The following is a 461,373-nucleotide window of genomic DNA, read 5'->3' as shown; positions in this document are numbered from 1 at the left end:
CGGCCCGGCGGCGAAGCTGACTTGAGCTTCCCAACGGACTCACGTTCTCCGCTGACCACGCGCATACAATCAACAGAAAATGAATCGAAGGCACACGGCAAGTTTACTGTCGTGCCATGAAAAAGTGTCACGGTTCGATGTCATCTCGTCAACACTTGGCGCTAGATCGAGAGTGACATGCAAAACGAACCTCGCCAATCCGGACATGGGTCCAGGGAGGATGATCAAGGAAACGGAGACAGGCTTATGCTGCATATCCCCTCCTCGAGCGAAAGACCTGCCTCGCAGCCGGAACCGGAGCGTGCCCCCCCGGGGGAGCCGTCGCATGAGAGCGCGCTGGCCGGCATCTACGAAATATCGAAAATACTAAATGCTCCCGGCCGGCTCGAAGTCACCTTGGCCAACGTTCTCGGTCTTCTGCAATCGTTTGTGCAGATGCGACACGGCCTCGTCTCGCTGTTCAACGATGACGGCGTTCCAGAACTTACAGTTGGCGCCGGCTGGAGCGAAGGCACTGACGAACGTTACCGGACGTGCGTGCCGCAGAAAGCAATCCACGAGATCGTAGCGACAGGCAGGTCTCTTATGGTCGAGAATGTAGCCGCCGAGACGGCCTTCAGCGCTGCCGACCGGGAGGTTCTCGGCGCCTCTGATAGTATACCGGTAGCGTTCATCGGGGTCCCGATTCGCGTTGATTCGACGGTCGTTGGTACGCTGACGATCGACCGTATCCCGGAAGGCAGTTCAAGTCTTCTCGAGTACGATGCGCGGCTGCTCGCCATGGTCGCGAACGTGATAGGACAAACGATCAAGTTACATCGCTTGTTCGCCGGCGATCGCGAACAATCGTTGGTGGACAAGGACCGGCTAGAGAAACAGACAGTTGATCGTGGGCCGCCCGCTCGCGAGCGCAAGCAGCTTCAGGCACACGGGATCATTGGCGACAGCCCGGCGCTGAGCGCACTGCTTGAGAAGATTGTCGTTGTAGCCAGATCAAACAGCACGGTTCTGCTGCGTGGCGAATCCGGTACCGGGAAGGAGCTGGTAGCCAAGGCCATTCACGAGTCGTCCGTTCGTGCTAAGCGGCCGTTCGTTAAGCTGAATTGCGCGGCGCTCCCCGAGACGGTCCTGGAATCGGAATTGTTTGGCCATGAGAAAGGTGCCTTTACCGGTGCTGTCAGCGCCCGCAAGGGGCGCTTCGAGCTTGCTGACAAAGGGACGCTATTTCTTGACGAGATCGGAGAGATCTCACCTCCGTTCCAGGCGAAGTTGCTGCGAGTTCTGCAAGAGCAGGAGTTCGAGCGCGTCGGCAGCAATCACACGATTAAAGTCGATGTTCGGGTGATAGCTGCGACCAACAGGAACCTTGAAGAGGCTGTGGCAAGGAGCGAATTCCGCGCGGACCTCTACTATCGTATTAGCGTAGTTCCCTTGTTGTTGCCGCCGCTTCGCGAAAGACGCAGTGATATTCCGCTGCTCGCAAGAGAGTTCCTCAGAAAGTTTAACAGCGAGAACGGCCGCTCTCTTACTCTGGAGGCGAGTGCGATCGATGTACTGATGAGCTGTAAATTTCCGGGAAATGTCCGCGAACTCGAGAACTGCATCGAGCGGACCGCGACACTCAGTGCCGGAACATCGATTGTAAGAAGTGACTTTGCATGCAGCCAAGGCCAATGCCTTTCCACGACGCTTTGGAAAAGCACATCGTATGGCAAGACAGACCCGGCGGCACCGATGCAACCGGTGCCTGCAAAGTCCATCATCCCGCTGGCTGAAACGGCCCCTCCGCCGCAGGCTGTCTGCGAACCGGGCTCATTGGCACCTTCCGGCACAGTTCTCGTTAGTGGTGCGAGAATGGCTGATCGCGAGCGGGTCGTTGCGGCTATGGAAAAGTCTGGCTGGGTGCAGGCCAAGGCAGCGCGCCTACTCGGGCTAACCCCGCGCCAAGTCGGCTACGCGCTGAGGAAATACGGAATCGAGATAAAGCGGTTCTGAGCGCCCCGCATCGGCCTGGACTGATTCCGCCAAATCGATAAGTGAAGACGGTCCGCGTAGTTAATCTAGCAATCTGAGGGGAATGGACCGCCGGGGGCGTCGGCTTGCCACGACCCCGAGAAGGGCTCAACTATTCAGCGACAGATGGGGCGGAGAGCCTCACTTGCGAGTCGCACAATCGCGAACCGCCGGTTGCTCGAAATGCAAAGAGCTATCATCCTTATCTCAATCAAGCCGGATTGGCGAACGCAATGCTTAATGACCCTCGACCGGTCCGGGCCTGCAGGGGATTAGCGGCAGTCAATCCGCAAGCAGTCCCGCCGCCACTTGCCAGCGTGGTGCTGCGAAACAGCGCTGTCCGAGCCTGCTTTGTGCCGGCATCCCTTTCAGGAAGCGCGGGGTAGAGAGGGCGCACTACCCGGTGTTAAGCCTTGTGACAGCGAGCGGTCCCAAGCGGCGGGGATGGTACAAGACTTGCTGTTCTCTTCCCAACTGACGTAACTTTAGGAGCAACACCTTGCATAATATTGTCTGCATCAAGCAAGTTCCGGACTCGGCGCAGATCCGCGTGCACCCCGTGACCAATACAATCATGCGTCAGGGAGTGCCGACCATCATCAACCCGTATGACCTATTCGCGCTCGAGGCCGCGCTGGGGCTGCGCGATCGGTTCGGTGGCGAAATTACCGTGCTTACCATGGGGCCGCCATCGGCAGAGGAGTCGTTGCGAAAGGCGCTGACTTATGGTGCTGATCGCGCCGTCCAACTTACTGATCGCTGCTTTGCGGGCTCGGATACGCTGGCCACTACGTATGCGCTTGCAACAGCGATCCGGAAAATTGGCAAGGAATATGGTCCGGCAAACCTCATCTTCACGGGAAAGCAGACCATCGACGGCGATACAGCGCAGGTTGGTCCTGGCATCGCGAAGCGACTGGGCGTAGGGCAGCTAACTTACGTTGCGAAGGTCAGATCCGTGGACGTCGCCAATGAAACAATTGAAGCGGAGCGGCGCTCGGAAGGCGGTGTGCAGGTTCTGCACACTAGGTTGCCCTGCCTCATCACCATGCTTGAGGCGACGAATCAGATTCGGCGAGGCGCGATGGCGGATGCCTTGCGTGCCGCGCGAGCCAAAATCGTGAAATGGAGCGCGCAAGATGCAGGTGTCGAAGACATCTCCAAATGTGGGCTCAAGGGCTCGCCGACTGTCGTCAAACGTGTGTTCGCTCCCCCTGCGCGGGCCGAGAGGGCGGCGCTGGTTGAGTCCGCCGAGCAGCCGGCGCAGGCGCTAATAGACGCAATCTTCTTGAATCAACCGAAGCTCGAAACCGATCTGGCGACACTTGCTCGTGACGCCCGATCTGGACTGTCCGGGCAATGTTAGCAACGCGCTCCAAGAAATGTATCAACGCTCGCACCCGAGTCGATGAGAGCGCAACATGTCGTTGTGCAACGCGGTAAGCTACCATAAGAGTTTTGCTATGCCATCCGTCGATCTCGCCATCGGCTGAGGCCGCATGTTCCGTAGAGCACGTTATCGCTACGATCGAGTCCGGAGCCGCCCAGGATTGCCGGGGCACGGCCAAACAGGCCTGCGCATATTTCAGATCTTCCGTTTTGTCGTGTTCGACCGTGGAAGACCATTGCTTCCTCCGTACCGGTCGCGAGCAAAGACGGAATACGTCAGCAACCCGGGTCACCATGCTAGCGCTGCCGTCTGCACGTCCAAAGCCCTGTCGCTGGCTTTAAGGAGCAAAGCCAACCTATGCGGCGCCTTTGAAGCAATCCGCCAATTCAGCAGCCGTGTGTATGTGAACAGCCGCTGTTTCGTTCCTGACGGCGGTGCGCAGCCTCTCAAGTGCTATGCACTTGCTATGAGGATAGGTCACAAGTGTTATACCAGCTTCTTCGGAATCTGACGGAGCAAATTCAAGAGTTGGCATGATGGTTGCTGTTAGCCAGTAAAAATTAAGAGGGGGTAACCGCGAATGCGAAGAACAGGCGAGCGGCATGCCACGAACGACCTGAGGCCCTGTGAGGTCGGTAGGCACGAATTGGATTTTACAATGCTGTACCAAGTTGACAGCGGTTCGATGAAATGGCGGCAGCAGCAACCGCGAGGGCTTCATTCATTTGCTCAGGCAGCCAAAGCTGCACCGCGCGACTAGGCGTGTCATTCGCGCATGCGGCATTAGCATCAGAATGGCATGCGCGGCGAAGTATCCAAGACGATTCTCCGCGCGCATGCTCGCCGTGGCTGCCATTGCGGCATCGGATTGCTGCTGGACTGGAAGCCAACCGGATCCTCGCCGCTCCCTCAATGAACGAAGTCCCTTCGATGCGCATGACCAGGACAGAGAAGACCGCAATCTGCCGTGGCCAGGAGAACGACAAAAGTTTGCGTGAAAGGTGAACGCAACATTAGGCCCTTTGAAGCCAATGAACTCAGCGCGGTCAATAGTCGGCCCGGACATGAAGGTAGCTTCGTCAAGGACCGTTTCGCTTCTCATCTGCAGGGAGTCAAATGATATCTCAAGCGTCTCGATTTGCACCGGATCAGCCTCCGAAGTTATCCTGCGAGTACTTGACTGAGCGAGTGCGAGCCTTGTTCGGCCCGCATCCGTTCGCCTCCCAGATGTCCGGAGACCAGGTCGCCAGCCTGCTGCCTGAATACCTAGCGATGTCACAGGCGTTCCCGTACCTGCAGGCAGGGTCGCAAAGGGACCTCATATTCGATGCAATGCATCAAAATCGGGACATTGGGAGGGACATTGAACTGACCAGCGTGGTCGCGAATTTTATCTGCTGGGATGAGACCGGTGGCCATGGCGGGATTCTCCGGGGCGGCAAGGCGGCGTTGCCCGATATTCTTTTGACAGAAAACTTTCACTCCAACCTCTTGAGAAAGGATGCTGCACGACTACTCGGCAGAGCGATAAGGCCCAACTATAGCGACAGGACGAAGCAGTACCTGCATTCTCTCTATGCCGGATTGTCATCGAAAGACCCCCTGGTTCGTTGCGCCTACATGGTCGCCTTTGAGCTCCATGCTGCAGACATGATCCAGTCGCTGTGGACCACTCTGGTCAAAACCTTCAAGGCGCGGCCGGACGATCTTGAGTATTTTCGCGGCCATGTCGGCGGAGAAGATCCCGCGGAGAAGTACCACGGAGAAATGACAGGCCGGCTGATTGGTGAACTTGTGCAGCCTGGCCTTAATGATCGCTTTTTGAATGAATTCGGCCGAGCCTATCGGCTCAGCGTCCAGTGGTGTCGCGATCTGCTCGGAACGGCGGCGCGTACGGGAGATGATCACTCCGAGATGCAACATCATGGCCGTTGTCATTGCGGCGCTATCAAATTCTACGTCAATGCACCTCGAGAGCTCTCTGCAGTTCGATGCAATTGCTCAATTTGTCAAATGTCTGGATTTGTCCACTTGCTCGTACCTGGCGATAAGCTGCGCATCGAGTGCGGCGAAGAGTTCCTCACGACATACCAGTTCAACAAGAATATTGCGCGGCACACGTTTTGCCGGCTTTGTGGCGTAAAGCCATTCTATAGGCCGAGGTCGAATCCCTCCGGGTACAGCGTAAATATCCGATGTCTGGATAGAAAGACCATCGAGCACTTAAGAATATCTGAGTTCGATGGCGCGCATTGGGAGCAAGCATTCCTGTCAATGCAGCAGGACCCGGAGTCATGCTTCGAAGATCAAAGGAGTGAGCTCGAATGGCGCGCGCAATGAAAGATAAATCCTGTCTTCTTTCAGAAGAAGTCCTGACAAAGTACCGGATTGAGCTGCTAGTAAAGGGGTCCGTCGTAATCGCCCCGCAAATGTTATTCACTCAAGACGACATAGCCAGGATCGATCAGCTGCAGGCTGAGATTCCGGAAGAAGAAGTGCGGGAGGGAGATGCGGGCGACTTGCACAGCGTCTTTGTCCAGCGCGTGAGGGTAGACCCGCCCGGCCACGCGCCTAGCAACGTGAGTGGTACTGCTTCGGGTCAGATCATGGAGCTGCTCGAAAGTAGAGATCGCAGCTTCGCGCTAAGAAAGATCTTCGGAGCATCCGCAGATTACGTGGTTCGCCGATGCCAGATGCATCGTATGCCGCCGGGGTCCTTTATCGGCATTCATTTGGATGCGGCGAGTGATCCGGATTTCGAGTACTCGGTGATTGTGCAGCTAGCGAGAGACTTCGACGGCGGTGAATTCGTGGTATATCCAACCGGGTACGAACAACACGTATTCCGGCCGCCATTTGGCGCTGTGCTTGTCACAACCTGTAAGGTCCGGCATGAGGTAAAGCCGGTATCAAGCGGGGAGCGCCGATCCCTCGTATACTTCTGTTCAAAACGCAGCGGCGTGAACCGCCGGATCATCGAGGGTTCTAACGCTCGGCCCTAGCGTGCCGCGCCTGGTATGGGTCTCTGCAAATCGTGGGCTGAGCGAGCTCTCCGGGGAATTGATGGCTTTCCCATCTTGCGGGTCCTTCGTGAGGTCCGACACGAGTCTGGTCGCAAGCGATGGCTTACATTGATCGTACGCGTCCGGTGACGGCCCCTAGTTGGGCGTCTTGAGCGGATGGCCGACCTCGCTCATGGGGCATGAGCGACGTTCTGAGGTTACCAATTCCGGGCGTGAGTTCGTGGACGCGCTTGGCGAGATGATCCAGCAGGCAGGCCAGCACAAGCCTGTGGATCTAGGGCTTGGCTGTGGCGATGAAGTGATCGCTTTGGTCGTGTCATTGTTACTCCAAGCTCTGCGCCCCGATCCGGGCCTTTTCCTCGCCCGTCCATCGTCGGCGACGATCCCAGTGATCACCTCGACGCGACGATCACCTTGCTACTGGCTCGAGCATGGTATTTGCCATCGTTCCTCCTCCACGGATCCGCTCATGCCGAGCTGTATCGCGGGCGCCGAAAGGGGAGCGGTTGGGGCCTCACGCCGTTACAATGGGCCGAATATTTCCACCACAATCACCACAATCACGAGGAGAGTGGTCGCAAAGGCCATGATGACCATTCCGCTGCCCGCAGGTAGGAGGCTGAGAGGCGAGGCGATAGGATTGCAGATCGACGGCATCACACGGGGCGGGAGATTGAGCCTCTCAGTGCTATCGAAGATATAGCTAGTCGGGCGTCGGGACTCACGGACCACACATCCAAAGCTGGGTTGCATCCCCGCGGAATTGTCAGCCAGCTGGTCCCGACCGGGGTTGTCCGGCGGCTGCCCGGGAACGAGCGGCGTTTGGCTGTAGTAGGGACCACCATGCTTGGAGCTCGGTGCCACCTCGCGCAGAGCAGTCTGCCTGACAAATGCGGAACTTGCGCCAGCGGCCACATTCATGGCTTTTGCAACTCCAGATGCAAGCAGAATCAAAGCCAAGTCGAACAAGATCAATCGGATCAGCCTCATTGGGGCTCCGAAGATAGCTGCTGCGGCCGCGTTCTTTGCGGCAACTCCTGCTCCTATGCAGCAATTTACGTGCCGGCAAAGTGCGGTCTTTTGGGGCCGCTTATTTCATAGTGAAACTCGCATAAACCCAAGCCAGCGAGTGCAATCGCCCATCGTATTGTCGAGTTTCAACGTAGGCGTCGCAAATCGGCCAAGCAGGACGTGCAATGCGATTAGCTTTTGGGGTCGGCAACTGCGCTGGCAGCCTTACGCCATGACGCTCGTCGCTGTACAAGCTTCGGCGCACCGCTGGTCTCGTCCGGGACGAACAAGAGCACTCTCATAGGGCCACCATTCATCGTCCGACCAAAGCTTGCTCGGTGATTGGGGCACCTTCGTCGCCACGTGAAGGAAGGGAGGCGCGCGTTCCCGGTGCGCGATGGTGTATCCCAGGCTTCGAAGCGATGAATTGAGCGGCTGACGATGTTTGCTACGACTTCAATAGTCGGTGTTGCTGATCGTGGGCCGCGGGCCTGTTCGGCGCAATCACAACGCACTCCACAGTGCCAGCCTTTTCATCGGCAGCAAGCGGGATCACGCCCTCCTTACGTGTGTGGTCGAATATAAGTCCATCCTTGACGAGACGATCATGCGCCGCCCGGAAGGATGCTGATCGCACATTTCTCACAGATAAAATAACGTTACAGCCGAAATAGTCGACGCCTAGCAGCCGGACGGCAATGTTGTGTAACACCGAGCCGCCACCCCAGCGGCCGTTCGCTTCATTGAACAGCAACCGCCCGTCTTGTGCGAAAATGGCGTCGATGTTGATCATTCCGCGATACCCCAGGTCTCGCGCGAGTGCCACAAAACGGTAGGCATGGGCCTGGGCAGCTAACAATTGCTCTTCCTCCAAGTCGCTTGGAAGCTCAAGTCCCGTCCGGATCAGAGCTCTTTCGGATCGGTCTGCGCTTTTACGCAGACGTATGCTTCCACTATTGACAAAAGCGATTGATGCATCATCCTGGATTGTATACTCGAGATAGAATAAAGATCGGGCCAAGTGGTACGATTCCACGACCAGCGTCTTACACGAGGCTGTTGTCATCTCAGACCACAATGCTTCGGGATCAAACGACGGCCACGAAACCCACCGAGTATCTCTGGCTCCAGGTAGCGGATCGCTCTTATTGCTGGTCAGGATGACGTTTCCAACTCCACCAGCTCCATTATCCAACTTTACAATGACCGTGCCGGTCTCGGATTTGAGGGAGGTGACGGCTTTGAACAGTCCATTTGGGTCTGTCGCGACTGATCCATGGGGGAGCGGAAGTGCAACGCTTGTTGCCAATTGACGGAAGTGGCTCTTGCGATTCAACAGATCAGGCCCGCGCTGCAAAGCGAAGTCGTCACCGGTCTTCGGTATGCCTAGAATGGCCGCCAAGCGTGCGACGCCTTCAGTAGAGTAGCAGGGATACAATTGCCAGTCTGATTTCTGGCGAATATGTCTTTTGAGCCGCTCGACAACAGTTTTGGACAGTAACGTACAATCATCGAGGATTGTCGATTGGCGGCTCGCAGGTACAAGCAGGCGAAGAGCCGATGAATGGAAATTGAGCGTTCCGCCAATGAAGGATAACAGATCGGCCGGGATCACTACCGGAGAGACTATCAGGTCGCCCTCCTGAGCAAACCACGCTGAACGAAATGCCGAGTTGGCGGCCAGCGAAAGTTGAGCTTTTGTTAGGTGGGCGCCCGACATCTGAGGCGTACCGGCATTCATAATCAGGATTCGCGGCATTCTCGACCTCCGGACATCTGGTCGTGATCAGGATGGGATCGTCATGGCAACCACGAAGTCGTTGCCATGCCGTGGCAAGGCTCTGGGAGAGGGGAGAATTTGCGCCATCTCGATGTCACCTGCGATGCAGCGGGAGAGAACGGCCCGCCTCGAATCTGCCGATCTCAATTTATGGCTCGGCCGCGTATGAAATGATCTCGCAGAGCCCGATAAACGGGCTCTGACCAAACATGGGCGATCAGCGCTTGCGCCTCGATCCGGCAGTCGCCGCCGCTTGGTCACATAAGCGGCGGGTGCGTCTTCCCATCGAGCAACGGCTCGACCGACCAGCATTCGGCTACATTTGGATGTTCCGTAAGCACTCGCTCTATTCTTGCTGGAAAGATATTCTCGCTTGAAATAATCGAGAGTTGTTTTGCCGCGGTGAAGCGGAATAGATCCATCGGCCTCGCAGTGTCCATTGTCGCCGGCGAGGCTGGGGATCTCGAGTCGGGCTCCTCTCAGGGCACCAAACTGGCTCTCCAAGGCGCGAGCGATCCGCTCAATGTATCGATTGAGGATGACATAGCTGGACGGCTTCCGTTCGAAATGAATCGCGGTCAAAGGTATAGGTAGCGCTTCCCTCGGCCGGGGTGGAAAAATTCAGCTTGCTATTCATGCGTGTCAGGTCCGCGCATTCTGTTTGCGCCACCCGCAACGGCCCCCCAAATCCTGACGAGGCCCCGGTCATATGCTTCGGCTGGCGCTTGTACAGGCTGTGCTCACACGGTCTTGGCGGAAGCCTTCTTTTAATGGCTGTCATGGGGTGCGAACGATGGATATCGCTCGAGGGAAATCTGCCGATCGATCGATCACTCCGCTCTGCTCAGCTGCGGTGTGCATCTTCCGGTAATGATCGGCACACCACGAAGAGGTCTTCTTGCCGCGTTTTTGATATACAGGCTCGCCGCACATATAGGCCGCTCTCATATCTCCATCTTTGAAACCGATGATGCAACGGCACTGGCCTTCAACATGATGAACTAACAGGACCTTCTTAAGGCCATCGCGGTCTTTCAACTTGCTGCTCCAGCCTGCCAAACAATTTCTTCCGATGCCGCGCTGGTCACGCGGAGTCGCCCGCGCGGGCCACTCGTCGAAACCCGCGCGGGCTCACCATCTGCCAAACCTTGCACGGTCGAAACGCCTTGCCAGGTGCGGAAAGGAGCTTGAAGGTGGCGGGTTCGGCGAACTGAGTTTTGTGCGTTGCTGCGCGAGACGAGCAGCTTCAGGAAGCGGGCGCCACCTAAGCGCTTCCGATAGACTTCCACGTCGATCAATTCTGACCTTATCGGCTCCCGTGGCGAAGTGGCCGCCGGCGGCCATATTGTCAGGATCAGAAATGCCGAACCATTTAGAGCTACGTGCGAGCTCTGGCGCCGCGATCGGAACTCGCTGCACAGCCCTCCCGAGCGAGGGACTATAGACAATGAGGAGCATGACCGGCCATCGGTCAGCGGATATGACCAGCTGAGGCATTCGCAGTCCCTCACACGATAGGTGCCACGCCCGAGAGCGTACGATTTAACGTTACGTCAGATTCAAGCCCCTTTTTTGCGGCCTATGAAAACGTGACCAAGGTAATGCTGGCCCAAGCAGTCCCCCAAGGGGCTATCGCGAACATGTAGCGCCGCCGTGAGGGGGGCGAGCCCCAGTTAATGAGGGCCATTGAGGAGAGATCCAGCGAACGCGTCGGCGGCGTACCCAACGCACGTCGCCGCTCGCTTCCGGCGAAATTTGGAGTTGCTCAGGGGGCGTATGCGGGAATCACCATCGGCGGTCAGTCTGAGAAGGCGAGATATCGAAGCCAAGCTTGGCAAGTGTTTTTGGCGTTTGCGTAAAGCGCCACGCTGGCCTGCCAGTCTCTCGGCATGTAGGCGGCAACGGCGCACCTAATGCGCTCTCAGCAGAACACGTCGTTTTGCCTCGAAAAGATGCTCATCCAGGGTATCGTGCAGCGCACGCCGCAGCTCTGGCGGGATGGAGCTATCTGTATCGATCAATTCCCGAAACTTCCGGATGATGTGTTCTATTGTTGCGATCGTTCCCAGTGTTTCCATCCTCTGCCAGGGCATCATCCATTGTCTCCTTTGGCGCGTAACGCACGTTGCGCCGCGGGTCCTCACCTCAGCAACCGGGCCGAGAACAGCCTCTAGTCGGCAAAGGGGTGGCTGTCGGACACCTGCTCAGCGCGAGTTGTTTCGTCAGCGGCGCTCACTCAAATTCCGCAGAAGTGGCGCGCATTTGCAGCTGCAATATTCTTGCGCACGTAAGCTGCACTCTTGATCGCATTAGTCGAGCCTCAGCCAGCTCAGCTTTAGGCGTTTGAAACCGCAATCAAGCGAGTCAGCCGGGCGGCTGCAGCGCCGTGATCAAGTGATTCTTGGCCAAGTGCCACGCCTTGCTGTAGGTTCGAGGCACGACCGGCCACCACCAGTGCCGCCGCCGCGTTCAAAAGTGCGGCATCACGAAAAGGGCCTGGGAGGCCGTCGAGCACTTTCTCTAACGCAATGGCATGAGACTCGCAATCACAGCTCTCCAGCGCATCGGCGCGGTAGCGGGGGAGCCCGGCTTCTTCCGGCGTCACTTCGAACGTGCGGACTGTACCGGCCTCGACCGCAGCAACAAAGCTTGTCCCGGCGAGGGATATTTCATCGAGCCCGTCCGAGCCATGAACAACCCATACCGAATCGGCACCCAGGTTCTTCAAGACGTACGCCAATGGCTGCACCCATTTGCGAGCGAAAACTCCAAGGATCTGCCGCTTGACGCCGGCCGGATTAGACAAAGCCTCGATTAGATTGAACATTGTGTGGGTTCCAAGCACGCTTCGGATCTGGCTGATGCGCTGCATCGCAGGATAGCCGGCTGACGCAAACATGAAGCCAATGCCGGCTTCGTGCACACAACGTGCGATCGCATCAGGCTTGAGATCGACCTTTACGCCTAGACTCGCCAACACGTCTGCGGTGCTTGAACGCAAAGTCGCAGCGCGGTTAACATACTTGGCGACAGGAACGCCGGCCCCGGCGACGATGAAGGAAGCGCACGTCGATACGTTGAGCGGACGCATCGCCCCGTCGCTCGCACCAGTGATATCGATGGGGTCGCATTGCATTTCCACCTTGGGCATTAAATTCCGCATTGCGGACGCGGCGCCGGTGACTTCTTCGACTGTTTCGCCGCGGACTCTCATCCCAATCAACAAGCCACCGATCTGCGAGGGAGTTGCGTCACCCGACATCATGCTGTCGAACGCTGACGCAGCCTCCTCGCGCGTCAGTATGGCGCCCGTGGCAACTTTCGCGATGATCGACTTGAGCGGTTCCATCGAACTGTGCACGTCCCTTGTCCAATCTGAGCTGCGACCGTTCAGCCAGACGTCTTTGCAGCCGAGTGCCTTGTTGCAGCTGCCTGTCTATTCGCACTCGCTATGCCGCACTTGTCCAACAGGCGGCCGACAGATGAAACGTGAGCATCTGTGGCGACGCTACAACCTGACGCTACGTGAGGGTCAAGCCCTCTCCATTCGATGGTGCCCTAGATAGGACGCCGGCGGCTGGTCAGAGGACTGCAGTCGCTTGATACCAGAACAATAGCGTCGTCTCGAGCCTGCTTGCCGGCGATATTAGGAGGGTCACAAGGCTTTTGGCTTCCGGCGCCGCCGTGGCGGGGGCCGCCGGTTAACCTTCGTGCGATGTGCTGCACGTGAGCTGGGACGACTTCTGGTAAGGAGCCGGGCGGACAAGTCGTAGCACCTTCACTTCGATCTGCTGCTCTGATTGCCGATGTCCCGCCCGGAGATCACGTATCGGCATTGCTGACTGAGGCGATCTTGCTTGGATCTGAGGCAGACAGTGATAGCAAAGCGATCTGGTATGTGACTACTACAAAGGCGTAACACGTCTTCCATACAGGCCTCTTTCTCCTCTGCGGTCGGCGCTTGATCAAGCGCGTTGGCTGGCGCGAGCATGACCGTTGTCATTGCCAGGCCAAGAGCGATGGCGCCGTAGCGAAGTCCGAGGTCCGAAGCCAACTTAGTTCGTTGTTTCTGAATCATAACATTCCTTCAATTCGGGTGGGGTGACGTTTTGTTCTTGCTGTGTGCGGAGCGCATCATCTGCCAACCGGAAAGCTGCGGATCTGCTTAGCTGGCTGTCGGCAAGCTCGTTATTCTACTTTGCGGTTCTCATTGTACGGAGCCCGTCATCCGCCGGGAATGACATTCGATGAATCGGGGGTAGGCCTGCACCGGATGGTGTTAGGCTCTCTATTTCGTCGTCCTGGGCTAGCGTACATATTTGAAGCATTCGCAAATGTCGTGATGTCAGGAATCCCCTGGCTCTCAGTGGTGATCCCCACTTGTCCCAACTCGTACAATCTAACGATGCATGCGATTCAAAGTCTCTTCATAAGACCGATGGTCTAAAGCTGTCGGGGGCTGTGGACTAGGGATCGACCGCTTCGGCAGCCGAGCCACGAGCGTCGCTCCTACGTGATGATACGGAGCGTAGGTGTCGCAATTGTTTGATCTACGAATTGCATGCTCTCGGCATGAATCGAAAAGCAAACTCTACCAACCCGATCACTGGCGAGGCCGCGCGCAAGCAACGCGAAAGAAGGCGGCAGCGCTCGTTGACGGGAAAGCAAAAGACAGGTTGCTTAAGATTGCCTTCGAATACGACAAGTTAGCGCAGCGCGCCCTCGTGTGGCGGATGCGCAAAAATGAGGACGATACGTGGCCTGAGCAAGAGCTGTAAGCGCTGCTACGGCCAATCAAGGCTTCAGCCTTTTGAACTATACCCAACCCAAGGGCGAGGCTGATATCGCTCAACAAGCAAGTCAATCCCGCCTGCTCCGAGCGTTGCGGGAGCGAGGAGCGAGGCGGCCGGGCCGTCCTATGCCATAGGACGTGAGGGCGGAGCCGGCCGCTTGCCCAACGTTCCTTCAGGTCTCTTTGCTTCGTCAGCTTCTCGAAAGCTAGCTTTCACATAACGGTAATGCGGAGTACCAGTTCTCACTTGCAGTCAATCCGTTGCGCCTAACGAGGAAGCCCGGATGCCACCTGCGCGGTACGTCGAGCTGCTACTGGTCATTTTTGGCACTTAGCCGCGGCCGCAACGGCATATCAGTGTCTTTCATTTCAGACATCTGGGTTATGCGTCGGAATTCCTATTGCGGTCGCCGGAACAGCGCACTCTAAATCCAGGTCGCAGCGCGAATTGCGCGCCGGCATCAGGTTATTCGCAGCCGTGGCGGCTGCAGCATGCGATAGGCCCTAGAAGCCTCGCGCGGTCGCCATGCACGGGAGGCTGTCAGAAGAAGGCTGTGATGACCAAGTAGATTCCAGCCCAAAGCACCGCATTTATGAGAAGTGCGACGAGGAGCTCCCAGTTCCACCTTCTCTGCGGTTGCAAGGAGGGACGATCGGAGAGCTGGCCCCGGTTGTTTGGACAGCGCCCCGCTGGATTTAAGTGGATTCCTGCCGGGTTATGCTGAACGCGGGGCTTTACGATTTTGTCGTTGCGTCGGGAGGGCGTAGCCCGACCAGAGCGACGACAAAATCGTCGGCGACGGTCATGCGGCCATCACCATAGCTTGCGTGCCGAAGTAAGCCTCGTCGGGCGTGCGCCCGTCAAGGCTCGAGTGAGGGCGTCCCTGATTGTAGAAGGCCAGATACTTGGCAATTGACGCTCGCGCCTCGGACACGCTGTCGTAGGCGCGGAGATAAACTTCTTCGTATTTGACCGTGCGCCAGAGCCGCTCGACAAACACGTTGTCGCGCCAGGCGCCCTTGCCATCCATGCTGATGGCGATCTTCGCGTCCAGCAGCACATCGGTGAACTCGAGGCTGGTGAACTGGCTGCCCTGGTCCGTGTTGAAAATCGCGGGCCTGCCGTGCTTCGCCAACGCCTCCTGGACCGCTTCGACGCAGAAGGCCGCCTCCATTGTGATCGAGACGCGATGGGCCAGGACCCGTCGGCTGAACACATCGACGACCGCCGCGAGATAGACGAAGCCACGCCGCATCGGAATGTAGGTGATGTCCATTGCCCACGCATGGTCGGGCCGCTCGATCTTCAATCCGCGCAACAGGTACGGGTAGATCTTGTGACCCGGAGCCGGCTTGCTCGTGTTCGGGCGACGATAGACCGCCTCGATCCCCATGCGCTTCATCAGCGTCGCGATGTGGCGGCGACCGGCGTATACCCCCTCCCGCCGCAGCAACGATCGCAGCATACGCGCTCCCGCGAAGGGATAATCGAGATGCAGCTCATCGAGCCGACGCATCAAGGCAAGGTCCTCGGCCGAAACTGGCCGAGGTTCATAGTAGACCGTGCTGCGAGCCAGCTTCAGGACCTTCGCCTGGCGCACGATAGAAAGATCATGACCGCGGTCGATCATCGCTTTGCGCTCAGCAGGCCCGCCTTGGTGAGCGCGCCGGACAAAAAATCGTTTTCCAACGCCAGCTCGCCGATCTTGGCATGCAACGCCTTCAAATCGACCGGCGTCTCGGCCGATGTCTTGTCATGCCCAAACACGCCGGCGGCGCCTTCCAGGAGCTGGTTTTTCCAGATCGTGATCTGGTTCGGATGAACATCAAACAGTTGCGCCAGCTCCGCCAGTGTCTTGTCTCCTTTGACCGCAGCCAAAGCAACCTTCGCCTTGAATGCCGGAGAATGCGTCCGGCGGCTCTTCTTCGTCATCTTCGCTCCTGATTCGCAGCAAGAATCCTCGCCGCTGTCAGGCAGAAAATCCACTCAAGCTACTGTCCGAATTTGCGGGGCCAGCTCTCGGCGCCGAAATGCTTGATCATTGGGGGCTTTGTTGCGCGCGAATGTACGTCTCATTGCGCTGAGCGCCGGCCAACAGAAATATGCCAAGCTTTGCATGCCTCCTATCACTCATAAGCTAGCAGTCCTCTCTTCATAGGGCGGTAGGAGAAACGATGTTCGTTGCGTCGCGACCACTCGGCCGATTGATTGCTCGTGTATCTTCGGAACGGCAAGGTCGCGTTCGGCCCACGCAGCAAGCTACATGCCAGAAGGTAGAACTGTCGGCAGCGCCTTTCATTTGATGGGTTGGTCAAACGGAGCCGCTGCGCGACGTCGGAGTCGCGACATTCCTGTCGGAAACAAAACCCGCATTACCGTGTGCAACGAACACCGGCGGCGACGCCGGTGATGCTGTGTTGAAGATGGGAGTTTGGCCTCCCGGAGCCGGCCTTCAGGGGCAGGCTTAAACCACCTCATGCTGCCGCGTTCAAAAGGCGCGGTGGTGAGCGATGAGGAAAAAGGCGGTGAATGAAACCGTCAGGTAAGTGACAAGAAGATGAGTGCAAGCGAACCGCCGATGACGTATCGAAATGGGTTCAAGATGCTGTCAAGACGGGCGTGGGGTAGTAGCGCTCGGAGGAGTGTGGGCGGAGCCTGTTTACGGCCCACGCGGCAGCCGGTGCATAGGCGGCATGATCTCGTCACAGGCTTCAACACGGAACGTCGGAACCTGACGCAATGCGTCAGGGGCGGAGCAACCCGTAATAGTGAGGAAGCGGCTGTAATGGCCGTGGAGCAAAGGGGTTGCGTTATCCTGCCGGCGTCACTGCGCCAACCGGGAAGACCGGGAGGAGCACGGTGAACTCCGGCAAACCGTTGCCCATCACCAAGCGGATGGTGTGGGAAGCCTATAAGCTTGTGAAGAAGGGAAAGGCGGCGGGCGTCGATGGCCAGAGTCTCGAAGACTTTGCCGGCGATCTTGAGAACCACCGCTACCGGCTGTGGAATCGGTTGGTGTCAGGAAGTTACTTCCCGCCACCAGTGCGGCGGGTCGAGATTCCTAAGGCCGGCGGTGGGATTCGTCCTCTTGGCATACCGACGGTCGCGGACCGTATCGCCCAGATGGTGGTCAAACGGTGTCTGGAGCCGGTGTTGGATGGAGAATTTGATCCGGACTCCTACGGCTACAGGCCCGGAAAATCGGCCCATCAGGCCATAGAGCAGGCGCGTAAGCGGTGCTGGCAGCACGACTGGGTCGTAGATCTCGACATCAAGAGCTTTTTCGACACGATCGATCATGAACTCTTGATGCGCGCGGTCTATCGACACACGAAAGCTGACTGGATCCGGCTCTACATTGAGCGGTGGCTTAAGGCTCCGGTCGAGATGCCCGATGGATCGGTTCGGGCGAGGACGACAGGCAGGTCTCAAGGGGGTGTGGTCAGTCCAATCCTGGCAAACTTGTTCCTGCACTACGTGTTCGATGTTTGGATGAAGGGGTCTTATCCCCACATTCCGTTCGAACGCTACGCCGACGACATCATCTGCCATTGCCGCACGCGGAAGCGGAGGAACTCAAATCGGCGCTGGAACGACGGTTTGCTGACTGCCATTTATTGCTGCATCCGGAGAAGACTAAAGTGGTCTACTGCGCTGACAGCAATCGACGGCGGTCCTACCCGCAGATCCATTTTGACTTCCTGGGCTTTAGCTTCCGCCCCCGTATGGCGAAGAACCGGTGGGGCAGGATCTTCACCTGCTTCCTTCCGGGCGTGAGTCCGAACTCTCTCAAGGAGATGAGGGCTCGCATTCGAGGATGGCGCTTGCCTCAGCACTCGCCGCTTCCGCTTGAAGACATCGCGCGTAGTCTCAGCCCCGTCCTTCGGGGCTGGGATCAATACTACGGGCGATTCTACCCGACGGAACTGCGTAGGCTCTATGAGTACTTCGATGAGCGCCTCGGCGCGTGGCTTCGGTGCAAGTACAAGCAACTGAAGGGCCATCGGGGACGGTCGTTGCTGCCGCGCGGCGAACAGGATGGAAGTGGAGCGTCGACCATGATGAGAGGGCTACGCCGGGCTCGTGACGCAGGGAGGGCGTAGCCCGACCGGAGTTACGAGCCCGGCGTCGGCGCGATCCACAGCGGACCGCGCCGACTGGTGATCGCGGCCGGCTGGTTATGCAAGTGGTTCTTCCGCCAAGAGGAATCACTCGCGTGCCAGGCCGACACATTACCGATCACCAAATGAGGCTCTACATGAAGTACCGTCAGACCGATAGCCCACCCGTGGCCGCCGCCAAGGCTTCGTTCAGCACCTCGACCGCTTACCGGATCGAGAAGGATCGACGCCTTCCGTCGCAGAAGAAGGCTCCCCGCGGCCGTCGCCGGCCAGATCCCTTGGCCCGCGTATTTGAGACAGATATCGCGCCGATGCTGAAGGCCGCCCCCGGTGTGCGGCCGGTCACGATCTTCGAGGAGTTGCTCCGACGCCATCCCGAGCTCGGCGCCGGCATCCGTCGCACGCTGGAGCGCCGGATCCGGGCCTGGCGGGCGATCCACGGCGAGGAGCAGGAGGTCATCTTCCGCCAGACCCACGAACCCGGTCAGCGCGGCCTGTCCGACTTCACCGACATGGGCGAATTGGGTGTCACGATCGCGGGCGTACCGCTCGACCATCGTCTCTATCACTTCCGGCTGGCCTATTCCGGGTTTGAGCACGCCCATGTCGTGCTCGGCGGTGAGAGCTTCGTCGCTCTGGCCGAAGGCCTGCAGAATGCCTTGTGGTCACTCGGTGGGGCGCCACGGGAGCATCGCACCGACAGCCTGTCGGCCGCCTTTTGCAATCTCGACCGCGACGCCAAAGACGATCTGACGCGGCGATACGAAGACCTCTGTGCCCATTACGGCATGCGGCCTTCCCGCAACAATCGTGGCATCGCCCACGAGAACGGGGCGATCGAGAGTTCGCATGGTCATCTCAAGCGAGCGATCGGCGACGCGCTGTTGCTGCGTGGCACCGCCGACTTCGACGATCTAGCTGCCTATCGTGGCTTCATCGATGAGATCGCCAGCCGCCGCAATGCCCGCAACGCCAAGCGGATCGACAGTGAACGTAGCGCACTTCAGGATCTGCCGGACCGCCGCACGTCGGACTATGAAGAGGTGATCGTCCACGTGACGTCGTCCGGCGGCTTCACCTTGCGCAAGGTGTTCTACACGGTGCCGTCGCGCTTGATCGGCCATCGGCTGCGGGTGCGCCTGTATGACGATCACCTCGACGTGTTTGTCGGCGGCACGCATCTCCTCACCTTGCCGCGCGGGCGGCCGCATCCCAATGGCAAGCACGATCAGGTCGTCGATTATCGGCACGTGATCCATTCCTTGCGGCGCAAGCCGATGGCGCTCCTCAACCTGGTCTACCGCGACCAGCTGTTCCCCCGGGAAGCTTACCGCCGAGCCTTCGACGTCTTGCGCAAACGCTTACCGGACAAGAAGGCCTGCCGGATCATGGTCGATCTCCTCGCACTCGCCCATGAGCGCGGTTGCGAGGCCGAACTCGCCAATCAGCTCACGGCTGACCTGAACGACGGCCGGCTGCCCGACCTCAACCGGCTACGTACTCACTTCGCCCCGGATCCCGCCCAGGTGCCGAACGTCGTGGTACGCCTCGCACCGCTCGCCACCTATGAATGCCTCATCGGTACCGCCGAGATCGGAGGCGCCGCATGAGCACAACCAACGTAGTCGACACCGCGCGCCTCAATCTGTTGCTCAACGAGCTGCGGCTGCCCGCCATCAAGGCGCTGTGGCCGCAATTTGCCGAGCAATCCGATAAAGAAGGCTGGCCGGCGGCGCGCTTCCTCGCCACCATTGCCGAGCACGAGATCGCTGAGCGCGGCCGCCGCCGCATCGAGCGCCATCTCGTCGAGGCGCGGCTGCCTACCGGAAAGACCTTTGACAGCTTCGACTTCGAGGCCGTGCCGATGATCTCCAAGGCGCAAATGACCGCACTCGCCGCCGGCGACGGCTGGCTCGGCAAGGGCGCCAATCTGCTGCTGTTTGGTCCGCCCGGTGGAGGCAAGAGCCACTTGGCGGCAGCAATCGGCTTGGCCCTCATCGAGAACGGATGGCGCGTCCTGTTCACCCGCACCACCGATCTCGTGCAGAAGCTCCAGGTGGCTCGCCGCGAGCTCAACCTCGAGGGCGCCATCAACCGCCTCGATCGCTTCGATCTCGTCATCTTGGACGATCTTGCCTATGTCACCAAGGACCAGGCCGAGACCAGTGTGCTGTTCGAGCTCATCAGCGCACGCTACGAGCGACGCTCTTTGCTGATCACCGCCAATCAGCCCTTTGGAGAATGGAACAAGGTCTTTCCGGACCCAGCTATGACCCTCGCGGCGATCGATCGCCTTGTTCACCACGCCACCATCGTCGAGATGAACGTCGAGAGCTATCGCAGGCGGACTGCCCTCGAGCGAAAGCGTGGTCCAGGGCGGCCACCGGAGCACGCGACACAAAAAACGCTCGCTTGATTGACGCTCCGCGACAATCAAAGCAAACAAAACTCTTGCGCGCGACAATCATCGCGGCGATCATCATCGCGCCGCGACACTGACTCGCCATCCTGATCGCCGCGCTCTTCCGACCCAGATCGTCGCGCTATAGTCGTTGCGGAAACTCAACGAGATGGCGAAGCAAAATCCAAAGCTCTTTGTCCATTGGCAAAAGCTTGGACGGGCTACGGTTGGATAACAGGAGCCGGATGATGCGAGAGTATCACGTCCGGATCTGTGAGCGGCCGAGGGTGAAACTCCCTCGGCCTACTCGACAGCAAAAGGTGAGCGCCTCGCGAGCGTCATGCCGTATGACCTTGCCCCGTGGACTTAATCCAGATTGAAGTTCGCTCTGGCCGATATGAGGACCAGAGCATGAAGCGCAGCCGCTTTACGGAAGAGCAGATCATCGGGATTTTGAAGGAGCACGAAGCTGGCGTGTCGGTTGCCGATCTGTGCCGGAAGCACGGCGTCAGCGATGCCAGCATCTACAAATGGAAAGCCAAGTTTGGCGGGATGGAGGTCTCGGAGGCCAAGCGGCTGAGGACGCTGGAGGATGAGAACACGCGGCTGAAGCGGCTTTTGGCCGATCGTGGACGCCCACGGGATGAGCGAACGGCGGGCGTGTAAAGCCATCGGCTGTTGCCGCATGACCATCAGATATCGGACGACCCGGGCGGACGACGCGGCCCTACGCCAACGCATGAGAGCGATTGCCGAGGTGCGCCGTCGCTTCGGCTATCGGCGCCTGCATGTTCTGCTCAGGCGGGAGGGCTATCTGGTCAACCACAAGAAACTGTTCCGGCTCTACCGGGAAGAGAGGCTCGCGGTCCGTCGCCGTGGTGGCCGCAAGCGGGCGCTCGGGACCAGGGCGCCGATGGTGGTGCCGATAGCGCCGAATGACCGCTGGTCGCTCGACTTCGTCTCGGACCAGCTCACCGATGGCCGCCGCTTCCGCATCCTGACCGTGGTCGACGAGTGCACGCGCGAATGCCTGGCGTTGGTGGCCGACACCTCACTGTCGGGCTCCCGGGTGGCGCGGGAGCTGGACCGGCTGATGATTGAGCGCGGCAAGCCCAAAATGGTGGTCAGCGACAACGGCATCGAATTGACCAGCAACGCCATCCTGACATGGGCCGACCAGAGCCGTGTCGACTGGCATTACATCGCGCCCCGCAAGCCGACGCAGAATGCCTTCATCGAAAGCTTCAATGGCTGTCTCCGAGACGAATTGTTGAACGAGACGCTGTTCACGTCGCTGGCCCAGGCCCGCGTCGAACTCGGACATTGGCGGGCCGACTACAACGATACGCGACCTCACTCGCAACTCGGATGGAAAACACCATCGGAGTTTGCCTTCACCTGCAACCCGCGACGGGATCTGGCGCTGCGCTATGCCGATGGCTCCGCGCCAGCTCCCGCCGCTGCCACCGCCCAACCGAGCAAATCCAACAGCCGGGGCGAACTCAGGACCGGATAAAACTTGATGTGGTGGAACGGCCCGCTCCAACAGCATCAAAGTGCTAGAACGTGGTCGTTGTTCGAACGCCACAAAGGAGGGACCGTTCCGTGAAACAGGTTATCACCATCGGGCTGGATCTGGCCAAGCACGTTTTCCAGGTTCACGGGGCGGATGCCGAGGGCTCACCCGTGTTCAACCGGAAGCTACGGCGCAGCGAAGTTCTGCGTTTCTTTGAGAAGCTGCCAGCATGCCTGGTGGGGATGGAAGCATGCGGTAGCGCCCACTATTGGGCGCGCGAGATCGCAGCTCTCGGTCATGAGGTCCGGCTCATTCCGCCGGCTTATGTCAAACCCTTCGTCAAGCGTGGCAAGACGGATGCGGCGGACGCTGAGGCCATCAGCGAAGCGGTGACCCGAAAGACCATGCGCTTCGTGCCGATTAAGACGGCTGAGCAACAGGCTGCCGCGATGGTGCTGAAGACCCCGCGCTCTTCTAGTGCGGCAGCGAACGCAATCGGTCAACGCGTTGCGCGCGCATCTGGCAGAATTGGGGATCATCGCCACCGCCGGCCTGGCAAAGGTTGAGGCGCTGGTCGCAATCATACGGGATGAGACAGATGCACGCCTGCCCGCAGCAGCGCGCTTCGCGCTGATGGCTATTGCCGACGAGATTGAAGCTTCAGCCGACCAGATCGAGAGGCTCGAGCGCGCAATCGTCGCGGAGGCCAAGCACGACGAGGACATGCGTCGGTTGACCACGATCCCTGGCGTCGGCGCCATTACGGCGGCGACCATCAAAGCGCTTGTGCCGGATCCCGGCGGGTTCAAGTCGGCTCGCCACTTTGCCGCCTGGCTGGGATTGACGCCGCGGCCTCATTCAAGCGGAGGCAAAGAGCGGTTGGGACGAATATCGAAGATGGGAAATCCAGAACTCCGCTCTCTCCTCGTTGTCGGGGCAACGGCCGTCTTGCGGCTTGTCCGAAACGACGTTCGGGCGCGGCCGTGGCTGAAGGCGCTTCTCGCCAGACGCCCCTTCAAGGTTGCCGCCGTCGCGCAGGCCAATAAGACGGCGCGGATCATCTGGGCGCTCCTGGACAAGGGTGAAATTTATCGGCGTCCCGACCCATTGGCGATTGCCGCGGTGACGCAGTGACCGCCAAAACGATCTGACCGGCGCAGGCCGGCAGAGGGCGAGGTGCAACAACAGGCGATGAACCCATGGGACGAAATCCCGAAACGAGTGAAGCTACTGCCCCCAATGCGCTCAAGCGCGTAAACTTGATTTAGCTCCTCGTTCCGCGGATCTCATCGAGGCCAGCGGCCATATTGTGCCGCGCGCAAAGGCCGGACATATGACCGCACCGTTCCAATGTGTGAAATCGACTGAAAAAGCTCTTGCCTCGCGGGCCGTTCCACATATGGGGGCAAGGTCACGTAGCCAACGCGTTAAGGGCCGCATCTTAGTGAGGCCTATAAATCGAGCGATATTTGCAGTGGCAGCCAATGAGATCGGTTAATCATTGTTCCTGACCGTTAGCTGACGATCGAGGTCGCAGCGGTCCGCTGGATGTGCCAGCTAAGAAGTGCATTCCAGACGTCTGCGGCTATGTACGAGCCGATTTGGACGCCATAAAACTGAATGGTTTTCACATAATTGACGCATTAGGACTGTTCAGCCTTTGCGAGAAGGCCGCAAGGGATCAAGTACACTCCCGCAGAAGCAGCAATGTCGCCCGGAGCTATCTGGTGCGGCAACTGCGAGCATCATGAAGTCTGGATTCCGCCGCCAATAGGAGAGCATGGCATGATGAGGGACAATTCATTGAAGACGAGATGAGGCCTCAAGAGCCGCCGACTTCGCATGCTCAAGCGTGATGTGCGCTCTGCCGGCGATGAGCAGTGAATGCCTGGCACCGATCAAGACTGCTTCGCCGCGGAGAGGCTCAATGGCGGACTTACATAAGTAGCGGGAAGATTCGATCGGCGGGTCGCCTAACTCAACGTACAGATCGTGCCGCCGCCCGTCCTCAGGCAACCGGCGGCACCGAGCGCAATTCGAGCACCAGAGGCATAACTAGAGGAGCGTGAGTGATGATAGACATCTACCGCTTTTGCGGATGGTGCGTTGTAGAGTGGTTCAGGAAAGCTGGGCCGAGAATCGCGGAGGTTGACTTGTTGCGCGACAACGTCCTCTACGTAGAGTTCAGGGCTATCCGAGAGGCAAAGGAGCGGGCGTGCGAGCGCAGGTGGTAGACAAGCTGGAGGCGGGCCGGGTGCAGCATGGCCGGTTCGCGACTGCTCCGGGATCAGGCCCTTGCGGTCTCTTCTTTGTGCAGGGGCCTTGCGGGTGTGAACTAAAGATAAGTGCATTTGTCCGTCCTGGGTGGGAGCATGTCGCTGTTTCGACACCGCGGCGTTGTCCAAACTGGGAGGAGATGTGCTTTGTCAAAGACATGTTCTGGGATGAAGAAGAGTGCGTCATGCAACTGCATCCGCCACATTCGCGTTATGTGAATAACAGCCGATATTGCCTTCATTTGTGGAGACCCATTTATCGAGACATTCCGATGCCGTCTCCGAGCTTCGTAGGCGTCGTTGGATTGAGTCCCTCAGATGCGGCAACGTTGTTCGCGCGGATGAGCGCGACAGCATGACGGACTGAGTTTACAATATCCGAGCACAAGGTGAGGCCGAGCGGGTGCACAAGCACCGGTTCGGCGTCCCGATGAGATGTCACAAGCGGGTGTATGTCAGGCTCGCTCGGCCGTTGCGGCGTGCAAGGCGGGCTGAGATGAAATGCCGCTGTCAAACAGGAGCAGCCTCAGAGCGAACAACAGCATCTCGCTCGCTGATAGCCGATCACGGGGCGAACTGGGGGCGCGAATTGCGCGCTCTTTGGAGGCGAAGTTTTGGGCGCCGGGCGGCGCGGCACGATGAGGGTGAGATCGATCTCAAGCCCACGACCGAGCCTGGTTTGGTGAAGGCATCGTCTAACGCAGCCATCATCCTGACTGAAGCTGAAATTACACGAGCGCGACCTCTTTCACTGTGCAAGAGTCACTAGCTGGTCGGCCACCGCCTCACACCTGCAGCAGCGCCCGGAAGCTGGGACTGTCGCACAGCCAATTTGCCATGACGGCGATAGCTTCCCTAAGCTTGTGTGGTGGCCAGCTCCTCGTCAGTTTGCCGCGATATCGGTCGCAGGCAAGATGTGAGCAGCGCGCCCTCTGAGGAGACGCACGCGGAAGAAGCCGGTGAACCAGCATGTATAATCGAGTCGATGGCGAATACGCACATACTGAGCAAGCTGAGGAATCGAGTTGGCCCGCAGACGGTTGCCGCGCGGCGAACAGGATGGAAGTGGAGCGTCGACCATGATGAGAGGGCTACGCCGGGCTCGTGACGCAGGGAGGGCGTAGCCCGACCGGAGTTACGAGCCCGGCGTCGGCGCGATCCACAGCGGACCGCGCCGACTGGTGATCGCGGCCGGCTGGTTATGCAAGTGGTTCTTCCGCCAAGAGGAATCACTCGCGTGCCAGGCCGACACATTACCGATCACCAAATGAGGCTCTACATGAAGTACCGTCAGACCGATAGCCCACCCGTGGCCGCCGCCAAGGCTTCGTTCAGCACCTCGACCGCTTACCGGATCGAGAAGGATCGACGCCTTCCGTCGCAGAAGAAGGCTCCCCGCGGCCGTCGCCGGCCAGATCCCTTGGCCCGCGTATTTGAGACAGATATCGCGCCGATGCTGAAGGCCGCCCCCGGTGTGCGGCCGGTCACGATCTTCGAGGAGTTGCTCCGACGCCATCCCGAGCTCGGCGCCGGCATCCGTCGCACGCTGGAGCGCCGGATCCGGGCCTGGCGGGCGATCCACGGCGAGGAGCAGGAGGTCATCTTCCGCCAGACCCACGAACCCGGTCAGCGCGGCCTGTCCGACTTCACCGACATGGGCGAATTGGGTGTCACGATCGCGGGCGTACCGCTCGACCATCGTCTCTATCACTTCCGGCTGGCCTATTCCGGGTTTGAGCACGCCCATGTCGTGCTCGGCGGTGAGAGCTTCGTCGCTCTGGCCGAAGGCCTGCAGAATGCCTTGTGGTCACTCGGTGGGGCGCCACGGGAGCATCGCACCGACAGCCTGTCGGCCGCCTTTTGCAATCTCGACCGCGACGCCAAAGACGATCTGACGCGGCGATACGAAGACCTCTGTGCCCATTACGGCATGCGGCCTTCCCGCAACAATCGTGGCATCGCCCACGAGAACGGGGCGATCGAGAGTTCGCATGGTCATCTCAAGCGAGCGATCGGCGACGCGCTGTTGCTGCGTGGCACCGCCGACTTCGACGATCTAGCTGCCTATCGTGGCTTCATCGATGAGATCGCCAGCCGCCGCAATGCCCGCAACGCCAAGCGGATCGACAGTGAACGTAGCGCACTTCAGGATCTGCCGGACCGCCGCACGTCGGACTATGAAGAGGTGATCGTCCACGTGACGTCGTCCGGCGGCTTCACCTTGCGCAAGGTGTTCTACACGGTGCCGTCGCGCTTGATCGGCCATCGGCTGCGGGTGCGCCTGTATGACGATCACCTCGACGTGTTTGTCGGCGGCACGCATCTCCTCACCTTGCCGCGCGGGCGGCCGCATCCCAATGGCAAGCACGATCAGGTCGTCGATTATCGGCACGTGATCCATTCCTTGCGGCGCAAGCCGATGGCGCTCCTCAACCTGGTCTACCGCGACCAGCTGTTCCCCCGGGAAGCTTACCGCCGAGCCTTCGACGTCTTGCGCAAACGCTTACCGGACAAGAAGGCCTGCCGGATCATGGTCGATCTCCTCGCACTCGCCCATGAGCGCGGTTGCGAGGCCGAACTCGCCAATCAGCTCACGGCTGACCTGAACGACGGCCGGCTGCCCGACCTCAACCGGCTACGTACTCACTTCGCCCCGGATCCCGCCCAGGTGCCGAACGTCGTGGTACGCCTCGCACCGCTCGCCACCTATGAATGCCTCATCGGTACCGCCGAGATCGGAGGCGCCGCATGAGCACAACCAACGTAGTCGACACCGCGCGCCTCAATCTGTTGCTCAACGAGCTGCGGCTGCCCGCCATCAAGGCGCTGTGGCCGCAATTTGCCGAGCAATCCGATAAAGAAGGCTGGCCGGCGGCGCGCTTCCTCGCCACCATTGCCGAGCACGAGATCGCTGAGCGCGGCCGCCGCCGCATCGAGCGCCATCTCGTCGAGGCGCGGCTGCCTACCGGAAAGACCTTTGACAGCTTCGACTTCGAGGCCGTGCCGATGATCTCCAAGGCGCAAATGACCGCACTCGCCGCCGGCGACGGCTGGCTCGGCAAGGGCGCCAATCTGCTGCTGTTTGGTCCGCCCGGTGGAGGCAAGAGCCACTTGGCGGCAGCAATCGGCTTGGCCCTCATCGAGAACGGATGGCGCGTCCTGTTCACCCGCACCACCGATCTCGTGCAGAAGCTCCAGGTGGCTCGCCGCGAGCTCAACCTCGAGGGCGCCATCAACCGCCTCGATCGCTTCGATCTCGTCATCTTGGACGATCTTGCCTATGTCACCAAGGACCAGGCCGAGACCAGTGTGCTGTTCGAGCTCATCAGCGCACGCTACGAGCGACGCTCTTTGCTGATCACCGCCAATCAGCCCTTTGGAGAATGGAACAAGGTCTTTCCGGACCCAGCTATGACCCTCGCGGCGATCGATAGAGCTGGCCCCGGTTGTTTGGACAGCGCCCCGCTGGATTTAAGTGGATTCCTGCCGGGTTATGCTGAACGCGGGGCTTTACGATTTTGTCGTTGCGTCGGGAGGGCGTAGCCCGACCAGAGCGACGACAAAATCGTCGGCGACGGTCATGCGGCCATCACCATAGCTTGCGTGCCGAAGTAAGCCTCGTCGGGCGTGCGCCCGTCAAGGCTCGAGTGAGGGCGTCCCTGATTGTAGAAGGCCAGATACTTGGCAATTGACGCTCGCGCCTCGGACACGCTGTCGTAGGCGCGGAGATAAACTTCTTCGTATTTGACCGTGCGCCAGAGCCGCTCGACAAACACGTTGTCGCGCCAGGCGCCCTTGCCATCCATGCTGATGGCGATCTTCGCGTCCAGCAGCACATCGGTGAACTCGAGGCTGGTGAACTGGCTGCCCTGGTCCGTGTTGAAAATCGCGGGCCTGCCGTGCTTCGCCAACGCCTCCTGGACCGCTTCGACGCAGAAGGCCGCCTCCATTGTGATCGAGACGCGATGGGCCAGGACCCGTCGGCTGAACACATCGACGACCGCCGCGAGATAGACGAAGCCACGCCGCATCGGAATGTAGGTGATGTCCATTGCCCACGCATGGTCGGGCCGCTCGATCTTCAATCCGCGCAACAGGTACGGGTAGATCTTGTGACCCGGAGCCGGCTTGCTCGTGTTCGGGCGACGATAGACCGCCTCGATCCCCATGCGCTTCATCAGCGTCGCGATGTGGCGGCGACCGGCGTATACCCCCTCCCGCCGCAGCAACGATCGCAGCATACGCGCTCCCGCGAAGGGATAATCGAGATGCAGCTCATCGAGCCGACGCATCAAGGCAAGGTCCTCGGCCGAAACTGGCCGAGGTTCATAGTAGACCGTGCTGCGAGCCAGCTTCAGGACCTTCGCCTGGCGCACGATAGAAAGATCATGACCGCGGGATCATCGCTTTGCGCTCAGCAGGCCCGCCTTGGTGAGCGCGCCGGACAAAAAATCGTTTTCCAACGCCAGCTCGCCGATCTTGGCATGCAACGCCTTCAAATCGACCGGCGTCTCGGCCGATGTCTTGTCATGCCCAAACACGCCGGCGGCGCCTTCCAGGAGCTGGTTTTTCCAGATCGTGATCTGGTTCGGATGAACATCAAACAGTTGCGCCAGCTCCGCCAGTGTCTTGTCTCCTTTGACCGCAGCCAAAGCAACCTTCGCCTTGAATGCCGGAGAATGCGTCCGGCGGCTCTTCTTCGTCATCTTCGCTCCTGATTCGCAGCAAGAATCCTCGCCGCTGTCAGGCAGAAAATCCACTCAAGCTACTGTCCGAATTTGCGGGGCCAGCTCTGATCGCCTTGTTCACCACGCCACCATCGTCGAGATGAACGTCGAGAGCTATCGCAGGCGGACTGCCCTCGAGCGAAAGCGTGGTCCAGGGCGGCCACCGGAGCACGCGACACAAAAAACGCTCGCTTGATTGACGCTCCGCGACAATCAAAGCAAACAAAACTCTTGCGCGCGACAATCATCGCGGCGATCATCATCGCGCCGCGACACTGACTCGCCATCCTGATCGCCGCGCTCTTCCGACCCAGATCGTCGCGCTATAGACGGTAGCGAATGTGCCCAAACACTCACCGAAATCGCGCGGCTGGAGAGCCTGGCGCCCGGCGAATTGTTCGATAGAATGGGGCTCTGCTTCAGCAAGCCGCATACCTCAGATGCAATCGATGATAGTTCAAACACCTCGGGCCTCAGCACATCCTCTCTGTCCTCCAGCTCCGAGTTATCCGTTGCCACTAGCCCTGTCCGTCCTCTGTTCGATTACAGGACGGCGGAATTGCCCCAAGCCAATGTCAGTGGAATCTGTGTTGGATTGGCCGCGGAGTGGCTCCTTGATCTCCCAAGCAGCGCTTCCTCCCGAATGGGGGTTCTGCTCCCGGGCACGGAAAATCACCGCTCGGCGGCAAGACGGCAGGAACAGTCTGAAAAGCTTAAGACTCAATTGAAAGAGGATAAGGCGGAAGGGTCTCACAATTTCCAGGCAAAAAGCACAATCTTGCGTGACGCCGGCCTAGAACCATCTGCTGAAGAGACGCGATATAGGTTTGGTACATCTTCGTGCATCGACAAGATCGTAAACGAGCTTGCGCAGGATCCATCCGTCCATTTGGTCAGCTTGAAATTCGTCCAACCTGGCGCCAGCACCCACACGATTGCAACGGCAACGTCGAATGGAACGACGATCCTCTCTGATCCTAACTATGGCGAATTTACTGTTCCGTCAGATCGGGTCGGAGGGTTGTTTAAGAGTCTTGCCGAGCGCTATAGCACCCTGAACAAACGTGATATTTCGGCGGTCGTCACACAAAGGATCAGGTATGGGCATCCCAATGCAACGGACCTTGCCCTATTCCCGCGCGCGGAACCTCATCGGTAGACACGAGGCAGCCGCATCGCCCGCCTTGTTTCACCCGCCGCGGTTTCTGTGGATGTTCAATCGATGCTCTCGATGGAAGTTCTCTGGAAGTAGTGCAGAGAGGGGAATGTTTAGCGACATAGGTTCGCCGGTCACTGAGGTTTGTGAGCCCCGCGCCATCGCGTGTCAGAGCAATCGCCTGCGCTTCCTCTCAGGCCGGACCGGCGGCCCGTTAGGCTAACCTCCTCGTAGGGTTGCGTTACCCGACGCCCAATCGCGCTCAGGGGGCCGGTCGGCAACCAAGCATCCACAGAGTCGGCACTAGCTGGAGCCGATCTGCTTCGGAATCACCGCCAGCCGCTTTTATAGTGAGCTCACCAACCAAATAGCTGCTGCCGGGGGCATCGGCTTGCCGTCGCACCGGCGCCTCAAAGCCAGTCATCGCTCGCCACGAGCTCCGCGACAATCCGCCTTCTCTCGTCGCTGGACTTGATTGACGGCTTCGGTGAGGACCTCATCCGCGATCTGACTCAGTGATATTGCAGCGCTGTGTTGTTCCAAGCTTCTCAATGGAATTGTGCGCCGAGCTGGAGCACTCTTTCACGGATTAAAGTGCCGAATAGTGCGAGTGACATCGCGAAGTTTGGACGAGGAGTTCCTGCGCGGAGCGCTCGCATGGGGGGTATTTAGCTAATTCGGATGACCGGCGCCCGGTAGCGTGGATCCGATTACGCGGGAAGCAGCGGGGGCGCTGGTCGGGTGGATGGATCAGACGCTGTCTCTGCCGCGCATGCGCGACTGGTTGAAGTTAGCAGGAGCGTGACTCGGCGCCGAAATCCCCACGCATACTCGGGGCGAGCGCTGTCCCTACCACGCGCCGCTAACTTCAAGAGTCATTGTACACCGAATAGCTGTCCAAAAGCTGACGAACCCGACGGCATGCATCCGGCGAGAGCGCCTGCGCGGGTTCATGCCCTGCTGCCTAGCACCCAGCCATCTGCCTAGTGGACGACCAACGTAAAATATCGTTAGCATAGACACATTCCATCCCCTCAGCGCGTCGTGCCGGACGCGGTCCTGTCGCCGCCAAGGAACGGTCACAAGCAAGTTGAGCCGGGGCCTGCCGCCGCGCACATGGATAGGCCGATAGGCCCATGGGCTGTATTCTTCGTCGACTGGCAGGCTACAGACCGCTCGCTGCAAAAAACCCTGACATTATCGCCAGGGTTTTGCATGCCATCGAGAATTTAAGGAGGCCGATCAGAAGTCCATACCGCCCATGCCGGGGGCCGCAGGCATTGCTGGACCAGCCGTAGCCTTCTTCGGCAGCTCGGCAACCATCGCTTCCGTCGTGATCAGCAGCCCGGCCACCGAAGAGGCGTTCTGGACCGCGATGCGCACGACCTTGGCCGGGTCAATGATACCCTTGGAAACGAGGTTGCTGTACTCGCCTGTCTGGGCGTCGAAACCAAAAGAGTACTGCTCGTTGTCGAGGACCTTGCCGACCACGATCGAACCGTCCTCGCCGGCGTTGATCGCGATCTGGCGGGCCGGCCAGGACAGCGCCTTACGCACAATCTCGACGCCGGTCTTCTGGTCGTCGTTCTCGGTGCGCAGACCCTTGAGCTGCTCGGAAGCACGGAGCAGGGCGACGCCGCCGCCCGGGACGATGCCTTCCTCGACCGCCGCGCGGGTCGCATGCATCGCGTCATCAACGCGATCCTTGCGCTCCTTCACCTCGACCTCGGTCGCGCCGCCGACGCGGATCACCGCGACGCCGCCTGCGAGCTTGGCGAGACGCTCCTGGAGCTTCTCACGGTCGTAGTCCGAGGTGGTCTCCTCGATCTGCGCCTTGATCTGGGCCACGCGCGCCTCGATGTCGGCCTTCTTGCCGGCGCCGTTGACGATCGTGGTGTTCTCCTTGTCGATCATCACCTTCTTGGCGCGGCCGAGCATGTTGAGCGTGACGTTCTCGAGCTTGATGCCGAGATCTTCCGAGATCGCCTGGCCGCCGGTCAGGATCGCGATGTCCTGCAGCATGGCCTTGCGGCGATCGCCGAAGCCCGGAGCCTTGACGGCCGCGACCTTCAGACCACCGCGCAGACGGTTCACGACCAGGGTCGCAAGCGCTTCGCCTTCGACGTCCTCGGCGACGATGACCAGCGGCTTGCCGGTCTGCACCACGGCCTCGAGCAGCGGCAGCAGCTCGTTCAGCGAGGAGAGCTTCTTCTCGTTGATGAGGATGTAGGCGTCGTCCATCTCAACGCGCATCTTGTCGGCGTTGGTGACGAAGTAGGGCGAGATGTAGCCGCGGTCGAACTGCATGCCCTCGACGACGTCAAGCTCGGTCTCGAGCGACTTGGCTTCCTCGACGGTGATGACACCCTCGTTGCCGACCTTCTTCACCGCGTCGGCGAGGAACTTGCCGATCTCCTGGTCGCCGTTTGCCGAAATTGCGCCGACCTGGGCGATCTCGTCGTTCGAGGTGACCTTCTTGGAGTTCTTCTGAAGGTCCGCAACCACAGCCTCGACCGCAAGGTCGATACCGCGCTTGAGGTCCATCGGGTTCATGCCGGCGGCAACCGACTTGGCGCCTTCTCGCACAATCGCAGCGGCCAGGACGGTCGCGGTGGTGGTACCGTCGCCAGCAGCATCCGCAGCCTTCGAAGCGACCTCACGCACCATCTGGGCACCCATGTTCTCGAACTTGTCGTCGAGCTCGATCTCCTTGGCGACGGCAACGCCGTCCTTGGTAATTCGAGGTGCGCCGAACGACTTGTCGAGCACGACGTTGCGGCCTTTCGGACCGAGCGTGACCTGCACGGCGTTGGCGAGAATGTCGACACCGCGCAGCATACGGTCCCGCGCGTTTACTCCGAACTTCACTTCTTTGGCTGACATAGAAAATTCCTTCAGTCCCTATTAAGTCATCCTTTGGCGCGCCCGATGGGCTCTCCTCAGGAGGGGTGAGCTTTGCTGTGAATTAGGCGGCTTTCTTCTTGGAGAAGACATCGGTGAGAACACCCATCACGTCGCTCTCCTTCATAATCAACAGGTCTTGCCCATCGATCTTGACCTCGGTGCCGGACCACTTGCCAAACAGCACGCGATCACCGACTTCGATGTCGATCGGAATTAGCTTGCCGCTATCATCGTGGCCGCCCGGGCCAACTGCAATGACTTCGCCCTGCGATGGCTTTTCTTTGGCTGTGTCGGGGATGATGATGCCGCCGGCGGTCTTCTCTTCTGCGTCGATACGCTTGACCACGACGCGGTCGTGAAGCGGACGGAATTTCATAGAGGTCTCCTGAGCGTCTGAACAAGTTGGAGTTAAGCACAATGTGACAAGCAGCCCGTAGCAAGAGTCAGGCCAGAAATGCGCTAAGCGATCTGCCCTTCCAGTTCCGCTGAAGCATTCAGCGGCTGCGCGTGTGTTGTCCAGAAGCAAACGCGTAGAGGTGCACCAGCCCGCCCGCTGTCGTGAAAATGACATTGCGTTTCTTCGAATACTGCTTTGATCCCGGGAACACTTCAACGCTGCTCCGGGGGCCGTTGGACAGTTCGAAAGACTGCGCGTGTTGGCGGCGGTGCCGGCATTGCACGTGATCGCCTGACGGCACCATCTAGCAGCTGTGGCGGACAAAGCGTGCGGTCCACAAGCGGTGTCCAGCGGCGGCGCTCAAACCCTATTGAATTCACCCTGGTCATCGTGCCGGCAGCACTTGAAGAAATTTGCACGCGCCGCGAAAGCTTGATTGCGCCGGACATCGCGTACCGCTGTGCTTTCACGGTTGCGTTCCTCGCCTGCGTTTCCGAGGAAGAGAGTGCCGGGAGCTACTATCTGAGATGGCGGCCATGAGCCGAGAGCGCGCATTTTTGCGCAATTGTCATCGAGATGAGGGGCTGTTGCTATGCACGAGGGGCCACTCTGCTCGGCACGTGCCATAAATCATATCCGGCAGGTGGCGCTTGAACCAAGGCGTTCTTTCGGCTGGCAAAAAGCCAAGACGGCGATCTGACTCACTGAGGCCGCATTTTCCGGCGATAGGGTCGAGAATTGCATCGCGAGGTGCTCGATAGACTCCCTCCTTTTGATGTCGATGGCATCCAAACAGCTGTCGAGGATCGAAGGGATTGGCGGATTTAAGAGCAATATACCTTGATATACGTTGTGCAGCTGCTTCCGGCGTGTGATCGACTTCCAAGTCAAAATTCATCCGATCTCCGCGCACCATGGAAGAGCATCTGTGTCGTCCGTAGAAGTACATCAGCACATCGTCTCACTTCTGCAGAAGCCGAATCCGGTCATCCTGGATATTGGCTGCAATGATGGGACTGATACGCAAAAGTTCCTCGAGCTGTGCCCGCAACCCGAGCTTTACTGCTTTGAGCCGGACCCCCGAGCGATCGCGCGCTTCAAGAAGAAGCTCGGTCCATCCCTCAATAAGGTGAAGCTGCTAGAAATTGCCATCAGTGACCGAAACGGGACGATCGACTTCCATCCGAGTAATGCAGATGGGGATGCGAAAGATTGGGACCTGTCCGGTTCAATACGCCGCCCAAAGAATCATCTTACCGAGTATGATTGGGTCCGGTTTGATCGGCCTGTCTCGGTTGAAACACGGCGGCTTGACGACTGGTGCAGCGAAGCCAAATTGGACGGAGTCGATTTCATCTGGATGGACGTTCAGGGAGCCGAAGCCGACGTTATCGCCGGCGGTATGCGGACCTTGAGCAACACGCGCTTTATCTACACCGAATATAGTGATCGCGAGCTCTACGAAGGGCAGTTGAGCCTGCAAGCCATTCTTAGCTTATTGCCATCATTTGAAGTGGCGGCTCACTATCCGCGCGCAGTGGAAGGTGATGTATTGCTCAGGAATACGCGTGTCTAGTCGTCCGTTAAGAAGCCGGATTGATCGAGGCTGGCCGGGCGAGCGTGCGCCATAGCTGGGCCAGGAACAGGCACAAGAGATATCTCAGCCAGGCGAGGATGCGGCGGAAGTTGTGTCCGACGGCTGAGAGGACGACGTTGGCGGCATCGCCGGCGCGGCCTTTGAGGTAGCAGCGCCCGAGGTGGCCTTCCGCCTTCAGGTGTCCGATGATGGGCTCGATGGCGGAGCGGCGGCGCAGCTCGCGCTTGATGACACCGAAAACGCCGCGCTTCTGGCCGGAGATGAAGACGCGACGGGGATTTTGTGCGTCGTGGCCGCGGTATCCCTTGTCGACATAGGCCCGCTCGATCGGACAGCCGGTGAGTGTCTCGGTGCGGTCAATGACGTCCCGCAAGGTGTGACCGTCGTAGGGGTTGTCGGGCAGTGCGCTGGCGTGCAGCACGAACAGGCCACCGGGAGCCCGGCGGTTGTTGGTGACGATGGAGGCCTTCACGCCGAACTCGTAAGGCGCGCTGGCCTTGCCCTTGCCGATGCACTCCACTTCCGGGGCATGGAAGGAATAGAGCTTCCAGCCGCGCTGGCGCTGCTGCTGCGAGCGGATCTGCGTGGCCCGGCCGAGCGGGAGGGCGAACGCCTGCTCCAGTGCTGGCTGGCCTTCGATCTTGCGGCGGATGTCGCGGATGATCCGGCCCAGCCGGCTACGCAGGATACGCAACTGCCGCTGATGCCGCCTGAACTGTTTGGCATGGGCGTAGCGGCCGGCCATCATCGCGGCGGCCTTGGCGATGCGAGCATAGGATTGCCGCAGCCTGACGCCGTGCCTGATCGCCAGGCGGTTGAGCCCCTTGATGGCCGCATGCAGCAGCTTGGCATCGGTCGGAAAGGTGATGGCCTTCGGCTGCACCGTGGTGTCGACCGTAACCCGCTTGAGGTCCTGGCTGCGTAATGCACCGGCCTCGTGCGCTACCCGCAAGCTCTCGGCCAGCAGCAACTCCAGCTTGTCGCCAAGCCGCTTGCGCCAATGGCTCAGGTCCGAGCGCTCGTGCGGGAACGTGTGCTGAAAGAACTCTTCCCCGGTGAAGAACTGGAAGTATGGGTCATGGACCCAGCGCTCGCACACCTCCTCATCGGACAGCCCGTAAATGTGCTTGAGCAACAGCAGACCGATCATGAAGCGCGTCTCGATCCCGGGCCTGCCGTTCTCGCTGTAGAGCGGCGCGATCTCGCCGTCGATCCAGTCCCAATCGACCTTGCCGGCGAGCAGAACCAGCTCGTGCTTCATATTGATGATCTGGTCGAGCCGAGCCCGGAACAGATCGTTCGATCCCGTCGTCTTGTGCTTCTTCGGCCGCATCGTTCCCTCCGATGCAGACAAGGAATCATGCTTCCCGCTTCGAGGGAATCCACGAAAACCAAATCGCAAGGTTCTGACGCCCAAAGCATCAAAACCTTGCAATCTGGAAATGCCCCTTAGCCCAAATCGAGATTCCCGATCAGTGGCTTAGTCCTTCTTCACGGACGACTGTCTAGCAGCTACTCATATCTAGCGTCTCATTCATGCCGCGCCTGATCAACGGACTCTGTGATGGCCGCACCCGCACAACGGTGATCGTCAAGGCGGGCGGCTATCGTTAGCCCGATTGGTGTGCGGTTTCGGGCCGGCGTGAGCGCCAGCCGGTCCGTAGGGTGCGGCCAGCGCCATGGCAGTCAGCGGGTCCATCCGATCCTGAGGAGCTAAGGCCGTGGCGCCGTGGCGCTGCCGTGGCGATCGGACAGCCGATGTAGCAGCAAGGCGTTCGCACATTCATGACGCCGCTTCGTCGGTTCCGCTCTACCGGCAGTCGCCAGGATCTACTGCCGATCACGCCAATCCATCGCGCGGCCTCGTCGGCGCGCCCCAAACCGGGTCTAGCTTGCTAATGTCACTCCATCCCAACGGCAGAGGGCTGGCTGTATTGGAGGGCTGACATGGGTCTCTTCAGCCGGAAGATGGCCGGTTAGGCGATGCGCGATCTCATGCGGCCGCAGCGTCTCTTCCGCGCCGTCGATGCCGATCCGCCAGCAGCGGCCAAGAGCCAGATTGATCCATCATTCCGATGGAGGTGCACGGTACGCTTCACATCAATGTCGTACTGCCCTTGCCAGTGTCGGCGTGCCGCATCGATAAGCGGCAAGGTCGAGTGCCAGGATATTGCGCCGTGCAGTGCTGCACCGTGCGCCCAGGCGGCACAGCCCGCGAGAGTCGAGCCCCGTCGCTCGGTGATTTGGAAAGTTCGTCGGTTGAACCGCGAGCCGTTGCGCAGAAATTCAGGTAGATCCCGCTCGGCACGTCAATGATCGGGCAGGGGCGTAGAGGCTCAAAAAACATCGCCGTGTTTGGATGACGAACGAATGGTCCAGGATACGAGGTTTCGTTTTGAAGGAGGGAGAGCCCAGTAGTGTCTTTGTTCACATTGAAACAAGGTCGCCACGTCCTCAGCAGCAGACCACATCATGACGCCGGTCCGGTAATCCATTCGCGTGGCCTGTTGCCCGCGCCTGATCCCCTTACTTCATGGAAAGCCGGGCTGTATTGCAGTTCCGAGCAGGGCGAGGCCAGCACTCTGAAGCGTTCCCTCGTTTAAAGCTGCGTGCTGGGCAACCACGAAGCTGTCGCACATGGCGCGTGCTAGATTGCTGCTGGTATAGAGCGCCTCAGTTCCAGCAAGACCGCTCGAGATCCTGCAGACCTCAGCGCCCTGCCGCGCGGCGTTCGTCGCGGCGAGCCGCACTTGCATCGTGGTGCTCAGATTTACCTCGCCCGTGAGCGCTTGCTTCCACAGCTCTTCCGTGGCCTCGTAAAAGAAGGAACGAGCGGAACGTAGCATGGATTCGGCTTTGGCGATTTCAAGTTGGACATAGCCGCGCTGAGCCATCACGGGCGCTCCAGTGATCGAGGCGCGGCTTCCGGCCATGGCGATCACCTCGTCTATTGCGGCTCGCGCAATCCCGATGCCGACGATCGCATGCGCTTGCGCAGCGAAAGCGACGGACGGATAACGATAGATCGGCCCATCAAGTGTCACCGGACCGCCGCGGATCAAGGTCCATTGCTCTGGCACAATGACGTCGCTGACGACAACGTCGTGGCTTCCGGTGCCTCGCAGTCCGATGACGTCCCAATTGGGCCGGATTGTAACCTTCTCTGCCGGAATCACCGCTACACGCGGGAGGTCTCCGGCCGGATCGTCTTCCAGTGTTATACCAACTCCTATCAAATCCGCCCCGGGCGAGCCGCTAGCGAATGGCCACACGCCGTTCACGACAAATCCGTCGGCGCATCGCCTGGCGGGCTGGAGCGGGAAGAGCGCACCCGCCAATACGACGTCAGGTCCATTGGCGTACACTTTTCGAAGCGTGTCGTCCGGAAGAGCAGCGAGGTAGCGAGCTCCATCCCCGAAGCTGGCGACCCAACCGGCGGATCCGTCGGCCTGGGAGATGCGCTCGATCTGGCGGCAAAATTCGGCTGGTGTTCGCTCCTCGCCGCCGAATCGCTTCGCGACCATAGCCCGATAGATGCCGATGCGCCTGAAGCCGTCGATGATCTCTTTTGGAATTTCCTGCGCGGGGCCAAACTCGTTGCGACGCGCACGGATCTCGACAAGTAGCGGCGACAGATTATCCCAGGTCGCAGCCGCGGTGTGGGATTCGGGACATTGCTTTTCGGGTGAAGCGTTCATAAATCGTCCTCCGCGTCTTGTGCCGATCATGGTCGCGCGTCATTCATGGACTGCGCACGGGGCGAAACTGGGTGATACCATACCGGCGGGAGGACATTCTCAGAGTTGTCGCAGTTGATATCGCTTGCATGTGATTGCGCACGGTAGCTTCCCAATTTACGGGCCGGGAAGCTAGACTGAGATGGAGCTGTTGCCGTTGCATGGAGGCTGGCCGGCAAAACAGCCGGTAGGCGGCGGCGCGATATCGGCCGTCGTTGCCGGACTGGGTCTCCGGCGGTTGATCGGGGCATGCGATGTCATGTCCTCTCCATGGACGTGTGCTCACACGTCGGACAAGCCGGGTCGAACCAAGTGTGGAGTTCCTGAGTTATGCTCGGGAGAGCGCTCAAGCCTGCGACTTAGTTTTCATCGTTCCAGCAATCGGCGTGCCATTAAGCATGTCTGCCGGCCTTGTCCGAATCTCGCGAGATCATTCCGCCGCGCGGTGCCAGCACATGCTCGTGAATTTCGTGTATACTTTCCGCCAATGTCATTGACTCAACAAACCGCAAGCAAAACGACAGAAGCGGACCTCGTTCGCCGACCGGCCAGATTCAACGTTAATGCCAAAATTAGCACCCGCTCCGATCTCCCGATGCCACCAACAGCCCAATAGCCGTTCGTGCGACTGCGGGTGAGCGCCTGGTTAGAAGCGGACCTCCAGACAGCTGGTGTTCAGCAAACGCACGGAGCTCAAGACGCTGAATTACGCGATCAAATCTGTTCGAGGTGACTGCAAGAGTACCCGGCTCATGCAAGCAAAGACAAGGCGCTTCGAAGAGGCCCCGGGGAGCTTAGGAGGCTCGTTGCAGCACACGAGCTGTCTACCTTCTGTCCTACAGGACTCAAGAAATTCGGGCAGAATTCTGACCTGTCGACCCCTTTTGCAGCCGCCGGCGCCTCCATCTTCGGCGGTTTTCCAATGCTTCCGATTTTGGCCGAGCTTGCCAAATTCGCGCAGCATGCCCGCACTACGAGCGTTGCAACTGATGAGGGATCCACGTTCTGAAGCTAGTCTTCTGTTTCCTACTGAGCGACGCCGTGGTTGAAGAGCTTGCTTGCCAAGTCGATCGGTTGCCAGATGATTTCTGGCTGGCAGACGGTGCGCAACACTTGAATCATTGTTCTGGTATTCGCCTGGGCTGACAAATCTGGCACAATTTACTGTGTCCGCAGCAACTAACAACCTGATGGGCTTCGCGTACACACTATGCAATCTGCAAGCTGCCAGTTTCGTCTCGTATCGACCTCGTTATGGAGGACGGATAGTAAATTGTGCAAGTGGGCGGGTCGTGCGATTGTGCGCAATATCAGGCAGTGCATGCGAGATCGTGGTGAAAACAACCATGCTTTCAACGGCATCATCATTGCGGGCCGGGTCCCTTGGCGGCGAACGAGACTATCTAACGAATGATGGATGCGGCTGGCCTACTGGCGCGGGTGGCATGTTCGTTTACAGACCGGGCGGCCAGTCCTGCTGGTTGTTCTATGTGATCTGCAGCCCTGGCTGAGCTTGGTGATAAAGCAACACCATTCATGGCGTGCTCGATCGGAGCCAGAAGATCTCAGGATCGTCGCCGGCTCTGGAGTTCACAGCCAGGCAATGCGCTTTATCGCGATCTGCTGCCGGAACCACGCTATTGGGTTTGCAACTCAATATGGAGGCATGAACGCTGTCGGACGCGTTAGGTGCGTTTTTTGATGCTCGCCGCGTGTTGCTAGCATGAGTACGTAGAACATGAGCAGAATCAAGACGCCACGCATACCGAAGCACTTCCCGAGTTGATCATTTATTGTGGAGCGGATGGTATCCGGGGCATTTGTCGCAGACGATGGACCAAACAGCGGAGCGGAAGGGCCGTATCGCACGGCAGATGATTTGCCTCGGGTGTGAATGTGCTAGTGTCAGCTGACAATATCGACCTTACCGTTGTCGATCCGATACAGGGCCCCGACGACTTTCAGCCGGTTCTGCTCGACTGCAGCCTTCAGAATAGGGCCCGTCGATCTGAGTTTGTTGACATTGTCGATCACATTGTTTCGGGTTGCGCGGGCGGATGTATCGCCGGCCTGCCCTAGAGATGCGTTCACGGCGGGAGCAAGTGCGGTCACCAGGGCTGAAATGTGCCCTGGCGGCGGCTTATCTTGATGGAGCGACTTGATCGTAGCGTCTATCGCGCCGCAATGATCGTGGCCTAGTACGAGGATTAGCGGCGTGTTCAGTACTGCGACCGCATATTCCATACTGGCGAGTGTATCATCATTAGCGAAGTTGCCGGCGACGCGGCAGACAAACAAATCACCTAGCCCGCTGTCGAACACAAATTCGGGCGCCACGCGAGAGTCGGCGCAGCTCAGAACCGCCGCATATGGATTTTGGCCTTCGACCAAAGCCGAACGCTCGCGCCTAAGATCGTCGGCTCGTGATGCACCCTGGACATAACGTTCGTTTCCCATCAGCAGCCGCTTCAGGGCAGCATCTGGCGACAGCAGGTTATCTGGCTTGGGCGTGCTTTTTGCTTCCTTCGCATCGGCGATCTTATTGCCGAATCGCAGGAAAACTGTCGACGCAGCAAACAACAACAGCGAACGGCGCGAACGCGCGGTCCTGGTTAAATGGTACATATTTGGAGAATTGGCTGCATGCATGTGTCGCCTCAACGCACGGCCTTACGCCACCCGGTGGCTTCGGCTTCCGCTTCGCTACAAAACCAGCGTTCGCTACGCTTCTTCGTCATGTCGATTAGTTCGTAGCTGGCTTGCCCTGGCAGGTGATAGATCCGCTCGCCGCTGCGCTCGACAGTGCCTTTTATCAGGCACTCGGGGGACGGCGGTTCCGACAGCAGGACGGATCCGAGCAGTACTTCCTGCGCGTCGATCGGAACCGACCACGCGCCGACGATAATCGTGCCCTTATTGCGGCGAGGCCAGTCCCAGGGAGCGATGAACGCTCCCGACCACAGTCCCGTATGGGCTGTGCTTGCCGCCAACTCATAGACAGCGTGAGATGGAGCAGTCGATAGTGCCCAGCCCGAGCGTACCATCCAGACGTTCACATTCTCGCCTTCGATGAAGCAGTTACCGAGGGCTCGTCTGTACTCATCGACTCTCTGGGTATGACAATCCCAGGTTCGCCCATTTGAATGCTTGATAAGCTCGTCGCGAGCAGCTACGCCGCAGGCCCATTTCCGGCCCTCGACGTCGAGACAAATCTGGTCCGTCTCAGGAGCTTCGATGCCTGAGAGCCGAACGTTGGTTTTGTCGATCTCGATCGTATTGCCGTCGAGGATGCGCGGAGCACCGCTGAACGTCGCGGCGCAGACCGGAGATGTGACGAGAGCGAGCAATGCGAACATAATTCCGCGGTTCTTCATCCCGACAACAACCTTTCGCTCCTGATCCACGTTTCACGCACGACACGGTGCCGATACATTCGACTGCTTGACAGCGTTACGTCCGTTATTCCGCCGGCATTTCCGACGCGCTTTATGAGGGCTTCGCCGGAACGCGAACCTACGGCCTGACGCTGCGTAAGGATCAAGTGATTTCTTTGGGGCGTGCGGCGCTATTCTTCGAGCATCAGCGGCTCTCTCACTAGGACCGCGCTTTACTCTCTCCACCTGAGGGGAGATCCTCGCGGGCGGCGCCGAACTGGCGATGCTGAACAAACCCGAACCCCGGAACGTTGTCTTTGCAAAAAAAAGTGGCCGACGATGAAGCGCTGGCTCGCGCTGGAGTCAGGCGTGGAGCATCAACCTTGGTCTGGTTGGCGACGGTTTCCATCGGCAAAATGGCCGCTGCCAACGGTTCTGCAATGAAATTTCGCACTTCACACGAAAAGATGTGAAAAAGATCGGTCTGGCTTTCTCTGGCCGATTTAGAAGAAGACGCAATGGAGTTCAGGGTAGACGCCCGCGCATAACTTAACCTTCTTACGCCCGGCAAGATTGATCGTTGATGTCGACCTGGGCAGGTGGAGCAGAGTTAAACAGGCGTTTTCCATGCTTCGAAATCTGGATCGATGACATGCAGACGAATGGGTGCCAGCTAAGCTAGGGTCGAGCCAGTCTGGTCCTCGACGTTTTCTTGCGTACGGCCCCTGAGCTTCCCGGCCTGCGCGCTCGGAAATGCGCAAGCGCTCAGCGGTATGCCGGGTCGCTACCGGTGAACGTCTCCCGGTAACTTCCTCGCCGGTTTCGTCTCACACCCAGTTCCTGGTGCCTTCGACGTTGCTATACTCACGCACAGTGGTGTCCTCACACCGGCTGGAGTGAAGGCGGGAAAACCACATCTCGCAAGCTCGTGCGCGCCGCTGACACTAGGCGGAACAAACGCAATCGCGCGGCCGACCTTCTTGCGACGGGCCGGACTGCTGCGAGAAAGGCACCCGGACCGTTGCGGAAGCTAAAACAAAGCAAGTGCCGAGCGCGTATGTCTTGCAGTCGGTCCGAGGCACTGGGCCATGGAGGAACTGCGGCGCGATGTTGCTCTGCGGCAGTTTACTCGGGCCTTCGCTCTCCTAAGTCTTCCTCTTCATTTGGCTCGGTGCGTTGGAACCAGGAGCCAGGGGCAAATTTCGCGATGCGCTTGGCAAAGGAGGATTGTGGCTCCCAATCCTGTCCTTCTCTCTTTTCGAAAGTGATGACCCCGTTGTGTGCAAAATAACGTGGTCCTTGGATACTACAATTCACCAAGAGCAGAACGCGCCACACGTCACCCGTCTCGGCCGGTTTGCCATTCCGCTTCGGTAAGTAGTCCACTCCAACTGGTTCAATGATAGTACAGCGGCCCTGCCGCAGAAGATCGCCGAGCCGGCCTTGCGGGGTGGCCACGAAGTTGAAGTTGGCCGGATCATGCAGAAAGCGAAGATTTGCGTCCCTTTCGCCATCTGCGACTTCACTGGCGATCAGGGAGAGCGCCAGGGCGCGCCAGCCCAATTCCATCGGCTTCGCATAAGTCGACGCAAGTTCAAACGTGCCGTCGAGGGCGATCTTCCAGGTGATAACGTACTGTTCGTCCGATTTGTTGTCCCGGTGTCTGGTCCACGAAACGAAAATAAAGTCGTTTTGGCCAAGTTCAATAACGCCCCACATTTGAGGCACGAACTGTGCCACCTTCGAGACATTGGAGATAATTTGTTCTATCGTCTCACCATCTTGCGCTCGCCAAGTTGACTTCAATCGTTCGACAAGGGGGCTGTCGCTGGCCCGAATATTATTGCTCATGGCAGCCGGCCAGGCGAGGCAGATTAAAAATCCGACCAAGCAAAGCCATAGCGCGGGTCTTCCAGACATTCTCTTCATAACCCTCGGCCTATCGCGTTTCATCCAAACATCTTGTAAAGCAGGCAACCTCGAACCTGCTATGAGCCATCGCAAGAAGTTTACGGGATGCGACGTGGCACCCGCTGGCTGTCCCGCGCGATCAGGCGCTCCCTGTATGTCATGCGCAGCTAACTTCCCCGACAGCGACTGCGTCAGTTGGCTGAGCTGGACCTGCCCAGCAGGAGGAGACTGGGCATGCCGAGGGTCTGCATTCTTCGTGCCAGGCAATAGGCGGAAATTTTCACAGAGTTTGTGTCGCTCTTGTCGACTTTCTGACCTTTGCACGTTTTCGGTGTTCCTATTCAGTGTATCCGCCGCAGCTTGTGCATCCTTGTCCCGCACCGGATATTTAGCAGAAGAGTTGAACGCCTCGATGCCGGATGCCTGATGGACGGAAGTGCGTTTGCCGCTATTGAGCTGTGTGGTTCGCTATCGTGCCGCCGGCGTTCGAGCTGCATGATTGCCAGCGGCACCAAGCCGGCTTGATCCCGGCTTTGAAGTCTGGGTGGCACGCAAATCAACCCCTCGCCTCGTATGTTGCTAAATTCCGCCACGTGCCTTGGCCTATTCGCTGCAGATCCTTTAGTTGAGAGAATAGCTGGCTAGCCGAGGTGCTGGGCGAAACTCTGGAAATCGCAAGGCCGCATCGAAAGCATTCTGATAGAAACGTCGGTACTCCCGCCGGAAGGCTGCTTCTGTCCCTTTCATCGATCTAGCGTGCGGCTCCGCCTCAAGGCAGCTCCGGATGCTATTCCGGTATCTGAGAAGGATATGTCTGATTATGACATCTCTGATTAGAGAATGTTTCTGGATGGTGGTAAGTCACAGAGATGCACGGTCATTCGGCTAGCAGATGTCGCAGATTAGCTTGCACATAATCTGAGAGGTTGACGGAAGAGTTCTCGTGCCGATAATCCAAGTCGTCGAGGTTCTCCGGTTCCCATTGATCCGGAGCTAAGAGGGAAGCCGGTGCAAATGCCGGCGCTGCCCCCGCAACTGTAAGTGGCGAGCCGCTGTCCAACGATGTCACTGAAGCCTGCACGGCTTCGGGAAGGCCGGACAGCAGCGATGACCAGCAAGCCAGGAGACCGGCCCCGACAATATATTGGTCCACGGGCGGGGTGTCTCGGTGGTACGCCAAGCAGCCGTCGCACGCGCGACTTCTCCTGCCTGCGTCCGCCATGGCCTTTGTCCCCAACAGGGGTTAACGCGATGTCTCCTCTCTCTCTTCCAGTTGCTACGCTCGGAACGCCACGCATCGGCCCAAGGCGTGAGCTCAAGCTCGCTCTAGAAAGCTACTGGTCTGGAAAGATTAGTGAACAGCAGTTGTACGAAGACGCATCCGGCCTACGCGCAGCGAACTGGGCTCGTCAAAAATCGCTCGGCGTCACGATCATTCCGTCAAACGACTTCTCGCTGTATGATCAGGTGCTTGATACAAGTGTCATGGTTGGCGCCATCCCGGAGATCTACGCCTCGAGCGGAGAATCCGTTTCGCTCCAGACGTACTTCGCCATGGCCCGCGGATCGCAATGCGGCGATCAGGATGCGAGTTGCGACCAGAGTACGCGGGGATCTGGCGTGCCCGCGCAGGAAATGACCAAGTGGTTCGATACCAACTACCACTACATGGTTCCCGAGTTTTACCGGGGACAGGCGTTCAGACTGTGCTCTCGCAAACCCGTCGAAGAGTATGAGGAAGCCAGGGCTCTTGGCTTTCAGACCCGCCCTGTCCTGATCGGGCCGGTCACATTTTTAAAGCTCGGCAAGAGTACCGATAGCGCGTTCCAGCCCCTCTCTCTCCTCGATGATCTGATACCTGTCTATATCGACCTTCTGCATGAATTAGCCAAACGAGGGGCAAGTTGGGTTCAGTTTGATGAGCCCTGCCTGGTCCTTGATCTGGATGAGGCGGCGCGACAATCGTTGCTGCACGCCTATAACCGGTTCGCAAAGGAGGGACCCGCTATCAAGATCATGCTTGCGAGCTATTTCGGCGCCCTAGGCGACAATCTGGATACTGCCTTGAGCCTGCCAATTTCCGGTCTGCACGTCGATTTGGTTCGAGCGCCAGAACTATTGGATCAGATCATTGCTGACGGCCGAAGTGATCTCGTCATGTCGCTCGGTGTCATCGACGGCCGCAATGTGTGGCGGTCGAACTTGCCGTCGCTCCGTCAGCGGCTGAAGCCCTCGATTGCGAAGCTTGGCAGGCACCGTGTACAGCTCGCTCCGTCCTGCTCGCTGCTTCACGTGCCGGTCGATGTTGAACTCGAGACCGGGCTCGCGTCCGACGTCAAGAGCTGGCTTGCTTTCTCGGTTCAGAAGATGCGTGAGCTTGCGATCCTGGCGCGGGTACTCGCAGGCGACCAGAATGTTGGGCTAGCTCTTGCCGAGTCGGAATGCGCCGCGACTGCCCGCCGGACCTCGCCGAAGATCCATAATGCCAACGTCGCTGTCCGAATGAGGGCGATCGATCAGACGATGCGCCAGCGCGCCACCCCGTTTGCCCGTCGTTCCGAGATCCAAAGGGAACGCTTTGGACTGCCGGCTTTTCCTACCACGACGATAGGATCGTTTCCGCAGACCGCAGCGGTGCGAAATGCTCGCGCGGCGCATGCGCGAGGTGCGATGAGCGAGGAGCAATACGACAGGTTCCTCAAAGAGGAGATAGCCCGCGCCGTACGTTGGCAGGAGGACATCGGTCTTGACGTCCTCGTGCATGGCGAATTCGAGCGTAATGACATGGTGCAGTACTTCAGCGAGCAACTCGCCGGCTTCGCATTTACAAGGAACGGATGGGTTCAGTCCTATGGTTCGCGCTGCGTTAGGCCCCCGATCCTGTTTGGCGATGTAGTGCGGCCGAAGCCGATCACCGTGGAATGGTGGCGCTACGCGCAATCACTAACTGGTAAGCCGATGAAGGCGATGTTGACCGGACCGGTGACGATCCTGAACTGGTCGTTTGTTCGCGATGATATTCCTAGAAGCGAGGTCTGCCGTCAGCTTGCGCTCGCGATGCGCGATGAAGTCCGCGATCTCGAGAATGCCGGTGCAGCCATAATACAGATCGACGAAGCTGCACTCCGCGAAGGATTGCCATTGCGCCGGTCGGACTGGAAGGCATATCTCGATTGGGCCGGAGATTGCTTCCGCCTCTGCTCATCGGGCGTTACCGATCAAACGCAAATCCATACACATATGTGCTACTCAGAGTTTAACGACATCATCGGTGCGATCGCTGCAATGGATGCGGATGTCATTTCAATCGAGACGTCGCGATCGAAAATGGAGCTACTGGATGCGTTCAGGAAGTACGAATATCCAAATCAAATCGGACCGGGCGTGTACGACATTCACTCTCCACGCGTCCCCGAGACGGGCGAAATGAAGGAGCTGATGGTGCTAGCTCGGACGCGTTTGCAGGATTCGCAGCTTTGGGTCAATCCGGACTGCGGCCTAAAAACGCGCAAATGGGAGGAGGTTCGGCCGGCGCTCACCAACATGGTCGCTGCCGCGCGCGAACTGCGCGCTGCATCCGATCCGCAAATCGGTTGATCCCGAGCTCCGGTCTGTTCTCAACAAAGCTAATTCGGTTGTGGTGATTTGCGCTTTCCACAATATCGAGGCTACCATTGCCGCCGACATGATGCCCGGTCCACTTCGTGGACCGGGGAAGGTACGGTCTCGGAGAAAAGACGGTGACGCGTTGCGCTAGTTTCGTTGGCCGGGGTAGAATTGCCGGCTGCTCGATCACGGCGACAACATTCGCCGAAAATCTGCAACCCATGTAAGCAGAAGTGTATTGCAGCTAATCATGCCGTGGTACGCGGCCGTATAGGTTGAGATTTGGAAATTTACGCCGAGATTTGTCGCTCATGGGCACGTTGGCAACGGCCGCGACAGCAATGAGAAAACTAATGCTTGACGGACACCGCAAGGCACTCGGCGCGGATTCGGTCCGCTCGGAGATGCCGTCAGGCTCCCTCATTCGATCCACGAGATAGTTTCAGAAGAGAGGACGGCGAAGGCAGTCCGTACCCCAACTCACACCAATCCATTTGGGATAACGGCGCTATCCGGGCCACATACGCCAATGCGTCGGCCGCACCGCGATTTGCTCTCCGGTATTCGCGTTGATCCATCCGCCGAAGATCCGGCGGCAAGGAAAGACCACCCGGTGAATTGAATTACCCTCGATCACGGCAATCTCCAGATCCTGATCGAAGGGCGGCGCCTTTCCAAGCTGCTCCCATGTCAGATCATTAGATCCTGGCCGGTGTTCATAGCTGCGGGGTGACAAATTCAGATACCTTGTTAACACTGCGCACATCGCTTGGGTTCTGCGCGGACAGGCCGACGCCGATATCGTTCGGACGACCCGCGTCTCGATCGCGTCAGCCGCGGCGGAGGGATATCGGCTTTGCGCTGTTGTGACGGAACATGATCCGCTCGCGAACTGAAATATTTGGATCTGCGCCAGGAAACGACATCTGAGCTTTTGTCGAATTGATTTGGATCAGCTCAAGGCCTCGGCCATTGATATTTGTAGATGTGCTGCACCAGTTTTACTGGACTGCAGCTCCAGTAATCCGGCCCGGGCAGGGTAAATGGTCCGGCCGTCTGTCATGTCACGTCCTTTGTTGGTGAGACACATCTCCTTGTCCTCCGGCGTCATCGTGTTGGTTGTGTGTGGGTGGCCTTCCTCACGCGCGCATTTAGATGGGCGTAGCTTCGCTCTGAGCGCATAGCAGGGCCGTCCCGCAGGCCGATAAAGTAGATGCCATCGCAAGTCGGCGCAATTTATCATGTGGCCGGTCATTGGCTCGCCGCGCGGCTGCGGCTGCGTCTGGCAGCAGTCCTAGGAACGGCCGCGGGTACCCGGGGATGAAAGCATCATGGGCGTCAAGCATTTCTGTCTGCCGTGCGTCTGACCTTACTAGAAGACCACTTCTATCAGAGGCAGCCGCTGCAGCATTGATGCTTGTCAAAAAGTTGTGCGCGTCCGGGATCGGTGGCTCGTGACCGCTACCAGCCGCAGACGCCTGTCGACATGCTCCGAACTCGCGCTTCAGCGAGCGCCTCGCGTTCTCTGCAACAGACCAGCGCCTTGATTTGAGGCGCAACTCACGCCCATGGCTAAGACAACATTTTCGCCATTGCTCCGTGCACGCCGATGGTCATTGATGCTTCGCCTTTCATTCGGTAGCCTTGCCGGCGCTGATCCTGACCTTAAGCTCTGGCGCTGAAGTCCTGGACCGGGCTTATCGAAACGTGGGCTAGGACAAGTGTAATGATCGGCTTCTGCAATCGCGTCTTCAGGTGGACCGCCGATGCAAGTTCGGGGTTCTCGGCGTCATTGCCCAGCGATCGCTTGCGCGCGTAGCCCGCCGGCGCATGGCAGAAATCAGCCCGCGATAAGCCTGCACTTGCGGCAGTCGTTCACAAGACTATCGCGGACAGCTCGTAAAGTTCACGGCGGACTTTCGGCCTATCTTCGGAGGATCGGACAGACCTCTTGGGATGCTCCTTGAGGCAAATCAAATACTCCCCGCGCGAATGGCAGAATAGTGGATAAGCAAACCACACGAAGAGAGGGGCATGCCTTCATTTAGCGTCCGGTTTATGAAGATCGTTTGCGACGATGCCGGCGGCGAGCATCGTGCGTGCCAGGCAGCATTTAAGGTCGATGCCGCCTCGCTGAGTGCTGCAGCTCAGCAGGCGGAGACCGATTTCTGCCGGCAAAGGCGAGTCCGCGATTGGACAATCTTCGCCGATGTTTTGGAGCTTCGAACACCGCCTGCATGAGCCAATCCGTCCACATCGCCTTTCGAGCATTCCGTGAGGACGAGCTCTCCTGAGTTAGCAAGGGCGTCGCACTTTCCCCCACGGAAGTTTAAGGTCTTCAACACCGGCCAATGCTCTCAGTTCACGCCCGTGACATTCACCGGCGTCCTCGCCAGTCATGGCATTCATCTGCATGGGCGGCTATGGCGTCGGGCGCGACGACGTGTTCGTCGAGCATGCCTACGACATTGTGTCCGGCGTCCGCGTTTCGATCGGACGAGACTTTGCCCTTTTACAGTGACCGGCGTCCACTTCGAACCTTGGCAGCGGTGCTCCGGATCAGCCTTACTTCCGCCCGCTGCCACTCCGTGCGGTAGCCTTACTGTGGCAAGCGTTCCAATTGTACAATTTGCGCTACGCCGCCGGCAGCCGTATATGGAATCCCGAAGGGACGGCAAATACGTTATCCGCCGTGGCGAACCTCAGGGCAGATAGGTTGAATTCGTGGTGTAGAGCACCTATCCGGCAATGGTGTAGAGCGCATCTGACCAGCCGGCCAAAGCGGGATCATCCCAGTGGGTAGAGAACAGACGATCTCGCTGCTAGGAGGTAAGCGTGACCTTGAATTCGTACGATGAGTGGTCGAGATTGAAGGAAGTCGTAGCGGGTACGGCCACCAATTATGCGGCTCACGATCGCGAACTCTCTTTCGATCTATTCTTTTATGGCAATCTTAAGATCCGCTCGGAGTGGCCACCTAGATAGACTCTCCGCCTCGTTTGAAGTGGACATTGTCGGGTGCCCTCTCCGTGCGCCGTAAGTCGGGACGTGCACACGCTCACATCTGGCGGCACCATTGTGCACGTGACCGTCTTCCCGTATCAGGACGGGAGCTTTTGAATGTCATTTGATCGTCCAGTGACTTAAAGGCAACTGTTGCTTCGATGACAGCCGATCTACGCTTGTGCAAAAAAGAGCCACCACATGTTCGATATCTATTTGAACCAAAGAAACGATCTTTTGGTCGTGCCGAGAGGCTTTGCGATCCCCGCGGAATTGGGCGGGAATTGGAAACGAAAGAAGCGGGCGGTTCGTTCGGTGAGCGATGTCATTCATCAGGATGTACAACGGCGTGGCTACTACCGACGTCGTTTGATCTCAAGTCGGTCGAAGTCGGCAGTCAAGACCACCTCACGCTCCTAGTCAACGCAGCTATCTAATGCTGAACCGTTCTTCGGAAGATTCTTGGCGGGATGCAGTCGAAAGCGTTGCTTACCGCGGCGACGGCAGGCGGGTGTCGTGCAATCGGATTTAGGAGGAAGCTCTCTTTTGAAAAGCGGCTCGCAGCTCTGGAGCTTACCTCAAAATATGTAATATGGGTTCCTTAAGTCGATGGCGTGCGCGAGTTTTCAGTTGTCGATACTGAAGAGACTTGCCGGCCAGCCGCACGGTCTGGCGAGTATCGAAGTCGTTAAGCAGCATTTGGCTATCTATTGTAGCAGCGGCCCGGAGTGGACGGGTCGTATGAAGCGGACTGCGAGCCGCGCGCCCCAACTCGATGTTTTCGGCCAAAAGCTGATCGAGCGGAAGGCCGGGTGCTGGATTATCACCGAGGAGGGAAGAGAATAGCTTGAGGCGCTCGAAAACTTAGATCGGGGTACTATGCAGGCGCAGGTTGAGCGAGAGTTCGCGCAAGAGCCGAAAGCTGAGGTGCCGCTCCCTTTGTTTTCTCGGCTGGAAGCGAACGCGGGCAGAAAGCGTCCCACGGCATGCGGTTGAGCCCACGTAAACCGATTTCGACGTGGAGGACAGCCGCTTAAACCCTTGCTGGTGGTGATGTAGTTCGACTGGATCGCGAAGTTCAATCTAGAAACAGTGTCGTTGTAATGTTGTAATCAGTGTTGTGGAGTCGTTAAACGCGACCGAAGATATTGACCTGAGGGACGAAGGATTTGGCCTCTTCGTGCACATCAGTGTCGTCGAGACGGTCGGCTAAACTGATTTCCCGGAAGGCATCCGGGTCAGATGCGGGAACAGGGCCAAGAACCCATGTGTTGGTTGGCGAAGGTAGCCGACGAGGGTCTCTGCCCGTCTTTAAGCGTTCTACCGCCTGTGGTGTCCTGATCGGCGGTGGACGCCAGTCGTGCTGGATCTTCAGCAAATTTCTTATCCCGAAAAGTTGGCATGATGATCTTGCACTGGAATTGAGGGCATCACTGGCAGTGGGCTGCACGCGGAGAACGAGCTCGACATATCAGCATTTTGGATGTGAGGTCGGCGCGCGTGAACTTCACCAATAACCTACCACTTCAGTCGAGGCCATCAAGCGGCGGCGCTCTTTGCGCGAGTTGAATACGTCAAGAAGCGAACTTGACAAAGAGCGCGTGATCAAAGCTGAGCGGGCCTTGTGATCATTCTCGTCAGCCACCTCTCTCTTAGCAATATCGCGGAGGCTGAAACACAACATCCTTCCGTGCTCTGTCCGCACCTCCTTAGTGGGATCCGTTCATCTCTATTGCGATTTGGCTCGCTTATTCGAGAGCGTGTTGGTTGTTTAGCTCCGCATATAAAGGCGTCGATTGGAACGCTATCAGAACGCGACGTGCGTATGAAGTTTACAATTGCGCAGCTGCAACAGTGCAGACACCTCGCTTCGGAAGACATGCCCAAGATTATACCTGGCGCGATTCCGTATAATATTTGTCTAATTTTTTACGGTCGTCGCGCCGAAAAAACTATGTTACAAGCCGCTCCCCTAAGAAGGAGCATTCATCGTGAAGAAAGCAACCAAGAAACGCGTTAAGCGGCGCGAATGGACGAAGGCAGATATCAAGGAGCTCAAAGTCCACTCGAAGGCCAGGACCCCCGTGATAAAAATAGCAAAGATGACCAAACGCAGTGTCGGTGCGCTTCGCCAGAAGGCCTTGAATCTTGGAATCGGACTCGGACATCAGCGATAGCTTGGGCCGCGCTGGTACTTGCACGGTAGGGCGGCTCGCAGGCCGCCCTCAGTGCCATAGAAGGTTCTGTAGCAAATTGGCTTTGCCGATCCGCGCTGAGGGGGTTTTTTGGATGGCGTTTCAATGTGGCGGTGGGCCTCCAGCATCCTCATTGATGGGCTTTGTTAGAAAGTGTTGGTCTCAAAGGTTATGTCCGGTCGTGATTCATAATCGGCATTGAACACATTGTTTTGCTCGTAGCCCTACCAAGGATCTTCCACATGAACGTTCGAGGAGATGCAAACCGTGACCGATCTGGTCGGTGCCGAGCTTTTGCTGGAACTCGGATATGAGCAGGAACTGCTGCATGCCCAGAAAGCCGGAGTTCTAGACAGGGGACGGGAGGTAACTGAACTCTATCGCCGTATATTCCGCACCTGGTGGGATATGCGAAGTACCAATGCGGGAGGATTGCCCGGCTCATCTCACGCTGGAGAGCCGGTCCACACTGCTTTGAACATTTCGGAGAACCGAGACGTGTCTATCGAGATGTTGCGAGGGGAGGTCGCGCGGCTTGAGCAGATCCTCAGCATCTCCTAAGATGCTGAATGCTTGTGGCGATGGTGCCGTCTGGCAAACTTGCTTCCTTTTGGCCCCCGCTCGTCGGCGAACACCTTCGGCGTACGCCCGCACCTTCGCATCGCGAGGCAACTCTGTCACGAGCATGCGCCATCCTGAGCTACGAAGCCCCGCCGCGTGTTCGGGTCATGCTTCGTTCCGCCTTTCCTGGTTGATCGCCATGAAGGCAGCCATGGGCGTAGCCGAAAAGGAAGCGGAGCTCATACTTAGCAAGCGACAAAGAGTGATCACTTGATGATCCGCTCTGGTCAACCGCTGGCGTGCTCGACCGCGCCCGTAGACCATGTCGGACGCGAGCTCGCATCAACGAGCCGGCCTGCAGAGGAGAGAGCAGAACAAGTACGAAGTGCGACTGTCGTCCAACCAGAGTGCCTCATCGGCGAGGTAGTTGTGCGCACCGAGCGCTGGGATGCCGGCAAATCCTGCTCGCCGCCCACGCGTTGGAACCGCCGTAAAGCCGCACGCTCACCGCCGCCACGATCGCTCGGTGAGACGTCCCGCGGCGAAGCGGCGTTAAGTAACTGAGATGCTGAAAGCCCAGGAATCGCTTCCAAGATAAATGCGCGCAACTTAATTGGACCTGGCTCGACGTACTCCCAGCAAATCGAGGCGACATGCGGAGTCACACGGCCGCTCGCCGAAAGGTGTCGAACTGATTCTTGCTCGCCCAGCATCCAAGATCGCTGGATCGCCATCAAGTGTGGCTCGGCGCAGGCTGCCAAGGCCGCTCCATGCGAGCGCAAGGACGTGACACAACAGCTATGGCAGAAGGTGTAAACCGTCATGCACAGCGTCCAGTAGGATCTCGCGGGGACTGCGTAGAAGCTCCGTACCTCCATATGGCTCTTTGGCCCGGATCGCACGTAAACGGAACGATCCCGTCATTTCGCCGCAGAATCGCGCTCGCACGCGGAATACTCACGCTCGATCCAAATTGAACTTTCAAACTATTGAACCTCGCTGTGAATCCTTCGTACTCCGCTCCTTGCGTCGACTCGTCGCTGCCAAACGGGAGTACGTGAGGAAAAATTCCCGCGAGAAAAATACCCGAGAGGGTTGAAACGCCCGTAACGTCAAGTTGTACGATCTTCGAGCTCGCCAAGACAGCCATGTGCGTCCCAATCCATCCACGAGCAACGGAGTGAAAATGCATCAAGTCCCAAGCAATCGCATTGCACACCCGCTGCGAACGAAGACTATCGAGTGCTGCCTATCGTCCGGGCGCGACGATTTAGGCTGCATCGCCTTTCTGGCGGCAAAGCTTACCTGACTGGGCAGTCTTACAGGACCGTCGGCCGACTGGCGCCTCATAGCGCCAGAGGCGACCACGCCCAAGCCTGCACATGCGTGACAGTTGGATGAGAGCGAGCGTCGGCGCCCACTTGCGCCCGAGCGTTCAGTGCCAAAAGGCTATTTGGGAGGTCTGAAACGCATCAACGGGGAGGTTTGTGAAGGATCGCTCTCCGTCCGCAATGAGAAATTGGAGGTTGTTATCCGGCGGCCTTTTGGAGCGGTCGACGCGAAACGCGACCGCGATTCAAGGCGCTTCATTCGAAGCTATCGATGAGGACGGCATACGCGCGCCTCCGGGTCGATGGCGGACGTACGGCAGCTCATCGACGAAACAATGTAGGAGGAATGGTTTGACAAGACAGCGCTCTTTGCTGACGCCTGGTCCATTGTCGCTATCGTTGGCGGTGAGGAGCCAGATGCAGCTTGATCTCGCATCTCGCGATGACGAGTTCAAGGAGGTGACCGCCTGCATGAGGCGGCTGATGCTCGACTTGCTGGGAAACGCTGAGGACTATTCGGTGGTGCCTATTCAAGGAGGGGGCTCCTTTGCAATGGAGGCTGCCCTCTCTTCATTTGTGTCCCGAGCCGACAGGCCGCTCGTCTGCGTAAACGGCATCTATGGTGAGCGTATTCTGCAAATTTTTCGGCTGTGGGGTGTCGAGGCGCTGAAGCTCGTCAAGCGCGCGACCGATCCTTTGGATCCGCAAGAAATCGGCGAGTATCTGAGCCGAAATCCTGGCGTTACGCACCTGTGTTTCGTGCATTGTGAGACGACAACCGGAATCGTCAATCCTCTGCAAGAGATCGTGGAGGAGGCGAGGCGACGTGGCGTAAAAACCATCATTGATGGAATGAGTTCCTTCGGCGCCCTCAATATCGATCTGAGCCAGCGTGGACCTGACGTACTGGTCACATCCAGCAACAAATGCATAGAAGGGCCGCCGGGAGTAGCGTTTGTAATTGCGTCCCGCGAGCTGCTGGAGAATGCGGCTCAAGAACCGAGATCGTTTGTGCTCGATGTGAGAGATCAATGGCTCTCGCTCGAGCGCACGGGTGAGTGGCGGTCGACCCCTCCCACCCACATCGTTCAGGCAACGACAATGGCTTTGAAGATTCTGCATGAGGAGAGCATTGATGCCAGGCGCTTCCGGTACGAGAAGGTCAGAGACGACCTCATCAAGGAACTCGAAGGGACAGTGTCTCCGCTGCTGTCCCCCGAGTTGCAGTCGCCGGTCTGCGTTGCGTTCAGTGCGCCGCCCGGCATAGTAGACCAGCAAGGATTCGATGGGCTGTATCGCCACTTGGCGGCCCACAATCTTTACGTCTACTCGAAGCTGCACCTTGCGACGCGAAGCTTTCGCGTCGGTTGCATTGGGGAAATCCAATCCAGCTGGATTGAGCGGTTGGGATGCGCCTTTCGTACCTATTTTCGGCCCGGCCAGGCCCGGTCAGCAAGGCCGGCGCCGGACCAGGAGGCATATGGGGCGCGCGTAAAGATGCCGGCTCAAGCAGTTGGAGATCGGCAGCTGCCGTTTTCCGCCGAGACTGCTGTTCTGCATGCGGGTTATCGGCGCGACCCGGTGACGAAAGCCGTCGCAGTGCCGATTTACCAGAATACAGCTTATGAACTCGATGGCGATCTCAACCACATCGCTGACGTCTACAACGTCAAGGCGGATGGGTTCACCTACACGAGGATTATCAATCCGACGACCCGCGCGCTGGAGAAGCGCTACGCCGCTGTCGATATGGGCAGCGACTCGCTCGCCGTTGCGTCAGGTCAAGCGGCGACGTTCCTTGCTATCGTCAACCTTTCAAGTGGCGAAGTAGGGGACAATGTCGTTGCCTCTCCATATCTATATGGCAATACCTGGAACCTGCTCCACAACACCTTAAAGCGTTTGGGGAATCAGCGTGAGGACAGCAGATCCTCGAAGGCCCGAGACGTTCGAACGAGCGATCGATGATCGCACCATCTGCCTGTTCGGAGAGGTAATATCGAATCCCTGTCTGATTCCGCTTCCCGTTAAACAGCTCGCGGAGATCGGCCGGAGGTACGGCGTGCCTCTGGTCGTAGACAACACGACTACGCCGCTGATATGCCGGCCGTCAGACCTGGGCGCTGCAGTTACAACGTACGCTGCAACAAAATATATCTCGGGCCACGGCACGACCCTCGGCGGACTAATCGTTGACAGCGGTAAAGTTAGCTATCGGGGAGCTTCTCGCTTTCCCTTGTTCAATGGTCCCGACGAAGCGCATGGCGGAATTGTCTGGCACAACGCCGTGCGCGATGTCGATGTCCTAGGGTCTGTACCTAAATAGCGCCACGTGATTCTCTTGCCTACGTGTTGATTCGGGGGCGAGAGAATGCGCGCTGGTTTGTTTTGGCTGAACGACAGGCAATGGGCGCGTATCGAACCGCATCTGCCGAGGGGACTGACGGGGCCGGATCGGGACGACGACCGACGCATCGTCAGCGGCATCATTCACATGCTGCAATCGGGTGCACGATGGCGTGATTGTCCACGTGAATACGGCCCTTACACGACGATCTACAATCGCTTCAATCGCTGGGCCAAGCGAGGACGATGGTGCGCAATCTTCGAAGCGCTGGCCAAGCCTGGCGAAGACGGCGTCGTACTGTCGCTCGACTCGACCTCGATTAAAGCTCACCGGTGTGCCTCCGGCGGAAAAGGGGGGAGCACAATCAAGCAATCGGCCGCTCGCGCGGAGGCCGCACGACAAAAATCCATGCGCTGAGCGATCCGCTCTGCCGGCCGGTCGTCCTGCATCTGACTCCAGGCCAGGATGCCGATATCGCTGCGGCTCCCGATGTCCTGGCGCTCGCGCCACCCATGAGCGTGCTCCTCGCCGACAAAGGGTATGATGGCGACAAGCTTCGCGGCGCAATCATTCGTCGTGGCGCCAAGCCCGTAATCCCCAATAAATCTAACCGTGTCGTCATCCATCGCTTCAACAAACGCGCCTACAAAGGACGAAATGTCATCGAACGCTGCTTTTGCAGGCTCAAGGACTTCCGGCGCATCGCCACGCGATATGACAAGCTCGCCCGTAATTTTTTGGCCGCTGTTCATCTCGCCGCTCTCGTCGCATATTGGCTCAATTGAGTCTGGACCCTAGGAAAGAGCGAGTTTCTCCTCAAGGCTCGCATGACCTGGTTACGCGATACCGGTGCAGCCATCTCCCCGTTTGCGAGCTTTCAACTGATCCAAGGGCTTGAAACGCTGCCGCTTCGCATGAAGCAGCACTGCGCCAATGCCAGGATCGTGGCTGGCGTTCTAAAGGAGCATCCTAAAGTGCGTCGGGTTTTTTACCCGGGGCTCTTCGAAGGCGCCGATCGGGAAATCGTCGAACAGACACTCAACACCGCATATGGACACGGGGCGATGGTCATGTTCGAGGTGGAAGACGAACTGGCCGGGCGAAAGTTCATCCAGAACATTGACTTGATGTATCACGTTTCCAATGTGGGAGATGCCCGCACGCTCGTGACTCATCCTGTCTCGACGACCCACACCACCGTCCCCCGGGAAAAGCGCGAAGCCGCCGGCATATTTGGCGGCTCAATCCGGCTTTGTGTCGGCATCGAAGATGTCAACGACATCTTGCGCGATCTGGACAAGGCGCTTTCCGCAATCTGACAACCTGCAAGGCAATCAGGAAGAGGTTCTCATGAATCAGGCAGACGCTTGGAAACTGAGGTCATCACGCTATGAGGCCGTCCAATTCAGCCGGGAGATCAATAAGCAACTTTCGGAGCTAAGGCCCGACAACATCACAGGGGCCGCCTACATTGCGAAAGATTACGCTGTTATCGCAGCGTGCACGCTTGCGACCGTGTCTGTCTCGTGGTGGCTCTACCCGCTGGCCGTCCTCCTGATTGGTGCATATCAGCGCGGATTGACAACCATCGCTCACGATGCAGCTCACCGCACGCTCGCGAAGAACACCACCTGGAATTATGTTCTTGGCATTCTGTTCGCCTCCTATCCCTTGTTCCAGCGACACTGGGCCTATCGGATCTCACATGTCTACTTGCATCATCCCTATCTCGGCGACCCCGACAAGGATCCCGACCTGAAGTTTTTCCTGGCCAGGGGCGTTTATGACGTGCAGCCTCCAGAGAGATACGCCTTCAACATCATCTGGAAGCCGATCTTCGGCGGCGCGACAGTGGCCTATCTGAAGTATCTCTGGACCAACCGGTTTTCGGTCGAAGATGTCGAGGATCAGAGCCGCTCAGGCATACTGATTGACAGGTATGGCTTCTATCTCTTCTGGATCGGCATCCTGGCCGGATCATATGTTCTTGGGCTGCTCCATATTGTGGTCCTGTTCTGGATCGTGCCCTATCTCACCACGTTTCAGGTCCTCGGCTGGTTCATCGAACTCGCCGAGCACTCGCCAATGTGCGAAAACGAGACGCAGAACGTCTATCTCACCAGAAATCGGAAGGGAAGCTTCCTCGAGCGAGCCATTCTTGGGCAGAATCTAGATGAGTACCACCTTGAGCACCACCTTTCGCCCGGTATCCCGTTTTGGCTGTTGCGCAAGGCTCAGAAAATCCGAATGCAGGATCCGAACTACGCGAAGGTCGCCGCGACTTGGGGCGGGCTCTTTGTCAAGGGGCCTCAAGGTCAGCCTAGCGTCATAACTCAGCTGAAAGAGCGAAATCGACGGCTGTATGAGCAGTCCGTTGCCGCCGTCCGGACGCGGGGCCAGGTGGCGTGAGTCTGCAACAGCCCGAGCGCGCGCGAGCCGTTGTCGGCGTCACTTCGAACCGTCTTCTGGTCGACGGTGTGCATCGCGACTGGTTACGCCGTAAGTACGTGCAGGCACTCCATCGTCATGGGGGAGTTGCTTGCGTCGTATTGCCGACCGTCGACGCGGAAGATGCTGGGGAGGCGTTCGCCACGGCCATCATGCGCCGGCTGGACGGTGTGGTCTTGACAGGTGATGAATCGAACGTCGACCCCGCCGTCCTGTCAGCGCCTGCATCCTTAGTTGATCCTGATCGGGACGTTGAGGCTGGGATCCTTGACCGTCCTAGGGACCGGCTTTCTGCCGTAGCCATACAGAGCGCCATCGCGCTCGGAATGCCTATTTTGGGCATCTGCCGTGGGCTTCAGGAGCTCAACGTCTATTTCGGCGGCACACTCCGCCCATCGCTTGCGGAGTGGAGCCTCGAAAGCGGTGCTATGCATGCCGAGAAGCCAGACCGTCCCAGGGACCGTCAGTACGATGCCGCGCACAGCGTCAGGATATCTTCCGACGGCGCGCTCTTCCCAATCGCCCGGACGATCGAAGCCCAAGTCAACTCGCTGCACAATCAAGGCATCGAGGCGCTTGCCCCGGCGCTGAGGCGGGAGGCGTGGGCGCCTGACGGTCTTGTTGAGGCGGCTTCGGTGATTGGCGCGCCGACGCTGCAAATCGGGGTGCAATGGCACCCCGAATGGCACGTCTCAACCGATCTCCTCGGCAAGCAACTCTTCAAAGCATTCGGAGAGGCCTGTGTTGTGTACCGCGGAACGAAGAATCACTAGGGCAGATCGTGAGATTTCAAACCAAACGTGGTCAGTACAGGCCGAAAGTTGAATGCCTCAAAATCGATGCGCGCGGCCCGGTCCCTGCGCGGGCCGCGCCCCGTCGCGCGGGCACGGGAAGGGTAGACGATTGACGAATAGGTTCGCGCTGGGAGTGCTCTTTGTGGCCCTCTATGTCCTCGTGAGTGCGGCAGGCGAGGTTTATGCCGCAGCGTATTTTCAGCGAGCAGATGCGTTCGTCGCGCTCCTGCTGTCATTTACCGTGGTTTGTCTGACGTTCAATCTCTTGGCGCGCCACGACACAAGCAAGGCAGGAGTGGGGAATCGGTCCCTTTTGGTCTTCGCCGTACTCAACGTCGTGACAGCAATCAGCTGGATCGGCCTATTTATCGGCTTGAAATACGTTGAACCTGCGATCGTCGTCGCGTTCATGGTGGCGTTGGGGCCCACCGCAACTGTGTGGCTAAACGCCGTGATCAGGCGCCAGGGAGTTCCGCCAGCATCCGACATCGTCGTCAGCGCTTCGATCGCGATGATCGCGAGTTACATGATTTGGATCTCGGCCAGCGGCAACGCAGGCGTGGAGTGGGGGGCTCGATCGTCCTTTGGAATAGTCTTGGCCATCGTGGCCGGCCTATCGCTCGCCCTCACAAATGTACTTGTCAAACTGCTTTTCGACCGTGGGTTTTCCGGCCGGCAAGTGCTGGCGCATCGGTTCTATGGAACGATTATCTTGCTGCTGGGACTGGTGGACTATTCATCCATCGTGCTTGAGATCTCGCAGCATTGGTTTGCGATCGCAGCAGTTGGCGTTTCGACGATGATCGTTCCTTTGCTCTTGATCCAGCAGGGCATTCGTTACGTCGAGCCCTTCACCGTCAACATGGTCCTGTCCACCGCCCCTATCATCACCTTCCTGTTCCAGTACTTCGATTCTCGCATCGTGCCTTCGTCACATACGTTCCTTGGAAACATTCTCATTACGGCTGTCGCCGTCAGCAACATCTACTTGCAGTATCGGAGATCCGCATGAAAGAACGGAATTGTGTAATCGTAGACGCATACTCTACCGGCCGATATCTACCGGAACAGTTCAAGCGCTATGGCATTGGAACCGTGCATGTGATGTCGGCCGCACAGATTCCACCCATATTCCAAGCGCACTTTGATGCTAACCTGTATGATGAAGTCATTCGCCCCAGCGAGCGCATGGGGTATGACGACATCGTTGAATATCATCTTCAGGCCCTCCATGGCAGAGAATTTGAGTTCGTTATCGCCGGCTGCGAGTCTGGAGTCGAACTCGCCGATTCGTTGTCGGAGCGGCTGGGCTTACCTTCAAACGGCACCGCTCTATCGGCTGCTCGGCGTGACAAAGCGCGATTGTCTTGCGCGCTGACCTATGCCGGTGTGCGATCGATCAGACAAGTCGTGTCTGACAATGCTGTAGAAATCGCAAGCTGGAAGCGCGAAGCGAACTTCGACGAGATCGTGATCAAACCTCTGAACAGTACGGGAACCGAGGATGTATTCTTTTGCACGACAGATGCTGACATTCAGCGGGCACTAAGCGCGATTGTCGGGAAGACCAACCGTGTCGGAGCGTTGAATCGTTTTGCCCTCGGGCAGGAAAAAATAAACGGTCAACAATACACCGTAAACGCCATCTCGATCCACGGGAATGCCTTCGTTACGGAGGCCTGGACGTATGACACCGTTCCTATCGAGCGAGCATCATCGGTCTGTTCACTCGAGAGATTGTTGGACGGCAGCGAACCAATCGTTCAGGAGCTGTCCGACTACCTGGAACGAGCGTTGCAGGCGCTTCAGATCGCCGAGGGACCGGCTCATGCTGAGATCATCGTCGATCATCGGGGACCAGTTCTGGTTGACTTCGGAGCGAGGCTTCAAGGGACCATGTCGGCAAAAGCACGAACGATGGCGTTGGGGCACAACCATATGACCCTGACGGCCTGGTGCTACGCAGATCCCAAGGGCTTTGGTGAATATATGAGGCTGCGCGGGCCCTACAAGCGGCAGGCTCACGCACTTTGCGTCTCGTTGATCTCAGATATGGGCGGTGTCGTCGCCGGTTACCCGGGACTCGAAGCAATCCGCAAGCTGCCGAGCTTCGCAGACGCCATTGCATTCGTTCCGATTGGTCAAGAGCTTGTTCCCACGATCGACTTGGCGTCGACACCGGGCATCGTTTATCTCGTGAATAGCGACTTGACTACGCTTGAGAATTTATCGCAAGTTGCGAGCAATGCGGATGGACCAGGTGTTCGATTTAGTGATGCAGGATCGCGACTAATGCCAACTGATCCCAGGTTCACCGGAGCGAATCCAGCCCGCGCGGCGATGGTCGGCGTCAGCGACTTCGATGGCGTTCTGCGAGGCAAACACGTCTTAGGTGAAGATCTCTCGGATGGAGATAAAGTTATCAAGTTCTCTGAAGCGGTGCTGGCGTGGGATTGTACGGACCGGGTCATTCCGGCGAGTTTCACGCAAAAGCCGCTATCAGCGTTCGGAGATGCTGACCTGCGTATTCTATCAGGCACCGGCCGTTCGGTGTCTCATCTCGGCTCTCAATATCTCTACCTCGCGGAGTTCACGGGCGCGCATGAGAACATCTGCCCGCGCGGCGTTCTGCGTAAGGTCCTACGAAGGGCTGCTGACCACGGATACGACTGCACTGCCGGGTTTGAGTTTGAGTTTATACTATTTAAGGAGAACGCAGACACGATTGAAGAAAAGCCGTTCGGTGAATGGGCTCCTTTAACTCGCGGCCCGTTCGGCTACTCGATTGCGCGCTCTATCGCGCAACATGAGCTGTTCGGTGAGATCTTGGCGCTTTGTGAGAAGGCTAGAATACCTCTCAGCGGACTACACTTTGAAACGGGACCTGGCGTGGTCGAAGCGTCACTTCGTCATTGTGATGCGCTGGAAGCCGCCGATCGAGCAACCATATTCAAGTCGATGATAAGAGCCTGGGCGCAAACGCGAGGCATGATGGCTACATTCATGGCCAAGGTTTCCGAGAAATGGCCTGGCCAGTCCGGCCATATTCACATCTCCATGTCCTCGGATAGTCAAAATGCGTTTTACGACGGTGATGCGTTCGGCAACGTCTCCGATCTTATGAGGCAATTTATCGCCGGACAACTAGAATACATGAATGAGTTCTGTGTGCTCGCTGCGCCAAACTTCAACAGCTACAAGAGATTGGTACCTGGCTCCTGGGCACCAATCTGTCCAAGCTGGGGAGTCGACAACCGCTCCTGCGCGGTTCGCGCCATTCCGGGAGAGCCATCTGCCCATCGCCTGGAGTATAGGCTGCCTGGCGCAGACGCGAACCCATATCTCGCGCTAGCATGTGCGATTGGTTCGGGAATATTGGGCGTCGAGACAGGTCCGGCACTACCGGCTTCGATCGTCGGTGATGCAAGCGTGGAAATGTGTCGTCCGTCCGCGAGACTGCCTCAAAGCCTATCAGAGGCAACATCTCGGTTTGCAGAGTCTGCAGCGGCCAGTGATGTCTTTGGAGAAAGGTTTGTTGGAGCGTTTTCTTGCTCGCGCCATTGGGAGTGGCAAGCCGTTCAACATCGGGTCACCGACTTTGAACGTCGGAGATACTTTGAGATCATTTAGCTTGGGCTCTTCGACAGTTCTGGAGATCATTCTTCTGGCCGGTGCCGGCAGGGCTACTGCGGGGGTCTGTGCCGCTAATGTTGGAGTTCATGCAGAGAAAATGTGCGTTACTCGTAGCGTTGAAGACGCCCGGCGCTTGGTTTGAGGTGTGATCTTTTCAATCAAACTTATAGGAGGCCTGAAAGAACGTACCCCAGCGCTCCATGCTGTACTTCGCGAATATGGCCGGATCACCGACGCAGCCGCTGCTGCTGCACAAAGAGTCGCCCCGCTTTTTGGTCCACATGGACCAGTAGCGCCCGCCGACGCCGACGCTGAAGTTCTTGGTGAAGAAGTAGGACAGCACGCCTTCAACCTGGACGCCGCCGCCACCGTTGCCCCGCTGTTCATCGAAGGTGGTCTCGTCGCGCAAGAGATGGTGGTCACGCCCTTTGAAATCGGTCCAGGACAGGTAGGCGACATCGGTGTTTAAGCGCCAGCGCTCAGAGAGCATGGTTTCGGCGCTTAGGCCGACACGAGGTGCATTCCACTGAGTATTCTGGCTGCCGATGATAGTGTCTGGGTTCGCCGGACAAGTGTAGCGGGGGTGGGCAATCTGCGTTCAACCGATGGAGTCGGAACTCTGTTCGTAGTAGGTCCAGCCGATAAATCCGCCGACCTTGTAGTTGGCGCCGCGCAGGAAATCGTAACCTAAGTCTGCGGTAAAATAGGTGAACCGTCCGTTTCGTTGCCGTGATGCGTTGTTGATATAGGAGAGTTCCCGATCGGCGAGCCAATCTTCATTGTTTATGTTTCCTTTATCGAAGCGCCCGAGGCCAATGTTGCCCTTCAGGAACACTCCCGATGGGCTGTCGACACGGCCAAATAGCTCTCCCGAAAGTCCGTCAAGGCCATGATAGGTGAGCCTCGATACAAGGACGCTGGGGTCTAGAGGCAAGTAGGGCGCTACACTGTGGTCCCATTGGAATCGTCCGCGGCTGAGCCAGAGCCGCGATCCGCCTTCGAACGACCAACCATCTGAATAAGCAATCGGCGGCGCGCCGACTGGAGCCTTCGCGTACTGCGGCACATAGGACCATTGCGCCGTCCACGGGTCGGCGCCAAAATGGTAATTCAATCCAATCTTTCCGATGTGATAGTTGCTGGACGGGCTCGTTGTGTTCGCCGGAACAATTGCGAACGGCGGACCCTGCACCGTCGGAGGTGTCGCGACACTCGGGCCACCGAAATTCAGATAGTCATACTCAGCTGCGACCGACCATGCGGGCGTAAGCGCCTGCTCGACGCCCAGCCCGATGATGCCACCGATGCGACCGTAGTCGAAATGGGTTTTCTCCTGTGGCACGAGTCCGCCTTCATGGTTATTGATGACGTCGCCCTGATTGTTTTGCCAAGCTGCACCTCCCTTGAGATAGGCCAGCGTGCCACCCGACGCGCCAAACGTGTAACCGACACGACCGGTCGCGGTGGCAAAGATGTTCGGACCTGCCTTGCAGTTTGCACTCACGACAAAGCCGGACGACGCGAGGCAGGTATTTGTGCCGTCTGAGACAGCACCGCTGACATCGAGTTCGACGCCAAACACCCAGCCGTTCTTCTGCCAATTGTAGCCGATCTGGCCACCTGCGAGGAACGTCGGCGTATCGACTATGCCGCCATAGATTGACGGACCGTAGGGATTGCTGAAGGAGGTTCGGCCGTACCCGCCGCCGACGTGTCCACCAATATAGCCTCCGGACCAGTTCCACACCGCCGCGGGCAGTTTCACTTCCGGCTCAAGGTCTGCCGCATTCGCCGCACCATTTGCGACGAGCGCAATTGTCGTGGCTCCCAAAAGAAGAACTCCAGGTCGCATTCAACACGTCCCCTGCAGTTTCTCGGTCCATAACCGAGCGTCCATAAGCTATCGCCGCAGCAAACCGTCGGGGCGGAGCAGACGCTAACAGCGACACGCGCCGAGTCCGTCCCGAAGACCATCGCGCTGCGATTGGTGATGATGCCGCAAAGAGAGCAAGTCGCGTGCCGAAGTGAATTCGCAGGCTTTGCGGGCACTTCGTCGCGGCGTGTATCGTCAAGCTGCTGACATTTGTCTCAATACCGACAGCCGCGCGGCCACTGCCCCACCAATACTTGGCTAGCGCGGTGTCATGGGCCGAAGCGCACGATGCGCCGGTCTCACTTTGGCTACCGGAAGCCTTGCTGCCTCAACAGGTGGAAAGACAGTGCGGAACGGGCTCGTCGCTTCGAAGATATTTGAGATCGATCTGTGCTCCCGAGCGCTCTCATCGAGAGCACTCTTCATTTGACGCCGCTCTAGTCTTCAGACGATATCCTTGCTCCTGCGGGTTGGGATCGAGGCTCTCACAGGTCTCTCCGGCGATTACACGTTCTGCGTCACTCCACAGAGTATCGGCACTGGCGTGTTTTCGGGGATAGATTGCGGCCCCTCTATACCAGCTCATCGGCTGTATCATTTATTGCGGTGTAGATTTCGTCGAGGTCTGCCGCTGTGACGCAAGACGGGGGCACGACGTAGATCGTATTCCCCAAGCGGGCGCAGCAGTAAATTTCGATCGTTTAAGAACGCCAGAAGCGGCACGCGAACGCGTAAGCCGACCGGGACCGATATTGGCGAGGTATCCTTCGTCAGCGACTTTCAGTTTAAGTTCTGTGATTCCAGGTGAACCGCGCGGACCTGTTTGCTGACGCGGAGATCGCCTTGCGCGGCCGTCGTCTCGTAGAGCGCGTATAGTTGGGCTAACGCAGCGCCGGTCAGGTCGTGGAGATCCGGCGCCTCCTCCGGCGAGAAAAGCGTCCACGGGCGCTGAACCCGAGGTATGCAGCACGGCGGTGATGCGGATACGTGCGCCGAGATGCTCGGGATTTGCCGGGATGATCGTCATCGGCTCGGAAGCCGCGTGGAACAGCAGGCCATAAGTGCCGATCGCACCCCATAATCGGCAACACTAGAGTCTAGCGAACCTGAACCCGCGGTAAGCGCGCCGCAGGCAAGCGGACGACGAGCTGGCTGTCCGTGATGTCGATGACTTCCTTGCGCTTTCTCCCGTCATCGTACCGCAATTCGAACGACACTCCCGATCCAGATGGGGCAAAGGGCTCAGGCGTAAGGCTGATCCACCCCGCCCCCAAATTCAGAATGATCGGTCGATCCGCCCGGAATCGCGCGTCGAGCAGCACCAAGTCCAATCGAAGAGACTGGAGCCGCACGTTGAGCCGTCGCCGCACGCCATCACGTGGCCAGATACGCAGGGTGTGAGCGAACGTCTCCATGATGCCACCGTGACAAACCTGCCCAAAGATGGGATCGTCGGCAACGATCGTCGCAGCAGCGCGGACCGCCCCACAAAATCCCAGGTCGATCTCGCACGAGTAATACCACGTTCCACGGTGATGCGGCTGACCGAGCCATGTGGTGCCGCTCGGCGCCGGCTCGAAGCCGCCACCGGCCGCGCCGTCATTCTCCTCGCCCGGATACCAATAGCCATGACCCGCCGACGCAGGGCCGCTGTTCAGCAAAGCCCACGCGCTGAGTTGTGAGGCATAGCCGAGACGAAGGAGCGGATGCGGGTCGTCTGCATCGTTCAGCGCATGATCAAGCAGCGCCCAGCCACCCATCTGCGCCATGTAAGTCAGCGTATAGGCGTCGCCCGCAGTGTGGCGATAATCGCTGCCCAGATAGTAATAAGCAGGTTCCAGCCAGCCACGGCAGAACAGATTTGCAGCGATCTGACGCTCCGAGAAGGCACGCGCCGCCGCCTTCGAAACCCCCATGGCGACAGGGTCGTCAAGGGCCGAGCGCGCCAGTGCCTGCGTTGATTCGAAGGCTGTGGAATCGAACGGATATTCAGACTTGAACAGGTCCGCCTTCGGATCGACGAAGGCGCGCACCTTACGCGCCCAGTGCGCCTCCAACGTCGCCGCCTCGCGCGTCAAGCCCGCCGTCGTGAGCGCCGAAACCAGTTCGGGGATCACACATTCGTTGTAGAAGCCGGTGCGGTAGGCAGACCACATCACCACGCGCATCGGCACCGTGAACATGGCCAGCGCCGTACCGTAGGCGCGTACCAAATAATCTCGTGCGCTCTGGCGGGTGGGTATCGCGGGATGGTCACGCGCGATGCGGTGCATGGCCAAATACATCGCGAAGATGTGCGGATAGTCATAAGGCCGCCAGATATGCAGGCGACCCTTCGGGCCGGGATCGCTGCTTTCCCTGTTCTGCTTCCAATCGGGTATGCCGTAGAGGCCGTAGGCGTATGCCTCCTGTGTGGTACGTTGCAGCCCGCCCCAGACGAACGTGTCTATATACCGATCCAGCGCCGCCACTTCCGCCACATCAGGATGCTCGGCATTCTTGGTCGCGAGGTAAGCGGGCTTGCTCAGCCCGGGATCGTCACACGTCACCTCGTAGATGCGCCAACCCTTGATCCGGTCGTAATTGTCCGGGCCAAGCAGGACCTGCGTCTCCATATTCCACTCGCCAAACAAACCGTCGTACCATTTGGACGGGTCACGATGCTGCCGCTTCACGATGAAGGTTGCGCGCTTCTTCATCATCGTCTCGACGGGCTCGGTAGCGGAGAATTCAAGAAATGTCTGGCGCGCACCCGGCTGGTGCAGGGTCAGCCGGTTCTCGCCCAATCGCGAAAAGCGAACCCGCCACAGGCGCCTGCCAGCCCGATCCGGCAACCGTTGCACCACCGTGTCGCCGGTAAATTCCGCTTCGATTCGCTCCACCGGAATGGAGGACGCGAGCGCGATGTCGACATGCAGGTCATTGGGAACCGTCATGCCCGGCATCACTTCCACGTCCACCAGACCGGCGTCCGCGATAGCCCTGCGCGCCGCCTCGTAATTGGCAACCCATTGGAAGCGGAGACGGTAACGCCGTTGCTCGGCCGGCGACAGGGACAGGGAATGCGTCGGCTGTCGCCAGCGAGTCCCCGCCGCCACTGCCTCGCCGGCGGCCGCTCCGCCCAAGATGTAGGCGCACCACGTCCCACTGGCTTCGGCCGAATCCTTGTGGACATCCCAATATTCCAGTGACGTGTCCGCTTCCGGTAAGAGCATGAGGAAGGGGCCGGTGCTGTTGCCGCGAATCCAGAAGATGTGCGATCCATGCCCCGAGACGAAGCTGTGCTTCAAAACAGCCACCGATGCCGGTTGCCCTGCCGGAAATTCGGTGTTCATCGGCATGGGAAAATAGAGGTCGCCAACCTCCACGCTCGCCATGCCGTCGTTCCGCAGCATGATCTCCCACGTCAATCCAGCCTCGTCGACTGCGAGGCGGGTCGTGAGAAGGACGCCGGCATCGCGGGCTGCTAGTTCAAGGGCCGCGCTATGCATCGGCTTCGTTGCATCAACGCCGGTTCGAAGCGTATGCCACTCGGATCCGGCACGCCGAACTCTAGCGTGAGCCGTCCCCAGCACGGCTCCAGGCAGAACATAATCCGTGTCATACGCATCGTTACGATAACGCAAGGAGGTAATGCCGTCTTGTGTGCACCCAACGACGAAGGGAGAGTCGACCGCCTTCAACACCATGGCAACCTTGCGCTGCGGCCGATTGGGTGTAGGCAGCGTAACGCCCCCGAAAAACGCGCTACCCAAGAAGCTACTGCCCAACAGCATCGTACGACGCGTATACGTCCAGGCTTTAGACATGGCTTTAGACTTCGTCATCAACCGTATCCGGTATCGCTCCATACGGATGATCAAGGCGTGCCGTTTCCCGCCGTAAACGTCAACGCGACAAAGCGACATACGTTCTCAAGTACCCAGCGTTCGGTTGCCACCGCTTCGTCACCATCGGTCCTCACGGTGCCCTTGGACACCAGAGCTTGCTCGCAAGGAGGCCAAGCTGCTCTTGGGCCTAGTTGCCAATGGCAAAGACCCGGTCGATGACAAAGTTCACGGCGCGCCTGAGGCATTCGGCCGAGCGCCGCCCCTCGACATTGCGCGGCTTCCACTGCCTGCTCACTACTGCGTAGTCTTACTTAATCAGAGTGTCGCGGCTTTTACCGAGAAGATTCCTATTTTTGAGAAGACTCATCTATTCGGCGTGCGGAGAGGCTGAGATGGGTCGGGTAAAATGGGGGACGTCGCGTCGAGGTTTTCGGCGTATGTTGAGGGTTTTACGAGCGTGATCGGGGACGGAGGCCGAGCCAAACCGCTTCGCGATTACTCCGCCGGTCTGATGATGCCTTGCGATCGCAAGAGTGTCGAGCCGATGGCCGCCATCACGGCTCCTGAACGGAGAGCAGCGCAACACCAGTCGTTGTTACATTTTGCCGGTCAAGGCGACTGGTTGGGTCAGCAAGTAAATTTTGTGATTTGTAGTGCGTCGGAAGGACTGGATGTAGGCCAGCTTGGGACATGAGGAACATTAATCGTGAGCTCCGCGCTCGCGAGGGCGCCATTCCGGCACCAGCGCGAGGCAGGCTGAGCGTCGACGACTTCTGTGCCCTCAAGGAAATCACCAAATATTGCCGATGCGGTTGCGGAGGCAGCGCGCGCTCTCTGCCGCGCAATCGTCTGATGCTTTGCGACGTCACCACGACTTTCACGAGATGGGCCTGCCGACATTTCGATGTCGTCGAAATCAACACTCTCTTGGGCCGAAATCTTCCGGACCTGGAAGCTCTCGCCGTTGCACAAGTGCAACGACATTTCGCTGCGATCGGCGAGGCAGACGAACGCTGGGTGGGCGATGGTATGCATCGCATCGAGGGCGAAGAGACTGAGATCTGTCCCTTCTGCGCTCAGGACCATGCGAATTCGCCGCGCATCGAGACTACCGCGCGTACTTCAGTGAGGGCTAAAGACGGCGGAGCAGAGCAATATTGTTGAAAGATACAAAAAGAGAAGGAAGGTTTATCGCGAAATGACAAGAACGCGTAGTCAAATAGCGGACCAAAGTAATGTGTTTAGTGAATGAGTGAAGGACTTGATTCCCTTTCCAGAAAGAACAAATGTTGCCGAGAAAATACAAGAGATTCTAACAAGCGCGGCGAACCGGGCGCCGGAGGAGCCTATTTTTTGACGAATATCGAAACGTTTGCGAGGCGCCGCCGGCGCACGAAGTCGTGCCTCGCGCGCTTTGCTTGTCACCTGAGCATAGGGACGTCCTTTTATGGATCCAATCAGGGCAGCAGAAGACAGCCGATGAAATTGCCGAGCTCAATCGCAACGTCGATGCGCAGCAAGCCGAGCTAAGGCGGATCTCGGATCAGATCGCAACCCTGACCCAAAGAATCGAGGGGCTGCAGAATCCGGCGCCTGTTGCTTCTCCTGCTCCTGCTGCTTCTTTGCCCCCCGCGCGCACCACATCCAAGCCGGCCAAGAGAGACGTCCGGCCCTCGAAACCGCAGGGGCTGGTTTCCGTCGGAGGCGGGCCGCTGACTGCAGAGCCAAGCACGGAACAGCGCGGATTACCACAAAATGCCTGCCATATGAGGCTTCGCCTTCCAACCACGTCGAAAACCGACGGTCCACCATCTTGATTGGCAGGCCGAGCCTCTCATTGCTCCGCGCGGTTTCGGAAATCCTGTGCGAGTCGCAAGAAGTTCTTAAGCAGGACGTGCCCCTGTGAGGTAAGTATCGACTCGGGATGGAACTGGACCCCATAGGTGGGATAATAGCCGTGCGTGAGGGCCATGATCTCGCCTTCCTCCGAACGCGCTGTCACTACGAGGTTCTGCGCACATGACTGATCAAGCGCGACGATAAGAGAATGGTAGCGTCCGACGTCAAGCGGGGTTGGCAGTCCCTTGAATAACCCTCGGCCGTCATGCGCAACGTATGAGCGCCGACCGTGCATGGGCCGACGCGCACGCGCCACCCGTCCTCCGAAAACGCTTGCAATACACTGATGTCCAAGGCAGATGCCGAGAATTGGTACGCGTCCTGAAAGTTCGCGAACCACTGCTGTCGATATTCCTGCCTCAGTTGGGGTGCAGGGGCCGGGCGATATGACCACCGCGCGCGGGTTGAGACCAACGAGCTCGCTGATGCTGATAGCGTCGTTTCGGATCACTTCCGTTGCTTCACTGAGCTTGTGGAAATAGCGGGCAATATTGAACACGAAGGAATCGTAATTATCGACGATGACAATCAAAATGCACCAGCTGGTTCAGTACCAAATGCATCAAAGATTCGCTCTGCCTTGGTGAGCGTTTCCTCGTATTCGGCCTCGGGCTTCGACAGGGCCGTTATACCGCTGCCCGCATGAAACACAGCCAGGTCGCCGTCGATCGTGACAGTGCGGATCGCAATACTGGTGTCCATGTGCCCGTTGAAGCCGATGAAGCCGATCGCCCCACAATAGACCTCTCGCGCTATGCGCTCGATTTCTGTAATAATTTCCATCGACCGCGGCTTTGGCGCTCCCGTAATGGAGCCGCCGGGAAAGCAAGCGCGGAGCAGGCTAACGGCGTCTTCGTCTCCGGCAAGTTTCCCCGTAACGATCGACACGAGATGGTGCACCGAGGCATAGGACTCGAGATTGCATAGGGCCGGAACCCCGACCGAATGCGCAGTGCAAACGCGTGACAGATCGTTACGCAAAAGGTCGACAATCATCGTGTTCTCGGCCTGATCCTTTTCGGAAGCGAGGAGAGCAGCCGCACGGCGGTGGTCTTCCTTGGGATCAGGCGAACGCGCTATCGTGCCCTTGATGGGGCGTGTCTCGACTTGTCGCCCCTCAAGTTTCAGGAATCGTTCCGGCGAACTTGATGCGATGGTCAGCTTTCCCCATCGCAGCAGGGCCGCAAAAGGCGCCGGATTCAATGATCGTAGCTGGCAATAGAAGGCGAGCGGATCAAACGAGGTCGACAGGCGGGTGCTGAAACGCTGCGCAATATTTGTCTGGAACACGTCACCCGCGAGAATCAAGTCGATCACGCGTTGTACCGCCGCAATGTAGCCGTCGCGGCTGAAGTTCGAGCGCCACGCGCCCGCTTTGCTGGGACAACCCTTCTGTGGCGCGTTTGGACCGGCAAGCAATGCTGCAAACTCGTCGGCTCGACGAAGCGCTCGTTCGCTCCGTCGCACGCGATCCTGCTCCGGCCATCCGGTCGAGACGATCCAGCATTTGTTATCCCGGTGGTCGAAGCTGATGACCACGTCATAGAAATGCAGGATGGATTGGGGCAAACCCAGACCGGCAATTGGCGGGGCAGACAATCGCTCCAATGTCCTGTTCATGTCGTAGGCAAGGTAGCCTGCCGCTCCTCCCTGGAATGGCGGGAGATCGGGACGATGCTCTTGCGGGTACTTCGCGAGTAGCGTGCGAAGGACCTTCCATGGATCGGCCTCGAGAGTCAGTCCGTTCCAACTGGCTTGGCCGTTCGCGACCCTGTAGGTGCTGAAGGGGTCGCACGTTAGATATGAGTAGCGCCCAAGCAGCTCGTGCCTTGCTGCGCTATCGAGAAACGTGAGATGCGATCGATGCCCAAGACGTCGCATCGCTGTGACAGGTTCAACCCACTGCAACTCGCGAACGTACATCGGGTTATCGGTCACAGGCGGCTGACGTCGTGAAAGTGCCGTTCCATCTGTTGCCCCACCGATGAGAATGACTCTTATCTGTGCTGGGCCGAAACATGAGGCCCATTGCCAAGTTACGCCGGCGGCGGACTTTTTGCTGCGACAGCACCAGGATCATCCTGCCGTGGAGGCGAAAGGGGTATCTGTTGATACATCGTAGTCGGCCGCGAACCGCAGCTCGCGGAGCGGTCGGACCCGTTTAATCGATTCCTGGTAGAGATCGTGCGCTTTGTACGCTGCGAGCTCTGTCTCGCTGTCGAACTCACCATAGACCACGATGTCGATATCGTTGCCGAGCTGATCGGTCTTGCGGTTACGGGCAACCTCAAGCCGGCGCGCATGCGGTATCGTGCTGAGAAGCGAAAGACCTTCGATGATCTGGTGGATATGCGCCTCGTCCTTGGCGCTGAAGAAAACGATGTGACGAATCATGGCCGTCCGTGGAGATGTCGCTAGCGGGTGCCATAACTATCTGGGAATAGATTCGGTTGCAATGAGGCTAGTCGCTTGCCGCATGATCGTCGCTTGCAACCGTCGGCGATCTGCAATGGAGCTTGCCAGATTTGCTCAGGACGCCGGAAGGGCAAGTCGCTCAATGGTTTGAATGTGCCGCGTGAGCAGGTTACAGGCGTGATCGACGTTGCGCGTTCGCAGGGCTTGCAGAATCAGGCGGTGATCTTGATTGGAGCGCGGTCGCCAGCCCACCGATCGCGCCATCGCGAACACCAATCGAGAATTGGCAAGCTGCAATCCATCGAGGCTCGCGAGCAGACGCGGCATTCCGCACGGCGCGACCAAGGCTTGGTGAAAGGCGCGGTTGGCCATCTCAAACTCCTCGATCGTCTTTGCATTGTCTCCTTCGATTAGGGCGAGCTCGATTTGAGCCAAATGAGCTGTTGTCAGTCTTGGCCCCGAATGGCGCAATGCCACCACCTCGAGCGCGGCGCGCATTTCGGCGATCTCCTTCACTGAACGGGTATCGAGCGGGGCAACCCGAACACCGCGACGCGGCACAGCGACAACAAGATGTTGTGCCTGCAGGTGCCGAAAGGCCTCGCGCACGGGGACGTGGCTGGAATTGAATTCTCGTGCAACGTGATCCTGACGGAGTGGTGCGCCTGGCGCTAAGGCGCCGCTGATAATGCGCTCAGCGATTGAGTCCGCGATGCGCGCGACCATCGTCATGTTGTCAGCAGTGATCATAGATTATCTACCGCAATAATCGGTGCATTTGCGAGGCAGCTCGATTAGCATCTCTTCGAGGGCGATGACTATAGATAATTCACGCGATTATCTACAACTGAGCGAGATTGGGTTATGGATGCTGCTGTGCAAGTCCAACGAAAGAAAGCTAGCAACGGGGCGCAGGTTCGTAATCATTGGAACGTCGAAGAGGCTAAGGCGCTCTACGACCTTCCTTTTGCCGACCTGATGCTTCAGGCGCAGCGCGCTCATCGCAAGAACTTCGATCCAAACCACGTCGAAACTGCGAGCCTGCTCAGCATCAAGACCGGCGGCTGTCCGGAGGACTGCGGCTACTGCTCGCAAAGCGCGCATTACGCGACCGGCCTGAAAGCGACCCGTCTGATGCGTTGCGCCGATGTGGTTGCGACCGCACAGCGCGCGAAGGATGCCGGCGCTACGCGCTTCTGCATGGCCGCGGCCTGGCGCACGCCAAAAGATCGCGATCTTGATTCCGTCTGCGACATGGTCAACGCGGTCAAAGGTCTCGGCATGGAAACGTGTGTCACGCTCGGCACGCTGACACCGAAGCATGCCGCGCGCCTCGCCGAGGCCGGCCTTGACTTCTACAATCACAACGTCGACACATCGCCCGAGTTTTACAGCAAGATCATCACCACCCGCAGCCTCCAGGACCGCATCGATACGCTGGCGCATGTGCGCGATGCCGGCATCAAGATCTGCTGCGGCGGGATTATCGGCATGGGCGAGCGCGTCGAGGACCGCCTAGGTATGCTCGTGTTGCTCGCCAATCTTCCCAACTATCCCGAAAGCGTGCCGATCAACCTGTGGAACAAGATTGAGGGCGTACCGGTGGAAGACACCGCGGAGCCTCCCGATCCGATCGCGCTGGTCCGGCTGCTGGCGACCGCGCGGGTCATGATGCCGAGGAGTGTGGTTCGCTTGTCCGCCGGGCGGCAATACATGACCGATGAATTGCAGGCGCTTTGCTTCTTGGCCGGCGCAAATTCAATCTTCGTCGGCGACGTGCTCTTGACCACCAATAACCCGAAAGTTGATCGCGACGCGGATCTGCTGGCCCGGCTCGGCATCACGTCCGGGCTCGCCTGACGGAAGCAGCGCGCCCAATATGTTGCCCCTACACCAGCCTAGGTGAGAAATGCAGATAACTTTGATGAAGGGCAAAATCCATCGCGCCTCAGTGACCGAAGCTGATCTGCACTATGAAGGCTCGATCTCGATAGATCGTACGCTCCTGGAGGCAGCAGGAATGGTGATCAACGAGCGCGTCGAAATCTACAATGTAGAAACAGGGACGCGCTTTGCCACCTACGTGATCGAGGCGCCGCCGATGTCTGGTACGATGAGCCTGAACGGTGCGGCTGCCCGACTGGTGATGCCCGGAGACAAGATCATTATCGTTGCATATGCCTCATTCGATGAGGCCGAAGCAAAGAAGTTCAAGCCACGCGTTGTGCGTGTGGACCGAGATAATCGCATCCTGGCAAGTTGAACCTAACGGGCCATCCTTCCTTCTTAAACGGCCAACGCATCTTTTGCGTGATTTGATGCGATCCTCGGAGTGATGAATGCGGTCGATCCAGACAGCAAGACTTAGTCCCTACGTCGCAGCGTTGAATGCCTTGAACGAAGATAAACGGCTGCGCTGCCTCAAGCCGCGCGTGGGGATCGATTTCGCATCGAACGACTATCTGGCGCTCGGGAACGCCTCGCGCATCAAAAAGGCGATGGTCGCCGCGCTCGAGGCGGGCACTCCGGTTGGAGCCGGCGGGTCGCGGCTTCTGCGCGGCAATTGCGAGGAGCATGAACGGCTCGAAACAGAAGCGGCTCAGTTCTTTGGCGCGGAGGCAGCGCTTTTCTTTGGAGGCGGCTACATCGCAAATTTTGCCCTCCTGACAACGCTCCCGCAGCGCGGCGATCTGCTCGTTCTCGATTCGCTCGTGCACGCCAGTATTCACGAGGGGGCGCGGGCCGGTCGCGCAGAGTGTCGAATTCACGCGCACAATGATCCCCAGTCAGTCGAAGACGCAATTCGCGCCTGGCGAAACAAAGGTGGAGCGGGCCGCGTGTGGGTTGTGGCCGAAAGTCTCTACAGTATGGATGGCGACTTCGCTCCACTCGAAGAGCTAGTGGCAATCGCCGATCGCCAAGACGCGTTTCTGATCGTGGACGAGGCACATGCCACAGGCGCTTACGGGCATCAAGGACGAGGGCTCACGGCCCCTTATGACAAGCGCGAAAATCTCATCGTCGTTCATACCTGCGGCAAAGCGCTCGGTGCGGCGGGTGCACTTGTTACGGCCTCCGGCATCTTGCGCGATTTCATGGTCAACCGCTGCCGTCCGTTTATTTTTGCCACCGCCCCATCACCATTGATGGCCGTTGCCGTTCGAGAGGCACTCCTCACCCTGCAGAAAGAGCCGGAGCGGCAGCAACGGCTGGCCAAACTCGTTGCGTTCGCGCATCGGCAGATCACCTCGCTTGGTTTGCGCACACCATCGACCTCTCAGATCGTGCCCTACATCGTAGGTGACAATGCTCATGCAATGCGACTTGCCTCTGCTCTGCAGGCGCGCGGCTTCGATATCCGCGGAATTCGGCCGCCAACCGTCCCTGCAGGCACCGCCCGCTTGCGAATTTCGTTGACACTCAATGTTGGCGAAGCGGACGTGCGCGCGATGCTCGATGCGCTGGTTGAGGTGACGAGGGGCTCGTTTCGATGAATAAACGGATCGTCGTGACTGGTACGGACACCGGGGTCGGCAAAACGGTATTCTCCGCAGGGCTCGCCGGGCTTCTCGGCGCGAATTACTGGAAGCCGGTCCAGGCTGGACTCGAACAAGAGATCGACTCCGAGTGCATCCGCCGCCTCGGTGGCCTCTCGTCCGATCGGATTGTCCCGGAGCTCTATCGACTTCGGACGCCCGCGTCGCCCCATCACTCAGCGGAGATCGACGGCGTTCGCATAGATACAGAGACGCTTGGACTGCCGGACAGCGGCGAGCGGCGACTCGTGATCGAAGGCGCCGGCGGACTCATGGTGCCGCTGACAGCGCGCACGCTTTACATCGACATCTTCGAGCGCTGGCAGCTTCCCGTCGTGCTTTGCGCAAGGACGGGACTGGGCACAATCAATCACTCCCTGCTCTCCATAGAGGCTCTGCGGAAGCGTCAGATTCGAATCCTTGGGATTGCGTTCATTGGCGAAAGAAACGCCGAAACTGAAAGCGCGGTTTGCGAGATCGGGAGAGTGCGTTGGTTGGGACGGCTCCCGTGGCTTGTTCCCCTCACAAACGATAGGCTGCAGGCCGCTTTCAAAGACTCCTTTGTTAGCAGCGATTTCCTGAACCTATGAAGACAGCTAAGAGGTCGCCGATCTGGCATCCGTTCACGCAGCATGCTCTACAGCGGGATATGACGAAGGTGGTCCGGGGAGAAGGGGCCTATCTCTACACCGAAGATGGCCGACGCCTTATCGATGCAATCTCCTCCTGGTGGGTCGTGACCCACGGCCATTGCCATCCATGCATCGTGAACGCGATCCGAGAACAGGCAGGCAAGCTCAACCAGGTCATCTTCGCCGGATACACTCACGACCCGGCTGAGCAGGTTGCGACGGAACTATTGAAGGTCACCTCCCCAGCGCTCGAACATGTGTTCTTCTCCGATAGCGGGTCCACCAGCGTCGAAGTCGCGCTGAAAATGGCGCTCGGCTACTGGCGCAATACCGGAAGAGAGCGAACCAAAATTGTGGTGATGCAGCACTCGTACCATGGCGACACGATCGGGGCGATGTCGGTAGGTAGCCGAGGCATCTTCAATGCGGCCTACGGGGCGCTGATGTTCGAGGTGACCTCGATTCCGTTCCCGGCAAGAGATTGTGAGCAAAGAGCTCTCGATGCGCTTGAAAACGCGTGTCGAAACGAACATCCCGCAGCCTTTATCGTGGAGCCCCTGATATTGGGTGCCGGTGGAATGCTGATGTATTCGCCCTCGGTGCTAAGAGAGATGAAGCGGATTTGCGAAGCCTTTGACGTCCTGTTCATTGCGGACGAGGTCATGACAGGCTGGGGCCGGACGGGTACCTTGTTTGCGTGTGAGCAGGCCGATGTCACGCCCGATATTGCTTGCTATTCGAAAGGCCTCACGGCTGGGGCGCTGCCGCTCGCCGTCACACTGTGTCGTGCCGATATTTTCGATGCGCATTATTCTGAAGATCGCACGCGTACGTTTTTTCATTCGAGCTCATATACGGCCAATCCAGTGGCCTGTGCCGCCGCCAAGGCTAATCTGGACCTATGGCAGGATCAGGAGTATCGCTGGCGGCTGGCATCCTTGGCGAGGATGCAAGAACAGGCACTCGCGCCGTTCCGCCTCGATTCACGGTTCGCAAACGTGCGGCGCACAGGAACAGTCACAGCGGTTGAACTCAACACGCGCGATGCTGGCTATCTGGCGGACATCGGTCCGAGGCTTTTGGCTTTCTTCCAAGCGCGGGATCTGCTGTTACGCCCACTCGGTAACACGATCTACGTGATGCCGCCTTACTGCGTTACGGCGGCCGATCTTGATGAAATCTATACTGCCATCCGCGACGCTGCTGACTTGCTGATGTGAGATGCACGAGACTGTGCGATCGTCTGCAGTGACAGGATCTTGGAAGGGAAAGTGCCCGTATTGCTGCTTTTGATAGTGCAACGAGGATGCAGCCCCCAACTTAAGCGCTCCCGATCCAACTGCCGCAGTAATTCTGCGGGCTAGTCATGCAAGGCGCAGCATTTGACCGAAATGTCGAGCGAATTGCGTAAATCACGATAGAGAAATCAATTATCTTGACCAAATTCTCGGCGAGGCTATCTGCGGAAAGTACTGCTTCGCGAGGCAGCCGCACATCAGAGTCAAGGCTCTTGATGGCTGCAACAACCAGGAAGACGGACCGCCGGGCGGGCCGCACCTTCGGTGCGCGCGTGGTGCTGTGGTCAGAGGGCAGCGGGGCTTCCTAGGTAAATGTCTGACAGGAGGCGAGAATGCACATTGGCTTCCGTAATTCCCTCGACCATTCAGCCACTTGCTGCGCGATATGCGGCGGAAAGTTTGGGCTGATCCGCCATTACTGCTGGCGAACGGCTCTTTGCTCGAAGAGATGCGTCAACCGCTTCAAGGCGCGGCGGGAGGCCGATCAGAAATGGCTTCGTTGGCTTCGAGCGGCTTAGGAATGGACTGAGTTGTGCCGGTACGGCCCTGGTCAGAGAATTCGAGTGGCCCTCTAGAGCACGTGGAAATCAAGTGACAGAAACATCGGCAAAAATAATCGACTTCACGGCCTACAGGGCCAGCAGGCTGGCGCGGTCTGAGCGCGTTCGCGACGACATCTACTCGACCGCGACTCTCGCTGCGCTTACGGCGGCCTGTCACCTTTGGACGTTCCTGGCCTGCCATCCGTTTGCTTTGCTCGGTGCGCAGGCGCCGAAGCAGGAGTCTCACGAGTCCCCCTAGCGGGCAGACACGGAGATGTGCCCTAAAGACGAAGTCCCCACTGCGCGCATCTGCGCTCGGTCCGGTCGCCGTCACCGTTTGGAGAGACTGCAATCAGCCCAGAAACGCGTGCAGATGGTGGCTCGTCGCGAGCGCCGCTCCTCGATTGAGGGCGCGGCTGGCATAGCCGCTGAAACTGCACGTGAAGACGAGCCATCGGGTGGTGAAATGGATGAGGAAGGTCTTGTCTCATGGTTGCGCGACCATTGGACTGTTTTTGCGCTGTTCCCCAGTTCTAGACAACTGGGATCTCCATCCTCCATGCCATTGACAGGTTTCTCCCGCGTTCTCTAGGAAGCGCCGACGGTGTGTGCGGAGCGGATTCAATATGAGCCACAGTTCAGAGCAGCCTCTAGAGCGTGTCACGATTCCGGCACTGCAGCAGTGGAAGGATAAAGGACGGCGTGTCGTGATGACCACCGCCTACGATGCGGTTGCGGCGCGCATCGCGGATCCCATTGTCGATATCATCCTGGTCGGCGATAGCGTTGGAAACGTCTGCCTGGGATTCGACAACACGCTGCCCGTCAGCGTGGCCATGATGAATCATCACCTGGAGGCTGTTGCGCGCACGAGGCCTCATGCCTTGCTTGTGGCCGACATGCCCTTTCTCAGCTTTCATGTCGGTTCTGAGGATACGATTCGCAATGCAGGAGGTTTTTTACAGCGTGGCGCCGATGCTGTGAAACTCGAGGGTGGTGCCAAACGCATCGAGATGGTACGCGCCTTGGTCGATTGCGACATTCCTGTGATGGGACATCTCGGTCTGACCCCGCAGAGCGTCAACGTCATGGGTGGATTCAAAGTGCAGGGAAGGACAACAGATACCGCCTTGCGGTTGCTCGATGACGCGCACCGTCTGCAGGAAGCCGGTTGCTTCGCGCTTGTCCTGGAGGGCATTCCTGCCGAGCTCGCGGCGCGAGCGACCGAATCTCTCACGATACCCACCATCGGGATCGGAGCAGGAGCCGATTGCTCGGGCCAAGTGCTCGTGTTTCATGATGTCTTGGGGCTAACCGAAGGCCATCGCCCCAAATTCGTTCGTGCCTATACAAATGGATTCCAGTTGTTCCAGGAGGCGCTGTCGCGCTGGGCTGCCGATATCCGCAAAGGGGCGTTCCCGGGCTCAGAGGAGTGCTATCGGCTTCCTGATCAGCTTCGGCATGCCGTCGCCAACTGGGTGCCCTCCAGTTCAACCTCAAGGTAAGAAATGAAAGTAATTACGAAGGTGGCTGAGCTGCGTCGCGCCCTTGCAGACGTTCGCAATGCCGAAAAGCGCATCGGATTCGTTCCGACGATGGGATACTTGCACGACGGCCACCTGGCCTTGATCTCGGCCAGCCGGGAACACTGCGACGTCACTGTCGTTAGCATCTTCGTCAACCCCACTCAGTTCGGCCCAAATGAGGATCTCAGCAGGTACCCCCGCGACTTCGCGCGCGATGAAGCGTTATGCGGCAGTGCCGGGGTCTCCATCATCTTCGCGCCAAGTGCAGAGGAGATCTATCCGGCTCAATTTGAGAGCTTTGTCGAGCCGGGCGAACTCGCAAAGCCGCTCTGCGGAGCTTTCAGGCCTGGACATTTTCGTGGTGTAGCGACCGTCGTCTGCAAGCTATTCAACATGGTGCAGCCGGACGTCGCGTACTTTGGACAGAAGGATTTTCAGCAATGCGCGGTAATACGCCGCATGACGGTTGATCTGAATCTTCCGATCGAGATTGTCACTGTGCCAACCGTGCGGGAGCCAGATGGGCTGGCAATGAGCAGTCGCAACCGTTATCTCTGCCCGGAAGAACGTGATCGGAGCTTGGCGATCAGCCGTGGCTTGTTCGCCGCAGCGCATGAGTTTGCCTCAGGGGAACGCGACGCCGCAACGCTGATTGCGCTTGCAAGAAGGCATTTGGAAAGGGTCGATCGACTACAGTACCTTGAGCTTGTCGACCCTGGGACTCTAAGGATTGCTGACAGCCCTCTGCGCTATCCGGCGGTGCTCTGTGTCGCAGCGTACGTCGGCTCCACGCGGTTGATCGACAATGTAGTCCTGTCCTGGTCGCCATCGTAGCGAGATCCGCAAGTGATTGCGCTCAGGAGCAGTCGAACCGGATGGGCTGGCCCTGAAATCCTCAACATCCTGGAAGAACTCTCGAAGACGATCCGGAACTGCCCTTTGCGTGCTGAACAACTCCCCCACGCTCGAGCTCATGATGTCGGTTGGAGATTGGCTCTGCCGCTGACGGGGTGGAGCGAGGCGGGGCCGCTCCACGCTGCCGAGATCATCCGCCTGCAAGCGGGCATCGCCAAAGGAGATTCGCTCAAAATCGTGTGCTGCCAATACGTGCGATTATGGATCAACAACCACGCGCCCATGACCATGAAATTACTTCACGATGGCGCAGACGACCTCGTCAAGCTGCAAAAAGCCGAAGCTCCCTAAGAGCGGCCAGGGGCGAGTCAAGGGGGCAGTGAAGCGCGGGCGCCGGATCCTGGCCCGATTTCGTCGCCAGACGTCGGGCGGGCGCTGGTTTTTGACGCAAAGATATGCTTCACCGCAAGAATTGGTCGCGATGTCCCTCTACAGTGTAGGATGCCAGGCGCTCGGGTTTGGAGCCGATAGGTGCCGTCTTGTGAAACGACATCGGAGCAGTGGCAAGCTATTTCTACCAACTCCATCGGGGCAGGTATGCCGAAGCGCAGCAGGCGCGATAAACGGCAAATCCTCTGGCCGCAATTGAACCTGATGAGGCTCGGCAACGAGCTAGCACCGTGCGAGCATTGGCCTGCGGCAGCCGCCCAGTCAGTCCGGCGCGCAATAGATGGCCGAGCATGCTGTACATCATCGCAGAGCATGATCGCAGGGAGCTCACATTGGCCTCTGAGCTCTAGCAAGCTTGTCTGCTAGGCCCAGACGGCCGACGAGAAGACAAACGCAGGCCGATCAAGCGAGCTGCCGCAATGGATCAGCGATCGCAGAGGTGCTGGACATTGCACCGCGCTGGAAATCGGCCGACCGGCAGTCGCGGAGGCTCATGCGCTCCGATGTACTTGAGTTGCGGTCCAGCAAATGCCCATTATCTTCCCCGATGGTATGAGGGAGATCTCTCAATGCTGGACGTTGGCACGATCACGCTTCTGCGCACGATCCTGGATGAGGTTTGCGTGAGCGTCCCACCGTATGACGCCGGCGTCCGCGCCTACGTTGCCTCCAGAATCCTGGAGGCCGCCACCAGAGGTGAGACGCGCCCCGATCTGCTTAAACAGATCGGTCAGGAAGCTCTTTCCAGAGCACCAACGATGTGGCGATAGATCTAGGACATGGCTTGTCATTGAGGTGAATTTCCAAGTCACAGTGCTGAAGATCCAGCTCGCAGAGTGTATCGTGGTCGCAAATCGATGGTGGCCTAACGTCACCCAAGACGCGGCGTTATCTGATGTGAATCGGTTGGCGCGCTGCTCGGTGCCCGGCCGATCCTTGAAACGAGAGAGCAGCTCGCACAGCAGACGCCGCATCCAAGCCTTGGCGCGCACCCTTGCGCGCCACGATGCCGGTGAGGCGACGCTCCAATAACCTTCGTCCGGAAACGGGGGCGAAGTCAGTGTTCGGCGCCGGAGCGCCGTCAACTCACGCGAGCCGGTGCGCCGTTGCTGTTTACTCCTGTGTGAGCGCCGCAAGTGCCCTTTCGATCACTGTGATGTCTTGACTGACCTGAGCGATCGCTGGCTTCGGATCAATGCCGGTAACGCAGTTCAACTGCTGCAGCAACTCCCGCCGATGCGCCAGAAGGTTCTCCAGCGCGCTGCGGTTGTTTAGTTTCACATAGCCGTCGACAATCAGTCCAATCGAAAGAGACATCGAAACTCTCAAACAAAGCTGTTCTCAACGAAGATGCGTATAGCACATCGGCAAACGATGTTCAGCTCCTCGGAAGAGAATACTGACGGGCGAGCTTGTTAGCGACAAGCGTCCGGCGCCGGGAGCGTGACCGACTATTCCTTGCGCCTTCCAAGCGCCCAGCTCTGTTTGAGCGACTAGCCGAGCAGAAAGACGGCGTATGGTGAGCCAAGAACGCTGCGGGTCGTGGCGATGGAAATGCTACGCTAGCGGAAGGAGTGTTGTCACGAACTGCCATTGTCCTTATCTGCCCGCCGAACGGCTTCCGAGATGCGATGGCGGGTGGCGCGTTGATCGACGACATGCTCGCCTGAATATCTCTTCGTAGAGATTGCGACGACCTCAGGAGCGTCCAGGATGCTCGATGAATATTTGGCCCGCATTCGTGCTCACCGCACAAACATCCACCGCTATCGTCGCCTGCTGAAGTCGAACCTGTCGGATGTCGAACGTCAGTTCATCGAAAAACGCCTCACCGAAGAGCAGACCGCGCTGGAGTTCCTTTCAGCCGAGACCTTCCCGCTCGCGTTTAGCCTCCGGAAGGGGCGGACATGCCGGCAAACTAGTCGCGGAGCCGCGAACGACGCGCGCGTTCCGGGCGGCCTGATCCGAGGCGCGGTGGGACCCCACGGCTGACCCTCCCAGCTGCGCATCCTCAAAAACCGCTCTGTACCGCGGGCTGTACCTAATTTGCGGGTTCTGATCGCGGCGGGCTTTGTCGAGTCCGATCGCCAAACACTTTCGAGCAGCATCACTGACTTCAATCCGGGACCTCTTCACCAGCGGATTAAAAAGCACCACTGTTCGACCGGTTCTCGCTCAGGACTTGTTTGTACTCGGCCATATCTCGGCAGTTTGTTAGATTGGCTACACGCCTAGCCAAATCGTTCTCACTAGCCAGCTGAGACAGCCACAACTTCATCGTTCATCGGTCTGCGACCACGGCATGAGATTTGCTCTGCTGGCTGAAACGCTGCGGAACCGTATTCGCGGCGAGAGGCACAGCAAGGAAGGAAACGACTTGCCAAATCTGCGAGTGGAGACAGTTTATGTCGGCGGCAGTATCTCCAGCAGCATTCTGGTGAATACACAGGCAAGCGGCGGTACCGCCCGAGACGTGGTACATCAAGTTGGTACGCGCCGATCGGCTGCGAAATACCCTCGTACCGATATTTTTACTAGTCGCCGTCGGGCAAATGGCAGGCCTTTTGCGTGTAGCCGATCCCGTAGGACTACTGCCCAGGTTCTCCGCGGCCGACGGTCGGTTGTTTCGACGGAGACCGCAGTCGGCCGCGCGACAGGGAAGGCGCCGTTCCGGAGCAGAACAACGGCCTCCAGCTTTTGGATCAATCAGAATCGGGCAACACCATGATTGTGCGTAGTCTGCACGACATTGAAGCAACCGATCACTTCGTCGATTGGGGCAATGGTACGAGCCACCGCCTTCTGACGGATAAGGACGGCATGGGTTTTAGCATCTGCCACACCATCGTGCGCGCTAACACCGTTTCTCTTCTGCAATACCGGAATCATCTCGAAGCCTGCTTCTGCATCGGTGGAGAGGGCGAGGTCGAGGACATGGACGGCAATGTCTTTCCTATTCGCCGAGGCGACATGTATGTGCTTGACAAGCATGACAAGCATCTCCTGCGCGGGGGACCGGACAAGGACATGATCCTCGTTAGCATCTTCAACCCGCCCCTCACCGGAACCGAGCGCCACAAGCTGGACGACCCGGCAGGCTCCACATATTGAGCGATGCGAAGAAACGCCAATCCAATATGAACTGCCGCTAATTGCGAGAAACATTTACTCGAGCGATCCAGCACTGGCTCGTACCGCACGCGCGGACTTTTTACGAAATGCCCACGCGATGCGGTTAGGTTGAGCTGACAAATTTACTTTGGCATTCCAGGTCCCTTTTTTTCTTGTCCGGAATACCCGGCGGGCGGGGTCTTGTGCGATTGATAGCGCGCTTAGTTGTACGATGTCTGGCGACGCTGTTGGACAGCTGACACAGCACCGCTGTGGCTATCGCATTGATTGCACTCGATTTCACCTTTGGCACGATACATGCGTAATCGTCTAAAGGGCGCCATAGAGGAGAAGTCGTTCGATGAGAACGCTTACCAGAAACGCTGACGCGCTTGAGTAGCAGCTGCGATACCGCCGCCACCATATTTGGTGGTGCGGAACGTTGGCGGAAGATTGAGTGATCCGCTTTGGCGAAGGGTTTCGTCACATCAATGCAGGCCAGCCAAAGCCCGAAAACAGATCCGAACCGATGTGAGCGATTTGCGTGAATCAAGGAAGACGCCGTCCGATCTTGAGCGATGATCAGGTGCAGAGCATATCTGCCGCGGATGAACTGCGGGCGCGTGGGGAGGAGTTTTGGCGACGGCGGCTCGAGCAGTTTAGCAGATTGCATCCGCCTTTCGTGTCATCGTCCGTGGCTGCGGCGCCGTCCCGATGGCAGTCGAGTTCATGGTTTAGCCCAAGCGGTTTGGCTATTTCCCCACAAGATCGCTCGGAATATTTGGTAGCAGCTTGGCTGATCTATCTCGCTCGGATCACGGGGCAACAAGAGTTTCAACTGGGATGGAAGCCTGCATGGGACCGATTGCAAACCGGCTCCAAACTCGTGATGGCCTCCGTCGTGCCGATGGATGTTCGCATTGAGCTTGCTCATGATTTTGAAGAAGTACGCAAAACCGTAGCGGCCGAAGTCGCTCAGCTGAGGGCGCACGCTAGCTTTGCCCGAGATCTTATAGCGCGCTGCCCGACATTGCGAGGAGTGGTGGCGCTACGGGCGCGCCAGCCTTGGCCGATTGGCATTGCAATCACGACAGAGAGCTGTCACGCCGCTGATGCTCTGACGACGAACCACAAAGCTGGGCATGCCTTGTGCGGCGATTTGCTGACCTTTGAGGTTTGCGCTCTGGATGGGAGCTTCCGCTGGCATTTTGATGCCGCTCGATTAGCACCGAAGCAGATCGACCGCATGACGCAGCATTTGCAAACTTTGTTACGCGGCGTGATGGCCGATGCTGGGCAGCCTGTCGGCCGAATAGACATTCTGGCCGCCGACGAACGCACGTATCTACTTGAGGATTTGAATCGGACGGCGGCGCCTTATCCGTTTGAGCTATGTATCCATGAGCTGTTCGAGGCGCAGGTGCAAAAGGCACCGGAAGCGGTGGCGGTGGTCTATGAGAAGGAGAGACTGAGCTATGGCGAGCTCAATGCGCGGGCCAACCGGCTGGCGCATCATTTGATCGAGCTCGGGGTCAAGCCGGACCAGCCGGTGGCGATCTGCCTCGAACGCAGCCTGGCGATGGTAGTTGGTCTCTTGGCGATCCTGAAAGCGGGCGGCGCGTATCTGCCGCTAGATCCGGCTTATCCGTCGGCGCGGCTGCGGCAGATTGTTGGCGATGCAGAACCGAAACTGCTGCTTTGCGATGTCGCCGGTCGAACCGCATTGGGCGCCGAAGCCGTGGCCGATGTGACGGTGGTCGATCTGGAGACGGCGACCCCGACTTGGGGCGAGCGGCCGCCTTCGAACCCGGACCCGGGCGCGCTTGGCCTTTCATCGCGCCATCTCGCCTATGTCATCTATACCTCCGGCTCAACCGGAATCCCCAAGGGCGTGGAAATGTCCCATGGCGCGCTTGTGAATTCGCTTGCGGGGATTGGCACGTCAAAACTGCGCACACTTCAATTCGCGACCCTGAACTTCGATGTGTCCTGTCAGGAATTGTTCATCTGTTGGAAGGACGGCGGAGTGCTTGTGCTCGTGCGGGAAGAGACCCGGAGGCACTTCTCCGACCTGCTGGAATTTATAGAGCGGGAGGCGATAGAGCGGCTTTTCCTCCCGTTCGTGGCATTGAATCATTTTGCGGAAGTCTGGAGCGCGCAGCGCGTGCAGCTGCCCTCTTTAAGAGAGCTTTATACAGCCGGCGAGCGATTGCAGGCCACTCCACTGCTTAGGACGTTCTTCGAAGCACATCCGAACGCGAGATTGATCAATCAATATGGGTCCACGGAAATCAGCGTCATTTCCGAGCACCACCTTGCAGCTGATCCGTCATGTTGGCCCCAGATGCCTCACGTCGGGCGTCCAATCGTCAACACGCGGGTGTACCTGCTGGATGGCCATGGCGCGCCCGTGCCGTTCGGTGCGGTCGGCGAGCTTTACATTGGCGGGGCGGGGGTGGCACGGGGCTACCTGAACCGCCCTGAGCTGACCGCCGAGCGGTTCATCGCCAGTCCCTTTGTCGAGGGCGATCGGCTGTACCGGACCGGCGACCTTGCCCGTTATCTGCCGGACGGCAATCTTGAGTTCCTGGGCCGCAACGACGATCAGGTGAAGATTCGCGGCTACCGCATCGAGCCGGGTGAGATCGTCGCGCGGCTCTGCGAGCACGCCTGGGTGCGCGAGGCGGTGGTGCTGGCGCGCGAGAACGACGCCGGTGACAAGCATCTGATCGCCTATGTGGTCTGCGCGCCCGAAGCCGGCTCGGATGAGGGCGGTGGAGGCGGGCTTGCGGGCGCCTTGCGCGCGCACTTAAGTGCGCGACTGCCGGACTACATGGTCCCGAGTGCGTTCGTGCGGCTGGCCGCGCTTCCGCTGACGGTGAACGGCAAGCTCGATCGGAACGCGCTGCCGGCGCCGGCCGATCAGGCCTATGCGCTGGCGGCCTACCAGTCGCCGCAAGGTGCGGTCGAGACGGCGCTGGCGCAGATCTGGGCCGAGCTCCTTGGTGTCGAGCGCATCGGGCGCAACGACCACTTCTTCGAACTGGGCGGCCACTCGCTCTTGGCCGTGCAGATGTCGAGCCGGCTGTCACAGGCTGTCGGGGTCGAACTGCCACTGTCGACGCTGTTCGCAAGGCCAGTGTTGAGTGACCTGGCGGCAAGCATCGTCGAGCTGTTGAGCTGCTCGGGTCCGCAAGAGCTGCCGTCGATTGCAGCCGTGTCGCGGCATGAGCCGCTTGTGCTGTCGTTTGCGCAGCAGCGGCTATGGTTTTTGGCTCAGCTGAACGAAGGCAGCACCAACTATCACATTCCGCTGGCCTTGCGATTGCGCGGGATGCTCGACCGCAGCGCCTGGCAGCGCAGCCTTAACCGTCTGTTTGCACGTCATGAGGCGCTGCGCAGTGTGTTTGTCGCGACCCAGGGCAAGCCCCGGGTTGAGGTTTTGCCGCCGGACGCGGGTCTGCCAATAGTTGAGCATGATCTGCGGGAGAGATCGGATGCGGAAGCGGCATTTTTGGATCTGTGCCATGAAGAGGGGCGCACGCCGTTCGATCTTGCGCGCGGTCCGCTGATCCGCGGTCGGCTGATCCGCACCGCCGACGAGGAACACGTCTTCCTGCTGACCCAGCATCACATCGTCTCGGACGGTTGGTCGATGGGCGTGCTGCTGCGTGAACTTAGCCAGCTCTACCGGGCATTCCAGGCCGGGCAGGACGATCCTCTGCCGCCGCTTGCGATCCAATATCCGGATTACGCCGCCTGGCAACGCCAATGGCTGTCGGGGGAACGGTTGCAGCAGCAGGCGCAGTATTGGCGCAGCGCGCTGGCGGGCACAGCCCGTCTTGTCTTGCCGACGGACCATGCGCGGCCTGCCCAGCAGTCGTTTGCCGCGGCCGCGGTCCCGATCACCGTCGATGCGGATTTGACGCGGGAGCTGAAGCGGCTGAGCCTGCAGCATGGCTCGACGTTGTTCATGACGGTGCTGGCGGCCTGGGCGGCGGTGCTGTCGCGTCTGTCCGGGCAGGACGATCTTGTGATTGGCGTGCCGAGCGCCAATCGGGGGCACCGCGAGATCGAAGAGCTGATCGGCTTCTTCGTCAACACTCTGGCGCTTCGGCTGGACCTGTCGGGCAAGCCGCGCGTGTCGGAGCTTCTGGAGCGGACGCGGCGCACGGTGCTGGCTGCGCAGGAGCATCAGGACCTGCCGTTCGAGCAGGTGGTGGAGATCGTGCAGCCGCCCCGGGCTCTTGATCACACACCGTTGTTCCAGGTGATGCTGGCCTGGGAGAACAATGCGGTTGGGCCATTGGACCTGCCGGGGCTGAGTGTCGAAGCTGCCGGGGAGGAGATTGATCAGGCCAAGTACGATCTGGAGCTGAGCCTTGGCGAGCATGGCGAGGAGATCGCCGGAACGCTGGGTTATGCCACGGCGCTGTTTGATCAGGCGACGATCGAGCGGCAGCGTGGTTATCTGCTGGCGCTGCTGCGGGCGATGGCAGCCGATGCGCAGCAAGAGGTCCACCGGATTGAGCTGCTCTCGACTGCCGAGCGCACGTATCTGCTGGAGGAGCTGAACCGGACGGCGGCGCCGTATCCTGCGGAGCGGTGCATCCACGAGCTGTTTGAAGTGCAGGTGCACAAGGCGCCGGATGCGGTGGCGGTGGTCTGCGAAGATGAGCAACTGAGCTATCCCGAGCTCAATGTGCGGGCCAACCGCCTGGCGCATCACTTGATCGCCCTCGGGGTCAGGCCGGACCAGCCGGTTGCGATCTGCGTCGAGCGCAGTCCGATGATGGTGGTGGGGCTTTTGGCGATCCTCGAGGCCGGCGGGTCGTATATGCCGCTGGATCCGGCCTATCCGTCGGCGCGGCTGCATCAGGTGCTCGACGATGCGGCGCCGCCGCTGCTGCTGGCCGATGTGGCCGGCCGTGCCGCCTTCGGCGCGGATGTGCCGGCCAAGGTGAGCGTGGTGGAGCTCGATGCTGCGGCGCCGGCCTGGGCCAGCCTGCCGGAAGCGGATCCTGATCGGCGCGCGCTCAGCCTGACCTCCCGCAATCTCGCCTATGTGATCTACACCTCGGGATCCACCGGCAGGCCAAAAGGGGCACAGAATGAGCATCGGGCTATCGTTAATCGCCTGATCTGGATGCAGGACGCCTATGGTCTGAAACCAACAGACGTCGTGTTGCAGAAGACGCCATTTAGCTTCGATGTCTCGGCCTGGGAGTTCTTTTGGACTTTGCTTGAAGGGGCAACGCTGGTACTGGCGCCGCCCGGTGCGCACAGAGATCCCGATACGTTGGTCGACTTGATCGTCAGCCAGCGCATCACGACGGTTCACTTCGTGCCATCCATGCTGGTCAGCTTTTTGGATGCGAAGAGTGTTGACCGCTGCACATCGCTGCGGCAGGTTTTATGCAGCGGCGAGGCGCTCCCTGCCGCCAGTGTGTATAGGGTTCGGCGCGTATTGCCCTGGACGCCCTGCACAATCTTTACGGTCCGACTGAAGCCGCGATCGACGTGACATCCTGGAGCTGCCCGGCTGAGTTTGATGAGGCCATCGTCCCGATTGGCCGCCCTATTGCCAACACGCGGGTCTACTTGCTGGATGGTCATGGCGCGCCTGTGCCGTTCGGTGCGGTGGCCGAGCTCTGCATTGGCGGGGCGGGGGTGGCGCGGGGCTACCTGAACCGCCCTGAGCTGACCGCGGAGCGGTTCATCCCCAGTCCCTTTGTCGAGGGCGACCGGCTGTACCGGACCGGCGACCTGGCGCGCTACCTGCCGGACGGCAATCTGGAGTTTTTAGGGCGCAACGACGACCAGGTAAAGATTCGCGGCTTCCGCATCGAACCGGGCGAGATTGCGGCGCGGCTTTGCGAGCATGCCTCCGTGCGCGAGGCGGTGGTGGTGGCGCGCGAGGATGGTGGCGGCGAGCAGCGGCTCGTTGCGTATGTCGTTGCCGCCGGAGCTGAGGAATCTGATCTTGCCGGCGGTTTGCGGGCGCATGTGAGTGCGGGGCTGCCGGACTACATGGTCCCGAGTGCGTTCGTGCGGCTGGCGGCGCTTCCGCTGACGCTGAACGGCAAGCTCGATCGAAAAGCGCTACCGGCCCCGGGCGACGAGGCATATGCGCGGCGGACCTACGCGCCGCCTCAGGGCGAGATGGAGACGGTGCTGGCGCAGATCTGGGCCGAGCTGCTGGGGCTGGAGCGGGTCGGACGGCACGACAACTTCTTCGAACTGGGAGGGCACTCGCTCTTGGCGGTGCAGATGATGGAGCATCTGCGGCGGCGGTCACTGCGCATCGAGGTGCGCACCTTGTTCGTCAAGCCAGTGCTCGCGGATCTGGCCGCACGCCTGGGCCGCCATCACGAGGTGGCAGTCCCGGCCAACCTGATCACCGAGCGGAGCGTGGCGATAACGCCGGAGATGTTGCCGCTGATCGAGCTCGCGCAGGACGAGATCGACCGGATCATCGCCACGGTACCCGGCGGGGTTTGCAACATCCAGGACATTTACGGTCTGTCGCCGCTGCAGGACGGCATCCTGTTCCATCATTTGCTAGCGGCAAAGGGCGATCCATACCTCCTGGTGTCGCAGATGGCGTTTGCCGAGCGTGGGCTGCTCGCGCGCTATCTTGCCGCGATCCAGCGGGTGGTAGATCGGCATGACATCCTGCGTACCTCGTTTGTCTGGGAGGGGTTGTCGCGGCCGGTCCAGGTGGTGTGGCGGAAGGCGCGACTGGAGGTGATCGAGGTCCAGCTGGATGGCGCTGATGGCGCTGGCGCTGAGCAGCTCAGGAACCGGTTTGATCCGCGCCGGCACCGCATCGAGCTCGGCCGGGCGCCACTGCTGCGGTTTGTGATTGCGCGCGAGCCCGGCAGCGCGCGCTGGCTGTTGCTGGAGCTGCAGCATCATCTGATCGGGGATCACGCAACCCGGGACGTGATGCATGCTGAAGTCCGGGCCAAGCTGGAGGGGCGCGAGCATGAGCTGACGGCGCCGCAGCCATTCCGCAATCTGGTGGCGCAGGCGCATCTACGCGGTGATGCCAAGGCGGATGAAGCGTTCTTCCGGGAGCTGCTGGCCGGCATCGACGAGCCGACCACGCCCTTCAACTTGAGCGAGGTGCGCGGCGACGGCGGCGGGGTTCGTGAGGCGTATCGGATGCTGCCGCCAGCGCTCCATGCGCGGCTGGCGGAACAGGCGCGGCGGCTGGGCGTGAGTCTGGCGAGCCTGTGCCATCTGGCGTGGGGGCAGGTGGTGGCGCGCAGCAGCGGCCGCGAGCAGGTGGTGTTCGGCACGGTGCTGCTGGGCCGCCTGCAGGGCAGCGCCGGCGCCGACCGCGCCATGGGACTGTTCATCAACACCCTGCCGCTGCGGCTTGATCTTGATGGGACCGCCGTCGAGGCGAGCGTGCGGACCACGCACGCCCGGCTGGCCGAGCTGCTGACACATGAGCATGCCTCGCTGGCGCTGGCGCAGCGCTGCAGCGCTATTGCGGCGTCGGCGCCGCTGTTCAGCACGCTGTTGAACTATCGTCACAACAAGGCGCCGGCTGTGCCCGGCTCCGGGACGGATGATGTCTTGTCGGGTATGGAATGGCTGGGCGGGGAGGAACGCACTAACTATCCGCTGACCCTGTCGGTTGAGGATTTTGGCGAGGCGCTGGGCCTCACTGTGCAGGTGGCGGAGCCAATCTCGGCGGATCGGATCTGCGGCTACATGCAGCGGTCGCTCGAGCAGCTGGCAGAGGCGCTGGAGCATGCCCCGGATACGCCGGTACGCGAGCTCGACATCTTGCCGGCTGAGGAGCGCACCTATCTGCTGGAGGATCTGAACCGGACGGAAGAGGCCTATCCAACAGAGCAGTGCGTCCATGAGCTGTTCGAGGCGCAGGTGCAAAAGGCGCCGGAGGCGGTGGCGCTGGTCTGCGAAAACGAGCGGCTGAGCTATGGCGAGCTCAACGCGCGGGCCAACCGGCTGGCGCATCTTCTGATCGAGCTTGGGGTCAAGCCGGACCAGCCGGTGGCAATCTGCCTCGAACGCAGCCTGATGATGATGGTTGGCATCTTGGCGATCCTGAAGGCGGGCGGTGCCTATCTGCCGCTGGACCCAGCCTATCCCAGCGAGCGGCTGCGTCAGGTTGTCAACGATGCCGCGCCGCGGCTGCTGCTATGCGACGTCGTCGGTCGCGCAGCACTCGGCCCCGAAGTGCTGACCGAGGTGACGGTCATTGATCTGGAGACGGCCACGCCCGCCTGGGCCGAACGGCCGGCTTCGAACCCAGACCGGCACACGCTTGGCCTCACATCCGGCCATCTCGCTTATGTGATCTACACCTCAGGCTCAACCGGAACCCCAAAGGGGGTCATGGTCCAGCATCGGGGGTTGGTCAATCTGCTGTCGGCTCAGGTCGGCCTCTTTGGCGCTTCTTCCAACAGCCGAGTCGTGCAGTTCGCCTCCATCGCTTTTGATGCAAGCGCTTGGGAGCTTCTTATGGCGTTTGGCTCCGGAGCGGCTTTGCACTTGCCTGCGGAAGAGATCCGTCAAGCGAGGAACAAGCTATCGGATTATCTCCGAAGCGAAGCCATCACCCACGCGACACTACCCCCAGCGTTGCTTCAGACGAGCAAGGATCCGGAACGTTTGGCTGCGCAAGTTCTCATTCTTGCCGGAGAGCTGCCTAAGCCTGAACTCATCCGAAGTCTGGCCCCAGCATCAATGGTCAATGCTTATGGCCCGACCGAGGCAACAGTCTGCGCGACGATCTGGACTTGCCCGGCTGATTTCAATGGGTCGGTGGTCCCGATCGGGCGCCCAATTGCCAACACGCGGGTGTACCTGCTGGATGGCCATGGCGCGCCCGTGCCGTTCGGTGCGGTGGGCGAGCTTTACATTGGCGGGGCGGGGGTGGCACGGGGCTACCTGAACCGCCCTGAGCTGACCGCCGAGCGGTTCATCGCCAGTCCCTTTGTCGAGGGCGATCGGCTGTACCGGACCGGCGACCTTGCCCGTTATCTGCCGGACGGCAATCTTGAGTTCCTGGGCCGCAACGACGATCAGGTGAAGATTCGCGGCTACCGCATCGAGCCGGGTGAGATCGTCGCGCGGCTTTGCGAGCACGCCTGGGTGCGCGAGGCGGTGGTGCTGGCGCGCCAGAACGGCGGCGGCCACAAGCATCTGATCGCCTATGTGGTCTGCGCGCCCGAGGCCGGCTCGGATGAGGGCGGTGGAGGCGCGCTTGCGGGCGCCTTGCGCGCGCACTTAAGTGCGCGACTGCCGGACTACATGGTGCCGAGTGCGTTCGTGCGGCTGGCCGCGCTTCCGCTGACGGTGAACGGCAAGCTCGATCGGAACGCACTGCCGGCGCCGTCCGATCAGGCCTATGCGCTGGCGGCCTACCAGTTACCGCAAGGTGAGGTCGAGACGGCGCTGGCGCAGATCTGGGCCGAGCTCCTTGGTGTGTCTACCTGGGGCTTCTTCGAACGCATCACTGAAGAATTTGGCGCGAGAGTTTGTTTTGGATCGTTGTGGAACCTTGCGCGATGAATATCGCGAGGTTTTAGAACGCGACACGGAACAATGTTCCATCTCTGAGTTGCTCGAAAAGGCGCAGCAAACAGGAGCGTTAGCTCCAGATCACGATCTTCACAGTGACGTCTCGATGTATCAAAGGGCCGCGGCATTTCAACGGGCGCTACAATCGTATCGCATTCCGTCGCTCCCAATTGAAATATACCAGTTTTATGCCAGTGAGCCTCTTAGTCGTTGGGTACCGCCTGACAAGCAATCTGGTCGCGATGCAAACCTGCCAAAGCTTGGCTGGGACCTGGTCGTCGATGCGGGGGCCATTCATGCGGTACCTGTTCCAGGCAACCACGCGACAATGGTGAGCAACCCAGAAAACCGCCAAGTTCTCGCTCATGCTATTTCAACGGCCCTAATCGGCACTCTTGAATAGGCTCAAAGAATTTCTCCGAAGGCTCAGGTTCGAAGTTTCGTTTCTAGACTAGCCCCAAATATCCATCCCACAAGACAGACCGGGAGTAGATGTTGCGGGTAATCGTACCCGACGATGTTCCATTCAGCGACGCTGACGACGACACGTGCCCGAATGTGTTGATAGTCCCGTTCGTGGTGGAGGGACCTGAATACGGGCCACTCAAGATCGGTCCAGCATACTGCTGCTGGACCGCAGTGTCACCGACGTTCAGGACTAGCACGCCATCAATGTTGTTGGTCGCAAGCCCCTGACGAATTTCTGCATGGTGTACGTCCGCATTGGTGGAAACAACACCAACCCATCTTCAGCAACGACGCCGGCTTTCTTCCTTCCTCTGAGATAGTCGCCTGAGCGGGGGCCCGCGACGTAAGCGGCTATCCGATTGACCGGTTCGGAGGGAAGGTCCCGGCCTGCATACCTTTTGTATGGATGTTGTGATGCATCCTGCTAGTGTCGTCGCCGCAACGGCTAAGGCGAGGAGCGCAACCCCCCAGTGAAGAAATCGCTGAACTGAACCAGCCCCGCCCCACAACAACTATCGAGTTATCTTTTTTCGATACTCGTCTATCATTGCTGTCGTAACATCACCCAGGTAGCACAGCGGTGCCGCGCCGCCCGGCCGCGAATAGGCGCTTCTGCTGCCGCATGCCCGGCCATTGCGCATCGTGTCATCCGGGCAGGCGCAGGGTCTGCCGGTTGCGTGATATTGATCCCGGCTGGCCTTAATCAGGATCGCGGCGATGGCCGCGGCGGTCAGCGCAACTTCGATCTTGCGTTTTGTGTCGGTTTGCTGTGGGGCGGGATCTTGCGGTGTCTTGGGTATTGCGGTGGCGCCACGCGGGCCGGGCGGAGCAGTCTTGGAAGCTTGCGGCTGCGAAGGGCTGCCCGGCACCGCCGTTAGCGCGAGCGGACTTGCTGGGGGGCTGGTTAGCTGCGCTACCATTGCAGGCGCAGAAGTAGAGGGTCGCCCGTCCTGACGGCCGACGGAATAAGCTCCTATGGCTGTAAGGCCCAGAAGCACGATCACAGTCCAGCCCCGCATGAGGACATTCAAGCGAAGCCGGAGCGATCGGGCAAGTTGCAAATTGTAAATCGAAGGCAAGCCCCCGTATTTTCCCGGAAGTGGCCTTGATGGAGGATTAATTGGGCACGGCCCGTCCGGCCAAAAGCGCATGCTTAGACGTTCGTCGTGTTGTTTCGAATGAGCTTCGGACACGAAAACGTACCGGCGTTTATGCTGTACAAATGAACAGGCGTGCCGACCTTCTGGGTGATTTCGCCTTTGAGACGTTGCGGCGCGCGTGAAACCCGAATGCATTCCATTCGAGATCGAAACGGCGGTCGAGTCTATTGCAATGGTTTGCCGTCGTCACCGGCGTTGGCTCAAGGGCCTGTATGATCCGGCGGTGTTTACCGGCACCGCCCGAAGGTACATCGCAGCGTTCGGGAAATAGCACTCGATAGCTGATTGGTTGCGCCTCGGAGGTGAGATCAATTTTCCTGAAAGTGCGGTAGTTGCTGCGGGCGATCCTAACCGCGACCGAAGCTTTTCACGCCGTCCGCATGTTAGCTTTGCAGGTCAAGGCTCGCGAGCCGCTGCCGGTCCAGAATCACGATCTCGCGTTGGGTATTGCCGATGAAATCGAGGACACCATCAGTGTGCAATTGCGACACTGCACGCGAAACGGTTTCGACGGTCAAACCAAGGTAATCGGCGATGTCGCGCCGAGACATTGGGAGCGAGATCACGTCAGCAGCCGTGAGTCGTTCATCCATCTCGTGCAAGAACGCGGCAACGCGCTCCAGAGCAGTTTTACGTCCGAGCAGCAGCATATGGTCTTCGGCGTGTTGCAAGTTATTCGTCGTCAAGCTGAGCAAGGTGCGCCAGACAACCGCGTCATTCTCGGCGACCGTCTCAAGGTGTTGCCGCCTGATCAGGCGAACAGCGGTTTGGATGATCGCTTCCGCCCTAAATCGGTGGACTCCGCCGTTCTCGAGTCCAAAAATATCACCCGGCAAATGAAATGCGCCAATCTGGCGCCGCCCATCGGAGAGTAATTTGCAGGTCCGTACCGCGCCTTTCCTGACCTGGTAGACGTACTCGGCTGGCTCACTCTCGATGTAGATGGTTTTACCTTTCTTGTAAGTGAATTCACTCAAGCTGACGATCGGATTCGAGCCGCTCGATATGCCGAGCTCACTGAGCGAATTGATTAGGGATCTATGGTCTGTGGTGATGCTCACGAACATGGTCCGACACTCCTGAACCAGAATATACGAAGGGGAGCCTCGCGAATTGATCCGGCGCAATCTATGGATGTCATTGTAACAAGCGGCCATGAAGAGGAGAAGTCGTGTCATTGTGACGCAGTGCGCGCGCAGCAGTTGAGGTGACGCAATGTGTTGTCATCCGGTCGAGGGGGGCCCCGCAACGCGCGTCGGAGCGAACGAAGCGATCATGGATTGAGTGCCATACGAGTGTTCTGCTGCGCGAAGGCGACAAGTCGCGCTTAAAAGATGCGTTTCACTGCGGAGTATCTTTGAAAGGCGGCTTCGGATCGCGAGCGAGTGTGTCCAAGACCAAGGACGGGTGCGGATAATCGGCTCCGGCCCTCTTAAGCCCACCCTGATATCCAACGTCTGCTCAAGAGCCCCCGTCGAGGCTCTGCCACGGGTGATTGTCTCGCTGACGATGGTCCAACTGGACCCGACACCGGCAATTGACTAAGATCAAACCTCTAATACGGATGCTCTATCCTTCAGCGAATTAAGGAGGCAAGAGATCTCATGCCTTACCTTCTCGCTACCGGAATCCTAGCACTTCCTATCCTCGTCAGCTTTGGATCAGATTTGACCGCTGCTTCACGGGTTCATTCGTACACCCCACCGGCTCGCCAAGACGTTTATTGCCTGCAGGGCCGAGCCTGGGGATATCCGGGCAACTGCCAGTTCTCGACCTACAGTCAGTGCATGGCTACCGCATCCGGCACCTACGCTTATTGCGGTATCAATCCGATGTACGCCTTCGAGCGACAGGGAAGGCAATTGCGCTGAGGCGAACGTCGTCAGGTCAGCCAAGCAGCGTTGGATGACGGACGGACCGTTCAGACTCGTGTCGCGGTTCGCTCGACCCCAGCCGCTGAATCGGCTGATTGGTCCGTTCGTTCGACTGCGCCCGGTGCCATCCTTGCATCTGGACGGCGATATCCGCTCCTGGGGCGGGGCGACACTATTCGAAACGGATCTTCTGGCTCAGATCTCTCGGAAGATAGCAGAAGGCCCGCGCTCTTCCCAGTACTGTCTCAATCTGTCTCAGAGTTCAGCGCGGCGTGCAGCCGAGCCTTCTCCAACCGAGACCTGAGTCCATTCAAACAGGCGGCCAGTTTGGCGAACTCCTGAATGCTGACATAATCAAAGACGAACTGCTCAACCTCTTTCTGCTGCTCGTAAGGATCTTGCGAGCGATGCCCGTGAGCGACAAAAGGACGTACCTGGCATCATTCATGTCGGATTTCCGGCGCACGAACTGCTTACCTCAAGCTCCCTCGATTGCTTGGTGATGAAACCCGACTCGACTCTCATCAGCTTCGCGACAGCATTGACGGGAACACCATCTTCTTCCAGCTCCGTCAGAGCCATCAAGATCATCATTTGCGGACCAGTAATGCCAAGCGCATTCGCGTGGTAGGACCGAAGATCGCAAGACATACGTCGATTGATCTGATCTACCATGTAAAGCGCCTGAGTAGATCCTGACTGACGCGCGGCGCCTTCCGGGAGCGTGTTGCCAATGCAGGCAGCTTGGGTGGCATCTGATCTCAGGAGCTCCAGCCTCAAAATATTGCTTGCTGGCTGGCTGGCTTCAGCAAAGAGGACCGGTCCTCGCTGATCACTTTGACGCGCCCAAAGCGCCCCGATCAATCAGTCGCCACAGCTAGACCATTCGTTCCGGTTCGATTTATGAGGATATTGCCCCCTCCCCAGTGGCGATCACCATAGCTTCAACCCAAGATCGAGGCCATCAAAAGTACGCCTAGCGACGTTGATGGACAGGATCGGAGAGGTCGTCGACGGGCAGTGGCGGAAATTCGCCATTTATAGGCCCGTCAGGAAACCCTTGCAAAATTATAGCAGTAGTGCTATAAGAGAAGGGCGAATGACCACACAGAAGCCCGTAGTTTGGATCGGATCGTCAAAGGACGATCTACGAGCTTTCCCGGACGAGGTTCGCCGCGTCATGGGGTTTGCGATCAATGATGCACAAAACGGCGACGAGCATCCTCGTGCCAAGGCCTTAAAGGGCTTTGGTGGCCGGAGTGTACTGGAGGTCATCGACGATGAAGATGGCGATACGTTCCGTGCCGTCTACACCGTACGCTTCGCTGGCGTTATCTATGTCCTTCATGCCTTCCAAAAGAAGTCGAAGAAGGGGATTGAGACTCCGGAGCACGACATCTTGGTAATTCAGGCCCGGTTGAAGGCAGCCGAGGCTCATTACCAAGAGAACTACGGAAAAGGAGGCAAGAAATGAGTAAGGCAATTAAAGCAACCGCAGGCAGCGATAATATTTTCGCTGACCTTGGCTTTGCCAATCCTGAGGAAGAACTCCTCAAAGCCAAACTTATTCGTGAGCTTCGTGCGATCATCAAACGTCGCAAGTTGACTCAGACAAAGGCTGCCGAACTGCTAGGCCTTAAACAGCCTGATGTATCTGCCCTAGTGACCGGCCGCGTAGGGAAGTTCTCGATCGACAGGATTGTTCGATGCCTAGATCGGCTTAATTATCGTGTGGACGTCGTTATCCGTCATAAGCCCGTTCGTCGCGCATCCTCGCGAGCTGCGGCCTAAGAGTGGGAATGGATGGATATTGACGAACTTCGGGATGCTGAAATCCAGCTACATGGTTTGACCAAGGCCGACGGCGTCTATACGTTTTATCACGATGAGACCAACAATATCCGCAAGTTGTATATTGACGATGGACGTTTGAACGTTGCTGAGCTGAAGGTATTCGTCCTCGGCGGCATTGTGCATGAAGGAGCACCGCGACCGATTGAGATTCAATCGCTTCGAGAAGCGATGCGTATCCAGAAGACGGCTCCGGAAATCAAACTGGAGCATGTCGCCAAGGGTAACTTTCTTGACGTTCTTCGCTCCCGAAAGCTGACCACGTTCCTTCGATGGCTTATCGATAACGGGTTGATGATCCACTATCACGAGCTGGATCCATTCTACTGGTCAGTTGCAGATATCATCGATTCGATCGTGCCTGAACTTGGCAATCCGATGCTCTTGCAATACCACGTCTTGCTGAAAAGCGACCTCGTCGCAGTGCTGCGCTGCGAACTGGCCGCAACCATCCAGCTATTTCACGATTTCGGCTATCCGGGGTTATCACCCGAGGGGCGGAGACCCTTCCTCGACAGGCTCATTGAGATTCTCGAACGTAACAGTGATGTCCTCCGGCATTTCAATGCAATGATGTTGAAAGGTGTACTGCAGGCCGGACGGGCGCTGGAGAGTCTGGAGTTCATTGAAGGTTATTACCCGAACCTGCTCATCGATGAGTTCAGTACCTTTTACCAGGGACGTATCGCGATCTTCAAGAATTCGACCCACATCTTCGACATGGAGAAGGTCATCCACGACCGCCTGCTGGAAACACCTCTGACCAGCCAGGGGAAACCGGTTGCGAACTTCCGATTTGCGGATTCCAAAGCCGAGCTAGGGCTTCAGATCTCAGACGTTATTGTGGGCGTCTTAGGAAAGATGCACACCTACTTTACGAACACGGGTCATGAGGACGTCGCTGCGGATCGAGAGGCTCTGGCCGGGACGAGCCTGGAGAACGCAAAACTCTTGTCGGACCTCATCTCAGCTTCGCATGCAGCCAATGTCACGTTCCTTCATCATGTCGTCAGTGTGCACGACATAGATAAGCTTGATCTGTTTCTTCGCTTTCCAGATGGGGCTCACGTTGCATGAACGAGGCGATCAATAATCGGCATTCTCGAGGGTGGGATACTTCGAACTTCTCAGCTGAACGTCGGGAGTATTTAGATGGTGATCTTGCCTTTGAAGCAATTGCAAGATCTATAGCGTCAGAGCTGGCCCCGGTTGTTTGGACAGCGCCCCGCTGGATTTAAGTGGATTCCTGCCGGGTTATGCTGAACGCGGGGCTTTACGATTTTGTCGTTGCGTCGGGAGGGCGTAGCCCGACCAGAGCGACGACAAAATCGTCGGCGACGGTCATGCGGCCATCACCATAGCTTGCGTGCCGAAGTAAGCCTCGTCGGGCGTGCGCCCGTCAAGGCTCGAGTGAGGGCGTCCCTGATTGTAGAAGGCCAGATACTTGGCAATTGACGCTCGCGCCTCGGACACGCTGTCGTAGACGCGGAGATAAACTTCTTCGTATTTGACCGTGCGCCAGAGCCGCTCGACAAACACGTTGTCGCGCCAGGCGCCCTTGCCGTCCATGCTGATGGCGATCTTCGCGTCCAGCAGCACATCGGTGAACTCGAGGCTGGTGAACTGGCTGCCCTGATCGGTGTTGAAAATCTCGGGCCTGCCGTGCTTCGCCAACGCCTCCTGGACCGCTTGGACGCAGAAGGCCGCCTCCATTGTGATCGAGACGCGATGGGCCAGGACCCGTCGGCTGAACACATCGACGACCGCCGCGAGATAGACGAAGCCACGCCGCATCGGAATGTAGGTGATGTCCATTGCCCACGCATGGTCGGGCCGCTCGATCTTCAATCCGCGCAACAGGTACGGGTAGATCTTGTGACCCGGAGCCGGCTTGCTCGTGTTCGGGCGACGATAGACCGCCTCGATCCCCATGCGCTTCATCAGCGTCGCGATGTGGCGGCGACCGGCGTATACCCCCTCCCGCCGCAGCAACGATCGCAGCATACGCGCTCCCGCGAAGGGATAATCGAGATGCAGCTCATCGAGCCGACGCATCAAGGCAAGGTCCTCGGCCGAAACTGGCCGAGGTTCATAGTAGACCGTGCTGCGAGCCAGCTTCAGGACCTTCGCCTGGCGCACGATAGAAAGATCATGACCGCGGTCGATCATCGCTTTGCGCTCAGCAGGCCCGCCTTGGTGAGCGCGCCGGACAAAAAATCGTTTTCCAACGCCAGCTCGCCGATCTTGGCATGTAACGCCTTCAAATCGACCGGCGTCTCGGCCGATGTCTTGTCATGCCCAAACACGCCGGCGGCGCCTTCCAGGAGCTGGTTTTTCCAGATCGTGATCTGGTTCGGATGAACATCAAACAGTTGCGCCAGCTCCGCCAGTGTCTTGTCTCCTTTGACCGCAGCCAAAGCAACCTTCGCCTTGAATGCCGGAGAATGCGTCCGGCGGCTCTTCTTCGTCATCTTCGCTCCTGATTCGCAGCAAGAATCCTCGCCGCTGTCAGGCAGAAAATCCACTCAAGCTACTGTCCGAATTTGCGGGGCCAGCTCTGTAGCACAGAGAGGTGAATCGTCATGTATGATCGAATCGGTGGCTCATCTACACGCACTAGCCAAACTGACGAACCGAGCCAGTCGGTGGATAGCGGCAGCTTTACAGAAACACTTGCAGATCTCGCGCCCCAGTGGAGCTCACGATCGGGGGAGTTGCCTGACAAGATGGGGGCCTGCTGCAGCAAGCCACATACCTTGGATGCAAACGTTCAAACCTCTAGCGCCTCCGAACCCAGTACATCCTCTCCAGAGAGTCCGGCCACCTCCTTGTTCGAATACAGAACGGCCGACCTGCGTGATGCGAATGTGGACGGCATCTGCGTCGGGCTGACTGCGGAGTGGTTCCGCAATCTTAGCAACAGCCCATCAACCCGAATGAGTGCGCTTACACCCGGATCGCAAACGCACGCCTCAGCGGCTGAACGGCAGCAGCAATATCAAAGTCTTAAGGATCAGTTACGAAGCAGGGGAGCAGGATCTTCTCAGGCCGACCTTCAGGCACAAAATACCATTTTGGAGGAAGCAGGCTTGGAACCGGCTGGAGAAGAGAAGAGATTCGCATTCGGCAAGTCTTCGAACGTCAAGTCCATGGTGAACGAAATCAATGAAGACGGATCGAACCATTTACTCAGCTTGTATTTCGCTGAAGGCGGCGCCCACACAGTGGCGACGTCGGCCTCGAATGGAACGACCACGCTTTTCGACCCTAACTATGGAGAATTTACTGTTCGATCAGATCCTGACCAGATGGCTTCATTGTTACAAAGCCTCGCCAATCGTTACAGGAATCCCAACGGGCAGCATTTGTCGACAATCACGACGCAAAGGATGCAGTGAGTTGGGCCTTCAGGCCGCGGTGATTGACGCCTTCTGTGAAGGCGCGGATGCGTCGGCCGGCGCTTGCGTTCGGTCGCGGCGGGGGCAAATCTGCAGCGGATAGGCGGCTGCGTGCCGGCTTGCGATTGTGCCGGCATCGAAAGCGGGGGGGCGGCACCCCGCTATCCATGACGGTCGGCACAAATTGCAATTCTGTTTCGCAATGGCCGCCTGCGGTTTGCTCAACTGACGTCGCCAAGAAACAATTGCTGCGGCGACAATCCATGCCGTCCGCTATCGAACCACGCGCTTGATCCAGACCGACTGTGCGCAGAATATGACTTTCCACGACATCAACTTTGAAGCACGCAAAGCCGGCGCATCGATATTGGTCCAGCTGTGACTCTTACAAGCAGCTTCATCCTGAAAAGCCAAAGTCTTGATTGACAAGGCACCTTATCTTCGAACGGTGAAAGCGTCGGAGTTTTCCAAATTGCCAGGGTGCTCCCTGCAGGACCTGAGGGGCGCGACTCCAGCGATTGCGCCGCTGCGGGCGGCGCCACAGAATGCACCCCGGCGCTGGTCGCTAATCTAGGGTCCAGACTCAATTGAGCCAATATGCGACGAGAGCGGCGAGATGAACAGCGGCCAAAAAATTACGGGCGAGCTTGTCATATCGCGTGGCGATGCGCCGGAAGTCCTTGAGCCTGCAAAAGCAGCGTTCGATGACATTTCGTCCTTTGTAGGCGCGTTTGTTGAAGCGATGGATGACGACACGGTTAGATTTATTGGGGATTACGGGCTTGGCGCCACGACGAATGATTTCGCCGCGAAGCTTGTCGCCATCATACCCTTTGTCGGCGAGGAGCACGCTCATGGGTGGCGCGAGCGCCAGGACATCGGGAGCCGCAGCGACATCGGCATCCTGGCCTGGAGTCAGATGCAGGACGACCGGCCGGCAGAGCGGATCGCTCAGCGCATGGATTTTTGTCGTGCGGCCTCCGCGCGAGCGGCCGATTGCTTGATTGTGCTCCCCCCTTTTCCGCCGGAGGCACACCGGTGAGCTTTAATCGAGGTCGAGTCGAGCGACAGTACGACGCCGTCTTCGCCAGGCTTGGCCAGCGCTTCGAAGATTGCGCACCATCGTCCTCGCTTGGCCCAGCGATTGAAGCGATTGTAGATCGTCGTGTAAGGGCCGTATTCACGTGGACAATCACGCCATCGTGCACCCGATTGCAGCATGTGAATGATGCCGCTGACGATGCGTCGGTCGTCGTCCCGATCCGGCCCCGTCAGTCCCCTCGGCAGATGCGGTTCGATACGCGCCCATTGCCTGTCGTTCAGCCAAAACAAACCAGCGCGCATTCTCTCGCCCCCGAATCAACACGTAGGCAAGAGAATCACGTGGCGCTATTTAGGTACAGACCCTAATGCGCCCTACGCTAAAGGCCAGAACCGAGAGGCATCTCCGTAGCTACTTTTGGAAGCGTTTGGTTCAAGAATTGCGTCGCTCCCATGCGAGCCTTATCGTGCCGAACGGATGCTCGACTGTCTCGCGATGCTGGCGCATCGCCTCTGTGTTTGCATCAAGGCGCTGCTGCACGGCCTTGAGCAGACGCTCATGCTTGCGTGCTTCCAGAGTGCCGATCTTGTCCTTCAACTTCGCTGCCGGCACCCCCTCAAGGATAGCTTGAATCGCCTTATCTAGCTCGCGCTCAGTCCACTCCCGGCATCGTGACGCTGCGACCGCGCCCCGTCCCCGAGCTTCCGCATCTAGGTAACCAGAGCCACGAAGGCGGCGAGGTCTTGCCCTCCGGACAGGCTGACGCGATCGCGTTCGATGACCCCGGCGGCATCGGAGTGGTTTCCGGCGAACCACACCTGCTGCAGCCAATCCAGATGCTTGAAATTTCGCGCAAGGGCTGCCCCGCACATTCAGCGCGAGAGCAGGCCTTTGTCGGGCACTTGCTGCGCCCGTTGTCGGCATTGAGACTGAATGCCAGAAACCTGACACTACGCGCAGCTATGTAGTGCCTGCTGAGCCTGCGAATTCACTTCGGCACGCGATTTGCTCTGTTCACGGTGTGGGACTGGTCCGGAGGCTATATTGGCGGACACATCGGGGGCACGGTCGAACCTCCTTCACCAATCCGTACGGTCAGTCGATCTATGGCGATGCCGACAGGTTCGATGTCACCCGGCGGCGCAACCCGCACCTGTCGTTCGGCCAGGGGCCGCATTTCTGCCTGGGCGCAGCGCTGGCGCGTCTAGAATTGGGCTGCGCCTTCCCCGCGCTGTTCGTGCGGCTGGAGCATCTGGCGCTGACCATCGCCGCGGAGGACGTCGTCTACATGCCGTCTTACGTCATTCGCTGCCCGCAGCGCCTGCCGGTCACCTTCCGCCCTTCCATCGCTTAGAGAGTGAAGTGCCACCATGTCCGAACAACAACCCTTGCCGACGCTGCCGATGTGGCGCGTCGATCACATCGAGCCCTCGCCCGAGATGTTGGCGCTACGCGCCAGCGGTCCGATCCACCGCGTGCGCTTCCCCTCCGGGCACGAAGGCTGGTGGGTGACAGGCTATGACGAGGCCAAGGCGGTGCTGTCCGACGCGGCGTTCCGGCCCGCGGGAATGCCGCCGGCGGCATTCACCCCGGATTCGGTGATTCTCGGTTCGCCGGGGTGGCTGGTCTCGCACGAGGGGCGCGAGCATGCCCGGCTACGCGCGATCGTGGCGCCGGCCTTCAGTAACCGCAGGGTGAAGCTGCTCGTGCCGCAGGTCGAAGCGATCGCCGCGCACTTGTTCGAGACGCTGGCGGCCCAGCCCCAGCCCGCCGACCTGCGGCGCCACCTCTCCTTTCCGCTTCCGGCCATGGTCATCAGCGCGCTGATGGGCGTGCTCTACGAGGATCACGCCTTTTTCGCCGGGCTGTCCGATGAGGTGATGACGCACCAGCATGAAAGCGGCCCGCGCAGCGCGTCCCGCCTGGCCTGGGAAGAACTGCGCGCCTACATTCGCGGCAAGATGCGCGACAAGCGCCAGGATCCGGACGACAACCTGCTGACGGATCTGCTCGCTGCGGTCGACCAGGGCAAGGCGAGCGAGGAAGAGGCGGTTGGCCTGGCGGCGGGCATGCTGGTGGCGGGGCACGAGAGCACCGTCGCACAGATCGAATTCGGCCTGCTAGCCATGTTCCGCCATCCGCAACAGCGCGAACGCCTGGTCGGCGATCCGTCCCTGGTCGACAAGGCGGTAGAGGAAATCCTGCGCATGTACCCGCCGGGCGCGGGCTGGGATGGCATCATGCGCTATCCGAGGACCGACGTGACCATCGCGGGCGAGCATATTCCCGCGGAGAGCAAGGTGCTGGTCGGCCTGCCGGCAACGTCGTTCGATCCGCACCATTTCGACGACCCGGAAATCTTCGATATCGAACGCCAGGAAAAGCCGCACCTGGCTTTTTCCTACGGGCCGCACGCGTGCATCGGCGTGGCGCTGGCCAGGCTGGAGCTCAAGGTGGTGTTCGGTTCGATCTTCCAGCGCCTTCCCGCGCTGCGCCTGGCCGTGGCGCCGGAACAACTGAAGTTGCGCAAGGAGATCATCACGGGCGGGTTCGAGCAGTTCCCGGTGCTCTGGTGATGTCGCGGACGCCACGGGCGATCTCGATCTTCTCCGGAATCTGCCGCGCGCCGGTCAGATCAGCCCGCCAACAGGTAACCAGGATGGACGTGCAAGAAACCACGGCAGCATGCCGGGACGCCTTCGCCGAACTGGCGTCGCCAGCGTGCATCCACGACCCGTATCCGTTCATGCGATGGTTGCGCGAGCACGATCCGGTGCATCGCGCGGCGTCGGGCCTCTTTTTGTTGAGCCGCCACGCCGACATCTACTGGGCGCTCAAGGCCACGGGCGATGCGTTTCGGGGTCCGGCGCCCGGCGAACTGGCGCGCTATTTCTCGCGTGCGGCGACCAGCCCGTCGCTCAATCTGTTGGCGTCCACGCTAGCGATGAAGGACCCACCGACGCATACGCGTCTGCGCCGGCTGATCTCGCGCGATTTCACCATGGGCCAGATCGACAACCTGCGGCCGAGCATCGCGCGCATCGTCGCAGCGCGCCTGGACGGCATAACGCCCGCGCTGGAGCGCGGGGAGCCGGTGGACCTGCATCGGGAATTCGCGCTGGCCTTGCCCATGCTGGTTTTCGCCGAACTGTTCGGCATGCCCCAAGACGACATGTTCGAGCTCGCTGCCGGCATCGGCGCCATTCTGGAAGGCCTGGGCCCACACGCCAGCGATCCCCAGCTCGCCGCGGCGGACGTGGCCAGCGCCAGGGTGCGGGCCTACTTCGGCGACCTCATACAGCGCAAGCGCACCGATCCCCGCCGCGACATCGTGTCGATGCTGGTCGGCGCACATGACGACGATGCCGACACACTGTCGGATGCGGAGTTGATCAGCATGCTGTGGGGCATGCTGCTGGGCGGTTTCGTCACCACTGCTGCGAGCATCGACCATGCGGTCCTGGCGATGCTGGCGTATCCCGAACAGCGGCACTGGCTGCAGGGAGACGCCGTGGGGGTGAAGGCATTCGTCGAAGAAGTCCTGCGCTGCGACGCGCCCGTTATGTTCAGCTCCATCCCGCGTATCGCCCAGCGCGACATCGAACTGGGCGGCGTGGTGATTCCGAAGAACGCGGACGTGCGCGTGCTGATCGCGTCCGGCAATCGCGACCCGGACGCCTTCGCCGATCCCGATCGCTTCGATCCCGCGCGGTTCTACGGCACCAGTCCAGGCATGTCGACCGACGGGAAGATCATGCTGAGCTTCGGCCACGGCATTCACTTCTGCCTCGGTGCGCAACTGGCCCGGGTGCAGTTGGCCGAGAGCCTGCCGCGGATCCAGGCCCGCTTCCCCACGCTGGCATTTGCCGGGCAGCCGACCCGGGAGCCCTCGGCGTTCCTTCGGACGTTCCGCGCGCTGCCGGTGCGGCTGCATGCGCAGGGGAGCTGAGATGCGCGTCATGGTCGACCAGGATCTGTGCGGAACCAGCGGGCAGTGCGTGCTGACGCTGCCGGGCACCTTTCGCCAGCGCGAACCGGACGGCGTGGCCGAAGTGTGCGTGGCGACGGTCCCGCATGCGCTGCACGCCGCCGTGCGGCTCGCGGCCAGCCAGTGCCCGGTCGCCGCCATTCGGGTCATCGAAAGCGACGCTGGCGATGGCGAGCCCGCCAGCGCCGACCCTGCGCCTTCTCCAGCGGAGGCCGAGCGGCATGCCGCGAAAGACCAGCACAATCTAGGATGACACGATGGGACGGTTTGAAGGCAAAGTGGCCGTGGTGACCGGCGCCGGCGCCGGCATCGGCAAGGCATGCGCCCTCGCCATCGCGCGCGAGGGCGGCAGAGTGGTGGTGGCCGACATTGATGGCTCGGCGGCTATCGCCTGCACCGCGCAGATCGCGGCCGAAGCGGGCCACGCGCTCGCCCTGGCGATCGACATCGCCGATGCGCAGGCGGTGGCAGCGCTGTTCGAGACGGCGGAGCGGCACTTCGGCGGGGTCGACCTGCTGGTGAACAACGCGAGCGCGATGCATCTGACCCCGCGCGACCGCGCGATCCTCGAGCTGGAGCTAGCGGTCTGGGATCAGACCATGGCGACCAATCTGCGTGGCACGTTGCTCTGCTGCCGGCAGGCCATCCCCCGGATGATCGCCCGCGGCGGTGGCGCGATCGTCAACATGTCGTCGTGCCAGGGGCTCAGTGGTGATACCGCACTGACATCCTACGCCGCGTCGAAGGCGGCGATGAACATGCTGTCGTCCTCACTTGCCACCCAGTACGGTCATGCGCAGATCCGCTGCAATGCGGTTGCGCCGGGTCTCATCATGACCGAGCGACTCCTCGCCAAGCTGGACGCGTGCATGCAAACCCATCTGCGCCGTCACCAGCTCCTGCCGCGCATCGGCCGCCCCGAGGACGTGGCCGCGCTGGTGGCGTTCCTGCTCTCCGACGATGCTGCGTTCATCACTGGCCAGGTCGTGTGCATCGACGGCGGCATGCTGGCGCATGTGCCGACATACGCCGACGGTGGCAACAGCCGCGCCGCGCGGCCTGCCGGCGAGACCGCAGAAGCGGACGCGGCGCCGCGCTGCTGATGGACATGCTGCTCAACCCGCTGAACCGTCGGCATCGGCTGCGGCACGACATCCCGGTCGTGCCCGGCGCTTTTCCCTTGGTCGGGCATCTTCCCGCCGTCGTCTGCGACCTGCCGCGCCTGCTGCGGCGTGCGGAACGGACGCTGGGCAGCCACTTCTGGCTAGATTTCGGCCCTGCCGGACACCTGATGACCAGTCTGGATCCGGATGCTCTCTCACTGCTCCGGCACAAGGACGTGTCCTCGGCGCTGATCGAAGACATCGCGCCCGAATTGTTTGGCGGAACGTTGGTCGCCCAGGACGGCATCGCGCACCGGCAGGCGCGCGATGCGATCCAGGCGGCGCTTCTGCCCAAGGGGCTGACCCTGGCCGGCATCGGCGAGCTGTTCGCGCCCGTCATCCGGGCGCGCGTGCAGAGGTGGCGGGAACGGGGCGACGTCACCATCCTGCGCGAAACCGGCGATCTAATGCTCAAGCTCATCTTCAGTCTCATGGGAATCCCCGCGCAGGACCTGCCGGGATGGCATCGCAAGTACCGGCAACTGCTGCAGTTGATCGTCGCGCCCCCGGTCGACCTGCCCGGACTGCCCTTGCGGCGGGGCCGCGCCGCCCGCGACTGGATCGATGCGCGGTTGCGCGAGTTCGTCCGCGCCGCGCGCGAACATGCCTCGCGCACCGGGTTGATCAACGACATGGTGAGCGCCTTCGATCGCAGCGACGATGCGCTTTCCGATGACGTCCTGGTCGCCAATATTCGCTTGCTGCTGCTTGGTGGTCACGACACCACCGCCTCGACGATGGCCTGGATGGTGATCGAGCTAGCGCGGCAGCCTGGGCTGTGGGACGCCCTGGTCGAGGAGGCGCAACGCGTAGGCGCGGTGCCGACTCGGCACGCGGACCTGGCGCAGTGTCCGGTCGCCGAGGCGCTGTTCCGCGAGACGCTGCGCGTGCATCCGGCGACGCCGCTCCTAGTGCGTCGCGCACTGCGTGAATTGCGACTCGGCCAACAGCGCATTCCTACGGGCACCGATCTGTGCATCCCGCTGCTGCATTTCTCGACCTCGGCGCTGCTGCACGAGGCGCCTGATCAGTTTCGGCTGGCGCGGTGGCTTCAACGCACCGAGCCGATCCGGCCGGTGGACATGCTGCAGTTCGGTACCGGCCCACACTTCTGCATGGGCTACCACCTGGTATGGCTGGAACTGGTGCAGTTCTGTATCGCCTTGGCGCTGACCATGCACGAGGCCGGGGTGCGGCCGCGGTTGCTGAGCGGCGTCGAAAAAGGCCGGCGCTATTACCCGACCGCACATCCGTCCATGACTATCCGCATCGGATTCTCATGAGCTGGCATCGCATGCCCCGTGTGGTGAGGCAGCGGCGCCGGCGACGCGCGGCATTGCTGCACTCGGCGCGCGCGCTCGGTGCGAGGCCGGCAACACCGCGGCGGCTCGCCGCTCGCCGTGGCCGTCTCCTGGCAGGTACAAGGACATGAACAACATGCAGACTGGTTCCACGCCACACGACGACCGAGCTGGCGTTTCCGCGAACGGCATATTGGGCGCGCAGGCGCGCGGCGCATCCGGCAGGCTGCTGCCCGAGATCTGGATGCAGGACGGCGCAAAGCGGGTCGAAGAGGCGCTGGCGCGTCTTCTCTGCGCCGAAGACGACGGTGAGACCGAGCTGATGGCGGCGATGCGCTACGCCACCTTGCATGGCGGCAAGCGCACCCGCGCCTTGCTCTGTTTGGCTGCCGGCGCACTGGCCGACACGCCGGCGCACATGCTCGATGACGTCGGTGCCGCCATCGAGATGATGCACGCCTGTACGTTGGTCCACGACGATCTGCCCGCGATGGACGACGACGTGCTTCGCCGCGGCCTTCCGACCGTGCACGTCAAGTTCGGCGAAGCCACCGCGATCCTGGTCGGCGATGCGCTGCAGGCGCACGCCTTCCTGACCCTGGCGAGCCTGAATGCGCCGGGCGACACCCCTATCGCGCTCGTGCGCGAACTGGCGCAGGCGGTGTCCGCCGAGGGGGCCGCAGGCGGGCAGGCCATAGATCTGTCGCTGGTTGGAAAGCACGTCGAGCTGGACAGGATCGTGGCGATGCACCGGATGAAGAGCGGAGCGCTAGTGCGCGCGTCCGTTCGCATGGGCGCGCTATGCGCTGTCGGCGTGAATGCCGCGCACGCTGCACTTTACTGTGCGCTGGATCACTACAGCGCCTGTTTCGGCCTGGCGTTACAGGTGATCGACGACATTCTCGACGTGACAGCGGATACCGCGGCGCTGGGCAAGACCCCCGGCAAGGACGCGGCGGCGCAGAAGCCGACCTGCGCGTCGATCATGGGACTGCAGGAAGCACGCCAGTTCGCGCTGGATCTGTTGCGCGATGCCGGCGAGGCCATCGCGCCGCTGGGGCCGCGTGCGGAACGGTTGGCGCAACTCATACAGTGGGCCAACGCGTATCTGTTCAAACACGCGCCACGCGCATGAGCGCGCCCGTCCGCATCGAGTCGCCCCTGTGCCGCTGCGATCGGCCGGCGGCAGAGTGCATCCTGCACTGTGTCCGAGTCCGCGGCGCCGATCGCAGCGGTTGCCCGCCGCGGCGCACGTTTCTGCAAACGGAACATCCCGCGTGAACGCGCTGTCCGAACATATCCTTTCCGAATTGCGCCGCCTGCTGAGCGAAATGAGCGATGGCGGCAGCGTCGGTCCGTCCGTCTACGACACGGCGCAGGCGCTGCGCTTCCACGGCAACGTCACCGGTCGGCAGGACGCATACGCGTGGCTCATCGCGCAGCAACAGGCCGACGGCGGATGGGGAAGCGCGGACTTCCCGCTGTTCCGCCATGCGCCCACGTGGGCGGCGTTACTGGCATTGCAGCGTGCCGATCCTCTTCCCGGAGCTGCGGACGCAGTCCAGACTGCAACGAGGTTCCTCCAGCGCCAGCCCGATCCCTACGCACATGCGGTGCCAGAAGACGCGCCGATCGGCGCGGAGCTGATCCTGCCGCAGTTTTGCGGTGAGGCCGCATCCTTGCTGGGTGGCGTAGCGTTTCCGCGCCATCCTGCGCTGTTGCCATTGCGGCAAGCGTGCCTGGTCAAGCTGGGGGCGGTGGCGATGTTGCCGAGCGGCCATCCGTTGCTACACTCCTGGGAAGCCTGGGGGACGTCGCCGACCACCGCATGCCCGGATGACGACGGCAGCATCGGCATCAGTCCGGCGGCCACCGCCGCGTGGCGTGCCCAGGCCGTGACACGGGGGAGCACGCCGCAGGTCGGGCGCGCCGATGCGTATCTGCAGATGGCATCGCGGGCGACGCGCAGCGGCATCGAAGGTGTCTTTCCCAACGTCTGGCCGATCAATGTGTTCGAGCCATGCTGGTCGCTGTACACCCTGCATCTGGCCGGGCTTTTCGCGCATCCCGCGCTCGCGGAGGCGGTTCGCGTGATCGTCGCGCAGCTCGACGCCCGTCTGGGCGTGCACGGTCTGGGCCCGGCCTTGCACTTCGCGGCTGATGCGGACGACACCGCCGTTGCGTTGTGCGTCCTGCACCTTGCAGGCCGTGACCCGGCGGTCGATGCGTTGCGCCATTTCGAAATCGGCGAGCTGTTCGTCACCTTCCCCGGCGAACGCAATGCCTCGGTGTCGACCAACATTCATGCCCTGCATGCGTTGCGACTGTTGGGAAAGCCCGCCGCGGGCGCCAGCGCGTACGTCGAGGCCAATCGCAACCCGCACGGTCTATGGGACAACGAAAAATGGCACGTTTCGTGGCTGTATCCCACCGCGCATGCGGTCGCTGCGCTGGCGCAAGGCAAGCCCCAGTGGCGAGATGAGCGCGCGCTGGCGGCGCTGCTGCAGGCGCAGCGCGACGACGGTGGCTGGGGCGCGGGTCGCGGGTCCACGTTCGAGGAAACCGCCTATGCGCTGTTTGCGTTGCACGTGATGGATGGGAGCGAAGAGGCGACAGGGCGCCGGCGCATCGCGCAGGTGGTGGCGCGTGCGCTGGAGTGGATGCTCGCCCGCCATGCGGCGCATGGATTGCCGCAGACGCCGCTGTGGATCGGCAAGGAACTGTATTGCCCCACTCGGGTCGTGCGCGTGGCCGAACTCGCCGGGTTGTGGCTGGCGCTTCGTTGGGGGCGGCGCGTCCTGGCCGAGGGGGCAGGAGCGGCGCCATGATCCAGACTGAACGCGCGGTGCAGCAGGTGCTGGAGTGGGGACGTTCCCTGACCGGATTCGCCGACGAGCATGCCGTGGAAGCGGTCAGGGGCGGCCAGTACATCCTGCAGCGCATCCACCCGAGCCTGCGCGGCACCAGCGCCCGCACCGGTCGCGATCCGCAGGACGAAACGCTGATAGTGACGTTCTATCGCGAACTGGCGCTGCTGTTCTGGCTCGACGATTGCAACGACCTTGGCCTGATCTCGCCGGAACAGCTCGCCGCGGTGGAGCAAGCGCTGGGGCAGGGCGTGCCGTGCGCGCTCCCCGGATTCGAGGGTTGCGCTGTGCTGCGCGCTTCGCTGGCCACGCTCGCCTACGATCGTCGCGATTATGCTCAGCTTCTCGACGATACCCGGTGCTACTCCGCGGCGCTGCGCGCCGGACACGCGCAGGCGGTAGCGGCGGAACGCTGGTCCTACGCTGAGTACCTGCACAACGGCATCGATTCGATCGCCTACGCGAACGTGTTCTGTTGCCTGTCCTTGCTGTGGGGGCTGGATATGGCGACCTTGCGCGCGCGTCCGGCGTTTCGCCAGGTCCTGCGGCTCATCTCCGCGATAGGGCGTCTGCAGAACGATCTGCATGGATGCGACAAGGACAGGTCGGCCGGCGAGGCCGACAACGCGGTGATCTTGCTGCTGCAGCGCTATCCAGCTATGCCTGTGGTGGAGTTCCTCAACGACGAGCTGGCCGGCCATACGCGCATGCTGCACCGGGTGATGGCGGAAGAACGCTTTCCCGCGCCGTGGGGACCATTGATCGAGGCCATGGCGGCCATCCGCGTGCAGTACTACCGGACCTCGACCAGCCGCTACCGCAGCGACGCTGTGAGGGGAGGCCAGCGCGCGCCGGCCTGAACGCGCAGGAGGCGGCGGCGTGCGCGCGCTGCCGTCGGCCCGATCCGACGCAACGCCGCCGCCCGATGGAGCGAGCATGAGCGACACCGCCCTGAGACTGCACGTCCACGACCAGTTCGCCAACGGCCGGCGCTTCCGCATTCTCAACATCGTCGACGACGTCACTAAGGAATACCTGGGCGCCATTCCGGAGACGTCAATCCGGGGCGGCGGGTGGCCCGCGAACTGAAGGAAATCGTTGAGCGACGCGGCAAGCCAGGAATGATCGCGTCCGACCATGGCACCGAGTTCACCTGCAACGCCATGCTGGCCTGGAGCAAGGACACGGTCATCGACTGGCACTTCATCGCGCCGGGAAAGCCGATGCAGAACGGCTTCATCGAGAGATTCATGTATAGACGGCCGCGCGGATGCAAGGGATTTCAGCAGCAATTTGGATATCGGTCGGGTGCGTTCATGTATACGGCCTATCATTGCGACCGATAGCATGGCCGCTCGCCCTGATGGAGATCGCGGATCGAGGCCTCATCAACGGGTCGCGCTTGTTGCGCTTAAAACTCTTCTGTAAATCGGCCCTTTAATTGCGGATTATTGTCAACTCTCTTTTTTTGAAGCCATTCGGCAAGACGGTAGCGCTCGACCTCCCCGTCGGCCCGATTCGGCGCGCGCCAATTGTGCACACAATCGGCGAGAAATGGGGGAGCGTGCTACGACCTGTTCACAGCCCTTTCTGTCGCGGGCCATGTCGCGCCGAGCAGCCGGGAGTTGTTGGCAATCGCTGGAATTATCGGGTAATTTTGCGCAACAGGCGCAACACGATGTCGACGAACAAATGCGGACTAAGTTATTGAAATAATTGGTGATCCCAGCAGAACAAGCACATCAGCCGGTATCAATGGCTTAGATTGGCAAACCGCCCGTTCGGGCAAGATTGATCCGCAAGCGCTTTTTCGCGCACTGGCAATCAAAAGCCGCCGGATGGTGGGCCAAAAATGCGAAGGGCCGCCTCGGCTAAGGCAGCCCCAGATCGCAATCAAAAGTCCAGTAGCCTCGAATTTAGCACCCAGTCTCCCGAGCCGCAATCCGGAACCGCCATGCAAGCTGCCTTCGCCGCTGCCCTGGCGCGGAAGATGGTGCGGCCGTGAGTGCAATTCTCGACAAGGACCGGACCCGGCGAAAGCTCCATCTGTTAACGCGCGCAAATGGCGATCTACGCATTACCGATCAAGACTTCCGGGTGCTTTGGTATATCGCCGATGCGATCGATCACGAGACCGATCTAGCCCGCCGCAAGCAGGCCACCATCGCTAAAGATCTTGGGAAGAAGGGCGTCCGCGGCGTGCAGTTGAGCCTCGGACGGTTAGCCGAGTTCGGCTACCTCAAGTTCGAGGTCAAGGAAGGCGGGACCTACGTCAATGCCTATCGCCTTCTTCTCGAAGAGGCGAATGTGGGTTCGCCTTCTTCTGACCAGAAGGCGAACAATGGTGAGCCTTTGGATGACCAGAAGGCGAACGTCGGTGCGCTTTCTGCCGGTGCAGTCCCCAAAAAGGCGAACGAGCGTGACGAAAAAGGCGAACCGTCATTCGTACATGATCCCTTATCTGTCCCTGAAGTAGCTGCAGCCGCGCGCGATGACTACGAATTCTATGCGGCGGGGGCGATGCATTGCACTAACTAACCCCTATGCGGCTCGTAGTACGCCCGCATCGCCTTCAGATGCTCTGCCTGCTGGCGGGAGTAGTGCCGGATCGAACGAAGCTCACCGACCATCTGACCGAATGCGAACAGGATGACAGCTGGGATCGAGAAGCACACCGCAGCCAGGAATACTCCCAAGTGGAATAGTAGGTCTGAACCTATGGTCGGTGGTGCTGGAGTGCGAAGCGCGCCAACAAAGACGAGCCACACGACAAACAAATAGACCCCCGAAACAACCTTCAAAAATGTAGCCACCGGTGCCCCCCTTGGCGGCGATCATTCAATCGCAACCAAAGCGCGAGCGCAAGCCGTAGCGCACTAGATCTCGCTTTCCGCAGCAACGGACTTGCGATATGACGGGCGATGCCGCGGAACACAAACCGTACCCTGCCGAATTCGGCAGATCTCTGTTGGTTGCCAAAGACGAGCTATTTGCTGGTCGCCGGATAGTCGTTGCCCTGTCAGCAGGGCCTCGCCTCAGTGGCCGGAAAGGGGTCATCCTTGGACCGGGAGCGACTGCCACCCAAGTCAAGGTGCTCCTAGACGGTGCCAAGGGCTATGTGACCCTGCATGTACCTCGATCTTCTGGAGGATCGTCCCAGGTAGCGCACCGAGGCCGTCGGCTGCCCGCGTTCTGCGCGATTAAGCTGTCTGATGGGCTTTCATGTACGGTCCGAAAAGGCGTGGAGCTTCTTCGTAGAACTTGGTTATCGCCATGAACTCGTCTCCGCGCTTTTTGACCCATGTCGGACGCTCCGGATCGATGAGATTTTGCATCATCGAGTTGGCGAGGTTTAGGTTGATTAGATGCAGACGGATCTTTTCCAGGTATTTCTGAACGTCCTCGCCGAAGAAATAGGGCACGCGATCGATCGCTCGTCCGTACCGAAAGAATAGCTCGTCAGGAGCGGTGCCGCTACGGCATGCCTCACCGACTATCCCTCTAATCTCCTCGAAAATGGCGAGCCGCTTATCAAAGAGATCAAGCACTATCTTTTCGTTCGATGTTTTCCAATTTCGTTCTGCGATATCCGCTTGAACCTTGGCGACCGCGATTTGGCTCTGACCAAGCCGGTAGGCAATCCAGCCAGCAGTAATTGCAGCGAAGACCGTTGCGGCCGGGCCGGCGAAGTCTTTGAAGCGTGCAGGATCGCCCACCAGTAGGCCTACTATCAACCAGAAGGCAGTAGCCACTAGTGCCCCGAGCGCGACTTCAGAGACGCCTTTATGCTTCATCGTCGTGCTCAAGATAGCCCTCGATAAGGCGATCCAGGTCAATCTTTCTAATCGACGCCGCGATCAATCGGTCCACCTTCATATCTATTGGGGCTTTCCACAGAACTCAATCAGATAATTGATTAGAGCTCCCCCAACTCCTGCGGTCTGAAGGTTAGGACGGGTCGAAGCAAATGCGCGAACATTGTCTGCGAGCTGGACGTTTGTCATTTTGCTCTTCGAAATGCAATTGATAATGCGTGCCTGCCTTGGCATCTTGCTCGTCAGAGGCAACGCTAATCAGCGCGTCGTAGAAACCGGCCATGTAGGCAGCGCGGATCTGCGCAGGTAACGACTCCCATCGGAAGTAAGTGAAGTAAACGGCATTCGCAGGCGCGGTGATCACAAGCGGAGCCGCTACCAATATGATTCTAATCAAATCTGCCTCGTGATGCCGTGGATTAACAACTGATCGCCGTTGCGTCGCCCCGACTCGGGCGAAGATCATCCGCCCAGCAGACGTGCGCCTCAGTTTTCGCGGGGGTGGATCGGATAGTTGGGTCAAGCTCCGGTGCAGCACTCGTTCACAAACTCTGAGGCTAGCCCACCGTTACGGCATCCGCAGCAAGCAGGTCATCGATCAGCTCGGCAAAGCCCTCTCGTACAAGAAAGCGCCGGCTAAATGCCAGGCGCTGATGGTAGGGAATTAGATATCGATCGAAGCGGTCAGATTGAAGTTGGCGTGCCTCGCGCGCCAGCTCGTCCGTTTCAGGTAGGCCTTGTTCCTTGATTGCGACCAGGAGGTCCTTAAGGTCGGCCGCAGATGTTTTTTCGACAAAGACGGCAAAGTTTTCGATCGAAGCCTTTGCGCCCTCTCGACGTAAAGCCAGCACCATTGTCTGAGCGAGGCGTGCACCTGACCAAGGAAATACAATGACGTCCTGACCGTATTGCAGAAAGCGGTGCCTATCGAGATGGTAGTCGCGGTAGGCTTTGCGCCCTTCCTTGATCATAGCTGCTGTTGCCTAATTCACATCGAGGCCTTTCGAGGAATGACCGTCGTAGATCGATTTCATACGCGCAGCAACCAAGCCGCTTGGCGCTTGGGCTGTACCGCCATAACGGGGCGCGCCAGCAGATGAGGCTTTGGTGACCGTCAACCTGCGGCCGGAATCGTTCACGTTCAGAACGCGCCAGCGCCCGCCAGATTCGACGCGACCATAAAGATTTCTGCACCAGGCTTTTCCAGCACCGAGAACTGGGCGATGGTTTGCAGAGGCGCAACGCTGATCATGCATGGACCAGAAAGCGAATTTGCGGCTAAGGCCGCGTCTTAACAGGGCGACGTCATGATCCCCACACCCTATAATTTTGAGCCAGCCCTCACGGATGCTGAGTACGCCAAGCTCGGCGTCCTGGCTTTGCGCTGGTCCCACATCGAGCACATCCTGGGAAATTGCCTGAAAGTCATTCTTCGCCTCACCGATGATGAAGCAGTAATAGTCGTTTTCACCCTGAGTGCAGACCAGCGGGCGGAAAAGATTCACCAGCTGTCGAAGCTTTCCGAATTACCGGCCCCAGCGCAGAAGGCTTTCGATGAACTAAGGCCAATACTAAAAGGCATCCACTACGTCAGAAATAACGTCGTTCACTCTATCGCTGGGGAGTATGAAGGCGACGACTTCGTCTTTCACCTTCGCTCGAAAAAGCGATCTCTGACCAAAGCCCAGGTATTCAGCACTGAAGAACTAACGAATTATGCCGCACACCTCGTCATCGCCTTCCGCTATGGCTTGGGTTTCAAGGATGGCGCCCCACCGACTGAGTATGCGTGTCCCACGCGCCCTGAGATGCCCGAGTTCCTTCGCTCGATTATCCATTTCAAGCCGTAGACCATTAGCAAGCTAACTCCTTTCAATTACCCATAGTTGTTGCCTCGATTGCGGCTCCAAGTTCGATGTCGTTCAGCCGCGAGAGTCCGCGCCAGATCACGGTACTTCCTGGAGGCGGATCGTTGGCTCGGGCCAAGTATCCTCCGAGCCGCGCGATCTTGACGACATAGTACGAGAGCGTGCTTCGTCGAGAGCAATTACCACCCCGGTCTTTCACCAAATGATCAAGAAGCTTGATTTCGGGATCCGTCAGCGCCGTTTGCGGTATGGCATTCGGCGAGGAGCGATTGAGCATCGTCATCCAGAACACGCGCCAACTCACAATGCAGAAGACCGCGATCAGATTGACCAGACGCTCAGCAGTTCGCAATTTTGAGTCCTCTGCTTTGCAGCCCGATTTGAGGATCTTATGGAAGACTTCGATCTTCCACCTCAACGCGTACCATTCGATCTTCTCGATGGCGTCCGTGCGCGATTGGACCGGGAGATCGGTGAGGAGCTTCCACTCGATTTTCTTTCGCCGCTTCGGCCTTCCCCGCTCTTGAGCATGGATCACGGTCAGAGTGAGTGCGGGATATTTCGTCTGTTTGCCGATCGGCGGCAGGACGCGTATCTTGCGATACCTGATCTCAAGAACGGCGTCGTCGGGATCGCCTTTGTCGTCCTTGACCTTGATCCGATGCAGACCCTTGATCGTAACCTCGTCCATTTCGTCGGCAATTGTATGATTGCCGTCCCCGGCAAGCCGATCAACACAGGTTCGCACCAGGAAATGCGTTCCAACCTCCTCGGCCAGGCAAAACAGCTCATAGATGTCGCTCTCGCGATCACCAATATGAACGCATCGTCCAGGGGCAGCAAGAAGGTCGGTCGATTGCCGTAAATTCTCGAGCCAGCGGATGCTCTCCTTCTGCTCGATCGGCACCCGTGTGTCGGATTGATCCTTCGCTTCAGCGCCGTCGTCCCCTTGAACTTCTTGCGGGTCCAGAACTTGATTGCCGACAGTCCTAGCGGAAGCCCCTCGGTCGTCACGGCGAGACTCGAATGCATCAGGATGCCGCACTGCGTGCGTCCTGCCGTCTTGCCCGTAAAGCCGATCAGATCCGGCTTCTCGCGCTTGAGGCTGAATTCCGTCGTGTCATGGAGGACGAGGATCGGTCCCTCCCTCGCCGCTACGCGCTCGCGCGTCGCCTCGAAATGACCGCCAAGAATATCCGCCTCGTCGACCCGCTCGTTGGAGAAGAATCGATAGGCGGCCTTCGTGTTGGCCCAATCCTGACAAACCAACGGGATGCTTTGACCCATGTCGCTCCCGATTTGTGCGAGCAATTTGCAGAACCGGCGACCAAGCCGCTCATCCTTAAACTCGCATCCCGCAACTTCCCGATCAACCCACGTCTCGATACCGGTCGTCAATCGCTGAGCACGCGCCACCGCGCGTTCCTTCACCAAGCCCATCGAGCACCCCGCACTTCCGAATCAGGTGCTCAACAACGAATCACAACAGATTCTACTGATTCAAGATTTCGGCCGCGGCGCCCCGCTCAAATCCGACGTCAAGTGTGGGTAATTGAAAGATCTCTTTGCCGCTTACAATGCGCGCGCGGCCGAGCCGAGAATCTGATCAAGCTGCATATGACGCAGCTCGCCTCCGACCGCACCAGCTGCCGTTCGGCGCTCGCCAACCAGGTCCGTCTCGCGCTCCATACGGCCGCTTATTGGCTGATGCTGACCGTGCGCGAGGCGATTCCCAAAGTCCGGGAATTGGCCGCTGCCGAGTTCGCGACGCTGCGTCTTCGTCTCTTGAAAATCGCTGCCCGTGTGGTCGAGACCACGAGCCGCATTCGCCTTGCGTTTGCCGCGGCATGTCCCGAGCCGACCTGATCCGCCGTTTGCCAGGCGCGCTGCTGCCGCTCGGTCCTTGACCGGCGGGGCGTCCGCCCCCCGTTCACCCACCCCATCCCTCAAGCGCGTTGCAAAGTACGGGTCGTCAGGCGGTGAAAAGCCGAAGGCAATCCTGTGCGCCTCGCCAGACAAGATGTGCGGCCGCATCAATCGGGCCCAAAAGCCGCCCTCTGACGAATAGGCCGGGCTAGCAGTTGACGGTGCTCAGACCGTGTAGCGGCACACGGTATATGCATGTATATGCATGTATATGCATGTATATGTAAAGAAATGCGACAGATGCGTTAATAGAATTGCAGAATCCTACATGTCGAACGCGATGCTCAAATCCAGCTGCGCCTCCCCGAATTTACCGCCCCCCAACGCCTTTCCCGAAGACCCCGGGTCGCTGGCTGCCAAAGAGGTCGCGCGACTGAGCATTCTTGACGGCATGCGGGGAATTGCTGCCATCTGTGTCGCCGTTTTACATTTTTATGAACCCTTTCAGTTCGGTCCTCAGAACCGGATTCCTCACGGTTATCTCGCTGTAGATTTTTTCTTTTGCTTGTCAGGGTATGTAATGGCATTTGCCTACGACCCTTCTCGCGTAGAATTGTCACCCACAGAACTTATTAAAAGGCGTCTGATACGACTGCATCCGCTCGTCGTAATTGGCTCCTTGTTGGGCTTCGTTGTGGTTGTAATCGGACGATTCTATGCGCCTATGGCTGCCGCGTTATTCAATTTTAGTGTCACGGAGTTTTTTATTCTCCTCACCTGCAGCGTACTTCTGTTGCCGCACTTATTTGTCCACGATCCCAGCTTTCCTATTTTTCCTTTTGTCGCTCCCGCCTGGTCATTGCTTTGCGAGTATGTGGCGAGCCTAACGTTTGCTCTTTGTCTGCGCCAACTATCGCTTCGATGGTTGCTAGCGATGCTCGCCTTCGCCGCGGTTGCAACGGCATACACGTGCTACGATTTCGGAAGCCTAAACGGCGGTTTCGACCGCAGAACCTTCTGGATTGGCTTTGTACGGGTAGGTTTTTCATTTATCGCGGGCGTTGTTGCTTGCCGTATTGGCAGGCAACCGCTGTTGCCAGGGGCAGCATATTACCTTCCGCTTATCATGCTTGCGACCTTTTTTTGGCCCTTCCTTTGGAAGCCCTACGATTTCCTGATCGTCACAATCGTATATCCGCTCCTTGTTTGGCTGGGCGCTAATGCAATCGGGAGTCCGTCGATCAACCGTTTTAGCGAGTTTATCGGAGATCTTTCATATCCGCTTTATATGACCCACTACGTTCCACTCATGCTATTGTTCGGCGGAACTTCGGCAGGTTGGGTTGCGCAGATCCATGCAGCGCTAGCGGTACCAAGCATGACTCTAGTTGCAATCGCTTTTAGCTTTCTTGTTAAGCGATATATCGACGAACCGATCCGTGCCACTTTGCGTCGCAGATCATTTGAGCACCTCAAAGGCTAATGCAGGCACTGCCGCAGGTATGCACGGATGTGCTTATCCTGTTCTGCTCTCAGAAGCGCTTTCGCCCCCTCTGGCCTTCCAGCTTCAGGGTAATTAGCTAGGTATGAGATGTGGGTAATTGAAAGAGCTAACTCAGGCAGACCACATGTTTCCCATTCACAATATCTTCCCGAAAGAGATGGCGATAATCGGCCGCACCCTGCTGAATTACGGCGAGCTTGAACTCGACCTGATGAATTGCATCCAGGTCGTCCGCCAATACGACATGAACTCCATCTTGAAGGCGTTTCAGGATTCGGGGAGAGAAGAGCCGCATTCAGATCGCGGACGCTCTGGGCCGCGTACCCGAGCAGACACACATGCGACCTAGACGGGACGTCAGCGTCTCAGTCGCATTCCCGCGAGCGCTCCGGCAAAAAGTACATTCAACTGGTGCCCGTGCAAATGCAGCCTACGCAGCGATCTTGTCTTCCTTGTCTGCGCCGCGCATGACGATCCTCAGGGCGTCGTTGGGCAGCGGGCGCTGCAGCGCCTTTGCCTCATCCCGGGGAGTGTGCATCCAGATGTCGCGCTCCTCCTCGGTGGTCAGGATCACGGGCATTGCTTTCGGATGGATCGGCTCGACGACCGCATTGGGTGACGTCGTCAGGAAGCCGTAGACAAGGTGGGGCCGGGGATCGGCTTCGACTTGGTGCCGCGGTCGCCTCTGAACTCGGTCCAGATGCCGCCGAAGCAGAACAGCGGCCGGCTCTCCTCGAGCGCGAACCAAACCACATCTTTCTTCTTCGTCTCGGGATTTGGCGGTACTGTCCAGAATCTTTCGCACTTTTGATCAGGCGACGGCTCCGGTTTCAGAGAGTTGTGGCTGATAGAGCGGTCGCATGTTCATGTAGCATTTGGTCGACCACGCCGTTCCGGCAATGTGCCGCAGCCGGGCCGCCGCCAAATTGAGACAGGATTGACCGTCGGGGAAGGCGCCGACGACACGGGTTCGTCGCCGGATCTCCTTCATGATGCGCTCGAGCGGATTGTTCGTTCGAATCTTCCGCCAATGGATGTCAGGAAAGGCATAGTAGGCGAGCGTCTCGTGAACCGCCTGCTCGACGAGATCAGCAGCTTTGGCCATACGGCTTGCCCGCAGATCCGCGATGACGGTCCTGGCTTTCTCGTCGGCCGCGGCGCGGCTCTCCTGGGCATGAATGGCCTTGAGCATGTGGCTCACCTCGTGGACCCGGGTCGACGGCACGTGGCTGAAGACATTGCGATAAAAATGCACCATGCAGCGTTGATAGCGGGCCTCCGGCAGATAATCCGCAACGCTTTCGACAAGACCTCGGCACGCATCGGAAACCACCAACTGCACGCCCCTGAGACCGCGATCGACGAGATGCCGCAGAAACGAGGACCAGCCGGATTTGTCCTCCTTGGCGCCCTCACAGATGCCGAGGATCTCCCGGAACCCCTCAGCATTGACCGCCGAGGCCACTAGCAGCGACACGTTGCGAACCTCACCAGCCCAGCTGCGCTTCATCACGATGCCGTCGAGGTAGAGATACGGATGCTCGCCTTCGATCCTGCGATTCCGCCGCGCCTCGATCTTGGTATAGATCTTCTTGTTCAGGTTCGACACTGTGCTCGGGCTGACCCGGGTGCCCCACAGCGCCTCCGTGATGTCTTCGACCCGCCGAACCGAAATCCCGGCCAGATACATCTCGATCAGCGCCTCCTCGACCGAGCTCTCCCGCCTCCAGTAGCGCTCGATAATCGCCGTCTCGAAGGTTTGCCGACGTAGCTTCGGAACCTTCAGATTGACGTCGCCCGCCTTGGTCTGCAGCGTTCGCTCGTAGCTGCCTGCCCGCGTGTCCTGCCGGGCCGGGCTGCGCTCATAACGCCCAGCACCGCACAGCTGGTCCGCTTCGGCCTCCAGCATGGCGTTCAGTGTCTCTTCCACCGTCCCGCGGACCATCTCGCCCAGGTGATCTCGAATCCGGGCCTCATCAATTTGGATCACCTGACCCATGGCATTCCCATCGTTCATTCAAAGCTCCTTCATTCTAGAGGAAGCCGTCAATCCTGAAAGTGCGAAAGACTCTGTACGTTACCGAATGCAAAGCAGTTTTGAGATGGCGTGCAATCTTTTGACAAACATTTACGGGGCAATGCAATGAGTTCGAAAAACATCAGAATTTCATCGACATCGGTGACCAGACAGGAATGGCGTGCTGTCGACGCAGTCGTTAACACCAAGGGCAGAGATGCAACATCGTTTCATGCCGAACCGAGTGCCGCAGTAGTTACCGAACGCAGATTAGCAAGTCTGGGGCCTTCACAAAAATTACCGTCTCAATCGAGCCGGCCAATGTGTCGACGCGACAAGCGATCCGCCGGCTGAATGATGAACTGGAGGGGCGAGTCTCACCTTCGGATACGTTCGCATCCAAAACTGCATCCTGATCCGCGCTCATGCTTGGCCCATGCACTTTGCATATGAGACAACGGCGTTCTCGAGCACGGAGTTGATGCAAGGGGACGTTCTGCGAAGGACGCTAGAGCTGGATGCTCTACTGGAGGCAGTTCATCCTCATTTTTTCCACCATCCGAAGAACTTGTTCTTCATCGTGCTAACGCAAAGTTGCGACCTAGTACCTCGCGGGCCAGCGGGCGGATGCAAGGCACCGTACATTGCCATTGCACCGGTGCGCAGTCTCGAATTGGTCGTAGAACGACAGGTCGGTCAATTCCAGGCTCCTGCTGTGAAATCCGATCTCCCTATCGTTGGACTTCGGGCGAGAAATAAGATCTCGGAGTTTATGGGCCGGCTTTTGAATTACAACGAGCCTGGCTATTTCTTTCTGGATTCCGAGGGCACAGATCTCAGGTAGACTGCATAGCGTTTCTCAAACTTTCCATCGCTGTGAAGGCCGATCTCCACCTAGCAACCTGCGTTGCGGCGAAGATCTTGCAATTGACAGACACGTTTCAGGCAAAACTTGGTTGGCTAGGGCCTGTACCTAAATAGCGCCACGTGATTCTCTTGCCTACGTGTTGATTCGGGGGCGAGAGAATGCGCGCTGGTTTGTTTTGGCTGAACGACAGGCAATGGGCGCGTATCGAACCGCATCTGCCGAGGGGACTGACGGGGCCGGATCGGGACGACGACCGACGCATCGTCAGCGGCATCATTCACATGCTGCAATCGGGTGCACGATGGCGTGATTGTCCACGTGAATACGGCCCTTACACGACGATCTACAATCGCTTCAATCGCTGGGCCAAGCGAGGACGATGGTGCGCAATCTTCGAAGCGCTGGCCAAGCCTGGCGAAGACGGCGTCGTACTGTCGCTCGACTCGACCTCGATTAAAGCTCACCGGTGTGGCTCCGGCGGAAAAGGGGGGAGCACAATCAAGCAATCGGCCGCTCGCGCGGAGGCCGCACGACAAAAATCCATGCGCTGAGCGATCCGCTCTGCCGGCCGGTCGTCCTGCATCTGACTCCAGGCCAGGATGCCGATATCGCTGCGGCTCCCGATGTCCTGGCGCTCGCGCCACCCATGAGCGTGCTCCTCGCCGACAAAGGGTATGATGGCGACAAGCTTCGCGGCGCAATCATTCGTCGTGGCGCCAAGCCCGTAATCCCCAATAAATCTAACCGTGTCGTCATCCATCGCTTCAACAAACGCGCCTACAAAGGACGAAATGTCATCGAACGCTGCTTTTGCAGGCTCAAGGACTTCCGGCGCATCGCCACGCGATATGACAAGCTCGCCCGTAATTTTTTGGCCGCTGTTCATCTCGCCGCTCTCGTCGCATATTGGCTCAATTGAGTCTGGACCCTAGTTGGCCAAATGTATTCGCCCGTCGGAACGCAGGATATGGATGCTGACAAAGCGACAAAAAATTGCGGACTCTCAGAAGAGCGTTGCTCTGTGGTTCGATGACTCAAAAATCAAAGCGGTTGAATTAAGGTTCGCCGAACTCCGTCAGTTGGATCCCAATAAGAGTATGTCAGAGGCTGAAATTGCGGCGATGATCCGCGCCGTCCCATCCGTCCGAAAAGAGGTGATGACCCGAGCGACGGAAATCATCAAAGATACGCTTGGCGAGAACCAACAGGGAGCGGCTCGACGCTTAAGTTCAAGATTAGCGAGCGACGCTGCGCTAAAGAAGCTTTTGCGGTAGATGTCACATGTCGCGGTGACGTGACAGTCGAGCGAGCAACCAGTAGCTGGATTTCGCCGCGCAGGGCATGATCACGATCACGGATTGGTCACCTCACGCTTCGTTCGGCTCCTAGGACGCAAAGCGTCTGTGGACCCATCACGACTACTGACTTCGTAAAGTCACATAGGCGACCGACCTAGAATACTGAACCTTGTGCGCTGGTGCTGATGGCGATGACATCGCCACGGCGGCAGATCTTCGCGACGGCGGCGATGTCGCCGTCCGAAGCTCCACCCTGAAAGAGTATTTGCGCAGAAGATCGACAATAGGCCGACGGCTCAGGAGCGGCTTTGGGCGCGGCCGGAGCAGGCGCCTGACCATAAGCCGAACCCACGAGGGCCATGCAAAGCGCCGCAGGCCAATGTCTCAGCATGATCTCCGTACCTACTTCTTCGTGCCGTAGGGGCTTTGGTTCGTCGGAGCCAGTGAGATTCCTTCCTCAGATGCTTTGTTGTAGATCGCGTTTTCGGTTCGGCCCAACTTCAGGCCGATCACTCGCGTCGGTGTGTTGCCCTTCACAAGTTGTTTGAGTTGGCTCACTTCGCCTGACGTCGACTGCTTGCCGCTATTCCGGGTCGACTTCGCCATTGCGCGCTTCCTCTTATTGGTGGGTGCCGTAACGGTTCCCGGTGTTTGAATTCACATAGGTCCCGCCGCGGTGCAACGATCCCGAGCCGCCTGAAAAGCTGCCGCCGTGGCTTGAGGTGTGGTGTCCGCCGCCATAGCTGACACGGCCCCCGTGACCTCCTCCGCGAGCATCGGCCGGTCCAATTATTCCGATTGCCAAAAAAAGCCCGGCAACGAGCGTTGCTGCCCTCATATTGTTCCCCCTCAAAAACGTCTCTTGTAAATTCGCTCCTCTATCCAACTGCAACCGATGCGGGAGCGCAAGCCGTAGTGCACCGATGACACTTTCTCCACTGGTGTGTGGATGTGAGACTTTGGACCTAGGGAAAAATACGGGTAAGGGGCGACCTTAAAGGTGCAGACCGATGATAAACCGGATGGCAAAGAAGGCGCCCCCGGCGACCACGGCAGTGGCGCTAATCGCGAACACTACTCTCCAACCCTCGTCCATTGTGCCTCGCGATAAAACGACCCCCGCGGGGGCAACGCGGAGGCCGCTGTTGGGGCGCTCCAAGGCAGGGGGTCCTGAAGCGATACGGCAACGTGCACGCGGTCGGAGGGGTTCTGACCTGCCACTGCATTTTCATCCAGCGGCAGTTAGAGTCTTGAGGTTTTGTACGCCAAGTGGCGCGGATGGAGCAACGGACGATCGGCGGAGCTGGTCGGGGTTGCGCAGCCGATCGTCCGTTGCGGTGAGGTGGGCGGCGTAGGCCGCGGGGGGCAGGTATTTCAGCGACGAGTGGGGACGCTGGAGATTGTAGTCGGCGACCCAGTTGGCGATCTTGGTGCGGGCGTCATCGAGATCGAAGAACAGGGTCTCGTTGAGTAGCTCATCGCGCATCCGGCCATTGAAGCTCTCGACGAAGCCGTTCTGCATCGGCTTTCCCGGCGCAATGAAGTGCCAATCGATGGCTGCGTCCTTGCACCAAGCGAGCATGGCGTTGCAGGTGAATTCGGTGCCATGGTCGGACACGATCATTCCTGGCTTGCCGCGTCGCTGGACGATTGCCGTCAGTTCGCGGGCCACGCGCCGCCCCGAGATCGACGTCTCCGGAATGGCGCCCAGGCATTCCTTGGTGACGTCGTCGACGATGTTGAGGATGCGGAAGCGTCGGCCATTGGCGAACTGGTCGTGGACGAAATCCAGCGACCAGCGCGCGTTCGGCCTCGCCTCGACCAGGATCGGGGCCCGGGTCCCCACCGCCTTGCGGCGAGCCCGCCGCTTGCGGACGGTGAGCCCTTCCTCGCGGTAAAGCCGGTAGATCCGGTTGATCCCCGATGGCTCGCCCTCCCGCCGCAGCAAGACGAACAACCGGCGATAGCCGAAACGCCGCCGCTCGTTGGCGAGATCGCGCAATCGGCCACGCAGAACTGCCTCCGGCGGGCGGCTGGAGCGATAGCGGATCATCTTCCGATCCGCCCCCACAATCGAGCAGGCCCGCCGTTCCGACAGGCTCATGACGGCCTGCAGATGCGCGATCGCAGCGCGCTTGGCGGCGGGCCCTACCATTTTTTTGAAAGGAGCTCGCGAAGTGCGGCCGCATCGAGCATCTGCTCGGCCAGAAGCTTCTTCAGCTTCCCGTTCTCCTCCTCCAGGGCCCTCAGCCGCTTCGCCTCGGAAACGTCCATGCCGCCGAATTTGGCCTTCCAATTGTAGATCGTCGCCTCGGAAACACCGTGCTTGCGAGCCAGGTCGGCTGTCTTCGCCCCAGCCTCATGCTCCTTCAATACCGCGATAATCTGCTCTTCCGTGAACCTTGCTCGCTTCATCTGTCCGTCCTTCTTCGGGCCGGACTCTAACTCCTTCTGGAGGAAATACGCAGTGGCAGGTCAGTTCCTATGAAGGGCAGATCCTCAAAACGCGGTGGATTTCCGCATCAGCTTCAGGAATATCTCGATGAGGTCTCACTGCGAGGAGCGAACATCTCCGCCGCCGAGTTGGGCCACCACCCAATCCGCAAAAGCTCGTACCGACGATCTTTGTCGGCTTGCGCGCGGGTAGATCAAGCGGTGACCGACGTAGCGGATATCGTTGGCGCGTCCGGCCAATGGAGCGACCAAGCGCCCGCACGCCAGTTCGCGTTCGGCCAGAAGCGTTGATTCCAAGGCCACGCCCAATCCCTCTGCAGCCGTCGCGATCGCAAGAAAGCTTCGGTCGAATCTCATGCCGTGAAGCGCAGGTGCTTCTAACCCATTCGCGGTGAACCATTGATGCCACTGCACCCGCTTCACGTCGGAGCGGATGAGCGTCTGATCGAGGAGATCGGCAGGCTTCCTGATCGATTTTGCGAGCGAGGGCGAGCAGAGCGGCGTGACCGTCTCCTCCGGCAGAGGGACAATTTCGACGCCCTCCGCGCGTGGCGGACCGTAGACGATGTCGATATCGAAATCATCGTTGCTGAAGCGCGCATAGTCCGTGCTTGCAGCCAGCCGAACCTCGAGCTTCGGGTAAGCAGCGAGAAACTGTGCAAGCCGTGGTGCCAGCCATTGCGCAGCAAAGCTGGGCGCGGAATGGACGCGCACCAATTGTGGTCCGCGCGCGGCAACTTCCTCTAGGCCACGGCGGAGCTGATCGAATGCCGCTCCCGTGTGACGCATCAGGTTCTCGCCGGCCGGCGTAAGTCGCACGGATCGTGCGCTGCGCTCGAACAAAGCGGTCCGAAGGGTGCCCTCCAGCTTGCGGATGGCATGACTAACGGCACTCGGTGTCAGGTGAAGCTCATTCGCCGCATCGCGAAACGATCCGGTGCGGGCAGCCGCTTCAAAGGCACGAATTGCCGATATGGGGATATTCGACAGCATCCCATAAGTGAACCAGATTCATCGATCCGTGACAACTGCGCGTTTGTCCGTTGGCGGTCGGCGGGTCATTCCTAAGCGCCAAGGAAGAACAATTTGCGGGAGGAACTGATGCTGCTCAGCGGTAAGACGGCCATCATTTCGGGCGCGGCCTCGCCGCGCGGGATCGGGCTTGCCACCGCCCGGCGGTTCGCCGCCGAGGGCGCTCGGGTCGCCATTCTGGATATTGACGCCGGCGCTGCGACGGATGCTGCGGCATCGCTCGGAAATTCCCATATCGGACTAGGGTGCGACGTCGCCGACAAATCGTCCTGCGAACAGGCGGTCGCCCGCGTGATCGAATCCTTTGGCGGCACCGATGTTTTGATCAACAATGCCGGCATCACCCAGCCGGTGAAGTTCCTGGAGATCTCGGCAGCCGATTGGGATCGCATTCAGGACGTCAATCTCAAGGGCATCCTGTTTCTCTCCCAGGCGGTGATCCCGCATATGCGCGGACGGAAAGCCGGATCGATTGCATGCATGTCGTCGGTCTCGGCCCAGCGCGGTGGTGGAATTTTTGGCGGCCCGCACTATTCGGCCGCGAAGGCCGGCGTACTTGGTCTCGCCAAGGCGATGGCCCGAGAGTTCGGCCCGGACGGCATTCGCGTCAATTGCGTCACGCCCGGCCTGATCGGCACCGATATCACCGCGGGCAAGCTGACCGACGAGATGAGGGCGAAGATCCTGGAAGGCATTCCGCTCAATCGTCTCGGTACGGCCGAAGACGTCGCCGGTATCTACACCTTCCTGGCCTCGGATCTCTCCGCCTACGTAACCGGCGCCGTGATCGACGTGAACGGCGGCATGCTCATCCACTGAGCCAGCGAGACAAGGGTCAGATCGATGGAAACCTCGACCAACGCGCTTACGAACACGCCCAAGCTGACGGACCGCGCCCACAATATTCGCCGCAATGCCCTGCGCATGGGCGAAGTTCAGGGCCAAGGCTATATCGCACAGGCGCTCGACATCTCTGACGTTCTCGCCGTCGCCTATTTCCATGCGATGCGCTACAGACCCGAAGATCCGTCCTGGGAGGAGCGAGACCGCTTTCTGCTCTCCAACGGGCATTATGCCATCGCGCTCTACGCGGCCTTGATCGAGGCGGGGATCGTCCCCGAGGAAGAACTCGAAACCTATGGCAGCGACGAGAGCCGCCTGCCGATGTCGGGCATGGCCTCCTACACACCGGGAATGGAAATGTCGGGCGGCTCGCTCGGGCTCGGACTCAGCATCGCCGTCGGCATGGGCCTGGGACTCAAACGCAAGAAATCCGGAGCGCGGGTATACACCTTATTTTCCGATGGCGAGCTTGACGAAGGCTCGGTCTGGGAGGCGATCCAGTCGGCAGGCCACTACAAGCTCGACAATCTGATCGGCATCGTCGACGTCAACAATCAGCAGGCGGACGGTCCTTCCACGCAGGTCATGGCGTTCGAGCCGCTGGTCGAGAAGCTTCAGGCCTTCGGCTGGTTCGTGCAGCGCGTCAACGGCAACGATCTCAATGCCGTGGTCGCCGCCTTCGACGCGGCCAAGTCCCATCCCGAACTCAAGCCGCGGATCATCGTCGCCGACACGCTGATGGGGAAGGGTGTTCCCTTCCTCGAGCAGCGCGAGAAGAGCCATTTCATCCGCGTCGAGCCGCACGAATGGCAGCTCGCGCTTGCCGCGCTGGAAGCCGGGAGGCAGGCATGAAGACCGTCAGATCAGCACCGCAGCCGGGCAAGCCGCGCCTGACCACCTCAGCGATGATCGCATCGATCGCAGCCGAGGGGCAGAAGACCAGACCGGGGCCGTTCGGACACGCGCTCGTCGAACTCGCGCGCCACCGCCCTGAGGTGGTCGGCATGACGGCCGATCTCGGCAAATACACCGACATGTACATCTTCGCAAAGGAGTTCCCGGACCGCTATTACCAGATGGGCATGGCCGAGCAGCTTCTGTTCGGCGCCGCCTCCGGCCTCGCTGCCGAAGGCTTCATGCCTTTCGCGACCACTTACGCGGTGTTCGCGTCTCGGCGGGCTTACGATTTCATTCACCAGACGATTGCGGAGGAAGACCGCAACGTGAAGATCGTTTGTGCTTTGCCCGGCCTGACCTCGGGCTACGGCCCGAGTCACCAGGCCGCAGAGGATCTCGCGCTATTTCGTGCCATGCCAAATATGACGGTCATCGATCCCTGCGATGCCCACGAGATCGAGCAGTTGGTGCCTGCCATCGCGGCGCATCAGGGGCCAGTCTACACCCGCCTGCTGCGCGGCCAGGTGCCGGTCGTTCTGGACGAGTACGACTACAAATTCGAGCTCGGCAAGGCCAAGCTGATCCGCGACGGGAAGGACGCCCTGGTCATCTCATCCGGCATCATGACCATGCGCGCGCTCGAAGCCGTACAGACCTTGAAAGACGACAGCATCGATATTGCGGTGCTGCATGTTCCAACCATCAAGCCGCTCGATACCGAGACGATCTTGCGTGAAGCCGGCAAGTCGGGCCGCCTGGTCGTCGTTGCCGAAAACCACACAACGATTGGCGGTCTCGGCGAGGCGGCTGCCGCGCTTCTGATGCGTTCCGGCGTCCATCCGCCCTTCCGCCAGATCGCATTGCCGGACGAGTTTCTTGACGCCGGCGCACTTCCGACCCTGCACGACCGCTACGGGATTTCCACCGCAGAGGTCGCACGGCAGATCAAGCGGTGGCTTTAGTGTACCGGCGCTAAGCGCCAACTTAGCCAAGCCCAGGTGAGGAGCTACGCCCGTCGCATGTTGCGGCGGCGAGTGATTGCTCCTGCCCAAATGCCGGTGGTCGAGAGCCGGCAAGCGAAGAACCCGGAAAGCTGCACGTCAGCCTGCGCTGATGCAACGGGCAGCAACGTCAATGAAGGACCAGGAGGAAAACATGACTGCATCGAAGCCCGGAAGCATCAGTCGCCGTTCGCTGTTGATGGCCGCCACCACCGTTCCTCTCTGCGGGATTCTCACCCGCCCGGCGTCTGCCGCCGAGTTCGTCTACAAGTTCGCGACCGGACAGGACCCAACGCATCCGGTGAATATCCGGGCGCAAGAGGCGATCGACCGTATCCGCGAAGCGACGAGCGGTCGGCTGGAGATCAGGCTATTTCCGGCCAACCAGCTCGGCTCCGACACCGAGCTTTTGACCCAAGTTCGCAGCGGCGGCGTCGAGTTCTTCAACCAATCGTCCTCGATTCTTGCCACCCTCGTACCTAGCGCAGGCATTGTGAACACCGGCTTCGCATTCGCCGACTACGACAGCGTATGGAAGGCGATGGACGGCGACCTCGGCACTTACATCCGGGCGCAAATCGCCAAGACGCCAATCATGGCGGTTTCGAAGGCCTGGGACAACGGCTTTCGTCAGGTGACCTCGTCGGGCCGCGAGGTCCGGACGCCGGATGATCTGAAGAATTTCCAGATCCGCGTTCCGCCCGCGCCGCTGCTCACCTCGCTCTTCAAGGCGCTCGGCGCCGGGCCGACGCCGATCAACTTCAACGAGGTCTATTCCGCGTTGCAGACCAAGGTCGTCGACGGCCAGGAGAATCCGTTGCCGATCATCGCGACCGCGCGTCTTTACGAAGTGCAGAGCACGTGTAGCCTCACCGGGCACGTCTGGGATGGCTACTGGATTCTGGGCAACAAGCGCGCCTTCGAGCGCCTGCCCAAGGATGTGCAGGAGATCGTGACGCGCGAGCTCGATCGCTCCGCGGTCGATCAGCGGGCAGACATCGCAAAGCTCAGCCAGTCCCTGCGCGCCGATCTGTCGACCAAAGGTCTCAAGTTCATCGACGTCGATCGTGCCGCTTTCCGCCAGGCGCTGTCTAAGACCAGCTTTTACGCCGACTGGAAGGGCAAGTTTGGCGAGGAGGCATGGTCTCACCTTGAAAAAGCCGCGGGCCAGCTATCATGACCAGCGTGAGCCATACGCCGCATGTGGATACCGGGCTCGCGGCCGGCAGATCTCAAGCGAATTCGCGCCGATGGGTGGTGACAGCGAACATGGTGCTTGGCCACGCTGTCGCAGTCCCGGCGGCCTTGCTCGTGCTGGCGGAGATCGTGGTGCTGTCCGCGGGCATCGTGGGCAGATACGTATTCCGCTCGCCGATCGTCTGGTCCGACGAGCTTGCCGGCATTCTCTTCCTCTGGCTCGCCATGCTCGGGTCTGTGATTGCGTTCCAGCGCGGCGAGCACATGCGGATGACCGCCATCGTCGGCGTGCTCAGTGCGGAGCTCCGCGCGTTCCTGGATGTCATAGCGGCCGCGGCGTCGCTGGCATTTCTCGTGCTCGTCGTTTGGCCGGCCTATGAATTCGCCGCCGACGAGGCCTTCGTCACCACTCCGGCGCTCGAGATCGTCAACACCTGGCGTGCGGCAGCGCTGCCGATCGGCATCGGGCTGATGCTGATCGCAGCCGTCCTCCGGCTCATCCGCATCGCGAGCCTGCGCAGCTTGCTGGCCTCCCTGGCGATCGTCGCAGGCATCATCGGAACGTTCATTCTGCTGGCGCCGGTCTTGAAGGCACTTGGCAATCTGAATCTTCTGATCTTCTTCGTTTTCGTGGTCGGCGCGATGGTCTTTGCGGCCGTGCCGATCGCGTTTGCATTTGGCCTCGCCACGGTCGGCTATCTCGCCCTGACAACCAGCACGCCCGACGTCGTGATGATCGGACGAATGGACGAGGGCATGAGCCACTTGATCCTGCTTGCCGTGCCTCTCTTCGTCTTTCTCGGCCTTCTGATCGAGATGACGGGCATGGCGCGCGCCATGGTCAGCTTCCTGGCAAGCCTTTTGGGCCACGTGCGTGGCGGACTGCACTACGTGCTGGTCGGGGCGATGTATCTGGTCTCAGGCATCTCCGGCTCCAAGGCGGCGGACATGGCTGCGGTGGCTCCAGTGCTGTTTCCCGAGATGCGGCAGCGTGGGGCCAAGCCCGGCGATCTCGTTGCGCTCCTGGCCGCGACGGGGGCGCAGACCGAGACGATTCCCCCGTCACTCGTTCTGATCACGATCGGCTCGGTGACCGGTGTGTCGATCTCGGCGCTGTTCACCGGCGGGTTGCTTCCGGGCGTGGTGCTCGCGATCATGCTCGCGGCCGTGGTGTGGTGGCGATACCGCCGCGAGGACCTGTCTCACGTCAAACGGGCGACGGGGCGGCAGATTGGCCGCGCCTTTGTGATCGCGATACCGGCCATCGCGCTGCCATTCGTGATCCGGACCGCCGTCGTCGAAGGCGTTGCGACGGCAACGGAGGTCTCGACCATCGGGATCCTGTACTCGGCCTGTGCGGGACTCTTCATCTATCGGCAGTTCGACTGGCGCCGCATCTATCCGATGCTGGTCGAGACGGCTTCGCTGTCGGGGGCGATCCTGCTCATCATCGGCGCGGCGACGGGCATGGCCTGGGCGCTGACCCAGTCGGGATTTTCTGCCTCTCTTGCAAAGTTCATGACCAGCCTTCCCGGCGGAGTACCTGTCTTCCTTGCCGTGACGATCGTGACCTTCGTGATCCTGGGCAGCGTTCTGGAAGGGATCCCGGCCATCGTCTTGTTCGGCCCGCTCCTGTTCCCGATCGCGCGGCAGGTCGGGGTGCACGATGTCCACTACGCGATGGTGGTCGTTCTCGCGATGGGCATCGGCCTGTTCGCGCCACCGTTCGGCGTCGGCTACTACGCGGCTTGCGCCATCAGCCGCATCAACCCGGACGAGGGCATGAAGCCGATCGTGGGCTACATGATCGCGCTTTTGATCGGCACGCTGATCGTCGCGGCCGTGCCCTGGCTATCGATCGGCTTCCTTTGACGCATCTGCGGGACGCCTTGCGGGACAAAACCGCGAGGCACCTCGTCAGGCGAACTTCGGCAGATGCAGCGGCAGGCCCTCGCAGGGCATATCGATCTCTTCGACTTGCCCCTTGCCGACTTCAGTCACGCGTAGCTTCTTGCCCTCGAGCGTGAAGGCACAATTCGTCGGCTGCGGCCCATCCAGGATCAGCCGGTCGACGACTTCACCCCGTCGGTCCAGCACCCTGACGTTCTTCTGGTTGTAGACCGTGCAATAGAGGCGGCCATCCGTGCCGAAGGCCATCCCGTCCGGACCTTTGAAATCGGGATTGGCATTCGGTTGCAGGACGTTGCCGAAGACCTCGCGTCTAGGCGAGGCTTCGCCGAGCACGTCATATCGGTAGATCTCGCCGGTGAAGGACGCGTTGGCATAGAGGTGATTGTCGGAGCCGAAAGCAATGCCGTTGGTGAAGCGGATCTTCCGATCGAGCACGCGTAGCACCTTCATGGCCGCCGGATCGATCTCATACACACGGCCGTCCCAATCAAGGTCCATATAGCCGTCGACGAAGGCCTGGCCGTTGATGAAATCTTCGGCCGCCATGCCGGAGTCGGTCAGGTAGAGCAGTCCGTTCGGGCCGAAGCAAAGATCGTTCGGAAATAGAAAGCGGTCCGTACCTTCGCCCTGCATGCGCCGGATCTCGTTTCCGCCGTCGTCGATGCAGATCAGCGCCCGGAGGCCTGCTTCCGCGATCCAGATCCGGCCGTGGCCATCAGTCGTCAACCCGTTCGGACGCCCGCCAGTCGTCCGGATCACCCTGCGATTGCCGCGAGAGTCAAGCCGTGTGATGCAAAGGGTCGACGCGGACATTTCGGTCACATACATCGATCCATCGGGCAGGCACACCGGCCCCTCCGGAGCTCCAATTCCGGTGGCAAACAGTCTCGACGCCATTTTTTCCTCCCGTTCTCCAGATTGCCGGCGCTCGTTACGAGATGACCAGGCCGCTGGCCGGATCGATCAGCACCACGCGATTGAGGTCGATGGCGAGGTTGATCCGCTCGCCATGGCTGCTGACGTCATGAGCCTGCAACTCCGCGACCGCATCGACGCCGCCGATCTTGATGGTGGTGAATGTACGGGTCCCCGTCGGCTGAATGAGGTCGACGACGGCCGAATAGGAGACCACCCCGTCGCGCGGAGGTCCGCCGCCAGCCCGGCTGAAGTGCTGGGGTCGAATGCCCACCAGAACTTCTTGGCCATCCGCACCTGTCCGCAATTTGGCTCTTGCATTCGGAAGCGTCAGCGCACCGCCGGACTGAAACACAACTGCGGCGCAGCCGCCGCTTGTCTTGAGGGTCGCCGGGACGAGGTTGATCGACGGAGACCCGAGGAAGCCGGCCACAAAGCCCGTACGAGGCTGCTCGAACAGTTCAAGCGGAGCCCCCTGCGGAAACACCTTCATCCTGAAGCCGTCGGAACGTGATCCATCCGCTTCGCTAATCATGGCGGAATGGCTGAAGGAAGCCGGCCTGCCGGATGGCGTCTTCAACGTGGTGCAGGGTGATAAGGAAGCCGTCGACGCGCTACTGCATCATCCGAACGTCTCGGCGGTCAGCTTCGTAGGGTCCACGCCCATTGCGCAGTACATCTATTCGACCGCCGCGAATACCGGAAAACGCTGTCAGGCTCTCGGCGGCGCCAAGAACCACATGATCGTGATGCCCGATGCCGACATGGATCAGGCGGTTGATGCACTGATGGGTGCCGCTTACGGCTCCGCCGGCGAACGCTGCATGGCGATTTCTGTTGCCGTACCGGTCGGCGAGGGGACCGCGGACAAGCTGATCTCAGCCTTGGAGCCGAAGGTTCGAGGCCTGAAGGTCGGGCCGGGTACCGATCCCGAGGCCGAGATGGGTCCTATCGTCACGAAGCAGCATCTGGACAAGGTCCGAAGCTACATCGATGCGGGCGTTGCGGACGGCGCGAAGTTGCTCGTCGACGGACGCAAATTCAAAATGCAGGGCTACGAAGACGGCTTCTTCCTGGGCGGGACTTTGTTCGATCACGTCAAGCCGAGCATGAAGATCTACAAGGAGGAGATCTTCGGGCCAGTGCTCTCGGTCGTGCGAGCACCGGATTATGCGACGGCCGCGCGGCTGATCAATGAGCACGAGTTCGGCAACGGGACATCGATCTTCACACGTGACGGCGATGCTGCTCGTGAATTTGCTCACCAGATCAAGGTCGGCATGGTCGGCATCAACGTTCCGATTCCGGTGCCGATGGCCTTCCACTCCTTCGGTGGATGGAAAGCGTCGATCTTCGGCGATCATCACATGCATGGACCGGAAGGCGTCCGCTTCAACACGCGAATGAAGACAGTGACAAGCCGCTGGCCAACCGGAATACGGGCCGGTGCCGAATTCGTCATGCCGACCATGTCATGACGGCTGCCGGATACTGCTTTTGTCTGTTCTCCCAGACTGCGAGGGCCATCGGCCCTCGTTCTTTTCATAGGTCATTCTAACGGCCTCTGTCTTAGAGAAATGCTCGAGCATGCCGCAGACAGTTGTGTTCGGCCGTAGCTCGAATGGCGGGTTTTGGCGCCCAAGAAACTTAAAAATGCTTTATCTTTCATTTGGGATTGACTGACACTCTCTCCGTCATTGGCGCGATTTTGTACGCCTCCGCATTTCGACTGAGGTCGACCGCGGGCGCCGAAAAAGTTGGGGTGCGGCCACGCATACTCGGGCCACAGCGACATACGCCTTGCGGCGGCCGATCTTGTCCGAAAGACTGACGAACACGACATACAGAGGCACGGTGATGATAGTGGCGCCGATAAGCATGTAGTTCGCCGTCAGATTCTCGACGCGGAGCACTTTGGCCAACAAGAAGAGCGAATAGAATTGACCTGTGTACCGGATCACGGCCTGCGCTGGCGCGAATTCAATTCAGTATTGGTCAAGCCGGTCTAACATTTCGCGCACACGAAAAGCGAGTTTTGCCTGAGAGATCGGCTTCTCTAATAGCTCGACGCCCTCATCAAGGCGCCCTTGGTGGACCACGGCATTTCGCGAGTAACCTGTCATGTACAGGATCTTGATGCCTGGGCGGATCTGCTGTGCGCGCCGGCCCATCTCCCGTCCATTGATTCCCGGCATGACGACATCCGTCAGCACAAGATCAACCTTCGGCTCTTCCTGCAGAAGGATGGTCAAGGCAGCCTGGGCGCTGGATGCCACAACCACGCGATAATTTAAATCTCGCAGAAGCTCAGAAACATATGCACGCAGGTCCGTATCATCTTCGACGACGAGTATCGTCTCCAGTTTCTCACCTTCCGGGCGAAACTCGTCTGCATTACCCTCGGCGGGTCGAGCATCTCCATGGTAGCGGGGGAAATACATTCTGATGCTGGTACCTTGGCCGACTTCGCTGTAGATCTTCACGTGCCCACCCGACTGCTTTACGAAACCATAGACTTGGCTAAGTCCGAGGCCTGTCCCTTGCCCGAGCTCTTTCGTGGTAAAAAAAGGCTCGAAAGCATGATTGAGGACGTCCGCGGTCATCCCGGTCCCAGTGTCTGTTACGCAAACGATGACATAATGGCCCGGGGAGAGCTCAGGATTCACTCGGCAATAGTCCTCGTCAGCTAATACGTTCATAGCCTCGACCGTGAGTTTGCCGCCATCCGGCATCGCGTCGCGTGCGTTGATACCGAGATTGATAATGGCAGACTCGAGGTGGTTGGTATCAGCCTCGATCGACCAGAGACCCGCACTTCCGACGGTTTGAACTTCGATGCGTTCACCGAGGGTACGTTGCAGAAACTCCTGCAATCCATTCAGAAAAATATTCAGATTGATAGGCTGCGGATCCAGCGCTTGCCGACGGGAGAATGCGAGCAGGCGGCTAGTCAGTGCTGCGGCACGCTGCGCGCCCCGCTTGGCATTGGCGAGTGCCCGCTGAAGATTCGTGCTGTTAGTCAGGCCGCGGCTGTTCCGCTCCGCGGTCTCAAGGTTGCCAAGCACGATCATCAGGAGATTATTGAAGTCGTGCGCGATCCCGCCGCTGAGCTGGCCTACCGCTTCGAGCTTCTGAGAGGCGGCTAACTGCTGCTGAGTGCGCTGGAGTTCGTCCTGGGCCTGCTTTCGCTCGGTTACGTCACGCGTTACTTTTGCAAACCCAACCAATTCGCCGGCCTCGTCGGTGATGCGATCGATGACAACTGACGCCCAAAAGCGACTGCTGTCCTTTCGCACTCGCCAACCTTCAGCCTCGAAGCGTCCCAATTTGGCCGCTTCGGCGAGCGCCCGTTTCGGTACGCCAGTTTGAATATCTTCAGGCGTGTAGAAGCGACTGAAGTGCTGACCGATAATTTCATCCGGATCGTAGCCTTTGATGCGCTGTGCACCCGGATTCCAGGTGGTTATATTGCCGGCAGGATCCAGCTGAAAAATCGCATAATCGACAACAGCCTCGATCAATCGACGGTATCGTCGCTCGCTCTCCAGCAGATCGTTGTGGGCCTGCTGACGTTCTGTGATGTCGCGCGTGACCTTTGCAAAGCCGATCACCTGACCTTGCTCGTCGCGGATCGCATCCACGACGACTAACGCCCAAAAGCGGGTCCCGTCTTTGCGGACGCGCCACCCTTCGGAACTGAACCGGCCGGTCTCTGCCGCAATTTTCAACGCTGTTTGGGGAAGCTCTTTCGCGCGATCCTCGGGCGGATAAAACAATGAGAAGGACTTGCCGATGATCTCGTCCGCTGAGTAGCCCTTCAATCGCTCGGCACCGGAGTTCCAACTGCGCACGGTGCCATCTACATCGATCATGTAGATGGCGTAGTCCACGATGGAGTCGATGAGCAGTTGAAGCGGCCGCGCGTCGGCGACCCCGTCGAGCTTTGTTTGCAGTGTTTTCAACGGGTGGAGCGCTCCCAAACAGGTTCAACGTATTTGGATGCGGGATTGTTCCGTACACCGTGGCATTGTGCCCCTGTCGCCGTGGCCGGCCGAGCAATGCTTAAGACCACAGGATCGCAAGTGGTGAGTATCGCCGTCGAGGCTCCGGCTTGGCCGGGGAACCCTGCCCGGGAGCAGAAGTTTCCATAAATCAAAGGCGGCTCCGCCTGCGGCGAAACGGGGGTTGATATGGATGAGGAAAAGCGGTTGCTCGACGGCTGTGAGCTCCCGAGGATTTCCACCGGAAATTTTGGTCTAGATGACATTCTCGGAGGCGGCTTTGATCCCGAGAGAATGTATCTGTTTGAAGGCCAACCCGGTTCAGGCAAGACAACCCTCGCTCTGGAATTTTTGCTGGAAGGAGTTCGCGTCGGCGAACCGACCCTCTACATCACGCTATCGGAGACTGAGCAAGAATTGCGTCTGGTCGCAAAGCGTCATGGGTGGTCGCTCAACGGCATTACAATCTTTGAATTGATCCCGCCTGAGACCACGCTGGATCCGAGCCAGGAACTCACGGTGCTGCATCCGGCCGAGATGGAGCTTAGCGAAACCACGCAGATGATCTTTGACCGGGTCGAGGCACTGGCGCCGGCGCGAATTGTACTCGATAGCCTGTCGGAGCTTCGCCTGCTGGCACAAAGCCCCCTTAGATACCGCCGTCAGATCCTCGCGTTGAAACACTTCTTTTCAGGTCGCAAGTCCACTGTGGTTTTGCTTGATGACCTTTCATCACAGCAGAACGATCTGCAATTGCATTCGATCGCCCATGGCGTTGTGCTTCTTGAACAGTTGGCAATCGATTACGGCGCGCAGCGGCGACGCCTTCGTGTCGTGAAGATGCGTGGTATCGAATTCAAGGGGGGATTTCACGACTTCACCATCCGGCATGGTGGTCTCATGGTTTACCCCCGACTTGTCGCAGCAGAACATCATAAGGAATTCGACAGCGACGTCGTCTTGAGCGGCAATCCGGAACTGGACACTCTTCTGGGCGGTGGCCTTGAGCGCGGAACGAATGTGCTCCTCATCGGTGCAGCGGGCGTTGGAAAATCATCGCTGGCGCTTACCTATGCGATCGCAGCCGCAGCCCGAAACGAACGCTCCGTGATTTTTGCCTTCGACGAAGGACGCGGCACTGTGAGTGCGCGAGCGAAGACGTTGGGACTTCCACTTCAAGACGGGCTCGATAAAGGCTTGATCGATTTTCAGCAAATCGACCCTGCTGAAATGGCGCCAGGCGAGTTTGCCGACGCGGTGCGGAGCAGCGTAGAACGTGCTGACGCGCGGGTAGTGATAATCGACAGCCTCAATGGCTATCTCAATGCGATGCCGGATGAGCGCTTTTTGATTCTTCAGATGCACGAGCTGCTGAGCTATCTCAGTCATCGCGGCGCCCTGACCATCCTCGTGCTGGCTCAGCATGGCCTCGTCGGACCGATGGATACGCCGCTGGACATTAGTTATCTCGCCGATGGCGTGCTGATGCTGCGTTATTTCGAGTTTGATGGCAGCGTGCGGCGCGCACTGTCCGTCGTGAAAAAGCGAAGCGGCAATCACGAACATACGATCCGAGAATTCAAACTGAGCCACCAAGGCATCACCGTCGGACCCCCGCTAAAGGGTTTCAGTGGCATTTTCGGCGGTACGCCGGTGTAGAAGGGGGAGGAGGCACCTTTGATGCCTCGGGACACCGATGGTCCGGCCTGAAACGCCAAAAGGCGTGGTTTTGGTCCTGATGCCCATTGGACGGGACGCGGCAACTGTTGCCAAGTTGATCGAAAGGGCAGGCTTACGTCCCGTGGTCTGCAACACGCTTCAGGAAGTGATAGAGAATCTCGAGTGGGTCATCGAAGTCGTGGTTGTGGCGGAGGAGGCGCTCTACGGCAATAATGCCCGCGTTCTGGAGGACTGGGTGGGCCGTCAGCCACCGTGGTCCGATCAACCCTTTGTCGTACTGACCAACCGCAATGAAGGTGGCAAGTTTGCCGCGTTCAGGCGGGAGTTGGTCATTCGCCTGCGTAACGTGGGCTTTCTCGAGCGCCCCTTGCAGGCCATCACGCTTCAGGCCACGGTACTTTCCGCAGAGCGCGCTCGAAGACGACAGTATCAAACTCGTGCGTACCTTGAGGCGCAGCGCGGCGCCTCTGCCGAACTGGAGCGTTTGGTTGCGGAGAGAACGGCTGACCTTGAGCGGGCGAACAGTCAACTCCGGGAAGAAATTGCGGGTCGCGAGCGGGCCCAGGCAGCGTTGCTGCAGGCACAGAAAATCGAGGCGTTGGGCCAACTTGTCGGCGGGGTCGCGCACGATTTCAATAACCTGCTTATGGCTGTCATCGGCAACCTCGACCTGCTTTCGAAAAAACTAGGTGAAGATGCTCGACTTCACAGGCTCCTGGATGGCGCCATGGAGGGCGCCCGCCGTGGCGCCACTCTAACACAAAGGCTACTCGCTTTTGCGCGCAAGCAGGAACTGAAGGCGCAAGCTACAGACGTCCGAAGTCTTGTGGAAGACATGATAGGCCTCATAGATCGTTCGGTGGGTCCGATGGTTCGGATCGAGCTTCACGCCGAAGACAATATGCCGGTCGTCGACGTCGACCCGAACCAGCTCGAAATGGCTCTGCTCAATCTCGCCGTGAATGCCCGGGACGCTATGATTACTGGCGGCGTCCTCACGATCGGGCTGTCCGAGCAAATTGTCGACATCGACGATCAGCTTGGTGTCCAACCAGGCCGATACGTGGTGCTCTCGGTGCGAGATACTGGAGAAGGAATGGACGCACAAACGCTGGCCCGGGCCGTAGAACCTTTCTTCTCAACGAAGGGAGTCGGCAAGGGCACGGGTTTGGGTTTGTCCATGGTGTTCGGCCTGGCGCAACAATCCGGAGGTGCCCTGCGGCTCGAAAGCACCCCCTCAAGCGGGACAACCGCCAGACTTTGGCTTCCCGTTGCCAGTGAAACGTCGCCGCCTTCCGGACGCGCGCCGAACATCGTTACCCAAGCCTCGGCGCCAGCGAAGATTCTTTTTGTAGACGACGATCTTCTGATCGCCGGCAGTACTGTCGATCTGCTGGAAGACCTGGGACATCAGGTGATTGAAGCGCATTCCGCCATTGAGGCGTTGCGGCTTCTTGAAAGTGGCTTAGCTGCTGATCTTTTAATAACCGACCACGCGATGCCAGGAATGACAGGAATCGAATTGGCCCGAGAAGTGCGCCGCCAATATCCTCGACTTCCGATCTTGCTTGCGACGGGGTTCGCTGAACTGGAAGGAAGCGAAGTGGTAGACGTCGCACGTCTCGCGAAACCTTACACGCAAGCTCAACTTGCGACGGAGATCGCGCACCTCCTGCCGAATGGAAGGGATGGCTTCTAATGCCGCTCAGCGGCAGCGTGCACCTGCCGGGTAGACGGATTTCGAGCCGTCCCTTCAGGTGGTTTGTGCGCGCGCCGTAGAAAAGCGGCGCTGCGGCCTTCCGCCGGGCGTCCCCCATTCGATGACGAGTGGGGGTAGTGCCTGAAACGCCGGGCCGTTATACGCGTTCGCTCAGGCCGCCTTGGACTCGATCTGGTGCACGTTGGCCTGCGCCGCGCCATTGATGGCGATGCGCAACGGCGGCGGCGTGAACTATGTTTTTTGGGGCCCGGCGCGCGGCGAAGTTCAGCTTGTGCTTCTGCTTCTCCCAACGGGCGTTGCTTACGAGCGCCCTCCAATGCGGCCCGCTCGGCCTCGATAGCCTAGTCGAACTAGCCCAGCGAGGCTTGATTGGTTCTTCAGCTTTCTCGCCCATGAGACCGGCTCGCTAGTCTGCGGGCGGGATCGGCGGGGCCGCGTTAAGAAGCTGCGATATCGCGGTTACGATCTGAGCAGGGGCAAAGGGCTTTGCAAGCAGTAGGCTGTTTGGGACGCCCTCGGACGCCCATTCCTCCCCGTGAGTGCCGGTCATGTAGATGATGGGCATCGTCGGATCGATCTCCCGGGCAGAGCGACCGACCTTCCATCCATCGAGCTTTCCCAGCAGGTTGATGTCGGTCACGACCGCCCGGAATTTGGATTCGTCGTCCTGCCTGCAAAAGAGTAATGGCTTCCTCGCCAGACGCCGTCAGGGTGGACGCAAAGCCGCCGTCTGAAAGAGCTTCTTCGACCATAGCCCGAATAAGCTGGTCGTCCTCGACGACCAGAATCTTAACCGCATCGGTCAAAGCCAATCTCCCCCTGGCTGCCTCGTCGCAGTCGCGCGGCAGGGTAAGACGTGGTGGAACAGTAAGTTCCATAATTGAGATCCTACTAGGGTATTTTCCAGCAAGGCCGCGCCAAGCACTAGACGCTAGGAAAGAGGTTAGGCGCGTAACTTATCATGCTACAAGCCGAAGGCGGGCCAGCCAGGGTTCGAAGGGACGAGTTCATGCCAACCCTCACGGGGACAGAATCCGTGACGTCTCCCGTCGCATCGACCGGGGCAACCAGACAGGAACTTCCGTACCGGTTGAGGCAACAGTCCTTGCTGGGCGAGTTCGGCCGAACCGCGCTGCAGACCCGCGACATCGGCCAGATACTCCAACGAGCGACGCAGCTCTGTGCCCAGGGTCTCGAAACACCTTTTGCCAAGGTCCTGGAGTACATGCCGGAGGAAAAACGGTTGCTGGTGAGCGCAGGCGTCGGATGGGCGCCGGAGACGATCGGCCAGATATCCCTGGGCGTCGATCTGGAGTCTCCCGCCGGCTACGCGTTCCATACCGGCCAAATCGTCATTTCCAACCACCTGCAGGAAGAAACCCGCTTTCGAACGCCGAAACTACTGTCGGAGCACGGCATCAAGCGCGCCATCAACGTTCTCATCGCGCGGGGCGGCGAAGGTCATCTACCGTTTGGTGTTCTGGAAGTCGACAGCGCTGACTCGGGTCAGTTCGATCTCGCGGATGCTGATTTCCTTGCCGGCTTTGCGGGCCTGCTCGGCATCGCCATTGAGCGGCAGCATGCCGACGCCGAGCTCCAAAAAGCCCTCGAGCACCAAGCCATGTTGACTCGAGAGATGAGCCACCGTGTCAAGAACAGCCTGGCGTCGGTGGTAGGCCTGCTCCGCGTCCAGTCCCGCAGCGCACAGTCCGAGGAAGTTCAAAACGCGCTCAAGGACGCCGCTTCCCGCATCACGACGATCGCCCAGGTTCACGACCACCTGTGGCGCAGCACCAGGATCGGGTTTGTCGATATTGCGGACTTCGCGGGCGAGCTTTGCAGGAAGCTGCAAGAAACGCTCGCCTACAAGATTGACTGTAAGTTCGACCACCTGATGATTCCGGCGGACAAGGCAATTCCGCTTGGCCTCCTGATCAATGAGCTTGTCACGAACGCGGCGAAGCACGCCTACTCCGACAAGTCCGGCGAAATCCAGGTGGCGGGCGCGGGGCGCGGAGCCGATTTGCATGTCGTGGTAGCGGATCAGGGCGTGGGACTGCCGGCGGATTTCGATATGGACCAGCCGCGAGCGAGCCTGGGCTTCAAGGTGATCAAGAGCCTGCTTGCCCAACTCAATGGACGCATCGCGGTCTCATCAAACGAGCCAAAGGGCACAACAATCCAACTTGATGTGCCGCTCGATTAGAGGAAGTTCCGTCCATCCTACATCCCGGACCTGTCATGGCTTCACGAACTGATAGGCGAAGCGATCGGTCTCGCCCTTGATCGAGGGATCGAACACCTTCATCGAGTGCGGATCGTCCTTGTTCGCGAGCATTGTGCTTTCCGCGTCCAGTACGAAGCCGGCCGCCTCCACCTCCTCGCAGTGAGATTCATGCACTCGTGGATGCCAACGGCCTGCCGGTCCGGCTGGCGCTGACGCCCGACGAGGCTCACGAGAATCGGCTTGCCAGAAAGCGACTATCTTGTCTGAAGCGCGGATCGATGCAGCTTTCTGACGTGGCTACGACGCCGACTGGATTAAGGAGCTCGCCACGAAGAACGGCGCATGGGCCAACGTCCCGCCAACCCGATCTGCTTCGCTCACCGTGCACCAAGATGGTGCACCATGTTTTGCCGGCGCCCCACTGACCCGACAGCAAGCCATGCCCCACCGCTGGCATCAGCCGTTTGATTAGCCATGCCTTGAGCGGCCGCGGATCTGCATCCCCGTGTGAATTGTGAATAAAGTGCGGCAACTTCGGATCCTGCCGCGACGCCTCATCGATTTCGTCGAGATCATCCTCAATATCGTCTTCGTCTGGATCTGGCGCCGGTGTCTCCGGTTTAGGCGAAATTGGCTTGAGTATCTCCCGCGGCGCGTTTCGACAATTTTCTCGGGCGCCTTCATGCCGTCGAGCAGCGGCAACGCCCTATCAGTGTACTTGCTGGCGCTCCTGGAGATCTCGCGGGAAGTCGACCCTCTGCGAAATAGCGGCCGGCAACCTACTCGTTGCGTTGCCACACGCACGCTCGATGTTTCAGCGAGCGCCGTTCTCGTTGCGAAAGGCAGCAATGAAATCGCAACGAATTGGGTGAAACGACCGTGAACAAAACGGGACGAGGACGATCACCACACCAAGAAAGATCAATAACTTAGAAGATGCTCACTGCGTTCGGGACGCCGTGGTCTTAAGCCATCAGATCGCAACTTGAACCGAATGTCGGTATCGGTGGTTGCGCCTCCGCAATTTGAACCTGCGAAAATCTTGCCCGACCAGGCCGAGAACTGCGCACCGCTATGCAACCGAGCTCGGCGAATTGCTTAGCTAGGTACCGTAGATACAGGCCCTATGAGAAAACTTTTCGGTCGTTCCGTCAGTACGGTTCAACCAGAAGCATTTCGTACCGAAGTCAGCAGTTCGGACGTTAAAGTGGGTAATTCCGCATCCCTTCTTGGCCTCGGCATCGGGATGGTGCTCCAGTGCCGCTCGTAGAATCACTGTGTCATTGGCGCCAACCCGATCGCCCACGTCGTACCGGTGAAGCATGTCATTCAAATAAGCAACGGCGTCACCTCTTTTGGCGAAGTGCAGTGGGCCGAGGTCGATCGGCTTCGCGGGCATGTGAAACCTCCATTCCAATCAAGCGGTAGAATTGCTGTCCACGTCGTCGAGCGGCAGAAGCCGATCGCGTAGCTCGCGGACGATGATGACCGGGAAATCCATGGCTTCGAGCTGACCTTCGCGTTCGGTGACCCACGCCACGCATTCCTCCTTACTGAGATCGGTCTTCTCGTACAAGGCAACCGCGCTCATGCGGGAGAGACCGAGTTCCATGAGTGAGAGGAGGGTCCTCGACGAAATACCAAACTCAAGTTGTGTGCCGATGTCCAAGCCGTGATCAATCAGGTCCTCACGGTTGATCTGGCGGAGATGCATGTGCAGGACATCCATGTAGGCGGACAGATACTTCGGCGCCTTGAATCGCGCGACTTGCTCGACCAGCTCCATCGTGTTGCGGATCTGCACCGGAAGGCTGTAGGTCCTACCGGTGGTACGGTGCCACTCGATGTTCCCGCGGATCATCTCGGCCAACCTCAAGGACTCGGGCGCCTATCTGCTCACCACATTCATGCGGCTCGGGTCCATTTCGGCGGCCAGTCTCTCGAAGCGCCACGATGCCGCGTCGATGGCATATTGCCGAAGTGGAACGCGACCCCGCGTTCAACGAGCGGTGCAAGGCGGAAGTTGGGGCGTACGCCCTTCCGGGCGAGGTCGGCGAGCTGTGCAAGCTCCGGATCGATTGAGCCAGGCTGAGGCAGGAGCTGGCTAACCAGATCGGCGACATCCTCCGACTCTCCGGCGCCGTTCGTGTAGACGAGCGTTCCGCCTCTCTGGCCCGCCGCTGCGGCGATGAAGGCGAGGCGCTTCCTAAGTCCCGCTGGCGTGCTTGCGAGCTGGAGCGTTCCGACTGGAAGTGTCGAACCCTGCTGTCGGACGGTCAGGTTCCAGAGCTTCGGCTTGCGTGGGGTTTGGTTCGCGACGATCAGGTTCTGGAGAACGGTGGGAGCGTCGCTGTCGACGGCGACAGTCTGCACACCGTCGGGCGCGTCCGTTAGCAATGCCTCCGGGTTCTGTGTCGCGGGGCTGATGAATACGACCTTCAGCTTCGAGTTCGCACGGCTAGCCCGCTCTACGGCGTCCTGCAAGATCACGCCGCGTTGGCTGTCCTCGATTTTGTGCGCCTCGTCCACGATAAGCAGGTCAATTGAGAACGCGTCGCCGAGCACGTTGGCGAGAAGGTGCAGCCGCTCCTGCGTGGAGACTAGAATTACTTGCGCGCCTCCAGCGCGCGCCGCTTCGTACTTGTCACGGAGGGGAAGGGACGACACCTCGATGCGCTTGGTCTTGCCGAGAAGACCTTGGAGAGTGGTCTCGATCTCCGAAACTAACACGCGGGTAGGGGCGAGGTAGACTGCGACCCGGGTGTCACCCGCGCTTAGTTGGTCGATCAACCACTGAAGGACGAGAAACGTCTTCCCGGAGGCAGTGGGGGCGGACGCCGAGAGCCAACTTCCTCCGCCCGCATTGGCCAGAAGCGTTGCTGAAAATCGTTCACCTGCAGCCAAGCGCCGCTCGATTCCACCAGGATGGAACGGTCCATCTCGCGCCGCTGGGATTCAAGGCGCAGCGCCACACCTAGCCGTCCGGTCGAGACCGGCCGTCAGTAGGTGGCGATCGTTGGCTAGCGTGATGGCCCGGTAATTGGAGAGCTTGCCCAACAGGACAGCGCCCGCGTCCTTGAGTGCTTGATCGTCCGTCAGAGAGATCGCCGCAGTTGCGATCCGGAGCGCGGCCTCCTGGTCGATCCGTTGATCGGACCGCGCCAATATGCTGCCGGCGAGCAGCAGCCTTGGCCAATCGATCGCCACGGCAGAGGGGGCGGCGGGTTCGGGCACTAGGTTGTCAAGTTCGGTGCGCACGGTGAGTCGAATGATCGCATCGAGATCGTCGCGAATTCCTTCCTGAAGAAGCCACGACTGGAGACCGACTAGGCTCATTCCGTCTTAATCCCCATCGCTCTGAGAAATGCGGCGCGGAAGCCGTCGGCCGACGGCAGCGGGATGCAAAACAGCTCGATTTCCATCTGGTCGAGCTTCTCCGACTTGAGCCGCTCGCCGATCCTTTTGCTCCAAACGGCCAGTTCCGCGCGTGAGGCCTCAACGATCTCCTCCGCGATCGCCTTTACGTCATCTTTCGGATAGAACGGCGCGTCGAAGCCCACCAGGGCCACGCCGCAGTATTGGACCCGCTTGGACATCACCGACGACTTGTCAAAATACTTCTTCAGCGCGTCGGTGAGCGTCGCATCACTGAGGTCGGCCTTGTCGCTCAGGAGCACCAGATCGCGTTCCCTGTCGGTCTCCTCGTGTTCTGGTTCAATGAGGAAGGGAGCGAGTGAGGCGAGGCAGTCGCGGATCGCGGCTCCCGCGTCCTTGTAGATTTTGGATTCACCCCAGTAGAGCTTCGGGATGCCTTCCGGCATCACGCCAGCGTACACCCCATCGGCTCCATGGTAGTGTAGGCGCGTGTCTGTCTTGAGATCCATCTTGCACAGAATCTGAGGCAGCTTGAGGAAGCGCTCGGCCAATAAGAACAGCAGCATCTCGCCGCCCTCTCCGGTCTTCGCCAAATCGGTGAACGACCGCTTGGCGCGCTCGACGAGTTCGGCGACCGCCTCGGTGCTATTGTACTTGGCGTCGCGCGCTTTCGCTGCAGCGAGCTTCGAGCGCGGTATCGCATAGTCGACTACGGCGTTCCGCATGAACTCCGCCAGCCGGTGCGGCTGGACGCGGCCGTTTCCATCCACTGTGAGGCAATGACAGTGGATCTTGACCGAATGACCCTCGATGAGGACGTCGCGCTCCACCAACATGAGGTGAACGTCGAGTGCTTCCGGATTCCCTGTCAGCGCGGACGTGAGATCAGTCGCGGTGATGGTCGACAGACGGCCTACCCCCTTGTTCGTACGCCCGTCTGCCCCCAGACGAGTCAACCCATAATTGTAACCACCTAGACCTCCGCAGTCCATGTTCGGCGGGAATTGCCATCGAATCCGCGATGATCGCGAGCGGCGCTTTCATGCGCTGCGGACTAGACCAAAGCCTTCACGCGCGTCGTCGCTGTTGCTCGCAAGTCTAGAGCAGCATCGCATGCTCTTTACGAAAACATGCTCGGCAATAACGCGCCTGCCGTCTGCTCTTGGATGGTTGGCTTCTCGGAAACGACTGACCAAGGTAGGAGCCGATGTGCCCCTATTGTGCCCCCGCTTTTTTGGGGCACATTACAGGGGAAGCCAGCGACTAAATCATTGAATTCAGGTTTGAAATGGTGGGCGCACAAGGGATCGAACCTTGGACCTCTCCCGTGTGAAGGGAACGCTCTCCCGCTGAGCTATGCGCCCGGGACCATCATGCAGGCGGCCGGACTTGTCAGTCGGCCGGCACATGGAGCCCGCGATTTAGAAGTGCGGGCCGAAGGTGTCAAGTTTTCAGGCGGGTTGCGGCCGCAAAACCTTCCGCAAGCCACGCAATTCGCATGCGGGGCCGGGTTTCGGCCCGCTTAGGCGCCCTGCTGGCGGGCGCGGGAGGCGTGGGCCTGGAGCGCGCGGATGCGCTCGGCGAGCGTTCCGCCGCCCTCGGGCAGGCTCGCGGCGCCCGGGCCCTTGGTCGCAGCGTCGTTGGCCGGGCGCGGTGCCGGCTTGGGCGGCTGGCCGGCCTCGGCGGCGAGCAGCGCCTCGATGGGCGAGTTCGGGCCTTCGAGCTGCATCGCGAGCTTCGCCACTTCCGCGGCGATGTCGTTGATGCGCTCGCGCAGAAGCGCGTTCTCCATCCGCTCGGTGGCCCAGGAACTCTCCGCCTGCTGCTGGATCGCGTTGATGTCGCGCTGCAGCTTGGCGCGCTCGTCGCGCGCGCTGCGGAGCTGCTCCTCGAGCGCGGACTTCTCCGCACGCAGCGCCTCGAACGCGGCCGACGATTTGCCGCCGCTCAAGCCTGCGAGCTCGACGCGCAGCTCCTTCACGGTGCGTTCGGCATTGTCATTGGCCTGGCGCAGCTGGTTGTTCTCGTAGTCGCGCTCGGCGAGCAGCTTGCCCTGCGTGGCGAGGCGCGCCTCGAGGTCGGCGACGCGCCCGGACAGCATCTCGGCCTCCTTCACCTGCACGATGAGCTGGCGGTCGAGCTCGGTGACGCGCTGGCTCAGATTCTCGACGCGGCCGCGGGCTTCGGCGAGCTCGCGCGAGGCGGTCTCGGATTCGGTCCGCTCCTGCGCGAGGCGCGTCTGCGTCGCCGCGAACTCCTTTTCGGCATCACCGACGCGATTCTTCAGTTCCTCGATCTGCGCGCGTACCGCGACCAGCTCGACCTGGCGGCTTTCCGCCATCATCGAGCGGTCGGAGAGCTCGGTGTTGATCCTTGCGAGCTCGGCCTGCTTGTCGGCTAGCGCGATCTCGGCCTCGCGCAATGATGCGGTCTTGGCGGCGAACTCTTCTTCGGTGGCGCGGAGCTGCTCCTTCACCGCCTTCTCGCGCGCCTCCAGCGCGAAGATCGTGGCGTTCTTTTCGCCGAGCTCGATCTTCATGCGGTTGATGGCGTCGCTCTTCTTGCCGAGCTCGGCGAGCTGGCTCGTGGTCTTGTTCTTGAGCTGTTCGACGCTCATCTCGAGCCGCCGCGCCGACATGGCGAATTCGGCGCGGAGCTGGTCCTTGTCGGCCTGGATCTCGGCCATCGACAGCGGGGTGGCGGCCTCGAGCCGGCGCGTGGTCAGGCGCACCGCGCGGTTATGCACCAGCGGCACGATGGCGAGCCCGCACAGCATCGAGAGCAGGAAACCGATCGCCAGGTACATGATCGGCTCGACCATGGGCCAGAACTCCGAGAGCTAAGGAAAAATTTACCAACGACAATGCCATGGCGGGCCGGCAAAAGGCCAGCCCCGCTCTGTCGTTAACCTTGATCCTTAAGCGGAGGGGGAACGGTGCCTAGAACGGGTTCCAGGTCGCACTGGGCGTGTATTTGAGATAGCCGATATTGGCGCCCAGCCGCAGGCCGAGGCCGGAGCGGATCGGCACCAGCACGATGTTGTTGGCGGTCAGCGCCGTCATGCCGAAGCCGCCGATGATATAGGCCGAGCCGTCGAGGCCGGCGAAGCGCTGGTAGATCGCGTTGGTGGCAGGCAGGTTGTAGACCAGCGTCATGGTGCGGGCGCCGTCGCCACCCCAGTCGAAGCCGAGCGAGGGGCCCTGCCAATAGACGCGCAGATCGCCGGCGTTCTTCGTGTAGAGCGTGCCTTCGCCGTAGCGCAGGCCCGCGACGAAGGCGCCGGACCCTTCCTCACCCAGGATATATCCGTTCGGCAGGCCCCATTGGCTGACCGCCTTCTCGATGATCGAGGCAAGCCCGCGCGAGACATTGCCGAAGAAGCGGTGGCCGGCGGTGACGAGTTCGTCCGGCCCATAGGTGCTGGGGGTCTGGGTTCGCTGCGGCGGCGGCAGGTTGGGCGGCGGTGCCTGCTGAGCGGAGGCCGGCACGATCCAGCCGACCATCGCGACGAGCGCGAGTGCAGCAAGGCGTGATGCGAAAGTCATAAAAAGAACCCCTGGTATCGAAACCGATCGCTTCCTTAACCTGACGCCAACAGGCACGGCTCTAGGTTGCGCCGGATGTCCCCTCGACTCGGATGTTATCCGCAGCAACTATGACGGCACAACGGCAGGAAGATAGCCCTTTGCGCCCCGGAATTGCCTTGATCGGCCGCCTCGTCTGCCTGCTGGCAGGCATCTGGATCGATTGCGTGGGGTTGCCGGCGGAGGCTGCCACCACCGAGCGGATCGTCGTCAACCGTTTCAGCGGCGTCGCCATCGAGGGCTTCGACCCCGTCGCCTATTTCGTCGATGGCGCGGCCGCGCGAGGCAAGGCGCAGTTCGAGGCCAACCTCTGGGGCGCGGTCTGGCGCTTCCGGAACGAGGGCAACCGGGCTTCCTTCCTGGCCCATCCCGAGATCTACGGACCGCAGTTCGGCGGCTATGATCCCGCCGACATCGCCCGCGGCGTCGTCATCGCCGGCAATCCCCGCTTCTTCGCGATCGTGGCGCAGCAGCTCTATCTGTTCAGCCGGGAAGCCAACCGCGATGCCTTCGCCGCGGATCCCGAGCGCTTCCTCTATGACGTTCGCAAGCGCTGGCCGATGCTGCAGAACACGCTCGGTCAGTAGCTTTGTACCGCCTGTGGGTCGCCCCAGGCGATGAACTCCGGGATGATGAAACCGCCGCCGCTGCGCTGGCCGAAGCGAAGCTCGCCGCCCTTGCCGTCGGTCACCCTGCCGCCCGCCGCGGTCACGACCGCGCTTCCAGCTCCGACGTCCCATTCGGAAGTTGGTCCGAAGCGGGGATAGATGTCGGCGCTGCCTTCCGCGATACGGCCGAATTTCACCGCCGAGCCGCACGTCTTCCTCACGGCATTGGGCCGGTTGTCGATGAACGCCTCGCTCTTGGGATCGCCATGGGAGCGGCTCACCGCCGCGATCCAGGGTTCGCCCTGCGGCGGCAGCCTGCGGGTGCGGATCGGTTCGGCCGTGCCAATCATCGTGCCGTCAAAGCTGACCCGCTCGGCGCCGCGCCCGGCAATGCCGCGCCAGAGCAGCCCGAGCGCAGGCGCGGAGACGATGCCGAGCAGCGGCACGCCTTCGGTCACCAGAGCGAGATTGACGGTGAACTCGTCGCGGCCGGCGACGAATTCCTTGGTGCCGTCGAGCGGATCGATCAGGAAGAAGCTGCCCCGGAACGGCGGGGCGGCGAGCTGGGTCCGCTCTTCCGACAGCATCGGCACGTCGCCGGCGAGCTCCGCGAGGCCCTCCGCGATGATGCGGTCGGCGGCAAGGTCCGCTTCGGTCACCGGCGAGCCGTCCTGCTTGCCGTCGACCCGCATCGCGGCGCGGTTGACGGCTAGGATCGCTTCGCCCGCCTTCACCACCAGCGCGGTGAGCGGCTCCATCAGGCCGGATGCGGCCGCATCGTCGATCACCCTCACTTGCGTGCCTCATTCATCGGCAAGTCTCGCCCCTCTCGGTTGATTCGCCCTGATCGATTCGACCGGGCCTTTATGGCCGCTTCGAACCTATCGCAAGCTAGCTGCCGCAGGCTTGCGAATGTTAGAACCCGCAGCATCCGTCAAGCATGCGTGATTCGCGGCGTCCAGCGCCGTGCAATGCCAGGAACCCTCCAGGACCCCATTATATGTCTGACGCTTCGTCGCCCGCGACCGCTACTGCTCCCGATATGCTCGAACTCGCCGCGCTCCTGTGCTCGCGGGTCTGCCACGATCTCATCAGTCCCGTCGGCGCCATCGTCAACGGACTCGAGGTGCTCGACGACGACCCCAAACCCGAGGACCGCGAGTTCGCGCTCGAGCTGATTCGCAAGAGTGCCAAGACCGCCTCGGCCCGGCTCCAGTTTTGCCGCCTCGCCTTCGGCGCCGCCGGCTCCTCCGGCGCGCAGATCGATCTCGGTGATGCCCAGACCATGGCGCGCGGCCACATCGAGGACGGCAAGTGCTCGATCACCTGGAATCTGCCGCGGCTGCTGCTGCCGAAGAACCGCGTCAAGCTGTTGCTCAACATGCTGGTCGTTGCCCAGCACACGATCCCGCGCGGCGGCATGCTGACGATCGATCCGATCGGCGAGGGCGAGACGATGAGTTTCCGCATCACCGCGACCGGGCACAATGCGCGCCTGCCGCAGAACATCTCCGAGCTCCTGAGCGGCGAGCGCGGACCTGCTGCCGATGCGCATGCGATCCAGCCTTATTATACGCGTCTGCTCGCGCAGGCCTGCGGGCTCACGGTGACGCTCAAGCCGGAAGGCGAAGCCATCATCGTTAGCGCTTCGTAAACGCGCGCGGCGCGTCCGAGTCGTTAATCGAATCCTTACGAGGCGCTTCGGCTTGTCCGGAGCGCCTTATCTCTTTGTTGGTTCCGTTCTTTTGCACATACTCAACCAATATTAAACGCTTTGCGGTGAAGCTGGCCCCATTCCGAAATGGCGCATCACGTCTCGTGCGCGCCCTCTCTGTATGAAGGCCTGTTTTCATGGATGATCTGTTGCGGGAGTTTTTGACGGAGACCAGCGAGAGCCTGGACACCGTCGACAATCAGCTGGTGAAGTTCGAGCAGGAGCCGAACAACGCCAAGATCCTGGACAACATCTTCCGCCTCGTCCACACCATCAAGGGCACCTGCGGCTTCCTCGGCCTGCCCAGGCTTGAAGCGCTGGCGCATGCCGGCGAGACGTTGATGGGCAAATTCCGTGACGGCATGCCGGTGACCGGGCAGGCGGTGACGGTGATCCTGTCCTCGATCGACCGCATCAAGGAGATCCTCGCAGGCCTCGAGGCCACCGAAGCCGAGCCCGAGGGCAACGACCGCGATCTCATCGACAAGCTGGAAGCGATGGTCGAGCAGGGCATGGCGGCAATGGCCGCTGGAAGTGCCGCTGCTCCCGTTGCAGAAGCCCCGCCGCTCGTGCCGGAAGCCCCGGCTGCCGCGCCCGCCAAGGAGATGACCACGGGCACGCTGATCGACCAGACCTTGGAGCGGCCCTTGCGTCCGGGCGAGGTCTCGCTCGACGAGCTCGAGCGCGCCTTCCGCGAGACCGCGATCGAAGCGCCGGCCCCCGCCGCCGTCGCCAAGGCCGAAGTCAAGGCCGAGCCGGCCGCTGAGGCCCCGGCCGCCAAGGACGCTGCCAAGGACGCCGCAAAGCCTGCCGCCAGGGAGAAGGCCGCGGCGAAGAAGTCGATGGCCGACGAGATTGCCGGCGAAGGCGACCGCATTGCCAACCAGTCGATCCGCGTCAACGTGGACACGCTGGAGCACCTGATGACCATGGTCTCCGAGCTGGTCCTGACCCGCAACCAGCTGCTGGAGATCTCCCGCCGCAACGAGGACACCGAGTTCAAGGTGCCCTTGCAGCGCCTGTCCAACGTCACCGCCGAGCTGCAGGAGGGCGTCATGAAGACGCGCATGCAGCCGATCGGCAATGCCTGGCAGAAGCTGCCCCGCATCGTCCGCGATCTGTCGAGCGAACTCGGCAAGCAGATCGAGCTGGAGATGCACGGCGCCGACACCGAGCTCGACCGCCAGGTGCTCGATTTGATCAAGGACCCGCTCACCCACATGGTGCGCAACTCCGCCGACCATGGCCTGGAGACCCCCGCCGAGCGCCTCGCCAGCGGCAAGGGCGAGCAGGGCACCATCCGCCTGTCCGCCTATCACGAGGGCGGCCACATCATCATCTGCATCGCCGACAACGGCCGCGGCCTCAACACCGAGAAGATCAAGGCCAAGGCGCTCTCGTCAGGTCTCGTCACCGAGGCTGAGCTCGAGAAGATGAGCGAAGCCCAGATCCACAAGTTCATCTTCGCGCCCGGCTTCTCCACGGCGGCCGCCATCACCTCGGTGTCGGGGCGCGGCGTCGGCATGGACGTGGTCCGCACCAATATCGACCAGATCGGCGGCACCATCGACATCAAGTCCGTGGCCGGCGAGGGCTCTTCGGTCACCATCAAGATCCCGCTGACGCTCGCCATCGTCTCGGCGCTGATCGTCGAAGCTGCCGGCGATCGCTTCGCGATTCCGCAGCTCTCGGTGGTCGAGCTGGTGCGGGCCCGCGCCAACTCCGAGCACCGCATCGAGCGCATCAAGGACACCGCGGTGCTGCGCCTGCGCAACAAGCTGCTGCCGCTGATCCACCTGAAGAAGCTGCTCAAGATCGACGACGGCGCGGCCTCCGATCCCGAGAACGGCTTCATCGTGGTGACCCAGGTCGGCAGCCAGACCTTCGGCATCGTCGTCGACGGCGTGTTCCACACCGAAGAGATCGTGGTCAAGCCGATGTCGACCAAGCTGCGCCACATCGACATGTTCTCCGGCAACACCATCCTGGGCGATGGCGCGGTCATCATGATCATCGATCCCAACGGCATTGCCAAGGCGCTCGGCGCCGCCGGCTCCTCCGCCCATGACATGGGCGACGAGAACGGGGCGCATCACATCGGCGCGGGCGAGCAGACCACCTCGCTCTTGGTGTTCCGCGCCGGCTCGTCGCAGCCCAAGGCGGTCCCGCTCGGGCTGGTCACGCGCCTCGAGGAGCTGCCCGCCGACAAGATCGAGTTCTCGAACGGCCGCTACATGGTGCAGTACCGCGAGCAGCTGATGCCGCTGGTCGCCATGGAGGGCGTCACCATTGCGAGCCAAGGCGCCCAGCCGATCCTGGTGTTCGCCGATGACGGCCGCTCCATGGGCCTCGTCGTCGACGAGATCATCGACATCGTCGAGGAGCGGCTCAACATCGAGGTCGGCGGCTCGTCCTCCGGCATTCTGGGCTCGGCCGTGATCAAGGGCCAGGCCACCGAGGTGATCGACGTCGGCCACTTCCTGCCGATGGCGTTCTCGGACTGGTTCACCCGCAAGGAGATGAAGCCGTCGCTGCATTCGCAGTCGGTGCTCCTGGTCGACGACAGCGCGTTCTTCCGCAACATGCTGGCCCCCGTCCTCAAGGCCGCCGGCTACCGCGTCCGCACCGCGCCGACCGCGCAGGAGGGCCTGGCTGCGCTGCGCGCGCAGAGCTTCGACGTGGTGCTGACCGACATCGAGATGCCCGACATGAACGGGTTCGACTTCGCGGAGGTGATCCGCTCCGACAACAATCTTGGCTCGATGCCGATCATCGGCCTGTCCGCGCTGGTATCGCCGGCGGCGATCGAGCGCGGCCGTCAGGCCGGCTTCCACGACTACGTCGCCAAGTTCGACCGTCCCGGTCTGATCGCGGCGCTGAAGGAGCAGACCGCGGGCGCCGCCGGCGCCTCCGAGCTGAGCCGCGCGGCGGCCTAAGCAGGACCTGAGGAGAGAGACGAGATGAGCAAGAAGACGCAAGTGGGCGAAGGCGCCATGGTCGAGTACGTCACCGCGATGATCGGCGGCCAGCTGTTCGGCCTGCCGATCTCCCGCGTCCAGGACGTGTTCATGCCCGAGCGCGTCACCCGCGTGCCGCTGTCCTCGCGCGAGATCGCGGGCGTGCTCAATCTGCGCGGCCGCATCGTCACCGTGGTCGACATGCGCGCCCGCCTCGGCCTGCCCAAGGCCGAGGACGGCAAGGTGCCGATGGCGGTCGGCGTCGACCTGCGCGGCGAATCCTACGGCCTCTTGATCGACCAGATCGGTGAAGTCCTGCGCCTGTCCGAGGACGGCAAGGAGGAGAACCCCGTCAACCTCGACCCCCGCATGGCCAAGCTCGCCGGTGGTGTCCATCGCCTCGACGGCCAGCTCATGGTCGTCCTCGACGTCGATCGCGTCCTCGAGCTCGCGCCCGAAATGATGGCGGCCTGATACGGCGGCAATTGCCGCCGACGTGCCAGTAATGGAAGTGCCCCCAAAGGGGAGGAAGCAGAGGCTCAGATGCGTACTTGTCTCGTCGTTGATGATTCCAGCGTCATCCGCAAGGTTGCGCGCCGGATCCTTGAGGGCCTCGACTTCCAGATCCTCGAAGCCGAGGACGGTGAGAAGGCGCTCGAGGCCTGCAAGCGCGGCCTGCCCGATGCGGTGTTGCTGGACTGGAACATGCCCGTGATGGACGGCTACGAGTTTCTCGGCCATCTCAGGCGCATGCCCGGCGGCGACCAGCCCAAGGTGGTGTTCTGCACCACTGAGAACGACGTTGCGCACATCGCTCGCGCGCTGCACGCCGGTGCCAACGAGTACATCATGAAGCCCTTCGACAAGGACATCGTGACGGCGAAGTTCCAGGAAGTCGGCCTGATCTGAGCGAACGCCCGGAGGCTGAACGGATCCTTCGGCGCCTGTTTTTCAACTGAACCGTTTCAGCCTGAGTTGGTGAGTAATGAGTGTTGCGTTCGCAGGTAATTCGACCACGGGCTCGTCGCGCGAAGCCGGGCCGCTGCGGGTGATGATCGTCGACGACTCCGTCGTCATCCGCGGTCTGATCTCGCGCTGGATCGGTGCCGAGCACGACATGGAAGTCGCGGCTTCGCTGCGCACCGGTCTCGAGGCGGTCAACCAGATCGAGCGCATCAACCCCGACGTCGCCGTGCTCGATATCGAAATGCCAGAGCTCGACGGCCTGTCGGCGCTGCCGCAGCTGCTTGCGAAGAAACGCGACCTCGTCATCATTATGGCTTCGACGCTGACCCGCCGCAATGCGGAGATCAGCTTCAAGGCGCTGTCGCTCGGCGCGGCCGATTACATTCCAAAGCCGGAATCGACGCGCGAGGCCTCGGCCGCGGACATCTTCCACCATGATCTGATCCAGAAGATCCGTCACCTCGGCGCTCGGCTGCGCAGGAGGCCCACGGTTGCGAGTCCGCCGCTGGCGCCCGCGAGCCCGGCCCCGGTCGCGCGCGGCCCTGTTGCGCGGCCCGCCGCGCCCGCTCCGGCTCCGACCGTGCACGCACCGTCGTCGGGAGCGCTGGTGACGCGCCCATTCTCGACGCAAGCACCGAAGGCGCTGCTGATCGGCTCCTCGACCGGCGGCCCCCAGGCGCTGATGACGCTCGTCGCCGAGCTCGGCCCGGTGATCGACCGAGTCCCGGTGCTGATCACCCAGCACATGCCGCCGACCTTCACCACCATTCTCGCCGAGCATCTGGCGCGAGCGAGCCGCAAGCCGGCGGCCGAGGCGGTCGACGGCGAACCGGTGAAGCCGGGACGGATCTATCTTGCGCCCGGCGGCAAGCACATGCGCGTCGTGCGGAGTGGCGCGGACACCGCGATCGCGCTCGACGACGGTCCCGCCGTCAACTTCTGCAAGCCCGCGGTCGATCCGCTCTTCACCTCCGCCATCGACATCTGGCATGGCGGCATCCTCTCGGTGATCCTGACGGGCATGGGCTCGGACGGCATGCGCGGCGGCAAGGACATCGTCGCTGCCGGCGGCAGCGTCATCGCGCAGGACGAAGCCTCCAGCGTGGTCTGGGGCATGCCGGGCGCGGCGGCCAATGCCGGCATCTGCGCGGCGATCCTGCCGCTCAACCAGATCGGGACCAGGGTGAACCGCCTGTTCGCGGGAGACCGCTCGTGACGCCCGCGGATTACGACTATCTGCGCAAGTTCCTGAAGGAGCGCTCCGGACTCGATCTGTCCGCCGACAAGCAATATCTGGTCGAAAGCCGGCTGCTGCCGCTCGCGCGCAAGGCGAGCCTATCAGGCATCCCCGATCTCGTGTTGAAGATCAGGAATGGCGACGGCCGGCTTGCGACCGACGTGGTCGAAGCCATGACCACCAACGAGACCTTCTTCTATCGCGACAAGATCCCGTTCGATCACTTGCGCGGCACGATCCTGCCGGGCCTGATCCAGGCGCGCGCGGCACGCAAGAGCTTGCGCATCTGGTCCGCGGCATCCTCGACCGGGCAGGAGCCCTATTCGATCGCCATGTGCGTGAAGGAGATGGGCGCGGCGCTTGCCGGCTGGCGCATCGAGATCGTCGCGACCGACCTGTCGCAGGAGGTGCTGGAGAAATCCAAGGTCGGCATCTACAGCCAGTTCGAGGTGCAGCGCGGCCTGCCGATCCAACACCTGATGAAATACTTCACGCAAGTAGGTGAAGTCTGGCAGCTCAACGCCGACATCCGCGCCATGGTGCAATTCCGCCAGCTCAATCTGTTGCAGGACTTCTCCCATCTCGGCACCTTCGACGTGATCTTCTGCCGCAACGTGCTGATCTATTTCGACCAGAGCACCAAGGCGGTGATCTTCGAGCGCATGGCCAAGGGGATGGAGGTCGACGGCACGCTGCTGCTCGGCGCCGCCGAATCCGTCGTCGGCATCACCGATGCGTTCCGCCCCGTCACTGACCGCCGCGGCCTCTACCAGCTCAACCCCGCGCGCTCGGGCCGGCCGATGGGCGGATTGATGCCGCAACCGATCAAGGTCGCCGCGGCGAGGTGAACTTTCTTCCCGTCATTCCGGGGCCGCGCGGAAGCGCGGAGCCCGGAATCCATAACCACAAGCCTTCGAAATGCGCAGCCGGTTAGACGCGGCCCTTTCATCCGCCTGTGGCTATGGATTCCGGGCTCACTCGCTTTGCGAGTGCCCCGGAGTGACGGACGCCTCACAAAATCGCATGCGGCAGGAATCGTGAGCGGTTGCCCGTGATCGGGCTCTCGTCCTCGCGGATCGACAGGCCGCAAGGTTCGTGGTCCACCAGCCAGCTTCCGATCACCGGATAGAAGCCGGAAAAGTTCGGCAGCGGCGCAAGTGCCTGCCGTATGAAACCTTCGGCACCATAGGGACCCTCCTGCTCGTCGAGCGGCGTGCCGCCCGACACCAGCGTGACGTTGGCGCCTTCGCGCGACAGCAGCGGCTTGCGCACATAGGACGTGCCGAGCTCGGCGGCGCGCGGATCGTCCTCGAAGAAGGCCGGCAGCAGATTGGGATGGTTCGGAAACATCTCCCACAGCAGCGGCAGGATGCCCTTGTTGGAGAGCACCGCTTTCCACGGCGGCTCGATCCAGCGCGTCGGCGCGTCCCTGAGCTTGGCGCCGAAGGCGTCCTGGAACATCCATTCCCAGGGATAGAGCTTGAAGGCCAGCGCGATGTCGCGATCGTCGAGATCGACGAACCCGCCGCCTTCGTCGCGCCAGCCGACCTGTTCGATGTCGAGCAGCCTGGTCGAGAGTCCCGCCTGGCGTGCGGTGTCTTCGAGATAAGCGAGCGTGCCGGCGTCTTCCTCGTTGCCGGTGATGCCGGTGAGATGGATGTGCCGGCCGGCAGCGATCTCCTTCCACGCCGCGATCAGCCGCTCATGGATGGAGTTGAACTGATCGGCGCGCGCGGGGATCATGCGGCGTTCGATCGCCTGTTCGAGCCAGGTCCATTGAAAGACGGCGGCTTCGAACAGCGAAGTCGGCGTATCCGCATTGTATTCGAGCAGCTTGGCCGGACCTTTGCCGTCGAATGTCAGGTCGAGCCGGCCGTAGAGGCTGCGGTCGTCCCGCTTCCAGCTCTCCGCGATCAGGCTCCAGAACGCTTCGGGAATCTTCAGGCGGCGCAGATATCGTTCGTCGCCGATCGCGCGGCCGGCAAGCTCCAGGCACATCGCGTCGATCTCGCCGGTCGGCGTCTCGATGCCGCGCTCGATCTCGTCGAGCGTGAAGCCGTAATAGGCGCGCTCGTCCCAATAGCGGTCGCCGTCGATGGTGTGGAAGACGAAGCCGCATTGCGCTGCGGTTTCCCGCCAGTCGTCGCGCTCCAGACAGGTGATGCGCTGCATATCATCTCCTGCGCATGATCTCCGCGCAAACGCGTTCCGCGTTTGTCGCGAGGGAAAACCGGTGGCCACTTTTCCGGATCATGCGTCAGCCGCCGCCCGAGAAGCCATGGCCGAACGAGCCGAAGCCGCCGCGGCTCACGCTGCTGTGGCCGGAATCGGACGACGTTCCCGACGAGGAATGGCTCGAGGAATCGCTGCTGAACAAGCTCGATCGCGACGACCAGCGCGAGCTGCTGCCGCCCGACGAGCTGCTGCTGCTGCTGCTGCACGTCGTGGTCGTCTGCCCCGGCACGGCGCCGGGCGTGGGCTCGCAATTCTGCCGCGGCATTAAGGTGTAGGCGGTGGTGCCGACCGCGATCGTGCCCATCACGAGCAGCGCGACATGGCCGGAGCGCTTGGCCTGGGGCCGTGGTGTCGCTGGCACCGACGGCAGGCGCTTGCCGAATTGCTTGCTGGAGGGTTTGTCGGCCATGTCAGTAGATCATGCTGGCGGCGTTCAGCAGACCGGCAGCGAGCGAGGCCAGGCCGAGCCAGATCGCGGGCGCGATCTCGCCGGAGTCGATCCGCTTCGACAGGTTCGGCACCGGCACCTTCACCAGAAAGAACACGATGATCTGGACGATCAGCGCGATCGTCGCCCAGATCAGGCAATCCAGCACGTTGGCCGAATGCGCGATGGCGCTGACCAGCGGCGCCACGAAGCCGAGCAGGCTGAGGCCGAGCGCGATCGCCGCGGCCGGCTGATTATCGCGGATGAGCTGGAACTCGTTATGCGGGGTGATGCGGGTGTAAACGAACAGATAGGCCACGATCGCGATCAGGCCGGTGCAGAAATAGACCAGGAAGGCGGGCAGGCCGGCGAGTGATTGCAGGATCATCGTTCCCCCATCGTGCAGCGACCATTCGTCGGCGGGGGGAGGGTAGCGGTTCAAACATTAGAGAGGGGTGAAGTCGCATCGGCGCAATTGCTGCACCCCTTCCAGCAAGCGGGAGACGGCGAAGACGTCCCCCAAAAACAAAACCCCGCCATTTGCGGCGGGGTCCAGGCTGGGAGGAGCGAGCCTGACTGGGCTCGCGACGTAAACCCAGAAGATCAGGCGGGGATGCGTTCGTCGGCCTCGTGCGGCTCGCGCAGCACGTAGCCGCGGCCCCACACGGTCTCGATGAAGTTGCGTCCCTCGGAAGCGTTGGCCAGCTTCTTGCGGAGCTTGCAGATGAAGACGTCGATGATCTTCAGCTCGGGCTCGTCCATGCCGCCATAGAGATGGTTGAGGAACATTTCCTTGGTGAGGGTCGTGCCCTTGCGCAAGCTGAGCAGCTCCAGCATCTGATATTCCTTGCCGGTCAGATGCACGCGCTGGCCGCCGACTTCCACCGTCTTGGTGTCGAGGTTGACGACGAGGTCGCCGGTCTGGATGACCGACTGGGCATGGCCCTTGGAGCGGCGCACGATCGCGTGGATGCGGGCAACCAGCTCGTCCTTGTGGAAGGGCTTGGTCATGTAGTCGTCGGCGCCGACGCCGAGACCCTTGACCTTGTCCTCGATGCCGGCGAGGCCGGAGAGGATCAGAATCGGTGTCTTGATCTTGGAAACCCGGAGCTGCTTGAGCACGTCGTAGCCGGACATGTCGGGCAGGTTGAGGTCGAGGAGAATAATGTCGTAATCGTATAGTTTACCGAGATCGACGCCTTCTTCCCCCAAATCGGTCGTGTAGACGTTGAAGCTCTCAGACTTCAACATCAGCTCGATCGACTGCGCGACGGCGCTGTCATCTTCAATCAGCAAAACGCGCATGCCAGTTCCCCATAGTCGCCGCTCCTGGGCGTCAGGTCGGCCGCATTCGCGGCACTCAACAAAACGCCTTTGAACAACTGATTCGGATCCTGACAACAGATGGTTAACAAACTCTGATTCTGGAACGCAAGTCCTCCCGGTGCAATTTTTGTCGAATCGCCCTAAGGTCTTGTGCGTGAAGCAGCTTTCGTCACCCGATTCTGTTCAAGTTCCACTTTAAGAGACGGGCCTAACCGACTCCCGCGACTCAGCCTTCTTCTGAAGGGAAGCCACGCTCAGTCTCAAAGACAGTGACGCAATGATTAATGATGCGGGTAAACACGAAGTTAAGCGCCGTTCAGAAATATGGCGAAACTTAAGGTTTTCATCGTGAAGGCCCGGATCGCAACTGCAACTCCGGGGATGACCAAGGCGCGTCCCTTAACGAAGGTCCACCGATGAAGGCTCTGGCCGAACAGATCGGCGACATCGACGGCATCAACATCTACGGCCGTGTGGTCGGCGTGCGCGGCCTGATGGTCGAGGTGGCCGGTCCCATTCACGCGATGTCGGTCGGCGCACGCCTGGTGATCGAGACCGGCGCCAACCGCACCATCCCGTGCGAGGTGATCGGCTTCTCCGGCAACAACGCTGTCGTGATGCCCTTCGCCGGCCTCGACGGCGTACGCCGCGGCTGCAAGGCGGTGATCGCCAATGCCGCCAATCAGGTGCGGCCGTCATCGGCCTGGCTCGGCCGCGTCGTCAACGCGCTGGGCGAGCCGATCGACGGCAAGGGACCGCTGCTGCAAGGTTCCTCGCCGATGCCGTTCCGCAACCAGCCGCCGCCGGCGCATTCGCGCAAGCGCGTCGGCGCGCCGCTCGATCTTGGCGTGCGCGCGATGAACACCTTCCTCACCTGCTGCCGCGGCCAGCGCATGGGCATCTTCGCAGGCTCCGGCGTCGGCAAGTCGGTGCTGCTGTCGATGCTGGCGCGGAACGTCGATGCCGCCGTCAGCGTCATCGGGCTGATCGGCGAACGCGGCCGCGAGGTTCAGGAATTCCTGCAGGACGACCTCGGCGAGGAGGGCCTTGCGCGTTCCGTCGTCGTGGTCGCGACCTCGGACGAGCCGGCGCTGATGCGCCGCCAGGCCGCGTATCTCACGCTCGCGGTCGCCGAATATTTTCGCGACGAGAACCAGGACGTGCTCTGCCTGATGGATTCGGTGACGCGCTTTGCCATGGCCCAGCGTGAGATCGGCCTGTCCGCTGGCGAGCCGCCGACGGCCAAGGGTTACACGCCGACCGTGTTCACCGAGCTGCCGAAGCTGCTGGAGCGCGCCGGACCGGGCCTCGGCGAGGGCGCCATCACCGCGATCTTCACCGTGCTGGTCGATGGCGACGACCATAACGAGCCGATTGCGGATGCGGTCCGCGGCATCCTCGACGGCCACATCGTGATGCAGCGCTCGATCGCCGAGCGCGGTCGCTACCCCGCCATCAACATCCTCAAATCCGTCTCCCGCACCATGCCGAAATCGGCCGATCCGCAGTTCTGGCCGACCATCCAGAAGGCGCGCGCGGTGATGGCGACTTATGCCGACATGGAGGAATTGATCCGGCTCGGCGCCTACCGGGCCGGCTCCAGCCCCGAGGTCGACGAGGCGATCCGCCTGCACGAGCCGCTGGAAGCCTTCCTGCGCCAGCGCAAGGACGAAAATGCATCACTGGCGGACGGCTACCGCCAGTTGGCGCAAATCCTCGGTAATTTGGAAACGGAACGCTAACTTTGTCCGGTCATCATCCGATCCCACAGAGTAGCAGAGCCGGTCTTGGCCCAAATCGGGCCCGTGGGGAGACCGGTGCCGTCCCACGTGCAGCGAGGGGACTTCTGGGGAGTACGAGTCGATGAAGTCACGAGATACCCTCATCCGCCTGAAGAAGTTTCAGGTCGACGAGAAGCGCCGCCGGGTCACCCAGATCGAGACCATGATCGCCGACTTCCAGCGGATGTCGGTGGACCTCGAACGCGAGATCCAGACCGAGCAGGACCGCGCCGGGATCAACGATCCCTCGCACTTCGCTTATCCGACCTATGCCAAAGCCGCGATCCAGCGCCGCGAGAACCTGACCCGCTCGGCCGACGAGCTCAAGGGCCAGCTCGATGAAGCCAAGGCCGCGCTGGCCGAGGCCTTCGAGGAGCTGAAGAAGGTCGAGCTGCTCGACGAGCGCGACCAGGCCCGCGAGCGCGCCGAAGAGAACGCCCGCGAGCAGGCCGACCTCGACAGCATCGGCCTGATGCGCGCCCGCATCGGCGCCGTCGCCTGACGGCGACAGCCAGCCGGATCACCGATAAATCTGCAAAACCCGGACCCGCAAGGTCCGGGTTTTCGTATGTGCTGTCCACAGCGTTGCGCCGCGCCCCTTGGTGGTCGGCTTCGTCGCGCGCTATGGTGGTGGACATGAATGCGGTGCCAGCGGCGGAGGTGTCCACCTCTCCCGTCGGGAGAGGTGAAGCGACGACGGGCCGCGTGTCGGGGGGCTGAATGCTGACGCCAGCAGAGCTGGTCGGGCTGATCGAGGCGGTGGCGAAGGGCGATCAGGCCGCGTTCGAGCGCCTCTACGCCGCCACGCGCGCGAAACTTTATGGCGTCGTGCTCCGTATCTTGCGCCGGCAGGATCTTTCGGAGGAGGTCATCCAGGAGACCTACGTCAAGATCTGGAACAGTGCCGGTCAGTTCAATCCGGCGCTGTCCTCGCCGATCACGTGGATGGTCTCGATCGCGCGCAACCGTGCCATCGACGTCGTGCGCAAGAAGTCGGAAGTCTCCATCGAGGAAGAGCCTCAGGCGATGGAGGTGGCCGCCGACAGTCCCGATCCGCTGGCGCGGCGGGAGATGACGGAGGAGCTGAAGCGGCTCCTGGAATGTGTCGGCCGGCTCGAGCCGGATCGCCAAAGGCTGGTGCTGCTCGCCTATTACAACGGCTGGAGCCGCGAGCAATTGGCGGAGAAATTCGCCGCGCCCGTCAACACGGTGAAGACGTGGCTCCGGCGCAGCATGCTGGATATCCGGGAATGTCTCGGACTGTGATGGCTTGGATGACGAGGATGGGTCTGGACTGCAATTGATGGCCTACACGGAGGACCATATCGCGCTCGCCGCGGAATATGCGCTCGGCACCCTCGATGCCGACGAGCGTGCGCAGGTCGAGACCATGATGGCGGTGGATCCGGCATTTGCCGAGATCGTGCAGGCCTGGGCCTTCCGACTCGGCGCCCTCAACCAGATGGTCGGCTCAGTCGAGCCGCGTCCGATCGTGTGGGAGAATATCAGGTCCGAGATCGCGCGCACCGCGGTTGCGCAAGAGCCGCCTGCGCCTGCCGAAGCTTCGCCGCCGCCACCTCCGCCCATCCCGGAATCGCCCGCGCCGGAAACCGCCTCGTTGGACTCTCCGGCCGAGGCGGTGCCGTCCCCTGAGCCGCCGCATGACGAAGCAGAGCAGCCGGAGACGCCGCATCCTGCACCCGATGTCATCCCGGACATCGCGCCGCAATTCATCCCGCAGGTCCATGCGCCCGACCTCGACGTCGTGCGCGCGCCGCAAGCGCCGGTCGTCGACGACGGCAATTTGATCCGCCTCGAGGGGCGCGTGAAGCGCTGGCGCAACATTGCATCCGCCGTCGGCGCGCTTGCGGCCGCGCTGCTCGTGACGCTGTCGCTGCAGATCTTCCTGCCCGATGCGCTGCCGGGCGCCTTGCGTCCTGCGCCCCGCATCCAGACGGTGGAGGTGAAGACGCCGGCCGCGCCGCTCACCGCCTCCGCGCAATATGTCGCCTTGCTCCAGGGCCAGGCCGGCGGTCCCGCCTTCATCCTCACCATCGACGGCGCGACGCGGAATTTCACGGTACGCAAAGTCGGCGCGACCCCGGAGCCCGGCAAGAGCTTCGAGCTCTGGCTGATCTCCGACAAGCTGCCGCGGCCACGCTCGCTCGGCGTGATCGGTGCGGGCGATTTCACGGCGCGTCCGCTGCTCGCGTCCTACGATTCCGACGTCGTCAATGGCGCAACCTACGCTGTCACCATCGAGCAGGCCGGCGGTTCGCCCAATGGCGAGCCGACCTCCGCCCCGGTGTTCTCCGGCAAGCTGATCGAGACGGTGCCGCCGGCGCAAGCGCAGCCGCCGGCGAAGAAGTAGGGGCGTCGTAGCCCCGACGAACGCAAGCGATATCCGGAATCACCGTCCCCGCATGTTGCTTCGCTCATGCGGGCGACCAGACGCTTCTGTCGCCAGGGTCCATTCCGCCGTCGCATCCCGACAAGTCCCGCCGAATCCGCTCGCGATTTGAACCTCCTTGCAATCCGCGGCGTCAAATCCCCGGAATTTGCAGTCGGCGCCGCCGATCGCGGAGCTGGAGAGGGCTAGAAATCAGATGGATGCAGCGAAAGCGCCCGGCATCTTCATTCACCAATATGCGGGACTGCCGCACGGCCTGGCCTTCGAGCAATGGCGCGAGCGGGCGGTCGGCTCCTGCGGCCTCGATATCGGGCCGAGCCAGGGCGACAACATCGATTGCCGGCTCCAGGTCAGCGTCGTCGACAACATCGCGCTCGCGATTCCCGAAGGCGCCTCGGCGCAATATTCGCGCAGGCAGAGCCACCTTGCCGACGGCAGCGACGATCTCGTGCTGATTGCTGCCCATGCGGGCCGCATCCGCGTCGGGCAGAACGGCCATACCGTGGAGCTCGAGCCGGCGCAGCTGGTGCTCGTCGACATGAGCATCACCGGCACCGTCGGCCACACCGACGAGAACCGATTCACCAGCATTCGCATGCCGCGCCGTGCGCTGCTCGACATCAATCCGCGCGCCGAGGAAAAGCTGTCGCAAGTGCTCTCCGACGGCGCGGTGGCCGAGACCATCTTCCGTTACCACGCTCTCGCCGCCAGTCAGGGGCCGCATCTCGATGCCGTCGGCCAGCGTCTGACCGCGCAGCACATGGTCGATCTCGTCGGCCTGCTGCTCGGCACCGACGCCGAGCATGCCAGCCTCGCGCGCGGACGCGGGCATGCGGCGGCGCGTCTTGATCTCATGCGCGCCGACGTGATGGCCGCACTCGGCCGCAACGATCTCTGCCTGTCCGAGATCGCGGCGCGTTCGGGCCTCAGCCCGCGGCAGGCGCAGCGCCTGTTCGAGCAGGCCGGCACGACCTTCACCGAATTCGTGCTGGAGCAGCGCCTGCTCCAGGCGCGCAAGCTGCTCTCCGATCCCCGTGCCCGATCGCGCAAGATCAGCGACATCGCGCATTCCTCGGGCTTCGCCGATCTGTCCTATTTCAACCGTGCCTTCCGCAAGCGCTTCGGTGCGACGCCCTCGGAAATGCGCGGGGCGTAAGTCGCGCACTCGTGCAGCGGCGCGGCATTGCCGCATTTGGCCGGTCCGGGCGGTTGAGCTATAGTCGCCCGCGCGGGCAGACCGCTCGATCGCTTTGGAAAGTGTAGTAGGCGGACATGGCGCGTATCGTCGTGCTCGGCGCCGGATTTGCAGGTCTGTGGGCGGCCATCGGCGCCGCGCGCAAGCGCGACGAGATCGGCGCGAACGGCGACATCGAGATCCACCTCGTCGACCGCAATCCCTATCACAACATCCGCGTGCGCAACTACGAGGCCGATCTCGGCGAGGTCGCTTTGCCGCTGCCGCAGCTGCTCGACCCGATCGGTGTCAGCCATGGCATCGGCGAGGTCGAGGCCATCGATCCGGCACGGCGCGAAATCTCGCTGGTCACGAGCCGCGGTGAGGAGACGCTGCATTATGATCGCCTCGTGCTGGCGCTCGGCAGCGAGGTGATGCGTCCCGACATTCCAGGCCTTGCCGAGCACGCCTTCGACGTCGACACCTATGGCGCGGCGCTCCGCCTCGAGGATCATCTCGTCTCGCTCGGCCGCAGCATGCCGGCGCCGGGGCGCTCGACGGTGGTGGTGGTCGGCGCCGGCTTCACCGGCATCGAGGTCGCGGCCGAGATGCCGGCGCGGCTTGCGCATGCGGGCATCAGCGGCAGCCGCCGCATCATCCTCGTCGATCCCAATCCGGCGGTCGGCGTCACCATCGGCGCGCAGGCGCGTCCCGTCATCGAGACGGCTCTGGCCTCGCTCGATGTCGAGATGCGGCTCGGCGTGCGCGTCGCATCAATCGAGGCGGCCGGCGTGCATCTGAGCTCGGGCGAATTCATTCCGGCGCAGACCGTGATCTGGTGTGCCGGGATGCGTGCAAGCCCCTTGGCCGCGAGCTTTCCGGAGGCGCGTGATCGTCTCGGGCGCTTGCTCGTCGATCCCTTCATGCGGGTGGCGGACGTCGGCGGCGTGTTCGCGGCCGGCGATGTTGCCTCCAGTGTGATCGACGGGCTGCATCCGACCGTGATGTCCTGCCAGTTCGCGCGTCCCATGGGCCGCTTCGCCGGCCACAACGTGGTCGCCGATCTCGCTGGCTTGCCGATGCTGCCGCTGCGGATCGACTGGTACGTCACCGTACTCGATCTCGGCGCCTGGGGCGCGCTCTACACCGAAGGCTGGGACCGCGAGGTGCGCGCCACCGGTGCTGCGGCGAAAGCGACCAAGGAGACCATCAATCGCAAGCGCATCTATCCGCCGCTCACCGGCAGCAAGGACGAGCTGTTCGCTGCGGCCGCGCCGACCGTGCAGGCGCCGCCGCCGACATATGGGGCGCCGCGTCGTTGAGCTGGTCCCCTAGCCGACTTTGCGGCTCGCTGCCGAGAGGTCGCCTTCTGACCCCCAGCGGACGACGCGCGGTACAGCCGGGACTACCGCCGGACTGCGCGTCCGATCACGTCGGCTCGCCGACATCGCGGCGATAATGCCTGGGCGAAGCTCCGAAGCGGCGGCGGAAACAGCGGTTGAAGTAGGACACCTCGTTGAATCCGCAGGCATAGGCGATATCGCTGATCTTCGATCGGTCGTAGCGCGAATCGAGCAGCATCTTCCGTGCCTTCTGCAGCCGCAGCTCGGCGACACGTTCGGTAAAGCTCGATCCGGTCTCCTGCAGCAGCTCCTGAACGTAACGCGGCGAAAGCCCTAATTTGCGCGCAAGTTCGTTTGGCGAAAACGACGCATCAGCGAAACGCGCCCTGATATTCGCGATCACGTCCTGCAGCCGCGCGGCGCGCAAGCCGCGGCGCGTCGCAAGGTCGGCTGAATCGCCGCGGGCACCGAGGACCAGAGCGACCAGATCGATGAGATGCGTGCCGACGTTATCCTGCAGCACGAGGTCGGCATCGATATCGGAGTCGATGACGATGGCGAGATAGCGCTCCAGGTGACGCAAGGCCGGCGATGGAGCCAACGGCGTCAAGGCAAGGTCCTCGAAATTCGGCAGCCGCTCGGCCAGCAGCGCGCGTGGCACCGTGATGCCGCGAAACGCGATCGGCCCATCAAGTTGCGACGCGATCGGCGCGGCGTTGGTATAGAGCATCGCTTCCCCCGCGCCGCGAATGGCTTCGCGGCCCTCCTGCTTGATCAGGGTACTCACACCGTTGAACGTAGTGCCGATGATGTAGTCGCCGCGGGTATCGGCTTGGACGTGACGCTGGTTACGCACTGCCGTTTGGATATTGGCCTCAAGCTGGGTAACCGCGATATCGCCGAATTTCAGGAATTCGGACCGCGAATAAAACGGCGCATCGGGAAAGAACGAAATATCCGCCGCGCACAAATGATCGGTGAACAGGTCGAGCCACAGCCGGCGGCGCGCAGCTGCGTCAAGCTGAGCAGGAAGCTGATCCGAAGCGAATACGACCTTGGACATGCTGCATGGTAAGGCTGTGGATGTAACTAGATACCGCGGCAGAGTTGATCGCGGCGCAAGCGTTACAAATGCGGTAAAGCGCCGCACGCTCTGCCGGAACGGATTGACTGCTCGCACCAGTCCAAGTCGAGCGCGCCGCTGTCAAACTTCGCTGTGCGTTGAACCGGCGAATGTATCCACCGAGCAACATGGGGTCCGAAAAGGCCAGGCGACGCGGGATCGTCCAACTCGGGTGCAGGCCAGGACAAGAAGCCGATGCCATGACGTGTCAGTAACTTGGCCATCTAATGAAGGCGGCAAGGGCGTGGTGCGCTACGCCGTATTGACGGGGGGCGTTCCTGTAGTTTGGAGCAGCTGCTTTGGAATTGGGGGTTGGGGTGAAGAAGCTGACATCACTGACGGGCGCTTCGTTGGCTGGCGCCTCGATCATGGTTTCTGCAGGAGCTCTGGCCGCCGACCTCACTGTGAAGGCGCCGCCCCGACCGGCTTGGGTCGATAGCTGGGCCGGGCCTTATATCGGCGCTTATTTCAGCGCGGGCGCCGGACGTGTGACGGAATCCTCGACGGGCCGTTTCGGTAGCGGTTCTGTCTCGACAAACGCCGGTGTTGTGACGTCGAGCTCGACCCTGGTCGGAACGACTGCGAGTAATCTTGCGGGCGATGTGACCGGTTCGATGGTCGACCTGTTCGCAGGGTACAATTGGCAGGCCGGCAATATCGTGGCCGGCGGGCAGGTTGAAGGCACGGTCTTTTCCGATGTCGCCTTGAAGCCGTTCGGCAACCAGACGCTCAACAGTGTCAGCACCAACGTGCTGCTCGGGGCGGTGACCTCAACGAGTGCCGGCACGGCGATCGTGCAGAGCAACCAGCAGCTGCGTTCGCGGATCGGGCTGATCGGCCGGGTCGGCTTTCTCGCGCGTCCGGATCTGCTGCTATATGGCCTCGGCGGCCTCGAACTCGGTCACTTTACCTTTGCCGACGGCGCCGATCCTTTCGGCGGTGACAATAACAAATGGGTGGCCGGCTACACGGTCGGCGCCGGCGGCGAGTTGAAGCTGACCGGAAATTGGTCGCTGCGCGGTGAATACCGGTATCTGAATTTCGGCTTCAACCGAAGCGCAGCCAGCAGCGGAACGGCCAGCTCGGCCACGGGCGCAACGACTTTCGTGTCGACCAGCAGCGAATCCTCCTCGTCACGGACGAATGCGGATTTCCACGTTGCCAAGATCGGTCTGGTCTACCAATTCGGTGATTCCGGGCCGCTGTCCGCAATGGCGGCGATACCTCCGGCTGGACGCGGGGCTTCATTCGCAAGCGGCTGGGGTGACAGCTGGGCCGGCCCCTATATCGGTGCTTACTTCGGCGCCGGCGCCGGGCGGGCAAAGCAGACCTCCAGGAGAATTGACGACGAAGGCAGTGTCAGTGTCCCCGGCGGGTCGTCGGCGTTCACGCAATCAGGATTCGGCAATCTCGCCGGCGACATGACCGGTTCGATGGTCGATCTGTTCGCGGGCTACAATTGGCGAACCGGCAATGTCGTGGTCGGCGGGCAGATCGAAGGCACCTTGTTCAGCGACGTCACCACGAAGACGGTCGGTAACGAGGCATACAGCTCGGTTTCGAGCGACAACGGCGTCGTCACCTCGACAAGGTCGGGGACGAACAGCATCGAGGACCGGCAACAATTGCGCTCGAACGTCGGCGTGATCGGCCGGGCCGGTTATCTCGTGACACCGAATGTGCTGCTGTATGGCCTCGGCGGCCTGGCGCTGGGGCACCTGACCTATCCCGACGGCTATCCCGATTCGGAAGTGCAGGTCGGCGGCAAGAACGGCAAATGGGTGGCCGGTTATGTCGCGGGCGCGGGCGGCGAGGTCAAGTTGACGGACAGCTGGTCGCTGCGCGGCGAATACCGCTACATGCATTTCGGATATGACCGCAACGAGCCGTCAGGCAACTCGCAGACGTCCGTATCGGGTGGCGGCACCACCACGTCCACCAACAGCACCGTCAACCGGCGGCATATCGAGGCCGATTTCCACGTCGGCAAGGTTGGACTGGTTTACCAATTCGGCGCGTCAGGCACGCGGTCGGCGATGGCGGCACTGCCGGACCCGGCCTGGAGCGACGGCTGGGCCGGACCCTATATCGGTGCCTATTTCGGTGCCGGTGCCGGACGTGCCGCGGAAACCATCGCAACGAACAACAGCAGGACCAGCACGACCACCAGCGTCGGGACCACGACCTCCACCAGCGCTCAATCGGCGAGCGGCCGTCCCGTCGGCGACGTGACGGGCTCGATGGTCGATCTTTTCGCGGGCTACAATTGGCGCGCCGGCAATGCCGTGGCCGGCGGGCAGATCGAAGGCTCGGTGTTCTCCGACGTTACGTTCAAGACCATCGGTCCTCGGACATTCACCTCAGTCGACACCTCGAACGGAGCTGTCACCTCGACGTCCTCGGGTTCGCAAACCGCCGCGGACCAGGCCCAGCAGCAGCTGCGTTCGAACGTCGGCGTGATCGGCCGGGCCGGTTATCTGGTGACGCCGAACGTGCTGCTCTACGGCCTCGGGGGTCTGGCGCTGGGGCATTTCACTTACGCTGACGGGGACTTCAGCCGCGGCGAGTCCAACGGTAAGTGGGTGGCCGGCTACACCTTGGGCGCCGGCGGCGAAGTGAAGCTGACAGGTAACTGGTCTCTGCGCGGCGAATATCGCTATGCGCATTACGGCTTCGGCCGCAACGAATCCAGCACCTTCACATCGAATTCGCAATCGACCGGATCCTCCAGCACCTCTGTGTCCACCGACAGCACCACTCGTCAGATCAACGCCGACTTCCACACCGGAAAGATCGGCATGGTCTACCGGTTCGGTGAAGGCGGACCGCGCTCGGCCATGGCGGCACTGCCTGGCGCTCCCAGCGACCACTGGACCGGCCCCTATCTCGGCGCCTATTTCGCTGCCGGCGCGGGCCGCGCCCGACAAAACCTCGCGTCGACGGCCGACTCTGCCCAGCAGAATTTCAACGGCGCCGTGCTGACGACGAATTTCGTCGGCAGCACGACCACCCGCGGCAATGCCGTGGGCGACACGACGGGCTCGATGGTCGATCTGTTCGCAGGCTACAATTGGCGCGCCGGCAATATCGTGGCCGGCGGTCAGATCGAAGGCACTCTCTTCTCCGACGTTGCGTTCAAGACGGTCGGCGAGCGAACCAGCAATACCCGACAGGTTCTCAACGGCGTCGTGACTGCAAGTGTCAATCAGGCAACGATACAGGCCAGCGAGCAACTGCGCTCGAACGTCGGCGTGATCGGCCGGGCCGGCTATCTCGTGACCCCGAAGTTGATGCTTTACGGCCTCGGCGGCCTGGCGCTGGGCCATTTCACCTTTCCCGATCCCGGCAATGCCGACGGGCCCAACGGCAAGTGGGTGGCGGGCTACACGGCTGGCGCGGGCGGCGAGTTCAAGCTGACCCAGCGATGGTCGCTGCGCGGCGAATACCGCTACCTGCATTTCGACATCGACCGCAGCGAGACACGCACCAGCTCAAGCACGCAGACCCTGGGCGCCACGACCATTCTCAGGGCCAACGCGGACAGCACGTCGAGAAAGACCAGTGCAGATATTCACATTGCGAAGATCGGCGCGGTCTATGGCTTCTGCTATTGCGACTAGGTGCACGGTGGCAAACGCGCATGCGGATGGTGGTTGCGATCACCTCTGTGAAATAGGCCGGCGAAATGCCGCTACTGAATCGTTCCATGGGTACGCCGCCTCTCGGCGCAATTTGAGGGTAGTCATGAAATCCATCGTCTCCGGTGCTCTCCTGCTCTCGGCTCTCGGTCTCTCCCAGGCCGCCTCTGCGGCCGACCTTGCTAGGGCCTACACCAAGGCGCCGCCCGCGCCGGTCGCGTTCAGCTGGACCGGTTTTTATGCCGGCGTGCACGGTGGCTATGGCTGGAGCGATCCGACCGCGACCTTCGATCCGGGCGCGCTGGCGACCGGGACGGTCCCCGGCTATGTCGTGACGGGTGGTACAGGGCCGTTCTCGCTGGATGTGAGTCCCAAGGGTGGGTTCGGCGGCGGCCAGGTCGGCTACAACTGGCAGTCCGGCACGTTCGTCTACGGTGTGGAAGCGGATGTCAGCGGCGCAGCCATCAGGGAGACGGCGAGCCGCCCCTTCAGCGTCACCGGAACGATCGGCGGCGACAATGGCGCGTTCACCGGCGTCTTCAACCTCAAGCAGGAAATCGACGTCTTCGGCACGGTCCGCGGACGCATCGGCTATGCTGCGAACAATGTGCTGATCTACGGCACCGGCGGCTTCGCCTGGGGCCACGTCAAGAACAGTATCTTCACCTCCAACCTCGCCACCCCGAATATCGCCAATTTCAACGGCTTCTTCCCGGCCTTGACGCGCAGCGCGTCATCGTCCGAGGTCCAGCTCGGTTTCTCCGCCGGCGGCGGCGTTGAATGGGCCTTCAATCCGCGCTGGACGTTCAAGGCCGAGTACATCTACATCAATCTCGGTCGGTCGAACGGCAATGCTCTTGCCTTCCCTGGAGCGTCCTTCACGGACACGGAGGTTCAGCTTCATACGGCCAAGGCCGGCATCAACTATCGGTTCTGATTGAATTAATTTGGTGGTGCTTAGTGCAGCGGCGGCTTTGCACCGCCGATTGTCCCCGTATTCCAAGGCACCGTGTCTTGAAACGGCAGGGATGATGCTTTGGATATTGGTGAGGTTGACTTCCTCAGCTAGTGAGGCTGGTCATTCTAAGCCTGCAGTCCCTCCAATCCCGCGTCCGCTTCGAGACGAAGGCTCGTAGCACCAGATTGCAATCTCGAACCGAGAAATTGCTTTGGCTGGCACCACCTGTATAAACAAGCGCATGCTCCCCTACGACGGTCCGAGTGAGCCGCTGAGCAAAAGACGGGTCCGAGTTGATCGGTGGTGCCGGATGAACGAGTTATCAAGCGCTTTCGACGGCCTCTTCAAAAGCGAATTTTCGATCAACCAAGCGGTTGGACGGAGCGTCACCTACGTGCGCCGGGGCAAGTTGCTGGGCGGCAATTCAGGGTTTGCTCATATCGGGAATTACCATGTCGACGCGGACTCAATCCGGGTCGATGTGACCAGCCGACGACACAATTTTGGCGCCGATCATCAGTCTTTACTCGGTTCCGACGTTTCGTCCATTTCTGTCGTGGGCAGGGCGGTTGGTAAAGCGTTTCACTTCGAGGGCAGCTCTCCGCAGGTGCCCGGTGCCATCTTTCGATCCATCATGACCCCGCTGGATGAAAGCGACCTTCCCCCGCCCGGATTGATTGGTGAAGGTGGCATTTCCGACGGATTGTACTCCATCCATCTGAAGATTCTGGACGGCGTCCCCGGCGGCCTGACTGGCGTGATGCTGTTGAAGAGCGGCCGCATCTTGGGCGGCGATGCCTTCTTCTACTATCTCGGGTCATATTCCTCCTCCAACGGTCGATGGAGAGGGCAGATGGTCAATCAGGAGCATACGCCAGCGCGAGGCGAAGACCCGGTATTTGGCGGACATGAGATTGGAATTGGTTTTTCGGGAACGTGCGATGCGAAGGGCGGTATCCTCGAGGGCACGGCCCTTGCGGGCAAGCGCAGCATCAGGTTCGAAGCCCGTCTGGAATTGATCAGCGCTGCTTAGGGCGGACTCGTGTTGGCGGCGTGTTCGCGGCCGGCGACATTGCCTTGGCGTGATCGATGGGCTGCATCCAATCGTGATCCTGCCGGTTCGCGCCGACCGTGCAGGCACCGCAGCCGGCCTGCGGAACGTGGTAGTCGCTGCTGCGCGGCAGAAGCCTGCTCCCGTTCACCACATTTAAACCTTAAGATTCTACGAAGAATGCTCACCCATGGGCCGCAGGAACATGCAAGCAGTCTTCGTACAGACGCCATCGGTGGACTTCCGGCGATGAAGGTGTGGCAGACCAGCTGCATCGTGGCTGTTATCGCGTCCGTCGGCCTGTATGCCGCTGCGAGTAACAGACCGGCGGCGACAGTGCGGGATGTCATGCCGCAAGCGGCAGCGAGCATGGCGGCACCGGCGAACATCGTGACGGCTGCGTTGTACGCAGAGGCATCCGCACGACTTGCGGCAGCGCTTCGGGCAGAAAGAGCAGAGCCTGGCTCGGTGACGTCAGCAGGTTTCGGGCCCATGAGCACCGCCGAGATCGTCGACGAACCCGTCGCGCGAACATTGGCGTCGTTGGGACAGGATGTCGTCCAGCCGCCGCCAGAGCGCGATACATCCAGCGATGCTCCGAAAGCAGCGTCGACTCAGGATTTCCGTTATCTGGTTTACTACGTCTGGTCCGAACTGCCGCCCGCCGAGAAACCGGCGGAGATCGTCTTGCGTGCGTTCAAGGACATTCCGGTCGGAACGCCGGCCGAAGAGATCAAGCGCGCTTCCGACGCGTTCGGTCTCGATTTCAATTTCATGATGGCGGTTGCCAAGATCGAATCCGGTTTCAACCCCAATCAACGCACCGGGTCGTATATCGGATTGTTCCAGCTGAGCTACTATGAGTTCGGGAAGTTCGGCTTTGGGGAGATTCGCAGTCCACGGGATAACGCCGTTGCGGCCGCCTACAAAATGATTACCGAAGGCATCCAGTTCGAGTGGATCACGCACCGGACGCCAGACAAGAGCGATCTTTACTTGATCCATCAGCAGGGCTGGGAAGGCGCCGCGGAGCACATCAGTCGGCCCGCTCGCTCCGCATGGAAATCAATGTGTGCCACCAGCGAAGGAAGGGAGAAGGGCGAGAAGTGGTGCAAACGCGCGATTTGGGGCAATACACTTCCGACCTTCAAGCGCACCTGGAAATCGGTGGACAACGTGACGTCAGAGGCGTTCGTTGGCATGTGGCGCGGCCGGGTCGCCGAGTTCTATGCGAAATATGTGGCGATTGCTGCGGCGGTAAGCCAATAATTGCCTTGTCGGCGGATAAGCCAAGCTACGACCTCTTGGGTGCCCGACGGGCGAAACACGCAAGATGCCGGTCAATTGCGCGCGTCGAAAATATTCTACTTTACCGAAATTCGGAAACAACGTATCCATCTCTGCAACCCGGCCCAAGGAAGAGGGGCGTATCGCGATCGTCACGACGTGGGCCGGGCGGCGGTGGACGTGGATCACACCGGCGCGAAGAGCTTCGCAGGGCGGGCAACCGTGAGCGAGGGCGTCGCGCCAACGACGGGTGCGGTTCGCGTACGGCAAAATCGTGTCGTCCTGGCGCCCGGGGTCTGTGCGCCAAGTCTTGCGGTGATGTAGCGGCCCGACCGGGCACGCGCATCAGTCATCTACAAGGCGACGGGGGCAATAGTGCGTCGCTCCCCGGGGAGAGCACGACATACGCCGTAAACCCACTGCGCAGGGAAGGCCGGATGTTTGGCTCCACCTGTATGCCGCTGTGCAAGTTCTTGTTGCCATCTCTCGCACAGTGGACCGTGGGTGCCCGGCCGGCACCCGGTCTTCCCTGCGCCCTCTTTCGATCGAGGGTGAGGCGATGAAGAAAAGCTCGGGCGAAAGATGCCGCGAGGATGCGAAGTTGTGTCTGCAATGAAGACGCGAATGAATAGAGCGACGCCCGTCGCTCCGCACTCCGTCATTGCGAGCGCAGCGAAGCAATCCAGACTGCTTCCAAGGAGGCAGTCTGGATTGCTTCGTCGCAAGAGCTCCTCGCAATGACGAGGGGCAATTTCGCAACCAACCGACATACCCCAGACATGAGAAAGCGCCCGTGGGGGGCGGGCGCTTTCTGTAGTCGACTTGGGGTTGGGGTCGTCTACATATCCACGTGGCGACTTTGGGGGGCTGGTAAAGAGCCGCGTGAATTCAAAAAACTCGTCAGATCTCCTTAGCGAACGAGGGACGCGTTCGAGCTGGTGATAGCGACCGGCTTGCCGGCCTTGATGACGCGGGCCGTCTCGGTCAGGCCTTCATCCGAACCGATGCGGGCCGTGATGCCGAGACCTGCCACCGCGATCCCCGCGACGAGGGCAACGACCACAATTTTCAAATGGGTCGAGCGATCTGCGCTGTAGATCGAGTGGTTCATGAAGGCTCCTGCCGCCATCTACCCGAAGTGGTCGCCCGCCGGTTCAGGCAGGTTCATGCTTCCGGTGCCCAACAACCTAGTATTGGGAGGATTCGTTCCCAAGGGGCCATCACAAGAGCGTGAAAGGACGTGAAAGGTCGCGATCGAAGGCAATCCTTGATCGAGCAATTATATAATTATTTCAAGGCTGTAACGTGCTTGCCCGACGGCTTTCCAGCTGGTGGTCGACAAGGCGCCAGGAACTCAAAAACCATTTGCCTGTGTCCTAAAAGCACACGGCTTCTTAAGGCAAATCAGATGCTTCCGACCGTTTTCAACCTCGCCCTCGGGTGGATTTCGGCCTGCGATAGCACGGTGGTCTGAGCCCGGAACCGTTCGACCAGGGAACGCACGAACGGACGAATTGCCGCAGAGGTGACCAGCACCGGTGCTTCGCCCTCGCGTGCGGCGCGCTCGAAGGCCTCGCGCACGGCGGTCATGAACTCCGACAGCTTCGAGGGCTGCATCGCGAGGCTGCGCTCCTCGCCCTGGCCGATGATCGACTCGGCAAAGGCCTGCTCCCAGCGCGCCGACAAGGCGATCAGCGGCAGATAGCCGTTGTAGGAGGTGTTCTGTGCACAGATCTGCCGCGCCAGCCGGGCGCGGACATGCTCGACCATGGTCGCGGGATTGCGCGAGAAGGCGAGCGAGTCGGCGATGCCTTCGAGGATGGTCGAGAGGTCGCGGATCGAGATGCGCTCGGCCAGCAGCAATTGCAGCACACGCTGGATGCCGGAGACGGTGACCTGGCCCGGCACGATGTCCTTGACCAGCTCGCTCTGCTCCTTCGGCAGCTCCTTGAGCAGCTTCTGCACCTCGCCATAGGAGAGCAGGTCCGACATGTTGGCCTTGAGCAGCTCGGTGAGATGGGTCGAGAGCACGGTCGCGGCGTCGACGACGGTATAGCCCTTGAGCGAGGCCTCTTCCTTGAGGCTGGCGTCGACCCAGGTCGCGGGCAGGCCGAAGGTCGGCTCGGTGGTATGGATGCCGGGCACCTGCACCTGGCTGCCGCCGGGATCCATGACCATGAACTGGTTCGGCCAGATCTTGCCGGTGCCGGCGTCGACCTCCTTGATCTTGATGATGTAGGTGTTGGCCTCGAGCTGGACGTTGTCGAGGATGCGCACGGCCGGCATCACGAAGCCCATCTCGATCGCGAGCGAGCGGCGCAGCGCCTTGATCTGCTCGGTGAGACGGTCGGTGCCGTCTGGACCGTTGACCAGCGGCAGCAGCGCATAGCCGAGCTCGATCTTGAGGTCGTCGATCTTGAGCGCAGCCGAGATCGGCTCCTCGGCCGCGGCGGCGCCCGGTGCACCCGGCATGCCCGGAGCAGGCGCGGCCTTGGCGGCTTCCTCGGCCTTGGCCGTGACCCGGTTGCGGTTGCGGGCGTTCCAGGCGAGCGCGCCGGCGCCGGCGCCGAGCGCCAGGAATGGGAGCGTCGGAATGCCGGGCAGGGCCGCCAGCACCAGCATCACCGCCGACGACATTGCGAGCGCCTGCGGATAGCCGGAGAACTGCTTCATCAGCGCCTTGTCGGCGGCGCCGGAGACGCCGGCCTTGGAGACGAGCAGGCCGGCCGCGGTCGAGACGATCAGCGCCGGCACCTGGGTGACGAGCCCGTCGCCGACGGTCAGCAGCGTATAGGTGCGGCCGGCGTCGGCAAAGGACATGCCCTGCTGCGCGACGCCGATGATCATGCCGCCGACGACGTTGATGAAGACGATCAAGAGGCCGGCGATGGCATCGCCGCGGACGAATTTGGAGGCACCGTCCATGGCGCCGAAGAAGCCGCTCTCGTCCTCCAGCTCCTTGCGCCGCTCCTTGGCGACCTTCTCGTCGATCAGGCCGGCGGAGAGGTCCGCGTCGATCGCCATCTGCTTGCCGGGCATGGCGTCGAGGTGGAAGCGTGCGGCGACTTCGGCGATGCGGCCCGAACCCTTGGTGATGACGATGAAGTTGACGATGATCAGGATGGCAAAGACGATGATGCCGATGACGAAATTGCCGCCCATCACGAAATTGCCGAAGGCCTCGATGACGTGACCGGCGGCAGCCGTGCCCTCGTGCCCGTGCGACAGGATCAGGCGGGTCGAGGCCATGTTCAGCGACAGGCGCAGCATGGTCGAGATCAGCAGGACAGTCGGGAAGGCGGAGAATTCCAGCGGCGCCTGGATGAACAGCGACGTCATCAGGATCAGGATCGACAGCGTGATCGAGATCGCCAGGAACAGGTCCAGCACGATGGCGGGCAGGGGCAGGATCAACACCACCAGGATGGTGAGGACGCCGAGCGCCAGCGCGATGTCGCCGCGCTTGAGGATGGTGACGATATCGTTGAGGGAGGGGATCGAGGGCCGTGCTGCGCCTACGCCCTGTCCTGCGGTGACGTCGACCATGCTAGCTGCCTCCCCGCGCGACTGCCGTCCGCGCGCCCCAAACGTCTGCGCGGCGGCCGAGGGGCCGCCGTTCCTAAAGTGAGGCACCGCACTGGCGTCCACGGGAGCTCCCGTTCTACGCGGCCGACGACACTCGACTTCACCCGGCAATTCTTGCCGGGTGTATGGTTAGCAAAGGGTTAACGGAGGGAAGAGAGGAGGGGCGGAGCGGGGTGTTTCGGGTGTTTCGGTCATCTGGCGAGGGAAGACTTCGTCATGCCCGGGCTTGTCCCGGGCATCCACGTTCTTTGTGCCGCGCGGAGGACGTGGATGGCCGCGACAAGCCGCCATGACGTCTTGGAACCTTCAGCGGATTACTTCGCCTTCTCCATCCTGGTCACCGTGTACCCCGACGCCGCCTCCTCGGCCTCGAAGGTGATCTTGTCGCCGACCTTCACCTGCTTGAGCATCGCGGCATCCTTGACGCGGTAGACCATGGTCATGGGCTCCTCCATGCCGAGGCTCTTGGCTGGTCCGTGCTTGAGCGTGATCTTGCCCGCGCCCTCGTCGATCTTCTTGACCTCGCCGCTGATCGATGCGGCTCCGGCCGCGAGCGCTCCGGTGGCAATGCTGAAGGTCAGCGCCAGCGCGGCGGTGAGACGGATGATGTTGTTCATGGGAGTTTCCTTTCGCACTACTTGACGGTGACGTGGCCGACCATGCCGTAGTCGCGATGGTCGGGGATCAGGCAGGAATATTCGAACGTGCCGGCCTTGCTGAACTTCCACAGGATCTCGGCAGTCTTCTTCGGCGCGAGCCGCACCCCGTTGGGATCGTCATGCTCCATGTGCGGATGCTTCTTCATCTCCACCGCATGCGCGAGATTTTCCGCACGTGTGGCGAGCAGGAATTCGTGGTCCTCCTTGCCGACATTGCGCAGCACGAAGCGGATCTGCTCGCCGCGCTTGACCTCGATTTTCGCCGGCGTGTAGTCCATCTCGCTCATCAGAATCTCGATGGTGCGCGTCGGCTTCTTGGGATCGCCGGGCTCGCCGGCCGAAAAGGTCGCGTGCTTGTCGTGGGCAAGGGCCGGCGCGATCGAGAGCGCGGCCAGCGCGAGGCTGAGCTTGATGGTGGTCTTCATCGTGGTCTCCATTTGGTGATTCATCGAACGCTCACATCTTCGTCTTCTTCATCGGCGGGCTGCCCGGCTTTTGCCGGGCGGGCTCTGTGGCGGGAGCCGCCACTTCGTAGGCGACGGTGCCTTGCGGGAATTTGTACGGACCGGGATCGCGATAATCGTCGCGCGCGAGGTCCTCGCGGATCTTCATCACCGTGAACATGCCGCCCATCTCGATCGGCCCGAACTGGCCGGTGCCGGTCATCATCGGCAGCGTGTTGTCGGGCGCGGGCATTTCCATGTTGCCCATGGCCATGCCGGTCGAGCCCATGGCCATGCCGTCAGGCGCGAGCTTGCCGACGGCCTTGGCGAGATCCTTGCGCGACACGCCGATGAGATTGCGCACGTCGTGTCCCATCGCGTTCATGGTGTGGTGCGATTTGTGGCAATGGAACGCCCAGTCTCCGGGATTGTCGGCGAGCACATCGAACACGCGCACCGCGCCGACCGGCACGTCCGTCGTCGTCTCCGGATATTGCGCGCTCTCCGGAATCCAGCCGCCGTCGGTGCAGGTCAGCGCGAAACTGTGGCCGTGCAGATGGATCGGGTGGTTGGTCATGCTGAGATTGCCGATGCGCACGCGCACCTTGTCACCGAGCCTGACCGGCAGCGGATCGATGCCGGGGAAGACCCGCGCATTCCAGGTCCACATGTTGAAATCCGTCATCTCGTTGACGTGCGGCAGGTAGGTGCCGGGGTCGACGCGATAGGTGCTCATCACGAAGACGAAGTCGCGGTCGACGGGCCGGAAATCCGGATCGCGCGGGTGCACGACGACCATCCCCATCATGCCCATCGCCATCTGCACCATCTCGTCGGAATGCGGGTGGTACATGAAGGTCCCGCTCTTCTTCATCTCGAACTCGTAGACGAAGGTCTTGCCCGGCTGGATGTGCGGCTGGGTCAGTCCGCCAACGCCGTCCATGCCGCTCGGGATGATCATGCCGTGCCAGTGCACGGTGGTGTATTCGGGCAGGCGGTTGGTGACGAAGATGCGGACCTTGTCGCCCTCGACCGCCTCGATGGTCGGGCCCGGCGACTGGCCGTTATAGCCCCACAGATTCACCTTCATACCCTCGGCGAACTCGCGCACCACGGGCTCGGCGACGAGATGGAATTCCTTCCAGTCGCCGTTCATGCGGAACGGCAGCGACCAGCCGTTCAGCGTGACCACGGGGCGATAGTCGGGACCGCCGATGGGGTGCAGCGGCGGCTGCATCACCACCTTGTCCATGGTGGGCGCTTCCGGAATAGAAGCGGCCTGCACGCGGCCGCTGATCGCTGACGCGCTGGCGAGCGCGGCCGTGCCCAAGAATCCTCGGCGGGAAAACATATTGGCCTCCATCTCAGTGGCCGCCGCCATCGGCAGGTGCTGCCGCGGCGATGGTGGTCGGATTGTCTCCGCCCGCGGCCGGCGTGCCGCCGCCATTGACGGCGGTCTGCAGGTCGGCCTGGGCGAGGAAGAATCTTTGCCTCGCATCAATGGCGCCGCGCAGCGCGGCCAGACGCTGCCGCGCCTCGGTGAGCAGCGCGAAGATGTCGACCTGCATGCTGGAGAAGCGCAGCTGCATCTCCTCGGTGATGATCCTGCGCAAGGGGATGATCTCGCGCTGGTAGTGGCTGGCGATGTCGTAGCTGGAGCGGTAGACGCGATAAGCGTCGCGCGCCTCCGAGCGCACGTTGACGGCGCGCTCGGTCAGGCGGTTGAAGGCGAAATTGTAGGTCTCGGCCGCCTGGCGCACGCGCACCTCGCCGCCGTCGAAGATCGGGATCTGGAACTGGACGTCGAAGCCGCGCTCGCGGAACGGCGGCCCTTCCGGATCCTGGGTGCGGCGGGAAATGCCGGCGAGATCGAGCAGCGTGACGAAGCGTGTCGCCTCGGTGAGATTCAACGCCTTCGCGAGCGCGGTCAGCTCCAGCCGCGCGATCTGCAAGTCGATGCGGTGGGCGACCGCATCGGCCTCGATCGAAGGCAAGCTCAGCGGCCGGCGCGGCAGCGGCGGCAACGCGCTCGGCAGACGGAAGTCGAGGCCGCCGTCCCACAGCCCCATCAGGCGCGCAAGCCTTTCGCGTGCGCTCGCCGCCATCTGCCGCGCGGTGGCGAGGTCGGCCGTGGTCTCGGCGTAGAACACCTGCTCGCGGGCCTGATCGAGCTTGTTGAGCGAGCCGGTCTCGCCGAGCTTGACCGCGAGCTGCGCGGTTGATTCCGCCGTCGCCTTCGCGTCGGTCAGCAAGCCCACCATCTCGTTGCCGGCAACGGCGCGCCAATAGGCGCGGCGGACGTCGGCGGCGAGCCGGAGCGTCGCCAGCGCCGCGCGCAATTGGGCCTGGCGAAAACGCTCGCGAGCGATGTCGGAGCGGAACGGCAGGGTGGCGAGCGCGAGTATGTCGCCGACCACCTGGCGCTCGATCTCGCTGGCGCCATTGCCCGTGATGCGCGAGACCGCGAACACCGGATTGGGCGGCAGGCTCTGCTCGACCAGATCGGTCTCGGCCAGCGCCAGTTCGTTATAGGCCGCTTGCAGTCCCTTATTGTTCAGCAGCGCGATCTGCACGGCCGTGTCTGCGGTCAATGGCCGCGACAGCAGCTGGCGCACGCGAACGTCGATTGCGTCGGCTGCCTCGGCCGTTCGCACGAAGGCGACGTCCTTGTTGATGCTTTGGCTCGTCAGCTCCGCGACCGTGGTCATGCCGCTGTCGGGCGAGAACGCGGCGCAGCCGGAGAGGCCGAGAGCGGCGAGAACGAGCAGGCCTCGCGCAAGATGGCGTGTCATGGCGCGCTCCTACCTGTCTTGCTTCGGCCGCGGCGTGACGTCGTCGTTGCGGTCGCGCCATGGCGCCGGCGTCGCAGGCCGCAGGCTGGTATAGGGCGCAATGGTCGAGCGATAGCCGACGGGCGCCACCTTCACCGCGGGATCGGCCGGATCGGCGCTGGCCACCTGGTGCGTTGCCGGCATGCAGCCGGACAGCGCCGAGGTGGCAAGGGCCAACAGCGGCCAAGTGATTCGAAAGGGTCGTCCACGCGCCGCGGATGCGGCGGCGAACTTCGCCCCGGAAAGCGTAGTCATGATTTATCCCTGATCTGAAAGACCACAGGTTCGCGCGCGCAGAGGCGCGCTCGGCCCGAAATCGTCGTGCCAGATCAGGCGATGGGGGGACGGTAGTGCTGAGGCGGCGCCGTGCTGCGCAGGCTGGCTGCGATCTCGGGCGCGCAGGCGGACGCGGGGAAGAGCGGCTTGGCGACGCTGGGCAAATCAGCCGGCAGCGCGCTGACGCACATCATCGCACAGCAAGGTCCCACGGTTCCCTTGCCGCCATGATGATCCGCGGCCGGCGCGTCCTGCGCCGCGGACTGATGATGCGCGTGCTGGGCGGCGTGGTCATGCGAGGGGACGCCATGCTCATGGCTTGCTTGCATCTGATGATGCATCGGCACGAGATCGGCCTCGTCCGCAAGACACGGGGCCGGACCGCTGCCCCAGGCGAGCGCTGCTGCCGGCGCTAGCACGCAGAACAGATAGGCGAGGGCAACGAGGCGCCCCACCTTGATCCGCATCGATCGCGTCAATTGCAACAGCATCCGGCCGACATTGTCTCCGCGCGGCAATTTTGCACACGCTGATTGCAAATTAATGGCAAACGGCGCTTTCGCCAAGCGCCTTCTTACCGCAGCGCACCGCGCATGCCCAATATCGCGCCACGACGGTTGACCCGCTCGCGATCCGCGGGCCATGTTCCCGCCGGTGCACGCACCTAATCATCCGGGACAAACGCCTGATTCATTCAGCCCTGATTCCCGTCAGGCCTGGATGCGGCTCGTCATTGCGCTTCTGATCGGCTCGATCGGCGCCGTCGGCATGTGGGCTGTCGTGGTCGTGATTCCCGTCGTGCAGGCGGAATTCGGCGCCACGCGGGGCGCGGTCTCGCTGGCTTTCACGCTGATGATGTTCGGTTTCGGGCTCGGCGGCGTGATCGCCGGCAAGATCACCGACCGCTTCGGCATCGTCCTGGCGATGGCGATCAGCATTGCCTTTCTCGGCATCGCCAATGTGCTCGCGGGTCTGTCGACCCAGCTCTGGCAGTTCGTCGCCGCGTATTTCCTGATCGGCCTCGGCACCTCCGCGACTTTCGCGCCGCTGATGGCGGAAGCTTCGCATTGGTTCGAGCGCTATCGCGGGCTTGCCGTGACGATCGTCGCCAGCGGCAATTACGTCGCCGGCACGGTGTGGCCGCCGATCGTGAGCTGGGGCACACAAGAGATTGGCTGGCGCTACACCCATATCGGCATCGGCATCGTCTGCGCGAGCACGATGGCGCTTCTGGTTCTCGTCCTGCGCGCACAGATGGGCAATGATGCGGTCCATGATCACGCCAATGCGCCGCCGCCGCGAGTCGATCTCAAGCTGTCGACCAACACGCTGACCGTGCTGCTGTCGATCGCCAGCATCTCCTGCTGTGTCGCGATGGCGATGCCGCAGGTGCATATCGTCGCTTATTGCGGCGATCTCGGCTATGGCGTCGCCCGCGGCGCCGAGATGCTGTCCTTGATGATGGGTTGCGGCATCATCAGCCGGATCGGCTCGGGCTACCTCGCCGACAAGATCGGCGGCATCTACACGCTGCTGGTGGGATCGCTGGCGCAGGGCTTTGCGCTGGTGTTCTATCTGTTCTTCGACAGCCTCGCCTCGCTCTACATCATCTCGGCGATGTTCGGCCTGTTCCAGGGCGGCATCGTGCCGAGCTACGCCATCATCGTGCGCGAGGCGATGCCGGCGAGCGAAGCCGCAACCCGCGTCGGCATCGTGATCTTCGCCTCGGTGTTCGGCATGTCCTTCGGCGGCTGGGTGTCGGGCCTTATCTTCGATGCCACGGGTTCGTACGCCGCGGCGTTCGCCAACGGCGTGGCGTGGAACGCGCTCAATATCGGCATCGTCGTGTTGCTGCTGATCCGCTCGCGGACGAATGCGGTGAAGGCCGGGCCGGGATTTGCGACTTGAGCGGCTTATCCGCAGCTTAATCGCGTGGCTACCGTTTCCGCTTCGACTCCGGCTTGGCGGCTCGCGCCTTGGCCTTGACGCCAGACTGTACGCGCAAACCATCCACGAACACGTCGAGCATCCGCAGCACAGAGGATTGCCAGCCGGGCTGGTCGTGCATGTAGCACATGCCGATCAACGCCCTGAGCAAATCTTCCGGGCTGATATCGCCGCGCATCTGGCCGGCTGCGACCGCGCGGTGGAGCAGCGAGCCGATTGCCTTGGTCAGCCGGTCCATCGAGAACGCCGCGAGCTCCGACGAGCTCTGATAGGTCAGCGCCAGCGCGGCCGACATGCCTTTCTTGGTGGCGACGAATTCGACTCCCGAGCGCATCCAGCGGCGCAGTGCATCGACCGGATCCTTGGCGCTTCGCAGATGCTCGGCGAGCTCGCTGAGCTGTTCGACCTCGCGCCGGTACACCGCCTCGAACAGATCCTCGCGCGTTGGGAAGTGCCGATAGAGCGTGCCGATGCCGACGCCGGCGCGTTTCGCGACGGCTTCGAGACTCGCCTCGGGGCCGCCGGCGCTGAACACGATCTTGGCCGCTTCGAGCACGCGCTCGCGATTGCGCACGGCATCGGCGCGCGGCTTTCGGGTCTGGTCGGTGTGATCGTCCATGTCAGGCAATGTAGATCACGAATTGGTTAGATTGAACCCGTAAGCGCGCGCATCGCGTTGGTCGCGCACGGGCTTTTGACGAATTCCAAATATTTCCGGCAGCCCTTGTTAAACGGAGGGCGCCTCCGTATCTTCGATCATGTGCCGGCCCGCATCATCTCGGGGCGGCGCGAGTTCGGCGGCGGCCACGGCGGTGGCGCGCTGCACGAAGACTCATGTCCATATCTGATCGGAGCCATGTATGAACCACTCCATCAGCCTCACCGTGAACGGTGCGCGGCGCGATGTCGTCATCGACGATCCGCGCGTCACGCTGCTCGATCTCCTGCGTGAGCGCCTCCATCTCACCGGAACCAAGAAGGGATGCGACCGCGGCCAGTGCGGCGCCTGCACCATTCTCGTCGACGGCAAGCGGATCAATTCCTGCCTCGCGCTCGCCATCAGCCATGACGGCGCCGACATCCTGACCATCGAAGGCCTCGCGCGCGGCGACCAGCTTCATCCCGTGCAGGCGGCCTTCATCGCCCATGACGGCTTCCAGTGCGGCTTCTGCACGCCCGGCCAGATCATGAGCGCGGTCGGCATGATGCGCGAAGCGCAGGCCGGCAACGATCCCGAGCGCATCCGCGAATGCATGAGCGGCAATCTCTGCCGCTGCGGCGCCTATGCCGGCATCGTCGATGCCGTGCTCGACGCGCAAGGACAGATGGACGAATCCAATCAGAGGCGCTCCGCATGAAGCCGTTCGATTATGTCAGGCCTGCGACGGTCAGCGAGGCTGTTGCCGCCGCGGTCCAGCCGGGCGCCGTCTATCTTGCCGCAGGCACTAATCTGCTCGATCTGATGAAAGGCAACGTCAGCCGCCCGGATCGTCTCGTCGACGTCACGCATCTCGAAGGACTCGATCAGATCGAGCACCTCGCCGACGGGTCTTTGCGCATCGGCGCGCTCGTCAGCAACGCCGACCTCGCGCATGACCCCGACTTCGCGCGATCCTATCCTGCCGTTGCCGAGGCGCTGCTCTCCGGTGCATCCGCGCAGCTGCGCAACGCCGCGACCGTCGGCGGCAATCTCCTGCAACGAACGCGCTGCGCGTACTTTTACGACACCGCCAGCCGCTGCAACAAGCGCGAGGCCGGCAGCGGCTGCGACGCCCGCGAGGGCGAAAACCGCGGCCATGCCGTGCTCGGCTGGAGCGAGAGCTGCATCGCCACGCATCCGTCCGATTTCTGCGTGCCGCTGGTCGCGCTCGACGCCATCGTCGAGATCGAGGGTCGGAACGGCCGGCGCGAGATCGCACTCGACGAATTGCATCGCCTGCCCGGCGAGACGCCCGAGCGGGAGTCCGTGCTCGAAGCCGGCGATCTCATCGTTGCGGTGCGGCTGCCACCTGCGGCACGAGACTTTGCTGCGCATGCGCGATACCTCAAGGTGCGCGAACGAACCTCCTATGCCTTTGCTATCGTCTCGGCCGCGGCCGCATTGCGGATCGAGAACGGCAGGATCGCGGAGGCGCGGCTCGCGCTCGGCGGCGTCGCCGCAAAGCCCTGGCGGGCCCGCGCCGCGGAGGATGTTCTCCGAAATGTTGCGCCGACGGCCGACGCCTTCCAGGAAGCAGCCTGGCGCGCGCTGACGGACGCAAAACCGTCCGGCGACAACGCCTTCAAGATCGAGCTGGCGCGCCGCATCGTGGTGCGCGCGCTGGCCCTTGCCGCTTCCGGTACGCCCGCCCGTCTGCCGGCGCTGCCGGCTTCTCCCTTTGCCGCGATTTCCGGAGCCATCCATGCCTGAGCTCAACCTGACCAGTGCGCCCGCCCATCTGCGCCACGGCTCGAATATCGGCCAGCCGCTGACCCGCCGCGACGGCATCCTCAAGGTGAAGGGGCAGGCAACTTACGCCGCCGACAACCATCCGCTCGGCATGCTGTTTGCGGTGATGGCCGTATCGAGCATCGCCCGCGGCCGTGTGATCTCGCTCGATGTCGCTGCCGCAAAACGCCATCCCGGCGTGGTCGACGTCATGACGCCGGACCACAGGCCGCAGCTCGCGATTGATCCGGAGATCAAGACCAACCCGTTCGTGTTCCGGATGGAGGTGTTGCAGAGCCACGAGGTTCGCTATGCCAACCAGCCGATTGCGGTCGTGATTGCCGAGACGCTGGAGGCCGCAACCGAAGGCGCCGCGCTGTTGGCGCCGCGCTATGAGGTGCAGCGGGCGCTGGTGGGCCTCGATGCCGGCGAAAGCTTCGTGCCGCCAGTCGTCGGCGTCGGGAACCCGGCGGAGCATCACCACGGCGATATCGAGGCGGGCCTCACCGCGGCCGAGAAGCAGATCGATGCGATCTACGAGACACCGCCGCAATATCACAATGCGATGGAGCCGCATGGGATCGTGGCTCAATGGGACGGCGACAGCCTCTCCGTGGACATGCCAACCCAGGGCCTGAAGCTGTCGCTCGCGCGCATCGCCGAGCTGTTCGGCATCGCCCACGACAAAATCCACATCCGCAGCCCGTTCCTCGGCGGCGGCTTCGGCTCCAAGGGGCTGATGGCGGGGCCGCAGACCCTCGGCATCATGGCCGCGAAGCTCGTCGGCAAGCCGGTCAAGCTCGTGCTGCGCCGTGAGCAGATGTATGGTCCGGTCGGCCATCGCGCGCCGACCCGCCAGCGGCTGCGCATCGGCGCGGACGGCGAAGGACGTCTGACCGCGCTCGATCACTACGCCAGGACCGTGTCGAGCACGTTCGACGATTTCTACGAGCCGGCCGCGGATGCCTCGCACACGCTGTATGCGGCGCCTGCGATCCGCACCTCGCATGATGCGGTGCGCGTCAATACCGGCACGCCGCTGTTCATGCGCGCGCCCGGCGAGGCGACCGGCTCGATCGCGCTGGAAAGCGCGATCGACGAGATGGCCTGGGCCTGCGGCATGGATCCGCTGGCTTTCCGCCAAAAGAACTACGCCGAGGTCGAGCCGATCACCGGAAAGCCGTTCTCGTCCAAGGCGCTGCGTGCCTGCTATGAGCAGGGCGCCGCGCGCTTCGGCTGGGCCAAGCGCCCGCTCCAGCCGCGGCAGATGCGCGACGATGCCGGCTTTCTGGTTGGCTGGGGCATGGGCACGGCGACCTTCCCCGCGCTGATGTTCCAGGCCGAGGCCCGCGCGGTGCTCCGCCGCGACGGCTCAGGTGCGATGGAGATCGGCGCGCATGACATGGGGCAGGGCGCCTGGACGGCACTGGCCCAGATCGCGGCTGACGAACTCGGGCTCGATATCGACCGCGTCGAATTCAAGGCCGGTTCGTCCGATCTACCCGATGCCGGCATTGCCGGCGGGTCGGCGCACACGGCAACGGCAGGCGCGGCGATCCACAGCGCCGGCGCCGCTGTGATCGCCAAGCTCGCCGATCTCGCCACCAATGACGAGCGCTCGCCGCTGTTCGGCGCCGGTAATGCCGGCGTGATCGCGCGCGACGGCAGGCTGCTGCGCCGTGACGACGAAAGCCGCGGTGAGAGCTATGCCGAGATCCTGGCGCGCGCAGGCCTCGCCGAGATCGAGGCCCGCGGCACCGGCGCGCCGAACCCTGCCGCTATGGAGGAATATGCGATGCACGCCCACGGCGCGGTGTTCGCGGAGGTCAAGGTCGATCCCGAGCTCGGCCAGATCCGTGTCAGCCGTATGGTCGGCGCCTTCGCGGCGGGACGCATCGTCAATCCGCGCATGGTGCAGAGCCAGCTGTTCGGCGGCATGATCTGGGGCCTGTCCTTCGCGCTGCACGAGGAAGCCATCACCGATCGCCGCACCGGCCGCATCATGAACGCCAATCTTGGCGAGTACCACATCCCCGTGAATGCCGACGTGCCGCCGCTCGACGTGATCACGGTCGAGGAGCACGATCCGCACGTGAACGCGCTCGGCATCAAGGGCGTCGGCGAGATCGGCATCACCGGCAGCGCCGGCGCGGTCGCGAACGCGGTCTGGCATGCGACCGGCGTGCGTGTCCGCCGCTTTCCGATCCGGATCGAGGAGTTGCTGACGTAAGGTTAAGCGGCAGGCGGGGCGAGAGGTCCTCGCTGCGCTTCAGAACGTCGGCGGCGTGCAGGCCGAGATCACTTCGCACGGCTTGCCGCCGACGCAGCGGAAGCGATGTGGGCGGCGGCTCTCGAAATAATAGGCATCGCCCGGGTTGAGAATGCGCCGCTCGTCCTCGACGGTGACTTCGAGCTTGCCGGAGATCACGATACCGCCTTCCTCGCCGTCATGGACGAGGTGGACGCGTCCGGTGTCGCTGCCGGGCTCGTAGCGTTCCTTCAGGATCTGCAGGCTGCGGCCGAACAGATTGTCGCCTACTTGCCGGTAGGAGATCGGCTTCTTGCCGACTTCGGTGAGCTCTTCGGCACGGTAGAAGATCTTACGCCTCGACTCCGGCTCCAGCGCGAAAAACTCGGCGAGGCCCATCGGGATGCCGTCGAGGATGCGCTTGAGCGCGCCGACCGACGGGTTCATCTGGTTGGATTCGATCAGCGAGATCGTCGAATTGGTGACGCCGGCCCGCTTGGCCAATTCCCGCTGCGACAGCTTGTGACGCGCCCGGATGAATCGCAGCCGTCCGCCGATGTCGACGCTCATGTCCTGGTCCTAGCCCTGATCCGGTGTTGCAGGTGTTGCGGATCGCGCAAATATGGACCGGCAGCCCCAACGGAATCAATGGCTTGCAGGCCACCAGAAAAGGACTTGTTGCGCATCTGAAGCCGTGCCTCTGCTAGGTCGTCAGCAAAGGAGCGCGGCCGTGACCCTTCATCAGAATCCGAACACTATCAAGACCGACTCGTTCTGGATGCCGTTCACGGCCAACCGGCAGTTCAAGAAGGCGCCGCGCCTGTTCTCCTCGGCCGAGGGCATGCACTACACCACCGTCGACGGCCGCAAGGTCGTCGACGGCTCCGCCGGCCTCTGGTGCGTCAATGCCGGCCATGGCCGCAAGCAGATTGCCGCCGCGGTCGAGCGTCAGCTGATGACGCTGGACTTCGCTCCCTCGTTCCAGATGGGCCATCCCTTGGCCTTCGATTTCGCCGAGCGCCTCGCCGAGATTGCGCCTAAGGGCCTCGACCGGGTCTTCTTCACCAACTCCGGCTCCGAATCGGTCGACACCGCGCTGAAGATCGCGCTCGCCTACCACCGCGCGAACGGCCAGGCGAGCCGCACCCGCCTGATCGGCCGCGAGCGCGGCTATCACGGCGTCGGCTTCGGCGGCACGTCGGTGGGCGGCATGGTCGCCAACCGCCGTGCCTTCACCACGCTGCTGCCGGGCGTCGACCACATCCGCCACACCCACGATCTCAGCCGCAACGCCTTCGCCAAGGACCAGCCGGAGCATGGCGTCGAGCTCGCCGACGATCTCGAGCGCTTGGTAGCCTTGCACGGTGCCGAAACCATCGCCGCCGTCATCGTCGAGCCGGTGCCGGGCTCGACCGCGGTGTTGCCGCCGCCGAAGGGCTATCTCAACCGCCTGCGCGAGATCTGCGACAAGCACGGCATCCTCTTGATCTTCGACGAGGTCATCACCGGCTTCGGCCGCCTCGGTACCCCGTTCGCCGCTGATTTCTTCGGCGTCACGCCGGACCTGATGACGACGGCCAAGGGCATCACCAACGGCACGATCCCCTGCGGCGCGGTGTTCGCGAGCCGCAAGGTGCATGACGGCCTGATGGTCGGCCCCGAGAACCAGATGGAGCTGTTCCACGGCTACACCTATTCGGCGCATCCGACCGCCTGCGCCGCCGGCATCGCGACGCTCGACATCTACAAGGACGAGGGCCTGCTGACGCGCGGTGCGTCGATTGCCGAATATTGGCGCGATGCGCTGCATTCGCTGAAGGGCCTGCCGAACGTCGTCGACATCCGCAATTGCGGCCTGATGGGCGCGGTCGAGCTCGCGCCGCGCGGCGGCGTCGTCGGTGCCCGCGGTTACGACGTCATGGTCGACTGCTTCAACACCGGGCTCTACCTGCGCATGAGCGGCGACTCTTTCGCGATGTCGCCTCCGCTCATCGTCGAGAAGAGCCACATCGACCAGATGGTCTCGATCCTCGGCGACGCCATCAAGAAGGTGGCCTGATAATTGCTCTCGCCGTTGCGGAGTGTTGTTCTTGCAGCGGCGAGCGCGATGCCGCGGGAGTCTGACGAAGCGTGAAAGTCCTGATCCTCGGCAGCGGTGTCATCGGTGTCACCTCTGCCTACTACCTCGCACGTGCCGGCCATGAAGTGACGGTCGTCGACCGGCAGCCCGAGCCGGCGCTGGAGACCTCCTTCGCCAATGCCGGCGAGGTCTCGCCGGGCTATTCCTCGCCCTGGGCCGGTCCTGGCGTGCCGGTGAAGGCCATCAAATGGCTCTTGATGAAGCATGGGCCGCTGGTGGTCCGGCCGAAGCTCGATCCCGTCATGTGGGTCTGGCTGCTCAAGATGCTGCGCAACTGCACCAGCGCGCGCTACGCCGTTAACAAGAGCCGGATGATTCCGATCGCGGAATACAGCCGCGATTCCTTGCGCGATCTGCGCCGCGACATCGGCATCCAATATGACGAGCGCGCGCAAGGAACGCTGCAGCTGTTTCGCTACCAGGCCCAGCTCGACGGCACGGCCGAGGACATCGCTGTGCTCAAGCAATACGGCGTGCCTTTCGAGGTGCTGAGCCGCGAGGGCTGCATCGCGGCCGAGCCGGCGCTCGGTGCCGTGAAGGAGAAGTTCGTCGGCGGACTGCGCTTGCCGCAGGACGAGACCGGCGACTGTCACATGTTCACGCAGGCGCTGGCCAAGCATGCCGAAGCACTTGGCGTGAAGTTCATGTTCAACACCGGGATCGACCGCATCGTCACCGACGGCGCGCGCGTCAGCGGTGTTGCGACCAGCGCCGGCCTGCTGCAGGCCGACGCTTATGTGCTCGCGCTCGGTAGCTGGTCCTCGTGCCTCTTGGCGCCGCTCGGCATCTCGCTGCCGGTCTATCCGGTGAAGGGCTATTCGATCACGGTGCCGATCAAGGACGCCTCGGGCGCGCCGGAATCCACCGTGATGGACGAGAGCTACAAGGTCGCGATCACGCGCCTCGGTAATCGCATCCGCGTCGGCGGCACCGCCGAAATCTCCGGCTATTCCGACAAGCTCTACGACGCACGCCGCGCCACGCTCGACCATTCGCTGACCGATCTGTTTCCGCGCGGCGGCGATCTGTCCAAGGCCACGTTCTGGAGCGGCCTGCGTCCGATGACGCCGGATGGCCCGCCCGTGATCGGCCCGACGCACTACGTCAACCTCCACCTCAACACCGGCCACGGCACGCTCGGCTGGACCATGTCCTGCGGCTCGGGCCGCGTGCTCGCGGACATGCTGTCGGGCAGGAAGCCGGATATCGACGTGAGTGAGCTGTCGGTGGAGCGGTACAAGCACCGGTTTGGGTAAAGCTCTATCCCCTCGTCATTGCGAGGAGCGAAGCGACGAAGCAATCCAGAGTCTTTCCGCGGAAAGACTCTGGATTGCTTAGCTTCGCTCGCAATGACGACGTGGAGGCGTTGTGGCTCTGTTTGCTCTCGCTGCGCGCGCTGAGTGGTAAGCTCCGAACTCACCCCGCCCCCGTCACGCAATTCACCCACAGCACCATCGCTTTCGCATCCTCGGCCGGATTGGAAAACCGGTGCGGCCTGCGGCTGGCAAACCGGAAGCTGTCGCCGCTTTTGAGCGACCACGTCTCGCTGTCCACCGTCAGCATCATCTCGCCTTCGAGCACCAGGCCCGCCTCTTCGCCGTCATGGGTGTAAAGCTCGTCGCCGGTGGAGCCGCCGGGGTCGAGATGCACCAGGAACAGGTTCAGCTTGTTGTCGGCGCTTGCCGGGCTCAGCAATTGCTTGGACACCCCGGTGCGCCAGAGTTTCAATTCGGGCCGTTGCAGTCCGCGCGTCACCACTTGGTCGGGTGCACCGTCGGCGCTCGGGCTCGCACCGAACAGTGCGGCGATGCCGACGCCGAACACGTCGGCGAGCGTCGCCAGCACGCGCAACGAGGGTGAGGACAGGCCGCGCTCGATCTGGCTGAGGAAGCCGATCGAGAGTGAGGTGCGCGAGGCGACCGCTTCCAGCGAGAATTGCCTGACGCGCCTGATATCCCTGATGCGGCGGCCGACCGCGACGTCCATCGCGGGCTCGGCGGGTTTGGTGACTGCCTTGGTTCTGACCTTGGCCTTCAGCTTCCTGGCCGGCTTTGCGGCGGCCGGTTTGCGCATTCTTTTGCCACCGCTCACGTCAGATCGCTTCCTTCATGTGCATGAAAACCGCTTGCGTCATCCGCGAAAGTGTGACCAAATTTTCATATTGGTGAAAATAGGCCGAAACGGCTTGGCCCGCAACGTCTGATCCTGACACGCGCCAGTGCCGACATCGGCTAGACCCAAAGGGGGATGCGATGAAGCGTTTTGTCCAGGCCGCGGTCGCGGCACTCGCAATTGCAGCGGTGACGCCGGCCTCGGCGCAGCAGGTGCTGAAGGTCGGCTCGACGCCGACGGGCATTCCCTTCACCTTCCTCGACACCAAGACCAACACCATCCAGGGCATCATGGTCGATCTCGTCACCGAGATCGGCAAGGACGCCGGCTTCAATGTGCAGATCGAGCCGATGCAATTCTCGGCGCTGATCCCGTCGCTGACGTCGAGCAAGATCGACATCATCGCGGCCGCGATGTTCATCACGGCGCCGCGCAAGGAGGTCGTCGACTTCTCCGACCCGATCTACACCTATGGCGAGGGCCTCGTCGTGCCCAAGAGCGACACCAAGGCCTATGCCACGCAGGAGGATCTGAAGGGCGAGACCGTGGGCGCGCAAGTCGGCACCGCCTTCGTCGACGCGCTGAAGAAGTCCGGCCTGTTCGCCGAGGTGAAGGCATACGACACCATTCCCGACATCCTGCGCGACGTGAACACCGGCCGCCTCAAGGCCGGCTACGCCGACTATCCGATCCTCGCCTACAATCTGAAGCAGGGCGGCTTCCCCGAGGTGCGCCTCGTCGATGGCTACAAGCCCGTCACCGTCGGCTCCGTCGGCATCGGCGTGCGCAAGGGCGAGGCCGCGCTGCTCGGCAAGATCAACGCCTCGCTCGCGAAGCTCAAGGCCAACGGCACCATCGACAAGATCCTCGATAAATGGGGCCTGAAGGCACAGGGTTGATCGATGACGCCCGATCGATGAAGGCTGCCCGATGAAAGGCTTCTGGCGCGACGCCGTCGAGTTCTTCCCGATCCTGTTGAACGGCGTCGCGCTGACGATCATCGTCACCGTCGGCTCGCTGCTGCTCTCGACGGTGCTCGGCCTCATCTGGGCGATGATGCGTGTCTCCGGCATCAAGGCGCTGTCGATGCTCAGCGCCAGCCTGATCAACGTGATCCGCGGCATCCCGATCATCGTGCTGCTGTTCTACCTCTATTTCGTGATGCCGGAGCTCGGCGTCACACTATCGGCCTTGCAGGCCGCGATTCTCGGGCTCGGCATCGCCTATTCGGCCTACCAGGCGGAGAACTTCCGCGCCGGCATCGAGGCGATCGACAAGGGGCAGATCGAGGCGGCGCAGTCCATCGGCATGGGCTGGTGGCTCACCATGCGCCGCGTGGTGCTGCCGCAGGCGGTCCGCATCGTGCTGCCGCCCTACGGCAACGTCATGATCATGATGCTCAAGGATTCCTCGCAGGCCTCCACCATCACGGTCGCCGAGCTCGCGCTGCAAGGCAAGCTGATCGCCTCCTCGACCTTCAAGAACACCAGCGTGTTCACCTTGGTGGCGCTGATGTATCTCACCATGAGCATCCCGCTGATCCTGCTGGTCCGTCACTTCGAGAAGCGGGCCGGCAAGCGATGATCGAGCTGAACGACGTCCACAAGAGCTTTGGCAAGGTCGAGGTGCTCAAGGGCATCGATGCCTCTGTGCAGAAGGGCGAGGTGGTCTGCATCATCGGGCCGTCCGGCTCCGGCAAGTCGACCATCCTGCGCTGCATCAACGGGCTCGAAAGCTACGACCGCGGCGAGATCAGCGTCGAAGGCCTGAAGGTCGACCGCGACGCGCCGTCGATCGTGGCCATCCGCACCCAGGTCTCCATGGTGTTCCAGCGCTTCAACCTGTTCCCGCATCGCACCGCGCTGGAGAACGTCGTCGAAGGGCCGCTCTATGTAAAGAAGGAGCCGCGTGCCGCTGCGCTCGAGCGCGGCCGTGCGCTGCTCGCCCAGGTCGGGCTCGCGGAGAAGGCCGATGCGCATCCGCCGCAGCTCTCTGGCGGCCAGCAGCAGCGTGTCGCCATCGCACGGGCGCTCGCGATGCAGCCCAAGGCCATCCTGTTCGACGAACCGACCTCGGCGCTCGACCCTGAGCTGGTCGGCGACGTCCTCGGCGTCATGCGCAAGCTCGCCGACGACGGCATGACCATGGTCGTCGTCACCCACGAGATGGGCTTTGCCCGCGACGTCGCCGATCGCGTGCTGTTCATCGACGGCGGCGTCATCGTCGAGCAGGGGCCGGCCAAGGCCCTGCTCAATCAACCCCAGCATCCGCGCACGCAGGACTTCCTGCGCCGCGTGCTGCATCCGCTCTAATCGGTCTTCGCCATGACGCGCCTGCCCTTGCCGCCCTCGGTCTATGCCGACACCGCCGTTGCGCCGGTGGCCACGCCGCCGCTCGATGTCGACAAGAACGTCTCGGTCGCGATCGTGGGCGGCGGCTACACCGGCCTCTCGACGGCACTGCACTTGGCCGAGCAAGGCGTCGAGGCGCTGGTGCTGGAGGCGCAGGAGCCGGGCTGGGGCGCGTCCGGCAACAATGGCGGCCACACCAATCCCGGATTGAAGCACGATCCCGATCAGATCGAGGCCGATTTCGGCGCGGAGCTCGGCCGCCGCATGATCGCATTCTCCTACGGCACCACGAATTTTACCCACGATCTGATCCGTCGCTACCAGATTCCCTGCGAGGCGCGGCAGAACGGCACGCTCCGCGCGGCCTATCACGAGGCCAGCGCCGCGGCCATCGAGAAGACTGCGCAGCAGTGCATCCGCCGCGGCATGCCGGTGACCTATCTGAATCGCGAGCAGCTCCGCGAGATGACCGGCACGGATCGCTATATCGGCGCAATGCTGGATACCCGCGGCGGCGACCTGCATCCCCTCAGCTACGCCCGTGGTCTCGCGCGCGCAGCGATCTCCGCCGGCGCCAAGGTCTTTGGCGAGACGCCGGCATTGTCACTGCGCCGCGAGGGCTCGCGCTGGCGCATCGAAACGCCGCGCGCCGTGGTTCATGCGGACAAGGTCCTGCTCGCGACCAACGGGTTCACCGACGATCTCTGGCCCGCGCTCCGCCGCACCATCGTGCCGGTGTTCTCCTCGATCGCCGCCACTGCGCCACTCTTGGATGCGGTCGCCCGTTCGATCATGCCGACACGGTCCGTGCTCTACGAGAGCGGCCACATCACGGTCTATTACCGTATCGATCAGCAAAATCGCCTGTTGATGGGCGGGCGCGGCCCGATGCGCTGGATCAAATCGCCCCACGACGTTGCCTATCTCATGCGCTATGCGGAGCGGCTGTGGCCGCAGCTGAAGGGCGTCGCCTGGACCCACGGTTGGAATAGCCGCCTCGCCATCACCGCGGATCATTATCCGCACGTGCATGAGCCCGCGGAGAACATCCTGATCTCGCTCGGCTGCAACGGGCGCGGCGTCGCGCTCTCGACCGCGATGGGCGCGCAGCTGGCGCGCCGGCTGATCGGCGGCGCCAAGGCCGAGATCGACATGCCGGTCACCGGCATCAAGCCGATCCCGATGCACGCGTTCTGGCCGGTCGGGGTGACGACCGCCGTGATCGCGGGCCGCGTGCGCGACCGGCTCGGCATTTAAAGAAGGCGCCGCTCGATCAGGAGCGACGCCTTGCAATGATTGGCAGATCAAGCTTCAGCAGCGGCCCTGCTTCCACAGGCCGGGCGGGCACCCGTGACCGCGCCAGCCGACCTTGCGTCCATGGTGCCAGCCGTGCGGCGCGCCATGGTAATGGCCGAACTTGTGGCCGTGACCATGGCCATGACCTCCGCCATGGCCGCCCTTGGCCAGCGCAGGGTTTGCAAATGTGAAGCCTGCCGCAATAACCAGCGACGCGGCGAGCGCAAGTTTCTTCATCATGTCCTCCAGGGGTGAGCGCACTTGTCCGCTCAATGAACGGATCCCGGCCAGGTAAGTTCCCTGCGAATGTGGAGGAGTCGTGACGCTCGCGCAGATGCGCAACGGCGCGTTGGCTCAACGCGCGCTGGTAACATCTCGCATCGATGCGTCCGCTCAGCCTTCCGCGACCGCGTCGGCCCAGGGCTGGAAGATCTCGACCGCGCCGAAATTCGTGTCGCCCTCGCGCATCACCACGCTCGGGCACGCGAATTTCTGCGGCAATGCCTGCACGCGGCTTTCTTCATAGTCGAAGCGCGCGCCCAGCGTTTCGCGCACGTCCTCCGGCAGGCGCGCGTCTCCGATCACGACCGCGCCCTCGCTGGCGTCGATGCGCGGCTGGTGGATGGCGGCATCGAGATCCATGCCGAAATCCATCGCGAAGGACACGAGCTGCATCACGGAGGGCAGGATGCGGCGTCCGCCGGATGCGCCGACGGCGAGGCGCCTGCCGTCCTTCGTCTCGGCGATGACGGGCGTATAGTTGCACAGGCAGCGCTTGCCTGATGCCAGCGAGTTAGTGGTGCCAGGCGTTGGGTCGAACCACATGATGCCGTTGTTCATGGTGATGCCGGTGTGCGGTGTCACATATCGCGAGCCGAACGACGACAACAGCGTCTGCGTCACCGCTGCCATGTTGCCGTGACGATCGACCACCGAGAAATGCGTGGTGCAGGCGGGCGCCAGATATTCGGCGCCGAGCGAGCGCTTGCCGTCGGCATCGCCCATGTCCTTGAGCCGCTCGCGGAAGGCTGCCTGCAGGGCGAGTGCATATTCGACATAGGCGCCGGCATCCGGCGCGCTCGCCGGCGTCAGGCTCTGCTGCAAAAGGCGCAGCGCATGCGCCATCGTCGGCCCCGCCGTGAGCTCCGGCGTCGCAAATACCTTGCCGCCCCGATAGGGGATCGCCAGCGGCGCGCGCGGATGGGCGCGGAACGCGGCGAGATCCTCCACCGACAACGAGCCGCCGTCCGCCTTGATGTCGGAGGCGATGCTCCTGGCGAGATCGCCCTGGTAGAAGTCGCGCGGGCCGGCCTCGGCGAGATGCGACAGCGTCGCCTTCAGGCTGTCCTGCGGCAGCCGCGTCTCGGCCTTGATGCCCCATGGGGCGCTCGGCGGCAGGCCGTCCTTCAAGTAGGCGGCCGCGCTCGCGGGATAGCGCCTGAGATCGGCGGCCGAGCCCGAGATCGTCACCGTGGTCCACCAATCGACCAGCAGACCTTCGCCGGCGAGCTTCGCTGCCGGCGCGACCAGATCCTTCCACGGCATCTTGGCGTAGCGGCGATGCGCCTCTTCCATTCCGGCGACGACGCCGGGCACGGCGATCGAGCCGGGGCCGTGGACGTTGCGATCGTCCTTCACCCGCGGCCAGGGGAAGAGATCGGAGGCGGCGCCTTCGCCGCTGAGCGGATAGTCGGTAGCGCGCAGGCTCTGCGGCGCGCACATGCCGTAGTCGATCACCTCATAGCTATTTTCCTTGGCGCGGTAGAGCACCATCGCGCCGCCACCGCCGATGCCGCTATTCCAGGGCTCCAGCACGTTCAGCGCCATGGTGGTCGCCACGATCGCGTCGACGCAGTCGCCGCCCGCGGCCAGCACGTCCGCGCCGACTTCAGCCGCCCGTCGCGATTGCGAGGCGACGATTCCGCCCTTGGATGTGACGGCGGGTTTGCGGATGGATTGGTTGAGGCTGAACTGGTGAGGCATGTTGTCGTCTTGATGCTCGTCGATGGCTTCGCTGCGTTGAATTCGAGGCTCCGCGATTGGCGAAGCGCGCGGACAATGGCACATTGCCGCCAACGAGAACATCGCAAGGGAGGCGCGACATGGCTGGTGTGAAACAGGCGCGGGATGGCGCAGTCGGGATCCTGACGCTCGACGAGCCGGCCAGCCTCAACGCGATGACGCCGGACCTGCTCGGCGCATTGGCCAGCGCCGTCGGCGAGATGACGCGGGACGAAGACGTCCGTGCGCTGATCCTCACCGGCGCCGGGCGCGGATTTTGCTCAGGACAGAATTTGAAGGCATCCGAAGCGCTCGGCGAGGACATCGCGGCGGGCGTGATGCGGTTCTACTGGCCGGCTTTCAAGGCGTTGCGCGAGTGTCGTGTGCCCGTGGTCGTCGCCGTCAACGGGGTGGCGGCCGGCGGCGGCTTCAGCCTCGCTATGGCCGGCGACATCATTGTCGCGGCGCGGTCGGCGAGCTTCATCCAGGTGTTCAGCCGCATCGCGCTGGTGCCGGATCTCGGCTCGACCTGGCTGCTGCCGCGCCTGATCGGCCGCCAGCGCGCGCTCGAATTGATGCTGCTGAACGAGCCGCTGACCGCCGAGCACGCCGATGAGATCGGCCTGGTGCGGCAGGTTGTCGACGATGCCAGGCTGATGGAGGAGGCTCTCGCCCTCGCGCGTCGCCTCGCCGACGGCCCGACGCGCGCTTTGGTCGCAACGCGCCAACTCGTCGAGGAGAGCGAGCACGAGACCTACGAGGCCCAGTTCCGCCGCGAGATCGAGCTCCAGGCCACCATCCGCAAGAGCGCCGACGCGGTCGAGGGCCGCAATGCTTTCGTCGAGAAGCGCAAGGCGAGGTTCACGGGGAGGTGAGGCGGCGCCGCTTCCCGCGCCGTCGTGGCCGGGCTTGTCCCGGGCATCCACGTTCTTCGCGCAGGGCAAAACATGGATGCCCGGGATGAGCCCGGGCATGACGAGTGGAGAGACCGCTAGCTAGAAAGAACCGAAGTCGCCGCGTTCAAAGCCCGCGGTCCAGCCGGCTGGCCTGGTACTTGGCGCGCCATTTCGGGCCGGGGCCGCGCATGTAGTGAAGCTCGGGCCGGTACGGATTGCCTGCGACCCTCATCAGGGTCTGCCATTTGCCGGCGACGAAGCTGAGGGGCTGGCGGAGCAGGGTCAGGGACGCGAGCAGCATGGCATCACCTCAATGCGGCTTGCCGAGCATGGCGGTGAAGGGGAGATCGAACAGATCCTCGCCGTCGGAACCGCTGACATGGATCACCCAGTCGCGCCAATCCTCGCTGCTCGGGGTCAGGATCATCGACCGCATGATCTGGGCGGCGCGGTCGCGAGCCTCGGTGAGGTTGGAGACCGCGGTGCCGTAGCGATCGATCAGCGTGCCCTCGGTATTGGAGCAGTGGAAGTAGACCTGGACCATGTACGCCTCCTGTAGGGAGCGGCGGGGATGGCAAACTGATACCACCCGGGGCATTCGCGAAACATTCGGGCCGAACCCGGTAAGGGAAATTACGGAGATTGGTCGGTGCCAACGCCGTTTCAGGTTTGATCACAGGCGGGTGAGCATCAACTGGACGGCGCTCCGGCGGCATGGAACAAGTTTACCGGGAATCCGGGGAAGCTGCCGTGAACTACCTTACATTCCGGCGTGAAGGCAGACGCCTCTGCTTGCTTGCGGCTGTCGTCGCCGGGGCGCTGCTCGGCGTCGTACCGGGAGCGTCGTTCGAAGCGGTGAAGAAGAGCGGTTATGCGATCGGCACGGACACCTGCGGCAGCGGCGATCTCGCCTTTCCGAGACTCCAGATCGACATGAAGGCGGGATTTTGCGCCGGCCTCGTCGCCAGCGAGGAGGACCGCCTCAGATTCCCGCGCGCGATCGTCCAACTGCCCGGCCGAGACTTGTTCGTGGTGGCCGACATGGGCGGCTGGAGCCGCACCGACGGACGGCTGCTGCTGCTCGATCCGCATGCGCCCCAGGGCCAGCGCCTCAAGGAGCTATTGACCGGGATCGAATATCCGTTCGGCCTGGTGATCGCTCCCGACCGGAAGCTCTATGCCTCGACTGCCGAGACGATCTTCCGATTCGACCCGCTCGCCGACAATCCGCGCGGCACGGTCGAGACCATCATCCGTCACATGCCGGGCCGTCGGATCGCGCTGCCCGACGGCACCGGGATCGACGAGAGCGCGCATCCGCTCAAACCATTCGCCTTTGACCGAAACGGACGGCTGTTCGTCAATATCGGCTCACATGACGACGATTGCGTCAGGGCTGCACCGATGACGAAGCCTTGCGCGGCCGCCGAAGGCGCCTCCGCAATGGCATCGATCTGGCTGTACACGCCGCCTGCAGGTGGTGTTTTCCCGGCGTTGAGATCGAACGATCCCGATCCGCCGCACACGGTCTATGCGCGCGGCCTGCGCAACTCGATGGCCCTGGTGCTGCATCCGAACTTTCCCGATGCCGGCTACGCCTTCCTGCAAGCCGAGAATAGCCGCGACTTGCCCGACATTTTCAAGCCGAACGAGGAGATCAACGCGATCGAGCAGGGCAGGCATTATGGCTGGCCCTATTGCTACGATGTGTCGACGCCGAGCCCGGAATTCAGGAGCGTGCTGCAATCGGGGCCGTACAAATCGCTGTGCACGGCGAATGCGCTCTACAAGCCGCCGCTTTCTCTGATGCCGCCGCACGGCGCGCCGCTCGCGATGCTCTATTATCACGGCACGAAATTTCCGGAGCTGGACGGCAAGCTGCTGGTCGGACTGCACGGTTATCGCCCGACGGGCAGCCGCGTCCTGATCTATGACGTCGATGAGCGCGGCTTCCCCAAGCCTGTGCGGGCGCCGGTGCATTACCACGTGAGCTGCGCGGCGGACCCGACCCGCAGCTTTCAAACCGACGCCGGCGAGGTCGCTGCCGCGCCGTTCGAGGAGCTGATCTCGGGCTGGCACCGCGTCAATGGCGCGCGGCCGCAAGGCGCCCCGGTCGGCATGACGGTGGCGGAAGACGGCGCGATCTGGCTGGTCGAGGACAAGAACAAGACCGTGATCCGCATCGATCGCGCCGCCGGAGATGCGCCGGCGCAGCTCCCCTGCGATACGCGCAGCCCAGCGATGATCGAACAGCTCGCGGCATTCGTGGCGAGAGATTCACAGAACAGCGCTCGCCTCGCCACGCTGCGCAAGGGCCTCGTCGAGAAGCATTGCGTCGGCTGCCACTCCGATTTCGGCCTGAAGCCGGGCCAATCCGAGGCAGAGAAGGACGGCGCCGTACTTCGTTTCATGCTGTCGCAGGACAGCTGGATCTATCCCGGCGATCCCGATGCCGGCAAGCTGCGCACGCGGCTGCGCGGTCTCGGTGCAGAGAAGCTGATGCCGCCGGGCGGCGAGAACCTGCCGAAGACCGAGCCGGGCTATACGCGGCTGCTCGACACCGCGGACCTGCTCGTTGCGAAAATGGTCCCGGGCACGCGCATGCGGATCAAGCCCGGCCCACCCCAGCGCAAGTTCTTTGGCCGGACCAGCAGGGAATGCGGCGAAATACCGGCCGCCAAGGTCGTGGTCGTGACACAAAGGAGCGCTGTAGACAAACCCGGCTTCAGCCGATTCTTCCGGCCGGCCGATCCCTATTTGAACGGCGAGTGCACCGACGACGATGGCTATTACATCCGGCAGGAATTTCTGGTGCCTGTGCAGTAGCATCCTGCTCGTCGCGACACTGCCGGCCGCTGCCGCGACCAAGCTGTTCGAAAGCGTGCAGGTGACGCAAGCGGGCGAATACACGTTCGGCATCGAAGGGCCCGCCGCCGATCTCGACGGCAACCTGTTCGTGGTCAATTTCGGCAAGCCGGGCACCATCGGCCGGCTGCCGGCCGGCGGCACGGCGTCGGAGCCGTTCACGGTGCTGCCCGAAGGCAGTGTCGGCAATGCCATCCGCTTCGACCGGAACGGCACCATGTTCATCTCCGACTACAAGAAGCACAACATCTTCGCGATCCCGAAGGGCACGGCCGTGCCGGCGGTCTGGTTTCATTCCGACGAGATGAACCAGCCCAACGACATCACGATCGCACGCGACGGCACGATCTATGCGAGCGACCCGAACTGGAAAGGCCGGGAAGGCTTCATCTGGCGCATTGCGAAGGGCGCCGACGGCACGGTGCAGGGGCAGGTCATGTCGTCGCCGCGCGCCATGGGCACCACCAACGGGATCGATCTCAGCCCGGACGGCAAGACGCTCTATGTCGGCGAGTCCAGCAGCGGCCAGATCTGGTCCTATGGCATCCGCGGCAACGAGCTCGTGGATGCCAAGCTGGTCAAATCGTTCCAACCGGATACCGTCGACGGTCTGCGCACCGACGTCACCGGCCGGCTTTATGTCGCGCGCATTCTCAAGGGCGCGATCGCGCTGATGAAGCCGAACGGCGTGGTCGAGCGCGAGATCGCGCTGAAGGCCAAGGAGCCGACCAATCTCGCCTTCGGCGGCAGCGACGGCAAGACCGTCTTCGTCACGCAGCGCCAGGGCGGCTTCATCGAATCCTTCCGCACCGACCAGCCCGGCCGCGAGCATTGTCTCCAGCGTGGCCGCTGCTAAGCACGATCTGCTTTAGGCGCAGAGCCGCGCGACAGGTGCGGCATTCTTCTTGCTTGCATCTGGCCGCCGCGGGGACCAAGACATCCGTGGCACGTCAACAAGGATGCGACCACGGAGTGTTGGAGTGAAAGCCGTCCATACCGAGCTGCACCGCAGCCATGATCCGCAGTTCTTTCTGGTTCGCGGTGTCGTCAAGCGCACCACCGAGCAGCCCGAGCGCGCCGACCGCCTGCTCAAGGGGCTAAAGGACGGCAAGCATCAGCTGGTCGAGCCGACGACGTTCGGGCAGGGGCCCCGCGCGCGGATTCACAGCCCGGAATATCTGTCGTTCCTGAGCGAGGCCTGGGACGCCTGGACCGCGCTCGGCGATTCCGGCCCGGAGATGATCGGCAACATCCACCCGGTGCGCCACGCCGCGACCTATCCCACCCACATCGTCGGCAAGCTCGGCTGGCACACCGCCGATACCGCGGCGCCGATCGGGCCCGGCACCTGGGCCGCCGCCTGTGTCGCGACGGACGTCGCAGTCACCGCGGCGCAGATGGTGATGGACGGCGAGGATGCAACCTACGCGCTCTGCCGTCCGCCCGGCCATCACGCCTATCGCGACATGGCCGGCGGCTTCTGCTTCCTCAACAACAGCGCGATCGCGGCGGCGCATCTGCGGCAGAAGCACGAGCGCGTCGTCATCCTCGACGTCGACGTCCATCACGGCAACGGCACGCAAGGAATCTTCTACGCGCGGCCGGACGTCTACACGATCTCGATCCACGCCGATCCGGTCGCGTATTATCCCTATGTGTGGGGCTATGCCCATGAGCGCGGCGAGGGGCCGGGTCTCGGCGCAAATCTCAATATTCCGCTTCCGATTGGCACCGGCGATGACGGCTACATGCAGGCGCTGGAGGCCGCGCGCAGGGCGATCGAGTCGTTCGCGCCGGGTGCGCTCGTCATCGCGCTCGGCTTGGACGCCTCCGAGCACGACCCGCTGAAGGGATTGGCGGTCACCACGCCCGGCTTCCGCCGCATCGGCCAGGCCATCGCAAAGATGGGCCTGCCGACCGTGTTCGTGCAGGAGGGCGGCTATCTCTCGGATATTCTGGGCGCGAACCTGACCTCGGTGCTGGCGGGATTCGAAGAGGCGCGGTGAGGCCGGCTCTTCACCTCTCCCGCCCTGGTCGTCATGCCCGGGCTTGTCCCGGGCATCCACGTTCTTTGAGCGCGCGGCAATGCGTGGATGGCCGGGACAAGCCCGGCCATGACGGCGGAGAGAGCAGCGCTCGCAAATCTCTAAAACATCCCGCTCGCCGCGAGTGCCTTGCGCACGTGCTGCATCTCGGTCTCGTCGGCGACCATGTCGAGCATAACAGTGGTCAGGCCCTTCGCCGCAAATTCCTTCAGCTTTGCGCCGATCTCGGCGTAGCTGCCGACTAGGTACGGACAGTCGGCCTGGAAGGTCAGGAACGGCAGGAGCCAGTAGCCATTGTCGGCAAGCTCGGCGTTCTGTCCGGCATAGAGGTGCCGCTTCCATACCGAATCGGTGTTCTCCATGGTCAGCAAGAGCAGCTCGCGATCATCGGGGTTGTCGCGGAAGCGTGCTTTCGCGGCCTGCCGCGCCTCGTCGGGTCCCTCGCGGGCAAAGATCCCGAAATTCATGCCGGGCGCAGCGAGGCCGCGATCGAGGTCGGGCGGCAGCATCTGCATCTTGATGCAGCCGGTGTCCCGTGCCACGCGCTGCGCCGCGTCCGACTGGCCCGCGATCAGGAATTCCGGCATGAGCTCTGCCGGCAGGCGCGGTCGCAATTGCAGATGTCTGGCGTGATAGAAGCGCCCCTGGAAGTTCACCGGCCGCGGGCTTGTGAGCAACTCGCGCATCAGCGTGACGAATTCGCCGAGCCGGACGTAGCGGTCGGCATGCGAGGCGTCATCACCCAGCCCCTGCAAATCGCTGACCGCGGTGCCCGTGATCATGTTGAGATAGACCTTGCGGCCGTGGAGCTGCGCGAAGGAGGAGACGAACCTCGCCGCCGTGAACGGGTGCACATAGACCGGATTGACCGCGATCAGCGGCGAAGTTTGCGCCGTCTCTGCGATGATGTGCTGAGCCATCGCCCAGGGCTCGACGAACACGTCGTTGCCTTCGAACAGCAGAATGCCTTCGAAGCCGTTCTGGTCGGCGAACTGGGCCACCCGCATCAGCTCGCCGACATAGGCCTTGGGATCGCGGTTGCGTGAAATCGCCGGAAAGACGCGCAGCCGCGGAGCCGTCATTCAGCCGCTTCCCGGAGCGGCCATGCGTTGCGGTTGATGGGAAGGCCGCCGGCCGCACGGGAGCCGTCGGCGATCGCGAGGCGGTGCGAGGGCGATGGCGAGCACAGCGAGAAGCGCCATCCTTGGGGGTCGTCGGCGATGTCGGGCTTGAAGCTGATCTCGATCGCCTCGTGCGACACCTGCATGGCGAAGGCATCGAGCGGCAGATTGAGCCCGAAGCCCCTGGCCTTCAGATAGGCCTCCTTGAGCGTCCAATAGTCGAAGAAGCGCTCGATCGCGGCGGGCTCGGGCAGCCCGCGCAAGGCTTCGACCTCTTCCGGCGCGAAGAATCGAAGCGCCGTGGACAGCGGCGCGACGCGCCGGGACACGGTTTCGACATCGACGCCGACGGCCTCATGCCTCGACACGACACAGGCGACGCAGCCGTCGGCATGCGACAGGCTGAAATGCAGTGCGGGCGACGTCTTGGGCGCTGCGACGAACGGCCGCCCGTAACGGCCGGCACCAAAGGACCAGTCGGAGGGGGCAACGTTGGAGGCGACCTGCGACAGCGCCATGCGCAGCATGGCATGCGCGAAGATATACTGCCGTCGATGCCGCTCGAACATGAAACGGTCGGCCTTGGCCCGTTCGTCGACCGAAAGCAGGCGCCGACACGCATCGACCGCGCCTGGCGCGTCGATGGTTTCGATCAGTCCAACGAATAGTTCAATCCTGTCGTCTGCCATCAAAAAGGCCTTTGGCGTCGGGCGAGGCCAAACCCGGTCCCGGCGGAAGAATCAACGGAGCAAGAAGCAACCTGGGCGGACCGCTCCTAGCGATACACCCGGGCAATTTCTTGTCGATTTGCAGGCCGGTTTACAGGCGCAAGCTTGTGCGAGACCCCAACGCGACGCACAAGCGGCCCAACTCCGAAAGCCCAAAGTCTGAAGTTCGTACGGCGTCCCGGCCGACGAAGCTTACTTTTTCTTCTTCTTGGCTTTCTTCGATCCGCTCAGCACCGAAAGGCTGGCGTCGACTTCCTTCAGCGCGGACTGGAGCTTCTTCTTCTCGGCGGCGAGCAGCTTCTGAAGGGCCTTGCGATCCTTGTCGCTCAGCGTGGCGCCCCTGGCAAATTTGATGATACCCATAACACTCCCCGGGTTGAAATGATCGTCCAAATCAAAACGCGAGAATAATCTTGCGCGCTAGCGCCAAATAATCAAGCTGCAACTTGCTCATTCACAGCTGTGGCGAGTGATCCCGTATTGATCCCGTCATGTGCGGCCGGTCATGCCGCCCTGCGATCGAGCAATCGGCCGAGCGGTATGTTGGGCTCGGCAACAGCGGCCGGCAAGAGCGCGACGAGGTCCTCCATCCATGCGCCGACCATATGGCCGTCGAGCAAGTCGCGCTTGTAATTGCATGAACCGGTGATTCCGGTCGGGCGCTCCTTGAGCATCAGCGACAGCCAGGTCCGGTCGATCGGCAGCACCGGCTGGCCTTCGCGCGCGATGTTGCCGATCGACTCGGTCACGAGATCGGGCAGATCGAGCGGCTGGCGCAGTGGATTTTGCAGGGTGAAATAGACCTGGAGCAGCGCGGCCGGATCGATCCCCTGCCGCTCCAGATGGTCGGCCAGGATGTTGAACGGCAGCTCCTGCCGCGCATGCGCGTCCAGCACGCTCTGGCGCACCCGCGCCAAGGCCTGCGCGAACGAGACCTCCGGCGTGAGCATGGTGCGGATGATGACCGTGTTCTCGAACGGGCCGATGATCCGGTCGGTGTCCGGCTGGGCGCGATTGGCCATGGCGGTGGCGACCGCGATGTCGGTGCGGCCCGTTCGCGCCAGCAGCAGCGCCTTCAGGCCGGTGAGGAGGCACATGAACAGGGTGGCATTGTGCTGGGCGGCGAAGGCCGTGAGCCGGCCGATCAAATCGGGCGCGAGGTTGACCGGGTGACGCCCCGTGGATGCGCTCGGGCTTGATTCGCCGTCGAAGAGCCGGCTTGCGCCGCGCAAATTCTCGGTCCAGTCGGCGGCCTGACGGCGGGCCGCGTCGGTGCCGCACCACCAGCGTTGCCAGCGCGCAACGTCCGAGAAAGCCGGAGGCGACCTCAGGAGCGGCACCGATGGATATCCGGCCAGCGCCGCATAGCGATTGGACCATTCCTCGAACAGCACGCCGATCGACCAGCCGTCGACGACGGCGTGATGCAACGTCAGCAGCAGCACGTGTTCGTCGTCATGGAGCCGCAACAGCCGCGCGCGCAGCAGCGGCGCACGCGTGGTCTCGATCGGGGTGAAGGTCTCGCGCTCGATCAGCAGTTTGATCTTCCTGAGCTCGAGCGCCCTGCGCCGCTTGTTGCGGTGGGGATGACCATCGCCGATGGTCTCGACCGTCAGGACACCGGCGACGGCGTCGGGGGCCGAGATGCGGCTGACGGGCTCTCCGCCGCGCCGGCCGAACGCGGTGCGCAGCGATTCGTGTCGGCGCACGACGTCGTCGATCGCCTGCGCCAGGGCGGCTGGATCGAGCGGTCCCTGGAGGCGGAAGGCAAACGGCAGGTTGAACAGCGGCAGATCCGGCAGGTTCTGCTCGATCCGCAGCATCTGATCCTGCGCGATCGAGAGCGGCGCAGGTCCGCTATCGGCGAGGCTTCTTTCGGCCAGCTTTGGCCCGCTCGCGGCAGGCTTGCGCGGCTTTGCCGCCACCGCCGCATCGACCTGCCGGGCAAGCTCTTCGATGGTCGGCGCCTCGAAGATGGTCTTGATCGGCAGCGATACCCCAAGCGCCCGGGCGATGCGCGCCATGGTCCGGCCCGCGAGCAGCGAGTGGCCGCCGAGATCGAAGAAATTGTCGGTGACGCCGATGCTCTCGACCTTGAGCAGGTCGATCCAGATGTCGGAGAGCACCTTCTCAGTGAAGCGCCGCGCCGGCACGGCCGTATCCGGTCCGGACGCCTCCTCGAGCGCCGGCGCCCGCAGTGCCGACCGGTCGAGCTTGCCATGGGCGTTGAGCGGCACCTGATCGAGGAACAGGAAGGCGGACGGGATGGCGTGACCCGGCAACCGGCTCTTCAGGAATTCGCGCAGCTCGCTGGCGCTGCTTCTGCTGCCGGGCCGTGCGACGATATGGGCGACCAGCCTAACATCGCCGCTCGCCTCACGGCGCGGCTCGACGATGCCTGCGCGCACGTCGGGATGCGCGGCAAGCGCGTTCTCGATCTCCTTGAGCTCGATGCGGTGGCCGCGGATCTTGACCTGATGGTCAGCGCGGCCGAGGCACTCGATCGTGCCATCAGCGCGGCGGCGGGCGAGGTCGCCGGTCCGGTAAAGCCGGCTGCCGGTCCGGCGCGAGAACGGATCGGGCAGGAAACGCTGCTGGTTCTGCGCGGGATCATTGATATAGCCGCGGCCGACGCCGGCGCCGCCGATGCAGAGCTCGCCGGTGACGCCAACAGGCAGCGGCTGCAGGTCTGCGTCGAGCACGTAGAGCTGGGTGTTCGGCAGCGGAGCGCCGACCGGGATGTTGCCGGTCGCGATTGCCGGCGCCTTGGTTAGGCGATGCAGGGAGACGTCGTCCGAACATTCCGAGGCGCCATAGGCGTTGATCAGCGGCACTTTCGGGCAGCGCGCGAACCAGGCGTTGCAGAGTTCGACGGGCAGCGGCTCTCCGGTGGAGATCAGCAATCGCAATTTGGCGAAGGCGCGTCCGACCTGTGCCTCGCTCATGCGCTCGACCACCACCCGTAGCAGCGACGGCACGATCTCGAGCACCGTAACGCCTTCGCGCTCGATCTCCTGCGCCAGCTGAATCGGGTCCTGCACGATCGTGTTGCCGCAGACATGCACGCGTGCGCCGACCATGGGTCCGGCGAGGAACTGCCAGACCGCGATGACGAAGCTCTGCGGCGCCGTCTGCGCGATCACGTCCCTCGCCGAGAGGCCGAGCTCGGCGACGAGCGAGGCCAGATGGTTCGACAGGCCGCGCTGCTCGATCATGACGCCCTTCGGCGCGCCGGAGGAGCCGGATGTGTAGACGAGATAAGCAAGGCTGGAGGCGGCACGTGGTGCGGCGCGGACCGGCTTGGTCGCCGCTGGCGCGACCACGTCTTCGAGCTCGGCCACATGGATGCGCTCGACCAGCGGCTCGATCAGCGCCTCGACCATGGCGGACTGGGCCCGTCCGACCAGCAGTACGCCGGCACAGCTCGATCCGAGGATGGTGGCAAGGCGTGCCGGCGGCTGGTCGGGATCGAGATTGAGGAAGGCCGCGCCCACGCGCTGTACCGCGATCATCGCCGCGAGCAGGTCGGGCCCGCGCTCCGCCAGCAGAGCGACCACGCTCTCGGCACGGACGTCTTCACGCGCCAGCCAGTGCGCGATCGCGTGGCTGCGGCGCGCCAGCTCGCGATAGCTCAGGGACGTTCGGCCGTCCGACACCGCAACCGCGTTCGGCGTGCGCTTGGCCTGACGATCGAAGCGCTCGCTGAAATTGCCGCGCGTGGTGAAATCGGCCGCCATGCCCCGGCCTCTCGCGAGCAATTGCCGGCGCTCGGTCTCGGTCAGGAGCGGCAGGCGCGAGATGCGCTGCTCCGGATCGGCGATGGCCGCCTTGAGCAGGGTCTTGAACTGGGTCGCCATGGCTTCGATCGTCGCCGCCTCGAACAGATCGGTGGCGTATTCGAAGAAGCCGGTGAAGCGGCCGTCGGCCTCGACCAGTTCGAGCGTGACGTCGAAGCGCGCGACCTTGGGATCGACTTCCAGCCGCCGCGTCGAAAAACCCGGGAAGCGCGCCGCCTCGATCGAGGCATTCTGGAGAATGAACATGATCCGGAACAGCGGATTGCCGTCGCTGCGGCGTGCGATCTGGAGCGCGCGCAGCACCTCCTCGATCGGCAGATCCTGATTGCGATAGGCGTCGAGCGTGACCTGCCGCACCCGCCGCAACATCTCGCCGAAGCTGGGATCGCCGCTGAAATCGTTGCGCAGGATCAGCGTGTTGGCGAATAGCCCGATCAGGCGCTCGCTTTCGATCTGGTTGCGGTTGGCGATCAGCGATCCCGTGGCGACATCCTCATGCGCGGTGTGGCGGAACAGCAGGCACTGGAAGGCCGCGAGCAGCGTCATGAAGGGTGTCACGCCCTGGTCCTGGCTCAGCCTGCGCAGGTCGGCCGACAGGGGCTTGGAGAATTCGAGATAATGCCGGGCCCCGTGACCGCTCCAGGCCTCCGGCCTCGGTCGGTCGGTTCGCAGCGGCAGCGTGGTGACCCCGTCGAGCTGGGTCCGCCAATAGTCGAGCTGCTCCCTGGCGGCCGGCGTTTGCGCCCAGCTCTGCTGCCAGAGCGCAAAGTCGCGATATTGGAAGGCGGGCGGGGGCAGTACGGCGGCGCTTTGCTTTCGCGCGGCCGCATAATGAGCGGCAAGCTCCTCCCAGAACAGCCGCTGCGACCAGCCGTCGGTGACGAGGTGATGGACGTTGACCACCAGCGCGTGGTTCGTTCTGTCGAACGACAGCAGCGAGACCCTCAACGGTGCCTCACGGGCGAAATCGAACGGATATTGCGCGAGCTTGAGCGCCTCGCGCCTGATGATTGCGGCGCGCTTGTCGGCCGGGCAGGGCTTTAGCTTGATCCGCTCGAACGGCGGCGGTGATTGCAGGACGCGCTGCGTCGGCTCGCCCTCGGTTTCGATGAAGATCGAGCGCAGCGCTTCGTGGCGCGCGCAGATCGCGGTGAGGCTTGCAGAAAGCGCGGCGACGTCGACCGGGCCTTTGAGAACGGCAACTTCGACGACATTATAGTTGTAGCGGGTCGGATCGAGCCGGGAGAGCACATACATCCGCTGCTGCTGGAATGACAGCGGTGCATCTGCCGCAGCGGCCTGACGCCAGGCCGGCAGCGCCGGTTCGCGACGGCTTGCGGCGGCGTCAAGCCGTGCGGCAAGCGCGGCCACGGTGGCGCAATCGAAAATGTCCTCGAACGAGAAGTCGACGTTGAAACGCTCGCGCAGGCGCGAGCGCATCTGTGTCACTGCGAGCGAATCCGCGCCGAGCGCGAACACGTCCTGATCGGTGCCGACCCGCGGCAGCTCCAAGAGACTGGCCCAGATCGCGGCGAGCTGGGTCTCCAGCGCGTTGCGTGGCGCCTGCGCCTCATTGCCGCTCTCCGTGGTGGCGATCAGTGCGGCCAGCGCATTGCGTTTGACCTTGCCGCTGGCGCCCTTCGGCAGCGCCGCCACACTGCGGATCAGGCTCGGCACCTTGTAGGCCGCGAGCCGCTTTCGCGCGAACTGGCGCAGCTGGTCCGAGCTCGCCTCGGAACTCGGCCGCAGCACCACGACCGCGGCAACGTTCTCGCCGAGCTTCTCATGCGGAACCGCGAACACCCCGGCCTCCAGCACCGCCGGATGGCTGAGCAGGACCTCTTCCACCTCCAGCGGCGAGATCTTCTGGCCACCGCGGTTGATGACGTCCTTGATGCGGCCGACGATGAAGAGATAGCCGTCTTCGTCGAGATAGCCGAGATCCCCGGTCCGGAACCAGCCATTGCGGAATGCGGCTTTGGTCGCGGCCTCGTCGTTGTAATAGCCGCGGCTCATGTTGGGACCGCGCAGCATGATCTCGCCATGCGCGCCGCTCGCAAGCGTGCGTCCCGCCTCGTCCATGACCGCGATCTCCGGGCCCGCGGCGCGGCCGACCGATCCGATCTTGCGCAGCTCGAACGGGTTGGCCGCGATCTGCGAGGCCGCCTCTGTCATGCCGTAGGTCTCGAGCACGGGGACACCGAAGGTTGCTTGCAGTCCTTCGAGGATCGCCGGCGCCAGCGAGGCCGAGGCCGAACGGATCACGCGCAGTGACGACGACCTGGCACGGTCGGGATCAGCCTCCGCCGCCGTCAGCAGCGCGCGATGAATGGTCGGCACCGCCGTGTACCAGGTCGGCTGCAGCTCCCGCATCCAGCCGAAGAAGGACGATGCATCGAAACCGTCGGTGCAGATCACGCTGGAGCCCGCGGCCAGCGCCGTCAACAGGCCGGAGATCAGGCCATGGGCGTGGAACAGCGGCAGCACGTTGAGCAGGCGATCGTGCGGTGTGAGCGACAGCACGCGGCCGGCATTTTGCGCCGACAGACACACGTTGCGATGGGTCAGCGGCACCATTTTCGGCCGCGCCGCCGTGCCCGACGTCATCAGGATGAATGCATCGTCGTCGGCGCCTGAGACACCGCTCGTGCTTGCCGGCCCGATCATTGGGCCGCCGAAGGCGCAACCGCCGAGATCGCTGATCGGTCCCGGCACGAAATCGATCACCGCGATGTCGAGCGTCCTGGCGACGTCACGACTGGCCGAGTCCATGTCGGCCCGGGTCACGAGCGCCGTCAGCTTCAATTCACTGAAATAGCGTTGCAGCTCATCCGCGGTCAGGTCGGGATTGACGGGGACGCAGGCGCAGCTCGAGGCGACTGCGATCAGCGCCAGCGCGCTGTCGGCGCTGCGCGGCAATGCGACCGCTATGCGGTCGGCCGGCGCAATGCCGAGCCCGCGCAGGGATCGGACCAGTTGCCGGATCGATACGGCCAGCGCGCCATAGCTGAGCGCCGGCCGCCCTGGGGCGAGCAGGGCGGGTGCCGCTGGCATCCTCTGCGCGTGGACGTCGAGGAGGCGGCCGATATGCGCAAGGGACTTGGTTTCGGCGCTGGCAGCTCCCGATCCCTCTCCCGCTCCGGATGCGATGTCCGACAACGCCATTCCCTTTTGATCTGATTGAGCTATTCTTCCCAAGACTTAGGGAACGCGTCCAGTCTGAGGTGAAGTTCGGGCCTCAAAATCTGTGGTTGAGGGGCCCAAAGCCCTTCGACGGAGTGATGGTCGGGCGGAAATCACCATGCTGGAGAATGAGCCGGACACGGGAACGGAGGGCGGGCTGAAGCGCTGGCTCGAAGGCATTGGCCTCGGCCACTACACCGATCTCTTCGCGCAGCACCGCCTCGATCTCGACGTGATGGCGGACCTGACCGAGTCGGATCTGGCCGAGCTCGGATTGCCGCTCGGCGATCGCAAGCGGCTTCAGCGGGCGATGTCGGCGCTGTTTAGGGACGAAACGGCGGACGTGCCGGCTGTGGCCGCGCCGCCGCAAAAGCGCGCGGAGGTCGGCGCGGAACGGCGTCAGCTCACGACCATGTTCTGCGACATGGTCGATTCCACCTCGCTCTCGGTGCAGTTCGATCCGGAAGACGTGCGTGACATGATCGCGAGCTTCCGCGAAACCTGTGTCCGCGTCGTCAAGCATTACGAAGGCTTTGCCGCCCGCTTCGTCGGCGACGGTATCTTGGTCTATTTCGGCTATCCGACCGCCCATGAGGACGACGCCGAGCGTGCGGTACGCGCCGGGCTCGAGATCGTGCGGGTGCTGTCGAGCGCGCGGGCGATCGAGCCGCGCGGTGCGCTCAGCCACTCGCCGGCCGTGCGCATCGGGATCGCGACCGGTCTCGTCGTGGTCGGCGATCTGGTCGGGCAGGGCACCGAGGAGCGCGACTCCGCGGTCGGTGAGACCGTCAATCTCGCCGCGCGCCTGCAAGGCCTGGCGCCGCCCAATGGCGTCGTGATCTCCGCCTCGACCCAGTCGCTGCTGAAAGGGAAGTTCGAATTCCGCAATCTCGGCGTCCACGATCTGAAGGGCATCTCCGAGAAGGCGCAGGCCTGGCACGTGATGCGTGCCTCGCGGGTGGAGACCCGCTTCGCGGCCGCCATGGGCACGCGTCTGACGCCGCTCGTCAACCGCGAGGAGGAGATCGCGCTGTTGATGGGGCGCTGGCAGCAGGCCAAGGACGGCGACGGCCAGGTCGTCGTCAAGTTCGGCGAGCCCGGCATCGGCAAGTCGCGCATCATCCAGGAAATCTTCGAGCGGATCTCCGGCGATCGCCATGGGCAGGTCTCCCTGCAATGCTCGCCTTACTACACGTCCACGGCGTTCTATCCATTCGCCGAGCAGCTCAAATTCACGCTCGGGCTCGACCGCGAGGATTTTTCCGCGCTGTCGCTTTCGGGCCTCGAAACCGCGATCGCCGCCGCGCATGGCGACATCGAGCAGGTGGCGCCGCTGTTCGCCGCGCTGCTGTCGATACCGACGGGCGACCGCTATCCACGGCTCGACCTTTCGCCGCAACAGCAGAAGGACGCGACCGTCGCCGCGCTGGTCAATCACTTCCTGGGGCTTGCGCGCGAGATGCCGCTGGTGATCGCGTTCGAAGATCTGCATTGGATCGATCCGACCTCGCGCGAGGTCATCGACCTCCTGGTCGAGCGGGTGCAGAACCGGCCGGTCCTGGTCATCATCACCGCGCGGTCCGAATTCCAGCCGAGTTGGAACGCACATTCCCACATCACCACCCTGGTGCTGAATCGCCTGAGCCGGCAGCTGCGCACGACGCTGGTCGAGCGCGTCGCGGGGCGAGAGCTGCCCAAGGAGGTCGTCGAAGAGATCATCGTCAAGACCGACGGCGTGCCGCTGTTCCTGGAAGAGCTCACCAAGACCGTGCTCGAATCCAACCTCCTGACCGAGCGGCACGGGCGCTACGTGCTGTCGGGCCCCTGGCGGCAGCTCGCGATTCCGGCGACCCTGACGGACTCCCTGATGGCGCGGCTGGACCGGATGGGGCCGTTCAAGCGCATCGCGCAGATCGGCGCCACCATCGGCCGCGAGTTTTCCTACGAGACGCTCCATGCGGTCGCCAATACGCCCGCCGAACAGATCGAGGCTGCCCTCAATCGTCTGGAGGAGGCGGGGCTGATCATGCGGCGCGGCCATCCGCCCGAGGCGCTCTACTCCTTCAAGCACGTGATGATCCAGAACGCCGCACATGCAAGCCTCCTGCACAGCGAGCGCCGCAAGCTGCATTCCCGGATCGCCCAGGTGCTCGCCGAAATGTATCCGGAGAAGACCGAGCGCGAACCGGAGTTGCTGGCCCATCACCTGACCGAATCCGGCCAGAGCGAGGGCGCCGCCAGCTTCTGGCTCAAGGCCGGCAAGCAGGCGGCCAAGAGCGGCGCCAATCTGGAAGCGATCGGTCACCTGCGCCGCGGCCTGACCGTCGTGCAGGCCAACACCCGCATGCAGGGCGCCGACGAGATGGAGCTCGAGCTGCGCATTGCGCTCGGCAACGCCCTGATCGCCGCCAAAGGCTATGCGGTGCACGAGGTCGAGGAGAACTACAACCGCGCGCTCGAGCTCGGCCAGCAGCTCGACGACGACGAAAAGGCCTTCGCCGCCACGCGCGGGCTCTGGGTCTGTCATTTCATCCGCGCCGATCTCACGCGCGCGCACGATCTCAGCGTCGAGCTGTTGCGATTCGCCAAGCGCGAACGGCTGAACCAGCGCATCCAGCCGGCACAGCAGACCGGTTATCTGATCGAGGCGCACCGCTCGATCGCGATGACCATGCTGTATCGCGGCCGCTTTGCCGCCTCGCAGCATCATCTGCACCGCTGCATCAACCTCTACAGCCCCGATCTGCACTCAGGCCTGATGGAGCGGCACGGCATCGATCCCGGCGTCGTCTCGCTGTCCTATCTCGGCTATCTCCTGTGGTTCCTCGGCCGGCCGGACGCGGCGCGCCAGCACAGCGAGCAGGCGATCGCCAATGCCGAGAAGATCCGCCATCCGTTCACGCTCGCCTTCGCGCTCGTGTTCAGCGCTTATCTCTGCCAGCATTTGCGCGACGTCGAGGGCACGCGTGATCACGCCAACCGGGCCATGATCATCGCCACCGAGCACAATTTCCTGCACTGGAAGCAGCAGGCGGCGATCCTGCGCGGCTGGGCGCTGGCGCAACTCGGCGAAGCCGATGAAGGCCTCAGCCAGATGCGCTTCGGCCTCGACGAGTACGAGGCGATGGATTCCTGGCTCGCCGGCTGCTGGTTCCGCTGCCTGCTCGCGGAGGCCTACGCCAAGGTCGGGATGCGCGATGCCGCCTTGCGCGCGTTGGACGGCGCGCTCGCGACCGCGAGACGAACCGGCGATCACTCCTACCTCGCCGAAGTCTATCGCCTGCAGGGCGAGATCACGCTGTCGGACGGCGATCCGGCATCGGCGCGGGAGGCCGAGGATATGTTCGGTCTGTCGCTGGAGATCGCGCGCAAGCAGGGCGCGCTGTCCTGGGAGCTTCGCACCGCCGTCAGCCTCGCGCGGCTGTGGTACGAGGCCGGTAGGCGCGAGCCCGCGAGCCTGCTGCTCGTACCCATCGTCGGCAGGTTCAGCGAGGGCTTCTACACGCCGGACCTGAAGCAGGCGATGCAGCTGGTCAGCGAGCTCGGTGCAGACGCACTCGTGCGCGAGCAGGTCGATCCCTGACATGAGCGATCTCGCTGCCGCGCGTGCGCGCTATGTCGAGAGGATCGCAAAGCGCGAGCGGATTGGCTCGAAGCGCCTGCTCGAAGCGCTCGCCGCTATTCCTCGCGAGGATTTTCTGGCCAAGGGGCCCTGGCGCATCAAGAGCGAGGCCGCGCGCATCTACCGGCTGACGCCAGATGCCGATCCCGTGCATCTCTACGACAATGTGCTGGTCGCGATCGATGCGCGCCGCAAGCTCGACACCGGGTTGCCGAGCCTATGGGCGCATTTCATCGACCAGCTCGATGTCGGGGAGAAGGATCGCGTGCTCCAGATCGGCTGCGGACTCGGCTATTTCTCGGCGGTGCTGTCGAAGATCGTTGGCCCAAAGGGCAGGGTGACTGCAATCGAATGTGACGAGCGGTTTGCGGCGCGCGCTGCGGATTATCTTCGCGCCTATAGCAATGTCGAGGTGGTCCACAGCGACGGATGCGAGGAGAGCCGCGAAACGGCAGACGTGATCATCGTCCACGCCGGCTTCTCGCATCCACATCCGCACTGGCTGCAATCGCTCCGTCCGCGCGGCCGCCTCCTGGTGCCGCTGACCCAGCGGGACCGCGAAGGCGCCGCCCTCAGGATCACGCGCAAGGGCAGGAGCTTTGTGGCCGAGGCGGTGCAGCAGATCCGGATATTCCCCGGCCAGGGCCGCGGTGCGACCGCGCTCGACGACCGCGTCGCCGACTGGTGGCAGCGCGCCTCCGCCCTGGCGCCGCTGCGCTTTCGCAGGCTCGAGCAGGGGCTGCCGGCGGATTAGGCCGGCTGGTGGTCTTGGAACCTTGCGCCCTTTCTTGTTCTCGTCAGGTTGTCTATATTTCAAGCTGAGCCCGGATAGGCAGATGGAAGATGGATTGAACGAGGGCGTGGTTGGCGATACCGCGAAGCTGATGATGCATCGGCTGATTGTGCGGAGACTTCGTCGCGACCCATCTTTGGTCGAACAGGCTAAGGCAGCTCATACCCGTCAGGCGGCTCAATTCGTGGACTGGCCATTCGCGCGCGAATGGCGGGAACTGCTCGCACTTCCAACCGGGGAACTTGTACTGAAACTGATCAGCCGCGATCGCGAGATGGTGAGACTGCGCAATTCATCTCCGTTCTACCTCGTCGAGGGCGTCCATTTTGGAGACTATGACGCAAGGGTCCGGTTGAGGAGAGCTGCAAGACGTGTTGCCCAACGCGGCTCGAATACTCGCACTGTTTCCGCCCGAGGAGCATAATGTCCAACGGCGGGTCGCTGCGTACCTTTGAGGATTTGCTGAGGGCGGTCCGAGCTCTCGCTTATGAATTCGAGACGGATACTGTATTCGTCGTCGGCAGCCAAGCAATTCTAGCCTCCATGCCGGATGCGCCCGAGGTTGCCAGACAATCGCCGGAGATTGACGCGTTTCCAGCCAACGCGAAAATCTGGGAACTCACGGAGGCCAAACGCACGCGCGACGGTGTGCAGCCGGTCGCGTCCGAACATATCGACGGCCTCTTCGGATCGGAAAGCCCGTTTCACCGCGCGCACGGCTTCTATATCGATGGCGTTGACGAGACGACGGCCAGGCTTCCGAAGGGCTGGCAGGGCCGGGCGGTCAGCGTGAGAACGGAGGTCGCGGGACGGACGGTGACCGGTGTGGCCCCCGCGCCGGAGGATCTCGTTGTGTCCAAGCTCGCTAGGTTGGATGAGAGGGACAAGCGGTTCGTAGCTGCGATTCATGCGAAACGCCCGTTAGACTTGGCTCTCGTTGAACGAAGGGTTTACGAAACTGACCTTGATCCGGCTGTCGCGGAGAGAGCGGTTGCGTACATCAAGAGCCTGAAGTCCGGGAGATAGCCTTCTTCGACAATCGTTTCGCTTTACCTTGATTCGGAAAGTGAGTTTGCGGCGTCTCGCGCTGCCGCTATGACTGCGGCTTGATGGCCATTCGAGCGCGCCCCATGCATTCCGTTGCCTTGCTGACCGCCAGCTACGCCAAGGATATCGAGCGCTTTTCGCTGCTCAGCCAGAGCATCGACACCTGGCTCTCGGGTTATACGCGGCATTATGTTCTCGTTAACGATGAGGACGTGCCGCTGTTCGAGCGGTTCGCCTCCGACAAGCGGGTCATCGTCCCGGCCTCGCGTTACCTGCCGAAATGGCTGTTCGCGCTGCCGCCGGCGCTGCAGTTCCTCAGCAAGCGGCGCGTCTGGCTGTCGTTGCTGTCCTCGCCGGTGCACGGCTGGCACATCCAGCAGATCCTGAAGATCGCCGGCGTGCTCAATGCGCCCGAGCAGCGCGTCTGCATCCTGGATTCGGACAATCTGTTCTTCCGTGAATTCGACGTCGGCCAATATGCCGGCGGTGAGAAGACGCCGCTCTTCGTCACGCCCAAGGCGATCGGCGCCGACCACCCGGTGCACGGCGTGTGGCTCCGCACGATCGATCAGCTCCTGGGAATCGGGCAGCGTTCGTTCCCGGCAGACGATTATGTCGGCAACGCGCTGGTCTGGGACAAGGACACCGCGCGCGCGATGACCGGCGCCATCAAATCGGCAACCGGCCTGAGCTGGGCCCTGGCGCTGTGCCGGAAGAAGAAGTTCTCCGAATATCTGCTCTACGGCAACTTCGTCGCGAATTCGCCGAAGCATCTGGCAACCCATCGGGTCACGGAAGACAGCATCGCGGTCTCGCATTGGGACGACACGCCTCTCGATCGTCCGGCCATCGAAGCGATGATACAGGCCGCTTCGCCGGAACAAGTCGCGCTCTGCATTCAGTCTTATTCGTCGACTTCGGTCGACGACATCCGCGACGTGTTTCGCCTCTCCTCGCGCGACCGGCGCGCGCCGAGCCTTTCGCCTGACCATATGGGCGAAGAGAGCGAATTCGAGACGCCGAGGACGCGCTAGTCCTCAAGCGTCCTTCGTGAACTTGCTGATGACGTCCATGAACGGCTTCGGCTTGAACTCGCCGTCGAGCGGCAGCGGACGGTTCGGCTGCTTGTCCTTGCGGGCGAAGGTGCCGTTGATCCAGCTGTAGCGGTCCGAGATGCCCCAGGTCAGGATCGAGCGCACCGGTCCGCTGGTCGACATCGCGGTCAGCAGGTCGTCGACGCGCTTGGCGACGATCGCGTCGCGCTCCGCCGGGCTTCCCGCCAGTTTTTGGTCGTCGACGTCGAGCTCGGTGACGAGCACCTCGAGCCCCCAGGACCGCAGCTCGGTGACGAATTCGGCGAGCCCGTGCGTGTCGATCTCGAGCTCGGCATGCAGATGCGATTGCAGGCCCACGGCGTGAAGCGGAACGCCCTGGTCGAGCAGCTCCATGATCAGGTGACGGTAGGCTGCGCGCTTGGCGATGAAGGAGTCCTTCGCGGACTCGATGTCGTATTCGTTGATTGCAAGCTTGACGAAAGGATCGGCTGCGGCGGCCGTGCGGAAGGCCAGCGGAATCCAGCCATTGCCGAGATGCTGCGTCCAGAACGTGTCGCGCCGGTCGGTGACCTTCCTCGGATTGTCGGGGATCGGCTCGTTGACGACGTCCCACGAAGTCAGCTTGTCCTTGTAATAGGAGACGACGGTGCCGATGTGGTCGCGATAGGCGCGCTCGACGCCTTTGGTGTCCTTGATCTGCTTGGTCCAGTCGGGAATGTCGTGATACCAGGCCAGCGCGTGGCCGCGCATCGTCAGGTCGTTTGCCCGCGCAAAATCCAGGATGGCATCGGCGCGCTCGAACGCGAAGGTGTGCGCGTCCGGCCGCAGCATCGGCCATTTCAACTCCAGCACCGGCACGACCTGCGTGCAATAGGTGCTGATGGCTTCCCCGAGCCGCGGATCGGCTTGCAGGTCCCAGAGCGTCGCGGCGGCGCCATAGCCCGGGCGACGCTGGGCGAACTTCGAGGCCGGCGCGGCCGACGTCGATGCACCCGCCGCGAGCGTTGCGGCGCTGCCGAGCAGGAATTGGCGTCGGTCGAGCCGGGTCACGCGTGACGCTGGATCGCGGCTTCCGCGATCTCGTAGTAGCGAAGCGCGCCCTTCTCGAGCGTCAGATTGTCCAGGACATAATCACGCGGCGCGAAGCCCCCTGCGCTGAGCTGCGACCAGAAGCGGCCCCAGCCCGCGGTGAAGCCGTCCGCGTCAGTGAAGGTCATGCCGCAGCGCGCGTCGAAATAGGGCACCGAGGACACGTCGCCCTCGTATCTCACCTTATCAGGGAAATATTTGGGATCCTGCCACGGCCCGCCGCGGTCCCAGGCAAAGACGGGCACGCCGCTCGACAGCGCCTGCTGGCAGGCGATGCCCTGGCTCTCGTGCTCGCAGAGGAAGATCATGCTGCGGCAGCGCGCCAGCGCGGCCTTGTAATCGTCCTCTTTGTAATGGCCGTAGCGGATCACTTCGACGGTGCGGCCGCTGGTTTCGAGATGCTTGCGGATCGGCTCGATCAGCTCCGGTTCGTACCGGTCGTAATCCCAACGGACCTTGTCATAGAGCAGCACGTCGACGCTCTTCTGCGCGGCCGGCGCCGGCGTCCACAGATCGGTCTCGATGCCGACGGGCCAGGCGCCGACATGGGGCCAATGCGGACGGAACATGTCGGCATACCAGGCGCACGGCACCAGCACGCGCCGCACGTCGAGATCCTTCAGGCTCTCCGGCGCATCGATCGGGTGATCGTACATGGCAACGCCGAGCAAAAGCGGGTTCTGCCACTTGAACCAATCGAGCACGAACGGCCGGCCGATGATGCAGGCCAGTTCCTCCGGATGCTTCCGGATGTAGCGATAATCATTGAGGCGATAGCGGATGCCGAGCCGGTCGAGGCCTGCGCACAGGTTGAGCAGGACGCGCCGCTGTCCGCTGACGAAGGACTTGCCCATCAGCAGGCGGCGCAGCAGCGGCCGGAGGTGCCGGTCGCCGGGAAACCAGCGGTCGTCCCGTTCTTCGAAAAAGAGGTTGAGGACCATTCTGTCGTGGCCTTTCGCGCCGGGATCCGTCGGGCGCGTGGGAGCATCGGCGTCGCGCTGGGGCAGGGAGGCCGATTTCGCCCGGGTTCGTTCGGCAACGTCCATGTCAGTCACATCAGTGCATCGGAGGAGCAGGGCGAGGCTTCGCTAGCATTGTTTCTTTTCTTTGATCCCAGCCGACCCTACAAGGACAGGGCAAATTTAACGCTAACGCGCGATAACCGCGCGGTCGCTCCATTCGCAATCCGATTTGCAGGCTTATGCGGCTATCCTCGCCGATGCCGGCGGCGCAGTCCGATTGCCACGCCCATCTGCCTTAACGCTCCGTTAATCCTGATCGCCGCCCACGGTCCCGTGCTCGCATGCTGAACCGCCATTTCTCGATCTACCTGGTCGCCTACATCCTGCCTGCGGCGGTGGGCTTCTTCGCGGTCACGGCCTACACACGGCTGCTGTCGCCGGCGGAGTACGGCGTCTATGTCGTCGGCATCAGCCTTGCCGGGATCCTGGGCGCGATCTTCTTCGCTTGGATCAAGCTGTCGGTGTCGCGCTATCAGGCGATGTCCGCGGACGTCGACTTTCGCGGCACGGCGATCGTGGCCTTCGTGCTGACGGCCGCAACTCTCTGTGCGATGACCCCGCTGGTGTTCCTGTTCCGCACCGACGTCAGCGTCGAGCTGCTGCTCGCCAGCATGTTCGTCGCGATCATGGCCAATGCGGTCGATGTCGGCCAGGAGTTCGAGCGCGCCAAATTGCGGCCCTATCGGTTCGCGGCGATCTCCATCGTGCGCAGCGTGGCGAGCGTCGGCTTCGGCCTCGCCGCCGTCTGGTTCGGTTGGGGCGGCATCGGCCTGCTCGCTGCATTTGGCCTCGGTTCGCTCACCGGCATCATCCTGAATCTGGTCGGTGACCGCAGGAGGATCGCGCGGTTTCAGCGCGACCAGTTCATGCAACTCGCGCGCTACGGCCTTCCCCTGACGCTGGCCGGATTGTCCGTCGCGCTCTATTCGACCTGCGACCGGCTCATCGTTGCCTATCTGCTCGGCAAGGACGCCGCCGGCATCTTCGGCGTCGCCGCCGATCTGCCGCGCCAGTTCATGGTCATGATCGCGTCCAGCGTCGCCGCGGCGACCGTGCCGCTGGTGTTCCGCTCCCTGTCCGAGAAGGACGATGCGGTCACGCGGGAGCGGCTCACCGAAAGCCTCGAACTGCTGCTCGTCGTCGTTGCTCCCGTCGCGGTCTGGCTCGCGCTGGCCGCGGACCAAGTCGCCGGCACGCTGGTCGGCGTGGATTTCCGCGCCGGGGTGACCGCGCTGCTGCCGATCTTGGTGCTCGCGCGCTTCTTCGGCATCGCCAACCAGTTCTATGTCCAGATCAGCTTCCAGCTCGCCGAAAAGCCCTTCATGCTGGCTGCGCAATCCTTCCTCACGCTCGTCGTCAGCATCGTCCTGATGGTCGCTCTGGTCGCCGGCTATGGCCTCTATGGTGCGGCGCTGGCGACCTTCGCGACCGAGGCGATCGGCTTTCTGGTTGCCGTCGTCCTGATGCACCGCGCCCATCCGGTGCCATTCGACCTCCATCGCCTCGCCGGTGTCGCCGTCTCTGCCGCGGCGATGGCGGCCGCGATCCTGGTGGCGCGATCGCAAGCCGGCGGCACCGGTCCGGTGTCGCTCGTCATCGTCAGCCTCGCGGGCGGCCTCGCTTACGTCGCCGCGGCCTGGCTGTTGAACGTCGCGAACGTGCGAACGCTGTCGCTGCGTTTGCTGCGCACGCTCAATCGCAAGGCACTCGGCGTCTAGTTGCGCCTAGGTAAACGCCTCCTGGCGGCTGACCGGACATTCTGCCGCAGCGCTTGAGGCCGGCTTCGGGTCAGCTTCGGCCGGAGGCCGCCTTCCGCCTGTGCGAACGGTCGTATATGACAGGATTTGTCGCCGGAACGTGCCGAATCTCGCCACAGACGGAACGTAAGGCGGCTGCGCTTTCTTAATCCAGAGATCGCAAATTGATATTCTGAGCGACACCAGCAGACTGGCAGTTCGACCGAGGATGGCATGAAAAACCGATCGACGACGACGCGAACCACCAGGGCGCGTCCGGGGGCTGCCGGGATCGTAGCATTGGTGACGCTGACCCTCTTTGCGGGAGCGGTCCCGGCGAATGCGGCCAAGCAGGCCCGTCAGACCGCCGAAGCCGTGGCGCCGCGCGTGGCCGGCGATCCCATCATGGCGATCGTGTCGATCAAGAGCCAGCAAATCACCTTCTATGACGCGGACGGCTGGATCGCGCGCGCGCCGGTGTCGACGGGCACCACGGGACGCGAGACGCCGGCCGGCGTGTTCGCCATCCTCGAGAAGAACCGGGAGCATCGCTCGAGCATGTATGACGATGCGTGGATGCCGCATATGCAGCGCATCACCTGGAACGGCATCGCGCTGCATGGTGGACCGCTGCCCGGCTATGCCGCCTCGCATGGCTGCGTGCGGCTGCCATTCGGCTTCGCCGAGAACGTGTTCGACAAGACCTATATCGGAATGCGGGTGATCGTCTCGCCGGAAGATACGGTCCCGACCGAAATCTCGCACCCCTCATTGTTCGTGCCGAAGCAGGAGGCCATCGCGACGGCACCGAACCGTATCGGCAAGCTCGCCGCCGAGGCCGAGGAGGCGACGCGCGCCGCCGATGAAGCCAAGAAGGCCGCGTCAGTAGCCGCGAAGGAAGCAACATCCCTCCCGGCGACGCTGCGCAAGTTGGAGCAGCAGAAGTCCCGGGCGGATGCCGAGCTCGCCTTCGCCGACAAGACGCTGGCGAATGCGAAGACCGATCAGGCTCGTGCCAAGGCCGAGGAGCTGAAGCAGAAGGCCGCTGCCAAGGCCGCGGACGCGTCGACGCAGCTCGACGCGGCAAAGGCCGCCGCGCAGCCGAAGCGCGATGCGGTCGCCGCCACGAAGGAGGCTGCGAAGGCGACGGCGGCCAGGAAGGCCGACGCTGTGAAGGCGGCGACCGACGCAAAGCTCGCGCTCGAGCCGGTCTCAGTCTACATCAGTCGCTCCACGCAGAAGCTCTATGTGCGGCGAAACACCCACAAGCCGGCGCCCGATGGCGGCGGCGAGGTGTTCGACACCAGCATCGAGGTCCCCGTCACGATCCGCAATCCCGACCGGCCGCTCGGCACGCACATCTTCACGGCGATGGCGAAGACCGATACAGGCCTGCGCTGGAGCATCGTCACGATCGAGAACGGCGACGAGGCGAGGGATGCGCTCGACCGGATCACCATTCCCCAGGAGGTGTGGGATCGCATCGGGCCGACCGCGTTGCCGCGCTCGTCGATCGTCATCTCCGACGAACCCTTGAGCGCTGAAACAAACTACCGCACCGAATTCGTCGCGGTGCTGAGCAACCAGCCGCAAGGCGGCTTCATCACGCGCAAGCCGACCGCGCCGGCCATGATCGCCAGCGACGACGGCTGGGACAATGGCGGCAATGGCTTCGGCTTCTTCTACCCGCGCGATCCCTACGTGCAGCCGGTCAATCCGCGCCGTCAGCGCGGCCAGTATCAGTATTATCAGTCGACGCAGCCCATGCCGCGGGGCTTCTGGTAAGTAAGCAAGGCTTGCCCGCGGCGCAGCCCTTATAGCCGCGCCGTGATCACCAGGGCCTGGATCTTGGCTTCGACCGGTCCAGGTCCATGGCGCGCGCGGAGCGCATCAGCGACCGCATCGGTTGCGGCCTGAAGATCACTGCTGCTCCTCGCCTCGATCTCGGCGCGCAGTGGCGTGCCCTGGCAATAGGCGAGCGCCACGAACTCGGGCGTCGGCGCACGGCTGGTCGCTGCCAGTGGTTCGATCGCGACGTCGCCAAAGCCCGCGCGTTTGAGATCGGCCCGGATGATCGCCTGGTCGAAATAGCCGTGCGGTGTCCGCGCCATGAAGCGGGGCGGATCATCCGGAAACAGCTTGGCGAGGGCCGTCGTGACATCGTGGGCGAACACATTCTCCTCGATGCGGTCCCACACATTGAACAGGAACGTACCGCCGCCCTTCAACACGCGCTTCGCTTCCGAATAGCCCTTGGCGCGGTCCGGAAAGAACATGGCGCCGAATTGGCAGCAGACCACGTCGAACTCGGCATCGCCGAAAGGAAGCGCCAAGGCGTCCGCCTGGCGCCAGGTGATGCGATCATCGTCCGCCTGACGCTTTGCTGCGATCGCGAGCATCGGCTCGTTGAGGTCGGTCGCGACATAGCGGATGCCGGGCGGCAGCGCCGCCGCCACGGCGCGCGTCACCGCGCCGGTGCCTGCCGCGATCTCGAGCAGGACGGAGGGAGAGAGCGGAGCGATGCGTCTTGCGATGTCGTCGGCGTAGATGGCGAAGATCATCGGGACGAGATGCTCGTCGTAGAGCTTTGGGATCGAGCCGGCGAAAACCTTGTCAGTGTCGGACATGATTGCCTCGCTGAAGGTTCGAACGCGAGGCTCACCCTACCACGGATCGCTGCCTCAGCGGGCGGGGAATTCGGCGGTCGGTGATCAAGCCTTATTTCGCGCCGCCGACCTCGCGGATCGGCCGCGTGCCATCCCAGTTCATCGCGGCCTGCCGGACCTTCTCGAAGAACGGTCCCTTGGTCCCGCTGATGTCGGAGATCTCGATCACCGTGCCTGGATGGGCCTCGGTGTCGAAATAGGCGAAGCGACCCTTGTCGCCGCCGATCTGGCCTTCATGGCCGATCCTGTAGCCGAGCCCGAGCGCCTTGTCGTAGAGCGCCTGGTAGTCATGGCTCCAATAGGACATGTGCTGCAGGCCCTCGTGCCCGGCGTCGAGGAATTCCCTGTACAGCGAGGGCGCATCGTTGCGCTGCTGGATCAGCTCGATCTGGAGGTCGCCGGAATTGGCCAGCGCGATGCTCATCTCCACCGCCGAGTCCTGGCCCCGATGGCGAAACCAGTCGGTCTTGACCCGATCCATGTAATACCAGGGACCGACGCCCATGATTTCGATCCAATGCTTCATCGCGGCGTGGATGTCCCGCACCACATATCCGTTCTGGCGTACCGCGCCGAAGATGCGGCTCATGCCCGCGCTCCTGTTGTCACCTGGTTCACTTGACCTCGATGCCGGCGTCCTTGGCAACCTGCTTCCAGGCTGCGATGTCGCGTGCATTGATGTCGCGCTGCTCATTGCCTGGGACGAAGTGCGCGGTGATGCCGAGCCCGAGCAGCTTCTCCTTCACTACGGTATCGCCGAGCGCGTCCTTCAAGGCCGCCGACAATTTCTGTGCGATGGGCGGCGCGACGCCGGCGGGCGCATACATCGCCCAGGACAGGCTGCGGTCGAACGGCACGCCCTGCTCCTTGTAGCTGGCGATATCGGGCAGGCTCGGCGACCGCTCGCCGCAGGCGGCCAGCGCCTTGAGCGAGCCGTCCTTCACCAGCGGCGTCGCGGTCGCCACGTCGAGCGTCGCCAGCGAGATGTGGCCGCCGAGCAGGTCGCCGGCCAGCTTGGCGATGCCGTTGAACGGCACGTGGTCCATCTTGATGCCGGTCTGCTGCATCAGGATTTCGGCGCAGAACTGCCCGGTCGAGCCGACGCCCCAGCTGCCGTACTGGACCGGCTCGCCCTTCTTGGCGAGCGCGATCAGTTCCTTGATGTCGTTGGCCGGGAAGGTCTTGGTGGCCACCAGCATGATCGAGGACGTCCCGACGCGCCCGATCGTGGTGAAATCCTTGATCGAATCGTAGGACAGCTTGGGATAGATCGCGGGCGCCAGCACGTGAGTGGTCATGCCGCCGACGGTGATGGTGTAGCCGTCGTTGGGCGACGTCGCCACCATCTGCGTGCCGAGCGTGCCGGCCGCGCCCGTGTGGTTCTCGATATAAATGGTCTGTCCGAGTAGTTTGCCCATCTTGTCGGCGAGCAGCCGGCCGACCACGTCGCCGCCGCCGCCGGCTGCATAGGGCAGCAGCATCCTGATCTTGCGCGAGGGGTAGGCGGCCGGATCCTCGGCGCGCGCCGGCGATGCCGCCGAAAGCAATGCGAGCAAAGAGAGCGTGACGGTGCTGAGCTTCATGATGGTGTCCCCCTAATCCTCGAAACGAAAGCGATAGGCTTCGCCGTGCCTGACGACGCGGCCCGCGGTCGGTGCCGGGAAATGGCCGGTGAGCAGATAGCTCGGCGTGTCCGCAAGCTCCTCCAGCAGCGCCAGCCGCGTTGCGAGTGCCGCGGCCGGATCGACGTCGGCGGCATTGGAGAGCCACGGCGCGGCGCACTGGATCGGATGATGGATGACGTCGCCCGACATCACCGCATGATCGTCGCCGCCGTTGAGGTGGATCTGCATGTTGCCGGCGGTGTGGCCCGGCGCCGGCGCAAAGCGCAAGGCTGCGTCGCGATCACTAAACAGGCGATGATCGGTCTCGACCAGTTCGGCAAGGCCGGCCGCAACCACCGGCAGCACGGAATCCTCGAACGAGCCGTGGTTCACCGGGCTCTTCGGCGCGGCGTTGTGCGCGGCCTCGAAATGCCGATATTCGGCGCGGCCCATCAGATAGCGCGCCTTGGGGAAGGTCGGCACCCAGCGGCCATCGACGAGCCGCGTGTTCCAGCCGACGTGATCGACATGCAGATGCGTGCACATCACGAAGTTGACGTCTTCAGGGGCGACGCCGAGCGCCCGCATGTTGTCGAGATAAGGCTGGTCGAGCTCGTTCCACGCCGGCACGCGCGGCCGCTTCTTGTGATTGCCGCAGCAGGTGTCGACGATCGCGGTCCAGCGCGGCGTACGCACGAGATAGGAGTGGTGGCTGAGGATGAAGCGGCCTGTCTCCGGCTCGATATAGCGATGATCGAGCCAGCTCCTGTTCTCCGCAATCACCTCGTCGGTGACGTTGGCGAACAGCCAGCTCTTGTCGAAGGCAAGCGAAGCGATCTCGCTGACGAGATCGACCCGCATGCTGCCGATCCGCAAGCTCCGCATCGGCTCAGTTCTTCAGGAGGTCGCCGAACGGCACCCAGCGCGTGCCGTCGTAGCGAATGAGCTGGAGGCTCGTCATCGGCGTATGCCGCTCGGGCGAATTGCTGACCGCGGTGCCGTTGATCAGCATCGGCAGGCGCACGTCTTTCATGGTGGTCGCTTGCTTCATTACATTGGCGCGGGTGAGGTCGTTGCCTGATGCCTTGAGCACCGTCACCAGCGTCTGCGCGATGGTATAGCCATAGACGTTGAGCCAGTCGCTCTTGTTGGCCTCAGGCATGTACTTCTCCATAAAGCCCAGCCATTCCTTGTATCCGGCATCGTCCTTCAGCGCGGGATCAGTCGCGTCCTTTAGATATTGGCTGGAGATGACGCCGGTGGAATTGTCCTTGCCGGCCGGCTCCAGCACGCCGCTGATCGACGCCGAGACGTTGGAGATGATGGTCGTAGGCTTCCAGCCGATCTCGCCGATCTTGCGGATCGCCTGCGCGGCGAATTTCGGCGTGGCCGCCACCAGCACCACGTCGGCGCCGGCGGTCTTCATTTGCAGGATCTGGGTGTCGACGGTCGGCGCCGAGGTCTCGTAGGCTGCACGCGCGACGATCGCTTCGCCGCCGCCGAGCCCTTCCTCCAGCGCCTTCAGATAGTCCTTGCCGAGGTCGTCGTTCTGGTAGAGCACGCCGACCTTCGCGTTGGCGTGGCTGGCCTTGATGTATCTGGCGTAGGCGATCGCCTCGTCGCGATAGGTCGGCTGCCAGCCGACGGTCCACGGAAAGTTCTTGGGATCGTCCCACTTCGCCGCGCCCGACCCGAGGAAAAGCTGCGGCACCTTGCGGTCGTTGAGATATTTGTGCACGGCGCTGTTGGTCGGCGTGCCGACACCGCCGAAGATTAAGAGCACCTCTTCGCTCTCCACCAGGCGGCGGGTCTGCTCCACCGTCTTGGGTGGGCTATAGGCATCGTCAGCGATGATCATCTGGATGGGCCGCCCGTTGACGCCACCCTCGTCGTTCACCTTGCGGAAGTAAGCCTCCGCAGATTTCGCGATCTGCGCGAAGGCTGACACCGGTCCGCTCAACGGCGCGGTGGTGCCGATCTTGATGGTCTTGTCGTCGGCGCCGGAATCGTATTTTGCGCCTTGGGCAGAGGCGGCGCCGGCTGCGAGCAGCGGCAGGAGGATGCAGGCCGCAAGCAGGCGAAGGCGGTCAAAGCGCGCCATGAAAAATCTCCCTGAAATTGCTCTCCGCTTCTCGGGTGGAGCGGAGTTGAAACGCGAGAACGGGCCCGAAGCGGACTTGCGGGCGACGACCGCCGCTGCCAGTCTTGCAAACGAACGATCGTTCGTACGGTTGACTAGCGAACGATCGTTCGTTAGTCAAGCGGGATGGCTGTTCACACCTCCAGCGCGGCGGACGCGTCTGCGCCCACCACGCGTGACCGCATCCTCACCGAGGCGCTCGATCTGTTCGCGCAGAGCGGCTATGGCGGCGCCTCGATGCGCGAGCTCGCGCGCCGCGTCGGCATCCGCGAGAGCAGCCTCTACAATCACTTTTCCGGCAAGGCTGCGATTCTCGAAGCGATCGTGGCGGAGCACGGCCCGGCCAGCTCGGCGAGCCGGCTGGAGGAGCCGCGCTACAGGCAGCTCGCGCGCCAGCCCGCCGCGTTCTGCCGTCAGTTCGCGCTGGATCTCGTCGAGCAATGGTCCGATCCGCGCGAGCACCAGTTCCAGAAGGTCATCACCGCCGAGCGCAACCGCGTGCCCGGCATCCGCGCCAAATTCGCCGATCATTTCTATGCGCGCGAGCAGAGCATGATGACGGATTATTTTCGCGGCTTCGCGCTCGCCGGCCTGATCTCGACGCCCGATCCGCGCGAGACCGCGCGGCTGTTCGCGGCCGGCCTCATCTACATCCGCCTCGAGCATTACGTGATGGGCGCGGCGCCCTCGCCGCGGCCGAAGGTGATCGAGGCGATCGACCGCTATCTCGCCTTCTTCCTGTCGCTGATCGGGGCAGGTAACGTCGACAACAAGAAACGAAAGCCCAAGGGAGAGAACCGTGGCAAGGCTGCCTCTGATTGATCCGGAGACGACGAGCGGCGACATCCGCGCCTCGTTCGACCGCATGCCGGTCAAGCTCAACATCTTCCGCATGATGGCCCATGCCGAGGCCAACATGATCCCGGCGATGCGGCTCGGCAATTCGATCCTGCACAAGCAGAAGCTCTCTTCGGTCAACCGCGAGCTCCTGATCCTGCAGGCGGCGCAGCTGGAGGGCGGCGCCTATGAATGGCGCCAGCACGTGCCGATCGCGCTCGGCGTCGGCTGCACGCAAGAGCAGATCGATGCCGTCGAGCGCGCGGATTACGATGCCCCAGCACTCAGTGAGGCCGAACGCGTGCTACTGAAGTTCGGCCGCGAAGTGGTCGAGAACGTCCGCGTCCCCGAGGCAACGTTCACTGCTGCGCGAAAACATTTCAGCGACCAGGAGATCGTGGAGTCCATCGTCGCGCTCGGCTTCTACATGATGATGGCGCGTCTCACCGAGGCGACCGAGACCGATCTCGATCCCGCCGCCGGCATGAAGGTCTATGACGGCGGCAAGAAGCAGGGTGCTTGAGATGGCGGAGACCGAGAGCAAGCCGGAGCGCTATGTCCGTCCGCCCAGCGCGGAATCCCTGGGCGAGGCGCCGGGCAGGGAACGGCTGAAGGGGCGTCGCATCCTGATCGTCGGCGGCGGTCAACGCGTGTTCGACGCCGCCACCGATCCGATCGGCAACGGCCGCGCCATGAGCATCCTCTGTGCGCGCGAAGGCGCGAAGGTTGCGGTGGCCGATCTCAACCGCAGCTCTGCCGAAGTGACGGTGAAGCGCATCACCGATGAGGGAGGAGAAGCTTTTGCGATTGCGGCTGACGTCACGTCCGAAGCCGACGTTACGCGCATGATCGAGGAAGCTCATCGCGCCATGGGCGGGCTCGACGGCATGGTGCTGAACATCGGCACCTTCGGCAAGGTCGGGCTCGATAACGTCAGCCCCGAGGAGTGGAACAGGATCTACGACGTCAACGTCCGCGGCCCCATGTTGTGCTGCCGCGCGGCGATGCCGAGATTCGACGATGGCGGCGCCATCGTCTTCATCTCTTCCATCGCGGCGCTGAAGGCGGGATCGCAGATGGCGGTGTATGATTCCTCGAAAGCCGCGCTCGGCGGCCTGATGCGCAACATCGCCCATCACGGCGCGCGCCGCGGCATTCGCGCCAATCTCGTGTATCCCGGCCTCGTCGACACCCCCAACGGCCGCGAAGCCGGTGCCGGCCGCCCCTCGCGCGGCAAGGGTCCCATCCCCTTCGGCCGCCAGGCCACGGCCTGGGAGATCGCCTATGCCGTGCTGTTCTTCCTGGCGGACGAAAGCGTCTACGTCACCGCGCAGACGCTTGCGGTGGATAGCGGCTTGAGCGGGATGTGAGGCTGTGAAAGGCTCAGCCTCGTGAGGTGGAGCCGGTTGGCAAGTCGGTCCATTCCGCGCATGATGTGGAGATGAAAACCACACTGCTCCAACCCGAACACTACACCCGCTCGCCCTGGAAGAACGGCGGCGGCATCTTCACCGACATCGCCGATGTCCATCGTGCAGGTAGCGCAGTGAAGGATTGGGACAGCCTACTCTGGCGCTTTGCTTCTACGCCGATCGTGGCGCCCGGTCCGTTCTCCTACATGCCCGGCATCGACCGCTTGCAGATGGTCGTCGGCGGGCGCGGGCTGGTGTTGAAATCGCCGACGGAGGAATTCGACGAACGTGAACCTTTTACGACGGTGCGCTTCCCCGGCGAGATGGAGATCGTCACGGCACTCGAGGGCGGTCCGGTCGAGGTCGTGAATCTGATGGCCCGGCGTGGAGCGGCGGAGATCGCGCTCGAAGCGCTCCGGGAGCCCGGCGAGCGGCAGCTTGCCGTAGGCACGCATCTCGTCTATGCCGCGCGCGGCGATTGCCGCATCCGTCTCGGCAGCGAGGAGTTTGCGATTCCTAGCGAGGGCACGCTGAAGGCCGAACTGACCGAGCCGTCGAAGCTTGCGCTCGTTGCGGGCATGGCCGTGCTGGCCTCGATCCGCATCGTCGGCTAAAAGCCCGCCAAGCTGCGCACAAACCGGGCAATCGGGCAGGTTGACGCAGCAAGACCGGCGCACGATATCTGCCTCGACGCAGACGCCGCTCGAGAGGCAGGACATGAACACGCAATCAGAGAATTCCGCCTCCGCTACGCCTGCCGACGGCGTGATCGACTGGCTGACCAACGGCACGCGCGACGAGCGCTTCATCGACAACATCTTCGCGCAAATGTGCATCCGCCTGCAGCAGGCGGGCATCCCGCTCAAGCGGTCGACGCTTCACGTGATGATCCATCATCCGCAATGGCTGGGCGCGCGCATGATGTGGTCCGACGGCAAGCGCGAGGCGGAGATCACGCTCGCCGACTATAACGTTCGCGAGCGGTCCGAATATATCGGCAGCGCCGCCAACGAGATCCATGACGGCGCCGACGAGGTGCGCGAGAAGCTCGAACAGGATTCCTCGCTCGGCCGCAAGCACGCCCTCTATGACGACATGCGGTCGCTGGGCATGACCGATTATGTGGCCTGGCCGATGTTCCACACGCTCGGCAAACGCCATCTCGTCACGTTCGCAACCGACCGGCCCGGAGGCTTCAACGACGCGGACATCGCGGGCCTGAAGAAACTGCTGCCGGTGCTGGCGCTGGTCAGCGAGATCCGCATCAAGAATCGCCTGGCGCGAACGCTGCTGGAGACCTATGTCGGTTCCCATGCCGGCGAGCTGATCCTTGCGGGCGCCACAAGGCGCGGCACCGGCACCACCGTGCGCGCCGCGATCATGATCTGCGACTTGAGGGATTTCACCAAGATCTCCGACAATTGGCCGCGCGACGACGTCATCGATCTGCTCAACGATTATTTCGACGCGATGTCGGAGCCGATTGCGCGGCACGGCGGCGAGATCCTCAAATTCATCGGTGACGGCCTGCTCGCGATCTTTCCGCTGAGCCAGCCCAATGCCTGCGCCAATTTGCTCCATGCCGTGACCGAGGCCCGCCAGGCCATGGCCGCGCTGAACGAGCGCAACAACGGGACCGGCCGTGCGCCGCTCAATTACGGCATCGGCGTCCATGTCGGCGACGTCATGTACGGCAATATCGGATCGTCGAGCCGGCTCGACTTCACCGTGATCGGCCCCGCCGTCAACATGGCCTCCCGCCTCGAGGCGCTGACCAAGACGATCGGCAAGAAGGTGCTGCTGTCGCGCGCTTTCGCCGAGCTGGTGGAGAAGGAGTTCGCGCTGGAGCATGTCGGCCAGCACGAGGTGCGCGGCTTCAGCGAGCCGATCGAGCTGTTTGCTTATCCGGGCTGAGTAGCGGACGGCTCCGAAGCGCGCCGGGTTTACTTGCTTTTCGTACCGGGGGCGTTCGGCTCGGCTTGCTGGCCGCCCTGGGTTTGCCTGGCAGGGTCGTTGTCACCCGGCCGCATCGTCGACGATTTCGCCGGTGCGCTGGCGCCGCCGCTGTTGTTGTCCGAGGACGTATTGAGACTGGAGGCTCCCGCACCGGTCGTGCCGCCGGTCCCCGTGGAATTGATGCCCGATCCGGTCCTGGATGCTCCAGTGCCGCTTTGGGCAAATGCGGCGAGGGGCGAGGCGAGAGCCGCAATGAGCGCTGCGAGAACGAGTGCTTTCATGTCCGCTCCTGTGAATTGACGTCAGGCAGCCCCGGCCCGGCGGTCCCGGGGGCGGAGGTCGGGCCGAGGCCGCCATTGCCGGATTGTGGGACCCGGCATGTGGCCAATGCGCGGGGACGCGCGGCGTTCCTATTCTCGCCGCAGTGGCTAGGCCGACCAGCGATCCTGCTCTTCCTGGTGAGCGTGCTCGTTCAGCCTGTCGGCGATCTCATCCGCGATCTCTTCGGTCTCGGCCGACGCTACCGGCTCGCCCTTGTGCGTCTTCAACTTGTCCTTGTCGGCTTCGATCGGGAAGTCGTCGGGCTTCAGTCCGGCTTCCTTGCTCATGGCGCGCCTCATAAGGTTCTCGAACAGGACAACCCGCATGACGGCCGATCGTTGCTACCAGGATGAAGACGGATCGACGCAGTTTCTCAGGCACCGCCAACCGCCGGGATCACGGTCCCGCTGCCGCCGCAGCTGGCGCAGGGCGCGCCGTCGATGCGCCCCTTGCCGTGGCAGGACAGACATCCTCACCCGTGCCCCTGGTGCCCGGCGCGGCTTCAGAGGGCCGGCTACTTCTCGACCGCGCCCGACCAATCCTTGAAGCCGCCGACATTGTAGACGTTCTCGTAGCCCATATCCTTCAGGAGCTTGCCTGCCAGCGCCGATCTGCCGCCGGACGCGCAATAGAGAATGACGGTCTTGCTCTTGTCGAACGCCTTGTCGTGATAGGGCGATTCCGGATCGGCGCGGAACTCCAGCATGCCGCGCGAGACGTTCACTGCGCCCGCGATCTTGCCGCTGGCGGCGACTTCCGGCGCATCGCGAACGTCAACGACCAGCGTGTTGCCGTTCTTGATCATCTCGGCCGCCTGGTCCGAGGTGATCTTGGGGACTGCCGCGTTCGCAGCTTCCAGCATTTGCTTGACGCTTATTGCCATTTCTCTCTCCCTTGCCGTCCCCCGCCTGACGATAGCACATGGATCTCAGCCGCGCCTCCTCCAGCCGATGGACCGCTCACGCGCGGCGTTTTGTCGGCTTGTTCGCGGCATCGGGCCGCATCGTGCGGATGGGCAAATGCGGACGCCTTGTTGAAAGAGATTGCCGCGCGGGACGCGTAAGGTCGCGTCGTTGGCGGCTCGGACCAATGCCGCTGCCCGAGGGAGGATGCCATGACGCTGCAGATGTCACGACGAGGCCAGCAATACATGGAAACGGCGCAGAGCCTGCTCCGCGCTGCGATGAGCATGACCGACGAGGTGGTCGCGACGCGGCTGAAGCTGCTGGCCGACGACTATCAGCGCCGCGCCGAGAAAGCTTCGAGCGCCGATGCCGAGAGGTCCGTGGCGCGCACGGCCGCCAGGACCGAACATGATTGGTCGGAGGGCGGCTTTGCGGGTTAGCCGCCCGGTTGCCAACGCCGGGTTGTGCGACTACGCTTGCGGACGCTACGCAAACGGTCTTCCGTCGCACGTTCATGCCGAAATTCCTTCGCATCGGTGTCCATCAGTCGAACGTCTCCGGGTACACGTCGAAGGCCTGGTGCGTCAGGCGCACGGGTTCGACGATCTTCCTGAAATGGGGCGCCGTGGAGGTCCAGGGCACCGGTGCCGCGCGCAAGGTCTATTGGTCGCGTCTGCCGCAGGAGAAGACGATCCGCTGCCGCACGGCGCAGCGCGCGCAGGACTATGCCAAGGCCGCGATCGCGCGGCGCCGCAGCCATCGCTACGAGCCGCTGACGGGAGCCATCGTGCTGCGCCGCCGCCCCGCCGCGCGCAGCCCCGAGCCGAAGCAGGCGCTCGCCACCATCCTGATCGTCGACATCGTCGGCTCCACCGCGAAGGCGGCGAAGCTCGGCGATGCGCGCTGGACCAAGGTGATGGGCCATTACTACGCCGCCGTCCGCAAGGAGCTGAAGACATGCGGCGGTAAGGAGGTCGTGACCACCGGCGACGGCGTGCTCGCGACCTTCAAAAAGCCCGCCGCCGCCATCTCCTGCGCGGCCGCGATCCAGAAAGCCGTGCGCACGCTCGGCCTCGAGATCCGCGTCGGCCTGCACGCCGGCGAATATACCATCAGCGGCGGCGAGATGGTCGGTCTCGCCTTCCACATCTGCACCCGCGTCGCCGCCAAGGCGCGTGCCGGCGATGTGCTGGTGTCGAGCGCGGTGAAGGACCTGATGACGGCGCAGTCCGCGGTCAGCCTTAGGGATCACGGCATGCACCGGCTGAAGGGCGTGCCGGAACGGTGGAAGCTGTACCGGGTGATGGGCTGAGGGATCCCAACGGCTGCCGCGAGGGCTGTGCCCAGCTTCAAGTTTCCGCTTTGATGTTGGCGAAGCAGTCGCGCAGATAGGCGGCAAACGGCCGCTTTCCCTCGTCCTGGCTCCAATTGTCGATCGCAAGGCGAAAGGCTCCGGCGGACATCATCGCGACGATGCGCAGGGCCGGGCGCCGCTTCGGCTGCGGCCACATCGCACAGAGCGCATCGAACACTGCCTGCTCCTGCTGCGCATATTTCGTGGCCTTGCGGGCCTGCAGCGTCTCATTGGCGCGGATGAAGCGGTCGATCGCCATCATCTGCTTGCGGGCCTCGGCGTTCTCGTAGGACGCCGTGAGCTTTATCAGAGCGTTCTTCACGGCGTCGAGCGGCGTCTGCATGGTCGATTGCTCCAGAATGGCGCGGCGGATCATTTCCGCAAAACCGCCTTGCCACGCCAGGATGATGTCTTCCTTCGACTTGAAATAATAGAAGAAGGTCCGGCGCGAAATTCCCGCTGCCTCGGCGATGGCGTCGAGCGTCGTCGCCTCATAGCCATTGCGAAGGAACAGCCTCAGCCCGGTGTCCGCGATGCGACGCAACGTCTCACGGCGCTTTTGCTCCCTCAATCCTTCCATTTTCGGAGATGCGTCCTCTCCGGCTTGTTTCGACACGAAACGGCCTCATTCAAACTTACACTCAGTGCGATAAATATTCGCATCAAGTGCGAAGTTACTGCATGCGCGGCCGCGCGGCAAGGCTCGGCCGATCAGGCGCGTCCAGACCTGACGAAGTGGATCAAGATGACCCGTCGCGACAATGCGATGCACCGACCTCGGCGTGCAACCGGCAGACCTCATTTGCGCTTGCGAACGGCGCCCGGCGTGCGTGCCGTGCGGTCAGCTCATCCCGTCGCGCATCGCCACGCCGGTATCGTGCAAGTCTCCCCGCGGGAGCATGACGAGCGCCGATTCATCGCCCGCAGCCTCGCCCGCGCGGGCAAGGCGTTACGATCGCCGTATTTCGGCAACATCGGCGTCCTCATTCTGCTGTGCGTCATCTCGTTCCATCCCTGCTTCGATCTGGCGAAGATTGTGTCGAACAGTATCCTGTGCCTCGGTGCGAAGGCGGCGTTCGCAGCGACGGTCAATCTCGTCGTCAACGACTGGACCCCGACCATCCAGGCCTTCCTCGCCGGGCGCCTTCTGCGCTGGATCGGTCTCAGCCTGCTGGTCGCGCTGCTTCCTGCGCTGACGGTCGTTCGCGCCGGCATGCGGGCGAAGCTGCGGTCATTGGCCAGCCTCATGCTTGGGCGGCTGCGCGGCGTTCTGCGCGCTTCGCCGCTTCCCGTGGGAAGGCCGATGCCCGAAGGCCGCGCCGCAGGCGCCATTCACGAAAAGGTCAATGGCCGCCAGCGCCACGAACCTAGGAAATTACACTCAGTGTAATATATCTGCCGGACTTGATCAGTGCTGGAGATAGCCGATGTCCGGTTGGAGCGCCCATGAGATTTCCTCGCAGCAACGGCGTTGCGCCGTCGTGACGGGCACGGGCGGCCTCGCTTACGAGGATGCCCTTGCACTCGCGTGCGCGGGCGGCGATGTGATCATCGCGGGCCGCAATGCCGCCAAGGGCGCCGATGCCGTGGCGCGGATCCAGTCCCGTCAGCCGAGAGCGAACGTCAGGTTCGAGCTGCTCGATCTTGCGGATCTTCATTCGATACGCGCCTTCGGCTCCCGCTTGCGCGCGGGGCGGACAAGCCTCGACCTGCTCATCAACAATGCCGCCGTCATGGCGCCGCCTGACCGGCAAGTGACGCCCGACGGGTTCGAATTGCAGTTCGGCACCAACCACCTCGGTCATTTCGCGTTGACCGCCGAGCTTCTCCCGCTGCTGCGAAAGGGCGTTGGGGCCCGTGTCGTCACCGTGTCCAGCGTCGCCGCCCGCGGCGCATCGATCGAATTCGACAATCTGCAGGCGGAGCGCTGGTACAAGCCGATGGCGATCTATGGCCAGTCCAAGCTCGCGAACCTGATGTTTGCGTTCGAGCTGCAGCGGCGAAGCCGGGCCTCCGGCTGGGGCATCACCAGCGTTGCCGCCCATCCCGGCATTTCGCGCACCGACCTCATTCCGAACGGTGCCGGCCGGATGAGCCTCGCTGGCATCGCGCGCAGCGCGCTGTGGTTCCTGTTTCAGCCGCCGGCGCAAGGGGCGCTGCCGACGCTGTTTGCGGCGACATCGCCGGACATCGTCCCCGGCGGCTATTACGGTCCGGACAAGTTCGGCGAAACGCGGGGGTCACCGTCGGTCGCGCGCGTGCCGCCGCAGGCCGATGACGATGCGGTGGCGTCGCGTCTGTGGGATGTCTCGGCAAGACTGACCGGCGCGAGCTTCGTGACGGAGTCGAACCGCGCCATGGCGAGGACGGATTCATGCGCGTGACGCGGCTCGGCGCGGGCACGATGCGCGTTGCGCTGTGCGGGCTCAGCGCCAGCTGGGTTTTGCTCGCCGTTCCAAGTCCGGCGGCGGCGGATGCGGATATTCGCGCCACCTACGCCGTCACGCTCGTCGGCCTGCCGCTTGCGAACGCGACGCTGGATCTGGCGGTCCGCGGCAATCTCTACACGGCCCGCGTTACCTATCAGAGCAGCGGAGCAACCAGGCTGCTCAGCGATGCCGCCGGCGTGGCGGCATCCAGCGGCGCCTACAAGGACGGCCGCCTGGTCCCCGCAGGCTTCGATCTCGATTATCGGAACGGTAAGCGCAGGCAGAAGGTCACACTCGGCATGGCCGAGGGCGTCGTCAAGACGATGACGATCGATCCTCCGCTCGAGCTGACCTCGGATCAGCCAGCGATCGAAGCAAAACACCTCAATGCAGTCGCCGATCCCCTGAGCGCACTGCTCATTCCGGCCGGCAGGGGTGAGGACAAGGCAAAGGGCGATGCCTGCGATCGGACCTTGTCGATCCTCGACGGCCTGCGCCGCTATGACATCCGCCTCGAGCCGCAGGCCTCCGGTTCGACCGACCGCAAAGGTTTTCTCGGCCCAACGACGACCTGCCGCGTCGTCATGAAACCGTTGGCCGGGATGATCGGCGGCGGCGCGAATGCGCGGGCGGAAGGCGCGGATCCGGCTCAGATCGAGGTCACCTACGGCCGCGCCGCTGCGCTCGACCTGCACGTCCCTATCTCGCTTCGCGCTAAAACGCGTTTTGGCGCCGTCAACGTTGCCTTGAGGGAATTTGCCGACAGCCCTGCGAAACCCGGCGGCGCGCGGTGACGTTGAGAAAATAGCCGCCTGGGAGGATGAAGCCGAGGGACTCCAATATGAACCGTCGACATCTGGTGCTGATCGCCTTGGGAGTTTGCCTGATGAGTGCTCCAGCCAACGCTACGCCGCCGAACAAGGTGCTCGGCACCTGGAGAATGGTTTCTGCCCAGATCGATCCCGAGGGCAAGAACCTGCCGGCCTATGGCGCGCGGCCGAATGGGATGCTGACCTTCACGCCGGACATGCACTTCATCGAGGTGCTGACCGATGCGGACGTGCCGCGCTTTGCCTCCAACGCGCGGGGCGAGGGCACGGACGCGGAAAACCGCGCCGCCATGGCCGGCAGCATCGGCTTTTTCGGCACCTACACGGTGGATGAGAACGGCGAGTTCAGCGGCAACAAGGTCGAAGGCTGCACCTTCCCGAACTGGATCGGCAGCGTCCGGACGCGGCAGGACCTGCGCCTGGTGGTCGACGGCGACGTCATGACCGAGAATTTTCAACGCCCCGACGGCACGAAGATCCGCATCACGTTTGAGCGGGTCCGCTAGCGTTGTCCGCTGGACAAGGTGCTGAGCCATTACGACACTGCGGCACGAAAAGGGCTTGGCGACGTGTGGCGGCAAGGAGGCCGCGATCGCCGGCGACGGGGCGGTGCAACCTTCGGCAAGCCCGCCGCCATCGCGAATTCCAGCATTTGCAGCAAGACGTAGGTGATGCTACATAATAAAGCGTAAGCACATACCTGAACTGCTGAAAGGCTGAATCGATGCAAATTCGTACGCTTCCGCGCCGGCGCTTCGGTTCGACCGGTCAGGCGTCAAATGTCGCCTTCCGCCTCCCGGCCATCGTCGTGCTCGGCTTGGCCGGCGCGATGGGGCCCGCGCTCGCGCAGCAGGGTTCCGAAAGCACGGTGGCAGCCGCTGCGACGCTCCCTCGCGATCTCAGCCCCTGGGGCATGTTCATGCAGGCCGACATCGTGGTGAAGACCGTCATGGTGGGGCTTGCTTTCGCCACGTTGGTGACGTGCACGGTCTGCCTGTCCAAGGCGATTGAGATGTTCGGCGCGCGCCGCAATGTGAGGCGCGCTCTGCGCGAGCTCGAGGGGGCGCGGAGCCTCGACGAGGCCGTGCAGACGGTCCGCGAGGGGCCCGTCGCACGATTGCTGGAGGCGACGGTCGCCGAACTCGATCTCAGCACCGACCGGATGGACAAGGACGGCATCAAGGCGCGGATTGCGTCCCGCCTGCAGCAGATCGAGGCGGCCGCGAGCCGGCGTATCGCGTTCGGCACCGGTGTGCTCGCGACCATCGGAGCAACCGGCCCCTTCGTCGGCCTGTTCGGCACGGTCTGGGGCATCATGAACAGCTTCATCGGTATCTCGAAATCGCAGACCACCAACCTCGCGGTGGTTGCGCCCGGCATCGCGGAAGCGCTGCTGGCGACTGCGCTCGGGCTCGTCGCCGCCATCCCGGCGGTGGTGGTCTACAACCTGTTTGCCCGCCAGATCGGTGCGTATCGCGCGCTGCTGGTCGACAGTTCGTCGGAGATCGCGCGCCTGGCGGGCCGGGATCTCGATGGCGGCGGCATCAGCGCCAAGCGATTGCGGCTCGCGGCGGCGGAGTAGGCCGATGGCGATCAATCTCAATCAGGCCGGCGGCGACCTCGCCGAGGTTAATGACATCAACGTCACGCCGTTCATCGACGTCATCCTCGTGCTCCTGATCATCTTCATGGTTGCTGCGCCGCTCGCGACGGTCGACATTGCCGTCGACCTGCCGGCTTCGAATGCCCAGCCGCATCCGCGTCCGGACAAGCCGGTCTATCTCACCGTGAAGCCGGATCTCTCCTTGTCCGTCGGCGAGGAGACGGTCAGCCGTGCCGCGCTCGCCGGCGCACTCGATGCCGCCACCAACGGCCAGAAGGATGCGCGGATTTTTCTTCGCGGCGACAAGATGGTTCCCTACGGTGAGATCATGCGGGTCATGAATGGACTGCGCGCGGCCGGTTACCTGAAGGTCGCGCTGGTCGGGCTGGAGCAGACGACTGAACCATGAAGCGTCTCGCCGCCGAAGACGCAGCGGACCTGAAGCGCTGGACTTTCAGCAGCCTCGCCGTTCTGACCATGTACAGTGCACTCGCCGCTTCGCTCGCGACGTGGCAACGGCAGGACGATCTCGATCCCGCCGAGCCGGCGGGCGCCGTGGTGGTGGACCTCGCGCCGCTGCCTGCGGCCCCATCGACCACGCCGACCGAGATTCCGCCCGGGCCGGAGCAGGTGATGTCCGAGGCGCGCCCCGAGGCGAAGCCGGAGGTCGCACAGCTCGACGATGCGCCCGAGCTTCCGCAGGCGGCCAACCCGGAGGCCGTCGTCGATGCGCGCACCAAGGCGCAGCCGGACGCCGCCCCGGAGCAACAGGCCGCCGCGGCGACGTCGGCACCGCCGGCCGTGTCGGAACGCATCGCGCCGGTGGCTGCGGCGCCAACCCAGGGTCAGCCGAACCAAAAGGACTCGCAGGCGATCGCGACCTGGCGTTCGCAGATCCTGGCACTGGTCGAACGCAACAAGCGCTATCCCGAAGCCGCTCGGTCGCGCCGGGAACAGGGCATCGCCCAGGTCCGCTTCACGCTGGATCGTAACGGGATCGTAGGCGACGCGCGCGTGATCCAGAGCTCGGGCTCGGATGCGCTGGATGGCGAAGCCGTTGCTTTGCTGAAGCGCGCGCAACCGTTTCCGGCTCCCCCCGACACCTTTGCCGGCGACCTGGTGGTGGTCAGGCTGCCGATCCGGTTCACCGTCAAGTGAGCGGAGGCGCTCCGTTACGCGCATCGTTCAACCGGGGCTGAATTCGAGCGGCGGTGGAGGTCCTGCCCTCGCTCGGGGAGATCTGAATTAGTCGCCCGCGATCATCGCGCCGAACTTGTAGTTCACACCGACGCGGACGGTGTCGGTCCTGACCTGCGCATCGGAATCGAACGAGGTTGCCATGCCGCTGGCCATGTTCGGCGTGGCGCGGAACGAGCCGAGATCGGCGTGGAGATACTCGATCCGTCCGGTCCAGTTGCCGAGCAGCCGACTTTCCAGGCCGGCGCCGACCGCCCAGCCGAAGCGGAAGGTGTCGACGTTGAAGGGCGTCGTCGTCGCAACGCCGGTCGTGGTGAAGCCCGACACCGATCCGGATGAGCTCACGGTTCCGAACGGAACGCCGGCCGTGAGGTAGGCGAGGGTTGCGGGCGTCACCGCGACGCCGACGCGGCCGCGCAGCGAGGCCATCCAGTCGAGCCGATAGGCCATGCTGGCCGTCGTCGGCGCATCGAGCGGGAGCAGAGCTGCGTTGCAGGCGGCCGTCGGGCATGTGGTCGACGACTGGCCGTGCTGGTCGGCGTAGACGAAATCGCCTTCGATGCCCGCCACCATCCGTCCCATCGTCCAGTTGTAACCGGCTTGGACGCCGAGCCCCGCATGATCGAGCCGCGCGCTCGGGCGCTCGCCATAGAGCGGGGTCTGGCTCGCATTGTCGATGAAGCCCGCATAGGTCTTCGCGGCGCCCCATGAATATCCAGCATTGCCGCCGGCATAGAGGCCGCTCCAGTCCCACGATGGCGCGGATGGCGCCTGACCGAAGATCGACGGTGTATCCTGCTCGCGCGCGATGCCGATCCTGTTCGTCGCGAGCGCGTCGGCGCCGTATTTGACGTTGAGGAACAGCTTGACGGTCCGGCCCGGCTGCAGGATCTCGTCCTTGTGGAACTGCACGGAGTTACGGATGTCGGCGTTGAGCAGATTGTCGCCGATCAGACCCGTCGCCAATTCCACCGCGCCCCAAGGCGAATCCTTCCAGCGCTGCCGGTGCTCGATCTGGAGCTTGAGCAGATTGTAGCCGTCGGTCGGCGTGTCGAATTGCGCGAAGTCGTTCTGCCGGAAGGCGTGCAGCAGGTTCAGCCGCGCGTACCAGGCGTCGCTGCGCCAGTACACGCCGCCGCCGAGCCGCATCGGCGGGATGCGCGGCACGTTGGTGCCGTCGGTGAAGGTGGCGCGCACCACGTCGAACTGGCCTTCCAGGCCGAAGATGCCGCCGGAGAGCGGCGACACGTCCCATTGCCACGACAATTCGCCGCCGCGGAAGATCGCGTCGCGCTGGGAGTAGGCGACCTGGATGTAGTCGCCGGTGCCGCCGGCCACGCAGCTCGCGAACGTCGCCCCGCAGAAATTGCCGGTCGACTGGCCGAAGATGAACTTGTCGTAGCGGGTGTAATAGAGATTGGCATCGAACCTGACATCGCCGCGGGTTCGCTTCAGGCCGATCTCCGCGGTGTTGGCGGTCTCGAGAGAGAGGTCGGGGTTACCGATCTTGAAGGTTTTCTCCGAATCGTCGGGACCGCTCGCGAACAGTTCGAGCGCGCGCGGCGCGCGCTGGATCCGCTGCAGCGTCAGGCTCGCCTGAAGATACGACGGCAGATCCTTGATCACGCCGAGGCTGAGGCTCGTCGGCAGGAAGCTCGACCGGGACGGCGCATTCGCCGGTTCGTTCGGCGGCGGCAGGTAGCTCGATGGAAATTCGAACGAGGTGCCGGCAACGTCGACGGATTCGATGCGGGCGGCGAACTGGGTTCGCAGCGTATCGGTGTGCTGCAATTCCTCGAAGACGTATCCGGCGGCCGTCGTGGTCTGGGCCGGCAGCAGGATGGCCTGGCCGATCGTGTCGAGGCGCTGGTAGGCGCCCTGGACGCCGACGATGCCGGTCAATGCCCCGAGCGGCGTCGCTACGGGCCGGCTTTCCACTTCGACCTTGCCCTCGGTCGCGCGGTTCTTGAACGTCGCGCCGATGGTCTGGAAAGTCCCGAAAGCGGTCTGGTTGACGTCGACCTCGTCGTGCCGGTAGTCCGAATAGCTGAGCCAGTAGCGAACGGCCGCGATGGCCATTGCGTCCGGACGATACTCGCCCTTGCTCATGATCTTGGTTTGCTCGAGATCGTTATGCTGCTGGCTTTCCGCCGATGCGATGCCGGGGACGTGGTAATCGCTGGTGAAACGAGAGATCGACAGGCCGGCATATCCGCCATCGAACAAATAGGAGCCGCCGATCGCCGCGCCGGCGCTCTGCATCGCCGAGTTCGGCTGTCGTCCGTTGAAGGCCGGTGCCGGGCTGGGCGGCGCGAGGTAAGGGTAGCTCGGAATCCGATAGTCCTGGGCGCCGCGTCCATAGACGTCGGCGTGCACGGCAGCGTTGCCGGCACCGGCGTCGAGCAGCAGACCGCTTTCCCAGCCATTGTCGACCGAGGTGACGGCCGACCGCAGCTCCGCCGCCATTCCGCCGACGGGCGCGGCGGTCGGAATCCGGTTGTTGGTGACGTCGACGATGCCGCCCACGGCCTGAGAGCCGAAGCGCAGGGCGCCCGGCCCGCGAAAGATCTCGGTCCTCTGCAGCGCCAGCGGATCGAGCGGAACGCCGTGATCCTGCGCGATGTCGGAGACGTCGACGCTGCCGATGCCGTTCTCCTGGATTCGGACCTTGGCGTCGGACAGGCCGCGCAGCACAGGGCGTGACGACTGGGTCGACAGGCCGGCCGAGGTCGCTCCGGGTGCGGTGAAGAACAGGTTTCCGAAGCTCGGGCTCGCGCTCGTCTGGATCTGGTCGCCGGTCAGCGCCGATGGTGCGAAAGGCGGAACGGCGGAGGCGACCGTCGGCAGTGTCGCGGGTGCCGGTGCACTGCGCGATGCGGTGGTCCGGCCAGCCGCTTCATTGCGCGTGGTACGGCGGGTCGGCCTGCGCTGCCGGCTTTCGACCGTAACCTGCGGAATCTCGATCTCTGACGGCGCGTTGGCCTGTGCCGGCGATGACGGCTGCGCCGAGGTGGCGGTGGACGGAGACCCGGACGCGCTGGGGGCCGGCGCGGGAGCTGCTGCGGGCCGCGCGTTCGATGCATCCGGCGTCGCTTGTGGCTGGGACTGGGCTGCGGGCGGCCTGGACGGGCTGTCGGTCGAAGGAGGGGCGGCCTGCTGGGCTGCTGCGATTCCGTGCAAGCAGATCAAGGCGACCGACGTCGTGCCCGAAAGGGCCCGACGAGCAACGCAAACACGCATCCCCAACCTCCAACGCGTTCTCAACGCATAGCAACGACACCAATATGTAGCTTAAGCTACAATTGCGAGGCATTTGCTACGATGTCAAGGCGGGGCTGTTGCAATTGCGAGGCTGTTGCAGGAAGGCGACAGGGGCAATTCGTCAGCTTGCAATGTCCTGCCGGCGAGCCCATGGTCGATCGGCCATGAATGCGGATTCTCCCATGAGCCGGAAGGCTTCACCGACTCGCAAGCCCTCGCTGCATGCCCTGCCGACGGAACAGGCACAGGCGCGACGCTTCGGGAAGGCCCGCACCGCGCGGTCGACGGCGATCCTGGAAGACTATGTCGAGTTGATCGCCGATCTGATCGAATCGACGGGTGAGGCGCGCGCCACCGACATCGCGCGCCGATTGGGGGTGTCGCATCCCACCGCGATCAACACGATCGCGCGGCTGAAGCGCGAGGATCTCGCCACGGCGCGTCCCTATCGCGGCATTTTCCTGACCGAGAAAGGCGAGGCGCTCGCAAGGCGCGTGCGCGCCCGCCACCGTCTCGTTCTCGAAGTGCTGCTCGCGCTCGGCGTGCCCAGGGAGGCCGCCGAGGCGGATGCCGAAGGCATCGAGCACCACGTCTCGGAGGCGACGCTCAAGGCCTTTTCCGATTTCCTCAAGGGACCGCGGATCAGGAAGGCGAGTTGAGCAGGGCCCTGCTGCTCCAAGATGTTCGCCGCCCGCCGCTCGTCACAACTCAGCCGTAGCGCCCGTCCGTTTTGCTGCCGCCGAAGGGCAGCTGGTGAGGCATTGACGTCGATCAGGTCCACGAGGCACCAGAAAAACAAGCGATTCCCGCTGTTTTCGGCCCAAACTGATCCGGCCGAGGCCAGATGCGGTCGGTTGACGGATGTTCTGCCGTTTTCTGCACAGGCCATGTCGGAACCCAAGCCGGCCGTTCGTCTTGAATCCAAGCCGCCTCGAACCGGAGTTCTGCGTACATGGCCCCCCGCGCCAATTGGAAAGGCTTCCTGAGACTGTCCCTCGTCACCTGTCCCGTGGCGCTCTATCCCGCCACCTCAGAGAGCGAGAAGATCTCGTTCAACCAGCTCAACCGGCAGACCGGCCACCGCATCAAATACCTGAAGGTGGACGCGGAGACCGGCGACGAGGTCACGAACGAGGACATCGTCAAGGGCTACGAGCTCGAGAAGGGCCAGTATATCGAGGTCTCCAAGGAGGAGCTCGAGGAGATCGCGCTGGAGTCCACGCGCACCATCGAGATCGACGAGTTCGTTGCAAGGTCCGACATCGACCCGCGCTATCTGATCCGCCCCTATTACATCCGCCCGGACGGCAAGGTCGGCCACGACGCCTTCGCGGTGATCCGCGAGACCATCCGCGAGATGGACAAGGTCGCGATCGGGCGCGTGGTGCTCACCAACCGCGAGCACATCATCGCGCTGGAGCCGATGGACAAGGGCCTCGTCGGCACGCTCCTGCGCTACCCCTACGAGGTGCGCAGCGAGCAGGAATACTTTGACGAGATCCAGGACGTGAAGGTCACCAAGGACATGCTCGATCTCGCCCGGCACATCGTCAACCAGAAGGCCGGACGCTTCGAGCCCGAGAAGTTCGAGGACCATTACGAGACCGCGCTGATAGAGCTGATCAACGAGAAGCGCGCCGGCAAGGTGATCCGGCCGAAGGAGCGGCCCAAGGGCGAGAACGTCGTCGACCTCATGGAGGCGCTGCGGCGCAGCGTCGGCAAGGAGGCCGCGCCCGCGAAGGCAGACAAGCCGGCTAAGAAGCCGAGGAAGGCGGCGGCCGGCCAGAAGGAGATGCTGATGCCGATCGCCGGCAAGAAGCAGCCGAAGGAAGCGGCGGCGAAGAAGCCAGCGGCGGGGGCCCGGCGGAAGTCGGCTTGAAGCACCCGAGTGCACCGCTGGGCGAATCGTATGTCCCTGGTCCCCAGGTTTATCCGCGCCGGTTGATGCCCGCCGCAGTGCCCGGCCGCGACGAAGCTACCCGGGTCCTCGCACGTATAGCGAGATAAACCGATCGATCATCGGGTTGATCTGCTCCGGCACTTCGAGCGACAGGAAATGCCCGGAGCCGACCGCCTTGGCGGTGATCAGTCGCGGGCACAATGCCGCAAAACGATCCAGGTCCGCCAGCCGATGGGCCGCCTCGATGTAGAGCACCGGGACCTGGCAGGCCTGGGCGCACGCGCGCGCCCGATGCACATCCCAGGGAAACAGACTTGTAAACGTGGAGACCAGCACGTGCTGTGGTGTCGCCAGAAAGGTCTGTTCGACATGGGCGCGGCATCTGTCAGTCGGCAGACAGGAGTCCGCCACGATTCTGCGCACCTCGTCCGCAAAATTCGCGCCCTTCAAGCCTTCCAGATACCCGGCAAAAACCGTCCCTGCCGAGGCAGGGAAGAGCACCCCTGAATCGAGCAGCACCAGGCCTGCAGGAAAGTCCGGATAGCGGGCGGCGATCTCGAGCGCCATATTGCCACCCATGCTCTGACCCACGATGACCGGCTTCGTGATCTGCTGCCGGTTGCACAGCCAGACGAGATCGTCGGCAAAGCCTTCGATCGAATAGGCCTGTTGCGGCTTGTCGCTCTCACCATGCCCCCGCAGCTCGGCATTCAACGCTCGACCTTGACGAGCGAAATACGCCATCTGCGGCGCGAAATGCGTGCGGTCCCCGCCCAGGCCATGGACGAAGAGGAATTGAAGCGGTCCCGCCCCGGCGATGTCGAAGGAGAGCTGGATCCCGTCACGCGCGAGTTTCATGAGTCGTCTCCGTATTCACCGTTCAGGTGTCTCGGGGCGAGTCCTCAATCTAACTGGCGTGCGCCCGGAGGCAATCCTTTCGCCCGGCGAGTTAGGCTGCCCTCGCGGAGGGACCGTGGTCTCATCGTCGGCTCATCGGAGTTGGTCACCAGCTCTTACGCAAATGCGACCGAAGAACGCAGAAGAAAGCGGAGTTCTTGAGTGCACTGTCCCCGTCTCTCCATGCGGAAACCGGATCTCCCGCTCGGTGCTGGCTCAGCAATCTCCGTCCCGGCACTCCGGACAGGTGTCTCCGATCGAGTCCAGGACATCGCGCAGCTCCGCGATCGCGTCGTCGGGCGAGAGGCCGGCCGGCGGCGCCTCGCGGGCAAGATCGATGGCGTGTGCGAGCGCGTGCGGGTCGGCACGATCCTTGGCCCAGCCGTGCTCCTCGCAGTCGTGGATGGCGCCGGCCTCCTGCAGCACATGGATGGCCCATCCCCGCAGCGTGCGGATCGCCGGCCGTCTGTCCCTCGTCATCAGCATGAGAACGCTCCTCGCCGGGACGAATCCGCCCGCCCGCCTGCTCGTTCCCGGCGGTTAGCACGGGTCAGCGATTCCCAAACGGCAGGGCTGCGAATTGTCCACGTGTTCCCATGCCCTGTGGAGAATGCGAGGCGCTGGCGGGGGGCGAGAGCCTGTCGGCAGGCTCCTGAAGCGCGGGGCTATCACGGCTCATGGCGAGATCAACGCGGACACCGATATCGTCGTGCTGACTGAAGCCTGCATCTTCGCTGACAGCCATAGCGACACGCGCGTATCGGTTGATCCATATCAAGAGCTTGCTCCCGGGTTTCGGTGCATTCCCCTGGAGACGGCATATTGGAGCATGAAATGGGCGAGCGTTCCGAGCTGAAACAGGTCTGTCGCCGAAACGCACTCGGCTTTCTTGGATCCGCGGCTGTGTTTGGACTTTTTGCGTCGTCTGCATGTCTCACGGCGTCGCAGGCTGAAGCTCAAACCGCGGCGACGCCGAGCACGCCCGCAACACCGCCGGCAGATGCGTCGAAACCTTCGGCAACGGGCCCGGCACACCAGACCAGGCGAATGAAAAGGCGGGCCTCCCTCCGCGCACGCCGCAAGAAGGCCTTGGAGCAAGCCACCACCAAAAAGCAATAGAAGCGCGGAGCGAGCCGCGCGGGCCGCACTGGAAATCCGGCCGCGACGGAATGGCGGTGCTGCAGGCCTCCGCGGAGCCAGCAGTTTTGTCCCGAGGAACCCAGTGTTGAGGGGCGACTTATGTCGTCATCGGTCTCTGAGGACTCGCCATGGCCATTGATGCGTTCGCCGGCACCACGCCGGTGTTTCTCCCCGAGCAGTTCTTCGTCGGCCGCCTGGAAGGATGGGCGGTGGTCGAAAGCCTTGTCGGCGGGGTCCTGAAGCGCGCGTCGATTACCGCTCATGGCGAGCTGGATGCGGACACCGACACCGTCGTCTTGACCGAAACCTACACCTTCGATGACGGCCACAGCGACACGCTGCGCTGGACGATTCACAAGCTGGGCGACGGCCGATACACCGGCCACGAAAACCGCCTGGAAGGCGAAGCCACCGGCGAGCAGGCCGGTTGCGCCTTCCATTGGAAATACACGCGCGACACGCCCCAGGGCGATGGCAAGTCGTTCAAGCTGAACTTCGATGATTTGTTCTACGCGATCGACGATCGCGCGTGCATCGTTCGCGGAAGTGCCGGGCGTGCGGGCATCCCGTTCGCGACGGGGCATGTGACGTATCGGAAGGTTTAGGGTTGGGCGGCACGACCTCAGGGCGTGACCAGCTCAGCCGTCGAACCGCCAGCTCGCCGTCACCCAGCGATAGCCGTTGTCCGTTTTTCTGATGTTGCCGATGCCCGGGAACGGAAAATGGAACCCAAGCACCGGGATGCGGTCCGTCGCGGCGCGGTCGAACAGGCGCCTGCGCGACTGCAAGGCGGAGTCAGGATCGAGATCAGGACCGGGCCGCCAGGCATTGTCGATGTTGAGCAGGGGGCTATAGGCGGCGTCGGACGTGATCAGCAATGCTTGCGCGCCGGAATGCACCAGGATCGCCGACATGCCCGGCGTGTGGCCACCGGCGGCGATCGTCGTGATGCCCGGCAACAATTCGCTGCCCGGCCGGTACAGCACGGCAGACTTGGCGACCGGTGCCACGCTGCGCTTGATATTCGCGATGAAGGCGCGGCGGAAGTCTTCCGGCATAGGCAGCCGCGACAGGTCCGGCTCATTGCGGATGAAGAACGCAAAATCGTCTTCGGGAATATAGACGGTCGCCTTTGGAAAAGCGCTCGATCCGTCGGCGCGGCTGAGATTGCCGACGTGATCGGGATGGGTATGGGTGATCACGATGGCGTCGACGTGTTCGGGCTGCACGCCGATCGCCGCAAGATTGCGGAACAGATGTCCGCCATCGGGGCCGAGTGTTTGCGCTGCACCTGCCTCGATCAGGATTCGCCTGACCGATTTCCAGCAGAAGCGTGTTCAGGTTGAGCCTGAAAGTATCGGTCGGCAAGAACGCATCGCTCAACGTCCTGCCGAGTTCCTCCGCCTGCGCGGTAGAGGCGTAGATGCGCGGATTGCCGCTCAGCGTGCCGTCGCTGACGACGGTCGCCTTGATATCGCCGACCCGAAAGCTGTAGTGGCCGGAATTGGTCTTAGGCGCCTGCGTTTGCGCGATCGCTGCCGGCATGCCCAGCAGCGGCGTCATCGCTCCGGCCGCGCTGCCGGCGAGCAGGAGGCGGCGCGTGATGTTTAGATGTGATGGCATAACGGCGTCTCCGGCGTAGCGGCGATGGAAGGCAACGTATGTCAACCTGGCGTCATCCACAAATATCATGATAGAATTTACGTTATGCGCACGATGGATTTGGCGAAAGTCGACCTCAATCTGCTGGTGGTATTGCATGCGCTGCTCGAGACCGGCAGTGTCACGCGCGCCGCTGAGCGCCTCGGCAGCAGCCAGCCGGCGATCAGCCGCGCGCTGGCAAAGCTGCGGCGCCTGTTCGGCGACCGGTTGATGGTGAAGGCGGCAAGCGGCATGATGCCGACGCTCCGCGCCGAGGCGATGCGCGAGCCGCTGGCGACCCTGCTCGGCGGCGTCGAGACATTTCTTCACAAGCCGAAGTTCTATCCTTCCGCCACCGATCGCATCTTCCGTATCGCGACGACCGATTATGGAGCGCTCGCCATCCTGCCCAATGTCGCCGCCCGCTTCGCGCGCGAGGCACCCGGTGCGGCGATCGAAATCGTCAGCTTCTCACGTGACGTGTTTCGCATGCTCGCTGACGGTCAGGTCGATTTCGTGCTGTATGCCGATAACCCGGTATCCGGCTCGTTTCGGGCGCGCGAGCTGTTCCGCGAAAGTTTCGTGACGCTGATCCGGCAAGGGCATCCTTTGCTGAAGGAGCTGCGGGGGGCGAAGGACGTGCTGCCGATCAAGCTGTTCACGACCTGGCCGCACATCGTGGTCAGCATTTTCGGCGGGCAGGGCGGACCGATCGATACGGCCTTGGCCGAGCGCGGCTACAAGCGGCACGTCGCGTTGCGTGTGCCATATTTCGCAACGGCCGCGGTGATCACGGCAGCGTCGGATTACCTGGTGACGATGCCCTCGCGGGCGGCCCGGCAGCTTGCGCCGCGACTCGGCCTCGTGATGCTGAAACCGCCGGCGCAGGTGACGCCCTACGGCTATCGCCTGCTCTGGCACGAACGAAGTCACGACGATCCCGGCGCGGTCTGGCTGCGCCGGCTCGTGATCGATGGCGTCAAATCGGCGGGCGAAGGCGCCTGACCGACGCACAAATCTCGGACCGGCTTGCTGCCGCAATAGCCGACAGGTTTCCTCCCGGGGAATCAGGTGCCGAGAGGCGGCTTATGTCGTCGTCGGTTTCGAAAGGAAAGCCATGGCCATAGATGCGTTCGCCGGCACCGCGCCCAGGTTTCTCCCGGAGCAGTTTTTATCGGCCGCCTGGAAGGATGGGCGGTGGTCGAAAGCCTCGTCGGCGGGCTCCTGAAACGCGCGTCGATCACGGCGCATGGCGAATTGGACGCGGACACCAACACGGTCGTCCTGACCGAAACCCACACCTTCGATGACGGCCACAGCGACACGCTGCGCTGGACGATTCACAAGCTGGGCAAAGGCCAATACACCGGCCATGAAAATCGCCTGGAAGGCGACGCCACCGGCGAGCAGGCCGGTTGCGCCTTCCATTAGACCTACACACACGACACGCCCGAGGGCGATGGCAAGTCGTTCAGGCTGAACTTCGATGACTGGTCGGCGGCCGATGCCAACCCCAACATCCTATTCTACGCGATCGACGATCGCGCCTGCATCGTGCGCGGAAGCGCCGGGCGTACGGGTATTTCATTTGCGACGGCGCATGTGACTTATCGGAAGGTTTAGGCTTCAGACGGTCAACGTTGCGGAGCAGCAACGCGCCCTGCAATTTCAGTGCGCTGTCACCGAAATTGAAGAAGCAATTCGGCCGAAAGCGAACGCGCAAGTTGTGCAAAACCCGCACAAAGCCGGAACGCGGACTACCACTACGGGAATCAGGCTATACTCGAACCATGATTCGAGAGGGGCCCTTGCCGGGGCTCCCTCTCGAACCCGCATAACGCAGCTAGGGGCTGCTAGCGGGCATTGGCGATACCAACAGCCGGACAATGAGTCCGGATTCGTCAGCAGTCAATAGTGGCCCCACATCAGAGAGGGGCCAGAATGGCCGTCTTCGCAGTAAGCTTTGATCTCGAATACGACACCGACTACCAATCACGTTACTCCAGTTTCATGGAGCAAGTAAAAAAGACGGGCGATTGGTGGGGAGACACAACCTCGTTCGTAATCGTTCGCACGGCAGAATCTATCGACTCATTTTGTTCGCGCATCTATGTCGATTCCCGTTTCAACGCCACGAAAGACTTGTATCTCGTTTCTGATACGGAAAAACTCTCCGCTCGCATTCGAGGGAAAATACGAGACCGGGATATCTTTAACCTCATGCCCTATTTGATAGAGCTATGATGCACTTCGACCCGCCTGCGTAGCTAACGGCCGACAACGCGCAATAGTTCAAGGTGCCGGCTGTTTTGTTTCTTTGAACCTCCAGGGCCCGCCTTGTCGGGCGGGCTTCTTCACCTTGGGGTTTTCCTTCCGCGGTTCGCTACCATTTGAGCCTAGCGCAGCTTCGCTTCTCCGAATATTCTTTAGGTGCATCAGCCATGACAGAAGCCACTGACGACAATTATACTGGAGGGCTGCTAGCGAAACTCTTCAAAAACGTCGCGCCCTGGTGCTGGGATTGGAAGTACAATCCGCGCCTGTTTCACCATATGCATGCCATGGGCGTCATAGCTGCAAACTACAATGAGTTGGAGGGCCAGTTCTACCGCCTGTTCTTCTTGAACATGCATAAGTTCGAGGTTGGCAAATTAGTATTCTCCAAGCTCAACAACGCTGAACGGATGGAGGTTGCACTAAAGGCCGCCGAGACAGAACCACTAGCATTCGGCGAGCTATTTGAGCATTTCATTTCCGGGTACGGCATCGCCACCGAAAACCGAAACATCCTTATGCACTCGAAAGCTCACAATGCATGGCCCAAAGAGGCGGACCTTTCCCACCTCACGCTGGCTAAAGCCTCGAAGAAAAGCCCTGACCAAAACAATTTCATCAGCCTAGACATCTCCGAGCTGCGCAATATCGCAAACGATATCGATCAACTCACGAACTTCGGTTTTCGGCTCTTCATGTGGCGCGTGGCTCTGCCTACTGGCGGGCTGATCATTTGGGACGATGGCGAGCAATACAGGCCGTCATTGCCAGATAAACCTGCTCCACCACGCAGGCTGGTTCTCGGAGATCAACCAACTATGGCAAGCACTCTTCCCCGGTCCTCCTCATCTGGGAAGTAACCACAGGCGCTTCCGCCCGAAGCACCGTCCATAGCGTCAGATTCTTTAGCGTGTCGGGTCAAGTGTAAACTTCCCCTCTAAAGCCTGGTCAGCGCACTCAGGGCGGATATCACCGATCGAATCGAGGGGCATCGTCGTTCTCCGCGATGCCCGATCCGCGAAAACGCCGTCCGGTGGATGCTGCCGCAAGATCGACGCACGTTTCCTAGCGTTCAGGTAGGCCCGAGCACTTGCCCAGCCATGCTCCTCGCTTCGTCGATGGCGCCGGCCTCCTGACGCACGTGGACGGCTCATCCGCGCAGGGTGCAGATCGCCGGCGTCGTTCTTCAGCATGCGAGATCGCTCCTGCGGCACGAATCCTTGCCGCCGCCGAATCGTTCCGCGCATGCGGTAGTCAAAGGTGTGAAGTTGCGCCTTTTGCCATACTGACCGACGAACCGGTCGAGTTGGTGGCACCTTATCACGACCGTATGCCGGTGGCTCTTCGGAATCCCGAGGTGGCTGAACGCCGGAACTCCCGCTCGAAGCATCAGGCAGCTCTCTCCTGACGAGTACCGGCTCCGGCCTTTGGAAGCGGGCATCCAATAATGCCTTCGAAAAGAATCTCGCCGGAATTGAGAGTTGACATTTCCGGTCTGCGGCTCTGAATAAAACCGTTTAAATTCTGCATTTGTGCTTCGCTGCTGTCATTCATGAGCAAAGCCTCAAAAATTATCGAGAAGATACTTGCCGCGCTGGCAAAAGCGCAAGGCATGTCACCTTCGGCGCTGATCAAGGACGACCATTTCAAGCTCCCGCGACTAATTCCTGCTGGGACCGGCGGAACGATTCAGATCACAAAGGAGGTCGATGATCTCATCACGAAACTCGCATATGAGCTCAAAACGGCGCGTCCGGCTCTGGCACGGAACGCCAAGGAGAGCGAATGGCGAAACTGGGTTCGCGGGGCCGTAGGGCCGCTGGTCGCCAGCACGCCGCTGTCAGACCCGGCCGGAGAGGCACCTGCCTTGCTTACGAAGCTTGATTATGCACTCAACGCTATCGTTGCCAATCTGGCCGCGCGTGAGTACGCCTTCGGAACAACACTGTTCTCCAAGGGAGACGTTGCGCCATTCTCTTTCGGGCCGGTGATGCTTGAGCCGCGCCAGGTCTGGCTTGATCGCAAAACAGCCGAGGGCGGCATTACGTCGGTAACCCAGCGGCGGATGAAGCGCATATGGACAAGTGCCCGTGTCGGCCCGCGAAAAAGTGAGCGCGAGAAGCTGCGTGAGGATAACATACTCCAGGCAATTGGACCGTGTGACTATGTCTGCACCGTTAAGCTCTCTTCTGCATTTGCAGCCGAAGCAGGTCTTGAGACCGCGTTGACCGCAGCGCGGCTCGCGCTCGCGTGCTCAGCTCTGGCCTTCGAGACGCCGTCGGAGACGCTGCGCGGATTCAATCTGAACTATGATGGTCCCATTCACAATCAAACCGCGCTCCAGTTCATTCCCGGGAAAATTATACTGTCTGGATCGCGCTTGAGCCGTCGTCCCTTCGGACCGTTCATAGAGTCAAGTGATTGGCAGGCGGAGCTGGTTCGCCTCAAGGATATTTATGTGGCGTGCGGCGAAGTGCTATCCAACCTGGTGGATTCCGGCAGGAGTACCGCGCGGCGAGAGATTCTGGAGGCCTTGTTGCAGGCGCTCATTTGGTTTGAAAAGGGGTGCCGGGAGACTGGCGACCTCATGGCGACAGTTGGATTTGCCGCATCTCTCGACGCTTTGGGGAAGGGCACCAAGGCAAAGGGCATCCTAACGATGCTTGAGGCAAGGCTCGGCATCAAGCGAACCGATCGCATCAGCGCTGAAGGTCCAACCTTCCAGTCCGTTCTCGACACCATTTACAGCGAAGGGCGCAGCCGGACGATTCATGGTACGAATGAGAAGATCGGATATGACTGGACCAACACCCGAGTGGTCGCGGAGCAACTCGCGAGATATGCCTTAATAGCTTGCCTCGATTACGTCGCCAAAACACCAACAGCGTCAAAGACTGACGACTTGAAAAAGTAGATGTGGTGCTTGCGGGAAGAGGGTTGTCACCGTGCGAAAACTGCGGATTTCACGGAAGATTTGCGTATCGATCAAGAACTTTCATCAGAATACGATTAGCGTTTGTGAAATTGCGCAACTGGTCTGCGAGTGCGTATTCCCACTTTACGCCATGAAACAGATTGTTGCGGTAACGAAAAACAATGATAAGCGCCGTTGCGAGGCACTGACGGGGAGAGATCTCAGCCCCGCTAAGCACGCCGCGCACCATCGGAACGCGATCACGCGGCCGCAGATGGAGGCCATCAAAGTGATGTGTGAAACGGCCATCTGGACAATATCGTTGCTTAAAATAGGCGAGCTCCTCGTTGACCAGATTGGGCACAAGGATGCCAGCCGCGTCCCAGGAATCAACGGCGGCGCAGATGGCTGCACCGCTGCCGCTTTTGTTTAGAATGCGGCTCTCAAAAAAGGCCCAAAGCAGCGAGAAATCCGCAATAGCGTTTCGTTCATCCTTTGAAAGCTGGTTAAAGCCCGGGGCTCTTGCTTTGAGCCATTCCATTGCTTGAGTCATCGGCGCACGTGGTCGGGTGTTAGTTGGCGGATATCGATTGCAAACGAACGAGGTGCTTCATGAACGAGCTTGTAATCTCGAAGATGAATTCAACCTCAGCTTCATTCACCTGATCGTCGTGCTTAACGTATGTGTTCTGAAACTTCGCATAATAGTCGGCCAGCTTTACAAACATGTTCGCGAGTTCGGGCGAACCGCCTTTCGATTTGATATATGTGCCGAGACTGTTGATCTGGTTTTCGAGCGACTTTTCATTTCCAAAGATACCCCGTAGAAGCTTCTCTAGCGACAGCCGCAAGTCATCGAGCAGATTTCGGTGGAAGGAACCCGTTTCCAGTTTGGTGAAGGCCTGATTATAAAGCGACAGGGCTTCGGGGTATTCTTGCAGCCAGTGACGAGTTTCTTCAATGAGCGTCTCATTGACTTCCGAACTCGGATGCTTCGCCAGGTGCCCATACCGCGTTGCCAGTCTCTGTTTAAGCTCCGTGCGCTTCGCCGAGCGGGTTAGGCCGAATGATCGATGATCGCAAAGCTCGCGAAGGATTCGATATTGCTGGGGACCAGAAAAAGCTCGTAGGTTTTCGTACAAAGCTGTGCGCTTGTTGGAGGCTTGGAAGGGATAAGTTGGGTGCGGCAGCGGCACATCGTACTCGACTCCATAGGCAGCCGTTTCCCTAACGATCACGGCTCCGCTTAGTCCGCCATTAGTGTCGGCGAGTATGTCAGCTGCGTATTGCAGAAAACTGGGTGGAATCTCGCTTTCGTTCAGCATGTGCACTTTCGGAATGTTGCGGCTGCCGAGTAGCAGCGGCCATCGACGAATGATAACGGGCGCGCGCCTGGCCGTAACAAAAAGAGTGCGGCCTTAGCCTCTGTTCCGAAAGTTCCGCACCTTCACGTTCAACAATATTCGAGTCGTCCTGAATTTGCTCCCGCAGATTTTCTTGGTGGGCCCGGCAGGACTCGAACCTGCAACCAGACCGTTATGAGCGGCCGGCTCTAACCATTGAGCTACAGGCCCCGCCGCGAGGCGGCCGCTTTGGTGCGGCCGGCAACGGTGCGCGGTTCGTTTACAGGGCCTGAGGCGGGGGTGCAATCCTCAAGCGTTTTCAAGGCGGAAGGGGCTTCGCCCCCGTCAGGAACAAGCGTCGCATGGAAGCTCTCTGGTCGCGGCGGAACGTCGGGGCTGCGCAGAAAAGCGCAGCTCCCCGGGCGGCTGATGAATTTCGGAATAATGGCATTATGCCCCTGGTTTGCCCGACGAGTCAAAGCGCCAAACGCGCTTCTCGGGGTGCCCGTTGTTGCGCTTTGCTAAGCCCCTGTGATTGCTCAAGTCTTCTACTGTGCATGGGGTTGTTTTCGCCCCTTTGTTGCGAGAGGGCCTGTTGGCCCCCTCGAATTTCGTGCCGGCAGCGTCGCCTAGTCCACCGAGACGCCGGCGAACTCGACCACCTTGCGCCACTTCTCGGTTTCGCCGGTGACCAGCTTGCCGAACTCGGCCGGCGTCATCGCCTTGGGCAGGCCGCCGACTTCAGTGAGCTTGGCCACCAGCTTCGGGTCCTTCAGCGCTTCGCCGACGGCCTTGTTGAGGGTCTCGATCACCTCTGGCGGCGTGCCCTTCGGCGCGGAGATGCCGTAGAAGCCGACCGATTCGAAGCCCGGCACGGTCTCGGCGATCGCGGGCACGTCGGGCACGCTCGGCCAGCGCTGCGGCGAGGTCACGCCCAGCGCGCGGACATTGCCGCCCTTCACCTGCTCCAGCGCGGACGGCAGATTGTCGAAGATCAGCTGCACCTTGTTGGAGATGATGTCGGGGAAGGCAATGGCCGAGCCGCGATAGGGCACGTGCACCATGTCGCACTTCGTCATCACCTTGAACAGCTCGGCCGACATGTGCACCGAGGTGCCGTTGCCGGAGGAGGCGTAGGAGATCTTGCCGGGGTTGGCCTTGCAATAATCGACGAACTCCTGAACCGTCTTGGCCGGGAACGCGTTGGACACGACCAGCATGTTGGTGAGTTGCATGATGCTGGCGACGGGAACGGTGTCGCGCAAAAAATCGAAGGGCAGCTTCTTGTAGAGCGAGGTCGAGATCGCGTTGTTGGGCGCGACGAACAGCAGCGTGTAGCCGTCGGGCGCTGCGTTGATCGCAGCCGCCGCCGCGATGTTGCCGCCGGAGCCGGTGCGGTTCTCGACGATGACCTGCTGGCCGAGCTTGTCCGACAGCCACTGCGCCATGATCCGCGCCACGATGTCGACCGGGCCGCCGGCGGCAAAGCCGATCAGCCAGTGCACGGGGCGGTCGGGATAGGCGGCGGAGGCGGGAGGGGTGTTGCTGAAAAGTGATGCAAGAATGACGAGCCCGAAAACACCTTGACGGAAAATTCGCAACATGACGTCTCCCATTGTTCTAATGTCGTTGCGGGGCATGCTTTCACAAATTCGGGCGGCTGCCTACATCGCCGCAAGTCGGTGTTGACGCAGTTCGTCAGGGACCACCATGAGATTCGCGATTATCGTTCTCGCAGCAGTGCTGCTCGCCGGCCCCGCTACTGCTCAAACCGGAGACAACGCCATTCCGACCACGACGATCAGTTTGGGCACCGCCACGCCCGGCGGCGGCTTTCCGCTCTATGGCAACGCCTTCGCCGAGGTGATGAACGCGGCCGATCCGCAATTGTCCATCGCGCCCCGCAACACCAAGGGCAGCAGCGAGAACATCCCGCTGCTGGAGAAGGGCGAGCTCGATCTCGCGCTGGTCGCGGGCGAGCCGGCCTATGAAGCCTTCGCCGGCATCGGCCGCGCGCCGGTCCGGCTGAAGATCCTCACGGCGATCTATTCCAACCCCGGCCTATTCGTGGTGCGGGCCGACAGTCCCTACAAGACCATCCGCGATCTCGTCGGCCAGCCAGTTGCGTTCGGGGCGAAAGGATCGGGCCTGCCGATCTTGGCGCGCTATGTGCTCGATGGTCTCGGCTTGAAGCAGGACGAGGACTTTAGGGCGGTTTATCTCGACCGCGCCGGCGACGGCCCCGCGATGGTCGAGGATGGCCGCGTCGCTGCGCTGTGGGGCGCCGGCATCGGCTGGCCCGGCTTCGCCGCGGTGGCCTCGAGCCCGTCAGGGGCGCGCTTCATCGCGCCTGATGTCGAAGAGATGACGCGCATCCGCGCCAAGCACGCGTTCCTCAAGCCGCTGCTGGTGCCGGCAAACAGCTATCCGACCCAGACCGCGCCAATCGCCTCGCTGGGCTCGTGGAGCTTTGTGCTGACACGCGAGGATCTGCCGGACGACGTCGCCTATCGCCTCGCCAAGACGCTGCACGGCGTCGAAGCGAATTTCTGCAAGAAGCTCCCGCAGGCCTGCGAGACGACCGCCTCGAACACGGTTGCAGCCGCGCCGAAGCCGGAGCTGATCCATCCCGGCGTCGTAAAGTACTTCCGCGAAATTGGAGTGGTGAAATAGGACGGGGCTGCACCCACAGCCGTCATGGCCGGGCTTGACCCGGCCATCCACGCGTCACTGCGATTGAGGAAAGACGTGGATGCCCGGGTCAAGCCCGGGCATGACGACTGGTGTGTGTCTCACACCCTCACTTCTTCACCAGCGGACAGGCCGGATCCGGCGGGCCGAACGCCTTGTCGCCGGAGATCGTCGTGAGGATCTTGTAATAGTCCCACGGATATTTGCTCTCCTCCGGCGTCTTCACCTGCACCAGCCAGAGGTCGTGCACCATCAGATTGTCTTCGCGCAGTTTGCCGTTGCGCGAGAAGAAATCCTCGATCGGCTTCTCGCGCATCTTGGCGGCGACCTTGAGCGGATCGTCGGTGCCGGTCTCCTTGATGGCGTTGAGATAGTGCATCACGCTGGAATAGACGCCGGCCTGCCACATCGAGGGCATCTTGTTCATCTTGGCGAAATAGCGCTTCGACCATTCGCGCGTCTTGTCGTCCATGTCCCAATAGAACGACGTGGTCAGGAGCAGGCCTTGTGCTGCCTGCAGGCCGAGGCCGTGGATGTCGGTGATCAGCGCCAGCAGCGCCGCCATCTGCTGGCCGCCCTTGAACACGCCGAACTCCGAGCCGGTCTTGATCTCGTTCATGTTGTTGGGGGGGCCGGCGGCAATGCCGATGATCTTGGCCTTGGAGGCCTGCGCCTGCAGCACGAAGGAGGAGAGGTCCGGGGTTGCCAGCGGCGGCCGGACCGAGCCCAGCACCTTGCCGCCATTGGCGGTGACGACGGCGGACGCATCGCGCTCCAGCGAATGGCCGAAGGCGTAGTCGTCGGTGATGAAGAACCAGCTGTCGCCGCCGCGCTTGACCACCGCATCCGCGGTGCCGACCGCGAGCGCGCGGGTGTCGAACACCCACTGGATCGCGTAAGGCGAGCAGAACTTGCCGTGGAAATCCGCGGTGCCGGTGGAGTGGGTGATGAACAGCCGCTTCTTCTCGTTGGCGACGTTCTGCACCGCGAGGCCCACAGCGGAGACCGGCACGTCGACGATCAGGTCGACCTGGTCGACGTCGTACCAGCGCCGCGCGATGGTGCCGCCGATGTCGGCCTTGAGCTGGTGGTCGCCGATCACGATGCTGATCGGCTTGCCGAGCACCTTGCCGCCGAAATCGTCGATCGCCATCTGCGCCGCCGTCACCGAGCCCTGGCCGGTCGGCGCCGAGGCCGGGCCGTTCATGTCGGTGAGCACGCCGATCTTGACGACGTCGTCGGACAATTGCGCCGACGCCGCACCGGACAGCAGCGCCGCCGTCAAGGCGGCCGCGACCGGCACTCCAAATCTGATTGGGTTCATGCTTGTCCTCCCTCGATCCGGCTCGTTGGCCGGTGTTGCCCGGGTATGCCCGGCTGAATTGGTTTCTTTTGCAACTATTTGGGGGCAGGCGTCAATGTCAGGCCGCGAAGCGGATCTGCCCGGCCGGGGAGGGGTCGTAGCCGGTCAGTTCTTCCGCGCGCTGGCGCAGCCGCCTGTCGCCGAGCAGCCGGAGCAGGGCCTGCATGGCGGGGCGGAAATAGCTGCGCTGCCGCATCGCAAGGTCGAAACTCTCCCAGACCAGCGGCACGAAATCGAGCCCGGCCGAGCGCGCCGCCGCGCGCGTCGCGATGCCGCAATCGGCCTGGCCGGCGCGGACCAACTCGGCGAGGTCCGGGCCAGTGAGGGCAGGCGTCTCCACGCGGCGCAAATCCCGCGTCGAGGCGTCCGCGCGCTTGAGCAGCACGTCGAGCAGCATCTGTGCGCCTGTGCCTTGTTGTCGCATCGCCATCCTGGCGCCGAGCGCGAGCACGTCGGACAGGCCGTGCAGGTGCTTGGGATTGCCTGGCGGCAGCACCAGGCCCTGCTCGCGGCGCACGAATGCGACCAGCACCGCATCATGCAAATCGGGCGCCGCCCGCAGTGCTTCGATGCTGGCATCGCCGGCGAGACTGCCTTCGGCGTCCAGGGCATGGAAGTGCACCGCCGCCGCCATCACCTCGTTGCGCTGCAGCCGCTCGAGCCCGCGGGCGCTGCCCTCGCTCATCGATCCGAGCCCGGAGCCGGATTCGCGCAGGCTCCAATCCAGAAGCTCGTCCTGGCTGCCGCCGACGACCGGCGGTGGCTCGGCGATCAGCATGCCGGCCGGACGTGCGAGGCCCGACAGCACCCAGAGATCGAGCTCGTGCCGCGGGAAGAGCCACTTCCCGGTCACCTTGGTGCAGGGGATCGCGCCGGTGGTGACGAGTTCGTAGAGCTTGCGTTCGCCGAGCCGAAGATAGTCGGCGGCTTCGCTGGTCGTCAGGAATTCCATCCTGCATTCCTATGCAAATTCTTGCTTCTTTTTGACGTTCGACGCAGGTGGAATTCTGCATTTCAATTCGTGTCCGCGGGAACCATGCCCGATCATCTCGCTGCTTTGCAACACATCCTCGCACGCGATTTCTGCTTTGGTGAACGATCCCAAAGCGCGCATTTGTTGCCGGAATTTCCCGAGGGAGACGTGCAAGGGCGCGGATGCGTCACGAGTGCGGCGCAATCGGCCGCCATCATGATCGCATCTTGTCCAATGGGAACCCGATCATGGCCATCCGCCACCTCGCCGTTGCATTCGCGCTTCTCTGCGGCCTCGCCGCAAGCGTTACGGCGTCGTCCGCGGAGGACCGCGGCATCGTTCTCGTGACGACGACCGCGACGCAGGAGTCCGGCCTGCTGGACTATCTGCTGCCGATCTTCCGCGCCAAGACCGGCATCGACGTGACGGTGATCGCGCGGCGCGCCGACGAGGTGCTCGACGGCGCGCGCAGGGGCGAGGTCGACGTCGTGCTGATGCATGCGCGACCGCAGGAGGAGAAATTCGTCGCCGACGGTTTTGGCGTGAAGCGCCTCGACGTGATGTACAACGATTATGTGCTGATCGGCCCGAAGAGCGATCCTGCGGGCGTGAAGGGCAAGGACATCGCGACCGCGCTGAAGACGATTGAAGGCAAGGGCGCGCCGTTCGTGACGCGCGGGGACCGCTCGGGCACCCATGCCGCCGAACTCGCGCTCTGGATCGTCGCCGGCATCGACATCGCGGGTGCCAAGGGCGCCTGGTATCGCGTGGCCGCGACCGGCATGACGGCGGCCCTCGACGCCGCGCGTGCCGCGAACGCCTATGTGCTGTCGGATCGCGGCAGCTGGATCTCGTTCGGCAATCGCGGCGATCTCGACATCGTCGTCGAAGGCGACCGGCGGCTGCTCAACCAGTACGGCGTGATGCTGGTGAACCCCGAGAAGTTTCCGAACGTGAAGAAGGATCTCGCGCAGACCTTCATCGATTGGCTGACCTCGCCGGAAGGGCAGACGGCGATCGCCGACTACAAGCTCGACGGCCAGCAATTGTTCTTCCCCAATTCGGACCGGTCGGGCGGCTGAGGCCGGCTTCGCCGGCGGTTGCCAAAGCGGGCGATGCGTGGTCCATCATGGCGCATGACCCAGCGCCTGCCGTCCTCGCTCACGCCGCTCGACACTGCGCTCGCCGCGTTGCTGCGCGGCGTTGATCCCGTCGCGCCCGCGGAATTGCCGCTGACCGAAGCCATCGGTTGCATCGCGGCGGGCACGCCGCTGCTTGCGGCTTGTCCGCCTCGCGACGTCGCCGCCGCTGACGGCTGGGCGCTGTCCGCCAATGATCTCGTCGGTGCGTCCGCTTACGCGCCGCTGCCGCTCGCGATGGCCCCTGCATGGCTCGATATCGGTGACGCGATGCCGGAAGGATGCGACTGCGTGCTCGATGCCGGCGCTGTCGAGCTGTCCGGTCCGTTGGCCCAGGTGCTGGCAGAGGCCGTGCCGGGGCAGGGCGTCAGGCGTGCCGCAAGCGACATCGCGGCCCGCACGCCCGCCGGCGTCGAGGGTTACCCGGTCGGTACGGCCGATGTTCTGATCGCGCGCGTTGCGGGCCTGGAGACACTCGGTGTAAGGCGGCCGCGGCTGCGCATCGTCATTGTGCCCGGTGCAACGGCATCGGCGCAGATGATCGCCGACATCTCGCGCGCAGCCGGACTGGATGTGAAGATGCATGAGGCCGGCGCACGCGACGAAGCGTCGATTGCCGATGCGCTCGATGCCTCCTCCTGCGATGTCCTCCTGACGATCGGCGGCAGCGGCGTCGGCCGCCGCGATGCGGCCGTCTCAGCTCTGGCCCAACGCGGTGAGGTGCTCGCTCATGGCCTTGCGCTCCAGCCCGGACGCACCGCCGCGGTCGGGCGGCTCGGACGGGTGCCCGTGGTCGCCTTGCCCGGCTCGCCCGATCATGCGCTTGCGGCCTGGCTGGCGCTCGTGCGCCCACTCATCGATCGGCTGTCCGCACGGCAGCCGTGCCGGCAGGTGGCCCTGCCACTTGCGCGGAAAATCGCATCCAGTGTCGGCATCGCCGAACTGGCCCTGCTGTCCCGGGAACATGATGCGTGGATGCCGCTTGCCGTGGGTGAATGGCCGCTCCACGCGATCGCCCGTGCCGATGCATGGCTGCTGGTCCCCGCCAGCCAGGAGGGGTTTGCGGCGGGCACGCTGGTCGGTGCTTATCTGATGCGGGAATGATATGGGTTCCGGCATGACGATGATTCCGCGATCGCAAGAGCGCAGCGCGCTCGAACAGGAGCAGTTCCTCAAGATCCTGTCGCGCGAGGAGGCGCTGGCGCGCTTCGAGGCTGCGCTGTTTCCGCGGGCGCTTCCGACCGAGCCGCGCAAGCTTTCCGATGCACTCGGTGTGGCGCTCGCCGAAGACGTCACGGCGCCGATCGATGTTCCGCCGTTCGACCGCTCCAATGTCGACGGCTTCGCCGTGCGCTCGGCCGATCTCGCCGCGGCGGCCGAAGGCAACCCGGCTTGCCTTGCATTGACCGGCGAGACCATCCATTGCGGTACTGCGCCGGCGCTGCAGGTCATAGCTGGAACCGCAACGGCGATTGCCACCGGCGGTCCGCTGCCGCGCGGTGCCGATGCCGTCGTCATGGTCGAGCACACCCAGCCGGCAGGGTCGGATGCGATCGAGGTTCGCCGTGCCGCCTCTCCCGGGCAATTCGTCTCCTACGCGGGATCCGACATCGCGCGTGGCGAAGTTTTGCTGCGCGCCGGCACGATCATCGGTTCGCGCGAGATCGGCATGCTGGCTGCCTGCGGCATCGCCGAGGTGATCGTCACGCGCAAGCCGCGCGTCGCCGTCATCTCCACCGGCGATGAACTGGTGCAGCCCGGCGGGGTGCTCGCGCCCGCCGAGATCTATGACACCAACGGTGCGATCGTCGCGGCGGCGATCGACGAGAATGGTGGCGAGGCGGCTTTCCTCGGCGCCATTCCCGACGACGAAGCCAAGCTCGAAGCCGCCATGCGCAGCTCGCTGGCCGATGCCGACATGCTGGTGCTGTCCGGTGGCACGTCGAAGGGCGCAGGCGATTTGTCCCACCGCATCATCGGCCGTCTCGGCCAGCCCGGCATCATCGCGCATGGCGTTGCGCTCAAGCCCGGCAAGCCGCTATGCCTTGCGGTGTGCGACGGCAAGCCGGTGGTGATCCTGCCGGGCTTCCCGACCTCGGCGATGTTCACCTTCCATGACATGATCGTGCCGGTGCTGCGCAGGATGGCCGGACTGCCGCCCCGCTCCGATGCCAAGGTCAACGCGACCGTGCCGGTCCGTATCGCGTCCGAGCTCGGCCGCACCGAATTCGTCATGGTCTCGCTGGTCGAGGGACGGGACGGACTGATCGCCTATCCCTCCGGCAAGGGCTCCGGTGCGATCACGTCATTCGCGCAAGCCGACGGTTTCCTGCGTATCGACGCGCTCGCCGACCAGATGCCGGCGGGGACCGCGGCCGAGGTGATTCTGTTCACGCCGCATGTGCGCGTGCCCGATCTCGTCATCGTCGGCAGCCATTGCACCGGCCTCGATCTCGTCACCGCGAAGCTAGCGCATGCCGGCCTTACCGTGCGTTCGATCGCGGTCGGCAGCCTCGGCGGGCTTGCGGCGGCTCGGCGCGGCGAATGCGATCTCGCGCCGATCCATTTGTTCGACGACAAGAGCGAGACCTACAACGCGCCCTATCTCGTCGAAGGTCTCGAACTCGTTCCAGGCTGGCGGCGCATGCAGGGCATCGTGTTCCGCAAAGGCGACAAGCGTTTCGAAGGCCTCGGTGCCAAGGAGGCCGTTGCGGCAGCGCTCGCCGATCCCGCCTGCATCATGGTCAACCGCAACCAGGGCGCCGGCACCCGCATCCTGATCGACCGGCTGCTCGGGGGCGCGCGTCCGGAAGGCTACTGGAATCAGCCGCGCTCGCACAATGCGGTGGCGGCTGCCGTTGCGCAGCACCGCGCCGACTGGGGCATGACCATCGCGCCGGTCGCCCAGGCGGCCGGCCTCGGTTTCATTCCGCTCGCGGAAGAGCATTATGACTTCGCGTTGGTGACCGCGCGCAAGGACCGGCCGGCCGTGCGGGCCTTTCTCGACGCACTCGGCTCGAATGAGGCGCGCGCCGCTCTCACGCGGGCGGGCTTCCGGCCCGCGTAGACGATTATCACGCCTGGTCGGTGCCGCCGGCGGCTGACTGCTCCCGCTTGCGCTCACGATCCTCGGCCTCGGCAAGCGCACGCCGCGCCGCGGGCGGCAGGGGCTTCGGGTCCGCTGGGACCTTGACGATGTCAGGTTTGCTAAGCTGTCTCGTCTGATCGATCGCGTCCGAGATTTCAAACCCGAGATCGACGACATCGAATATGGCATTCCAGAGCGATTCGGCCATGGCTCATCCTGGGCAAGGTCCGAGCAGTGGTCGCTGCCGTCTTCGGTCCGGTTCAAGGGGGCGCATGAACTCCGAGGGCTGTCGCAGCGACCAAGGGATGTGAGCCAGGTCATGACCGCATCAACGCCCCTTAATTTCCGCAAGATCGCTGCACTCGTCGCAGCGGCCGGCACGCTGTTCTGGTTCTACACCTTCCATCACATCGCGAATGTCCCGCCTGGGGACGGTAGCGGCTTTCAATGGCTCGCGGTGTTTCCGCTCGGCATGGTCTTCGGAGCGTTCTTCCTGCCGGCCTGGTTGCTGGTCGCGATCGGGCGTTTGCCGCGCTTCACCACCGTCCTCGGCCTCTGCGGCCTGATCGCCTTCGCGATCATCTGGGCGCAGCTCCTCAACGAGTTTCCGAAATCGTGAAATAATCAGGATGCGTCGTCGAGCGCCGCCAGCCGCTCGGCCTCGGCGATGTCCTCGACCGTGTTGGCATTGAAGAACGGATCGAGCGGCTCGGTCGGCCACGTTACCGTCGCGAGCGGATAGCGCGCGGTCCAGCGGTCGATCTTGCGGAGATCCTCGACGACCAGGGCGTGGCGCAACTCGTCGCGCAAGGCGACGCGCCACAGGCCGATCACCGGATGCGACTGATCGCCTGATGCGGCGACCGCGAGTTTCGCGCCGTCGTGCTCGCGCGCCTCATGCAGGCGGGCGACGAGATCGCGGGGCAGGAACGGGCAGTCGCCGGCGGCGCTGAGCACCCATCCGATCTCCGGACGGTTGGCCGCGGTCCAGTCCAGCGCGGCGAGAATGCCGGCGAGCGGGCCGGGAAAGCCGGGCACGTCGTCGGCGACCACCTGCAGGCCGAATGCGGCGAAGCGCGCGGGATCGCCGTTGGCGTTGAGGATCAGTCCGTTGCACTGGGGCGACAGGCGCGCGATCACGCGCTCCAGGATGGTGCGGCCGCCGATGGTGCGCATCGGCTTGTCGCCGCCTCCCATGCGCCGGGCGAGGCCGCCGGCGAGCAGCACGCCAAGAGTGGGTGGGGTGCCCGTGGCCGGAATACTAGTCGTCACCACCTTCACCTTTGCGCTTGTGCTTGGCCGATTCCTCCTCGACATAAGCGAGGTCCTGATCGTAGACGATGCGTTCATCGCCTGCCAGCGCGATGAAGCGCTTGCCGCGGGTGCGGCCGACCAGCGTCAGCCCGACCTGCCTTGCGAGATCGACGCCCCAGGCGGTGAAGCCGGAGCGCGACACCAGGATCGGGATGCCCATGCGCACGGTCTTGATCACCATCTCCGAGGTGAGGCGCCCCGTGGTGTAGAGGATCTTGTCGGAGGGGTCGACACCGTGGCGGTACATCCAGCCGGCGATCTTGTCGACGGCGTTGTGGCGGCCGACGTCCTCGGTATAGCAGAGCGGAGCGCCCCCCTTGCACAGCACGCATCCATGAATCGCGCCGGCCTCGAGGTAGAGCGACGGCATGGTGTTGATGGTCTGCGTCATCTGGTAGAGCCAGGAGGTGCGCAGCTCCGCCTTCGGCAGCGCGACGCTCTCGACCGCCTCCAAGAGATCGCCGAAGGCGGTGCCCTGCGCGCAGCCCGAGGTCTGCGTGCGCTTCTTCAGCTTGGCCTCGAAATTGGTGTGGTGTTCGGTACGGACGACGACCACCTGGAGGTCGTCGTCGTATTCGACCTCGGTGACCACGTCATTATATTTCAGCATATTCTGGTTCAGCAGATAGCCGAGCGCCAGATATTCCGGATAGTCGCCGATCGTCATCATGGTGACGATCTCCTGCGAATTCAGATAGAGCGTCAGCGGCCGCTCCATAGGCACCTTGATCTCGACCCTGGCGCCGGTCTGGTCGATCCCGGTCACGCTCTGGGTCAGGCGCGGATCGTCGGGATTGGGGACGATCAGGGGCACCGGGCTCTTGTCGATCTTCATCATGGCCACGACGTTAGCATGACATTGGGGTCAAGCCGATATATGCATGGCGGGGAGATAACGAAATGCGGGCCTCGTCGTCATTGCGAGCGCAGCGAAGCAATCCAGACTTTCTCCGCGGCGGCAGTCTGGATTGCTTCGTCGCTACGCTCCTCGCAATGACGGGGTGGGACTGCGGTTCCACCGGGACCAAATCGCTTGCGGAGACGGATCGAGCATGAAAGTCATCGGCCTTGCAGGCTGGAGCGGGGCGGGCAAGACCACGCTGTTGACGCGGCTGATCCCGCTTTTCAACGCGCAGGGCCTGCGTGTCTCGGTCATCAAGCATGCGCATCACCAGTTCGACGTCGATGTGCCCGGCAAGGATTCGTGGCGGCATCGCGAGGCCGGCGCGGACGAGGTGCTGGTTGCGTCGTCAAATCGCTGGGCCCTGATGCACGAGCTGCGCGGCGCCGCGGAGCCGCGGCTGCCGGAACTATTGAGCAAGCTGTCGGCGGTCGATCTCGTCGTGGTCGAAGGCTTCAAGCGCGAGCCGCACCGCAAGATCGAGGTGCATCGCGCCGCCAACGACAAGCCGCTGCTGTTCCCCGACGATCCCGGCATTGCCGGCATTGCGACCGACGTCGCGGTTGACACCCGCCTGCCGACCGTCCATCTCGACGATATCGAGGGCGCGGCGGCGCTGATGCTGCGCGCAGCGATGCCGGTCGAGGAAGCGGTGGCAAAAAGCGCCGCGCTGCGCTGACGAGGCACCATGGCGCAACTGTCTGACGATTGCTTTGCCTTCGGCGGCCCGATGATGTCGGTCGACGATGCCGTTGGCCTCATCACGGCGCGCGTCAACGCGATCGCCGATCTCGAGACGGTGGCGTTGGTCGAGGCGGACGGGCGCGTGCTCGCGCGCGACGTTGCTGCGCCCCTGCCGCTGCCGCCGTTCACCAATTCCGCCGTCGACGGCTACGCCGTGCGCAACGCCGATCTTCCTGATAGCGCGGAGCAGGCGTTTCCGCTCGACGGCCGCATCCAAGCCGGCGGCCTTGCACAGGCGCCGATCAAGCCCGGCCACACCGCGCGCATCTTCACGGGCGCGCCGATGCCGCCGGGCGCGGAAACCGTCTTCATGCAGGAGGATGTCCGCATCGACGCTTCAGGCCAGATCGTGCTGCCGCCGGGATTGAAGCCCGGCGCCAATGTCCGCCCGGCAGGCGAGGACATTCCTCAAGGGCACGTCGCGTTGCGCGCAGGCCTGCGCCTGTTGCCGCAGCACGTTGCGCTCGCCGCAGCGTTCGGCCTGACCAGGCTGGACGTCGTGAGGCGTATTCGCGTTGCGGTGTTCTCGACGGGAGATGAGCTCGCCTCGCCCGGTGAGCCGCGCGCGGCGTCACAGCTGTTCGATTCCAACCGCTTCATGCTGATGGCGATGTTGCGCCGGCTCGGCTGCGAGGTCAGCGATCTCGGCATCCTGCGCGACGAGCGCACAGCGCTCGCGAACGGTTTGAAGCAGGTTGCCGGTGGCCACGACCTGATCCTCACCACTGGCGGTGTCTCGACCGGCGAGGAGGATCACGTCAAGGCCGCCGTCGAGAGCATCGGCTCGCTGGTGCTGTGGCGGATGGCGATCAAGCCGGGCCGGCCCGTAGCCATGGGCATCATCGATGGCACGCCGCTGATCGGCTTGCCCGGCAATCCCGTCGCAAGCTTCGTCACCTTCGTCCATGTGGTGCGGCCGACGGTGCTGGCGCTGGCGGGTGCCCTGCCGGAGCCGCTCTTGCCGATCCCGGTGCGCGCGGCGTTCACCTACAAGAAGAAGTCGGGCCGGCGCGAATATGTTCGCGTTTCCTTGCGGCGCGGGGAGGACGGCGCGCTGGAGGCGATCAAGTTCCCGCGCGAGGGCGCAGGGCTCTTGTCGTCTCTGGTCGAGACCGCGGGCCTCGTCGAGCTCGGTGAAGCCGTCACGGGCGTCGCGCCCGGGCAGAGCGTCGGCTTCCTGTCCTACGCCAGCCTGATCTGATCCCCCGTGCGTTGACGCCGCGATCCCGCCCCGCCATGGTGCGGCGATGACCAGGATGACACTCGATCTCACCGGGCTGAAATGCCCGCTACCGGCGCTCAAGACGCGCAAGGCGCTCAAACCGCTCAAGGCGGGAGACCAGCTCGAAGTTCACTGCACCGATCCCCTCTCGGTGATCGATATTCCCAATCTGATCCGCGAGACCGGTGACAAGGTCGAGATCACCGAGCGCAACGAGGCGCGCATCGTGTTCCTGGTCGAAAAGAGCGCCGCCCCGTAAAAAGGCGAATATTCGCGGCGGCGACCGTTGACTATGCTGGGCCCGCGGAGGAAACGGCCGGAGCTTCGCTGCAACGCGAAAGGTGCCGTTTATGCGGTGGATGATCTCAAACCTAAGACGTCGGGGATGACTTTCTCAACAACGAGGGCAAGTGCAGCCGCAACTCCCGCGGTTGGCCGCGAGCCTACCGCCAAGCTCGGCAAGACGGCTGCGGGGCCGGAGTTCAGCGCGCTGGCGCAGGCCGCCATCCTGATCGTCGACGACGAGCCGGGGATGCGCAATTTCCTGGTGCGCACGCTGGCGCCGCGCTGCAAGCTCGTGGACGAGGCGGCCGATACCGACCAGGCCTCGCGCAAGCTCGACTCCAACCGCTACGACGTCGTCATTCTCGACAACATCATGCCGGGCAAGAATGGCGTCGATTGGCTCGCCGAGCAGCGCGCCGTCGGCTTCTTCGCCGACGCCATCCTGATCACCGCCTATGCGAACCTCGACACGGCGATCCAGGCCCTGCGCGCCGGTGCGGCCGACTTCGTGCTCAAGCCGTTCCGCTCCAACCAGATCCTCAACGCGGTGGCACGATGCCTCGACCGCGTCCGCCTCCAGCGCGAGAATTACGTCCTGCGCTATGCGTTGCGTGCCTCGTCGGACCGCACCTTTTTGCGCGACAATCTGATCGGACAGTCGGCAGCGACGCTGCGCGTGCGCGAGACCATCGCGCGCGTCGCGGGCCTGCCGACCTCGATTCTGCTCACCGGCGAATCCGGCACCGGCAAGGAGGTGGCAGCGCGCTCGATCCACTCTCTGTCCGACCGCGCCGACAAGCCCTTCGTGCCCGTGAATTGCGCGGCGATCCCGCCCGACATGATCGAGGCCGAGCTGTTCGGTCACATCAAGGGCGCCTTCACCGGCGCGGACTCGGGGCGCGAGGGCCTGTTTCTTTATGCGCATGGCGGCACGCTGTTCCTCGACGAGATCGGCGAGCTGCCGCTGCCGATGCAGAGCAAGCTGCTCCGCGTGCTCGAAGACCGCCGCGTCCGTCCGGTCGGCTCGGAGCGTGAGGTTCCGGTCGACCTGCGCTTCATCTTCGCAACCAATGCCGAGCTTCAGAAGGAGGTCGAGCGGGGCCGTTTCCGCGCCGATTTGTTCTACCGCCTCAACGTGATGCAGATCCGCCTGCCGCTCCTGAAGGACCGCGGCGACGACGTGCTGGAGCTCGCCGCCATCTTCATGAGCAAGCTGTCGGTCCAGCTCGGCATGCCGCCGGTGCCGATCGACGCCTCGGTGCGGACGGCGCTCGCCAGCTATGACTGGCCGGGCAATGTGCGCGAGCTGCGCAATCTGATCGAGCGCACGCTGATCCTCGGCGCCTTCCCCGACGATTTCGCCGGTTCCCGCACCGACGGGCAATCGGCGCCTGCCGACAGTCTTGCGGAGCTCGAACGCCGTCACATTCTCGGCGTGCTGAAGGAGGTCAACGGCAATCGCGAGGAGGCGGCTCGGCGCCTCGGCATCTCGCGCAAGACCATCGACCGCAAATGTGCGTTGTGGGATGTCTGATGCCGCAGGCCGCAGCGGCGAGCGCGTGCGGGGACGCTCCGTCCGCTTTCGGCTGCTCGCGATCGCGCTGCTGCCGATGTTGGTCATCCTGCCGCTGCTGCTCGGCGTCGCGATCTATCGCTGGAACGCGAAATTCGACGCGACCCTGATCTCCAAGGTGAACGGCGATCTCACCATCGCCCACCAATATCTCGCCCGCATCCTGGAGAAGACCGGCGTCCAGCTCCGCGCGCTCGGCCTGTCGGCCCGTTTCCGGGAGGTGCTGGCGCAGGATGCGCGCGCCCAGTTGCGGGATCTGCTCGACGAGACCCGCAAGGAGACAGGTCTCGATTTCCTGTATCTGACCAACGGTCGCGGCGACATCCTGGCCTCATCGCCGCCGCTCAAGCAGCAACCGAGAAGTGACTGGCCGATCATCGCATCGGCGCTGTCGGGCGAGGCCCCAGCGACGGGCGTCGATATCTTCGGCAATGACGAGCTTGCCGCGATTTCGCCGGAGCTGGCCGAGCGCGCGCGGCTGGACCTCGTGCCGACGCCGAACGCGGTGCCGACCGACCGGAGCGCCGAGACGCGCGGCATGGTCGTGCATGCGGCGAGCCGGGCGATGCTGCCCGACGGTGGTGCCGCGGCACTGGTCGGCGGCACGTTGCTCAATCAGAATCTCGAATTCATCGACACGATCAACGATCTCGTCTATCGCGCGGCGAGCCTGCCGGAGGGCAGCCAGGGCACCGCGACGTTGTTCCTGGACGACGTGCGGATATCGACAAACGTCCGTCTGTTCGAGGGGCGGCGCGCGCTCGGCACGCGCGTGTCGGCGGCGGTGCGCTCGGCCGTGCTAGGCGAGGGGCGCACCTGGCTCGACAGCGCCTTCGTGGTCAATGACTGGTACATCTCCGCCTACGAGCCGCTGGTCGACAGCTACGGCAAGCGGGTCGGCATGCTCTATGTCGGCTTCCTGGAGAAGCCGTTCAGCCAGGCCAAATACCAGACATTGCTGATCATCATCGCAGCGTTCATCGCGATCACCGCGGCGACCGTGCCGATCTTCCTGCGCTGGGCGAGCTCCATCTTCATGCCGCTGGAGCGCGTCACGGCGACGATCGGCGAAGTGGAGCGCGGGAATCTTGCCGCCCGCACCAAGATGCCGGTGTCGGGTGATGAGATCGGCCGCGTCGCGGTTCATCTCGACAGCCTGCTCGACCAGATCCAGGAACGCGACCGGCAGCTTCGGGAATGGAATGAGGAGCTGAACGTCCGCGTGCGGGAGCGCACGAGGGACCTCGAACATGCCAATCTCAAGCTCGAGGCGACCACCAAGCAGCTCATCATGTCGGAGAAGCTGGCTGCGATCGGAGAGATCACTGCCGGCGTCGCGCACGAGATCAACAATCCGATCGCTGTGATGCAGGGCAATCTCGACGTCATCCGCAGCGTGTTCGGAGCCGATGCCGACAAGGCGAAGGTCGAGTTTCGCCTGCTTGACGAGCAGATCCACCGCATCAGCCAGATCGTGACGAAGCTGCTGCAATTCGCAAGGCCGGAGGAATATGCCGGCTATGTCGAGCGCCATGCACCGGCCAGCGTCATCTCCGACTGTCTGCCGCTGGTGCAGCATCTTCTGAACAAGACCGAGATCGCGGTGGTCAGGGACGACCACGCCAGCCGGTTCGTGCTGATGAACCGCAGCGAGCTGCAGCAGGTGCTGGTCAATCTCATCGTCAATGCGATCCACGCCATGCCGGACGGCGGAACGCTGACGCTCCGCTCCTTCGATGCCGAGCGCGAGGGCCATCAAGGCGTCGCCATCGAGGTCACCGATACCGGCATCGGCATGAGCCTTGAGGTGATCGAAAAGATATTCGACGCCTTCTACACCACGAAACGCCGGCAAGGCACCGGGCTCGGCCTCTCCATCAGCCAGACGCTGATCAAGCGCCAGGGCGGACAGATCACGGCCGAAAGCCGCGTCGGCTCCGGAAGCACCTTCACGGTGTGGCTGCCGGAAGCGACCTGATTGGACATTTTGTCCGGGGGGTTCAGGACATTCTGTCCTCTGCATCATATTGCATTGCGGGAAGCCATTGAATCGTCACGACGCGTGGTCTGGCACGCGCGTTGCTCTTCTCAAGACAGGGTGTTGAGGGGGAACGGGGCGCGATAGCCGTCACGGCAACGCTGCTTGCGAGGCGAAGGGACGTCACTCGCGATCAGCTGCCTGTTCGGCGCACATGAGGCGATGCGCACCAGACCATTCCACCTCGACATGAAGTCCGACCTGTCATGCGCGGCCGCCAGGCATGCGCGCGGCAGGTCTCAAACTGTGTGCCGGCAAGGCCGCGCTTGGGAGGTGATGCTTATGACGACTGCCGATACCGTTCTTGCACCGGTTGGTGCTCCCGGCTTTCTCGATCGTGAACGCACGATCGCGACGGCCGGTTTCAATCGCTGGCTGGTGCCGCCGGCGGCGCTGTGCATCCATCTGTGCATCGGCATGGCTTACGGCTTTTCGGTGTTCTGGCTGCCGCTGTCGCGCGCGATCGGCCTGAGCGCGCCGAAGGCCTGTCCGGACATGTCGCTGTGGCAGGAGCTGTTCACCACCACCTGCGACTGGAAGGTCGCCAGCATGGGGTGGATGTACACCCTGTTCTTCGTGCTGCTCGGCATCGCGGCGGCGGTTTGGGGCGGCTGGCTGGAGCGCGTCGGCCCGCGCAAGGCGGGCTTCGTCTCGGCGCTGTGCTGGTGCGGCGGCCTGTTCCTCGGTGCGATCGGGATCTACACCCATCAGCTCTGGCTGTTGTGGCTGGGCTCGGGCGTGATCGGCGGCATCGGTCTCGGCCTCGGTTACATCTCGCCGGTGTCGACGCTCGTGAAATGGTTTCCGGACCGCCGCGGCATGGCGACCGGCATGGCCATCATGGGTTTCGGCGGCGGCGCGATGATCGGCGCGCCGCTGGCGAACCTGCTGATGAACTACTTCAAGACCCCGGCCTCGGTCGGCGTCTGGGAGACCTTCGTCGCGATGGGCGTGATCTACTTCGTGTTCATGATGATCGGCGCATTCCGCTATCGCCTGCCGCCGCCCGGCTGGCAGCCCGAGGGCTGGACCCCGCCGGTCAAGGCCAATGCGATGATCTCGAAGAATAACGTCCATCTCAACGATGCGCACAAGACGCCGCAGTTCTGGCTGATCTGGTGGGTGCTGTGCCTGAACGTGTCGGCCGGCATCGGCGTGATCGGCATGGCTTCGCCCATGCTGCAGGAGATCTTCGGCGGCAAGTTGATCGGTCTGCCGGACGTCGGCTTCAACGCGCTCGACGCCGGGCAGAAGGCGCAGATCGCGGCGATCGCCGCCGGCTTCGCCGGATTGCTCTCGCTCTTCAACATCGGCGGCCGCTTCTTCTGGGCGTCGCTGTCGGACAAGATCGGACGCAAGAACACCTACTACACGTTCTTCATCCTCGGCATCGTGCTCTATGCGCTGGCGCCGACCTTCGCCGCGATGGGCTCGAAGCTGCTGTTCGTGGTCGGCTTCGGCATCATCCTGTCGATGTATGGCGGCGGCTTTGCGACCGTGCCCGCCTACCTCGCCGACATGTTCGGCACGCAGTTCGTCGGCGCCATTCACGGCCGGCTGCTGACGGCGTGGTCGACGGCGGGCATCATCGGTCCGGTCGTGGTCAACTACATCCGTGAGTTCCAGCTCGCGGCCGGCGTGCCGCGTGACCAGCTCTACAACACCACCATGTACATCCTGTGCGCGATGCTGGTCGCGGGCCTGATCTGCAACTATCTGATCAAGCCGGTCGATTCGAAGTGGCACATGAAGGATGCCGACGTCGCCAAGTTGCAGGCGGCGAGTGCGAGCGCTGCCGCCGCGGGGCCGCACGGCTCCTACGGCATCGGCTTTGGCGGGCTCGACGCCAAGGCGGCGCTGTTCTGGGCCTTCGTCGGCGTTCCCCTGGCTTGGGGTGTGTGGAAGACACTGGAGAGCGCGGTCAAGATTTTCTGATCGCGCATTCATCGCGAGCGGGAGCGCACCAAGGGCGCGCTCCCGCCGAGCCTAGGAACGGAAGCGCGATACGATTTCGCTATTGCAGCATGGGACGCCTTTATTGATCTGGGGACGAATTCAGGCTTCGTTGACCCATTGGCCCGAACGTAAAGCCGTATCTGGGCAGCGATCCAGGGCTGCCGTCAGGCCGTGCTTAACTGCTTCCGTAGACATGATAATTCTCTTGGCATCTGGCATGCCAAGGTCTAGAACTTGAGCCGTTCTAAAAGTCGAGATCGAGACGAATCGATGAGCCACGACGTGCATAAGGTCCGCCCGTTCGAGCATCCCGGCGAGGGGCGCCGGCGCGCCAAGGCCACCCCTAAAGGGCGCCAGGTCGATCCGACTGCCGCGCACGAGATCGAGCTTCTGCTCGGCGACCGGCCGCGGCGGCGCGATCTCCTGATCGAATATCTGCACCTGATCCAGGACAAATATCACCAGATCTCGGCTGCGCATCTGGCCGCGCTCGCCGACGAGATGAAGCTCGCCTTCGCCGAGGTGTTCGAGACCGCGACCTTCTACGCCCATTTCGACGTGGTGAAGGAAGGCGAGCCCGACATCGCGCCGCTGACGATCCGTGTCTGCGACTCGCTGACCTGCGCGATGCTCGGCGGCGAGAAGCTGCTCCAGGATCTGCAGAGCGCGTCGGGGCCGGGCATCCGCGTGGTGCGCGCGCCCTGCGTCGGCCGTTGCGATACCGCGCCGGCTGCCGAGGTCGGCCACAATTTCGTCGACCACGCCACCGTCGCCAATGTCATGGCGGCGGCGAAGGCCGGCGACACCCACGCGCATCTGCCCGATTATGTCGGCTACGAGGCCTATGTCGCGGGCGGCGGCTACAAGCTCCTCAATCGCCTGCGCTCCGGCGAGCTGTCCAAGGACGACCTTCTGAAGTCGCTCGACGATGCCTCGCTGCGCGGCCTCGGCGGCGCCGGCTTCCCCACGGGACGCAAATGGCGCGCGGTGCTCGGCGAACCCGGGCCGCGGCTGATGGCAATCAACGGCGACGAGGGCGAGCCCGGCACGTTCAAGGACCGCGTCTATCTCGAAAGCGATCCGCATCGCTTCATCGAGGGCATGCTGATTGGCGCGCATGTGGTGCAGGCGAGCGACGTCTACATCTATCTGCGTGACGAATATCCGGCTTCGCGGGAGATCCTGGAGCGCGAGATCGCAAAGCTGCCGCCAGGCGGCCCGACGCTGCATATGCGCCGCGGCGCCGGCGCCTATATCTGCGGCGAGGAATCCTCGCTGCTGGAGAGCATCGAGGGCAAGCGTGGCCTGCCCCGGCACAAGCCGCCATACCCGTTCCAGGTCGGCCTGTTCGGCCTGCCGACGCTGATCAACAACATCGAGACACTGTGGTGGGTGCGCGACATCGTCGAGAAGGGCGCCGACTGGTGGAAGGGCAACGGCCGCCACGAGCGCCATGGCCTGCGCAGCTTCTCGGTCTCTGGCCGCGTCAAGAATCCCGGCATGAAGCTGGCGCCTGCGGGCATCACCGCGCGCGAGCTGATCGACGAATTTTGCGGCGGCATGGCCGACGGCCATCAGTTCTACGCGTACCTGCCGGGTGGCGCTTCGGGCGGTATCCTGCCGGCGGCGATGGACAACATCCCGCTCGATTTCGGCACGCTGGAGAAATACGGCTGCTTCATCGGCTCGGCCGCGATCGTGATCCTGTCGCAAAAGGACAGCGTACGCGCGGCGGCGCTGAACCTGATGAAGTTCTTCGAGGACGAGAGCTGCGGACAGTGCACGCCGTGCCGGGTCGGAACCCAGAAGGCGGCGCTGCTGATGCAGAAGCCGGTCTGGAACCGGGCTTTGCTGGAAGAATTGAGCCAGGCGATGCGCGATGCCTCGATCTGCGGGCTCGGACAGGCGGCATCGAACCCGCTGTCATCGGTGATCAAATATTTCCCTGACGAGTTCAAGGAAGCGGCGGAATGACCAAGATTACGTTCGAGCTCGACGGCAAGCAGGTCGAGGCCAAGCCCGGCGAGACGATCTGGCAAGTGGCCAAGCGTCAGGGCCGCGAGATCCCGCATCTGTGCTATTCACCGGCGCCGGATTATCGTCCCGACGGCAATTGTCGCGCCTGCATGGTCGAGATCGAGGGCGAGCGCGTGCTCGCCGCATCGTGCAAGCGCACGCCGTCGGTCGGCATGAAGGTGAAGACCGAGTCCGCGCGCGCCACTGCCGCGCAGAAGATGGTGATGGAGCTGCTTGTCGCGGACCAGCCGGCCCGCGAGACCAGCCACGATCCGGATTCGAAGTTCTGGCACTGGGCTGAGACGACGGGCGTCACCGACAGCCGCTTCCCCGCCGCCGAGCGTTGGGCGACCGATGCCAGCCATCCGGCCATGCGCGTCAATCTCGATTCCTGCATCCAGTGCGGCCTGTGCGTGCGCGCCTGCCGCGAGGTCCAGGTCAACGACGTCATCGGCATGGCTTATCGTAGCCACGGCTCGAAAATCGTGTTCGACTTCGACGATCCCATGGGCGAGTCGACTTGTGTGGCCTGCGGCGAATGCGTGCAGGCCTGTCCGACCGGCGCGCTGATGCCGGCCGTGATGCTCGACGACAAGCAGACCCGCGTCACCTATGCCGACAAGAAGGTGGATTCGCTCTGCCCGTTCTGCGGCGTCGGCTGCCAGGTCACCTATGAGGTCAAGGACGAGAAGGTGATCTATGCCGAGGGCCGCGACGGCCCCGCCAATCACAACCGTCTCTGCGTTAAGGGCCGTTTCGGCTTCGACTACATCCACCATCCGCATCGTCTGACCAAGCCGTTGGTGCGGCTGCCGAACGCGAAGAAGGATGCCAACGATCAGGTCGACCCGGCCAATCCCTTCACCCATTTCCGTGAAGCGAGCTGGGACGAAGCGCTCGATATCGCCGCCAAGGGCCTCGTCAAGATCCGCGACGAGAAGGGTGTGAAGGCGCTGGCGGGCTTCGGCTCGGCCAAGGGCTCGAACGAAGAGGCCTATCTGTTCCAGAAGCTGGTGCGCACCGGCTTCGGCTCGAACAATGTCGACCATTGCACCCGGCTGTGCCACGCCTCCTCGGTCGCTGCCCTGTTCGAGGGCCTGAGCTCGGGCGCCGTGTCGGCGCCGTTCGCCGCCGCCATGGACGCCGAGGTCATCATCGTGATCGGCGCCAACCCGACCGTGAACCATCCGGTCGCGGCGACCTTCATCAAGAACGCGGTCAAGCAGAACGGCGCAAAACTGTTCGTGATGGATCCGCGCCGGCAGACGCTGTCGCGCCACGCGACCAAGCATCTGCAGTTCAAGCCCGGCTCCGACGTCGCCATGCTGAACGCGATGATCAACACGATCATCACCGAAGGCCTGACCGACGACCAATACATCGCCGGCTACACCGAGGGCTTCGACGAGCTCAAGGAGAAGATCAAGGAGTTCACGCCGGAGAAGATGGAGCCGATCTGCGGCGTCCCAGCCCAGACCCTGCGCGAGGTCGCGCGGACCTATGCGCGCGCGAAATCGTCAATCATCTTCTGGGGCATGGGCATCAGCCAGCACGTCCACGGTACCGACAATGCGCGCTGCCTGATCGCGCTCGCGCTGATCACCGGCCAGGTCGGCCGTCCCGGCACCGGCCTGCATCCGCTGCGCGGCCAGAACAACGTGCAGGGCGCCTCGGATGCCGGCCTGATCCCGATGTTCCTGCCGGACTATCAGCCGGTCGGCCGCGACGATCTGCGCGGCAGCTTCGAAAAGCTCTGGCAGCAGGATCTCGATCCCGTCCGCGGCCTGACCGTGGTCGAGATCATGAACGCGATCCACGCCGGCGAGATCACGGGCATGTATATCGAGGGCGAGAATCCCGCGATGTCCGATCCAGATCTGCAGCATGCGCGCCACGCGCTGGCGATGCTCGATCATCTCGTGGTGCAAGACCTCTTCGTCACCGAGACCGCCTTCCACGCCGACGTGATCCTGCCGGCCTCGGCCTTCGCGGAGAAGGACGGCTCCTTCACCAACACCGATCGCCGCGTGCAGCTCGCGCGCCAGGTGGTCAAGCCGCCGGGCGATGCGCGGCAGGATCTCTGGATCATCCAGGAGATCGGCAAGCGCATGGGCCTGCCCTGGAATTATTCCGGGCCCGGCGACGTCTTCACCGAGATGGCCGAGCTGATGCCGTCGCTCAAGAACATCACCTGGGAGCGGCTCGTCCGTGAGGGCGCCGTGACCTATCCGGTCGACGATCCGAACAAGCCCGGCAACGAGATCATCTTCACCACGGGCTTCCCGACCGCGAACGGCCGCGGCAAGATCGTGCCGGCCAAGGTCATCCCGCCGGACGAGATTCCCGACGACGAATATCCGATGGTGCTGTCGACCGGCCGCGTGCTGGAGCACTGGCACACCGGATCGATGACCCGCCGCGCCCAGGTGCTCGACCAGATCGAGCCCGAGGCCGTCGCGTTCATGTCGCCAAAGGACATGCGCAGGAAGAAGCTGATGCCCGGCGACTTCATCCGCCTGGAGACCCGCCGCGGCGCCGTCGAGGTCAAGGTCCGCTCCGACCGCGACGTCCCCGAGAACATGGTGTTCATGCCGTTCTGTTACGCGGAGGCGGCGGCGAACCTGCTGACCAATCCGGCGCTGGACCCGTTCGGCAAGATCCCGGAATTCAAGTTCTGCGCTGCAAGGGCCGAACGAGCGGTGATGCAGGACGCGGCGGAATAGGGGTAGGCTTCGTCATCGGCCACGAGTTGCCACACAAGCCGCTGTCATGCCCCGCGAAGGCGGGGCATCCAGTACGCTGCGGTCCATCGAATCAATCATTACTGTCTCGGAGTACTGGATCGCCCGGTCAAGCCGGGCGATGACAGTGGTTGGAGTGGCTTGGGGGCCACACCGCTTCGCTCGCCGCGATGACGGTGGTAGACATGGCCCATGTCCAAGGTCACCCCAGCCACGCGAGCGCTCACCGCTGCCGGTGTCGCCTTCACCGTTCACAGCTACGACTACGATCCTGATGCCGAAAGTATCGGGCTGCAGGCGGCATCGGCGCTCGGCGAGGACCCCGCGCGCGTCCTGAAGACGCTGATGGCGCAGGTCGATGGCAAGCCGGTCTGTGTGGTCGTCCCCTCCGACCAGGAAGTCTCGATGAAGAAGCTCGCTCTTGCTGCGGGCGGAAAGTCGGCGCAGATGATGAAGCCGCCCGAGGCCGAGCGCGTCACCGGCTACAAGGTCGGTGGCATCAGCCCGTTCGGCCAGCGCAAGCAGGTCGGCACGGTCATCGAACAGAGCGCGCTTGCGCATGATCTCGTCTATCTCAACGGCGGCCAGCGCGGCTTGCAGGTGCGGCTGAAGCCGGCCGACGTGCGCGGTGTCCTGAAGGCGGTCGTGGCGGATGTGCTGGCGTGAGCGCGATGGAGCGGGATCATGAGGCGGCTGTTTCTGGCGTGGCTCACGGTTCTGCTCGGCGTCGCGCTTCCAGCGGAGGCACATGAGGTCAACCTCGTCACCGCCCGCGTGGCGCTGAGCCCCGATCGTCTGGTGAAGGTCGAACTCGGATTGAAGGGCAGCGATGTCGACCGCCTGATCGGCACGAAGATCTACGATGCGAGACGGGACGCGGTCGATCCCGTCGCGGTGGACGCGGCCAAGCCCGCGATCCTCGCCTATATGGGCATGCACCTGGCTGTCACAGGTGGTGCCAAGGCCTGTTCCGCCGGAGATGCCGCGGTCCTGGCCGACGGCGACGGCATCGTCTACCGCCACAGCTTTGCCTGCGCCGACGCTGCCGGCGACATCGTCTATCGCTCCAATGTGCTGACCGAGAAGGACAAGGCTGCGCGACAAGTCGTGCTGATCGCGCAGGGACGGTCGGAAACTCAGGCCTTGCTGGACGCCGGCAACACGACCGTCACGCTTTCGGCCGCGCCGCCGTCGCTGTGGTCGACGATGCAGCGCTATGTCATCACCGGCATCGAGCACATCTTCCTCGGTTACGATCACGTCGCGTTCCTGATTGCCGTGGTGCTGTGGGCGCGCCGGCCCATGCCGGTCGTCAAGATCGTGACGGCCTTCACCGTCGCCCATTCGATCACCTTGTCGCTGGCTGCGCTCGATCTTCTCGTCATCCCGGGCCGCATCGTGGAGCCTGCGATCGCGGCCTCGATCGTCTTCGTAGCCGTGGAGAATTTCTTTTCGCGTGATGTCGACAGGCGCTGGCGGGTGGCTTTTCTGTTCGGACTGATCCACGGCTTCGGCTTCGCCGGCGTGCTGCGCGAGATCGGGTTGCCGCCGAACGCCGCGGTGCCGGCGCTCGCCGCTTTCAACATCGGCGTCGAGATCGGGCAGGTCGCGATCGTCGCGGTCGCGTTGCCGATCCTCCGTCTCGCCGATCGATGGAGCGTTGAGGACCGGTCCGAACCGGTGAGGGCGGCGGGGCTGGTTTACGCGTTCTCTGCCGTCATCTGTCTGCTTGGTGGCTATTGGCTGCTGACGCGCGTGTTCGAGGCGTGATCGGGCAGGCGACTCACTGCTTCTGCAGCAATTTCAACCGGCAACGGAGTGCTTCGCGGATGTGTGCGCGCGCGAGCAGCTCGGCCTTGTCGCCGTTGCGCGCGGCGATCGCATCGATGATCTTCCGATGCTCGCCGTGACTGGTCGTCGGACGTCCCGCCAGGGTGAAGGTGGTCGGACCCAGCAAAGCAATCCAGTCCTGCAGTTCCCGCGACGCATTGTCGAGATAGCGGTTGCGCGCCGCGCGGCAGATGGCCTCGTGAAAACTGCGGTTGAGCCGCGCCATCTCGGCGGCGTCGGACGTCTCGACAAAGGCCTGCTCGATGTCGCGGAGCGCATCGATCTCCGGCGGTGAGGCGTGCTCGGCGGCGAGGCGCGCGGCGGCGCCTTCCATGATTTCGCGCATGGCGTAGAGCTCGAGCACCTCGGAGATGTCGAGATTGCGGACGATCAGCCCGCGGCCGCCGGCGGGCTCGACGAAGCCGCGCGCGGCGAGGCGCCCCAGGGCTTCGCGCACCGGCGTGCGGCTGACCTTCAGCCGCTGCGCGACCTCTTCCTCGCGCAGGCGGTCGCCCGCCCGGTAGCTGCCGGCCTGGAGCGCCTCGCAAAGCGACCGGAACACGGCTTCGCCCAGCGCGACACCGCCGCCACGCGCGATCGATCCACCTATTTTTACTGGGCGTCTGGCCATTGTCCCCCGGTGCGCATCCTGCCCATGCAGAGACGCCGCTTGCGTGATCTATGTATATCTTTGTATATAAAGGTACGCAATGGCCGTCGCAGGCGGATATGGGCCGCTGACGGAGAATGTCTCTAATTCGCGTGCGATCGGGCAGACGGTATGAGTAGCAAATACGATGTGCTGGTGATCGGCGGCGGCAACGCGGCGCTGTGCGCGGCGATCGCGGCGCGCCGCAGCGGCGCGTCGGTGCTGGTGCTCGAGGGCGCGCCAAAATTCTATCGCGGAGGCAACACCCGCCACACCCGCAACATGCGCTGCGCCCATGACGCCGCCACCGAGATCCTCACCGGCCCCTACACCGAGCAGGAGTTTTGGGAGGATCTGCTGCGCGTCACCGGCGGGCAGACCGACGAGGTGCTGGCCCGTCACATGATCCGGGAGTCCAAGGACATCCTGAACTGGATCGTGGAGCAGGGCGTCCGCTGGCAGCCCTCGCTCGGCGGAACGCTCAGCCTCGGCCGCACCAACTCATTCTTCCTCGGCGGCGGCCGGGCGATGCTGAACGCGCTCTATCTCACCGCGGAGCGGCTCGGGGTGGAGGTCGCATATGATGCCGAAGTCATCGACCTCGTGATCGAGGACGGCATGTTCCTCGCAGCGCGCCTCAAGCGGCCGATCAAGGGCGAGACCGAGATCCGTGCCACCTCGCTGGTCGCGGCGGCCGGCGGATTCGAAGCCAACATCGAATGGCTCAAGCAATATTGGGGCGAGGCAGCCGACAATTTCCTGATCCGGGGCACGCCATATAACCGCGGCTCGATCCTGAAGATGCTGCTCGACAAGGGCGTGCAGGAGGTCGGCGATCCCACCCAGTGCCATGCGGTCGCGATTGACGCCCGCGCGCCGAAATTCGACGGCGGCATCATCACGCGGCATGACTCCGTGGTGTTCGGCATCGTCGTCAACAAGCACGCGCAACGATTCTATGACGAGGGTGAGGACATCTGGCCGAAGCGCTACGCGATCTGGGGCCGGCTGGTCGCGGCACAGCCGGACCAGATCGCCTACATCATCTTCGATTCCACCGTCGTCACGAGCTTCATGCCGACGCTGTTCCCGCCGATCGCCGGGCAGACGGTGGCGGAGCTCGCCGGCAGGCTCGAGCTCGATCCGGCCGCGCTGGAAAAGACCATCACCGAATTCAACGCGGCGGTGCGGCGGGGCACCTTCGATCACACCATTCTGGATGACTGCGTGACCGAGGGCATCACGCCGCCCAAGACGCACTGGGCACGCAAAATCGAGACGCCGCCCTATCTCGCCTATCCGGTGCGGCCCGGCATCACCTTCACCTATCTCGGCACGCGGGTGAACAAGGAGGCGCGGATGCTGATGGCTGGCGGCATGCCGTCGGCCAACATGTTCGCGGCCGGCGAGATCATGGCCGGCAACGTGCTCGGCAAGGGCTATGCCGCCGGCATGGGCATGACCATCGGCAGCGTGTTCGGGCGGATCGCAGGACGGGAAGCGGCGAAACATGCACGGAACTAGAATCCTCGACGAAGCCGACCGCCTGATGACGGTCTGCAATTCCTGCCGCTATTGCGAGGGCCTGTGCGCGGTGTTTCCGGCGATGGAAATGCGCCGCGCCTTCTCGGACGGTGATCTCAACTATCTCGCCAATCTCTGCCATGGCTGCGGTGCCTGCTATGTCGACTGCCAGTTCTCGCCGCCGCACGAGTTCAACGTCAACGTTCCGAAGACGCTGGCGGTGGCGCGCGCAGAGACCTATGCAGCCTATGCCTGGCCGCAGGCGCTCTCAGGCACATTTGCGCGGAACGGCCTCGTCATCAGCATCGTCGCTGCGCTCAGCATGGCCGCGTTCATCCTGGGCTTCGCCGCCCTGAACGACCGCAGCGTGCTGTTCGGCGTGCACACCGGCCCCGGCGCCTTCTACAAGCTGATGCCGCATAATGTCATGGCCGCGCTGTTCAGCGCCGCCTTCCTCTATGCCGTCTTCGCGCTGATGATGAGCATCCGCGCCTTCTGGCGTGACATCGGCCCGCCGATCGGCGGCCGCGCCGATAGCGGCTCGATCTTCCAGGCGATCCGCGATGCCGGGGAGCTGCGTTATCTCCATGGCGGCGGCGTCGGCTGCTACAATGAGGACGACAAGCCGACCGACCGGCGCAAGCTCTATCATCATTTGACCTTCTACGGCTTCCTGCTGTGCTTCGCCGCGACGTCGGTCGCGACGCTTTATCATTATCTGCTCGGCCGCGAGGCGCCGTATCCGTGGTGGGACCTGCCGGTGGTGCTGGGCACCCTCGGCGGCGTCGGTCTGATCGTCGGGCCGATCGGCCTGTTCGTGGCCAAGATGCGCCGCGATCCCGCGCTGCTCGACGAGTCCAGATACGGCATGGATGTCGGCTTCATCACCATGCTATTCCTGACCGGTCTCACGGGCATGGCGCTTTTGCTCCTGCGCGAGACCCCTGCAATGGGGCCGCTGCTGGCGCTGCATCTCGGCGCGGTATTCGCGCTCTTCGTCACCATGCCCTATGGCAAGTTCGTGCACGGCATCTATCGCTTCGCGGCTCTGGTGCGCTACGCGCAGGAGCGGCGGGCGGAAGCCGGCTCTTGAGGGGCCTGCGGGGCTGACGTATCTCTTCGCCCGTTCGCGCTGGACGCGAATCGCGCAAGGAACCCGCGCTCATGTACATGTTTCTCCCCTTCTTGCTGGCGCTCGCAGGCTGCGCCAGCGTCTGGCGTTCGCGCGCGGTGCTCAGCTATAGGCTCTGGACCGTGACGATCGCCGTCACTGTCGCATGGTTCTTCCATCACGCGACCGATCCGCTGAAGTTTTCGTTCTGACATGGGTCCCACAGCGATGAGCGAGCAACGATCGGTCGGCGCGACGCTGAATATGCTGGGGCTGCTCGGGATCTCTTCGATCCTGGCGGTCGCGTTCTATTATCAACTTGCGCTCGGCGAATTGCCGTGCCCGCTCTGCTTGCTGCAAAGGGCCGGCTTCATCGCGATCGGCATGGGCTTCCTGTTCAACCTGCGTCTCGGCGAGCGGCGCTCGCACTACGCGATGATCCTCATTGCCAGTCTCGTCACCGGCTTCATCTCGTTGCGGCAGGTGTCGCTGCATCTTTCGCCCGGCGATCCCGGCTACGGCTCGACGCTGTTCGGGCTGCACTTCTACACCTGGGCGCTCATCGCCGCGGTCGGAGTGGTCTGCTATGTCGCGTTCGTCTTCGTCCTGAAGGATGTAGTTGGCGAACGGGACGCAGGTGCGCCAATCGGCGGGCAGGCATCCAACGCGGCGTTCGCGATCTTCACCCTGCTGGTCGCGGCAAATCTCCTGTCCACCGTGCTGGAATGCGGCGCGGGCCAGTGCGAGGACAACCCGGTCCGTTATCTTCTGCTCAAATGATGGACCGTCGCATCAGGCATATGCCGGTGCGACGGTCGTAACCCTTACGCCACCTCGCGCTCCGGCGGGGATGCCTGCTCCCGGGCCATCGTCGTGGCCGTGACATAGTCGGTCTTGCCGGTGCCGAGCAGCGGCACCTTGTCGACCACCATGATCGTCGCGGGGACCGTCAGCTCGGATGCGCCGATCGTCTTGGCCTGAGCCTGCATCGCGCTGCGCTCTGCGCTCTTCTCCGTCGTCAGCAGCACGATGCGTTCGCCCTTGCGCTGGTCGGGGATCGACACGGCGACGGAGGCGGCCTGCGGCCATAGCGAGGCCGCGATGGCTTCGACTGCCGACAGCGAGACCATCTCGCCAGCGATCTTGGCAAAGCGCTTGGCGCGGCCCTTGATGGTGATGAAGCCGGCCGCGTCGATCGCGACGATGTCGCCGGTGTCGTGCCAGCCATCGGGCAGTTTTTCGAGCACGCCGGGGTTCTCGGCCCTGAGATATCCGAGCATCACGTTCGGTCCGCGCACCGAGAGGCGGCCGCCCTCCTCGATGCCGGGGACCGGATCGAGGCGGCTTTCCATCAGCGGCGAGAGGCGGCCGACGGTGCCGGGACGGTTGGCCATCGGCGTGTTCATCGCCAGCACGGGCGCCGTCTCGGTGACGCCGTAGCCTTCGAGGATGCGGATGCCATAGCGCTCCATGAACACCTGACGGGTGCGGTCCTTGACTGCCTCGGCGCCGGCGATCACGAGGCGCAGGGTGCGGAAGTCGTAGGCATGCGCCGAGCGGGCATAGCCGGTGAGGAAGGTGTCGGTGCCGAACAGGATCGTGGCGCCGGTCTGGTAGATCAGCTCGGGCACGATCCGGTAATGTAGCGGCGAGGGGTACATGTAGATCGGAATGCCCGCCAGCAACGGCATCATCATTCCGCCGGTCAAGCCGAACGAATGGAATACCGGCAGCACGTTGAACACCTTGTCGTTGGCGTTGGCGTCGACCCGCGCCAGCGCCTGCGCCGCGTTGGCGAGGATGTTGCGGTGGGACAGCACCACGCCCTTGGGCGTGCCTTCCGAGCCCGACGTGAACAGCACGACGGCCGGATCATGGGCCTGGCGGGGAACGCGCGGCGTCGTGCCGGCGAGCAGGCCCTTGATCTTGTCGGCGACGCCGATCGAGGCACGGACGTCCTCGAGATAGACGACGCGCGCCTCCGCGGAGATCGCGGTCATCAACTTGTCGAGCTTGCCCTTCTCGATGAAGGCCTTCGAGGTCAGGACCGTCTTGACCTGCGCGGCCTTCATGGCGGCGAGGACGTTGACCGGGCCGGCCGAGAAGTTGAGCATCGCCGGGACGCGGCCGATATTCTGCAGCGCCATGAACACGACGGCGACGCCCGCCGAGTTCGGCAGCAGCACGCCGACATTCTCCCCGGCCATGGTGCCGGCCTCGAGCTTGCGGCTCAGGACCTGCGCACCGAGGATCAGCTTGCGATAGGTCAGCTTGGTGCCGAGCGCGTCCTCGATGATGACCTTGCCGGTGTCGCGGTCGCGATAGGCGTGGCCGAGCGCTTCGAACAGGGTGTGATCGAGCATGGCGTTCTTGACCATCGCGTCGATCATCACGTCCTGCAGTGCGGCGCCCGCGGCGTTGCGGCGCGCCTTGCCCTTCAGCGCCGCATCGACCGGCAGCTTGACCGGCGGCAGGATGGTCACCGTCACGCGCGGGAACCAGGAGCGCTTGACCTGGCTGGAGTTGAGATAGCTGAGATGCGAGCGCTGCGCGCCTTCGATGCGCACCGGCACGACCACGGCGTCGGCCTTGTCCGCGATCATCGCGGTGCCGTCATAGACCTTCATCAGCGATCCCGAGACGGTGATGCGGCCTTCCGGGAAGATGACGACGGGCTCGCCGGCGGCGACGAGCTTGATCAGGTCGCGCGCAGCCAGCGGCTTGCTCGGGTCCATGGTGTAGTGCTTGACCGCGCGCAGGAACGGCTTGGCCCACCAGGCCTTGGCGATGCCGGTATCCACCGCGAAGCTGGCGTCGATCGGCAGCACGGCGTGCAGCAGCGGGCCATCGATGAGGCTGACATGGTTCGGCGCGATCAGCATGCGGGTGCCCGGAGGGGGCAGGTTCTCGAGCCCACGAACCTCGGTGCGGAACAGCGCGCGGAATAGCAATCCGCCGGCATCGCGCACGCCTTCCTTGCCCCACTTGGTCAACACGAACCACACTGCGCCGAAGCTGGCGACGCCGAGGCCGAAGAAGATCCAGCCGATATGGAGACCGGCCGCCTGCAGCAGCGCGACGAACAGCGAGCCGGTCACCATGAAAGCGGCCTGCAGCACGTTGCCGGCGGCTATGATGCGGGCGCGTTCGGACGGCACCGACCAGGCCTGGACGGCGGCAAAGGAGGGCACGACGAACAAGCCGCCGCCGAAGGCAAAGGCGACGAAGTCGGCCAGCATGCGCAGGCCGGCGAAGGAGGTTGCGAAACTGCCTGCGGTGATGTCCTGGCCCTTGGCGGTCACGCCGATGGCCCAGGCGAGATCGAGGCCGGCGCAGCCCATGATGATGGCGCCGATCGGCACCAGCGCGAGGTTCGGGCGAACATGGCTCAGGCTGGCGGCGAACAGCGAGCCGATGGCGATGCCGATCGCGAAGATCGCAAGACACAGCGTCACCACGCCCTCGGTGCCACCGACGACGTCCTTGACCAGCGCCGGCAGCAGCGACAGCACGATCGCCCCGACCAGCCAGAACCAGGAGACGATCACGGTGCCGTCCCACAGCCGGTGATCGGCATGCAATGTCCTGAGCAGGCTGAGCGTCGAGGTCCAGGGATTGGCATCGACGCGCAGGTCGGGTGCGGAGGGCGTCGTCTGCGAAATGCGGGCGGCGAACGCCCACGACAACAGCGCCAGCGCAACCACGGCCGATGCGACCCAGCCCATATGCGCGGAGCCGGCCACGAACTGGCCGCCGGCGACGGTGCCGAGCAGGATGGCCATGAAGGTTGCGCCTTCGACCAGCGCGTTACCGGTCGCGAGCTCGCCGAGCTCGAGCTGGTCCGGCAGCATGGCGTATTTCACCGGGCCGAACAGGGCGGCGATGGTGCCGAACAATGCGAGGGCTACGAACAGCAGCGGCACCGAATGAAGGAAGAAGCCGGCCGCGGCAAAGCAGGCGGCGAAGATCTCGACGAATTTGAGCCGCCTTGCGACGACGGATTTGACGTATTTGTCGGCGAGCTGGCCGCCGAGCCCGGACAGGATGAAATAGGGGAAGATGAAGACGGCGCCCGCCACCGTCACCAGGGCATCGCCGTGGCCGGTCGCGGCACTGTACAGCAGGATGATGACAAGCGCGTTCTTGAGTACGTTGTCATTGAGCGCCGAGAAGAATTGCGCCCAGAACAGTGGCGCGAAACGGCGTGACGACATCAATTCCCTGATCATGACTAGTCCTGTTTTGAAAGGCAGGCTGAGGTTCGTTACGTTGTCTGTGGAGCGTCACGACCGGATTGGTATGCGGGAAAGCGATTGCCAGGTGGCGACTGACGCCGGCCTTGTTTGGTCCCCTCGATCCCTCCGATCCTGTTGGTCTCCATCCGGTCTCCTTAGGTTCGCAAATATCTGGTCGTGGCCGCCGTCCGGGCTGAAGGGCTGCGCTCGGCGGGGTATCGCGTGGGGCGATGAGGAAAAGCTAAACCGCATCGCCAAGACTCATGAGATCGGCCGCGAACCTCCGGAGATGGTAATTCCTTCCTTGCAACCGGATCTTGCATTCGAGCCGATCGGAAAGTGCCGGCTGTGCGCCTCAGGTGAGATGGGCGAGGTGGCGAAAGGGCGAGAAGCGGCCGAGCAGGCTGAAGCGGCGGCCGTCGTGACGCGCACGGGCGCGGCTCGCCCGCCACATCCGGAAGGTCGCGCGCCGCTCGGCGAGCACGCCGGCGATGTCGCAGGCATTGGCGATCCGATCGATCGGGGTCATGGCGAACCGCAGCAGGGCCCGGCCGAGGCCGGTCACGAGAGCGGTGGCGTCATCGACGAAGGTGAAGGCGATATCAACAGCAAGGGTTTGCATTTTGCAGGTCTCCAGGTTAAATTGAACAATGTTCACATGAGTAGCTTGAAAATGAACAATGTTCAAGAAGATTCGCTGCGGGAGCAGAAAAAAAATCGGCGGCGGCTCCAGATCGTCGAGATCGCCCGCGGCATTATCTCGTCTAAGGGCCTGAGATCATTGAAGGTTCGTGACGTCGCGGAGGCCGCCGGATGTTCGGTCGGCAGCGTCTATAACGAGTTCGGCGACTTCGACGGGGTCATCCTGACCGTCAACCGGGAGACGGTTCAGGCCCTCACGGCTCAGCTTCGCGCCGTTCCTGCCGAGGATCCGGTACGCCAGCTCTATGGGCTTGCCGCGACCTATCTCGACTTCTTTGCGGGGCACGCCAATCTGCTGCGCTCGCTGTTCGAGCACCGGATGGAGGACGATCGTCCGTATCCGGACGACATCCTCCAGATGGTCATGGATGCCTTCGCGCTGATGCATCCACCCCTGGTGCGGCTATTGCCGGATGCGGATGACGTGAAGATCGCGCTGCTGTCGCGCACGCTGTTTTCCGCGGTGCATGGCATCATCTCGCTCGGCCTCGAGGAACGCATGGTGGCGGTGCCGCCGCAGATGCTGCACCAGCAGATCGAGCAGTTCGTCGACGCCCATCTCGCCGGCCTCGGCATTTTGCCGGTGGGCGCACATCCATCTAGATGAGGCCCCGCCGCTACCAGGCATATCGCAGGCTCGCGATGCCAGAATAGGTGGTGCTGCGGGCCGCGAACTCGCCGTCGAACTTGGCCGACAACGCAACACCGTTCGAGAATTTCAGCTCGGCCCCGGCCGATGCGAGCGCTGCGTCTTTCGCCGGCGTCGCGCCCTGGACCATGAAGCTCGCACCGGGCAGCGCCTGGAATGCGGCATCGAGCGAGGGATCGCTCACCCAATCATGGGCCCAGGCGGCGCGACCGCGCAACGTCAGGACTGCATTCGGCGACACCAGCGTAGCGCGATCGAAGCGCGCGCCGAGTTCGCTGCGCGTGTCGGAGGCCGTGCGTCTCCGATAGGTCAGGCCGAAGCCGCTGCCGGCCGGATCGGTCTCGGTGTAAGTCGGCGTGCGGAACGCCTGCAACTGCGCTGCCGCATATGGCGTGAAGCCGCCGATCGGCGTGGCGAAGCGATAGCCACCCTCGATGCGGCCACCGACGGTTTGCGCATCGAACTTCGCGGTGAGCTGGTTGGCGAAGGGCGCCAGGCGATCCGTCGACATCCAATGATTGGCCACCGCGAGCGAGGCGGCGAAATAGGCAGGCCCCTTGCGGACCGCGGCGTAGACGCCGGCCTGCACCGCCTCGCTCCTGCCGCCGCCGAGCGCCTGCGCGAGATCCCATCTGGTGCCGCCGCCGGAGAGCGCGAATCCGACGATCGCGTCGCGGCTGACATGATAGTCAGCACCGGCCGCGACGCCGCCTGCGCGCGCGCCGAGGTCGTGGCTGCCGATCACGGCCGGGTCGCCGCTGGTGCGGTTGGTGCCGCCGAACGCCGCGCCCCAGGCGGTCCAGCGCTCGGCAAAGGTCGGTGCCTTTGCCGCCGGCGCGCCCAATATCCTGTTGTAGGCGAGGACGACATCGTCCGGCAGCGCGGCGCGATCGGGACTGAAGCCGAGTACGGCGTCGCCGGTGCCGACGTTCATGCCCCCGCGTCCGCTGACGAATGGATCGAGCATAAGGCCGAGGAACTGGCCCGTGAACTGGAAGGCGCCCTGCTGGCTCCCGGTCGCCGCTTCTCCTGAAAGCTGATCCAGGCTGTAGCGCAGCTGCGCATCGCTCTGGCCTGCAAACGACGCGAGGAAGGGCAGGTTGGGACCGAACGCGCTCAGCGCGCCGGCCACTTCCTTCTGGTTCTGCGTCTGGGCGACGGCTGGAAACGCGCTGTTGTTGTAGTTGAGCGTCAGGAAGACGGAGAAGCCGTCAGAGCTGAGGGCGGAGGTGAAGAACTGCGGATTGTATCCGCTGAGCGTTACGGCGGAAAAGGCGCCGGTGAGGCCGTTCAGCGTGCTGAGAATGGTATATTGCGTCGAAGGATTGTAGGCGCCTGCAAGCGTGGTGACCGCGATGGTGCCACCATTCAGTGTCGCCGTCACCGCCGCAATCTTGTCTGACTGGCCCGCCGCGTTGACTGTGATCGCATAGGTCGAGCCTGCGTTGAATGTCGCAGTGCCGTTGACGACGAGTTGGCCGAGATTGCCGGGTGCGACCGTGCCGCCCGGCAAGACGTTGAGGCTTCCGATCATGCCGCTGCCGCCCAGCGTGCCGCTGCCGACGGTGGTTGCGATATTGGGCATCATGCCGTCGACGATGAGGGTGCCGGCCTGCACGCTCATGGTTGTCGTCAATTCCATCGTGACGCCCGTCAGCGTCCAGGTGGAGCTGCCGGTCTTTTCGATGACCTCGAATTCCTGGAACTGGCTGAACAGCCCGAATGTGGCGAGGTCGAACGTGCTGTTGGCCGTTCCGCCGAAGCGCAGCGTGTCGTTGTCGGTGCCTGCCTTCACGTATCCCATGACGTTCGATCCGGCGCGCAGCTCGAGAATGTCGTCGCCGTCCTTGAGATCCATCGCCGTGCTGGCGCTGGTCTGGATCGTACCGGCATTGATAACAGTGTCCTGATTGGCCGAGCCGAGAATTGCTGAGCCTGACGCACTCGAGATCGTGCCGGCGTTGTTGATGACGTTGCCGTTGCCGGCGCCGCTGAGATCGATGGCCCCGACGTTGTTGGATTTGACGACGCCACTCGACAGGATGTTCACTTGGTTGTTCGTCGCCCCGGCGCTGATGCCAATGCCGCTCGTCAAGGGCACGACACCTCCAACCGTACCCCCGATGACGACGATGTTGTTGCTGGAATTGGCCAGGCCGATTCCCACTGAGCCGAGAGCCGACGACTCCACCAGGGCACCCGCATCGACCGATGGTGTTGTTGTTGCTGCCGCTGACAACGGCAATACCGTCGCTGTTGGCGGACGTGATGGACGCGTTGTCGAAAACCCGGATTGCCCCATTCGATGCCGCTTCGAACATGACGCCCGCAAAGGTGGGGTCGTTCACGGAAGTTGCGGTGCCGTCGCCGATGTTGACGGTGACGCCGCTCGCCACGGGCGCCGTCTTGACTCGAGTGTTGCCGGCCCCGGTGCAGGCGATCGAATCGCCTGATTGGAGCGCCGTCTGCGAACCGCTTCCGGTGATCACGCAGGCCGCCGCTGCGGGCGCGGTGAACCACGGCAGTGTCGTGCCCGCAGCCGCGGCGTTGAGCGCGGTGCTCAAGAGAACCGCATGCCGCCGGTGCGTCTTTGCACGACGCGCATTCGGCGAGGTCGTCCAATCATTCCAAGGCAACTGCAAACTCCTTTGACGGTGCGGTCCGGATCGAATCCGGCGCGCAACGCTGGGCAGTTGCCATGCTTAGTGACGGGGGCCCTGGCCTTCTTGGACCATCGCGCAACGCGAAGTGTCGAAACGCGCAAGACCCGATCTTTTCGAAACAATGTGGCCGGGGCATCACAACCGGACCGTTTCGCTGCTCCACGCCTCGCGCGAAGGCTGCTCGAAGCGCCAGTTGGGTACGGCTTGGCGCGGCGCGCGAATACGGGCTTCAGCCTCGCGCCGCGACGGCCTCGCGCGGGCGTGGCGCCACGACGACGACGTCCGGTCGCCCGCGATCGACCTGAACGCGGTTGCGTCCCTTTTCCTTGGCGCGGTAGCAGGCGGCGTCGGCGCGCCGCATGGCGTCCTCGAGCGTGATGTTGCGGTCCGCGATGCAAGCGACGCCGATGCTGGCGGTCACCGCGAAGCAACGATCGTCCCAGGCGAAACTGAACAGCTCGAGCGATCGGCGCAGCTGTTCGGCGAGATCCATGGCATCGAACGGTGAGCACTGCGGCAGGATCAAGCCGAATTCGTCGCCGCCGAGCCGGGCGACCATGTCATGCGGCCGCCGGTCCCGTTGCAGCAGGGTTGAGATCTGGCAGAGCAGGCGGTCGCCGGCGAGATGGCCGCAGCCGTCGTTGACGCTCTTGAACTCGTCGAGGTCGAGCAGGATCAGTCCGAGCGGACCGGCCGCAACGTTGTCCAACTCGCTTTGCAGGCGCGCCTCGAAGGCGCGGCGATTGGCGAGGCCCGTCAGCCAGTCGTGCGAGGCCTGCCAGGCCAGGCGCTCCTTCTCGGCGTACAGGGCGTCCTCGAAGGCCTGTCGTTGCTGCACCAGGCGTCTCGTGTGCCAGATCAGGAGCAGGATCAGCGTCGCGGCGGTGGCGATATTGAGGCAGGTCAGCGTCACTTTGATCGCGCGGGAGCCTTCGCCGAGGACGGTGGAGAATCTGTTGGCATGCACCGTGAATTGGGCGTTGAGCTCGGAGAGCCGCGAGTTGCAGCCGTTCCTCGTCCTGAATGGGCCCGTTCTGGAGCTCGGATCGGATGACCTCGCCGAACACGCTCAGCTCCAGCAGCATGGGATCGGTGGCAGCCCACTCGCGGATCGCATCCTGAAGGAAGCTGACGCGGTTGAAGTAGCGAAACAGCCAGATCAGTCCCGGCACGTCGTCGGGATGGTTGCCGCCTTGCAGGAAGCCGGTGCGGGCGGCTTCGACGTCGACCGGATCGCGTTCGAGCGCCAGCGTGCAAACTCGTCGCCGATGGGGACGGCGAGCGAGGTCTGGTATTGCGCGAACTGGCTTGCCTCGCCCGAATGCAGGTAGCGATTGAGGAAATAGACGGCGTTCTTCTGCGAGCGCGACCACAGCGCCTCGCCCGCGACATAGGCGCGGACCGACGACATCACCTCGAGGCTGAATCCCGCGATCGCCGCCTGGAGCAGGACGACCATCACGAAAGGCGAGACGAGCTTGATGACGTGAAGGAAGCTGTCGCCCTTCGTCGACGTCGCGGTTCTGCGAAACACCCTGCGTTCCCCAAATCGATCAACGATCCCAACGGAGCGTTGCGCCTGCAACGCGAAGTAGAGCGGATGGTTGCTTAACTCGACCTGAATAGCGCGGGGGACCGTGCCGGACGGTGAAGGTAGTGTGACGTGGATGAGCGCAGATCGTTTCAAATGCCGCGGAATCGGAGTTAGCGCGATATCGGTTAGCCAATGCTCTGTGATTTGCGAGCGCAGCGAAGCAATCCAGACTGTTTCCGTGGATTGCCTCGTCGCAAGAGCTCCTCGCAATGACGGCGGATGAGCGTGACACGATCTCCGTCGTCGAGAGAGTCGGTCTGGTGCTGCTAGACCAGCACCGGCTTACGCACGCGGCCGGCATCGCCGAACACGCGCAGGTAACGCTCGATCTCCGAGGGCCGGCCGGTCGCCTTCTCCGGATTGTCGGAGAGCTTGACGGCGGGATGACCGTCGACCGAGGACACCTTGCAGACCAGCGAGATCGGATCGAGATTGAACGAGCCGTCCGGCGCGCAGCCGACGAAATCGTTGGTGAGGTTGGTGCCCCAGCCGAAGGAGAGCCGCACGCGGCCGGCGAAGTGGTGATAGGTCTCCTCGATCGAGCCGACGTCCATCGCGTCGGAAAAGACGAGCAGCTTGTCCTTGGGGTTGCGGCCCTTCTTCTGCCACCAGGCGATGATCTCCTCGCCGGCTTGGATCGGCGGCGCGCTGTCGGGGCGGAAGCCGGTCCAGTCGGCGACCCATTCCGGCGCATCGCGCAGGAACGCCTTGGTGCCGAAGGCATCGGGCAGCGCGATCAGGAGGTTGCCGCCATAGGTCTGGCGCCACTGGTCGAGGATGCGATAGGGCGCCCAGCGCAATTCCTCGTCGTCCCTGGCGAGCGCGGCCGCGACCATCGGCAGCTCATGTGCGTTGGTGCCGATGGCTTCCAGATCGTTGTCCATCGCGAGCAGCACGTTCGAGGTGCCGATGAAGGACGAGCCGAGGCCTTCCTTGACCGCCTCGACGCACCAGCGCTGCCAGAGGAAGCCGTGGCGACGGCGGGTGCCGAAATCGGACAGCCGCAGATTCTCCAGCTTGCGCAGCCGCTCCACCTTGGTCCAGAGCTTGGCCTTGGCGCGGGCGTAGAGCACGTCGAGCTCGAAGCGCCCGCGGCCCTTCATCGCCGCGCGCGAGCGCAGCTCGTTGAGGATCGCGAGCGCCGGAATCTCCCACATCGTGGTGTGGGTCCAGGGGCCGTGGAAGTGCAGCTCGTACTGGCCGTCGACCTTGCGCAGCTCGTATTCGGGCAGGCGGAATTCGGCCAGCCAGCGGATGAAGTCCGCCGAGAACATGTGGGTCTTGCCGTAGAAGGTGTTACCGGCAAGCCAGATCAGCTCCTTCTTGGAAAAACGGATGGTGCGGGCATGGTCGAGCTGAGCGCGCAGCTCGCCCTCGTCGATGATCTCGGCGAGGCGGACATGGCGCGAGCGGTTGATGACCGAGAAGGTCACCTGCTGATCCGGATAATCCTCCCGAATCATCTGTAACATCAATAGTTTATAGAAATCCGTATCGAGCAGGCTGCGGAGGATCGGATCCAGCCGCCAGCTGTGATTGTAGGTTCGGCTCGCAATGTCGGTCACTGTCATGGAGCGATTTTAGCGTGGCCGCCCCTGCGCAACCAGTGGGTTTGGCGGGATTTAGGTTTTCCGCAGGCGCGGGCTCGTCGCTCAGGCGGCCGCTGTCGCCGCGACTGTCTCGAGCTGGCTCCTGATCCAGCGATGAGCCGGGTCCTTCTGATAGCGTTGGTGCCAGACCATGAACATCGGCAGCTCGGCCAGCGTTCGCGTGCGTGACGCCAGCGGGATCCGCGTTTGCGCGAAGCCGCGCATCACGCCGGAGGCAAGCAGGCTCGGCATGCTCGCGAGCATTTGCGAGCCGCGCAGAAAGGACGGCACGCCGGAAAAGCTCGGCACCGAGATCGCGATGTCGCGGTGGAATCCGTTGGCGGCCAGCCGGCGGTCGAAGTCGAGCCGCTCGTTGTCGGTATAGACCACGGTGATGTGGCGCGCCGCGAGATAGGCGCCGCGGCCGGCCGGCGCGTTGCGCGCCTTGGCGTCGTAGTAGCAGACGTAGTGATCGCTCAAGAGGCGCTTCTGCACGATGTCGACACCGGACGGCGGCAGCGGCGTGATCAGCAGATCGCAGCGGTTTTCACGCAGCATCGCGGGCGAAGGCGACTGCGAGGGGATCACGCGCAAATTCAGGCTCTTCACTTGCGCAGCGACATGATCGAAGAACCGCGGCAGCAGCAGGTCGCGCTGAAAGTCGTTTGCGGCGATCGTCAGCGAGAGCTGCGCGTGCGGCGGCTCGAACGCAGTGCCGCCGGCAAAGCTGCGCATCTCGTCGATCAGGGCGCGGGCCTTGCCGGCCAGCGCCTGGGCATGGGCGGTCGCGACGATGCCGCGGCCGGACTTGGCGAACAGCGGATCGCCCGCGATCCGCCGCAGCTTGTTCAAGCCGTGACTGACCGCAGATTGCGTCAGGCCGAGCCGCGTGGCCGCCGCGGTCACCGAGCCCCTTCCTCCAGCACGGCGAGGAACAGCTCCAGGGCGTGGCCATCAAGAGCCAAATGATCGATTTCCTTCATGTAATTCATTATAATCGATCTATTTATCTTGAGAATAGATCGTCCCATGATCCTCCCGACAAGCCGTGCGCCCGGATCGGCGCCAGAGGGAGAGACAACGCCGATGAACGCCCAGGCGCCAGCCTTGCAGGATCCCCGCCTCAACCGCCCCGAGCCGTTCGCGCCGCGGGACGGCGGCTTCTTCCAGCGCGACCGCTCCATCCATCCGCCGGCGCATGCGCCCGGCTACAAATCCTCGGTGCTGCGCTCGCCACGCCAGGCGCTGCTGTCGCTGGAGAGCTCGGTCTCGGAAATCACGGGGCCGGTGTTCGGCCACAACGACCTCGGCCCGCTCGACAACGATCTGATCCGCAATTACGCCAAGGATGGCGATCCCGTCGGCGAGCGCACCATCATCCACGGCCGTGTGCTGGACGAGACCGGCCGCGGCGTGCCGAGCACGCTGGTCGAGTTCTGGCAGGCCAATGCCGGCGGCCGCTACCGACACAAGAAAGACACCTATCTGGCGCCGGTCGATCCCAATTTCGGCGGCTGCGGCCGCGCGCTCACCGACGAGACCGGCTACTATTACTTCCGCACCGTGAAGCCAGGCCCCTATCCCTGGCGCAACTACGTCAACAGCTGGCGGCCCGCTCACATCCATTTCTCGGTGTTCGGCTCGGGCTTCGCGCAGCGGCTGATCACGCAGATGTATTTCGAGGGCGATCCCCTGATCCCGGTCTGTCCGATCCTGACGACGATCCCGGACAAGGACGCGCTCGACCGTCTCGTGGCGCCGCTCGATCTCAACGCATCGACGCCGTTCGACTCGCTCGCCTACCGCTTTGACATCGTGCTGCGCGGCCAGCGCTCCACCTATTTCGAAAATCGCTCCGAAGGAAACTGAGCAATGCCACAGCCGCTCAACTACCTCAAGGAAACCGCCTCGCAGACCGCCGGCCCCTACGTCCATATCGGCCTCATCCCGGCGATGGCCGGCTTCGACATCTTCGAGAAGAACTTCTCGAATGTCCTGGTGACGCCCGCCACCAGAGGCGAGCGCATCACGCTGGAAGGCAAGGTGCTCGACGGCACCGGCACGCCGCTCCGCGACGTGCTGCTGGAGATCTGGCAGGCCAATGCGGCCGGCCGCTACAACCATCCGGCCGATCGCTCGGCGGGTGCGCTGGAGCAAGGGTTTCGCGGCTGGGGCCGCGCCGGCTCCGACTTCGAGAGCGGCCTCGTGACCTTCGAGACCGTCAAGCCCGGCGCGATCACCGACAGGGCCGGCCGCAAATGCGCGCCGCACGTCAATGTCTGGATCGTCGCGCGCGGCATCAATATCGGGCTGAACACGCGGCTCTATTTCTCGGACGAGGAGGCGGCCAACGCCGCCGACCCCGTGCTCAACCTGATCGAGCCGCCAGTGCGCCGCAAGACGCTGGTGGCTGCGCGCAGCGAACGGGCCGGCAAGATCGTGTATTCCTTCACGATCAATCTTCAGGGGCCGGACGAGACGGTGTTCTTCGATGTGTGAGGGCCGGCTGCCGTCCCGGGATCATTCCACCCGGTCGTCGCGATTGATCGCTCCGCGCTGGAGGAATTGCGGTAGCTGGCGCATCTCGCGTGCTACCGGCCGCTCGGCTGGATCGCGGCCCACTTGCAGCTTCAGTTCTGCCAGATCGACGAATACGTCAGCCTGTCGGCGCAGGTCGTCGGCGACCATGGGGGGCTGAGTGGAAAGCGTCGAGACGACCGTCACGCGGACACCACGGCGCTGCAACGCTTCCACCATCGAACGGAAATCTCCGTCCCCTGAGAACAACACGATCTGATCGACATGCCTGGCGAGCTCCATCGCGGTTACGGCGAGCTCGACGTTTATGTTGCCCCTCAATTTGCGGCGGCCGGTCGTGCCGTCGAAGGACTCCTTGGTGAGCTTGGTGACGACCGTGTATCCATTGTAGTCGAGCCAGTCGACCAGGGGGCGGATCGACGAATACTCCTGATCCTCGACGACGGTCGTGTAGTAGAAGGCCCGCAACAGCGTGCCCCGGCTTTGGAATTCACCAAGCAGACGCCTGTAATCGATGTCGAAGCCGAGCGCTTTGGAGGTGGCATAGAGATTGGAGCCGTCGATAAAGAGTGCGATCTTCCCAATCGAAGGCATTCTGCTCAAATCCCCAGTTCCGCACGAAACCGGCCACTCAGTCGCCAGGGCGCGTTACGTCGACGGCAAAACACTCGAGCCGCCGACGGCTTGCTGAAAAAAAGGCGCAGACGACCGGACAGGTATGGCCGTCTTGCGCCAAGGTTAGGGAGGTCCTATGCCACCAGCGCCAGGGCGCCGAATGCCGCCACGCTAAGGCGGCCGCACTCTCCGCTCAATTGTACGGAGGTAAAAGGGCGCTATCCAAAGGATGGGACCCCATATACGAAGGTAAGTAGCAACGAAGTCTATCGCGATTTCGCCGCGTCGCCATGGAGCTGCGCCCGAAAAGCGCGCGGCGATAGGCCTGTGGCCGCGGCATAGACGCGGCTGAAATAAGCGGGGTCCTCGAAGCCGAGCGTATAGGCGATCGTCGAGACCGGCAGGTTGGTGTAGACGAGGTTGCGCCGCGCCTCTCGGATCAGCCGGTTGAGGATCAGGTGCGAGGCGGTGTCGCCGGTCGCCGCCCGCGTGATCCGGTTGAGATGCGTCGGCGTGACCGACAGTGCCCCGGCATAGTCGGCGACGCTCCAGCGCTCCGGATGGTGCTGCTCCAGCAGCGCTTCGAAGCGGCGGAACAATCCGGTTTCCGACGAACCGTTGCCGCCGCTGTCGCTCGTGAGGGCGCGCGCCACCAGCCCGATCATGGCCGAAGACAAAGCGCGCAGCACATGCGCGCGGCCGAAATCGCGCGCGGCGTGCTCGGCAAAGATTTGCTTCATCGTGGTGCGGATCTGCGGCGAGCCGCGCACGACGGCCGATCGCGACAACGCAGCCCGCAAGCCTTCCGCGGCGAGCAGCGTCTCGTCGAGAATTTCCGCGGCGATGGTCAGCACCCAGCCTTGAGTGTCAGGCACGAAGCGGAACCCGTGGACATGGCCGACCGGCACGTTGACGATCTGCATCGGCTTGAGCGGCACCACGCGGCCGTCGAGCGTCGCCTCGCCGCCGCCGCGCTCGATCAGCAGCACCTGATGCAGCCGGGCATGGCGGTGTACGGCCAGCGTCCAGTCGTGCAGCACCGAGCGCGACGCAATGGTCTCGCAATGCACGACATCGGGCAGATCGCCGGACTCGCCGAACAGATTGTAGACCCGGATCGCCGGGGCGGGGGCTGCGCTCCTCATGTTCGAATAGTACAAGACAAAGGCGAAACCCTCCATCGGTCTGCGGCGGTGAATCTGCAAAATAGTGCCGACGGGAGGACGCAAAAATGAAAGTTCAGGTCTGTATCATCGGCGGTGGACCGTCCGGGCTGCTGTTGTCCCAGCTCCTGCATCTGAAGGGCATCGATACGGTCGTGCTGGAGAAATACAGCCGCGAGCATGTGCTCGCCCGCATTCGCGCCGGCGTGCTGGAACACGGCTTTGCCAAGCTGATGCGCGAAGCGCAGTGCGGCGAGCGAATGGACCGCGAGGGCGAGATCCACCACGGGTTCGAAATCGCGCATGACGGGGTGCTCTCCAAGATCGATCTGCACAAGCATTCCGGCGGCAATTCGGTGCTGGTCTACGGCCAGACCGAATTGACGCGCGACCTCTACGAGGCGCGCGATCGCCTCGGCGGCAAGGTCGTGCACAATGCCGAGGACGTGAGGCCGCACGATCTGACGTCGAATATGCCTTACGTCACCTATCGCTCGAACGGTGAGACGATCCGCGTCGATTGCGACTACATCGTCGGCGCCGACGGCTTTCACGGTGTCAGCCGCAGGTCGATCCCGAAGGACGTGCTGCGTGAATACGAGAAGGTCTATCCGTTCGGTTGGCTCGGCGTGCTGTCGCGCACCAAGCCGGTGTCGCCTGAACTGATCTACGTCAAGCACGAGCGCGGCTTTGCCCTCTGCTCCCTGCGCTCCCAAGTGTTGAGTCGTTACTACGTCCAGGTGCCCTTGACCGACAAGGTCGAGGACTGGAGCGATGACGCGTTCTGGGCCGAGCTGAAGCGCCGCCTGCCGGAGGAAGTGGCCGGCCGCCTGATCGCGGGTCCCTCGATCGAGAAGAGCATCGCGCCCTTGCGCAGCTTCGTCGCCGAGCCGATGAGCTATGGCCGCCTGTTCCTCGCCGGCGATGCCGCGCATATCGTGCCGCCGACCGGCGCGCGCGGGCTCAACAGCGCGGGCTCCGACATCTATTATCTCTATCACGCCCTGCTCGCGCATTATCAGAGCGGGGATGATTCGGGGCTTGCGGGTTATTCGGCCAAGGCGCTCGCGCGCATCTGGAAGGCGCAGCGCTTCTCCTGGTGGATGACGATGTTGCTGCACCGCTTCCCGGACCGGCTCGAGTACGAGGATCGGCTGCAGCAGACGGAGCTGGACTATCTGCTGTCGTCCGAAACGGCACAGCGCCTGCTCGCGGAGAACTATGTGGGACTGCCGTTCTAGGGGGACTGCTACTTACCTTCCAGCGTATTGACCGGCGTCCACTCGGGCGGAGGCGGGTTTGTGGCGAGCGCCCTCGCGCGCTTCGCGAACATTGACGAGGCAGGATCGATGTTCGCCACTTTCTCGAACGCTTCCGCCGCCGTGGCGAAATTCCTTGCCCGCCAGCAGGCCAGCCCTTCGGCATAGGCTGCGGCCACCTTCGTTTGCGCGTCGCTCTCGGCGCCTTGCTCCGCTAGCGGCTCGAACACCCTGACGGCCTCGCCGCGTCCCTGCACCCTGATCGCATCGAGCTCGCGCCAGGCGAACGTGCCGCCGGTCTGCGCCATCGTAGTTTCCGAGGCCATGATCGCGGTGGCGTAATATTTGTTGGCGCCCTCGAGCCGCGAGGCCACGTTCACGGTGTCGCTCATGACGGTGTAGTTGAAGCGGCGGCGCGAGCCGATATTGCCGACCACGGCTTCGCCGCTGTTGAGGCCGATGCGATGCGACAGGCCGTGGCCGGCGAAAGCGGGATGGCTGGCATTGAGCTCTGCGAGCCTCTCGTGGCACTTCAGCGCGGCACGCACCGCATTGCGCGCATGTGCGGGATCGTCCGCCGGGGCGCCGAACATGGCGACGATGGAATCGCCGATATATTTGTCGACGTAGCCGCCATGGGCTTCGATGATGTCGGTCATGGCGGACAGATATTCGTTCATCAGCGTCACCAGCTCGCCCGGGGTCATGGTCTCCGCAATGGAGGAGAAACCGCTGAGGTCGGAGAAGAACATGGTGACGTTGCGCATCTCGCCGCCGAGCGCCGGCATCTTGCCGGATGCCACCATGGTGCCGATCACTTCGGGGGCGAGATAGAAGGCGAAGCTCTGGCGCAGGAAGCGCTCGTCGCGATCGGCCAGCACGAAGCGGTAGCCGATCATCACCGCGATCGCGGCGAGGCTCGCAAGCGCAGGCTCGGCCAGCGGCAGCGCGAGTGCGTGAACGAACGCGCCGACGGCAATGGCAGCGTAAGCGGCGGTGAGGCCGAGCCAGGCCATCAGCGCGCCGCCCGGCGCGAGCATGCAGGCCGCGCACGCAATGACGAGCGCGAACGCGACCGTGACAATGCTCCGCGCGGGAAAGGCGAGCTCGGTCACGGCATCGCGCTCGATCAGGTTGCGGATGACGGTGGCGTGCACGAAAACGCCGGCGACGGCGCTGCGGGCGCGTTGCGCGGCCCGCTCGGGCGCGGGCAGGGCGCAGCGCGCCCCCGGCGTCCCGTCATATCCGCCCGACAGGCGCATCGAGGTGAGCTTGCGGTCGTCGAAATTGAGGACGCTGCCAAGCAGCACGATCTTGCCGTCGAAGGCGCGGCGGAAGAAGTCGCGGTCGCCCTTCTCGACGCAGGCGCGCAGGTCGGCGAAGGAGAAGGTCGGAACGTCACGGCCCAGTCCTCGAAAGTTGAGCGTCAGCGTGTTCGGCACGGCGCTCGGGATGGCATAGCCGGACAGTTCGGTCGCACCCGACGGCGCGATCTCGGGCTTTGCACCGAGCGCGCGGGCGGCGAGCTCGACGGCCATGGCGGGCACCGGCTTGCCGTCGATGGAGAAACTCAGCGGCATCCGGCGGATGACATCGTCCGCATCGGTGTGGACGTTGAGCGCGCGGATGTTGGTCCGCACCGCCAATTGCTGCGCGCGGTAGGGCCGCTCCGGATGGTCGTGGCTCAGGATCTCGCCGAGCACCAGCTTGCCGTTGTCCGAGAGCTGTCGCAGCGCGATCAAATAGTCCCGGTCGAACCCCTTCATGCGCGCGCCGAGCGGCGCCTCGCCAAAGGGAATCTCGGACTGCTCGATCGAGCTCGGAAAGATGACGTCGTAGCCGATGACCTTGGCGCCGCCCTCGGTGATGCTGCCGAGCACCCGTCCGAGCTCGCGCGTCCAGGTCTGCGTCGGCGATCCCTTGAAGGGCGGCGTGTCGTAGGTCTCGCCGTCGATGGCCACCACCACGACCGGCGACGTCGCGGGATCGCGGCGCTCGCCGGCCAGCTTGGCGCGCAGCGCCGTGAGGATGTCGAGCGAGAGGCCTTGTAGGGCCTGGAGCGGTGGAGACGTGAAGATCGCGCCCGCGAGGAGCGCAATCAGCATCGCTGCAAAGATGTCCCGTCCCCCGATCCGCCGCATCGCGCCGTTGCAGGCCGTCTATTCGAGACGCAGCAGGCGGCCGATGATCGGGGTCGGCGAGGTGGTGGCGCTGGCGTCGACCAGGAAGGTGTAGCGCTTGGCTCCGACGATGGCGAGATAGCTGCCGCCCGGGGTCAGAGACTTCCCGGCCTTGGCGAAATCATAGAACTTGTTGCCAACCATGTTCTCGCCCTTGAGCGATACGCTGATCGTGGGCTCCTTGCCGTCGGTGCGCTCGATCACAAGCGTGCTGCCGGCTTTGGCTTGCACCAGCGGGGAGACGCCGTAGAGCGTCGGTAGCTTGGCCGGACCGCCCTTTGCGTCAGCTCGCATAGTGCGGAAGGTCGTCGCCGCGCTCTGGTTCGCCTGGCGCTCCGGGAGTCTTGCCGCATTGGTATCGCACGGCACCTGTTCGCGTTTGATCTCGCCCAGCTGCACGGTGCTCTGCTCGGTGCCGACCAAGACGACGCCCTCGCTGATGGTCTCGCGCTGGCAGGATTTGAGGTAGCTGAGCGTGATGCTGGCCTTGGGCCCGAGCTTGATGATCTTGCCCGGCGCCACATAGTCCATGAACGCGACGCCATCGACCTTGCCCTGGACGTCCTCGACGATCGCGGCCGGTGTCTCCGCCATGGCGGGGGCCGCAAGACAGAACGCGCCGACAAAGGCGCCGATCAGGCTTCTCATGGGAATTCTCATCCAATTCGACGATGTTACCGGTGCCCGGTCCCGGTTCGATGTTTAGCAGGGGCCGCCCGGGGCAAGTGTGACCAGAATCACTCAGTGATTGGTGCCACTTTAGCAGCAACAGGTTCAAACCGGCGACCGGAGAAAAAAACAAGCTGCCGCAAGGTGTTGGCGGATTGCTCGTGTCAGGCGGCCGGCACCGCGGTCGGATGGCCCGCACACTCTATAGTGATAGTGGGAGCAAGAGGAGCCTCGGTCCTCTGAAAAGGGATCGTCCGCTGGCCGGCGATCTCGATCACCTCGTCCCGGCGCGACAGGAAGGCCTCGACGCAGGCCGGATCGAACTGCCGGCCTTTGTTCTCCACCAGGTAGTCGCGCGCAATCTCGAGCAGCATCGGCTCCTTGTAAGGCCGCTGGGTGGTCAGGGCGTCGAAGACGTCGGCGACCGCGACCACGCGCGCGGCGATCGGAATCGATTCGGCTTGAGGCCGCTCGGATAGCCCGCGCCGTCCCAGCGCTCGTGATGGCCTGCGGCGATTTGTGCACCGAGCTGGATCAGTTCGCAGCCGGAGTCCGCCAGGATCCGCTCGCCGATCGCGGCATGCGTCCTGATCACCGCCATCTCCTCGTCGGTGAGCCTGCCGGGCTTGAGCAGGATATTGTCGGGAATGGCGACCTTGCCGACGTCGTGCAGCGGCGCGGCGAGATAGATGTCGCGGCAGAGCCGGGCCGGCAGGCCGAGCTGCTCGGCGATGATGCGGCTATAGTGGGCGACTCTCAGGGTGTGCTCGCCGGTGTCGTTGTCGCGGTATTCGACCGCGAGCGCGAGGCGCAGGATGATCTCCTCCTCGCGCTCGCCGAGCTTTCGCGTGGCCGCCGCGACTTCGCTGGCCAGATGTGCAGCACGATCGTTGAGCTTGCGCACGGCTGCACCGAGCTGAATCAAATTCCGCAGGCGCACCGTCATCTCGACGCTTTGCGGAGCCTTGGGCAGGAAATCGGTTGCACCCGCCTGCAGCGCTTCCATCTTGAGGTCGTCGGTCTGCCGCGAGGTGATCATCGCGATCGGGATGTCGGCGCAGCCGGGCAGGGTCCGGAAGACGCGAATGAAGCTGATGCCGTCCATATGCGGCATCTCGTAGTCTACCAGCACGAGGTCGAAGACGCGCCCGCGCGCGCAGGTCAGCGCCTCCACGGGATCGAGGAATGTGGTGGCCTCGACCAGACCTTCGGCCTCGATATGACGTTTCAGGAAGTTGAGGACGGAGCGGCTGTCATCAACCAGGAGCGCTTGGGTAAGCATTGACGGCCGGGGCTCTCTTCGCTGGCAAAGGCACGGACCCCACGCATAACCCGGCCGAATTTAACGCGAAGCAAATACCTGTGCAGGCTTCGTGGTGCCGCGGACATGCGCTCATCGCATGAGATTTCAGCGGGCCATGCACGTTAGCGGGCAGACGCGAAGTTCGGAGGAATGTGACCCGTAGTTGTACGGACCGCCTCGTTAGGGTTTTGCTCACTCGATTCGCGTCAAACGTGTAGCGGAATTTTAGCAAAGGCGGATGCAGCGATGGCGCTCAATCCCACGGAGCCGAAGTGGTCGTTGCGGTTGCCCGCCGATTGCAGCATCGCGGCCATTCGCAGTGTCTATGACCTCATTCGGGAGGCGTTCGGCCGCCAGGAGCGGCTTGAGATCGACTGTTCGAGCGTCGACAAGGCCGACGTGACGTCGATCCAGCTTCTGCTGTCGACCGCAAAGACCGGCGAGGCGCAAGGCCGCCCCGTGGTGCTGACCTCCTTCTCACAGTCTTTCCGCAACACCCTGCGCCGCGCCGGCTTCGCCAGCGAGGCGATGATCGATCAGCACTTCCCGCAAAAGAAAGATGGCATCTGATGGCCACGATCCTGACCGTCGACGATTCTCCCAGCATCCGGCAAATGATCAAGGTCGTGCTCGAGCCGGCCGGTCATAGCGTGATCGAGGCCGGCGACGGCGCGCAAGGCCTCGCCAAGGCCCAGGCCGGCAAGCTCGATCTCGTCATCACCGACCTCAACATGCCCGTCATGAACGGGCTGGAGCTGATCAGAGCGCTGCGCAAGCTGCCGAGCGCGGTCGGCATGCCCATCGTGTTCCTGACCACCGAATCCAGCGACACGGTGAAGCAGGAAGCCAAGAGCGCCGGCGCCACCGGCTGGATCACCAAACCGTTCAAGCCCGAGCAGTTGCTCGCCGTCGTCGGCAAGCTGGTGCGTGCATGAGCGCAATGGACCCGACGGAGATCTTTCGTCAGGAAGCCAGCGAACTCTTCGAGGTTCTGGAAGGGGCCCTGCTCGATCTCGGTCAGCGTCCGGACGACCGCGAACTAGTCGATTCCGCCTTCCGCGCTCTGCATACGATCAAGGGCTCGGGCGCCATGTTCGGCTTCGACAAGGTCGCCTCCTTCACCCACGAGTTCGAAACCGCCTTCGACCGGGTCCGCAAGGGCGAGATCAAGCCGACCCAGGAGCTGATCTCGGTCGCGCTCGCCGCCAAGGACTATATCCGCGCGCTGATCGAGGATCCCCAATCGACCGACGACGTCATCGGCGAGGCCATTCTCGACGACCTCAAGCGCTTCGTCTCATTCGACCAGCCCTCCGCTCCGGTCGCCGAGATCACCGACGCACCGCCGCTGGCTCCTGCCGAGAGCAAGCAGGCCGGCTGGCACCTGTATCTGGAATTCGAATCGCACATCCTGCGCAACGGCTCCAATCCGCTCGACCTGCTGGAAGATCTCTGCAAGCTCGGTCCCTGCTTCGTCGTCCCGATCACGGACGGCATCCCGTTCCTCGACGAGATGGAGCCGGAAGACTGCTATCTAAAGTGGGACGTCAAGCTGCACGCGGCCTGCGACAAGGACGCGATCGACGACGTCTTCATGTTCGTCCAGGACGAGATGAAGCTGACGCTCTCTCCCCTGGAAGTCGTCGAAGCGCCCGCGCCTGCGCCGCTGTTCCAGCTTCTTGACGAGGAGCCGTCGGCCCCAACGGCCGAGATGCCCGCGCCGGTGGTCGAGGCCGCTGCAGCGCCCGTCGTCGCGCAGCCCGCCGCAAAGACGGAGCCGAAACCCGAATCGAGGCCGGAGTCGAAGCCCGAGGCCAAGCGCGAGGAACGCGGCATCGCCACCGTTCGCGTCCAGGCCGAGCGCCTCGACGAATTGATGGATCGTGTCGGCGAGCTCGTCATCGCCCAGGCGCGGCTGACCCAGCTCGCTTCGTCCGGCTCGGATCTCTCGATCAAGATGATCGCCGAGGAAATCGAACGCCTTGCCTCCTCTTTGCGCGACACCACGATGGGCGCGCGCATGGTGCCGATCGGCTCGCTGTTCGGCCGCTTCCGCCGCCTGGTGCACGATTTGTCGCGCGATCTGTCGAAGCCGGTCGAGTTCGTCACCTCCGGCGAAGATACCGAGCTCGACAAGACCATGATCGAGTGCCTGGCCGATCCCCTGGTTCATTTGATCCGCAATGCCATCGACCACGGCATCGAGGACAATGCGACCCGCGCTGCCAACGGCAAGGCCCAGCAGGGCCGGATCGAGCTCGCTGCGGTCCATTCCGGCGCGCAGGTGCTCGTCACCGTCAAGGATAACGGCGGCGGCCTCAACACCGCGCGCATCCGCGCGAAAGCGGAAGAGCAGGGGCTGATCGCCGCCGGGTCCGTGCTCACCGATCACGAGATCCATCAATTCCTGTTCCACCCGGGCTTCTCGACGGCGCAGACCATCTCCGCGCTGTCCGGCCGCGGCGTCGGCATGGACGTGGTCAAGCGCACCATCGAGAACATGCGCGGTTCGATCGACCTGTCGACTAGGCAGGGCCAGGGCACCACGGTGACGCTGCGGCTGCCGCTGACGCTGGCGATCATCGAGGGTCTCCTGATCCGCGTCGGCGAAGGCCGCTACATCATTCCGCTGTCGGCCGTGGAGGAATGCGTCGAGCTGACTGCCGATGACGAGCGCTCGCGCGGCCGCAACTTCCTCAACGTGCGTGGCGACCTCGTTCCGTTCCTGCGTCTGCGCGAGATCATGTCCTCGTCGGGTTCGCCCGACCGGCACCAGAAGACCATCATCATCTCGACCGGCGAAACCAGGGTCGGCCTCGTCGCCGATCAGATCATCGGCAACCACCAGACCGTGATCAAATCGCTGTCCAAGCTGCATTCGGACGTCACCATCTTCTCCGGCGCCACCATTCTGGGTGACGGCACGGCGGCGCTGATCCTCGACGTCGCGCAACTGGTCGCGCTGGCGCAGTCGAAGGTCGAGAAGCAGCATATCAACGAGGCGGCGTGATGAACGACGGACTGTCAGGGGAGCATCAGTCGGGCGCGATGCAGGTCGTGATGATCGGTCTCGGTGAGGAGAAGTTCGCACTCGATGCGGGTCTCGTCCGCGAGATCATCGATCCCGTGCCGGTGACCAAGGTCGCGGGTGCGCGCGCCTTCGTTCCCAGCGTCATCAATGTGCGCGGCAACGTCATCCCGCTCGCCGATTTGCGCATCCGTTTCGGCATGCCGCAGCTGAATGATTCGGCCGACACGCGCATCGTCGTCATCGAGCTCGAGCTCGACGGCGAGCCGGTTCTGGTCGGCGTCACCGCCGACAAGGTCTACGAGGTCACGGAGATCTTGCAGACCGACGTGCAGCAGACGCCGCGTGTCGGCATGCACTGGAAACCGGAGTTCATTCGTTTCATTGCGAAGTGGCGTGAAGAGTTCGTCATCGTTCCGAACATGGGACGCATCCTGAATTGAAATGAGATCTCGGGGCGAGATCTGTAGGGGCTGGATATGAGATTTACCGTCAAGGCAAAGCTTGCCAGTGCATTCGGCGTGGTTCTGTTGCTCTCCATGGCGGCGGGAGGTCTCGCTTACGTGAAGCTGAGCGACATGATCGACACCGCCGATAGCCTGGTGGCGCGCGCCGGCCGGATGGAAAGAGCGGCCGAGATCGAGCGGGGAATCCTGCTCCAGGTTCGCGCCGAGAAGAATCTCATTCTCGCGCCCGAAAGCGAAACTCAGCGCTTCCTTGCCGAGATCGCCAAACAGCGTGAGACGCTTCTGAAGCTGAAGGACGAGATTCACGCTGCGGCCTCTCCCGAAGGCAAGAAGCTGCTCGACGGCTTCGCCGCTGCCTATGCGCACATGAACGCGGTGCAGGACGAGACCCTGAAGACCGCCCGGACCGACAAGACAAAGGCGGCCGAACGCTCCATGACTGAGGTTCGCAAGGCCGTTGGCGAGGCGATGGAAGCCGCCGAGGCCTACGTCATGAACTCCAGGAAAAACATGGCAAATCAGGCCGCCCAGGCTCATGCAGATGGCAATCGTGCCCACTTCCTGTTGGTCTCGTTCGTCCTTGCCTCGCTTGCGATTGGTCTGATAGCCGCGATCTGGATCTCCGTCAGCATCGCCCGCGGTCTCGGCCGCGCGGTGGGGCTCGCCGGTGCGGTTGCCACCGGCGATCTCAGCCGGACGATCGATGTCTCCAGCAATGATGAGATCGGCGATCTCACCAAATCGCTGAACAGCATGGTCGAGAAACTCCGGCAGGTCGTCTCGGAGGCGCTTACCGCTGCCCAGAATGTGTCCGCCGGCAGCCAAGAACTGTCCGCCAGCGCAGAGCAGCTCTCGCAGGGCGCGACCGAGCAGGCCTCGTCGGCCGAGGAAGCGTCGTCCTCGATGGAGGAGATGGCCTCGAACGTGAAACAGAATGCTGACAACGCCAATCAGACCGAGAAGATCGCGGCCCAATCGGCCAGGGATGCTGAAGCCAGCGGTGTTGCCGTAGGTCGTGCGGTCGAGGCGATGCGGACTATCGCCGAGAAAATCACGATCGTGCAGGAGATCGCGCGCCAGACCGATCTGCTCGCGCTCAACGCGGCAGTGGAGGCCGCGCGCGCCGGCGAGCACGGCAAGGGCTTTGCCGTGGTCGCCTCCGAAGTACGGAAACTGGCCGAACGCAGCCAGGCGGCCGCTGCCGACATCGGCACGCTGTCGGGCGAGAGCGTGAAGGTCGCGCAGGAGGCCGGCGCGATGCTGTCCAAGCTCGTGCCCGACATCAGGAAGACTGCCGAGCTGGTCCAGGAGATCACCGCAGCCTGCCGTGAGCAGGACGTTGGCTCGGCCCAGATCAACCAGGCGATCCAGCAGCTCGACAAGGTCGGCCAGCAGAACGCCAGCGCCTCCGAGCAGGTGTCCTCGACCTCGGAGGAGCTTGCCTCGCAGGCCGAGCAGCTCCAGTCGACGATCTCGTTCTTCCGCATCGAGCATGGCGGACGCGGCGAGACTGCGGCGACGGCGCCGATCGACCGGGCCGTCACCCAGCTTCGTGCCAAGGCTGCGCACATGGCAGCAGCGGATCGCAGTGGGAACAGGCCCGCGCCCGTCCGCAAGCCGGCGCGTGCGCTGAAAGTCGCCGGCGGCGGCGGCTTCGCCTTCGACATGCACGAGGACGAAGACGAGCGGGACGCCGACTTCCAACGTTGATCAATCGGTCCGGCTCTGATGTCGGACCGCATTCAATCCCAACCCCGGACCCTTGGGCTACATCATGGCCGCAACCTCGCAATATCTGACGCTCGGGCTCGCCGGCGAAACGTTCGGCATCAGCATCCTCAACGTCCGGGAGATCCTCGACATGCGGCCGATCTCGCGGTTGCCGCAGGCGCCGAACTTTCTGCTCGGCATGATCGATGTGCGGGGCAGCGGCTATCCGATCGTCGATCTCAGGACCAAGCTCGGCTTGCCCAGCGTCTCCGCGACTGAAGCGACGCGTATCATCATCCTCGACGTGCCGATGAAGGACCGTCTGGTCGGCGTCGGTTTCGTCGCCGATTGCGTTTTCGAGGTCACCGACATCGACGAGCAGGCGATCGAGCCAGTGCCCGAGGTCGGCGGCAAATGGCAGTCGGATTATGCAGCCGGCATCGGCCGCAAGGGGGATAAGTTCGTCGTGATATTCGATCTCGCCAAGCTGATGGCGAACGATGAGGTTCCAGAAGTCCGAGACACGGCGCCGGATGCGTTCTGCGCCGCCTGAGCGCCTACCAGTAATGCGTGGCTAAGCCCAAATTCACCTCAATTCCATTCGAACTACGAGACTGAAAATGAGATTCACCGTCAAGGCCAAGCTCGCATCTGCGTTCGGCGCAGTCATCGTTCTCTCGATGATTACCGGAGGGGTCGCCTATAACTCGCTTTCCACCCTGACGGAGCAGCAGGAGCGCATCGTCGGCCAGGCCAATCGCACCAAGCTGGCCGCCGACGTCATGAGTGCAATCCAGTCGCAACAGCGCGCCGAGACCCGCATGATACAGGCGGTCTCGGACAAGGAAACGCAAGACAATTACAACGCGATGCTGACGCGTCGCGAGAAGACTCTCAAGCTCAACGGTGAGCTCTACAGCAAGGCCAGCGAGAACGGCCGGCGCGTGCTCGATCAGGCTTCCGGTCCGATCAAGCGCATGAACGAGCTGGAAGATCAGGCCGGCAAGTTTGCGCTGCTCAACTCGAACAACCGGGCTGCGCAGCTGTGGAAGTCCGAAGGGCAGGTCGCGGTCAAGGACCTCGACGCGATGGTGGATGCGGCGCTCACGGAAGCCGGCGGTAGCGGTTCCGAGAGCCAGCGTGCAGCCGCATTGCTGACGGCCCGTAGCGAGGTCGCGCGGCTCGCGCGTTCGGTCGTATCGAGCTATTCGGCCACAACGGTGCAGGAGGTCGAATCCGATGTGAAGGAGACCACGCAGCGGCTGGCCGGTCTCAAGGCGGCCGTTGCGCAAGTGAATCAATCAGGCGCGGCCAGTGCCATCAACGCGCAGTTGGACCGTCTCGCGAAGGTCGCGGAGAATGTTTCGCGGCTGACGCTCGAAGCCGGCAACCTGAAGGCGGCGGCGATCGCTGGCGGTGAAGGCCGCAAAGCCTTCAACGAGGCCCTGGATGCCATCGAGCAGTACGTTCAGCGGAACGAAAAGCAGATGGCCGAGGTCGCGGAGGAGGGGGCGAGAGACGCAGCCTTCGCCAAGATGCTCTTGATCAGCATGATCTGCGCTGCGCTGTTGATCGCAATCGTTTCGGCGACCTGGATCGCGCTCAACATCAGCCGCCGGCTCGCCCGCGCAGTTGGTCTCGCCAACGCTGTATCCGTCGGCGACCTCAGCCAGAAGATCAGCGTGTCGAGCAATGACGAGGTCGGCGATCTCGTGGCATCCCTCAATGCGATGACTGCCAATCTGAATGCCACCGCGGCAATCGCCAACGAGATTGCACATGGCAACCTCACGGTCGAAGCCAAGCCGCTCTCGGACAAGGACACGCTCGGTCTTGCGCTCGAGCGCATGATCGAGAAACTTCGTCAGATCGTGTCCGAAGCTCTCACCGCGGCGCAAAACGTCTCCGCCGGCAGCCAGGAATTGTCCGCCAGCGCCGAGCAGCTCTCGCAGGGCGCGACGGAGCAGGCGTCCTCCGCCGAGGAGGCCTCCTCCTCGATGGAGGAGATGGCTTCCAACGTGAAGCAGAATGCCGACAACGCCAACCAGACCGAGAAGATCGCGGCCCAGTCGGCCAAGGATGCCGAAGCCAGCGGCATCGCGGTGGGCCGCGCCGTCAACGCGATGCAGACCATCGCCGAGAAGATCACGATCGTGCAGGAGATCGCACGTCAGACCGACCTGCTCGCGCTCAACGCGGCGGTGGAAGCCGCGCGCGCCGGCGAGCACGGCAAGGGCTTCGCGGTGGTCGCTTCCGAAGTGCGCAAGCTGGCTGAACGGAGCCAGGCCGCCGCAGCCGAGATAGGATCCCTGTCGTCGGAAACCGTCAAGGTCGCTCAAGATGCCGGCAACATGCTGTCAAAGCTCGTTCCGGACATCAAGAAGACCGCCGCGCTGGTCGAGGAGATCACTGCGGCCTGCCGCGAGCAGGACGTCGGGTCCGCCCAGATCAACCAGGCGATCCAGCAGCTCGACAAGGTCGGCCAGCAGAACGCCAGCGCCTCCGAGCAGGTGTCCTCGACCTCCGAGGAGCTCGCCTCGCAGGCCGAGCAGCTGCAGTCGACCATCGCCTATTTCCGCATCGACCAGGGCGCGAAGAGCCAGGCGGCTGCACCGATCGACCGGGCGGTCACGCAGCTGCGCGCCAAGGCGGCGACGATGGCTGCCGCCGAGCGTCCGGCCAAGAAGCCGCTAGGCAAGCCGGCGCGCGCGGTGAAGGTGGCCGGCGGCGGCTTCGCCTTCGACATGAACGGCGGCGAGGACGATCGGGACGCCGATTTTCAGCGCTGAGAGCGGGCCAGGGGATCGGCCCGCCATAACAGGTCGATCCATCCGCCCTAATGGCGTCAACGCGTAGGACGTAAGATGGCCGGCATGGCCCGACATTCAGTGCAGGCGGCGGCCATCCCGGATGGGGGCATGCAGCGATGATGCCTGCGTCACAGGATACAGCCGTGCATCTGTCGGACCGCCACTTCCGGACCATCGCCGAACTCATCGAGGGCCAGGTCGGCATCAAGCTGCCGCAGGGCAAGCGGCTGATGCTGGAGGGGCGGCTGCACAAGCGCGTGCGCGCGCTGAACTTCTCCGACCTCAACGAATATGTCGAGAACCTGTTCGAGGCCGATCATTTCGACACCGAGCTCACCCATCTGATCGACGTGGTGACGACCAACAAGACCGATTTCTTCCGCGAGCCGCAGCACTTCACGTTCATGCGGGAGATCGCAGTCCCCGCTTTGCTGAAATCGCATGGGCGCAAGAACGCCAACCTGAAGATCTGGAGCTCGGCGAGCTCCACCGGCATGGAGGCCTACACGACCGCGATGGTGCTGGACGACATGACGCGGAACGGCTCGCGCTTTCAATACCGCATCCTCGGGACCGACATCTCGACCGCCGTTCTGCGTCTCGCCAAGACAGCGATTTACACCAGGGACGTCCTCGCCCCGGTGCCGGAGCCTTACCTGAAGCGATATTTCCTGTCCTCCCGGGACAAGTCGCGCGGTGAGGTGCGGGTGGTGCCGGAGTTGCGGCGCATGACGCATTTCATGCGGATGAATCTCATGGACGCGTCCTATCCCGTCGACCGCGACGTCGACATCGTCTTCTGCCGGAACGTCCTGATCTATTTCGAGCGCGAGACCCAGCGCAAGGTGATCGAGCGGCTGTGCAGCCATTTACGCCCCGGGGGCTATTTGCTGGTCGGCCATTCCGAGTCGATGATTCACAGCGCAGTGCCGGGCCTGAAGCAGGTTCAGCCCACCATTTTCCAGGTTTGATCGGAGCGCCGCCAACAATGCCGAAGGAGAAAGTTCGCGTATTGATCGTGGACGATTCGGCGTCGGTGCGCCAAATCCTGCAGACGATCCTCAACGACGATCCCGATATCGAGGTGATGGGAACGGCTTCGGATCCGTTCGCCGCGGCGCGCCGCCTCCAGAACGAAATCCCCGACGTCATGATCCTCGACCTCGAGATGCCGCGCATGGACGGCATGACGTTCCTGCGTAAGATCATGGCGCAGCGCCCGATCCCGGTGATCATCTGCTCCTCGCTGACCGAGGAGGGCTCCAACGTGATGTTCGAGGCGTTCGAAGCGGGCGCCGTCGACATCATGCCGAAGCCGAAGATCGACACGCGTCAGGCGCTGCTCGAATGCTCCTCGCGGCTGCGCGAGGCCGTGAAGTCGGCGGCGCGTGCGCGCGTGCGCCCGCGGGCGGCGCATCGTGAGATCGAGAAGAAGCTGACGGCCGACGCGATCATCCCGCCGCCGGTGCAGGGCAAGGTGCGGCCGACGACGGAGCGTATCGTGTGCATCGGTGCGTCGACGGGCGGAACCGAAGCGCTCAACGACGTCCTGGAGATGTTGCCCGCCCATTGTCCGCCGATCGTCATCGTCCAGCACATGCCGGCGGGATTCACGGCGGCTTTCGCGAGGCGCCTCGACAGCGTGTGCCAGATGCGGGTCAAGGAGGCCGAGGACGGCGAGCCGGTGTTGCCGGGCTGCGCCTATATCTCGCCGGGGGCCCGTCACATGCTGCTCCAGCGCATCGGTCTGCGCTACCAGATCGCGATCAAGGACGGCCCGCCGGTGTCGCGGCATCGTCCGTCCGTCGACGTGCTGTTCCGCTCGGCGGCCCAGCATGCCGGCGCCAACGCGCTCGGCGTGATCATGACCGGCATGGGCGACGACGGCGCGCGCGGAATGCTGGAGATGCGCAAGCTCGGCGCCTCGACCCGAGCGCAGGATGAAGAGAGCTGCGTGGTGTTCGGCATGCCCAAGGAAGCCATCGCCCATGGCGGCGTCGAGAAGGTCGTCTCGCTGCACCAGATCTCGCGCGAGATCATGCTCTGGTATCAGGCCGGGCACGCGGCGGTGGCAGGTTGATGGCGATGTCCGTCATTCCGGCCAGCACCCTCACCGAGGCAACCGCGGCGATCGAGGACGTCTCCTCGCGCATCGAGGACGTGTTCGCGCGCGTCGGCAACGAGCTCGGACGCGGCCACCTCATCTTCAAGGAGCTGAACCAGGGCCTCGCCACGCTTTCCGCCGAGCTCTCCGGTGCGGAGATCGAGGGGGCTGCGACGGCGTTGCAGGAGATCGCCGCGCGGCTCAGCAAGCTGGCGCAGGCTTTGCCGGCCGAGACCGCGCTGCTGGAGACGATCGGCAAGAACACGCTAGATGCATCCGCTCTGCTCAAGCCGCTGTTCAAGCACATCCAGATGATCACCATCATCGCCCGCAGCGCGCGGATCGAGGCCGCCTCGCTCGACGGCGATCGCGAGGGCTTTCTCGCCTTCACGCAGGAGGCCTACGATCTCGGCAAGGCGGTGCAGGGCTCGATCGAGGGCTGCGCGCGCGATCAGCAGCGCCTGTCCGAGGCCGTTGCCACCGCCTTCGGCCGGCAAAAGGAGTTCGAGAGCCGCTACGGAAATCAACTAGCGTCGGAGAGTGCCGAACTCGGCGCGGCATATTCCGGCTTGCGCGACCAGCGCAGCCACAGCAGCCATCTCGCCGACCTCGCGAGTTCCAGCACCCGGAAGATCGCCGAGGCGGTGGGCAGTGCGATCATCTCCTTGCAGGCCGGCGACAGTACGCGCCAGCGTCTCGAGCATGTCTCTCACGGGCTCAGCCGTGCCTCGGGATCGACCCCGAGCCTCGTTCCCGAGCCGATGGCGAGCGAGGACGATGCGCGCGCGATCTGCCAATTGCAGGCGGTTCAGCTCAGGGATGCCCAGCGCGAGTTCAGCGGCGACATCGGGCAGATCGTTCGCGCGCTGGCCGCCATCCTGCGCGATGCGGGCAGTGTCGTCGGCCACGGCCGAACGCTGTTCGGTGGCGAGGACGGCGGATCGTCATCGTTCCTGGCGCGCATCAAGCAGACGCTGGCTCACGCATCGACCCTGATCGCCACCTGCGAGGGCGCCGGCCGCGCGGTGGACGAAGCGCTCGCGATCGTCGAGGACACGCTGACGAAGTTTCGTCAGGCCATCGCCGGGCTTGCCGAGGCAACCGTCGACATCACGCTGATCGGAATGAATGCCGGTCTCAAGGCAAGCCATCTCGGCAGCCGCGGCAGCGCCTTCGTCGTCATCGCCAACGAGCTCAAGGCGACCGCCGACCAGGTCTCGGCGGGGGCAGGCCGCTTGAAGCCGGTGCTCGACGGCATCGAGAGCTCGGCAAGGGAGCTGAAGCGGCTCCGCGTGCAGGGGGATCCGACGCAGCTCGCCAAGCTCGAGCCGCAGATCCTCCAGGCGCTGCGCGAGGTCGAGGCCGGCAATGAACGGCTCGGCAAGCTGATGAGCCGACTCGTCGTCGAAGGTGCCGAGTTCGAAGGGCTGATGAATTCGGCGCAAGGCCTGATGAGCACGCTCGCCGAAGGGTCCGCGGCTTTGCCCGCGGTCGCCGCGCGCCTCGAGACGGCCAGTGCCGGCGCGCAGAAGCTGCGTCCCCAGGACCAGGCCGTTCTCGATGAGCTTTTTGCGCGCTACACGATGGAGCGCGAACGGGATGTCCATCGCGACTTCCTGCAAACGCTCGGACTGGCATCGATCGTCGCGACGCGCCGGGTCGAGGCAGTCGCGCCCGCCGATGACGGCATAGAATTGTTCTGAGACCGCTGCCGCGCCATTCGACGTCGGCAGCAATTTGATCGGTCGGTTTTGCAGCGTGTTAACCGTCGGAAGACGCGCGCTGCGTTGGTCATTGTCGCGCCCCGGATTTGGTTGCAGATACCAGTGAATTTTACGACGGATGATTTCGATGCGAGAAGGCAAATATGCTGCCTGGTTCAGGACGCCGCACGGCCAGGGCACCGGTATCGTCCATCTTGCGGAGGGGCGGATTTCGGGCAGCGACAGCTTCTTCACCTATGGCGGCTCCTATCACTTCGATGACGATCGACGTTTCACGGCCGTGCTCACCACGCGCCGGCACGCCGAGGGGCCGTCGACGCTGTTCGGGCGCGACGAGGTCGAAGTCAGCCTTTCCGGCGTGTGCAGCGGTGCGATGGCGACCTGTTCGGGAACGGCCCGGGAAGCGCCCGGCGTGAGGTTCGAGGTCACGTTGATCTACAGCCAGGAAGATGCACCGGCTGACGACGGCGCCCGGTGCGAGGTCGTGAAGCTCAAGGCCGACAAGCTGCCCAGAGGACTCGACGGCCGGTCCCGGCCGCGGCATCCGTTCCCGGCTGGTCCGCTCAGGTGACGGCCAGGTTGACAGGGACCCGCAAGCCCCCGCGCCTATCGCCGGGATTAGCGTTGCATTGACGCTGTTGTCTCGAATCGCGCGGCGGCCGCGCTGCAGCAACTCTGCCTTTAGAGGTGAGCGCTAGTCTCGCGGCCGATCAAGTGTGGTGGAAGAACATGCCTCAAATCTGGATGTCATACGATGAACTCGGCGCGCTGTGCGGCTGCGGCGCAATGGCGGCCAGGGATCTCGCCATCAATCTGTCGCTCGATCGTCGCAAGAGCCGCGACGGGACCACGCGCGTCAAGCTCGATCTGGCATTGACGGCCAGGTTCTTCGCATCCGTTCGCGAGGCGGATTTCGATCTCGATTGCGCCATCGAAGCGCTGCACGACACCCACCGGCGGATGGCCGCATTGCTGGCTCCGTCCGAGTTCCACAACAGCCGTGGGGTCGCTTGAGCCTCTGCCGTTCCGGCCCCTTCGCCCGCGACGGCCAATTCCCGCGATCGTCCTTTCGAATCATCATAAGCTGCTGCGACGGAATTTCCCGCCGCCGTCGGTGTTCGATCGCGATGGGGCGTGGGAATCCGCAGGAGGAGTGCATGGTCAAAGCCGTCTGTCGGCCGTCGGTGGCACTGTTGGGGACGCTCGCGCTGATGGGAAGCGTCATCGCAATGAGCGGAAGCGCAGTTGCGGAGATCGTGAAGCTGCGAGCCGAGCTCAAGGGAAGCAATGAAGTGCCTCCGAACAGCTCGACCGGGTCGGGCAAGGCCGAGGCGAGCTACGACACAGAAACGAAGACTCTGACCTACGTCGTCACCTATGACGGACTGACCGGGCCGGTCCTGGGGGCGCATTTCCATGGACCCGGCGAGGCCGGCAAGAACGCCGGCATCGCCCTGCCGTTTAAGACGGTGGAAAGCCCGATCCAGGGCAGCGCCACGCTCACCGAGGCGCAGGCCGCAGATCTGCTGGCCGGAAAGTGGTACGCGAACATCCATACCGCCGCGAACCCGGGTGGGGAGTTGCGCGGCCAGATGATGAAGTAGGCGCCGGGTCGTGCGTGCGCCGCTCGTCGCGCTGGACGAGGCCGGCTGCTTCAGGACGGCGGGCGGGGCAAGAACGCCAGGATCATCTGGGCGAGCATGACGCCGACGGTGCCTCCTGCCGCCTTCTGCAGCACGTCGAGGAAGCCCGGATCACGGTCGGGGATGAACGATTGCATCACCTCCAGCCCCATGGCAACCGCAATGACGAGCGAGCAAGCCAGAGCGAGCCGACCGGGCAGCAGGAAGGACAGAAGGAAGCCGAGCAGACCATAGGCGCTGAAGCGTTCGATCACCACGATCCAATAGGCCTCGTGGTGCCCCATGAGCGCGGGTCGTCCCGCCAGCTTCGCCAGGGTGGCGTAGACGATCAGGGCCAGACAGATGCTCGCGGCTGCTATGAGGTGGTTCCTGCGCATGGCGCCAACATACAGGGTTGATCGCCGCTCAGGTTCGAAAGCCGAAATTATCGTTAAAGTCAGGCCACCAAGGCCGTGCTGGCGGCGGCTGCCGCATCCGACAGCGCCACTCCGCGTCGCTCGACGAGCTCGTTGAACTTGGCAAGCGGCAAAGGCGGTGCAACGAGATAGCCCTGACCCTCTTCCACGCCTGATGTGACCAGGGCGCGGAGCTGCTCCTCCGTCTCGATGCCTTCGGCGATCACGGTCATATGGAGGTCCCTCGCCAGCGCCACCAGCATTTCCACGATCGTCGTGGTCGATGCGTCCACGGTGATCGTGTCCACGAAGAACTTGTCGATCTTGATCATGTCGGCGCCGAGGCCCTTCAGGCGAGACAGCCCGTTATGGCCGACGCCGACGTCGTCGATGGCGACGCGGAAGCCATGATCGCGCAGCTCGGCGACGACAGAAGCGGCACGCGCGAGATCGTCGAGCTCGTCGCGTTCGGTGATCTCGACCACGATCTGGCGCGCGGAGACCCGTGCCGTCAGAACCTTGCGACGCAGCGCTTCGACGAAGCCTGCACTCAAGAGATGCCTGGGCACGACGTTCAAGGACATCTTGAAACTCCTGTCTGCCCTCAGCAATGGCCTCAGCTCGGCAAGCGCCGATTCCAGGATCTGCCAGGTCATCGCCTGGATGCGTCCGCTGGATTCGGCGAGTGGAATGAAGTTCATCGGCGGGACGACCGAGCCGTCCCGGCGCAGCCAGCGCGCCAGAATCTCGCAGCCCTTGATCTGACCTGTCCTGAGATCGAAGATCGGTTGGTAGTATGGCTTGAACTCGCCGGCCGCCAGCGCACGATCGAGATCGGCGACCGGCCCCTCCATGCGGCGGCTGCGCGCCAGCAGAATGCCGAAGATTGCACCAAGTCCAAGCGCGACGGCGAGGATGCGCCAATAGGCTTCGTTGTTCCAGCTCGAAAGGACCGCGCGCTCGAGCCTGATCGTGGCATGAAGCGGGAAGCGCGCAGAACTTCTGTCGAAATTGACAGGCTCGACCAGAGGCCTACCGGCGTCAGTCTGGAATGCTCCGAGCTTCTCACCGCTGCTCAAGGCGAGCATCACCTCGCTGTGCGCGCGCAGTTCGGCGGGCATGATGTCGAACAGGCTGGCGTTGATGCCGACGATGGCGACGAGAGCGGAGCTGTCGTCGACGTCCCTCAGCACGCCCAAGGCGTCGCCGCCGAACTGCTCGACGCGAAACAGCGAAAGCGCCTTGTCGTGCGAAGGCAGCATATCGCGGCGGTCCACCCATCCCTTGTCGAATTCGAGCGTCTCGGAATAGGCCGAGCAGATCACCGAGCCATCCGGTTTGACGAGGCGGACATCCTTGATCGCCGAACGCTGATAGACGTGAAGGCGGGTGGCTTGCAGCGCCGAAGGATCGCAGCTGGCGAGATTGCGCCTGGCGAGATCGTCCAGGCTGGCCGCGGCGAAATCGACCGCAAACTCGGAACGGCGCAGAACGACCTCGGTCAGCTCGTTGACTTGATGCGCCTGCTGCTGGTGGATGACGGCCTCTGCCGCGAAGTGTCCCGCGAGGCCGAACGCCATCGTGCTCGCAAGCACGAGCGCCGCAAACGAGAGGTTCGGTCGCTGCAATCTCATCCGGTCCGGCAGGAATTCAGGAGAGCCGAGGAGATTGATCGTAACCGGCCGAGGCTAAGATAGGGTTTATCGGGTGGTGCGGGTGGAGGGCTGCCGTGCCGGGATGGGGCCTCAATCGGCGCTCACCGACGGCGAACCGTAATCGCCTCTGGACAAGGTTGGCTGGGCCTGTCGATCCCGTGACGGGATGGCGGGTGGCCCGCAGACGAAGCACCACGAAGGCGATGTTGATCGCCAGCCAAACCAGCATCGCGGAAATGGTGAAATTTACCACTGCCAGACCTCACGAGTGAAGTCCGAAATAACACCTGATCGTCCCTTTGGTTCCATCCTGGGAAGCCGGGGCTGCAACGAACTGGAAGGGGAACGGGCGACCGACGAGGAATGCCGCGCATCCTCGGTGCACTGCTCGGAGTCTAGCCCTTCTTGCCCGTCTTCGACTTTAGCGAAAGACCAAGCCGCAAGGCCATGCGCTTGATCGCGTCAGGCGAGCGCCCAAGAGCTTTCACCGCCTCTTCCAGCGAAGCCGAAGATTTCGCCAGCTCCATGAGCTTGCGGTCTTCCTTGAACGACCAGGGCTTTCGCGCCATAACCGAAACGATCCTCTCATCGACACAAGGACAAAGCCGCCAAGCGGACCCATGTTCGCTCGACGGCTTTGCTTGGGTGGGGCCGGGCTTGGGGGAGCCCGGTGAAGGATGGATAAGCCAAGCGCGAGAGTTCGCAACAAACAACGCGGATTAAGCTAACTGCTCAACCTTACCGCGATGAAGTTGCCGCATGAGGCTCCGTATAACCACGGGGCTACGTCGATGCCGTCGGCGATCGCCGGCACATGCGCATTCGAAACTGCGTCAAAGACCACCTCGCCACGCCGATGCAGGCGTGCTCGATCGTGGCGCGCTTGCGGCTTGCGCTCGCTTGCCGACATGAACGCGGGTTAACACCGCCCGGCTGGATTTCGCTCTCGAACGATGAGAGATTTCCGCCGTTCTTTCGGCCCCTCGCTTCTCGCGCGACGACCAATTTTCAAGCACCACGTTGCACAAACTTCATCTTCGTCTGACAAATGTTTCAGCGGTATCGATCTTGAAGTCGTGACGACGACACGATGAAATGAGGATGGGAGGAACGTTCCGAAAAATGGGAACATTCCAGATGTTGGCAATTTTTGTTCTGATTTCGATTTTCGTAGCAGGCTTTTGTTGCGGCTATGGCGTGCGCGCGTGGCGCTCGCGCAAGCGATCGGAACGATATCGTCTCTATGCTCCCTACACGCCCGCCTCTATGGGAGCTGGCCGGGGTCAGCCTCCGTCGTCGTGATCGGCCGGAGCATGATCCGGAAAAGTGTGCAGCGGTTTGCCGAATAGATCATGCTCGAGCAACAATTTGAAGCGCGTCGAGAATTCATGCTGATCTCACCGCAAGTCTGGCGTGGCGGCCAATTGCCGAATGGCTGTCGGGGTGAGCGCGACTAACCATATGTGGTTAGGTTAATCTGGCGCCGTCGTTGAGAGTTTGGGAGAGGCAACCTAAAACGCATCGGTTCATGGCGATGGTTCAGCCGCCTCGATTTTTCCGGGGCTCGCGTAGGTAGACGTGGATGGCGTATGTGATTGCATTGCTGGGCACGGCGAGCTGCGGCCTCATTTTGACTGTATTCGTTCGTGCTTATGATCGGCGGCTGAAAGATCTTCCGGGGCCTTGGATCATGAGCGAGGGCCGTTCCAATGATTGATCAGAAGCACAACGCGCCCCGCAGGTATTTCGTCGATGCCCAAGGGCATCGTGTTCTGATCGGCCTTTCGCTCGAGGAGACGGCGGAGTTCGAGGCGCTGGATCCTTCCTCGAAGGAGACGGGTCATGGCGCGGCCAAGATCCGTGGCGGTAAATGGGCTGCCGGCGCGGGCGAAATTCGCTGGCTCGAGCTCTATTCCAAGCACGAAGGCGCCTGGCGGACGTGGATCGCACGAAGCCAGGCGGCGCAGGCGCAAGATTTAAGCTTTGTTAACTATGTCTGACCGATGGTAGCCGCCTGAATCTCGAAGGTGGGATGGCCCAGATGTTTCAGCTGTTCCTGAGAGCGCGCGCACACAATCTTCTCGGCTCCCGCCGCGAGGACAAGACCTTCAAGGCGCGCTCCGCCGAGCGTGATGCGGAGACCGACCGCGCGCGGATCGGTGCCGTCCTGGCGGCCATCGAGACGGCGTTGCAGGACGCGGAGAGGGAGCAGGCCGGCCTCAACCGGCGTGTCGACGATGCGCTCGCGCGTGCGTCCGTCACCTTCGGCAACGGCACCGACGAATATCTCGAGCGGGAGCCGCTCGACAATCATCATCAGGATCTCTTTGCGGCTGACATCTCGAACGGCCAGCGCCGGCTCAAGGAATTGGCCAGCAGCATCGCTCACCTGAAGTTCGTCAAGACCGCAATGCTCACGCGCTTTCCCGATTTCAAGCCGCCGCAGCTCAACAGCTAGTACAACGCTCCCGATGCGCCGTACGTAGCGGCTACCGTGGTGCGCCACGAGTCTGCGCCGGTTTGCCGTTTGGTGCGTCGATCCTTTTTGATATGGTCCAGGCAACCATTTCACGGATTGAAGGAGCGAAGAGATGCCGGTCAAGAATTTGCGGACATTGGTTGGATTGGCAGGTGCTTTGACGCTGGCCGCGCCGGCGACGGCTTCGGCCATCACGGCCGAAGTGGCGCGCGCATGCGACGCCGCAGTGGCGAAAGCTTTTCCGCCCAGGCAGATCGGCAACCCTGCGGCCGGGAGCGCCAAGGGAACGGGCAAGGACCAGCGCGAATACTTCCAAAAGTGCGTCGCCAACAACGGCAAGGTCGACGACATGCCGGCAGCCGCGCCCAAGGACAGCAAGCCGGCCAAATGAAACAAGGGCTGCGCTATCGTCGCGGCGGCGGGCAGGGCGAGTAAAACGCGCCGTTCGCCGCATTGATCCGCTCGACGCATTGATTGGGATCGGTGATCGTCCCGGCGACGGTGAAGTCATAGCCCATGCCCTTGACCACCACGACGTAACGGCCCGGCGCGAGCGTGAAACCGTCTTGCTCCGGTTGAAGCAATAGCATTCTCGACTGATCGTCGATCGGACCTACCTTGTAGGGGTAGGACATGCTGCGGATCACCCAGGAATCGCCGGCGCTGACCATGGCCGCTTTCCCGGTGGCATCGACGCCCATCGACCGGGAGACTTTCGCGATCACCCGAACTTCGGTCCCGCTTGCATCGACACCCCCGTCGGGCCTGAACACGATGAATTTGACGTCGCCGTCCATCAAAGTGGTCGCGCTCGGCGTGTTGATGGCTGCCGAGATCGCGACGCGCCGGTCCGGAATCTTTCCCGGCACCGGCTTGAGCTCATGGAGCTGGCCCTCGCTCAAGGCGTAGACCCCGAATGTCGTCGGCAGGGGCATCGACGGATGCGCAGCTTGCGTTGGCTCCTTTGCGCTCTCCGGCATTCGTTCAGCTGTCTTGCTTGCCGAGGGAGTCGGAATCGCGGTCGATTGAGGCTCCGGGCGCTTGGGCGTGCGTTCGGGCTGCGCCACCTGCGACCGCGCCGTTAGCTGTGCCTTCAACCGCGGCCAATAGACGACCGCGGTGCCGGCGCCCGCAATGAGCAGGGTGATGGCCGTCAATCGAGCGAGAGAGTTGAAAGCACTGCTTCGCTTGGGTTGGTCGAGCGATCCTGGCGGTGCGGCAGGACGCCGCGGCGTCTCGGCAGCCACCGGAATGGCTGATGACGCCAAGGGAGCCGGCGTCGGAATGGGCGGGGGAACGGCGACATTCACGGGCGGAGAATTCGCCACCGGGCTCGCGTCACCCTTGGTCAGTGAAGACTTCTCGCTTCGCTCAAAGGCGCGTTCGACCTCCCGAATGGCGCGTTCGAGGACTTGCTGGAGCTCTCGGGCCTCCCGCGCGTCGGCGTGGGTGAATTGTTCCAGAAGCTTGATGCGGGCCAACTCGTAGACGACCTCTCGCATCTCCCGGGGGTCGTTCGAGATGTCGTGGATCCGTGCTGACAACAGGCGGACAAGTCCGGCCTTGATCTCTTGCGCCTCCAAGGCGTTGGCTGCTGTGTCGCCGGGCTCCGTCATCAAGGCCGATCAACTAGCTCGGATGATGCTGTTTCGCTAGGCTTTTCACCCCGGCTCGCCCTCGACCGCGGTGGATTGCCTGGTTTATCCGGCCCGGAAAGCTTCCGCTCGGAAGAGCTTGCTTTTGAGCAGAAACCTGTGACATTTCGCCCAGCTCCTCTTTCCGGTGTTGGACCATGCGCGGCATTTTGACAGCAATCATGTTTTCGGCCTTTCTGGTTCAGTCTGCGTTTGCGCAAGGAACCAAGGATCGGGCCAACACCACCAGCTCCAGCATCGTGACGACATCCGATAAGAAGAAACAGACCACCCAGGCTGCCTCCCGGCCGACCGCTGTCCGGAATGTGGCGGGGAGCCTTCCCGCCGGACAGGCGGCCCAGGGCGTCTGGAGGGATGGCAAGCTGATTGCCGTGCCTCGGTGAGGTCACGCAACGAACCGTGAAGGAACGGTGTTCGCCTCCTGACGTTCTTGCTTGGGAGATGTCGCACATGAAACGATTAGTCTTGATCACGTTCGCGCTTGTCGTGCCCGCTGGCGCCTGGGCCCAGGGGGTCAACGACCCCTCGACGCCCAATCGCAACGTGATCATTGTCAATCCGTCGCAGCCCGCGCGCCCTAATGCAACGCGCAACATTCCAAGCCGGATCGAGGCTCCTGTGACGAGTGGTGCAGCGGCTCGGCCCTATCGCGGGAACATGACCCGGGGCAGCGGGTCGGGCCGTCGCTACTAGAGCATGGCATCATAACGCGCAGCCAGCCATCGCCGGATCGATGCGAGTTGGACGAAGGCAAGGTAGTTTCCCGCAAGCCTGTCGTAGCGCGTCGCCACACGACGACATTGTTTGATCCTGTTGAAGAACCGTTCGACCTGGTTGCGAGCGCGGTAGAGATAGGGGCTGAAGCCGATCGGATCGCCGCGATTGCTTTTCGGCGGGATGTTGGCCCACGCCCCCTTGTTCATGGCAAACTCTCTGATCCAGTCGGCGTCATAGCCACGGTCGGCAAGCAACATTGATCCGGACTTCAGACGAGCGCGCAGTCTTCCTGCAAGTCGAACGTCGTGGGCCTCGCCGAGGCTCAACGCCAACCGTACCGGGAGACCATTGCTATCGACCACCGCGTGGATTTTGCTCGTCAAGCCGCCGCGTGACCTTCCCATCGATTGGCGATGGTTCCTTGTGATGCAGGCCCCATGCTGATGCACATGGACAATCGAGGTGGCGATCATTTGGACAGGGGCATCATGGGCAGCCGCAGATGCGTCTATGATGCGGATCCAGACACCAGCCCGCCGCCAACGGACAAAGAGGTTTTAGCATGTGGTTTACGGACCAAACGTCTCGGGCAAATCGCGCCAAGGCGCTCCGGAGCGCAAGACCCAGAAGATGCCATTGAGGACACGACAGTCGTTAACCCGAGGAACGCCACGCGGCTTGTTGGCAGCATGGGCTTGATGGCAATCCATTCATAACCGGCGAGTTCGTAGCGCATGATTCGAGCCCACAGTTTGGGAGTTTGAATCACAGGGGTCTGGCCAGACGCAACGCTTCTGGGCAGGCCCCGGTTGGACACTTACGGGGTAGAAGCGGACATCAGCCAGCCGACAGTATCCGCTGAAACCGTCGAAAATCACCCATAGCCGACTACGAAGAAGGGGGCACAGAGCAGCGGACAACGCCTTTCATGTGCGACCAAAAGAACATCACCGAAGAACTCACTTTGACGGTTTCATCGGACGAAGGCCCGATTGGCTGTGCGACCGTTAGAGTATCGGTTCGACTAGCTACTTAGGCGGATGACCTTGTGCCGACCCCCTCTGGCTCGGGCGGCGAAGCCTAATACGGATAAAACTCCTTCGGCTGAACTCGAAACGCGCTTCTCATTGCACATCAACGAAGAGCGTTTGAGCGGAACGTGGGTGAGCTCATGGGACAAGCGTGTTCGGCCGCACGTTGAGCCGTGCGAGCTCTCGACGCTCATCATCCGACAATTGCCAGTCTTCGCATTGACTATAGAGCTGCTTGAAAGCGTCGTGCAGCTTGCTTCGGGCGACCTTTACCATCTCGGTGTCGTCAAACTCGCGAGAGTTGAGGAAGATGGGTAAGGTAAAACTGGTTTGATCGCGGTCAAATCGAAACGTCAAACCCATGTCCTCGCCTCGCTCATTCGGCGAAATCATCTCGATGCGTGCCAGTGTGATTTTAAAGTTAGCCATTGATTCAACTTGCGGAACCCGGGCCACGGTTGGCTTATTGTTCATCAGACCACTTTTGAGAATTGGCTGGCGACCAGATCATAAGAGCCCCTGCTGCCGCGCACATAGACCTTTGCGGCTGTGGCGCAGATCACATCACGATGGCGGTCGAACGCATTCAGGAAATCCGCTTCGTGACAGGCGCCCGGCTGAAGTCGCTTCAGGGCGTCTTCCTCAATGAAGAATGATGCCTCGATCGCACTGTCCGAGCCCCAAAAATGCACCGCGCGTCTCGTCCGGTCATATGCGCGGCTTTGATTTGGAAACTTGATCATACGGCAATCCAATCCAGGTTAGCAGGCGTCTTGTCTTGCGATGTTCGAAAAGGCAGCTGCTCGTCTGTTGTCCCATTCCTCAGGGGAGTGGCAGACCGAACCTTGCTCCAGCACGATGGCACCGGGGGCGATCTGCCCGACGACAGCGCACACTCAGCTGCCCTAATACAATTGGCTTTCGACCAAGAAGTTGCTCGATCGCGAGCTATGACGTGACCAGAACCTCAACCGACATACCAGCGAAGGCATCGGTGCTGGCGATGTAGCTGCCCGACACGGGCGCAATCTGTCGGATGTCGCGAGCCACCGCGATGGGAACCAAATTGAAGCCGCCTAAGCTGCGGTTCGTTGGGTCAAACGTAATCCAGCCCGCTCCCGGTACGAAAATCTCGGCCCACGCATGCGTTGACCCTGCTCCGCCGGACCCCGCACTTTGCTGGTTCGGGTTGTACAGATAGCCGGAAACGATCCTCGCTCCGAAACCCAACACGCGGGCCGCCTCGGCGAACAACACCGCCAGATCCCGGCATGAACCCCAGCCACGGCTCAAGGTCTCTAGTGGCGTTTGGGTCCCTTCTTCCTCACGGCTCTGATATCGAGCCGCCTCTGAGACCCCGACGCTCAGGTCTTTAAGCAGCGCCAATGTGTCAGTCTTGCTTCCGCGAACAAACATGTGTGCCCAGTGTCGCAAAGTCCCTTCTGCATCGGCGAACTGCGGAGTGGCCAAAGCGCCAAGATCGCCCCAATCATGATCAGAATAGAGGAAGGGGTAGGATGTTGCCGAGACTGCGATGTCGAAAATCGGCCATTCAACCGAGGCGAGCTGAAGGTTTGCCACGCTGGAAATTACCAAAGTGCTGGCTTTCCTGGAAAACGTTGCGGTTGTGACTGCATTCCCGAACACATCGCTGGCCCAGCTCAGGACTGCATCAGGCGCAGTCGAGATTCGGCTGGATAGCAGCCGAACATCTCGGCTTTCGCGCGGACGAAGCATAAGGCGATGAGGAAGAAGGCTCACCGGCTCGTTGAAGCGGTAAGTCGTCGTATGCTGAATCTCTAGGGTGATCAACGGCAACTCCTGACGGCAGCCGCGCTGGCGTCTCGGTCGGCCCATTCAGATGCCCCGGGCACGACGCCAGTAGCAGGTATATATCGCTGTGAGGATGAAGCGCCAGATCGCTGGTTTCAACTGGTCTCTCGGATCTGAACGTTGGACGTGACCTCACGGCGGTGTTGACAAAGGAACGAAGTAGGGGCCTCGTCCGTTCACTTCACCTGCAACATTTCTCATGCCTGAGGCATCGTGCAGACCCAGCGAGGTACTGCCAATGACCGTCCCGCACGCTCGTTTTCCCAGGTTCCTGTCCAACTGTCTCGTCGCCCTCCAGCGACACCCTGCGCTTGCCACTGTTGCTGGCGCAGCTACTCTCATGGCGGGCGCCGCGCTCATCAACCGGCAGCTTGCAAAGAAGGCGCAGCGCGACAATCCTCCACAAGGGCGATTTATCGAGGTCAATGGCGTGCAGCTGCACTATGTTGAACGGGGCAATGGTCGGCCTCTCGTTCTCTTCCATGGCAACGGCAGCATGATCCAGGATTTCCAGTCCAGTGGCCTGATTGATCGCGCGGCTGAAAATTACCGGGTGATCGTGTTCGACCGGCCTGGCTTCGGACACAGCCTCCGCCCCCGGAACGTCGCTTGGACTGCGGAAGCACAAGCAGATTTGTTCAAGGTTGCACTCGATCGGTTGAGTGTCCACCGCGCGATCGTGCTCGGGCATTCGTGGGGAGCGTCCGTCGCGGTGGCGCTCGCGATCCGCCACCCGTCTTTGGTTGAGGCCTTGGTGCTCGCCTCGGGATACTATTTCCCCACAGCCCGAAGCGATGCAGCGGCCTCGTTGGTGCCCGCGATGCCGGGGCTCGGCGACATCATCAGCCACACCGCCTCACCGATCCTCGGTCGGTTGATGTGGCCTGCGATGTTGAAGAACCTGTTTGGCCCGCGGTCAGCGCCTGAGAAGTTTGCTGGCTTCCCCAGAGAGATGGCCCTGCGACCGGGACAGATGCGTGCCAGCGCCGCAGAAGCAGCTTTGATGGTCCCCGGTGCCTTCTCGGCTGCAAAGACCTATAGCGAACTTGAGATGCCTACGATCATCATCTCGGGCGAAGAGGATCGCCTGATTGACATCAATGAGCAATCGGCCAGGCTTCATGGAGAGATCAAGCAGAGTAAACTGCGCCGCATCGCCGGAGTCGGCCATATGATTCACCAATCCGCAATGCCGGACCTGATGGCGGCCATCGACGAAGCTGCTGCTCAGACGGTGCATTAGGTCGCGCGAAGTGGCAGGAGGCAGTGCACCGGAGAGGTCGATGTCGTGCAAGGAATCTCTTTGGCTCTGTCACGCATCGAGAATCGGACGATGATCCGGCATGCTCGTGTCTGACAAGCAATCATTGGTCAACGCCACCGCACTCCATTCTGTGTTATTTGCCTCGGCCCTCTCCGCTGAGCCGGATGAAATCATCGAACAGCGCCGATACCAGGGCGCGGTGGCGCGTGTCCTCGGAGGGTAGGCTCGCAACGTAAAGGTTGAGCAGATAGCGCGCCTTACCGCCGCCTCAGGCCATGAGGTGGCGGGCACCCGTCATCAGGTGGCTTTCGAGATCGGACTCGCGCTCCCGCAGCTCCCTGACATTGTTCGCGACCTCGGCCAGCGCGCGGCGCAAAATCGGTCGCCTTCTGAGCGGCCATGCCGCGGTGCTTGTCGAGATCGACCGTGTGGTCAGTCATTGGCGGCGCTCGCGTCCGCAGCTTGCGCGTTCGCAAGATCGACCGAGCCGATCGACAGCATCTCCGTGACGCCGCAAACGCCTCCGGCGGGCACGGTGATCATCGTGCCAACGCGGCGATAGGCCGAGAAGGTCAGGCCCTCGATCGACTCCTCGTCTGTGACGACCTCGTAGGCGCCGGCCGGCAACAGGCGCTCGATGCCGCGGATGCGGAACGGACGCTTGAAGTGGACGGTCTCTCGCCGCGAGCGGATGGTCATGCACGCCTGCCTTTCGCAAGTGAAGCCCCAACCGATGCTTGCTGTCGCGACCATGCGCCCTTCGCGCCGTAATAGCCAGCACTATCGGGACCCGCTGGTAGACGAAGATGTCACAGTGGAGCCGTCGCCCGCGCCGCATTTAACGCTCGCTATTGGCTCGGCACAGGCTTAGGCTCCATGCCATCACCGCACATCTCAACGGCTTCGACCGGTGACTGAGGGTCATGTGTGCTCCCGCCGAAGGCCCCGCAGGAGCATTCGATGTCGCGTGTTCGCATCTCGGAATGGATCGTACCGCCGGTCATCGTTCCGTTTTTTTTACTGCTTCTCGTGTGCGGAGCCGCCATCCTCAATGGCTAGAGGAACCCGAGTGCCCTATTTGGTCAGCGGGACCAACGAATACGGGAGCTCCAATCTCGGCCGCGGCAGTGCGATAGTCGCGCTGCGGCTCGCAAGGAAGCTGCTGCGCGAAGGTTACATGGACGTCAGGGTCTGCACCCCGCGCGGACGGGTGCTGGAGTCGAATGAGCTCGACGAACTCAAACCACCAAAGGAGAGTGACATGGCGAAGGGCCAGCAACGCGGCAATCGCGAAGCCAAGAAGCCGAAGAAGGAAAAGGCCAAGGTGATCGCGGCGGCGCCGAGCCGAAAGGAAGCCGTTTGGCAGCCGGATTTCGGGCCCGCAAAGAAGAAGTAGCAAAGGCCTGACACTCGGCAATGGAGTGCAGTCGTCCTAGCCCCCTTTCGGAACATGGGCCGGCAAATCCTCTCGATCAGGAATCAAATAGAAAGGACGGTCAGCATGACAATGGCTAGAACAGGTACGTGGAACGCCGCGCTTTTCCTTGCATCAATGTTCGGTGCAGCACCGGCGGCCTTGGCAGCGGAGCCGAACTGCCGTTCAATCGAAAGCACGAGCGCGCGCCTCTCCTGTTACGACGCAGCCTTTCCTCCAAAAGCGAGGAAGCCCTCAGGGACCAGTACCGACTCATTGTCGGTCGAAAAGGACCCTTTCCTTGCAGAAGAAGCCCGCACCTCAGCGAAGTTAAAGAATATTTGCCGTGGTTGCTGAGGTTAGATCGGTTTCGAGGCGACAATAGTAATCGCGCCCAGCTTGAAGCGAGAGCAGTCAGCCAGTCAGTGACGTCAAGCAGCTTGCAGATAGTTCCCGCCAAAATCGAAACAAAGCGCTCGCTATCGAGCAAATAAAGGCGCACTGTCTCACTACCACCGAGCGGCCCTCAGCATCTATCGGTGGCGTGAACGCAAAATGCGCTCCCGCTCAACCCCAAGCGGAGCGTCAAACATGCCGACTCAACGGTCCCCAGGACCATCCTTGACATTCGAATACCGCCTCGCGCAGGAGGCGATCAACCTCCGCCTACAGGCGAAGGGGATGCCCGCTGGCGTCCGCCGCACGGAGCTTCTGCGAAAGGCCAGGCAGATCGATGCTGCCGGAGAGGTCAACAAGTGGCTGACCTCGCCGGGACTACAGCCGCCATCTTGAATTTAGGCCTCGCTTTTGTCCGACCTGATGAACTTCAGCATGCCACGAGAAGACCAACCTTTATCGGGATTTTACTCTCACCCTCCCGAGGCCGGTAATCCGCCGCCTGCGCTTTTATTTAAGCGGGCGGCGTTTTTCTTGAGCTGGAAAGCCATTGCACGCACCGTCAAGGGGCTGATCCCGATTCCTTTGGCTTTCTAGGAACGCCGCTGGGAGAATAGCTTTAAACTTAATCACCTTTTCGGATCCCTAGGCTACTATCGGTGACTGAGAGCTGGTTGCTCCCGCCTGGAAGCCGCGGGATGCACATGTGCAAAAATTGCGACCAGATAAACAACGAAATTGAACAGTTCCGCAGGTTGATAGCACCGGAAATGGACGCGCTTAGCTTGGCGATGATCCGATGCGCAATCGAATTGCTAGAAGATGATAAGGCGGCCTTTAAGTGCCGCGGGAGCGCGCGCAACTAGGTGCGCCCTCCGTTCGCAATCTTAGTCGATGTCGCCTCTTGGCCCATCGCGACATTTGCTGCAGTTGCACAAACCCGGTCGGTCGGAGTGAAGCGGACATCCATGAAGTTTATGAGTACGCGCCCTAGAGCATGCTGCATTGGAGCATGCTCCGCGCAGCGGCGAACTTATCCTGGTCTCATCGCGTTTCGTCCGCGGTCAGGCGTGCTCTATTGCGGGTTGACTTCGACCTCCAAGGTCGACGTTCCTAAGTCGTGTCGGTTCTTGCCTGAGATCAGCAGCGTAAACTTATCCGGGCTTGGGGGATGGTTTTCTGCCGAATAACGAAAGCCAGACCCCACCACCGCCAATTGTCCCCGCGATGGTCCGCTCACGACCGATACGTTGAAGATCTGCATGTACGACCAACGCAGTCCCTGGATGCAATCGGCTCCAGGAGCAATTGCCATGGTCCATTTCACCGTATCGTCCGACAAGGCGAACGGCGTTCGTTCCTTGATGCAGAGGGGGCTCGCCTGCGCCGCGAGGCCGGACATGGCGGAAGCCGCGATCGCAACGCCGACCAGCAATACCGGTCTTGCACGCATTCTCGGCGACTCCACGAGCGGACGCCGAAGGTAGCAGCAATGAGCTAACGAGGTCTTAGAACGGAGTTGTTCGAGGTAGCGATCATCTGACGCGGACCCGAGGCCGCTCGATCATCCCGGCGCCTTCCTCCGAACCGTGCCATCCTACCTCTGTTTTGCCCGACGGATCAAACTGAATTTCGGAAATTAGTAACCCATTGATTTGGCTGGCGCCGCCTACTGTGCATGGGGTTGTTTTTCGATTCTGGTTGGAGGTCCCCGAAGGCTCCGGGTCAGGTGTCCGGATATGCTGCCCGGCCGTCAGCCGCCGCCCGCCAAACGGCTTGCCCATCGATCAACCGTCTTGCACTTGTTGCAATCGGCAACCTCATGGGTTGAACTTGTCGTGGCCTCTGACTGCTGTCGGCCTCATTGGAGTTATCGGAGTGCAATCCGTTCGCCGCATCTACGTCTCAGATCGCATCCCAGGGTGCGCACCGGTCAGGGCGATCGTGGCCGTCGCCGTGGGCTTTGCCATCTATGTTGCCTGTCCGCTCCAGTGTTTGGCTCAGAGCGAACCGGAGCCCTCGGTGAACGACTATCTTCCACCGAGCGAGCCGGAAGTCTCGCGCGATGAATGGCGGCAGCGCATTGAGGAGGCACGGCGCCGGGCCAAAGAAGCCGCGCGCGAGCGCCGCGCGCATCCGGAGCTCTACAAGCCCGCTCCGGAAGATCCGGACGTCGTCGCAACCGAACGTCTCCTGCGCGACGACAGCCTGCAACGCGGCGACATCGTTACGACCAAGAAGGGCATGTTCGTCTACCAGGGACGATCCGACCAGCCGCGCCGCGATCAGGACTTCGTGCCGGTCAACCCGAAATCCCTGCGCTGAGCTAATACCGCCGCAAGATCTCGTTGAATTTGGGATCGGTGACCTTCGTGGTCTCCAGCAGCAGGGACTTGCCTTGCGGATTTGCCTGCACATAGGCTGCGACCAGCAGAGGCTCGTAACGCGAACGATTGGCCAGTGCCGACCGGATATCGGATTGCGCGAGGAGCTTGATCTCTTCGTCGCTTGCAGCCGCGCTCGAGGTCACGGTCCGGACGCGCGAGAGCGCGACGTCGATCGGCACCGCGCCGGTCAGGTAAGACATCTTCACCGCAGGCGTGACTGCCTCGCCAGCCTGGGCCTGCAGCGTGCCGAGCGTCAGCCATAGCGCGGGCCTGATTGGTGAGACCTTCAAGGCGGTGACGACCGCGCTTTGGGCCGCCTTGTTCTCCCTGGCTTTGCCGGCCGCTTCGGTCGAAGGGCGGTGGAGGACGTCAGCAGCCGTCGCTGCCGCGTAATTCGCCAGCAGCTCGCCATCCCATGACACGGACGCCAAACCACCTGCGGCAGCCAGCTTCGCCTTCTCGGGCGGAATCTCGCCCGAGAACAAATCGCTGGCGCGAAAGTTCGGTCGTAACAGATCGCCATAGAACGCGATGCCGGCGTGAAGCGCCAGCACGATTGCGGTCAAGATGCCGATGACGCGGAGCGGGATCACCGAAGTTCGGCCTAAGCTTTCAAATTGCGAGAAGACTATCGCCTTGTATCGTCAAGAGCGTCAAGTTGCCGGTCGCATATGCACCGGTGTCGATGTTGATGCGGTTCGCCCGGATGTCGGGCGCGCTGACCGGGGTATGACCGTGCACGATATATTTGCCGAAGCGCTCCTCGGAGGCGAGGAATTCCTCGCGGATCCAGAGCAGATCCTCGTCCTTCTGGCGATCGAGCGGGACGCCCGGCTTGACGCCGGCATGGACGAAGAAGAAGTCGCCGCAGGCAAAGGACGAGGGCAATTGCTGGAGGAAGGCGAGATGCTCCGGCGGCAATGCGCGTCTCAGTCCCTCGATCAGTTCGACCTGCTGCTCCGCGGACGGGTTCATCGTCGGCGTGATGCCGTAGGAGACCAGCGTCAGGAGGCCGCCATAGTGGCGCCACTCCTGCAGGCGGGCGGGGTCCTTGAGCACCTCGAGCAGGAAGACCTCGTGGTTGCCCTTCAGGCAGACGGTCTCGTGCGATTTCGAGCGCGCGATCAAGAGATCAAGAACGGCGCGTGAGTCCGGCCCGCGGTCGACATAGTCGCCCAGGAAGACCTGAATGGCGCGTTGGGGAGCCGAACGGGCGAGGTCGGCGTCGATCACGGTTAACAGCGATTGAAGCAGATCGGCGCGGCCATGCACGTCGCCAATCGCATAGACGCGAACGCCGTCGGGGAGCCGAGGCTTGGTCTTCTTTCGAAAGCGGGAGGAAAGGCCCATCAGGTCGGTCGAATCGTATCCAGCGTCACGAGCGGAACGTCGTGACCGCTCTTAGCAGAACAAGTCATGCATCGGTATTCTTAATTGTTTCCGACCGATGAGCCCGCATTTTGATTAAAGCATCGCGTGGCCTTTGAGCCGTATTTCAAGAGGTCTCGCGTAGCGTCTCCCCCAACAAGAATGGGGAGCGCGACATGCGCAAAGTGGTAAAGTTCCTGGCGGCTGCGGCCGCAATCGTGGTTGCTGCGGGGGTGCAGCAGAAGGCGGAAGCCGCCTTCGTCGGCGCACCCATGGGGCTGCGCGGCGCCATCCACTACATCAAGTTCGACCAGCCGACGCTGGCGCCGATGGCGTTCACCATCTTCTGCCTGAAGTACAAGGACGAGTGCAAACCGCGTCCGCAGCAGATCGTGTTTCGAGGCGGCCGTCTGAAGCTGACGGCCGAGCGCATGGCGCAGATGCAGGAGGTCAACCAGCGCGTCAACACCGCGATCCGCCCCGAGGCCAATCTGGAAGGGCTGCGTGGCGAGAAATGGCTGCTGCACCCGACCAGCGGCGATTGCAACGATTACGCCGTGACAAAACGCCACGATTTGATCGCCAAGGGCTTTCCGGCGCGCTCGGTGCTGCTCAGCGAGGTCGTGACCACCTGGGGCGAGCATCATCTCGTCGTGGTGGTGCGGACCTTCTCCGGCGATCTCGTGCTGGACAATCTCTCCGGCCACATCATGCCGTGGTCGAAGAAACCCTATCGCTGGGTCCGCATCCAGTCGCCCAAGAACCCGAACTACTGGGCCTCGCTCGGCGACCGCGCGGTCTGATCACCCGCGCTCTATCGTGACCCGGATTGGCTGACGCTCTGCGACAGCCCGAGGCCCACGATCACCGACAGGCACAGGATGGATGCCGGGCGCAGCAATCCGGGACCTGCGAAGCTCTGGACGAGCGCAAAGAGAACACAGGCGGCGGCCGCCGCGGGAAAGAACGAGTCGCGGCCGCGCTGCAAGGCGCCGAAGAACAGGCGGACCAGGGCGATCAGGCTCACCGCCATCATAGCAGCGAAACCGATCCATCCCATTCCCGCAAAGATCGCTGTCGCCGCTGAGGGGGCGCTCAAGAGGGCTCCGGCATCGTTCTGATAGATTCTGCCGACTGCAGCAAAAGTCCCGGCGCCGGCGCCGAACCAGCGCGTATCGGCCAACATGCGCTCGAACGCGGCCTTGGTGTCGGTCCCCATCTCCGGGACGAGCCGCAGGAGAATTGGCCCTGAATTTTTCTCGAAGAGGAAGATCAGGACGATGCCCGCGCCGATCAGGGCTGCGACCGACAAGGCGGTCGCGGCCAATGGTGACAGATCCAGCCTGCGGATGACGAGGATCAGCAGGATCAGCACGACGCCGAAGCTTGCTGCGACCGCGCTGTTCGTTCCGGACAACCCGAAGATCGCGATTGCGCAGGCCAGGGCCCCGACGAGACCGCAAAGACCGATCACGACGGAGCGGAGGACCGAGTGATGCGTTTCGGCCCGCTCAGCCGCGAGCTGCATGACCGCCAGATTGAGCATGAGGCCGAGGCCGGCCAAGGTCGTCGTGAGCTCAGAGGGCGCGGCTGCAGCAAGCCCCGGCGAGAGCCGATGCAAGTCCAAGATCAAGGCGGCGGCCGCCGTTACTCCGCTCAGCACGAAGAGAACCAGCTCGGCACGGCTGCGGTTGCGGACCACCAGGATGGCGACGCCGAGCAATGAGATCGCTGCGAGCACCAATACCAGCGCGTCCACCGTCAAGCCGATATCGGCGGTGATCGGCCCGAGCGAGAAGCCGCCGAGGACGTCGTGGGCACTGGCCCAGATCGGATGCGCCCAGCTCAGCGGAAGCGGGGCGAGTTGAGCGGCGATGCACAGCGGAATGGCGATCAGGATCCAGCGGCCCCAGGAGGTCGCGCGGACATAGTGCTCGTAGTCGGCCTTGCGCGTGCTCGAGGCAGCCGCCAGCAAGCCTAGCGCTGCGGCCATCGACCCCAGCTGCGCACCGAACTTGGCGCCGGCGATTTCGAGAGCGGAAGCGGAGACGATCGAAACGATGAGGGCAAAATAAGCGAGGGACAAACGGCGCGCTCGATGCGGAATCCTGAAACGGGTCAGGTCACCATACAAGCGGGCGTGTGGTTTTCAACCAGAGGCCTGCGCCGCAATCAGCGGGTGGCCTTCACCGGTCGATCGAACACGCGGGTGGCGCGTGCGGCGGCAAGGGCAAAGCGCGCCCCCGAACCGAACAGGTAACCGCCCTGGAGAGCGATGGCTGCGAACGCCGCTGCCTTCATGCCTTCAAGGAAGCCAAGGCTGGTCATCATGCTGACGGGCAGCATGGTGAGCACCAGGGCGAATGTCACCGGCAGGAGCACGAACACGCGAAAGCGCTGGCCGAGCACGGCACCTGTGAGAAAGCTGAAAATCAAAAAGGCGGTCATTCGAAACACTCTCCGTGCTCCGGACCCTAGGTTTCCCGCCTAAAAAGACCCTTAAGTCGTATGGCTAAATTTGGCCTATTGGCCGCAATTTGCCAGCAGCGAATGATAGGCCTCCCGTAGCCCATTGAGGGCCACCATTCCCTTGATCTCGGTGTCGCCTTCCCTGATCACCACGGACAGGGAGGGCGTCGTCTGCCACTTTCCGGCGGCAAAGGCCGAGACCTCGTCGGGCAAAAGCACGGCGGCGCCCGCGGCCGCCATGCCAGCATCAAAGGTCAAGGTGCCGCCGCTCGCGGCAATGGTCACCTTCGGGCGGCTCCGCGGCGGAAAGGGCCGGATCAGGGCCACCAGCACGTCGACCTTGCCCTTCGGGGCGCAGCGGACGATCAGGCCCGCGAAGTCCGGGTCGGACTGGGTCGTGTCAGCCGTCTTCATGATCGCAGCAAAGCTTTCACCGTCCTTGGTCCCTTGCGTCCGGGTGAATTTCCAGACGGAGGAGGGGGCGGAGGTCGCCGCCGCAACGATCGGCGCTTCCTGACATGAGAAACCGGTGCTGCTGGTGCAGGGAGAGGCAGGACCCCATGGGCGATCAGCGGCGCCAAGGAGGGAACCTGCCAAAAGCGGGATCAGAAGGAGGCCAGTCACGGGGGGCCTACTCAGCCTTAGCAGACCGCAGCCAGGTCAAGAAGCCTCGCGCTCGACACACTGCGCCCTTGAGTCGGGCCGTTTGCTCTCCGACCGGGCACACGAAATACCACAAATGGTCACAAAGGGTTAAACCAAGCCCCAAACAGTGGCCTGCACGCCACACTGGCCAACTGATCGCTCCGTTAACCACCCGGAACACTTGTCGCACCACCCCCTAGGCCGTACCAATTTATGTCAATTGGGGACCCTCGGGCACGATTCATGTCATCCATTGCCAAGACCTATGCTTTGCAGTTTGCGTTTCTGGCCGCCGTCTTGGCGCTCGGGGCCTGCTCGACCAATCCCGGCTCGGGTCCACTGACGGACGACGTCAACAACAAGATCCAGACCGAAAACGCGCCGGCCTACGAGCTGGTGCCGCTCAATCCGGCGACCGTGAAGATCCTGCACACCCACGAGCCGAAGGGGCTCGCTGGCGTGTTCACCGACCGCCGTCCGCCCGCCAGCATCGTGTTCGGTATCGGCGACGTCGTCAGCGTCACCATCTTCGAAGCCGCAGCAGGTGGTCTGTTCATCCCGGCGGAAGCCGGCGTCCGTCCGGGTAACTTCGTGACCATCCCGGACCAGGCGGTGGACAATGACGGCTTCATCACGGTGCCCTATGCCGGCCAAGTCAAAGCCGCGGGCCTGACGGCGGTTCAGATCCAGCGCTCGATCATCGAAAAGATCGGCAACCGCGCGATCGAGCCGCAGGCGGTCGTTGCGATGTCCTCGCAGCGCACCCAGCTCATCAGCGTGCTCGGCGAGGTCAATTCGCCAGCGCGTTATCCGGCGAGCGCGGCGGGCGCCAAGGACCGCGTGCTCGATGCGATCACCCGGGCCGGCGGCATCAAGGGCCAGGGCTTCGAGACCTGGGTCATGCTGGAGCGTGGCGGACGTCGGGCGACCGTGCCGTTCGAAAATCTCGTGATGGCGCCCGAGAACAACGTTTATGTACGTCCCGACGACAGCATTTACGTCTATCGCGAGCAGCAGAAGTTCCTGGCGTTCGGCGCCAGCGGCCAGAGCGGCGAGTTCAACTTCGATGCCTGGCGCATCAACCTCGGCGAAGCTGTCGGCAAAGCCGGTGGTCTCCTGGACGGTCAGGCCGATCCCGCTGCCGTGTATCTCTACCGGCGCGAGCCGCGCGACGTCGCGGCCCAGCTCGGCATCGACGTGAGCAAGTACACCTCGGACACGATCCCGGTCATCTTCAACGTGAACTTCCGCGATCCCGGTGGCTTCTTCCTTGCGACAAAGGTCATGATGAAGAACCAGGACATCATCTACGTCTCGAACTCGCGCAACGTCGAAGTCGCCAAGTTCCTGAACTACCTCCGTGTGATCATGGCGACCGGCAACGATGCGGTGAATCTGTCGAACAACGCGCTGATCTTCCGCAACAACGTCAAGCTGGCGCCGTAAGGCCCGACTTGATCGACCAAAGACGATGGCACCGGGCTTTGTCCCGGTGCCATTTTCGTTCAGCGGACGAATCGGTATTGTCTCGGACGGCGGGCAAGTTCGGATCGAGGCGTCCTGAGCAGCAGAGCGGGCCCGTCGTCCGTCACCCTGTTCTGTTGCAAGGGGCTTCATGCGCTTTCGAACATTTTGGCGTCTTCTGGCTCTCGTCCCGTTCACCGTCGCGCAGGCCGGGACGGCTCTCGGCGCTTCCGCAGAGCTCGGCGTGCGCCATCGCATCGACGTGATGATCTCCGCCGAGCCTGACGCTCCGATCCTGTCGCGCCTCAAGGGAGCCAAGGCCGAGCTGGCCTTCACCGTCCGCCTGTCGGCGAACTCCAAGGAGAGCAAGTTCTTCGGGATGCTGCGTCCGTCTTTCCCCGATATCGTCGTCCCCGATGGCCCGGGCAAGCCGCTGGTGCAACAGACCAAGCTCTGGGAGGAGGATGTGTGCCATCAGCGCCGCGGCCTGCCGAAGGTCACCGTGACCCAGCTCAGCGGGCATTTTGCGGACGGCGGGGGGCGGATCGAGATTTCCGCCATCAACCGGCATATCGGCCTTCTGGTCCCGCCCGACGAATTGACCCCCGGAATAAAACTCGGTCCCGGGAGTGATAGCTTTGGGGTATTCTATGCGTTCCGGGCGCAGACCCGGAACAGCCGCCTCAACGTGGATCTGAAGATTTATCCGATCGATTGCTTCCTCTAAGCTCGAGCAAGCTCGCAAAACGCCGATGCGCCTTTGGCCTCCCACAATCCGCTGGTCGTGGAGCTTGCCCGCGGCCTTCATCCTGTTCTTCGTGGCCGCCAGTGCGCCGTTTCCGTTCGGCTCGACCAACGATCTGTCGATCGCGTTCTGGTGCCTGTGTCTCGGGATCGCGGTGATCTTCGCGCCGACGCGCGATCTGCGCACGCCGCATCTGTGGCTGCTGGCCGGGATCGGCGTGATCGTCGCCGCTTACGCCTTCGTGCTGCATGAGCAGCTGTCCGACCATCCTTGGGTGGCGCCGTTCCAGCCGATCTGGAAGCAGGCGTCGGACCTGCTCGGCGTGCCGATCGCCCCGTCGGCATCGATCGTCAAGAACGAGGCGTTCTTCGCGCTCGGCGCGCCGCTCGCCAACATCCTCGCCATCGTGCTCGGCATCACCGTCGGTGCCGATCGGATGCGCGCGCGCCGGCTCTTGTGGGTGATCGCGATCTCCGGCGCGGCCTACGCGCTCTACGGCGTCGCCTCGTTCCTGATCGAGCCGACCATGATCTTGTGGCGGGACAAGACGGCCTATCTCGGCAGCGTCACCGGCACCTTCATCAACCGCAACACGGCGGCGGCCTATTTTGGCTCCTGCGCGGTGATCTGGATGCTGCTGATTCTGGAGGATGTCCGGCGGCGCTTGCCGGAGCGCAGGCTCATCTGGAAGCGCGTCTGGCGCTACGTTTCTGACATTCCTACGCGCGAGATGCTGCCGAAGGTCTCGGCGTTGATGATCTGCTTGATCGCGATGTTTATGACCGGTTCGCGAGCGGGCGTTGGGCTCTCGCTCCTTGCCATGATCGTCGCCGTCACATTGTTTTTGCGGAGAGATCTGCCGCGCCGCACGGGCATCTTAAGCTCTCTTGCGGCGAGTACGGCGGTGGCGCTTGGCCTGATCTACTTGCTTGGCGGGCGGGTGAGCAATCGGTTTGATTTGCAGGGGCTCGCTGACGAGGGACGGGTAGAAGCCTGGAGATCCACCCTGAAGATCATCGGCAACAACTCGTGGTTCGGGACGGGGATGGGCACCTTCCGATGGGCCTTTCCGCCCTATCGGAGTCCTCATATTTCCATTTATGGCGTCTGGGACCGTGCGCATTCGACCCCACTCGAACTCACCTCCGAAGTTGGAATCCCGCTGACGCTCCTCGTCGGGCTCGCTTGGAGCGTCATGTTCGTCGTCTTGGCACGAGGGATTTTCACTCGGCGGAGAGACGTCATCATTCCACTTGCGGCAGCTGCGACCGCCAGTCTGTCACTGCTGCATTCGTCACTGGACTTCACGCTGCAAATCCCCGGCTATTCGATCCCATTTTTTGCTCTGTTTGGCGTGGGTTTGGCGCAATCCTTCCGGAGCTGGCCGGCAAGAGGGGAAGAAAGCAGGTCGCCAATGATCGAGTTGGATCAACCCGGTACGAGGTTTCCCGATTGACCGAGCCTCTGCTCCAACAATCCAAAAACCTTCCGTGTTTGAAGAACTTAGGGCTTTAACGAAGATATCGGATTTGGTGGACAGCTAGCGGTTGTTTCGATAGGTTCACACGGTCAGTTTAACAATGGTTCGTTAACTATGTTTCGGAACGGCTCATTTCAGGGGGTGTCCATGAGCGTCTACAAATTCGCGCTTCGGAGGGTTCTTACCGCGCTATTTGCCATCACGGTTGTCACCGCAGCGAACGCAGCGATTTACCCGCCGAGCCGGCAGCTTGCAGCTCAGACCATCTCTGACTTCAAAGCCTCGCCTGCGAGCCTGCTGCAGCAGTTTGCTGCGGGCGGCGCCCCGATGATCTCGCGAGTACGCGATCTCGGAGCCTCCGATCCGTCCACCGTGCCGGCCTTGATCGCTCTCCTAAAGGATCCCACGACGACGAAGGATCAGATGCGGGCAATTGTGGCTGGGCTCGCGCAGCTTGCACGCATGGCGGCACAGCAGGACCAGGCGTTCGCCAGCGAAATCCAGGCCGCGATCGCAGGGACGGGAAATCCGGACGTAATCGCTGCCTACCAGGCCGCAACCGGCGACGTCCAAATCGCGGCGACCGGCGGCGGTGGCGGCGGCGGTGGCACGGGTGCAGGCGGGCCGACCAGTAACAGCGGCTTTGTGTCGGGCGGATTGAGTGGGACTGCTTCCCCGTTTGGCGGCCTGCATTACCCGAATACGACAACAAGCTATACCGGCTCGACCAGCACCTCGACCGTTGGCCAGTCAGTAAGTCCTTGATCGATGGCGCCTCGAGCTACCGTCTCTACCTCGCTGTAGACAACGGAGCTCTGCCGGCGATGTCCGAAAAGCAAAACAGCGCTCAATCGGCGCTGTTTTGTTTTGGTCGTTGAGCTCCGTTTCTTTTTCTCGTCTTGCGGCGATCCCGTGATCCACCGGGTTCATTTTGCAGGTGGTGGCATGTTAGAGCCAATTGCGTTCGATGTCGCAGACCTAACGCCCTGGCTTACAGCAAGACTTTTGCCGACAGACGATCCGGAGTCGGCAAGGATTGGCTTTGGAATCTGACCCATGCTGCAGCTAAATCAGCCGTCTTCCGAGTTCAACCGTGCGATTGGTGACGCCGAGGATCCGTCGCCCCAGACGCTGAGCACACTGGTCGGAATGGTGAGGCGTCAGCTCCCGACCATACTGACGATTATCCTGAGCTGCCTGATCGTGGCGCTGCTCTATCTTTTCACGGCTGCTCCGCGGTACAGCTCCACCGCGTCGATAGTCATCGATACCCGCAAGGTGCAGCTATTTCAGTCGCAGTCGGCGTTCGGAGATGTCGCTGTCGACTCTGCTACGGTCGAGACACAGGTCGAGATCCTTAAGTCTGAAAATATCAGCCTCACCGTCATTCGCGATCTGCATCTGATTGACGATCCCGAGTTCGCCGGCGGCAATGGTGGGCTTCTTGGTGCAGTCATCGGTTCGATATCTGGGCTCTTTTCCGGCAGCCATGTTGCATCGGAGTACGAGTTGACGCGTGGAGCGCTGCAGCGCTTTGCGAGCAACCGGACCGTGAAGCGCGTTGGTCTGTCCTACGTGATGGAGATCGGCTTCACTTCTCACGATCCGCAGAAGGCCGCGAGGATCGCCAATGCCATCGCGGATGCCTACATCGTCGACCAGCTGGAGGCAAAATATCAGGCAACGCGCCGTGCCAGCGTCTGGTTACAGGACCGCATCAGGGAGCTGCGCACCCAAGCCTCGACCGCTCAGAGGGCCGTGGTTGACTTCAAGACCGCCAACAACATTGTCGATACGGGCAAGGGCTTGATGAACCAGCAGCAGCTGACGGAGGTCAACACCCAGCTCATCTCTGCACATACGGCAACCGCCGAAGCCAAGGCGCGGCTCGATCGCATGAACGACATGCTGAAGCAAGAGATTCCGGACGCTTCCGTGGCCGACGCCCTGAGGAATGAGACCATTGTCAAGCTCAGGGGCCAGTATGTCGACATGGCTTCTAAGGAGGCAATCTGGTCCGCCAAGTATGGTTCGGATCACCTTGCCGCGGTCAATCTCCGCAAGCAAATGGCGGAGATTAAAAGGAACATCACAGACGAGCTCAAGCGCATCCAAGAATCCTACAAGAGCGACTACGATATCGCGCTCACCCGTGAGGATGCCATCAAATCCAGCCTCAACAGTCTCGTGTCGGAATCGCAGCTTACCAATCAAGCGCAGATTCAATTGCGCGAATTGGAAAGCAATGCTCAGTCGTACCAGGCGATGTACGACAATTTCCTGCAGCGCTACATGGAGAGCGTGCAGCAGCAATCATTCCCGATCACGGAGGCGCGCGTCATCAGCGCAGCAACGACCCCGCTGGTGAAGAGTTCGCCCAAGACGTTGATCGTTCTGGCTGCGGCACTGCTTGGAGGCTTGATCCTCAGTCTTGGCGCCGCGATCGCGCGCGAGCTTACGGATAAGGTGTTCCGGACCGCAGGCCAGGTGGAGGCTTCGCTCGGCGCGAATTGCATCGCTATTTTGCCCGCATTGGGCGATGAAGCTGGGCAGTCAACACTCTCTGGCAAATTCAGCAAAAAGGATTTGCAGCCGAATCTGTTGCGCTATGTTGTCGAAAATCCGCTATCCCGTTTCGCGGAGGCCGTGCGGTCCCTCAAAGTGGCCGTGGACCTGAACTCGATCGTGCGCGAGAATCGCGTGCTGGCGATCACGTCCACACTGCCGGACGAAGGCAAGAGCACGCTATCGACCAATTTGGCACAGTTGATGGCGCATGGGGGCTCGCGCGTGATTTTGGTCGACTCCGATCTGCGCAATCCCTCGCTGTCTCGCTCGCTCGTGCCGGACGCGAAGTGCGGTCTCGTAGACGTCGTGGCGCAAAAAGTGCGGCTAGAGGATGCCTTGATAGTAGATCCCGAAACGCGGCTTTCCGTTCTCCCCGCCGGCGTTACCTCAAAGCTTCTGCACACCAACGAGATCCTCGCTTCCAAGGCAATGCGCGACCTGGTTGCGCTGTTACGCTCGAAGTTTGACTATGTAGTGCTGGACATGCCGCCGATGGCGCCTGTGGTTGATGTGCGCGTCACTGCGTCGTACGTCGATTCCTACGTATACGTTATTGAGTGGGCCAAGACGAACATTGACGTCATCATGCACAATCTACGCGGTGCACCCGTAATTCAAGAGAAGCTGCTCGGGGTTGTGCTGAACAAGGCGGATATCAATGTGCTCGCGCGGTACGAATCCCACTATGGCCGCTACGACAAGTACTACGGCCGTTATGGATACACGGATTAGGAGCAATTACGAAGCGAGGCTGGCGCGCGTGCCTCTGTTGTTGCTCGGTTTTGCCAGTATTCTTTGGTTCTATCTTGCCCTGCCATCAATACGGTCTGCTGCGGCAGTCCGCGACGTAAGCGCGCGCATACTGTCGGATGATCGATTGAAGCCGGGTGCCATCAGCAAGATGGCAGCACAGGTTGCGGATCGGCCAAAGTTGAAGGTTGAGCAAAGCGAGTCCGTGCGCGGAGAAGCCCTTATTCTACTACGTGCGGCTGAGGAAGCCACAGGGAAAAAGCCCCCTGACGAGGTGGACCGGGAGGTGAAAACCGCCGAAGAGAAGATTGAGTTTTCGCTTTCCGTGAACCCAACAGATTCTTTTCTTTGGTTGATGCTTTACTCAACGGCGATTAGCCGCAACGGACTTGATTCTCATAAGATCAGATATCTTGATCAATCCTATATCATCGCGCCTTTCGAGGGCTGGATCGCGCTAAGGCGCAACAGAGTGGGGCTTGCGGTCTTTCCGATCTTGGCAGAGACAACCATGGATAAAGTTGTTTCCGAGTTCGCTGCATTGATCGACAGCAATTTTGTCGAAGAGGCCGTGACGAATTTCGAGAGCGTGAATTTGGCCGAGCGCGCACGTCTTCTAAGCTCTCTAGACCGGGTAGACAGGGTTTCGCTCGAAAGCTTCGCTAAAAAACTACGCCGCAATGGTCTGAAGGCGAGCGTGCCTAGCGTGGAGATCGATGCTCGGCCATGGCAATGATCGTGGAGATCCGTGGGTCCTGTTGCGGTCTTCGCCAACCGGGCGACCAATGACAGTTCAGGTCCTGCACGCGCCAGCCAAGATCGAGGCTGCACCGGCCCCACATTGTGAAGTCGGCCTCAGTAGGCCGAGGGTCGTCCGAACGTGACAACGATGGTCCGCAGCAGAATGAAGAGGTCGAGCGGTAAGCTCCAGTTGTTGATGTACCAGAGATCATGCTCCACCCGTTTCTCCATCAATTCGAGCGCGCTTGTCTCTCCACGGTAACCATTCACTTGCGCCCAACCTGTGATGCCCGGCTTCACGTGATGGCGAAAGGCGTATTGGCTGATGATCTGCTCGTACTCAAGATTGTGAGCGGCGGCGTGGGGGCGGGGGCCGACCAGCGACATATCTCCGAGCAATACGTTGAAGATCTGAGGTAGTTCGTCGATCGAGGTCTTGCGCAGCCATCTGCCGATGCTGGTCACTCGCGGGTCGCTCTTGCTCGCCTGCACGATCGTCGGGCCGTCCTCTTGAACGCGCATGGTACGAAATTTGAAGATCCGAAAGGCGCTTCCGTTGAAGCCGTTGCGCGTTTGGCGGAAGAGCACTGGCCCGCGCGAGCTCGCCTTGACCATGATAGCCGCGAGCAACATCACGGGGGCAAAGATGATCAAGGCAAACGAGGCGCCTACGAGATCAAGCGTGCGTTTGATGGCCCGCTCTTTCCAGCTCAAGGGCGCGCGTCTGAGCTCGGCGGTCCATGTGCTGCCTGCGCTGATCAGAGGTGAGCTCAAAAAGCGCGAGACGTTCGCATCAGGGACCAGATGTACAGGAACGGGTAGTATCTTTAGCGCGTCCAAGACGCGGTCGATTGCGTGCTGGTGACCCCAGCTCATCAGCAGGAATACGTGCTCGACCTGATTCTTCCGCGCGTAGACGATCAACTCGTCGATGCAAGGGCCCACCCGCGACATCAAAAGCGGTGAGGTCAGCAGGTTGGCACCAACCTCCAGCGTGCGCATCACACGGTAGTGTTGGCAGAGCTCCACCATTGCGGCGGACGAGTCCGGAAGACCCATCTCGGCAATGACGACGATTCGACTGTTGGCAAACGCCCCCTGGCGCAACGCAAGTGTGATCCATCGTGAGGCGATCGTCTTCCAGACGAGCAACGTTGTAAGGCCAATGACGTAAAACGATAGAATGGCGCCTCGGGAAAACTCATCGCTTACCTTCATCGCGAAGGCGATCGCAAACAGAGCTGCGAACACACCAGTCCACGTCGTCGCGACTATTCGGCATTGCCGCCGCAGGTTTGTCATGCTGGTCAGACGATAGCCCTGCTGGATTGTGACCATGAGGCTAAAATGGATCGCAACCAATAAGCTCGCCGCGGCGTAGACATCGGCCTTGCTGACCGCTGACCAGGAAAGAAGGTGGTATGTTACCGCGCAGAGTATCCCGCAGGTGACGATCAGAAGCCCGTCGCCTGCAGTCATGAGCCGCTCGATGATCTCCGGACGCAGCCAAGTTGGACCTGACCAGCCCGAAGCAGCTGCGGAGCGTTCCGAAATCTGAGTTTCTGCGCTGCTGTCCGCGATTGAACCCGAAAGCTTTGAGCGGAAGGAAGTAACTGACATTGCGATGAAATCCACAACTTAGGAAAATATTCAGTATGCAATTGACACGCAATTTAAGCAAGGTTGTAACTAAAACAACGATTAGCAAGATGTAACCCTACCATCGTCGCCGTCGTGCCGCACGTTTTGAATAACTGACGCATTTTCCTGGGGATCTCTGTGGATCGAACACGATCGCGGCAAAGGTCCGGGCACCCGCCCCCGTACCTGTTGATCGGGCTGGCCGCTTTCGCCGCGCTAGCTGTTATCGGAGCACTTGTCCGAGCGCTGCAACCCGAACATTGGCCTGTCGCTGCGCGGCGCGAACCGGTCCCGAAAACGGCGATGCTGCTGGATGGCTTGTTCGGAGCTCGATTCGCCGGCGAGATGATCGCGGGCAAGGAAGGATTTTTTCCTCCGAACGTGGTGCTCCGCGCCAGGCCGGATGATCCTGACTTTGTCGCTACGGTCGCACGCGAGCACGCGATCGGGGTCACCACCGGCCAGAAGTTCCTGCTGGGCGCCTGGCGTGGCATTCCGGTCACCGCTTTCGCGGCAAGTCGGCTCGACACGTCTTCGGCGATCTTTACCTGGGAGAGCTCCGGCCTGCGGAGCCCGGCCGATTTGGTCGGCAAGCGCATCGGCTACCGCAGGGGCAGCGAGGGCGAGGTGCTCTTCGATGTCCTGATGGTCCAGCTTGGCCTTCCGCGCAGTCAGATCGTGAAAGTACCTTACCAAAACGGATTCGACGCATTGCGCTCCGGCGCCGTGGATGCCGTCATTGCCGAGGTCGGTCACGAGTTTACGCCGTCTGATCCTGATTTTGCGCGCCTGAAGGTCATCAAACCTCAGGATTATGGAATTCACGCGCCCGGATTGGTCTATTTTGCCAGTTCAGCTTTGCTTCAGGATCGCCCATCTACCATGGGGCAGGTCCTTGAGGGCCTGATCAAGGGCTGGCAGCTCGTTTACGACGACTATTCACGTAGCGTACCCGCTCTAGTCGGCTTTGATCCGGCAGGGCTTAGCGCCGACCGCGTAAGGCTTGAACTCCAGCAGCAGCGAGCCCTGATCGTGCCAGCGGCCGGCCGCATAGCCGAGTACGACGAAAGTCGCTGGAAAATGCTGCGCGACGCCCTCATCTTTGCGAAGTTAGGGGAGGAGACCGTGCCGATTTCCCAGGCAGTTAGCTACCAGCTCCTGCGGGATGTCTACCGCCGATCGCCCAACCTTGCCGGCCCGGGGGCCTGGAGCGGGGTACGGGCGGTCAAATAAGTCACAGGTCCGATCTGTATCGCCCCAAACCCAAGTTCCAATAGCTGCATCAGTTGCTTGGCGCGCCATGAATTGATAGCGTCTCGCAAGTTTTTGCGGTGCGGTCTTGTTGATCGCTGGTCCGGGTTGCCCGGCTAGAGATGGTGATTGACGCCAGACTACCTGAGGGGCAGGGAGCTTTTCGAATGTTGAGGACCTTTGCGCGGTTAGGACTTTTGGCGTTGGCCGCATCCGGCTTCGCTGCCAGCAGCGCGAGCGCCATGCAAGTACCAACGAACCGGGCCTTGCTCATCGGTGAGAGCCAGACAACGCCAATTACCTTTTGGGCCCAGCCTTATCCTTATCGGTACGTGCCTTCGCGCCATTGCCCTCTGGTTCGCGTTGAAACTCCGTATGGTTGGTACTGGGATCGCGTCTGCGCTACCCCCAGAGATCCCATTCTGCGCCGCGCCTATTGATCCTAATCCAGATCGCGAGTTGGGCGACCTAAGTGCTGGAGCAACTTGCCCCCCTCCCGGACCTCGCGCCGTCCACGTCCGAGCGCGTTCACTATTAACAACATTAGAATGTGACAGGGCTCGTCCGCCGAGCAACATTGTGGCAGTGATTCTTCGACGATTCACATAGACAATTTATTTGCAAGGGACACTAAATGAACTTGTTTGGTTTTACGATTTAAAGAAGTGAGCTCGCCGGGTGCGAGCCTTCGCACGTCTACCCGCCCGCACTTTTCATCCCAAAGCCGTTCGATGGAGCGCTTCGGATATCCATTTGCACAAATGGGTAATCACTCGGGCTGCATTTTCAACCTAGGTTCATTCCCCGATCTCTTATGGAAAACCCCATCATTCGCACGAACGTACTTGGCATTCCTGTAAGCCTCGTAAATTTGGTCCAAGCTGCCAGGCAAGTTTCAGCTTGGGCGCTCGACGGCAGTAAGGCTTACTCGGTGTTCGTGCGCGACGTCCCCAGTCTCATGTTGGCGCTGAGGCAATCGGAACTCAGCGATCTGCATCAAACCGCTGATCTTGTCGTCGCTGACGGGACGCCCCTGGTCTGGGTCGCGCAAATGAAGGGCCATGGAAACAAGATCGGTCGCGTGCCGGGTGCCGACCTCGTGGAGGAAGTCTGCAAGTTGTCATTGTCATCGGGGCAAAGTCACTTCTTCTATGGCGGAAAGCCCGGCGTCGCCCAAAGAATGGCTGATAACCTCACTCGGAGATATCCGGGGTTGAGGGTCGCGGGCATCAGTTCTCCTCCGATGCTGGATATTGGTCCGGATTTTGACCTGCTCAAGGCGTGCCGAGACGACATAGAAGAAATTCGCGCACGCAATCCGGACGTAATTTGGGTCGGCATCTCCAGTCCTAAACAAGAGTACTGGATCGCGAAAGCTGTGGCGACGCTAGACCGCGGAGTGTTTATCGGTGTCGGAGCCGCTTTCGACTTCCATTCTGGAGCGGTCAAAAGAGCTCCAGCCTGGATGAGGAATAACGGACTTGAGTGGCTGCACCGACTGATGAGCGACCCGCGTCGTCTCTGGCGAAGGTATCTTGTACTCGCGCCGATGTTTGTCGTTAAGGCCCTCGGAGAATTGCTTTTGGCGGGCAAACAGAGAACTGGATAGCTTTTCACCAGATGGCATGGAAGAGCAGGCGTGTCGGCTGCCATCCGGGCCCTACTAGCGCGATGTCCGAGTTCGATACCAAGAGGCGTTGAAAATGAAGCTCTCTGCTGAAAAGAGATCGCACTCAGGCGAAGTTCGTGTCCTTGTCGCGACCCCTCTTGGACTCAACGGCCGCGGTGGTATTGATCGATTGAACGATGCGATCTTCGAGACACTCGGTACCACGTCGGATACGACAGTCGTTGCGGAGCGGCTGGTAACTCGCGGTCAACGCGGACTTTTCGCAGCCCAGTTCGTATTCTTCTTTGCGCTGATCAAACTCATCCTGCGCCGTGTCACCGGGAAGATAGATCTGTTGCACATTAATTTGTCGGATTGGGGAAGCAGCTATCGCAAGGCGACATTAGGCGCGGCTGCTCGCATGTTGGGAATTCCCTATGTCGTGCATCTGCACGGGGCAGTGTTTGATGAATTCTGGGGTGCCGCTCCCCGAAGATTAGCGACCGCAATCGACAATCTGTTTCGGCATAGCCGAAAGATAATCGTGCTGGGCAATTATTGGGCGGAAACGGTCAAGAGCAGAGTACCTGACGCTGCGGACAGAATTGTCATTCTGCCTAATGCGACAAGGGCTGCATCGCATGTTCGAATGCCGCCGACGGACTCGCGCGTCCGAATAACTTCGTTGGGACAACTCGGCGAACGCAAGGGGACGCCTCAACTGATCGAGGCTCTTAGCCAGCTTTCCTCGAAGCCGGGCTGGGTTGCCACAATCGCGGGGGATGGAGGCGTCAACGAAGCGCGCTCTCGCATTGCTGAAATTGGCCTCAAAGACCGAGTCGCCGTGCCCGGCTGGCTCGGGCCGGACGACACCGCCGAATTGCTCTCAAGAACCGATGTCCTCGTTCTTCCGACATTTGCAGAGAATCTGCCGATGGTCATCCTCGAGGCCTTTGCCCACGGAGTTCCAGTTATTTCAACTCCCGTTGGTGCCATCCCGGAAGTCGTTCAATCGGGAAGGAATGGCATTCTCGTTCCGGTCGGAGATGTTGAAGCGCTCGTTGCCGCGATCGACCAATTGATCGAAAGTCCAACAATGCGCGCCTCGTTGGGAGAGGCCGCACGAAGGGATCATTCAACAAAATATGAAATCACGACTTACGTAAGCACGCTCGCTGAGATCTGGGCGGATTTGGCAGCGACACCGAGATTCAATTCGCGTACCTCCATGGGATTGGGTGAAGTGCGTTCATGACCAGCGTCAGCGTGATCATCAAGGCGTACAATGAGGAAGCTCATATTGCAGCTGCAATCGAAAGCGCCTTGGCAGGCTTGAACGGCTTGCAGGGGGAAGTGCTGCTCGTGGACAGCGCTTCAGTCGACAATACGGTCAAAATCGCATCGAAATATCCGATATCGATTCTTGAAATCAGGGACGTGAATGAGCGCCGCTGTGGGGCAGGCGCGCAGGCTGGCTACCTCTATGCGAAAGGCGAGTTCCTCTACCTCATGGACGGAGACATGGTTCTCGATGCAACGTTCTTGCGGAAGGCGCTTGACTATCTCACTGCGCACAGCGACGTCGCCGGAGTGGGAGGACGCATCAGCGAGATGTCGACGAAGAACCTGGAGTTTCAGAACAGGGCCCAAAAACTTGCCCAGTTAAGTCCGTTGGGAGACGTCGATCGCTTGGCGGGAGGAGGACTTTATCGGCGAAAGGCCATCGACGAACTGGGCTATCTGACGGATCGGAATCTTCATGGGTATGAGGAGTTCGATCTAGGCGTTCGCCTTCGATTGCGGGGGTGGAAGCTTGTCCGGCTCGATGCGAATGCCGCCGAACACTACGGTCACTCGATGAGCACCTATCGGCTGCTTTGGCATCGAGTGAGAATGGGATATGTTTTCGCAACCGGCGAGCTTCTGCGCGCCTCATTTGACGGAAACTATCTCGTTCACGTGGCTAGAACACTTCGCGAGTTCCGTCTCTGGATCGCTGTGCTGACTTGCTGGCTCGTGTTTGGCGGGATGTTGCTATATTTTTCGAGCAAGCTGGTTGTGCTCGGTGCACTGGCGGTTCTTGGGTTCATCATAACCATCTTAACGATCCGCAAGCGGTCACTGTCCAACGGCATCTACATGCTGTTGGGCTGGCAAGTCTTCGCGCTAGGCATGCTTTTTGGTCTGCTCCGGAAGAGGGTTCCTCCGCGCCAACCGTTGCGGATCGAGGTTCTAAAATTCACCTGACGGGGCGCTCGGAGAAATGTTTTGGGTCAAATTGAGAAAGGAGATCGGGGCGAATAATTCCTTGCGCGTGAAGATCTTCATTTTGATCTTCCGCTTGACCAGCTATTCTTTTCACTCTGATCGAACAAAGATTCTCTATCTCGCTATCAACCTCTTCTACAAGCTGACCTGCTTCCTGTTCAAGATTGACATCTTGGCGCGAACCGAGATCGGGTGGGGATTGCGGATATTTCACCCCTTTTGCATTTGCATTCACCCGGATGTAAAAATTGGTGCGCGGTGCATCCTTCGGCACGGCGTCACACTCGGCAATGCAGGCGAGGGCTCCGATACTGTGCCGTCCGTAGGAGACGATGTTGAATTCGGCTGCTACGCGACAGTCATTGGGGACGTGCGGATTCCCGACGGTACAAAGGTCCGGGCTCTCTCCCTCACGACGGCCACCAGACGACCATCGTGAGTTCCTCCCTCCGCCGACAATCCTGGTGCTCGCGTGGCGACCAGCGTCGTCGATCAGCTTCGGAAAAGCCATCGTGAATATCGCCCGCCCGGTACCAAACTTCCGCCGCGCACTTCAGATCCACTACTCATTCAAGCTCACTAACCTGGTGCTGGGCTTCGCGTTTCAGATCTTGGTCGTCAAGACCTTGAGCCCGAACGACTACGCAACCTATGCGTTTTTCCTCGCATTGCTATTGACGATGGAGCGGGTTTTTTCGCTTGGCATCGATCGCACCCTGCTGCGCTACGTTCCGGCGTATTCGGCCGACGGAAATTTCGAGAGCCTGAGAATCCTACTTCGGAAGGCAGCAATAGCGAGAGTGACCTCAATATCCGTGGCGGTCTCACTAGTGTATTTGATGGCAGTATACGGGGGCGGAGGTGTGCTGCCGGACGAAAGTCCCCTTGCGCTGTATAGCTTTTGCATTTGGTACATTGGCTATGCTGTTATGACTGACCTTGAAATGCTTGCGCAAAGCTGGGTCCTGCACGCCACAACAGCAATCGCAGGAACACTCGATGTCCTCGCCCGAAGTGCATCAGTTCTTTGCTTGGTCGGCTTGGAATACAAGATCTCTGGTGTGACAATCATTGTCGTATCGGCCATGACCACGTCTTTGGCGTCGGTCTTCGTATTGGCGAGAATGGTTTGGCTCAGATCGCAAATTTCCCGTCTCGTGATCGAGCGCGACAAAAAGCCTTCTCATCTCGCGGTGCAGGGCGCCCCCGTTTTCGCGCTTTCAGTCTATGCATCGAACCTTGGTTGGTTGATGACCAGCCCATCCGTCATAAGGATACTGGCAAAGGGGGGGCTCGATGTGGTCGCGTTCTCTGCTTTTTCGTTCGCGCAAGCTCTGTGTGTGTCGATCCAGCGGTCATTTCCCGGCCCGATGGTCCTGCCAAGCCTTGAGCCGATATTCGCAAGGTTCGCAACCTCTCCCAATCTCATGGCCGCGTTGGTGGCCATCATCTTCAAGTTCGAGTTGATATGCTTTGCGTCATTCTCAATCGTAACGGTTCTTGCTGGAGAGCAGCTCATCGCGATCATCTCGCGACCTGAGTACGGGCAGTACTATTATTTGTTTCCCGCGATCATGTTCGTTCTCTTGCTCCAGACGATCTACCGCGTCGGCGAACTTGTCGCGAGTCTTCAGCTCACGCATGTGGTGTTTCTTGTCCTCTGGCCGGTATCCATCTTGGGCACCGCCTCGCTCTATTTCACAGTCGAAAAATGGGGGATGGTCGCAATCCTGTTGATTCCTATTCTGGAAAGCATGGTGCGCATTGCGATCGTGATGCACTACAATCGCCATTCGGTTGGATGGCGGGCGATCGATCCGGTTCGTTCACTGCAGGTCTGTCTGTCTGCGAGCGTGGTGATTGTGATAGCTCTGTTGGTTCGTAGAGCATTTCCAGAGTTTCAAATGGCCTTGGCTGTGAGCAGTCTGTTTGTTTTTTTTGGCTCACTCCTTGGCGCTCGCCCGTTTCGCAAGGAAGAGTTGGAGTGCCTTGCGCTCGCCGTTCCGTCGTCCCCGCGAGTCCTGACCAGGTCAATAGCTCGTTTGGCGAGATGAAGATCGCCGCCGCTCCAGTCGACGCACAGATCAGCTGCGCGAACAAGAACCTCTGCGAACCTATAGTGGCGGTCTGCTGCCTATCTTCCAAGCCGCAGCGCGTCGATTATGTCGGGATCGAACTCGTAGGGCGGGCTGGATGAGGCTATCCCGAAGCAGTCGCCTTGCAGCTGATGGATAGTTATCAAGCCCAGTTTGCTCGCGTCAGATATGTCGCGTACTGCTCGGATGAAATTGAAGGCGCTAACGGCCGATGCCTTGCCAGAGCACCCATTCTGATCATGATTCACGCCGAACTCTGTATTCATTATCTGCCTTCGGGATAGATGATGCTTGTCTGCCCACGCTGTCACTACGTTGAGTCGTTTCAATAGCAGTTCCGCATTGCCGAATTCCGTTGAATACTTATCGAAACTATAGCTGTGGGAGCCCTGATAAACGAAGCCGAGCACCAGCTTGAATTTTTCCAGCAGCGAGAGGCTTGGATCCTCGATGACGGTGTTTCGGAACGTCTCCTTGGCGCGTCTCATCGCTGGCTCGTCACCAGCCGGAAAGGGAAGTGCGCGTACATGGGAAAAGAAGCCAGGGAAGCCTTGGTGCGTGAACGTCGCGGATTCGTATGGGTGAATCGCAAAGCCCGTGTTGGCGTCAAATTGTTCGGGCCTCAGATTGACAACTCCGGCCGAGGGCTCGCCGCTGATCAGCCCGTCTAGCCCCGCGAATCCTGTGCCGGCGACGATCAAGGTGTGGCTCGGCAAAACGACGCGGATCTGCCTCCAATAATATTCGATCTGCTCATTCCATGCTCGTCGAATCCGGAAAGACTCGGGGGGAGGAGGTTCGTTGAAGAGCTCAACCGCGACTTCAGCGGCCGAAAAATGATCGCGCACTGCCTGCGCTAGTTTGCGGACAACATGGATCAAGCGTTGAAAGCGTGGGCCATCTGGCCCATCAATCAGATCAACGTCCGCAAAGCCGGGGACTGGATGAGTACCAACAGGAAACGGATGTACGTCGACTATTACCCGTAACCCGCTTCTTATCCTTCGTGAGATGCCGATTCGTATTTGCTCGACGAGTGCATCAAGCTGAGGCTCGGTCGCCGATGACATTAGCGCTCCGACGTCCACAACCATCCGCAGACAGTCGAAGCCCAGTGACTTCGCCAGCTCCAATCTAGAATCCGGCAATACTTGCGTGTCAGAGCCGCCATTTTCGAACGGACTAGCAGTGTAGACCGCTGATCCAGACGGGCCAATTGACTTTCCATAGCCAAAAGGCTGAAAAACGTTCAAACAGACGAGAGTTTTTCCGCTGTCGGAGAAGGCCAACGTGTTGTTCTGCAGTCCTGCCGCTCCCAGCGTTCCGCAAATCCAGAGGTAGATACCAACTCCGACAACGGTGGTTGAGGGAAGCCGTTTCGAGGCATCGTTGGGCCATTTCCGAAGCCGTAAGCCGGGCTTGTACAACCAGTGGCGCAAGAATCTGCGACCATACGTGCTCAATAAGCGATTCCGAGCCGCTCCTAGTATTTGGGTGGTTCTGACGTGGCCTCCGAGTTCTACTTGTCCATGAAGCTTGATTGCTCGTGTTTCTTCAGTAGCAGCTACCATCACGAAATACGCGCCAAAGGTTGTGGTCGAGAGTGGGTTCGATGGGATGATCGACTGTGCCGAGCAGCGGAGCTCCCACAATCAGCTCACGCGACCGGTGCGGCGCGTTTTCTTCAGCGGCTTATCCTGCCAGCCTGAACCTTGACAGGGCCCAGATTGCGCCTCCGATGGCGACCGTACTGAGGGGCGTTGCCTGCAGCATAGTTGTTCACTCGAACCAACATGGTGGCGGCCAAAGCCATTAGAAGAGGCCAGAGCGAGTTGGCGGCGAGGAAGCCACTTTCCACCACATTGAGCTGGATGGCATGGAACACCACACATATGGGGAAGGTGGCTTCCAGACTGGGGGCGTTCGACGCCAACAATAATCGTGTCCCCTGGAAGATCAGCCAGCATAGATAGAAAATAAGGACCACCAGCCCGACAAGCCCAAACGAAACTATGATGTCCAGGTAACCATTGTGGGTGCTCCCGAGATCCAGGCTTGTGATGGATGCGATGGTTGCCCCAATCGACAGAAAGCCGGAAAAGTAACCATAACCCATAAGCCAATGCTGGCCCATGAACGAGAGAACATAGTTCCAATAAAGGGTTCGCCCTGTAAGGTCTGGAGATTTTCCTAACGCCTCCAGGGCCAGTGCTACGGCGCTATCTGCAAAGGAAAAGATGAGCGCGACGATCGCCGTGAAGAGCAAAAGCACGGCTAATCTTAAGTCCAGTGGTGTTTTAATAACCAACTGCATCAATATGCCAATCAGGATCAGATTGAGGGCCGTGACAAATCCGGTGCCCGACCCGGCGAACGTAAGGCATATCGTTGCGGCACCAATGGCCGCAGCGCGAAGGAATGGAGACTTTGTGACTAGTCGCCCGTAGAGGGCCAGCATGCCGAGGGTAAATCCGGCAACTGCTCCGAGGCTGTTCTTGTGCGAGAACACCCCGCGCCACCGCCCGGCATGAATGGGCTCAAGCGCGTCGGAGGCCTGATGTACGCCAGCTTCTGGAAACGCAGTGGCCCATATCATGCTTAGCAGAATCACAAGGATAAGTGCTCTTAGAACGAACCTTATCGTGTCCTTCAGCGTGTATGATGAGCCAAGAGCTAAGGCAAAGAGGATTGTCCCAAGAAGCGCGAACGAGCGCCTAATGGTCAGCTCCGCATCTGGGGCCCATAGGGCGGACGCGAACGCCATTGCCGGGAGCAGAAAGACCGGGCATGCGCGAACGACGGTGACGAAGGGTTGCGAGCTCCGTGCGAACAGCATTATCGACACGAGGTAGATCGTCGCCGTGATGATCTGCGACAGCATAGAGCCGTCGCTGAATTGTCTGGGAAGGCTGGGATCGACGCCCGCAATTTGTAGCGTAAATGCGCCCGTAAGAACGACGAAACCGCCCAAAAAGAAAACGGCGCGGCCGATCTCGTGAGCGTTCGCAAGCCTCAGCGAGAATGAGCCTCTGAACGGTCCGCTGGCACCGAAAAACAGTTCCTGCTTGTGCCGAGATTGCTGCAAGTATTGTAACTCCAAATTGCCTCGACCGACACATTGGCACCGAACGGTTCAAAACAGACGCTATCTGCCGTTTGAGGCGCCTACCTAAGCAATGAGGGGTAAGGAGCGCGGACGTCGGGATGAGCAGGACATTATATCGAGAGGCGGCTTGCCAACCGTGCTTATTGATAGCCCATTGGACCCCAATCGGCCACGGAAATCTGTGTACCCCGGGGCGTACCGGGGGCAACGATCGGGATACGCTTAACCTGCCACAGTTTTCCCGAGGGGCGATCTAGGCAGCGAGGAATCCGTCTTGCGCAGCTGGAGCAACGATAGATCGACGGACTTGGTCAGCGAGAGCGCGGTCGACGATTGTTGATGTGCGGTTGGCCGGGCGTTCGTGGATGGCGATTAGTCCGTGCTTCGGCATCCGTCGAGACGGAAGCCGCTTTTGCGTCGGTCCTCCGGCGTGGATATGCCGGCTAATGACTTGCCTCTACTCTCCTGGCGAACGCAGGTCTTTCCGGAAGCTGGAGGCCTTCATAACGGCTGCCGGATTGTTCGGCGATCGCGCCGCACTCGCGCGCGAACCGCGGGGGCGGAGCGCTCAGGCTGCTGCGGTTCGAGAAGTTAGCGAACTCATTAAAATCCAAGTGCTTCCGAATGTCAGATCTTATGATGCGGTGAGCTATCAGTCCCGACGTTTCTAGCGCCGTTTTGTTTAGTGCAGATTCTCGGGGGACAAGTATGACGACTACCTCAGCAGCGACCGTAGGCGTGAACGTCAGCGGCGCGGAGTATTCATGGATGCCCTTCGTAGGGGCTGGGGATCTCGATTATCTTGCGAGCCAAGGCGTCTCGCTCATTCGTTTGCCGATTAGCTGGGAGAGGATGCAGCCCACGTTGAACGGTCCCCTCGATCCCACCTACCTGTCAGGCCTGGAGACCGTTCTGAGCGAAGCTGCGGCTCGCGACATCAAGGTCATTATCGACCTTCATAACTATGGTAGATACAACCTTAACTATGCAGCAGATGCTGCTGCCAACTACGGGATTGTCGCTCCTAACGCTGCAGGTTCTTCGGTGATAGGATCGTCCGAGGTTCCGGTGTCGGCATTTGCCGATTTCTGGAGCTTGTTGGCTGGGCAATTGAGCGGACATGCCGGTCTGGCCGGATATGACATCATGAACGAGCCCTATAACATGGGGAACTCGACGATCTGGCCCGAAGCAGCCCAAGCGGCTGTCGATGCTATCCGGACAGCCGACATGAAGACGCCTATTTATGTCGAGGGTTACCAATGGGCGAGTGCTGAGAACTGGCTGGTCTACAACGCAAACCTCCACATCAGTGATCCCGCCAATAAGATCATCTACGAGGCACATCAGTATTTCGATGCCAACGGGAGTGGGCAATATGCGCAATCATACGCGCAGCAAGGGGCGACCTCGAGTTTAGGAGCAGAAGATCTTCAACCGTTTCTGGATTGGCTGGCAGCCAATAACTACCAGGGATTTGTGGGGGAGCTCGGCGTTCCCGGTAATGATTCAAACTGGACCGTACTCCTGAACAGTGCCCTCACTCAATTGCAGGCCGCCGGCGTGTCCAGCACTGTGTGGAACTACGTCTACGCAGACCCTTCTGGGAAAAATTCGTGGTGGCCGGTCGCAGATTCCATGAGCATCAATCCGAAGGAGGGATGGGGAGCGGCGACGATGGAAGCCATTTTCGCGCATTCGGCTCCGACAGTGGCCTCGTTCTCGCCGGACAGCGCGGTGGCCGGCGACGGTATCACCAATGTCAACCACGTCACGCTGACGGGAACGGCGGCCGTTGGCGCCACGGTCCAGGTGTTCGATGGGGCGAAGCAGATCGGGACTACGATCGCGAATGCGAGCGGCGACTGGAGTTTCGCCACCGGCAAGCTGGCCGATGGCAGCCATGCTTTCACGAGCAAAGCGGTGAACGCAGCGGGCAATGTCAGCGCGGCGTCCGCGGCTTTGACCGTGACCGTGGATACAGTGGCACCCTCGGCTCCAACGGTGGCTTCGTTCTCGCCGGACAGCGCAGTGGCGGGCGATGGCATCACCAATGTCAACCACGTCACGCTGACGGGTACAGCGGCGGCCGGCGCTACGGTCCAGGTGTTCGATGGGGCAAAGCAAATCGGGACCGCGACCGCGAATGCGAACGGCGCCTGGAGTTTTGTCACCAGCGCGCTGGTTGATGGCAACCATGCTTTCACGAGCAAGGCGGTGGACGCGGCAGGCAACGTCAGTGCGGCGTCCAAGGCGCTGACCGTGACGGTGGACACCCTGGCGCCCTCGGCTCCGACTGTGGCCTCGTTCTCTCCGGACAGCGGAGTGGCGGGCGACAGGATCACCAATGCCAACCACGTCACGCTGACGGGAATGGCGGCGGCCGGAGCCACGATCCAGGTGTTCGACGGGGCGAAGCAAATCGGGACTTCGACCGCGAATGCGAACGGCGCCTGGAGTTTTGCTACCAGCACGCTGGTTGATGGCAACCATGCTTTCACGAGCAAGGCGGTGGACGCGGCGGGCAACGTCAGCGCAGCGTCCAAGGCGCTGACCGTGACGGTGGACACCGTGGCGCCCTCGGCTCCGACGGTGGCGTCGTTCTCTCCGGACAGCGGAGTGGCGGGCGACGGTATCACCAATGCCAACCACGTCACACTGACGGGAATGGCGGCGGCCGGAGCCACAGTCCAGGTGTTCGACGGGTCAAAGCAAATCGGGACTTCGACCGCGAATGCGAACGGTGCCTGGAGTTTTGCTACCGGTACCCTGGCCGACGGCGTTCACGCATTTACCAGCAAAGCGATTGATGCCGCCGGCAACCACAGCGCTTTGTCTGCGGAGTTCGATTTGACGGTGAACTCAACTTGGTCCGGTTCAGTCACTTCGCTCGGTCAGGTCAATGGCCATGGTGAAGCGATGTCGACTGAACTTGTCACTCTCGAGGGAACTACCGCCAAGACAATCCGTCTGGACTCGAAGGGGTCCATGCTCGGCGCTGAGGTTTGGACATCTGATGGAGCAAGTACCACAACCACGTATTTCGACGATGCTTGGCACCGTACAAAGGCCGATGTCACCACTGTGAGTGGCAATCAATCTCAAACCGTACATTTGGACGCCGACTGGCATGTAGTTGGTGCGGAATTGACGACGGTGAATGCGAATAGCGCCACGACTGTTCAGTTCAATGCCGCGTGGCAGCAAATTGGAGCGGAAATATCGACGATCAATGGCTCGACGAGGCAGACCCTCTATTTCGACGAAAAATGGGTCATGACCGGAGCGCAGATTACTACTGTGGAGGGCAACGCCACTACTCTCATGTCCTTCGATACGAACTGGAAAATGACTGGTGCAGTGGTGTCGACCCCGGATGCCGCCACATCTTTTGATGGAAATTGGCATCAGACACCGAGCAGTTCGTCCGCCGGACGATCGGATCTCACTGTAATGAGTGGCACCGCGGAGAACGATGTCTTTGTCTTCCACGGCGAGTTTGGAAACAACGTGATCAGAAACTTCCAGGCGCTTGGTGCAAGCCACGATGTCATCCAAATCGACCAATCGACTTTTGGCGATTTCGGCGCAGTCATGGCGAACGCTGTGCAAAGCGGCGACCATGTGGTCATCACGGCGCACGAGGGCTCCATCATTCTCGAGGGAATGCAACTCGCGGACTTACACCGCTACGATTTTCACCTGGTTTAGGAGGACGCGTTAGAGAGCCGTGGATGATCGAAACCAGATGCACATCGACAAGTTGCGAGCTTAGGCCGTCTGTATGGCCGATAGCTCGAGTCCGCCCGTTTGCCCTTGAACCCATTCGGCCGGATAGTTCTCGTGACCGTCGTCTTGGCACCACCCTGTCTTAGCTATGGCGATCTCGGTGATCGAGGCCAAGCCAATTTCGCCGGTTCTTCGATTGCACTCTGGGAGAACACGAACGGCTTGGATGAGCTAGCCGTGCGGATCACTGGCAATTGACAGGTCTGGACGACGAGGTAAATGGCGGAAAGAATCCCCGACAGATACCGTTCGAGTTTACCTTTTCAGCGGTCCGGGGGTTGACCGAAGCATCCGACATATTCAAAAAGGGATATATCTTGGCTCGGCGCGGTGCACTCAGCTGAATATTTCATGCTGCGATCGCTATTGTTTGAACAAGGAATGGCATGCAAAAGCAGATCGCTGCAATCTCGCGGCTGGCGGGACAGGACGGCGCTGATCTTGCTGAACACCTGATCTCATTCTTCCATACCAAATCACGTCCCGTGTGGAACATTCGTTCGAATACCAGTCTGCGGGGGAGGCGCGGCCAGGGTTCCCACGGCGAACTGGGAGGTCACGATGGCCGCTGCTCCATTTGAACTGAAGGGTAAGACCGTCTACGTCGCTGGCCACGACGGCATGGTGGGAGCGGCATTGACGCGCCGGCTTGCGAGGGAGGACGTTCGTCTCGTTACGGTCGATCGTAGCGAGGTCGATTTACGCGACCAATCCATGGTGTTCCGCTGGTTCGCTCAGGTGCGGCCGCAGTTGATCATTCTTGCCGCAGCCAAGGTCGGTGGCATCGTCGCCAATAATACTCTGCGCGCTGAGTACATCTATGACAACATCGCTATCGCGGCGAACGTGATTCACGCGGCGCATCTTAATGGTGCAGAAAAACTGATGTTCCTGGGTTCGTCCTGCATATATCCAAAGCTCGCTGCGCAACCCTTGCGTGAAGATTCGGTGCTGACGGGGCCCCTCGAGCCAACCAACGAGCCTTATGCAATTGCGAAGATCGCTGGGATTAAGATGGTGGAAGCTTATCGCAGCCAGTACGGTTCTGACTTTATCAGTGTAATGCCGACAAACCTTTATGGTCCCGGCGACAATTATCATCCGGAATATAGTCACGTCGTTGCTGCCTTGATTCGCCGCTTCCACGAGGCGAAGTTGGCAGGCGCAACAAACGTCACGATCTGGGGCACGGGCGCGCCGCGTCGCGAATTCCTTTACGTGGATGACATGGCAGATGCCTGCGTGCACCTGATGAAGACTTTCTCAGGTCCCGAGCTTGTCAACATTGGCGTGGGGAAGGACATCACGATTGCCGAATTCGCGCGCATCGTTGCCGCCATCGTCGGCTATCGCGGAGAGGTAACGTTCGATCATTCGCGGCCTGACGGCACGCCCCGTAAAATGCTCGATGTTACCCGCCTGGAGAAGCTCGGCTGGCGTGCCCAGACTTCACTCAAGGATGGGATCGAACTCGCCTACCGGGCATATCTGTCGGCTGGGTAACGCCTGCTGAAAGCTCAGTTGCAGAAGCGGCCGTAGGCTTCGTCCATGTCGCATGGAATGGCGCGGAATCGCAGGATTAGCTCGCGCGAATCCCGCAGGCGATATCGGCCGGAGATAGTAGTTCGTTCGCAGCTCTTATCGTTGGTGTTGACAGAGCTCTCGCGTAACGCACCAACATGCTTGCCCTTATAGATCTCTGTGCATCGGTGAGGCTCGGACTATTCATGCCTGGCGAAGTAGCGGAATCCGTGTTTCTTGATGATCTCGTCGCGCTTGGCGGATTCGAGGTCTTCCTTCATCATTTCTCGAACGAGGCTTTCGAACGACGTCTTGGGCTCCCAGCCTAGCTTCTCCTTGGCCTTTGATGGATCACCGAGGAGTGTCGCGACCTCGGTAGGACGGAAGTAGCGCGGATCGACCGAAACAACGCATTTTCCCGTAGCAGCGTCGTATCCCTTTTCGTCGACGCCGCTTCCTTCCCATCGAATTGTCATGCCGATTTCGTTTGCGGCGACGTTGACAAAATCTCGGACAGAGTGCTGCACGCCCGTAGCAATCACGAAATCCTCCGGCTTTTCCTGTTGCAGCATCAACCATTGCATTTCGACATAGTCACGCGCGTGTCCCCAATCGCGCAGGGCGTCCAGGTTGCCCAGATAAAGCCGCTCCTGCAGCCCAAGATGGATGCGCGCCAAAGCACGCGTAATCTTTCGAGTAACGAAGGTTTCGCCCCGGACCGGAGATTCGTGGTTAAAGAGAATGCCATTGCAGGCGTACATCTCGTAGGCCTCACGGTAGTTTACCGTGATCCAATAGGCATAAAGCTTGGCGACCGCATACGGTGAGCGGGGATAGAAGGGCGTGGTCTCCTTTTGGGGAATCTCCTGGACCAAGCCGTACAGTTCAGACGTTGAGGCCTGATAGAAGCGCGCCTTCCTCTCCAGGCCGGTAATGCGCATAGCCTCAAGGATGCGCAAGGTGCCGAGGGCGTCGGAATTCGCCGTGTATTCGGGTTCCTCGAAAGAAACGGCAACGTGGCTCTGCGCCGCGAGATTGTAGATCTCGTCCGGCTGCACCTGACCAACGATCCGGATCAGACTGGAGGAATCCGTAAGATCGCCGTAGTGAAGCCGGAAGGGGGGATCGGGCTCATGCGGATCGAGATACAGATGGTCAATCCGATCGGTGTTGAAGAGGGAGGTCCGGCGCTTGATGCCGTGGACTTCGTAACCCTTCTGCAGAAGCAGTTCAGCCAAATAGGCGCCGTCTTGGCCCGTGACGCCGGTAATGAGAGCTCGTTTCTTTGTCATATTGGTCCCAAAATGGAAATTTGTGCTTACACTGAATTGCGTCGGGCAGGGAGGGCGAAACAGAGCGAAAATCAAGCTTAGATTAACAGCACCTGGCTCCATCGAAGTCTCAAAGTTCCGCGACAGCAGGGCGCAGTGACCTTAAGTCTGTCCGGTCTTTGACAGTGGCCGGACTGCCAAGCTCGGAGCCGCATCCAAGATGGTTCATTGTGGATCCGTTCCGAACCACGCGCCGCATCGACTAGCGGCGTCACTGCCAGGCTCACGAATAGAACATAGGGGTACCAGGGACCACTTAAGCGACGCGAGATGAGTTTCTGCTCATTAGCTTGCTTTCGCGCTTTGATCGAGAATTTTATTGGATACAATCAGAGAGTGTGATTATGCGCGAATTTGTGGTGAATGATGCAGCAAGGAGTTGCGTACTTGAACATGAGCTCCGTGCCGAGGGCATGCTCATCGAAGCCTCCGGACTGGAAGATGTCATCGCGGACCTTGATGCTGAATTGTTTGATCGGCAGCTTGAGAGCGTCGCGAGCAGAGCAAACAACGAGCAACTCGTCGACCACCGATTCGCCGATACCGAAGGTTAAGAACGATCATGGAAGTACTTGAACGAGACAGACACGACGTGTCCGAGCAGCGTGCACGGAAGGGCTTTCAATGGACATTGCTAAGCGCTCCGAGAACTTTCCACATTGATCAAATCTTGACGTGGTGAACCCGCTGGCGAGAACTGACCGGCTTGCCGCTTGAAAAGTATATCTACCACGATATTGCGCCGCCGTTGAATATCGCCCATCTTATATTCGTATCTGTGATTAAACAGTAGTCATACCCTCGTGCGACGGCGGTGTCGGTCTGAACCGCTCTCATTTTCAGAACAACTCATCGCAGGGCGAGGCTGTGCCGCTTTGGGGGTTGCGTTTCGGCGCCATACACGGCAACATCGTCCTAGTCTTGGGAGCGGAAAGCTCGGGCCATTAGCACGGGCTAGTTTTTCGAAACCCCTTGTTAGACTACTTTTTTGTTACTCATTGCGTTTTTCAGGGTGTTGATTGCCATGCGCCCAGCCCAAAGCACTTACATTGCCGCGTTGCTCAAACTACACGACCAACAAATTGAAGCCCTGCGCACTCATCCAGAGTTCGAGAAGGACTACTTGGAAATCCTCCTGCTGAGGCGGCGGTTAAACTTGGTAATCAGTGGAAGAAGGAGCTGTCGCAGCCGAAGGCGGTTAGGAGCACTTGGACGCCGCGTTAACGAGCCGCTACCTCACCCTTCCTAAGAATTCCAGTCAGGGAACCTTTTTGGTCGTTCCGCTTTCGTCGGTGTGAAAAGGTGATCAGGGAACTTGCGACAACATTCGCGAGCATGGGCTCATCCTCGCCGGCTGCGCGAGGACGTCTCCCACGACGATGACCTCCGTTGCTTGGGATTGATTTGGTCACGATCCCAATCGCTTCCTAATGAAAAGACAGGCTCGCCAGAACACGGCTCTCGCAGGACGCGGTGAAGATTCCGATGCCCAACGCGAAAAGATACTCGCAACGCTTCGTCCTTATTCCGATGCGTGGTGGGTCGTACGCGCGAGATTGAGAGAACGACCGACAGCGAACCACGAAGTTAGCGATTTGCCGAGGCTGCATCGGGCGAAACAACGGGGCGACGGGCTCGGTCCATTGAAGGATTGCAGGGAACTGGACACACCAGGTAACCCGTTAGTCACGGGAGACGCTCGCGTCGCCATTAACGGGAATTGCCGGTCCTAGATCGACTTTGCTCGATCCGCTTCTGCCGCCGCTTCTTTTGCGTCAACTCGATCCAGATGTTGCTTGCGAACACACACACAACAAGCACTGTAACCAAGACACCGATCGCGACAACGAAGATTTTCATCGGACCTGCTGCCTACGCCCCATCTTGCTCTTGAGTGGCATTTCCGCCGAATGTGTGACGCGGCCGGGAAGACGCTATGGCTTGAGAGGAGTGAGCCGGAGCGCGCTTCGTATCGAGAGCAACACCAGGCGATATTGAACGTTTAGATTTCGGCTACATTTCGGACGTCTGGCGCGCCCGCCAGCGCTTCGCCACCGGCTTGCGGCCAAGCAGCCGGACCAGAACGAAACTTGAGATCATGGCCCCTCGTCCGGACTGGAGGACATTTGGGCGAATCGCTCATCTTAAGGACGAGCGTGTCAAAATGGCCACCTCCATCCTAGTGTTATTGGCACCTCTAGCTTCCAGAACTCTGATGCTCGAGACAGATCGCATCATCCGAAGTTGCCGCCTAGGCTGGTCAAGTGGCAATCTTAACGGAGTTGCGTTCGAAGATCTTTGAGGCCGAGACGATTTATTTATAAGCCCGCTCTAGGATGGATTATCTGCGGTGCTTTCGGTGGCATGATAGGCGATGTCCAACAACAGACTGGAAATCCGTCCGTGGTCGGCCGAGGAGGAAGCGCACCTTCTTGCGCTATTCGATCGCGGCATGACTGCAAGTGAGATCGGCCAGCGGCTAGGCCGCACTCGCCTCGCGGTCTACGGTCGGTTGCAACGCTTCCGCAAGCAGCAAGGTCGAGTGAGCCGCATCACCGGGCGTGTCTTCGCGCAATGGGCCGGCTAGTCGAAGGACGGCGTTCAAAGTGATTGACGAAGGCGCCTTGAGGACGGCGCGCCGTTCGGGGTTCTTGCCCGCCATTCGCATCGCGAGGGGAAGTGTAATAGGCGGCTCAGTGAGCAGCGGATGGGAGAGTGCCCCACCGGGCGTCACATTGAACTAACTTCAACGGCGTGGGACTGGCGCCCGAGCGGCGGCGAGCGAAAGAGTTCATTAGCTTTCATGTGGCTAACTAAGTGCGTGCCGATTACCGCCGATTGCGGCACGTTGGAATGGGAATGCCGGCCCCGGCTGTTACCCCAATCCTGCGGCGAGGGCCGTCTTGAACTTTCGCAGCATCGTTCAACCCGGTCCACAACCATGTTTAGAGGCTTTGCTATCGCGCCTTTTGGAATGAGCATCTTCGCGCAGCTTGATCGAACGCTCTTTTATGGCCGCAATACTGACGCCGCGCTCAAGCTTGTGCGTAAGATTGGCCGAGGCTTCGGTCTATAGAAGCAATCGCGTTGCACTCTCATTTGCCCTTACTAAGCCGGCATGGCGGCCCGGGTCGGCTGCCATTCGATACGCAGGCTCCCGCCGCGCGAGCAGGGCCAATCGTCGGACCCGGCCCTCTGCATTGGCTTGGGTGTCTTCATGGCGCGGCGCCCGATCAAATAAAGCAGCCGCGACCGGCTGCCCCGTTTTGCGGCGGTGATGGTCGAGCGCGACGCGGCCGTTCGGCCAAGGGAAAGCGCGCCGGCGCCTTACCGGACGTACCAATATCCCCACCAGAGCTGGGACACGGGCCGAGCCTGCGCCTTCGCCGCTACGACTTCCTCGACGGGTCGAAGCTGCGGGCCATAGATCGCGGGCGGGTAGACGGGATCCCAGAAGACGTATCCGCTTTGAACGGAAGCCGCCCGATGATGCGCCTTAGCGAGCGCAAGTTCCGCGGCGGCGGCGACGGATGCGGTCAACGTAAGGCCAAGAACGGACAGGGCAATGGATGAAATAAGGGCGCGGAAGTCCATTGGATTGAATCCCTCCGAAATGCAACAAGAAATAATGCAACGGCTGCCGGGCGGTTGCAAGGGCATCGGTCGACCGACCCGCCCCAATTCCTCGTCCCGAGGAAACGTGTGGTTTGCCCATCGTGCATCTGCCCCGACCACTTGGAGGCGTTGTTCTCTCCTACATAGAGTGGCCGCTGTGTAGAGCCTTCGGGATTGTCGCCGATCGAAACAGGATGTGGCAGAGGCGGCCACGCCGGCACGAGCGCTGCATGCACACAAGGGGGCCGATGTTGAACAATCTTTCGGCGCCCATGCGTCGTCAAGAACCATGATGTCGACACACTAGTCGCCCTTGATGGGTCCCGGACTATTCAGGGCGACTCCTATGACTTCTGCGTTTGTCTCCGCTTCCGTTTTCGGCGCTGGCCTCATCCTCGGATACGCGTTGCGCGCTTGGCGTGTCCAACGAAGAGATGCGAACGCGTCCTATGGCGCCTCACGGCAGAGGCCTCATCCTACCTCAACATTCGGGCACGCACGGCGAGCCTTTTAGATATCGTCCAATTCGCTGCCGGCGCCCAGCTTCACACCGCAATGACGGTGCATGACGACATGAGTGAGCCCAAGAACGACGCTCCGCGACGTTATATCGTGGATGGCGCCGGACAGCGCGTGCTCGTCGGTCTGACGATCTCGGAAACCATCGAGTTCGAAGCATTGGACAAGCCGGACACGCGCCCCGGTGCCGACTTGCTTGGCGAGGCAGCGCGCATCCGTCAGGCCAGGCACGGCGAACGTTGGGTGGAACTCTACTTCAAGCACGAGCGAGCCTGGAATGCCTGGATGGCGCAGACGCGTGCGCAGCCGGTTAAGCCGCCTCTGCTCAACTAAAGCTTGATGCGGAAAAACGCGCGCGTTCGGTGCCGTCCTCTCACACCGCGAGCATGCTGCTTCCTTGAATGCTCATCAGCGTGAGATTGCCGGTAGCATAGGCGCCGGTGTCGATGTTGGCGCGATTATTTCGTACGTCGGCGCTCCGCACCGGCGTGTGACCGTGTACGACAAATTTGCCGAAGTGCTTTTTGCTCTCCAGGAACTCGTCGCGAATCCACAAAAGATCGTTCTCGTGCTGTTCGGACAACGCCACGCCCGGTCGAACTCCCGCATGCACGAAGAAGAAGTCCCCGCACGTAAAGCTCAGCCGCAGATTGTCCAGGAATTCGAGATGTTCGGTCGGCATTGCGCGAAGCAAATCGCGCAGGATCGATGTCGGCTCGTCGCGCTTCAGATCCGGTGGGGCGAGTCCGTAGGACATCAATGTCTGGGTCCCACCAATGGCGAGCCAATTCTCGAACAGTGACGGGTCTTCGAACACGCTGACTAGAAATGCCTCGTGGTTGCCCTTGAGAAAAACCGCGTTTCCCCGCCTGCTGCGCTCGACCAGGATGTCGAGGGTGGCGCGCGTATCCGGACCGCGATCGATGTAGTCGCCCATGAAGACCTCGATCGCATAGCGTGGGCGGCTGCGAGCCACGTCGGCGTCGATCACCCGCAGCATGGGCTGGAGCAGATGCGCGCAGCCGTGAATATCCGAGATCGCGTAAATGCGCACGCCATCCGGCAGATACGGCTTTTGGATTGGCCGACGTCGACGGGAAAGCGATATCATAGCGCACAATCGATGGGGGTGGTTGGGAAGATTCTTCCTGTCGCCGGCAGCTAAGGACCTTCCATTTGATGGGGACTGTGCCGTCGATTGAGTGTTATCGTTTCTCGGGCGGGATCATGCCAAAAGAAGGGCGGAACTCATTACCTAACCTATTTGCGAAGGGTCGCCTAGATGAGGCCGTTCGGTACGAATTGCATTGCTAAGGACCAGAGCGCGGCAAAGATGCATGCCACAGTCGTATCAGCCATGCATCCTAAGATAGAAGCCTCTCGAAGTTCCCGCAATGCCGTCACGAAAAAGATGGAATGCTTCTGAGATGAGCGAAGACGACGCTCGCGCAATACTGTGGCATCGAATTGGATGCGGAACTTGATTCAAAAAAGGGCAGCCCGCCTTCGATATGTCAGCACCGTGACGAGATTCTCGGCGTAGGACGATGTATTGGCGCCATATCATATTTGCATCGCAAAAGTTTTGCATGCAGCGCCACAATGTCGCTGCGATCACTTAACACTCTTCGTTTGGGCAGCGGAAAATCTTCAGCATCACACCGCAGGCACTCTCCACTCGTAGAGGATCTAATGGTTGTTGCAACTTACGGTTCTGATAGCACCTACCAGGTATCCTCCGCCCGAGGTACCGCTCTTCAGAGGCCTTTTCAGCTTCTCGTCATCGCGGCCGACCTTCTGTTGATTCTGCTCTGCTACGCGCTAGCGTCGGAGCTTTATAGCTTCGCCACGCCGTCATCTGGAGACGGAGCGCCCATCGGGGCCGGACTGATCGTCAGCGCAGTGTTTGTTGCAATCGCCTATTTTCAGGAGGTGTATGCAACGCACCGTTTGCTAAGTCTGGTCTGGCAATTGCGCAAAGCCGTGATCATCTGGTTGGTGTCACTGACAATCCTTGCTGTCGCGGCGTTTCTATTGAAATCGTCGGACAATCTGTCGCGCGGCACGTTCCTCATTTTCACCGGCGTTGGGGGCGTTGGGTTGCTCAGCCTGCGCTTTGCGTGGCAGTGGGTGCTTGGCACGAGCTTTGCCAAGGGCCGATTGGTCGATCGCAAGGTTGCCCTGCTTAGCCTGAAGCCGCTTGATTTCACCTCAAGCCGTTTCAAGGACCTGCGCAAGAACGGATTCGACGTGGTTCGCCATTTCGTGCTTGCCGCAAACGACCACTGGGAACGGCAAATCCGCGATGTCATCCTCCAATCCCGTGTGGCCGATGTCGAGGAGTATCTGCTGGCGGTTGACTGGAACGAGCTGCCGTTGTTGCAGGAGCTCGAACTGCACTTGCGCGCCGTACCACAGCCTATCCGTCTGTTGCCGGATAATTCGATTGCTGATCTGGTATCACGCCCGTTTTTGCCGGTCAGCGGCACGGTGGCAGTTGAAATTCAGCGACCACCGCTCAGCGTGTTCGAGCGTCTCCAGAAGCGCTGCCTTGACATCGGTCTGGCCTTGTTTTCGCTAGTTGCCTTGGCGCCGGTGCTGATCACTGTCTCCATTTTGATCAAGCTGGATTCGCCGGGGAGCGTGATCTTCCGACAGTCGCGCCGCGGCTTCAACGGCAAGCCGTTTGAAATCTGGAAGTTTCGCAGCATGAACGTTTGCGAGAATGGTCATTCGATCACTCAGGCGACTAAGGCAGACGCGCGGGTCACAAGAATTGGGCGTTTCCTTCGCATGACCAGCATTGACGAGTTGCCTCAGCTCTGGAACGTGCTGCGCGGCGACATGTCGTTGGTCGGACCACGCCCACATGCGCTCGCTCACGACAACTATTATGACGAGGTCATCAGCAATTACGTGTACCGCCACCATATGAAGCCAGGCCTGACGGGATGGGCTCAGGTTAACGGCTTCCGAGGCGAAACGCCGACCATCGACCTGATGGAAAAGCGGGTAGAATATGACGTCTGGTATGTTAGGAACTGGAGCATCTGGCTCGACCTGAAAATCATGGCGCGCACGGCGGCTACCGTCATTTCCCAGGAGGCGTACTAGATCACCAGGAGCGTTGGCGGCCGAGGACGAACTCGTAAGCGTTGAGACAAGGTTAGTAAAGCCGCAGCGAAGAAGTTGCGTACGAGCTTGCCGAAGCGGGTTGCGCCGCGTCGGAACTGTTTGAGCTTGCAGAAGACGCGTTCGATCAGGTTTACGGCTGGCGGTACATCGCCGGCTTGGCGGAGCGCCGCAGAGCCGCCCCGAAGCACTGGGCGGGGGCGCCCCTTGCTCGCGATCAGGTCGACAACCTGCGCCGCGATTCTCGCAGCACGAGAAGATGCCGTTGATCACCCGTCGGTCGTCCACCGCGGCCCTTCCGCCCGGTGTAATCTGGAGCTGTCGCTCCATCAGCCGCCACCCCGCCTCGCTCAGACTATAGCGCGCCATCTCAGAGCTGCTTTTGGAGTCCTTGAATCGCGCCAATCACTAAGTTTAGGTTTTATGCCCGCGCGTCTTGTTCCACAGCCGCACAATGGCCTTCCGTAGTGAGATCAGCCGAGGCATCAGGACGAAGAAGGCTCCCAAAGCGAATGATCCGAGCGCGTCGCGAAGGGAGAATTGTTCGCTGTGATCGGGCTGGTCTTGGTGCTTTTCGATCGGGACCGGCGCAAGGATTGTACCTGACCTATTGAGTCGCGATCGCGGCCCGCGGGGAGGAACCACGATGAGCACGAATAAAACGTTGAGCAGCAGCCAGATGCTCACTATGGCAAGTACCGTCATCCAGTCCCACCAAAATGCAAGAGAAGTATGGGGTTTAGACTAATCGTCGGAACCTCAGAAGGAAAGGGTGCACTGCGCGGCTGGCGCGTCGGTCGGCTCCTCCTAGCCGACGAGTTCCCGAGAAACCATATCTCGATCACCTCAGGCCCGCCTTCATCAATCCGTGCAAAAGGCTACGACAATGAGTGTCGCTTCTGGATTCCGGGAGCTATGCGGGAAACTGGGTGATGACGGAATGAGATAGGCGGCGTATCGAGGCGGGTGTCGAGCCTGCCAGAACCTCAAGGAGAGCGATACGCCATGAACGAGCATAGCAACATTGTCCCACTGCGTCAGCCCGATGAGATCGACGATCCACTGACGAATATTTTGCGATCTGGTGCTCGGCAGCTGCTTGCGCAGGCTGTCGAGATGGAAGCCGAGGCGTTTCTCGCCGCGATGAAGGGCTTGAAGCTTCCCGATGGCCGCGACCGCCTCGTGCGGCACGGCCATGGTCCAGTGCGGACGATCCAGACGGGGATCGGCGCCGTCGAAGTCGCCCGGGTAAAGATTCGCGATCGCGCGGTGACCAGCGATGGCGAGCGGATCCGCTTCACCTCGGCGATCCTGCCGTTGTGGGCACGGCGCACGAAGAGCTTGGATGCACTTTTGCCGGTTCTGTACCTGCGAGGCATCTCGACGGGCGACTTCCAGGAGGCGCTGGCGGCGCTCCTGGGCAAGGATGCGCCGAATCTTTCTCCGGCGGTGGTTTCCAGACTGACGACGGAGTGGCAGCTCGAGTACGAGCGTTGGCAGAAGCGCGATCTGTCGGCGCGCCGGTACGTATACGTGTGGGCGGACGGCGTCTTCCTGCAGGCTCGCATGGAAGACCACAGCGAATGCATGCTGGTGCTGATCGGCGCGACGCCGGAAGGCAAGAAGGAACTCATCGGCTTCCAGGTCGGCGTGCGCGAGAGCACGCAGAGCTGGCACGAACTGCTCGTCGAGGCGAAAACCCGTGGGCTGAAGATCGCCCCGGAAATCGCCGTCGGTGACGGCGCGCTCGGCTTCTGGAAGGCGCTCGACGAGGTCTTTCCCGCCACGCGACATCAGCGGTGCTGGGTGCACAAAACCGCGAATATCTTGAACAAAGTCGCAGTGTCGGTACAGGCCAGCATGAAGAAGGATCTGCGCGAGGTCTATTTGGCGTCCAACCGAGCTTCGGCCGAAGTGGCGATCGATGTCTTTGCCGAGAAATACGGAGCGAAGTACGACAAGGCGGTCGAGTGCCTGACGAAAGATCGCGACGCAATGCTTGCGTTCTACGAATTCCCCGCCGAGCATTGGGACCACTTGCGGACGACGAATCCCATCGAAAGCGTGTTCGCGACGGTCCGGCACAGAACGGTGCGCACGAAAGGTTCGTTATCGTCAACGACTGCCAAGTTGATGGTGTTCAAGCTGCTCTGCGCCGCATCAAAGACCTGGCGGCGGCTGAAAGGCACAAATCAGTTGCCGAAGGTCAGCGCAGGTGTCAGATTCGAAAACGGCATCGAGGTCATCCAAGTGCCGGAAAACCACGCCGCCTGATCGCCTCGTCACCCAAAATCCCGCATAGCTCGGATTCCGTACGACTACGGTTTGGCCGCCTGAACGTATGGGTGAACTGTGACTTGACGGATCACACGTGCACACCTCGCGCTTTGGTGCCGACAAACCCCGCACTTCATCAGCAGGGTCGAGCATCTAACCGCGCAGTGTCGCTAGGAAGGACGAGTCGATAGATTCAACGGCATCTTCCAGGAAAGCCTTGCCCAGTTTTGATGCCCGACGATAAGCGGAGACGAGTGCCGATTTCGACTCAGGTCGGCGAATCAGAATGAGCCGAATGTCATTGCGTACGAGGTCCTTGACATCGGGAAGGGCAAGTGCGTCGAAGCGGACCGCCATGTCGATCCGCGCCGGCATCAATCGTGCGTCGTTTGGTGCGACCAAATAGGCCATCTTTAGGGCCTCGACCACGACCGGATCGTGCGGGTCGCGCTGGAGCTGAAGCAGTCCCAGCGCCAGCCATAGTTCAGGATTGTAAGGAGAGATCGACAGCGACCGCCGCACCCGGCTAATTGAGTCGGTATGCGTCGTTGATCGCAGGACCGTAGGCCTTTGCCGACCGGGCTCGATTGTCTGCAGCGCGGCGATCAACGCATGATTGCTCTCCAGCTCCGATCCAAACGGCGAGGGCGCGTATTCAGTCCAGCGCGCCCCAATCTTCGCCGCGTCTGCGGGAGATGTAGTCCGCCCCAGCGCCGTCACCTCCGCTACGGCTGAGACAATCGCATAGGATCCGACCGTCAAGGTCAATCCCGTTAGAATAATGCGAAATCTGCTCGATGAACTCATTTTCGATAGACTGGTTCAATATTAAGCCAATGTTACGACGCGCGGCATGCCGCCGAGCGATCGGCGCCGCTGGTCCGTCCGACCGATTGAGCAAGTCCAACTCCGACCATCACCGCCACGATCGCTTGGATCGTCGGGTTTGAGAGGCTTGAGTCAAGAAAGGTCTCGCAGAGTACAACGACGACGCCGGCGGCCGCGGCGGCTGCGAAAAAGGAATCGCGTCCTCGCCGAACGGCGCCGCGAAAGCTAGCGAGAAAGAACTGGGCGGCGAAGGCTGCCAGGATGGCGCTGGCCAATCTGCCTGCCTCGATGGCCATCAAGACGGCGGTGGAAGGGGGGGCCGCCAGCGCAGCGCCGAACTCCTGATAGGCTATCGAAGTCAGCCTAAAGGTTCCGAAACCATTCCCCCACGTCGGTGCATCAGAGAGCAGGTGCTTTGTCGGCCCAACTGCTTCCGGGGGAAGGCTGACGAATCTAAGGAGGCCCAAGCCTCCGGATACAGAGTGCGGCACGGCCATCGCGCTGGCGATTGCAGCAAGGACGAAGAACAAAAGCGCCGAAGGCCAAAACCGAAATCCCAGGCGCCGGACCGCGGCTATGAACACAAGGACCATCAATCCGCAGCCAGTAACCGCCACCAACGTGTGTTGTTCAAGGGCCGCAAGTGCGCCGAACGCTACCGCAATTCCTAACAAACCAGAAAACACGCCGACCCACAGTTGGGACGTGGCCAGATTGTGGATCTTCTGCCGATGCAGGTGGCGCTCGATTGCCCTGGCGATGAGCGCGCCATTTGTCAATACCGCAAGAGCGGCTGCTGCCGGAAACACGTTCGTAGCCGCGCCTGTCTGGGGAATGATTCCAGCGAATGAATCGAGCCGGCTGAGTAGGAACTCAACGGACATGAGGGTTGTCACTGCGCACAATACGAATAGGATCGTTTCTGCCGTACGGCGGTCCCTGGTGATGATGACGGTCGACACCAGGAGCGACAGATCGACCAGATAAAGGAACAGGCTGTGCAATGTTGCGGCGGGATCAACGCTGATGCGGCCCGGCAACGATGGTTGATTAAGTGCGATTGAAGTCGCCGACCAGATCGGGTTCGCAAGCGAAGAAGTCGGAACGATTTGTAACCCCATCCAGACGACCGGAAGCAAGAATACGAGGAGAAATTGCTTCAGCAACTGCGCGGAAGACGCGATTTGCTGCTCTGGAGCTCTTGTTGCCATGGTCATCATCATCGCAGCAGCAAGCGAAATCACATGCTGTGCGAAGGAGCCGCTTGTGATGGCCAAGATCGGAGCCGCGGCCAGCAATGCAATCAAAAGCCAGGAAGCGATCAGCAATCGGAGAACCGTGAGAGGTGGAAGCGGGAATGGACGGCAGCATTGCACCAGTGGGGCATTGATACGCGTCGCATAGCCGACCATGCGACGCCACCGTCTCGGAAGTGGAGGGCAAGATCGTTGTCACTATAACGCATCATCAAAGCACGGCCTGCCAACTGGTCACATACAGTCGAATTGCCGAACTCGTGCGGCATGACAGTTCCGTGACCGGCTAAATCATCGAGCATGGCAGTACTGGGACAAGTAACGGAGAGCCGTTGCCAGTCCAGCCATCGGCACCGCTCCGTGTATCGCACTTGGTGGGCTCGCAATTTCGACTGCAAGCTCGTTTGCGTTTTGCCAGTCACGGGCAGCAAGCTTCGAGGCTTCGGCGGGCAGTAAGAGCGCCACGCCGCCCTGGATCACAGATGCCTGGAACTCTGCGCGCTTCTCTCCTGCTATGAGCGCGACGCTCGGTCGCGCCGAGCGGGACAGCGGCTCGAGTACAATGAGCACAATTTCGGTGCCGCCTTTCCCGCATTGCAAGCTCAGACCAGCAAGGCGCGGATCCGATTTGGTACTGTCGACGACATGCATCACTGAAACGGCATCGGCGCCGCCGTCTGGATTTTTGCTCTTCACCAGTCGCCATCCGCCCTCAAGCTGTGTCGATTGACTGCCGGACTCGATCTGCTTGAACGCCTCTTCGTCGCAACGTCGACGCTGCTCGGCGCTGATCCCAGATCCGCAGTTCGGAATGCCCAGACGCGCCGGATCGGCTCGGCCGGGAGCTGCCGTCATCAAGAGACCAGCACAGAGCAGAGCTGAGCGCATCATCAGAAGCGCCGACCTAACATGCGTTAGCGCGAAATCAGTCATGTTGTATCCAACGGCCTTGTCAAAATCGGCCAAGCGCTGTCACGCCTCCGGATCAAGCATCGGACGTCAATCGACGTAACCATACCTCTTGTAGTATCGATTGCGATAGTAGGCCGCGCCATACGTATCGTAGCGGCTCATCACCGACACGTTCACCTTATTAAGTACCGCACCGAGCATACGCTCGCGCACAACCGGCGTTTCGCTAAGCACGCGCTCGACGATATCCACTTTGGACTTCGCCCATTCGATGACAAGGATATAAGAATCAGCCAGCCCGCCAGTCGCCCGAACGTCGACGACCGGGGCAAGCGGGCTAAGGTCGAGGACGATTCGATCAAAGTGCTGCCGTAGTTGCTGGAACAGGTCTTCCATCTGCTGCGAGGCCAGCAGGTCGCTCGAATTCGAGAAGCGCGATGTAATGGCACAAGGAAGAAAATGTAGATTCGTCTGCGGATCCATCCAGACCACATCCCTCCAGTCGGCTTGGCCGATAACAGCATGGATCAAGCCGTCCTGCGCAGCCGGAGTAAGCCTTGCGGTGAGGCTCGGGTTCCGGATGTCGCCGTCGATCAGCAGTGTGCGGCAACCGCTTTGCGCCAGAGTCTGTGCCAGCGCTTCGCTGATGGTTGACTTTCCCTCGTTCGGAAGAGCGGAGGTAATCCCGAGGACCTTGTTGGACCCTGCACCGAAATTTGCAGAATCGCTGGCTAGCTTGATCGACCGAAATCCCTCTGCAAAGCGTGAAAATGGGGCATTGATCACGTGCCGGCCGACGCTCTCCTCGGTTGAAAGCAGACGGTCTCGATGCGACTGCTGGTGGGTGAACCCGGCCGCGGATCCGTGGAGTGGCAGCGTCGTGCCGGATCCCCCGTGCCTCGGGGGTGCCTGCTGCGGTTTGGGCTTGTCGCGATTGCCGAATCGCCAGGTCGCTTTGCCGGATTGAGCGGAGCTCGCTTTGACGGCACCCTGCTCTATGACCGGAATCGAAGCGAGACAGCGGGTATCCACGAACTGCTCGACCTGCGAAACTGTACGGAAGACGCGATCCATCATATCGAGCAGGATTGCGACGAGAGCTGCGAGAATCGACCCGCCCACGATCGCCGCAAGCAGGATGAGTGTCGTTCTTGGCGACGTCTTGTTGGGAAGAGTCGACGCGGCCTGGCTGATCACCCTCGCTTCGGTAATAGGAAACGACTGCTGCTGAACCGAGACCATGTAGAGTTGCAGGAAGTTGTCAGACAATGCGCGAGCGCTCTGAGCGTTGCTTTCCAGATCTCTCAGAATGATTTGGGCTTGGCTGGTATTATTCGAGACCGCGATCGTATCGCTTAGGCTCTTCTGGCTGGACTCTTCGCGCGCCTTGGCAATCGCAAGGTCACTCTTGTAGACCTCGGCCGTGCGTCGCAGTTCGTCAACGATCGAGCGCCGGATTTCTCGCATCTGGTTGCGTAAATTGACAACCGCCAGATGTGTCGATCCATACCGGTTAGACCAATCGGCCTGCTTGGCTGCGTACTCGAGATAGGTCTGGCGCAATTTGGTGATGACCGGATTGGCCATCGTCTCGCTCACAGTCGCCAGGTCATTCAGAATGACATTGGAATCGTCGCTGTCCGCATTCAATATCGCGGTGATGCGTTCTAGTTTAGCTTGGGCCTCCGCACGCTGGCTACGCGCAGTCGTCAGCGAAGTATTGATTTCAGCGAGTTGTTGTTCGGTGAGCAGTCGCCCGCCGGCGTCGACGATATTGTTCTTGGCCTTGAAATCCGCAACGGAGCGTTCGGCGGAAGACGCCTGCGTCCGCAAATCCTTCAGTCGGTCCTGCAGCCAGACCGCCGCCCGTCTCGAGGCCTGATATTTTGATTCCAACGAGTCCACGATATAGCCGTCGGCGACCGCGTTGGCGATCCGCGCTGCCAGATCCTGCGATAATGCCTGAAAGGAGATCTCGATAACATAGCTCACGCCGACGCGCTTGATGCCGAGGCCGCTTGCAAAGCGAGCGAGCGCTGCGCGCAGTATTTGCTCTTCCGTGGGCGGGGTCGACTTCGAGAATATTCCGGTAATCGCACCGCTGATGCTGCTGAGCAATCCGCCACCGTCGCTCATGAAGTCTGCCGACTCCACAAGTTTCAAGTCTTTGATGACCTTGGAGGCGATCGCTTCGGACTTGAGAAGTTCGACCTGACTGTCGACCATCGCCGAGTCGATCGGATTATCTCCACCGCTCGCGGGCGCTTGTGTCTGCAGGCCCTGCATTTTGCGGCTGTCGATCATCAGGATCGCTGTTCCGGTATATCGCTTCGGTGCGGTGAACACGTAGACGCCGGCAACACAGATGCACAGGAGCAGCGTGAAAACCATCACGGGATACTGGCGGCTCACCAGCGCAAGCGCAGAGGAGATGGTCTGCTCCAGCGATGGAGCCTGCGGCGCCGTCGTTTCGATCTCGCGAGATGTGGTCCTTTGAAGCATCCGGCCCGCCTACTTAATTCTCTGTGAATGCGGCATCAGGCTGGCCTTCGGCCGCGCTGAATCGGTGAACTTGTAAAGTGCCGCGTAGAAGTTTCCCGCCGGTAGACGTCGACACGTCGGATGCGGTGATCGAGGTCGCGGCGCTCGAGAGTTGAGAAGTGCCATCGTGACCCTCGGCGAAACCCTAATCGGATCGTCCGGCACGTTGTTGGTCAGAGAAGTTCGGCAACGCTGCCGGGCTATTTGTCAGTGCCAGTCGCCGCAAAATCGTCATAATGACATCTCCGTCAACTTTGCCAAAAAAAGCGACTTTCAAGATAGACGCAATTTATGCCGCCTGAGAAGATCATGGTCCGCCTGTGAATTGGGCAGGTTGCCACGAATCCGTGCGTGCCGACCCGGTGGAACATCGCCCGACCGGCCGCGAATTCTGCAATGCAATATCGGCCTGAGTGTGACGGACGAGCATGAGATCAGCACCTGCCACAGGCAAGGCCAATCCGGTCTCAGAGTTGCGACCGAACGAGACGCCGGAACGCGAACGAGTCGGTTTCGAACTATCCGCTATGGTGGCGGGGTTCGGCTTTGAAGTTCCACCGGTGAATTTCCGATCTCCCGGACACTTGAAAGATCAAGCCAACGAGACCTCAATCAAAATCCTTGATGGAGGATTCCCGATTCCAATCCACCAGCGAGCTTGCCAGATCGTAGTCGAATTTGAATCCGCTTGCGATCAGACGCTTCGGTAGAATGTTCGTCGAAAACCACAACTTCTTGATCCGATCGCGATTAATGCCGGTCTTGATGCCGACAGCCTGCAGCACCTCGAATGGAAGCACGGCGAGATTCATTAGCCATACCGGAATCGTTATCGTCGGTTTGGGGTATTCGGCAGCTTGAGAGAAGGCGGAGCAAATCTCGCTGATGGTGTAACGGTGCTCATAGCAGAAATTGTAGATTGAGAGACCGTCGTTGCGAGACGCCATGAAGAGCATCGACGAGACCAAATCCTTCACGTAGCCGCACGATTTGATGGTGTCGGTTCGGCCCGGATAGATGAAGGCCCGTCTTTCGAGAAGCCTCGACAATCGCGTGAAATTGCCTCGCTCGTAGCGCCCATAGATGACGGCCGGGCGCACGATGGTCAGCCGCCTGTCCGGGTCCTCCGACTGCCATAACCGATGGATCGCTTCGGCCGAGAGTTTGGAACGTCCATAGGCACTGACCGGGACAGGCGTTGCATCTTCGGTAAGCGGGGTTTCCGTCGGACCGTAGACCGATATCGAACTCGTAAAGATGATATTCCGGCTGCCAGTGTCCTTCGCAAATCGACAGACGTGCACCGCACCTAACACGTTTGTATAATAATAGTCTCCGTCCGGATGACCCGGGGTGACATGGATCGCGGCTAGGTTGAAGATATCGGCAGGCACCCCGCCACCGAGCTTCGGGTCGATTGGCTCACGGACATCATGATGGACATATTCGACGCCTTCGAGGTGCGCCCTAGGCTTCCCGATATCCACTGACACGATTCGGTCGTAGCGGCCGAAAGCGAGCATTTGCGTCATCAGATGTGTACCGATGAAGCCTGCGCCTCCGAATACGATAGCCTGGGTGGGACGGGACATGTGGCGAGGGTCAACGTGAGTGAAGGTGCTGAATTAACTGCGACGAATTTCGGTCACCGCTCCCTGACGCGCGTGCATTGGAGAGCTGCACGGCCTGTCGTTGCAAGAGCTGTGCCGGCAAAGAAGAAGATTGCTTGACGTGCAGTGCGCCCGCCCGGGACCGCGAGCGTTTTCGCTGCTGGACGTCAATGAAGCGGGCCAATCGGGGCAGCAATTGGTTAGTCATGCGTTGCTCATGCGGCGATAACAACATCGTGACCGGCAGCGGGTGTGACGTGCTCGGAAACATCAGTTTCACCTGCGCCATCTCGAAATGCGGTGCGCTGGTTCAAACGGCAACCCGAGCAAATGGGAGGATGTGTTTGCCGCGGACATGATCGCACGTTTCTTGTGAGAGTACATTTGGCGTTCAACTAGGATTGTTTGTCTGAATCAAGACTCAATAGAGCTCGCGATACTCAAATTGAAAGTTCGTTGATCCGGCCGCGATCCCCAATAACCTTTGCAGCTTCTGGTAGCCTGCGAGCGGAACGACAATGCAATCTGAACTTCCCGCGTAGCAAACCCGAACCCGGATCGATTGACCGCAAATGTTTTGAACCAGCACAATCTGCTCGATGATCTTGGGGTTGTTGGCTTGGGGGTGCGTCAACGGGTTAACTGATATGCAAAGCTTTCCGTCCACTGTCGTGTGATTTGGAGCGAACGTACCTTCCATCGGCCGAATCGAACTCGAAGGCCGAGTGGAAATGCCGGAGCCACCATACATCGGAGGAGATGTGCGACCGAAATTGGAAGTTTGAGCATCGGCCGCCGTTGCGAGGAGCGATGAAGCGATAGCTACACATATCGCTACATAACCGTCCGAGCGCCTAGATCGGTTATCATGCATCTTAACTGCTCTGCACATCCATGATGGTTGGGGCCAGCTCTCGAAAGAAGCCGCGATTGTCGGCGGCAGGATAGAGTTGCAGTTGCGGCAACAGAATGACAGGTAAGATAGTTCCCGGGATTGCAGGGGGAGGAATCTTGCCTCTTCCTTACGCTTGAAAACACGTGCTAGAGGCTGCACCTTCCCGGGCTGGGTGTCTGACGTCCGTCGACTGTGATGTTCTTTCGGCCGTCATGCGACATACTTACAACGCGAGTATTCTAGGCGGCGAATGTTGAAGGAGATACCAGGACACGCTGTGTCGCCGGAAGTCGGACTGGCGACCCCGCCGCGCCTCTCGGTCGTCATTCCGAACCACAATTACGCAGCTTACGTGGGATCCGCGATCCGCAGCGCGCTGGACATACGATGGCCAAACGTCGAGGTGATCGTCGTCGATGACGGGTCGACGGACCATTCACTCGACGTCATCCAGGAATTTACAGACGAAGTCACAATCATCAGCCAGGCGAACGCCGGGCAGATGATGTCCTGTGTGAATGGCTTTCGCAGGTCGTCCGGCGATATCATCATTTTTCTCGACTCGGACGATGCCTTGCATCCTGATGTGATGACGGAGATCGTAACGGTCTGGTCCAAAGCGGCGAGCAAATATCAGTTCCAGATGCGCGTGATCGATGCCGGGGGGCAGCCGACTGGAAATGTTCTGCCGCAGTATTTCTCCCGTCCGGCCTCGGAGGACGTCCGCAAGTGGATGGCAACCACAGGCGCTTATCCGACGCCGCCCGGATCAGGAAATGCCTACCCAAGATGGTTCGTCGAGCGTGTCTTCGGCTTTGAATCCGACTTCGTTGATCGGGCTCCGGACAGCTATCTTTTGGCGGCCGCTCCTGCGTGTGGCGAGATCGTGACGATCACCAAGCCATTGGCAGATTACCGGGTGCACGGCCTCAATCACGGGGCCTTCCTTCAACTGGATGATACCCGCTTTGCGAGAGAGATCGATCTCACGCGAAGGCGGTACAAATTCTTCTCGGACATCGCGCGCACGGAGAAGTTTTCGGTCGCGCCAGATGCGCTCAAGCGCAATTTGATATTTCTTTGTTTGCGGACAGCGTCGTTCAGGCTTCGGCCGGACCTTCATCCAATCGCAGCGGATAGTTCAATGAGCATCGCAGTCGATGCGCTTGGAGCGGCTGCGTCGCCGCAAGGTTTTTCAAGATCGCAGCGCATATCGTTGCTTGCTTGGATCTTCTGCATCCTGATGAGTCCACGGTACTTTCGTCGTGACCTAGTGAGTTTGCGGTACGTGCCCGGCCAGCGGCCAAAATGGTTGCGCACTTTGCTCGGTCGATTCCGCATCATTCGATGATCGCGGACCGGGCTGGGACACCTCGGTCAGGGGCAGCTTTGGGACGGATCGACCACAGGCCGGCACCTGGCGGTTGCGACCATACGCACAGCATTGCCATCATGATCAGAAATGGAGCCATGGCGAGGTTGCCGCCTCCGAGCTGATAGCAAGCCAGCATAGTCAATGCTAGCATCGAGTTGTCTTTCCTGAATATCGAGAGGACGAGATAGAACAAGAAAATCAGTAACCCGATAATGCCATAATCCGCGACGAGCTTGAGAAGGGGATTTCCGCTGCCGCCAAAGTAGGCAGGCGACCGTTCCAATCCGCCGGGCCCGGAGCCGATAAGAACTCTGTCGGTCTGAAAGAGATATTCCCAGGTCTGTAATTGCGCGACGTAGCGAGCATAGCCGCTCGACTTGGTTGAACTGAATTCATCAAGCCTACTAACAATGGGATCAAAAGGTTCCGGTGCAACGAGGTACGTTGTGCCGAGCATTAAGGCAACGGCCGCTCCGATGGCGATAACCCGTAGTGATTTGAGAGGAGCAATCACAGGATAGACGCCGAGGGACACGACGAGCACCAGCAGGCCCGATCCGGACCGAGTGAGGACGTACGAGACGGCGTACAACGGAAGATAGGCCAGTCGCCGCAAAAAGAACACATCGACGACCACGCCTATGGCGAGCAATTGGGATAACGCTCCCGGTTCCATCGGAAAAAACCCGTTCGCGCGCCGATTCAAAGACCCATAAAATTCCACCGCATTTTGATTGTAAGCGGATTCGACGAGGACCGGATCGAGCGCCGGGATTGCATCCTTGAACGAGAAGATGCGTATTCCGCCAAACTGGAGAACGATCTGGACGATTGCCAGAACCGCGCACAGGCGAACATAGAACAGGAAGACGGGAAGCACCGCCTCGTTCGAGAACCTCGTCGAGGGTCCAAACAGGAAGATCGAGTTTGTGACGAGAACCATCGCAAGTGATGCGGGGCTGATCTCGACGCCGCGATCGGGGGATTCGACTGCGGCGACGGCGCTGAAGAGAAACCAGACGACGACGAGGCCGAACGCAAGAGTCTGCGGCGCGCGAATGCTTACCAGATTGACCCACCATCCCCACGCGACAAGCGCGAAGAAACCGAACAGCGAAAAGAAGATCTGTCCGGTTCCGATGAGGAGTCCAAAACGCTGCATGCAAATGCACAGAATGAAGGCGATATGCGCGAAAATGACGCTGTTGGTCTCGTCGCTTGACGCTGCTGTAGCGCGCTTGTTAGACGAGGCTCTGGCTGGGAATGTGTCGAGGCTCACCATGTTAGTACTCGTCGATTCCTGTTTCTTGGCGCCTCGGTTGGTGGGTGCGTCTGGGCACAGGGCAACGATCGCGGTCGACCTTGGTCTCGCTCGTGAGGCTGTTCACCCTCTATACTAGAGCCTATAGCGACTTCCCACATGGAACACGGCGCGAGCGCAAGATTTAACCCTCACGTTCATGGTGCCAGAGGTCTGTTTTGCCTCATGGTATTCGTCTATCACGTTGTTCACTCCGGACTCCCGACGTTCGATCTGTTTGCCGGGGGGCTGTTGGGGGAAGCGCTGCAGACCGGAAAATTCGGTGTCGAGTTCTTCTTCGGCATCAGTGGAATCGTCATTCTACCAAGCTTGTATCGTGCATCCTCGGTCTTGACCTTTATGCTTGATCGCTATGCGAGGATTCTCCCTGTGCTCTGGGCGAGCGTGATCGCGATCGCGATTTTTGGCTGGCTTTCAGGAAAGGGCCCAAGTCTGCTGCTAGTTGGTGCAAATCTGTTGGCGCCGCCTCCATTTATCGAAATCGTCCAGATCAATCCCGCCGCTTGGTCGCTCGGATACGAATTCCTGTTCTATGGAGTATGTGCCGTCGTTTTCCTCATCAGCCGCATCAGTCGACCGCTGGCGCTGGCATTGGCCGCCAGTTCGCTGATCTTGCTCGTGTACTATCCCCGCGCGCTCCTGATGATCGGGGGCGTGCTCATTGCGGAGAAGTATCTCTCGTCGACCTTGTTACAACACCTGGCCAAATACCCAGCGATCTTCTTCGTGCTATTTCTGACTGTCTGGAGAGGCCTCGAGCTTGTCAGCGCAACGGACTATGTGGGCTTTGTTACGCCGGCCTATCTGTCATTCCGCGACTGGATCTCTGCTTTCCCATTTGTTGTTCTTGGAGGCGTCTTTGGGACCATTTTCCTGCTGGGCATGTCCCACGGCAACGGGCTGTTCGGAAGAATGCTGCGTTGCCAAGTTATGCAGTGGCTGGGAACGATCAGCTTCAGTTTTTATCTCTGGCCTCCCATCGTCATGGCCGGAGTCAAGCTGATCATGTACCGGGCGGGCATGGTCAATGCATTGGGGGAGGGATCGCAATTATTTTTCCTCCTCGTTTCGCTTCCGCCGTCCCTTATCATTGCGACTATCAGTCATCGCTTTCTTGAAGTGAAGGTGACGAGACAGATTCGAAAAAGGTTCGACAGGGGCTTGGAAGCAAGGCCGGAACTCCGGCCGATGATCAAGCGCTCGACAGCGCTCAAGGAGGGCGCCTAATCAGGCAACAGTCAAATGTTCTTGATTGTTCGACAAAGTCACGCCCCAAAACGATCGCAAGTTGAATGTCTAATCGGGAAAAAGCCGCAGAGCCATGCGCTTGATTGTGCTGGCTCGCGAGCAGCTTCACTATTGCCATCGTCTTTGCGCGTGGGGCCGGCACAGCGTGTCGCAGCCGGGACTAACAGCCGAACCGAAAGGATCTCGTTGATGACCGCAGTCGTGCGCAGGCAAGTTCTTTGCGCCGCCTCACTCCTTTTTGCACTCGGATCCGCAACGCCGGCCTGGTGCGCCGGCTGGGAGCTGGTGTTTTCGGATGAGTTCAACGGCGACAAGCTTGATCGAACCAAATGGGCCACACGATACATCTACAACAACGAAACGATGGATCGTTTCAACGATGAAAAGCAACGCTACCGCGACAACCACGTGGTGTCAGAAGGTGCGCTGAATCTGACCGCAAAAAAGAATGAGGGGACGGACACGTTTGATTCCGCGATGATCCGGAGCCATCAGACGTTCTACTACGGCTACTATGAAGCGCGGGTCTTTCTTCCGAACGCGCGGGGATCGTGGCCGGCATTCTGGCTTGAGGCCGATTACGATATCGATGGAAAGTTCTGGCATCCGCCGGAGATCGACATTTTCGAGTACGTCATCAACGGCGTGGAAGACAAGCCGAACATGCTGCACTCGAATGCTATGAGTAAAGATAAGTGGACGCCGCAGTCCTATACATATGTGGACAGCTCATTCGTGCTCAGGTTTCAGGACCTAGTTAGCAAGGAGGATCTGAACAAGGACTGGCATATTGCCGGCTTCGTTTGGGCTCCCGACCGCATTTCATTCTTCTGGGACGGCCGTCTCATCTACACGCGCATGTACCAGTGGCTCAGAAAGGACGGCCAGCTCGGGCCGCCGGCGCATATCGATCTCAATTACGCCGTCGGCGGAGCAGCCTGGGCCGGCCGTCACGGGATCGATGATGCGGCTTTCCCGCAGACGTTCAAGATCGACTACGTCCGCGTCTGCCAGTTCACGTCCTCCGAGCAGGGGAGCCGAAAATGCGGTCCGAGCGACGTGACACCGGATCCGAGTGAATTTGGATATAGGGCGGCGCTCAACGACATGCCCAAGCCGACATTCCTCAACGTTACGAATGTGGTAGCGGACAAGAAGCCGGATGCGGGGGTATTGTCGCTGAGCACGACCGATCCACTCAAGATCGAAATTCCGATCAAGATCCCGGACGACTATCCGACAAATCGAACGCTCCATGCGTACGTGTTCGATGCAACAACCGGCGCCATGGTCGCATCTGCAAAGAAGCCGCTGCAACAGGTCTCTCGCAAGGAAGGAGGTGTCAGCGTGGCCGAATTCGCGCTGCCGGCCGTGCCGCGTGAAGGAAACTACCTGCTGGGCAGCAAACTGACAGCTGAAGTCGCGGGCGAAGTTGGCCCCAAAGAGGTTCCCGTTACTTGCGACACCACGGTTGTCCAGCCCAAAAAAGCCAGATCTTGCCGTCTATTGTCGCTGCATGTGCGCCGCTGATCGGAAGTTGCATCCGGCGTGTGCGCACCTCTTTGTGATCTGGGTCCTGAGTACCGCTGATTGCGATCGCTCGCTGTCCGAAGATCGGTCTGAAGTTTGCTTTGGCTGTGGTAGGTGACCCGTCGTGCGGGCTTGCCCATGACGGCCGGTGTCTCTTGAAATGGTAGTGGTCCATGAAATCAAAGGTTCGCGACGTCAGGCAAATCCTGCGGGCTGCATTGCGCGGCAGCCCGAGCCGGCTTTGTGATCATCGCACGTGGCGAAGTGAGCATCCGCATACCTGGCTGACTGCCGTCGAGGGAGAGGTGCTGGCGCGGAAGGCGCCGATTCGATTCGGCAGCCGCGATGCAGGGTTCGGTGAAATCGTTGAAAATAGAATGCCCGAGTTGGGCATTCTCCGCCTGGACAAGGCTCGTATCCTCGGTCCCGACGGCTGGCTCGTGACCGAGGATGGAACACTGCTCTACGAGAGCTCCTGGTACGGATCGTCGTTTTCGCGCCACCCCCGATCAATTGCCTACGGCACCGCGCTGCCGCTAAGCGGCACCTGTCTCTCGCTGGCGAGCGATTTTGCCGGAGGAAACTATGGGCATTTCCTGCTCGATTGTTTGGGACGCCTAGCGCTCTTTCGGAAAAGTGGCTTGTCGCTCGATGATGTCGATTATATCTATTTGCCGAAGCCCGCGTCCGGAACCGCAGCCAAACTCGTTCGCCGGCTTGGAATTCCAATGCACAAGTGCGTGTGGGCTGGCCAGGGGGATATTCAGGCCGACCTCGTGATCGGCACGTCGTTTCCAGGTTTGCGGCGGAACTATGCGCCGTGGCTTACGGAGTTCTTCCGCTTGCAGGTGGCCAAGTCGCCGCTTCGTCACGACAGGCGCGTATATGTTCCGCGCAAGGGGCAAAGGAAGGTCGCCAATGAAGAAGAGCTGATGCCTGCACTGAAAAAGTTCGGATTCCAGATTTACGACTTTGATGACGTCGAGGATGAAGCGGCGTTTTTTTCGGAATGCTCGATTGTCGTTGGCCCACATGGTGCGGGCCTGACCAATCTCGTATTCTGCTCGCCTGGAACGAAAGTGCTGGAACTAATCCCCTCAGACCACGTGCACCCCTACTACTACACGATCGCAACGTCCGCCGGCGCCGATTATTCTTACATCGTCGGGGATAGCCAGGGAACGCGCCTGCCGGGGGCGTTTGGGCCCAGTCCATTCGATTTCGAGGTCGCGCCTGACATCTTCGAGCGCGCACTGGAGGCCATCTGTCAATGAACGAGCGTTGAAAATGGTCGCTACTGGTGCGCGTACGGCGCTCCCTTTGTCGAAAAATTCAATCGCCATCGGAGCTGCCTGGATCGGCGTGAGCCGGCTGGTGGTTGCCAGTCTCGGCTTCCTGAACACGCTCATCCTGGCGCGAATGCTCACGCCGGAAGATTTCGGCTTGGTTGCTGTCGCGACGGCCATCATTGCTGTTCTGACGTCGATGACTGAACTGTCCCTGGCATCGGCGCTGATTCACCACAAGGATCCAAGTGAAGATCAATTTCACGCCGCGTGGACGCTGAGCCTGGCTCGCGCCTGCCTGCTCGCACTCTTGCTGTCGTTGCTCGCTTATCCGGTGTCATTGTCCTACGGCGATCGCCGTTTGATTCCGATCCTGTTGGTCCTGAGCTGTTCGATCATGATATCCGGCCTCCGAAACCCGATGCTAGCGATGATGCAGCGTCAACTCGTCTTCTGGCAGGAATTTGTGACGAGCAGCAGCCGGGCGCTTGCAACTATCCTCGTCTCTTCCGGGATCGCCATTTGCTTCAGGAGCTACTGGGCGCTGATCGCCGGGGCGGTAGTCGCCAACTTTATCGATGTCGTCGCCTCTTATCTGATCCAGCCGTTCCGGCCGAAATTCCGGATAAAGGGTAGCCGCTCGCTATTCTCGTTCTCTGTGTGGCTATCGCTCGGGCAGGCCGTCAGCACGCTGAACTGGCGTTTCGACCAGATTATCATCGGATATTTTCTCGGGAAATCCGCCCTGGGTGGATATGTGCTGGGCAGCGATCTGGCCGCGACGCCAACACGAGAAGCAACAAATCCGCTTGCCGGGACGCTGTTTCCCGCTTTCGTGAGGCTGAGAGACGATAAAGCCGCCCTTCAACGAGCCTATCTGTCGGCGCAATCAATGCTGTGTGCGATCGCCTTTCCAGCCGGGTTCGGCTTCGCGTTGATCGCCGATCAGTTCGTTCCGCTCGCGCTGGGTGATGCGTGGGCAGGCGCGACAATTGTGATCCAGCTCCTCGGTGGTGCAATTGCGTTGCATACGCTCAGCGCGACGGTGCAACCCCTTGGTCTGGCGCTTGGGCAGACGCGCAGACTATTTCATCGCGACGTTGCGATCCTGATCGTGAGGCTTCCTGTCATTGTTGCGGGCCTGTGGACAGGAGGGATAGTTGGCCTGCTCGTCGCTCGCGTGGCAGTTACGCTCGGCGGTGTGGTCTACAATATGGTCCTGGTCCGCGAATTGATCGACACTTCTGTCTCTCGGCAGCTTCTCGTGAATCTGAGGACCGCTTTGTCCACTTGCGCGATGATCATTGTCGGTCTTCTGACCAATTGGGCCTTCATTACATCTTTTGGCCATGAGTCTCACGCCTATGCTCGGTTGATCGCTGTCGTTCTCGTGAGCGCTCTTGCCTATGTCGGGTCACTCTTTGGACTCTGGCGAGCGGCAGGCGCGCCGGCCGGGCCCGAGCGTGAGATCCTGCGAATCCTCGGCGCAATCGCCAACAGGTTCGGGAAAACTGGGAAAATCGTCGATGAAAACCGAGCAGTCGGGTGAGCAATATGAATGAAAGGTCGAAGCGCCGCGTCGCGCTGATTACGGGCGTCACCGGTCAGGACGGTGCCTATCTCGCCGAGTATCTGATCGGCCTGGGCTACATCGTCCACGGCATCAAGCGGCGATCGTCCTCATTCAACACCGCCCGTGTCGATCATCTTTATCAGGATCCGCATGCCGGCAATGTGCCGTTCCTAATGCATTACGGAGACATGACTGATTCAACAAACCTGATCCGCTTAATGCAGCAGATCCGGCCAACCGAGATCTACAATCTGGCTGCACAAAGCCATGTGGCGGTCAGCTTCGAGAGCCCGGAATATACCGCGAACGCGGATGCGATCGGAACGCTGCGGCTGTTGGAAGCCATCCGTATTCTCGGCATGGAGAAGGAAACGCGATTCTATCAGGCGTCCACCTCCGAACTCTACGGCCTCGTGCAGGAGGTGCCGCAGAAGGAAACGACCCCCTTCTACCCGCGCTCTCCTTACGCGGTGGCGAAGCTATATGCCTATTGGATCACGGTGAACTACCGCGAGGCCTACGGCATGTTCGCCTCGAACGGCATCCTCTTCAACCACGAGAGCCCGATCCGCGGCGAAACCTTCGTCACCCGCAAGATCACGCGTGCCGTTGCCCGCATCGAGACGGGCCTCGAAGCGACGCTGTATCTCGGGAATCTCGAGGCCAAGCGCGACTGGGGCCACGCCAGGGATTATGTCGAAGGGATGCACATGATCCTGCAGGCCGATCGGCCCGACGATTTCGTGCTGGCAACCGGGGAGACCCGCTCGGTGCGCGACTTCGTGGAGCTCGCTTTTGCCGAAGTCGGCCGCAAAGTCGAATGGCGGGGCAAGGGCGTCGAGGAAACCGGTTTCGACGAAAAGTCAGGCAGGATCGTTGTGCGGATCGACCCGACCTATTTCCGTCCCACCGAGGTGGATCTCCTGATCGGCGATCCCAGCAAAGTGCGCGAGAAGCTCGGCTGGAAATCCAGGACCCCGTTCGCGCAACTGGTCAAGGAAATGGTGGCTTGCGATTTGCTCGAGGCCAGGCGAGAGGCCAATGGCAAGCACTCCATTTGAGCTGACTGGCAAGACCGTCTTCGTCGCCGGCCATCGTGGCATGGTTGGCTCCGCGTTGGTGCGGCGGCTCGCGGAGGAAAATGTCGAGCTGCTGACGGTGTCGCGGAGCGAGGTCGACCTGCGTGATCAGGCCGCCGTCGCTAGGTGGTTCGCTGCAAGGCGCCCACAGGCAGTATTCCTTGCTGCCGCCAAGGTCGGCGGCATCGTCGCCAACAATACGCTGCGTGCCGAGTTTCTGTACGACAATCTCGCGATCGCGACGAACGTCATTCACGCCGCGCATGTCAATCGATGCGAGAAGCTGATGTTCTTTGGCTCCTCCTGCATCTACCCCAAACTGGCGGTCCAGCCGCTGCGCGAAGAGTCGATGCTGACTGGCCCGCTGGAGCCGACCAATGAACCCTACGCGATCGCCAAGATCGCCGGCATCAAAATGGTCGAGGCCTATCGCAGCCAATACGGTTCAAACTTCATCAGTGTGATGCCGACCAACCTTTACGGTCGCGGCGACAATTATCATCCCGAATACAGCCACGTCGTTGCGGCGTTGATCCGCCGCTTCCATGAGGCCAAGACGTCCGGGGCGAAGAACGTCGTGGTGTGGGGCACTGGCACGCCGCGACGCGATTCCTCTTTGTCGATGATCTGGCGGACGCCTGCATTCACCTGATGAAGACTTACTCAAGCGGTGAGCTCGTCAACATCGGCACTGGCGAGGACATTGCGATAGCCGAATTCGCGCGCGTGGTTGCGGCGACAGTCGGCTATACCGGCGCGATCAGCTTTGACACCTCGCGCCCCGACGGCACCCCGCGCAAATTGCTCGACGTCGCCCGGTTGGCGAAACTGGGTTGGCGGGCCAAGACCCCGCTCGAGGATGGTCTCAAGCTGGCCTATCAGGCATATCTCAGCGGAAACCGGCAGGCGGGGGAGTAGGAAGCGCACTTCTGCCATTGCGGGCCAACGGTCGCGCATCTGCGCGCCCGCTGCCAGCGGCTGGCGCGATTCACCGGGGCGGCCACAGTGGCGATCACTCCGGAGCGAACCAGCATTTTGGCAGCACGACATCATCCCTGTTCGCGACGTTCTTCCTGTCGAGGTCGTGAGGAAAGCTTCTCGCAGGCGCCCGGCGAGAAACGCGGTCCTTACGCAAGAACGAGAATTCCATGATCGGCGGAACCTCGAAGTCCCTATATTCGACGGGTTTGAAGTAATTGTTCGGATGAATGTGTACGACGTCGAAGTGCTTGGTGATCTTCTTGAAAACAGCTCCGATGAGCTTGAGACCGATGGGATTGAGAATTCTGTCTAAGGAATGGAACTCGATGATCATCATCCTGAAGCGCTTCAGGTCGTTGCAACTTGTTTCGATGAGAACCTCGTATTCGCCGCCTTCAATGTCCATCTGGAGGATGAGATCGCCGCTCTGAGGGCCCTTTCTCGACATCCAGCTCTCAAGAGTCATGAACTTGGCGTTGTTTTCGTTTCCGAGGAATTTCTTTTCGAAATCGAGCAGGTCATTGTGGATCACGGGTGCATCCACCGAGAAGTCAGCGAGGAAACACGGGATGCCGCGTTCGGCAAGGCCGAGCTCGAAGTCAGAAACGTTGTAGACGCCCGGTGAAAAGCAACCGACGCAGCCCTCGAGGTCGTCCGGAACCAGATAGCCGCCATCAGCCGATCCGCCTAGTCGAATCAATTTCTTGTCCGTCACGACAGGGAAAAGGTCCCGGAAGAATTCCCTGAGCTCCTCCTCCTTTGAGGTGCCGGATATCATAAAGTCGTTATCAAGCAGGCGTGCCTTTACGTAGTCTTTCAACAAACCGATCATGCGGCTGACTCCTAACTCGCTAACGTACCTGGGTGCAGGCTTGCCGCAAGAAGCGGCATTCCCGTAGGCTCATTGCCTACGTTCGTTGCGATCAACACATTTGCCTGCCTTAAGACTTCAATAGATTCGATTCTTGTCATGAATATGTGCGGTATTAATCGGCAGCGTTGCCGAGACTTGCCTTTTGGCTGCTAAGCCGATCTATTCCGTGCTCTGGAACCCGGGTCAGCTTCCGCATCGGCGAGGGAGCACCGAGGGAGGCACGAGAGCGTGATAAAGGCAGAAGCCACCTGAGCGCGAAGGATCGAATAACTGACGCGGGAAGCTCGCAGCGCAAACATCCGGCGTTCTAGCTGGCAGCACGCAGATGCGTCGTTCGCTCAACCGTAGCGGGTACTTGGCGCAATGGCAGAAGTGGATTAATCGAATGGGAAGTTTTGCCGATGCATCGAACGCCGTTCGATGCTGTGATGCGACCGACGGGACCGAACTCAGGACGATGGCCAAAATTCCCATGAAGGATTCTCGTACACTGATTGCAGAAATGCAGGATGAGATCGAAAAGGTTATCGGGCCTCATCTGGAGGGTGTTGAGAATTTCGCGCTGGTGGATTTCCCCAACCACTCGAATGTGGGCGACAGCGCGATATGGTTGGGCGAAGAGACCTATCTGCAGAAAAAGCTAGGCCGAGCGCCGTCCTACGTCTGCACCTATGACACCTGGTCAAAGGAAGAGTTTGAAAGAGCCGTTCCTGTCGGACCTATCCTTGTCCATGGTGGGGGCAATTTCGGCGACCTGTGGCCCAGCCATCAGGAGTTTCGGCTCAGGCTTCTGTCGGAGTTTCCGGATCGCCAGATCATTCAGTTGCCGCAAACCATACACTTCTCCTCGAAAGCAAGTCTCAAGCGCGCCGCGGAGATCATCAACTCGCATAAAAAATTCCGGATTCTGGTTCGCGACGTGCAAAGTTTGAACATCGCGACAACGGAATTTACTGCGCCCGTCGACCTCTGTCCGGACATGGCATTCTGCCTGGGGGCGCAGAGCTCGCCAGCGGCAATAACCAGGAAATTGTTGCTGCTGCTCCGAACCGATCACGAGAGGGTGGAGCAAAAGCGTTTTCCGCCGCTCCCAAACTTTGCAGTTGTCGAGGACTGGCTCATCGAACAACGAGGCTTGGGAAAGTGGTTGTTTGTCAAGGCGCTGCTTGAGACGGCGCTCCTCGTGCTCAAGGGCAGGACGCCGTCGGAGCTCGACGTGCGCATTAAGTGGTTTCACCTTCTGGCATCGAACCGTGTAGCCCGTGGAATGAGGCAGGTTGGATCGTCGGCCTACGTGATCACGGACCGGCTTCACACGCATATCTTTTGCGTGTTGCTGAATGTGCCGCACTCGGTCCTTGACAACAATTATGGAAAAATTAGCACGTTCGTCGATGCGTGGAGCAAGCCCTTCGAAAAGTTGAGCCGGCCATTGAGCACGAGTGTGGACAGCGCCCTCGCAAACTTTCAAAATATTTGCCAGAGCAATTCGGCCCCGACGGATCAAGGTTGAGGGTCGAGCATCATCCCACCGTACGGGGGGTTCGCCCGATCGTGCGCGTGGACGGTGAACTTTGTCGTGCTCTCTGTCGTCTGGCCCGCATTATTTGCGCATGAGATTGTCAGGTTGCTGCCCCCCGTTGCCGTAGGGACGCCATTGATCCGTCCGGTGGATCGGTCAAAGGAAAGCCCCTGCGGCAGTCCTTTGACGGACAAGATCTTCGGCATCATGACGCCGACGTCGCACTCCCCATAGATGTCTTGGCGGAAGTTGTCGCCTACGGCGGCTGAAAGAGGGCTCGTCGTCATGTGCGGGCCGCGATTTGTGGAGAATCGCAGGGGTTCCATCGTTGAACCGTCAGGTTTGTAGCCATAAACGACAACATGAGACCGCCCGGCATTGCCCTTGCCGGCTGTGAAGTCCGCCTTGATCCTGCGCGACGCCGTATCGTACGAAATTCCTTCCGGGAATTGCGTAAACGTCGTCTGCTCCGTCATACCCGGTTCGGAGCTGTACGACCTGGACGAATTCGGTAACGCTCGCATCACCCCAGAGGGCCTTGGCGCTCGGCAGCACAATCTCGCCCTTGCCGTCGTAATCGACATTGAGATCTGCGACCGAAACCAGAGGCTTCCAATGCTTGACGCCTGCCGTCCGCCAGCCTCGGATCCAGTCGACATCGAGATAGGCCCCGGTCGCCGAGTTGGCCCACGCTGCGGCGTCATACGCCTCGCCTGCGAACGTGTTATTGAATATGTGTGACGTCAGCAGCACAAATGAAGGCATATTCTTTGTATTAGAATCCACGCCGGCAAACTGAGATCGAAGGTCGCCATCGACGTAGAGCTGGGTGTTTCCGCCGTTTCGAAAGACAAAGCTGAAGACGTGGAACGTGCCATCCATATAGTCGAATGGTCCGGCGCTGTTGTTGGTCGAGATTGAACCCGAGGTGTGGACGATATTGCTGAAGTGCATCCCTTGAGAGTTGCACTCCAGGTCCCACTCGTTGCCGGTTGGATTGAGCACGGGTGCGACCGAATAGGTCCAGAACGCGGGATGAAAGCCGGCCGGATTCGTAAGCCGGGGGCTGAACCGGGCACGTATCTCGATGATGACGGCGTTGGTGGTCGGGTAGTATGGAAAAACCCCGGCCGTATGGATCATCGCGGAGAGATGCGGCCGCACGCCTTCGGTGTTGGACCGGTCGGTCGGCGTAAGGAATGCCTGCTCGCGCGCGGTTGCCTTGCGCGCTCCGAGGCGCAGCACCGAGCCGGAGACCGACATGTCTTGCTTGAGACCGTAGCAACTTTCGCCAGGTGCATAGTCACTCGTCTGTGAGCAACCGTTGGTTCGATCCAAGGCGTCCGAATGCGGGCGGCTTTAGAAACAGCTGCAGATTTCGCCTTGCTTTACGAGACAAGAATGTGAAATGGCCAGCAGCATGGCAGCCGCCGGGCACGTGCTGCGTTCTTGTCAGCACAGACAAGTTCGCGGTAATCGTTGGAGATCACGTGCAATACGGTTCCCAATCAAGGTGTCGGACTGATCAATCAATGGGCAGCCCTCTCAGAATTGTGGCGATTAGTTTGGCCGGTTCCGTGCGCCGCGAGCGCGCGAGTGCGAATCTGGAATCGCTTGAGATTCCATGGACCTTCTTTGACGCCTTACGTGTGCCAGCCAAGGGGCTCCCGCAATATGATGAGGCGCTGGCCATCCGCCTTTGGGGCAGGGGCCTTTCACGTGCCGAGATCGGCTGCGCAGCGAGTCATATGAGCGTCATGGCGCAAGTGGCGGCGTCAGACGCCGACAATTCATGGACACTTGTGATCGAAGACGACGTCATTCTCGATGCTGGGTTCAGCTTTCAATTTCTTCCGGACATCTGCAAGGTTGCTGGGATCGGTTATCTCCGGCTGTATGGACGACACATGGCGCCCTGTAAGCACGTGGCTTGGCTGGATCAGCGGGAATTGGTGCGGTTTGAGCGTGCGCCAATGGGAACGCAGGCATATCTGATCTCTGGCCATGCCGCGCGTCGATTCATCGATAGCGTGACAACGATCCATCGGCCAATCGACTGGGAGATGGACCGCTTCTGGGCAAATGGCCTCCACAATTATGCCTTGTTTCCTTTTCCGTGTCTTGAGCTGACGCTGACATCTTCGATCGCAAAGGCCGCGGAGTCGGTCCGCGAGCCTACTGCGCTCGATAGAGCGGCGCGGTTTGCGTGGAAATCAAAGGAGTATGTTCTGCGCCTGACGGAAAATCTCCGTCTTCGCCAGTCCGACAGGCGGATTCGCGCCTGCCTCGCCGGCGCAACCAGTCTTTCCGGGCCAATGCCGGAAACAATTCGTACGATCGAAAGCGCGTAGTCGACGCCTGGTGGGCGTGGGACAGATCTGACGAGGCGGTTTGCCTTTACGCCATAGCCCCACTTAGTCGTCCGTTAAGAAGCCGGATTGATCGAGGCTGGCCGGGCGAGCGTGCGCCATAGCTGGGCCAGGAACAGGCACAAGAGATATCTCAGCCAGGCGAGGATGCGGCGGAAGTTGTGTCCGACGGCTGAGAGGACGACGTTGGCGGCATCGCCGGCGCGGCCTTTGAGGTAGCAGCGCCCGAGGTGGCCTTCCGCCTTCAGGTGTCCGATGATGGGCTCGATGGCGGAGCGGCGGCGCAGCTCGCGCTTGATGACACCGAAAACGCCGCGCTTCTGGCCGGAGATGAAGACGCGACGGGGATTTTGTGCGTCGTGGCCGCGGTATCCCTTGTCGACATAGGCCCGCTCGATCGGACAGCCGGTGAGTGTCTCGGTGCGGTCAATGACGTCCCGCAAGGTGTGACCGTCGTAGGGGTTGTCGGGCAGTGCGCTGGCGTGCAGCACGAACAGGCCACCGGGAGCCCGGCGGTTGTTGGTGACGATGGAGGCCTTCACGCCGAACTCGTAAGGCGCGCTGGCCTTGCCCTTGCCGATGCACTCCACTTCCGGGGCATGGAAGGAATAGAGCTTCCAGCCGCGCTGGCGCTGCTGCTGCGAGCGGATCTGCGTGGCCCGGCCGAGCGGGAGGGCGAACGCCTGCTCCAGTGCTGGCTGGCCTTCGATCTTGCGGCGGATGTCGCGGATGATCCGGCCCAGCCGGCTACGCAGGATACGCAACTGCCGCTGATGCCGCCTGAACTGTTTGGCATGGGCGTAGCGGCCGGCCATCATCGCGGCGGCCTTGGCGATGCGAGCATAGGATTGCCGCAGCCTGACGCCGTGCCTGATCGCCAGGCGGTTGAGCCCCTTGATGGCCGCATGCAGCAGCTTGGCATCGGTCGGAAAGGTGATGGCCTTCGGCTGCACCGTGGTGTCGACCGTAACCCGCTTGAGGTCCTGGCTGCGTAATGCACCGGCCTCGTGCGCTACCCGCAAGCTCTCGGCCAGCAGCAACTCCAGCTTGTCGCCAAGCCGCTTGCGCCAATGGCTCAGGTCCGAGCGCTCGTGCGGGAACGTGTGCTGAAAGAACTCTTCCCCGGTGAAGAACTGGAAGTATGGGTCATGGACCCAGCGCTCGCACACCTCCTCATCGGACAGCCCGTAAATGTGCTTGAGCAACAGCAGACCGATCATGAAGCGCGTCTCGATCCCGGGCCTGCCGTTCTCGCTGTAGAGCGGCGCGATCTCGCCGTCGATCCAGTCCCAATCGACCTTGCCGGCGAGCAGAACCAGCTCGTGCTTCATATTGATGATCTGGTCGAGCCGAGCCCGGAACAGATCGTTCGATCCCGTCGTCTTGTGCTTCTTCGGCCGCATCGTTCCCTCCGATGCAGACAAGGAATCATGCTTCCCGCTTCGAGGGAATCCACGAAAACCAAATCGCAAGGTTCTGACGCCCAAAGCATCAAAACCTTGCAATCTGGAAATGCCCCTTAGCCCAAATCGAGATTCCCGATCAGTGGCTTAGTCCTTCTTCACGGACGACCACTTAGGCGGGCTTGCGCCGGATGACGCTGCCGAACCTGACGAGCGGCCTCAGGAGTTCTGCCCTGTTGAAGCGGAGCATGATCAGCTGGTACGCAAGCCAGGAAGGGCTCAAGAACAGCCCTATGAACCAGGCGACATGAGAGGCGGCGGCGCGCCAATGTGTTGTCGTGGTCAGCGCGAGCCATATCCCACGGCGCAGAAGTGAACTCGATGTGTCCGCCTCCTGTCCAACATAGCGCAATCCCAACTTACGCGATGCGAGGCGATAGTTGACAAAAACGATCTCGTTATCGATCGGCCGTGCCGCTTGTACGTGCATAGACTTTCTGTCGCAATGCGCCTTCAGGATATCGAACTCTGCGACGCGGAACCCGATCTGCCTAGGAAAATCCGGAAAGCGCTGCGCCTGGCCTTTCGCGTCATTTCGGCTGATATTTCTGCCATGGAGCCGATATTGCCCGAGGGTTTCTTGCACCGTGACCACGTCTCCGTAAAGAGGCGCGATCGTGTTGAGGGCGCCGTCGTATCCGACGGGCGGATTGAGAGGGATGACCTGTCGAAGAAACCCTCGAGAGTACGCATTTCCCGACATGACTGGCCAGATGTATGTGCCCGACCGGACAAATTTTGCGTGCAGATCGTCTGGCGCGTAGGATTTAGGAAACGCACAAAACGAGCGCCCAAGTCGCCTGCCGGCGCTGTCAATGATGTCCAGATTGAATTGAACTTTCGAAATACCCTCGCGCCAGTGCGCAGCGACGTTTTCGACCGCCGTCGGCATCAGGATGTCGTCCGCATCGAGGAACAGCAGTACATCTCCTGTCGCTGCGCGATACCCAACTTCGAATGCTGCGATGTTGCCCTGATTTGCCTGAAGTATGGCTCGAATCCTGTCACCATAGCCGGCGATGATCTCGCGGGAACCGTCGCTCGACCCGTCGTCGACGACGACGATCTCGTCCGCCGAACGGGTCTGATTCAAGGCGCTGTCGATTGCCAATCCGACATACCGTTCGTAATTGTAGACTGTTATGACGATGCTGATCTTCAACGCGTGTCGCTCACGAATTTGCAGGTGGCAGAAGAGGCTATCAATCCATGCCTTGATGAGCCAGAAGTAATTTCACGCACCGCAAAGCATCGTTAGTGAGGCAATCGCATGAAAATCGCTCTGATCGATCCGTCACTGTTTACTTGGCCGTATGATCTTAAATTAGCCAAAGGATTGACCGATATTGGGCATGCAGCCAGCATAGTCGGGCGCCAACTTGGGCAGAAGCCTTCCGTTGATGAAGACCTGTTTCTTGACCGGCACTTTTATCCCGGATTGCAGTCGCGCTTTTTCAAGAGACTTCCACGCAACGTGCAACTGGGGCTGAAGGGCCTAAGTCACGCTGAATCAATGACACGGCTGATCAGGCGCTTCAGGAGGTCGCCGCCTGATGTGATCCATTTCCAATGGTCACCGCTCGCGATCGTCGACAGCCAATTCATTCCCAAGTTCAGAAAGGTCGCGCCAACGGTTCTGACCGTTCATGACTCGAATCCCTTCAATAACAATCCGAGCTCCCGGATACAGCGAATTGGCGCGTTCAAGATTCTTCATTGCTTCGACCATCTTATCGTTCATACGACCGTTGCACGCGATCGCCTGCTGCGCGTTGGCATCCCGGGCGAGAAAATATCCGTTATCGCACACGGACTACTGACCGATCATATCGCACGACCGGCCGACGAGCCCTCAGCCGGCGACGGGCGCGTTCAAATACTCCTATTCGGCAAGATAAAGCCCTACAAGGGCGTCGACGTCATGCTTCGCGCGCTTGCATTGCTTCCCCGAGAGGTCAGGGCACATTGCGTCGTGAAGATCGTGGGTTGGCCGGAAATGCCGATGGAGCCGCTGTTCGCGATGGTGAAGGATTTGCAGCTCGAAGACTATGTCGAATTCGACCTGCGTTTCGTTCCGGACGATGAAATGACCGCGCTGGTCGCGCGCGCCGACATCCTGGCTTTTCCGTACCGAGATATCGACGCATCGGGGGTGCTGATGCTGGCGATCGCGGCGGGACGTCCGATTGTCGCGTCGAACATTGGAACGTTTGCGGAATGGCTGAGCGATCGCGCAGAGGGAACGCTCGTTCCTCCAGATGATCCCGCCGCATTGTCCCGGTCGCTCGAGCGCCTAATTGATGATCCTGATTATCGAAACTCCAAGGGGCAAGCAATGCTGGATCTGCGCGACTCCGTGCCGACGTGGACCTCAATTGCCCGCCTGACCGAGGTCGCCTATGCGAAGGCGGGCCGGCGTGCGGGCGCACCGGCCAGCGCCCAGGTTCTGCAGGATTCAGGAAACTGAAGGGGTCATCTGCCAGGTGGTCTGGCGGATCGACAGGATGCCCCAGAAAAAGCCAAGTGCCCACGCGAAGTGCATCACGACAGCGGCCGGCAGGGCAAGCAGCCCGCAAATCGAGCGATGCTTTGCTGCAATCATCACCGCGGTAAGTGCAAGTATCGCCAGATAAGCCACCGGCAACGTCAACAGTACAGGTGCGAATGGAGACAGCACGATGGCGCAGAACGTCAACGCGGCGTGAGTGGGTACCAGGAACTGGCGCAGTCGCAACGATCCGGGATGCCGTCTCACGGTTCTCGATCGACCGCGACCGTAGTTGAAATATTGCTTCGCCAGGCTCAGAAAACCCGATCGCGGTCGATATGAAAGGCGGATGTCCGAATCCAGAAATATTCGGCCGCCGATTGCACGCAGCCGGCAGTCAAACTCCGCATCTTCGTTGTGAGTGAAGGTTTCATCGTAACCACCGGCCCTGCGAAAGGCATCGATGGTCATCGCTGCGTGATGTCCATGATCGACAAAGCCGCTTTGCTTTCCGCCGCGATGAGCCGATCCGCCCGAACCGACCTTTGTGTCCGAGACCCAGGCGACGGCCTTTTGCAGGCAGCCGTCACCGCGCGAGTCCATGGGGACCACGACCGAGTCGGCTCGGCGTTCGTCCAAGGTCTTGAGGAGGCGCGAAACATAGTCCGTCGGATACTGGCAATGGGCGTCACACCGCACCAGGACCTGCGCCGCAGCACCATAGACCTGTACGGCTAGATTGACCCCGGCACTCTGCAGCCGCTGCGGATTGCGCAACAGATGGACGCCGGCAAACTCCTTGACGAGCTGGCGGACAATGTCAGCCGTCCCATCGGTGCTGCCGCCATCTGCAACCACTATTGTGCGATCTTCATGAAGGCTGTCCCGCGCCAGGTTACGGACAACGGTTTCGATGTGGGAAGCCTCATTCAAGACCGGTACGACAATCAGGACTTTTCTGGTCACGGTTTAGCTACCATCTTGCGGTTTTTGCTCATTGCGTTAGCAGTTGCGGTATTGTTCTTTGATGCACGCCAACGGACGTGTCGACGGTCAGTTAAAACAATGGCCAACTCGTGACCTGTCGCTCTCTTGTTGCCTCGATCAGCGACCATGCCTTAAAATGGGCGATCTATTTGGGTGGATACCGTGTTGCGGATCGCCTGAAGATCGGCGTCAAACCTGACCGGAGCGATATGTGAAATTTGTTGTCGCCGTCTTCGCGTTGGTGCTCGCGGTATGTCATCCTGCATCGGCTGATCCGATGACACTTGATTTTTCATGGCACGGGGCACGCGGCTGTATCACACTTTTCCCAAATCCCGAGATCCGCCTGAGCAATGTTCCCGTGGGCGCCACGTCGATGTCACTCACACTGGCGCAAGGCGCCCGGGAAATGGGAGGCCAGGATGTTCCGGTTCCCCGTAACGGCGTTGTGCCGTTTGGGACGGTCCGGACATTTGGTCCTTGCAAACCTGGAATGTACGAATGGACCGCTCTGGCGAAATCATCGACAGGGCAGGTTCTGTCGGAAGCGCATCAAACGCGGTTCTATCCCGCGGATGACGCTGCCACGATGCAATAGTTTCATAGCAATACGCGCACCAAGGGCACCGCTCGCGGCTAATCCGACACGAGGGCCGGAGCGTATTTGTCGGTTTTGTCAAACGTTGCTGCCTAAATTCGATGTGACGAAAGTGTCGGGGCCTTGCAACTGCGTGTTCCCGGTTCCTGGGTCACGCTGCGGCTGCGCAGCTACGCATCGCCCCAACTCAGGCCACAATTGCTTTGCATAAGGACCACTGGAATTTGGAAGTCGGAGCGATAAAAAAAGAATTTGTAATGAGGAGTAAATGTTGGCGCGAAGGAGGCGAGTCCTTGTAACGGGCGGCGCCGGATTTTTGGGTTCGCACCTCTGCGAACGGCTGGCGACCGACGGAAACGAAGTACTGTGTGTCGATAATTTCTACACCGGCTCAAGGGATAATCTGGCTGGATTGCTTTCCAACCAAAAATTTGAGGTAATTCGGCACGACATCACATTTCCTCTCTATGTGGAAGTCGACGAGATATTCAATCTCGCTTGCCCAGCCAGCCCAATCCATTACCAGCACGATCCCGTCCAAACGACAAAAACGAGCGTGCATGGTTCAATCAACATGCTTGGGTTGGCCAAGAGGATACGCGCAAAGATTCTGCAGGCGTCGACTTCGGAAGTTTACGGTGATCCCGAGGTTCACCCGCAAGACGAAGCCTATTGGGGCAGGGTCAATCCGATCGGGCCGCGCTCGTGCTACGATGAGGGAAAGCGGTGCGCGGAAACACTGTTTTTCGACTATCGGCGGCAACACAAGCTTTCGATAAAGGTTGCCCGCATCTTCAATACTTACGGTCCACGTATGCGTCCCTATGACGGGCGCGTCGTTTCCAATTTCATTGTGCAGGCGCTAACAAATCAACCAATCACAATTTACGGTGACGGCAAGCAGACACGCTCATTCTGCTACGTCGATGACCTGATCGACGGTCTGGTCCGGCTGATGAACACATGCGATGACGTCGTCGGTCCCATGAATCTCGGCAATCCCGCTGAGATCACAATGCTTGAACTGGCCTCGATGATCGTGAACCTCACTGGATCCAGATCGGCTATCGAGTTCAAACCGCTTCCGATCGACGATCCCAAGCAACGCCAACCCAACATCAGGTTGGCCCAGGATTCGTTGGGATGGCACCCCGCCTTCTCGTTGCACGACGGCTTACGCAAGACCATTGCATATTTCGAGAGCCTAATGATTGCGCGGGGCGCGGAAGCGGCGATATGAAAAAGACTGTTCTTGTCACTGGTGGTGCCGGCTACGTCGGCTCGCATTGTTGCAAGGCGTTTGCGATGGCGGGCTGGAACGTCGTGACGCTCGACAATCTTTCGCGGGGCTGGCGTGATGCGGTGCGTTGGGGACCGCTGGTCGAGTGCGATATTCGTAATTCAGCCGGCGTACGCGCAGCACTAGAAACCTACAAGCCGGACCTCGTCGCGCACTTTGCGGCGCTGGCTTATGTCGGCGAATCCGTGGCTGATCCCGCCATTTACTACGATAATAACACGAGAGGAACGCTTGCCCTCTTGGATGCCATGCGAACGGCCGGCTGTTCGCGCGTGCTCTTTTCCAGCACTTGTGCAAGTTACGGAGTACCCAAGCACACCCCGATAGACGAAACGCATCCGCAGGCGCCGATTAATCCCTATGGATGGTCCAAAATGATTATCGAGCGTATGCTCGAGGACTTTGGTCGCGCGTACGAGATGTCGTCGGTTTCGTTGCGCTATTTCAACGCGGCGGGCTGTGATCCTGATGGCGAGATCGGCGAGCGCCACGAACCGGAGACGCATGCCATTCCGCTGGCGATCGAAGCGGTGCGCCGACCCGATCGGCCTTTCACCATTCTGGGAACGGACTTTCCGACGCCGGATGGCAGTGCAATTAGGGACTATATTCACGTCAATGACCTGGCGCAGGCGCACCTTCTGGCAGGTGACATGCTAGTGGCTCGAGGTGGTACTCATGTTTTCAATCTCGGTACGGGGGTTGGCACGAGTGTGCTCGAGCTAGTAGAGGCGGTGAAGCGCGTCTCCGGAAACGACCCGGTCGTCCGCCGCGGGCCACGCCGCTCAGGGGACCCGCCCACGCTCGTCGCGTCCTTTGCCAAAGCCAACAGGGAGCTCGGTTGGAGCCCGCGGCAATCCGAGATCGATTTCATTATCAAGACCGCACTCAGGTGGAGCGATCGCAATCCGCCGGCATGATTCCGCACGAAGATGATTGACACCTCATTCACAGGAATTGGATTGGGAAGAGGCGTGACGCATGTTTCCGTGACGTCGGCGTCCGATGTTGCGGAAACGACGTTGAGCGAGGGCATGACGGTGTTCTGGCGCGTCAACCAGCCGATCGGCCATGTGCTGATGCATGAAGGCCGGATAACGGACGCCAGGATTGATCATATCAACGACGGCTTTCTGTCAGCGGTCGACGCCAAAGTCCGAAGCCCGACGAAAGTGAGGCTCTCGGCGAGCGTGGTGATCTGCACGCGCGATCGTCCGGAGGAACTGAGCAAGTGCTTGTCGTCGTTGCCGCTGCAGACCCATCCTCCACGAGAAATCATTGTGGTGGACAACGCATCGCGCGATCGGAGGACGCGGGATGTCGCGTTGGCCGCGGCAGCAACTTATATTCGCGAGGATCGCCCCGGTCTGGATATTGCGCGCAATGCCGGCGCGCTCCAAGCGACCGGAGAGATTGTCGCCTATACGGACGACGATGTGCTGCTTCACCCGCGCTGGCTGGAGCAACTGACATGTGCGTTTGACTCTCCCGAGATCGGTGCAGTGACTGGGCTTGTGCTTCCCGCCGAGCTCGCGACCGAGGCGCAACGGCATTTCGAGACGTATTGGGGATTTGGCAAGGGCTATCGCGAACAGGATTACGACCGCGCAGTTTTCCGATCTCATCGCGGCCAGGTCCTCCCCGCGTGGGACATCGGCGCCGGAGCGAGCATGGCGTTCCGGCGCGAGGTGTTTCAGGCCGTCGGGCTCTTTGATGAGCGCCTGGACGTCGGTCAGGCCGGCTGCTCGGGCGACTCGGAGTACTGGTATCGATTGCTCGCGGGCGGCTACACGTGTCGTTATACTCCGGCGTCAGTCGCATTCCACTTTCACCGCAGGACAATGGATGGACTGGCCAGCCAGATCTATCACTACATGCGCGGTCATGCAGCCGCACTTTTGGTGCAGTATGAGCGAACCGGAATCTCGGCGAACCGACAGTTGGCCTACTATCACAAGCCGCGTTGGTATCTCTATCGGCTGCTCCGGAAAGCAATGGAAGGAGGGAGCAATCGCGACCGCTTCCTCAAAGAGGAGATGACGGGGTATCTCGCCGGATTGCTGTTCTATCATCGCCGAAGGTTTCGAAGATGACGGCCCATCCGCGTACGTCCGTCGTGATCGCCGCTCGCGATGCTGCAGATACCATTGCTGAAACCCTTGACAGCCTGCTCGCGCAGCGCGCCCTCGACTGGGAGGCTCTTGTCGTGGATGACGGTTCGACCGATGCCACGGCCGAGATCGTTGCTGAATATGCGGCGCGGGATTCCCGCTTTCGGGTTCTGCAGTCGGGCGGAGTAGGCGCTTCAGGTGCCCGCAATAAGGGAATTGCAAGCGCGCGCGGCGAACGAATACTGTTCCTTGACAGTGACGATTGGATTGATCGGTCCTTCCTTGCCCGGATGAATGACGCGCTGGATCTCGATCCTTCGGCGGTGGCTGCCTATTGCAACTGTTGCCGGGTCATGCCTGACGGCAGTGAATCTCCCGTTCGCTGCGATCCGGCCATCCAGGACAACGCCTTCGAGCGGTTCGCTCGTACGTGTGCCACGTTCATTCATGGCGTGCTCGTCTTGAGGAGCGCTGTCGCAAAGGTCGGTGGCTTTGAGACCAGCCTCCGCACGTGCGAAGATTGGGACCTGTGGCAACGGATCTCCCGCTGCGGCGGCAGGTGGATCCATGTCGACGAGAAATTGAGCTATTACCGGACAAGCGACCGTTCACTGACGCAGAATGTCAAACGGATGCTAGCCGACGCGCAGGTGGTCATTGCTCGCGGATTTTCGAGTGATGACCGCGTCAGCGATCCGGCGCCCACACATCGGGCGGGAGCATCAACTGCATATGGCAGCGCCGCGGCGGCGTACGCGTATTTCGCGCTCTGGTGTGCCGGATTTGAATGCGGCCGCAGGAACGCTAGCGATCCCTCGCTGGATACGCTCAGCGACATTCCAAAGACCGCGACATCGGCGGACGAAATCACTATCGTCCTGCTTGATGCCGTCATGGTTGGGTCAAGAACTGTGCCTGCCAGGCTGGCGGAACGGTGGTCGCAGTACGGGGAAGGCGTGACCAGCCTCATTTCAGCAATAGGTCGTGCATGGAACGACCCGGCGGCGGGGCGAAATTGCCAATACAGGTTCGAGCGGAAAGTGCTCGACCATGATGACCTTTCGGCGCCTAGGATTCTCACATTAACCCTCGGAACGCGCGTTGATCTTCGCCATATCAGCACCATCAGGCCTACCGAGACTGTTGATCGATTGTACGTCTATCTCTGCGACGGCCCTCGCATCCTGACGCTGGTCGATATTGGTGTTCTAGGCACGGTCGGCAGCCGCTTTTGGATGGCGCTGGCCGCCGGTGGCTTCGTTCATTTGCAGGTTAAAGACCACATCGGAACCCTTGTTCAGGCAAGGATCGCGCTCCACAAGGGGACTGGACGGCTTAGATCCTTCATGCGCGACGGCCGAAATACGCACCGGGCGAGGCTGCGCGAATTGAACTTGCGGGCTTCACGCCAGGCGCCACCGCTGGCCATTTCAAGTGTCCCCCATTCCAGCAGCCGGAATCGATGCGCCGAAAACTCTCAAGACACCGGGCGCAAGCAATTCTGGGAAGGTCTTTTCGAGCAGGAAGATCCTTGGAACTACGGTTCGCTGTATGAACAGGAAAAGTATAGCCGGCAACTGGAGCTCCTTCCGGACCAACCAGTGGATCACGCTCTGGAGCTTGCCTGTGCGGAGGGACATTTCACGCGGCAATTGGCTCCCAGGGTCAAGCGCCTCCAGGCTGCCGATATTTCGACCAAGGCGCTCGATCGCGCCCGTGGCCGATGCAATGGGCATCAGAATGTCGAGTTCTCTCAATTGGATTTGTCCGCCGATCCGCTCCCGCAAGACATCGATCTGATCGTCTGCTCCGAGGTCCTTTACTACCTCGATGACGAGGCTGAACTCCAATCGGTGGCGAAGCGACTGGTGCAGTCGTTACGTCCTGGCGGTTACCTTGTGGTTGGCCACGCCTTTGTGCTGAAGGATAACATGTCACGAACGGGTTTCGATTGGGAGAGTCCGTATGGGGCGGAGACGATCACGCGGATTATCCAGGGGATACCCGGACTTGCCCTGGAGAGATCGATCGAGACGGAGCTGTACCGCATCGATCGGTTCAGGCGGTTACTTCCAAGCGAAGCGCCCCCTGACACACAGGTGAAATGTGCGGCCGTCAACGCGCCGATCGAGGTCGAGGTTGCGCGCTCCATCGTGTGGGGTGGCGCCGTCGCGCGCCGGTTTGACGTCGCGCAATCCGAAAGGCGCACGCACGCTCCGATCTTGATGTACCACCGAGTTGCGGTTGAAGGACCGGGTGAACTGGCGCGGTACCGACTGGCTCCCGATGCGTTCCGGCAACAGATGCTGTGGCTTCGCCGCAATGGCTACCACACCATCAATTCGGATCAGCTCGCCTGGTTCGTGGCAAGCAATCATCCGTTCGTCGGCAGGCCGGTGCTGATCACCTTCGACGATGGGTACGAGGATTTTGGCGAGCATGCATGGCCGATCTTGCAGGCAAACGATTTCTCGGCAGAGGTGTTCGTTGCGACCGACTTCGTGGGAAAGCGGGCGGAGTGGGATGCTCCGTTCGGAGAGCCCGCTCCACTGCTCGACGCGGTCAGGATTGCCGGGCTTGCCGCGGAGGGCGTATCCTTTGGCAGCCATTTGGCGAGCCACCCGCGCAGCGAGGAACTTGCGACCTGGGCTCTCGCCGAGGAATTGACGCGATCTCGTGCACAGTTGGAACGATGGCTTGGGCGACCTGTAACGTCGCTTGCTGCGCCTTTTGGCTCCACAGATCAGCGGCTTGGAATTCTCGCAGCCGAATGCGGCTACAAGACCCTGTTCAATACGGTCAACCGGGCCGCCACACTAAGAGACAATTTGTTAGACCTGCCGCGGATTGAGATCAGAGGCGATTTTACGCTGGACACATTCGCGCGCTGCCTGGAGCAGTATCAATGAATATCGATGCGTTTCTGGTCAGTGTGGTTATTCCGGCCTTCAACGCCAGTGCAACGATCGACGAGACGCTTCGCAGCGTCAGATCCCAGTCGCACCGGGAGATGGAAATTATTGTCGTGGACGACGGCTCCACAGACGACACGGTCGCAGTTGTGCAGCGGCATCTGATTCAGGATTCTCGAGTAACAATCATAAAACAAAGTAATGCGGGGGTGGCGGCCGCTCGGAATGCGGGCTGGCAGGCGGCGCGCGCGGACTTCGTCGCGTTCATTGATGCCGATGATCTCTGGACGCCCTGCAAGATTGAACGACAGCTTCAGGCCTTGCTTGATGGAGGAGAACGGACTGGTCTTGTCTACAGCTGGTATGACTGGATCGATGCCGATAGTCGCGTAAGCGCCAGATCCGATCCCGTGTTTCATGCGGGCGAGGTGCTGGACTATCTGTGTCAGGGAAATTTCATCGGCAACGGCAGCTCGACACTGGTTCGCCGAGAAGCCCTCGTAGTTTCAAAAGGATTCGAGAGTGGACTCAGGGCATCGGGGGCAGAAGGCTGCGAAGATCTGCTGTTCTATTGCCGCGTCGCGGAAGCGTACCGTTTCGCGGTCGTGCCCGAGTACCAGATTGGATATCGCTACCTCCCGAACAACATGTCGAGCAACAAGACCCGGATGTTCCGGTCGTGGATGCTGGTCGCGGATGAGATTATGACGCGGCACCCCGAGCGCGCGCCGCTCCTCGACTTGGGCTTCAGAAACTATGCGCGTTGGTTGCTTCGGAGGGCCCTGACGAGTGGTCAGTTGTGGTACTTCGTTTCAATCTTTGGACTCCTTTTCAGACGGAATCCTTTGCTCGCGCTCAGGGTCGCCGTGCACGATGTGCCGCGGGATACTGTCTCGGAAATCCGGTGGAAATGGCGTCATCGGCGTCGCAGGGCGGTTCGACCCCCGGCTTCGTTGTTTGCCATCGGCGATCCCAGTCAATCGCTATGACACAGCACGCGAATAACGCACGAAGACCGAGAGCTGCTCGCCGCGCTGCATTGGTCGAAATGTTCCGGCTGCTCAGGCTTGCTCCGCTGCCCGGTTGGGTGACGCCCGCACTAATTGTCCTTGGCCTGGCTACATCGTTGGCGGAGACGGTCGGGATCACCCTCGTGCTCCTGTTCTTCTATTTCGCCATGGGGCAGGTGGAACTTGCAACATCGACCAGTGGCCTCCTGGGCGAATCGCTCCGATATGCGGCGAATTGGTTTCAGAGCTCGACCGAAACTGCTGTCGTTCTGCTCCTTCTCATCATTGCTCGCGGTGCTCTTTCCTTTATCAACACACTAATCAGTGCGCGTGTTGGAGAGAAGATCAATGAGGTCGCGCGCAACCGCGTTCATCTGCAGTATCTGTCAACTTCGTATTCGTTCTTCCAACGCCATGACGAAGCATATCTCATGGAGGTGTTGGGAACCGAGACATGGGTGATCTCCGGGGCATACGCGAGTCTTACCCGCATTATCGTGAGCTCGTGTTCGGTGTTTCTGTTCGCGTCCTTTCTGTTGGCGCTCTCAATCAAGGTAACCGTCCTCGCCCTCGTCGCCTCGATGATTGTGTCGGCCGGATTGCGGCATCTTTCGGTGCCCATGCAGCAGTTGGGTGCTGGCGTAAAGCTGGTTCATCAAAAGCTGGGTGAGCATATGCTGATGACTCTCCAGGGTATGCGCACGATCCGCGCGTATGGCCAGGAGGAGATTCACCAGAAACGGTTCGAGCAGGCCTCGACGCAGGCCCGACACGTCGCACTGCGGCTTGCGCGCCTAACCGCTATGATCTCGCCTCTGACGGAGGTGGGATATCTTGTCGTGCTGTTTCTCGTCATCGCGTTCGCCGATCTGTGGGGAATCGGTTTCGCGACGAGCCTGACCGCGGTCGCCTTGCTCTATCGATTGCAGCCGCATATGCGAGATCTGGAAGGGAACTTGCTTTATATGGCGCAGATCGAGCCCCAGCTTCGGTCCATCCGACACATGCTCTCGACAGATGACAAGGAATATCCGAAGGTTGGGCACGCGGCGGTGGCTAAACTGGAGGACGGCATCTCGTTTCGCAACGTGACGTTCCGCTATGATGCCGGTACGGAGCCCGCTCTTTTGGATGCTACGTTTGACATTCCGGCGGGGAAGACCACTGCGCTCATTGGAGCCAGCGGAGCGGGCAAGACCACGATCGTAAATCTGTTGTTACGACTGTATTCGGCCAACGAGGGTGACATACGGGTTGATGGCCGATCCATCGAAGACGTTCGTCGAACCGATTGGCTCGGCATGCTCGCGATTGCGGGCCAGGATGTCGACCTGGTCGAAGGCACGGTAATCGAGAACGTTCGGATGGCCAAGAACGACGCCTCCGAGGAAGAGGTTCGGCAGGCGCTGCGGGTCGCGGGCATTTCAGAGGTGGTCGAGGCCTTACCCGACAAATACGACACCTGGGTAGGACAGCATGGCCTGCGCTTCTCGGGCGGTCAGCGGCAGCGTCTTGGTCTTGCACGAGCGGTTGTGCGCAATCCAAAGTTCCTCATCCTCGACGAAGCGATGAGCGCGCTCGATCTGGCGCTTGAGGAGAGCATTCGACGCACTATCCAGCTGCAGTTTAAGAATCGAACCTTGTTGCTGATAACGCATCGCCTGGAGTCAGTCCGCGATGCGGACCACGTGGTGTGGATCGAAAACGGCCGGGTTCGCGCTGAGGGTCCTCCCGCGAAAGTCCTGGTGAGTCGAGGAGCGAGCGCAACAGGAATTTCGCAAGATGATGTGCTCACATATCGGATGCGGACTACGGTTCCCTAACGGAACCCAGCCTGTTCGGCGCTTTCCCAGTGAATGACGGGCCCTGCACTGAGCGTGCCTGTTGCAAAACAGCGCGGACTTCACACGAGCCCGTAGCATTACGGTGTCTCTGCAGAAATATCCAGCCGTCAGCCGATTCGCTCCTCATCTGTCAAATTGCGTCGAATCCATAAGGCTCTTTTGAACGCGCGCGTAGTTGTATGCCACGTAAAAGGAGCACGCAATCCATCATGGCCATTATCAATGGAAGCGCCGGTGCTGACGTTCTGTTTGGCGGTACCGGAAATGATGTTCTCACCGGAGGAGCAGGCAGCGATACTTTCGTCGTCTCCAAGGGGTACGGCTCCGATACCGTCACTGATTTTCAGGCGGGCTTCGGCGGCGATGTGTTGCGGTTGCAGAACTACGGCTTTGCGACGTTCGCTAGTTTCCTGGCGGCGGCCACCCAGGTGGGCTCCGATACGGTCGTAACGCTGTCGTCCACGGAAACCCTGACGCTGCAGAATGTCGCACTTTCGACCTTGGTTGCAAGCAATGTCGCGCTGGACAATCCGCTGCCGGCGAGCGGAACGGCATGGAACTGGGCGGGTACCGTCCCTGCGGGCGGCACGCTGACGACCGGGACGACAAATGACGGCATGCAGGCCGGCGGCACGGGCGTCACGCTGATCGGCGGAGCAGGGGACGACACCTACTATGTCTATGACCACAACACCAAGGTCGTCGAGCAGGCCGGAGAGGGTATCGACACGATCCGTGTCTGGAACGTCAACGGATACAGCCTCGTCAATGCGCCGAACGTCGAGAATCTTGTCCTGACGGATAGCGTTCCGTCTCCCGCCACCGGTAATGATCTCAACAACATCATTGTCGGCAATGCCGGCGACAACATGATCGACGGCGGGCGGGGCAACGATGTGCTGACCGGTGGGGCCGGTCGCGACACCTTTGTCGTGGGGGCGGGAAACGGCAACGACATCGTCACCGACTTTCAGGCGGGCGCCGGCGGGGACATTCTGCAACTCAACAACACGGGCTTCAAGACGGTCGCCGATGTTACGGCGGCCATGAAACAGGTGGGCACCGACCTTGTCCTGACGATCGCCGGCGGCGAAACCATAACGCTTGAAAGCACCAGTCTCCAGAATCTCACAGCCGCCAATATAAACATCGTCAGCCCCCTGACCGGACTGGTCCAGACCTTCAACGACGACTTCAACACGCTCTCGGCGGGCCAAGATCCGAGCCTGACCTGGCGCACAAGCTATGCCTGGAGCGGAGCCGCAGGATACGGGCTCGCCGGCGAACAGGAAGTGTATGTCGATCCCAGCTTTTCCGGGCTGCCGGCCACTCAGGCATCAACGTCGCTCGGGCTTAATCCGTTCTCGATTCAGAACGGTCACCTCGTCATCACGGCGCAACCGCTGCCTGCGAGCGCAACGCCTTATACGGGCAGTGCCATATTTTCGTCGGGCATGATCTCGACTCAAAACAGCTTTACCCAGACCTACGGCTATTTCGAGATGACGGCCACGCTGCCCAGCACAAGCGGCGCGTGGCCGGCGTTTTGGATGCTGCCCAGCACGGCCAACAACCTCAACACAGAAATCGATGTGCTCGAGGCCTTTGGTCAGAATATCGATCAGGCGCATTGGGCCATTCACTCACCCTATGCGCCTGCGACGAATGGGGGTTGGGCAAATACAGCCAACCTGACCACTGGAGAACACACGTTTGCGCTCAAATGGACGCCTTACGACCTGACGTTTTTCGTGGACGGGAAGGAGGTCGCACAGCAGGCCACCCCCGCCGACATGAATACGGCGATGTACATGATCGCCAATCTGGCGATGGGCGGGAGCTGGCCGGGCAACGCCGCTCCAGGATCGACGGCGACGATGTCCATCGATTCAATCAAAGCCTATCAATTGCCGGAGTATACGCTTGCAAACTACACCCTACTCACGAGTGTCGCACCGACCAACACGATCGCGGGAAGCGCGGCTGCAGACACGCTGAGCGGCACATCCGGTAGTGACTTGATCGGTGGTGCAGCAGGCGCCGATGTCATGACCGGCGGTGCCGGCGATGACACTTATGTCGTGACCGACTCCGGTGCGAAGGTTATCGAGGCCTATGGCGGAGGAATCGACACGGTCAACTCCTCGGTGACGTATACGCTTTCGAGCTACGTCGAAAATCTGACGCTCACCGGTCAGACGGTCATCAATGCCACGGGAAATATTCAGTCCAACATCATCATCGGCAGTTCCGCGGCGAACGTGATCACCGGCGGGCTCGGCAATGATATCCTGACCGGCGGCGGCGGCGCGGATACCTTCGTATTTAACTCCGGCGACGGTTCGGACATCATCACCGACTTCTCGCCGGGATCGGGCGCCGGACACGATGTTGTCCAGTTGAACGGCTTCGCCTTCACCTCATTCGCCGACGTTCAAGCGGCGATGAGCCAGGTCGGAAGCGACGTGTATCTGAAGCTGACGAGCCAGGATACCCTGGTGTTCCGCAACACAACGGTCTCGGCGTTTACCACCGACGACTTTCAGTTGCCTGCGACGCCGCCGGTCGGGGGGACGATCACATCGTGGATCAGCGGGAAAGCGAGCAGCCGCATGGTGTATGGCACCGCGGCGAACGACAAGCTCTCGGCGCTCAATATCGATGACACGCTCATCGGAGGGAACGGCGACGATATCTACGTCATCGGAAGCGCAAACCAGAAGATTGTCGAGAATCCCGGCGGCGGCATCGACAGTGTGGAGGCATGGACGTCGCACACGCTGTCCACGAACGTCGAAAACCTGACGTTGATGATGGGCGGGCTCGCGGGTGTCGGCAATCAAATGGCAAACCGTATGGTCGGTTCGAGCGGTGACGACGTCCTGGACGGCGCGGGCGGGAATGACTGGCTCTTCGGAGGAGCCGGAAACGATACGTTCATTTACAATGTAGGCAGCGGCAACGATACGGTCGCCGATTTCCACGCCTTCACGAGTGCGACTGCCGAGCACGACAAGCTGAGTCTGAAAGGTTACGACAGCGGCGCCTATTTGACCCACGTGAACGACGTGTGGACCGTTCACTACGCGGGTGGAGCGGATACGCTGCGCATTGCGGGCGTCACCAGCTTGACGTCGTCCGACTATTCATTCATCTCCGCGACGAATTCGCCGATTGCGATGACATCTATCGCCGTGCCGACGATCTCGGCGGTCAATGACAGTGGCTCGATCGTGTCGGGCCTCATCAATACAAAACATCTGGTCCTCACGGGTCGCGCGCAACCAGGTTTAACCGTCAAGGTTTTCGACGGGACAACTCAGATCGGCACGGCGATCGCCGACGGCAACGGTAACTGGAGCATGGCCACCGCAATGCTGGCCGAAGGCGGCCACACCTTTGCCGCCGCAGCAATGGACGGTGTCGGCAATCTCACCGCGCTCTCGGCCGGGGTGAATGTCACCATCGATACGATCGCACCGAACGTGCCCAAGCTCGCGTCGTTCTCGCCCGACAGCAACGTTGCCGGCGATGGCGTCACCAATGTCAACCACGTGAATTTGACTGGAGCCGCGGACGCCGGGAGCACGGTGCAGGTTTTCGACGGCGCGACGATGATCGGAACGGCGATCGTCGATACCAACGGGGCCTGGTCCTTTGCCGCCGCAACGTTGGCGGACGGTAATCACACCTTTACCGGCAAGACCGCGGACGCCGCCGGCAACGTCAGCGCTTCCTCCGGTGCGTTGAACGTCAGGGTCGATACGCGTGCCCCGGTTGCACCTATCCTGACCTCGGGCGCACCTGGAGCTTCGAGCGCGATAATCGTGTCCGGCACGGCAGAAGCCGGAAGCACTGTCCGGCTATACGAAGGCTCGACCTTGCTCGGAACGGGCGTCGCGGCGACGAGTGGGGCCTGGAGCGTTACCACCGGATGGCTCACCACAGGGCAACACAGCTTCACCGCCACCGCCACCGACATCGCCGGAAATTTGAGCCAGCTTTCGAACGCTTTCAACTCCGCCGTCGGTACGGTGATCGAAGCGGCCGGCACGACATCGCTTATCAAGTCGGGGGGCAACTTCTACTTTTCGACGGCCGGCTCATCGGTGATCTTGAAGAATGGCGGAGCGGCGGTGGTCGCGGGACAGCTTGGCTCATGGGTGCCAGTGGCCGCGGAAGCGTCGTCGAACGGCTATCTCGTCGCGTGGAAGATCCCCTCGACCGGCCAGTTCGCGGTCTGGAGCACCGACAGCAACGGCAATTTCGGGTCCAACTATCTGAACAAAGTGTCCGGCACCGACCCGGCTCTTGAGTCGAGCGAGACCCTTTTTCACCAGGATCTCAACGGCAATGGCGTGATCGGCGTTCAGGCCGCGGCGCCGACGTCACCCACGACAACAATTGCAGGGACGATAGTCGAGGCCGCCGGCTCGACCAGCCTGGTTGCAGTCGAAAAGAATTTCATGTTGGCCTCGATGGCCACCGGCACTGGGCCGACGTTGAAGTCTGGTGGTGTCGCGGTCGTGCCGGGACAGTTCGGCGTCTGGACGCCGATCGCGGTGGAGCAGACGTCGACCGGCTATGATGTGGCCTGGAAGATTCCGGCCACCGGCGAACTCTGTGTGTGGACCACGGATAGCAATGGCAACTATGTATCGAATCTGTTGAACAAGGTGTCCCCGACCGACCCTGCTCTTAAAGCGGTCGAGACGACTTTCTACCAGGACCTCAATGGCGATGGTGTAATCAATACGTCCTCGACCATCCTCAAGATCTCCGGAAATGTCGTATTGAATCTGGGCAATATGTCACAGGCCGCGACGGTCGACCCGGGCGCCACGCTTGAATTGTCCGGCGCCGCTTCCGGGTCGATCACCTTCACGGCGTCGACCGGCAATCTGGTGTTGGACCACGCGTCGCAATTTACGGGAACGCTCATCGGTCTGACGGGTGACGGCACTGCGTCGAATTCCAATCATATCGACCTGAAGGACATCGCGTACGGAGCGGGAACGTCGGCGTCATTTTCCGGCAATACAGCTGGTGGCGTGTTGACCGTGGTCGATGCTCAAAATCACACGGCACGTATCTCGCTTGTTGGCGACTACACCAACTCGACCTTCAATCTCTCGAGTGATGGATCCGGGGGCACGCTGGTCATCGATCCTCCGAAGGCCAGCTTTGATTCTTCGGCGCTTGCGCGGCCGCAGCCTCCCGTTACCGCACCGGCCGTCGCCCCCACGCGCCTGGAAGACGGTAGGTTCGTGTTCGAGCAGTCCGCTACCTCCAACGGACATGGCGTGATCAACGAGGCGTTTCATGAATCGGCCGGGGCAGCGCTCCTCCCGGCGACCACTTGCCCAGATGTTGACGCAGGCCTTGATCAGGTCCACGCCGTTCACGCAACAGCCCCGACCGATGGCCATCTGGCGGAGTTGCATGGTTTCATCCTTCGCTGAAACTCTTTGCCTTTTGAAAAACGTTACGCAGTACGCGTTTCGCAAGCTCCCGCTTCCGCGCGAAGAAGGTCATGGGGAGGAGATATGATACATAGGCAAGCGCCAGCAGCGTACCCAGCCCAGCAAAAGAGTTTCCATCCAGCGATGAGATAATCGAAATTCTTGTGACGGCCGCCGCAACGGCGCAACTGATCCAATGCGGGACAGTCGTCTTGACCAGGCTCCTAGTCGTCACCGGGCCATGACGACCGATCGACATCGTGTAAAGTGGCAGCACGACGGTGCAGTTCACCAGTGTATACGCCGCGGCGATCCCGATGGCGCCCCAGGGAAGACCGACGAGGAATGAGGCCACGTTGATCAAGGCGGTCCAAACGCCGAGCCTGAAGTACTCCTGGCCACGGCCTTGGCTGAGGAACAGCCAACTTCCGGTCGCGGTCGCGACCTGGATCAAGCCTGCAACGCCAAGCCAGGAAAAAATCGGGGCTGCACCCACCCAGTGCTCGCCAAGGAGAACTCTGAAGAGCGGCTCCGAGAGCAGGATGGCGAACACGATACCCGGCTGACATATGAGCATAACCATCGAAAGGGCATCGCTGTAGGTGCTCAGATATCTCTCGTTATCGAAACGAAGCCGCGAAAGCAGGGGGACAATCACTTGGCCGATTGGGTTGTGTAACTGGACGATCGGTAGCAGCAACAGCTTATAGGCCCGGTCATACAGGCCGAGTTCGTCGCTGCCTCGAAATTTGCCGATGAGAATGTTATCCGCATTTCTCGAGAGATAGTTGACCAGATTGAACCCCGATACTTGCAGGCCAAATCGCGCTATGTGCCGCGTCTCCCTGTCCAGGTGGGGATGTCCAGGACGATAGCCAGAATAGGCCCAGATCCCGACTGTCGAAATGACCGTGAGAACGAGCGTCGAGAGGTAAAGTGCCCAATAGTCTCTCAAGATGATTACGGCAACGATCCCTGCGACAACGGAAGCGGTTGTCGCGGCGACGTCCAGGATCGCCAGGGCTTTGAATCGGGAGTCCCTCGCAAGTAGCGCCGCCGGAACGGTCGGAAGGCCAGCAATGAAGCTTAGGCCGGCGATTGCGATCATGAGCTGTTGAAGCCTCGTATCGCCGTAAAACAGCGCAATCGGATGCGCGCTCAACGCCAGAACGATAGCAGATGCCGCGGAAGCAAGCACCGATAGCCAGAACAGCGCATCGATCTGGCCCTTGGCGATCTCCGTGCGTTGAATGATGGCCTGTCCAACGCCGACGTCCTTGATAAGCCCGAGGAACGTTGCAGCCGTCGCAGACATGGCCAGCAGGCCGAAATCGGACGGGGCAAGATTTTGCGTCGAGAATATCGTCAAGACAAAACCGGCCGACAGTTTCCAGGCCTGGGACCCGCCCGTTATGAGGATGTTGGTTACGGCCCGTGACTTGCTGTCTTTGTCCAACGAGCTCACCCCAGCGATCTCAAACAGTTCTTGCGCGGTGTTGGGCCTGCCAGCAAATGCCGCGGGAAATCCAGCGCACTGAACGATGGCGGTTCCGATCGTCTCCGGCTTTTAGCTCGGGCTTGACACGAACGGAAGACTTGATCGGGCAAGATGCGATCGGCGGACCCGGGCGAATCTGGGCGAACTGACTTCAAACGACGGCCTGACCGTCACCAATGTCGATGTGAGACTTGCGGTCACATCAATGCCCGCAGTTTGTCATAATTCAATTCGCCGTGCTGAGGTTCCCGCGAGATGATTTTGTTGGCACTCACACCGGGAAGGGCGAACTGCGCTTTGCGATGCTTGCAGACGGCTGGTGATTCTATAATGTTCGGTTGATCTCGATTGCTCCGGAGGTCCGAGACGGGATGACGTTGTATACCGTTGCATCACAGCAAAGAGCGCGGTCTGGCGTCTCGTCGCTCGCGGGACCTCTCTTCCTCCTTGCAGTAGCCGTCATTCTTTCTGCGATATCGCGGCGCGCCGTCACGCATCTCGCGCGTTGGTCTGACATTTACGCCTTGGTGCTGGTTTGCTTGGCATTTGCCGGTGCGCTCGCCTTCAGCTCCATTCGCTACCGTGATTTCTCGCCGCCATTGCGGATCACCGCCTTCGCGATCGGAATGACGATTTTCGTGCAGTTGCTGTTCGATTCATTGGGGCCGTTCGCAGGGCCCCCTAACATCCTGTTCGGTTCGAGCGACAAGATCCTGTTCTTTCGCTACGGCGCAGTGCTTGCGGTTGTGGCGGGAATAGCCGCGATCTTGCGTCCTTCATTTCTGGTGCCGCTGTTCTACTTCTATCATGCATGGCGCGAAATGGTGAGCGTCGTGTCCGGCATCTTTGTGACTGAGACCGATTATCTCGGCATGCTCGACATCGGTAACTTCGCCGTCCTTGGCGTGCTCGGCACGATCGTCCTCACCAGCGCCTGGGCGATGGATCGCGTGCCGTGGCTGCGAACAGTGTTCGCTTCCGCAGACAACGTGAAGCAGCTTCGCGATCGCGCCTATGGCTTGATCTGGGCGTGCGCCGTCGGAGCGCATCTTGGCAGCTATTTCTGGTCGGGTATCTCAAAGCTGCAGGCCGGCGGCGAGAAGCCATGGACCTGGCTGCTCGCAAATCCCACGCAGATCTCGATCCTGATGGGGCTCGAGCGCGGCGACGCCCCGCTCGGCCTGTGGCCGGGCGCGTTGCAGACGATCTGGGACGCGATCGCCAGCAACCAGCTGATCTTCAATGTCTTCGTGCTGGGTGCCCAGCTCCTGTCGCCGCTGGCTGCAATCTCGACGCGCGCGCTGTCGTTCTTCTGCCTCTTGTTCGACATCTTCCACATCGGCGTGTACTTCACGCTCGGGGCTCTGTTCTTCTTCTGGATTGCGCTCAACCTGTTCATCGTAGCCGCGGCGCGCACGCTGCCGCGTGATGGATTCACCCCGGCGATGAAGGTTGTGATGGTCGTAACTGTCATCTGCGGCCGTTTCTTCTTCTACACCAACTACCTCGGATGGCTGGACGGGCCGAAGCTGGCGAGCCCTCGGCTTTTCGTCGAGACCCGGGATGGTCGCCAGATTCTCGCGCCTTCCACGTATTTCGGCATCTACTCTTACATGATCGGGACCGGAACCATGTACATCCCTGAGAATCATTTCCGGGCTCGCGTTGGCGGCAACAACCACGATCTTGCGACTTGGCACGACGCGACCACCTGTGGCCCGGAGGTCCTTCCGCGTCAGGACACAGGCGTAGCGATGGCGGCCGTGGAAAAGTTAGTCCGCGAGACGGATCGCTTTTTTCGTTTCTATCCATGGGTGAAGGACAACAACAGCTTTTATGCCTATCCGCACCACATGTTGTCCAATCCTTGGCTGTACAGCGAATTTAATAAGCTGAGAATAGACGATATCGTCGCCTATCACTATGTGGTGGATTCAGTATGTCTAGGGCTGGCGGACGGCAAGCTTGTACGCGACGTTCGAAAGCGAACGGATTACCGAATTGACCCATAGCGATGACGAGATCTGGGTTGTTTATGACGGCGAATGCCCGTTTTGCAGCCGCTACGTTCTGCTGTACGAGTTGCGGGAGCGTGGGCAGCGCGTTCACCTGATCGATGCGCGTTCGGAGCATCCAATCGTACGCGATATCCGCGCGCGCAACCTCGATCTCAACGAAGGCATGGTGGTTTTCCGGCGTGGGCAGCACTACTATGGGGCCGATGCAATGCATCTGCTTGCAACACTTGCCGGGGAGACGACAGTCTTCAATCGCCTTAATCGCCTCGTGTTCTCGCGGCCGCGCCTTGCAAGGATACTTTATCCGGCGCTGGTGCGCGGAAGGAAGCTTCTCCTTCGGCTTCTCGGCCGCAAGCTGATCGATGATGAAATCAAGGTTCCAGAACAGCGGATACGGGGCGATCCTTCCGACGAACACGTCAAGCACAACGGCAGGTTCCGTTGACCCGTTGAAGGAAGTCTCCACCGTACCTCCCTGTATAAGGGGTTATCGCGTTGCGGCCTGGTAGGCTGGGGAGAAACTCATCAGGCCGCAACGGACAAGATCGTCTGATGATTGGTAGATCAAGCTTTTCGGATAGATGAGCTCGAATGACCGACCTTGATCGAGTCGCTCTGCGTAGCGTTTATACTCGACCGATCCGAGATAGTAATTCCCTTCACGTATCGCGATTGCAACCTTATCGGTGAAGTCGTGGAGGAATTTGAAGTGGAGCAGGGCGCCTGTGACGTCGCCCGCCTTGCCTGGTGGGGCCATCACGTGACCGGCGGCGATATAGCGACGGCCGGGCAACCAGCGCGCGAGCGGCACTTTAGTGAGCAGCGGTGGCTGCCAGCGCGTGATGTCAACTGCAGGCAGCAGCCGAGCCAGCCCGTATGGCTCAAGCAGCTGCGAAAGTGCGTCGTAAAAAGCGATTTTGGGCGGCATCGGTTCATTATAAAACAGCCTCGCTCGCGCACCGCCCACCAGATAGTTGGTCGGAAAGCCGCGCCGACGGCGCTTCACATAGGTGTCTGAATCGAAGTAAGGACAGAAAGCTACGAGGCTCTCACCGGCACGATAACGATCGGGGCCGCCGAGCCAGCGTGGATACATATCGACCATCTCAGCGGTCATGCAATCGGCGCCAGTGCTCTCCAAATAACGGCACAGCGAGCGAAGATCAAAAGTTTCGCAGCCGGGATAGACAAAGAGTTCGTCTGCGTCGAGCGTCAGCGCCCACCGTCCCGGCGCGAATCGGTTGAGCAAGGCGCTGGTCCAGCGCGCGCCACCACGGGATTCTGAAAAGGGCTCGCGAATCTCGAACACATGAACATCGGGCTGATCGAGCAGGAATGCTCTCGTGCCATCATCCGAACGGTCATCGATCGCAAGGAAACGTCCAACCCCGAGACGGCGATGATGGCGCAGGAAATCGGGTAACCGCAGCATTTCATTGCGGAGCTTGCCGACCGCCACGATCTCATCGGCGCTGAAGTCGAGCGGCCGGTTATCAATCCGGTGAATAACTGGATCGGGACGCCGCTTTGCCCGTGGTAGCAACGTTAAAAGAGAGAGAGCCGCTTGCCCCCTTCCGATCGACCCTTGTTCCGCGTTCCGCGCGACCTGGCCGCCCGTCGCTGCTCGCGCCAGCAATTTCATTTTAGATATTCCACCAACCAATCACATCCGCATTATCTGCAGTAAAGACGGCGAATATAGGTGTTTTGGACGATCACGACGTCCCACGGGTTGGATCCAACCGCATAGCGAGACACAAATGTGCGCTTCTTCGCAATCAAGGAATATCGGCCGGCGACTTAGCGTCGGTTCCAAATAGAGTGCATTGTTCCCAAACGTCTTGAGCGTAGGCGTCGAGCCTCTGCGCGACGAGCTTTCTTCACGGGCTAGCTTGTTGGGAATTCGGGTCGTCCAGAAGCATTGGCCCCGGTCGACTTTGTGCAACACCGCCATTCGGCTGAAGTTTCAAGGCGCCGAAATCGAGGTCAACGGAAGTAGTCTCCGCCACGCATTCACAGGCGTATTCAGTTAACTGTAGGAGGAACTTTCCGCTGAGTAGATTAGAGTTATGGCCGACGGCTTCCGCAGAGCACCAATCGTGGACGGGGTCGTGCCGCGCAAACGAAGCGCTCACAAGCACACCGGCAGGAACGCGGCCCTGGGGGGCAATTAAGCAGGTGCTCTTGTACAGGAGGATGTCACAATGCACGGACGCGACCACATCCTCGCCGACTGCTCATGATAGGGCCCTGACACTAGACGGCGATTTGCGATTCAGGCATCTGCGGTGATGCCTCCGACTGCACCTGGTCGAGCACCGAGAGGTTCGCGATGAGCAGATAGATCAACAGGCTCGCGCAATAGACGACTTGCAAAATTACCGCGCTGGCGACGAACGCGATCGCGCCCGTGGCGAAACCCTGCTCAAGCCCCAAATACCACGCGGCAACCAGGATCAGGGCGGTTGCCGGAATAAGGGCGTATGCGCGAATAAAACGTCCCAGAAAAGCACCTACCACGGCGCTTGCGATCATCAGCACGAGCAAAATCTGCCCTCCCGCTCTTGCACCAGAGATGTTCCGGACGCACGATCGGCCGTATTGTAGCCACGAAATCGCTAAAAACATACCCCTTTCGCGCGGTCGTGGCCAGTCTTTGCTGCCCGTGCCGCTGCGCTGCGAGCGGGCGGGCGTTCTGTCCTGGAACGTGCTCGGTCGTCGATCCCGTCACTTGAAACCCTCTTCTGCCGAAAATTTGGTGTTTTTCGGTTCCAGGGGGCTATTTTCTATCTGGGTGGTCGACAATAGACTCGCAAATAGGAGCTTGGTCCTAGCTCCTCTGCCCTTTCCGTAGCAGGAGCCCGACTAGCTCTTCGAGGCTCTGCTCAATGTCTCCGGACTGGAAAGCTCTGGTATCGGGCTCAGACGAATGCGGCTCGATCAGGCGCAAATTTGCCCCGGCAGGCGCGGCCGGTTTCACTGGCTTCGGCTCCGAAATGGCCACGGGCTTAAACGACTGAGGCATGTCATAATTCGTCTGCTCAGTGATTGCAGGTTGAGGTGTGGCGCGTCGCGCCCTGGTACTCTTATCCGAAGATGGTTGCCTGGTTCTGAGCGAGCTATGCGGGATTTTGGGTGACGAGGCGATCAGGCGGCGTGGTTTTCCGGCACTTGGATGACCTCGATGCCGTTTTCGAATCTGACACCTGCGATGACCTTCGGCAACTGATTTGTGCCTTTCAGCCGCCGCCAGGTCTTTGATGCGGCGCAGAGCAGCTTGAACACCATCAACTTGGCAGTCGTTGACGATAACGAACCTTTCGTGCGCACCGTTCTGTGCCGGACCGTCGCGAACACGCTTTCGATGGGATTCGTCGTCCGCAAGTGGTCCCAATGCTCGGCGGGGAATTCGTAGAACGCAAGCATTGCGTCGCGATCTTTCGTCAGGCACTCGACCGCCTTGTCGTACTTCGCTCCGTATTTCTCGGCAAAGACATCGATCGCCACTTCGGCCGAAGCTCGGTTGGACGCCAAATAGACCTCGCGCAGATCCTTCTTCATGCTGGCCTGTACCGACACTGCGACTTTGTTCAAGATATTCGCGGTTTTGTGCACCCAGCACCGCTGATGTCGCGTGGCGGGAAAGACCTCGTCGAGCGCCTTCCAGAAGCCGAGCGCGCCGTCACCGACGGCGATTTCCGGGGCGATCTTCAGCCCACGGGTTTTCGCCTCGACGAGCAGTTCGTGCCAGCTCTGCGTGCTCTCGCGCACGCCGACCTGGAAGCCGATGAGTTCCTTCTTGCCTTCCGGCGTCGCGCCGATCAGCACCAGCATGCATTCGCTGTGGTCTTCCATGCGAGCCTGCAGGAAGACGCCGTCCGCCCACACGTATACGTACCGGCGCGCCGACAGATCGCGCTTCTGCCAACGCTCGTACTCGAGCTGCCACTCCGTCGTCAGTCTGGAAACCACCGCCGGAGAAAGATTCGGCGCATCCTTGCCCAGGAGCGCCGCCAGCGCCTCCTGGAAGTCGCCCGTCGAGATGCCTCGCAGGTACAGAACCGGCAAAAGTGCATCCAAGCTCTTCGTGCGCCGTGCCCACAACGGCAGGATCGCCGAGGTGAAGCGGATCCGCTCGCCATCGCTGGTCACCGCGCGATCGCGAATCTTTACCCGGGCGACTTCGACGGCGCCGATCCCCGTCTGGATCGTCCGCACTGGACCATGGCCGTGCCGCACGAGGCGGTCGCGGCCATCGGGAAGCTTCAAGCCCTTCATCGCGGCGAGAAACGCCTCGGCTTCCATCTCGACAGCCTGCGCAAGCAGCTGCCGAGCACCAGATCGCAAAATATTCGTCAGTGGATCGTCGATCTCATCGGGCTGACGCAGTGGGACAATGTTGCTATGCTCGTTCATGGCGTATCGCTCTCCTTGAGGTTCTGGCAGGCTCGACACCCGCCTCGATACGCCGCCTATCTCATTCCGTCATCACCCAGTTTCCCGCATAGCTCGTTCTGAGCTCGGGCGAAACGTAGGGCTGCAAGTGCAAGTACTCGGCGTGCCGCCTCCGAGAGACTAGCTCGCGCGTGCCGTAGCCGGCCGCGAAGCCAATGGCGAGCAGAACAAATATGACGAGGAGACCCACCATCAAACTATAATTCCTCGCTCATAATTCTGCCTCAGAGTCAGCCTGCTGCCGTCTATATCCTGTAGTTGATAGATGCCGTAATTGACGATTTGAAGGCACGTCTGTCGCCGCATTCGTGTTGGGTCTGCGCTTGCCTGAATCCCTCCCAACGAGTCGTGAGGTGTTTGCGATACAAGCTGTTAGCTGTACTCTTTTGATCCGGTGAGGCTCCTAGTTGCTGTGAACGCGCCGCCAGTTTGGCATCGCGCGTGTCGAGAGTGATGCGACAGCCACAGATCGCTCAACGTGAAGCATCGCAATAGGCAACCACGAATACCGAGATCCCGTCTTGTCGTTACAATCTGCAGATTCCATCACCACAGCCGATAACCGCGCGCATAAGATCGGGGCCGTCAACGGTTTGCGCGGACTCGCCATCATGATGGTGATTCTCTTTCACTTGCTTGTTCCGTTCACATCCACCGCGCCGGCGTTTCCTGGCGAACTTGATCCGAATGGTTTCCTAGCCATTGTCGCGAAGCACGGCTTCTTGGGTGTAAATATCTTTTTTGTGCTCTCCGGATTTGTTCTGTATCTGCCCTATCGCACAAAGAAGCGAGCCATCAATCGGCTCGCCGACTTCACGCATTTCTATTGGCATCGCGCAGCCCGGTTGCTTCCACTTTACTATACGGTTGTCCTCGTGACGGTTGCCCTCCATGCCAAATCGCCCGCTGGATCGCATGCGTGGTATCTGGAGCTCGGCGGACTGCTATCTACGCTTTTCATTTTTGTGCCGCACGGGTTTATGCCCCCCTCCAATCCTGTATTGTGGTCCGTAGGCGTTGAAATCTGGTTCAGCCTCTTGTTTCCGCTGCTGATTCTTCTGATCGCGCGCTTAGGCCTTCGAAGGTTGTTGCTGTTGAGCGTCGTCATCTGCTCAACTTTCGTGACGGTCGGGCACCTTATCGCGGTGGATCGGATTGGAATGTTTCGCCCGTTTGTGGGCGGGATATTTGGATCGTGTTACCAGTTCATATTCGGAATGTTGGTTTGCGATCTCTACGCTAAGTCCAGGGACAGCGTTTCACTCAAGAGATTTCAGTCGCGCGGGCTGCTGCCCGGACTGCTGCTGATGATTGCCGCTATATATCTCAAGGATAACGGCCCCTGGCCCGTCAGCATTCACTACGCCACGGTCTTTTGCGCTGGGTTTTCGATGGTGTTGCTGGCGGTCTTATGCGGGGCATGGTCCGCAAATCGCTTGTTCGAGGCGTGGGCACTTCAAGTCGTCGGATGCATGTGCTACAGTATTTATGCGTGGCATTCGATCATTATGGTTGAAATGATTCCACCCGATACATCTCCGTTGCAAGACACGCTTCGACTTTCATTTCCGTATCTTGCAATAACGATCCTGCTAAGCGTCCTGAGCTATCGATATATCGAATTTGGCCATCGGGGCGATTGGCGGTCGTTGTTCCTGTTGCGCACCCCCAATCTCGACGAGCTCTCCGACAAGGAGGTATCGCGTCATGCTGAGTCGAAGCCGGTTGCATCGTCCTGAGTGGACACTCTGCTGCGACATTTGGTGCGGATCGAAGGTATGTTCGGTGCCCGAGCGCGCGCCTGCGCTTCGGTCTTATGGCGAGTCCAGAGCGTTGCGGACCTCGGCGGCTTTTTTTGTATTCGGCCTGGCGCGATTGCTCTAAAGGCAGGGCGTCCTCACCTAGGCGACGATCGGGAAGCCCCGGCGTCGAGTTGACGAGAGCTGGCTCGCGCCCGCCGAGATTGTCTTCTGTTGCTGTGGCCACGCCTATCATGCCTTCTCCGAACCTTGCAGCCGGGGCCAGCAGCAGCGGGAGCGGTACCAACCCGTGATCATCGAATCGAAGCAATCGGGGGAACTGCTGCGCCGCGTAATGGTCGGTCACGGAGGGAAGCGCTCAGGCTTCGGGCGTGAAGGAATGGGTTCGCTTAGGATGGCGTGGCGCGAGCCACGGCCGGAACTAGCCTCCCACAAGTCCAGTGCTGCCTGTAATGGTGTGATCTGGAGGTTTGCCCACCAGGCGCGTTCATTGCCGTATCGATGCAATTCTTGGTGATGGAGGCGACATAGCGGCACCGTAAACTCGTCGCTGACCTTGCGCCCAAGAGTGCTTGGCTGAGCGAATTTCAGATGATGAGCATCGCAAGGGGTTTGTTGGCAAACGAGGCAGGGCTGCTCTCGGACAAACATCAGGTGGGCCTTGCTGCGCTTACGGAGCAGCTCTCTGGGATAGGCAAGCCCGGCCTCCTGCGGCGGCAGCGACGGGGTCGGGCTGGCAGCCGCATCCAGAAGCAGCTTCCCAGACATTCCGGGATCTGGCTCGAGGACGCCGGGTGCGGAGCTGAAAACGCGCTCGAGCTTGGTTTGATAGGCGGCCTCAACTGCCCGAGCATCCATCTCCAGGAGAGTGTTCTTGAGCGGAAGGCTGACCTTTGCCCAAGCGAGGAGCTCCTCGCTTGCCCGCAGAGCTTCGAGTTGGTTCAACAGATACTCTCGGAGCTCAGCGGATCGCTTCGGCTGTAGGATCGGGGCACGGTTGAGAACGCCCTTTGCGGGCTTGGTGGCTGCGCCAACAGGTGCCTGCGGCTCCGCCCCTGCTCCGGCCGGCGCGTCAGGGGCATCCAGATCATCCTCTCCCGCGATCCCGACCAGCGCGAACAACGCATAGCGTCTTGCATAAGTGAGGGCTGCGCCCATCCGGTGTGGTGCCTCGACATCCTTGGCGGCGCAGACCGGCCACTCCGACGCGATCCACTCGCCGGAGGAATGGGCCAGCAAGGTGGTGAGGTGGATCTGCGCCGTGGCCGCCTCGATCCGAGTCGTCTGGATGGTGGCGATCTCCTGCTGGCTCAGGGTCTTGCGAACGATCTCTAGACCGGAGGCAAGGGAGGCGTAACGGAAAGTGCGATCGTCCTCGCGCGGAAACGGCGAGCGCATGATCGCCGTCATGGTCTTCTCCGGATTGGTCAGCTCGGCTTGTGCGCGCGCAAGCGCAGCAGCAATGACCCCAATCCGCTCACTGGATTGGTGCATGGCCGCTCTCCATAGGTTGCGTCTCGAAGCTGATCGCGCCCGACTTGGATCGCTTGGCCCTGATCCCGTGGCCTACGGCTTCCTTGGCATCCTCCGGCATGAGCTTCTTTAGTTCTGACTTGGCGAGTTCATGCTCTCCGTGCGCCTCTCTGGTTTGAAGATAGGTCGCAGCTAGCTGGGCCCAATGGTTGGAGGAGGACATGTCCACGACTTTAACAGCCTCAAGCCGAGGCCGTGGGGCCTCAATGTTGAACAGAGCCGGCGGCTCTCCGCTCTGAACGCAACGCCAGAATTTTTTCTCGGCCGTCAGCAAAAGGTGCTGATAGAGTGGATCGGCGTCGATCTTGATCTCCACCCATTTGCCGCCGCCGGTGATGATTGAGAGTACAGCGGTGCGGGCTGCGACAACCCACATGTTGTGCTGCAGCTGAGCCATGTGTTTCTCGGCTGCCTCTTCCTCGCTGAAATTCCAAGGCAGCATGAATTTGGCTTCGAACACAGCTCCCGTCTGCTGAACGCGGCCGTCCAAAGTGGCGGCCATCCATCGATGCACTGGATGAAATATCCGACGCTGCAGGTCTATGACCCCTTGGCCGGTGTTGATCTCGTACCAATACAGATTCAGTTGTTCTGTTGCTGTGCCCAGCTGGACTAAGAGATTTTTTGAAAGATCATCGGGCTCGACCTCCCCCCGCTTTTCTTTCCAGAGCCGCAACAAGGCGAGATCGTCGTTGCCCATGATAATTCGTGCGTCAGAGCCGCCGAGAAAGGTTCGACGATCGGGATCAGTTTTTGCAAACATTCGCGAATCCATGCTTACTAGACCACACCAAAAAGGCGTTTTTAACGCTATGTGGAATGAAAAATATCATTTGGAATGAAAAAGTCAATCGCCGATCCTCTAACGAGTGCGCAGCTGCGCGCAGGACGCGCGTTAATCCGCTGGAGTGCGGAGGACTTGGCTCGTGCCTCCTCGGTGGGCTTGACCACAATACGCCGTGCCGAATTGACGGATAATGAGACTTCGATGACTGCGGCGAATAACCTTGCAGTCCGCGGAGCTTTGGAGGCGGCAGGCGTCGAATTCATTGACGCAAACGGCGGCGGACCCGGTGTTCGTCTGCGCAAGTCTAAACCCGAAGCCGGAGCGAGCGAAGATCCAAACGACCACCAGCCCTCGCGCGCTTAAGGCTATGCTGAAGCCGGTCTGGTTCTGAACATTTATCGGTGAAGTAAAGGTCTATTCGAGTAGCAACGAGCGGTGACGTCTTGATAGCGGCAGATCGGGGTCGAACAGGCGCCGCAGCAGGCCGCCTCGCCTCTAAACGAAGACGAGGAGTTGTGTGGTCGCCAAAAGCGACGAAACCTTTAGACTTCTTCTTGCTCCGGAATGCCAGCGTGCATTTTTGCGAGCATCCGCTCCAGAATCGGAACCTCGTCGTCCTCGAGTTTTGTCAGATCGACCGAGGGATCTTTCTGGCGACGATCGAACATGCCGCAATGTAACCCCACCTCGAGCACCACCTTGGCGGCGCGATCGTTGCCCTGCAACGCCTTTTCGGCTTGCGTCAGAAGAATGGCGCCAAACAGCGAGATCCGTTCGCTCTTCGGCCCCTTGCGAAGTACCCGGGTTGCGCTCAAGATTACTCGAGCCTCAGTTCGAATGTCTTTTTCGGTCATGCTCGGTCTCCAATGCGCGCCTACACAGGCGCGCGGCGATGGGGTGAAGCCTGCAAATGGAGTCTTCCCGCATACCGCATCGCGATGGTGAGAAGGACTCGCTGTCGTTACGAATTAATGCATCGAGCGGCTTTAAGGTTGGTCGGCGTCGCCGGACCACCGCCTCACGGACATCGCCCGCGGCCCGCTCCTCAAGAGCACGACGCACAATATTGAAACGCGAGCTTTTTTCAAACATATAGTTTGCGGCGCCGACAGGGATTCTCAGACGAGCCGCTGTTCGAAGCTTGTTGAAAAGAGTTGGTAGTTGAGCCATAATTAAAGTGCGGCGACGACGTCGCGCGCAGTGTCTCGGGATCCGAGGCAACGAAGTTCGGGCGGACCGCAGGACTTCGACTCTCTAAATAGCTCATCTTTATTTGGCCGGTGCAGAATCGCCGGCCGCCAACCGCGTGCGCCTCCAGCTCCACGGCCGAGCGGAGGTGAGGGCAAGTTATTGCCATCTTGGCCGATAAGATCGGAGCATCCCATGGTCCCGCGGTATCCCAGCAAGCAATTCAACCTTTCGATCTTGCAGGGTTCGCTGCTCATCACAGAGTCAACGGAAGCGTACGCCTGCCTGGAACAGGAATTGGCACGCGAGATACAACCCAAGAACATCGTCGAGAAAATCTTCCTTGCCGATGTTGCGGCGTGCTTTTGGGAGATGATGCGGCTGCGACGATGCAGGGACCACGTCATCAACTTTGCTTTTGGGCCGGCAATTTCCGAGGTCTTGGATCGTGTTCTGGGCCTACCCGAGACTGCTGTCGAGTGCGAAGCGCGTGCCGCACTCGAACGCGAGTGGTTCACCAAGCGGGAGGCGCGGCGCGAGGTTGCAAAGCGGCTCGCCGCGTTTCAGCTCGACGAAGGGGCTATTGAAGCTGCCGCGATTAGCAGCCAAGCCGATCAGCTCGAAAGGCTAGATCGGATGATTTCAGCGCAACAGGCACGCCTGCATCGCGCTTTTGACGCGCTAGCGGACTATCGAGAGGCTTTCGCTGTTCGGGTCCGGACGGCGGTGGAGCGAGCGACGGACCAATCTGGGCTCGCGCAGCTTCCTGCTCGCCAGAAAGCGGGGTGATCATGGCGAGCCAAAGTCAGATCGCAGCCAATCGGCAAAATGCTAGAAAGAGCACCGGGCCGCGCTCTCGCGGGGGGAAGAAACGCTCCAGCGGAAACGCGCTCAGGCACGGGCTATCCATTTCGTTCCGGGCCACCGCAGTGCAGGCCAAAGCGATTGAGAAGCTCGCCCAGCAGATGGCTGGCCCAAGGCCTGACCGCATTGCCCTTGGGTTGGCCCGGGCCGCGGCGAGCGCCGCCTTCGACCTCGCCCGCGTCCGTCAAGTCAGAACACAGCTGATAAAGGGCGTATCGGCGCTGGGATCTGTCGATCCGCCGCCAAACTTCACCTCACGAAGAGGCGGCTTGGACTACCTCAAGCTCGCGCTGCGAAGTAGCGTTTCGCCTCCGGCACGATCCGACCCGTGGGCGGCGATGCCCTCTGAAGAGGTCGCCCGCGATGCCGAAGCTGTACGCCGGGCGCTGCCTGAACTCGCTAAGTTGGACCGTTATGAGACTCGTGCCATCAACCGGCGCGATCGCGCAATTCGGGCGATGATCAGTTCATGGGCGTGGCGAAATGCTATCTAAAAATGTTATTATTATTAATACATTTTCAAGTAGAGCGTCAAATCGATCTGCAGAACGAAGCCAAATTCTTCGTTTGGTTTCAGCGCCCTGCACAAACGAGGGATGTCGCGCATGAGCGATGACACCCATACCCTTCGCAGCGGCGCTCTCACCGCGGCCGTCAAGGCGCACGGCGCCGAGCTGTGCTCGCTGAAGGACGGGGACGGCATCGAATACCTCTGGCAGGCCGGGCCGGAATGGCCGCGCCATGCGCCGCTGCTGTTTCCGATCGTCGGGCGCCTCGCCAATGACGAATTGCGGCACCGGGGCAAGACGTATCGGATGACCCAGCACGGCTTTGCGCGCGACAGCCGCTTTGCGTGGGGGGAGCGGGCCGAGAGCCGCTGCACGCTGGTGCTCGAGGACAGCGAGGCGACGCGCACGCTCTATCCGTTCGCGTTCCGCCTGTCGGCCGCCTATGCCATCGACGAGTCCGGCCTCGACCTCACGCTCACCATCGCCAACACCGGCAAGGAGACCTTGCCGGCTTCGATCGGTGGCCATCCCGCCTTCAACTGGCCGCTCCGATCCGGGCTGGCGAAAGAGAGCTACGCCCTGTCTTTTGCGCATGCGGAATTGTCTCCGGTCCGCCGTCTCGATGGCGGATTGCTGCGCGCTGCGGCAGAGCCTGGTCCCGTCAAGGGCACGGTGCTTCCCTTGTCCGAATCCCTGTTCGTCGATGATGCCATCATCTTCGACCGCATCGACAGCAATTCGGCGCGCTACGCTGCGGGGCAGGGCGCATCGGCTGGGCCCTGGCTGACAATGTCCTGGCGCGGCTTTCGCGAACTCGGCGTCTGGTCGAAGCCGGCGGGCGCGCCGTTCCTCTGCATCGAGCCCTGGCGCGGCTATGCGAGTCCCGCCGACTTTGCCGGCGAGTTCACCGACAAGCCCGGTCTGATGCACATCGCGCCGGGTGCGGAAGAGTCCTTGTCGTTCCGGATCGAGGTCGGATCGTCGTGAGGCTGGAGCGCGAGTCGATGGTCGTCAGAGCTCGATGCGCGTGAGGTCCTCGCCGAGCACAACAGGACCTGAATAGTCGCGTCGAACATCCTCAAGCAGCGCGTTCAACATGGAATCGTCGCTGCGCGGACGGTGATGGGTTAGTGCGAGCTTCTTGACGCCAGCGTTGGCCGCCACCTTGCCGACCGTATCGCCGCAGGCGATCGTGTGTTTCGCAAGGCGGCGGAGCTGCTCGCTGGTGATCTCGGGCGTCGCGAGGAAGCAGCACTGAACCAGCAGGTCGGCGCCCTCGGCCAATCGCTCGAGGCCGGGACAGGGGACCGTGTCGCCGGAAATCGCAATGACCTTGCCGTCCGCCTCTAAGCGGTAGCCGAGGCACATCCAGCGCTGGAGGAAGGCCGGCGTCATGTCGAGGCCTTCGCCATGCGAGACCAGTTCCGCGCTGATCTTCCAGCGGCCGGTGTCGAGAACGGGACCCGGCACGATGTCCGTTGCGATCACCGGTTTCCAGCCGCCGAAGCTTGGTTCGCCCTGATCGCGCCAGGTGATGTCCTTGTCGTAGACCTGCGTGACCAGCGTATTGACCAGCCTTTGGGTATCCGGAGGGCCATAGATGCGCAGCGCGTCCTTGCGCCCGGACATCCATGAATTCAGCATGACGTCGTAGAGGTCGCCGATGTGGTCGAAATGGTGATGGGTGAGGAAGACCGTGTTGATGGCGCCGAGGGGCACGCCGGCCTTGCTGAGCTGCACCATGACGCCGCGGCCGGCATCGAACAGGATGTTCTCATCGCCGAGCCTGATCAGCGTGGTCGTCGCCATCCGGCGCGGGTCCGGTCGCGGGCCGCCGGTGCCGAGCAGTATGACCTCCATGACGCGGCCTCCAGGTGCAGAGTTGTGGTCCACAGTAGATGCGAAGCGCGCTACGGAGCAACCGCGGGAGCCGGGATCGGCATTTCCGAAGGCGGTTGTCCTGCCGGCGCGATGATGCGCGGGATGAGAATTGTGGGGCAATTCATACTTAATCTGACAAGTCCATGAGCAATATTGTTTGGGCATCACAACACGCCTAGTATCGCGGCAGGCAATTTCGGGGGCTCGAACAGGTCGTGAATGGTCGTTCACATGGCGGCGCATTGCGCGACGACCTGAATCTTCAGGCGGGGCCGCGAGCACACAGGGCATCCAACATCGTGGCTGATTCCGCACGTCAGGAATTGCGTCCTAGCGGCCGCGAGCGGCTGATCGTTGTCGAAGACGATCCGGTGACGCGGACGATGCTGGTCGGCTATTTCAACGACAACAATTTCGACGTGGTCGGCGCCGGCTCCTGCGCGGAATGCCGCCAGGCCCTGCGGGCGCGCACCGATCTCGTCTTCCTCGACGTGCAGCTGCCCGACGGTGACGGCTTCGAGCTCGCCAAGGAGATCCAGGCGACCAGCAACACCGGCATCATCTTCGTGACGCGCCGCGACGCCGATGTCGATCGCATCCTTGGCCTCGAGATCGCCGGCGACCACTACGTCACCAAGCCGATCAATCTGCGCGATCTGCTCGCCCGCGCCCGCAGCGTATTGCGGCGGCGCTCGATCGACCGCAAGGCGGCACGCAACCACAATTCGATCGCCTTCGGCGACTGGATCATCGACCTCACCCGGCGCGAGCTGCTCGGCGGCGATGGCAAGCCGGTGGCGTTGACCCGCGCCGAGTTCGATCTGCTCGCCGCGCTGGTCGGCGCCGACGGCCGGCCGCTCAGCCGCGATTATCTGATCGAGGTGGTCAGCAACCGCCAGGCCGAGGTCGACATCCGCACGGTCGATGCGCTGGTGGCGCGGCTGCGCCGCAAGCTCGTCGGCAGCGGCACGCCCGTGATCGCGACCGTCACCGGCGTCGGCTACAAGCTCGCATTGAGTGAGCGGCTCTAAAAGCACATCCTCGCAACATCGCTCAGCGCGATGCGACGCGCTTCCACTTCGCTTCGACGCGGGCCTTGATCTGGCTGACGCGGGCCTCGTGGGCGGCCCAATAGGCGCGGCTGGCGGCGGCCGTGCCCTGACGATAGCGGGCATAGACGGCCTTGGGCGGCGCCGACACCTTCGAGGAGTTCGCCTGTTGCGCCGGCGCAAGCGCTGCGGGAGCTGGCCGCGACGCCAGATCCGGAACGGCCGCGGCTTCGGCATCAAGTGCCTTCGAATTCATGGCCGCAAGACGGTTGCGGGCTCGGTTGCAATAGAGTTGCGACCGCGGCGTCATCGCTTCCTCGCCGTGACCGGCCCGATATTTCATGAGCGCGCGGCAGAGGTCCCTGCCGGCAAGACGCCAGGCGCGGCTGAGATAAAGAACGCCGTAATGGATGTTGATGTCTGGCTCCGCCAGCTCCGCATGGCTTCCGCGGAATCCCAGCATCGCCGCGGTCTCTGGCCGCACCTGCATCAATCCGATCTCGCCGACGCTGCCGATCACGGCGGGGTTGTAGCCGCTTTCGACGAAGACGACCGCTTCGGCGATATCGGCAGGCAAGTTTGTCTTCGCGGTCTCCCGCTCGATGATCTTTCGGATCGCGGCGCGGGAGGCCGGCGTTTCGCCGGCGCCGAGCTCGGTCCCGCCGTCGGGGAGCGCCGCCGTCGTGCGCGGCTCGTCCGGGCCGCCGTCCTTGGCATGCGCACAGGTCGGGGCCGACAGGAGCACGACGAGCGCCAATCGTCTCCACGTCGCGTTCAGATTGAAGACTGTCCGGTCCCTCGCCATCGGTCCCTGATAGGGCTTTGGAGTTAACAAACCGGCCTTGCGGCAGCGCTATCGCGCACGGGCGCTCCGGTCCGTCGCCGGTCCCGGTGCGGGCTCAGCCAGGCGGTCGCCGGCCGCATAGAGCGTGCAGGTGGGCGACCATTTCATGCAGGCCGCAAGCGAATCGCGCCTGGCCTCCTCGGCCGTGGCGCGCCCCGCACGCCAGCCATAACCGCCGCTCGGCGACACCGCAAAAGCCTTGTGCGGCAGCATGCTGGCGAGATAGCGCGCGAACTCGGCGCGCGCGGCCTCGCTGAGTTGGCGCGGCGGCGGCAGGGGATCGGGTGGTCCAAGGATGTCGCGGCCCATGAGCCCGCGCTCGCGCAGGAAAGCGTCGACATAAGGCGTCCATTGCGGACGGCCGGCGAGGGAATAGAGATGATGGCCGTCGTCGCCGTAAGGCGGCGCCGCGACGAATGTCACGTTGCCGCCACTGGCGCGAAACCCGTCATAGAGGCGACGCGCGAGATCGGGGCCGAAAAAGGAATCGTTGCTCGCATAGACCCACAGCATCGGCACGCGCGAGGTCCTGCCGAAGCTGGCGAAGGCCTGCACCAGCCCCTCCGGATTGCACACGTCGTCATCGTCGCGCGAGCCGCGGCCGCCGGCAAAGTTGATCGCGGCGACGAGGCCGGGCGGCGCCTCTGCGGTGAGCGCGACCGTGGCGAGCCCGCCGGCGGAATGGCCGGCCGCGATCATGCCCGTGGTCGTGACGTCGGCACGGCGCGCCATCGCATCGATCGCCGCACGAAGATCAGCGACCGCGACCGCGCTCGTCGGCAAATAGGCAGCCTTCGTGCATCCGCCCAGACTATCGACGCGCCCGCCGGGCGAGGTGCCGTAGCCGCGCCGCATCACCACCAGCGCGGCGAAGCCACGACGGGCATATTCGAGCGCGATGCCGTAATATTTGCGCGCCGACATGGCCGCGCGGTCGTCGAATTTGCGCGGCGAGCCGTGGCTGAGCAGCGCGAGCGGATAGCGCTTCGTCCCCGCCGGCCGCACCAGGAATGCCTCCAGCCCCTGTGGCCCCGCCTCAGCCATGGGGATGCGCAAATCCTCGGTGTAGAACTCAGCGGCACGTGCGGGTGCGCCGGCCATGAGGAGGCTTGCGATCAGCAGAAGCAGCTTGCCCGAAAGAGCCATGGCACCATTCGAAGGCCTCGATGGCGAACCATAGCATGATCCCGTTAATGGGCAGGAAGCACAGCTGGCCCAAGGAACGCGTGCTCCCTCGCGCGTGTTGTGCCCTTGGCGGGGTGCCGGCCGATGCTATGGTGTCCCCGCGATCTCTTGCGACAATGACGAGGATTTTCCAGTGGCTGATGTTCATCCCGCGGCGGGCAAGCAGGCCTCGCCGGACGCGCTCACCGACATTCCGCGGCTGGTGACGGCCTATTTCGCCGGCAAGCCGGATGTGGCCGACCCCGGGCAGCGGGTGGCGTTCGGCACCTCGGGCCATCGCGGCACCTCGTTCAAGAACACCTTCAACGAGGGCCACATTCTCGCGACCACGCAGGCCATCTGTGACTACAGACAAGAGAAGGGTTTGACCGGCCCGCTGTATATCGGCATCGATACCCATGCGCTGGCCGAGCCCGCGCTGGTCAGCGCCGTCGAAGTGTTCGCGGCCAACGGCGTCGAGGTCATGATCGACAAGGACGGCGGCTACACGCCGACGCCGGTGATCTCGCACGCGATCCTGACCTACAACAAGGGACGGACCAGCGGCCTCGCCGACGGCGTCGTGATCACGCCGTCGCACAATCCGCCCGAGGACGGCGGCTACAAATACAATCCGCCGCATGGCGGCCCGGCCGACACGGACGCGACGTCCGTGATCGAGAAGCGCGCCAACGCCTATCTCGCCGACGCGCTCAAGGGCGTGAAGCGCATCGACTACGCCAGGGCGAAGAAATCCGCGAACGTCCACGCCTACGACTTCATCACGCCCTATGTCGCCGATCTCGGCAATGTCGTCGACCTCGACCTCGTCAAATCCGCCGGCGTCAATATCGGCATCGATCCGCTCGGCGGTGCCGCAGTGCATTATTGGCATCCGATCATCGAGCGTTACCGCCTGAAGGCCACTGTGGTGAACGAGGCGATCGATCCGACCTTCCGCTTCATGACGGTCGACTGGGACGGCAAGATCCGCATGGACTGCTCTTCGCCATACGCGATGGCGAGCCTGATCGCGATGCGCGACCGCTTCGACGTTGCGTTTGCCAACGACACCGATGCCGACCGCCACGGCATCGTGACGCGCACCGGCGGCCTGATGAATCCGAACCACTATCTGGCGACGGCGATCTCCTATCTGTTCGCGCACCGCCCGAACTGGGGCAGGGACGCCGCGATCGGCAAGACCGTGGTGTCGAGCTCCATCATCGACCGTGTCGCCAAGAAGCTCGGCCGCAAGCTGGTCGAGACGCCGGTCGGCTTCAAATGGTTCGTCGACGGTCTCCTCAGTGGCTCCTTCGGTTTCGGCGGCGAGGAGAGCGCCGGTGCGTCGTTCCTGCGCCGCGACGGCACGGTGTGGACCACCGACAAGGACGGCCTCATTCTCGGCCTGCTCGCCGCCGAGATCACAGCGAAGACCGGCCGCGATCCCAGCCAGCTCTTCAATGATCTCACGGCCGAGTTCGGCGTTCCCCATTACGCCCGCATCGACGTCGCCGCGACCGGCCCGCAGAAGAACATTCTGAAGTCGGTCACGCCGGAGCAGCTCGGCCTGAAGGACCTCGCCGGCGATCCCGTCCGCGCGACGCTGAGCAAGGCGCCCGGCAACGGCCAGCCCTTCGGCGGCATCAAGGTCGAGACCGATTTCGGCTGGTTCGCCGCCCGGCCCTCCGGCACCGAGGACGTCTACAAGATCTACGCGGAAAGCTTCCGCAGCACCGATCACCTGAAGCGGATTCAGGAAGAGGCGCAGGCCGGGCTGGCCAAGGTGTTCGCGGCGTAGGACTTCCCTGAAGGGAAGAACATTCGCGTCCGAGTATTCACGACGTCATGCCCGGGCTTGTCCCGGGCATCCACGTTCTTGGCGCTGCGAGGCAAGGCGTGGATGGCCGGGACAAGCTCGGCCATGACGCTGTCGAGACGGCAACGCCCAAGCTCCCGGATTTCCTCGTGATAGCCATGTATACACAGTAGGCTGTAATGGTATTATAGTAAGGCGAATTCGATCTTGAACGATCATATTTGTCAGCTATTGTATACATAACGTATCCATAAGCCGTGGGAGTAAGACCGATGACGAAACCCTTCCCCATGAATGCCTGGTACGCCGCCGCCTGGGACGCCGAGGTGAAGCCGGCGCTGCTGCCGCGGACGATCTGTGGCAAGCACATCGTGATGTACCGCAAGGCGGACGGCTCGGTGGCCGCCCTGGAAGATGCTTGCTGGCATCGCCTGGTGCCGTTGTCCAAGGGCCGGCTCGAAGGCGACACCGTGGTCTGCGGTTATCACGGCCTGAAATACAACGCGCAGGGCCGCTGCACCTTCATGCCCTCGCAGGAGACGATCAATCCGTCCGCCTGCGTGCGCGCCTATCCCGTGGTCGAGCGTCACCGCTATATCTGGCTCTGGATGGGCGATCCCGCGCTGGCCGATCCCGCGCTCGTGCCCGACATGCACTGGAATCACGATCCGGCCTGGGCCGGCGACGGCAAGACCATCCACGTCAAATGCGACTATCGCCTCGTGCTCGACAATCTCATGGATCTCACCCACGAGACCTTCGTGCACGGCTCCTCGATCGGCAATGACGCGGTCGCCGAAGCGCCGTTCGACGTCACCCATGGCGAGAAGACGGTGACGGTGACGCGCTGGATGCGCGGCATCGAGCCGCCGCCGTTCTGGGGCAAGCAGCTGGGCAAGCCCGGCCTCGTCGACCGCTGGCAGATCATCCGCTTCGAGGCCCCGTGCACCATCGCCATCGATGTCGGCGTGGCGCCGACAGGCACCGGCGCCCCGGAAGGCGACCGCTCGCAAGGCGTCAACGGCTTCGTGCTCAACACCATCACGCCGGAGACCGAGAAAACCTGCCACTATTTCTGGGCCTTCGTGCGCAACTATAAGCTCGGCGAGCAGCGCATCACCACCGAGATCCGCGAGGGCGTCTCCGGCATCTTCCACGAGGACGAACTGATCCTCGAAGCGCAGCAGCGCGCGATGGACGAGAATCCCGACCGCATCTTCTACAACCTCAACATCGACGCCGGCGCGATGTGGACGCGCAGGCTGATCGACAAGATGGTGGCGAAGGAAAATCCGCCGACGCACCTTCAGGCCGCGGAGTAGAGCATGGCCGAACGTGAGGTCGACCGCTCCGTCTCGCAGACCGTGAAGGCGCAGCTCGCGCTGCGCGACCGGATCCTGTCGGGCGCCCTGCGCCCGGGCGAGCGCATCTCCGAGCTGCAGGCGGTGGAGACCACCGGCGCCTCGCGCACCCCGGTGCGCATGGCGCTGGTGCGGCTGGAGGAAGAGGGCCTCCTGGAAGCGATCCCCTCCGGCGGCTTCATGGTGAAGGCGTTCTCGGAGCGCGACATCTCTGATTCCATCGAGCTGCGGGGCACGCTGGAAGGTCTTGCAGCACGCTTCGCCGCCGAGCGCGGCGTCTCCGCGCGCGAAGTCGAGCCGCTGAAGGAGTGCTTGGCCGCGATCGACGAGCTGTTGCGCCAGGTGCCGATCTCGGTCGATGCCTTCTCGTCCTATGTCACTCTGAATGCGCGCTTCCACGCCCTGCTCACGGAATTGTCGCGCAGCCCGCCCTTGATCCGCCAGATCGACCGCGCCTCGGCGCTGCCGTTCGCATCGCCAAGCGGATTCGTGATGGCGCAATCGGCGTTGCCCGAGGCGCAGCAGATCCTGATCATCGGCCAGGAGCACCATCGCGTCGTGATCGACGCCATCGAGAACCGCGAGGGCGCCCGCGCCGAAGCCATCATGCGTGAGCATGCGCGGCTCGCCGTGCGAAACCTGCGCCTTGCGCTGCGCAACCGGACCCATCTCGACCTCTTGCCGGCGCTCGCGCTGATCAAGACCACAACCGATTGAGGGCAGTCGCATGCGCTTCATCGAAACCTGGATTCCGGCAACGCTGGCCTCGACGCGGGATATTGCCCCCGGCATCCGCGAATTCCTGATCAGGCCGGATCAGCTCGACATCACCGCCTACCCGGTCGGTAGCCACATCAATGTCAGCGTCAGCATCGACGGCCTGCCGGAGACGCGATCCTATTCGCTGGTCGGCGAAGCCTCGCCGGCCGGCTTCAAGATCGCGGTGCGCCGCACTGATGATTCCCGCGGCGGCTCACGTTACATGTGGTCATTGCAGCCGGGCGCGCGGCTCGACATCACCCAGCCGGCCTCGCTGCTCGCGGTGGACTGGGCCCGCGACAATTATTGCCTGATCGCCGGCGGCATCGGCATCACGCCAATCTTCGGCGCCGCGCAGGCGCTGGCCCGCCGTGGCGCCAGGGTCGCGCTGCACTATGCCGTGCGCTCGCGCGGCGAGGCCGCCTATCTCGACGATCTCGCCACGATGCTCGGGGATCGCCTCGTCGTCCACGCGAGCGACGAAGGCAGGCGGCTCGATCTCGACGCGCTATTCGCCTCGATCCCTACGGGCACGCTCGCGCTGTTCTGCGGGCCGATGCGCATGCTCGATGCCGCGCGCCACGCCTGGATCGGCGCCGGCCATCCGCTGCCCGATCTCCGCTACGAGACCTTCGGCTCCAGCGGCACGCTGCCGACCGAGACGTTCCGGGTGCGCCTGAAGGATTCGAATGTCGAGCTCGAGATCCCGCGCGAGCGCTCGATGCTGGACGTGCTCAACGCCAGCGGCCACGACGTGATGTATGATTGCAAGCGCGGCGAATGCGGCCTCTGCGCCATCGACGTCGTTGCCGTCGACGGCGAGATCGACCATCGCGACGTCTTCTTCAGCGACCATCAGAAGCAAAGCAACCAGAAGATCTGCGCCTGCGTCTCCCGCGCGCGAGGCACCATCACGGTGGATACGCTGCTGCGCGCGGATGCGGTTTAGGTTGGACAGCCTATTGAACACGGTCGTCATGCCCGGGCTTGTCCCGGGCATCCACGTTCTTGGGTGTCGCTAAGGAAGAGCGTGGATGGCCGGGACAAGCCCGGCCATGACGCCGTGGAAGCTTTGGCGCAGCCTACGCCGCGTAGGTCGCCCGATATGTCTTCGTCTCCAGCAGCGCCATCACACCATCCGCCGCCACCGGCCGGCTGATCAGATAGCCCTGCACCTCGTCGCAAGCGATCTGGCGCAGATATTCGAGCTGGTCGCCCGTCTCGACGCCCTCGGCGACGACGCCGATATCGAGGTCGCGCGCGAGCGAGATCACGGACTTGACGATGGCGGCGCAGTCCGGCTGCACCAGCATGTCGCCGATGAAGGACTGGTCGATCTTGATGCGGCTGAACGGCAGCTTGCGCAAATAGGTGAGCGAGGAGAAGCCCGTGCCGAAATCGTCGAGCGCCACGGTGACGCCGAGTTGCAGAAGCGCGTTCAGGACCGATGCGGCCGAGCCGTATTTCGAGAGCAGCATCGATTCCGTGATCTCGATCTCGAGGCGGCTCGGCGAGACCTTCGCATCGGCCAGCGCCTGCACGATGGTCTGGAGGATCGCCGTATTGTGAAACTGCGCCGCGGAGAAGTTCACGGCGACCCTGATCTCATCGGGCCATTGCGCCACCGTCGCGCAGGCGCGGCGGATGACCCATTCGCCGATCTCGTGGATCAGCCCGGTCTCCTCGGCGATCGGGATGAATTCGCTCGGCGGCACCAGCCCGCGCGTGGGATGCCGCCAGCGCAGCAGCGCCTCGAATCCGGTGATCCGGTTGTCGTCGAGATCGAGGAACGGCTGGAACACGAGAAACAGCTCGTCTCGTGCGATCGCGCCTGCGAGGTCCGTTTGCAGCGCCTTGCGGTCGCGCGACATCCTGTCGTCGGCTTCCTCGAAGAAGCGGACGCTGCCGGCTCCGGCCTTCTTGGCGCGATAGAGCGCGGCGTCGGCATTCTTCATGATGTCGGGCGGCGTGGCGCCGTCGCGGGGCGCCAGCACGATGCCGACGCTGGTGGCGCCGACGATCTGGCGGCCCTCGATCCGGAACGGCTCGGCGAAGGCCGCGACGAAGCGCTCGGCGATCTCGAGCGCATCTTCCGGCCGCGCCAGATTGTTCATCACCAGCGCGAACTCGTCGCCGCCGATGCGCGCGACATGCTCGGCCGCGCGCGTGCAGCGTTGCAGGCGGCTTGCGACCTGCATCAGGAATTCGTCGCCGGCGGGATGGCCGAACTGGTCGTTGACCTCCTTGAAGCGGTCGAGATCGAGCAGCAGCACCGCGAATTCCTCGCCCGACAACGTCAACCGCTTGAGCGCGGCATCGAGTGTCTCGTTGAAGGCGACGCGGTTGGGTAGCTGGGTGAGGGGATCCTGTCGCACCGTGCGTTCCGCCTCGATCTGGCGCATCACACGCCGCGCGAACGTGAACGAGTTGATGAACACGCCACGCAGCAGCACGCTGCCGTAGACCACGACGAGGAAGGCGATCAGCAGGAAAGCGAGATCGCCGTTCTGGCCGAGGCAGATGGCGATGCCGAGGAAGATCGGCGCCGTGAAGGCGATGGCCGCGATCGGGATCGTGGCGAACGCGAGCGCGCCGCCGGCCAGCATGCCCGAACAGAGGCAAGTAATGACGAGCTGGCCGCCGGTCGAGGCATCGGCGAAGAAGGCGACCGGGACGATGCCCCAGGCCGCGCCGAGGACGAAGGCGTTGCGCACCAGGCGGTGCATGGCGCGGCGTGAGACGAATTGCGGCTTGGTGATGCGCCGGGCCGCGCGGGATTGCAGGCCGAACACGATCGCGCCACTGGTGACGGCAGCCGCCCAGATCAGCGCGGGCATCCTGTCCGGCGATTGCCACAGCGCGATCGCTAGCACGATGGCGTTGCAGGCATTGGCGAGCATGATGCCGACGGAATAGCCGAGCACCAGCGACATCTGTTCGGCGCGGATATGGCCGGCCACAGCTTCGTCGGTTGCAGGACCGCCAAAGGCCGACAGATCGCCGGCGAACAGCCGCGCGAAATAGCTGGTCGTTTGAGTCCGCATTCCAGAGCCTTGCAGCTTGGGCCGTTTGTCCGGCTCGTATTGAAGAGTTCGCTGCAAACCTTTGACGAACTATGAATTATCCACCCTGCTGGCGATCCCCGCGATCACTTCTAGGTGGCAAAGCCCGCGTATCGATAACAAATCGATACAAATGCGGTCCGCGGAGTTACCAGGGCTCTCACATCTCAGTATTCGCGAGGTCGTTATGCCCGGGCTTGTCCCGGGCATCCACGTTCTGCGACGCGCGTGACTAGACGTGGATGGCCGGGACAAGCCTGGCCATGACGCCGGGGTGGCCTTAGGGCTCAAACTTTGATGCCTATCGGTTGCGCCGAACGATCGCGGAGGTTCACCGTCCCAGCTGCTTCGGATCGTAATAGAACCGTTCCTCGATCAACTGATCGCCCCGCCAGGTCTGCCACGCGATCTCGTCGAGTGTCCGCGTGACCCCTTCGGCATTTGTAAAACTGAATATCCAGCGGGTCGTGACGTGGTCGCCCTCGATCAGGCTCGGCCCGATCCGCTCCGCCTTGACCTCCTTGGTTGCCGCCAGCACGCCGCGCTCCTTGGCGACGAGCTTGTCGCGGCCGACCGTCGGCGCAGCGTTGTTCTCGTAGGTCACGGCATCCGGCGTGCAAAACTGCTCGATTGCGCCGACGAAATCCCCGTCCTCCAGGCGCTTGGCAAAAGCTTCGACGACCTCGCGGCTCGGCATGGCACACCTCACAGTAAAACCGACTGATAGTCGGCAAATACCGACCGATGGTCGAAAAGTCAACTGGCTGCATCGTGCGAACTGAATTAAAGCGGGAGCGAGTTTGAACAGGTGGAGTCCGGGTGAGGGCTTTCGGTCTCATTGGACGCTGCAGCCCCTCACCCGGATTGCTGCGCAATCCGACCTCTCCCCGTCGGGGAGAGGTGGACGCGAGACGAGACACATGGCGAAACAGGCGGAACGGCGCGCAGCGACGACCGAAGCGATCCTGACGGTGGCGCGCCGCCTGTTCGGCACACACGGCTTCGCCGCCACCACCATGGACGAGATCGCGGAAGGGGCCCGCATCGCGAAGGGCGCGGTCTATCATCACTTCAAGACGAAGGAGGCCGTGTTCGAAGCCGTGTTCGATCTCGTCTCGCGCGACCTCGTCGTCGAGATCGACGGCGCCGCGCGCGCCGAGAAGGACGTACTCGCTGCGATGGTCGCGGGCACCCAGCACTACTTCGCCGCGACAGCCAAGGGGCCGACCGGTCAGATCATCCTGCGTGACGGTCCCGCCGTGCTCGGCTGGGAGCGCTGGCGCGAGATCGACGCCAAGCACTTCGGCGGCAAGCTACCTCGCGCGCTCTCGGCCGCGATGGAGGCCGGCCTGATCGCGCGGCAGCCGGTCGAGCCGCTGGCGCGGCTGCTGCTCGGCGCGGTGACGGAAGCCGCGGTCGCCTGCGCCGGACGCGCCGATATCGCAAGGGCGGGTGCGGAATATGCCCGTGCGTTCAAGTCGCTGGTCGAGGCGCTGCGCGTGCGGGATCGATTGTGCTAAGTGACGCCCACGGAAACGCCAACAAAAAGAACAGTAGCGCATGAACGCAACTTCCTCCCTCGCACCCACCGATCCCGAATTCGACTACATCATTGTCGGCGCCGGCTCCGCCGGCTGCGTGCTTGCCAATAGGCTTTCGGCGAACGGCAAGCACAGCGTGCTGCTGCTCGAGGCCGGCCCGAAGGATTCCAACATCTGGATCCACGTTCCCCTTGGCTATGGGAAGCTGTTCAAGGAGAAGAGCGTCAACTGGATGTACCAGACCGAGCCGGAGCCCGAGCTGAAGGGCCGCCAGGTGTTCCAGCCGCGTGGAAAAACGCTGGGCGGGTCGAGCTCGATCAACGGCTTGCTTTATGTCCGCGGCCAGCATGAGGACTATGACCGCTGGCGCCAGCTCGGCAACACCGGCTGGGGCTATGACGACGTGCTGCCTTATTTCAAGAAGGCCGAGAACCAGTCGCGCGGCGCTGATCAATATCATGGCACGGGCGGACCGCTACCGGTGTCCAACATGATCGTGACCGATCCGCTGTCGAAGGCCTTCATCGATGCCGCGGTCGAGACCGGACTCCCCTACAATCCCGACTTTAACGGCGCGACGCAGGAAGGCGTCGGCCTGTTCCAGACCACGACACGCAACGGCCGCCGCGCCTCGACGTCGGTGGCTTATCTCGGTCCTGCCAAGACCCGCGGCAATCTCAAGATCGAGACCTCCGCGCACGCTCAGCGCGTGCTGTTCGAGGGCCGCCGCGCCGTCGGCGTGGAATACCGGCAAGGCGCGGCCTTGCGCCGCGCGCGTGCGCGGAAGGAGGTCGTGCTGTCGAGCGGCGCCTACAACTCGCCGCAGCTGCTTCAGCTCTCAGGCGTCGGCCCCGGCGATCTCCTGCGCAAGCATGGCATCGAGGTGGTGCTCGATGCTGCCGGTGTCGGCCACGACCTCCAGGACCACATGCAGGTCCGCATCGTGATGCGCTGCTCGCAGAAGATCACGCTGAATGACACCGTCAATCATCCGCTCCGCCGCACCATGGCCGGCGCGCGTTATGCCCTGTTCCGAAAGGGCTGGCTGACGATTGCGGCCGGCACGGCGGGCGCGTTCTTCAAGACCAGCCCGCGGCTGGCGTCGCCCGACATCCAGGTGCACTTCCTGCCGTTCTCGACCGACAAGATGGGCGAGAAGCTGCATGATTTCTCCGGATTTACGGCCTCGGTGTGCCAGCTCCGGCCCGAGAGCCGCGGCACCCTGCGCATCAAGAGCGCCGACCCATCAGTGCCGCCGGAGATCCGCATCAACTACATGTCGACCGAGACCGACCGCACCACGAACGTCGAAGGCATCAAGATTCTGCGCAAGATATTGAACGCTCCGGCGCTGAAGCCGTTTGTGGTCAGCGAATACGATCCCGGGGCAAAGGTATCCACGGATGCCGAGATACTCGATTATTGCCGCGAGCGCGGCAGCACCATCTACCATCCGACCTCGACCTGTCGTATGGGCAACGACGCGCTCGCGGTGGTCGATCAGCGGCTGAAGGTGAGGGGGCTCGACGGCCTTCGCGTCGTCGACGGCTCGATCATGCCGGACCTGGTGTCGGGGAACACCAACGCGCCGATCATCATGATCGCCGAGAAGGCCTCCGACATGATATTGGAGGATGCGCGATAAATTCGCCCTGAAAGGACGTTTGACTTGGCTACTCGATTTCGGATCGGCACCCGCAAGAGCGCGATGGCGCTGGCACAGACGGAAGAGATCGCCCGCCGCCTGGCCGCCGTGGTGCCCGGTCTCGACGTCGAGATCGTCAAGTTCGATACCACCGGCGATCTCGACCAGACCAGCAAGCTGCTGCCGCATGGCGGCAAGGGCGGCGCCTTCGTGGCGCAGATCCGCGCCGCGGTGCTTTCGGGCGAGCTTCATGCGGCCATGCATTCGCTCAAGGATATGCCGGGCAACGAGGACACGCCGGGCCTCGTCATCGGCGCCACCCTGTCGCGCGATCCGCCCGGCGACGCGCTGGTGCTGCGGAATGGCGTGACTCTGGAAGCGTTGCGCCAGTCACGCGGCAAGGGGTTCAAGATCGGTACCAACGCCGTGCGTCGGGCGGCCTATGCGCGGCGCCTGTTTCCGGAGGTGGAGGTGATCCACTTCCGCGGCGCCGCCGACACGCGCGTGCGAAAGCTCGACAACGGCGAGGAACAACGGCTGCCCGATGGCGGCACGGTCGGACCGGCGGATGCACTGATCATGGCGCGCTCGGGCCTCAATCGCGTTGGCTTGTCCGGCCGCATTGCCTATGAATTCAGGGCAGCGGAGATGCTGCCCGCGGCAGGGCAGGGCATCGTCGCCGTCGAATGCGCCGCGCAGGACTGGCAGACGCGACAAATCCTGTCATCGATCGACGATCCGGCCGCGCGTGCCTGTGCCGACGCCGAGCGCGAGGTGCTGTGGGTGCTCAACGGCCATTGCAATTCGCCTGTGGCGGCATTTTCGACCGTCACGGTCGATCGGATGGCACTGACGGCGTCCGTGCTCGACCTCTCGGGCAACACCATCATTGAAGCCGGGGGCACAGGTTTCGCCAATCGTCCGCGCGAGCTCGGCCGTGCGGTGGGTCTGGATCTCCTCCAAAAGGGAGCCGCCGAAATCATCGAGCGCAGCCGGCCGCGGTAGACGCGAGATCTCGACCGGCGATGACAGGATTCGGCGCCTGTTTTGCCCGACGTGTCAAAGGCGCGGGGTGCGTGATGTCAGCTCAACGATTTCAACGACTTGTCTACTGTGCATGGGGTTGTTTTCGCGGTTTGCGAGACTCAATCACAATTGCTCGTCATGCCCGGGCTTGTCCCGGGCATCCACGTTCTTCGTGTCACGCGGCAAGGCGTGGATGGCCGGGACAAGCCCGGCCATGACGGGGAGAGATCGTCGATCCCTCATCCCCGCACGCGCTTCAGCATCTGCTCGACGTGAGCGATCGGCGTCTCCGGCTGGATACCGTGGCCGAGATTGAAGATGAACCGTCCCTGCGCAAAATTCGCCAGCACGTCGTCGATCGCGCGGTCGAGCGCGGCACCGCCCGTGATCAGCACCAGCGGATCGAGATTGCCCTGCACGGCGACCTTGCTCTGCACGCGCTCGCGGACGAAGGCGGGCTCCGCGGTCCAGTCGATGCTGACGGCGTTGACGCCGGTGGCCTCGACGTAAGCAGGCAATTGCGCGCTGGCCCCGCGCGGAAAGCCGATGATCTTCGCATCCGGCACCTTCGCGCGCACGCCCTCGACGATGCGCCGCGTCGGCTCGACCGACCAGCGCGCGAATTCCGCCGGCGGCAGCACGCCGGCCCAGGTGTCGAAGATCTGCAATGCGTCGGCGCCGGCGGCGAGCTGCGCCAAGAGATACTCGATCGAGCTCTCGACCAGCACGTTGATGATCTTCGCAAACGCCTCGGGATGCCGGTAGGCCATCATGCGCGCCGGCGCCTGGTCGGGCGTGCCCTGGCCGGCGACCATGTAGGTCGCGACCGTCCACGGGGCGCCGCAGAAGCCGATCAGCGCGACCTCCGGCGCGAGCCCACCCCGCACGATCTTGAGCGCCTCGAACACCGGCGTGAGCTTGCCGAGATCGGCACGCGTTGCCAGCGTGGCGACCTTCGCCGGATCATCCAAGGGCTCCAGCCGCGGTCCTTCGCCGACCTCGAAGCGCACGGAGCGGCCGAGCGCATAGGGGATCACCAGGATGTCCGAGAAGATGATCGCTGCATTGAAGCCGAACCGGCGGATCGGTTGCAGCGTCACCTCGGCGGCAAGCTCCGGGTTGAAGCAGAGATCGAGGAAGCCGCCGGCCTTGGCGCGCACTTCGCGATATTCCGGCAGATAGCGGCCGGCCTGCCGCATCATCCACATGGGCGGGATGGTCTGGCGCTGGCCGGAGAGCACGTCGATGAATGGCTTTGTCGCAGACTGGGGCACGAATGGTCCTGAAGCGGGTTATGGCCCCTGATACACCGCCGCGGCCCCCAGCGGAACAGGGGAACCAGGCCATTCGGGCCGCGTTGACCAGCCAATGGAGGAGATCATGGCTGAGACATTCAATCCTGCGCCGCACGACAAGCATGCCGACGATCCGCGCGAGGCGCTCGCCGCCGATCGGCAATCCAAGCTCGATGCCGGGCTGCAAGACACGTTCCCGGCCTCCGATCCCGTCAGCGCCGCCCAGCCGACGCCCTCGAAGGCGGATGCGGAGGCCGACAGCCCCTCGCTCTGGGAGAAGGTGAAGGCCATCTTCAGCTAGCGGGGCGGGTCGCCGGATTCCGATAGGATCGCTAATGTCTTGTTAGCGATGCACCGATTCCGTCCGTCCGTAGGACTACTGGAAAGGGGCAGATCGCCACGTATTGCGGTAGTGGCTTCAGAGTTCACTAACAGAAGCGGCAGAGTTTCCGAACATCGGAGAATTCTGTCGCATGAGTGCTACTCACCAAAGAGCCGGATGGAGCCGTCTGCCGCTGCGCGCGGCGGCCTTCGTCGTGCTCACCTGCGCGACCATCCTCGGCGTCAGCGGCTGGCGCGAATGGGCCGCGCGCGATGCGGTCCTCCGAGGTGCTGAGGCTGAGATGGCGAACGTCGCGCGTTCGTTGACGCAGCATGCGGAGGACAGCCTCGATCTCCTGGATTCCGGCGTCGTCGGCATCGTCACCCGGCTGGAGTTGGACGGTGCCGGCCCCGCCACGATCGCGAAGCTGCGCACACTGCTGGATGCGCGCAAGAAGGCTATCGAGCGCATCCACAGCCTTGCCATCATCGACGATCAGGGCAACTGGCTGACAGCACCCGGCACGATCGGCTCGACCTTCAGCGATGACGCGTTCTTCCGTCATCACCAGCTCTCGCCGAAACGAGAGCCCCATGTCGGCCGTCCCGTGAAGAGCCTCCTGGATGGCGAATGGCTGATCACCCTGACGCGCCGCTTCAACAAGCCGGACGGCAGTTTCGGCGGCGTTGCGCTTGCGACCATCAGCGCAAACTATCTTTCGCATTTTTACCAGCAGTTCGAGCTCGGCCGGAACAGTTCGGTAGCCCTGACCCATGGCGACGGACTGATTGTGGCGCGCAGTCCTAACAACGAAAAGTTCGTCGGGCACAGTGTCGCCGACAAGCCGCTGTTCCGCGACGCGAGCCTGCAGCGGCCGGGCGGCGCCTATCATTTCAAATCGCCGCTGGACGGCGCCGAGCGCGTCAGCTTCTTCAAGCGAAGCAGCCGTTATCCGCTGGTCCTGCTCGCCACCGTCGACAAGAACGAACTGCTGGCGCCCTGGCGCGCTGCCGCAACCTCCCGCATGCTCTACGTCGCCGCGCTGGTGATGCTGATCGCGATCATCGGTGCCCTGCTGGTGCGGCAGCTGCAACGGGGTCAGCGCATGGCCGCAGCCCTGACCGAGAAGGAGGCCCACTTCCGCCTGCTCGCGGAAGGCTCCAGCGACATGGTGACCCGCATCGGGCTCGACGAGCGGATACGCTATGTCTCGCCCTCGTCGGTGCGCGTCGTCGGCTGGCGCGCCAATCAATTGATCGGCACCCCCGCGC

At 61.5% G+C, this 461,373-nt stretch carries 372 protein-coding genes, 2 tRNA genes, 22 pseudogenes and 1 riboswitch (1 of these 397 cut by a window edge); of the genes and pseudogenes, 232 read left to right on the top strand and 164 right to left on the bottom strand.

The features are described from left to right. Positions 1-246: 246 nt before the first annotated feature. From nifA to LPJ38_RS35865, 4 genes are all read left to right on the top strand, one after another. Positions 247-1,995 (top strand): nif-specific transcriptional activator NifA, encoded by a 1,749-nt coding sequence (gene nifA, locus LPJ38_RS35880; RefSeq protein WP_014497807.1) that lies wholly within the window; start codon positions 247-249, stop codon positions 1,993-1,995. A 517-nt stretch (positions 1,996-2,512) separates the two neighbouring features. Then, the gene (locus tag LPJ38_RS35875; protein WP_095424420.1) at positions 2,513-3,379 is read left to right on the top strand and encodes an electron transfer flavoprotein subunit beta/FixA family protein; all 867 of its coding nucleotides are present in this window, start codon (positions 2,513-2,515) and stop codon (positions 3,377-3,379) included. Positions 3,380-4,591: 1,212 nt separating this feature from the next. Then, entirely contained in the window at positions 4,592-5,743 is a 1,152-nt protein-coding gene (locus tag LPJ38_RS35870; RefSeq protein WP_014497805.1) for a GFA family protein, read from the top strand. Further along, positions 5,728-6,405, top strand: a complete 678-nt coding sequence (locus LPJ38_RS35865; protein WP_014497804.1) for a 2OG-Fe(II) oxygenase — start codon at positions 5,728-5,730, stop codon at positions 6,403-6,405. The genes LPJ38_RS35870 and LPJ38_RS35865 overlap by 16 nt, the downstream gene beginning before the upstream one ends. Positions 6,406-6,948: 543 nt before the next feature. Here LPJ38_RS35865 and LPJ38_RS35860 read toward each other — a convergent pair. The 6 genes from LPJ38_RS35860 to LPJ38_RS35835 all read right to left on the bottom strand — a co-directional run bounded on the left by LPJ38_RS35860 (position 6,949) and on the right by LPJ38_RS35835 (position 15,942). Further along, positions 6,949-7,416 (bottom strand): hypothetical protein, encoded by a 468-nt coding sequence (locus LPJ38_RS35860; protein ID WP_018647484.1) that lies wholly within the window; start codon positions 7,414-7,416, stop codon positions 6,949-6,951. A 469-nt stretch (positions 7,417-7,885) separates the two neighbouring features. Then, entirely contained in the window at positions 7,886-9,196 is a 1,311-nt protein-coding gene (locus LPJ38_RS35855) for a preATP grasp domain-containing protein (protein WP_028143989.1), read from the bottom strand. Between the two features lie 798 nt (positions 9,197-9,994). Further along, a complete protein-coding gene (locus tag LPJ38_RS35850; protein ID WP_133415003.1) occupies positions 9,995-10,255 on the bottom strand; it encodes a hypothetical protein in 261 nt (86 codons plus the stop codon). Between the two features lie 872 nt (positions 10,256-11,127). Continuing rightward, a complete protein-coding gene (locus tag LPJ38_RS35845) occupies positions 11,128-11,313 on the bottom strand; it encodes a hypothetical protein (RefSeq protein WP_014497801.1) in 186 nt (61 codons plus the stop codon). Between the two features lie 239 nt (positions 11,314-11,552). Further along, a complete protein-coding gene (trpD, locus tag LPJ38_RS35840; protein WP_014497800.1) occupies positions 11,553-12,566 on the bottom strand; it encodes an anthranilate phosphoribosyltransferase in 1,014 nt (337 codons plus the stop codon). Between the two features lie 2,246 nt (positions 12,567-14,812). Further along, a protein-coding gene (locus tag LPJ38_RS35835) for an IS3-like element ISRj2 family transposase (RefSeq protein WP_109866565.1) occupies positions 14,813-15,942 on the bottom strand; the annotation gives its coding sequence in 2 pieces (ribosomal slippage) (positions 14,813-15,690 and positions 15,690-15,942; 1,131 coding nt in all). Positions 15,943-16,869: 927 nt separating this feature from the next. Between LPJ38_RS35835 and ltrA the strand changes: the two genes are divergently transcribed. The 9 genes and pseudogenes from ltrA to istB (LPJ38_RS35795) all read left to right on the top strand — a co-directional run. Next, positions 16,870-17,787 (top strand): group II intron reverse transcriptase/maturase, encoded by a 918-nt coding sequence (gene ltrA / locus LPJ38_RS35830; protein ID WP_231088517.1) that lies wholly within the window; start codon positions 16,870-16,872, stop codon positions 17,785-17,787. Then, entirely contained in the window at positions 17,736-18,113 is a 378-nt protein-coding gene (locus tag LPJ38_RS35825; RefSeq protein WP_347342116.1) for a group II intron maturase-specific domain-containing protein, read from the top strand. The genes ltrA and LPJ38_RS35825 overlap by 52 nt, the downstream gene beginning before the upstream one ends. A gap of 113 nt (positions 18,114-18,226) precedes the next feature. After that, on the top strand, positions 18,227-19,741 hold the full coding sequence (istA, locus tag LPJ38_RS35820; protein WP_039228609.1) for an IS21-like element ISBj11 family transposase: 1,515 nt from the start codon (positions 18,227-18,229) through the stop codon (positions 19,739-19,741). Further along, the gene (gene istB / locus LPJ38_RS35815; RefSeq protein WP_018270204.1) at positions 19,738-20,547 is read left to right on the top strand and encodes an IS21-like element ISBj11 family helper ATPase IstB; all 810 of its coding nucleotides are present in this window, start codon (positions 19,738-19,740) and stop codon (positions 20,545-20,547) included. Before istA (LPJ38_RS35820) ends, istB (LPJ38_RS35815) begins: the two co-directional genes overlap by 4 nt. Before the next feature lie 396 nt (positions 20,548-20,943). Beyond that, positions 20,944-22,048 (top strand): annotated as a pseudogene (locus tag LPJ38_RS35810) (IS3 family transposase). Between the two features lie 89 nt (positions 22,049-22,137). Further along, positions 22,138-23,182 (top strand): annotated as a pseudogene (locus LPJ38_RS35805) (IS110 family RNA-guided transposase). 1,282 nt (positions 23,183-24,464) lie between these two features. Continuing rightward, positions 24,465-24,683 (top strand): DUF7694 domain-containing protein, encoded by a 219-nt coding sequence (locus LPJ38_RS38395; RefSeq protein WP_071916442.1) that lies wholly within the window; start codon positions 24,465-24,467, stop codon positions 24,681-24,683. 878 nt (positions 24,684-25,561) lie between these two features. Next, a complete protein-coding gene (gene istA / locus LPJ38_RS35800; RefSeq protein WP_039228609.1) occupies positions 25,562-27,076 on the top strand; it encodes an IS21-like element ISBj11 family transposase in 1,515 nt (504 codons plus the stop codon). Next, positions 27,073-27,759, top strand: a pseudogene (istB, locus tag LPJ38_RS35795) (IS21-like element ISBj11 family helper ATPase IstB); the annotation flags it as partial. The gene istA (LPJ38_RS35800) and the pseudogene istB (LPJ38_RS35795), both read left to right, overlap by 4 nt. A 143-nt stretch (positions 27,760-27,902) precedes the next feature. On the opposite strand, the pseudogene LPJ38_RS35790 reads toward istB (LPJ38_RS35795), so the two are convergent. Then, positions 27,903-29,030 (bottom strand): annotated as a pseudogene (locus LPJ38_RS35790) (IS3-like element ISRj2 family transposase). Between the two features lie 346 nt (positions 29,031-29,376). Here LPJ38_RS35790 and LPJ38_RS35785 point away from each other — a divergent pair. Beyond that, positions 29,377-30,210 (top strand): YopT-type cysteine protease domain-containing protein, encoded by an 834-nt coding sequence (locus LPJ38_RS35785; protein WP_145643217.1) that lies wholly within the window; start codon positions 29,377-29,379, stop codon positions 30,208-30,210. Positions 30,211-31,449: 1,239 nt separating this feature from the next. On the opposite strand, the gene groL is transcribed toward LPJ38_RS35785, so the two are convergent. Together groL and LPJ38_RS35775 are read right to left on the bottom strand one after the other, a co-directional pair. Next, positions 31,450-33,090, bottom strand: a complete 1,641-nt coding sequence (groL, locus tag LPJ38_RS35780; protein WP_011084855.1) for a chaperonin GroEL — start codon at positions 33,088-33,090, stop codon at positions 31,450-31,452. A gap of 82 nt (positions 33,091-33,172) precedes the next feature. Further along, positions 33,173-33,487, bottom strand: a complete 315-nt coding sequence (locus LPJ38_RS35775; RefSeq protein WP_011084856.1) for a co-chaperone GroES — start codon at positions 33,485-33,487, stop codon at positions 33,173-33,175. Between the two features lie 949 nt (positions 33,488-34,436). Here LPJ38_RS35775 and LPJ38_RS35770 point away from each other — a divergent pair. Continuing rightward, a complete protein-coding gene (locus tag LPJ38_RS35770; RefSeq protein ID WP_028144322.1) occupies positions 34,437-35,084 on the top strand; it encodes an FkbM family methyltransferase in 648 nt (215 codons plus the stop codon). A 7-nt stretch (positions 35,085-35,091) separates the two neighbouring features. Here the strand turns inward: LPJ38_RS35770 and LPJ38_RS35765 are convergent, their stop codons facing one another. The 6 genes from LPJ38_RS35765 to LPJ38_RS35740 form a co-directional block, all read right to left on the bottom strand. Beyond that, positions 35,092-36,438: an IS5-like element ISBj5_B family transposase gene (locus LPJ38_RS35765; RefSeq protein ID WP_011084757.1), complete on the bottom strand. Its 1,347-nt coding sequence runs from the start codon at positions 36,436-36,438 to the stop codon at positions 35,092-35,094. Between the two features lie 1,198 nt (positions 36,439-37,636). Then, positions 37,637-38,803, bottom strand: a complete 1,167-nt coding sequence (locus LPJ38_RS35760) for a flavin-dependent monooxygenase (RefSeq protein WP_174719440.1) — start codon at positions 38,801-38,803, stop codon at positions 37,637-37,639. A gap of 1,944 nt (positions 38,804-40,747) precedes the next feature. Further along, positions 40,748-41,491 carry a carbonic anhydrase gene (locus LPJ38_RS35755; RefSeq protein WP_028144320.1) on the bottom strand — a complete coding sequence of 248 codons (744 nt, stop codon included), beginning with the start codon at positions 41,489-41,491 and terminating at the stop codon, positions 40,748-40,750. An 8-nt stretch (positions 41,492-41,499) separates the two neighbouring features. Then, a complete protein-coding gene (locus tag LPJ38_RS35750; RefSeq protein ID WP_342291666.1) occupies positions 41,500-42,216 on the bottom strand; it encodes a thermonuclease family protein in 717 nt (238 codons plus the stop codon). Positions 42,217-42,436: 220 nt separating this feature from the next. Beyond that, complete coding sequence (locus tag LPJ38_RS35745; protein ID WP_145643067.1) at positions 42,437-42,787, bottom strand: hypothetical protein; 351 nt, start codon at positions 42,785-42,787, stop codon at positions 42,437-42,439. 554 nt (positions 42,788-43,341) lie between these two features. Continuing rightward, a complete protein-coding gene (locus LPJ38_RS35740) occupies positions 43,342-44,067 on the bottom strand; it encodes a nodulate formation efficiency C protein (protein ID WP_224516888.1) in 726 nt (241 codons plus the stop codon). 1,008 nt (positions 44,068-45,075) lie between these two features. Next, positions 45,076-45,277, top strand: a riboswitch (cobalamin riboswitch). A gap of 101 nt (positions 45,278-45,378) precedes the next feature. Here LPJ38_RS35740 and metE point away from each other — a divergent pair. The 12 genes from metE (at position 45,379) to LPJ38_RS35680 (ending at position 64,042) form a co-directional block, all read left to right on the top strand. Beyond that, positions 45,379-47,724 carry a 5-methyltetrahydropteroyltriglutamate--homocysteine S-methyltransferase gene (gene metE, locus LPJ38_RS35735; RefSeq protein ID WP_028144317.1) on the top strand — a complete coding sequence of 782 codons (2,346 nt, stop codon included), beginning with the start codon at positions 45,379-45,381 and terminating at the stop codon, positions 47,722-47,724. A 2,043-nt stretch (positions 47,725-49,767) separates the two neighbouring features. After that, positions 49,768-49,974 carry a hypothetical protein gene (locus LPJ38_RS35730; RefSeq protein ID WP_026312600.1) on the top strand — a complete coding sequence of 69 codons (207 nt, stop codon included), beginning with the start codon at positions 49,768-49,770 and terminating at the stop codon, positions 49,972-49,974. Positions 49,975-52,727: 2,753 nt separating this feature from the next. Next, a complete protein-coding gene (locus LPJ38_RS35725; RefSeq protein ID WP_076829490.1) occupies positions 52,728-52,913 on the top strand; it encodes a hypothetical protein in 186 nt (61 codons plus the stop codon). A gap of 285 nt (positions 52,914-53,198) precedes the next feature. Then, complete coding sequence (locus LPJ38_RS35720) at positions 53,199-53,492, top strand: hypothetical protein (RefSeq protein ID WP_272481446.1); 294 nt, start codon at positions 53,199-53,201, stop codon at positions 53,490-53,492. Positions 53,493-55,240: 1,748 nt separating this feature from the next. Next, positions 55,241-56,791, top strand: a complete 1,551-nt coding sequence (locus tag LPJ38_RS35715; RefSeq protein WP_231088514.1) for a 2-aminoethylphosphonate--pyruvate transaminase — start codon at positions 55,241-55,243, stop codon at positions 56,789-56,791. Further along, positions 56,739-57,149 carry a PLP-dependent transferase gene (locus LPJ38_RS35710; RefSeq protein WP_158644838.1) on the top strand — a complete coding sequence of 137 codons (411 nt, stop codon included), beginning with the start codon at positions 56,739-56,741 and terminating at the stop codon, positions 57,147-57,149. The genes LPJ38_RS35715 and LPJ38_RS35710 overlap by 53 nt, the downstream gene beginning before the upstream one ends. Before the next feature lie 45 nt (positions 57,150-57,194). After that, a protein-coding gene (locus LPJ38_RS35705) for an IS5-like element ISBj2 family transposase (protein ID WP_110115815.1) occupies positions 57,195-57,955 on the top strand; the annotation gives its coding sequence in 2 pieces (ribosomal slippage) (positions 57,195-57,534 and positions 57,534-57,955; 762 coding nt in all). Positions 57,956-57,997: 42 nt separating this feature from the next. Further along, positions 57,998-58,489, top strand: a complete 492-nt coding sequence (locus LPJ38_RS35700) for a PLP-dependent transferase (RefSeq protein WP_231088513.1) — start codon at positions 57,998-58,000, stop codon at positions 58,487-58,489. Between the two features lie 31 nt (positions 58,490-58,520). Continuing rightward, a complete protein-coding gene (gene rtxC / locus LPJ38_RS35695) occupies positions 58,521-59,579 on the top strand; it encodes a dhydrorhizobitoxine desaturase (protein ID WP_095424344.1) in 1,059 nt (352 codons plus the stop codon). Then, complete coding sequence (locus LPJ38_RS35690) at positions 59,576-60,391, top strand: gamma-glutamyl-gamma-aminobutyrate hydrolase family protein (protein WP_011084876.1); 816 nt, start codon at positions 59,576-59,578, stop codon at positions 60,389-60,391. The genes rtxC and LPJ38_RS35690 overlap by 4 nt, the downstream gene beginning before the upstream one ends. 163 nt (positions 60,392-60,554) lie before the next feature. After that, the gene (locus tag LPJ38_RS35685) at positions 60,555-61,424 is read left to right on the top strand and encodes an EamA family transporter (RefSeq protein WP_231088512.1); all 870 of its coding nucleotides are present in this window, start codon (positions 60,555-60,557) and stop codon (positions 61,422-61,424) included. Then, positions 61,421-64,042: a hypothetical protein gene (locus LPJ38_RS35680; protein WP_231088511.1), complete on the top strand. Its 2,622-nt coding sequence runs from the start codon at positions 61,421-61,423 to the stop codon at positions 64,040-64,042. The genes LPJ38_RS35685 and LPJ38_RS35680 overlap by 4 nt, the downstream gene beginning before the upstream one ends. 157 nt (positions 64,043-64,199) lie before the next feature. Here the strand turns inward: LPJ38_RS35680 and LPJ38_RS35675 are convergent, their stop codons facing one another. From LPJ38_RS35675 to LPJ38_RS35665, 4 genes and pseudogenes are all read right to left on the bottom strand, one after another. Next, the gene (locus LPJ38_RS35675) at positions 64,200-64,535 is read right to left on the bottom strand and encodes a hypothetical protein (RefSeq protein ID WP_014497773.1); all 336 of its coding nucleotides are present in this window, start codon (positions 64,533-64,535) and stop codon (positions 64,200-64,202) included. A 108-nt stretch (positions 64,536-64,643) separates the two neighbouring features. Next, on the bottom strand, positions 64,644-65,897 hold the full coding sequence (locus LPJ38_RS35670; RefSeq protein WP_011084880.1) for an outer membrane protein: 1,254 nt from the start codon (positions 65,895-65,897) through the stop codon (positions 64,644-64,646). Between the two features lie 937 nt (positions 65,898-66,834). Beyond that, positions 66,835-66,978: pseudogene (locus LPJ38_RS38390) on the bottom strand (IS91 family transposase); the annotation flags it as partial. Between the two features lie 37 nt (positions 66,979-67,015). After that, positions 67,016-69,694 carry a DUF5695 domain-containing protein gene (locus tag LPJ38_RS35665; RefSeq protein WP_370123668.1) on the bottom strand — a complete coding sequence of 893 codons (2,679 nt, stop codon included), beginning with the start codon at positions 69,692-69,694 and terminating at the stop codon, positions 67,016-67,018. 460 nt (positions 69,695-70,154) lie between these two features. Between LPJ38_RS35665 and LPJ38_RS38190 the strand changes: the two are divergent. Both LPJ38_RS38190 and LPJ38_RS35655 read left to right on the top strand, forming a co-directional pair. Beyond that, a pseudogene (locus LPJ38_RS38190) lies at positions 70,155-70,385 on the top strand (transposase); the annotation flags it as partial. Between the two features lie 53 nt (positions 70,386-70,438). Continuing rightward, positions 70,439-70,912 carry a hypothetical protein gene (locus LPJ38_RS35655; RefSeq protein WP_011084884.1) on the top strand — a complete coding sequence of 158 codons (474 nt, stop codon included), beginning with the start codon at positions 70,439-70,441 and terminating at the stop codon, positions 70,910-70,912. Positions 70,913-71,582: 670 nt separating this feature from the next. Here the strand turns inward: LPJ38_RS35655 and LPJ38_RS35650 are convergent. The 4 genes from LPJ38_RS35650 to LPJ38_RS35635 form a co-directional block, all read right to left on the bottom strand. Beyond that, a complete protein-coding gene (locus LPJ38_RS35650) occupies positions 71,583-72,179 on the bottom strand; it encodes an anthranilate synthase component II (protein WP_014497769.1) in 597 nt (198 codons plus the stop codon). Continuing rightward, the gene (pabB, locus tag LPJ38_RS35645) at positions 72,176-73,570 is read right to left on the bottom strand and encodes an aminodeoxychorismate synthase component I (RefSeq protein WP_028144144.1); all 1,395 of its coding nucleotides are present in this window, start codon (positions 73,568-73,570) and stop codon (positions 72,176-72,178) included. The genes LPJ38_RS35650 and pabB overlap by 4 nt, the downstream gene beginning before the upstream one ends. 153 nt (positions 73,571-73,723) lie before the next feature. Further along, complete coding sequence (locus LPJ38_RS35640; RefSeq protein ID WP_011084888.1) at positions 73,724-74,041, bottom strand: Dabb family protein; 318 nt, start codon at positions 74,039-74,041, stop codon at positions 73,724-73,726. Positions 74,042-74,176: 135 nt separating this feature from the next. Next, positions 74,177-74,812: a GntR family transcriptional regulator gene (locus tag LPJ38_RS35635; RefSeq protein WP_011084889.1), complete on the bottom strand. Its 636-nt coding sequence runs from the start codon at positions 74,810-74,812 to the stop codon at positions 74,177-74,179. Positions 74,813-74,926: 114 nt separating this feature from the next. On the opposite strand from LPJ38_RS35635, the gene bioB reads away from it, so the two are divergent. From bioB to LPJ38_RS35590, 9 genes are all read left to right on the top strand, one after another. Further along, positions 74,927-75,922, top strand: a complete 996-nt coding sequence (bioB, locus tag LPJ38_RS35630; RefSeq protein ID WP_011084890.1) for a biotin synthase BioB — start codon at positions 74,927-74,929, stop codon at positions 75,920-75,922. Between the two features lie 49 nt (positions 75,923-75,971). Next, a complete protein-coding gene (gene panD / locus LPJ38_RS35625) occupies positions 75,972-76,325 on the top strand; it encodes an aspartate 1-decarboxylase (protein ID WP_028144145.1) in 354 nt (117 codons plus the stop codon). Between the two features lie 76 nt (positions 76,326-76,401). Next, positions 76,402-77,556, top strand: a complete 1,155-nt coding sequence (locus tag LPJ38_RS35620; RefSeq protein WP_145642576.1) for an 8-amino-7-oxononanoate synthase — start codon at positions 76,402-76,404, stop codon at positions 77,554-77,556. After that, the gene (gene bioD, locus LPJ38_RS35615; protein ID WP_011084893.1) at positions 77,553-78,188 is read left to right on the top strand and encodes a dethiobiotin synthase; all 636 of its coding nucleotides are present in this window, start codon (positions 77,553-77,555) and stop codon (positions 78,186-78,188) included. Before LPJ38_RS35620 ends, bioD begins: the two co-directional genes overlap by 4 nt. After that, complete coding sequence (locus LPJ38_RS35610; RefSeq protein WP_011084894.1) at positions 78,185-79,450, top strand: adenosylmethionine--8-amino-7-oxononanoate transaminase; 1,266 nt, start codon at positions 78,185-78,187, stop codon at positions 79,448-79,450. Before bioD ends, LPJ38_RS35610 begins: the two co-directional genes overlap by 4 nt. Positions 79,451-80,696: 1,246 nt before the next feature. After that, the gene (gene panB, locus LPJ38_RS35605; RefSeq protein ID WP_028153345.1) at positions 80,697-81,575 is read left to right on the top strand and encodes a 3-methyl-2-oxobutanoate hydroxymethyltransferase; all 879 of its coding nucleotides are present in this window, start codon (positions 80,697-80,699) and stop codon (positions 81,573-81,575) included. Between the two features lie 3 nt (positions 81,576-81,578). Next, positions 81,579-82,430, top strand: a complete 852-nt coding sequence (gene panC / locus LPJ38_RS35600) for a pantoate--beta-alanine ligase (RefSeq protein ID WP_011084897.1) — start codon at positions 81,579-81,581, stop codon at positions 82,428-82,430. Positions 82,431-82,442: 12 nt separating this feature from the next. Next, positions 82,443-82,802 (top strand): hypothetical protein, encoded by a 360-nt coding sequence (locus LPJ38_RS35595; RefSeq protein WP_011084898.1) that lies wholly within the window; start codon positions 82,443-82,445, stop codon positions 82,800-82,802. A 668-nt stretch (positions 82,803-83,470) separates the two neighbouring features. Continuing rightward, entirely contained in the window at positions 83,471-83,671 is a 201-nt protein-coding gene (locus LPJ38_RS35590; RefSeq protein ID WP_014497761.1) for a hypothetical protein, read from the top strand. Between the two features lie 343 nt (positions 83,672-84,014). Here LPJ38_RS35590 and LPJ38_RS35585 read toward each other — a convergent pair whose 3' ends face one another. Continuing rightward, positions 84,015-84,218, bottom strand: coding sequence for a hypothetical protein (locus LPJ38_RS35585; RefSeq protein WP_014497760.1), 204 nt, complete (start codon positions 84,216-84,218; stop codon positions 84,015-84,017). Between the two features lie 396 nt (positions 84,219-84,614). Here LPJ38_RS35585 and LPJ38_RS35580 point away from each other — a divergent pair, with 396 nt between their 5' ends. Together LPJ38_RS35580 and LPJ38_RS35575 are read left to right on the top strand one after the other, a co-directional pair. Beyond that, entirely contained in the window at positions 84,615-84,893 is a 279-nt protein-coding gene (locus LPJ38_RS35580) for a hypothetical protein (protein ID WP_011084900.1), read from the top strand. 732 nt (positions 84,894-85,625) lie between these two features. After that, a complete protein-coding gene (locus LPJ38_RS35575; RefSeq protein WP_028154427.1) occupies positions 85,626-86,012 on the top strand; it encodes an ectoine synthase in 387 nt (128 codons plus the stop codon). Positions 86,013-86,136: 124 nt separating this feature from the next. On the opposite strand, the gene LPJ38_RS35570 is transcribed toward LPJ38_RS35575, so the two are convergent. Next, a complete protein-coding gene (locus LPJ38_RS35570; RefSeq protein ID WP_182869657.1) occupies positions 86,137-86,685 on the bottom strand; it encodes a hypothetical protein in 549 nt (182 codons plus the stop codon). Here LPJ38_RS35570 and LPJ38_RS38385 point away from each other — a divergent pair. Both LPJ38_RS38385 and LPJ38_RS35555 read left to right on the top strand, forming a co-directional pair. After that, positions 86,599-95,501: pseudogene (locus LPJ38_RS38385) on the top strand (amino acid adenylation domain-containing protein); the annotation flags it as partial. The gene LPJ38_RS35570 and the pseudogene LPJ38_RS38385 sit on opposite strands and share 87 nt — an antisense overlap. 52 nt (positions 95,502-95,553) lie before the next feature. Then, complete coding sequence (locus LPJ38_RS35555) at positions 95,554-95,976, top strand: hypothetical protein (protein WP_157789304.1); 423 nt, start codon at positions 95,554-95,556, stop codon at positions 95,974-95,976. Positions 95,977-97,584: 1,608 nt separating this feature from the next. On the opposite strand, the gene LPJ38_RS35550 is transcribed toward LPJ38_RS35555, so the two are convergent. Continuing rightward, entirely contained in the window at positions 97,585-98,268 is a 684-nt protein-coding gene (locus tag LPJ38_RS35550; RefSeq protein ID WP_026312933.1) for a helix-turn-helix domain-containing protein, read from the bottom strand. Between the two features lie 537 nt (positions 98,269-98,805). On the opposite strand from LPJ38_RS35550, the gene LPJ38_RS35545 reads away from it, so the two are divergent. Beyond that, positions 98,806-99,072 carry a DUF3551 domain-containing protein gene (locus LPJ38_RS35545; protein ID WP_018648598.1) on the top strand — a complete coding sequence of 89 codons (267 nt, stop codon included), beginning with the start codon at positions 98,806-98,808 and terminating at the stop codon, positions 99,070-99,072. 447 nt (positions 99,073-99,519) lie between these two features. Here the strand turns inward: LPJ38_RS35545 and LPJ38_RS35540 are convergent, their stop codons facing one another. After that, entirely contained in the window at positions 99,520-99,939 is a 420-nt protein-coding gene (locus tag LPJ38_RS35540) for a hypothetical protein (RefSeq protein WP_223153697.1), read from the bottom strand. A gap of 235 nt (positions 99,940-100,174) precedes the next feature. Between LPJ38_RS35540 and LPJ38_RS35535 the strand changes: the two genes are divergently transcribed. From LPJ38_RS35535 to LPJ38_RS35525, 3 genes are read left to right on the top strand one after another with little or no spacing between them, the layout of a single operon-like run. Next, positions 100,175-100,549, top strand: a complete 375-nt coding sequence (locus tag LPJ38_RS35535; protein WP_035668596.1) for a type II toxin-antitoxin system RelE/ParE family toxin — start codon at positions 100,175-100,177, stop codon at positions 100,547-100,549. After that, positions 100,546-100,866: a helix-turn-helix domain-containing protein gene (locus tag LPJ38_RS35530; RefSeq protein ID WP_011084909.1), complete on the top strand. Its 321-nt coding sequence runs from the start codon at positions 100,546-100,548 to the stop codon at positions 100,864-100,866. Before LPJ38_RS35535 ends, LPJ38_RS35530 begins: the two co-directional genes overlap by 4 nt. 12 nt (positions 100,867-100,878) lie before the next feature. Continuing rightward, complete coding sequence (locus LPJ38_RS35525; RefSeq protein WP_095424067.1) at positions 100,879-102,003, top strand: DUF3800 domain-containing protein; 1,125 nt, start codon at positions 100,879-100,881, stop codon at positions 102,001-102,003. Positions 102,004-102,267: 264 nt separating this feature from the next. Here LPJ38_RS35525 and LPJ38_RS35520 read toward each other — a convergent pair. Further along, positions 102,268-103,397 (bottom strand): IS3-like element ISRj2 family transposase gene (locus LPJ38_RS35520; RefSeq protein ID WP_109866546.1). Its coding sequence is split into 2 segments (ribosomal slippage): positions 102,268-103,145 and positions 103,145-103,397, totalling 1,131 coding nucleotides; the frame shifts between segments, so codons are not numbered across the junction. Positions 103,398-103,508: 111 nt separating this feature from the next. Between LPJ38_RS35520 and LPJ38_RS35515 the strand changes: the two genes are divergently transcribed. Beyond that, the gene (locus tag LPJ38_RS35515) at positions 103,509-104,324 is read left to right on the top strand and encodes a YopT-type cysteine protease domain-containing protein (RefSeq protein WP_145643237.1); all 816 of its coding nucleotides are present in this window, start codon (positions 103,509-103,511) and stop codon (positions 104,322-104,324) included. 583 nt (positions 104,325-104,907) lie between these two features. Here LPJ38_RS35515 and LPJ38_RS35510 read toward each other — a convergent pair. Together LPJ38_RS35510 and LPJ38_RS35505 are read right to left on the bottom strand one after the other, a co-directional pair. Continuing rightward, positions 104,908-105,668, bottom strand: a protein-coding gene (locus LPJ38_RS35510; protein WP_231088440.1) for an IS5 family transposase whose coding sequence is annotated in 2 segments (ribosomal slippage) — positions 104,908-105,329 and positions 105,329-105,668 — 762 coding nt in all. Because the reading frame shifts where the segments join, the coding sequence is not laid out codon by codon here. 92 nt (positions 105,669-105,760) lie between these two features. After that, positions 105,761-105,930 (bottom strand): annotated as a pseudogene (locus tag LPJ38_RS35505) (IS5/IS1182 family transposase); the annotation flags it as partial. A gap of 457 nt (positions 105,931-106,387) precedes the next feature. Between LPJ38_RS35505 and LPJ38_RS35500 the strand changes: the two are divergent. From LPJ38_RS35500 to LPJ38_RS35450, 11 genes and pseudogenes are all read left to right on the top strand, one after another. Continuing rightward, positions 106,388-106,720 (top strand): cytochrome P450, encoded by a 333-nt coding sequence (locus tag LPJ38_RS35500; RefSeq protein ID WP_269466507.1) that lies wholly within the window; start codon positions 106,388-106,390, stop codon positions 106,718-106,720. A 16-nt stretch (positions 106,721-106,736) separates the two neighbouring features. Beyond that, positions 106,737-107,942, top strand: a complete 1,206-nt coding sequence (locus LPJ38_RS35495; RefSeq protein WP_018647443.1) for a cytochrome P450 — start codon at positions 106,737-106,739, stop codon at positions 107,940-107,942. Between the two features lie 83 nt (positions 107,943-108,025). Further along, the gene (locus tag LPJ38_RS35490; RefSeq protein WP_018647444.1) at positions 108,026-109,315 is read left to right on the top strand and encodes a cytochrome P450; all 1,290 of its coding nucleotides are present in this window, start codon (positions 108,026-108,028) and stop codon (positions 109,313-109,315) included. Position 109,316: 1 nt separating this feature from the next. Then, the gene (locus tag LPJ38_RS35485) at positions 109,317-109,607 is read left to right on the top strand and encodes a ferredoxin (RefSeq protein WP_018647445.1); all 291 of its coding nucleotides are present in this window, start codon (positions 109,317-109,319) and stop codon (positions 109,605-109,607) included. Positions 109,608-109,611: 4 nt separating this feature from the next. Continuing rightward, positions 109,612-110,457: an SDR family oxidoreductase gene (locus LPJ38_RS35480; RefSeq protein ID WP_018647446.1), complete on the top strand. Its 846-nt coding sequence runs from the start codon at positions 109,612-109,614 to the stop codon at positions 110,455-110,457. Then, positions 110,457-111,800, top strand: a complete 1,344-nt coding sequence (locus LPJ38_RS35475; RefSeq protein ID WP_095425215.1) for a cytochrome P450 — start codon at positions 110,457-110,459, stop codon at positions 111,798-111,800. The genes LPJ38_RS35480 and LPJ38_RS35475 overlap by 1 nt, the downstream gene beginning before the upstream one ends. Positions 111,801-111,954: 154 nt before the next feature. Further along, positions 111,955-112,953, top strand: coding sequence for a polyprenyl synthetase family protein (locus LPJ38_RS35470; protein ID WP_026312706.1), 999 nt, complete (start codon positions 111,955-111,957; stop codon positions 112,951-112,953). A gap of 142 nt (positions 112,954-113,095) precedes the next feature. Beyond that, positions 113,096-114,646 carry a hypothetical protein gene (locus LPJ38_RS35465; RefSeq protein ID WP_026312707.1) on the top strand — a complete coding sequence of 517 codons (1,551 nt, stop codon included), beginning with the start codon at positions 113,096-113,098 and terminating at the stop codon, positions 114,644-114,646. Beyond that, positions 114,643-115,545, top strand: coding sequence for a terpene synthase family protein (locus LPJ38_RS35460; protein ID WP_011084944.1), 903 nt, complete (start codon positions 114,643-114,645; stop codon positions 115,543-115,545). The genes LPJ38_RS35465 and LPJ38_RS35460 overlap by 4 nt, the downstream gene beginning before the upstream one ends. Before the next feature lie 103 nt (positions 115,546-115,648). Further along, positions 115,649-115,935, top strand: a pseudogene (locus LPJ38_RS35455) (DDE-type integrase/transposase/recombinase); the annotation flags it as partial. 751 nt (positions 115,936-116,686) lie between these two features. Then, positions 116,687-117,223 carry a helix-turn-helix domain-containing protein gene (locus tag LPJ38_RS35450; protein WP_018647449.1) on the top strand — a complete coding sequence of 179 codons (537 nt, stop codon included), beginning with the start codon at positions 116,687-116,689 and terminating at the stop codon, positions 117,221-117,223. A gap of 662 nt (positions 117,224-117,885) precedes the next feature. Here LPJ38_RS35450 and LPJ38_RS35445 read toward each other — a convergent pair. Together LPJ38_RS35445 and LPJ38_RS35440 are read right to left on the bottom strand one after the other, a co-directional pair. Beyond that, entirely contained in the window at positions 117,886-118,491 is a 606-nt protein-coding gene (locus LPJ38_RS35445) for a hypothetical protein (RefSeq protein ID WP_131234258.1), read from the bottom strand. 566 nt (positions 118,492-119,057) lie between these two features. Next, positions 119,058-119,471: a hypothetical protein gene (locus LPJ38_RS35440; protein WP_020608112.1), complete on the bottom strand. Its 414-nt coding sequence runs from the start codon at positions 119,469-119,471 to the stop codon at positions 119,058-119,060. Between the two features lie 336 nt (positions 119,472-119,807). On the opposite strand from LPJ38_RS35440, the gene LPJ38_RS35435 reads away from it, so the two are divergent. After that, complete coding sequence (locus LPJ38_RS35435; protein WP_018647455.1) at positions 119,808-120,350, top strand: hypothetical protein; 543 nt, start codon at positions 119,808-119,810, stop codon at positions 120,348-120,350. A gap of 22 nt (positions 120,351-120,372) precedes the next feature. On the opposite strand, the gene LPJ38_RS35430 is transcribed toward LPJ38_RS35435, so the two are convergent. Together LPJ38_RS35430 and LPJ38_RS35425 are read right to left on the bottom strand one after the other, a co-directional pair. Beyond that, complete coding sequence (locus LPJ38_RS35430; RefSeq protein ID WP_224516920.1) at positions 120,373-121,413, bottom strand: IS4 family transposase; 1,041 nt, start codon at positions 121,411-121,413, stop codon at positions 120,373-120,375. Between the two features lie 221 nt (positions 121,414-121,634). Continuing rightward, positions 121,635-121,808, bottom strand: a pseudogene (locus tag LPJ38_RS35425) (IS4/Tn5 family transposase DNA-binding protein); the annotation flags it as partial. Between the two features lie 132 nt (positions 121,809-121,940). On the opposite strand from LPJ38_RS35425, the pseudogene LPJ38_RS35420 reads away from it, so the two are divergent. The 3 genes and pseudogenes from LPJ38_RS35420 to LPJ38_RS35410 form a co-directional block, all read left to right on the top strand. After that, a pseudogene (locus LPJ38_RS35420) lies at positions 121,941-122,275 on the top strand (transposase); the annotation flags it as partial. 287 nt (positions 122,276-122,562) lie between these two features. Then, positions 122,563-123,717, top strand: a complete 1,155-nt coding sequence (locus LPJ38_RS35415) for an acyltransferase family protein (RefSeq protein WP_231088510.1) — start codon at positions 122,563-122,565, stop codon at positions 123,715-123,717. A 145-nt stretch (positions 123,718-123,862) separates the two neighbouring features. After that, positions 123,863-124,087 carry a hypothetical protein gene (locus LPJ38_RS35410; protein WP_018647460.1) on the top strand — a complete coding sequence of 75 codons (225 nt, stop codon included), beginning with the start codon at positions 123,863-123,865 and terminating at the stop codon, positions 124,085-124,087. Between the two features lie 81 nt (positions 124,088-124,168). Here the strand turns inward: LPJ38_RS35410 and LPJ38_RS35405 are convergent. Together LPJ38_RS35405 and LPJ38_RS35400 are read right to left on the bottom strand one after the other, a co-directional pair. Then, positions 124,169-124,518: pseudogene (locus tag LPJ38_RS35405) on the bottom strand (SOS response-associated peptidase family protein); the annotation flags it as partial. 31 nt (positions 124,519-124,549) lie between these two features. Then, positions 124,550-125,737: an IS256 family transposase gene (locus tag LPJ38_RS35400; RefSeq protein WP_174719465.1), complete on the bottom strand. Its 1,188-nt coding sequence runs from the start codon at positions 125,735-125,737 to the stop codon at positions 124,550-124,552. Between the two features lie 1,022 nt (positions 125,738-126,759). Here LPJ38_RS35400 and LPJ38_RS35395 point away from each other — a divergent pair. Next, positions 126,760-127,542: pseudogene (locus LPJ38_RS35395) on the top strand (IS5-like element ISBj2 family transposase). 52 nt (positions 127,543-127,594) lie between these two features. Beyond that, entirely contained in the window at positions 127,595-127,897 is a 303-nt protein-coding gene (locus LPJ38_RS35390) for a hypothetical protein (protein WP_145643235.1), read from the top strand. Positions 127,898-128,075: 178 nt separating this feature from the next. On the opposite strand, the gene LPJ38_RS35385 is transcribed toward LPJ38_RS35390, so the two are convergent. From LPJ38_RS35385 to LPJ38_RS35370, 4 genes are all read right to left on the bottom strand, one after another. Next, a complete protein-coding gene (locus tag LPJ38_RS35385) occupies positions 128,076-128,282 on the bottom strand; it encodes a hypothetical protein (RefSeq protein WP_158516561.1) in 207 nt (68 codons plus the stop codon). A 41-nt stretch (positions 128,283-128,323) separates the two neighbouring features. Next, on the bottom strand, positions 128,324-128,527 hold the full coding sequence (locus LPJ38_RS35380) for a hypothetical protein (protein WP_014497717.1): 204 nt from the start codon (positions 128,525-128,527) through the stop codon (positions 128,324-128,326). Between the two features lie 622 nt (positions 128,528-129,149). After that, a protein-coding gene (locus LPJ38_RS35375; RefSeq protein WP_095424349.1) for an IS3 family transposase occupies positions 129,150-130,336 on the bottom strand; the annotation gives its coding sequence in 2 pieces (ribosomal slippage) (positions 129,150-130,084 and positions 130,084-130,336; 1,188 coding nt in all). Between the two features lie 135 nt (positions 130,337-130,471). Next, positions 130,472-131,368 (bottom strand): LysR substrate-binding domain-containing protein, encoded by an 897-nt coding sequence (locus LPJ38_RS35370; protein WP_011084956.1) that lies wholly within the window; start codon positions 131,366-131,368, stop codon positions 130,472-130,474. Between the two features lie 108 nt (positions 131,369-131,476). Between LPJ38_RS35370 and LPJ38_RS35365 the strand changes: the two genes are divergently transcribed. From LPJ38_RS35365 to LPJ38_RS35345, 5 genes are all read left to right on the top strand, one after another. After that, positions 131,477-132,226, top strand: a complete 750-nt coding sequence (locus LPJ38_RS35365) for an SDR family NAD(P)-dependent oxidoreductase (RefSeq protein WP_011084957.1) — start codon at positions 131,477-131,479, stop codon at positions 132,224-132,226. Between the two features lie 24 nt (positions 132,227-132,250). Beyond that, complete coding sequence (locus tag LPJ38_RS35360) at positions 132,251-133,102, top strand: transketolase (RefSeq protein ID WP_011084958.1); 852 nt, start codon at positions 132,251-132,253, stop codon at positions 133,100-133,102. Continuing rightward, the gene (locus tag LPJ38_RS35355; RefSeq protein ID WP_014497715.1) at positions 133,099-134,109 is read left to right on the top strand and encodes a transketolase family protein; all 1,011 of its coding nucleotides are present in this window, start codon (positions 133,099-133,101) and stop codon (positions 134,107-134,109) included. The genes LPJ38_RS35360 and LPJ38_RS35355 overlap by 4 nt, the downstream gene beginning before the upstream one ends. A 193-nt stretch (positions 134,110-134,302) precedes the next feature. Continuing rightward, positions 134,303-135,328: a TRAP transporter substrate-binding protein gene (locus LPJ38_RS35350; RefSeq protein ID WP_014497714.1), complete on the top strand. Its 1,026-nt coding sequence runs from the start codon at positions 134,303-134,305 to the stop codon at positions 135,326-135,328. Next, a complete protein-coding gene (locus LPJ38_RS35345; protein ID WP_011084961.1) occupies positions 135,325-137,217 on the top strand; it encodes a TRAP transporter large permease in 1,893 nt (630 codons plus the stop codon). Before LPJ38_RS35350 ends, LPJ38_RS35345 begins: the two co-directional genes overlap by 4 nt. Positions 137,218-137,262: 45 nt before the next feature. On the opposite strand, the gene LPJ38_RS35340 is transcribed toward LPJ38_RS35345, so the two are convergent. Continuing rightward, positions 137,263-138,153, bottom strand: a complete 891-nt coding sequence (locus tag LPJ38_RS35340; RefSeq protein ID WP_011084962.1) for an SMP-30/gluconolactonase/LRE family protein — start codon at positions 138,151-138,153, stop codon at positions 137,263-137,265. Between the two features lie 34 nt (positions 138,154-138,187). Next, positions 138,188-138,664: an ATP-binding cassette domain-containing protein gene (locus LPJ38_RS35335; protein WP_202557216.1), complete on the bottom strand. Its 477-nt coding sequence runs from the start codon at positions 138,662-138,664 to the stop codon at positions 138,188-138,190. Between LPJ38_RS35335 and mmsA the strand changes: the two are divergent. Then, positions 138,648-139,649: pseudogene (gene mmsA, locus LPJ38_RS35330) on the top strand (CoA-acylating methylmalonate-semialdehyde dehydrogenase); the annotation flags it as partial. The gene LPJ38_RS35335 and the pseudogene mmsA sit on opposite strands and share 17 nt — an antisense overlap. Before the next feature lie 507 nt (positions 139,650-140,156). On the opposite strand, the gene LPJ38_RS35325 reads toward mmsA, so the two are convergent. Beyond that, on the bottom strand, positions 140,157-142,151 hold the full coding sequence (locus LPJ38_RS35325) for a hybrid sensor histidine kinase/response regulator (protein ID WP_014497709.1): 1,995 nt from the start codon (positions 142,149-142,151) through the stop codon (positions 140,157-140,159). A gap of 210 nt (positions 142,152-142,361) precedes the next feature. Between LPJ38_RS35325 and LPJ38_RS35320 the strand changes: the two genes are divergently transcribed. Continuing rightward, a complete protein-coding gene (locus tag LPJ38_RS35320; RefSeq protein WP_145642887.1) occupies positions 142,362-143,831 on the top strand; it encodes an ATPase domain-containing protein in 1,470 nt (489 codons plus the stop codon). A gap of 37 nt (positions 143,832-143,868) precedes the next feature. Further along, entirely contained in the window at positions 143,869-145,551 is a 1,683-nt protein-coding gene (locus tag LPJ38_RS35315) for an ATP-binding protein (protein ID WP_014497707.1), read from the top strand. Positions 145,552-145,978: 427 nt separating this feature from the next. On the opposite strand, the gene LPJ38_RS35310 is transcribed toward LPJ38_RS35315, so the two are convergent. Beyond that, entirely contained in the window at positions 145,979-146,212 is a 234-nt protein-coding gene (locus LPJ38_RS35310; RefSeq protein WP_014497706.1) for a response regulator, read from the bottom strand. A gap of 369 nt (positions 146,213-146,581) precedes the next feature. On the opposite strand from LPJ38_RS35310, the gene LPJ38_RS35305 reads away from it, so the two are divergent. Continuing rightward, the gene (locus LPJ38_RS35305; protein ID WP_014497705.1) at positions 146,582-147,778 is read left to right on the top strand and encodes a sensor histidine kinase; all 1,197 of its coding nucleotides are present in this window, start codon (positions 146,582-146,584) and stop codon (positions 147,776-147,778) included. 179 nt (positions 147,779-147,957) lie between these two features. Continuing rightward, positions 147,958-148,160: pseudogene (locus tag LPJ38_RS35300) on the top strand (transposase); the annotation flags it as partial. 741 nt (positions 148,161-148,901) lie between these two features. On the opposite strand, the gene LPJ38_RS35295 reads toward LPJ38_RS35300, so the two are convergent. From LPJ38_RS35295 to LPJ38_RS35260, 8 genes are all read right to left on the bottom strand, one after another. Then, entirely contained in the window at positions 148,902-149,198 is a 297-nt protein-coding gene (locus tag LPJ38_RS35295; protein WP_011084973.1) for a DCL family protein, read from the bottom strand. An 18-nt stretch (positions 149,199-149,216) separates the two neighbouring features. Beyond that, entirely contained in the window at positions 149,217-149,660 is a 444-nt protein-coding gene (locus LPJ38_RS35290) for a hypothetical protein (protein WP_231088689.1), read from the bottom strand. Positions 149,661-149,704: 44 nt separating this feature from the next. Further along, positions 149,705-150,703, bottom strand: coding sequence for a DEAD/DEAH box helicase (locus LPJ38_RS35285; protein ID WP_014497703.1), 999 nt, complete (start codon positions 150,701-150,703; stop codon positions 149,705-149,707). A gap of 51 nt (positions 150,704-150,754) precedes the next feature. Further along, a complete protein-coding gene (locus tag LPJ38_RS35280; protein WP_011084976.1) occupies positions 150,755-151,135 on the bottom strand; it encodes a hypothetical protein in 381 nt (126 codons plus the stop codon). After that, on the bottom strand, positions 151,132-152,130 hold the full coding sequence (locus LPJ38_RS35275) for a HamA C-terminal domain-containing protein (RefSeq protein WP_231088509.1): 999 nt from the start codon (positions 152,128-152,130) through the stop codon (positions 151,132-151,134). Before LPJ38_RS35275 ends, LPJ38_RS35280 begins: the two co-directional genes overlap by 4 nt. Positions 152,131-152,463: 333 nt before the next feature. Then, positions 152,464-152,538 (bottom strand) — tRNA-Val (locus LPJ38_RS35270). A 158-nt stretch (positions 152,539-152,696) separates the two neighbouring features. After that, on the bottom strand, positions 152,697-153,995 hold the full coding sequence (locus LPJ38_RS35265; RefSeq protein WP_145642889.1) for a coiled-coil domain-containing protein: 1,299 nt from the start codon (positions 153,993-153,995) through the stop codon (positions 152,697-152,699). Positions 153,996-154,113: 118 nt separating this feature from the next. Further along, positions 154,114-154,719 carry a DUF1134 domain-containing protein gene (locus tag LPJ38_RS35260; RefSeq protein WP_008563691.1) on the bottom strand — a complete coding sequence of 202 codons (606 nt, stop codon included), beginning with the start codon at positions 154,717-154,719 and terminating at the stop codon, positions 154,114-154,116. 140 nt (positions 154,720-154,859) lie between these two features. On the opposite strand from LPJ38_RS35260, the gene LPJ38_RS35255 reads away from it, so the two are divergent. Further along, positions 154,860-155,345, top strand: a complete 486-nt coding sequence (locus LPJ38_RS35255; protein ID WP_145642891.1) for a YHS domain-containing (seleno)protein — start codon at positions 154,860-154,862, stop codon at positions 155,343-155,345. On the opposite strand, the gene cysQ is transcribed toward LPJ38_RS35255, so the two are convergent. After that, positions 155,339-156,124, bottom strand: a complete 786-nt coding sequence (cysQ, locus tag LPJ38_RS35250) for a 3'(2'),5'-bisphosphate nucleotidase CysQ (protein ID WP_145642895.1) — start codon at positions 156,122-156,124, stop codon at positions 155,339-155,341. The genes LPJ38_RS35255 and cysQ overlap by 7 nt on opposite strands. 242 nt (positions 156,125-156,366) lie before the next feature. Between cysQ and chpT the strand changes: the two genes are divergently transcribed. The 6 genes from chpT (at position 156,367) to LPJ38_RS35220 (ending at position 163,088) form a co-directional block, all read left to right on the top strand. After that, positions 156,367-157,020 (top strand): histidine phosphotransferase ChpT, encoded by a 654-nt coding sequence (gene chpT, locus LPJ38_RS35245; protein WP_167520810.1) that lies wholly within the window; start codon positions 156,367-156,369, stop codon positions 157,018-157,020. A 197-nt stretch (positions 157,021-157,217) separates the two neighbouring features. Beyond that, a complete protein-coding gene (locus LPJ38_RS35240) occupies positions 157,218-160,016 on the top strand; it encodes a hybrid sensor histidine kinase/response regulator (RefSeq protein WP_231088508.1) in 2,799 nt (932 codons plus the stop codon). A gap of 24 nt (positions 160,017-160,040) precedes the next feature. Then, positions 160,041-160,511: a chemotaxis protein CheW gene (locus LPJ38_RS35235; RefSeq protein WP_145638305.1), complete on the top strand. Its 471-nt coding sequence runs from the start codon at positions 160,041-160,043 to the stop codon at positions 160,509-160,511. 69 nt (positions 160,512-160,580) lie between these two features. Beyond that, positions 160,581-160,946, top strand: a complete 366-nt coding sequence (locus LPJ38_RS35230) for a response regulator (protein WP_007600538.1) — start codon at positions 160,581-160,583, stop codon at positions 160,944-160,946. 76 nt (positions 160,947-161,022) lie between these two features. Next, a complete protein-coding gene (locus LPJ38_RS35225) occupies positions 161,023-162,219 on the top strand; it encodes a protein-glutamate methylesterase/protein-glutamine glutaminase (RefSeq protein ID WP_145638302.1) in 1,197 nt (398 codons plus the stop codon). Next, complete coding sequence (locus tag LPJ38_RS35220; protein WP_145638299.1) at positions 162,216-163,088, top strand: CheR family methyltransferase; 873 nt, start codon at positions 162,216-162,218, stop codon at positions 163,086-163,088. The genes LPJ38_RS35225 and LPJ38_RS35220 overlap by 4 nt, the downstream gene beginning before the upstream one ends. 163 nt (positions 163,089-163,251) lie before the next feature. Here the strand turns inward: LPJ38_RS35220 and LPJ38_RS35215 are convergent, their stop codons facing one another. From LPJ38_RS35215 to ctrA, 4 genes are all read right to left on the bottom strand, one after another. Beyond that, positions 163,252-164,412 (bottom strand): glutathionylspermidine synthase family protein, encoded by a 1,161-nt coding sequence (locus LPJ38_RS35215; RefSeq protein ID WP_145638295.1) that lies wholly within the window; start codon positions 164,410-164,412, stop codon positions 163,252-163,254. Between the two features lie 85 nt (positions 164,413-164,497). Next, the gene (locus LPJ38_RS35210; RefSeq protein WP_145638292.1) at positions 164,498-164,884 is read right to left on the bottom strand and encodes a hypothetical protein; all 387 of its coding nucleotides are present in this window, start codon (positions 164,882-164,884) and stop codon (positions 164,498-164,500) included. 1 nt (position 164,885) lies between these two features. Continuing rightward, positions 164,886-165,290, bottom strand: coding sequence for a DUF350 domain-containing protein (locus LPJ38_RS35205; RefSeq protein ID WP_145638289.1), 405 nt, complete (start codon positions 165,288-165,290; stop codon positions 164,886-164,888). Between the two features lie 215 nt (positions 165,291-165,505). Beyond that, on the bottom strand, positions 165,506-166,207 hold the full coding sequence (gene ctrA, locus LPJ38_RS35200; RefSeq protein WP_016848562.1) for a response regulator transcription factor CtrA: 702 nt from the start codon (positions 166,205-166,207) through the stop codon (positions 165,506-165,508). Between the two features lie 437 nt (positions 166,208-166,644). On the opposite strand from ctrA, the gene fliI reads away from it, so the two are divergent. From fliI to LPJ38_RS35170, 6 genes are all read left to right on the top strand, one after another. Next, positions 166,645-167,970 (top strand): flagellar protein export ATPase FliI, encoded by a 1,326-nt coding sequence (gene fliI / locus LPJ38_RS35195; protein ID WP_145638285.1) that lies wholly within the window; start codon positions 166,645-166,647, stop codon positions 167,968-167,970. 121 nt (positions 167,971-168,091) lie between these two features. After that, positions 168,092-168,511 (top strand): flagellar export protein FliJ, encoded by a 420-nt coding sequence (gene fliJ / locus LPJ38_RS35190; protein WP_008562039.1) that lies wholly within the window; start codon positions 168,092-168,094, stop codon positions 168,509-168,511. Positions 168,512-168,729: 218 nt separating this feature from the next. Beyond that, positions 168,730-169,275 carry a sigma-70 family RNA polymerase sigma factor gene (locus LPJ38_RS35185; RefSeq protein ID WP_145638280.1) on the top strand — a complete coding sequence of 182 codons (546 nt, stop codon included), beginning with the start codon at positions 168,730-168,732 and terminating at the stop codon, positions 169,273-169,275. A 37-nt stretch (positions 169,276-169,312) separates the two neighbouring features. Next, positions 169,313-170,380 carry an anti-sigma factor gene (locus LPJ38_RS35180; protein ID WP_145638277.1) on the top strand — a complete coding sequence of 356 codons (1,068 nt, stop codon included), beginning with the start codon at positions 169,313-169,315 and terminating at the stop codon, positions 170,378-170,380. A gap of 235 nt (positions 170,381-170,615) precedes the next feature. Further along, a complete protein-coding gene (locus tag LPJ38_RS35175; RefSeq protein WP_145638273.1) occupies positions 170,616-171,575 on the top strand; it encodes a helix-turn-helix transcriptional regulator in 960 nt (319 codons plus the stop codon). A gap of 116 nt (positions 171,576-171,691) precedes the next feature. Next, complete coding sequence (locus LPJ38_RS35170) at positions 171,692-172,915, top strand: NAD(P)/FAD-dependent oxidoreductase (RefSeq protein WP_145638270.1); 1,224 nt, start codon at positions 171,692-171,694, stop codon at positions 172,913-172,915. 106 nt (positions 172,916-173,021) lie between these two features. Here the strand turns inward: LPJ38_RS35170 and LPJ38_RS35165 are convergent, their stop codons facing one another. Next, positions 173,022-174,116: an AraC family transcriptional regulator gene (locus tag LPJ38_RS35165; RefSeq protein ID WP_145638268.1), complete on the bottom strand. Its 1,095-nt coding sequence runs from the start codon at positions 174,114-174,116 to the stop codon at positions 173,022-173,024. A gap of 260 nt (positions 174,117-174,376) precedes the next feature. Here LPJ38_RS35165 and LPJ38_RS35160 point away from each other — a divergent pair, with 260 nt between their 5' ends. The 4 genes from LPJ38_RS35160 (at position 174,377) to LPJ38_RS35145 (ending at position 180,975) form a co-directional block, all read left to right on the top strand. After that, positions 174,377-177,679 (top strand): outer membrane protein, encoded by a 3,303-nt coding sequence (locus tag LPJ38_RS35160; protein WP_145638264.1) that lies wholly within the window; start codon positions 174,377-174,379, stop codon positions 177,677-177,679. A gap of 124 nt (positions 177,680-177,803) precedes the next feature. Continuing rightward, positions 177,804-178,634 (top strand): outer membrane protein, encoded by an 831-nt coding sequence (locus LPJ38_RS35155; RefSeq protein ID WP_158644773.1) that lies wholly within the window; start codon positions 177,804-177,806, stop codon positions 178,632-178,634. Between the two features lie 331 nt (positions 178,635-178,965). After that, on the top strand, positions 178,966-179,688 hold the full coding sequence (locus LPJ38_RS35150) for a GrlR family regulatory protein (protein ID WP_145638257.1): 723 nt from the start codon (positions 178,966-178,968) through the stop codon (positions 179,686-179,688). A 267-nt stretch (positions 179,689-179,955) separates the two neighbouring features. Beyond that, positions 179,956-180,975, top strand: coding sequence for a lysozyme family protein (locus tag LPJ38_RS35145; RefSeq protein WP_145638254.1), 1,020 nt, complete (start codon positions 179,956-179,958; stop codon positions 180,973-180,975). 928 nt (positions 180,976-181,903) lie between these two features. On the opposite strand, the gene LPJ38_RS35140 is transcribed toward LPJ38_RS35145, so the two are convergent. From LPJ38_RS35140 to LPJ38_RS35105, 8 genes are all read right to left on the bottom strand, one after another. After that, positions 181,904-182,104: a hypothetical protein gene (locus LPJ38_RS35140; RefSeq protein ID WP_145638251.1), complete on the bottom strand. Its 201-nt coding sequence runs from the start codon at positions 182,102-182,104 to the stop codon at positions 181,904-181,906. Positions 182,105-182,397: 293 nt separating this feature from the next. Further along, a complete protein-coding gene (flhA, locus tag LPJ38_RS35135) occupies positions 182,398-184,539 on the bottom strand; it encodes a flagellar biosynthesis protein FlhA (protein WP_167520593.1) in 2,142 nt (713 codons plus the stop codon). Between the two features lie 353 nt (positions 184,540-184,892). After that, a complete protein-coding gene (locus LPJ38_RS35130; protein ID WP_145638245.1) occupies positions 184,893-185,195 on the bottom strand; it encodes a copper-binding protein in 303 nt (100 codons plus the stop codon). A gap of 17 nt (positions 185,196-185,212) precedes the next feature. Further along, positions 185,213-185,662, bottom strand: coding sequence for a cupredoxin domain-containing protein (locus LPJ38_RS35125; RefSeq protein WP_145638343.1), 450 nt, complete (start codon positions 185,660-185,662; stop codon positions 185,213-185,215). A gap of 31 nt (positions 185,663-185,693) precedes the next feature. Then, on the bottom strand, positions 185,694-187,031 hold the full coding sequence (locus tag LPJ38_RS35120) for a multicopper oxidase family protein (RefSeq protein WP_145638243.1): 1,338 nt from the start codon (positions 187,029-187,031) through the stop codon (positions 185,694-185,696). 13 nt (positions 187,032-187,044) lie between these two features. Then, positions 187,045-188,472, bottom strand: coding sequence for a TolC family protein (locus tag LPJ38_RS35115; RefSeq protein ID WP_145638240.1), 1,428 nt, complete (start codon positions 188,470-188,472; stop codon positions 187,045-187,047). Positions 188,473-188,481: 9 nt separating this feature from the next. After that, positions 188,482-188,766 carry a hypothetical protein gene (locus LPJ38_RS35110; protein WP_145638237.1) on the bottom strand — a complete coding sequence of 95 codons (285 nt, stop codon included), beginning with the start codon at positions 188,764-188,766 and terminating at the stop codon, positions 188,482-188,484. Between the two features lie 74 nt (positions 188,767-188,840). Beyond that, positions 188,841-189,254, bottom strand: coding sequence for a hypothetical protein (locus LPJ38_RS35105; RefSeq protein ID WP_231088507.1), 414 nt, complete (start codon positions 189,252-189,254; stop codon positions 188,841-188,843). Positions 189,255-189,429: 175 nt separating this feature from the next. Here LPJ38_RS35105 and LPJ38_RS35100 point away from each other — a divergent pair, with 175 nt between their 5' ends. Then, positions 189,430-190,695, top strand: a complete 1,266-nt coding sequence (locus LPJ38_RS35100) for an MFS transporter (protein WP_145638230.1) — start codon at positions 189,430-189,432, stop codon at positions 190,693-190,695. A 28-nt stretch (positions 190,696-190,723) separates the two neighbouring features. Here the strand turns inward: LPJ38_RS35100 and LPJ38_RS35095 are convergent, their stop codons facing one another. Continuing rightward, on the bottom strand, positions 190,724-191,353 hold the full coding sequence (locus tag LPJ38_RS35095; RefSeq protein ID WP_145638226.1) for a TetR/AcrR family transcriptional regulator: 630 nt from the start codon (positions 191,351-191,353) through the stop codon (positions 190,724-190,726). A gap of 241 nt (positions 191,354-191,594) precedes the next feature. On the opposite strand from LPJ38_RS35095, the gene LPJ38_RS35090 reads away from it, so the two are divergent. Genes LPJ38_RS35090 through LPJ38_RS35080 form a run of 3 tightly spaced genes read left to right on the top strand, consistent with a single transcriptional unit; the run spans position 191,595 to position 195,392 of the window. Continuing rightward, positions 191,595-192,092, top strand: a complete 498-nt coding sequence (locus tag LPJ38_RS35090; protein ID WP_145638223.1) for a (2Fe-2S)-binding protein — start codon at positions 191,595-191,597, stop codon at positions 192,090-192,092. Then, positions 192,089-193,144, top strand: a complete 1,056-nt coding sequence (locus LPJ38_RS35085; protein WP_145638219.1) for an FAD binding domain-containing protein — start codon at positions 192,089-192,091, stop codon at positions 193,142-193,144. Before LPJ38_RS35090 ends, LPJ38_RS35085 begins: the two co-directional genes overlap by 4 nt. Further along, positions 193,137-195,392 carry a xanthine dehydrogenase family protein molybdopterin-binding subunit gene (locus LPJ38_RS35080; RefSeq protein WP_145638216.1) on the top strand — a complete coding sequence of 752 codons (2,256 nt, stop codon included), beginning with the start codon at positions 193,137-193,139 and terminating at the stop codon, positions 195,390-195,392. The genes LPJ38_RS35085 and LPJ38_RS35080 overlap by 8 nt, the downstream gene beginning before the upstream one ends. A 39-nt stretch (positions 195,393-195,431) precedes the next feature. On the opposite strand, the gene LPJ38_RS35075 is transcribed toward LPJ38_RS35080, so the two are convergent. Further along, positions 195,432-195,980 carry a cupin domain-containing protein gene (locus tag LPJ38_RS35075; protein ID WP_018646206.1) on the bottom strand — a complete coding sequence of 183 codons (549 nt, stop codon included), beginning with the start codon at positions 195,978-195,980 and terminating at the stop codon, positions 195,432-195,434. Positions 195,981-196,140: 160 nt separating this feature from the next. Here LPJ38_RS35075 and aptA point away from each other — a divergent pair, with 160 nt between their 5' ends. Together aptA and LPJ38_RS35065 are read left to right on the top strand one after the other, a co-directional pair. Further along, on the top strand, positions 196,141-197,469 hold the full coding sequence (aptA, locus tag LPJ38_RS35070) for an omega-aminotransferase AptA (RefSeq protein ID WP_167520591.1): 1,329 nt from the start codon (positions 196,141-196,143) through the stop codon (positions 197,467-197,469). Positions 197,470-197,540: 71 nt separating this feature from the next. Then, entirely contained in the window at positions 197,541-198,806 is a 1,266-nt protein-coding gene (locus LPJ38_RS35065) for a D-amino acid dehydrogenase (RefSeq protein WP_145638209.1), read from the top strand. A gap of 160 nt (positions 198,807-198,966) precedes the next feature. Here the strand turns inward: LPJ38_RS35065 and LPJ38_RS35060 are convergent, their stop codons facing one another. Next, on the bottom strand, positions 198,967-199,623 hold the full coding sequence (locus tag LPJ38_RS35060) for a helix-turn-helix domain-containing protein (protein WP_167520590.1): 657 nt from the start codon (positions 199,621-199,623) through the stop codon (positions 198,967-198,969). A gap of 179 nt (positions 199,624-199,802) precedes the next feature. Here LPJ38_RS35060 and LPJ38_RS35055 point away from each other — a divergent pair, with 179 nt between their 5' ends. The 4 genes from LPJ38_RS35055 to LPJ38_RS35040 are packed head-to-tail and all read left to right on the top strand — an operon-like array spanning position 199,803 to position 203,270. Further along, positions 199,803-200,561, top strand: coding sequence for an ABC transporter substrate-binding protein (locus LPJ38_RS35055; RefSeq protein WP_145638204.1), 759 nt, complete (start codon positions 199,803-199,805; stop codon positions 200,559-200,561). Between the two features lie 31 nt (positions 200,562-200,592). Beyond that, positions 200,593-201,246, top strand: coding sequence for an amino acid ABC transporter permease (locus tag LPJ38_RS35050; RefSeq protein WP_145638201.1), 654 nt, complete (start codon positions 200,593-200,595; stop codon positions 201,244-201,246). After that, positions 201,243-201,974, top strand: coding sequence for an amino acid ABC transporter ATP-binding protein (locus LPJ38_RS35045; protein ID WP_145638197.1), 732 nt, complete (start codon positions 201,243-201,245; stop codon positions 201,972-201,974). Before LPJ38_RS35050 ends, LPJ38_RS35045 begins: the two co-directional genes overlap by 4 nt. 12 nt (positions 201,975-201,986) lie before the next feature. After that, the gene (locus LPJ38_RS35040) at positions 201,987-203,270 is read left to right on the top strand and encodes an NAD(P)/FAD-dependent oxidoreductase (protein WP_145638194.1); all 1,284 of its coding nucleotides are present in this window, start codon (positions 201,987-201,989) and stop codon (positions 203,268-203,270) included. Positions 203,271-203,324: 54 nt separating this feature from the next. Here LPJ38_RS35040 and LPJ38_RS35035 read toward each other — a convergent pair whose 3' ends face one another. Next, positions 203,325-203,549 (bottom strand): hypothetical protein, encoded by a 225-nt coding sequence (locus tag LPJ38_RS35035; protein ID WP_167520572.1) that lies wholly within the window; start codon positions 203,547-203,549, stop codon positions 203,325-203,327. Positions 203,550-203,702: 153 nt separating this feature from the next. Then, positions 203,703-205,292: a gamma-glutamyltransferase family protein gene (locus tag LPJ38_RS35030; protein ID WP_167520589.1), complete on the bottom strand. Its 1,590-nt coding sequence runs from the start codon at positions 205,290-205,292 to the stop codon at positions 203,703-203,705. A gap of 119 nt (positions 205,293-205,411) precedes the next feature. Here LPJ38_RS35030 and LPJ38_RS35025 point away from each other — a divergent pair, with 119 nt between their 5' ends. Next, complete coding sequence (locus tag LPJ38_RS35025) at positions 205,412-206,185, top strand: enoyl-CoA hydratase-related protein (protein WP_145638188.1); 774 nt, start codon at positions 205,412-205,414, stop codon at positions 206,183-206,185. Positions 206,186-206,330: 145 nt separating this feature from the next. Here the strand turns inward: LPJ38_RS35025 and LPJ38_RS35020 are convergent, their stop codons facing one another. Further along, a complete protein-coding gene (locus LPJ38_RS35020; RefSeq protein ID WP_167520588.1) occupies positions 206,331-206,507 on the bottom strand; it encodes a hypothetical protein in 177 nt (58 codons plus the stop codon). A 9-nt stretch (positions 206,508-206,516) separates the two neighbouring features. Beyond that, a complete protein-coding gene (locus tag LPJ38_RS35015; protein ID WP_008561893.1) occupies positions 206,517-206,750 on the bottom strand; it encodes a DUF6894 family protein in 234 nt (77 codons plus the stop codon). Positions 206,751-206,956: 206 nt separating this feature from the next. Here LPJ38_RS35015 and LPJ38_RS35010 point away from each other — a divergent pair, with 206 nt between their 5' ends. The 3 genes from LPJ38_RS35010 (at position 206,957) to LPJ38_RS35000 (ending at position 211,077) form a co-directional block, all read left to right on the top strand. Beyond that, entirely contained in the window at positions 206,957-209,032 is a 2,076-nt protein-coding gene (locus LPJ38_RS35010; RefSeq protein WP_167520587.1) for a PQQ-dependent sugar dehydrogenase, read from the top strand. Next, on the top strand, positions 208,989-209,927 hold the full coding sequence (locus LPJ38_RS35005; protein WP_145638182.1) for an SMP-30/gluconolactonase/LRE family protein: 939 nt from the start codon (positions 208,989-208,991) through the stop codon (positions 209,925-209,927). Before LPJ38_RS35010 ends, LPJ38_RS35005 begins: the two co-directional genes overlap by 44 nt. A 124-nt stretch (positions 209,928-210,051) precedes the next feature. Then, entirely contained in the window at positions 210,052-211,077 is a 1,026-nt protein-coding gene (locus LPJ38_RS35000) for a histone deacetylase family protein (RefSeq protein WP_145638180.1), read from the top strand. Between the two features lie 140 nt (positions 211,078-211,217). On the opposite strand, the gene LPJ38_RS34995 is transcribed toward LPJ38_RS35000, so the two are convergent. From LPJ38_RS34995 to LPJ38_RS34980, 4 genes are all read right to left on the bottom strand, one after another. Next, entirely contained in the window at positions 211,218-212,198 is a 981-nt protein-coding gene (locus LPJ38_RS34995) for an LLM class flavin-dependent oxidoreductase (RefSeq protein ID WP_145638177.1), read from the bottom strand. Further along, on the bottom strand, positions 212,195-212,926 hold the full coding sequence (locus tag LPJ38_RS34990) for a 4'-phosphopantetheinyl transferase family protein (protein ID WP_145638175.1): 732 nt from the start codon (positions 212,924-212,926) through the stop codon (positions 212,195-212,197). Before LPJ38_RS34990 ends, LPJ38_RS34995 begins: the two co-directional genes overlap by 4 nt. A gap of 231 nt (positions 212,927-213,157) precedes the next feature. Then, positions 213,158-213,328: a hypothetical protein gene (locus LPJ38_RS34985; RefSeq protein ID WP_167520586.1), complete on the bottom strand. Its 171-nt coding sequence runs from the start codon at positions 213,326-213,328 to the stop codon at positions 213,158-213,160. Positions 213,329-213,468: 140 nt separating this feature from the next. Continuing rightward, positions 213,469-219,927: a non-ribosomal peptide synthetase gene (locus LPJ38_RS34980; protein ID WP_145638171.1), complete on the bottom strand. Its 6,459-nt coding sequence runs from the start codon at positions 219,925-219,927 to the stop codon at positions 213,469-213,471. Positions 219,928-220,063: 136 nt separating this feature from the next. Between LPJ38_RS34980 and LPJ38_RS34975 the strand changes: the two genes are divergently transcribed. The 5 genes from LPJ38_RS34975 to LPJ38_RS34955 all read left to right on the top strand — a co-directional run bounded on the left by LPJ38_RS34975 (position 220,064) and on the right by LPJ38_RS34955 (position 226,441). Further along, on the top strand, positions 220,064-223,528 hold the full coding sequence (locus LPJ38_RS34975) for an ATP-binding protein (RefSeq protein ID WP_145638168.1): 3,465 nt from the start codon (positions 220,064-220,066) through the stop codon (positions 223,526-223,528). A gap of 1 nt (position 223,529) precedes the next feature. Continuing rightward, a complete protein-coding gene (locus tag LPJ38_RS34970; protein ID WP_145638165.1) occupies positions 223,530-224,321 on the top strand; it encodes a protein-L-isoaspartate O-methyltransferase family protein in 792 nt (263 codons plus the stop codon). Between the two features lie 82 nt (positions 224,322-224,403). Next, entirely contained in the window at positions 224,404-224,784 is a 381-nt protein-coding gene (locus LPJ38_RS34965; RefSeq protein WP_145638163.1) for a hypothetical protein, read from the top strand. Next, positions 224,784-225,386, top strand: coding sequence for a DUF6036 family nucleotidyltransferase (locus LPJ38_RS34960; protein ID WP_145638160.1), 603 nt, complete (start codon positions 224,784-224,786; stop codon positions 225,384-225,386). The genes LPJ38_RS34965 and LPJ38_RS34960 overlap by 1 nt, the downstream gene beginning before the upstream one ends. 104 nt (positions 225,387-225,490) lie before the next feature. Continuing rightward, complete coding sequence (locus tag LPJ38_RS34955) at positions 225,491-226,441, top strand: DUF6492 family protein (protein WP_167520585.1); 951 nt, start codon at positions 225,491-225,493, stop codon at positions 226,439-226,441. A 3-nt stretch (positions 226,442-226,444) separates the two neighbouring features. Here LPJ38_RS34955 and LPJ38_RS34950 read toward each other — a convergent pair whose 3' ends face one another. Continuing rightward, a complete protein-coding gene (locus LPJ38_RS34950) occupies positions 226,445-227,512 on the bottom strand; it encodes an endo-1,4-beta-xylanase (RefSeq protein ID WP_145638155.1) in 1,068 nt (355 codons plus the stop codon). Beyond that, positions 227,509-228,597 (bottom strand): glycosyltransferase, encoded by a 1,089-nt coding sequence (locus LPJ38_RS34945; protein ID WP_145638151.1) that lies wholly within the window; start codon positions 228,595-228,597, stop codon positions 227,509-227,511. Before LPJ38_RS34945 ends, LPJ38_RS34950 begins: the two co-directional genes overlap by 4 nt. Positions 228,598-228,854: 257 nt before the next feature. Here LPJ38_RS34945 and LPJ38_RS34940 point away from each other — a divergent pair, with 257 nt between their 5' ends. After that, positions 228,855-230,291, top strand: coding sequence for an oligosaccharide flippase family protein (locus LPJ38_RS34940; RefSeq protein ID WP_145638147.1), 1,437 nt, complete (start codon positions 228,855-228,857; stop codon positions 230,289-230,291). Positions 230,292-230,543: 252 nt separating this feature from the next. After that, a complete protein-coding gene (locus LPJ38_RS34935; RefSeq protein ID WP_145638144.1) occupies positions 230,544-232,094 on the top strand; it encodes a L,D-transpeptidase in 1,551 nt (516 codons plus the stop codon). Positions 232,095-232,123: 29 nt separating this feature from the next. On the opposite strand, the gene LPJ38_RS34930 is transcribed toward LPJ38_RS34935, so the two are convergent. The 5 genes from LPJ38_RS34930 to LPJ38_RS34910 form a co-directional block, all read right to left on the bottom strand. Then, positions 232,124-232,936: a class I SAM-dependent methyltransferase gene (locus tag LPJ38_RS34930; RefSeq protein ID WP_145638142.1), complete on the bottom strand. Its 813-nt coding sequence runs from the start codon at positions 232,934-232,936 to the stop codon at positions 232,124-232,126. A gap of 91 nt (positions 232,937-233,027) precedes the next feature. Beyond that, a complete protein-coding gene (locus tag LPJ38_RS34925) occupies positions 233,028-233,564 on the bottom strand; it encodes a VOC family protein (RefSeq protein WP_145638140.1) in 537 nt (178 codons plus the stop codon). Between the two features lie 25 nt (positions 233,565-233,589). Then, positions 233,590-234,558 carry a Bug family tripartite tricarboxylate transporter substrate binding protein gene (locus LPJ38_RS34920; protein WP_145638138.1) on the bottom strand — a complete coding sequence of 323 codons (969 nt, stop codon included), beginning with the start codon at positions 234,556-234,558 and terminating at the stop codon, positions 233,590-233,592. Positions 234,559-234,570: 12 nt separating this feature from the next. Next, positions 234,571-235,440 carry an MBL fold metallo-hydrolase gene (locus LPJ38_RS34915; RefSeq protein WP_231088506.1) on the bottom strand — a complete coding sequence of 290 codons (870 nt, stop codon included), beginning with the start codon at positions 235,438-235,440 and terminating at the stop codon, positions 234,571-234,573. Positions 235,441-235,468: 28 nt separating this feature from the next. Further along, positions 235,469-236,680, bottom strand: a complete 1,212-nt coding sequence (locus tag LPJ38_RS34910; protein ID WP_145638133.1) for an ABC transporter substrate-binding protein — start codon at positions 236,678-236,680, stop codon at positions 235,469-235,471. A 165-nt stretch (positions 236,681-236,845) separates the two neighbouring features. Here LPJ38_RS34910 and LPJ38_RS34905 point away from each other — a divergent pair, with 165 nt between their 5' ends. The 5 genes from LPJ38_RS34905 (at position 236,846) to LPJ38_RS34885 (ending at position 240,882) form a co-directional block, all read left to right on the top strand. Then, entirely contained in the window at positions 236,846-237,541 is a 696-nt protein-coding gene (locus tag LPJ38_RS34905; RefSeq protein WP_145638131.1) for a TetR/AcrR family transcriptional regulator, read from the top strand. Next, the gene (locus LPJ38_RS34900; RefSeq protein ID WP_145638129.1) at positions 237,519-238,079 is read left to right on the top strand and encodes a carboxymuconolactone decarboxylase family protein; all 561 of its coding nucleotides are present in this window, start codon (positions 237,519-237,521) and stop codon (positions 238,077-238,079) included. The genes LPJ38_RS34905 and LPJ38_RS34900 overlap by 23 nt, the downstream gene beginning before the upstream one ends. A gap of 1 nt (position 238,080) precedes the next feature. Further along, on the top strand, positions 238,081-238,926 hold the full coding sequence (locus tag LPJ38_RS34895) for an SDR family NAD(P)-dependent oxidoreductase (RefSeq protein WP_167520584.1): 846 nt from the start codon (positions 238,081-238,083) through the stop codon (positions 238,924-238,926). A gap of 71 nt (positions 238,927-238,997) precedes the next feature. After that, positions 238,998-239,582, top strand: coding sequence for a HutD/Ves family protein (locus tag LPJ38_RS34890; RefSeq protein WP_145638125.1), 585 nt, complete (start codon positions 238,998-239,000; stop codon positions 239,580-239,582). A gap of 103 nt (positions 239,583-239,685) precedes the next feature. After that, positions 239,686-240,882, top strand: coding sequence for an adenylate/guanylate cyclase domain-containing protein (locus LPJ38_RS34885; RefSeq protein WP_167520583.1), 1,197 nt, complete (start codon positions 239,686-239,688; stop codon positions 240,880-240,882). 29 nt (positions 240,883-240,911) lie between these two features. On the opposite strand, the gene LPJ38_RS34880 is transcribed toward LPJ38_RS34885, so the two are convergent. From LPJ38_RS34880 to LPJ38_RS34870, 3 genes are all read right to left on the bottom strand, one after another. Next, complete coding sequence (locus tag LPJ38_RS34880; RefSeq protein WP_145638121.1) at positions 240,912-241,205, bottom strand: hypothetical protein; 294 nt, start codon at positions 241,203-241,205, stop codon at positions 240,912-240,914. A 147-nt stretch (positions 241,206-241,352) separates the two neighbouring features. Then, complete coding sequence (locus tag LPJ38_RS34875) at positions 241,353-241,532, bottom strand: hypothetical protein (RefSeq protein WP_008561745.1); 180 nt, start codon at positions 241,530-241,532, stop codon at positions 241,353-241,355. Positions 241,533-241,759: 227 nt separating this feature from the next. Beyond that, the gene (locus LPJ38_RS34870) at positions 241,760-242,128 is read right to left on the bottom strand and encodes a rhodanese-like domain-containing protein (protein ID WP_145638119.1); all 369 of its coding nucleotides are present in this window, start codon (positions 242,126-242,128) and stop codon (positions 241,760-241,762) included. Positions 242,129-242,359: 231 nt separating this feature from the next. On the opposite strand from LPJ38_RS34870, the gene LPJ38_RS34865 reads away from it, so the two are divergent. Both LPJ38_RS34865 and LPJ38_RS34860 read left to right on the top strand, forming a co-directional pair. Then, on the top strand, positions 242,360-242,590 hold the full coding sequence (locus tag LPJ38_RS34865; protein WP_231088505.1) for a hypothetical protein: 231 nt from the start codon (positions 242,360-242,362) through the stop codon (positions 242,588-242,590). A gap of 74 nt (positions 242,591-242,664) precedes the next feature. After that, a complete protein-coding gene (locus tag LPJ38_RS34860; protein ID WP_145638117.1) occupies positions 242,665-243,462 on the top strand; it encodes an adenylate/guanylate cyclase domain-containing protein in 798 nt (265 codons plus the stop codon). A 37-nt stretch (positions 243,463-243,499) separates the two neighbouring features. Here LPJ38_RS34860 and LPJ38_RS34855 read toward each other — a convergent pair whose 3' ends face one another. Next, positions 243,500-244,084 carry a TetR/AcrR family transcriptional regulator gene (locus LPJ38_RS34855; RefSeq protein ID WP_145638115.1) on the bottom strand — a complete coding sequence of 195 codons (585 nt, stop codon included), beginning with the start codon at positions 244,082-244,084 and terminating at the stop codon, positions 243,500-243,502. 24 nt (positions 244,085-244,108) lie between these two features. On the opposite strand from LPJ38_RS34855, the gene LPJ38_RS34850 reads away from it, so the two are divergent. From LPJ38_RS34850 to LPJ38_RS34820, 7 genes are all read left to right on the top strand, one after another. Beyond that, a complete protein-coding gene (locus LPJ38_RS34850; RefSeq protein WP_145638113.1) occupies positions 244,109-244,894 on the top strand; it encodes a hypothetical protein in 786 nt (261 codons plus the stop codon). A gap of 37 nt (positions 244,895-244,931) precedes the next feature. Continuing rightward, entirely contained in the window at positions 244,932-245,888 is a 957-nt protein-coding gene (locus tag LPJ38_RS34845) for an oxidoreductase (RefSeq protein WP_145638111.1), read from the top strand. Further along, on the top strand, positions 245,879-246,727 hold the full coding sequence (locus tag LPJ38_RS34840) for a DUF3108 domain-containing protein (protein ID WP_145638109.1): 849 nt from the start codon (positions 245,879-245,881) through the stop codon (positions 246,725-246,727). The genes LPJ38_RS34845 and LPJ38_RS34840 overlap by 10 nt, the downstream gene beginning before the upstream one ends. Positions 246,728-246,819: 92 nt before the next feature. Further along, a complete protein-coding gene (locus LPJ38_RS34835; RefSeq protein ID WP_231088504.1) occupies positions 246,820-247,269 on the top strand; it encodes a lipocalin-like domain-containing protein in 450 nt (149 codons plus the stop codon). 218 nt (positions 247,270-247,487) lie between these two features. Continuing rightward, the gene (gene exbB / locus LPJ38_RS34830; RefSeq protein ID WP_145638105.1) at positions 247,488-248,345 is read left to right on the top strand and encodes a tonB-system energizer ExbB; all 858 of its coding nucleotides are present in this window, start codon (positions 247,488-247,490) and stop codon (positions 248,343-248,345) included. Between the two features lie 4 nt (positions 248,346-248,349). After that, positions 248,350-248,775 carry a TonB system transport protein ExbD gene (gene exbD, locus LPJ38_RS34825; RefSeq protein WP_145638103.1) on the top strand — a complete coding sequence of 142 codons (426 nt, stop codon included), beginning with the start codon at positions 248,350-248,352 and terminating at the stop codon, positions 248,773-248,775. Then, positions 248,772-249,524, top strand: a complete 753-nt coding sequence (locus LPJ38_RS34820) for an energy transducer TonB (RefSeq protein WP_145638098.1) — start codon at positions 248,772-248,774, stop codon at positions 249,522-249,524. The genes exbD and LPJ38_RS34820 overlap by 4 nt, the downstream gene beginning before the upstream one ends. An 87-nt stretch (positions 249,525-249,611) precedes the next feature. On the opposite strand, the gene LPJ38_RS34815 is transcribed toward LPJ38_RS34820, so the two are convergent. Further along, a complete protein-coding gene (locus LPJ38_RS34815; RefSeq protein ID WP_231088687.1) occupies positions 249,612-252,317 on the bottom strand; it encodes a TonB-dependent receptor domain-containing protein in 2,706 nt (901 codons plus the stop codon). Between LPJ38_RS34815 and LPJ38_RS34810 the strand changes: the two genes are divergently transcribed. The 3 genes from LPJ38_RS34810 to ku all read left to right on the top strand — a co-directional run bounded on the left by LPJ38_RS34810 (position 252,232) and on the right by ku (position 254,703). After that, a complete protein-coding gene (locus LPJ38_RS34810; protein ID WP_231088719.1) occupies positions 252,232-252,834 on the top strand; it encodes a hypothetical protein in 603 nt (200 codons plus the stop codon). The two genes, LPJ38_RS34815 and LPJ38_RS34810, sit on opposite strands and share 86 nt — an antisense overlap. A 172-nt stretch (positions 252,835-253,006) precedes the next feature. Next, on the top strand, positions 253,007-253,483 hold the full coding sequence (gene mntR / locus LPJ38_RS34805; RefSeq protein WP_145638096.1) for a manganese-binding transcriptional regulator MntR: 477 nt from the start codon (positions 253,007-253,009) through the stop codon (positions 253,481-253,483). A gap of 293 nt (positions 253,484-253,776) precedes the next feature. Further along, positions 253,777-254,703, top strand: coding sequence for a non-homologous end joining protein Ku (gene ku / locus LPJ38_RS34800; RefSeq protein WP_145638095.1), 927 nt, complete (start codon positions 253,777-253,779; stop codon positions 254,701-254,703). Positions 254,704-254,799: 96 nt separating this feature from the next. On the opposite strand, the gene LPJ38_RS34795 is transcribed toward ku, so the two are convergent. Next, on the bottom strand, positions 254,800-255,582 hold the full coding sequence (locus LPJ38_RS34795) for an alpha/beta fold hydrolase (protein WP_145638091.1): 783 nt from the start codon (positions 255,580-255,582) through the stop codon (positions 254,800-254,802). Between the two features lie 255 nt (positions 255,583-255,837). After that, positions 255,838-256,107 (bottom strand): hypothetical protein, encoded by a 270-nt coding sequence (locus LPJ38_RS34790; protein ID WP_145638088.1) that lies wholly within the window; start codon positions 256,105-256,107, stop codon positions 255,838-255,840. A gap of 782 nt (positions 256,108-256,889) precedes the next feature. On the opposite strand from LPJ38_RS34790, the gene LPJ38_RS34785 reads away from it, so the two are divergent. Beyond that, on the top strand, positions 256,890-257,366 hold the full coding sequence (locus LPJ38_RS34785) for a DUF3833 family protein (protein WP_145638085.1): 477 nt from the start codon (positions 256,890-256,892) through the stop codon (positions 257,364-257,366). A 33-nt stretch (positions 257,367-257,399) separates the two neighbouring features. Here the strand turns inward: LPJ38_RS34785 and LPJ38_RS34780 are convergent. Next, a pseudogene (locus tag LPJ38_RS34780) lies at positions 257,400-258,384 on the bottom strand (MBL fold metallo-hydrolase). 93 nt (positions 258,385-258,477) lie between these two features. Here LPJ38_RS34780 and LPJ38_RS34775 point away from each other — a divergent pair. The 4 genes from LPJ38_RS34775 to LPJ38_RS34760 all read left to right on the top strand — a co-directional run bounded on the left by LPJ38_RS34775 (position 258,478) and on the right by LPJ38_RS34760 (position 261,536). Beyond that, positions 258,478-259,407, top strand: a complete 930-nt coding sequence (locus LPJ38_RS34775) for a LysR family transcriptional regulator (protein WP_158644772.1) — start codon at positions 258,478-258,480, stop codon at positions 259,405-259,407. A 192-nt stretch (positions 259,408-259,599) separates the two neighbouring features. Next, positions 259,600-259,833, top strand: a complete 234-nt coding sequence (locus LPJ38_RS38185; protein WP_347339032.1) for a DUF3833 family protein — start codon at positions 259,600-259,602, stop codon at positions 259,831-259,833. Between the two features lie 510 nt (positions 259,834-260,343). After that, a complete protein-coding gene (locus tag LPJ38_RS34765) occupies positions 260,344-260,646 on the top strand; it encodes a hypothetical protein (RefSeq protein WP_145638079.1) in 303 nt (100 codons plus the stop codon). A gap of 197 nt (positions 260,647-260,843) precedes the next feature. Continuing rightward, positions 260,844-261,536: a hypothetical protein gene (locus tag LPJ38_RS34760; protein WP_145638077.1), complete on the top strand. Its 693-nt coding sequence runs from the start codon at positions 260,844-260,846 to the stop codon at positions 261,534-261,536. Between the two features lie 529 nt (positions 261,537-262,065). Here LPJ38_RS34760 and LPJ38_RS34750 read toward each other — a convergent pair. Further along, a complete protein-coding gene (locus tag LPJ38_RS34750) occupies positions 262,066-262,230 on the bottom strand; it encodes a hypothetical protein (protein ID WP_158644771.1) in 165 nt (54 codons plus the stop codon). Here LPJ38_RS34750 and LPJ38_RS34745 point away from each other — a divergent pair. Beyond that, entirely contained in the window at positions 262,229-263,590 is a 1,362-nt protein-coding gene (locus tag LPJ38_RS34745; protein ID WP_145638075.1) for a hypothetical protein, read from the top strand. The genes LPJ38_RS34750 and LPJ38_RS34745 overlap by 2 nt on opposite strands. A 49-nt stretch (positions 263,591-263,639) precedes the next feature. On the opposite strand, the gene LPJ38_RS34740 is transcribed toward LPJ38_RS34745, so the two are convergent. The 4 genes from LPJ38_RS34740 to LPJ38_RS34725 all read right to left on the bottom strand — a co-directional run bounded on the left by LPJ38_RS34740 (position 263,640) and on the right by LPJ38_RS34725 (position 266,537). Then, entirely contained in the window at positions 263,640-264,131 is a 492-nt protein-coding gene (locus tag LPJ38_RS34740) for a hypothetical protein (RefSeq protein ID WP_145638072.1), read from the bottom strand. Positions 264,132-264,162: 31 nt separating this feature from the next. Further along, positions 264,163-264,915 (bottom strand): hypothetical protein, encoded by a 753-nt coding sequence (locus LPJ38_RS34735; protein ID WP_145638070.1) that lies wholly within the window; start codon positions 264,913-264,915, stop codon positions 264,163-264,165. A gap of 173 nt (positions 264,916-265,088) precedes the next feature. Then, positions 265,089-265,164 (bottom strand) — tRNA-Ile (locus tag LPJ38_RS34730). A gap of 398 nt (positions 265,165-265,562) precedes the next feature. Continuing rightward, entirely contained in the window at positions 265,563-266,537 is a 975-nt protein-coding gene (locus LPJ38_RS34725) for a Bug family tripartite tricarboxylate transporter substrate binding protein (RefSeq protein ID WP_167520582.1), read from the bottom strand. A gap of 106 nt (positions 266,538-266,643) precedes the next feature. Between LPJ38_RS34725 and LPJ38_RS34720 the strand changes: the two genes are divergently transcribed. After that, entirely contained in the window at positions 266,644-267,606 is a 963-nt protein-coding gene (locus LPJ38_RS34720; RefSeq protein ID WP_145638064.1) for a TAXI family TRAP transporter solute-binding subunit, read from the top strand. Positions 267,607-267,733: 127 nt separating this feature from the next. Here the strand turns inward: LPJ38_RS34720 and LPJ38_RS34715 are convergent, their stop codons facing one another. Together LPJ38_RS34715 and LPJ38_RS34710 are read right to left on the bottom strand one after the other, a co-directional pair. Further along, positions 267,734-268,948 (bottom strand): ABC transporter substrate-binding protein, encoded by a 1,215-nt coding sequence (locus tag LPJ38_RS34715; protein WP_145638061.1) that lies wholly within the window; start codon positions 268,946-268,948, stop codon positions 267,734-267,736. Between the two features lie 97 nt (positions 268,949-269,045). Continuing rightward, positions 269,046-269,939, bottom strand: a complete 894-nt coding sequence (locus LPJ38_RS34710) for a substrate-binding domain-containing protein (RefSeq protein WP_145638057.1) — start codon at positions 269,937-269,939, stop codon at positions 269,046-269,048. 269 nt (positions 269,940-270,208) lie between these two features. Between LPJ38_RS34710 and LPJ38_RS34705 the strand changes: the two genes are divergently transcribed. The 3 genes from LPJ38_RS34705 to LPJ38_RS34695 are packed head-to-tail and all read left to right on the top strand — an operon-like array spanning position 270,209 to position 274,166. Then, positions 270,209-271,042, top strand: coding sequence for an ABC transporter substrate-binding protein (locus LPJ38_RS34705; RefSeq protein WP_145638052.1), 834 nt, complete (start codon positions 270,209-270,211; stop codon positions 271,040-271,042). Between the two features lie 54 nt (positions 271,043-271,096). Continuing rightward, entirely contained in the window at positions 271,097-272,203 is a 1,107-nt protein-coding gene (locus LPJ38_RS34700; RefSeq protein ID WP_145638340.1) for a molybdopterin-binding protein, read from the top strand. Positions 272,204-272,216: 13 nt separating this feature from the next. Continuing rightward, complete coding sequence (locus tag LPJ38_RS34695; protein WP_167520581.1) at positions 272,217-274,166, top strand: molybdopterin biosynthesis protein; 1,950 nt, start codon at positions 272,217-272,219, stop codon at positions 274,164-274,166. A gap of 7 nt (positions 274,167-274,173) precedes the next feature. Here LPJ38_RS34695 and LPJ38_RS34690 read toward each other — a convergent pair whose 3' ends face one another. After that, positions 274,174-274,395, bottom strand: coding sequence for a hypothetical protein (locus LPJ38_RS34690; RefSeq protein WP_145638047.1), 222 nt, complete (start codon positions 274,393-274,395; stop codon positions 274,174-274,176). Positions 274,396-274,506: 111 nt separating this feature from the next. Between LPJ38_RS34690 and LPJ38_RS34685 the strand changes: the two genes are divergently transcribed. After that, on the top strand, positions 274,507-274,806 hold the full coding sequence (locus tag LPJ38_RS34685) for a hypothetical protein (RefSeq protein WP_145638045.1): 300 nt from the start codon (positions 274,507-274,509) through the stop codon (positions 274,804-274,806). Positions 274,807-274,811: 5 nt separating this feature from the next. On the opposite strand, the gene mobA is transcribed toward LPJ38_RS34685, so the two are convergent. Beyond that, entirely contained in the window at positions 274,812-275,468 is a 657-nt protein-coding gene (gene mobA, locus LPJ38_RS34680; protein WP_145638043.1) for a molybdenum cofactor guanylyltransferase MobA, read from the bottom strand. Continuing rightward, positions 275,449-276,339, bottom strand: coding sequence for a formate dehydrogenase accessory sulfurtransferase FdhD (locus tag LPJ38_RS34675; protein ID WP_167520580.1), 891 nt, complete (start codon positions 276,337-276,339; stop codon positions 275,449-275,451). The genes mobA and LPJ38_RS34675 overlap by 20 nt, the downstream gene beginning before the upstream one ends. A gap of 214 nt (positions 276,340-276,553) precedes the next feature. Between LPJ38_RS34675 and mobB the strand changes: the two genes are divergently transcribed. The 10 genes from mobB to LPJ38_RS34625 all read left to right on the top strand — a co-directional run bounded on the left by mobB (position 276,554) and on the right by LPJ38_RS34625 (position 290,747). After that, positions 276,554-277,081 carry a molybdopterin-guanine dinucleotide biosynthesis protein B gene (gene mobB / locus LPJ38_RS34670; protein ID WP_145638038.1) on the top strand — a complete coding sequence of 176 codons (528 nt, stop codon included), beginning with the start codon at positions 276,554-276,556 and terminating at the stop codon, positions 277,079-277,081. 9 nt (positions 277,082-277,090) lie between these two features. Next, on the top strand, positions 277,091-278,347 hold the full coding sequence (locus tag LPJ38_RS34665; protein WP_145638035.1) for a molybdopterin molybdotransferase MoeA: 1,257 nt from the start codon (positions 277,091-277,093) through the stop codon (positions 278,345-278,347). A gap of 46 nt (positions 278,348-278,393) precedes the next feature. Then, complete coding sequence (locus tag LPJ38_RS34660) at positions 278,394-278,627, top strand: sulfurtransferase TusA family protein (RefSeq protein WP_145638033.1); 234 nt, start codon at positions 278,394-278,396, stop codon at positions 278,625-278,627. A 126-nt stretch (positions 278,628-278,753) separates the two neighbouring features. Further along, complete coding sequence (locus tag LPJ38_RS34655; protein ID WP_145638029.1) at positions 278,754-280,187, top strand: sigma-54-dependent transcriptional regulator; 1,434 nt, start codon at positions 278,754-278,756, stop codon at positions 280,185-280,187. After that, positions 280,180-282,204, top strand: coding sequence for a sensor histidine kinase (locus LPJ38_RS34650; RefSeq protein WP_145638026.1), 2,025 nt, complete (start codon positions 280,180-280,182; stop codon positions 282,202-282,204). The genes LPJ38_RS34655 and LPJ38_RS34650 overlap by 8 nt, the downstream gene beginning before the upstream one ends. Before the next feature lie 342 nt (positions 282,205-282,546). Continuing rightward, entirely contained in the window at positions 282,547-284,199 is a 1,653-nt protein-coding gene (locus LPJ38_RS34645; protein ID WP_145638024.1) for an OFA family MFS transporter, read from the top strand. A gap of 291 nt (positions 284,200-284,490) precedes the next feature. Then, complete coding sequence (locus tag LPJ38_RS34640; RefSeq protein ID WP_145638021.1) at positions 284,491-286,194, top strand: NADH-ubiquinone oxidoreductase-F iron-sulfur binding region domain-containing protein; 1,704 nt, start codon at positions 284,491-284,493, stop codon at positions 286,192-286,194. Next, the gene (fdhF, locus tag LPJ38_RS34635; protein WP_145638019.1) at positions 286,191-288,959 is read left to right on the top strand and encodes a formate dehydrogenase subunit alpha; all 2,769 of its coding nucleotides are present in this window, start codon (positions 286,191-286,193) and stop codon (positions 288,957-288,959) included. Before LPJ38_RS34640 ends, fdhF begins: the two co-directional genes overlap by 4 nt. 210 nt (positions 288,960-289,169) lie before the next feature. After that, positions 289,170-289,643 carry a Cys-tRNA(Pro) deacylase gene (gene ybaK, locus LPJ38_RS34630; protein WP_145638017.1) on the top strand — a complete coding sequence of 158 codons (474 nt, stop codon included), beginning with the start codon at positions 289,170-289,172 and terminating at the stop codon, positions 289,641-289,643. An 18-nt stretch (positions 289,644-289,661) separates the two neighbouring features. Beyond that, entirely contained in the window at positions 289,662-290,747 is a 1,086-nt protein-coding gene (locus tag LPJ38_RS34625) for a HupE/UreJ family protein (RefSeq protein ID WP_145638015.1), read from the top strand. A gap of 13 nt (positions 290,748-290,760) precedes the next feature. Here LPJ38_RS34625 and LPJ38_RS34620 read toward each other — a convergent pair whose 3' ends face one another. Beyond that, a complete protein-coding gene (locus tag LPJ38_RS34620) occupies positions 290,761-291,438 on the bottom strand; it encodes a GntR family transcriptional regulator (protein WP_145638013.1) in 678 nt (225 codons plus the stop codon). A 150-nt stretch (positions 291,439-291,588) separates the two neighbouring features. Between LPJ38_RS34620 and tcuA the strand changes: the two genes are divergently transcribed. From tcuA to LPJ38_RS34600, 4 genes are all read left to right on the top strand, one after another. Further along, complete coding sequence (gene tcuA / locus LPJ38_RS34615; RefSeq protein ID WP_145638011.1) at positions 291,589-292,980, top strand: FAD-dependent tricarballylate dehydrogenase TcuA; 1,392 nt, start codon at positions 291,589-291,591, stop codon at positions 292,978-292,980. After that, complete coding sequence (gene tcuB, locus LPJ38_RS34610) at positions 292,967-294,073, top strand: tricarballylate utilization 4Fe-4S protein TcuB (protein ID WP_145638008.1); 1,107 nt, start codon at positions 292,967-292,969, stop codon at positions 294,071-294,073. The genes tcuA and tcuB overlap by 14 nt, the downstream gene beginning before the upstream one ends. A 71-nt stretch (positions 294,074-294,144) precedes the next feature. Then, entirely contained in the window at positions 294,145-294,303 is a 159-nt protein-coding gene (locus LPJ38_RS34605) for a DUF5993 family protein (protein WP_167520579.1), read from the top strand. A gap of 16 nt (positions 294,304-294,319) precedes the next feature. After that, complete coding sequence (locus tag LPJ38_RS34600) at positions 294,320-294,871, top strand: disulfide bond formation protein B (protein WP_208750569.1); 552 nt, start codon at positions 294,320-294,322, stop codon at positions 294,869-294,871. A 44-nt stretch (positions 294,872-294,915) separates the two neighbouring features. On the opposite strand, the gene LPJ38_RS34595 is transcribed toward LPJ38_RS34600, so the two are convergent. Continuing rightward, positions 294,916-298,320 carry an acyl-[ACP]--phospholipid O-acyltransferase gene (locus LPJ38_RS34595; protein ID WP_145638003.1) on the bottom strand — a complete coding sequence of 1,135 codons (3,405 nt, stop codon included), beginning with the start codon at positions 298,318-298,320 and terminating at the stop codon, positions 294,916-294,918. Between the two features lie 679 nt (positions 298,321-298,999). Between LPJ38_RS34595 and LPJ38_RS34590 the strand changes: the two genes are divergently transcribed. Beyond that, positions 299,000-299,635, top strand: coding sequence for a TetR/AcrR family transcriptional regulator (locus LPJ38_RS34590; protein WP_208750571.1), 636 nt, complete (start codon positions 299,000-299,002; stop codon positions 299,633-299,635). 10 nt (positions 299,636-299,645) lie between these two features. Here the strand turns inward: LPJ38_RS34590 and LPJ38_RS34585 are convergent, their stop codons facing one another. Beyond that, positions 299,646-301,778, bottom strand: coding sequence for an autotransporter outer membrane beta-barrel domain-containing protein (locus LPJ38_RS34585; RefSeq protein WP_231088503.1), 2,133 nt, complete (start codon positions 301,776-301,778; stop codon positions 299,646-299,648). A 110-nt stretch (positions 301,779-301,888) separates the two neighbouring features. Between LPJ38_RS34585 and LPJ38_RS34580 the strand changes: the two genes are divergently transcribed. Beyond that, on the top strand, positions 301,889-302,329 hold the full coding sequence (locus LPJ38_RS34580) for a hypothetical protein (protein ID WP_231088502.1): 441 nt from the start codon (positions 301,889-301,891) through the stop codon (positions 302,327-302,329). Between the two features lie 240 nt (positions 302,330-302,569). Here the strand turns inward: LPJ38_RS34580 and LPJ38_RS38175 are convergent. The 3 genes and pseudogenes from LPJ38_RS38175 to LPJ38_RS34560 form a co-directional block, all read right to left on the bottom strand. Then, a pseudogene (locus LPJ38_RS38175) lies at positions 302,570-303,874 on the bottom strand (GGDEF domain-containing protein). 326 nt (positions 303,875-304,200) lie between these two features. Next, the gene (gene pncB / locus LPJ38_RS34565) at positions 304,201-305,505 is read right to left on the bottom strand and encodes a nicotinate phosphoribosyltransferase (RefSeq protein WP_145637993.1); all 1,305 of its coding nucleotides are present in this window, start codon (positions 305,503-305,505) and stop codon (positions 304,201-304,203) included. 81 nt (positions 305,506-305,586) lie between these two features. Next, a pseudogene (locus LPJ38_RS34560) lies at positions 305,587-306,515 on the bottom strand (LysR family transcriptional regulator). A gap of 94 nt (positions 306,516-306,609) precedes the next feature. Between LPJ38_RS34560 and pcaH the strand changes: the two are divergent. Further along, positions 306,610-307,392 carry a protocatechuate 3,4-dioxygenase subunit beta gene (pcaH, locus tag LPJ38_RS34555; RefSeq protein ID WP_145637991.1) on the top strand — a complete coding sequence of 261 codons (783 nt, stop codon included), beginning with the start codon at positions 306,610-306,612 and terminating at the stop codon, positions 307,390-307,392. A 3-nt stretch (positions 307,393-307,395) separates the two neighbouring features. Continuing rightward, positions 307,396-308,022 (top strand): protocatechuate 3,4-dioxygenase subunit alpha, encoded by a 627-nt coding sequence (gene pcaG, locus LPJ38_RS34550; protein ID WP_145637987.1) that lies wholly within the window; start codon positions 307,396-307,398, stop codon positions 308,020-308,022. A gap of 21 nt (positions 308,023-308,043) precedes the next feature. On the opposite strand, the gene LPJ38_RS34545 is transcribed toward pcaG, so the two are convergent. Both LPJ38_RS34545 and LPJ38_RS34540 read right to left on the bottom strand, forming a co-directional pair. Continuing rightward, positions 308,044-308,655: a LabA-like NYN domain-containing protein gene (locus tag LPJ38_RS34545; RefSeq protein ID WP_145637983.1), complete on the bottom strand. Its 612-nt coding sequence runs from the start codon at positions 308,653-308,655 to the stop codon at positions 308,044-308,046. A 287-nt stretch (positions 308,656-308,942) separates the two neighbouring features. Then, positions 308,943-309,857 (bottom strand): helix-turn-helix domain-containing protein, encoded by a 915-nt coding sequence (locus tag LPJ38_RS34540; RefSeq protein WP_145637978.1) that lies wholly within the window; start codon positions 309,855-309,857, stop codon positions 308,943-308,945. A 50-nt stretch (positions 309,858-309,907) separates the two neighbouring features. On the opposite strand from LPJ38_RS34540, the gene pobA reads away from it, so the two are divergent. After that, on the top strand, positions 309,908-311,080 hold the full coding sequence (gene pobA, locus LPJ38_RS34535; RefSeq protein ID WP_145637974.1) for a 4-hydroxybenzoate 3-monooxygenase: 1,173 nt from the start codon (positions 309,908-309,910) through the stop codon (positions 311,078-311,080). Between the two features lie 8 nt (positions 311,081-311,088). On the opposite strand, the gene LPJ38_RS34530 is transcribed toward pobA, so the two are convergent. The 3 genes and pseudogenes from LPJ38_RS34530 to LPJ38_RS34520 form a co-directional block, all read right to left on the bottom strand. Next, entirely contained in the window at positions 311,089-313,239 is a 2,151-nt protein-coding gene (locus tag LPJ38_RS34530; RefSeq protein WP_145637970.1) for an adenylate/guanylate cyclase domain-containing protein, read from the bottom strand. 18 nt (positions 313,240-313,257) lie between these two features. After that, the gene (locus LPJ38_RS34525; protein ID WP_167520578.1) at positions 313,258-313,926 is read right to left on the bottom strand and encodes a hypothetical protein; all 669 of its coding nucleotides are present in this window, start codon (positions 313,924-313,926) and stop codon (positions 313,258-313,260) included. A 185-nt stretch (positions 313,927-314,111) separates the two neighbouring features. After that, positions 314,112-315,229 (bottom strand): annotated as a pseudogene (locus LPJ38_RS34520) (HD domain-containing phosphohydrolase). A gap of 267 nt (positions 315,230-315,496) precedes the next feature. On the opposite strand from LPJ38_RS34520, the gene LPJ38_RS34515 reads away from it, so the two are divergent. The 13 genes from LPJ38_RS34515 (at position 315,497) to LPJ38_RS34455 (ending at position 328,697) form a co-directional block, all read left to right on the top strand. Continuing rightward, entirely contained in the window at positions 315,497-315,820 is a 324-nt protein-coding gene (locus LPJ38_RS34515; RefSeq protein WP_145637962.1) for an STAS domain-containing protein, read from the top strand. Continuing rightward, positions 315,820-316,185, top strand: coding sequence for a response regulator (locus tag LPJ38_RS34510; RefSeq protein ID WP_094895293.1), 366 nt, complete (start codon positions 315,820-315,822; stop codon positions 316,183-316,185). The genes LPJ38_RS34515 and LPJ38_RS34510 overlap by 1 nt, the downstream gene beginning before the upstream one ends. Then, positions 316,182-318,260, top strand: coding sequence for a chemotaxis protein CheA (locus tag LPJ38_RS34505; protein WP_145637958.1), 2,079 nt, complete (start codon positions 316,182-316,184; stop codon positions 318,258-318,260). The genes LPJ38_RS34510 and LPJ38_RS34505 overlap by 4 nt, the downstream gene beginning before the upstream one ends. Continuing rightward, a complete protein-coding gene (locus LPJ38_RS34500) occupies positions 318,260-318,721 on the top strand; it encodes a chemotaxis protein CheW (protein ID WP_167520577.1) in 462 nt (153 codons plus the stop codon). The genes LPJ38_RS34505 and LPJ38_RS34500 overlap by 1 nt, the downstream gene beginning before the upstream one ends. Before the next feature lie 36 nt (positions 318,722-318,757). Then, a complete protein-coding gene (locus LPJ38_RS34495) occupies positions 318,758-320,455 on the top strand; it encodes a methyl-accepting chemotaxis protein (RefSeq protein ID WP_145637950.1) in 1,698 nt (565 codons plus the stop codon). A gap of 64 nt (positions 320,456-320,519) precedes the next feature. Continuing rightward, complete coding sequence (locus LPJ38_RS34490; RefSeq protein WP_145637948.1) at positions 320,520-321,008, top strand: chemotaxis protein CheW; 489 nt, start codon at positions 320,520-320,522, stop codon at positions 321,006-321,008. Between the two features lie 67 nt (positions 321,009-321,075). Beyond that, positions 321,076-323,244, top strand: coding sequence for a HAMP domain-containing methyl-accepting chemotaxis protein (locus tag LPJ38_RS34485; protein WP_145637946.1), 2,169 nt, complete (start codon positions 321,076-321,078; stop codon positions 323,242-323,244). Positions 323,245-323,381: 137 nt separating this feature from the next. Then, complete coding sequence (locus LPJ38_RS34480; RefSeq protein WP_145637944.1) at positions 323,382-324,236, top strand: CheR family methyltransferase; 855 nt, start codon at positions 323,382-323,384, stop codon at positions 324,234-324,236. Between the two features lie 17 nt (positions 324,237-324,253). Continuing rightward, the gene (locus tag LPJ38_RS34475; RefSeq protein WP_145637942.1) at positions 324,254-325,345 is read left to right on the top strand and encodes a protein-glutamate methylesterase/protein-glutamine glutaminase; all 1,092 of its coding nucleotides are present in this window, start codon (positions 324,254-324,256) and stop codon (positions 325,343-325,345) included. A gap of 5 nt (positions 325,346-325,350) precedes the next feature. Then, positions 325,351-327,072, top strand: coding sequence for a chemotaxis protein (locus LPJ38_RS34470; RefSeq protein ID WP_145637940.1), 1,722 nt, complete (start codon positions 325,351-325,353; stop codon positions 327,070-327,072). A gap of 148 nt (positions 327,073-327,220) precedes the next feature. Continuing rightward, entirely contained in the window at positions 327,221-327,664 is a 444-nt protein-coding gene (locus LPJ38_RS34465; protein WP_145637938.1) for a hypothetical protein, read from the top strand. 173 nt (positions 327,665-327,837) lie between these two features. Next, positions 327,838-328,107 carry a hypothetical protein gene (locus LPJ38_RS34460; protein WP_231088498.1) on the top strand — a complete coding sequence of 90 codons (270 nt, stop codon included), beginning with the start codon at positions 327,838-327,840 and terminating at the stop codon, positions 328,105-328,107. Positions 328,108-328,304: 197 nt separating this feature from the next. Continuing rightward, positions 328,305-328,697 carry a CHRD domain-containing protein gene (locus LPJ38_RS34455; RefSeq protein WP_404438482.1) on the top strand — a complete coding sequence of 131 codons (393 nt, stop codon included), beginning with the start codon at positions 328,305-328,307 and terminating at the stop codon, positions 328,695-328,697. A 50-nt stretch (positions 328,698-328,747) separates the two neighbouring features. On the opposite strand, the gene LPJ38_RS34450 is transcribed toward LPJ38_RS34455, so the two are convergent. The 3 genes from LPJ38_RS34450 to LPJ38_RS34440 form a co-directional block, all read right to left on the bottom strand. Continuing rightward, positions 328,748-329,113 (bottom strand): VanZ family protein, encoded by a 366-nt coding sequence (locus LPJ38_RS34450; RefSeq protein ID WP_145637932.1) that lies wholly within the window; start codon positions 329,111-329,113, stop codon positions 328,748-328,750. Positions 329,114-329,172: 59 nt separating this feature from the next. Further along, the gene (locus LPJ38_RS34445) at positions 329,173-330,765 is read right to left on the bottom strand and encodes an EAL domain-containing protein (protein WP_145637930.1); all 1,593 of its coding nucleotides are present in this window, start codon (positions 330,763-330,765) and stop codon (positions 329,173-329,175) included. 416 nt (positions 330,766-331,181) lie between these two features. After that, on the bottom strand, positions 331,182-331,355 hold the full coding sequence (locus LPJ38_RS34440) for a hypothetical protein (RefSeq protein ID WP_167520575.1): 174 nt from the start codon (positions 331,353-331,355) through the stop codon (positions 331,182-331,184). 1,140 nt (positions 331,356-332,495) lie between these two features. Here LPJ38_RS34440 and LPJ38_RS34435 point away from each other — a divergent pair. The 3 genes from LPJ38_RS34435 (at position 332,496) to LPJ38_RS34425 (ending at position 333,656) form a co-directional block, all read left to right on the top strand. Then, positions 332,496-332,786: a hypothetical protein gene (locus tag LPJ38_RS34435; RefSeq protein ID WP_145637928.1), complete on the top strand. Its 291-nt coding sequence runs from the start codon at positions 332,496-332,498 to the stop codon at positions 332,784-332,786. Positions 332,787-332,827: 41 nt separating this feature from the next. Next, entirely contained in the window at positions 332,828-333,244 is a 417-nt protein-coding gene (locus LPJ38_RS34430; protein WP_060737889.1) for a hypothetical protein, read from the top strand. Between the two features lie 133 nt (positions 333,245-333,377). After that, positions 333,378-333,656 carry a hypothetical protein gene (locus LPJ38_RS34425; protein ID WP_231088497.1) on the top strand — a complete coding sequence of 93 codons (279 nt, stop codon included), beginning with the start codon at positions 333,378-333,380 and terminating at the stop codon, positions 333,654-333,656. A 13-nt stretch (positions 333,657-333,669) separates the two neighbouring features. On the opposite strand, the gene LPJ38_RS34420 is transcribed toward LPJ38_RS34425, so the two are convergent. Next, positions 333,670-334,881 carry a hypothetical protein gene (locus LPJ38_RS34420; protein ID WP_145637926.1) on the bottom strand — a complete coding sequence of 404 codons (1,212 nt, stop codon included), beginning with the start codon at positions 334,879-334,881 and terminating at the stop codon, positions 333,670-333,672. Between the two features lie 176 nt (positions 334,882-335,057). On the opposite strand from LPJ38_RS34420, the gene LPJ38_RS34415 reads away from it, so the two are divergent. Continuing rightward, complete coding sequence (locus LPJ38_RS34415) at positions 335,058-335,303, top strand: hypothetical protein (protein WP_145637924.1); 246 nt, start codon at positions 335,058-335,060, stop codon at positions 335,301-335,303. A 306-nt stretch (positions 335,304-335,609) separates the two neighbouring features. Here LPJ38_RS34415 and LPJ38_RS34410 read toward each other — a convergent pair. The 4 genes and pseudogenes from LPJ38_RS34410 to LPJ38_RS34395 all read right to left on the bottom strand — a co-directional run bounded on the left by LPJ38_RS34410 (position 335,610) and on the right by LPJ38_RS34395 (position 338,480). Then, positions 335,610-336,373: pseudogene (locus LPJ38_RS34410) on the bottom strand (IS5 family transposase). 433 nt (positions 336,374-336,806) lie between these two features. After that, the gene (locus LPJ38_RS34405; RefSeq protein WP_231088496.1) at positions 336,807-337,142 is read right to left on the bottom strand and encodes a hypothetical protein; all 336 of its coding nucleotides are present in this window, start codon (positions 337,140-337,142) and stop codon (positions 336,807-336,809) included. Next, the gene (locus tag LPJ38_RS34400; protein ID WP_145637922.1) at positions 337,142-337,411 is read right to left on the bottom strand and encodes a DUF1488 family protein; all 270 of its coding nucleotides are present in this window, start codon (positions 337,409-337,411) and stop codon (positions 337,142-337,144) included. Before LPJ38_RS34400 ends, LPJ38_RS34405 begins: the two co-directional genes overlap by 1 nt. Positions 337,412-337,616: 205 nt before the next feature. Then, positions 337,617-338,480, bottom strand: coding sequence for a transglutaminase family protein (locus LPJ38_RS34395; RefSeq protein ID WP_145637916.1), 864 nt, complete (start codon positions 338,478-338,480; stop codon positions 337,617-337,619). Positions 338,481-338,739: 259 nt separating this feature from the next. Here LPJ38_RS34395 and LPJ38_RS34390 point away from each other — a divergent pair, with 259 nt between their 5' ends. Continuing rightward, positions 338,740-339,744: an alpha/beta fold hydrolase gene (locus tag LPJ38_RS34390; protein WP_231088495.1), complete on the top strand. Its 1,005-nt coding sequence runs from the start codon at positions 338,740-338,742 to the stop codon at positions 339,742-339,744. Positions 339,745-339,898: 154 nt separating this feature from the next. Here the strand turns inward: LPJ38_RS34390 and LPJ38_RS34385 are convergent. Further along, positions 339,899-340,205: pseudogene (locus tag LPJ38_RS34385) on the bottom strand (hypothetical protein). Continuing rightward, the gene (locus tag LPJ38_RS34380; RefSeq protein WP_145637913.1) at positions 340,198-340,464 is read right to left on the bottom strand and encodes a hypothetical protein; all 267 of its coding nucleotides are present in this window, start codon (positions 340,462-340,464) and stop codon (positions 340,198-340,200) included. The pseudogene LPJ38_RS34385 and the gene LPJ38_RS34380 overlap by 8 nt, the downstream one beginning before the upstream one ends. 370 nt (positions 340,465-340,834) lie before the next feature. Between LPJ38_RS34380 and LPJ38_RS34375 the strand changes: the two genes are divergently transcribed. Beyond that, a complete protein-coding gene (locus tag LPJ38_RS34375; RefSeq protein WP_208750578.1) occupies positions 340,835-341,161 on the top strand; it encodes a hypothetical protein in 327 nt (108 codons plus the stop codon). An 83-nt stretch (positions 341,162-341,244) separates the two neighbouring features. On the opposite strand, the gene LPJ38_RS38035 is transcribed toward LPJ38_RS34375, so the two are convergent. Together LPJ38_RS38035 and LPJ38_RS34370 are read right to left on the bottom strand one after the other, a co-directional pair. Next, complete coding sequence (locus tag LPJ38_RS38035; RefSeq protein ID WP_283811482.1) at positions 341,245-341,379, bottom strand: hypothetical protein; 135 nt, start codon at positions 341,377-341,379, stop codon at positions 341,245-341,247. Between the two features lie 1,271 nt (positions 341,380-342,650). Then, positions 342,651-343,028 carry a hypothetical protein gene (locus LPJ38_RS34370; RefSeq protein ID WP_145637908.1) on the bottom strand — a complete coding sequence of 126 codons (378 nt, stop codon included), beginning with the start codon at positions 343,026-343,028 and terminating at the stop codon, positions 342,651-342,653. A gap of 569 nt (positions 343,029-343,597) precedes the next feature. Here LPJ38_RS34370 and LPJ38_RS34365 point away from each other — a divergent pair. Beyond that, positions 343,598-343,900, top strand: a complete 303-nt coding sequence (locus LPJ38_RS34365) for a hypothetical protein (protein ID WP_231088494.1) — start codon at positions 343,598-343,600, stop codon at positions 343,898-343,900. A 1-nt stretch (position 343,901) separates the two neighbouring features. Here LPJ38_RS34365 and LPJ38_RS34360 read toward each other — a convergent pair whose 3' ends face one another. Both LPJ38_RS34360 and LPJ38_RS34355 read right to left on the bottom strand, forming a co-directional pair. Then, positions 343,902-344,555, bottom strand: coding sequence for a hypothetical protein (locus LPJ38_RS34360; protein WP_145637906.1), 654 nt, complete (start codon positions 344,553-344,555; stop codon positions 343,902-343,904). A gap of 19 nt (positions 344,556-344,574) precedes the next feature. Further along, entirely contained in the window at positions 344,575-345,312 is a 738-nt protein-coding gene (locus LPJ38_RS34355) for a metallophosphoesterase family protein (RefSeq protein WP_145637904.1), read from the bottom strand. Between the two features lie 194 nt (positions 345,313-345,506). On the opposite strand from LPJ38_RS34355, the gene LPJ38_RS34350 reads away from it, so the two are divergent. After that, positions 345,507-346,133, top strand: coding sequence for a transglutaminase-like cysteine peptidase (locus LPJ38_RS34350; protein ID WP_145637902.1), 627 nt, complete (start codon positions 345,507-345,509; stop codon positions 346,131-346,133). A gap of 11 nt (positions 346,134-346,144) precedes the next feature. Here LPJ38_RS34350 and LPJ38_RS34345 read toward each other — a convergent pair whose 3' ends face one another. The 3 genes from LPJ38_RS34345 to LPJ38_RS34335 all read right to left on the bottom strand — a co-directional run bounded on the left by LPJ38_RS34345 (position 346,145) and on the right by LPJ38_RS34335 (position 348,213). Further along, positions 346,145-347,416: a hypothetical protein gene (locus tag LPJ38_RS34345; RefSeq protein WP_145637901.1), complete on the bottom strand. Its 1,272-nt coding sequence runs from the start codon at positions 347,414-347,416 to the stop codon at positions 346,145-346,147. An 86-nt stretch (positions 347,417-347,502) separates the two neighbouring features. Continuing rightward, on the bottom strand, positions 347,503-347,778 hold the full coding sequence (locus tag LPJ38_RS34340; protein WP_145637899.1) for a hypothetical protein: 276 nt from the start codon (positions 347,776-347,778) through the stop codon (positions 347,503-347,505). Between the two features lie 75 nt (positions 347,779-347,853). After that, positions 347,854-348,213: a hypothetical protein gene (locus LPJ38_RS34335; RefSeq protein WP_231088493.1), complete on the bottom strand. Its 360-nt coding sequence runs from the start codon at positions 348,211-348,213 to the stop codon at positions 347,854-347,856. A 474-nt stretch (positions 348,214-348,687) separates the two neighbouring features. Here LPJ38_RS34335 and LPJ38_RS34330 point away from each other — a divergent pair, with 474 nt between their 5' ends. From LPJ38_RS34330 to LPJ38_RS34305, 6 genes are all read left to right on the top strand, one after another. Further along, complete coding sequence (locus tag LPJ38_RS34330) at positions 348,688-349,890, top strand: polysaccharide biosynthesis/export family protein (protein ID WP_145637896.1); 1,203 nt, start codon at positions 348,688-348,690, stop codon at positions 349,888-349,890. A gap of 169 nt (positions 349,891-350,059) precedes the next feature. Next, positions 350,060-350,635 carry a hypothetical protein gene (locus tag LPJ38_RS34325; RefSeq protein WP_167520574.1) on the top strand — a complete coding sequence of 192 codons (576 nt, stop codon included), beginning with the start codon at positions 350,060-350,062 and terminating at the stop codon, positions 350,633-350,635. Between the two features lie 172 nt (positions 350,636-350,807). Continuing rightward, on the top strand, positions 350,808-352,109 hold the full coding sequence (locus LPJ38_RS34320) for an O-antigen ligase family protein (protein WP_231088492.1): 1,302 nt from the start codon (positions 350,808-350,810) through the stop codon (positions 352,107-352,109). Positions 352,110-352,280: 171 nt separating this feature from the next. Continuing rightward, the gene (locus LPJ38_RS34315) at positions 352,281-352,898 is read left to right on the top strand and encodes a hypothetical protein (RefSeq protein WP_231088491.1); all 618 of its coding nucleotides are present in this window, start codon (positions 352,281-352,283) and stop codon (positions 352,896-352,898) included. Positions 352,899-353,189: 291 nt separating this feature from the next. Then, a complete protein-coding gene (locus tag LPJ38_RS34310; protein ID WP_145637892.1) occupies positions 353,190-355,433 on the top strand; it encodes a polysaccharide biosynthesis tyrosine autokinase in 2,244 nt (747 codons plus the stop codon). A gap of 28 nt (positions 355,434-355,461) precedes the next feature. Continuing rightward, positions 355,462-356,187 (top strand): hypothetical protein, encoded by a 726-nt coding sequence (locus LPJ38_RS34305; RefSeq protein ID WP_145637890.1) that lies wholly within the window; start codon positions 355,462-355,464, stop codon positions 356,185-356,187. Positions 356,188-356,306: 119 nt separating this feature from the next. Here the strand turns inward: LPJ38_RS34305 and LPJ38_RS34300 are convergent, their stop codons facing one another. Next, positions 356,307-357,812: an undecaprenyl-phosphate glucose phosphotransferase gene (locus LPJ38_RS34300; protein WP_231088490.1), complete on the bottom strand. Its 1,506-nt coding sequence runs from the start codon at positions 357,810-357,812 to the stop codon at positions 356,307-356,309. 324 nt (positions 357,813-358,136) lie between these two features. Between LPJ38_RS34300 and LPJ38_RS34295 the strand changes: the two genes are divergently transcribed. From LPJ38_RS34295 to LPJ38_RS34280, 4 genes are all read left to right on the top strand, one after another. After that, a complete protein-coding gene (locus LPJ38_RS34295; protein ID WP_145637888.1) occupies positions 358,137-359,066 on the top strand; it encodes an ABC transporter substrate-binding protein in 930 nt (309 codons plus the stop codon). Positions 359,067-359,898: 832 nt separating this feature from the next. After that, the gene (locus LPJ38_RS34290; RefSeq protein WP_145637883.1) at positions 359,899-360,693 is read left to right on the top strand and encodes a WecB/TagA/CpsF family glycosyltransferase; all 795 of its coding nucleotides are present in this window, start codon (positions 359,899-359,901) and stop codon (positions 360,691-360,693) included. Positions 360,694-360,787: 94 nt separating this feature from the next. Continuing rightward, a complete protein-coding gene (locus tag LPJ38_RS34285) occupies positions 360,788-361,948 on the top strand; it encodes a glycosyltransferase family 4 protein (protein WP_145637881.1) in 1,161 nt (386 codons plus the stop codon). Then, positions 361,945-362,940: a glycosyltransferase family 2 protein gene (locus tag LPJ38_RS34280; RefSeq protein ID WP_145637879.1), complete on the top strand. Its 996-nt coding sequence runs from the start codon at positions 361,945-361,947 to the stop codon at positions 362,938-362,940. Before LPJ38_RS34285 ends, LPJ38_RS34280 begins: the two co-directional genes overlap by 4 nt. Here LPJ38_RS34280 and LPJ38_RS34275 read toward each other — a convergent pair. Next, on the bottom strand, positions 362,933-363,472 hold the full coding sequence (locus tag LPJ38_RS34275; RefSeq protein ID WP_231088489.1) for a hypothetical protein: 540 nt from the start codon (positions 363,470-363,472) through the stop codon (positions 362,933-362,935). The genes LPJ38_RS34280 and LPJ38_RS34275 overlap by 8 nt on opposite strands. A gap of 1 nt (position 363,473) precedes the next feature. Here LPJ38_RS34275 and LPJ38_RS34270 point away from each other — a divergent pair, with 1 nt between their 5' ends. Beyond that, positions 363,474-365,015, top strand: a complete 1,542-nt coding sequence (locus tag LPJ38_RS34270) for a polysaccharide biosynthesis protein (RefSeq protein WP_145637875.1) — start codon at positions 363,474-363,476, stop codon at positions 365,013-365,015. Positions 365,016-365,095: 80 nt separating this feature from the next. On the opposite strand, the gene LPJ38_RS34265 is transcribed toward LPJ38_RS34270, so the two are convergent. Next, entirely contained in the window at positions 365,096-366,346 is a 1,251-nt protein-coding gene (locus LPJ38_RS34265) for a cellulase family glycosylhydrolase (RefSeq protein WP_158644769.1), read from the bottom strand. 395 nt (positions 366,347-366,741) lie between these two features. Next, positions 366,742-368,142 carry an O-antigen ligase family protein gene (locus LPJ38_RS34260; RefSeq protein ID WP_145637871.1) on the bottom strand — a complete coding sequence of 467 codons (1,401 nt, stop codon included), beginning with the start codon at positions 368,140-368,142 and terminating at the stop codon, positions 366,742-366,744. Positions 368,143-368,871: 729 nt separating this feature from the next. Here LPJ38_RS34260 and LPJ38_RS34255 point away from each other — a divergent pair. Together LPJ38_RS34255 and LPJ38_RS34250 are read left to right on the top strand one after the other, a co-directional pair. Next, the gene (locus LPJ38_RS34255; protein ID WP_145637869.1) at positions 368,872-371,874 is read left to right on the top strand and encodes an Ig-like domain-containing protein; all 3,003 of its coding nucleotides are present in this window, start codon (positions 368,872-368,874) and stop codon (positions 371,872-371,874) included. A 639-nt stretch (positions 371,875-372,513) separates the two neighbouring features. Continuing rightward, positions 372,514-373,455, top strand: a complete 942-nt coding sequence (locus LPJ38_RS34250) for a GDP-L-fucose synthase family protein (RefSeq protein ID WP_145637867.1) — start codon at positions 372,514-372,516, stop codon at positions 373,453-373,455. Positions 373,456-373,673: 218 nt separating this feature from the next. Here the strand turns inward: LPJ38_RS34250 and gmd (LPJ38_RS34245) are convergent, their stop codons facing one another. Then, positions 373,674-374,765 (bottom strand): GDP-mannose 4,6-dehydratase, encoded by a 1,092-nt coding sequence (gmd, locus tag LPJ38_RS34245; RefSeq protein ID WP_145637865.1) that lies wholly within the window; start codon positions 374,763-374,765, stop codon positions 373,674-373,676. A gap of 383 nt (positions 374,766-375,148) precedes the next feature. Between gmd (LPJ38_RS34245) and LPJ38_RS34240 the strand changes: the two genes are divergently transcribed. Together LPJ38_RS34240 and LPJ38_RS34235 are read left to right on the top strand one after the other, a co-directional pair. Then, entirely contained in the window at positions 375,149-375,358 is a 210-nt protein-coding gene (locus LPJ38_RS34240) for a hypothetical protein (protein ID WP_145637863.1), read from the top strand. Between the two features lie 1,820 nt (positions 375,359-377,178). Then, positions 377,179-377,391 (top strand): GcrA family cell cycle regulator, encoded by a 213-nt coding sequence (locus LPJ38_RS34235; RefSeq protein WP_145637859.1) that lies wholly within the window; start codon positions 377,179-377,181, stop codon positions 377,389-377,391. 740 nt (positions 377,392-378,131) lie between these two features. On the opposite strand, the gene LPJ38_RS34230 is transcribed toward LPJ38_RS34235, so the two are convergent. Continuing rightward, positions 378,132-378,398 (bottom strand): hypothetical protein, encoded by a 267-nt coding sequence (locus LPJ38_RS34230; RefSeq protein ID WP_145637855.1) that lies wholly within the window; start codon positions 378,396-378,398, stop codon positions 378,132-378,134. Between the two features lie 594 nt (positions 378,399-378,992). On the opposite strand from LPJ38_RS34230, the gene LPJ38_RS34225 reads away from it, so the two are divergent. Further along, positions 378,993-379,271: a hypothetical protein gene (locus tag LPJ38_RS34225; protein WP_145637854.1), complete on the top strand. Its 279-nt coding sequence runs from the start codon at positions 378,993-378,995 to the stop codon at positions 379,269-379,271. Between the two features lie 40 nt (positions 379,272-379,311). On the opposite strand, the gene LPJ38_RS34220 is transcribed toward LPJ38_RS34225, so the two are convergent. Further along, a complete protein-coding gene (locus LPJ38_RS34220; RefSeq protein ID WP_145637852.1) occupies positions 379,312-380,049 on the bottom strand; it encodes a metallophosphoesterase in 738 nt (245 codons plus the stop codon). 581 nt (positions 380,050-380,630) lie between these two features. Between LPJ38_RS34220 and LPJ38_RS34215 the strand changes: the two genes are divergently transcribed. Next, entirely contained in the window at positions 380,631-382,052 is a 1,422-nt protein-coding gene (locus LPJ38_RS34215) for an undecaprenyl-phosphate glucose phosphotransferase (RefSeq protein ID WP_145637850.1), read from the top strand. A gap of 432 nt (positions 382,053-382,484) precedes the next feature. On the opposite strand, the gene LPJ38_RS34210 is transcribed toward LPJ38_RS34215, so the two are convergent. After that, positions 382,485-382,775 (bottom strand): hypothetical protein, encoded by a 291-nt coding sequence (locus tag LPJ38_RS34210; RefSeq protein WP_145637849.1) that lies wholly within the window; start codon positions 382,773-382,775, stop codon positions 382,485-382,487. A gap of 300 nt (positions 382,776-383,075) precedes the next feature. On the opposite strand from LPJ38_RS34210, the gene LPJ38_RS34205 reads away from it, so the two are divergent. Beyond that, positions 383,076-384,344: an IS256 family transposase gene (locus LPJ38_RS34205; protein WP_014497957.1), complete on the top strand. Its 1,269-nt coding sequence runs from the start codon at positions 383,076-383,078 to the stop codon at positions 384,342-384,344. A gap of 156 nt (positions 384,345-384,500) precedes the next feature. Here LPJ38_RS34205 and LPJ38_RS34200 read toward each other — a convergent pair whose 3' ends face one another. The 6 genes from LPJ38_RS34200 to LPJ38_RS34175 form a co-directional block, all read right to left on the bottom strand. Beyond that, a complete protein-coding gene (locus tag LPJ38_RS34200) occupies positions 384,501-385,109 on the bottom strand; it encodes a hypothetical protein (RefSeq protein WP_145642979.1) in 609 nt (202 codons plus the stop codon). Positions 385,110-385,186: 77 nt separating this feature from the next. Further along, positions 385,187-386,587 (bottom strand): hypothetical protein, encoded by a 1,401-nt coding sequence (locus tag LPJ38_RS34195; protein WP_145642981.1) that lies wholly within the window; start codon positions 386,585-386,587, stop codon positions 385,187-385,189. A 135-nt stretch (positions 386,588-386,722) separates the two neighbouring features. After that, the gene (locus tag LPJ38_RS34190; RefSeq protein ID WP_145642983.1) at positions 386,723-387,397 is read right to left on the bottom strand and encodes a hypothetical protein; all 675 of its coding nucleotides are present in this window, start codon (positions 387,395-387,397) and stop codon (positions 386,723-386,725) included. Between the two features lie 33 nt (positions 387,398-387,430). Then, complete coding sequence (locus LPJ38_RS34185; protein WP_145642985.1) at positions 387,431-389,845, bottom strand: polysaccharide biosynthesis tyrosine autokinase; 2,415 nt, start codon at positions 389,843-389,845, stop codon at positions 387,431-387,433. A gap of 647 nt (positions 389,846-390,492) precedes the next feature. Further along, the gene (locus LPJ38_RS34180; protein WP_145642987.1) at positions 390,493-391,476 is read right to left on the bottom strand and encodes an NAD-dependent epimerase/dehydratase family protein; all 984 of its coding nucleotides are present in this window, start codon (positions 391,474-391,476) and stop codon (positions 390,493-390,495) included. A gap of 439 nt (positions 391,477-391,915) precedes the next feature. After that, positions 391,916-392,194 (bottom strand): hypothetical protein, encoded by a 279-nt coding sequence (locus tag LPJ38_RS34175; RefSeq protein ID WP_145642989.1) that lies wholly within the window; start codon positions 392,192-392,194, stop codon positions 391,916-391,918. Positions 392,195-392,666: 472 nt separating this feature from the next. Between LPJ38_RS34175 and LPJ38_RS34170 the strand changes: the two genes are divergently transcribed. After that, a complete protein-coding gene (locus LPJ38_RS34170) occupies positions 392,667-393,740 on the top strand; it encodes a glycosyltransferase family 2 protein (RefSeq protein WP_158644831.1) in 1,074 nt (357 codons plus the stop codon). On the opposite strand, the gene LPJ38_RS34165 is transcribed toward LPJ38_RS34170, so the two are convergent. Continuing rightward, a complete protein-coding gene (locus tag LPJ38_RS34165) occupies positions 393,730-395,046 on the bottom strand; it encodes a hypothetical protein (RefSeq protein ID WP_145642994.1) in 1,317 nt (438 codons plus the stop codon). The genes LPJ38_RS34170 and LPJ38_RS34165 overlap by 11 nt on opposite strands. A 204-nt stretch (positions 395,047-395,250) precedes the next feature. Between LPJ38_RS34165 and LPJ38_RS34160 the strand changes: the two genes are divergently transcribed. From LPJ38_RS34160 to fcl, 6 genes and pseudogenes are all read left to right on the top strand, one after another. Further along, positions 395,251-396,312: an acyltransferase family protein gene (locus LPJ38_RS34160; protein ID WP_158644832.1), complete on the top strand. Its 1,062-nt coding sequence runs from the start codon at positions 395,251-395,253 to the stop codon at positions 396,310-396,312. A 210-nt stretch (positions 396,313-396,522) separates the two neighbouring features. Then, the gene (locus tag LPJ38_RS34155) at positions 396,523-397,863 is read left to right on the top strand and encodes a glycoside hydrolase family 16 protein (protein ID WP_158644833.1); all 1,341 of its coding nucleotides are present in this window, start codon (positions 396,523-396,525) and stop codon (positions 397,861-397,863) included. Between the two features lie 173 nt (positions 397,864-398,036). Then, positions 398,037-399,137 carry a glycosyltransferase family 61 protein gene (locus tag LPJ38_RS34150; protein WP_145643000.1) on the top strand — a complete coding sequence of 367 codons (1,101 nt, stop codon included), beginning with the start codon at positions 398,037-398,039 and terminating at the stop codon, positions 399,135-399,137. A gap of 13 nt (positions 399,138-399,150) precedes the next feature. After that, positions 399,151-400,698: a lipopolysaccharide biosynthesis protein gene (locus LPJ38_RS34145; RefSeq protein ID WP_145643002.1), complete on the top strand. Its 1,548-nt coding sequence runs from the start codon at positions 399,151-399,153 to the stop codon at positions 400,696-400,698. Between the two features lie 5 nt (positions 400,699-400,703). Beyond that, positions 400,704-401,783 carry a GDP-mannose 4,6-dehydratase gene (gene gmd, locus LPJ38_RS34140; RefSeq protein ID WP_145643004.1) on the top strand — a complete coding sequence of 360 codons (1,080 nt, stop codon included), beginning with the start codon at positions 400,704-400,706 and terminating at the stop codon, positions 401,781-401,783. Then, positions 401,764-402,719: pseudogene (gene fcl, locus LPJ38_RS34135) on the top strand (GDP-L-fucose synthase). Before gmd (LPJ38_RS34140) ends, fcl begins: the two are co-directional and overlap by 20 nt. A 94-nt stretch (positions 402,720-402,813) precedes the next feature. On the opposite strand, the gene LPJ38_RS34130 reads toward fcl, so the two are convergent. Next, complete coding sequence (locus LPJ38_RS34130; RefSeq protein ID WP_145643006.1) at positions 402,814-403,614, bottom strand: FkbM family methyltransferase; 801 nt, start codon at positions 403,612-403,614, stop codon at positions 402,814-402,816. Between the two features lie 427 nt (positions 403,615-404,041). On the opposite strand from LPJ38_RS34130, the gene LPJ38_RS34125 reads away from it, so the two are divergent. Then, complete coding sequence (locus LPJ38_RS34125; protein WP_158644834.1) at positions 404,042-405,169, top strand: polysaccharide pyruvyl transferase family protein; 1,128 nt, start codon at positions 404,042-404,044, stop codon at positions 405,167-405,169. Here the strand turns inward: LPJ38_RS34125 and LPJ38_RS38380 are convergent. Beyond that, positions 405,160-405,384 carry an Ig domain-containing protein gene (locus LPJ38_RS38380; RefSeq protein WP_430640298.1) on the bottom strand — a complete coding sequence of 75 codons (225 nt, stop codon included), beginning with the start codon at positions 405,382-405,384 and terminating at the stop codon, positions 405,160-405,162. The two genes, LPJ38_RS34125 and LPJ38_RS38380, sit on opposite strands and share 10 nt — an antisense overlap. 130 nt (positions 405,385-405,514) lie before the next feature. Continuing rightward, on the bottom strand, positions 405,515-406,441 hold the full coding sequence (locus LPJ38_RS34120; protein ID WP_145643013.1) for a LamG domain-containing protein: 927 nt from the start codon (positions 406,439-406,441) through the stop codon (positions 405,515-405,517). Between the two features lie 269 nt (positions 406,442-406,710). On the opposite strand from LPJ38_RS34120, the gene LPJ38_RS34115 reads away from it, so the two are divergent. Continuing rightward, the gene (locus LPJ38_RS34115; protein ID WP_145643015.1) at positions 406,711-407,529 is read left to right on the top strand and encodes a glycosyltransferase family 25 protein; all 819 of its coding nucleotides are present in this window, start codon (positions 406,711-406,713) and stop codon (positions 407,527-407,529) included. Positions 407,530-407,603: 74 nt separating this feature from the next. On the opposite strand, the gene LPJ38_RS34110 is transcribed toward LPJ38_RS34115, so the two are convergent. Beyond that, entirely contained in the window at positions 407,604-408,950 is a 1,347-nt protein-coding gene (locus tag LPJ38_RS34110; RefSeq protein WP_011084757.1) for an IS5-like element ISBj5_B family transposase, read from the bottom strand. Between the two features lie 172 nt (positions 408,951-409,122). Beyond that, positions 409,123-410,172 (bottom strand): glycosyltransferase family 2 protein, encoded by a 1,050-nt coding sequence (locus tag LPJ38_RS34105; RefSeq protein WP_158644823.1) that lies wholly within the window; start codon positions 410,170-410,172, stop codon positions 409,123-409,125. 108 nt (positions 410,173-410,280) lie between these two features. Between LPJ38_RS34105 and LPJ38_RS34100 the strand changes: the two genes are divergently transcribed. Beyond that, a complete protein-coding gene (locus LPJ38_RS34100) occupies positions 410,281-411,477 on the top strand; it encodes a glycosyltransferase family 4 protein (protein WP_145642899.1) in 1,197 nt (398 codons plus the stop codon). On the opposite strand, the gene LPJ38_RS34095 is transcribed toward LPJ38_RS34100, so the two are convergent. Further along, positions 411,466-412,464, bottom strand: a complete 999-nt coding sequence (locus LPJ38_RS34095) for a glycosyltransferase family 2 protein (protein ID WP_145642901.1) — start codon at positions 412,462-412,464, stop codon at positions 411,466-411,468. The genes LPJ38_RS34100 and LPJ38_RS34095 overlap by 12 nt on opposite strands. Before the next feature lie 232 nt (positions 412,465-412,696). Here LPJ38_RS34095 and LPJ38_RS34090 point away from each other — a divergent pair, with 232 nt between their 5' ends. The 8 genes from LPJ38_RS34090 (at position 412,697) to LPJ38_RS34055 (ending at position 427,722) form a co-directional block, all read left to right on the top strand. Continuing rightward, entirely contained in the window at positions 412,697-413,083 is a 387-nt protein-coding gene (locus LPJ38_RS34090) for a hypothetical protein (RefSeq protein ID WP_145642904.1), read from the top strand. A 268-nt stretch (positions 413,084-413,351) separates the two neighbouring features. After that, the gene (locus LPJ38_RS34085; protein WP_145642906.1) at positions 413,352-414,323 is read left to right on the top strand and encodes a UDP-glucuronic acid decarboxylase family protein; all 972 of its coding nucleotides are present in this window, start codon (positions 413,352-413,354) and stop codon (positions 414,321-414,323) included. Continuing rightward, positions 414,320-415,303, top strand: coding sequence for a UDP-glucose 4-epimerase GalE (gene galE / locus LPJ38_RS34080; RefSeq protein ID WP_145642908.1), 984 nt, complete (start codon positions 414,320-414,322; stop codon positions 415,301-415,303). The genes LPJ38_RS34085 and galE overlap by 4 nt, the downstream gene beginning before the upstream one ends. Before the next feature lie 54 nt (positions 415,304-415,357). Beyond that, entirely contained in the window at positions 415,358-416,476 is a 1,119-nt protein-coding gene (locus tag LPJ38_RS34075; protein ID WP_145642910.1) for a glycosyltransferase family 2 protein, read from the top strand. Next, positions 416,473-419,403 carry a trifunctional glycosyltransferase/class I SAM-dependent methyltransferase/polysaccharide deacetylase gene (locus LPJ38_RS34070; protein ID WP_145642912.1) on the top strand — a complete coding sequence of 977 codons (2,931 nt, stop codon included), beginning with the start codon at positions 416,473-416,475 and terminating at the stop codon, positions 419,401-419,403. The genes LPJ38_RS34075 and LPJ38_RS34070 overlap by 4 nt, the downstream gene beginning before the upstream one ends. After that, entirely contained in the window at positions 419,400-420,395 is a 996-nt protein-coding gene (locus tag LPJ38_RS34065; RefSeq protein WP_145642914.1) for a glycosyltransferase family 2 protein, read from the top strand. The genes LPJ38_RS34070 and LPJ38_RS34065 overlap by 4 nt, the downstream gene beginning before the upstream one ends. A gap of 59 nt (positions 420,396-420,454) precedes the next feature. Continuing rightward, positions 420,455-422,239 carry an ABC transporter ATP-binding protein gene (locus LPJ38_RS34060; protein WP_231088488.1) on the top strand — a complete coding sequence of 595 codons (1,785 nt, stop codon included), beginning with the start codon at positions 420,455-420,457 and terminating at the stop codon, positions 422,237-422,239. A 230-nt stretch (positions 422,240-422,469) separates the two neighbouring features. Then, positions 422,470-427,722: an Ig-like domain-containing protein gene (locus LPJ38_RS34055; protein WP_158644824.1), complete on the top strand. Its 5,253-nt coding sequence runs from the start codon at positions 422,470-422,472 to the stop codon at positions 427,720-427,722. On the opposite strand, the gene LPJ38_RS34050 is transcribed toward LPJ38_RS34055, so the two are convergent. Continuing rightward, entirely contained in the window at positions 427,709-429,178 is a 1,470-nt protein-coding gene (locus tag LPJ38_RS34050; protein ID WP_158644825.1) for a lipopolysaccharide biosynthesis protein, read from the bottom strand. The genes LPJ38_RS34055 and LPJ38_RS34050 overlap by 14 nt on opposite strands. A gap of 413 nt (positions 429,179-429,591) precedes the next feature. On the opposite strand from LPJ38_RS34050, the gene LPJ38_RS34045 reads away from it, so the two are divergent. After that, positions 429,592-431,232, top strand: a complete 1,641-nt coding sequence (locus tag LPJ38_RS34045; protein WP_145642923.1) for a hypothetical protein — start codon at positions 429,592-429,594, stop codon at positions 431,230-431,232. Further along, complete coding sequence (locus LPJ38_RS34040) at positions 431,186-431,683, top strand: DCC1-like thiol-disulfide oxidoreductase family protein (protein WP_231088487.1); 498 nt, start codon at positions 431,186-431,188, stop codon at positions 431,681-431,683. The genes LPJ38_RS34045 and LPJ38_RS34040 overlap by 47 nt, the downstream gene beginning before the upstream one ends. Positions 431,684-431,725: 42 nt before the next feature. On the opposite strand, the gene LPJ38_RS34035 is transcribed toward LPJ38_RS34040, so the two are convergent. From LPJ38_RS34035 to LPJ38_RS34025, 3 genes are all read right to left on the bottom strand, one after another. Further along, positions 431,726-432,880, bottom strand: coding sequence for a glycosyltransferase family 2 protein (locus tag LPJ38_RS34035; protein ID WP_145642925.1), 1,155 nt, complete (start codon positions 432,878-432,880; stop codon positions 431,726-431,728). A gap of 614 nt (positions 432,881-433,494) precedes the next feature. Next, positions 433,495-433,785 (bottom strand): hypothetical protein, encoded by a 291-nt coding sequence (locus LPJ38_RS34030; protein ID WP_145642927.1) that lies wholly within the window; start codon positions 433,783-433,785, stop codon positions 433,495-433,497. A 600-nt stretch (positions 433,786-434,385) separates the two neighbouring features. Next, on the bottom strand, positions 434,386-435,654 hold the full coding sequence (locus tag LPJ38_RS34025; protein WP_035716818.1) for an IS256 family transposase: 1,269 nt from the start codon (positions 435,652-435,654) through the stop codon (positions 434,386-434,388). A gap of 560 nt (positions 435,655-436,214) precedes the next feature. Between LPJ38_RS34025 and LPJ38_RS34020 the strand changes: the two genes are divergently transcribed. Then, positions 436,215-437,432 (top strand): acyltransferase family protein, encoded by a 1,218-nt coding sequence (locus LPJ38_RS34020; RefSeq protein WP_145639025.1) that lies wholly within the window; start codon positions 436,215-436,217, stop codon positions 437,430-437,432. Positions 437,433-437,795: 363 nt separating this feature from the next. On the opposite strand, the gene LPJ38_RS34015 is transcribed toward LPJ38_RS34020, so the two are convergent. From LPJ38_RS34015 to LPJ38_RS34000, 3 genes are all read right to left on the bottom strand, one after another. Further along, on the bottom strand, positions 437,796-438,947 hold the full coding sequence (locus LPJ38_RS34015; RefSeq protein ID WP_145639023.1) for an ERF family protein: 1,152 nt from the start codon (positions 438,945-438,947) through the stop codon (positions 437,796-437,798). Further along, on the bottom strand, positions 438,931-439,749 hold the full coding sequence (locus LPJ38_RS34010) for a YqaJ viral recombinase family protein (protein WP_231088486.1): 819 nt from the start codon (positions 439,747-439,749) through the stop codon (positions 438,931-438,933). Before LPJ38_RS34010 ends, LPJ38_RS34015 begins: the two co-directional genes overlap by 17 nt. 566 nt (positions 439,750-440,315) lie before the next feature. Then, positions 440,316-440,627, bottom strand: coding sequence for a hypothetical protein (locus LPJ38_RS34000; protein WP_145639017.1), 312 nt, complete (start codon positions 440,625-440,627; stop codon positions 440,316-440,318). A 529-nt stretch (positions 440,628-441,156) separates the two neighbouring features. Between LPJ38_RS34000 and LPJ38_RS33995 the strand changes: the two genes are divergently transcribed. The 3 genes from LPJ38_RS33995 (at position 441,157) to LPJ38_RS33985 (ending at position 443,321) form a co-directional block, all read left to right on the top strand. Beyond that, entirely contained in the window at positions 441,157-441,750 is a 594-nt protein-coding gene (locus tag LPJ38_RS33995; RefSeq protein WP_145639015.1) for a hypothetical protein, read from the top strand. Positions 441,751-441,890: 140 nt separating this feature from the next. Beyond that, positions 441,891-442,319, top strand: a complete 429-nt coding sequence (locus tag LPJ38_RS33990) for a hypothetical protein (RefSeq protein WP_158644781.1) — start codon at positions 441,891-441,893, stop codon at positions 442,317-442,319. Between the two features lie 111 nt (positions 442,320-442,430). Then, positions 442,431-443,321 carry an aldose 1-epimerase family protein gene (locus LPJ38_RS33985; RefSeq protein ID WP_145639011.1) on the top strand — a complete coding sequence of 297 codons (891 nt, stop codon included), beginning with the start codon at positions 442,431-442,433 and terminating at the stop codon, positions 443,319-443,321. A 24-nt stretch (positions 443,322-443,345) separates the two neighbouring features. Here LPJ38_RS33985 and LPJ38_RS33980 read toward each other — a convergent pair whose 3' ends face one another. Beyond that, positions 443,346-444,194 (bottom strand): MBL fold metallo-hydrolase, encoded by an 849-nt coding sequence (locus LPJ38_RS33980; protein ID WP_145639008.1) that lies wholly within the window; start codon positions 444,192-444,194, stop codon positions 443,346-443,348. A 236-nt stretch (positions 444,195-444,430) separates the two neighbouring features. Between LPJ38_RS33980 and LPJ38_RS33975 the strand changes: the two genes are divergently transcribed. Continuing rightward, positions 444,431-445,246, top strand: a complete 816-nt coding sequence (locus LPJ38_RS33975; protein ID WP_145639006.1) for a response regulator transcription factor — start codon at positions 444,431-444,433, stop codon at positions 445,244-445,246. A gap of 22 nt (positions 445,247-445,268) precedes the next feature. Here the strand turns inward: LPJ38_RS33975 and LPJ38_RS33970 are convergent, their stop codons facing one another. Further along, positions 445,269-446,069: a transglycosylase SLT domain-containing protein gene (locus tag LPJ38_RS33970; RefSeq protein WP_145639004.1), complete on the bottom strand. Its 801-nt coding sequence runs from the start codon at positions 446,067-446,069 to the stop codon at positions 445,269-445,271. Positions 446,070-446,117: 48 nt separating this feature from the next. Continuing rightward, positions 446,118-447,254: an alpha/beta hydrolase family protein gene (locus LPJ38_RS33965; protein ID WP_145639002.1), complete on the bottom strand. Its 1,137-nt coding sequence runs from the start codon at positions 447,252-447,254 to the stop codon at positions 446,118-446,120. A 172-nt stretch (positions 447,255-447,426) separates the two neighbouring features. Between LPJ38_RS33965 and pgm the strand changes: the two genes are divergently transcribed. The 4 genes from pgm to LPJ38_RS33945 all read left to right on the top strand — a co-directional run bounded on the left by pgm (position 447,427) and on the right by LPJ38_RS33945 (position 452,160). After that, positions 447,427-449,073, top strand: coding sequence for a phosphoglucomutase (alpha-D-glucose-1,6-bisphosphate-dependent) (gene pgm / locus LPJ38_RS33960; protein ID WP_145639001.1), 1,647 nt, complete (start codon positions 447,427-447,429; stop codon positions 449,071-449,073). 290 nt (positions 449,074-449,363) lie between these two features. Further along, positions 449,364-450,413 carry an aromatic ring-hydroxylating dioxygenase subunit alpha gene (locus LPJ38_RS33955; RefSeq protein ID WP_145638999.1) on the top strand — a complete coding sequence of 350 codons (1,050 nt, stop codon included), beginning with the start codon at positions 449,364-449,366 and terminating at the stop codon, positions 450,411-450,413. 3 nt (positions 450,414-450,416) lie between these two features. Continuing rightward, complete coding sequence (locus LPJ38_RS33950; RefSeq protein WP_145638998.1) at positions 450,417-451,169, top strand: GntR family transcriptional regulator; 753 nt, start codon at positions 450,417-450,419, stop codon at positions 451,167-451,169. 10 nt (positions 451,170-451,179) lie between these two features. After that, positions 451,180-452,160, top strand: coding sequence for a PDR/VanB family oxidoreductase (locus tag LPJ38_RS33945; RefSeq protein ID WP_145638995.1), 981 nt, complete (start codon positions 451,180-451,182; stop codon positions 452,158-452,160). Positions 452,161-452,293: 133 nt separating this feature from the next. Here the strand turns inward: LPJ38_RS33945 and LPJ38_RS33940 are convergent, their stop codons facing one another. Further along, positions 452,294-454,255 carry a putative bifunctional diguanylate cyclase/phosphodiesterase gene (locus tag LPJ38_RS33940; protein WP_145638993.1) on the bottom strand — a complete coding sequence of 654 codons (1,962 nt, stop codon included), beginning with the start codon at positions 454,253-454,255 and terminating at the stop codon, positions 452,294-452,296. Between the two features lie 349 nt (positions 454,256-454,604). Then, a complete protein-coding gene (locus LPJ38_RS33935; protein ID WP_145638991.1) occupies positions 454,605-454,970 on the bottom strand; it encodes a nuclear transport factor 2 family protein in 366 nt (121 codons plus the stop codon). Between the two features lie 223 nt (positions 454,971-455,193). Here LPJ38_RS33935 and LPJ38_RS33930 point away from each other — a divergent pair, with 223 nt between their 5' ends. Genes LPJ38_RS33930 through hemC form a run of 3 tightly spaced genes read left to right on the top strand, consistent with a single transcriptional unit; the run spans position 455,194 to position 458,464 of the window. After that, the gene (locus LPJ38_RS33930; protein WP_145638990.1) at positions 455,194-455,793 is read left to right on the top strand and encodes a TetR/AcrR family transcriptional regulator; all 600 of its coding nucleotides are present in this window, start codon (positions 455,194-455,196) and stop codon (positions 455,791-455,793) included. A 40-nt stretch (positions 455,794-455,833) separates the two neighbouring features. After that, positions 455,834-457,459, top strand: coding sequence for a GMC family oxidoreductase (locus LPJ38_RS33925; RefSeq protein ID WP_145638988.1), 1,626 nt, complete (start codon positions 455,834-455,836; stop codon positions 457,457-457,459). 24 nt (positions 457,460-457,483) lie between these two features. Next, entirely contained in the window at positions 457,484-458,464 is a 981-nt protein-coding gene (hemC, locus tag LPJ38_RS33920) for a hydroxymethylbilane synthase (protein WP_145638986.1), read from the top strand. Between the two features lie 260 nt (positions 458,465-458,724). Here hemC and hemE read toward each other — a convergent pair whose 3' ends face one another. Next, positions 458,725-459,759 (bottom strand): uroporphyrinogen decarboxylase, encoded by a 1,035-nt coding sequence (hemE, locus tag LPJ38_RS33915; protein WP_145638984.1) that lies wholly within the window; start codon positions 459,757-459,759, stop codon positions 458,725-458,727. A 106-nt stretch (positions 459,760-459,865) separates the two neighbouring features. Here hemE and LPJ38_RS33910 point away from each other — a divergent pair, with 106 nt between their 5' ends. Further along, positions 459,866-460,081: a hypothetical protein gene (locus LPJ38_RS33910; RefSeq protein ID WP_167520632.1), complete on the top strand. Its 216-nt coding sequence runs from the start codon at positions 459,866-459,868 to the stop codon at positions 460,079-460,081. A gap of 172 nt (positions 460,082-460,253) precedes the next feature. Next, positions 460,254-461,373, top strand: the 5' portion of a protein-coding gene (locus tag LPJ38_RS33905) for a diguanylate cyclase domain-containing protein (RefSeq protein ID WP_145638980.1). 785 nt of this gene lie beyond the right edge of the window; 1,120 of the gene's 1,905 nt are visible here — the first part of the coding sequence; it begins with the start codon at positions 460,254-460,256; its stop codon lies off the right edge, out of view.

The organism is Bradyrhizobium daqingense, assembly GCF_021044685.1.
Lineage (GTDB): Bacteria > Pseudomonadota > Alphaproteobacteria > Rhizobiales > Xanthobacteraceae > Bradyrhizobium > Bradyrhizobium daqingense.
Note: the sequence above shows the minus strand (reverse complement) of the source record. Positions and strands in the feature narration are given on the sequence as shown.

What these genes read in the sequence shown, in the direction of transcription:
- LPJ38_RS34760 (WP_145638077.1), top strand. Translation starts at nt 260,844, where the DNA reads ATGACAGAAGCCACTGACGACAATTATACTGGAGGGCTGCTAGCGAAA.
- LPJ38_RS34920 (WP_145638138.1), bottom strand. Translation starts at nt 234,558, where the DNA reads ATGAAGCTCAGCACCGTCACGCTCTCTTTGCTCGCATTGCTTTCGGCG.
- LPJ38_RS35550 (WP_026312933.1), bottom strand. Translation starts at nt 98,268, where the DNA reads ATGTTCGTGAGCATCACCACAGACCATAGATCCCTAATCAATTCGCTC.
- LPJ38_RS34330 (WP_145637896.1), top strand. Translation starts at nt 348,688, where the DNA reads ATGTCATCCATTGCCAAGACCTATGCTTTGCAGTTTGCGTTTCTGGCC.
- LPJ38_RS34740 (WP_145638072.1), bottom strand. Translation starts at nt 264,131, where the DNA reads ATGGAATGGCTCAAAGCAAGAGCCCCGGGCTTTAACCAGCTTTCAAAG.
- LPJ38_RS35765 (WP_011084757.1), bottom strand. Translation starts at nt 36,438, where the DNA reads ATGCGGCCGAAGAAGCACAAGACGACGGGATCGAACGATCTGTTCCGG.
- LPJ38_RS38395 (WP_071916442.1), top strand. Translation starts at nt 24,465, where the DNA reads ATGTGCTTTGTCAAAGACATGTTCTGGGATGAAGAAGAGTGCGTCATG.
- gmd (WP_145643004.1), top strand. Translation starts at nt 400,704, where the DNA reads ATGAATGAAAGGTCGAAGCGCCGCGTCGCGCTGATTACGGGCGTCACC.
- panB (WP_028153345.1), top strand. Translation starts at nt 80,697, where the DNA reads ATGAGCCACAGTTCAGAGCAGCCTCTAGAGCGTGTCACGATTCCGGCA.
- LPJ38_RS35825 (WP_347342116.1), top strand. Translation starts at nt 17,736, where the DNA reads ATGGCGAAGAACCGGTGGGGCAGGATCTTCACCTGCTTCCTTCCGGGC.
- LPJ38_RS34380 (WP_145637913.1), bottom strand. Translation starts at nt 340,464, where the DNA reads ATGACCATCCGCTCGCGGCGAGAGACCGTCCACTTCAAGCGTCCGTTC.
- LPJ38_RS35350 (WP_014497714.1), top strand. Translation starts at nt 134,303, where the DNA reads ATGACTGCATCGAAGCCCGGAAGCATCAGTCGCCGTTCGCTGTTGATG.
- LPJ38_RS35115 (WP_145638240.1), bottom strand. Translation starts at nt 188,472, where the DNA reads ATGACACGCCATCTTGCGCGAGGCCTGCTCGTTCTCGCCGCTCTCGGC.
- LPJ38_RS34015 (WP_145639023.1), bottom strand. Translation starts at nt 438,947, where the DNA reads ATGCACCAATCCAGTGAGCGGATTGGGGTCATTGCTGCTGCGCTTGCG.
- LPJ38_RS34490 (WP_145637948.1), top strand. Translation starts at nt 320,520, where the DNA reads ATGGCCGCAACCTCGCAATATCTGACGCTCGGGCTCGCCGGCGAAACG.
- LPJ38_RS35490 (WP_018647444.1), top strand. Translation starts at nt 108,026, where the DNA reads ATGGACGTGCAAGAAACCACGGCAGCATGCCGGGACGCCTTCGCCGAA.
- LPJ38_RS35305 (WP_014497705.1), top strand. Translation starts at nt 146,582, where the DNA reads ATGCCAACCCTCACGGGGACAGAATCCGTGACGTCTCCCGTCGCATCG.
- LPJ38_RS34240 (WP_145637863.1), top strand. Translation starts at nt 375,149, where the DNA reads ATGCGCGAATTTGTGGTGAATGATGCAGCAAGGAGTTGCGTACTTGAA.
- LPJ38_RS34480 (WP_145637944.1), top strand. Translation starts at nt 323,382, where the DNA reads ATGATGCCTGCGTCACAGGATACAGCCGTGCATCTGTCGGACCGCCAC.
- LPJ38_RS34940 (WP_145638147.1), top strand. Translation starts at nt 228,855, where the DNA reads ATGCTGAACCGCCATTTCTCGATCTACCTGGTCGCCTACATCCTGCCT.
- LPJ38_RS34875 (WP_008561745.1), bottom strand. Translation starts at nt 241,532, where the DNA reads ATGAGCAAGGAAGCCGGACTGAAGCCCGACGACTTCCCGATCGAAGCC.
- LPJ38_RS35575 (WP_028154427.1), top strand. Translation starts at nt 85,626, where the DNA reads ATGATTGTGCGTAGTCTGCACGACATTGAAGCAACCGATCACTTCGTC.
- LPJ38_RS34370 (WP_145637908.1), bottom strand. Translation starts at nt 343,028, where the DNA reads ATGCGTGCAAGACCGGTATTGCTGGTCGGCGTTGCGATCGCGGCTTCC.
- LPJ38_RS34470 (WP_145637940.1), top strand. Translation starts at nt 325,351, where the DNA reads ATGTCCGTCATTCCGGCCAGCACCCTCACCGAGGCAACCGCGGCGATC.
- LPJ38_RS35665 (WP_370123668.1), bottom strand. Translation starts at nt 69,694, where the DNA reads ATGCTGTTGGGCAGTAGCTTCTTGGGTAGCGCGTTTTTCGGGGGCGTT.
- LPJ38_RS34045 (WP_145642923.1), top strand. Translation starts at nt 429,592, where the DNA reads ATGACGTTGTATACCGTTGCATCACAGCAAAGAGCGCGGTCTGGCGTC.
- LPJ38_RS35715 (WP_231088514.1), top strand. Translation starts at nt 55,241, where the DNA reads ATGCAGCTTGATCTCGCATCTCGCGATGACGAGTTCAAGGAGGTGACC.
- LPJ38_RS34295 (WP_145637888.1), top strand. Translation starts at nt 358,137, where the DNA reads ATGCTGCTGGATGGCTTGTTCGGAGCTCGATTCGCCGGCGAGATGATC.
- LPJ38_RS35140 (WP_145638251.1), bottom strand. Translation starts at nt 182,104, where the DNA reads ATGAACCACTCGATCTACAGCGCAGATCGCTCGACCCATTTGAAAATT.
- LPJ38_RS35360 (WP_011084958.1), top strand. Translation starts at nt 132,251, where the DNA reads ATGGAAACCTCGACCAACGCGCTTACGAACACGCCCAAGCTGACGGAC.
- LPJ38_RS34250 (WP_145637867.1), top strand. Translation starts at nt 372,514, where the DNA reads ATGGCCGCTGCTCCATTTGAACTGAAGGGTAAGACCGTCTACGTCGCT.
- LPJ38_RS33985 (WP_145639011.1), top strand. Translation starts at nt 442,431, where the DNA reads ATGAGCGATGACACCCATACCCTTCGCAGCGGCGCTCTCACCGCGGCC.
- LPJ38_RS35120 (WP_145638243.1), bottom strand. Translation starts at nt 187,031, where the DNA reads ATGTTTTCCCGCCGAGGATTCTTGGGCACGGCCGCGCTCGCCAGCGCG.
- nifA (WP_014497807.1), top strand. Translation starts at nt 247, where the DNA reads ATGCTGCATATCCCCTCCTCGAGCGAAAGACCTGCCTCGCAGCCGGAA.
- LPJ38_RS35385 (WP_158516561.1), bottom strand. Translation starts at nt 128,282, where the DNA reads ATGGCCCTCGTGGGTTCGGCTTATGGTCAGGCGCCTGCTCCGGCCGCG.
- LPJ38_RS35755 (WP_028144320.1), bottom strand. Translation starts at nt 41,491, where the DNA reads ATGCATGCAGCCAATTCTCCAAATATGTACCATTTAACCAGGACCGCG.
- LPJ38_RS35100 (WP_145638230.1), top strand. Translation starts at nt 189,430, where the DNA reads ATGTTCCCGCCGGTGCACGCACCTAATCATCCGGGACAAACGCCTGAT.
- LPJ38_RS35530 (WP_011084909.1), top strand. Translation starts at nt 100,546, where the DNA reads ATGAGTAAGGCAATTAAAGCAACCGCAGGCAGCGATAATATTTTCGCT.
- pcaH (WP_145637991.1), top strand. Translation starts at nt 306,610, where the DNA reads ATGAACGCCCAGGCGCCAGCCTTGCAGGATCCCCGCCTCAACCGCCCC.
- LPJ38_RS34145 (WP_145643002.1), top strand. Translation starts at nt 399,151, where the DNA reads ATGGTCGCTACTGGTGCGCGTACGGCGCTCCCTTTGTCGAAAAATTCA.
- LPJ38_RS35760 (WP_174719440.1), bottom strand. Translation starts at nt 38,803, where the DNA reads ATGAACGCTTCACCCGAAAAGCAATGTCCCGAATCCCACACCGCGGCT.
- LPJ38_RS35495 (WP_018647443.1), top strand. Translation starts at nt 106,737, where the DNA reads ATGTCCGAACAACAACCCTTGCCGACGCTGCCGATGTGGCGCGTCGAT.
- LPJ38_RS34865 (WP_231088505.1), top strand. Translation starts at nt 242,360, where the DNA reads ATGACGCTGCAGATGTCACGACGAGGCCAGCAATACATGGAAACGGCG.
- LPJ38_RS34440 (WP_167520575.1), bottom strand. Translation starts at nt 331,355, where the DNA reads ATGGCGCGAAAGCCCTGGTCGTTCAAGGAAGACCGCAAGCTCATGGAG.
- LPJ38_RS34400 (WP_145637922.1), bottom strand. Translation starts at nt 337,411, where the DNA reads ATGATCAAGTTTCCAAATCAAAGCCGCGCATATGACCGGACGAGACGC.
- LPJ38_RS34335 (WP_231088493.1), bottom strand. Translation starts at nt 348,213, where the DNA reads ATGAAGACGGCTGACACGACCCAGTCCGACCCGGACTTCGCGGGCCTG.
- LPJ38_RS34205 (WP_014497957.1), top strand. Translation starts at nt 383,076, where the DNA reads ATGAACGAGCATAGCAACATTGTCCCACTGCGTCAGCCCGATGAGATC.
- LPJ38_RS34715 (WP_145638061.1), bottom strand. Translation starts at nt 268,948, where the DNA reads ATGAACCCAATCAGATTTGGAGTGCCGGTCGCGGCCGCCTTGACGGCG.
- LPJ38_RS34580 (WP_231088502.1), top strand. Translation starts at nt 301,889, where the DNA reads ATGGTGTTGTTGTTGCTGCCGCTGACAACGGCAATACCGTCGCTGTTG.
- LPJ38_RS34685 (WP_145638045.1), top strand. Translation starts at nt 274,507, where the DNA reads ATGACCGCATCAACGCCCCTTAATTTCCGCAAGATCGCTGCACTCGTC.
- LPJ38_RS35015 (WP_008561893.1), bottom strand. Translation starts at nt 206,750, where the DNA reads ATGGTCCAGGTCTACTTCCACTGCTCCAATACCGAGGGCACGCTGATC.
- LPJ38_RS34885 (WP_167520583.1), top strand. Translation starts at nt 239,686, where the DNA reads ATGAACACGCAATCAGAGAATTCCGCCTCCGCTACGCCTGCCGACGGC.
- LPJ38_RS34970 (WP_145638165.1), top strand. Translation starts at nt 223,530, where the DNA reads ATGAGCGATCTCGCTGCCGCGCGTGCGCGCTATGTCGAGAGGATCGCA.
- LPJ38_RS34720 (WP_145638064.1), top strand. Translation starts at nt 266,644, where the DNA reads ATGAGATTCGCGATTATCGTTCTCGCAGCAGTGCTGCTCGCCGGCCCC.
- exbB (WP_145638105.1), top strand. Translation starts at nt 247,488, where the DNA reads ATGCAAATTCGTACGCTTCCGCGCCGGCGCTTCGGTTCGACCGGTCAG.
- LPJ38_RS35365 (WP_011084957.1), top strand. Translation starts at nt 131,477, where the DNA reads ATGCTGCTCAGCGGTAAGACGGCCATCATTTCGGGCGCGGCCTCGCCG.
- rtxC (WP_095424344.1), top strand. Translation starts at nt 58,521, where the DNA reads ATGAATCAGGCAGACGCTTGGAAACTGAGGTCATCACGCTATGAGGCC.
- LPJ38_RS34215 (WP_145637850.1), top strand. Translation starts at nt 380,631, where the DNA reads ATGGTTGTTGCAACTTACGGTTCTGATAGCACCTACCAGGTATCCTCC.
- LPJ38_RS34975 (WP_145638168.1), top strand. Translation starts at nt 220,064, where the DNA reads ATGCTGGAGAATGAGCCGGACACGGGAACGGAGGGCGGGCTGAAGCGC.
- LPJ38_RS35295 (WP_011084973.1), bottom strand. Translation starts at nt 149,198, where the DNA reads ATGCCCGCGAAGCCGATCGACCTCGGCCCACTGCACTTCGCCAAAAGA.
- LPJ38_RS35080 (WP_145638216.1), top strand. Translation starts at nt 193,137, where the DNA reads ATGCCTGAGCTCAACCTGACCAGTGCGCCCGCCCATCTGCGCCACGGC.
- bioD (WP_011084893.1), top strand. Translation starts at nt 77,553, where the DNA reads ATGAATAAACGGATCGTCGTGACTGGTACGGACACCGGGGTCGGCAAA.
- fliJ (WP_008562039.1), top strand. Translation starts at nt 168,092, where the DNA reads ATGAAGTCACGAGATACCCTCATCCGCCTGAAGAAGTTTCAGGTCGAC.
- fdhF (WP_145638019.1), top strand. Translation starts at nt 286,191, where the DNA reads ATGACCAAGATTACGTTCGAGCTCGACGGCAAGCAGGTCGAGGCCAAG.
- LPJ38_RS34775 (WP_158644772.1), top strand. Translation starts at nt 258,478, where the DNA reads ATGGATTTGGCGAAAGTCGACCTCAATCTGCTGGTGGTATTGCATGCG.
- LPJ38_RS35635 (WP_011084889.1), bottom strand. Translation starts at nt 74,812, where the DNA reads ATGATCACTGCTGACAACATGACGATGGTCGCGCGCATCGCGGACTCA.
- LPJ38_RS34675 (WP_167520580.1), bottom strand. Translation starts at nt 276,339, where the DNA reads ATGATGAAGATCGACAAGAGCCCGGTGCCCCTGATCGTCCCCAATCCC.
- LPJ38_RS35590 (WP_014497761.1), top strand. Translation starts at nt 83,471, where the DNA reads ATGCTGGACGTTGGCACGATCACGCTTCTGCGCACGATCCTGGATGAG.
- LPJ38_RS34435 (WP_145637928.1), top strand. Translation starts at nt 332,496, where the DNA reads ATGATTGATCAGAAGCACAACGCGCCCCGCAGGTATTTCGTCGATGCC.
- LPJ38_RS34890 (WP_145638125.1), top strand. Translation starts at nt 238,998, where the DNA reads ATGAAAACCACACTGCTCCAACCCGAACACTACACCCGCTCGCCCTGG.
- LPJ38_RS35845 (WP_014497801.1), bottom strand. Translation starts at nt 11,313, where the DNA reads ATGATGCCCTGGCAGAGGATGGAAACACTGGGAACGATCGCAACAATA.
- gmd (WP_145637865.1), bottom strand. Translation starts at nt 374,765, where the DNA reads ATGACAAAGAAACGAGCTCTCATTACCGGCGTCACGGGCCAAGACGGC.
- LPJ38_RS34645 (WP_145638024.1), top strand. Translation starts at nt 282,547, where the DNA reads ATGACGACTGCCGATACCGTTCTTGCACCGGTTGGTGCTCCCGGCTTT.
- LPJ38_RS34710 (WP_145638057.1), bottom strand. Translation starts at nt 269,939, where the DNA reads ATGGAATTCCTGACGACCAGCGAAGCCGCCGACTATCTTCGGCTCGGC.
- LPJ38_RS34620 (WP_145638013.1), bottom strand. Translation starts at nt 291,438, where the DNA reads ATGGCCAGACGCCCAGTAAAAATAGGTGGATCGATCGCGCGTGGCGGC.
- LPJ38_RS34980 (WP_145638171.1), bottom strand. Translation starts at nt 219,927, where the DNA reads ATGGCGTTGTCGGACATCGCATCCGGAGCGGGAGAGGGATCGGGAGCT.
- LPJ38_RS34665 (WP_145638035.1), top strand. Translation starts at nt 277,091, where the DNA reads ATGGCGCAACTGTCTGACGATTGCTTTGCCTTCGGCGGCCCGATGATG.
- flhA (WP_167520593.1), bottom strand. Translation starts at nt 184,539, where the DNA reads ATGGTCGACGTCACCGCAGGACAGGGCGTAGGCGCAGCACGGCCCTCG.
- LPJ38_RS34465 (WP_145637938.1), top strand. Translation starts at nt 327,221, where the DNA reads ATGCGAGAAGGCAAATATGCTGCCTGGTTCAGGACGCCGCACGGCCAG.
- ctrA (WP_016848562.1), bottom strand. Translation starts at nt 166,207, where the DNA reads ATGCGCGTTTTGCTGATTGAAGATGACAGCGCCGTCGCGCAGTCGATC.
- LPJ38_RS34355 (WP_145637904.1), bottom strand. Translation starts at nt 345,312, where the DNA reads ATGGGCCTTTCCTCCCGCTTTCGAAAGAAGACCAAGCCTCGGCTCCCC.
- LPJ38_RS35095 (WP_145638226.1), bottom strand. Translation starts at nt 191,353, where the DNA reads ATGGACGATCACACCGACCAGACCCGAAAGCCGCGCGCCGATGCCGTG.
- LPJ38_RS33930 (WP_145638990.1), top strand. Translation starts at nt 455,194, where the DNA reads ATGGCGAAACAGGCGGAACGGCGCGCAGCGACGACCGAAGCGATCCTG.
- LPJ38_RS35400 (WP_174719465.1), bottom strand. Translation starts at nt 125,737, where the DNA reads ATGGGTCAGGTGATCCAAATTGATGAGGCCCGGATTCGAGATCACCTG.
- LPJ38_RS35640 (WP_011084888.1), bottom strand. Translation starts at nt 74,041, where the DNA reads ATGATTCGTCACATCGTTTTCTTCAGCGCCAAGGACGAGGCGCATATC.
- LPJ38_RS35390 (WP_145643235.1), top strand. Translation starts at nt 127,595, where the DNA reads ATGCTGACAAAGCGACAAAAAATTGCGGACTCTCAGAAGAGCGTTGCT.
- LPJ38_RS34640 (WP_145638021.1), top strand. Translation starts at nt 284,491, where the DNA reads ATGAGCCACGACGTGCATAAGGTCCGCCCGTTCGAGCATCCCGGCGAG.
- LPJ38_RS33945 (WP_145638995.1), top strand. Translation starts at nt 451,180, where the DNA reads ATGCGCTTCATCGAAACCTGGATTCCGGCAACGCTGGCCTCGACGCGG.
- LPJ38_RS34745 (WP_145638075.1), top strand. Translation starts at nt 262,229, where the DNA reads ATGAGCAAAGCCTCAAAAATTATCGAGAAGATACTTGCCGCGCTGGCA.
- LPJ38_RS35050 (WP_145638201.1), top strand. Translation starts at nt 200,593, where the DNA reads ATGAAAGGCTTCTGGCGCGACGCCGTCGAGTTCTTCCCGATCCTGTTG.
- LPJ38_RS35085 (WP_145638219.1), top strand. Translation starts at nt 192,089, where the DNA reads ATGAAGCCGTTCGATTATGTCAGGCCTGCGACGGTCAGCGAGGCTGTT.
- LPJ38_RS35280 (WP_011084976.1), bottom strand. Translation starts at nt 151,135, where the DNA reads ATGAGCCTAGTCGGTCTCCAGTCGTGGCTTCTTCAGGAAGGAATTCGC.
- LPJ38_RS34925 (WP_145638140.1), bottom strand. Translation starts at nt 233,564, where the DNA reads ATGAGCCGCATCTTCGGCGCGGTACGCCAGAACGGATATGTGGTGCGG.
- fliI (WP_145638285.1), top strand. Translation starts at nt 166,645, where the DNA reads ATGAAGGCTCTGGCCGAACAGATCGGCGACATCGACGGCATCAACATC.
- LPJ38_RS34325 (WP_167520574.1), top strand. Translation starts at nt 350,060, where the DNA reads ATGCGCTTTCGAACATTTTGGCGTCTTCTGGCTCTCGTCCCGTTCACC.
- LPJ38_RS34425 (WP_231088497.1), top strand. Translation starts at nt 333,378, where the DNA reads ATGCCGGTCAAGAATTTGCGGACATTGGTTGGATTGGCAGGTGCTTTG.
- LPJ38_RS35485 (WP_018647445.1), top strand. Translation starts at nt 109,317, where the DNA reads ATGCGCGTCATGGTCGACCAGGATCTGTGCGGAACCAGCGGGCAGTGC.
- LPJ38_RS35225 (WP_145638302.1), top strand. Translation starts at nt 161,023, where the DNA reads ATGAGTGTTGCGTTCGCAGGTAATTCGACCACGGGCTCGTCGCGCGAA.
- LPJ38_RS34995 (WP_145638177.1), bottom strand. Translation starts at nt 212,198, where the DNA reads ATGACGGCTCCGCGGCTGCGCGTCTTTCCGGCGATTTCACGCAACCGC.
- LPJ38_RS34420 (WP_145637926.1), bottom strand. Translation starts at nt 334,881, where the DNA reads ATGACGGAGCCCGGCGACACAGCAGCCAACGCCTTGGAGGCGCAAGAG.
- LPJ38_RS35435 (WP_018647455.1), top strand. Translation starts at nt 119,808, where the DNA reads ATGATCCCCACACCCTATAATTTTGAGCCAGCCCTCACGGATGCTGAG.
- LPJ38_RS34935 (WP_145638144.1), top strand. Translation starts at nt 230,544, where the DNA reads ATGAAAAACCGATCGACGACGACGCGAACCACCAGGGCGCGTCCGGGG.
- LPJ38_RS34840 (WP_145638109.1), top strand. Translation starts at nt 245,879, where the DNA reads ATGCGCGTGACGCGGCTCGGCGCGGGCACGATGCGCGTTGCGCTGTGC.
- LPJ38_RS35240 (WP_231088508.1), top strand. Translation starts at nt 157,218, where the DNA reads ATGGATGATCTGTTGCGGGAGTTTTTGACGGAGACCAGCGAGAGCCTG.
- LPJ38_RS34185 (WP_145642985.1), bottom strand. Translation starts at nt 389,845, where the DNA reads ATGCTTCAAAGGACCACATCTCGCGAGATCGAAACGACGGCGCCGCAG.
- LPJ38_RS35370 (WP_011084956.1), bottom strand. Translation starts at nt 131,368, where the DNA reads ATGCTGTCGAATATCCCCATATCGGCAATTCGTGCCTTTGAAGCGGCT.
- LPJ38_RS34290 (WP_145637883.1), top strand. Translation starts at nt 359,899, where the DNA reads ATGGAAAACCCCATCATTCGCACGAACGTACTTGGCATTCCTGTAAGC.
- LPJ38_RS35235 (WP_145638305.1), top strand. Translation starts at nt 160,041, where the DNA reads ATGAGCAAGAAGACGCAAGTGGGCGAAGGCGCCATGGTCGAGTACGTC.
- pobA (WP_145637974.1), top strand. Translation starts at nt 309,908, where the DNA reads ATGAAAGTTCAGGTCTGTATCATCGGCGGTGGACCGTCCGGGCTGCTG.
- LPJ38_RS34110 (WP_011084757.1), bottom strand. Translation starts at nt 408,950, where the DNA reads ATGCGGCCGAAGAAGCACAAGACGACGGGATCGAACGATCTGTTCCGG.
- LPJ38_RS35125 (WP_145638343.1), bottom strand. Translation starts at nt 185,662, where the DNA reads ATGAAGACCACCATCAAGCTCAGCCTCGCGCTGGCCGCGCTCTCGATC.
- LPJ38_RS35585 (WP_014497760.1), bottom strand. Translation starts at nt 84,218, where the DNA reads ATGTCTCTTTCGATTGGACTGATTGTCGACGGCTATGTGAAACTAAAC.
- LPJ38_RS35030 (WP_167520589.1), bottom strand. Translation starts at nt 205,292, where the DNA reads ATGCCTCACCAGTTCAGCCTCAACCAATCCATCCGCAAACCCGCCGTC.
- LPJ38_RS34985 (WP_167520586.1), bottom strand. Translation starts at nt 213,328, where the DNA reads ATGGGTATCATCAAATTTGCCAGGGGCGCCACGCTGAGCGACAAGGAT.
- LPJ38_RS34310 (WP_145637892.1), top strand. Translation starts at nt 353,190, where the DNA reads ATGCTGCAGCTAAATCAGCCGTCTTCCGAGTTCAACCGTGCGATTGGT.
- LPJ38_RS34150 (WP_145643000.1), top strand. Translation starts at nt 398,037, where the DNA reads ATGAAATCAAAGGTTCGCGACGTCAGGCAAATCCTGCGGGCTGCATTG.
- LPJ38_RS34930 (WP_145638142.1), bottom strand. Translation starts at nt 232,936, where the DNA reads ATGTCCGACACTGACAAGGTTTTCGCCGGCTCGATCCCAAAGCTCTAC.
- LPJ38_RS34085 (WP_145642906.1), top strand. Translation starts at nt 413,352, where the DNA reads ATGTTGGCGCGAAGGAGGCGAGTCCTTGTAACGGGCGGCGCCGGATTT.
- LPJ38_RS35210 (WP_145638292.1), bottom strand. Translation starts at nt 164,884, where the DNA reads ATGGCCGACAAACCCTCCAGCAAGCAATTCGGCAAGCGCCTGCCGTCG.
- LPJ38_RS35130 (WP_145638245.1), bottom strand. Translation starts at nt 185,195, where the DNA reads ATGAACAACATCATCCGTCTCACCGCCGCGCTGGCGCTGACCTTCAGC.
- LPJ38_RS34460 (WP_231088498.1), top strand. Translation starts at nt 327,838, where the DNA reads ATGTCATACGATGAACTCGGCGCGCTGTGCGGCTGCGGCGCAATGGCG.
- groL (WP_011084855.1), bottom strand. Translation starts at nt 33,090, where the DNA reads ATGTCAGCCAAAGAAGTGAAGTTCGGAGTAAACGCGCGGGACCGTATG.
- LPJ38_RS35750 (WP_342291666.1), bottom strand. Translation starts at nt 42,216, where the DNA reads ATGAAGAACCGCGGAATTATGTTCGCATTGCTCGCTCTCGTCACATCT.
- LPJ38_RS34155 (WP_158644833.1), top strand. Translation starts at nt 396,523, where the DNA reads ATGACCGCAGTCGTGCGCAGGCAAGTTCTTTGCGCCGCCTCACTCCTT.
- LPJ38_RS34280 (WP_145637879.1), top strand. Translation starts at nt 361,945, where the DNA reads ATGACCAGCGTCAGCGTGATCATCAAGGCGTACAATGAGGAAGCTCAT.
- LPJ38_RS35740 (WP_224516888.1), bottom strand. Translation starts at nt 44,067, where the DNA reads ATGAGCAATAATATTCGGGCCAGCGACAGCCCCCTTGTCGAACGATTG.
- panD (WP_028144145.1), top strand. Translation starts at nt 75,972, where the DNA reads ATGCAGATAACTTTGATGAAGGGCAAAATCCATCGCGCCTCAGTGACC.
- LPJ38_RS34765 (WP_145638079.1), top strand. Translation starts at nt 260,344, where the DNA reads ATGGCCGTCTTCGCAGTAAGCTTTGATCTCGAATACGACACCGACTAC.
- LPJ38_RS34455 (WP_404438482.1), top strand. Translation starts at nt 328,305, where the DNA reads ATGGGAAGCGTCATCGCAATGAGCGGAAGCGCAGTTGCGGAGATCGTG.
- LPJ38_RS35110 (WP_145638237.1), bottom strand. Translation starts at nt 188,766, where the DNA reads ATGACTACGCTTTCCGGGGCGAAGTTCGCCGCCGCATCCGCGGCGCGT.
- LPJ38_RS35145 (WP_145638254.1), top strand. Translation starts at nt 179,956, where the DNA reads ATGAAGGTGTGGCAGACCAGCTGCATCGTGGCTGTTATCGCGTCCGTC.
- LPJ38_RS33925 (WP_145638988.1), top strand. Translation starts at nt 455,834, where the DNA reads ATGAACGCAACTTCCTCCCTCGCACCCACCGATCCCGAATTCGACTAC.
- LPJ38_RS35005 (WP_145638182.1), top strand. Translation starts at nt 208,989, where the DNA reads ATGGCTATTACATCCGGCAGGAATTTCTGGTGCCTGTGCAGTAGCATC.
- galE (WP_145642908.1), top strand. Translation starts at nt 414,320, where the DNA reads ATGAAAAAGACTGTTCTTGTCACTGGTGGTGCCGGCTACGTCGGCTCG.
- LPJ38_RS35025 (WP_145638188.1), top strand. Translation starts at nt 205,412, where the DNA reads ATGGCTGGTGTGAAACAGGCGCGGGATGGCGCAGTCGGGATCCTGACG.
- LPJ38_RS35855 (WP_028143989.1), bottom strand. Translation starts at nt 9,196, where the DNA reads ATGCCGCGAATCCTGATTATGAATGCCGGTACGCCTCAGATGTCGGGC.
- LPJ38_RS34010 (WP_231088486.1), bottom strand. Translation starts at nt 439,749, where the DNA reads ATGTTTGCAAAAACTGATCCCGATCGTCGAACCTTTCTCGGCGGCTCT.
- LPJ38_RS35545 (WP_018648598.1), top strand. Translation starts at nt 98,806, where the DNA reads ATGCCTTACCTTCTCGCTACCGGAATCCTAGCACTTCCTATCCTCGTC.
- LPJ38_RS34275 (WP_231088489.1), bottom strand. Translation starts at nt 363,472, where the DNA reads ATGGCTTTTCCGAAGCTGATCGACGACGCTGGTCGCCACGCGAGCACC.
- chpT (WP_167520810.1), top strand. Translation starts at nt 156,367, where the DNA reads ATGTCTGACGCTTCGTCGCCCGCGACCGCTACTGCTCCCGATATGCTC.
- LPJ38_RS34070 (WP_145642912.1), top strand. Translation starts at nt 416,473, where the DNA reads ATGACGGCCCATCCGCGTACGTCCGTCGTGATCGCCGCTCGCGATGCT.
- LPJ38_RS34690 (WP_145638047.1), bottom strand. Translation starts at nt 274,395, where the DNA reads ATGGCCGAATCGCTCTGGAATGCCATATTCGATGTCGTCGATCTCGGG.
- LPJ38_RS34895 (WP_167520584.1), top strand. Translation starts at nt 238,081, where the DNA reads ATGGCGGAGACCGAGAGCAAGCCGGAGCGCTATGTCCGTCCGCCCAGC.
- LPJ38_RS35180 (WP_145638277.1), top strand. Translation starts at nt 169,313, where the DNA reads ATGGCCTACACGGAGGACCATATCGCGCTCGCCGCGGAATATGCGCTC.
- LPJ38_RS34880 (WP_145638121.1), bottom strand. Translation starts at nt 241,205, where the DNA reads ATGAAAGCACTCGTTCTCGCAGCGCTCATTGCGGCTCTCGCCTCGCCC.
- LPJ38_RS33955 (WP_145638999.1), top strand. Translation starts at nt 449,364, where the DNA reads ATGACGAAACCCTTCCCCATGAATGCCTGGTACGCCGCCGCCTGGGAC.
- LPJ38_RS34055 (WP_158644824.1), top strand. Translation starts at nt 422,470, where the DNA reads ATGGCCATTATCAATGGAAGCGCCGGTGCTGACGTTCTGTTTGGCGGT.
- LPJ38_RS34660 (WP_145638033.1), top strand. Translation starts at nt 278,394, where the DNA reads ATGACCAGGATGACACTCGATCTCACCGGGCTGAAATGCCCGCTACCG.
- cysQ (WP_145642895.1), bottom strand. Translation starts at nt 156,124, where the DNA reads ATGGAGCCGCTCACCGCGCTGGTGGTGAAGGCGGGCGAAGCGATCCTA.
- LPJ38_RS34545 (WP_145637983.1), bottom strand. Translation starts at nt 308,655, where the DNA reads ATGCCTTCGATTGGGAAGATCGCACTCTTTATCGACGGCTCCAATCTC.
- LPJ38_RS35620 (WP_145642576.1), top strand. Translation starts at nt 76,402, where the DNA reads ATGCGGTCGATCCAGACAGCAAGACTTAGTCCCTACGTCGCAGCGTTG.
- LPJ38_RS35415 (WP_231088510.1), top strand. Translation starts at nt 122,563, where the DNA reads ATGTCGAACGCGATGCTCAAATCCAGCTGCGCCTCCCCGAATTTACCG.
- LPJ38_RS35260 (WP_008563691.1), bottom strand. Translation starts at nt 154,719, where the DNA reads ATGACTTTCGCATCACGCCTTGCTGCACTCGCGCTCGTCGCGATGGTC.
- LPJ38_RS35475 (WP_095425215.1), top strand. Translation starts at nt 110,457, where the DNA reads ATGGACATGCTGCTCAACCCGCTGAACCGTCGGCATCGGCTGCGGCAC.
- LPJ38_RS35860 (WP_018647484.1), bottom strand. Translation starts at nt 7,416, where the DNA reads ATGAGGCTGATCCGATTGATCTTGTTCGACTTGGCTTTGATTCTGCTT.
- LPJ38_RS34430 (WP_060737889.1), top strand. Translation starts at nt 332,828, where the DNA reads ATGTTTCAGCTGTTCCTGAGAGCGCGCGCACACAATCTTCTCGGCTCC.
- LPJ38_RS35440 (WP_020608112.1), bottom strand. Translation starts at nt 119,471, where the DNA reads ATGATCAAGGAAGGGCGCAAAGCCTACCGCGACTACCATCTCGATAGG.
- LPJ38_RS34315 (WP_231088491.1), top strand. Translation starts at nt 352,281, where the DNA reads ATGAGCGTCTACAAATTCGCGCTTCGGAGGGTTCTTACCGCGCTATTT.
- LPJ38_RS34230 (WP_145637855.1), bottom strand. Translation starts at nt 378,398, where the DNA reads ATGGACTTCCGCGCCCTTATTTCATCCATTGCCCTGTCCGTTCTTGGC.
- LPJ38_RS34960 (WP_145638160.1), top strand. Translation starts at nt 224,784, where the DNA reads ATGTCCAACGGCGGGTCGCTGCGTACCTTTGAGGATTTGCTGAGGGCG.
- LPJ38_RS34735 (WP_145638070.1), bottom strand. Translation starts at nt 264,915, where the DNA reads ATGCTGAACGAAAGCGAGATTCCACCCAGTTTTCTGCAATACGCAGCT.
- LPJ38_RS34650 (WP_145638026.1), top strand. Translation starts at nt 280,180, where the DNA reads ATGTCTGATGCCGCAGGCCGCAGCGGCGAGCGCGTGCGGGGACGCTCC.
- LPJ38_RS34000 (WP_145639017.1), bottom strand. Translation starts at nt 440,627, where the DNA reads ATGACCGAAAAAGACATTCGAACTGAGGCTCGAGTAATCTTGAGCGCA.
- metE (WP_028144317.1), top strand. Translation starts at nt 45,379, where the DNA reads ATGTCTCCTCTCTCTCTTCCAGTTGCTACGCTCGGAACGCCACGCATC.
- LPJ38_RS35045 (WP_145638197.1), top strand. Translation starts at nt 201,243, where the DNA reads ATGATCGAGCTGAACGACGTCCACAAGAGCTTTGGCAAGGTCGAGGTG.
- LPJ38_RS34820 (WP_145638098.1), top strand. Translation starts at nt 248,772, where the DNA reads ATGAAGCGTCTCGCCGCCGAAGACGCAGCGGACCTGAAGCGCTGGACT.
- LPJ38_RS34860 (WP_145638117.1), top strand. Translation starts at nt 242,665, where the DNA reads ATGCCGAAATTCCTTCGCATCGGTGTCCATCAGTCGAACGTCTCCGGG.
- pcaG (WP_145637987.1), top strand. Translation starts at nt 307,396, where the DNA reads ATGCCACAGCCGCTCAACTACCTCAAGGAAACCGCCTCGCAGACCGCC.
- LPJ38_RS33970 (WP_145639004.1), bottom strand. Translation starts at nt 446,069, where the DNA reads ATGGCGAGGGACCGGACAGTCTTCAATCTGAACGCGACGTGGAGACGA.
- LPJ38_RS34505 (WP_145637958.1), top strand. Translation starts at nt 316,182, where the DNA reads ATGAGCGCAATGGACCCGACGGAGATCTTTCGTCAGGAAGCCAGCGAA.
- LPJ38_RS35700 (WP_231088513.1), top strand. Translation starts at nt 57,998, where the DNA reads ATGACCTGGTTACGCGATACCGGTGCAGCCATCTCCCCGTTTGCGAGC.
- LPJ38_RS34130 (WP_145643006.1), bottom strand. Translation starts at nt 403,614, where the DNA reads ATGATCGGTTTGTTGAAAGACTACGTAAAGGCACGCCTGCTTGATAAC.
- LPJ38_RS34165 (WP_145642994.1), bottom strand. Translation starts at nt 395,046, where the DNA reads ATGGTGAGCCTCGACACATTCCCAGCCAGAGCCTCGTCTAACAAGCGC.
- LPJ38_RS34225 (WP_145637854.1), top strand. Translation starts at nt 378,993, where the DNA reads ATGAGTGAGCCCAAGAACGACGCTCCGCGACGTTATATCGTGGATGGC.
- LPJ38_RS34495 (WP_145637950.1), top strand. Translation starts at nt 318,758, where the DNA reads ATGAGATTTACCGTCAAGGCAAAGCTTGCCAGTGCATTCGGCGTGGTT.
- LPJ38_RS34115 (WP_145643015.1), top strand. Translation starts at nt 406,711, where the DNA reads ATGGGCAGCCCTCTCAGAATTGTGGCGATTAGTTTGGCCGGTTCCGTG.
- LPJ38_RS35150 (WP_145638257.1), top strand. Translation starts at nt 178,966, where the DNA reads ATGAACGAGTTATCAAGCGCTTTCGACGGCCTCTTCAAAAGCGAATTT.
- LPJ38_RS34120 (WP_145643013.1), bottom strand. Translation starts at nt 406,441, where the DNA reads ATGTCGGTCTCCGGCTCGGTGCTGCGCCTCGGAGCGCGCAAGGCAACC.
- LPJ38_RS34515 (WP_145637962.1), top strand. Translation starts at nt 315,497, where the DNA reads ATGGCGCTCAATCCCACGGAGCCGAAGTGGTCGTTGCGGTTGCCCGCC.
- LPJ38_RS34705 (WP_145638052.1), top strand. Translation starts at nt 270,209, where the DNA reads ATGGCCATCCGCCACCTCGCCGTTGCATTCGCGCTTCTCTGCGGCCTC.
- trpD (WP_014497800.1), bottom strand. Translation starts at nt 12,566, where the DNA reads ATGGAACCGCTCAAGTCGATCATCGCGAAAGTTGCCACGGGCGCCATA.
- LPJ38_RS35055 (WP_145638204.1), top strand. Translation starts at nt 199,803, where the DNA reads ATGAAGCGTTTTGTCCAGGCCGCGGTCGCGGCACTCGCAATTGCAGCG.
- LPJ38_RS34175 (WP_145642989.1), bottom strand. Translation starts at nt 392,194, where the DNA reads ATGGAAGGTACGTTCGCTCCAAATCACACGACAGTGGACGGAAAGCTT.
- LPJ38_RS34910 (WP_145638133.1), bottom strand. Translation starts at nt 236,680, where the DNA reads ATGGCGCGCTTTGACCGCCTTCGCCTGCTTGCGGCCTGCATCCTCCTG.
- LPJ38_RS34795 (WP_145638091.1), bottom strand. Translation starts at nt 255,582, where the DNA reads ATGAAACTCGCGCGTGACGGGATCCAGCTCTCCTTCGACATCGCCGGG.
- LPJ38_RS34510 (WP_094895293.1), top strand. Translation starts at nt 315,820, where the DNA reads ATGGCCACGATCCTGACCGTCGACGATTCTCCCAGCATCCGGCAAATG.
- LPJ38_RS35320 (WP_145642887.1), top strand. Translation starts at nt 142,362, where the DNA reads ATGGATGAGGAAAAGCGGTTGCTCGACGGCTGTGAGCTCCCGAGGATT.
- LPJ38_RS33980 (WP_145639008.1), bottom strand. Translation starts at nt 444,194, where the DNA reads ATGGAGGTCATACTGCTCGGCACCGGCGGCCCGCGACCGGACCCGCGC.
- LPJ38_RS34990 (WP_145638175.1), bottom strand. Translation starts at nt 212,926, where the DNA reads ATGGCAGACGACAGGATTGAACTATTCGTTGGACTGATCGAAACCATC.
- LPJ38_RS35265 (WP_145642889.1), bottom strand. Translation starts at nt 153,995, where the DNA reads ATGGTCGAGCCGATCATGTACCTGGCGATCGGTTTCCTGCTCTCGATG.
- LPJ38_RS33995 (WP_145639015.1), top strand. Translation starts at nt 441,157, where the DNA reads ATGGTCCCGCGGTATCCCAGCAAGCAATTCAACCTTTCGATCTTGCAG.
- LPJ38_RS35670 (WP_011084880.1), bottom strand. Translation starts at nt 65,897, where the DNA reads ATGCGACCTGGAGTTCTTCTTTTGGGAGCCACGACAATTGCGCTCGTC.
- LPJ38_RS35185 (WP_145638280.1), top strand. Translation starts at nt 168,730, where the DNA reads ATGCTGACGCCAGCAGAGCTGGTCGGGCTGATCGAGGCGGTGGCGAAG.
- LPJ38_RS33935 (WP_145638991.1), bottom strand. Translation starts at nt 454,970, where the DNA reads ATGCCGAGCCGCGAGGTCGTCGAAGCTTTTGCCAAGCGCCTGGAGGAC.
- LPJ38_RS34785 (WP_145638085.1), top strand. Translation starts at nt 256,890, where the DNA reads ATGGCCATTGATGCGTTCGCCGGCACCACGCCGGTGTTTCTCCCCGAG.
- LPJ38_RS35655 (WP_011084884.1), top strand. Translation starts at nt 70,439, where the DNA reads ATGAGGAACATTAATCGTGAGCTCCGCGCTCGCGAGGGCGCCATTCCG.
- LPJ38_RS35580 (WP_011084900.1), top strand. Translation starts at nt 84,615, where the DNA reads ATGCTCGATGAATATTTGGCCCGCATTCGTGCTCACCGCACAAACATC.
- LPJ38_RS34285 (WP_145637881.1), top strand. Translation starts at nt 360,788, where the DNA reads ATGAAGCTCTCTGCTGAAAAGAGATCGCACTCAGGCGAAGTTCGTGTC.
- LPJ38_RS34210 (WP_145637849.1), bottom strand. Translation starts at nt 382,775, where the DNA reads ATGACGGTACTTGCCATAGTGAGCATCTGGCTGCTGCTCAACGTTTTA.
- LPJ38_RS33965 (WP_145639002.1), bottom strand. Translation starts at nt 447,254, where the DNA reads ATGGCTCTTTCGGGCAAGCTGCTTCTGCTGATCGCAAGCCTCCTCATG.
- ybaK (WP_145638017.1), top strand. Translation starts at nt 289,170, where the DNA reads ATGTCCAAGGTCACCCCAGCCACGCGAGCGCTCACCGCTGCCGGTGTC.
- LPJ38_RS34160 (WP_158644832.1), top strand. Translation starts at nt 395,251, where the DNA reads ATGGTATTCGTCTATCACGTTGTTCACTCCGGACTCCCGACGTTCGAT.
- LPJ38_RS35035 (WP_167520572.1), bottom strand. Translation starts at nt 203,549, where the DNA reads ATGATGAAGAAACTTGCGCTCGCCGCGTCGCTGGTTATTGCGGCAGGC.
- LPJ38_RS34350 (WP_145637902.1), top strand. Translation starts at nt 345,507, where the DNA reads ATGCGCAAAGTGGTAAAGTTCCTGGCGGCTGCGGCCGCAATCGTGGTT.
- bioB (WP_011084890.1), top strand. Translation starts at nt 74,927, where the DNA reads ATGGATGCTGCTGTGCAAGTCCAACGAAAGAAAGCTAGCAACGGGGCG.
- LPJ38_RS35340 (WP_011084962.1), bottom strand. Translation starts at nt 138,153, where the DNA reads ATGGCGTCGAGACTGTTTGCCACCGGAATTGGAGCTCCGGAGGGGCCG.
- LPJ38_RS35215 (WP_145638295.1), bottom strand. Translation starts at nt 164,412, where the DNA reads ATGCAGCGCATCACCTGTCTGGAGCGCGACGACTGGCGGGAAACCGCA.
- LPJ38_RS35020 (WP_167520588.1), bottom strand. Translation starts at nt 206,507, where the DNA reads ATGCTGCTCGCGTCCCTGACCCTGCTCCGCCAGCCCCTCAGCTTCGTC.
- LPJ38_RS34750 (WP_158644771.1), bottom strand. Translation starts at nt 262,230, where the DNA reads ATGAATGACAGCAGCGAAGCACAAATGCAGAATTTAAACGGTTTTATT.
- LPJ38_RS34725 (WP_167520582.1), bottom strand. Translation starts at nt 266,537, where the DNA reads ATGTTGCGAATTTTCCGTCAAGGTGTTTTCGGGCTCGTCATTCTTGCA.
- tcuB (WP_145638008.1), top strand. Translation starts at nt 292,967, where the DNA reads ATGCACGGAACTAGAATCCTCGACGAAGCCGACCGCCTGATGACGGTC.
- LPJ38_RS35040 (WP_145638194.1), top strand. Translation starts at nt 201,987, where the DNA reads ATGACGCGCCTGCCCTTGCCGCCCTCGGTCTATGCCGACACCGCCGTT.
- LPJ38_RS35775 (WP_011084856.1), bottom strand. Translation starts at nt 33,487, where the DNA reads ATGAAATTCCGTCCGCTTCACGACCGCGTCGTGGTCAAGCGTATCGAC.
- LPJ38_RS35525 (WP_095424067.1), top strand. Translation starts at nt 100,879, where the DNA reads ATGGATATTGACGAACTTCGGGATGCTGAAATCCAGCTACATGGTTTG.
- LPJ38_RS35175 (WP_145638273.1), top strand. Translation starts at nt 170,616, where the DNA reads ATGGATGCAGCGAAAGCGCCCGGCATCTTCATTCACCAATATGCGGGA.
- LPJ38_RS35205 (WP_145638289.1), bottom strand. Translation starts at nt 165,290, where the DNA reads ATGATCCTGCAATCACTCGCCGGCCTGCCCGCCTTCCTGGTCTATTTC.
- LPJ38_RS35480 (WP_018647446.1), top strand. Translation starts at nt 109,612, where the DNA reads ATGGGACGGTTTGAAGGCAAAGTGGCCGTGGTGACCGGCGCCGGCGCC.
- LPJ38_RS33910 (WP_167520632.1), top strand. Translation starts at nt 459,866, where the DNA reads ATGGCTGAGACATTCAATCCTGCGCCGCACGACAAGCATGCCGACGAT.
- LPJ38_RS34195 (WP_145642981.1), bottom strand. Translation starts at nt 386,587, where the DNA reads ATGGTCGGCTATGCGACGCGTATCAATGCCCCACTGGTGCAATGCTGC.
- LPJ38_RS34125 (WP_158644834.1), top strand. Translation starts at nt 404,042, where the DNA reads ATGGGAAGTTTTGCCGATGCATCGAACGCCGTTCGATGCTGTGATGCG.
- LPJ38_RS35865 (WP_014497804.1), top strand. Translation starts at nt 5,728, where the DNA reads ATGGCGCGCGCAATGAAAGATAAATCCTGTCTTCTTTCAGAAGAAGTC.
- LPJ38_RS34530 (WP_145637970.1), bottom strand. Translation starts at nt 313,239, where the DNA reads ATGCGGCGGATCGGGGGACGGGACATCTTTGCAGCGATGCTGATTGCG.
- pncB (WP_145637993.1), bottom strand. Translation starts at nt 305,505, where the DNA reads ATGACAGTGACCGACATTGCGAGCCGAACCTACAATCACAGCTGGCGG.
- LPJ38_RS35730 (WP_026312600.1), top strand. Translation starts at nt 49,768, where the DNA reads ATGCCTTCATTTAGCGTCCGGTTTATGAAGATCGTTTGCGACGATGCC.
- LPJ38_RS34300 (WP_231088490.1), bottom strand. Translation starts at nt 357,812, where the DNA reads ATGTCAGTTACTTCCTTCCGCTCAAAGCTTTCGGGTTCAATCGCGGAC.
- LPJ38_RS34220 (WP_145637852.1), bottom strand. Translation starts at nt 380,049, where the DNA reads ATGATATCGCTTTCCCGTCGACGTCGGCCAATCCAAAAGCCGTATCTG.
- LPJ38_RS34475 (WP_145637942.1), top strand. Translation starts at nt 324,254, where the DNA reads ATGCCGAAGGAGAAAGTTCGCGTATTGATCGTGGACGATTCGGCGTCG.
- LPJ38_RS38380 (WP_430640298.1), bottom strand. Translation starts at nt 405,384, where the DNA reads ATGCCGAAGATCTTGTCCGTCAAAGGACTGCCGCAGGGGCTTTCCTTT.
- LPJ38_RS34855 (WP_145638115.1), bottom strand. Translation starts at nt 244,084, where the DNA reads ATGGAAGGATTGAGGGAGCAAAAGCGCCGTGAGACGTTGCGTCGCATC.
- LPJ38_RS34340 (WP_145637899.1), bottom strand. Translation starts at nt 347,778, where the DNA reads ATGACCGCCTTTTTGATTTTCAGCTTTCTCACAGGTGCCGTGCTCGGC.
- tcuA (WP_145638011.1), top strand. Translation starts at nt 291,589, where the DNA reads ATGAGTAGCAAATACGATGTGCTGGTGATCGGCGGCGGCAACGCGGCG.
- LPJ38_RS34700 (WP_145638340.1), top strand. Translation starts at nt 271,097, where the DNA reads ATGACCCAGCGCCTGCCGTCCTCGCTCACGCCGCTCGACACTGCGCTC.
- LPJ38_RS34790 (WP_145638088.1), bottom strand. Translation starts at nt 256,107, where the DNA reads ATGCTGATGACGAGGGACAGACGGCCGGCGATCCGCACGCTGCGGGGA.
- LPJ38_RS34835 (WP_231088504.1), top strand. Translation starts at nt 246,820, where the DNA reads ATGAGTGCTCCAGCCAACGCTACGCCGCCGAACAAGGTGCTCGGCACC.
- ku (WP_145638095.1), top strand. Translation starts at nt 253,777, where the DNA reads ATGGCCCCCCGCGCCAATTGGAAAGGCTTCCTGAGACTGTCCCTCGTC.
- LPJ38_RS34870 (WP_145638119.1), bottom strand. Translation starts at nt 242,128, where the DNA reads ATGGCAATAAGCGTCAAGCAAATGCTGGAAGCTGCGAACGCGGCAGTC.
- LPJ38_RS34695 (WP_167520581.1), top strand. Translation starts at nt 272,217, where the DNA reads ATGACGATGATTCCGCGATCGCAAGAGCGCAGCGCGCTCGAACAGGAG.
- LPJ38_RS35680 (WP_231088511.1), top strand. Translation starts at nt 61,421, where the DNA reads ATGAAAGAACGGAATTGTGTAATCGTAGACGCATACTCTACCGGCCGA.
- LPJ38_RS34255 (WP_145637869.1), top strand. Translation starts at nt 368,872, where the DNA reads ATGACGACTACCTCAGCAGCGACCGTAGGCGTGAACGTCAGCGGCGCG.
- LPJ38_RS35410 (WP_018647460.1), top strand. Translation starts at nt 123,863, where the DNA reads ATGTTTCCCATTCACAATATCTTCCCGAAAGAGATGGCGATAATCGGC.
- LPJ38_RS34945 (WP_145638151.1), bottom strand. Translation starts at nt 228,597, where the DNA reads ATGGACGTTGCCGAACGAACCCGGGCGAAATCGGCCTCCCTGCCCCAG.
- LPJ38_RS35355 (WP_014497715.1), top strand. Translation starts at nt 133,099, where the DNA reads ATGAAGACCGTCAGATCAGCACCGCAGCCGGGCAAGCCGCGCCTGACC.
- LPJ38_RS34065 (WP_145642914.1), top strand. Translation starts at nt 419,400, where the DNA reads ATGAATATCGATGCGTTTCTGGTCAGTGTGGTTATTCCGGCCTTCAAC.
- LPJ38_RS34180 (WP_145642987.1), bottom strand. Translation starts at nt 391,476, where the DNA reads ATGTCCCGTCCCACCCAGGCTATCGTATTCGGAGGCGCAGGCTTCATC.
- LPJ38_RS35105 (WP_231088507.1), bottom strand. Translation starts at nt 189,254, where the DNA reads ATGCGGATCAAGGTGGGGCGCCTCGTTGCCCTCGCCTATCTGTTCTGC.
- LPJ38_RS34655 (WP_145638029.1), top strand. Translation starts at nt 278,754, where the DNA reads ATGACTTTCTCAACAACGAGGGCAAGTGCAGCCGCAACTCCCGCGGTT.
- LPJ38_RS34955 (WP_167520585.1), top strand. Translation starts at nt 225,491, where the DNA reads ATGCATTCCGTTGCCTTGCTGACCGCCAGCTACGCCAAGGATATCGAG.
- LPJ38_RS35380 (WP_014497717.1), bottom strand. Translation starts at nt 128,527, where the DNA reads ATGGCGAAGTCGACCCGGAATAGCGGCAAGCAGTCGACGTCAGGCGAA.
- LPJ38_RS34595 (WP_145638003.1), bottom strand. Translation starts at nt 298,320, where the DNA reads ATGATCAGGGAATTGATGTCGTCACGCCGTTTCGCGCCACTGTTCTGG.
- LPJ38_RS35675 (WP_014497773.1), bottom strand. Translation starts at nt 64,535, where the DNA reads ATGCTCTCTGAGCGCTGGCGCTTAAACACCGATGTCGCCTACCTGTCC.
- LPJ38_RS34035 (WP_145642925.1), bottom strand. Translation starts at nt 432,880, where the DNA reads ATGAAATTGCTGGCGCGAGCAGCGACGGGCGGCCAGGTCGCGCGGAAC.
- LPJ38_RS34445 (WP_145637930.1), bottom strand. Translation starts at nt 330,765, where the DNA reads ATGAGATTGCAGCGACCGAACCTCTCGTTTGCGGCGCTCGTGCTTGCG.
- LPJ38_RS35090 (WP_145638223.1), top strand. Translation starts at nt 191,595, where the DNA reads ATGAACCACTCCATCAGCCTCACCGTGAACGGTGCGCGGCGCGATGTC.
- LPJ38_RS34390 (WP_231088495.1), top strand. Translation starts at nt 338,740, where the DNA reads ATGACCGTCCCGCACGCTCGTTTTCCCAGGTTCCTGTCCAACTGTCTC.
- LPJ38_RS35230 (WP_007600538.1), top strand. Translation starts at nt 160,581, where the DNA reads ATGCGTACTTGTCTCGTCGTTGATGATTCCAGCGTCATCCGCAAGGTT.
- LPJ38_RS34235 (WP_145637859.1), top strand. Translation starts at nt 377,179, where the DNA reads ATGTCCAACAACAGACTGGAAATCCGTCCGTGGTCGGCCGAGGAGGAA.
- LPJ38_RS34540 (WP_145637978.1), bottom strand. Translation starts at nt 309,857, where the DNA reads ATGGAGGGTTTCGCCTTTGTCTTGTACTATTCGAACATGAGGAGCGCA.
- mntR (WP_145638096.1), top strand. Translation starts at nt 253,007, where the DNA reads ATGAGCCGGAAGGCTTCACCGACTCGCAAGCCCTCGCTGCATGCCCTG.
- LPJ38_RS35060 (WP_167520590.1), bottom strand. Translation starts at nt 199,623, where the DNA reads ATGCGCAAACCGGCCGCCGCAAAGCCGGCCAGGAAGCTGAAGGCCAAG.
- LPJ38_RS33950 (WP_145638998.1), top strand. Translation starts at nt 450,417, where the DNA reads ATGGCCGAACGTGAGGTCGACCGCTCCGTCTCGCAGACCGTGAAGGCG.
- LPJ38_RS34025 (WP_035716818.1), bottom strand. Translation starts at nt 435,654, where the DNA reads ATGAACGAGCATAGCAACATTGTCCCACTGCGTCAGCCCGATGAGATC.
- LPJ38_RS35515 (WP_145643237.1), top strand. Translation starts at nt 103,509, where the DNA reads ATGTATGATCGAATCGGTGGCTCATCTACACGCACTAGCCAAACTGAC.
- LPJ38_RS34605 (WP_167520579.1), top strand. Translation starts at nt 294,145, where the DNA reads ATGTACATGTTTCTCCCCTTCTTGCTGGCGCTCGCAGGCTGCGCCAGC.
- LPJ38_RS34485 (WP_145637946.1), top strand. Translation starts at nt 321,076, where the DNA reads ATGAGATTCACCGTCAAGGCCAAGCTCGCATCTGCGTTCGGCGCAGTC.
- LPJ38_RS35170 (WP_145638270.1), top strand. Translation starts at nt 171,692, where the DNA reads ATGGCGCGTATCGTCGTGCTCGGCGCCGGATTTGCAGGTCTGTGGGCG.
- pabB (WP_028144144.1), bottom strand. Translation starts at nt 73,570, where the DNA reads ATGTACGTTCGCGAGTTGCAGTGGGTTGAACCTGTCACAGCGATGCGA.
- LPJ38_RS35470 (WP_026312706.1), top strand. Translation starts at nt 111,955, where the DNA reads ATGCAGACTGGTTCCACGCCACACGACGACCGAGCTGGCGTTTCCGCG.
- LPJ38_RS34415 (WP_145637924.1), top strand. Translation starts at nt 335,058, where the DNA reads ATGCGCGGCATTTTGACAGCAATCATGTTTTCGGCCTTTCTGGTTCAG.
- LPJ38_RS35570 (WP_182869657.1), bottom strand. Translation starts at nt 86,685, where the DNA reads ATGCAATCTGCTAAACTGCTCGAGCCGCCGTCGCCAAAACTCCTCCCC.
- LPJ38_RS34965 (WP_145638163.1), top strand. Translation starts at nt 224,404, where the DNA reads ATGGAAGATGGATTGAACGAGGGCGTGGTTGGCGATACCGCGAAGCTG.
- LPJ38_RS35345 (WP_011084961.1), top strand. Translation starts at nt 135,325, where the DNA reads ATGACCAGCGTGAGCCATACGCCGCATGTGGATACCGGGCTCGCGGCC.
- exbD (WP_145638103.1), top strand. Translation starts at nt 248,350, where the DNA reads ATGGCGATCAATCTCAATCAGGCCGGCGGCGACCTCGCCGAGGTTAAT.
- LPJ38_RS35535 (WP_035668596.1), top strand. Translation starts at nt 100,175, where the DNA reads ATGACCACACAGAAGCCCGTAGTTTGGATCGGATCGTCAAAGGACGAT.
- LPJ38_RS34845 (WP_145638111.1), top strand. Translation starts at nt 244,932, where the DNA reads ATGTCCGGTTGGAGCGCCCATGAGATTTCCTCGCAGCAACGGCGTTGC.
- LPJ38_RS35610 (WP_011084894.1), top strand. Translation starts at nt 78,185, where the DNA reads ATGAAGACAGCTAAGAGGTCGCCGATCTGGCATCCGTTCACGCAGCAT.
- istB (WP_018270204.1), top strand. Translation starts at nt 19,738, where the DNA reads ATGAGCACAACCAACGTAGTCGACACCGCGCGCCTCAATCTGTTGCTC.
- LPJ38_RS33940 (WP_145638993.1), bottom strand. Translation starts at nt 454,255, where the DNA reads ATGCGGACTCAAACGACCAGCTATTTCGCGCGGCTGTTCGCCGGCGAT.
- LPJ38_RS34915 (WP_231088506.1), bottom strand. Translation starts at nt 235,440, where the DNA reads ATGCGGGTCGATCTCGTCAGCGAGATCGCTTCGCTTGCCTTCGACAAG.
- LPJ38_RS35290 (WP_231088689.1), bottom strand. Translation starts at nt 149,660, where the DNA reads ATGATCCGCGGGAACATCGAGTGGCACCGTACCACCGGTAGGACCTAC.
- LPJ38_RS34590 (WP_208750571.1), top strand. Translation starts at nt 299,000, where the DNA reads ATGAACAATGTTCAAGAAGATTCGCTGCGGGAGCAGAAAAAAAATCGG.
- mobB (WP_145638038.1), top strand. Translation starts at nt 276,554, where the DNA reads ATGAAAGTCATCGGCCTTGCAGGCTGGAGCGGGGCGGGCAAGACCACG.
- panC (WP_011084897.1), top strand. Translation starts at nt 81,579, where the DNA reads ATGAAAGTAATTACGAAGGTGGCTGAGCTGCGTCGCGCCCTTGCAGAC.
- LPJ38_RS34450 (WP_145637932.1), bottom strand. Translation starts at nt 329,113, where the DNA reads ATGCGCAGGAACCACCTCATAGCAGCCGCGAGCATCTGTCTGGCCCTG.
- LPJ38_RS35155 (WP_158644773.1), top strand. Translation starts at nt 177,804, where the DNA reads ATGAAATCCATCGTCTCCGGTGCTCTCCTGCTCTCGGCTCTCGGTCTC.
- LPJ38_RS34525 (WP_167520578.1), bottom strand. Translation starts at nt 313,926, where the DNA reads ATGAGAAGCCTGATCGGCGCCTTTGTCGGCGCGTTCTGTCTTGCGGCC.
- LPJ38_RS35460 (WP_011084944.1), top strand. Translation starts at nt 114,643, where the DNA reads ATGATCCAGACTGAACGCGCGGTGCAGCAGGTGCTGGAGTGGGGACGT.
- LPJ38_RS34060 (WP_231088488.1), top strand. Translation starts at nt 420,455, where the DNA reads ATGTTCCGGCTGCTCAGGCTTGCTCCGCTGCCCGGTTGGGTGACGCCC.
- LPJ38_RS34100 (WP_145642899.1), top strand. Translation starts at nt 410,281, where the DNA reads ATGAAAATCGCTCTGATCGATCCGTCACTGTTTACTTGGCCGTATGAT.
- LPJ38_RS34405 (WP_231088496.1), bottom strand. Translation starts at nt 337,142, where the DNA reads ATGAACAATAAGCCAACCGTGGCCCGGGTTCCGCAAGTTGAATCAATG.
- LPJ38_RS34600 (WP_208750569.1), top strand. Translation starts at nt 294,320, where the DNA reads ATGAGCGAGCAACGATCGGTCGGCGCGACGCTGAATATGCTGGGGCTG.
- LPJ38_RS34500 (WP_167520577.1), top strand. Translation starts at nt 318,260, where the DNA reads ATGAACGACGGACTGTCAGGGGAGCATCAGTCGGGCGCGATGCAGGTC.
- LPJ38_RS34905 (WP_145638131.1), top strand. Translation starts at nt 236,846, where the DNA reads ATGGCTGTTCACACCTCCAGCGCGGCGGACGCGTCTGCGCCCACCACG.
- LPJ38_RS34625 (WP_145638015.1), top strand. Translation starts at nt 289,662, where the DNA reads ATGAGGCGGCTGTTTCTGGCGTGGCTCACGGTTCTGCTCGGCGTCGCG.
- LPJ38_RS35335 (WP_202557216.1), bottom strand. Translation starts at nt 138,664, where the DNA reads ATGAAGGTGTTTCCGCAGGGGGCTCCGCTTGAACTGTTCGAGCAGCCT.
- LPJ38_RS35315 (WP_014497707.1), top strand. Translation starts at nt 143,869, where the DNA reads ATGGTCCGGCCTGAAACGCCAAAAGGCGTGGTTTTGGTCCTGATGCCC.
- LPJ38_RS35075 (WP_018646206.1), bottom strand. Translation starts at nt 195,980, where the DNA reads ATGAGCGTCGACATCGGCGGACGGCTGCGATTCATCCGGGCGCGTCAC.